This window comes from Streptococcus sp. OMI870 (assembly GCF_047460295.1).
Lineage (GTDB): Bacteria > Bacillota > Bacilli > Lactobacillales > Streptococcaceae > Streptococcus.
On sequence record NZ_JASHGM010000001.1, the window covers coordinates 115,344 to 576,716 of the forward strand.

The 461,373-nt window shown below is 40.5% G+C and carries 451 protein-coding genes, 5 tRNA genes, 1 other RNA gene, 6 pseudogenes, 3 riboswitches and 2 other annotated features (1 of these 468 cut by a window edge); of the genes and pseudogenes, 88 read left to right on the forward strand and 375 right to left on the reverse strand.

Features of this window, described 5'->3' with window-relative positions:
- From QM968_RS00600 to QM968_RS00780, 37 genes are all read left to right on the forward strand, one after another.
- On the forward strand, window positions 1–296 hold the 3' portion of the coding sequence (locus QM968_RS00600; protein ID WP_414381371.1) for a thymidylate synthase. 544 nt of this gene lie to the left of the window's left edge; the window shows 296 of its 840 coding nt (coding positions 545–840); the start codon falls outside the window, past its left edge; the stop codon is at window positions 294–296.
- Between the two features lie 204 nt (window positions 297–500).
- Complete coding sequence (locus tag QM968_RS00605) at window positions 501–8,483, forward strand: CshA/CshB family fibrillar adhesin-related protein (protein WP_414381373.1); 7,983 nt, start codon at window positions 501–503, stop codon at window positions 8,481–8,483.
- A 145-nt stretch (window positions 8,484–8,628) separates the two neighbouring features.
- Window positions 8,629–9,138: a dihydrofolate reductase gene (locus QM968_RS00610; RefSeq protein WP_414381375.1), complete on the forward strand. Its 510-nt coding sequence runs from the start codon at window positions 8,629–8,631 to the stop codon at window positions 9,136–9,138.
- 208 nt (window positions 9,139–9,346) lie between these two features.
- Window positions 9,347–10,579, forward strand: a complete 1,233-nt coding sequence (gene clpX, locus QM968_RS00615; protein WP_414381377.1) for an ATP-dependent Clp protease ATP-binding subunit ClpX — start codon at window positions 9,347–9,349, stop codon at window positions 10,577–10,579.
- 11 nt (window positions 10,580–10,590) lie between these two features.
- A complete protein-coding gene (gene yihA / locus QM968_RS00620) occupies window positions 10,591–11,193 on the forward strand; it encodes a ribosome biogenesis GTP-binding protein YihA/YsxC (RefSeq protein ID WP_414381380.1) in 603 nt (200 codons plus the stop codon).
- A gap of 147 nt (window positions 11,194–11,340) precedes the next feature.
- Entirely contained in the window at window positions 11,341–12,042 is a 702-nt protein-coding gene (locus QM968_RS00625; RefSeq protein ID WP_414325651.1) for a glucosaminidase domain-containing protein, read from the forward strand.
- Between the two features lie 165 nt (window positions 12,043–12,207).
- A complete protein-coding gene (locus tag QM968_RS00630; protein WP_009731085.1) occupies window positions 12,208–13,005 on the forward strand; it encodes a formate/nitrite transporter family protein in 798 nt (265 codons plus the stop codon).
- A 61-nt stretch (window positions 13,006–13,066) separates the two neighbouring features.
- Window positions 13,067–13,201, forward strand: a sequence feature (ribosomal protein L10 leader region).
- A 38-nt stretch (window positions 13,202–13,239) separates the two neighbouring features.
- A complete protein-coding gene (rplJ, locus tag QM968_RS00635) occupies window positions 13,240–13,740 on the forward strand; it encodes a 50S ribosomal protein L10 (protein ID WP_009731084.1) in 501 nt (166 codons plus the stop codon).
- A 76-nt stretch (window positions 13,741–13,816) separates the two neighbouring features.
- Window positions 13,817–14,185, forward strand: a complete 369-nt coding sequence (rplL, locus tag QM968_RS00640; RefSeq protein ID WP_003016256.1) for a 50S ribosomal protein L7/L12 — start codon at window positions 13,817–13,819, stop codon at window positions 14,183–14,185.
- A 250-nt stretch (window positions 14,186–14,435) separates the two neighbouring features.
- A complete protein-coding gene (locus tag QM968_RS00645) occupies window positions 14,436–14,879 on the forward strand; it encodes a hypothetical protein (RefSeq protein ID WP_009731083.1) in 444 nt (147 codons plus the stop codon).
- Window positions 14,880–15,026: 147 nt separating this feature from the next.
- Window positions 15,027–15,479 (forward strand): hypothetical protein, encoded by a 453-nt coding sequence (locus QM968_RS00650; RefSeq protein WP_009731082.1) that lies wholly within the window; start codon window positions 15,027–15,029, stop codon window positions 15,477–15,479.
- Between the two features lie 179 nt (window positions 15,480–15,658).
- Window positions 15,659–17,398, forward strand: a complete 1,740-nt coding sequence (locus QM968_RS00655) for an ABC transporter ATP-binding protein (protein ID WP_009731081.1) — start codon at window positions 15,659–15,661, stop codon at window positions 17,396–17,398.
- Between the two features lie 13 nt (window positions 17,399–17,411).
- Window positions 17,412–19,184, forward strand: coding sequence for an ABC transporter ATP-binding protein (locus QM968_RS00660; protein WP_009731080.1), 1,773 nt, complete (start codon window positions 17,412–17,414; stop codon window positions 19,182–19,184).
- Between the two features lie 298 nt (window positions 19,185–19,482).
- The gene (locus QM968_RS00665; protein ID WP_414381386.1) at window positions 19,483–20,010 is read left to right on the forward strand and encodes an N-acetyltransferase family protein; all 528 of its coding nucleotides are present in this window, start codon (window positions 19,483–19,485) and stop codon (window positions 20,008–20,010) included.
- Window positions 20,011–20,358: 348 nt separating this feature from the next.
- Complete coding sequence (locus tag QM968_RS00670; RefSeq protein WP_414381389.1) at window positions 20,359–21,357, forward strand: DUF3137 domain-containing protein; 999 nt, start codon at window positions 20,359–20,361, stop codon at window positions 21,355–21,357.
- A 2-nt stretch (window positions 21,358–21,359) separates the two neighbouring features.
- Window positions 21,360–21,914, forward strand: coding sequence for a LemA family protein (locus QM968_RS00675; protein ID WP_009731077.1), 555 nt, complete (start codon window positions 21,360–21,362; stop codon window positions 21,912–21,914).
- Window positions 21,915–22,069: 155 nt separating this feature from the next.
- Window positions 22,070–23,146: an aspartate-semialdehyde dehydrogenase gene (locus tag QM968_RS00680; RefSeq protein WP_414381393.1), complete on the forward strand. Its 1,077-nt coding sequence runs from the start codon at window positions 22,070–22,072 to the stop codon at window positions 23,144–23,146.
- Window positions 23,147–23,234: 88 nt separating this feature from the next.
- Window positions 23,235–24,170 carry a 4-hydroxy-tetrahydrodipicolinate synthase gene (gene dapA, locus QM968_RS00685; RefSeq protein ID WP_414325638.1) on the forward strand — a complete coding sequence of 312 codons (936 nt, stop codon included), beginning with the start codon at window positions 23,235–23,237 and terminating at the stop codon, window positions 24,168–24,170.
- 20 nt (window positions 24,171–24,190) lie between these two features.
- A complete protein-coding gene (locus tag QM968_RS00690; RefSeq protein WP_414381396.1) occupies window positions 24,191–24,820 on the forward strand; it encodes a hypothetical protein in 630 nt (209 codons plus the stop codon).
- 145 nt (window positions 24,821–24,965) lie between these two features.
- Window positions 24,966–25,304, forward strand: coding sequence for an ATP cone domain-containing protein (locus QM968_RS00695; protein WP_003001449.1), 339 nt, complete (start codon window positions 24,966–24,968; stop codon window positions 25,302–25,304).
- 114 nt (window positions 25,305–25,418) lie between these two features.
- Window positions 25,419–26,270: a ribosome biogenesis GTPase YlqF gene (ylqF, locus tag QM968_RS00700; protein ID WP_009731070.1), complete on the forward strand. Its 852-nt coding sequence runs from the start codon at window positions 25,419–25,421 to the stop codon at window positions 26,268–26,270.
- Entirely contained in the window at window positions 26,257–27,024 is a 768-nt protein-coding gene (locus QM968_RS00705) for a ribonuclease HII (RefSeq protein WP_414381399.1), read from the forward strand. Before ylqF ends, QM968_RS00705 begins: the two co-directional genes overlap by 14 nt.
- A 3-nt stretch (window positions 27,025–27,027) precedes the next feature.
- The gene (locus QM968_RS00710; RefSeq protein ID WP_414381402.1) at window positions 27,028–27,957 is read left to right on the forward strand and encodes an ROK family protein; all 930 of its coding nucleotides are present in this window, start codon (window positions 27,028–27,030) and stop codon (window positions 27,955–27,957) included.
- 61 nt (window positions 27,958–28,018) lie between these two features.
- Window positions 28,019–28,867, forward strand: coding sequence for a DNA-processing protein DprA (dprA, locus tag QM968_RS00715; protein WP_414381404.1), 849 nt, complete (start codon window positions 28,019–28,021; stop codon window positions 28,865–28,867).
- Window positions 28,868–28,953: 86 nt separating this feature from the next.
- The gene (gene topA / locus QM968_RS00720; RefSeq protein WP_414381406.1) at window positions 28,954–31,035 is read left to right on the forward strand and encodes a type I DNA topoisomerase; all 2,082 of its coding nucleotides are present in this window, start codon (window positions 28,954–28,956) and stop codon (window positions 31,033–31,035) included.
- Window positions 31,036–31,142: 107 nt separating this feature from the next.
- Complete coding sequence (locus tag QM968_RS00725; RefSeq protein WP_414381408.1) at window positions 31,143–31,820, forward strand: SatD family protein; 678 nt, start codon at window positions 31,143–31,145, stop codon at window positions 31,818–31,820.
- Window positions 31,804–32,508 carry a DUF3307 domain-containing protein gene (locus tag QM968_RS00730; RefSeq protein WP_414381410.1) on the forward strand — a complete coding sequence of 235 codons (705 nt, stop codon included), beginning with the start codon at window positions 31,804–31,806 and terminating at the stop codon, window positions 32,506–32,508. The genes QM968_RS00725 and QM968_RS00730 overlap by 17 nt, the downstream gene beginning before the upstream one ends.
- Window positions 32,509–32,678: 170 nt before the next feature.
- Window positions 32,679–34,013 carry a methylenetetrahydrofolate--tRNA-(uracil(54)-C(5))-methyltransferase (FADH(2)-oxidizing) TrmFO gene (trmFO, locus tag QM968_RS00735; protein WP_414381413.1) on the forward strand — a complete coding sequence of 445 codons (1,335 nt, stop codon included), beginning with the start codon at window positions 32,679–32,681 and terminating at the stop codon, window positions 34,011–34,013.
- Between the two features lie 93 nt (window positions 34,014–34,106).
- A complete protein-coding gene (locus QM968_RS00740; protein WP_414381415.1) occupies window positions 34,107–34,934 on the forward strand; it encodes an alpha/beta hydrolase in 828 nt (275 codons plus the stop codon).
- A gap of 38 nt (window positions 34,935–34,972) precedes the next feature.
- The gene (locus tag QM968_RS00745; RefSeq protein WP_009731061.1) at window positions 34,973–35,713 is read left to right on the forward strand and encodes an esterase family protein; all 741 of its coding nucleotides are present in this window, start codon (window positions 34,973–34,975) and stop codon (window positions 35,711–35,713) included.
- Between the two features lie 22 nt (window positions 35,714–35,735).
- Window positions 35,736–36,902, forward strand: coding sequence for an ATP-grasp domain-containing protein (locus QM968_RS00750; RefSeq protein WP_414381418.1), 1,167 nt, complete (start codon window positions 35,736–35,738; stop codon window positions 36,900–36,902).
- 223 nt (window positions 36,903–37,125) lie between these two features.
- On the forward strand, window positions 37,126–38,094 hold the full coding sequence (locus QM968_RS00755) for a thiamine pyrophosphate-dependent dehydrogenase E1 component subunit alpha (protein ID WP_414381421.1): 969 nt from the start codon (window positions 37,126–37,128) through the stop codon (window positions 38,092–38,094).
- A gap of 16 nt (window positions 38,095–38,110) precedes the next feature.
- Window positions 38,111–39,103: an alpha-ketoacid dehydrogenase subunit beta gene (locus tag QM968_RS00760; protein ID WP_223356362.1), complete on the forward strand. Its 993-nt coding sequence runs from the start codon at window positions 38,111–38,113 to the stop codon at window positions 39,101–39,103.
- A 219-nt stretch (window positions 39,104–39,322) separates the two neighbouring features.
- Window positions 39,323–40,366: a dihydrolipoamide acetyltransferase gene (locus QM968_RS00765; RefSeq protein WP_009731056.1), complete on the forward strand. Its 1,044-nt coding sequence runs from the start codon at window positions 39,323–39,325 to the stop codon at window positions 40,364–40,366.
- Between the two features lie 41 nt (window positions 40,367–40,407).
- A complete protein-coding gene (gene lpdA / locus QM968_RS00770) occupies window positions 40,408–42,111 on the forward strand; it encodes a dihydrolipoyl dehydrogenase (protein ID WP_414381425.1) in 1,704 nt (567 codons plus the stop codon).
- Between the two features lie 229 nt (window positions 42,112–42,340).
- Window positions 42,341–43,330: a lipoate--protein ligase gene (locus tag QM968_RS00775; RefSeq protein WP_223356367.1), complete on the forward strand. Its 990-nt coding sequence runs from the start codon at window positions 42,341–42,343 to the stop codon at window positions 43,328–43,330.
- Between the two features lie 109 nt (window positions 43,331–43,439).
- Window positions 43,440–44,081 carry a hypothetical protein gene (locus QM968_RS00780; RefSeq protein WP_223356369.1) on the forward strand — a complete coding sequence of 214 codons (642 nt, stop codon included), beginning with the start codon at window positions 43,440–43,442 and terminating at the stop codon, window positions 44,079–44,081.
- Between the two features lie 85 nt (window positions 44,082–44,166).
- On the opposite strand, the gene xerS is transcribed toward QM968_RS00780, so the two are convergent.
- The 11 genes and pseudogenes from xerS to QM968_RS00835 all read right to left on the reverse strand — a co-directional run bounded on the left by xerS (window position 44,167) and on the right by QM968_RS00835 (window position 55,534).
- The gene (gene xerS / locus QM968_RS00785; protein ID WP_223356372.1) at window positions 44,167–45,237 is read right to left on the reverse strand and encodes a tyrosine recombinase XerS; all 1,071 of its coding nucleotides are present in this window, start codon (window positions 45,235–45,237) and stop codon (window positions 44,167–44,169) included.
- A 193-nt stretch (window positions 45,238–45,430) separates the two neighbouring features.
- Window positions 45,431–46,401: pseudogene (locus tag QM968_RS00790) on the reverse strand (acetylxylan esterase).
- A 105-nt stretch (window positions 46,402–46,506) separates the two neighbouring features.
- A complete protein-coding gene (locus tag QM968_RS00795) occupies window positions 46,507–47,274 on the reverse strand; it encodes an alpha/beta hydrolase (RefSeq protein ID WP_414381430.1) in 768 nt (255 codons plus the stop codon).
- A gap of 66 nt (window positions 47,275–47,340) precedes the next feature.
- Window positions 47,341–48,912, reverse strand: a complete 1,572-nt coding sequence (ffh, locus tag QM968_RS00800; RefSeq protein WP_414325609.1) for a signal recognition particle protein — start codon at window positions 48,910–48,912, stop codon at window positions 47,341–47,343.
- A 34-nt stretch (window positions 48,913–48,946) separates the two neighbouring features.
- Window positions 48,947–49,279: a putative DNA-binding protein gene (locus QM968_RS00805; RefSeq protein WP_037613861.1), complete on the reverse strand. Its 333-nt coding sequence runs from the start codon at window positions 49,277–49,279 to the stop codon at window positions 48,947–48,949.
- Window positions 49,280–49,359: 80 nt separating this feature from the next.
- Entirely contained in the window at window positions 49,360–50,304 is a 945-nt protein-coding gene (locus tag QM968_RS00810) for a 3-oxoacyl-[acyl-carrier-protein] synthase III C-terminal domain-containing protein (protein ID WP_414381433.1), read from the reverse strand.
- A gap of 12 nt (window positions 50,305–50,316) precedes the next feature.
- Window positions 50,317–51,582, reverse strand: coding sequence for a F390 synthetase-related protein (locus QM968_RS00815; RefSeq protein WP_414381436.1), 1,266 nt, complete (start codon window positions 51,580–51,582; stop codon window positions 50,317–50,319).
- Window positions 51,548–52,375, reverse strand: coding sequence for an MBL fold metallo-hydrolase (locus QM968_RS00820; protein ID WP_414381438.1), 828 nt, complete (start codon window positions 52,373–52,375; stop codon window positions 51,548–51,550). The genes QM968_RS00815 and QM968_RS00820 overlap by 35 nt, the downstream gene beginning before the upstream one ends.
- Entirely contained in the window at window positions 52,350–53,327 is a 978-nt protein-coding gene (locus tag QM968_RS00825) for an NAD-dependent epimerase/dehydratase family protein (protein WP_414381441.1), read from the reverse strand. The genes QM968_RS00820 and QM968_RS00825 overlap by 26 nt, the downstream gene beginning before the upstream one ends.
- The gene (locus QM968_RS00830; protein ID WP_414381444.1) at window positions 53,324–54,601 is read right to left on the reverse strand and encodes a glycosyltransferase; all 1,278 of its coding nucleotides are present in this window, start codon (window positions 54,599–54,601) and stop codon (window positions 53,324–53,326) included. Before QM968_RS00830 ends, QM968_RS00825 begins: the two co-directional genes overlap by 4 nt.
- Before the next feature lie 234 nt (window positions 54,602–54,835).
- Entirely contained in the window at window positions 54,836–55,534 is a 699-nt protein-coding gene (locus QM968_RS00835) for a GntR family transcriptional regulator (protein WP_049514367.1), read from the reverse strand.
- Window positions 55,535–55,662: 128 nt separating this feature from the next.
- On the opposite strand from QM968_RS00835, the gene guaA reads away from it, so the two are divergent.
- On the forward strand, window positions 55,663–57,228 hold the full coding sequence (guaA, locus tag QM968_RS00840) for a glutamine-hydrolyzing GMP synthase (protein WP_414381446.1): 1,566 nt from the start codon (window positions 55,663–55,665) through the stop codon (window positions 57,226–57,228).
- A gap of 317 nt (window positions 57,229–57,545) precedes the next feature.
- Here the strand turns inward: guaA and QM968_RS00845 are convergent, their stop codons facing one another.
- The 6 genes from QM968_RS00845 to QM968_RS00870 all read right to left on the reverse strand — a co-directional run bounded on the left by QM968_RS00845 (window position 57,546) and on the right by QM968_RS00870 (window position 66,127).
- Window positions 57,546–58,133, reverse strand: a complete 588-nt coding sequence (locus QM968_RS00845; RefSeq protein WP_227221556.1) for an SMI1/KNR4 family protein — start codon at window positions 58,131–58,133, stop codon at window positions 57,546–57,548.
- 245 nt (window positions 58,134–58,378) lie between these two features.
- Complete coding sequence (locus tag QM968_RS00850) at window positions 58,379–59,581, reverse strand: PIN-like domain-containing protein (protein WP_227221555.1); 1,203 nt, start codon at window positions 59,579–59,581, stop codon at window positions 58,379–58,381.
- A gap of 190 nt (window positions 59,582–59,771) precedes the next feature.
- Window positions 59,772–60,581 (reverse strand): hypothetical protein, encoded by an 810-nt coding sequence (locus QM968_RS00855; protein ID WP_227221554.1) that lies wholly within the window; start codon window positions 60,579–60,581, stop codon window positions 59,772–59,774.
- Window positions 60,582–60,645: 64 nt separating this feature from the next.
- Complete coding sequence (locus QM968_RS00860; RefSeq protein ID WP_227221553.1) at window positions 60,646–61,422, reverse strand: hypothetical protein; 777 nt, start codon at window positions 61,420–61,422, stop codon at window positions 60,646–60,648.
- Between the two features lie 351 nt (window positions 61,423–61,773).
- Entirely contained in the window at window positions 61,774–62,145 is a 372-nt protein-coding gene (locus QM968_RS00865) for a hypothetical protein (RefSeq protein ID WP_414381451.1), read from the reverse strand.
- A gap of 142 nt (window positions 62,146–62,287) precedes the next feature.
- Window positions 62,288–66,127 (reverse strand): SEC10/PgrA surface exclusion domain-containing protein, encoded by a 3,840-nt coding sequence (locus tag QM968_RS00870; protein ID WP_414381454.1) that lies wholly within the window; start codon window positions 66,125–66,127, stop codon window positions 62,288–62,290.
- Between the two features lie 160 nt (window positions 66,128–66,287).
- Here QM968_RS00870 and QM968_RS00875 point away from each other — a divergent pair, with 160 nt between their 5' ends.
- Window positions 66,288–66,614, forward strand: a complete 327-nt coding sequence (locus tag QM968_RS00875; protein ID WP_013903620.1) for a helix-turn-helix domain-containing protein — start codon at window positions 66,288–66,290, stop codon at window positions 66,612–66,614.
- A 68-nt stretch (window positions 66,615–66,682) separates the two neighbouring features.
- Here the strand turns inward: QM968_RS00875 and QM968_RS00880 are convergent, their stop codons facing one another.
- The 5 genes from QM968_RS00880 to QM968_RS00900 form a co-directional block, all read right to left on the reverse strand.
- Window positions 66,683–67,102, reverse strand: coding sequence for a hypothetical protein (locus tag QM968_RS00880; protein WP_414381457.1), 420 nt, complete (start codon window positions 67,100–67,102; stop codon window positions 66,683–66,685).
- A 317-nt stretch (window positions 67,103–67,419) separates the two neighbouring features.
- A complete protein-coding gene (locus QM968_RS00885; RefSeq protein ID WP_414381460.1) occupies window positions 67,420–67,908 on the reverse strand; it encodes a hypothetical protein in 489 nt (162 codons plus the stop codon).
- Between the two features lie 111 nt (window positions 67,909–68,019).
- Window positions 68,020–68,865, reverse strand: coding sequence for a DNA/RNA non-specific endonuclease (locus QM968_RS00890; protein ID WP_414381463.1), 846 nt, complete (start codon window positions 68,863–68,865; stop codon window positions 68,020–68,022).
- A 126-nt stretch (window positions 68,866–68,991) separates the two neighbouring features.
- Entirely contained in the window at window positions 68,992–72,240 is a 3,249-nt protein-coding gene (locus QM968_RS00895) for a DEAD/DEAH box helicase family protein (protein WP_414381466.1), read from the reverse strand.
- Complete coding sequence (locus tag QM968_RS00900; RefSeq protein WP_414381469.1) at window positions 72,237–74,123, reverse strand: Eco57I restriction-modification methylase domain-containing protein; 1,887 nt, start codon at window positions 74,121–74,123, stop codon at window positions 72,237–72,239. Before QM968_RS00900 ends, QM968_RS00895 begins: the two co-directional genes overlap by 4 nt.
- Window positions 74,124–75,304: 1,181 nt before the next feature.
- Here QM968_RS00900 and QM968_RS00905 point away from each other — a divergent pair.
- The 4 genes from QM968_RS00905 (at window position 75,305) to QM968_RS00920 (ending at window position 79,698) form a co-directional block, all read left to right on the forward strand.
- Window positions 75,305–76,315 (forward strand): site-specific integrase, encoded by a 1,011-nt coding sequence (locus QM968_RS00905; RefSeq protein ID WP_414381471.1) that lies wholly within the window; start codon window positions 75,305–75,307, stop codon window positions 76,313–76,315.
- A gap of 329 nt (window positions 76,316–76,644) precedes the next feature.
- Window positions 76,645–78,006, forward strand: coding sequence for a hypothetical protein (locus tag QM968_RS00910; protein ID WP_414381473.1), 1,362 nt, complete (start codon window positions 76,645–76,647; stop codon window positions 78,004–78,006).
- A 259-nt stretch (window positions 78,007–78,265) separates the two neighbouring features.
- Window positions 78,266–78,460 carry a DUF3173 domain-containing protein gene (locus tag QM968_RS00915; protein WP_021153195.1) on the forward strand — a complete coding sequence of 65 codons (195 nt, stop codon included), beginning with the start codon at window positions 78,266–78,268 and terminating at the stop codon, window positions 78,458–78,460.
- Complete coding sequence (locus QM968_RS00920; RefSeq protein WP_049488000.1) at window positions 78,460–79,698, forward strand: tyrosine-type recombinase/integrase; 1,239 nt, start codon at window positions 78,460–78,462, stop codon at window positions 79,696–79,698. Before QM968_RS00915 ends, QM968_RS00920 begins: the two co-directional genes overlap by 1 nt.
- Before the next feature lie 287 nt (window positions 79,699–79,985).
- Here the strand turns inward: QM968_RS00920 and QM968_RS00925 are convergent, their stop codons facing one another.
- From QM968_RS00925 to QM968_RS00970, 10 genes are all read right to left on the reverse strand, one after another.
- Window positions 79,986–80,996, reverse strand: coding sequence for a DUF1002 domain-containing protein (locus QM968_RS00925; RefSeq protein ID WP_414381476.1), 1,011 nt, complete (start codon window positions 80,994–80,996; stop codon window positions 79,986–79,988).
- A 168-nt stretch (window positions 80,997–81,164) separates the two neighbouring features.
- Entirely contained in the window at window positions 81,165–82,010 is an 846-nt protein-coding gene (locus QM968_RS00930) for an alpha/beta hydrolase (RefSeq protein WP_414381478.1), read from the reverse strand.
- 305 nt (window positions 82,011–82,315) lie between these two features.
- Entirely contained in the window at window positions 82,316–82,918 is a 603-nt protein-coding gene (locus tag QM968_RS00935) for a lysozyme family protein (RefSeq protein WP_009731025.1), read from the reverse strand.
- A complete protein-coding gene (locus QM968_RS00940) occupies window positions 82,918–83,892 on the reverse strand; it encodes a nucleoid-associated protein (protein ID WP_414381481.1) in 975 nt (324 codons plus the stop codon). The genes QM968_RS00935 and QM968_RS00940 overlap by 1 nt, the downstream gene beginning before the upstream one ends.
- 8 nt (window positions 83,893–83,900) lie before the next feature.
- Window positions 83,901–85,157: a serine hydroxymethyltransferase gene (gene glyA, locus QM968_RS00945; RefSeq protein ID WP_009731023.1), complete on the reverse strand. Its 1,257-nt coding sequence runs from the start codon at window positions 85,155–85,157 to the stop codon at window positions 83,901–83,903.
- A gap of 35 nt (window positions 85,158–85,192) precedes the next feature.
- Window positions 85,193–85,807 (reverse strand): L-threonylcarbamoyladenylate synthase, encoded by a 615-nt coding sequence (locus tag QM968_RS00950; RefSeq protein ID WP_009731022.1) that lies wholly within the window; start codon window positions 85,805–85,807, stop codon window positions 85,193–85,195.
- Complete coding sequence (prmC, locus tag QM968_RS00955) at window positions 85,794–86,630, reverse strand: peptide chain release factor N(5)-glutamine methyltransferase (protein ID WP_414381485.1); 837 nt, start codon at window positions 86,628–86,630, stop codon at window positions 85,794–85,796. Before prmC ends, QM968_RS00950 begins: the two co-directional genes overlap by 14 nt.
- Window positions 86,630–87,709 carry a peptide chain release factor 1 gene (gene prfA / locus QM968_RS00960; protein ID WP_414381488.1) on the reverse strand — a complete coding sequence of 360 codons (1,080 nt, stop codon included), beginning with the start codon at window positions 87,707–87,709 and terminating at the stop codon, window positions 86,630–86,632. The genes prmC and prfA overlap by 1 nt, the downstream gene beginning before the upstream one ends.
- Before the next feature lie 15 nt (window positions 87,710–87,724).
- Window positions 87,725–88,198 (reverse strand): GNAT family N-acetyltransferase, encoded by a 474-nt coding sequence (locus tag QM968_RS00965; RefSeq protein ID WP_414381490.1) that lies wholly within the window; start codon window positions 88,196–88,198, stop codon window positions 87,725–87,727.
- 21 nt (window positions 88,199–88,219) lie between these two features.
- Window positions 88,220–88,804, reverse strand: a complete 585-nt coding sequence (locus tag QM968_RS00970) for a thymidine kinase (RefSeq protein ID WP_414381493.1) — start codon at window positions 88,802–88,804, stop codon at window positions 88,220–88,222.
- A 114-nt stretch (window positions 88,805–88,918) separates the two neighbouring features.
- Here QM968_RS00970 and QM968_RS00975 point away from each other — a divergent pair, with 114 nt between their 5' ends.
- Window positions 88,919–89,101, forward strand: a complete 183-nt coding sequence (locus tag QM968_RS00975; RefSeq protein WP_414381496.1) for a 4-oxalocrotonate tautomerase — start codon at window positions 88,919–88,921, stop codon at window positions 89,099–89,101.
- Between the two features lie 38 nt (window positions 89,102–89,139).
- Here QM968_RS00975 and QM968_RS00980 read toward each other — a convergent pair whose 3' ends face one another.
- The 19 genes from QM968_RS00980 to nox all read right to left on the reverse strand — a co-directional run bounded on the left by QM968_RS00980 (window position 89,140) and on the right by nox (window position 107,749).
- On the reverse strand, window positions 89,140–90,486 hold the full coding sequence (locus tag QM968_RS00980) for an MATE family efflux transporter (RefSeq protein WP_414381499.1): 1,347 nt from the start codon (window positions 90,484–90,486) through the stop codon (window positions 89,140–89,142).
- 110 nt (window positions 90,487–90,596) lie between these two features.
- Window positions 90,597–91,859, reverse strand: coding sequence for a nucleobase:cation symporter-2 family protein (locus QM968_RS00985; RefSeq protein ID WP_009731016.1), 1,263 nt, complete (start codon window positions 91,857–91,859; stop codon window positions 90,597–90,599).
- Window positions 91,859–92,440: a xanthine phosphoribosyltransferase gene (locus QM968_RS00990; protein WP_414381501.1), complete on the reverse strand. Its 582-nt coding sequence runs from the start codon at window positions 92,438–92,440 to the stop codon at window positions 91,859–91,861. The genes QM968_RS00985 and QM968_RS00990 overlap by 1 nt, the downstream gene beginning before the upstream one ends.
- An 89-nt stretch (window positions 92,441–92,529) precedes the next feature.
- A riboswitch (purine riboswitch) is annotated at window positions 92,530–92,625 on the reverse strand.
- Window positions 92,615–93,598, reverse strand: coding sequence for a GMP reductase (gene guaC, locus QM968_RS00995; RefSeq protein WP_414381503.1), 984 nt, complete (start codon window positions 93,596–93,598; stop codon window positions 92,615–92,617). It overlaps the preceding riboswitch by 11 nt.
- A gap of 181 nt (window positions 93,599–93,779) precedes the next feature.
- Window positions 93,780–94,505, reverse strand: a complete 726-nt coding sequence (locus QM968_RS01000) for an alpha/beta fold hydrolase (protein WP_414381506.1) — start codon at window positions 94,503–94,505, stop codon at window positions 93,780–93,782.
- 36 nt (window positions 94,506–94,541) lie between these two features.
- On the reverse strand, window positions 94,542–95,057 hold the full coding sequence (locus QM968_RS01005) for a hypothetical protein (protein WP_414325573.1): 516 nt from the start codon (window positions 95,055–95,057) through the stop codon (window positions 94,542–94,544).
- A 34-nt stretch (window positions 95,058–95,091) separates the two neighbouring features.
- Entirely contained in the window at window positions 95,092–95,559 is a 468-nt protein-coding gene (locus QM968_RS01010) for a hypothetical protein (protein WP_414325571.1), read from the reverse strand.
- Window positions 95,560–95,608: 49 nt separating this feature from the next.
- On the reverse strand, window positions 95,609–96,358 hold the full coding sequence (locus QM968_RS01015; RefSeq protein ID WP_414325569.1) for a PoNe immunity protein domain-containing protein: 750 nt from the start codon (window positions 96,356–96,358) through the stop codon (window positions 95,609–95,611).
- Between the two features lie 254 nt (window positions 96,359–96,612).
- Window positions 96,613–96,897, reverse strand: a complete 285-nt coding sequence (locus tag QM968_RS01020; protein ID WP_414381508.1) for a hypothetical protein — start codon at window positions 96,895–96,897, stop codon at window positions 96,613–96,615.
- A 9-nt stretch (window positions 96,898–96,906) separates the two neighbouring features.
- On the reverse strand, window positions 96,907–97,662 hold the full coding sequence (locus QM968_RS01025; RefSeq protein ID WP_414381510.1) for a PoNe immunity protein domain-containing protein: 756 nt from the start codon (window positions 97,660–97,662) through the stop codon (window positions 96,907–96,909).
- Window positions 97,663–97,701: 39 nt separating this feature from the next.
- Entirely contained in the window at window positions 97,702–98,448 is a 747-nt protein-coding gene (locus QM968_RS01030) for a PoNe immunity protein domain-containing protein (protein WP_414381513.1), read from the reverse strand.
- 30 nt (window positions 98,449–98,478) lie between these two features.
- Window positions 98,479–99,213 (reverse strand): PoNe immunity protein domain-containing protein, encoded by a 735-nt coding sequence (locus tag QM968_RS01035; RefSeq protein WP_414382455.1) that lies wholly within the window; start codon window positions 99,211–99,213, stop codon window positions 98,479–98,481.
- Window positions 99,214–99,953: 740 nt separating this feature from the next.
- Window positions 99,954–100,151 (reverse strand): twin-arginine translocase TatA/TatE family subunit, encoded by a 198-nt coding sequence (locus QM968_RS01040; RefSeq protein WP_023918087.1) that lies wholly within the window; start codon window positions 100,149–100,151, stop codon window positions 99,954–99,956.
- A complete protein-coding gene (tatC, locus tag QM968_RS01045) occupies window positions 100,151–100,870 on the reverse strand; it encodes a twin-arginine translocase subunit TatC (protein WP_414381516.1) in 720 nt (239 codons plus the stop codon). The genes QM968_RS01040 and tatC overlap by 1 nt, the downstream gene beginning before the upstream one ends.
- The gene (locus tag QM968_RS01050; protein ID WP_414381518.1) at window positions 100,857–102,542 is read right to left on the reverse strand and encodes an FTR1 family iron permease; all 1,686 of its coding nucleotides are present in this window, start codon (window positions 102,540–102,542) and stop codon (window positions 100,857–100,859) included. The genes tatC and QM968_RS01050 overlap by 14 nt, the downstream gene beginning before the upstream one ends.
- A complete protein-coding gene (gene efeB / locus QM968_RS01055; RefSeq protein WP_414381521.1) occupies window positions 102,520–103,725 on the reverse strand; it encodes an iron uptake transporter deferrochelatase/peroxidase subunit in 1,206 nt (401 codons plus the stop codon). The genes QM968_RS01050 and efeB overlap by 23 nt, the downstream gene beginning before the upstream one ends.
- A 5-nt stretch (window positions 103,726–103,730) precedes the next feature.
- Window positions 103,731–104,603 (reverse strand): iron uptake system protein EfeO, encoded by an 873-nt coding sequence (gene efeO, locus QM968_RS01060; protein ID WP_414381524.1) that lies wholly within the window; start codon window positions 104,601–104,603, stop codon window positions 103,731–103,733.
- A gap of 110 nt (window positions 104,604–104,713) precedes the next feature.
- Window positions 104,714–106,258: a ClC family H(+)/Cl(-) exchange transporter gene (locus QM968_RS01065; RefSeq protein ID WP_414381527.1), complete on the reverse strand. Its 1,545-nt coding sequence runs from the start codon at window positions 106,256–106,258 to the stop codon at window positions 104,714–104,716.
- A gap of 114 nt (window positions 106,259–106,372) precedes the next feature.
- Entirely contained in the window at window positions 106,373–107,749 is a 1,377-nt protein-coding gene (nox, locus tag QM968_RS01070; RefSeq protein ID WP_414381529.1) for a H2O-forming NADH oxidase, read from the reverse strand.
- A gap of 225 nt (window positions 107,750–107,974) precedes the next feature.
- On the opposite strand from nox, the gene QM968_RS01075 reads away from it, so the two are divergent.
- From QM968_RS01075 to QM968_RS01085, 3 genes are read left to right on the forward strand one after another with little or no spacing between them, the layout of a single operon-like run.
- On the forward strand, window positions 107,975–108,898 hold the full coding sequence (locus QM968_RS01075) for an FAD:protein FMN transferase (RefSeq protein ID WP_414381532.1): 924 nt from the start codon (window positions 107,975–107,977) through the stop codon (window positions 108,896–108,898).
- Between the two features lie 24 nt (window positions 108,899–108,922).
- Window positions 108,923–109,528, forward strand: a complete 606-nt coding sequence (locus tag QM968_RS01080) for an NADPH-dependent FMN reductase (protein WP_009730995.1) — start codon at window positions 108,923–108,925, stop codon at window positions 109,526–109,528.
- 17 nt (window positions 109,529–109,545) lie between these two features.
- On the forward strand, window positions 109,546–110,790 hold the full coding sequence (locus tag QM968_RS01085; RefSeq protein WP_009730994.1) for an NAD(P)H-dependent oxidoreductase: 1,245 nt from the start codon (window positions 109,546–109,548) through the stop codon (window positions 110,788–110,790).
- Between the two features lie 37 nt (window positions 110,791–110,827).
- On the opposite strand, the gene QM968_RS01090 is transcribed toward QM968_RS01085, so the two are convergent.
- From QM968_RS01090 to QM968_RS01105, 4 genes are all read right to left on the reverse strand, one after another.
- Window positions 110,828–111,397 (reverse strand): TlpA family protein disulfide reductase, encoded by a 570-nt coding sequence (locus QM968_RS01090; RefSeq protein ID WP_414381536.1) that lies wholly within the window; start codon window positions 111,395–111,397, stop codon window positions 110,828–110,830.
- A gap of 22 nt (window positions 111,398–111,419) precedes the next feature.
- Window positions 111,420–112,127 (reverse strand): thiol-disulfide oxidoreductase-associated membrane protein CcdA2, encoded by a 708-nt coding sequence (gene ccdA2, locus QM968_RS01095; RefSeq protein WP_414381539.1) that lies wholly within the window; start codon window positions 112,125–112,127, stop codon window positions 111,420–111,422.
- A 157-nt stretch (window positions 112,128–112,284) separates the two neighbouring features.
- A complete protein-coding gene (gene brnQ / locus QM968_RS01100; protein ID WP_414381542.1) occupies window positions 112,285–113,598 on the reverse strand; it encodes a branched-chain amino acid transport system II carrier protein in 1,314 nt (437 codons plus the stop codon).
- Between the two features lie 211 nt (window positions 113,599–113,809).
- Window positions 113,810–114,364 (reverse strand): GNAT family N-acetyltransferase, encoded by a 555-nt coding sequence (locus QM968_RS01105; RefSeq protein ID WP_414381545.1) that lies wholly within the window; start codon window positions 114,362–114,364, stop codon window positions 113,810–113,812.
- 95 nt (window positions 114,365–114,459) lie between these two features.
- On the opposite strand from QM968_RS01105, the gene QM968_RS01110 reads away from it, so the two are divergent.
- Window positions 114,460–115,803, forward strand: a complete 1,344-nt coding sequence (locus QM968_RS01110) for an MATE family efflux transporter (RefSeq protein WP_414381548.1) — start codon at window positions 114,460–114,462, stop codon at window positions 115,801–115,803.
- Between the two features lie 68 nt (window positions 115,804–115,871).
- On the opposite strand, the gene QM968_RS01115 is transcribed toward QM968_RS01110, so the two are convergent.
- A complete protein-coding gene (locus tag QM968_RS01115) occupies window positions 115,872–117,542 on the reverse strand; it encodes a formate--tetrahydrofolate ligase (RefSeq protein WP_414381551.1) in 1,671 nt (556 codons plus the stop codon).
- Window positions 117,543–117,717: 175 nt separating this feature from the next.
- On the opposite strand from QM968_RS01115, the gene QM968_RS01120 reads away from it, so the two are divergent.
- The 5 genes from QM968_RS01120 (at window position 117,718) to QM968_RS01140 (ending at window position 121,825) form a co-directional block, all read left to right on the forward strand.
- Window positions 117,718–118,395: a phosphopantothenate--cysteine ligase gene (locus QM968_RS01120; protein ID WP_414381554.1), complete on the forward strand. Its 678-nt coding sequence runs from the start codon at window positions 117,718–117,720 to the stop codon at window positions 118,393–118,395.
- A 10-nt stretch (window positions 118,396–118,405) separates the two neighbouring features.
- Window positions 118,406–118,945: a phosphopantothenoylcysteine decarboxylase gene (gene coaC / locus QM968_RS01125; protein ID WP_414381557.1), complete on the forward strand. Its 540-nt coding sequence runs from the start codon at window positions 118,406–118,408 to the stop codon at window positions 118,943–118,945.
- Window positions 118,942–119,502 (forward strand): ECF transporter S component, encoded by a 561-nt coding sequence (locus QM968_RS01130; protein WP_009730985.1) that lies wholly within the window; start codon window positions 118,942–118,944, stop codon window positions 119,500–119,502. The genes coaC and QM968_RS01130 overlap by 4 nt, the downstream gene beginning before the upstream one ends.
- 151 nt (window positions 119,503–119,653) lie before the next feature.
- Window positions 119,654–121,369 carry a phospho-sugar mutase gene (locus tag QM968_RS01135; RefSeq protein WP_414381560.1) on the forward strand — a complete coding sequence of 572 codons (1,716 nt, stop codon included), beginning with the start codon at window positions 119,654–119,656 and terminating at the stop codon, window positions 121,367–121,369.
- A gap of 108 nt (window positions 121,370–121,477) precedes the next feature.
- Window positions 121,478–121,825 (forward strand): thioredoxin, encoded by a 348-nt coding sequence (locus tag QM968_RS01140; RefSeq protein WP_414381562.1) that lies wholly within the window; start codon window positions 121,478–121,480, stop codon window positions 121,823–121,825.
- 770 nt (window positions 121,826–122,595) lie between these two features.
- On the opposite strand, the gene mutY is transcribed toward QM968_RS01140, so the two are convergent.
- The 5 genes from mutY to QM968_RS01165 all read right to left on the reverse strand — a co-directional run bounded on the left by mutY (window position 122,596) and on the right by QM968_RS01165 (window position 127,187).
- Window positions 122,596–123,741, reverse strand: coding sequence for an A/G-specific adenine glycosylase (gene mutY, locus QM968_RS01145; RefSeq protein WP_414381565.1), 1,146 nt, complete (start codon window positions 123,739–123,741; stop codon window positions 122,596–122,598).
- An 88-nt stretch (window positions 123,742–123,829) separates the two neighbouring features.
- A complete protein-coding gene (pta, locus tag QM968_RS01150; protein ID WP_414381568.1) occupies window positions 123,830–124,804 on the reverse strand; it encodes a phosphate acetyltransferase in 975 nt (324 codons plus the stop codon).
- Between the two features lie 19 nt (window positions 124,805–124,823).
- The gene (locus QM968_RS01155; RefSeq protein ID WP_414381571.1) at window positions 124,824–125,717 is read right to left on the reverse strand and encodes an RluA family pseudouridine synthase; all 894 of its coding nucleotides are present in this window, start codon (window positions 125,715–125,717) and stop codon (window positions 124,824–124,826) included.
- On the reverse strand, window positions 125,714–126,532 hold the full coding sequence (locus tag QM968_RS01160; RefSeq protein ID WP_332251624.1) for an NAD kinase: 819 nt from the start codon (window positions 126,530–126,532) through the stop codon (window positions 125,714–125,716). Before QM968_RS01160 ends, QM968_RS01155 begins: the two co-directional genes overlap by 4 nt.
- Window positions 126,516–127,187 (reverse strand): GTP pyrophosphokinase family protein, encoded by a 672-nt coding sequence (locus QM968_RS01165; protein WP_023918039.1) that lies wholly within the window; start codon window positions 127,185–127,187, stop codon window positions 126,516–126,518. Before QM968_RS01165 ends, QM968_RS01160 begins: the two co-directional genes overlap by 17 nt.
- 95 nt (window positions 127,188–127,282) lie before the next feature.
- On the opposite strand from QM968_RS01165, the gene QM968_RS01170 reads away from it, so the two are divergent.
- From QM968_RS01170 to QM968_RS01195, 6 genes are all read left to right on the forward strand, one after another.
- Entirely contained in the window at window positions 127,283–127,840 is a 558-nt protein-coding gene (locus QM968_RS01170; protein ID WP_414381574.1) for a CYTH domain-containing protein, read from the forward strand.
- Window positions 127,841–127,912: 72 nt separating this feature from the next.
- A complete protein-coding gene (locus QM968_RS01175; RefSeq protein WP_414381577.1) occupies window positions 127,913–128,869 on the forward strand; it encodes a ribose-phosphate diphosphokinase in 957 nt (318 codons plus the stop codon).
- 9 nt (window positions 128,870–128,878) lie between these two features.
- Window positions 128,879–129,991, forward strand: coding sequence for a cysteine desulfurase family protein (locus tag QM968_RS01180; protein WP_414381580.1), 1,113 nt, complete (start codon window positions 128,879–128,881; stop codon window positions 129,989–129,991).
- A gap of 9 nt (window positions 129,992–130,000) precedes the next feature.
- Complete coding sequence (locus QM968_RS01185; RefSeq protein ID WP_009730974.1) at window positions 130,001–130,348, forward strand: DUF1831 domain-containing protein; 348 nt, start codon at window positions 130,001–130,003, stop codon at window positions 130,346–130,348.
- Between the two features lies 1 nt (window position 130,349).
- The gene (locus QM968_RS01190) at window positions 130,350–130,565 is read left to right on the forward strand and encodes a DUF4649 family protein (RefSeq protein ID WP_009730973.1); all 216 of its coding nucleotides are present in this window, start codon (window positions 130,350–130,352) and stop codon (window positions 130,563–130,565) included.
- 130 nt (window positions 130,566–130,695) lie between these two features.
- Window positions 130,696–131,343: a redox-sensing transcriptional repressor Rex gene (locus tag QM968_RS01195; protein WP_009730972.1), complete on the forward strand. Its 648-nt coding sequence runs from the start codon at window positions 130,696–130,698 to the stop codon at window positions 131,341–131,343.
- A gap of 57 nt (window positions 131,344–131,400) precedes the next feature.
- Here QM968_RS01195 and radC read toward each other — a convergent pair whose 3' ends face one another.
- The 4 genes from radC to gyrA form a co-directional block, all read right to left on the reverse strand.
- Window positions 131,401–132,084, reverse strand: a complete 684-nt coding sequence (gene radC / locus QM968_RS01200) for a RadC family protein (protein WP_009730971.1) — start codon at window positions 132,082–132,084, stop codon at window positions 131,401–131,403.
- Between the two features lie 54 nt (window positions 132,085–132,138).
- Complete coding sequence (locus QM968_RS01205) at window positions 132,139–132,417, reverse strand: hypothetical protein (RefSeq protein ID WP_009730970.1); 279 nt, start codon at window positions 132,415–132,417, stop codon at window positions 132,139–132,141.
- Between the two features lie 181 nt (window positions 132,418–132,598).
- A complete protein-coding gene (locus tag QM968_RS01210; RefSeq protein ID WP_009730969.1) occupies window positions 132,599–133,342 on the reverse strand; it encodes a class A sortase in 744 nt (247 codons plus the stop codon).
- Window positions 133,343–133,355: 13 nt separating this feature from the next.
- The gene (gene gyrA, locus QM968_RS01215) at window positions 133,356–135,812 is read right to left on the reverse strand and encodes a DNA gyrase subunit A (protein WP_414381585.1); all 2,457 of its coding nucleotides are present in this window, start codon (window positions 135,810–135,812) and stop codon (window positions 133,356–133,358) included.
- 198 nt (window positions 135,813–136,010) lie between these two features.
- Between gyrA and QM968_RS01220 the strand changes: the two genes are divergently transcribed.
- Window positions 136,011–136,997: an L-lactate dehydrogenase gene (locus QM968_RS01220; RefSeq protein ID WP_414325523.1), complete on the forward strand. Its 987-nt coding sequence runs from the start codon at window positions 136,011–136,013 to the stop codon at window positions 136,995–136,997.
- Between the two features lie 89 nt (window positions 136,998–137,086).
- Here the strand turns inward: QM968_RS01220 and QM968_RS01225 are convergent.
- The 13 genes and pseudogenes from QM968_RS01225 to parE form a co-directional block, all read right to left on the reverse strand.
- Window positions 137,087–137,158: transfer RNA gene (locus tag QM968_RS01225), tRNA-Arg, on the reverse strand.
- 76 nt (window positions 137,159–137,234) lie between these two features.
- Window positions 137,235–138,434, reverse strand: a complete 1,200-nt coding sequence (rpsA, locus tag QM968_RS01230) for a 30S ribosomal protein S1 (protein WP_009730966.1) — start codon at window positions 138,432–138,434, stop codon at window positions 137,235–137,237.
- 167 nt (window positions 138,435–138,601) lie between these two features.
- Window positions 138,602–138,673, reverse strand: a tRNA-Gln gene (locus QM968_RS01235).
- Between the two features lie 9 nt (window positions 138,674–138,682).
- A tRNA-Tyr gene (locus QM968_RS01240) sits at window positions 138,683–138,763 on the reverse strand.
- Between the two features lie 52 nt (window positions 138,764–138,815).
- On the reverse strand, window positions 138,816–139,046 hold the full coding sequence (locus tag QM968_RS01245; RefSeq protein WP_009730965.1) for a DUF2969 domain-containing protein: 231 nt from the start codon (window positions 139,044–139,046) through the stop codon (window positions 138,816–138,818).
- A gap of 162 nt (window positions 139,047–139,208) precedes the next feature.
- Complete coding sequence (locus tag QM968_RS01250) at window positions 139,209–140,234, reverse strand: branched-chain amino acid aminotransferase (protein ID WP_414382458.1); 1,026 nt, start codon at window positions 140,232–140,234, stop codon at window positions 139,209–139,211.
- Between the two features lie 165 nt (window positions 140,235–140,399).
- Complete coding sequence (gene parC, locus QM968_RS01255; protein ID WP_414381588.1) at window positions 140,400–142,853, reverse strand: DNA topoisomerase IV subunit A; 2,454 nt, start codon at window positions 142,851–142,853, stop codon at window positions 140,400–140,402.
- A 216-nt stretch (window positions 142,854–143,069) separates the two neighbouring features.
- Complete coding sequence (locus QM968_RS01260) at window positions 143,070–143,888, reverse strand: aminoglycoside 6-adenylyltransferase (RefSeq protein WP_414382461.1); 819 nt, start codon at window positions 143,886–143,888, stop codon at window positions 143,070–143,072.
- Window positions 143,889–143,904: 16 nt separating this feature from the next.
- Window positions 143,905–144,123 (reverse strand): annotated as a pseudogene (locus QM968_RS01265) (GNAT family N-acetyltransferase); the annotation flags it as partial.
- Window positions 144,124–144,189: 66 nt separating this feature from the next.
- Window positions 144,190–144,564 (reverse strand): GNAT family N-acetyltransferase, encoded by a 375-nt coding sequence (locus tag QM968_RS01270; protein WP_414381591.1) that lies wholly within the window; start codon window positions 144,562–144,564, stop codon window positions 144,190–144,192.
- A gap of 26 nt (window positions 144,565–144,590) precedes the next feature.
- A pseudogene (locus QM968_RS01275) lies at window positions 144,591–145,037 on the reverse strand (DUF6261 family protein); the annotation flags it as partial.
- Window positions 145,031–145,591 (reverse strand): annotated as a pseudogene (locus QM968_RS01280) (aminoglycoside 6-adenylyltransferase); the annotation flags it as partial. The pseudogenes QM968_RS01280 and QM968_RS01275, both read right to left, overlap by 7 nt.
- Before the next feature lie 615 nt (window positions 145,592–146,206).
- Window positions 146,207–148,156 (reverse strand): DNA topoisomerase IV subunit B, encoded by a 1,950-nt coding sequence (gene parE / locus QM968_RS01285; protein ID WP_414381593.1) that lies wholly within the window; start codon window positions 148,154–148,156, stop codon window positions 146,207–146,209.
- 188 nt (window positions 148,157–148,344) lie between these two features.
- On the opposite strand from parE, the gene plsY reads away from it, so the two are divergent.
- Entirely contained in the window at window positions 148,345–148,986 is a 642-nt protein-coding gene (gene plsY / locus QM968_RS01290) for a glycerol-3-phosphate 1-O-acyltransferase PlsY (RefSeq protein ID WP_414382463.1), read from the forward strand.
- An 80-nt stretch (window positions 148,987–149,066) separates the two neighbouring features.
- Here the strand turns inward: plsY and QM968_RS01295 are convergent, their stop codons facing one another.
- The 25 genes from QM968_RS01295 to QM968_RS01415 all read right to left on the reverse strand — a co-directional run bounded on the left by QM968_RS01295 (window position 149,067) and on the right by QM968_RS01415 (window position 172,698).
- On the reverse strand, window positions 149,067–150,350 hold the full coding sequence (locus QM968_RS01295; RefSeq protein WP_414381596.1) for a glycosyltransferase: 1,284 nt from the start codon (window positions 150,348–150,350) through the stop codon (window positions 149,067–149,069).
- Entirely contained in the window at window positions 150,310–150,966 is a 657-nt protein-coding gene (locus tag QM968_RS01300; RefSeq protein ID WP_414381599.1) for a hypothetical protein, read from the reverse strand. Before QM968_RS01300 ends, QM968_RS01295 begins: the two co-directional genes overlap by 41 nt.
- The gene (locus QM968_RS01305; RefSeq protein WP_414325513.1) at window positions 150,959–152,101 is read right to left on the reverse strand and encodes a glycosyltransferase; all 1,143 of its coding nucleotides are present in this window, start codon (window positions 152,099–152,101) and stop codon (window positions 150,959–150,961) included. The genes QM968_RS01300 and QM968_RS01305 overlap by 8 nt, the downstream gene beginning before the upstream one ends.
- Window positions 152,098–152,874 (reverse strand): SDR family NAD(P)-dependent oxidoreductase, encoded by a 777-nt coding sequence (locus QM968_RS01310; RefSeq protein ID WP_414381602.1) that lies wholly within the window; start codon window positions 152,872–152,874, stop codon window positions 152,098–152,100. Before QM968_RS01310 ends, QM968_RS01305 begins: the two co-directional genes overlap by 4 nt.
- A 465-nt stretch (window positions 152,875–153,339) precedes the next feature.
- Window positions 153,340–153,750, reverse strand: coding sequence for a hypothetical protein (locus tag QM968_RS01315; protein ID WP_414381605.1), 411 nt, complete (start codon window positions 153,748–153,750; stop codon window positions 153,340–153,342).
- A gap of 56 nt (window positions 153,751–153,806) precedes the next feature.
- The gene (locus QM968_RS01320; RefSeq protein WP_414381608.1) at window positions 153,807–154,172 is read right to left on the reverse strand and encodes a hypothetical protein; all 366 of its coding nucleotides are present in this window, start codon (window positions 154,170–154,172) and stop codon (window positions 153,807–153,809) included.
- A 99-nt stretch (window positions 154,173–154,271) separates the two neighbouring features.
- Window positions 154,272–155,057: an L-threonylcarbamoyladenylate synthase gene (locus QM968_RS01325; protein WP_414381611.1), complete on the reverse strand. Its 786-nt coding sequence runs from the start codon at window positions 155,055–155,057 to the stop codon at window positions 154,272–154,274.
- Window positions 155,058–155,155: 98 nt separating this feature from the next.
- Complete coding sequence (leuD, locus tag QM968_RS01330; RefSeq protein ID WP_414381614.1) at window positions 155,156–155,746, reverse strand: 3-isopropylmalate dehydratase small subunit; 591 nt, start codon at window positions 155,744–155,746, stop codon at window positions 155,156–155,158.
- Between the two features lie 11 nt (window positions 155,747–155,757).
- Entirely contained in the window at window positions 155,758–157,140 is a 1,383-nt protein-coding gene (leuC, locus tag QM968_RS01335) for a 3-isopropylmalate dehydratase large subunit (RefSeq protein WP_414381616.1), read from the reverse strand.
- Window positions 157,141–157,164: 24 nt separating this feature from the next.
- Window positions 157,165–157,443, reverse strand: coding sequence for a DUF1294 domain-containing protein (locus QM968_RS01340; protein ID WP_414381619.1), 279 nt, complete (start codon window positions 157,441–157,443; stop codon window positions 157,165–157,167).
- A gap of 1 nt (window position 157,444) precedes the next feature.
- Entirely contained in the window at window positions 157,445–158,482 is a 1,038-nt protein-coding gene (leuB, locus tag QM968_RS01345; protein WP_129824802.1) for a 3-isopropylmalate dehydrogenase, read from the reverse strand.
- Window positions 158,483–158,494: 12 nt separating this feature from the next.
- Entirely contained in the window at window positions 158,495–160,057 is a 1,563-nt protein-coding gene (locus tag QM968_RS01350) for a 2-isopropylmalate synthase (RefSeq protein WP_414381622.1), read from the reverse strand.
- Between the two features lie 568 nt (window positions 160,058–160,625).
- Window positions 160,626–161,258 (reverse strand): YpmS family protein, encoded by a 633-nt coding sequence (locus tag QM968_RS01355; RefSeq protein WP_414381625.1) that lies wholly within the window; start codon window positions 161,256–161,258, stop codon window positions 160,626–160,628.
- Window positions 161,227–162,069, reverse strand: coding sequence for an SGNH/GDSL hydrolase family protein (locus tag QM968_RS01360; protein WP_414381628.1), 843 nt, complete (start codon window positions 162,067–162,069; stop codon window positions 161,227–161,229). The genes QM968_RS01355 and QM968_RS01360 overlap by 32 nt, the downstream gene beginning before the upstream one ends.
- Window positions 162,070–162,083: 14 nt before the next feature.
- Window positions 162,084–163,352 carry a dihydroorotase gene (locus QM968_RS01365; protein ID WP_129824798.1) on the reverse strand — a complete coding sequence of 423 codons (1,269 nt, stop codon included), beginning with the start codon at window positions 163,350–163,352 and terminating at the stop codon, window positions 162,084–162,086.
- 11 nt (window positions 163,353–163,363) lie between these two features.
- Window positions 163,364–163,828 (reverse strand): NUDIX hydrolase, encoded by a 465-nt coding sequence (locus QM968_RS01370; RefSeq protein WP_129824797.1) that lies wholly within the window; start codon window positions 163,826–163,828, stop codon window positions 163,364–163,366.
- A 9-nt stretch (window positions 163,829–163,837) separates the two neighbouring features.
- Window positions 163,838–164,491, reverse strand: a complete 654-nt coding sequence (locus QM968_RS01375) for a uracil-DNA glycosylase (protein WP_129824796.1) — start codon at window positions 164,489–164,491, stop codon at window positions 163,838–163,840.
- Between the two features lie 130 nt (window positions 164,492–164,621).
- On the reverse strand, window positions 164,622–166,124 hold the full coding sequence (locus QM968_RS01380) for a glycosyltransferase family 39 protein (RefSeq protein WP_414381632.1): 1,503 nt from the start codon (window positions 166,122–166,124) through the stop codon (window positions 164,622–164,624).
- A 148-nt stretch (window positions 166,125–166,272) separates the two neighbouring features.
- Window positions 166,273–166,764: a DUF3592 domain-containing protein gene (locus QM968_RS01385; protein ID WP_023917987.1), complete on the reverse strand. Its 492-nt coding sequence runs from the start codon at window positions 166,762–166,764 to the stop codon at window positions 166,273–166,275.
- Window positions 166,765–166,819: 55 nt separating this feature from the next.
- Window positions 166,820–167,419: a hypothetical protein gene (locus QM968_RS01390; protein ID WP_070586150.1), complete on the reverse strand. Its 600-nt coding sequence runs from the start codon at window positions 167,417–167,419 to the stop codon at window positions 166,820–166,822.
- 142 nt (window positions 167,420–167,561) lie between these two features.
- Complete coding sequence (gene pyrE / locus QM968_RS01395) at window positions 167,562–168,194, reverse strand: orotate phosphoribosyltransferase (RefSeq protein ID WP_023917983.1); 633 nt, start codon at window positions 168,192–168,194, stop codon at window positions 167,562–167,564.
- Window positions 168,195–168,461: 267 nt separating this feature from the next.
- Window positions 168,462–169,154: an orotidine-5'-phosphate decarboxylase gene (gene pyrF, locus QM968_RS01400; RefSeq protein WP_129824794.1), complete on the reverse strand. Its 693-nt coding sequence runs from the start codon at window positions 169,152–169,154 to the stop codon at window positions 168,462–168,464.
- A gap of 179 nt (window positions 169,155–169,333) precedes the next feature.
- On the reverse strand, window positions 169,334–170,272 hold the full coding sequence (locus QM968_RS01405; protein ID WP_129824793.1) for a dihydroorotate dehydrogenase: 939 nt from the start codon (window positions 170,270–170,272) through the stop codon (window positions 169,334–169,336).
- Window positions 170,273–170,281: 9 nt separating this feature from the next.
- A complete protein-coding gene (locus QM968_RS01410; protein ID WP_023917979.1) occupies window positions 170,282–171,088 on the reverse strand; it encodes a dihydroorotate dehydrogenase electron transfer subunit in 807 nt (268 codons plus the stop codon).
- 185 nt (window positions 171,089–171,273) lie between these two features.
- Window positions 171,274–172,698, reverse strand: a complete 1,425-nt coding sequence (locus tag QM968_RS01415) for a DUF6688 family protein (protein ID WP_129824792.1) — start codon at window positions 172,696–172,698, stop codon at window positions 171,274–171,276.
- 243 nt (window positions 172,699–172,941) lie between these two features.
- On the opposite strand from QM968_RS01415, the gene QM968_RS01420 reads away from it, so the two are divergent.
- Window positions 172,942–173,850: a LysR family transcriptional regulator gene (locus QM968_RS01420; RefSeq protein WP_031575788.1), complete on the forward strand. Its 909-nt coding sequence runs from the start codon at window positions 172,942–172,944 to the stop codon at window positions 173,848–173,850.
- A gap of 121 nt (window positions 173,851–173,971) precedes the next feature.
- On the opposite strand, the gene QM968_RS01425 is transcribed toward QM968_RS01420, so the two are convergent.
- The 12 genes from QM968_RS01425 to rpiA form a co-directional block, all read right to left on the reverse strand.
- Window positions 173,972–174,931: a hypothetical protein gene (locus QM968_RS01425; protein ID WP_021153102.1), complete on the reverse strand. Its 960-nt coding sequence runs from the start codon at window positions 174,929–174,931 to the stop codon at window positions 173,972–173,974.
- 212 nt (window positions 174,932–175,143) lie between these two features.
- Window positions 175,144–176,109, reverse strand: coding sequence for a hypothetical protein (locus QM968_RS01430; protein WP_414381639.1), 966 nt, complete (start codon window positions 176,107–176,109; stop codon window positions 175,144–175,146).
- A gap of 50 nt (window positions 176,110–176,159) precedes the next feature.
- Window positions 176,160–177,173, reverse strand: coding sequence for a hypothetical protein (locus QM968_RS01435; protein ID WP_414381642.1), 1,014 nt, complete (start codon window positions 177,171–177,173; stop codon window positions 176,160–176,162).
- Between the two features lie 124 nt (window positions 177,174–177,297).
- On the reverse strand, window positions 177,298–178,029 hold the full coding sequence (locus tag QM968_RS01440) for an NAD-dependent protein deacylase (protein WP_414381645.1): 732 nt from the start codon (window positions 178,027–178,029) through the stop codon (window positions 177,298–177,300).
- The gene (locus QM968_RS01445) at window positions 178,030–178,797 is read right to left on the reverse strand and encodes a hypothetical protein (RefSeq protein ID WP_414381648.1); all 768 of its coding nucleotides are present in this window, start codon (window positions 178,795–178,797) and stop codon (window positions 178,030–178,032) included.
- Window positions 178,797–179,507 carry a purine-nucleoside phosphorylase gene (gene deoD, locus QM968_RS01450; protein WP_414381650.1) on the reverse strand — a complete coding sequence of 237 codons (711 nt, stop codon included), beginning with the start codon at window positions 179,505–179,507 and terminating at the stop codon, window positions 178,797–178,799. The genes QM968_RS01445 and deoD overlap by 1 nt, the downstream gene beginning before the upstream one ends.
- A gap of 456 nt (window positions 179,508–179,963) precedes the next feature.
- Window positions 179,964–180,677 carry a type 1 glutamine amidotransferase gene (locus QM968_RS01455; RefSeq protein WP_414381653.1) on the reverse strand — a complete coding sequence of 238 codons (714 nt, stop codon included), beginning with the start codon at window positions 180,675–180,677 and terminating at the stop codon, window positions 179,964–179,966.
- On the reverse strand, window positions 180,674–181,906 hold the full coding sequence (locus QM968_RS01460; RefSeq protein ID WP_414381656.1) for a chloride channel protein: 1,233 nt from the start codon (window positions 181,904–181,906) through the stop codon (window positions 180,674–180,676). Before QM968_RS01460 ends, QM968_RS01455 begins: the two co-directional genes overlap by 4 nt.
- A gap of 4 nt (window positions 181,907–181,910) precedes the next feature.
- Window positions 181,911–182,720 carry a purine-nucleoside phosphorylase gene (locus tag QM968_RS01465; RefSeq protein WP_414381658.1) on the reverse strand — a complete coding sequence of 270 codons (810 nt, stop codon included), beginning with the start codon at window positions 182,718–182,720 and terminating at the stop codon, window positions 181,911–181,913.
- A 12-nt stretch (window positions 182,721–182,732) separates the two neighbouring features.
- Window positions 182,733–183,278, reverse strand: coding sequence for a DUF1697 domain-containing protein (locus QM968_RS01470; RefSeq protein ID WP_414381661.1), 546 nt, complete (start codon window positions 183,276–183,278; stop codon window positions 182,733–182,735).
- Window position 183,279: 1 nt separating this feature from the next.
- Window positions 183,280–184,491, reverse strand: coding sequence for a phosphopentomutase (locus QM968_RS01475; protein ID WP_414381664.1), 1,212 nt, complete (start codon window positions 184,489–184,491; stop codon window positions 183,280–183,282).
- 248 nt (window positions 184,492–184,739) lie between these two features.
- Window positions 184,740–185,411 carry a ribose-5-phosphate isomerase RpiA gene (rpiA, locus tag QM968_RS01480; RefSeq protein ID WP_414381667.1) on the reverse strand — a complete coding sequence of 224 codons (672 nt, stop codon included), beginning with the start codon at window positions 185,409–185,411 and terminating at the stop codon, window positions 184,740–184,742.
- A gap of 162 nt (window positions 185,412–185,573) precedes the next feature.
- On the opposite strand from rpiA, the gene mnmE reads away from it, so the two are divergent.
- On the forward strand, window positions 185,574–186,947 hold the full coding sequence (gene mnmE / locus QM968_RS01485; RefSeq protein WP_414381670.1) for a tRNA uridine-5-carboxymethylaminomethyl(34) synthesis GTPase MnmE: 1,374 nt from the start codon (window positions 185,574–185,576) through the stop codon (window positions 186,945–186,947).
- A gap of 293 nt (window positions 186,948–187,240) precedes the next feature.
- On the opposite strand, the gene QM968_RS01490 is transcribed toward mnmE, so the two are convergent.
- The 16 genes from QM968_RS01490 to QM968_RS01565 form a co-directional block, all read right to left on the reverse strand.
- Window positions 187,241–188,053, reverse strand: a complete 813-nt coding sequence (locus tag QM968_RS01490) for a PrsW family glutamic-type intramembrane protease (protein ID WP_414381673.1) — start codon at window positions 188,051–188,053, stop codon at window positions 187,241–187,243.
- 107 nt (window positions 188,054–188,160) lie between these two features.
- Window positions 188,161–189,129, reverse strand: a complete 969-nt coding sequence (locus QM968_RS01495) for a DUF6287 domain-containing protein (RefSeq protein WP_414381675.1) — start codon at window positions 189,127–189,129, stop codon at window positions 188,161–188,163.
- A gap of 101 nt (window positions 189,130–189,230) precedes the next feature.
- A complete protein-coding gene (locus QM968_RS01500) occupies window positions 189,231–189,593 on the reverse strand; it encodes a hypothetical protein (RefSeq protein WP_301362337.1) in 363 nt (120 codons plus the stop codon).
- 148 nt (window positions 189,594–189,741) lie between these two features.
- Window positions 189,742–191,598 (reverse strand): hypothetical protein, encoded by a 1,857-nt coding sequence (locus QM968_RS01505; RefSeq protein ID WP_414381678.1) that lies wholly within the window; start codon window positions 191,596–191,598, stop codon window positions 189,742–189,744.
- Between the two features lie 58 nt (window positions 191,599–191,656).
- Window positions 191,657–194,455 (reverse strand): DNA methyltransferase, encoded by a 2,799-nt coding sequence (locus tag QM968_RS01510; protein ID WP_301362339.1) that lies wholly within the window; start codon window positions 194,453–194,455, stop codon window positions 191,657–191,659.
- Window positions 194,456–194,539: 84 nt separating this feature from the next.
- Window positions 194,540–194,821, reverse strand: a complete 282-nt coding sequence (locus QM968_RS01515; RefSeq protein WP_414382466.1) for a helix-turn-helix domain-containing protein — start codon at window positions 194,819–194,821, stop codon at window positions 194,540–194,542.
- Window positions 194,818–195,804 (reverse strand): ADP-ribosylglycohydrolase family protein, encoded by a 987-nt coding sequence (locus QM968_RS01520; RefSeq protein ID WP_414381681.1) that lies wholly within the window; start codon window positions 195,802–195,804, stop codon window positions 194,818–194,820. Before QM968_RS01520 ends, QM968_RS01515 begins: the two co-directional genes overlap by 4 nt.
- A 19-nt stretch (window positions 195,805–195,823) precedes the next feature.
- Complete coding sequence (locus tag QM968_RS01525; protein WP_223363750.1) at window positions 195,824–196,057, reverse strand: Imm74 family immunity protein; 234 nt, start codon at window positions 196,055–196,057, stop codon at window positions 195,824–195,826.
- A gap of 221 nt (window positions 196,058–196,278) precedes the next feature.
- Window positions 196,279–196,350: transfer RNA gene (locus QM968_RS01530), tRNA-Arg, on the reverse strand.
- Window positions 196,351–196,393: 43 nt separating this feature from the next.
- Window positions 196,394–196,741: a 50S ribosomal protein L19 gene (gene rplS, locus QM968_RS01535; RefSeq protein ID WP_003003254.1), complete on the reverse strand. Its 348-nt coding sequence runs from the start codon at window positions 196,739–196,741 to the stop codon at window positions 196,394–196,396.
- A gap of 123 nt (window positions 196,742–196,864) precedes the next feature.
- On the reverse strand, window positions 196,865–198,028 hold the full coding sequence (locus tag QM968_RS01540; protein ID WP_414382469.1) for a chloride channel protein: 1,164 nt from the start codon (window positions 198,026–198,028) through the stop codon (window positions 196,865–196,867).
- 46 nt (window positions 198,029–198,074) lie between these two features.
- On the reverse strand, window positions 198,075–198,347 hold the full coding sequence (locus QM968_RS01545) for a chorismate mutase (protein ID WP_254734542.1): 273 nt from the start codon (window positions 198,345–198,347) through the stop codon (window positions 198,075–198,077).
- 63 nt (window positions 198,348–198,410) lie between these two features.
- A complete protein-coding gene (locus QM968_RS01550) occupies window positions 198,411–198,854 on the reverse strand; it encodes a flavodoxin (RefSeq protein ID WP_009730912.1) in 444 nt (147 codons plus the stop codon).
- A 116-nt stretch (window positions 198,855–198,970) separates the two neighbouring features.
- Complete coding sequence (locus tag QM968_RS01555) at window positions 198,971–199,660, reverse strand: hypothetical protein (protein WP_414381685.1); 690 nt, start codon at window positions 199,658–199,660, stop codon at window positions 198,971–198,973.
- A 97-nt stretch (window positions 199,661–199,757) separates the two neighbouring features.
- A complete protein-coding gene (locus QM968_RS01560) occupies window positions 199,758–200,396 on the reverse strand; it encodes a hypothetical protein (RefSeq protein ID WP_414381688.1) in 639 nt (212 codons plus the stop codon).
- On the reverse strand, window positions 200,350–201,111 hold the full coding sequence (locus QM968_RS01565; protein ID WP_414381691.1) for a DUF3114 domain-containing protein: 762 nt from the start codon (window positions 201,109–201,111) through the stop codon (window positions 200,350–200,352). The genes QM968_RS01560 and QM968_RS01565 overlap by 47 nt, the downstream gene beginning before the upstream one ends.
- Window positions 201,112–201,225: 114 nt before the next feature.
- Between QM968_RS01565 and QM968_RS01570 the strand changes: the two genes are divergently transcribed.
- From QM968_RS01570 to QM968_RS01585, 4 genes are all read left to right on the forward strand, one after another.
- Window positions 201,226–202,170 carry a DHH family phosphoesterase gene (locus QM968_RS01570; protein ID WP_414381693.1) on the forward strand — a complete coding sequence of 315 codons (945 nt, stop codon included), beginning with the start codon at window positions 201,226–201,228 and terminating at the stop codon, window positions 202,168–202,170.
- A 96-nt stretch (window positions 202,171–202,266) separates the two neighbouring features.
- Window positions 202,267–202,851, forward strand: a complete 585-nt coding sequence (locus tag QM968_RS01575; RefSeq protein WP_414381696.1) for a lantibiotic ABC transporter permease — start codon at window positions 202,267–202,269, stop codon at window positions 202,849–202,851.
- 160 nt (window positions 202,852–203,011) lie between these two features.
- Window positions 203,012–203,254, forward strand: a complete 243-nt coding sequence (locus QM968_RS01580) for a type B 50S ribosomal protein L31 (RefSeq protein ID WP_003016441.1) — start codon at window positions 203,012–203,014, stop codon at window positions 203,252–203,254.
- A gap of 74 nt (window positions 203,255–203,328) precedes the next feature.
- Entirely contained in the window at window positions 203,329–204,255 is a 927-nt protein-coding gene (locus QM968_RS01585; RefSeq protein WP_414381699.1) for a hypothetical protein, read from the forward strand.
- A 31-nt stretch (window positions 204,256–204,286) separates the two neighbouring features.
- Here the strand turns inward: QM968_RS01585 and QM968_RS01590 are convergent, their stop codons facing one another.
- The 75 genes from QM968_RS01590 to QM968_RS01960 all read right to left on the reverse strand — a co-directional run bounded on the left by QM968_RS01590 (window position 204,287) and on the right by QM968_RS01960 (window position 270,200).
- The gene (locus QM968_RS01590) at window positions 204,287–204,859 is read right to left on the reverse strand and encodes a flavin reductase family protein (protein ID WP_009730901.1); all 573 of its coding nucleotides are present in this window, start codon (window positions 204,857–204,859) and stop codon (window positions 204,287–204,289) included.
- A gap of 39 nt (window positions 204,860–204,898) precedes the next feature.
- Window positions 204,899–205,555, reverse strand: coding sequence for an ABC transporter ATP-binding protein (locus QM968_RS01595; RefSeq protein ID WP_009730900.1), 657 nt, complete (start codon window positions 205,553–205,555; stop codon window positions 204,899–204,901).
- Window positions 205,542–206,333, reverse strand: a complete 792-nt coding sequence (locus tag QM968_RS01600) for an ATP-binding cassette domain-containing protein (protein ID WP_414381701.1) — start codon at window positions 206,331–206,333, stop codon at window positions 205,542–205,544. Before QM968_RS01600 ends, QM968_RS01595 begins: the two co-directional genes overlap by 14 nt.
- Complete coding sequence (locus QM968_RS01605; RefSeq protein ID WP_414381704.1) at window positions 206,314–207,123, reverse strand: ABC transporter permease; 810 nt, start codon at window positions 207,121–207,123, stop codon at window positions 206,314–206,316. Before QM968_RS01605 ends, QM968_RS01600 begins: the two co-directional genes overlap by 20 nt.
- The gene (locus QM968_RS01610) at window positions 207,120–208,058 is read right to left on the reverse strand and encodes an ABC transporter permease (protein ID WP_414381706.1); all 939 of its coding nucleotides are present in this window, start codon (window positions 208,056–208,058) and stop codon (window positions 207,120–207,122) included. Before QM968_RS01610 ends, QM968_RS01605 begins: the two co-directional genes overlap by 4 nt.
- 142 nt (window positions 208,059–208,200) lie before the next feature.
- Entirely contained in the window at window positions 208,201–209,814 is a 1,614-nt protein-coding gene (nikA, locus tag QM968_RS01615; protein ID WP_414381709.1) for a nickel ABC transporter substrate-binding protein, read from the reverse strand.
- Between the two features lie 10 nt (window positions 209,815–209,824).
- Entirely contained in the window at window positions 209,825–210,640 is an 816-nt protein-coding gene (locus tag QM968_RS01620; RefSeq protein ID WP_414381712.1) for an ABC transporter permease, read from the reverse strand.
- A complete protein-coding gene (locus QM968_RS01625; protein WP_414381715.1) occupies window positions 210,640–211,632 on the reverse strand; it encodes an ABC transporter permease in 993 nt (330 codons plus the stop codon). Before QM968_RS01625 ends, QM968_RS01620 begins: the two co-directional genes overlap by 1 nt.
- Complete coding sequence (locus tag QM968_RS01630) at window positions 211,629–212,399, reverse strand: ABC transporter ATP-binding protein (protein ID WP_414381717.1); 771 nt, start codon at window positions 212,397–212,399, stop codon at window positions 211,629–211,631. Before QM968_RS01630 ends, QM968_RS01625 begins: the two co-directional genes overlap by 4 nt.
- Before the next feature lie 13 nt (window positions 212,400–212,412).
- Window positions 212,413–213,174, reverse strand: coding sequence for an oligopeptide/dipeptide ABC transporter ATP-binding protein (locus tag QM968_RS01635; protein ID WP_414381720.1), 762 nt, complete (start codon window positions 213,172–213,174; stop codon window positions 212,413–212,415).
- A gap of 4 nt (window positions 213,175–213,178) precedes the next feature.
- A complete protein-coding gene (locus QM968_RS01640; protein WP_118095017.1) occupies window positions 213,179–214,714 on the reverse strand; it encodes an ABC transporter substrate-binding protein in 1,536 nt (511 codons plus the stop codon).
- Between the two features lie 90 nt (window positions 214,715–214,804).
- Window positions 214,805–215,419, reverse strand: a complete 615-nt coding sequence (locus QM968_RS01645) for a histidine phosphatase family protein (RefSeq protein WP_414363131.1) — start codon at window positions 215,417–215,419, stop codon at window positions 214,805–214,807.
- Window positions 215,416–216,138, reverse strand: a complete 723-nt coding sequence (cobS, locus tag QM968_RS01650) for an adenosylcobinamide-GDP ribazoletransferase (protein WP_118095601.1) — start codon at window positions 216,136–216,138, stop codon at window positions 215,416–215,418. The genes QM968_RS01645 and cobS overlap by 4 nt, the downstream gene beginning before the upstream one ends.
- The gene (gene cobU, locus QM968_RS01655) at window positions 216,135–216,719 is read right to left on the reverse strand and encodes a bifunctional adenosylcobinamide kinase/adenosylcobinamide-phosphate guanylyltransferase (RefSeq protein ID WP_118095013.1); all 585 of its coding nucleotides are present in this window, start codon (window positions 216,717–216,719) and stop codon (window positions 216,135–216,137) included. The genes cobS and cobU overlap by 4 nt, the downstream gene beginning before the upstream one ends.
- 13 nt (window positions 216,720–216,732) lie before the next feature.
- Window positions 216,733–218,013: a glutamate-1-semialdehyde 2,1-aminomutase gene (gene hemL, locus QM968_RS01660; RefSeq protein WP_118095011.1), complete on the reverse strand. Its 1,281-nt coding sequence runs from the start codon at window positions 218,011–218,013 to the stop codon at window positions 216,733–216,735.
- Window positions 218,014–218,021: 8 nt separating this feature from the next.
- Entirely contained in the window at window positions 218,022–218,990 is a 969-nt protein-coding gene (gene hemB, locus QM968_RS01665) for a porphobilinogen synthase (RefSeq protein ID WP_118095009.1), read from the reverse strand.
- Window position 218,991: 1 nt separating this feature from the next.
- Window positions 218,992–219,705 (reverse strand): uroporphyrinogen-III synthase, encoded by a 714-nt coding sequence (locus QM968_RS01670; protein ID WP_118095007.1) that lies wholly within the window; start codon window positions 219,703–219,705, stop codon window positions 218,992–218,994.
- A complete protein-coding gene (gene hemC / locus QM968_RS01675; RefSeq protein WP_223141967.1) occupies window positions 219,690–220,613 on the reverse strand; it encodes a hydroxymethylbilane synthase in 924 nt (307 codons plus the stop codon). The genes QM968_RS01670 and hemC overlap by 16 nt, the downstream gene beginning before the upstream one ends.
- Entirely contained in the window at window positions 220,600–221,856 is a 1,257-nt protein-coding gene (hemA, locus tag QM968_RS01680) for a glutamyl-tRNA reductase (RefSeq protein WP_214259604.1), read from the reverse strand. Before hemA ends, hemC begins: the two co-directional genes overlap by 14 nt.
- Window positions 221,857–221,872: 16 nt before the next feature.
- The gene (locus tag QM968_RS01685) at window positions 221,873–222,304 is read right to left on the reverse strand and encodes a bifunctional precorrin-2 dehydrogenase/sirohydrochlorin ferrochelatase (protein ID WP_155169109.1); all 432 of its coding nucleotides are present in this window, start codon (window positions 222,302–222,304) and stop codon (window positions 221,873–221,875) included.
- A 2-nt stretch (window positions 222,305–222,306) separates the two neighbouring features.
- Entirely contained in the window at window positions 222,307–222,891 is a 585-nt protein-coding gene (locus QM968_RS01690; protein ID WP_049474854.1) for a cob(I)yrinic acid a,c-diamide adenosyltransferase, read from the reverse strand.
- Window positions 222,891–224,390 carry a cobyric acid synthase gene (locus QM968_RS01695; protein WP_049474853.1) on the reverse strand — a complete coding sequence of 500 codons (1,500 nt, stop codon included), beginning with the start codon at window positions 224,388–224,390 and terminating at the stop codon, window positions 222,891–222,893. The genes QM968_RS01690 and QM968_RS01695 overlap by 1 nt, the downstream gene beginning before the upstream one ends.
- Complete coding sequence (locus QM968_RS01700) at window positions 224,375–225,190, reverse strand: energy-coupling factor ABC transporter ATP-binding protein (protein WP_155169105.1); 816 nt, start codon at window positions 225,188–225,190, stop codon at window positions 224,375–224,377. The genes QM968_RS01695 and QM968_RS01700 overlap by 16 nt, the downstream gene beginning before the upstream one ends.
- Window positions 225,191–225,194: 4 nt before the next feature.
- The gene (locus QM968_RS01705) at window positions 225,195–225,884 is read right to left on the reverse strand and encodes a CbiQ family ECF transporter T component (protein ID WP_049472703.1); all 690 of its coding nucleotides are present in this window, start codon (window positions 225,882–225,884) and stop codon (window positions 225,195–225,197) included.
- A 33-nt stretch (window positions 225,885–225,917) separates the two neighbouring features.
- Window positions 225,918–226,202, reverse strand: a complete 285-nt coding sequence (locus QM968_RS01710) for an energy-coupling factor ABC transporter substrate-binding protein (RefSeq protein WP_049472704.1) — start codon at window positions 226,200–226,202, stop codon at window positions 225,918–225,920.
- Window positions 226,199–226,927, reverse strand: coding sequence for an energy-coupling factor ABC transporter permease (locus tag QM968_RS01715; protein ID WP_414363127.1), 729 nt, complete (start codon window positions 226,925–226,927; stop codon window positions 226,199–226,201). Before QM968_RS01715 ends, QM968_RS01710 begins: the two co-directional genes overlap by 4 nt.
- A gap of 139 nt (window positions 226,928–227,066) precedes the next feature.
- Window positions 227,067–227,351 (reverse strand): energy-coupling factor ABC transporter substrate-binding protein, encoded by a 285-nt coding sequence (locus QM968_RS01720; RefSeq protein ID WP_049472704.1) that lies wholly within the window; start codon window positions 227,349–227,351, stop codon window positions 227,067–227,069.
- The gene (locus QM968_RS01725; protein ID WP_414363125.1) at window positions 227,348–228,076 is read right to left on the reverse strand and encodes an energy-coupling factor ABC transporter permease; all 729 of its coding nucleotides are present in this window, start codon (window positions 228,074–228,076) and stop codon (window positions 227,348–227,350) included. The genes QM968_RS01720 and QM968_RS01725 overlap by 4 nt, the downstream gene beginning before the upstream one ends.
- An 18-nt stretch (window positions 228,077–228,094) precedes the next feature.
- Entirely contained in the window at window positions 228,095–228,799 is a 705-nt protein-coding gene (locus QM968_RS01730; protein ID WP_155199519.1) for a cobalt-factor II C(20)-methyltransferase, read from the reverse strand.
- 10 nt (window positions 228,800–228,809) lie between these two features.
- Window positions 228,810–229,577 (reverse strand): sirohydrochlorin cobaltochelatase, encoded by a 768-nt coding sequence (locus QM968_RS01735; RefSeq protein WP_155199518.1) that lies wholly within the window; start codon window positions 229,575–229,577, stop codon window positions 228,810–228,812.
- Entirely contained in the window at window positions 229,570–231,030 is a 1,461-nt protein-coding gene (gene cobA, locus QM968_RS01740; RefSeq protein ID WP_414381733.1) for a uroporphyrinogen-III C-methyltransferase, read from the reverse strand. Before cobA ends, QM968_RS01735 begins: the two co-directional genes overlap by 8 nt.
- Entirely contained in the window at window positions 231,027–231,788 is a 762-nt protein-coding gene (cobK, locus tag QM968_RS01745) for a precorrin-6A reductase (RefSeq protein ID WP_414381736.1), read from the reverse strand. Before cobK ends, cobA begins: the two co-directional genes overlap by 4 nt.
- Window positions 231,785–232,510 (reverse strand): precorrin-3B C(17)-methyltransferase, encoded by a 726-nt coding sequence (gene cobJ, locus QM968_RS01750; protein WP_009730873.1) that lies wholly within the window; start codon window positions 232,508–232,510, stop codon window positions 231,785–231,787. The genes cobK and cobJ overlap by 4 nt, the downstream gene beginning before the upstream one ends.
- 25 nt (window positions 232,511–232,535) lie before the next feature.
- Window positions 232,536–233,594, reverse strand: coding sequence for a cobalt-precorrin 5A hydrolase (locus QM968_RS01755; RefSeq protein WP_414381738.1), 1,059 nt, complete (start codon window positions 233,592–233,594; stop codon window positions 232,536–232,538).
- Complete coding sequence (locus tag QM968_RS01760) at window positions 233,584–234,357, reverse strand: cobalt-precorrin-4 methyltransferase (protein ID WP_414381741.1); 774 nt, start codon at window positions 234,355–234,357, stop codon at window positions 233,584–233,586. The genes QM968_RS01755 and QM968_RS01760 overlap by 11 nt, the downstream gene beginning before the upstream one ends.
- Before the next feature lie 4 nt (window positions 234,358–234,361).
- The gene (locus QM968_RS01765) at window positions 234,362–234,925 is read right to left on the reverse strand and encodes a decarboxylating cobalt-precorrin-6B (C(15))-methyltransferase (RefSeq protein WP_009730870.1); all 564 of its coding nucleotides are present in this window, start codon (window positions 234,923–234,925) and stop codon (window positions 234,362–234,364) included.
- Window positions 234,903–235,529 (reverse strand): cobalt-precorrin-7 (C(5))-methyltransferase, encoded by a 627-nt coding sequence (locus tag QM968_RS01770; protein ID WP_414381744.1) that lies wholly within the window; start codon window positions 235,527–235,529, stop codon window positions 234,903–234,905. Before QM968_RS01770 ends, QM968_RS01765 begins: the two co-directional genes overlap by 23 nt.
- Window positions 235,520–236,644: a cobalt-precorrin-5B (C(1))-methyltransferase CbiD gene (gene cbiD / locus QM968_RS01775; RefSeq protein ID WP_023023496.1), complete on the reverse strand. Its 1,125-nt coding sequence runs from the start codon at window positions 236,642–236,644 to the stop codon at window positions 235,520–235,522. The genes QM968_RS01770 and cbiD overlap by 10 nt, the downstream gene beginning before the upstream one ends.
- Window positions 236,645–236,666: 22 nt before the next feature.
- Window positions 236,667–237,344 (reverse strand): cobalt-precorrin-8 methylmutase, encoded by a 678-nt coding sequence (locus tag QM968_RS01780; protein ID WP_009730867.1) that lies wholly within the window; start codon window positions 237,342–237,344, stop codon window positions 236,667–236,669.
- Between the two features lie 7 nt (window positions 237,345–237,351).
- Window positions 237,352–238,044, reverse strand: coding sequence for a cobalt-precorrin-8 methylmutase (locus tag QM968_RS01785; protein ID WP_009730866.1), 693 nt, complete (start codon window positions 238,042–238,044; stop codon window positions 237,352–237,354).
- A 13-nt stretch (window positions 238,045–238,057) separates the two neighbouring features.
- The gene (cbiB, locus tag QM968_RS01790) at window positions 238,058–239,005 is read right to left on the reverse strand and encodes an adenosylcobinamide-phosphate synthase CbiB (protein WP_414381748.1); all 948 of its coding nucleotides are present in this window, start codon (window positions 239,003–239,005) and stop codon (window positions 238,058–238,060) included.
- On the reverse strand, window positions 239,002–240,363 hold the full coding sequence (locus tag QM968_RS01795) for a cobyrinate a,c-diamide synthase (protein WP_414381750.1): 1,362 nt from the start codon (window positions 240,361–240,363) through the stop codon (window positions 239,002–239,004). Before QM968_RS01795 ends, cbiB begins: the two co-directional genes overlap by 4 nt.
- A gap of 234 nt (window positions 240,364–240,597) precedes the next feature.
- Window positions 240,598–241,044 carry a cupin domain-containing protein gene (locus QM968_RS01800; RefSeq protein ID WP_003006908.1) on the reverse strand — a complete coding sequence of 149 codons (447 nt, stop codon included), beginning with the start codon at window positions 241,042–241,044 and terminating at the stop codon, window positions 240,598–240,600.
- 16 nt (window positions 241,045–241,060) lie between these two features.
- On the reverse strand, window positions 241,061–242,155 hold the full coding sequence (locus QM968_RS01805; protein WP_414381752.1) for an ethanolamine utilization protein EutH: 1,095 nt from the start codon (window positions 242,153–242,155) through the stop codon (window positions 241,061–241,063).
- A 16-nt stretch (window positions 242,156–242,171) separates the two neighbouring features.
- Window positions 242,172–242,450 (reverse strand): EutN/CcmL family microcompartment protein, encoded by a 279-nt coding sequence (locus QM968_RS01810; RefSeq protein WP_006596194.1) that lies wholly within the window; start codon window positions 242,448–242,450, stop codon window positions 242,172–242,174.
- An 11-nt stretch (window positions 242,451–242,461) separates the two neighbouring features.
- On the reverse strand, window positions 242,462–243,112 hold the full coding sequence (locus QM968_RS01815) for an ethanolamine utilization protein (RefSeq protein ID WP_414381755.1): 651 nt from the start codon (window positions 243,110–243,112) through the stop codon (window positions 242,462–242,464).
- Between the two features lie 26 nt (window positions 243,113–243,138).
- Window positions 243,139–243,765, reverse strand: a complete 627-nt coding sequence (gene eutD / locus QM968_RS01820; RefSeq protein WP_006597204.1) for an ethanolamine utilization phosphate acetyltransferase EutD — start codon at window positions 243,763–243,765, stop codon at window positions 243,139–243,141.
- A 16-nt stretch (window positions 243,766–243,781) separates the two neighbouring features.
- The gene (locus tag QM968_RS01825; protein ID WP_414381758.1) at window positions 243,782–244,423 is read right to left on the reverse strand and encodes a hypothetical protein; all 642 of its coding nucleotides are present in this window, start codon (window positions 244,421–244,423) and stop codon (window positions 243,782–243,784) included.
- Between the two features lie 167 nt (window positions 244,424–244,590).
- A complete protein-coding gene (locus tag QM968_RS01830; protein WP_006596190.1) occupies window positions 244,591–244,872 on the reverse strand; it encodes a BMC domain-containing protein in 282 nt (93 codons plus the stop codon).
- Between the two features lie 33 nt (window positions 244,873–244,905).
- On the reverse strand, window positions 244,906–245,193 hold the full coding sequence (locus QM968_RS01835; RefSeq protein WP_195487148.1) for a BMC domain-containing protein: 288 nt from the start codon (window positions 245,191–245,193) through the stop codon (window positions 244,906–244,908).
- Between the two features lie 31 nt (window positions 245,194–245,224).
- Entirely contained in the window at window positions 245,225–246,700 is a 1,476-nt protein-coding gene (locus QM968_RS01840; RefSeq protein WP_414381761.1) for an acetaldehyde dehydrogenase (acetylating), read from the reverse strand.
- Between the two features lie 11 nt (window positions 246,701–246,711).
- On the reverse strand, window positions 246,712–247,344 hold the full coding sequence (locus QM968_RS01845) for a BMC domain-containing protein (protein WP_414381764.1): 633 nt from the start codon (window positions 247,342–247,344) through the stop codon (window positions 246,712–246,714).
- Between the two features lie 14 nt (window positions 247,345–247,358).
- Window positions 247,359–248,012, reverse strand: coding sequence for an ethanolamine utilization microcompartment protein EutL (gene eutL, locus QM968_RS01850; RefSeq protein ID WP_009730856.1), 654 nt, complete (start codon window positions 248,010–248,012; stop codon window positions 247,359–247,361).
- Between the two features lie 16 nt (window positions 248,013–248,028).
- Window positions 248,029–248,952, reverse strand: a complete 924-nt coding sequence (gene eutC / locus QM968_RS01855; RefSeq protein WP_414381767.1) for an ethanolamine ammonia-lyase subunit EutC — start codon at window positions 248,950–248,952, stop codon at window positions 248,029–248,031.
- 16 nt (window positions 248,953–248,968) lie between these two features.
- The gene (locus tag QM968_RS01860) at window positions 248,969–250,339 is read right to left on the reverse strand and encodes an ethanolamine ammonia-lyase subunit EutB (RefSeq protein WP_414381769.1); all 1,371 of its coding nucleotides are present in this window, start codon (window positions 250,337–250,339) and stop codon (window positions 248,969–248,971) included.
- A 27-nt stretch (window positions 250,340–250,366) separates the two neighbouring features.
- Entirely contained in the window at window positions 250,367–251,797 is a 1,431-nt protein-coding gene (gene eutA, locus QM968_RS01865) for an ethanolamine ammonia-lyase reactivating factor EutA (protein ID WP_414381772.1), read from the reverse strand.
- A 105-nt stretch (window positions 251,798–251,902) separates the two neighbouring features.
- The gene (locus QM968_RS01870; protein WP_414381775.1) at window positions 251,903–253,339 is read right to left on the reverse strand and encodes a histidine kinase N-terminal domain-containing protein; all 1,437 of its coding nucleotides are present in this window, start codon (window positions 253,337–253,339) and stop codon (window positions 251,903–251,905) included.
- Complete coding sequence (locus QM968_RS01875; protein WP_414381778.1) at window positions 253,326–253,904, reverse strand: ANTAR domain-containing response regulator; 579 nt, start codon at window positions 253,902–253,904, stop codon at window positions 253,326–253,328. Before QM968_RS01875 ends, QM968_RS01870 begins: the two co-directional genes overlap by 14 nt.
- 22 nt (window positions 253,905–253,926) lie before the next feature.
- On the reverse strand, window positions 253,927–254,271 hold the full coding sequence (locus tag QM968_RS01880; protein WP_006596180.1) for a BMC domain-containing protein: 345 nt from the start codon (window positions 254,269–254,271) through the stop codon (window positions 253,927–253,929).
- Between the two features lie 122 nt (window positions 254,272–254,393).
- Entirely contained in the window at window positions 254,394–255,593 is a 1,200-nt protein-coding gene (locus tag QM968_RS01885; protein ID WP_414381781.1) for an acetate/propionate family kinase, read from the reverse strand.
- A gap of 143 nt (window positions 255,594–255,736) precedes the next feature.
- Entirely contained in the window at window positions 255,737–256,450 is a 714-nt protein-coding gene (locus QM968_RS01890) for an MIP/aquaporin family protein (protein WP_006596178.1), read from the reverse strand.
- Window positions 256,451–256,467: 17 nt separating this feature from the next.
- Window positions 256,468–256,959, reverse strand: coding sequence for a GlcG/HbpS family heme-binding protein (locus QM968_RS01895; RefSeq protein WP_414381785.1), 492 nt, complete (start codon window positions 256,957–256,959; stop codon window positions 256,468–256,470).
- Between the two features lie 26 nt (window positions 256,960–256,985).
- On the reverse strand, window positions 256,986–257,366 hold the full coding sequence (locus QM968_RS01900) for a glycerol dehydratase reactivase beta/small subunit family protein (RefSeq protein ID WP_414381787.1): 381 nt from the start codon (window positions 257,364–257,366) through the stop codon (window positions 256,986–256,988).
- Window positions 257,347–259,206 carry a diol dehydratase reactivase subunit alpha gene (locus tag QM968_RS01905; RefSeq protein WP_414381790.1) on the reverse strand — a complete coding sequence of 620 codons (1,860 nt, stop codon included), beginning with the start codon at window positions 259,204–259,206 and terminating at the stop codon, window positions 257,347–257,349. The genes QM968_RS01900 and QM968_RS01905 overlap by 20 nt, the downstream gene beginning before the upstream one ends.
- A gap of 26 nt (window positions 259,207–259,232) precedes the next feature.
- Complete coding sequence (locus QM968_RS01910) at window positions 259,233–259,742, reverse strand: diol dehydratase small subunit (protein WP_006596174.1); 510 nt, start codon at window positions 259,740–259,742, stop codon at window positions 259,233–259,235.
- A gap of 15 nt (window positions 259,743–259,757) precedes the next feature.
- A complete protein-coding gene (locus tag QM968_RS01915) occupies window positions 259,758–260,429 on the reverse strand; it encodes a propanediol/glycerol family dehydratase medium subunit (protein ID WP_009730845.1) in 672 nt (223 codons plus the stop codon).
- A 12-nt stretch (window positions 260,430–260,441) separates the two neighbouring features.
- On the reverse strand, window positions 260,442–262,106 hold the full coding sequence (locus tag QM968_RS01920) for a propanediol/glycerol family dehydratase large subunit (protein WP_414381794.1): 1,665 nt from the start codon (window positions 262,104–262,106) through the stop codon (window positions 260,442–260,444).
- Between the two features lie 18 nt (window positions 262,107–262,124).
- Window positions 262,125–262,829, reverse strand: coding sequence for a propanediol utilization microcompartment protein PduB (gene pduB, locus QM968_RS01925; protein WP_009730843.1), 705 nt, complete (start codon window positions 262,827–262,829; stop codon window positions 262,125–262,127).
- A 42-nt stretch (window positions 262,830–262,871) separates the two neighbouring features.
- Window positions 262,872–264,014 carry a 1-propanol dehydrogenase PduQ gene (locus QM968_RS01930; RefSeq protein WP_414381797.1) on the reverse strand — a complete coding sequence of 381 codons (1,143 nt, stop codon included), beginning with the start codon at window positions 264,012–264,014 and terminating at the stop codon, window positions 262,872–262,874.
- 277 nt (window positions 264,015–264,291) lie between these two features.
- Window positions 264,292–264,437, forward strand: a riboswitch (adenosylcobalamin (AdoCbl) riboswitch).
- 310 nt (window positions 264,438–264,747) lie between these two features.
- Window positions 264,748–265,350 carry a cob(I)yrinic acid a,c-diamide adenosyltransferase gene (locus tag QM968_RS01935; RefSeq protein WP_009730841.1) on the reverse strand — a complete coding sequence of 201 codons (603 nt, stop codon included), beginning with the start codon at window positions 265,348–265,350 and terminating at the stop codon, window positions 264,748–264,750.
- Window positions 265,351–265,371: 21 nt separating this feature from the next.
- Window positions 265,372–266,436, reverse strand: coding sequence for a nicotinate-nucleotide--dimethylbenzimidazole phosphoribosyltransferase (cobT, locus tag QM968_RS01940; RefSeq protein WP_414381799.1), 1,065 nt, complete (start codon window positions 266,434–266,436; stop codon window positions 265,372–265,374).
- Window positions 266,429–267,301 (reverse strand): kinase, encoded by an 873-nt coding sequence (locus QM968_RS01945; RefSeq protein WP_414381802.1) that lies wholly within the window; start codon window positions 267,299–267,301, stop codon window positions 266,429–266,431. Before QM968_RS01945 ends, cobT begins: the two co-directional genes overlap by 8 nt.
- On the reverse strand, window positions 267,301–268,386 hold the full coding sequence (gene cobD, locus QM968_RS01950) for a threonine-phosphate decarboxylase CobD (RefSeq protein WP_414381804.1): 1,086 nt from the start codon (window positions 268,384–268,386) through the stop codon (window positions 267,301–267,303). Before cobD ends, QM968_RS01945 begins: the two co-directional genes overlap by 1 nt.
- Before the next feature lie 50 nt (window positions 268,387–268,436).
- The gene (locus tag QM968_RS01955; RefSeq protein WP_003006866.1) at window positions 268,437–268,871 is read right to left on the reverse strand and encodes a EutP/PduV family microcompartment system protein; all 435 of its coding nucleotides are present in this window, start codon (window positions 268,869–268,871) and stop codon (window positions 268,437–268,439) included.
- 9 nt (window positions 268,872–268,880) lie between these two features.
- On the reverse strand, window positions 268,881–270,200 hold the full coding sequence (locus tag QM968_RS01960) for a haloacid dehalogenase-like hydrolase (RefSeq protein WP_414381807.1): 1,320 nt from the start codon (window positions 270,198–270,200) through the stop codon (window positions 268,881–268,883).
- A gap of 348 nt (window positions 270,201–270,548) precedes the next feature.
- On the opposite strand from QM968_RS01960, the gene QM968_RS01965 reads away from it, so the two are divergent.
- Window positions 270,549–270,968, forward strand: a complete 420-nt coding sequence (locus QM968_RS01965) for an SP_0198 family lipoprotein (RefSeq protein WP_414381809.1) — start codon at window positions 270,549–270,551, stop codon at window positions 270,966–270,968.
- A gap of 49 nt (window positions 270,969–271,017) precedes the next feature.
- On the opposite strand, the gene QM968_RS01970 is transcribed toward QM968_RS01965, so the two are convergent.
- The 8 genes from QM968_RS01970 to QM968_RS02005 all read right to left on the reverse strand — a co-directional run bounded on the left by QM968_RS01970 (window position 271,018) and on the right by QM968_RS02005 (window position 280,915).
- Entirely contained in the window at window positions 271,018–271,782 is a 765-nt protein-coding gene (locus QM968_RS01970; RefSeq protein ID WP_414381811.1) for a (S)-acetoin forming diacetyl reductase, read from the reverse strand.
- A 668-nt stretch (window positions 271,783–272,450) separates the two neighbouring features.
- Entirely contained in the window at window positions 272,451–273,152 is a 702-nt protein-coding gene (locus tag QM968_RS01975; protein ID WP_414381814.1) for an MIP/aquaporin family protein, read from the reverse strand.
- Window positions 273,153–273,222: 70 nt separating this feature from the next.
- Window positions 273,223–275,049, reverse strand: a complete 1,827-nt coding sequence (glpO, locus tag QM968_RS01980; protein WP_414382472.1) for a type 1 glycerol-3-phosphate oxidase — start codon at window positions 275,047–275,049, stop codon at window positions 273,223–273,225.
- 33 nt (window positions 275,050–275,082) lie between these two features.
- Window positions 275,083–276,591, reverse strand: a complete 1,509-nt coding sequence (glpK, locus tag QM968_RS01985; RefSeq protein ID WP_414381817.1) for a glycerol kinase GlpK — start codon at window positions 276,589–276,591, stop codon at window positions 275,083–275,085.
- 399 nt (window positions 276,592–276,990) lie between these two features.
- On the reverse strand, window positions 276,991–278,430 hold the full coding sequence (locus tag QM968_RS01990; protein WP_414381820.1) for a helix-turn-helix domain-containing protein: 1,440 nt from the start codon (window positions 278,428–278,430) through the stop codon (window positions 276,991–276,993).
- 143 nt (window positions 278,431–278,573) lie between these two features.
- The gene (locus QM968_RS01995; RefSeq protein WP_414381823.1) at window positions 278,574–279,233 is read right to left on the reverse strand and encodes an ankyrin repeat domain-containing protein; all 660 of its coding nucleotides are present in this window, start codon (window positions 279,231–279,233) and stop codon (window positions 278,574–278,576) included.
- A gap of 183 nt (window positions 279,234–279,416) precedes the next feature.
- Window positions 279,417–280,166 carry a type II CAAX prenyl endopeptidase Rce1 family protein gene (locus QM968_RS02000; protein WP_414382474.1) on the reverse strand — a complete coding sequence of 250 codons (750 nt, stop codon included), beginning with the start codon at window positions 280,164–280,166 and terminating at the stop codon, window positions 279,417–279,419.
- 161 nt (window positions 280,167–280,327) lie between these two features.
- On the reverse strand, window positions 280,328–280,915 hold the full coding sequence (locus QM968_RS02005) for a TetR/AcrR family transcriptional regulator (RefSeq protein WP_414381826.1): 588 nt from the start codon (window positions 280,913–280,915) through the stop codon (window positions 280,328–280,330).
- A 154-nt stretch (window positions 280,916–281,069) separates the two neighbouring features.
- On the opposite strand from QM968_RS02005, the gene QM968_RS02010 reads away from it, so the two are divergent.
- Window positions 281,070–281,690, forward strand: coding sequence for a class I SAM-dependent methyltransferase (locus QM968_RS02010; RefSeq protein WP_414381829.1), 621 nt, complete (start codon window positions 281,070–281,072; stop codon window positions 281,688–281,690).
- A 171-nt stretch (window positions 281,691–281,861) separates the two neighbouring features.
- On the opposite strand, the gene QM968_RS02015 is transcribed toward QM968_RS02010, so the two are convergent.
- The 15 genes from QM968_RS02015 to QM968_RS02085 all read right to left on the reverse strand — a co-directional run bounded on the left by QM968_RS02015 (window position 281,862) and on the right by QM968_RS02085 (window position 293,772).
- Window positions 281,862–282,611 carry a lysostaphin resistance A-like protein gene (locus QM968_RS02015; RefSeq protein ID WP_414381832.1) on the reverse strand — a complete coding sequence of 250 codons (750 nt, stop codon included), beginning with the start codon at window positions 282,609–282,611 and terminating at the stop codon, window positions 281,862–281,864.
- Between the two features lie 61 nt (window positions 282,612–282,672).
- The gene (locus tag QM968_RS02020; RefSeq protein ID WP_414381835.1) at window positions 282,673–283,524 is read right to left on the reverse strand and encodes a CbrC family protein; all 852 of its coding nucleotides are present in this window, start codon (window positions 283,522–283,524) and stop codon (window positions 282,673–282,675) included.
- Between the two features lie 67 nt (window positions 283,525–283,591).
- A complete protein-coding gene (locus QM968_RS02025) occupies window positions 283,592–284,005 on the reverse strand; it encodes a hypothetical protein (protein ID WP_414285868.1) in 414 nt (137 codons plus the stop codon).
- Between the two features lie 71 nt (window positions 284,006–284,076).
- A complete protein-coding gene (locus tag QM968_RS02030; protein ID WP_414285867.1) occupies window positions 284,077–284,586 on the reverse strand; it encodes a DUF6630 family protein in 510 nt (169 codons plus the stop codon).
- 72 nt (window positions 284,587–284,658) lie between these two features.
- Window positions 284,659–284,850, reverse strand: a complete 192-nt coding sequence (locus QM968_RS02035; RefSeq protein ID WP_414285866.1) for a hypothetical protein — start codon at window positions 284,848–284,850, stop codon at window positions 284,659–284,661.
- 54 nt (window positions 284,851–284,904) lie between these two features.
- Window positions 284,905–285,792 carry a DUF4300 family protein gene (locus QM968_RS02040; RefSeq protein WP_414285865.1) on the reverse strand — a complete coding sequence of 296 codons (888 nt, stop codon included), beginning with the start codon at window positions 285,790–285,792 and terminating at the stop codon, window positions 284,905–284,907.
- Window positions 285,793–286,135: 343 nt separating this feature from the next.
- On the reverse strand, window positions 286,136–286,858 hold the full coding sequence (locus QM968_RS02045; RefSeq protein WP_414381840.1) for an Ltp family lipoprotein: 723 nt from the start codon (window positions 286,856–286,858) through the stop codon (window positions 286,136–286,138).
- A gap of 273 nt (window positions 286,859–287,131) precedes the next feature.
- Complete coding sequence (locus tag QM968_RS02050) at window positions 287,132–287,947, reverse strand: Ltp family lipoprotein (RefSeq protein ID WP_414381843.1); 816 nt, start codon at window positions 287,945–287,947, stop codon at window positions 287,132–287,134.
- A gap of 150 nt (window positions 287,948–288,097) precedes the next feature.
- Window positions 288,098–288,409 (reverse strand): hypothetical protein, encoded by a 312-nt coding sequence (locus tag QM968_RS02055; RefSeq protein WP_006597213.1) that lies wholly within the window; start codon window positions 288,407–288,409, stop codon window positions 288,098–288,100.
- 280 nt (window positions 288,410–288,689) lie between these two features.
- The gene (locus QM968_RS02060; protein WP_414285863.1) at window positions 288,690–289,133 is read right to left on the reverse strand and encodes an 8-oxo-dGTP diphosphatase; all 444 of its coding nucleotides are present in this window, start codon (window positions 289,131–289,133) and stop codon (window positions 288,690–288,692) included.
- Between the two features lie 60 nt (window positions 289,134–289,193).
- A complete protein-coding gene (locus QM968_RS02065) occupies window positions 289,194–289,733 on the reverse strand; it encodes an RDD family protein (protein WP_414381846.1) in 540 nt (179 codons plus the stop codon).
- A gap of 83 nt (window positions 289,734–289,816) precedes the next feature.
- Complete coding sequence (locus QM968_RS02070) at window positions 289,817–291,565, reverse strand: glycoside hydrolase family 13 protein (RefSeq protein ID WP_414381849.1); 1,749 nt, start codon at window positions 291,563–291,565, stop codon at window positions 289,817–289,819.
- Between the two features lie 253 nt (window positions 291,566–291,818).
- On the reverse strand, window positions 291,819–292,430 hold the full coding sequence (locus QM968_RS02075; protein WP_023023568.1) for a Fic/DOC family protein: 612 nt from the start codon (window positions 292,428–292,430) through the stop codon (window positions 291,819–291,821).
- Window positions 292,430–292,606 carry a hypothetical protein gene (locus QM968_RS02080; RefSeq protein WP_003017298.1) on the reverse strand — a complete coding sequence of 59 codons (177 nt, stop codon included), beginning with the start codon at window positions 292,604–292,606 and terminating at the stop codon, window positions 292,430–292,432. Before QM968_RS02080 ends, QM968_RS02075 begins: the two co-directional genes overlap by 1 nt.
- Before the next feature lie 119 nt (window positions 292,607–292,725).
- The gene (locus QM968_RS02085; protein ID WP_414381852.1) at window positions 292,726–293,772 is read right to left on the reverse strand and encodes a DNA/RNA non-specific endonuclease; all 1,047 of its coding nucleotides are present in this window, start codon (window positions 293,770–293,772) and stop codon (window positions 292,726–292,728) included.
- A gap of 351 nt (window positions 293,773–294,123) precedes the next feature.
- Between QM968_RS02085 and QM968_RS02090 the strand changes: the two genes are divergently transcribed.
- Window positions 294,124–295,011 carry a helix-turn-helix domain-containing protein gene (locus QM968_RS02090; protein ID WP_414381855.1) on the forward strand — a complete coding sequence of 296 codons (888 nt, stop codon included), beginning with the start codon at window positions 294,124–294,126 and terminating at the stop codon, window positions 295,009–295,011.
- A 4-nt stretch (window positions 295,012–295,015) separates the two neighbouring features.
- Window positions 295,016–295,801: a CPBP family intramembrane glutamic endopeptidase gene (locus QM968_RS02095; RefSeq protein WP_414381857.1), complete on the forward strand. Its 786-nt coding sequence runs from the start codon at window positions 295,016–295,018 to the stop codon at window positions 295,799–295,801.
- A gap of 282 nt (window positions 295,802–296,083) precedes the next feature.
- Here the strand turns inward: QM968_RS02095 and QM968_RS02100 are convergent, their stop codons facing one another.
- The 21 genes and pseudogenes from QM968_RS02100 to QM968_RS02200 form a co-directional block, all read right to left on the reverse strand.
- Window positions 296,084–296,524, reverse strand: a complete 441-nt coding sequence (locus QM968_RS02100) for a GNAT family N-acetyltransferase (protein WP_414381860.1) — start codon at window positions 296,522–296,524, stop codon at window positions 296,084–296,086.
- Window positions 296,525–296,542: 18 nt separating this feature from the next.
- Window positions 296,543–296,980 (reverse strand): hypothetical protein, encoded by a 438-nt coding sequence (locus QM968_RS02105; RefSeq protein WP_414381863.1) that lies wholly within the window; start codon window positions 296,978–296,980, stop codon window positions 296,543–296,545.
- A complete protein-coding gene (locus tag QM968_RS02110) occupies window positions 296,974–297,648 on the reverse strand; it encodes a DUF443 family protein (protein ID WP_414381866.1) in 675 nt (224 codons plus the stop codon). Before QM968_RS02110 ends, QM968_RS02105 begins: the two co-directional genes overlap by 7 nt.
- 59 nt (window positions 297,649–297,707) lie before the next feature.
- Window positions 297,708–298,046, reverse strand: coding sequence for a type II toxin-antitoxin system RelE/ParE family toxin (locus tag QM968_RS02115; protein WP_414381869.1), 339 nt, complete (start codon window positions 298,044–298,046; stop codon window positions 297,708–297,710).
- A complete protein-coding gene (locus tag QM968_RS02120) occupies window positions 298,039–298,332 on the reverse strand; it encodes an antitoxin (protein ID WP_414381872.1) in 294 nt (97 codons plus the stop codon). The genes QM968_RS02115 and QM968_RS02120 overlap by 8 nt, the downstream gene beginning before the upstream one ends.
- A gap of 263 nt (window positions 298,333–298,595) precedes the next feature.
- Window positions 298,596–299,471 (reverse strand): N-carbamoylputrescine amidase, encoded by an 876-nt coding sequence (aguB, locus tag QM968_RS02125; protein WP_414381874.1) that lies wholly within the window; start codon window positions 299,469–299,471, stop codon window positions 298,596–298,598.
- Window positions 299,472–299,480: 9 nt separating this feature from the next.
- On the reverse strand, window positions 299,481–300,566 hold the full coding sequence (gene aguA, locus QM968_RS02130; RefSeq protein WP_414381876.1) for an agmatine deiminase: 1,086 nt from the start codon (window positions 300,564–300,566) through the stop codon (window positions 299,481–299,483).
- Window positions 300,563–301,690 (reverse strand): carboxynorspermidine decarboxylase, encoded by a 1,128-nt coding sequence (gene nspC, locus QM968_RS02135; RefSeq protein WP_009730808.1) that lies wholly within the window; start codon window positions 301,688–301,690, stop codon window positions 300,563–300,565. Before nspC ends, aguA begins: the two co-directional genes overlap by 4 nt.
- Window positions 301,690–302,949, reverse strand: a complete 1,260-nt coding sequence (locus QM968_RS02140; RefSeq protein ID WP_368402443.1) for a saccharopine dehydrogenase family protein — start codon at window positions 302,947–302,949, stop codon at window positions 301,690–301,692. Before QM968_RS02140 ends, nspC begins: the two co-directional genes overlap by 1 nt.
- Window positions 302,946–303,806 (reverse strand): polyamine aminopropyltransferase, encoded by an 861-nt coding sequence (speE, locus tag QM968_RS02145; protein ID WP_347087266.1) that lies wholly within the window; start codon window positions 303,804–303,806, stop codon window positions 302,946–302,948. The genes QM968_RS02140 and speE overlap by 4 nt, the downstream gene beginning before the upstream one ends.
- On the reverse strand, window positions 303,807–305,261 hold the full coding sequence (locus tag QM968_RS02150; protein ID WP_414381881.1) for an aminotransferase class I/II-fold pyridoxal phosphate-dependent enzyme: 1,455 nt from the start codon (window positions 305,259–305,261) through the stop codon (window positions 303,807–303,809).
- Between the two features lie 599 nt (window positions 305,262–305,860).
- Window positions 305,861–306,118 (reverse strand): annotated as a pseudogene (locus QM968_RS02155) (hypothetical protein); the annotation flags it as partial.
- A 205-nt stretch (window positions 306,119–306,323) separates the two neighbouring features.
- Window positions 306,324–307,178 carry an ADP-ribosylglycohydrolase family protein gene (locus QM968_RS02160; protein WP_414381884.1) on the reverse strand — a complete coding sequence of 285 codons (855 nt, stop codon included), beginning with the start codon at window positions 307,176–307,178 and terminating at the stop codon, window positions 306,324–306,326.
- Window positions 307,179–307,199: 21 nt separating this feature from the next.
- Window positions 307,200–307,985 carry an alpha/beta fold hydrolase gene (locus tag QM968_RS02165; RefSeq protein WP_414381886.1) on the reverse strand — a complete coding sequence of 262 codons (786 nt, stop codon included), beginning with the start codon at window positions 307,983–307,985 and terminating at the stop codon, window positions 307,200–307,202.
- Between the two features lie 129 nt (window positions 307,986–308,114).
- Window positions 308,115–308,993 carry an aminoglycoside phosphotransferase family protein gene (locus tag QM968_RS02170; RefSeq protein ID WP_227038549.1) on the reverse strand — a complete coding sequence of 293 codons (879 nt, stop codon included), beginning with the start codon at window positions 308,991–308,993 and terminating at the stop codon, window positions 308,115–308,117.
- 106 nt (window positions 308,994–309,099) lie between these two features.
- The gene (locus tag QM968_RS02175) at window positions 309,100–309,708 is read right to left on the reverse strand and encodes a Type 1 glutamine amidotransferase-like domain-containing protein (protein ID WP_414325358.1); all 609 of its coding nucleotides are present in this window, start codon (window positions 309,706–309,708) and stop codon (window positions 309,100–309,102) included.
- A gap of 176 nt (window positions 309,709–309,884) precedes the next feature.
- Window positions 309,885–310,928, reverse strand: a complete 1,044-nt coding sequence (locus tag QM968_RS02180) for an EamA family transporter (RefSeq protein WP_414381888.1) — start codon at window positions 310,926–310,928, stop codon at window positions 309,885–309,887.
- Window positions 310,929–311,233: 305 nt separating this feature from the next.
- Window positions 311,234–311,554, reverse strand: a complete 321-nt coding sequence (locus QM968_RS02185; protein ID WP_414325356.1) for a TfoX/Sxy family protein — start codon at window positions 311,552–311,554, stop codon at window positions 311,234–311,236.
- A 146-nt stretch (window positions 311,555–311,700) separates the two neighbouring features.
- A pseudogene (locus tag QM968_RS02190) lies at window positions 311,701–311,793 on the reverse strand (CPBP family intramembrane glutamate endopeptidase); the annotation flags it as partial.
- Window positions 311,794–311,835: 42 nt separating this feature from the next.
- The gene (locus QM968_RS02195) at window positions 311,836–312,327 is read right to left on the reverse strand and encodes a phosphoribosylanthranilate isomerase (RefSeq protein ID WP_414381891.1); all 492 of its coding nucleotides are present in this window, start codon (window positions 312,325–312,327) and stop codon (window positions 311,836–311,838) included.
- 88 nt (window positions 312,328–312,415) lie between these two features.
- The gene (locus QM968_RS02200; RefSeq protein WP_414381894.1) at window positions 312,416–313,168 is read right to left on the reverse strand and encodes a lysostaphin resistance A-like protein; all 753 of its coding nucleotides are present in this window, start codon (window positions 313,166–313,168) and stop codon (window positions 312,416–312,418) included.
- Between the two features lie 547 nt (window positions 313,169–313,715).
- Here QM968_RS02200 and QM968_RS02205 point away from each other — a divergent pair.
- Genes QM968_RS02205 through QM968_RS02220 form a run of 4 tightly spaced genes read left to right on the forward strand, consistent with a single transcriptional unit; the run spans window position 313,716 to window position 314,960 of the window.
- The gene (locus QM968_RS02205) at window positions 313,716–313,961 is read left to right on the forward strand and encodes a hypothetical protein (RefSeq protein ID WP_001813542.1); all 246 of its coding nucleotides are present in this window, start codon (window positions 313,716–313,718) and stop codon (window positions 313,959–313,961) included.
- Window positions 313,958–314,293: a hypothetical protein gene (locus tag QM968_RS02210; RefSeq protein WP_000806926.1), complete on the forward strand. Its 336-nt coding sequence runs from the start codon at window positions 313,958–313,960 to the stop codon at window positions 314,291–314,293. The genes QM968_RS02205 and QM968_RS02210 overlap by 4 nt, the downstream gene beginning before the upstream one ends.
- Window positions 314,294–314,305: 12 nt before the next feature.
- Entirely contained in the window at window positions 314,306–314,674 is a 369-nt protein-coding gene (locus QM968_RS02215; protein ID WP_000567222.1) for a hypothetical protein, read from the forward strand.
- Window positions 314,661–314,960, forward strand: coding sequence for a DUF5960 family protein (locus QM968_RS02220; protein ID WP_001072467.1), 300 nt, complete (start codon window positions 314,661–314,663; stop codon window positions 314,958–314,960). Before QM968_RS02215 ends, QM968_RS02220 begins: the two co-directional genes overlap by 14 nt.
- A 117-nt stretch (window positions 314,961–315,077) precedes the next feature.
- On the opposite strand, the gene msr(D) is transcribed toward QM968_RS02220, so the two are convergent.
- From msr(D) to QM968_RS02315, 19 genes are all read right to left on the reverse strand, one after another.
- Window positions 315,078–316,541, reverse strand: a complete 1,464-nt coding sequence (gene msr(D), locus QM968_RS02225) for an ABC-F type ribosomal protection protein Msr(D) (protein WP_000420313.1) — start codon at window positions 316,539–316,541, stop codon at window positions 315,078–315,080.
- Window positions 316,542–316,660: 119 nt separating this feature from the next.
- Window positions 316,661–317,878 carry a macrolide efflux MFS transporter Mef(A) gene (gene mef(A) / locus QM968_RS02230; protein ID WP_000417519.1) on the reverse strand — a complete coding sequence of 406 codons (1,218 nt, stop codon included), beginning with the start codon at window positions 317,876–317,878 and terminating at the stop codon, window positions 316,661–316,663.
- A 385-nt stretch (window positions 317,879–318,263) separates the two neighbouring features.
- Window positions 318,264–318,434 (reverse strand): hypothetical protein, encoded by a 171-nt coding sequence (locus QM968_RS02235; RefSeq protein WP_000873143.1) that lies wholly within the window; start codon window positions 318,432–318,434, stop codon window positions 318,264–318,266.
- A gap of 669 nt (window positions 318,435–319,103) precedes the next feature.
- The gene (locus QM968_RS02240; protein WP_049528514.1) at window positions 319,104–319,721 is read right to left on the reverse strand and encodes a DNA alkylation repair protein; all 618 of its coding nucleotides are present in this window, start codon (window positions 319,719–319,721) and stop codon (window positions 319,104–319,106) included.
- A 145-nt stretch (window positions 319,722–319,866) separates the two neighbouring features.
- Complete coding sequence (locus QM968_RS02245) at window positions 319,867–320,742, reverse strand: aminoglycoside phosphotransferase family protein (RefSeq protein ID WP_414381896.1); 876 nt, start codon at window positions 320,740–320,742, stop codon at window positions 319,867–319,869.
- A 106-nt stretch (window positions 320,743–320,848) separates the two neighbouring features.
- Window positions 320,849–321,457: a Type 1 glutamine amidotransferase-like domain-containing protein gene (locus tag QM968_RS02250; RefSeq protein ID WP_414381898.1), complete on the reverse strand. Its 609-nt coding sequence runs from the start codon at window positions 321,455–321,457 to the stop codon at window positions 320,849–320,851.
- 47 nt (window positions 321,458–321,504) lie between these two features.
- On the reverse strand, window positions 321,505–321,933 hold the full coding sequence (gene aac(6') / locus QM968_RS02255) for an aminoglycoside 6'-N-acetyltransferase (protein ID WP_002912789.1): 429 nt from the start codon (window positions 321,931–321,933) through the stop codon (window positions 321,505–321,507).
- Between the two features lie 389 nt (window positions 321,934–322,322).
- A complete protein-coding gene (gene rlmD / locus QM968_RS02260) occupies window positions 322,323–323,681 on the reverse strand; it encodes a 23S rRNA (uracil(1939)-C(5))-methyltransferase RlmD (RefSeq protein ID WP_414381900.1) in 1,359 nt (452 codons plus the stop codon).
- A gap of 62 nt (window positions 323,682–323,743) precedes the next feature.
- Entirely contained in the window at window positions 323,744–325,060 is a 1,317-nt protein-coding gene (locus QM968_RS02265) for an LCP family protein (RefSeq protein ID WP_227038557.1), read from the reverse strand.
- A complete protein-coding gene (pheA, locus tag QM968_RS02270) occupies window positions 325,057–325,911 on the reverse strand; it encodes a prephenate dehydratase (protein WP_414381904.1) in 855 nt (284 codons plus the stop codon). The genes QM968_RS02265 and pheA overlap by 4 nt, the downstream gene beginning before the upstream one ends.
- Window positions 325,902–326,387, reverse strand: a complete 486-nt coding sequence (locus tag QM968_RS02275) for a shikimate kinase (protein ID WP_195529073.1) — start codon at window positions 326,385–326,387, stop codon at window positions 325,902–325,904. The genes pheA and QM968_RS02275 overlap by 10 nt, the downstream gene beginning before the upstream one ends.
- Window positions 326,380–327,663 (reverse strand): 3-phosphoshikimate 1-carboxyvinyltransferase, encoded by a 1,284-nt coding sequence (gene aroA / locus QM968_RS02280; RefSeq protein WP_414381907.1) that lies wholly within the window; start codon window positions 327,661–327,663, stop codon window positions 326,380–326,382. The genes QM968_RS02275 and aroA overlap by 8 nt, the downstream gene beginning before the upstream one ends.
- 171 nt (window positions 327,664–327,834) lie before the next feature.
- A complete protein-coding gene (locus QM968_RS02285; protein WP_003014453.1) occupies window positions 327,835–328,173 on the reverse strand; it encodes a YlbF/YmcA family competence regulator in 339 nt (112 codons plus the stop codon).
- Between the two features lie 100 nt (window positions 328,174–328,273).
- The gene (locus QM968_RS02290; protein WP_414381910.1) at window positions 328,274–329,380 is read right to left on the reverse strand and encodes a prephenate dehydrogenase; all 1,107 of its coding nucleotides are present in this window, start codon (window positions 329,378–329,380) and stop codon (window positions 328,274–328,276) included.
- A gap of 16 nt (window positions 329,381–329,396) precedes the next feature.
- Window positions 329,397–330,563 carry a chorismate synthase gene (gene aroC, locus QM968_RS02295; protein ID WP_414381913.1) on the reverse strand — a complete coding sequence of 389 codons (1,167 nt, stop codon included), beginning with the start codon at window positions 330,561–330,563 and terminating at the stop codon, window positions 329,397–329,399.
- Between the two features lie 6 nt (window positions 330,564–330,569).
- Window positions 330,570–331,643, reverse strand: a complete 1,074-nt coding sequence (gene aroB / locus QM968_RS02300) for a 3-dehydroquinate synthase (protein WP_414381915.1) — start codon at window positions 331,641–331,643, stop codon at window positions 330,570–330,572.
- Window positions 331,644–331,806: 163 nt separating this feature from the next.
- Window positions 331,807–332,679, reverse strand: coding sequence for a shikimate dehydrogenase (gene aroE, locus QM968_RS02305; protein WP_414381918.1), 873 nt, complete (start codon window positions 332,677–332,679; stop codon window positions 331,807–331,809).
- Complete coding sequence (gene aroD, locus QM968_RS02310) at window positions 332,669–333,346, reverse strand: type I 3-dehydroquinate dehydratase (RefSeq protein ID WP_414381921.1); 678 nt, start codon at window positions 333,344–333,346, stop codon at window positions 332,669–332,671. Before aroD ends, aroE begins: the two co-directional genes overlap by 11 nt.
- Window positions 333,343–334,506, reverse strand: coding sequence for a class I SAM-dependent methyltransferase (locus QM968_RS02315; RefSeq protein ID WP_414381924.1), 1,164 nt, complete (start codon window positions 334,504–334,506; stop codon window positions 333,343–333,345). Before QM968_RS02315 ends, aroD begins: the two co-directional genes overlap by 4 nt.
- A 229-nt stretch (window positions 334,507–334,735) precedes the next feature.
- Here QM968_RS02315 and QM968_RS02320 point away from each other — a divergent pair, with 229 nt between their 5' ends.
- Window positions 334,736–336,895 (forward strand): LTA synthase family protein, encoded by a 2,160-nt coding sequence (locus QM968_RS02320; RefSeq protein ID WP_414325332.1) that lies wholly within the window; start codon window positions 334,736–334,738, stop codon window positions 336,893–336,895.
- 60 nt (window positions 336,896–336,955) lie between these two features.
- On the opposite strand, the gene pulA is transcribed toward QM968_RS02320, so the two are convergent.
- From pulA to QM968_RS02340, 4 genes are all read right to left on the reverse strand, one after another.
- On the reverse strand, window positions 336,956–339,256 hold the full coding sequence (gene pulA, locus QM968_RS02325; protein WP_414381927.1) for a type I pullulanase: 2,301 nt from the start codon (window positions 339,254–339,256) through the stop codon (window positions 336,956–336,958).
- A 77-nt stretch (window positions 339,257–339,333) separates the two neighbouring features.
- Window positions 339,334–340,296 (reverse strand): diacylglycerol kinase family lipid kinase, encoded by a 963-nt coding sequence (locus tag QM968_RS02330; protein WP_009732709.1) that lies wholly within the window; start codon window positions 340,294–340,296, stop codon window positions 339,334–339,336.
- 9 nt (window positions 340,297–340,305) lie between these two features.
- Entirely contained in the window at window positions 340,306–342,264 is a 1,959-nt protein-coding gene (gene ligA, locus QM968_RS02335; RefSeq protein ID WP_414381930.1) for an NAD-dependent DNA ligase LigA, read from the reverse strand.
- An 84-nt stretch (window positions 342,265–342,348) separates the two neighbouring features.
- On the reverse strand, window positions 342,349–342,858 hold the full coding sequence (locus tag QM968_RS02340) for a QueT transporter family protein (RefSeq protein WP_414325327.1): 510 nt from the start codon (window positions 342,856–342,858) through the stop codon (window positions 342,349–342,351).
- Window positions 342,856–342,962, reverse strand: a riboswitch (PreQ1 riboswitch). Its footprint overlaps the gene before it by 3 nt.
- 28 nt (window positions 342,963–342,990) lie before the next feature.
- On the opposite strand from QM968_RS02340, the gene QM968_RS02345 reads away from it, so the two are divergent.
- The gene (locus QM968_RS02345) at window positions 342,991–343,434 is read left to right on the forward strand and encodes a GtrA family protein (RefSeq protein ID WP_414381932.1); all 444 of its coding nucleotides are present in this window, start codon (window positions 342,991–342,993) and stop codon (window positions 343,432–343,434) included.
- 80 nt (window positions 343,435–343,514) lie between these two features.
- Here the strand turns inward: QM968_RS02345 and QM968_RS02350 are convergent, their stop codons facing one another.
- From QM968_RS02350 to QM968_RS02430, 17 genes are all read right to left on the reverse strand, one after another.
- Window positions 343,515–344,222 (reverse strand): B3/4 domain-containing protein, encoded by a 708-nt coding sequence (locus QM968_RS02350; RefSeq protein ID WP_414381934.1) that lies wholly within the window; start codon window positions 344,220–344,222, stop codon window positions 343,515–343,517.
- On the reverse strand, window positions 344,219–344,683 hold the full coding sequence (locus QM968_RS02355; RefSeq protein ID WP_414381937.1) for a MarR family winged helix-turn-helix transcriptional regulator: 465 nt from the start codon (window positions 344,681–344,683) through the stop codon (window positions 344,219–344,221). The genes QM968_RS02350 and QM968_RS02355 overlap by 4 nt, the downstream gene beginning before the upstream one ends.
- Before the next feature lie 99 nt (window positions 344,684–344,782).
- On the reverse strand, window positions 344,783–345,754 hold the full coding sequence (locus tag QM968_RS02360; protein ID WP_414325324.1) for a YihY/virulence factor BrkB family protein: 972 nt from the start codon (window positions 345,752–345,754) through the stop codon (window positions 344,783–344,785).
- Window positions 345,755–345,837: 83 nt separating this feature from the next.
- Entirely contained in the window at window positions 345,838–346,698 is an 861-nt protein-coding gene (locus tag QM968_RS02365) for a methionyl aminopeptidase (RefSeq protein WP_009732702.1), read from the reverse strand.
- 20 nt (window positions 346,699–346,718) lie between these two features.
- Entirely contained in the window at window positions 346,719–347,996 is a 1,278-nt protein-coding gene (gene spxR / locus QM968_RS02370; RefSeq protein WP_414381940.1) for a CBS-HotDog domain-containing transcription factor SpxR, read from the reverse strand.
- Complete coding sequence (locus QM968_RS02375) at window positions 347,989–348,540, reverse strand: GNAT family N-acetyltransferase (RefSeq protein ID WP_414325322.1); 552 nt, start codon at window positions 348,538–348,540, stop codon at window positions 347,989–347,991. The genes spxR and QM968_RS02375 overlap by 8 nt, the downstream gene beginning before the upstream one ends.
- 57 nt (window positions 348,541–348,597) lie before the next feature.
- Window positions 348,598–349,857: a UDP-N-acetylglucosamine 1-carboxyvinyltransferase gene (locus tag QM968_RS02380; RefSeq protein ID WP_414325320.1), complete on the reverse strand. Its 1,260-nt coding sequence runs from the start codon at window positions 349,855–349,857 to the stop codon at window positions 348,598–348,600.
- A 192-nt stretch (window positions 349,858–350,049) separates the two neighbouring features.
- Window positions 350,050–351,240 carry a methionine adenosyltransferase gene (gene metK, locus QM968_RS02385; protein WP_009732698.1) on the reverse strand — a complete coding sequence of 397 codons (1,191 nt, stop codon included), beginning with the start codon at window positions 351,238–351,240 and terminating at the stop codon, window positions 350,050–350,052.
- Between the two features lie 390 nt (window positions 351,241–351,630).
- Window positions 351,631–352,857, reverse strand: coding sequence for an ABC transporter permease (locus QM968_RS02390; protein ID WP_414381943.1), 1,227 nt, complete (start codon window positions 352,855–352,857; stop codon window positions 351,631–351,633).
- A 138-nt stretch (window positions 352,858–352,995) separates the two neighbouring features.
- Entirely contained in the window at window positions 352,996–353,463 is a 468-nt protein-coding gene (locus tag QM968_RS02395; protein WP_414381946.1) for a hypothetical protein, read from the reverse strand.
- Window positions 353,464–353,598: 135 nt separating this feature from the next.
- Window positions 353,599–354,039: a hypothetical protein gene (locus QM968_RS02400; RefSeq protein ID WP_414381948.1), complete on the reverse strand. Its 441-nt coding sequence runs from the start codon at window positions 354,037–354,039 to the stop codon at window positions 353,599–353,601.
- 174 nt (window positions 354,040–354,213) lie between these two features.
- The gene (locus QM968_RS02405) at window positions 354,214–354,681 is read right to left on the reverse strand and encodes a deoxycytidylate deaminase (RefSeq protein WP_414381951.1); all 468 of its coding nucleotides are present in this window, start codon (window positions 354,679–354,681) and stop codon (window positions 354,214–354,216) included.
- Window positions 354,682–354,810: 129 nt separating this feature from the next.
- Window positions 354,811–355,170 carry a 50S ribosomal protein L20 gene (rplT, locus tag QM968_RS02410; RefSeq protein ID WP_000124834.1) on the reverse strand — a complete coding sequence of 120 codons (360 nt, stop codon included), beginning with the start codon at window positions 355,168–355,170 and terminating at the stop codon, window positions 354,811–354,813.
- A 49-nt stretch (window positions 355,171–355,219) separates the two neighbouring features.
- The gene (gene rpmI / locus QM968_RS02415) at window positions 355,220–355,420 is read right to left on the reverse strand and encodes a 50S ribosomal protein L35 (protein WP_001125942.1); all 201 of its coding nucleotides are present in this window, start codon (window positions 355,418–355,420) and stop codon (window positions 355,220–355,222) included.
- A gap of 33 nt (window positions 355,421–355,453) precedes the next feature.
- Complete coding sequence (infC, locus tag QM968_RS02420; protein ID WP_004253871.1) at window positions 355,454–355,984, reverse strand: translation initiation factor IF-3; 531 nt, start codon at window positions 355,982–355,984, stop codon at window positions 355,454–355,456.
- 15 nt (window positions 355,985–355,999) lie between these two features.
- Window positions 356,000–356,130: a sequence feature (ribosomal protein L20 leader region), on the reverse strand.
- A gap of 20 nt (window positions 356,131–356,150) precedes the next feature.
- The gene (cmk, locus tag QM968_RS02425; RefSeq protein WP_414381954.1) at window positions 356,151–356,834 is read right to left on the reverse strand and encodes a (d)CMP kinase; all 684 of its coding nucleotides are present in this window, start codon (window positions 356,832–356,834) and stop codon (window positions 356,151–356,153) included.
- A gap of 14 nt (window positions 356,835–356,848) precedes the next feature.
- Entirely contained in the window at window positions 356,849–357,295 is a 447-nt protein-coding gene (locus QM968_RS02430) for an SAG1386/EF1546 family surface-associated protein (RefSeq protein ID WP_414381956.1), read from the reverse strand.
- Window positions 357,296–357,340: 45 nt separating this feature from the next.
- Here QM968_RS02430 and QM968_RS02435 point away from each other — a divergent pair, with 45 nt between their 5' ends.
- A complete protein-coding gene (locus QM968_RS02435) occupies window positions 357,341–357,538 on the forward strand; it encodes a ferredoxin (RefSeq protein ID WP_414381958.1) in 198 nt (65 codons plus the stop codon).
- A 10-nt stretch (window positions 357,539–357,548) separates the two neighbouring features.
- Here QM968_RS02435 and QM968_RS02440 read toward each other — a convergent pair whose 3' ends face one another.
- The 16 genes from QM968_RS02440 to QM968_RS02515 form a co-directional block, all read right to left on the reverse strand.
- Window positions 357,549–358,025 (reverse strand): EbsA family protein, encoded by a 477-nt coding sequence (locus tag QM968_RS02440; protein WP_009732691.1) that lies wholly within the window; start codon window positions 358,023–358,025, stop codon window positions 357,549–357,551.
- Between the two features lie 94 nt (window positions 358,026–358,119).
- On the reverse strand, window positions 358,120–360,645 hold the full coding sequence (locus QM968_RS02445; RefSeq protein ID WP_414381960.1) for an LTA synthase family protein: 2,526 nt from the start codon (window positions 360,643–360,645) through the stop codon (window positions 358,120–358,122).
- The gene (locus QM968_RS02450; protein ID WP_009732689.1) at window positions 360,645–362,393 is read right to left on the reverse strand and encodes a rhamnan synthesis F family protein; all 1,749 of its coding nucleotides are present in this window, start codon (window positions 362,391–362,393) and stop codon (window positions 360,645–360,647) included. Before QM968_RS02450 ends, QM968_RS02445 begins: the two co-directional genes overlap by 1 nt.
- Window position 362,394: 1 nt before the next feature.
- Window positions 362,395–364,053 carry a glycosyltransferase family 4 protein gene (locus tag QM968_RS02455; RefSeq protein ID WP_414381963.1) on the reverse strand — a complete coding sequence of 553 codons (1,659 nt, stop codon included), beginning with the start codon at window positions 364,051–364,053 and terminating at the stop codon, window positions 362,395–362,397.
- A 17-nt stretch (window positions 364,054–364,070) separates the two neighbouring features.
- Window positions 364,071–365,273 (reverse strand): ABC transporter ATP-binding protein, encoded by a 1,203-nt coding sequence (locus QM968_RS02460; protein ID WP_414381966.1) that lies wholly within the window; start codon window positions 365,271–365,273, stop codon window positions 364,071–364,073.
- On the reverse strand, window positions 365,273–366,079 hold the full coding sequence (locus QM968_RS02465) for an ABC transporter permease (RefSeq protein ID WP_414325299.1): 807 nt from the start codon (window positions 366,077–366,079) through the stop codon (window positions 365,273–365,275). Before QM968_RS02465 ends, QM968_RS02460 begins: the two co-directional genes overlap by 1 nt.
- Window positions 366,079–367,020: a glycosyltransferase family 2 protein gene (locus tag QM968_RS02470; RefSeq protein ID WP_414381969.1), complete on the reverse strand. Its 942-nt coding sequence runs from the start codon at window positions 367,018–367,020 to the stop codon at window positions 366,079–366,081. The genes QM968_RS02465 and QM968_RS02470 overlap by 1 nt, the downstream gene beginning before the upstream one ends.
- Complete coding sequence (cps2T, locus tag QM968_RS02475; RefSeq protein ID WP_414381971.1) at window positions 367,017–368,165, reverse strand: beta 1-4 rhamnosyltransferase Cps2T; 1,149 nt, start codon at window positions 368,163–368,165, stop codon at window positions 367,017–367,019. Before cps2T ends, QM968_RS02470 begins: the two co-directional genes overlap by 4 nt.
- Window positions 368,166–368,270: 105 nt before the next feature.
- Window positions 368,271–369,122: a dTDP-4-dehydrorhamnose reductase gene (gene rfbD / locus QM968_RS02480; RefSeq protein WP_414381974.1), complete on the reverse strand. Its 852-nt coding sequence runs from the start codon at window positions 369,120–369,122 to the stop codon at window positions 368,271–368,273.
- A gap of 65 nt (window positions 369,123–369,187) precedes the next feature.
- Window positions 369,188–371,089, reverse strand: a complete 1,902-nt coding sequence (locus tag QM968_RS02485; protein WP_414381977.1) for a hypothetical protein — start codon at window positions 371,087–371,089, stop codon at window positions 369,188–369,190.
- Window positions 371,086–372,015 carry a glycosyltransferase family 2 protein gene (locus QM968_RS02490; RefSeq protein WP_414381979.1) on the reverse strand — a complete coding sequence of 310 codons (930 nt, stop codon included), beginning with the start codon at window positions 372,013–372,015 and terminating at the stop codon, window positions 371,086–371,088. The genes QM968_RS02485 and QM968_RS02490 overlap by 4 nt, the downstream gene beginning before the upstream one ends.
- A gap of 82 nt (window positions 372,016–372,097) precedes the next feature.
- Window positions 372,098–373,576, reverse strand: coding sequence for a DUF2142 domain-containing protein (locus QM968_RS02495; protein ID WP_414381981.1), 1,479 nt, complete (start codon window positions 373,574–373,576; stop codon window positions 372,098–372,100).
- Between the two features lie 9 nt (window positions 373,577–373,585).
- Entirely contained in the window at window positions 373,586–374,368 is a 783-nt protein-coding gene (locus tag QM968_RS02500; protein WP_414381984.1) for a glycosyltransferase family 2 protein, read from the reverse strand.
- Complete coding sequence (locus QM968_RS02505) at window positions 374,358–375,641, reverse strand: lipopolysaccharide biosynthesis protein (protein ID WP_009732677.1); 1,284 nt, start codon at window positions 375,639–375,641, stop codon at window positions 374,358–374,360. Before QM968_RS02505 ends, QM968_RS02500 begins: the two co-directional genes overlap by 11 nt.
- Complete coding sequence (locus tag QM968_RS02510; RefSeq protein WP_009732676.1) at window positions 375,631–375,960, reverse strand: DUF2304 domain-containing protein; 330 nt, start codon at window positions 375,958–375,960, stop codon at window positions 375,631–375,633. Before QM968_RS02510 ends, QM968_RS02505 begins: the two co-directional genes overlap by 11 nt.
- A 1-nt stretch (window position 375,961) precedes the next feature.
- Window positions 375,962–376,672: a glycosyltransferase family 2 protein gene (locus tag QM968_RS02515; protein WP_414325286.1), complete on the reverse strand. Its 711-nt coding sequence runs from the start codon at window positions 376,670–376,672 to the stop codon at window positions 375,962–375,964.
- Window positions 376,673–376,799: 127 nt separating this feature from the next.
- Between QM968_RS02515 and QM968_RS02520 the strand changes: the two genes are divergently transcribed.
- Together QM968_RS02520 and QM968_RS02525 are read left to right on the forward strand one after the other, a co-directional pair.
- Complete coding sequence (locus tag QM968_RS02520; protein ID WP_414381988.1) at window positions 376,800–377,780, forward strand: Gfo/Idh/MocA family protein; 981 nt, start codon at window positions 376,800–376,802, stop codon at window positions 377,778–377,780.
- Window positions 377,777–378,862, forward strand: a complete 1,086-nt coding sequence (locus QM968_RS02525; protein ID WP_414381991.1) for a DEAD/DEAH box helicase — start codon at window positions 377,777–377,779, stop codon at window positions 378,860–378,862. The genes QM968_RS02520 and QM968_RS02525 overlap by 4 nt, the downstream gene beginning before the upstream one ends.
- Before the next feature lie 43 nt (window positions 378,863–378,905).
- On the opposite strand, the gene QM968_RS02530 is transcribed toward QM968_RS02525, so the two are convergent.
- The 18 genes from QM968_RS02530 to truB form a co-directional block, all read right to left on the reverse strand.
- Window positions 378,906–380,288 carry a polysaccharide deacetylase family protein gene (locus tag QM968_RS02530; protein ID WP_414381994.1) on the reverse strand — a complete coding sequence of 461 codons (1,383 nt, stop codon included), beginning with the start codon at window positions 380,286–380,288 and terminating at the stop codon, window positions 378,906–378,908.
- 91 nt (window positions 380,289–380,379) lie between these two features.
- Window positions 380,380–380,766 (reverse strand): VOC family protein, encoded by a 387-nt coding sequence (locus tag QM968_RS02535; RefSeq protein ID WP_414381997.1) that lies wholly within the window; start codon window positions 380,764–380,766, stop codon window positions 380,380–380,382.
- A 28-nt stretch (window positions 380,767–380,794) separates the two neighbouring features.
- A complete protein-coding gene (locus QM968_RS02540; RefSeq protein ID WP_414382000.1) occupies window positions 380,795–382,150 on the reverse strand; it encodes a sensor histidine kinase in 1,356 nt (451 codons plus the stop codon).
- Window positions 382,134–382,814: a response regulator transcription factor gene (locus tag QM968_RS02545; protein ID WP_009732669.1), complete on the reverse strand. Its 681-nt coding sequence runs from the start codon at window positions 382,812–382,814 to the stop codon at window positions 382,134–382,136. Before QM968_RS02545 ends, QM968_RS02540 begins: the two co-directional genes overlap by 17 nt.
- A gap of 134 nt (window positions 382,815–382,948) precedes the next feature.
- Window positions 382,949–383,491, reverse strand: coding sequence for a hypothetical protein (locus QM968_RS02550; protein WP_414382003.1), 543 nt, complete (start codon window positions 383,489–383,491; stop codon window positions 382,949–382,951).
- A gap of 259 nt (window positions 383,492–383,750) precedes the next feature.
- Window positions 383,751–386,294, reverse strand: coding sequence for a M1 family metallopeptidase (locus QM968_RS02555; RefSeq protein ID WP_414382006.1), 2,544 nt, complete (start codon window positions 386,292–386,294; stop codon window positions 383,751–383,753).
- Window positions 386,295–386,422: 128 nt separating this feature from the next.
- Window positions 386,423–387,076: a phosphate signaling complex protein PhoU gene (gene phoU / locus QM968_RS02560; RefSeq protein ID WP_214259813.1), complete on the reverse strand. Its 654-nt coding sequence runs from the start codon at window positions 387,074–387,076 to the stop codon at window positions 386,423–386,425.
- 12 nt (window positions 387,077–387,088) lie between these two features.
- Window positions 387,089–387,847: a phosphate ABC transporter ATP-binding protein PstB gene (pstB, locus tag QM968_RS02565; RefSeq protein WP_003003393.1), complete on the reverse strand. Its 759-nt coding sequence runs from the start codon at window positions 387,845–387,847 to the stop codon at window positions 387,089–387,091.
- Between the two features lie 29 nt (window positions 387,848–387,876).
- Window positions 387,877–388,680: a phosphate ABC transporter ATP-binding protein PstB gene (gene pstB / locus QM968_RS02570; RefSeq protein WP_009732665.1), complete on the reverse strand. Its 804-nt coding sequence runs from the start codon at window positions 388,678–388,680 to the stop codon at window positions 387,877–387,879.
- Window positions 388,681–388,690: 10 nt separating this feature from the next.
- Window positions 388,691–389,575 (reverse strand): phosphate ABC transporter permease PstA, encoded by an 885-nt coding sequence (gene pstA, locus QM968_RS02575; RefSeq protein WP_009732664.1) that lies wholly within the window; start codon window positions 389,573–389,575, stop codon window positions 388,691–388,693.
- Entirely contained in the window at window positions 389,565–390,476 is a 912-nt protein-coding gene (pstC, locus tag QM968_RS02580) for a phosphate ABC transporter permease subunit PstC (RefSeq protein WP_414382009.1), read from the reverse strand. Before pstC ends, pstA begins: the two co-directional genes overlap by 11 nt.
- A 16-nt stretch (window positions 390,477–390,492) precedes the next feature.
- The gene (locus QM968_RS02585) at window positions 390,493–391,359 is read right to left on the reverse strand and encodes a phosphate ABC transporter substrate-binding protein PstS family protein (protein WP_414325274.1); all 867 of its coding nucleotides are present in this window, start codon (window positions 391,357–391,359) and stop codon (window positions 390,493–390,495) included.
- A 108-nt stretch (window positions 391,360–391,467) separates the two neighbouring features.
- The gene (locus QM968_RS02590; RefSeq protein WP_414382012.1) at window positions 391,468–392,772 is read right to left on the reverse strand and encodes an RsmF rRNA methyltransferase first C-terminal domain-containing protein; all 1,305 of its coding nucleotides are present in this window, start codon (window positions 392,770–392,772) and stop codon (window positions 391,468–391,470) included.
- Complete coding sequence (locus QM968_RS02595; protein ID WP_414382014.1) at window positions 392,773–393,543, reverse strand: inositol monophosphatase family protein; 771 nt, start codon at window positions 393,541–393,543, stop codon at window positions 392,773–392,775.
- Complete coding sequence (locus tag QM968_RS02600; protein ID WP_414325271.1) at window positions 393,533–393,811, reverse strand: UPF0223 family protein; 279 nt, start codon at window positions 393,809–393,811, stop codon at window positions 393,533–393,535. Before QM968_RS02600 ends, QM968_RS02595 begins: the two co-directional genes overlap by 11 nt.
- A gap of 12 nt (window positions 393,812–393,823) precedes the next feature.
- On the reverse strand, window positions 393,824–394,225 hold the full coding sequence (locus QM968_RS02605; protein ID WP_009732658.1) for a Spx/MgsR family RNA polymerase-binding regulatory protein: 402 nt from the start codon (window positions 394,223–394,225) through the stop codon (window positions 393,824–393,826).
- Window positions 394,226–394,396: 171 nt separating this feature from the next.
- The gene (locus QM968_RS02610) at window positions 394,397–395,317 is read right to left on the reverse strand and encodes a bifunctional riboflavin kinase/FAD synthetase (RefSeq protein WP_414382016.1); all 921 of its coding nucleotides are present in this window, start codon (window positions 395,315–395,317) and stop codon (window positions 394,397–394,399) included.
- Window positions 395,318–395,321: 4 nt separating this feature from the next.
- Window positions 395,322–396,218 carry a tRNA pseudouridine(55) synthase TruB gene (truB, locus tag QM968_RS02615; protein WP_414382018.1) on the reverse strand — a complete coding sequence of 299 codons (897 nt, stop codon included), beginning with the start codon at window positions 396,216–396,218 and terminating at the stop codon, window positions 395,322–395,324.
- 180 nt (window positions 396,219–396,398) lie between these two features.
- Between truB and QM968_RS02620 the strand changes: the two genes are divergently transcribed.
- The gene (locus QM968_RS02620) at window positions 396,399–397,715 is read left to right on the forward strand and encodes an FAD-containing oxidoreductase (RefSeq protein ID WP_414382020.1); all 1,317 of its coding nucleotides are present in this window, start codon (window positions 396,399–396,401) and stop codon (window positions 397,713–397,715) included.
- A gap of 37 nt (window positions 397,716–397,752) precedes the next feature.
- On the opposite strand, the gene QM968_RS02625 is transcribed toward QM968_RS02620, so the two are convergent.
- The 3 genes from QM968_RS02625 to pcrA all read right to left on the reverse strand — a co-directional run bounded on the left by QM968_RS02625 (window position 397,753) and on the right by pcrA (window position 402,333).
- The gene (locus tag QM968_RS02625; RefSeq protein ID WP_414382023.1) at window positions 397,753–398,553 is read right to left on the reverse strand and encodes an alpha/beta fold hydrolase; all 801 of its coding nucleotides are present in this window, start codon (window positions 398,551–398,553) and stop codon (window positions 397,753–397,755) included.
- 3 nt (window positions 398,554–398,556) lie between these two features.
- Window positions 398,557–399,828, reverse strand: a complete 1,272-nt coding sequence (locus tag QM968_RS02630; RefSeq protein ID WP_414382025.1) for a DUF2130 domain-containing protein — start codon at window positions 399,826–399,828, stop codon at window positions 398,557–398,559.
- A 219-nt stretch (window positions 399,829–400,047) separates the two neighbouring features.
- The gene (gene pcrA / locus QM968_RS02635; protein WP_414382027.1) at window positions 400,048–402,333 is read right to left on the reverse strand and encodes a DNA helicase PcrA; all 2,286 of its coding nucleotides are present in this window, start codon (window positions 402,331–402,333) and stop codon (window positions 400,048–400,050) included.
- Window positions 402,334–402,524: 191 nt separating this feature from the next.
- Here pcrA and QM968_RS02640 point away from each other — a divergent pair, with 191 nt between their 5' ends.
- Window positions 402,525–403,718 carry a cation diffusion facilitator family transporter gene (locus tag QM968_RS02640; protein WP_070589324.1) on the forward strand — a complete coding sequence of 398 codons (1,194 nt, stop codon included), beginning with the start codon at window positions 402,525–402,527 and terminating at the stop codon, window positions 403,716–403,718.
- Window positions 403,719–403,805: 87 nt separating this feature from the next.
- Here QM968_RS02640 and lepB read toward each other — a convergent pair whose 3' ends face one another.
- The 11 genes from lepB to dnaG all read right to left on the reverse strand — a co-directional run bounded on the left by lepB (window position 403,806) and on the right by dnaG (window position 416,223).
- The gene (gene lepB, locus QM968_RS02645; protein ID WP_414382029.1) at window positions 403,806–404,366 is read right to left on the reverse strand and encodes a signal peptidase I; all 561 of its coding nucleotides are present in this window, start codon (window positions 404,364–404,366) and stop codon (window positions 403,806–403,808) included.
- A gap of 182 nt (window positions 404,367–404,548) precedes the next feature.
- On the reverse strand, window positions 404,549–406,054 hold the full coding sequence (pyk, locus tag QM968_RS02650; protein WP_009732647.1) for a pyruvate kinase: 1,506 nt from the start codon (window positions 406,052–406,054) through the stop codon (window positions 404,549–404,551).
- A gap of 69 nt (window positions 406,055–406,123) precedes the next feature.
- On the reverse strand, window positions 406,124–407,137 hold the full coding sequence (gene pfkA / locus QM968_RS02655) for a 6-phosphofructokinase (protein WP_414325264.1): 1,014 nt from the start codon (window positions 407,135–407,137) through the stop codon (window positions 406,124–406,126).
- A gap of 84 nt (window positions 407,138–407,221) precedes the next feature.
- Entirely contained in the window at window positions 407,222–410,323 is a 3,102-nt protein-coding gene (locus QM968_RS02660; protein WP_414382032.1) for a DNA polymerase III subunit alpha, read from the reverse strand.
- 83 nt (window positions 410,324–410,406) lie between these two features.
- A tRNA-Ser gene (locus QM968_RS02665) sits at window positions 410,407–410,494 on the reverse strand.
- 10 nt (window positions 410,495–410,504) lie between these two features.
- Window positions 410,505–410,853: a transfer-messenger RNA gene (gene ssrA, locus QM968_RS02670) on the reverse strand.
- A gap of 102 nt (window positions 410,854–410,955) precedes the next feature.
- On the reverse strand, window positions 410,956–411,756 hold the full coding sequence (locus QM968_RS02675; protein ID WP_414382035.1) for a hypothetical protein: 801 nt from the start codon (window positions 411,754–411,756) through the stop codon (window positions 410,956–410,958).
- Window positions 411,757–411,765: 9 nt separating this feature from the next.
- Window positions 411,766–412,473, reverse strand: coding sequence for an ABC transporter ATP-binding protein (locus tag QM968_RS02680; protein WP_414382038.1), 708 nt, complete (start codon window positions 412,471–412,473; stop codon window positions 411,766–411,768).
- 193 nt (window positions 412,474–412,666) lie between these two features.
- The gene (locus QM968_RS02685; RefSeq protein ID WP_009732581.1) at window positions 412,667–412,996 is read right to left on the reverse strand and encodes a metal-sulfur cluster assembly factor; all 330 of its coding nucleotides are present in this window, start codon (window positions 412,994–412,996) and stop codon (window positions 412,667–412,669) included.
- Window positions 412,997–413,332: 336 nt separating this feature from the next.
- Window positions 413,333–414,442, reverse strand: a complete 1,110-nt coding sequence (gene rpoD / locus QM968_RS02690; RefSeq protein ID WP_009732580.1) for an RNA polymerase sigma factor RpoD — start codon at window positions 414,440–414,442, stop codon at window positions 413,333–413,335.
- Between the two features lie 2 nt (window positions 414,443–414,444).
- The gene (dnaG, locus tag QM968_RS02695; protein WP_414382041.1) at window positions 414,445–416,223 is read right to left on the reverse strand and encodes a DNA primase; all 1,779 of its coding nucleotides are present in this window, start codon (window positions 416,221–416,223) and stop codon (window positions 414,445–414,447) included.
- A 216-nt stretch (window positions 416,224–416,439) separates the two neighbouring features.
- Between dnaG and mscL the strand changes: the two genes are divergently transcribed.
- Entirely contained in the window at window positions 416,440–416,820 is a 381-nt protein-coding gene (gene mscL / locus QM968_RS02700; RefSeq protein WP_070589400.1) for a large conductance mechanosensitive channel protein MscL, read from the forward strand.
- A 99-nt stretch (window positions 416,821–416,919) separates the two neighbouring features.
- Here the strand turns inward: mscL and rpsU are convergent, their stop codons facing one another.
- Window positions 416,920–417,096 carry a 30S ribosomal protein S21 gene (gene rpsU / locus QM968_RS02705; RefSeq protein WP_000048054.1) on the reverse strand — a complete coding sequence of 59 codons (177 nt, stop codon included), beginning with the start codon at window positions 417,094–417,096 and terminating at the stop codon, window positions 416,920–416,922.
- A 174-nt stretch (window positions 417,097–417,270) separates the two neighbouring features.
- Between rpsU and QM968_RS02710 the strand changes: the two genes are divergently transcribed.
- Complete coding sequence (locus QM968_RS02710) at window positions 417,271–418,239, forward strand: NAD(P)/FAD-dependent oxidoreductase (RefSeq protein WP_414382044.1); 969 nt, start codon at window positions 417,271–417,273, stop codon at window positions 418,237–418,239.
- 22 nt (window positions 418,240–418,261) lie between these two features.
- On the opposite strand, the gene whiA is transcribed toward QM968_RS02710, so the two are convergent.
- The 11 genes from whiA to cdaA all read right to left on the reverse strand — a co-directional run bounded on the left by whiA (window position 418,262) and on the right by cdaA (window position 427,691).
- Window positions 418,262–419,179 carry a DNA-binding protein WhiA gene (whiA, locus tag QM968_RS02715; RefSeq protein ID WP_247923121.1) on the reverse strand — a complete coding sequence of 306 codons (918 nt, stop codon included), beginning with the start codon at window positions 419,177–419,179 and terminating at the stop codon, window positions 418,262–418,264.
- Window positions 419,176–420,153: a gluconeogenesis factor YvcK family protein gene (locus tag QM968_RS02720; protein ID WP_247923120.1), complete on the reverse strand. Its 978-nt coding sequence runs from the start codon at window positions 420,151–420,153 to the stop codon at window positions 419,176–419,178. Before QM968_RS02720 ends, whiA begins: the two co-directional genes overlap by 4 nt.
- The gene (rapZ, locus tag QM968_RS02725) at window positions 420,150–421,040 is read right to left on the reverse strand and encodes an RNase adapter RapZ (protein WP_414325254.1); all 891 of its coding nucleotides are present in this window, start codon (window positions 421,038–421,040) and stop codon (window positions 420,150–420,152) included. Before rapZ ends, QM968_RS02720 begins: the two co-directional genes overlap by 4 nt.
- A 78-nt stretch (window positions 421,041–421,118) precedes the next feature.
- Window positions 421,119–421,502 (reverse strand): RidA family protein, encoded by a 384-nt coding sequence (locus QM968_RS02730; protein WP_414382048.1) that lies wholly within the window; start codon window positions 421,500–421,502, stop codon window positions 421,119–421,121.
- An 18-nt stretch (window positions 421,503–421,520) separates the two neighbouring features.
- Window positions 421,521–421,685: a hypothetical protein gene (locus QM968_RS02735; protein ID WP_414382051.1), complete on the reverse strand. Its 165-nt coding sequence runs from the start codon at window positions 421,683–421,685 to the stop codon at window positions 421,521–421,523.
- 51 nt (window positions 421,686–421,736) lie between these two features.
- Window positions 421,737–423,050 carry a GTPase ObgE gene (gene obgE / locus QM968_RS02740; RefSeq protein WP_414382053.1) on the reverse strand — a complete coding sequence of 438 codons (1,314 nt, stop codon included), beginning with the start codon at window positions 423,048–423,050 and terminating at the stop codon, window positions 421,737–421,739.
- A gap of 33 nt (window positions 423,051–423,083) precedes the next feature.
- Entirely contained in the window at window positions 423,084–423,215 is a 132-nt protein-coding gene (locus QM968_RS02745) for a DUF4044 domain-containing protein (protein WP_368404014.1), read from the reverse strand.
- Between the two features lie 117 nt (window positions 423,216–423,332).
- Window positions 423,333–424,682: an Ig-like domain-containing protein gene (locus QM968_RS02750; RefSeq protein WP_414382056.1), complete on the reverse strand. Its 1,350-nt coding sequence runs from the start codon at window positions 424,680–424,682 to the stop codon at window positions 423,333–423,335.
- A 44-nt stretch (window positions 424,683–424,726) separates the two neighbouring features.
- Window positions 424,727–426,076, reverse strand: coding sequence for a phosphoglucosamine mutase (glmM, locus tag QM968_RS02755; protein WP_414382059.1), 1,350 nt, complete (start codon window positions 426,074–426,076; stop codon window positions 424,727–424,729).
- A gap of 20 nt (window positions 426,077–426,096) precedes the next feature.
- Complete coding sequence (locus tag QM968_RS02760) at window positions 426,097–426,846, reverse strand: YbbR-like domain-containing protein (protein WP_414382062.1); 750 nt, start codon at window positions 426,844–426,846, stop codon at window positions 426,097–426,099.
- Complete coding sequence (gene cdaA / locus QM968_RS02765) at window positions 426,843–427,691, reverse strand: diadenylate cyclase CdaA (protein ID WP_414325242.1); 849 nt, start codon at window positions 427,689–427,691, stop codon at window positions 426,843–426,845. The genes QM968_RS02760 and cdaA overlap by 4 nt, the downstream gene beginning before the upstream one ends.
- A gap of 103 nt (window positions 427,692–427,794) precedes the next feature.
- Here cdaA and murT point away from each other — a divergent pair, with 103 nt between their 5' ends.
- From murT to QM968_RS02780, 3 genes are read left to right on the forward strand one after another with little or no spacing between them, the layout of a single operon-like run.
- Entirely contained in the window at window positions 427,795–429,138 is a 1,344-nt protein-coding gene (gene murT / locus QM968_RS02770) for a lipid II isoglutaminyl synthase subunit MurT (RefSeq protein WP_414325241.1), read from the forward strand.
- On the forward strand, window positions 429,138–429,926 hold the full coding sequence (gene gatD / locus QM968_RS02775) for a lipid II isoglutaminyl synthase subunit GatD (RefSeq protein ID WP_223355775.1): 789 nt from the start codon (window positions 429,138–429,140) through the stop codon (window positions 429,924–429,926). The genes murT and gatD overlap by 1 nt, the downstream gene beginning before the upstream one ends.
- A gap of 9 nt (window positions 429,927–429,935) precedes the next feature.
- Window positions 429,936–430,226 (forward strand): lipopolysaccharide assembly LapA domain-containing protein, encoded by a 291-nt coding sequence (locus QM968_RS02780; protein ID WP_048689338.1) that lies wholly within the window; start codon window positions 429,936–429,938, stop codon window positions 430,224–430,226.
- A gap of 32 nt (window positions 430,227–430,258) precedes the next feature.
- Here QM968_RS02780 and QM968_RS02785 read toward each other — a convergent pair whose 3' ends face one another.
- From QM968_RS02785 to QM968_RS02905, 25 genes are all read right to left on the reverse strand, one after another.
- Window positions 430,259–431,437, reverse strand: coding sequence for an MFS transporter (locus QM968_RS02785; RefSeq protein WP_414382065.1), 1,179 nt, complete (start codon window positions 431,435–431,437; stop codon window positions 430,259–430,261).
- A 109-nt stretch (window positions 431,438–431,546) separates the two neighbouring features.
- Window positions 431,547–432,725 carry an MFS transporter gene (locus QM968_RS02790; protein WP_414382067.1) on the reverse strand — a complete coding sequence of 393 codons (1,179 nt, stop codon included), beginning with the start codon at window positions 432,723–432,725 and terminating at the stop codon, window positions 431,547–431,549.
- A gap of 23 nt (window positions 432,726–432,748) precedes the next feature.
- Window positions 432,749–433,621: an XRE/MutR family transcriptional regulator gene (locus tag QM968_RS02795; protein ID WP_414382070.1), complete on the reverse strand. Its 873-nt coding sequence runs from the start codon at window positions 433,619–433,621 to the stop codon at window positions 432,749–432,751.
- Between the two features lie 4 nt (window positions 433,622–433,625).
- Window positions 433,626–433,979, reverse strand: coding sequence for a hypothetical protein (locus QM968_RS02800; protein ID WP_302991094.1), 354 nt, complete (start codon window positions 433,977–433,979; stop codon window positions 433,626–433,628).
- Window positions 433,980–434,190: 211 nt separating this feature from the next.
- The gene (locus QM968_RS02805) at window positions 434,191–436,098 is read right to left on the reverse strand and encodes an ABC-F family ATP-binding cassette domain-containing protein (protein ID WP_414382074.1); all 1,908 of its coding nucleotides are present in this window, start codon (window positions 436,096–436,098) and stop codon (window positions 434,191–434,193) included.
- Between the two features lie 103 nt (window positions 436,099–436,201).
- Window positions 436,202–436,924, reverse strand: coding sequence for a M57 family metalloprotease (locus QM968_RS02810; RefSeq protein ID WP_414382077.1), 723 nt, complete (start codon window positions 436,922–436,924; stop codon window positions 436,202–436,204).
- Between the two features lie 81 nt (window positions 436,925–437,005).
- Entirely contained in the window at window positions 437,006–437,845 is an 840-nt protein-coding gene (locus tag QM968_RS02815; protein ID WP_414382078.1) for a DNA/RNA non-specific endonuclease, read from the reverse strand.
- A gap of 82 nt (window positions 437,846–437,927) precedes the next feature.
- Window positions 437,928–438,116, reverse strand: a complete 189-nt coding sequence (locus tag QM968_RS02820) for a DNA-directed RNA polymerase subunit beta (RefSeq protein ID WP_003006464.1) — start codon at window positions 438,114–438,116, stop codon at window positions 437,928–437,930.
- Window positions 438,106–439,389 carry a UDP-N-acetylglucosamine 1-carboxyvinyltransferase gene (murA, locus tag QM968_RS02825; RefSeq protein WP_414382081.1) on the reverse strand — a complete coding sequence of 428 codons (1,284 nt, stop codon included), beginning with the start codon at window positions 439,387–439,389 and terminating at the stop codon, window positions 438,106–438,108. The genes QM968_RS02820 and murA overlap by 11 nt, the downstream gene beginning before the upstream one ends.
- A 66-nt stretch (window positions 439,390–439,455) precedes the next feature.
- Window positions 439,456–439,686, reverse strand: coding sequence for a DUF1146 family protein (locus QM968_RS02830; RefSeq protein ID WP_414382084.1), 231 nt, complete (start codon window positions 439,684–439,686; stop codon window positions 439,456–439,458).
- Window positions 439,687–439,794: 108 nt separating this feature from the next.
- Window positions 439,795–440,214, reverse strand: coding sequence for a F0F1 ATP synthase subunit epsilon (locus QM968_RS02835; RefSeq protein WP_414382087.1), 420 nt, complete (start codon window positions 440,212–440,214; stop codon window positions 439,795–439,797).
- A gap of 13 nt (window positions 440,215–440,227) precedes the next feature.
- Window positions 440,228–441,634: a F0F1 ATP synthase subunit beta gene (gene atpD / locus QM968_RS02840; protein ID WP_135782010.1), complete on the reverse strand. Its 1,407-nt coding sequence runs from the start codon at window positions 441,632–441,634 to the stop codon at window positions 440,228–440,230.
- A gap of 88 nt (window positions 441,635–441,722) precedes the next feature.
- Window positions 441,723–442,604: a F0F1 ATP synthase subunit gamma gene (locus QM968_RS02845; protein WP_223355781.1), complete on the reverse strand. Its 882-nt coding sequence runs from the start codon at window positions 442,602–442,604 to the stop codon at window positions 441,723–441,725.
- A 15-nt stretch (window positions 442,605–442,619) separates the two neighbouring features.
- Entirely contained in the window at window positions 442,620–444,125 is a 1,506-nt protein-coding gene (gene atpA, locus QM968_RS02850) for a F0F1 ATP synthase subunit alpha (RefSeq protein ID WP_156676239.1), read from the reverse strand.
- Between the two features lie 15 nt (window positions 444,126–444,140).
- Window positions 444,141–444,677 (reverse strand): F0F1 ATP synthase subunit delta, encoded by a 537-nt coding sequence (locus QM968_RS02855; RefSeq protein ID WP_414382090.1) that lies wholly within the window; start codon window positions 444,675–444,677, stop codon window positions 444,141–444,143.
- A complete protein-coding gene (gene atpF / locus QM968_RS02860) occupies window positions 444,677–445,171 on the reverse strand; it encodes a F0F1 ATP synthase subunit B (protein ID WP_006596626.1) in 495 nt (164 codons plus the stop codon). The genes QM968_RS02855 and atpF overlap by 1 nt, the downstream gene beginning before the upstream one ends.
- A gap of 15 nt (window positions 445,172–445,186) precedes the next feature.
- Window positions 445,187–445,903 carry a F0F1 ATP synthase subunit A gene (gene atpB / locus QM968_RS02865; protein ID WP_126404016.1) on the reverse strand — a complete coding sequence of 239 codons (717 nt, stop codon included), beginning with the start codon at window positions 445,901–445,903 and terminating at the stop codon, window positions 445,187–445,189.
- 32 nt (window positions 445,904–445,935) lie between these two features.
- On the reverse strand, window positions 445,936–446,136 hold the full coding sequence (locus QM968_RS02870) for a F0F1 ATP synthase subunit C (protein ID WP_006596628.1): 201 nt from the start codon (window positions 446,134–446,136) through the stop codon (window positions 445,936–445,938).
- A gap of 270 nt (window positions 446,137–446,406) precedes the next feature.
- Window positions 446,407–452,442, reverse strand: coding sequence for a ZmpA/ZmpB/ZmpC family metallo-endopeptidase (locus QM968_RS02875; RefSeq protein WP_414382095.1), 6,036 nt, complete (start codon window positions 452,440–452,442; stop codon window positions 446,407–446,409).
- A gap of 231 nt (window positions 452,443–452,673) precedes the next feature.
- Window positions 452,674–454,101 carry a glycogen synthase GlgA gene (gene glgA / locus QM968_RS02880; protein WP_414382098.1) on the reverse strand — a complete coding sequence of 476 codons (1,428 nt, stop codon included), beginning with the start codon at window positions 454,099–454,101 and terminating at the stop codon, window positions 452,674–452,676.
- Window positions 454,101–455,237 carry a glucose-1-phosphate adenylyltransferase subunit GlgD gene (gene glgD / locus QM968_RS02885; protein ID WP_414382100.1) on the reverse strand — a complete coding sequence of 379 codons (1,137 nt, stop codon included), beginning with the start codon at window positions 455,235–455,237 and terminating at the stop codon, window positions 454,101–454,103. The genes glgA and glgD overlap by 1 nt, the downstream gene beginning before the upstream one ends.
- On the reverse strand, window positions 455,227–456,369 hold the full coding sequence (locus QM968_RS02890; protein WP_009732550.1) for a glucose-1-phosphate adenylyltransferase: 1,143 nt from the start codon (window positions 456,367–456,369) through the stop codon (window positions 455,227–455,229). The genes glgD and QM968_RS02890 overlap by 11 nt, the downstream gene beginning before the upstream one ends.
- Before the next feature lie 50 nt (window positions 456,370–456,419).
- Window positions 456,420–458,327, reverse strand: coding sequence for a 1,4-alpha-glucan branching protein GlgB (glgB, locus tag QM968_RS02895; protein ID WP_414382103.1), 1,908 nt, complete (start codon window positions 458,325–458,327; stop codon window positions 456,420–456,422).
- 342 nt (window positions 458,328–458,669) lie between these two features.
- Window positions 458,670–460,403: a phosphoenolpyruvate--protein phosphotransferase gene (gene ptsP / locus QM968_RS02900; RefSeq protein ID WP_414382106.1), complete on the reverse strand. Its 1,734-nt coding sequence runs from the start codon at window positions 460,401–460,403 to the stop codon at window positions 458,670–458,672.
- A gap of 2 nt (window positions 460,404–460,405) precedes the next feature.
- A complete protein-coding gene (locus QM968_RS02905; protein WP_006596636.1) occupies window positions 460,406–460,669 on the reverse strand; it encodes a phosphocarrier protein HPr in 264 nt (87 codons plus the stop codon).
- Between the two features lie 474 nt (window positions 460,670–461,143).
- Between QM968_RS02905 and nrdH the strand changes: the two genes are divergently transcribed.
- Window positions 461,144–461,362 carry a glutaredoxin-like protein NrdH gene (gene nrdH / locus QM968_RS02910; protein WP_009732547.1) on the forward strand — a complete coding sequence of 73 codons (219 nt, stop codon included), beginning with the start codon at window positions 461,144–461,146 and terminating at the stop codon, window positions 461,360–461,362.
- Window positions 461,363–461,373: the final 11 nt, after the last annotated feature.

The following is a 461,373-nucleotide window of genomic DNA, read 5'->3' on the forward strand; positions in this document are numbered from 1 at the left end:
TGTTGGTGGCCCACCATATCAACGCCATGCAGTATGTAGCGCTACAGATGATGATTGCCAAGCACTTCGGCTGGAAGGTCGGAAAGTTCTTTTACTTCATTAATAACCTTCATATTTATGATAATCAATTTGAACAGGCTGAAGAATTGCTCCGTCGCAAGCCTTCTGATTGTCAACCGCACCTGGTCTTGAACGTGCCAGATGGAACTAATTTCTTTGATATCAAACCAGAAGATTTTGAACTGGTCGATTACAATCCAGTGAAGCCACAATTAAAGTTCGATCTTGCGATTTAGTGATTAAATAAAGGTTTTTCAAGCCCTTTATTTAATAGGAAAATAGTTTTGAATTTAAAACGAATAAAGCTATAAATTTTTACTCATTTTTGAGTCAAAATGTTTTGAAAATCGTTCGGGTTTTGTTAAAATAGATAAGGTTTGGAAAAAACTATTCAATAAAAAAAGGAAGTTAAACTATAGAAAAAAATGGAGGTCCATTAGATGGGGAAAGACTTATTTAATGATCGTATTAGCAGATTCTCAATTCGTAAACTGAATGTGGGCGTTTGCTCAGTACTTTTGGGAACACTTGTTATGGTTGGTACAGCAGCAAGTGCAGCCGCAGAAGAAAATACAGATACGACGAGTGAAAGTGTAGCAGCTGTTACGGCAGCATCAGAGGCGCCTGAAGCGTCAACAGCTACAGCAACTTCAGCAACATCAACAGCTGCAACGACATCGACTTATGATGCAAACGCAGCAATCACTGCTCCAGCTACATCAACTGCTGCAGCGCCTGCTTCAACTAGTCAAGCAAGTAGCACCAGCACAGCCGCATCTGCAACTTCAGCTGCCCCTGCAACATCAACAGCTTCTGAAACACCAAGATTAGAAGCTGTTACTCCAGCAATCAAGGTGGCAGAAGTAGCTACAACAAGTGCAGATAAGAAGGAAGAAATTGCGGCAGGCGTAGAAGCACCAGCGGCCACTGATACACCTTCTACAGATGAAACAAGAGGCCGTCGTCGTACTCGTCGTGCAATCGGGGATCCTAATGATGAAAGCTTGATTGGGGATGATGTTGAAGATGCAACTTCAACTCCAAAAGTTGAAAAACCTGGCTTTACAACAGATCTTGATGCCAAATCTATGACTAGCCAAATCTCATGGTTGGACTTTGGAGATGTAGCCAACTGGACAGGAGCAAAAACAATCCAGGTCGCTAAAAATGAATTAAAACCAAATGAGTTAGAAGAGAGCTTAGCACTTCAAGTTGGGGCTACCTATACCAAGGAAATCATGCCTGGTTATGTAGTCACTGTAAAAGTCAAATCCTTGAAACCATTCCAAGCGACTGAAATCTATAAAAAACGGATGGAAGAACAAGGGGCTACAGAAGCTGAAAAAGCGACCTATGATCCAAATGCAAAAAATGGATATGTAAAGGGTGTTACTTCACCAATTGCTAGGCAATATTTTAATGATGGCAAAGAGGCCGACGTTATCGCTGATGCCCAAAACCGTTGGACTGAAGTTAAACATGAAAACGTTGATACGAAAGCCAAAAAGACTACCATGAGTTCTGCATATAATGGTGGGAATATTGGAATTCAGTTTGAAATCTCTGCAACCTTCCGTGGAAAGAAAGTTAAGCCAGCTATTGTTATGGCTGATGGTGAGTCTGCTAACCCTGGTGAATTTGTTATGTTCACTACCAACGGACAAGGTTGGCAGCACATTGGGGAATGGAAGAAAACTACTAGACCAGCCACCTCTGTTCCTTATGAACCACAAGATACAGAGAATCTTTTTGGTTCTAAACCTAAATATAATAACATTAACCTAAGACAACTTCGTGATAATTCTCCTCAAGCTGGACCAGATAAGAAACCAGTAGCATGGAAGTACTTTGGAAATCCTGACCAAGTTACGAGTGGTCTAGGAACCGGTATCTTTGGACCAAACATTTCTGAAGGAAATAGAACAGTTCCACTCGTGATGACACGTGGAGCATCTGAAGTGGGACTTTATATCGCTTCAGCTGGTAAACAGTCAGCAATGCTAGGATTCTTCCCACTTGATGAAGGGGATGCTCCTGAGTCATATGGGAAAGCAGTCCATACCATTGCAACTGTTGACGGTGTTACTGGAGCTAAAGTAAATCAACCGTATCTTGGTAATGTGAGCCCAGATATGGATGAAAACACGACTCTTGACTGGTTCGGTGATGATAAGGCAACTACGGCCGATGAAGGAATTAACCAATTGCTTCCAAGCGATCTCAAAGGGACAACCAATGAGATGATCAAGATGGACCGTACACGCCCAGGTAACTACAAGATGTCAGTTGAAGCCCATTTGGATGGAGCTTCAGAAGCACATATCTATGGTTGGGTAGACTTTAACCAAAATGGTAAATTCGATGAGGATGAACGCTCAAATCTCGCTACAATCACACAAGATGGCACTGTTGAGTTGACCTTTGCAAACAGCAAGACTTATATCGACCCTAGCGTCAACGAACTTGGTGCTCGTGTCCGTATTGCCAAGAAAGCTACTGAGATTGAAAGCCCAACTGGTATGGCTTTCTCAGGGGAAGTGGAAGACTTCAAAACTCAAATTACCCACCCACCAAAGGGGGAATTCAAGGAAACTTCTGGTCCCCAAGCTACTAAACAAACAGCAACTGTAACCTTTACAGCACGTGGAGAGCACAAGTATGAAGCTAACTCTCATGCAGTCATCGACGAGACAGTAGAACCATACATCGTTGACAAAGATGGCAACCGTGCAACACTTGATACGGAAGGTTACTATGTTGTACCAGGTCAAGGGAAGTATAAGATTACTGCCAACGGTAAAGATGTGGACGTTGAATTTATCCCAGAAGATAACTTCCTTGGAACAGCTGATGGTATTTCTATCCGTCGTTCAGATAACAACGGTTACGATACTGGATGGTCAACCAAATTCCCAGACCAAGAACCAAACATTAATGGTCAGTTGAATACTATGGATGGTCAATACGTTCCAACAGTCACTCCAATTGAGATTGAAGGGGTTGACAAAACTTCGACTGATGTTCAAGGGGCAACTCAAAAAGAAACACCTACCTTTAATACAACTGCTACTAACTTAAATGGTGATAAGATTGCAATCACTCCAAGTGCAGAATACCCGGCTAAGTTGGTAGATCCAGCTACAGGTCGCACGATTGATGAGCCATCTGTAACAGTTGAAGGGGAAGGAACTTATACGATTAATCCTTCAACGGGTGAAGTAACCTTCACTCCAGATCCAAGCTTTACTGGTACAGCCAAAGGTGTGGATGTTACATTATCAGCGCCAGTTGGACGTAATAAAGACGGTAAGGTTCAAAAGGAGTACATCAAGACAGCTACAGCTAAGTACACTCCAACTGTCACACCAATCACAGTAACTCCTACAGACAAGATTTCTGTGGATGTTCAAAACGTTCCTCAAACCCAAACACCAACCTTTGATTTAAGTAATGATAAGACTGCTGAAATCACAAGCAAGAAATTGGTGGATCCCGCAACTGGTCAACCGACTGATGAAACAACTGTGACAGTAGCAGGAGAAGGTAGCTATACAATCGATCCTACTACAGGAGCGGTGACCTTCACACCTGAAAAAGACTTTGTTGGTACTGCAAAAGGAGTAACTGTTCAGGCAACTGCTACCATTACAAATGCCAATGGTAAGACTGCAACCATTACTTCAGATGCGACCTACACACCAACTGTTGTGCCAGCAGTTCCAACTGCAAACCCTGCAACTTCTAAAGATGTTCAAGGGGCAACACAAACAGGAACACCAACTTTTGCAGGGACAACTGTTCAAGTAAATGGTGAAGATAAAGCTATTACCATTAAAGACAATAGCTACACATTGCTAGATAAAGATGGTAACGAAGTTTCAAGCACACCAGCCTTTGCTGAAGATGGTACAACTGAAATTGGTACTTTCTCTATTGATCCAGCAACAGGTCAAGTAACCTTCACACCAACAGACAAATCATACACTGGTAAAGTAACCCCAGCTAAGGTTCAAGCTGAAAGTTCAAACGGTATCAAGGTGGATACAACTTACACACCAGAAATCGTTCCAGTAACCCCAACAGCAACACCAGCTGAAACAAAAGATGTTCAAGGTGCCACTCAAACAGGTAAACCTGAATTCAAGGGTGGAACTGTAACAGTTGATGGCGTTGAGAAGACTGTTGAAATCAACGAAGATGTTCCAGCAACATTTGATGACGGTTCAACAACTAAGACTGTTGAAGGTGTTGGTACATACACAGTAGCAGCAGACGGTACTGTTACATTTGTTCCAGAAAAATCATTCGTGGGAACTGCCCCAGCAGTGACCGTTATTCGCGAAGATAAGAACGGAACCAAAGCTTCTGCAACCTACACTCCAACAGTTTTACCAGTAACTCCAACCGCAACACCAGCAGAAACAACAGACATCCAAGGTGCTACACAAAAAGGTAAGCCTGAATTCAAGGGTGGAACTGTAACGGTTGATGGCGTTGAGAAGACTGTTGAAATAAACGAAGATGTTCCAGCGACATTTGATGACGGTTCAACAACTAAGACCGTTGAAGGTGTTGGTACTTACACAGTAGCTCCAGATGGAACAGTGACATTTGTACCAGAAAAATCATTCGTCGGAACTGCTCCAGCTGTAACCGTTGTCCGTGAAGATAAGAACGGAACTAAAGCCTCTGCGACCTATACACCAACTGTAACTCCTGTTAAACCAACAGCTACACCGGTTGAAACTACAGATATCCAAGGTGCTACACAAACTGGCAAACCTGTATTTACTGAAGGCGATAGCCGTGTGCCAATGAACGATGATGTTCCAGCAACATTTGACGATGGTTCAACGACTAAGACTGTAGACGGTGTTGGTACTTACACAGTAGCAGCAGACGGTACTGTTACGTTTGTACCAGAAAAATCATTCGTCGGAACAGCGCCAGCAGTGACGGTTGTTCGTGAAGATAAGAACGGAACCAAAGCTTCTGCAACTTACACACCAACTGTGACACCAGTAACTCCAACTGCTACACCAGTTGAAACAACAGGTAAACAAGGTCAAACTCAAACAGGTAAGCCTGAATTTACTGAAGGTGACAGCCGAGTACCAATGAATGAAGACGTTCCAGCTACTTTCGACGATGGTTCAACTACCAAGACAGTGGATGGCGTTGGTACTTACACAGTAGCAGCAGACGGAACTGTAACCTTTGTCCCTGAAAAATCATTCACAGGTAAAGCGCCAGCCGTAACGGTTGTTCGTGAAGATAAGAATGGAACCAAAGCATCTGCGACTTACACACCAACTGTGACTCCAGTAACCCCAACAGCAACTCCTGCTGAATCTGAAGCACCTCAAGGTTTGGTTCAAACTGGAACCGTAACCTTCACTGAAGGTGACCCAGTTGCACCAATCGACAAGAATACCATTACTCTTCTTGATGAAAATGGTCAACCAGCGGCATCAGTAGAAGCGAAATCACCAGCAGGTGATGTGATCGGTACATACACAGTTGATAAAGACACAGGTGTAGTTACTTTCACACCAACAGATAAATCTTACTCAGGTGATGTAGTTCCAGTTAAGGTTCAAGCGGCTGATACTAATGGAACAACAGTAGAAACAACTTACACACCTAAGATTACTCCAGTTGTCCCAACTTCTGAAGATGCAACATCGACAGATATCCAAGGTGCAACTCAAACAGGTAAACCAACCTTCACCGAAGGAAATCCAAATGTTCCAATCGATGAAGATACTCCAGCTACCTTCGAAGATGGCTCAACTACGAAGACTGTCGATGGTGAAGGAACTTACACAGTTGCTCCAGATGGAACAGTAACCTTCGTACCAGAGAAATCATTCACAGGAACAGGTACAGGCGTAACAGTGAAACGTGTTGATAAGAACGGTACTCCAGTTACTGCAACTTACACACCAACAGTGACACCAGTAATCCCAACTGCTGAGCCAGCAACTTCAACTGATAAGCAAGGTCAAATCCAAACAGGTAAACCAACCTTCACGGCAGGTCATGAAAATGTTCCTATGAACGATGCAGTTCCTGCAACCTTTGAAGATGGTTCAACAACCAAAGAAGTTCTTGGTGTTGGTATCTACACAGTAGCAGCAGATGGAACTGTAACCTTCACACCAGACCCACGCTTTGTTGGTGAAGCACCAGCAGTGACAGTGGTTCGTGAAGATATGAACGGAACCAAAGCTTCTGCGACCTACACACCAACTGTAACACCAATCACTCCAACAGCAAAACCAGCTAGATCAGAAGCTCCTCAAGGAATTGTTCAAACAGGAAAACCAACCTTCACAGAAGGGGATCCAATTGCTCCTATGAACCCTTCAACCTTGAAACTTTACGATGATTCTGGTAACCCAACTGATCAATTGGATGCCTTCTCACCTGCAGGAGATATCATCGGTATCTTCACAGTAGATAAAGAGAAAGGTGAAGTGATCTTCACTCCAACTAACAAAGCTTACTCAGGTGAAGTTCTTCCTGTAGGCGTTTCAATGGAAGATGCAAATGGTACCTTTGCACGTACAACGTACACACCATACATCACTCCAGTAGTTCCAACAGCAGAACCAGCTACATCAACTGATATTCAAGGTGCTACTCAAACGGGTAAACCAAGCTTCACAGAAGGAAATCCTGCAGTGCCAATGGACGATGATGTACCTGCAACATTTGTTGACGGTTCAACTACTAAAGTTGTTCCAGGTGAAGGTACATACACAGTTGCTCCAGACGGAACAGTAACCTTCGTACCAGAAAAATCATTTGTTGGAACCGCAGCAGGAATCGTGGTTCAACGCCAAGATAAGAATGGTACAGTTGTGAAAGCTATGTACACACCAACCGTAACACCAGTAACACCAACTGGTACTCCAGCAGTATCTACTGATGTACAAGGTGCGACTCAAACAGGTAAACCAAGCTTCACAGAAGGTGATAGCCGTGTACCATTGAATGACGAAGTTCCAGCAACCTTCGAAGATGGTTCAACTACGAAGACGGTTGAAGGCGTTGGTACTTATACTGTAGCCCCAGATGGAACAGTGACCTTCGTACCAGAGAAATCATTTGTCGGAACTGCACCAGCAGTGACAGTGGTTCGTGAAGATGTGAACGGAACCAAAGCTTCTGCAACCTACACACCAACTGTAACTCCTGTGACTCCAACAGCTGAGCCAGCAACTTCTACAGACATCCAAGGTAAAACACAATCTGGTAAACCAAGCTTCACGCCTGGTAACCCAAGTGTGCCAATGGATGATGAAGTTCCAGCAACCTTTGAAGATGGCTCAACTACGAAGACCATTCCAGGCGAAGGGACTTATACAGTTGCTCCAGATGGAACAGTAACCTTCGTACCAGAAAAATCATTCACAGGAACAGGTACAGGCGTAACTGTCAAACGTGTTGATAAGAACGGTACACCAATTACAGCGACTTACACCCCAACAGTAACACCAGTTGCTCCAACGGGTGAACCAGTTACGTCAATTGGTAAGAAGGGTGCTACTCAAACAGGTAAACCAAGCTTCACAGAAGGTGATAGCCGTGTACCAATGAATGACGAAGTTCCAGCAACATTTGACGATGGTTCAACTACGAAGACAATTCCAGGTGTTGGTACTTACACAGTAGCAGCAGACGGAACAGTAACCTTTACTCCAGAACCTGAATTTACTGGTACTGCACCAGCAGTGACAGTGGTTCGTGAAGATATGAACGGAACAAAAGCTTCTGCAACTTACACACCAACTGTTCTTCCAATCACTAAATTTGTTGATAAAGAAGGTAAGGAAATCCCAGGATACCCTACAGTTGATGGAGAAGAGCCAAAAGCTGAAATTCCAGGTTATCGCTTTGTGGAAACGAAGAAATTGCCTAATGGTGATACTGAACACGTCTATGAAAAAGTTAAAACTTCATACGTAGACGAAAATGGAGATCCAATCCCAGGTACCCCTACAGAAGATGGGGAACAACCGAAGAAAGAAATCCCAGGTTATGACTTCGTGAAGACTGTTGTAGATAAAGATGGAAATACTCAACATATCTACAAGAAGACTGTGACACCAACTCCAACGCCGGATCCAACTCCAACGCCGGATCCAACTCCAACGCCGGATCCAACTCCGACACCAGAGCCACAACCACAGCCTACTCCACAACCACAGCCTACTCCACAACCAAAACCAGAAGAGCCAACGATTCCTATCGTTCCAGAAACGAAAGAAGAAGTGAAGTATATCGATCCACAAAATCCTACTGCACAACTTCCAAATACAGGAACAAAAGAATCTTCATCTGCTGGTCTTGCAATCTTTAGTGCTTTAGCAGGTCTCTCATTATTCGGATTTGCAAAACGCAAAAAAGAAGACTAAGCTAAATTGTGGCTAAGAAAAACCGCGAAATCCTCGCGGTTTTTTCTGTTTATATTTAAAAAATATCTTCTAAACCAGATAGTTGAAATCAGTCTTTTATAAGAAAATTTGATAAAATAGAAGTATCAGTGTAAAGGATGAGAGAATGAAAAAGATTATTGGTATCTGGGCTCAGACTGAAAATGGTATTATTGGAAAAGACCAAGTGATGCCTTGGCATCTGCCAGCAGAGCTTCAGCATTTCAAAGAAACAACCATGGGGCAAGCGATTCTCATGGGAAGAGTGACCTTTGATGGAATGAAAAAGCGGGTTTTACCGGGGCGGACCAGCATTATCTTAACCCAAGATCAGGCTTATGATCCTGAAAATGACGCTGTACTTGTTATGCACAGTAAAGAAGAGGTTTTAGACTGGTATCGAAACCAGGACAAGAATCTTTACATTATTGGGGGGAGTCAGATTTTAAGGCTCTTTTCTGATCAGTTAGAAGAGTTGATCCAGACCATGATTCATGCAACTATTGATGGAGACGCATTGGCACCAAAATTTGAAGAGAGTCACTATGAAAGAGTCCGTCAAGTTCCCCATTTAAAAGATGAGAAAAATTCATACGATTTCACGGTCAACTATTACAAGAGAAAGGATTTAGACTAATGGAGCGAAGTGTCTTTGGTTTTTTTACAGCTGTCCTATGTGTCATCTGTTTGATTTGCGCCTTACAAACCTTTCGTAAAAAACGGTTTGGCCTCGCTATTTTATTCTTACTAAATGCTTTTACCAATCTTGTGAATTCCATTCACGCCTTTTACATGACCTTATTTTAAACTAAATAGAAACAGAAAATGACAGAAAGAGGAAATACATGCCAACGAATCAAAATAATGATATGATGGTTTATTGTTCATTTTGCGGAAAGAGCCAAGATGAAGTCCAAAAAATCATTGCAGGAAACAATGCGTTTATCTGTAATGAATGTGTAGAGTTAGCTCAAGAAATCATCCGGGAGGAGCTTGCTGAAGAAGTCCTTGCTGACCTTAGTGAAGTTCCAAAACCAATCGAATTGCTCAATATCTTGAACCACTATGTCATCGGTCAAGATCGTGCAAAACGTGCCCTTGCTGTAGCGGTATACAACCACTACAAACGCATTAACTTCCATGATACGCGCGAAGACGAGACAGATGTTGAATTGCAAAAATCAAACATCCTCATGATTGGACCTACTGGTTCGGGTAAGACTTTCTTGGCCCAAACCTTAGCACGTAGCTTGAATGTCCCATTTGCTATTGCTGATGCAACAGCCTTGACAGAAGCCGGTTATGTGGGTGAAGACGTTGAAAATATTCTCTTGAAACTTCTTCAAGCAGCTGATTTCAATATCGAGCGCGCAGAACGAGGCATCATCTACGTCGATGAAATTGATAAGATTGCTAAGAAAAGTGAAAATATCTCTATTACACGTGACGTCTCTGGTGAAGGAGTGCAACAAGCTCTCTTGAAGATCATCGAAGGAACTGTCGCTAGTGTACCACCTCAAGGTGGACGCAAACACCCTCAACAAGAGATGATTCAAGTGGATACCAAGAACATCCTCTTTATCGTAGGTGGGGCTTTTGATGGGATCGAAGAAATTGTTAAGCAACGTCTCGGTGAGAAAGTCATCGGTTTCGGTAAGAATAACAAAGCCATCGATGAATCCAGCTCTTACATGCAAGAAATTGTTGCAGAAGATATTCAAAAATTCGGTATTATCCCAGAATTGATTGGTCGTCTTCCAGTCTTTGCAGCTCTTGAACAATTGACAGTTGAGGATCTTGTCCGTATTCTAAAAGAGCCACGCAATGCCTTGGTAAAACAATACCAAACCTTGCTCTCTTATGACAATGTTGAATTGGAATTCGATGATGAAGCCCTTCAAGAGATTGCTAATAAAGCAATCGAAAGAAAAACAGGAGCTCGTGGGCTTCGCTCGATTATCGAAGAAACCATGATGGATGTCATGTTTGAAATTCCTAGTCAAGAAGATGTCAAACTTGTCCGAATCACAAAAGAAGCTGTTGACGGAACAGAAAAACCAGTTCTTGAAACAGCATAGAAAGATTAAATATGGAAATAAACACACATAATGCGGATATTCTCTTAAGCGCTGCGAATAAGAGTCATTATCCTCAAGATGAGATTCCAGAAGTTGCACTTGCCGGTCGCTCAAATGTCGGCAAGTCTTCTTTTATCAATACTCTCTTAAATCGAAAGAATCTTGCTAGAACCTCTGGTAAACCAGGTAAAACTCAGTTGTTAAACTTCTTCAATATCGATGATAAATTACGCTTAGTGGATGTACCTGGTTATGGCTATGCACGTGTCTCTAAAAAAGAACGGGAGAAGTGGGGACGCATGATTGAAGAATACCTGACCAGCCGTGAAAATCTAAAAGCCGTTGTCAGTCTGGTCGATTTTCGTCATGAACCTTCTGCAGATGATATTCAGATGTATGAATTTTTAAAATACTATGAAATCCCTGTGATCTTGGTAGCAACCAAGGCGGATAAAATTCCACGCGGAAAATGGAACAAGCAAGAATCCATTATCAAGAAAAAATTAGAATTTGATCCATCTGATGACTTTATCATCTTTTCTTCAGTAACTAGAGAAGGTTTAGAGAAGTCTTGGGATGCAATCCTAGAAAAGGCATTTTACGAAATAAATTGAAATGACATGAAAATGTCATTTTTGTTTTGGATTTATCTCGCAATTGTAATACAAGTGTAATAAAAATACCTTGTTTTCTTTCTTTTATATGGTATAATTTCTATAAAGATAAAAGATGATAAAAATTTATTGGAGATAAATTGAATTATGAAAAGAAAAATACGGAATAAAACGAAAATATTTGGGGTGCTTGTTTCAGTTCTAGCAGTTGGAACATTTGCAGCTGCTATGAGCGAGCATGTAACTTCCGTTGGAGCGAATGATGGTACTTATCAGGGTTATTCTGATCCTAACGAAGCCTTTATTTCACAAATTGGAGAGTCTGCTCGTCAGCTTGGACAAGAAAATGACCTTTATGCTTCTGTTATGATTGCGCAAGCCCTTTTAGAAAGTGGGGCAGGACAGTCTGGACTTTCTTCCTACCCACATTACAACCTTTTTGGTATTAAAGGTAGTTATGCAGGTCAATCCGCTGTTATGCAAACCTGGGAAGATGACGGCGCTGGAAATGCTTATACCATTAATGACGCCTTCCGTTCATATCCATCCTACTATGAATCTTTACAAGACTATGTAGCTGTTTTAAAACAAGGCCATTTTGCAGGAGCTTGGAAAAGCAATACATCTAGTTATCAAGATGCAACAGCAGCTTTGACGGGTGTTTATGCGACAGATACAAGCTACTATGCAAAATTAAACAATATCATTGAAACCTATAATTTGACTCAATATGATTCTCCAAACGTTCAAGGTGGTATTACAGGTACAGTTTATAATCCTTATCGCCAACAGTTCACTTCTCAAGAAATCCTCAATTTGGATATCGCGTGGGCTAACCGTTTGTACTAATATAAAAGAAAAGCAGGCAGGTGCCTGTTTTTTTATTTTTTGGTTTTATTGATTTAAATCGAATATTTTTTTGCTACTTTTTCCTTGAAAGCCTTTTCAGATTTTTTTATCTATGATATAATGAATTAGTTCACAAAACTAAAATTTTTAATCAAGGAGATTCAGATGGGAGAATCAAATTTTGTTCTTAAGGTAGAAGCAGCATGTCAGAAGAAGGAAGAATTGTATACGGCTTCTAAAGCTCGTTATGCTGTTCGCTCCATGTTTGCGGGTGCGTTTTTGACAATGAGTACTGCAGTAGGGATTGTGGGGGCAGATCTTCTCAACACTTTCTTGCCAGGTTCTGGTCGTTTCTTATTCCCATTTATTTTTGCCTGGGGATTGGTTTATTTACTATTCTTAAATAGTGAGTTAACGACTTCCAATATGATGTACCTGACAGCTGGTGTTTATTTAAAGAAGATTAATTGGAAGAAAGCTTTAGAAATTTTACTCTATTGTACATTCTTTAACCTAGTCGGTGCTTTGTTTCTGGCTTTCCTCTTTGGACAGACAAGTGCATTTGCAAATCTAAATCCAAAAGGGTTCCTTGGATCGGTTGTTGAGATGAAGCTTCAACGTTCGAATCAATTGGTTTTCTTCGAGGGAGTTATTGCAAACATCTTTGTTAACGTAGCGATTTTGTCCTACCTTTTCTTTAAAGACGAAACAGCAAAAGTTCTTTTGGCTTTGTCAGCTATTTATATGTTTGTATTTCTTACAAATGAACACATCGCGGCAAACTTTGCTTCTTTCTCACTAGCTACTTTTAATTCCATATCTAAAGATTTGCCTCACTTAGAGTTCTTCAATGTTCTTCGTCATTATGCTGTTACCTTTGTTGGTAACTGGGTAGGAGGAGGAGTGATCATGGGCTTGGCCTATGCATGGCTCAATCGTACAAAGACTATCTATAAGGATTAAAAAATTTTAAAAAAGTTTGCAAAAATACTTGCATTCTTTTTTTTTATGTGATAAACTAATTAACGGTTTGAAAAAACTGCCTAAGACAGTAGGGGAGCTCGACTCATAAAAATCCTACCGAGGACAAAACGTATCAATGAAAAGAAGCGTATTGTACTTTCGTGTCTAGGTTTGGGCGCGTTTTTCTTTTGGAAAAATTCCCCAAGCAAAATAATTACGGAGGTGAACACACTAATGAGTGAAGCAATTATTGCTAAAAAAGCGGAACTAGTTGACGTAGTAGCCGAAAAGATGAAAGCTGCTGCATCAATCGTCGTTGTAGATTCTCGCGGTTTGACAGTTGAGCAAGATACAGTTCTCCGTCGCAACCTTCGCGAAAGCGAAGTTGAGTTTAAAGTTATTAAAAACTCAATCTTGCGTCGTGCAGCTGAAAAAGCTGGACTTGAAGATCTTGCATCTGTGTTTGTTGGACCATCTGCTGTAGCATTTTCTAACGAAGATGTTATTGCACCAGCGAAAATCTTGAACGATTTTTCTAAAACTGCTGACGCACTTGAAATCAAGGGTGGTGCAATCGAAGGCGCTGTCGCATCAAAAGAAGAGATCCTTGCTCTTGCAACTCTTCCAAACCGCGAAGGACTTCTTTCTATGCTCCTTTCTGTACTTCAAGCGCCAGTGCGCAACGTTGCTCTTGCAGTCAAAGCGGTTGCAGACAACAAAGAAGACGCAGCTTAATTCTAAGCTACGCAGCGTAGCCTAGCTACAAAAAACAAAAACATAAAATATAAAAACTTATTTGGAGGAAATAACAATGGCATTGAACATTGAAAACATTATTGCTGAAATTAAAGAAGCTTCAATCCTTGAATTGAACGACCTTGTAAAAGCTATCGAAGAAGAATTTGGTGTAACTGCAGCTGCTCCTGTAGCTGTTGCTGCAGCTGGTGCTGCTGACGCTGGTGCTGCTAAAGATTCATTCGATATCGAATTGACATCTGCAGGCGACAAGAAAGTCGGCGTTATCAAAGTTGTACGTGAAATCACAGGTCTTGGTCTTAAAGAAGCTAAAGAACTTGTTGATGGAGCACCTGGCGTTATCAAAGAAGGTGTTGCTACAGCTGAAGCTGAAGAAATCAAAGCTAAATTGGAAGAAGCTGGAGCTTCAGTTACTCTTAAATAATCGAGTTTCCAATCAAAATGAAAACCGAGGTTTAGGCCTCGGTTTTTTTGTCGTTGAAAATAATGATGATAGAATGTGAATAGATTGCTTTTATAAAGCTAACATGTGTAGCTCTCTTTATTTTCTCTCAACCCTACTAAATAGTGCAGTTTTAATGATGTTACAATCATTTTACATTTAATTTATTCCCTTGAGATGTTTCTGATTTGTTGCTATAATGGCTATAAATCATATCATGAAGGAGAAGATGATGAAAAATTTTAAACGTCTTTTGTTAGCTGTTGTAGCTGTCTTTGCAGCCGTCCTTTTGGTAGCTTGTGGCGCTAAAAGCGATAATGGGACATATGTGTTTGAGCCTACTAAGGATGAAATCAAAGATATTATGCCAAGTGAATTTCAATCTTTGATAGGTGATAATTACTCATTCACTATTTCGATTACAATCAATGATAAGAAAGGTGAGATGAAAGTAGACACGAATGCAGGTGGTCAAAATGTTAATCAAGTGATTGAGTTGGAAGTAGACCAAAAAGCTAAAACACTTGTCTCAGAAAATGAGTATGGAAAAGCGGAAATTACTTATCAAGTTTCAGGAAATGTGTTAACGATTAAGGATGTGAAGAATTCTTTGATGGGTGACACAGACATGTTTAATAACTACATGAAAATTGCTAAGTTCAAAAAAGTTAAATAAGCAATCAGGGCGGGATTTAAATTCCGCCTTATTCTATTTCTTTGTTGATACAAGAAATATTACAAGAATATGACATTTATAAACTTTCATTGCGGTGGATTGGAAATGTTGCTATAATAGGGATATTCTAACTAAAAAGGAGAAGTTATGAAAAACTTTAAACGCATTCTTTTAGCTTTTGTTGCCGTTTTTGCAGCAGTTCTTTTAGTCGCTTGTAGTAGCAAGAGTGATAATGGGACTTATGTCTATAAACCTGCAAAATCTGAAGTGAAGGAAATTCTTGGAGAACAAGGGGTAACAGACTCATCTGTAGAAGCCTTGCTTGATCAAGTTAAATTAGAAGTTTCTGTTACTATCAAAGATAAAAAAGGTAGCATTAGCATCAAAGGTGAAGCTTTGGGGAATAAGATGGACCAATCTTATGAAGTAAAAGTAGACCAAAAAGCTAAAACATTCCAAGCTAAAACAGGTGAAGGTGAAAAGATTAAATATAAGGTTTCAGGCGACGTATTTACCTTTGATTTATCTGATCAAGATAGCTCAGATAGTGCAGCTACTTTAGAAATGTTCAAAAACGCTAAATTTAAACGCACTAAATAAAGCAAGTAAAGAGCAGGGAGAACCTGTTCTTTTCCTTTACTTTTGGGTAGGGTTTGGTATAATGAATGTGACTACAGATGGGATTGGGGCAGGATTAAATTTTGCTTAAAATTTATTCGGCCTCGCTCCCTCTTTTCTGTGTGCTTAGGGATATAATTTATGAAAAAGGAGAGTTGCCTATGCTTTATATTTGGTCTTACTTGAAAAAGTATCCCAAGTGGCTAGCCCTGAATTTATTTTCAGCGGTTCTTTTTGTCGTTGTCAATTTGGGATTGCCAACGATCCTAGCTCGGATGATTGACGAAGGAATTAATCCGCGTGATGTAGATCGGCTGTATTTCTGGGGTTGGATCATGTTTGTGATCATCTTGCTAGGGATCTTGGGACGGATTGTCTTGTCATATGCAGTAGGAAAGCTGACTACTACCATGGTACGGGACATGCGCAATGATCTCTATGCAAAACTACAGGAGTATTCCCATCGCGAGTATGAACAGATCGGGGTCTCATCCTTAGTCACTCGGATCACCTCGGATGCATTTGTCTTGATGCAATTTACCGATTCTATGTTGAAGATGGGGGTTATTACACCCTTGATGATGGCTTCAAGTATCCTCTTGATTCTGACAACCAGCCCTTCTCTAGCGTGGATTGTAGCCGTATCGGTTCCCTTCCTTGCGGTCGTTGTATGGTATGTGGCGGTGAATACACGTCCCCTTTCTGAGAAGCAACAAAAGACCTTGGACCGGCTGAATCAGTTTGCTCGGGAGAATTTAACTGGACTTCGAGTGATTCGTGCCTTTGCTCGGGAGGATTTCCAGGAAGATAAATTTGCGGCTGAAAATGACGTCTACGCAGAAAACTCAAATAAGCTCTTTAAATTAACCGGTTTAACAGAACCTCTATTTGTACAGATCATTATTGCTATGATTGTGGCGATTGTATGGTTTGCTTTGGATCCTCTTCATGATGGCAGTTTGAAAATTGGGGATCTGGTTGCTTTTATCGAGTATAGTTTCCACGCGCTTCTGTCCTTCCTTTTCCTAGCCAATCTCTTCACCATGTATCCTCGTACAGCGGTTTCTAGCCGTCGTCTCAAGGAAGTCATGGATATGCCCATTTCGATTGATCCCAATGAAAATGGTGTGACAGAAACAGCAACACATGGCTATTTGGAATTCGACAATGTGACCTTTGCCTATCCAGGTGAGACAGAGAGTCCGGTTCTGCACAATATTTCCTTTAAAGCGAAACCAGGTGAAACCATCGCCTTTATCGGTTCGACCGGTTCAGGGAAGTCTTCACTTGTGCAATTGATTCCGCGATTCTACGATGTCACTCTTGGTAAGATTTTGGTCGACGGTGTGGATGTACGTGATTACAATCTCAAGGCCCTTCGTCAAAAGATTGGCTTTATTCCACAAAAGGCTCTGCTCTTTACAGGGACCATTGCAGAGAATCTTCGCTACGGAAAAGAAGATGCATCTGTGCAAGAGTTGGAAAAAGCAGCTGATATCTCTCAAGCTAAAGAATTTATAGATAGTCGGGAGGATCGTTTCGACACGCATCTAGCAGAAGGCGGAAGTAACCTATCAGGAGGGCAAAAACAACGCTTGTCCATTGCCCGTGCTGTCGTCAAACATCCGGATGTCTTTATCTTTGATGATTCCTTCTCTGCTTTGGACTACAAGACGGATGCCACCTTGCGCAAGCGTTTGAAAGAAGTGACAGGAGATGCAACAGTCTTGATCGTTGCCCAACGCGTGGGCACCATCATGGATGCAGATCAAATTATTGTCTTGGATCAAGGTGAAATCGTAGGTCGAGGAAAGCACCAAGAGTTGATGGAAAGCAATGAAATCTATCGCGAAATTGCTAATTCCCAGCTAAATAGTAGCCCATCCCTCACGGAAGAATAGAAAGGAGAAGCAAATGAAACAAGAACAAAATAGTTTTAGTCGACTATGGACCTATTTGAAAGCTTATCGATTTGAAGTTTGCTTGTCCATTTTTCTAAAAATCATCAGTGTGGTCATGAGTGTCGTAGAACCTTTTGTTTTAGGGCTTGCGATTACAGAATTGACTCAAAATCTCTTGGAAATGGCTAATGGAGTACCTGGAGCTAGTCTGAATGCTACTTATATTGCGATCATTATGACGCTGTATTTGATTCGTGGAGTCTTTTACGAATTAGGTTCTTATTATTCCAACTATTTCATGACCAATGCTGTTCAAAAAACAATTCAGGATATGAGAAATGACTTATCTCATAAAATCAATCGGCTTCCTGTGTCGTATTTTGACCGTCATCAGTTCGGGGACCTCCTAGGGCGTTTTACTAGCGACGTCGAAACAGTCTCCAATGCCCTGCAGCAATCTTTTTTGCAGATTGTTAATGCCGTCTTTACCTTGCTTTTTGTCATCGGCATGGTGCTCTATTTGAACCTTCAATTGGGCTTGGTGGTGATTCTATCAATTCCAATCACCTACTTGAGTGCCCGTTATATTATGAAGAAATCACAGCCTTACTTCAAGCAGCAAGCAGATGTTCTAGGAGCTATGAACGGTTTTGTCCAAGAGAATTTGACAGGCTTTAACGTCCTCAAGCTCTATGTACGAGAAGAATCTTCACAAGAAGAATTTCATGCGATTACCCAGCATTTACAAAAGGTTGGTTTCAAGGCTAATTTCATTTCAGGTTTGATGATGCCAGTTCTGAATGGAATATCCGATTTGACCTACTTGGTGGTCGCTTTAATGGGAGGTCTGCAAGTATTGGCTGGCCGCTTGACGGTCGGGAATATGCAGGCTTTCGTTCAATATGTCTGGCAGATCAATCAACCCATTCAAAATTTAACCCAGTTAGCTGGTCAGCTACAAAGTGCCAAATCATCGCTGGATCGGATTTTCCAAGTCATGGATGAACCGGATGAAGAAGAGGTCACAGAGGCTCTTAGTGAAGATTTGACTGGTCAAGTGAGCTTTAAAAATGTGGATTTCCAATATGTAGCGGGCAAACCTTTGATTCGTGATTTCAATTTAGAGGTCAAACCGGGTGAAATGGTGGCCATTGTTGGACCAACCGGTGCTGGGAAAACAACCCTCATTAATTTGCTGATGCGTTTCTACGATGTGACAGCGGGCTCCATCACAGTGGACGGTCATGACATTCGGCATATATCCCGTCAGGATTACCGCAAGCAATTCGGGATGGTACTTCAAGATGCTTGGTTGTATGAAGGGACCATCAAGGAAAACCTTCGTTTTGGGAATCTGGAGGCCACGGATGAAGAAATTGTAGAAGCTGCCAAGGCAGCCAATGTTGATCACTTTATCCGGACCCTGCCTGGTGGTTACAACATGGAAATGAACCAGGAGTCTAGTAATATTTCTCTAGGACAAAAGCAACTCTTAACCATTGCGCGTGCGCTTCTTGCTGATCCAAAGATCTTGATTTTGGATGAAGCAACGTCTTCCGTTGATACGCGTCTAGAGCTCTTGATTCAAAAAGCCATGAAAAACTTAATGAAGGGACGGACCAGTTTTGTCATCGCCCATCGCTTGTCGACCATTCAAGAAGCGGATAAAATCCTTGTCCTCAAAGATGGCCAAATCATTGAGCAAGGGAATCACCAATCCTTGTTGGCAGACAAAGGGTTCTATTACGAATTGTATAACAGTCAGTTTTCCAACAATGAAAGCTAGGAATGACTGTTTGTTGAAGAGGTTCTGGGACAAAAGTCCTAGCCTCTTTTTGATGTTGGATTGTCGTGCAAGACGCAGTGGTTGAGTGAGCTCTACTACGCTGATTTCATCAACTTATACAGCCCTACTCAACTGTGCGGAGGTGGGACGACGAAATCGAATTCTAACAAATGACCGATTTCTGTCGCACTCTCTCTTTTCTACATTATGAAATAGCATGATTTCATTTTGTATGGTCCGCCATTGACAGTGAGGACGCTGATCTGTATACTAAGGGTATTCTAAAAAGGAGAGCCTCATGATCATTCGTCCCGTTCAGCTAGCCGATGCAGCGGCCATTCGAGCTATTTATCAACCTTATGTGACAGAGACTGCTATCACCTTTGAGGTCGATGTGCCAACTGTCCCAGAATTTGAAAGACGAATCACGAAAACGCTAGCTCAATACCCTTATTTAGTTGCAGAAGTCGGTGGAAAAGTTCTAGGTTATGCCTATGCCTCTAGCTATTATGCACGCGCTGCCTACGATTGGACCACTGAATTGTCTATTTATGTAGCTAAAGAAGCGCGAGGACAAGGGATTGGATCAGCTCTTTATACTGCCTTAGAAGAGGAGTTACAGGCACGAGGCTATTTACGCTTTTTGGCTTGTATTGCAGTCCCGAACGAGGCCAGCATTGCTATGCATGAAAAGCGGGGCTATGTTCAAGTGGCGCATTTCCCGAGAATTGGCTTTAAATTTAATCAGTGGCATGATATCGTCTGGATGCAAAAAACCATCGATGGGCCTGTAAATACCCTGAAAGAAGTAGAAGAGAAAAGATAGGTGTTAGATACTCTTTATAGAAGCAAGGTGCTAGCTTCTTGACAGCTTGTGGACGTTCATGGTAAACTAAGTTTATGCGATGAGTCGATTGGCTCTTAGGAGCCTTTTGCGCTGGGGAGGTCTACATTCAATTGTAACGCAGGAGCGGACCTTGAACAGTTGTGTGAACCGGCTGTTCTCATCGAAAGATGCCTCGAATCCCTAACCGTTTGGTTGGGGATTTTTTGTTTTTCTAAGCTTATTTTTCTCCTACAGAAATATAGTTGCTTCCTAGATTTTTCAATGGTATAATGAGGTAAATGTGAGTCAGTTAGAAAGCTCATTGGTGCTTGAAAGGAGATGATTCGGATGGTTGATCAAAAGAATCCAACTAGCAAGTGGTCCCAGGAAAGATTCCAACGAATCAATGAGTTGGAAGGTTCAAAACAATTTCAGGATAAACTCCTATTAATGAAGGAGCAGATGACCAGTAATCTTCAGTGGAAGACGGCTACGATGGTAGGGATGCTTCTAGCGATGTTCTCCTTCGCCCTATTCAAGTTAAAGGCTATCATTCCGATCTTGTTAGGGATTGTTTTCTATTATTGGCCCCAATATATGAAAAGGAAGACCCTCTTCGGGGATAGAATTCGCACGAATGATGAGATTTATATCAATGAATTTCTTTGTCCAATTTTGAAGGAAGTCTTTCCAGAAGCGGACTTAACACGAACAGCGACCTATTCGATGGATGCCTTAAAAGTTTTTAGTCCACGTTCTTCGAAATTTCAACTCTTTAATCAGCTGCTTTTTCATGATGAAAAAAATCTAACGGTGACCAACCTGTATGCCTATCATATAGAGACCAGGATTGAGAGAGATTCTAATGGGCATATCGAAACTGTCGAAAAAGAAGTGGAGGATTTCGCTGGTCAGATCTTCTCTTTAAAATCTCCAATTTCATTTCCAGGACACTTGAGAGTTATACCGACCAAGAAATCTTTCTTTTTAAAAAGAGAAGTCAAAGGTGCCTACCCGGGTGCTGGACCTAATGAAGTCCAAATTGAAACAGAAGATATCCAAAACAATGAAAATTACAATATCTATTGTACGGATGAACTAGCAGCTCGAAAATTCTTAAAACCCAAGATACTAGAATGGTTTGATCAGCAAATATCAAAAAATGCCATGTGTGTGTATTTTGTAGAAGATACCCTCTATATAGCCTTATATACAAGTCGCTATCTTTTCCCAACGCCAGGAAACAAAGAAGCAATCGAACGTCTTTCGATCGCTGAAGAGTATCAAAAACTTTGTAAGGAAATCGACCTCGTCGATGAATTAACCAATATATTTAAAGGAGAATAACTATGTCAGCTTTAATAATTGCCATTGTCGTTTTTGCTCTTGTAGTTGTTATGTGGTTTATCGGAGAAAGCAATCGCTTGAACCGTTATCAGGTCATGATTGAAGAAGCAAAGAGAACGGTGGATATCACTCTTGTCAAACGCTACGATACCATTTCTGAAATGTTGAAGGCGGCTAAGGCCTACGCCAAACATGAGGAAAAGGTCTTCACGGAATTGGTAGCCCTTCGTCAAGGTGCGTCCATCCAAGAATCCAACCAAGTCATTGCCAATCAAAACGATGTTTTGGCACAAATCCGAGCGGTAGGTGAGAATTATCCTGAGCTCTTGTCTTCAAACCAATTCTTGGCCTTGCAAAAAGAAATTGCTGACGAAAATGAAGATCTGGCAGCCTCTAAACGCATTGTCAATAGCAATATTAGCCAAATCAACCAAGCTATCGTAACTTTCCCAACTTCAGTCGTTGCTGGAATCAAAGGAATGCAACAGGTGCCATTTTTAATGGAGGATACACAAGGAAAGAGGGACTTGAGTGATTTGGATTATGAAATCCATTAAGCTTGGATAAATCATTGATTTTGTTCAGAAAAAAACCGATTTAAGATCGGTTTTTTTGTCTCTTCAAATACAAATAAGTCTTTTCATTTATTGGGAAAAATAGTATAATAGTTGAAATTCATAAATTTTTAGAAAATTTTGAAAGAGGATTTACTATGGGATACACAGTTGCTGTTGTCGGTGCTACAGGTGCCGTTGGTGCTCAAATGATCAAAATGTTGGAAGAATCTACTCTTCCAATCAATAAGATTCGCTACCTTGCGTCTGCACGTTCTGCAGGGAAGGTCTTGCAATTCAAGGGGCAAGATGTGACTATTGAAGAAACGACTGAAGATGCTTTCGAAGGGGTTGATATTGCCCTTTTCTCAGCTGGTGGTTCAACATCTGCCAAATATGCACCTTATGCGGTGAAAGCAGGGGCAGTAGTGGTCGATAACACTTCTTATTTCCGTCAAAATCCAGACGTCCCATTGGTTGTTCCTGAAGTGAATGCACATGCGCTAGATGCTCATAACGGCATTATCTCTTGTCCAAACTGTTCAACTATCCAAATGATGGTCGCTCTTGAGCCAGTCCGTCAAAAATGGGGCTTGGAACGTATTATCGTGTCTACTTACCAAGCTGTTTCAGGTGCTGGTATGGGAGCTATTCTTGAAACCAAACGCGAGTTGAAAGAAGTGTTGGATGATGGTGTAGATCCTCGTGATGTCAAGGCAGAGATCTTGCCATCAGGTGGCGATAAGAAACACTATCCAATTGCTTTTAACGCTCTTCCACAAATCGACGTCTTCACTGACAATGACTACACTTACGAAGAAATGAAGATGACCAATGAAACCAAGAAAATCATGGAAGATGATAGCATCGCCGTTTCTGCAACTTGTGTGCGTATCCCCGTCTTGTCAGCTCACTCAGAGTCTGTCTACATCGAGACCAAGGAAGTAGCTCCAATCGAAGAAGTGAAAGCGGCCATTGCTGCCTTTCCTGGTGCTGTCTTGGAAGATGATGTTGCTCATCAAGTATACCCACAAGCGATTAACGCTGTCGGTTCTCGCGATACCTTTGTTGGTCGTATCCGTAAAGACTTGGATGCTGAAAAAGGGATCCATATGTGGGTGGTTTCTGATAACCTTCTTAAAGGAGCTGCTTGGAACTCAGTTCAAATTGCAGAAACCCTTCATGAACGTGGACTCGTGCGCCCAACAGCTGAGTTGAAGTTTGAGTTGAAATAATTCTATAACTGAATAATATGTAATGGGGACAGCTATCAACTTTTGATGCTGTCCCTCTTCCCTATGATTGATTCGAGAAGGAGCATCAATGTCTTATCAAGATTTAAAAGATTGTAAAATGATTACCGCCTTTATCACCCCCTTTCATGAAGATGGTTCGATAAACTTCGAGGCCATTCCTCCACTCATCGAACATCTTTTGGCTCATCACACAGATGGGATTCTTTTAGCTGGTACCACAGCAGAAAGCCCTACTCTAACTCACGATGAAGAATTAGAACTTTTTGCTGCGGTGCAAAAGGTAGTCAATGGACGGGTGCCTTTGATTGCTGGTGTTGGGACCAATGAGACCCGAGATTCCATTGAGTTTGTAAAGGAAGTAGATCAGTTTGGTGGCTTTGCTGCTGGTTTGGCCATTGTTCCATACTACAACAAACCTTCTCAAGAAGGTATGTACCAGCATTTTAAGGCTATTGCGGACGCTTCTAACTTGCCAATTATTATCTATAACATTCCAGGGCGCGTGGTGGTCGAAATGACACCAGAAACCATGCTCCGCTTGGCCGAACATCCAAACATCATCGGGGTCAAAGAATGTACGACTCTTGCCAATATGGCTTATTTAATCGAGCACAAGCCAGATGAGTTTCTCATCTATACAGGGGAAGACGGGGATGCTTTCCACGCTATGAACCTTGGAGCAGACGGTGTGATTTCAGTAGCATCTCATACTAATGGGGATGAAATGCACGAAATGTTCCAAGCCATTGAGAATAATGATATTAAAAAGGCAGCGGCTATCCAGCGCCAATTTATCCCTAAAGTCAATGCTCTCTTCTCTTATCCAAGCCCAGCTCCTGTTAAAGCAGTCTTGAACTATATGGGCTTTGAAGCAGGTCCGACCCGTCTGCCATTGGTGCCAGCACCCGCTGAGGAAGCTAAGCGCATTATCAAAGTAGTAGTGGATGGGGATTACCATGCCAGCAAAGAGATCATTACGGGAGTTCTTCGTCCGGATTATTAAAAAAATGTCGTGAGGAATGTATGTCAGAGTTAGAGAAAACAGAGCTAGAAAAAACGGATTCAGAAAAATCAGAACTAGAAAAATTTAAAGAAGGTCATAGCCTTGAAAAGTTAGACGGTGTGATGATCTATGATAAACCGACGATAAAAACAGGTGAAAAAGCCGGCTGTATTGGTGCACTCTTACTTTTACTGGGATTTGGAACAGGGATCATACTGTTCCTAGTTCATTTAGTGTTTGACTTTGATTCCAAGTTACTCAATTTACTCTGGGAATCGATCGCTGCTTTAGGATTCGTTTTTAGTTTAGCAGGAGCTTTTCAAATCGGTCCTCTTACGGTTCACCGCTACTCACGAGAAGCCGATAAGAATAAACTTTTTGAAATCGATAGCGCCTACAATCTCTACAATGTTCTCTATAAACCCTCTAAAATAGTCCTCTTGCAATATGATAGTAAAGAAGATCAGCTGATTGCTGTCAATGCTGGTGGTGAACTACTAGTGGAACTCCTTAGAAAAGTAGAGATGGAGAAGTTATCTCTGAAGAAGATTTTGAAGACCTTCCGTTTGGATCATGTTGCCGAACATACTTGGAGATTGAGCTACAGCTATAAAAAAGAAGATGTGGTCATGGAGAAGAGTGATCGTTAAAAATCTGATATCGTCAGAGGATAAGGATTTCTTAAAAGAGCTTTGATTCTTAGCAAAAAAGTTATATAATAAAGTAGTAGGACTCCATTTATTTGATACAAGAAATGGAGCATTCATGAAAAACGAATGGATAAAGGAGACTCTTATGGAAGTCATTAAACGTAGTGGAGAAGTGGTTGAATTCAACCCAGATAAGATTTACCAAGCTATTTTGAAAGCCGCGCAAGTTGTCTATGTTTTGACAGATGATTTGCGACAAAACTTAGCGCAAGTGACTAAGAAAGTTGCTATGGATTTGGATGAAGCCCAAGTAGAACGCGCAACCATCAGTATGATCCAATCATTAGTGGAACAACGCTTACTGGGAGCAGGTTATATTACCATTGCAGAACACTACATTTCTTATCGCTTGCAACGTGATTTGGAACGAAGTGGCTATGGTGACCATATTGCCGTGCATTTGCATTTTGAGCAAATTCGCTAGAATATAAAAATGAAGTTACCTAGATAGCTTCATTTTTTGTATTCTCGTTTAAGGCTGAGAATTCAAGAAAACATGGTATAATAGAGAAGATTGAACTGGAAAGGAATGGAGATTATGGCAACTATTCAATGGTTTCCTGGACACATGTCCAAAGCTAGAAGACAAGTACAAGAAAATTTAAAATTCGTGGATTTTGTGACGGTTCTGGTAGATGCTCGTTTGCCCCTATCGAGCCAAAATCCCATGTTAACAAAAATTGTTGGCGAAAAGCCTAAATTGATGATTCTGAACAAGGTAGACCTGGCAGATCCTGTGGCAACAAAAGAATGGCAGGACTATTTCGAATCTCAAGGCATCAAAACCTTGGCGATCAACTCCAAAGAGCAGTCGACGGTTAAGAAGGTCACGGATGCTGCTAAGAGCTTGATGGCCGATAAAATTGCTCGTCAAAAGGAACGTGGGATTCAGATTGAAACCCTTCGGACCATGATCATCGGGATTCCCAATGCTGGTAAATCAACGCTGATGAATCGTTTAGCAGGGAAAAAGATTGCAGTCGTTGGCAATAAACCAGGGGTGACCAAGGGGCAACAATGGTTGAAAACCAATAAAGACCTTGAAATCTTGGACACTCCTGGGATTCTTTGGCCCAAGTTTGAGGATGAAGAAGTGGCCCTAAAGCTTGCCTTAACAGGAGCTATTAAGGACCAGTTGCTTCCAATGGATGAAGTGACTATTTTCGGTCTCAACTATTTTAAAGAGCATTACCCAGCTGTTTTGCAGGAACGTTTTAAACAAATGGACCTGGAGCAAGAAGCTCCTGAAATTATTATGGAGATGACTCAGAAAATGGGATTTCGCGAGGATTACGACCGTTTTTACCAACTCTTTGTCAAAGATGTCCGCGATGGGAAATTGGGCCGGTATACGCTGGATCGTGTAGGGGAAATTGATGGCAACCATTAAGGAAATTAAAGAACAATTAACAAACATCCAGCAGTTAGATGACCCTTTATTGGCTGAATTGGAACAGGATAGCCGATCTGGTGTTGTCCAAGCGGTCGCAAAGCGAAAAAGAGAAATCCAAAAACGTTTAGATGAAGAAGAGCGCTTGGAAGGAATGCTGGCCTATGAAAAAGAATGCTATGCACGTGGAATTGAGCTTATTGCAGGAGTGGATGAAGTGGGACGTGGCCCATTAGCGGGACCAGTTGTTGCAGCTGCTGTGATCTTACCCAAAGGCTCTAAGATTCCAGGACTCAACGATAGTAAAAAGATTCCGAAATCCAAACACAAGGAAATCTATGAGGCTGTGCTCAAAGAAGCCATTGCGATCGGCATCGGCGTCAAGGACAATCAAGTGATTGACCAGGTCAATATCTATGAAGCTACGAAACTAGCCATGATGGAGGCCATTGGTCAGCTAGATCCTCAACCCCAGCATCTTTTGATTGATGCCATGAAGTTGGATCTTTCTATTCCTCAAACTAGTATCATCAAAGGAGATGCTAATTCCATATCCATTGCTGCTGCCTCTATCGTAGCTAAGGTGACTCGGGATCAGATGATGGAGGACTTGGATCAGTTATATCCAGGCTATGATTTTGCACAGAACGCTGGCTATGGGACGGCTAACCACCTTGCTGGTCTGCACAAGCTGGGAGTGACGCCTATCCATCGGCGTTCATTTGAACTGGTCAAATCGATGTGTGAGGATTAGGCTATGCTATTTACCATCGATATCGGAGGGACCTTTATAAAGTATGGTCTGATGGACGTGGACTATCACTTGGTTCATACAGACAAAATCCCGACGCCACCTACGATTGAGGAGTTTTGGCAAGGATTAGAAGGAATTGTTGATCCTGTTCGGGAACAAATCGACGGGATCGCCATTTCATGTCCTGGTGAAATCCAAAAGACACTTGGCTTTGTCTTTCGAGGTGGACTAATCCCTTATTTGCGCAACATTCCTTTGGCTAGTAAGCTGAAGCAAACCTTTGATTTACCAGTCACAGTGATAAATGATGGTGATGTGGCAGGTCTAGCAGAAGCAAGGCTTGGCAATCTAAAAGATTGTCCGTGCGGTGCAATCTTGGTCTTAGGGACAGGAGTTGGACTTGCTCTTCTTTCTAATGGTGATTTATTGAGAGGATGGCAACTCTCAGAATACCTTCAGTCCATTGATAAGTCAGAAAAAACACTAGAAAATCGTCGTTTTCATCGAGAACTCTTCTTGCAAGGCATTTCTAATCTGTTGGAAAACACTGGTTCAGCTGTTCAATTTGTTGAGAAAGCTAGTCAACTATTGAACCTAGAAGAGGCAGACGGTATAGCTGTTTTCAAGGCTCTTGATCAAGGAGGCAACGAGGAGCTGAAAACCTTGTTTCAGGCCTATTGCTATGATATTGCTATTCTGATTTTTAATCTTCAATCTTTGTTGCGACTCGAGAAGGTGACCATTGGAGGTGGCATTAGTAGCCAACCGCTACTGATCGATGAAATCAATCACCAATACCATGACCTGCTCTCTCAAAAAGGCCATAAACATTTTGAGGCTTTGCCCATTCAAGCAGCTCGCTTCCATAATGAAAGCAACTTGATTGGTGCCGCATCTTACTTTTATTCTTCTACACATCAAAAAAAGTTCTAGAAATAGATCTTTTTTTCTTTTCTTTTTCGAATAGATAAGTAAGAGGAAGAGGAAGGTGACCATGGAGAAATTTGAAATTTTTAAATTAAAAGTAGCTGGCTTATCAAATGAGCAAGTCTTAAGAGTCTTGCATTACTGTAGAAAAGATGAACCCTTACCAGGCTTAGAAGAGATAGCAAGGATAGCTGGCTCTCGCAGTATCATTCATTTTGTAGACAAATACCGGCAACTAGATGACGATCGATTACACAAAGACTTTGAACGATTCCCATCTTTATCCATTTTTGATCCTGAATACCCTGAGGAATTACTACAGATCTACAATCCTCCTGTACTCCTTTTTTACCAAGGGGATTTGGAGCTATTAACCAAACCAAAGATTGCAGTCGTTGGAGCTCGTGAGACCACGCGAGAAGGGGTACGATCTGTAGAGAAAATTATTAAGGAACTTGGGAATGAACTGGTCATCGTCAGTGGCCTTGCAAAGGGGATTGATGCGACAGCGCATTATGCTAGCATTCGCAATGGTGGCAAGACCATCGGAGTGATAGGAACAGGGCTAGATGTTTTTTATCCAAAGAGCAATCAAAGGCTACAAGCGCATATGGGAGAACACCATCTTGTCTTGAGCGAATATGGTCCAGGACAGGCCCCTCTTAAGTTTCATTTTCCAGAGCGAAATCGCATCATTGCGGGACTCTGTCAGGCCGTGATTGTGGCAGAGGCACGACTTCGTTCAGGAAGTTTAATTACTTGTGAAAGGGCTATGGAGGAAGGACGAGATGTTTTTGCGATCCCAGGAAATATTTTAGATGGAAAATCTGCAGGCTGTCATCACTTGATTCAAGAAGGTGCAAAGCTTGTCACATCAGGCCAGGACATTCTTGATGAATTGAAATACGAATTGTGATTTTCCTATAGGAGAAGTTCCTAGTTGACATCTTTCTTAAAATGTATTAAACTCAATGAGATTTATACAATACAGAGGGATAAAACGTGGTAACAAAAAAGAAAAGCAGTACAACCAAGAAAAATTTGGTGATTGTGGAGTCTCCTGCCAAGGCGAAAACAATCGAGAAATACCTTGGTCGTAACTATAAAGTCATGGCCAGTGTTGGCCATATTCGGGATTTGAAAAAATCAACCATGTCGATTGACTTCGACAATAACTATGAACCGGAATATATCAATATTCGCGGAAAAGGTCCCTTGATCAATGATTTGAAAAAAGAAGCTAAAAAAGCTAAGCAAGTCTTTCTCGCAAGTGACCCGGACCGAGAAGGAGAAGCTATTTCTTGGCATTTGGCTCATATTTTGAACTTGGATGCTAAGGAAAAGAACCGTGTGGTTTTTAATGAAATCACTAAGGATGCCGTTAAAAATGCCTTTAAAGAACCGCGTCAAATCGATATGGATTTGGTTGATGCCCAACAAGCACGTCGGGTCTTGGACCGGATTGTTGGGTATTCGATTTCGCCTATTCTTTGGAAAAAAGTCAAAAAAGGACTTTCTGCAGGGCGCGTGCAATCGGTTGCCCTCAAATTAATCATTGATCGTGAAAATGAAATTAATGATTTTAAGCCGGAAGAATACTGGACCATTGATGGTGTCTTCAAAAAAGGGACCAAGCAATTCCAAGCAAGCTTCTATGGGATTGATGGCAAGAAGATGAAGCTCAACACCAATGAAGAGGTGAAAGCTGTTCTTGAACGCTTAGATGGCAAAGATTTTACCGTTGAAAAGGTGGAAAAGAAAGAGCGTCGTCGAAATGCGCCACTTCCATATACAACTTCTTCCATGCAGATGGATGCTGCAAATAAGATCAACTTCCGTACGAGGAAGACCATGATGGTAGCGCAGCAGTTGTATGAAGGAATTAATATTGGTTCTGGTGTTCAAGGTTTGATTACATACATGCGTACAGACTCCACACGGATTAGCCCAGTTGCTCAAAATGAAGCAGCCGGCTTTATCGTTGATCGATTTGGAGAGAAGTATTCCAAGCATGGTAGTCGGGTGAAGAATGCTTCCGGGGCGCAAGATGCCCACGAAGCTATTCGCCCTTCTAGCGTTCACAATACGCCTGAGAAAATTGCCAAGTACCTAGACAAGGATCAGCTCAAGCTCTACACCTTGATCTGGAATCGTTTTGTCGCTAGCCAGATGACTGCAGCAGTTTTTGATACCATGAATGTTCGGTTAGGTCAAAATGGGGTTCAATATACAGCGAATGGGAGTCAGGTAAAGTTTGACGGTTATTTGGCGATTTATAATGATTCAGACAAAAACAAGATGTTGCCAGACATGGTGGAAGGCGATATCGTCAAGCAGGTCAATAGCAAGCCTGAGCAACACTTTACCCAACCACCGGCTCGTTATTCTGAAGCGACCTTGATTAAGACGTTGGAGGAAAATGGGGTAGGTCGCCCTTCAACCTATGCACCAACCATTGAGACGATTCAAAAACGATACTACGTGAAGCTTGTAGCCAAACGTTTTGAACCAACGGAACTAGGGGAAATTGTTAATAAATTGATCGTTGAATTCTTCCCAGATATCGTTAATGTAACTTTCACTGCAGAGATGGAAGGAAAACTGGATGATGTCGAAGTTGGGAAAGAGCAGTGGCAAAAGGTCATCGATTCCTTCTACCAACCATTTAAAAAAGAAGTAGCCAAGGCTGAAGAGGAAATGGAGAAAATCCAAATCAAGGATGAGGCAGCTGGTTTTGACTGTGAGGTTTGTGGAAGTCCTATGGTCATTAAATTAGGCCGTTTTGGTAAGTTCTATGCTTGTAGCAACTTCCCAGATTGTCGCCACACCCAAGCCATTGTTAAGGAAATTGGGGTGGAATGTCCAGACTGTCACCAGGGACAAATCATCGAGCGTAAAACCAAACGAAATCGTATTTTCTATGGCTGTAATCGCTACCCAGACTGTGAATTCACTTCTTGGGACAAGCCAATCGGCCGTGACTGTCCAAAATGTGGTCACTACTTAGTTGAGAAAAAAGTTCGTGGTGGTGGGAAGCAAGTCGTATGTAGCAATGGGGACTACGAAGAAGAAAAAGTAAAGTAAGTTTTTAGAATGATTCGATGTCTGTTATAACGGAAATTTTTATAAATGTCTGTTATAATAGACATTTTTGTTTTTTTTCGTTATAATAGACACAAGGAGGTGGGCTTATGTATCTTGCTTTGATTGCAGATGTCATTGATTCCAAAATGGTTCAAGAACGTCTTGACCTGCAAAAACAGGTAGAAAAAACGCTTCAAAAGATGAACGAATTATTTGGAGATTACCTGGCATCCCGTTTTACTTTGACCTTGGGAGATGAGTTTCAGGCGCTTTTAGAAGTGGATGCTCCGATTTTTCAAATCATAGATACCTTACGTTTGGAACTAAACCCGACACAACTTCGTTTTGGTATTGGACTTGGAGAGATTGTAACGGATATTGATCCCTTGCAAAGTATCGGTGCAGATGGCCCAGCCTATTGGAATGCACGCGCAGCTATCAATTTGGTTCATCAGAAAAATGACTATGGCAACACCCAGATTTATTTTTCAAGCGGGAAGGAAAACCAAGACTTTTTTGTGAACTCCCTCATCGCTTCCGGAGAGGCCATACGTTCAGGTTGGCGGGATAGTCAGGAAGAGATCCTGCTCAATCTGCTAAAGAGATCTGTCTATAGCGAAACCTTTAGCCAGCAGGACTTGGCCCAATCGCTAGGGCTTAACCCAAGTGCCTTGTCCAAGCGCTTAAAGAGTAGCAGTATTCGCGTTTATTTACGGGGACGAGCAGCAACACTAGATTGTATTCAAAACTTAGAGAAAGGAGAGGCCCATGAGCGGATTGTCTAGTATCGTAACGAATCCACACTTGATCCTCTTGTTGATTTGTCATTTGTTATCAGATTATTATTTTCAAAGCCAAAAGATGGCGGATCGTAAGGATCAGGAGAAGAAGGTTCTTGGCCTTCATATTCTGTATGTAGCTCTTCCTCTGTTTGTCGTTTCCCTCTGTCATCTGGACTTGTGGTGGGTTTGCTTGGTCATTTTACTAACTCATGCTGGAATAGATTATGGTAAGCCCTGGCTTCAAAAAAAGTTTAAACTGAAAACTTCCTGGACCTTTGCGCTGGATCAAGTCTTGCATATCGGTATCATTACTTGTCTAGTCCTTTTAGGAGCGAAGAATGGTTCAACCTATCTGCCTATGGACAGTTTAAACCTGATTTTTTATGTTCTCCTAGTTGGGAAACCAAGCAATATTGCCTTTAAAATTCTCTTTGCCAAGTATCAACCAACCAGTAAGAAGAAAATGGATGCGATCACTGGGGCTGGTTCTATGATTGGCTTTTTAGAGCGTTTGGTGATTGGGGCCTGTCTCGTCTATGGACAATTCGCTTCGATCGGCCTAGTCTTTACAGCCAAGTCCATCGCTCGCTACAATAAAATTTCAGAGGATCCAGCCTTTGCGGAGTATTATTTGATTGGGTCCTTATTCAGTATCCTCTCTGCCCTCTTAGCAGCCTGGTTGTGCCTATAAGGAAACAAATAACAGACTTAAGCCTAGACAGGAAGGATTAGCCTTCCTGTCTTTTTACTTGGCTTTTTGGTATAATAGACCGAGTAGAAAATTAGAAAGATTTGTGGGTGTCAAACAGTCCAGTGTATTTTACTATGGATTTCGATTCCACCCAAAGAGGTATTAGTGTCATGTCTCAATCTTATATCAATGTTATCGGTGCGGGCCTTGCTGGCTCGGAAGCGGCTTATCAGATTGCCCAACAGGGAATTCCGGTCAAGCTCTATGAAATGCGTGGGGTCAAATCTACTCCGCAACACAAAACAGACAATTTTGCTGAGTTAGTCTGTTCCAACTCTCTTCGTGGGGATTCGTTAACCAATGCTGTCGGGCTCCTCAAAGAAGAAATGCGTCGCTTGGGTTCGGTCATTCTTGAAGCAGCAGAAGCGACTCGTGTACCTGCCGGTGGAGCACTTGCTGTGGACCGCGAAGGCTTTGCTAGCCGAGTGACGGAAAAGGTGTCCCAACACCCGCTCATTGAAGTCATTCGCGATGAAATTACAGAATTGCCGACAGATGCGATCACAGTGGTCGCAACGGGTCCTCTAACCAGCGATGCCTTGGCGGAAAAGATCCATGCCCTCAATGGTGGCGATGGCTTCTATTTCTACGATGCAGCGGCTCCGATCATCGATGTCAATACGGTCGATATGGACAAGGTTTATCTCAAATCACGCTATGACAAGGGAGAAGCAGCCTATCTCAACTGTCCAATGACCAAACAAGAGTTTATGGACTTCCATGAGGCTTTGGTGAATGCGGAAGCAGCCCCGCTCAACTCTTTTGAAAAAGAAAAGTATTTCGAAGGTTGTATGCCAATTGAAGTCATGGCTAAACGCGGCATCAAAACGATGCTCTATGGTCCTATGAAGCCAGTTGGGCTCGAGTATCCGGATGACTACAAAGGACCTCGTGATGGGGAATTTAAGACCCCATACGCAGTCGTTCAGTTACGCCAAGACAATGCAGCGGGAAGTCTTTACAATATCGTTGGTTTCCAAACGCATCTCAAATGGGGCGAGCAAAAACGAGTCTTCCAAATGATTCCAGGTTTGGAAAATGCGGAGTTTGTGAGATACGGAGTCATGCACCGCAATTCTTACATGGATTCTCCAAATCTGCTTGAAGGAACCTACCGTTCGAAGAAACAAGCCAACCTCTTCTTTGCGGGTCAAATGACAGGGGTAGAAGGCTATGTCGAGTCGGCAGCTTCAGGTTTGGTGGCTGGGATTAATGCAGCTCGTCTCTTTAAAGGAGAAGAAGCACTTGTGTTCCCTGAAACAACTGCTATCGGAAGTTTAGCCCACTATATCACTCATGCTGACAGCAAGCATTTCCAACCCATGAATGTCAACTTCGGGATAATCAAGGAGCTAGAAGGCCCACGCATTCGAGATAAGAAAGAACGCTATGAAAAAATTGCCGAACGTTCTTTAGAAGATTTGGCTCAATTTATGGAAAAATAGTGTATGAAGTGAAAAAGTTTGGAGAAAATCCAGACTTTTTCTTCTAAAAATGGTATAATGAATAAAATTTAGAATATAGAGAGTTTTCTGACAATGAACAAATCCTATTTTTATTTAGATATGAAGACACACGAGTTGAAAGTGCCTTATACCGGAAAACTCCGTCGTGTGCGAGTCTTATTACCTAAGAATTATGAAACAGATACCGATCGACGCTACCCTGTGGTTTATTTTCATGATGGGCAAAATGTCTTCTATAGCAAGGAGGCCTATGTAGGTCACTCTTGGAAGGTCATTCCAGCCATTAAGCGGAATCCCGATATTAGTCGGATGATTGTTGTTGCGATTGATAATGATGGCTTACAGCGTATGAACGAATACTCTGCCTGGAAATACAAGGAATCCAATATCCCTGGGATGCAATTTGGTGGCAAGGGTATTGAGTACGGAGAGTTCGTTATGGAAGTGGTCAAACCTTTCATTGATCAAGAATATCGAACGCTTGCTGATCGAGAACATACAGCCATGATTGGCTCGTCGCTTGGTGGAAATATTACCCAATTTTTGGGCTTGGAATACCAAGACCAAATCGGTTGTCTGGGAGTCTTCTCATCTGCTAACTGGTTACACCAAGAGACTTTTGACCGCTATATTGAGCGGAAGAACCTTTATGCAGATCAACGTATCTACATCTATGTGGGGACTGAAGAGGCGGATGATACAGATAAAACCCTGATGGCAGGGAATATCAAGCAAGCCTATATTGACTCATCTCTTCGTTACTATCATGATGTCATTCAACAAGGAGTAGCTTTAGAAAATATCGCCATTCGGATTCAGTCTGGAGCTATCCACCATGAAGAGGCCTGGGCAGAGCATTTACCGGAATGTCTGCGTTTCTTAGCAGAGAAGTGGGACTAGAAGCTTTTAAATTTTTATAATAAAGAAAGAGGGAACCTATGAATATTGAACATCTAAGCCACTGGAGTGGTCAACTTAACCGCGAAATGTATCTAAACCGTTATGGACATGCAGGGATTCCTGTAGTGGTCTTCGCTTCATCAGGTGGAAGCCATAACGAATACTATGATTTTGGTATGATTGATGCCTGTGCTCAGTTCATCGAAGAAGGACGGGTTCAATTTTTCACCCTTTCAAGTGTCGATAGTGAAAGCTGGCTTTGTAATTGGAAAAACCCTCACGACCGTGCAGAAATGCATCGTGCCTATGAACGCTACGTGATTGAAGAAGCCATTCCTTTCATTAAGCACAAAACGGGTTGGTTTGACCCAATGATGACAACCGGTTGCTCTATGGGAGCCTACCATGCCCTTAATTTCTTCTTGCAACATCCAGATGTTTTCAACAAAGTTGTAGCTTTGAGTGGTATCTATGATGCTCGTTTCTTTGTTGGTGAGTTTGGTGGGGATGAAGCGATTTACCAAAATTCTCCATCTGATTACATTTGGCATCAAAATGATGGCTGGTTTATCGACCGTTACCGTCAGGCTGAAATTGTCGTTTGTACCGGTCTTGGCGCTTGGGAACAGGATGGCCTACCATCTTTCTACAAACTGAAAGAAGCCTTTGATCAAAAAAATATTCCTGCTTGGTTTGCAGAGTGGGGACACGATGTAGCCCATGATTGGGACTGGTGGCGCAAGCAAATGCCATATTTCTTAGGACAAATGTATCTATAAGTCGAAAAGGGAGGAGACCTCTATGAATTATCTTGTTATTTCACCTTATTATCCGCAAAACTTTCAACAATTTACCATTGAATTGGCTAACAAAGGCATTACTGTCTTGGGGATTGGTCAAGAGCCGTACGAACAGTTAGATGAGCCTTTGCGCAATAGTTTGACAGAGTATTTCCGTGTAGAAAATATGGAAGACTTAGATGAAGTGAAGCGTGCAGTAGCCTTTCTGTTCTATAAACACGGCCCAATCGATCGCATCGAGTCTCACAATGAATACTGGTTGGAATTGGATGCGGCACTTCGTGAGCAATTTAATGTCTTTGGTGCCAAACCTAAAGATTTGAAGAAAACCAAGTTTAAATCAGAAATGAAAAAACTCTTCAAGAAAGCAGGAGTTCCTGTCGTTCCTGGTGCTGTGGTAAAAGCAGAAAAAGATATCGACAAGGCTGTGAAGAAGATTGGGTTGCCATTGATTGCTAAGCCTGATAATGGAGTAGGCGCAGCAGCGACCTTTAAACTTGAAACACCAGAAGATGTCGACCATTTCAAAGCAGAATGGGATGGACATACGGAGTACTTCTTTGAGAAATTCGTCACTTCTAGCGAGATTTGTACCTTTGATGGTCTAATCGATCGCGATGGCAACATTGTCTTCTCAACTACTTTTGACTATGCCTATACGCCACTTGACTTAATGCTCTACAAAATGGACAATTCTTATTATGTCCTCAAAGAGATGGATCCAAAATTGCGTCAGTATGGGGAAGCGATTGTTAAAGCCTTTGGCATGAAGGAACGTTTCTTCCACATTGAGTTCTTCCGTGATGGGGATGACTATATTGCGATCGAGTACAATAATCGCCCAGCAGGTGGCTTTACGATCGATGTTTACAATTATGCTCACTCTATCGACTTGTACCGAGGCTACGCGGCCCTTGTAGCCGGCGAACCTTTCCCAGCTTCTGAGTTTGAGCCACTTTATTGTTTGGCGACTTCACGCCGTGCCAATGCAGCCTATGTCCTTTCAGAGGAAGAAGTCTTGGCCAAATACCAGCATCAATTCCGAGTGAAAAAAGACATGCCTGCAGCCTTTGCGGAACTTCAAGGGGACTACCTCTACATGTTAACAACGCCAAGTCGTGAAGAGTTAGAACAAATGATTCATGATTTTGGCCAACGCGCTGAATAAAATCTTACCGATAGGTGTTCTCCTATCGGTTTTTTATTGCAAAATTAGTAAGGGCAGTTCAGTATTTAAGTTTGTGAATCTTTTATATAATAGTTCATAAAACCATTTCTATCAGTATGTTAGGCGCTTTAGTTTGTGAAGGGAAATGAGCATTTATTTTGACAGTGTTTTCATAGTGAGATAGAATAAAATAGTATGAATAAATGCTAAGAAAGGCGAAATAATGGCAACATTAGACAAAAGTCTCTTATTGGAAATGTTCCGTAAAATGGGAGAAATCCGTCGCATGGACTTAAAAATTGCACAGTTAGTAAAAAAAGGGAAAGTGCCAGGAATGACGCACTTTTCTGTTGGGGAAGAAGCAGCTAACGTTGGAGCCATGTTGGCTTTAAACGACGATGATTTGCTGACATCTAACCACCGTGGACACGGACAAGCTATCGCTAAAGGAATCGATTTGAATGGCATGATGGCTGAGATCCTTGGTAAGTATACTGGTACTTGTAAAGGGAAGGGAGGCTCTATGCATATTGCTGACCTTGATGCTGGTAACCTTGGTGCCAACGGAATCGTCGGTGGTGGTATGGGGATTGCCGTAGGTGCAGCCCTTACTCAACAAATGCATAAGACTGGTAAGATTGTTGTCTGCTTCTTTGGTGATGGGGCAACCAACGAAGGTGTCTTCCATGAAGCGGTCAATATGGCTTCGATCTGGAATCTTCCAGTTATTTTCTACTGTATCAATAATGGTTATGGAATCTCTGCTGACATTAAGAAAATGACCAATGTCAAGAATATCCATGAGCGTAGTGCTGCTTACGGCATTCCAGGAATGTTTATTCCTGATGGTAACAACGTCATTGATGTCTATGAAGGATTCCAAAAAGCTGTTGAACACGTCCGCTCTGGTAAAGGTCCTGTCTTGATTGAAAGTGTCACTTATCGTTGGCTCGGTCACTCCTCTTCAGACCCTGGTAAATACCGGACACGTGAAGAAGTCGAAGAGTGGAAGAAGAAAGATCCAATCGAAAACCTTCGCAAGTATCTCCTTGAAAATGAGATTGCGAGCGCAGAAGAATTGGATCAGATCCAAGAAGAAGTGAAAGAAGCAGTGGAAGCTTCAGTGAAATTTGCGGAAGAAAGCCCATTCCCTCCACTCGAATCAGCTTTCGAAGATATTTACGCAGACTAAGGGGGAGTAGAGAATTATGGAAACTAAATTAATGTCTTTCCGCGATACCATTATCCTTGCTATGTCTGAGGAAATGCGTCGCGACGAAAACGTATTGTTGATGGGGGAAGATGTCGGAGTGTTCGGTGGAGACTTCGGAACTTCAGTAGGAATGCTTGAGGAATTCGGTCCAGAACGTGTCCGTGACTGTCCGATTTCTGAGGCCGCGATTTCAGGTGCAGCAGCAGGTGCAGCCATGACTGGACTTCGCCCAATCGTTGATATGACCTTCATGGATTTCTCAGTAATTGCCATGGATGCTATCGTCAACCAAGCAGCGAAGACGCGCTACATGTTTGGTGGAAAAGGGCAAGTACCGATGACCGTTCGCTGTGCTGCCGGTAACGGAGTTGGATCTGCAGCTCAACATTCCCAATCTTTGGAATCATGGTTCACCCATATTCCTGGTTTGAAAGTTGTTGCTCCAGGAACTCCAGCGGATATGAAGGGACTTCTCAAGTCATCTATCCGTGATAATAACCCCGTTATCATTCTTGAATACAAATCAGAATTCAACCAAAAAGGGGAAGTGCCAGTTGATCCAGACTACACTATTCCACTTGGTGTCGGAGAAATCAAACGCGAAGGAACTGACGTCACTGTCGTAACTTACGGGAAAATGCTTCGTCGCGTCATGCAAGCAGCTGAAGAATTGGCTGAAGAAGGCATTTCAGTAGAAGTAGTAGACCCACGTACCGTGGTTCCACTTGATAAAGAGATTATTATTAATTCTGTTAAGAAAACAGGAAAAGTCGTCCTTGTCAATGACGCCCATAAAACAAGTGGTTATATCGGTGAAATCTCAGCTATCATTTCTGAATCAGAAGCATTTGATTATCTGGATGCACCCATCCGTCGTTGTGCGGGGGAAGATGTGCCAATGCCTTACGCACAAAACCTTGAAAATGCAATGATTCCAACAGTTGAAAGCATCAAAGATGCCATTCGGAAAACGTATAATAAAGAATAAGACATAATTTAAATTATGTAGCATCTGTTGAATTAGACGAAGAAACTTTGTATCTTTAAGATGCAAAGTTCTCTGCGTCCTTGATATCTTAGATTAGAGCACGGGCTAAAAGCTCGGAAAAAAGATAAATCTCCTTGACTTCATCGAAGTCTGCGTAGATTTCCTATTTTTCGGTCGCTTTTAAACGCCCTTTGCATCATAAATAGAATAGGAGAGGTCATGGCTGATGATAAGCTAAGAGCGACTCCTGCGGCTAGAAAATTAGCGGATGATCTTGGGATCAACCTCTATGATGTTTCTGGTTCAGGCGCAAACGGTCGTGTCCACAAAGAAGACGTGGAAACATATAAAGACACAAATGTGGTTCGCATTTCACCACTTGCAAAACGAATTGCTTTAGAACACAATATTGCTTGGCAAGAAATTCAAGGAACGGGTCATCGTGGCAAGATCATGAAGAAGGATGTCCTTGCTTTCCTTCCTGAAAATATTGAGAAGGATACCATTAAGTCACCTGCTCAAATCGAGAAGGTGGAGGAAGCTCCAGATAATGTGACACCTTATGGTGAAATCGAGCGAATTCCGATGACACCAATGCGTAAGGTGATTGCTCAACGGATGGTGGAATCTTATTTGACAGCACCAACCTTTACTTTGAACTATGACGTTGATATGTCTCAAATGTTGGCCCTTCGTAAGAAAGTATTGGATCCAATCATGGAAGCAACTGGCAAGAAAGTCACTGTAACAGATTTGCTTTCTCTTGCGGTTGTTAAGACCTTGATGAAACATCCATACATCAATGCGTCATTAACAGAAGATGGCAAAACCATCATCACTCACAACTATGTCAACTTGGCTATGGCGGTTGGGATGGACAATGGGCTGATGACACCGGTTGTCTATAACGCAGAAAAGATGACTTTATCAGAGTTGGTGGTAGCCTTCAAGGACGTTATCGGACGGACCTTGGACGGTAAATTAGCGCCAAGCGAATTGCAAAATTCAACCTTTACTATCAGTAACTTGGGAATGTTTGGTGTTCAATCTTTTGGACCGATTATCAACCAACCAAACTCTGCCATTCTTGGGGTTAGCTCGACAATTGAGAAACCTGTTGTAGTTAATGGTGAAATCGTGATTCGTCCAATTATGAGTCTTGGTTTAACAATTGACCACCGTGTCGTAGATGGTATGGCTGGTGCTAAGTTTATGAAAGACTTGAAAGCCTTGATTGAAGACCCGATTTCAATGTTGGTCTAATTAACGAGAGAGAATAGAAACAAGAAAAAGAGGGAAATAAAATGGCCTTAGAAGTAATTATGCCAAAAGCCGGCGTAGATATGACCGAAGGACAAATCGTTCAGTGGAATAAAAAAGTCGGCGAATTTGTAAAAGAAGGAGAAATTCTCCTTGAAATCATGACTGACAAAGTCAGCATGGAATTGGAAGCTGAAGAAGACGGTTACTTGATCGCTATCCTGAAAGGGGACGGCGAGACTGTTCCTGTAACAGAAGTGATTGGTTATCTTGGTGAAGAAGGGGAAAATATCCCAACAGCTGGAGCAACTGCACCAGAAGCTAGCCCAGCACCTGCAGCAAGCGCTTCGAACGATGATGGTAAGAGCGATGATGCTTATGATATCGTTGTTATTGGTGGTGGTCCTGCTGGTTACGTATCTGCTATCAAGGCGGCTCAATTGGGTGGTAAGGTTGCTCTTGTTGAAAAATCTGAACTTGGTGGAACTTGCTTGAACCGCGGATGTATCCCAACTAAGACTTACCTACACAACGCTGAAATCATTGAAAATATCGGTCATGCGGCAAACCGTGGGATCATCATTGACAATCCTAGCTTCACAGTGGATATGGACAAGGTTCTTGAAACTAAGAACAAGGTCGTAAATACTTTGGTTGGTGGTGTTGCAGGACTTCTTCGTAGCTACGGAGTGGATGTTCATAAGGGGATCGGTACCATTACGAAAGATAAGAATGTTTTGGTCAATGGTTCTGAGTTACTTGAAACTAAGAAAATTATCCTTGCTGGTGGTTCAAAAGTCAGCAAGATTAACGTTCCTGGTATGGAGTCTTCCCTTGTAATGACGAGTGATGACATCTTGGATATGAATGAAGTCCCAGAAAGCCTTGTGATCATTGGTGGTGGGGTTGTCGGTATCGAGCTTGGTCAAGCCTTTATGACCTTTGGTTCAAAAGTAACTGTTATTGAAATGATGGACCGCATTGTTCCAGCTATGGATGCGGAAGTATCTAAGAACCTTCGTTTGATCCTTGAACGCAAAGGTATGACAATCTTGACCGATACGAAACTGCAAGAAATCATTGAAGAAGATGGCAAACTTCGTATCAAGGTTGAAGGAAAAGACGATATCATTGCAAACAAAGCTCTTCTTTCAATCGGTCGTGTTCCAGATCTTGAAGGAATCGGAGAAGTTGAGTTTGAATTAGACCGTGATCGTATCAAGGTCAATGAATATATGGAAACATCTGTTCCAGGTATCTATGCGCCAGGTGATATCAACGGTACGAAGATGTTGGCTCACGCTGCCTTCCGTATGGGTGAAGTAGCGGCTGAAAATGCCCTTAAGGGAAACCACGCTGTTGCCAAATTGAACTTGACGCCTGCAGCCATCTATACACTTCCTGAAGTTGCGGCTGTTGGTTTGACAGAAGAACAAGCTCGTGAGAAATATGATGTCCAAATCGGTAAATTCAATTTTGCCGCAAACGGACGTGCCATTGCATCAGATGCGGCTCAAGGATTCGTTAAAGTTATTGCAGACAAGAAATACGGTGAAGTTCTTGGGGTTCACATTATTGGTCCAGCAGCAGCTGAATTGATCAACGAAGCTTCAACCATCATTGAGATGGAAATCACTGTGGAAGAAATGCTCAAGACCATCCACGGTCATCCAACCTTCTCAGAAGTGATGTACGAAGCTTTTGCGGATGTACTTGGCTTAGCTGTTCACTCACCTAAGAAGAAATAATATTATTCTTTCAACTAAATTTTCTTAAAGTAGTACGGACGGCAGCGACCTCTTTTAGAGTTCCATGCCTAAAAATTGAGCCACTTGTCTCAATTTTTCCGAGAAATGTAACGATAACTCGTTACATTTCTTTTTACTACTTCAGAAAATTCAAGTGAAAGTCAACTATTTCTTACTAACTCTCATATTACTTTGAGTAGGATTTATAAAACGAATTTTTGGAATTACTATGAAATACATTATTAATTATTCAAATGATACTGCTTTTAATATTGCTTTAGAAGAGTATGCTTTTAAGCATCTGTTAGATGAGGATCAAATCTTCCTTCTCTGGATTAACAAACCATCCATTATCGTTGGTCGTCACCAAAATACCATCGAAGAAATCAACCGCGACTACGTTCGGGAGCATGGGATTGAAGTGGTTCGTCGGATCAGTGGTGGTGGGGCTGTTTACCATGATTTAAACAACCTTAACTACACTATCATTTCAAAAGAAGATGAAAATAAGGCCTTTGATTTCAAGAGCTTCTCGACTCCCGTGATCAACACCTTGGCTCAACTTGGGGTTAAGGCTGAATTTACAGGCCGTAACGACTTAGAGATTGACGGTAAGAAATTCTGTGGGAATGCACAGGCCTATATCAACGGACGCATCATGCACCATGGTTGCCTTCTCTTTGACGTTGATTTGTCAGTCCTTGCTAATGCTCTCAAGGTCTCTAAAGACAAGTTTGAGTCTAAAGGGGTTAAATCGGTTCGTGCACGTGTGACCAATATCATCGATGAATTGCCAGAAAAAATCACGGTGGAAGAGTTCCGTGACTTGCTTTTGGACTACATGAAGAAAGAATACCCTGAGATGACAGAATATGTCTTCTCGGATGAAGAATTGGCTGAAATTAATCGTATCAAGGAAACTAAGTTCGGTACCTGGAATTGGAACTATGGAAAGTCTCCTGAATACAATGTCCGTCGTGGCACAAAATTCCCAAGCGGTAAGGTGGAAATCTTCGCTAATGTCATTGAATCAAAAATTCAAGATATCAAGATTTACGGTGACTTCTTTGGTATCGAAGATGTTGCAGCAGTAGAAGAGGTTCTTCGTGGCGTTAAATACGAACGTGAAGACGTCCTCAAAGCCCTTCAAACCATTAATCTAGGCCGTTATTTTGCTGGAATCACTGCAGAAGAAATTGCTGAAGCAGTGGTGGAATAAAGTAAAAGATATCCATTTAACATGGATATCTTTTATCTTAAACTTGATATTCAAAAATAATGAGAGTAGAATATAGAGGAAATCTGAACAAAAAAGGGGATCATATTCGATGATGAAAATTCCAGTGGAAAAACTTGGTCTATTTGAACAGTTAGATCGTATAGTAGTGGCTTTTTTTAGCAAGCAACAACCTTCAAGTCCATATGATTTAAATATCAGTATTACACAAGAACACCTTGACCAGAAAAAGCAAGAACTAGAACCATTAGGCTATCAAGCTGTCAAGCTACCATTAGGAATGGCTTTAGATAATGTCATCCAGCAACCTCATTATAAAAGCTTAATCATTGGTGGACTTGCTCCCGACGAAATTATAGTCAGCAAAGAAGAATTAATGCCTTTGAAAGATATTGTGGACAGTTTTTGTATTATGTACGCTGCAGCGAATAACAGACTGGAAAATAGTAAGGCTTATGAATTAATGAAAGATAAGACGGTTTATTTTATTGGTAAACTATTTACAGATTTTCCAAAAGCCGGTGATGAAATTGCTTATTTAGGAATTGATCGAATAGCGAGCGATGGTACACCATATGAAGCAGTTAAATGCTTTCTAACGGAAGAGAGTGCAGAGAAGTTCAATGGTGAAAAAAGACCTGTCAGCCCTGCAAACTTGGCCTATCTAAAATCATTCTGGGGAAAACCAGTCATTATTGAGCCACACCGTAATTATTGGATCGAATTTTTATAGAAAGGATAAAAGAGCGTAAGATTTCATAAAAAATCCTACGCTCTTTTTCCAATACTAAAATATTACATAATTTATATTATGTATCTTACAAGCTATCCAAGGCATTTTTTTGCTCGTCATTAACGATATGCGTATACAAGTCCGTTACCTGTGTGCTTGCATGTCCGAGCTGATGGCTGACCAAAACTTGGGATTTGGTTGCATCATAGAGACGGGTTGCAAGAGTATGGCGCAGTTTGTGGGGGGTTACGCGGACTTTGAAGTCTTCTGAATACTTGGCCACCATCTTTTCAACGCTAGAAGCATCAATCCGGTTTGGAACACCTCGATACAAGGTTAAGAAGAGGGCTGTATCGGTCTTCTCTGTCTTATAACGTTTGTCTCGAATAGCGAGATATTGCTCTAAATAGGGCTTAGCAAAGGCAGCAACATTGACAGAGTCTCGTTTTCCACCTTTTCGAGTAACGTCAATCACCATCATCTTAAGGTTGAGATCTCGAAGATCTAGGTTAACTGCTTCAGAGAGACGGACACCAGAGGCAAGAAGGAGTGCGATAATCGCTAAATCTCGTTCTTTATTCTTATTGAATGAAGATAAGGCGCGATTTGAGAGTGTTTGAGGGTATTCCTGATCGATATAGTTGAGGAAACCTTCTGTCTCATCACCTAAAAAGAGCTTTTGCTTGATATTTTCAGCTCGGGCCGCCAAGGTTTCTTTCTTTTTCTTGGTAGCAACCTTCTTCATGACATTGCGGTAGAAATAAGGTTCCCCTTGCTCATTTTCAACTTCCTCAGTCAAATACTTATACAGACTAGAAAGTGCAGAAAGGGTACGGTTAATGGTTGTTTGAGAAACCCCGTTTTTCGTCGTATTGGCATTGAGTAGAGGACGTTCACGTAAGTAAAGGATAAAGGATTCCATGTCTTTCTTGGTCATGTGCTCCAGAACGTCTAAGGGAATATTGGCCATGCTGTCAGCATCCGATATACCAGATTCCAAGACCCAGGTGAAAAATCGATCGTATTCCTTTAAGTATTCGTATAAGGTCGTAAAACTATATGGAACGGCTAGTTTTGATTGGTAATATTCTAAGACGTACCAAGGCATGACTTGTTTGAGTTTATCAATCCGTTCTAATAAGATCTCGCGTTTCATGTTTTTCTCCAAATCTTTCTATACTAGTAGTATAGCATAGCCAGATATATTTTTCAAGAAAATTATAGTTTTTCGGAAAGATGTTATAGGGGATCTATAAGACTGTTTTAGTTTTCTTTCTATACTGTATACCTTTTAAACACAATAAAATCAGCAAATCTCACGGATCTACTGATTGTTTTTCTTCTGTATCTTATTTTTCTACATATTGAAATGGAATCTTGCTACCACAGAGCCAATTATAGACTCGATCATTGACATGAACGTTCATAGCTTCGTGTGTATATTCTGGCATGATTAAATGCTCTTTTGGACCTTCTAATCGATTATAAATGGCAAACTGTGTCTCAGGATAACAAACATTATCATCTAGCCCGGTAATCATGTGAACCTGTCCTTTAATGCGGTGGGCAAAATTTTTCACATCTATATAGGCTAAAGTCTGCATCAAACGATCTTCCGTTTCATGAAATGGATCATGGAACTTGAAATAACGGAAAAGCTCGTCATAGGCCTCGCTGGTGTTCCCAATCTCTAATACACGTCTAAAATCCGATAAGAATGGATAAATGGCTACCGTTCGTTGGATTCGGGGATTCAATCCAGCAGCTACCAGGGCCAGAGCACCGCCTTGAGAGGCTCCATAGCTAGCGAGTTTGCTGTTGTCAACTTGAGGAAAGCTAGCAATAATTTCTATTAACTGGTAAAGATCTAAGTAGACATCCTTATAAAAGAGCTCATCTGGACCTTCCACAACTCCGCGGATAATCTGTCCTTTTACAGTATTTCCAAGTGGTGATCGATCTCCGTCTGTTGAATAGCCTGATTGACCTCTTACGTCCATCGATACAACACCATAGCCAGCTAGTGTATAAGCCAGCATGTCTGTCCAATCCCAACAACGGCCCATATAACCATGAAAATGGAAAATAACTGGAACCTTTTGATCTGTTTTTGGGAAAACAACTCGCGCATAAACAAGACCATTTCGTGTTCCTTTAAAGCTTAATTCATAACAAACAACATTTGGAATGCTGAAATTTTGCTCTTCGAGCTTGTATTCAGGAAGTTCAGCAATGTTTGCTAGGGCTTGATTCCAACTGCCGGAACCTCATCCCGCCCCTTGTAATCTTTCATTGTTTCTAATAATTTGGGATTTTTCATAAAATCCTCCTTAAGTATGTGTAATCGCTACCAAAAATGTACCATATTTACTTAAGGATTGCAAGAGATAAACAAAAATTACATAACCGAAATTATGTAATTTGCTTATAGATTCAAAAATAGACTTAATTGTTTCACTAGATCTGGATTAGTGGGTAAAGCCGAATGATGAGCCTTGCGTCCTTTTAAATTTACTTCTGTATAGGCTTGTTTCTCAAAAATTGATTGTGCTGCTTGAGCACTAGAAAGAGGGACGATCCCGTCTGATTTCCCAGCAAAGCTACCGACAAAGTTAAGGACCTCTACTTCTTTTTCTAAGCGATGCTTCCGTGTCTGAAAATCGTCATACATCTCTTGATTGAATTGGTAAGGACTGCCAATAATAGCGAGCTTGCTTACGGTCAGCTTTTTCTTTTCTAAAAAGCCACTTTCCAATAAGCCAGTCAAAACTAGTCCACCATTGGAGTGTCCGACTGCCTTGAACTCTGTAAAATAATAGTGATCAAGAAGATAGGTAAGAGCGATCTTAAGGGATTCGATTTGGTGCTTGATATTGCTGTAACCGTCTCGATTGTTCTCAAAGCCGATCACAATCATTGGATTCGGCTCTTTTGTATTCAGTCTTCCCTCCATCTCTATAGACTCATCTTTATTGACTTTTATTTTTAAGAGACTCTGTTTTTTTCTGGAAAAGCGATGGAGCATGCGGATGGTTCCGTTGAATCGCTGGATGCTAGCAGAACTCCCAGGTACAAAGATAATCGGTCTGATCGGTGGTTTCTTCGACCCTTTTGGGAATTCAAAGGGCTTGCTGTGCGAAGAAAAGAGTCTTCCAAAGAAACGAACGAGTTGTTGAAATAGTTTTTTAAACATGTTTCCTCTAGTACTATTTTCTAAAAGAACCCAGAACAGTGTGTTCCAGGCCCTTGCTAGAAATGATTATTTCCGTTTTTTCTTATTCTTGCGCATTTGTTTGGCCATCTTGTTCATCGCCCGTTTCATCATGAATTCGCCGGCTTTTCCTTTGAGACCACCACCGAACATTTGGCTCATGTCTGGCATCCCAGCGCCTCCGCCAAGAGCTGATAAGTCAGGCATCCCGCCTTGACCCATCATCCCTTCGAGGGCAGACATATCAGGCATGCCACCTGGCATATTCTTCGGCATATTATTTGGATTAAGCCCCATTTGTTTCATCATCTTGTTCATATCGCCAGAGAGGACACCTTGCATCATCTGTTTGGCTTGGTTAAAGTCCTTGATGAATTTATTGACTTCGACAAAGCTGTTTCCTGAACCAGCAGCAATCCGACGACGACGGCTTGGATTTAACAAATCTGGATTTTCCCGTTCAGCTGGTGTCATGGATGATACAATGGCGCGTTTCCGAGCAATTTCTCGTTCATCGACCTTAAGGTTTTTCATGGCTGGATTGTTGGCCATTCCTGGAAGCATCTTGAGCAGATCTTCCATTGGTCCCATGTTTTGAACTTGGTCTAACTGGTCGATAAAGTCATTGAAGTCAAAGGTATTTTCCCGCATCTTTTCAGCGAGTTCAATGGAGCGTTTCTCATCGTATTCTTGAGAAGCCTTCTCGATCAGCGTCAGCATATCCCCCATACCGAGGATCCGACCAGACATACGATCTGGGTGGAAGGTTTCAATATCGGTGATTTTTTCACCAGTACCAGTGAACTTGATTGGCTTCCCAGTAATCTGACGGACAGAAAGGGCCGCACCACCACGGGTATCCCCATCGATCTTGGTCAAGATGACCCCGGTCACTTCGAGTTGTTCGTTAAACTCACGCGCCACATTGGCTGCTTCTTGACCGATCATGGCATCCACAACCAAGAGGATTTCATTTGGCTCAGCAAGGGCTTTGACATCGCGCAACTCACCCATGAGTTTTTCATCGATTTGCAAACGACCCGCCGTATCGATCAAGACATAGTCATTGTGGTTGACTCTTGCCTGTTCCAAACCTTGACGAACGATCTCTACTGCAGGGACTTCTGTTCCCAATGAGAAGACAGGAACATTAATCTGTTGACCAAGCGTCTTCAACTGGTCGATGGCAGCTGGACGATAGATATCAGCCGCAATCATCAAAGGACGTGCATTTTCTTCCTTGACCAATTTGTTAGCCAATTTCCCAGCAAAGGTTGTTTTACCAGCCCCTTGAAGACCGACCATCATGATAATGGTTGGGATCTTTGGAGATTTGATAATGTCTGCTGTCTCAGAACCCAAAATGGCTGTCAATTCTTCATCGACAATCTTCACGATTTGTTGGGCAGGGTTCAGGGTTTCAATGACTTCATGCCCTACGGCCCGCTCGCGGACACGTTTGATAAAGTCTTTTACAACAGGAAGGGCAACGTCGGCCTCTAAGAGGGCTAGACGAATTTCTTTGGTTGCCTCTTGGACATCCGCTTCAGAGATTTTCCCTTTCTTACGAAGATTTTTAAAGACGTTCTGTAAACGTTCGGTTAAACTTTCAAATGCCATACTACTTCTCCTATTACAGGTATTTTAATCTTGTTTATTCTCGGTTATCAATGCTAGATAAGACAGCGATCTGCTCTTGCAGATAAGCATCATCAGGATACTTGTCTGAGATCTGGTCGAAAATCTGGCTGCGTACAATGTAGTCCGAGTACATGTGCAACTTCATCTCATAATCCTCTAGAATCTTCTCCGTCCGCTTGATATTATCATAAACAGCTTGACGACTGACACCGAACTCTTCCGCAATCTCAGCCAAGCTGTAGTCATCTGCATAATAGAGCTCGATATAGTTCATCTGCTTGTCTGTCAAGAGCGCTGCGTAAAACTCAAAGAGCGCATTCATTCGGTTGGTTTTCTCAATTTCCATACCTTTCATTATATCAAAAAAGCCCGCTAAAGACTAGCGGGACTTCATGCTTTTTGAGCTTGAAATAAGAGGATCTATCATTAGAGTTTTAGTGCTAACATATTGACTGTCATCCCTGCCGCAGTTCCCATCAAGAAGATGGTATCTCCCTCCTTCACATAGCCATGATCAAGCGCATAGGCTAAACCGAAAGGCACGGCTACCGAAACCATATTGCCATAATCGCTGACAATATTGAGATACTTGTCTTTTCCAACTCCCAATTTGTCCATGACGAGTGGCAAGGCCCGGCTAGCTTGATGGGGAATAATATAATCTACAGCATCTTTAGAAATGCCTGATTTCTCTTGGAATTCTTGGAACATTTCTGGAATAACACGAGCAGAAAGTAAGAGAATTTTCTTCCCTTTCATGTCAAACATGAAATCAGTCTTGGTTGATTCAGAGTACAATTTCGGATGATAAGCTGTCAAACCACCCCGAATTTCAGTATCATGTGCTCCCTCAGACCAGGTACGTTGCATGCTAGCAATGATTCCTTTGTCTTGGCTTGTTGCTTCAAAAATAAAGGCAGCTGCTCCATCGCTAAATAATTCAAAACTCTCTTTTTGTTTAGGATTAAGGCCAAGACTCCCTACTTCACTGGATACAATGAGAACCCGTTGGTATTCACCACCTTCAATCAGATAGGAAATGGTGCTTAAGGCTGATACAAAACTAGTACAGGTGGTATTAATATCCATGGCTGGAATCGTCAGTCCCTTGGCAACGCGCTCATGGATCAAAGCAGCCGTACAAGGAATAGGCTGAACGCCAACCGCACTAGCCGAAACCAGGCAGTCGATATCTATCATTTCAAGCCCTGCATGTTTTAAAGCAGCTTTAATTGCACGCGCTGCTAGATCAATCTGTGTTTCTTCTCCTTCTTTCACGCGGTAACGAGTCTGGTCTTTGAAGTTCACTGTATGAGCTGGAAGCGCTGTTCCATAGCCTTTGATTTGTAGATGTCTTTTTACTGTAGTCATAGGATTCTCCTTTTATTGAAGTCGTTGAACACGTTTTAATTTACGTGTTGGGTCCCATTGGTAATCGATAAATTGAATACTTGGGAGGATGAATTGTTTTTGTTGAGCCAAGAGTTCAAATTGGGCAAAGATCGCTTTCTCAATAAAGTCGGAACGATGACTCAAGGCGATGGTAATAGATCCATCTGTCAGCTGAGTCACTTGATAGTCCTGAATATTTTCAACGAATAAAATGCACCGGCGAATAAAATCTGGATAGATGGTTTGGCTGTTTCCATCAACTTTTTTGAAATAGAAGATATCGTCCGATCGTCCTTCGATTTTCGCGATTTGAGTAAAAACGGATCCACAAGGACAGGGAGACTTTTCTTCTACTAAAATATCATTGAGTCGGTAGCGATAGATGGGTTGACTCGTTCGTTTAAAATCAGTAATAATCGGATAAAAGCGGCGATCATCCAGATACTCTTTTTCGACATACAAAATATCTTCGTTGAGGTGAAGATTACCTTCTGAACAAGTACAAGCTAAAAACCCTTCTGTCGCTTGGTAGACCTGATCGACCTTTTCTAGTTGAAAGGCTCTGGCGATTGACTGAGCATCTCTATCCTCTAGGATCTCTGCGACAGAGACAACCTTGACAGGGTGAAGAGCAAGTTGCTGATTAGTGACATAGTTAGCTAACTCAATCAAGGTGGAAGCTGGCGCCACTACAATGGTTGGCTGATAGTTTTTGAGACGCTCTAAATGCTCCTTACTATCCTTGAAGATATCAAAATACTCTAATCGAATAAGGGACGAATTAATGGTTTGATAGAGTTCGTTATCAGCACGTAAGAAAAAAGCAATGCGATGACCAAACAGGTTTCCTTTTGGCAACATCTTAGCTAAGATTGCTGCAGCCCACATACTTCTTTCTTTTTCTGTGGTGACAAAGACCCCTCGGTGACCGGAGGTTCCAGAGGACAAGCCTACTGCTACTTCTCCATTCATTTCGGTAAAATCTCGTGTTTGTTCCCCACGTATGGCCATCTCTAATGCCTGATCTCGATCCACGCCCAGGGTATTAAGTTCATTGAAATGCGTCATCATGAAATTCTTATCCATAGTCCCAAAGGATTCAGGAGAATGGGTTTGAAAATAGGGAGAGTGAGAAGTGATAAAAGCATGGTAACGAGACAATTGCTTTTTTTGGTACTTTTCTAAGGTTTCCTTTGAACGGAATCGATGGCACCATCTCGTTTCAATAAAGGTTTTCAGAAAGACTGTTTTTTTCATTTAAAATCCTTTCAATCCGTTCTTGCGGGTCGTGGCTGACCACAACTTGAATGCCCTCTTGTAATAGTTTCTCTAGCAAATCTGCCCCCTGGAGATAGGACTTCTTATTGTCCTGTACAAAGGAAGGAATGAGACGCATTTTTCGTGTGTAAGGCAAGAGATCCACTCCCCAGCATAGATCTGCACCTATATAGAGTTTTAGCTCATCCATATACAGACACCCCTGCCCTCTTGCATGCCCATCGATAGATGATACGAGAATACTCCCATCACCAAATAGGTCCGCAGTCGGGCGGTAAGGGAAAGCAGGATGCCTTTGATCTGCTTTGAGACAAGTCACACGATCTTTGAAATCAGCTGGAAGAAACTCTTTAAAAATCAGATCTTTGAATTTCGGCTTCTGGTACACTTTATAGACTTCCTGAGTTACAAAGAAATGAGCATTTGGAAAAAGTGCTGCTCCGCCGAGATGATCCGGGTGCAAATGCGAAAGAAACACATAGGAAATGGCTGCTGGATCAATTCCACGCTCTTGCAATAAGTAGTCAATCTGGTCTTCCTTTTTCATCTGCATAGGCGTTGCTAGACGGTACCAGAAATACCGTGCTTTTTTCTTGATCTCATAATGATAGCCAGTATCGTACAAAATATATCCTTTTTCACGATGATGAATCAAAAAGACACCTGCTGGAAATTGCAATTTTTTGTTTGGAATCCCTTTAAATAAGAGTCCAGAATGACTGCTACAAAAACCTGCTGGAAAATAATCAATGTGCTCGATCATGTTGGACATACTTGTCAATCCCTTCTTCAATGGTCATTTTTGGATAGTAGCCAAGTTCTGTTTGGGCCTTTTGAATATCGAGAGTTTGGCTATAACGAAGGAGATAATAAGTGTAGCGAGTCAAGGGGGGTTCAGCTTTCAGATGAAATAATCGATACAGCCCTTCAAGGCTGTACGCCACACCTGCTACTAGACCTGTTGGAATTTTCCGATAGCAGAGGGGTTCTCCTAACCCTTTTAGTGTTGTTTCAATCAAATACTTAAAGGTCTTTGGTTCTCCATTTGTAATATTATAAACCTGCCCGTGTGCTTCTTTTGCTTCCAAAGCCAAACGAATGGCTAGAGCGACATTTTCCACACAGGTCATATCCATGAGCTGCTCTCCCCCTCGAATCAACGGAATTCCAATTTTTCGACTGAGGCGTAAAACCCGAGGCAAGATACTGGTATCTCCCACACCAAATAATCCTCTCGGACGCAAGATAATACTTGGCACATCTGGATAGTCAGGAAATAGTTTTTCAGAAGCCAATTTGCTTCTGATGTAATTATTGAGGTGGTTTTCTTTGGGAGCATCACTTTCCTTGATATCGAATTGGTCTTTTCCAGCTGCGTAAATGCTGGGAGAAGACACATAAACCAAGCGTTTTACTGCATATTCACGGCACAAGTCAAGGACATTTTGAGTGCCGACTACATTTGCCTGATAGAAAGCTTTCCAAGGTCCCCAAGCAGTGGATAGGGCCCCTGCATGAACAACAGCATCAATTTCCTGAAAAGCTTGTCTTAGTTCCTCTATTGAGCTCAAATCCCCTTTTACAAATTTGACTCGCTCACTTTCCAGAGCCTTCCCAACTTTTTCGTTTCGGCCAAAGGCTACAATAGAATAGTCGTGATCCAATAACTCCTCAATCACATATTTTCCAAGGAAGCCAGTCGCACCTGTTACAAGAATTTTCATAGTTTCCCATCCGTTCCACGTCTTAATAATCGTTGAATTTCAAACTCTAAGGTATCCAACGGTTTGTAGGTTTTTGATAGTTTGTTAAGTCTCGCTAACTCTTCCCAAGATTCTTTTTCTAAAAGTGCGTTAAAACCTGCTTGAATTTCTTCAGTGCGATTTCGATGAGCTTGAAAAGCAATCCCTGCTTCTACTCCTCGAATGGCATAGTCAAATTGGTCATAATCATGTGGCAAGATCAAGGCTGGTTTCTTAAATTCGATGCACTGATAAAAGATTCCAGCCCCTCCATGGTGAATCACATAGTCTATTTGTGGTATGTATTCTTTGTAAGGGAGATAAGTTACGAGAGTCACATTTGAGGCCACTTCTTCTTCAGAAAATTCTTTTGCTCCATCTCCTAGGGTGACAAAGAAGTGGCATTCTGGATGCTCTTTGGCTAACTGCTTGGTTTGCTGGAGCAAATTTTCTTTTGCCCACGGCAACTGAGTCCCACAAGTCACGAGAACCTTCTTTTTGTCTTCATAAGGGCTGAGATCCAAAGGATAATCTTCTGATTTTTCAAGAGAAGTCCCCAAAGGACCAAGCCAAGCATATTGATGAGGGAAATGTGTTTTCAACTCCAGCTCCATCATCCCAATTCCAAAGATCGCATAAGGAGAATAGATCGTCTCCACTCCATTTTGATTGTATACCTTAAAATTGTAGCGTTTTAAGCGATTACGTAGAAGGAATGCTCCACAGTATTTCGCCACGCGCGTGAGTTTTCGACAGAATCGCTGGATTCTCTCTTCCTTTTTGGAACGAGCAAGGCCCATTCCTCCAAAGAAACAAGGAGGACCATAAGGAGTTTCGATTGCAAATTGGGTTGCCATGGTGGTAATCCAAGGGATTTCCAACTGTTCTGCCACAAAGCCAGCTGATAGAGTGATAAAATCAGCAATGACAATATCTGGACGATTGACACGCCACTCCTCTAACAATTGATCCGATACATGATTAATCAAATCGAGACTCTTGGACAATTGACGATAAGCTGAAAATAGATTGTGTTTTTTATCGTTATTAGCCGCACGTTCAAACTCTTCTACTTTGTCCTCTAGAATCGGAACGACCGTGAAGCCGAGACTTTCTGTGACCGCTTTTTTCTGAGGACCTGTGAAAACCCGGATTTCCATGCTTGGATCATCCAATAAGGGTTTGACGAGATTTAAAGTTGGGTACAGATGCCCACTCAAGGGAACAGCTACCACATCAATTTTAATTTTTTTCATTTTTTCCTGCCTTATATCTTTTTTTAGATCTAAAACTAGCTTCTATCTATTAATTCGTAAAAAAAATCAAAAATTGAAGAAAAAATAAAATTTTTTTAAATTTTTTTTAAATCTTTTATTTTGACCATACTATCACTACTTAGAAAGAACGAGTTCTCACTAAAAAAGCTCCCAAATGCCCGGAGAATCTGCGTCGGACATTTGAAGAGTTTTCTATTTCTGTTCATTGTTCGCTTAATTGTTTTCCAAATAAAATTCGAAACGTTCGCCTACATACTGGCTTTTCACATACTCAAAAGCAGTCCCGTCTTCAAAATAGGAAACCTGTGTCAATCCTAAAATAGCCTGTCCTTTTGAAATCTGCAAATAGTCAGCAATCTTATCTTTAGCTAATCGCGCATAGATAGTCTGATGCGATTTTCCAATCTTATAACCATGACGCTCCAAAGTTTGGAAGAAATGGCTAGTAACCTCTTCGCGATTGAAATTCTTTATAAATTTCTCTGGAATGGAAGCCACTTCATAAACGACAGGGATCCCATCCGCATATCGGACCCGCTCCATCCGAATGATGGTGTCTGTCTTATCGATGCCTAATTTATCCACTTCTTGAAGGCTAGGAATGGTTTTACGATAAGAAATCACTTGACTAGAAGGTTCCTTACCTTGCGATTTCATAATTTCAGTAAAACTGGTTGTGCCTCGCATTTTTTCTTGGACGCGCGTGCTAGTGATAAAGGTACCACTTCCTACCCGTCTTTCAAGTACTCCTTCTTCAACCAGAAGGGTAATGGCCTGCCTAAGAGTCATCCGACTCACCTGGAATTTTTCAGCTAGATCACGTTCACTGGGAAGCCGTTCTCCAATTTTCCATATTTTTTGATCAATCTCAGATTTAATCTGATCATGAATTTGAATGTAAGCTGGAATCATAACATTGCTCTTTCTCTGTGTTACCTCTATTGTAGCGTAAAATTCCTAATTCTTCAATCAGAGATTGGTAAAGACAAGGCATTTGTGTTAGAATAGAGGAAAGTAAATTTCTATAAGAAGGGGATAAGATGACAAACCTATCAACTGATTTGCATGATGTTGAAAAGATCATCGTGCTTGACTACGGTAGCCAGTACAATCAGCTTATTTCACGTCGAATTCGTGAAATTGGTGTCTTCTCAGAGTTGAAGAGCCATAAAATTTCTGCTGATGAAGTTCGTGCAATTAATCCAGTTGGGATCGTTCTTTCAGGCGGACCAAACTCAGTATACGAGGAAGGGTCTTTTGATATCGATCCTGAAATTTTCGAACTCGGCATTCCAATCCTTGGAATCTGTTACGGAATGCAGCTATTGACTCACAAGCTTGGAGGAAAGGTTGTACCCGCAGGGGACGCTGGTAACCGTGAGTATGGTCAATCTGAGCTTGGCTTGACGGAGTCTTCTGCTCTCTTCGCAGGCACACCAGACAAACAATTGGTCTTGATGAGCCATGGAGATGCTGTTACAGAAATTCCGGCCGACTTTATCCGCACTGCTACTTCTGCTGACTGTCCATTTGCATCGATTGAAAATCCTGATAAAAAAATCTACGGAATCCAATTCCACCCTGAGGTTCGTCACTCTGTTCACGGCTATGATATCCTTCGTAACTTTGCCTTGAATATCTGTGGTGCCAAAGGTGACTGGACTATGGATAACTTCATCGAGATGCAAATCAAACAAATCCGCGAAAAAGTTGGAGACAAACGTGTCCTTCTTGGACTTTCAGGTGGGGTAGACTCTTCTGTTGTTGGCGTTCTCCTTCAAAAAGCCATCGGCGATCAATTGATCTGTATTTTTGTAGACCACGGTCTTCTTCGTAAAGGAGAAGCTGACCAAGTCATGGATATGCTTGGTGGTAAGTTTGGTTTGAACATTGTCAAAGCGGACGCTGCCAAACGTTTCTTGGACAAGTTGGCAGGTGTATCTGACCCTGAACAAAAACGGAAGATTATCGGTAACGAATTTGTCTATGTCTTTGACGACGAAGCAAGCAAACTAACAGACGTGAAATTCTTGGCTCAAGGAACACTCTATACAGACGTTATCGAGTCAGGTACGGATACTGCTCAAACCATCAAATCTCACCACAACGTGGGTGGTCTTCCAGAAGATATGCAGTTTGAACTGATTGAGCCGCTCAACACTCTTTACAAGGATGAAGTTCGTGCTCTCGGTACTGAGCTTGGCATGCCAGACCACATCGTATGGCGCCAACCATTCCCAGGTCCAGGACTTGCCATCCGTGTCATGGGAGAAATCACTGAAGAAAAACTTGAAACTGTTCGTGAATCAGACGCTATCCTCCGTGAAGAAATCGCCAAAGCTGGTCTTGACCGCGATATCTGGCAATACTTCACTGTTAACACAGGCGTTCGTTCTGTAGGTGTTATGGGTGACGGCCGTACTTACGACTATACCATTGCCATCCGTGCTATCACTTCTATCGATGGAATGACCGCTGACTTTGCGAAGATTCCATGGGAAGTTCTCCAAAAAATCTCAGTCCGTATCGTAAACGAAGTTGACCACGTTAACCGTATTGTCTACGATATCACAAGTAAACCACCTGCAACTGTTGAGTGGGAATGATTTATAAACATGATTTGAAGTGAAATGGTTGTTTTAACAGCACTTTCGATTATTATATAAGGTTAAAAATCAATCAAAATCGATTGGTTCCCCACCAAAAATCCCACCAGAAATATTCTGATGGGATTTTTTATATTAAATTTTATTCTTCTATTATTGGATGCTTTACTAACTTTCTTAATGCCTGGTTTTGAAAAAACAGTTCACAGTTGTTTTAAGGATAGAGTAAAACTACGTTTTCTTAGAACTAATTCTACTTATTATTTTCATAAAATTTGAATCAGTATTTTTTAAATGGGGAAATATACTACCCTCTTTTATACGATCACTTCCATTATCCCTTCAATCAGCTCCGTAAAATTTTTTGCCACATAGATAATTTCATCAGGGTCATGAATGTAGCAAATAATCTGCCCTTCTTGCCCTTCCTGGTCTGGATCAAAATCAAGCATGAGATAACAAGAATCGCAATATTCCGCAAAAGGAAGCCATTTTTTATTAAAAAGATAGGGTTTAACTCTACTATCACGCATCTCTTCAACATCTTGGCTCGAAAAATAGTCGGGAAATTCCGTTAACAGGGAATCCCTATTTTGAAAATATCTTTTCCCATCCTCTATTTCCTGCAAACTCATCAGAGAAAAAGCCATTTCTCTTTGGTCAATCACACAGGGTAAGACTGCTAAGAATTTACTGCCGTTTTTGTAGCGATAGACTTCCTTAAGTTCATCGGGGAGAGAAATTCCAATTTTCTTCTCAAACTCCTGAATTTCCTCCTCAGATGCTCCAGAAATTTCCTGATAATCTTCCAAGTATCCTTCTTCTACAGGATCATCCAAATCCCAGTCTTCAAAAGCTTCACAAATATAAGTTGCTATTTTCTTAACTTGGTCAACTATACACATAAGAACCTCCTTTTTTGTTTTCTCTTACCCTTTGAATCTTCATCTCAAAATGTGTTCAAAATAATGACAGACTTGCACCTTTACTTTTTCAAATATTATTTTTAGTATGGAACTGGATTTTTGAATCTCTTCATCTTTATGATAGATCAAAATCGTATGAGAATAACTTTTAATTAATATTTCTTTACTAGTATACTTAAGTCTTATAAAAAAGGATGATTTCTTCATACTGACTTAATTTTCTATTATAAATCATCTTCTCCCCAAGTATTAATTTCTGCTTCAAGTGCACTTGTATCCATAATTTCACAATCTATATCATTTGTTCTAACAATATCACCTTTTACATCGAATGATCGATTAACTAATAGTTTTATATCACCAGAGTAAGATTTATAATTCGCAGGTGAAGTTATAATCTCTCTTGTATCATCATCTCGTCCCCAATAATCATAAAATACTTTTTCAGCATCTACTCTTCCTGTCACTATATAAGAAACCTCATTATCATTAGATGAATCAATCTCAATATCGTAGAAATCTATATCTAAATATTCTAATTCCTCATCTTCCCCATCAACATCACTATATAATAGGTAATCACTAATTATTTGTTCTAACTCACTACTATTTCTAAGTTCTTCCAAAAAATCAAATTTGTTTTCAGATAAAAAGAGCTCAGTTATATTTTCTTGAGAAATATTAAAAAGAGTAGCTATCTCACTATAAAAATCATTTACAGATTTTATTCTGAATTCGTAACCTGTTGTTGATTTAAATTCTTCCGCCAGTTTCTCTTCCTGAAAATTTCCTTTAACGTCTGAGGTGATAAACAGAACATCATTTTTTCTTGTTTCTGCCAATATTTTCATTTCTTCAACTATAAAAAAATCATTAAATTTTTTTATACCTTTTTTATTCTCATCTGGAAATGACCCTCTTTTTTCAACATGATAGGATACTTTTTCAAGAGTTTCACGTTTTAAAGAAGCACCAATTTTCCCATTTTTTTGAATACCATTAATGAGTTCTTTTACAAAATTTTTGTCAATATTTGACAAAGCAGGTTCAATTAATTTTGAAGTAACAATTTTTTCTAACATATCTTTTATTAGAATTTCCTTGTTCTCTATTTCAGTTATAATTTCATCAATTATCGTTACGTCTGTCAAAGCATCTTCATATTTTTTAAATTTTTTAATTTCGCGTAATTCTTCACCAATATGAGTTTGTATCCGTTTTAAGAAGGAACGTTTTTGTTCTATAAATGTAGGCACTCTATATGGTCTGTCTTTAATTGATGATAATTCATGAAAAATGGTATCTGTCAGATAAACGTTATCTTTTACTTTATCAAGACAATTAATGATAAAATTGTAATAATCTGGAGATGCTTCAAATATATCCGATATAACATTCGTGTCTAACACAATTATTGAATCATTCAAATTAGTTTCCGATCCTTTCAAATTTGTCATTTTTATTATAACATGACACTACCTTGATTTAAGCAGTAATTTTAGTTCCTATAAAATTTTCTCTGTAGTTATATAATATATAAACTGACTTTCCGAAAAACAACTATTTACCTGAAAGTTAGTTGCTGTAAAACAATGTCTGCCCAAGATTAAAGAAAAATTAAGTCTTTAACTCAATGAAATCTGTTTTATTTTCACACTTTACTTTTTCTTTATCATTATCCTCTTTTCTAAAGCCTAAATAATATTTTTTTATTTGTTTACCTTTTAGATGTGCAGTTTTATCTTGTTTACATTTTTCTATTATTTCAAAAATTTTATTTGAAACCTTTTTAAATATTTCTTCCTTTTGATTATCTTTTAATCTGGGAGTTGTCTGTTTGACAACATAGTAAGCACTGTTATTTTCAACGGTTATTAATTGTAGAAGTTTTTTAGAAATTTCTATATCTAATGTATACGGTTTATATGAATCTACAGCTTCTCCCTTATTTTTCTCCATAGGTAAAAATGATTCTTTTTCGTCACCTATACAGGTAAATAGTTTTATTTTATTATGTTCAGTCAAGTTTCCATTATAACAACTTGGCAAATGATATATTTTTATTTCGTCTTTAAATATTTCCGGAAGTGATTCTTTATCTCTTTGTCCTTTTTCCGGCCATTCATATAATTCTTTCGCTTTTATAATAGTGTCAATCTCTAGAATATCGTTATTATTATTCTCTTGAATCTTAGATACAAATATAAAATAAACATCTTCTCCTTCTTTAATCCAGTCTCTAACATCTTGACTCAAAGAAACATTTGTATGACAAAATGTATAAAAGAAGTTGTCGTTCCAAATAAAGGGATCTTCATTTTTCTCTTTTTGTTTAATTCTATCAAAACTAATTTTATACTTCTTATGAGAGATAACTATTTCTTCAGATTGCCTTTTAGGGTGCCCAACAATTACTAAATGTTTCATATTTACCTTCCTTCTGTTAAGAACACACACAACTTTTAAACTATTGATTAATTTATTTGGCAAATCAATTAATATCTTCTAGTAAACGAGATAGTAGCATTTGTGCGTGGTAACCACCGTTACTCCCAACTCCTTTTATTAGTTTATAATCTTTATCAAGTATGTCAAAAATATTATTCATTTTAAAACATGTATGTTTATCAAAATTCATAAGGTTAAATATAAACTTATCATCTGATAGTTCATATACTATTCCTTCATCGAATTCAATTTTTCCAGTATCTATATCTTTTAATCCCATAATATCACTAGAAAAATCCCTTTTAACAAAATACAATTTCCATTTCCCATTATACTCTTCTGCATTTTCATTACTAAGAAAGTCAAGAAAATCAAATTCTTCTTTTATAGCTTCTGGAATAGAGAGAAATTTACCAAAAATAGATTTTATAATTTTCAGTTTTGTATTTATGTTAAACCCTTTAATAGCTTTTTCATCTCCATTATGAGAAAAAAATTTCAAATAAGCTTCATCATATTTACCTAAAAATGTGTTACATTTTCTACACAAAGTTTTTGCTGTACGCCCCTCTACATATAATTGAGAAGTTAATTCATTATCAAAAATATCCGCACAAATATGTTCTAAACTTTCACCTTTTGACATCCTCAATTTAATTTTTTCTAATTGATTAGGATGAAAAGTATCTATCATTTTAACTATGTCTAGCGACACAATATCTTCATTTCCAACACTTTTAGCAGGGTAATGTTCCCTACTCATCTCATCGTCATTGAATAACTTATGACATAATTTACATACTGTTTTAGTCGAAGTCATTAAATAATCACCACCATATAAAAAGTTTAAGTATCGGGTTAATTATATCACACATATTGTCAACTAGAGGCATCATATTATTATAGTGACGGAATCAGTTAAGAAGTAATAAATAGACAATAATTACTGACCTTAACAGTAGGTATATTGCGACAATTACTTTATTATTGTGACTGAGTTATTTGTCACCTAAAAAGTTAAAATTCAAAACGAAAGAATTGATACAAATATTAGTTAAATACTAAATTAAAAACAATAAAAAGACCTAGAATCACGTTAACAATAACTTTAATTCTAAATCCTTTTATTATTTATCTTTTAACTATATTTAAGATATATACCCAATTTATATTACTGTTTTTCAAATGTTCCGTCTGCTACACGAAAATCACTGTTAACAGTTTCAATTGAATTAAATTCAATCTTTAAATATTTTACTTCTTTTTCATCTTTTCCAGGTAATTCAGCTTTAGCACTCGCTGCACTAGAAATCTTTAATTTGACATATTTTCCAGCGATTTTCCAAGTTCCATCTCTAGATTCGTCTTTATTATTTGTTACTTCTAGTGTTTTATCGCTATTGAAAACGATAGTTGAATCGTGTTTACTATCATACCAAGTACCAATAATTTGTTTCTCTGGTCCTGAATTTTGATTCAAGAAAAAGAATATCCCACCGGCAACCGCAAGTACTAAAACAACTAAAGCAATAATTTTTTTCATTATTTTTCCTCCTATAAATATCTAAAGATATTTATTATTTTTTTTATATACCTAGTTTCACTAACATCATTAGTAAAAAATCAAATTTTGAATGATAAACTTTTATTCACTACTACAATAAGAAATACTTAACTAACTTTTATTAATCACGATGTTTCCGTGATACTGAAATACCAAAACTACAAAGAATAATTCCCATTGCAAACACTAAACAATTCTCAATTGAACCTGTATTAGGCAAGGCTCTATTTGCAGCATATTTAGCTTGATTTCCAGCATAGCTATATACTCGTTCGTTAGAAGTATTCTCTGGTATACTCTTTTCTGACGTAGGTTTCAGAGAAATCATCCTGTGATCTACTTTATCGTTAAAGACTTCGCTTTGTCTTGTACGAGTATTTAAATAGGCTTCCCTAACCGCTTCATATTGTGCAGTCGCATCCAATTGATCTTGTAGAAGTGTTTTAAGTTTAGCTTCCTCTCTTACTACATTCTCAAGTGATAAACGATGCTCTTCAACTGCATTCTCATATGCTTCTTTTGCTTTCTTCAAATATGTATCAGCATTTTCAAGACGATCCAAAAGTGTTTCTAAAGCACCTAAGTGAGTATTTAATTTAGAAATTTCATCCTTAATTTGACTTTCTTTAGCTTTTAACTCTTCAACTTTATTCTGACGGTTTCTGAGTTCTGCTTCATCCGTAGCTTTTTCAGCTTTAAGATCTGAAAGTACTTTAAGTTCTTTATCCAATTCAGTGCGCGCATCTGCTAAAACTTTTTGTTTTGTTTGAATATCTGAATTTAGATTTTCAACTGCTTTTTGTGCTTTTGCATAACGAGTCTTGGCAGCAACTAATTGTTTTGAAGCTTCATCTAGATTCTTTTGTGAAAGAGGTGTCTTATCAGAGATTGAGTTTAATCTTGCAATCGTTTGACGTGTAGTATTTAAGGCTGCCAAATGTTTTTCATGAATTTTTGTTACTTCATCTAAATTGTTTCTTGCAGTCTTATCTGTTGCTTTTGCTTTCTCAAGCTCCTCTTTTGCAGTTTCTAATGCTTTTTGCTTAACTTGAAGGTCAGCATTTAAGTTATCCAGAGCTTTTTGAGCTTTGATATATCTTGTTTCAGCTTCTTCTTTTAGTTGTTTTGCATTGTCGTATTTCTCTTGTGCACCCGGAGTTTGATCAGGAACTGACATTAATTCTGCTACAAGTTTTTGAGTTTGTTTCAGATTTTCATTTGCATTTTGATTTTCTAGTTTTGCTTTTTCAAGATCAGATGTAGCTTTTACTTCTGCAGATGTAGCCTGGTCTAAATTATCTTTTGCATTTGCTAAAGCTTGACGCTTGCTTTGAATATCAGCATTTAATTGATCGAGTGCATCTTGAGCCTTATTAAATTGGCTTTGTGCCTCATTATAATTTTGTGTAGCGATTTCCAATTTAGTAGTAGCTGAAGGTGTTTGATCAGGTGTACCTTTCAGAGCATCTAATTTTTCTGTGGTTTCTTTGAGAGCATTTGTACTTGAATTGTTTTCTGACTTAGCTTTTTCCAAACGTTTCTGTGCAGAATCATTTTCCGTATTTGCTGCGTCCTGTTTAGCTTTAGTAGCTGTTAATTCATCTTCCATTTTTGAAGTATCAAATGGAGTAGCTAAAGGTTTGGCAATCCCTTTATCATAATAGTCGTCAACAGTTACGAAATGATATTCACCAGTTTGTTCATCTTTAACATATTCAAGATGTGCATCTTGACCTTTGAATTCAATAAAGTGCATACGTCCAACACCACTTGGTGTGAAACTATTTGCAGCTCCAATTGCCCGAATATTTGTAGGAGCTTTCTGCCCAATCATGAGTTTCATGTGTCCAAAATAAGCATGAACATCATTTGTCATAAAACTAATTACAGCATCATATACCTCGCGATACAATTGAGACATTGTTGATTTACGAGTTTCTTTAGCTTCTGAATAATACGCACCATAACCAAGCAATGTATTATCATAGCTCATGTTTTCTCCAGTCCATACGATGGAATCTAATCCATCTTTCGCTAGAGCAGTATCGCTGTGACTTGTGCTATATGGTTTATTTTCTTCAGCATAGGCTTTTGCAATGTTTTTGACACCCTGAACAGATTCTTCAGTGACAATATAATGATGACTACCCCAAACTTGGTCTTGCAAATTGTTGGCAAGAAGTGCATAATATTGGCTCAAAGCTTCAATTTGCTTGTCAGTTAAATTGTCTAAATCTACGACTGAATCATCGATCGGCAAAACAATATCCTTGTTTGACCATTCCTTTATGAATATATTTTGGTGTTCAGGGGAATATTCTGTTAATGCAGTTCCAAAATCATACTTACTATCTTTGAACCATTTTTGAATAACGTCGTTTAAGGCATTTTTATTTGCATCTGTGTCATCGGCTAGATAAGCCTTGTATGCATCAATGACATCCTGAGGCAATTGAGGAATAGTGAGATTTTTAATTGCTGCAATTTGTTTATTGAGCGTTTCAACCGCTTGATCAGCCTTTTCTTTATTCTCTTTTGCTTCCTGAGATGCTGATGTTGCACTCGCTAGCTCATTTGAAGTTTCATTTACTTTTGCCTCTTCTTGGTTTTTCTTAGTAGTTAAAGCTGAAATTTCCGAAGCTTTCTTAGCATCATTTTCTTTAGCTGTTTTGAGCTCTTCTTCTGCACTAATCTTACTATTTTGTTTATTTTCTAAATCATTTGCTTTGCTATCACGATTTGCAATTGTTTGGGCAAGTTGTGATTCAGAAGCATCAAGATTACTTTGCGCTGAAACCTTATTTTCTTGAGCTTTCTTTAGATTCTCTTGTGCTTGTTTTTGTTTTTCCTCAGCAGATGACAAATTTGCTGCCGTTTCTTGGCTTTTCTTTATTTGATCCGCTTCAACAGATTTTGCATTTTTTAGTGCGGTAGCTTTTTTAGCATCTGCTTCTTTGGCACGATCAAGTTCCTGTTTTGCTGTATTTTCAGTTGCTGCTTTAGCATCTAAAGTTTCCTTAGCAGCATCACGTTCTGCTACAATCTCTTCAACGCCGGTACCATCTAAAACTTTCTGAGCAGTTTCTTTCTCTTTTTGAGCCTTCACTAATGCATTTGCAGCTTCTTCTGCAACCTTTTTAGCATCTGCTAATTGTTTAGCAGAAACTTGACTAGCACTAAGTTGCGCTTTTTCATCAGCAGAAGCTTTACTGAGTTCTTCTGCTTTATTTTTGTCTTCGTTAATGGCAGTTTCCAAAGCTTTTTTCGCTGCTTCTTCTGCTGATTCTTTTTCAGCTACATCACTTTTTGCTTTGTCTCTTTCAGCAATGATTTCCGATGCCCCAGTACCATCAAGATTTTTTTGTGCAGTTGCTACTGCTTCCTCAGCTGTCGAAACTTTCTTCTCTTGTTCTGAAATTTTATCTTGATCTTTTTTAATAACCGATGATTGCTGATTATGTTCTTTCTCAGCTTCTAGAACTTTATCAGATGCATCTTTTAGTGATGTTTCCTTTTTATCAATATCAGCTTTTACTTCTGATATTTCATTCTTCGTTTTTTCAATTTTTTCAGGCGTAGCTGATTCTTTATTTTCCTCAGCATTTTTTAAGTCAACATTTGCCTCGGAAACTTTTGATGCAGCGACTGCTTCTGAAGTCTTAGCGTTTTCTAAAGCACTTTCTTGATTTGAAACCGATTGATCCGTTTCTTCCTTGATCGTTCTTGCTTCTTCTATAACTTCAGAAGTTGGCGTTTTCGTTACAGTTGCAACCCCGTTATTAACAAATACTCCGTCTACTTGTTTTATATTTGTAGACGAAGTAGACGTCGATTCAACACTTAATGTTGACTCATTTGGCTGAGTTGCGGTTACTTCATCCGCTTGTACAACAGAAATTCCCGCAAAAGCTGTAGCTATTGATACAGCGGATACAGTTGTTTTGATCGTTTTCTTTTTCATAATTCCCACCTTTATGATAGATTATTGAGCAAATTATCACTATATAATTATAAACACCCGAATTATACTATATTTTAGCAACTTTGTAAAGTTGTAACCAACCTTTTGAGAACTAGAACCTAACCTTATAAGGCTGTAAAATAGTCTTAAGAGGTGAGCAATGTCAGAATTACAAAAGTATATAAGCAAACGAATACGGATTCTGCGGACCCAGTCAGGAATGACTCAGGAACAATTAGAAGAAAAAGCAGATCTTGGTACCAATTACGCGTATAAGTTAGAAAATTTAGAGCCCAATATAAAAATTAGTACGCTTGAGAAAATTATAGATGCGTTGAATGTTGATCTACAAACTTTTTTTGATTTAACACTTAAAGAAGAAAGTACTGACTTAGCACAGCTTATCGACACTATCAAATCTTTACCAGAGTATAAACAAAATAAAGTCATTTCAGCTATTAATACAATTATTAACGAGACAAAATAAAAAGAGTGGAAAAGGATAAGTATAAAACTATTCCTTTCCCACTTTTTTTGTGCCTAAAAATATGGCTATCAGCTATTAGAGCCTACGATTCTTGGGTAACCAAACGTCATATCGAGTTTATCCTCTTCGTAATTCTTGATCAGTTCCCAGAAATCTGCAACTGATAACGCTGCAACTGATTCATGCCAATTGAATCTAAAAAACAAATCAAAGAGAAAATTAATTACAAGATGGATTTTAGCTGTTTGTTCTACAGTATTAAATGTAATCAAAATTTTCTCACACAACGGATCAATTAATTCAATTTCAATGCTATCATTTACAAAATTGAATGACACTTCTTGATCTTGGTCATTCAAGATTGAGATATACTGATCCTCTTCAAATGTTGAATAAAACATTCTAATATTGACTTCTTCATTGTGATTAATTAACTCTGTAAGATATTGTTGAGTTAAAGAAATCACATAGTTTTTATACGTTTTCATTTTGTTTTCCTCTAATTAATTTTTTTAAATATGATTTTTCATTCGTGAATTTTCACGGTGGCCTCACTCTCTCTAATATTATTATTAAATGATTGTTCTTGAGCATCTGCTACCTCCTTTTTTTAGGAACAAAAAAAGACAGTTCAGCACTGCCTTTTTGATCTTCACTATTATTATGCCATTTTTTTGTAAAAATAAAAAAACGATTTTTCAAAAAAGTACTATAAAATGCTCTTAGCTCCAGAAGATAAAATTTTTTGTCTAGGTTTTTGGACTGCTATTTAAATTTTTCTGGTGAGATATTTTTTAAAATTTGATTATTTCAATATTCTTAATAAAATAGATAATCTCCACTGTAGTTGATAAAATTCAAAATCATGTTCAGCCATTATTAGTTGAGTTTGTATATATACTTTATCGATAGAATCTATGTTCTTCTTTAAATTTATTAGTAATTCTTCTGTGATAGGACTATTCATAGCTCTATATGAAATCTGATAATCAATTTTCTCATTAATTAATACTTTAAGTTGCTCACTCCCAGTTTCCTTATAAAGTAAGCAATATTTCAATAAACTTAAAAGCATAAGAGCGCTATCTTTTGATATATCATCGATAATTGATAATGAAGTATAAATCAACAATTGATATGCTCCATAAGATAGGAAAAATGTTTCTATTACTTCATATAAACTACTGGATGGGTGACTCCTTTCTAGTAACCACGTAATAAAAGATGAGATAATAAATATTTCAACAAAATAAATAATCAAGTGTTTAAGTCTTTGATGGTTAAATCTAGTCATTTATAAAATATTATTCTTTCTAGCTTATCCTATAGCAAAAGCAATGATATAAACATTCTAATCTGTTTAGAGGAAAAAATTTTTTCATACAATCTCTTATGTCTCTATAGGTTAATTGCATTTCTTATCATAGATTATATCTACATTATTTTGAGCATTTGGAATAAATACATTGAATTCGGTAGTAAACGATTTTTCTAATGCTCTAGCGTTTTTCCCCATGAAACAAATATCACCTTTTATCTTAGCTTCTATAATTATACCTCTAGGAAGGTATTCAAATTTCTTACAGTTTGATTGTCTACATTTATTTTCATTAATTTTAAATACAGGTGTAACGCGATATAGTATGGGCGTATTATCTGTTTTTAGTGTATCCAGAATTATTTTTTCAAAGTAGTACATTCCACAAGCTAGTTTGTTTAAATGCATTGTATTCGCTCTATTACACCAATTTGTAATCATGACAAAGTTTTCACATTTACTATAATTAAAACTCTCAGAATATTTGATTATTGAATCTGCGATTAGGTGTCCCCTGTTAAAAATATCTTTTTGATAATAGGCTTTTGTAACTTTATCTATTTGTCTCCCGTATACATTTTTTGGTTTTTTCGACCAGTTTAAATATTTGCCTCTTTCTTTATCTTCATTTTTGCTTTGAGATTTGTCAATAGTTAGAGTTTCTTCAATTTTGTAATCTCTAGATAATATTACTTCTATTCTTCTAATAAAACAATTTATTTCTGAACTAGTTTCCAACTTAATTTGATAATCACAAAATTTAGGCTTATTTTCTTCATCGAATATTTTATTGTTGTTTAGAAAATAAAAACCCCCACTATGATATTTGGATTTTTCAAGTAATTCCTTTAACTCTAGATAGTCATTGTAGGTTTTTTGAATCTCATCTTCAGAAGGTTTTAATTCATAAGAATACGTATCACTGTTGCCCATTATATTCCTCCCTTATTAAAAGTATATTCTGTTTTCCTCAATTAATCATATAAAACTCTGAGAACTGATATAAGAAAAAGGGGGACCAATATACCCCCTCTTCAAAAAATAAAATATTACACTATCTTAACCAAAATATTTATCTACCAATTCCTGAACCTTACCTACTTTAGCAGCAGGGATGGTATCTTCTAAAACAAAGTTCTTTCTACTAATATCTTGGGAGAGGTTTCCAAAGATAAAATTAGTGGAAATGTTATAGATGATTTCTGAAGGCGCAAATCCATAAACTTGATTTTCTAAGATATGTTTTAAGCGTTCTTCAGGACTTGGAAATGCATCTTTCAAGCCATTGCTATTATAAAGTCGCTTAACGAGTTCAGCAATATAGAGACCTGACTTCATGTACAAATCAATAAATGTTTTAGATGGGTCATCAAAGATTCCTGGGTTTTCCTTCTCAAGATCATCCACCATTCTTTTCACTACTCGTTTAGGAGTGAAAATTTGATTGGTTTTCTGTGGTGGAATATAGTCAAAGATGTCTTCTTTTTGATCTTTAAAATAATCCGCCAACTCCTCTTTCTTGCGAAGAAATTCTTGAATGGCCTCATCGAATGTTGCTCGATCAAAGAGATGCCCTGCAAAATCTTGCCCACCATCTCTCAAATAACGAAATTGGTCAATCGTAATACCAGTCACTTCAAAGAAGACATGCTCAGGAACAAAGGTGTCAAAATTATCAAGAGTTAGAGATTGATCACCATAGGCCATGATAAAACTAGGGATTGTTCGTGCAAAGCCTCGAAGGTGATCACGAATCTCATCCTGAGCTGATTGTTTCAACTGTTCAACACGTTTTATCTCAACCTGTTCGATAAACTTCTCAGGCATTTTTTCCACTTCATTTTTGAGTGTTTGTTCCAGTTTTTCTTTATGGATGAGATTATTTTCTTCTATTTGTTTTTCAAGATCTTCTTGAATCTTATCTTTTTGCTCCTTATCATTTGCATCTTTGAGCTGTAGTTGCAGTTTTTCCTTGATACGAGCTTCAGAAATTTTACGTTCTATCTCATTTTTTCGAACTTCGTTCTCAAATGTTGCTGCAATTTGTTTCATAATGTTGTCTGTTTCACGAGTTTTAAGGTCATATCCAGCTTTCAATTCTTCTACAATTACCGAAGAAACTGTCTTACTCAAGTCATTGACCAGCTGTTTTTGAGTTCGTTCCTCATCTTTTGTGACTAGTTCAACAACAGACTGTCCAAGTCCATAAATTTTTTCGCCGAACATTCGAGCTTGTTGATTGACCACGATTTCATGGTCAACTACTGCATTGCCCCCATCATCCACTGTAACATTTGAAAAATCTAGTAAATCAGAAGGTGTTTGTAACTTCCCTTCCTTTTCAACTGGTAGTTCATTTAAGATGTCTAGAACTGTTTGACTGGCTTGGAAAATGCCACCGATATTATCAAAAAGGAGATTGGACATAAAGCCTCGTTTGAGGACTTCTCTAGCTTTTATCTGACGAGGTATGGTGAGGACCGCCTTGGCATCAATTTCAACCATCTTACCTGCCCGATCCTCAGCTATGACAGGGAAGAAGTTTAAGAGTTCTCTGATGTTTTCTTCACGAGTTGTGGAAGTTCCTCCACCTCCTGCAGTTGCAAGTGATAAGTTGTTCGCAAACTCATCATAGAGAATCAAGGTTCTTTCTGGCGCAAAGTCAAAGACATAGGCTCTTTCTTTGCGGAAGTGATTTCCTTTGTTATCGCTCCATGAGTAAGGGTTTTGCGCACGGAAGGCAGCCTGCATATAAAGGGCAGGTGATTTCAAGTTTGATAACATCAATACGCCTGTCCATTCAGGGATCGTCACACCTGTCGTCAATTGACCGACGGATAGGGTAATGGTTTTATCATTCTCTGCTATCGCTTTTCGAACCAAGTCTAAGGATTTCAGTGTGACCTTATCGTCTTCCTCTGACATACGCCCGTCACCAGCAGCTAGAACAATCTCATAGTTTTCATAGATGGGATGTTCTTCTAGAAGTGCTTTTAATGCTTTTGCTGAGGCTACACGTTCTAACAACCAAAAAGTATGCTTGAGTTCGTTCCGAAGTTCCTTGGTTGAAAATGGATACTTTTCATTGCTTGATAGAGTATCTAACCAATTTCTGACATCTTGCTCATGGATGAATTTCCCTTTATCATCTGTTGCGAAAAATTCACTCAAGTCAAAAGCATAGTCAATGTTTTCACCATCGAGTTGAGCACCTTTTTCTAACTCTTCGCCAATCATCTGAGACATTTGATAGGTAAAGAGATTTAACTGAGGCAAGCTCTCATAAGGATTTTCCTCTTCTTGCTCAGGCGACCAAGTAGATTTGGCAAACTGTTCATCTGCATAAGACCAGTTGTAGATCTGCTCCTCTGTAAACTCTCCCTTGGCCAATGCCTTAAATGGAGTTCCAGAAAGATGCAAAGTAAAGTTTCGACGGATCTTATTAAAGGCTTGGTCAGTCTTAAAGGTATCAACTCCTTCATGAGCCTCATCGATGACCAATAAATCCCAGTGTAGGTCAGTCACCCACTTGAGTTTATCGTGTTCACCGCCTAAATAAACAGAACCTTTCAAGTCTTGAAGACTGATAAAAGCAAGTTGTCGTACATCATCATCTAAGAAATCAAGAAATTCTTTTCGAGATAAGGTTGGTCGATTCTTAAGACTGTCTGACTCTGAAACAAACTTGTAAGTCGTTTGGCCTGCTATGAATTTTTCAAAATCATCATACCATGAGTTAGCAATGGCAGGTCTGTTTGTAACAATCAAGACATTGACAGCTTCCATACGTCGAGCCAGATCATAGGTAGACAAGGTCTTACCAAAACGTGGTTTGGCATTCCAAAGAAATTTGCTTCCTGGATGATTCTTGAAATAATCTAAGGTCTTAGAAATTGCTTCTTCTTGCTCATGTCGCAGAGTATAGTCCTGTCCTTTTCCAGGCTGATAACCAGACAAATCATGCTGAACAAACTTATCGAAGAGATTTTTAGATTTTTCAGGAGTCCCATTAAAATAGAACCATTCTGTCTTAGGACGACGTTCCACATCATGGAAAGAAAGGAAATGGTGAAAATCATGATCCTTAAAAGTCTTTCCTTTATCAGGCTCTTCCGTATAAGCTGCGTCTCCCGTCCATAAGACATCTGTATCTATATGAGCAGTATGCGTTTGTTCTTTAATCCGTTGAGTGACATCACGCTCCGTATAACCAATCTTAATCCAACCCTCATTGCTTGTTACCGTAGGTGTAGTGTAGGCATAGATTTTAGGATGAATCTCTTTCGTAGTTTTTATTTCTACCATCAATCCATCTCCTTTACATGAGTCTCAATAAAGGCAATCTCTTCAGGAGAAAGGTCATATTTTTGATAGAGCTGACGGTCAATATCAGCCACTGATTGTGTCCAATCAATGTCCGAATTGTCGGTAAAATCTTGGAGTGGGACCTTAGCCCAAATTGGGGAAGGATTGTGTTGAGTTAGTTTCAAAACTCCAAGCAATACTCTTGAGAATTTAGTTTTAATATATTTTAAACAAGCTTCTGCTTCCGCTTTTGTTTTAAAATCACCAATAGAAATAAAAGTTTGAGTATGACCTACTAAGGGAGCGCCAATTAAGGGAGTTGACAAGATTTCACCTAGAGCTCCACTACCATTTGACTCAGGGATAAAAACTTTATATGTATTAATGTTTTGAGGAGCTTTTATAAAATCTTTTCTAACAAACTTAAATGCTCTTTGTTTATTAAATAAGCCCAATATTTGAATATATTCATTCTCATTATCAGGAACTGCATCAAAAAAAATAATGTCATTCAATCTATCTAATACATTAGAACGTAAATCAAATGTTTTACTAGCAATTGATACAACTTCTGGATGAATATCTTTTAACTTTTGAGTAAATTTATGACTTAAAGGATTAGTTATTAAATCAGATAAACTTTGCTTTTCTTTAACCTCAACTTTTCGTAGTATGTTTCTTAATTCTTCATGTGGAATAAATGTTCCAATTTCTCCAAAACTTTTATCTTCATCTCTATAACAAATAGCTACTCCTCCTTTAATATCTGTATTTATAAATACATTTTTACTTTTCTGTTCGTAAAACAATATCTTGAAATGTGTATCATGTAATATCTTTTCATGCCATTCTTTGGATAACCTACCAGCAGAAAACAAATATCTACCAGGCGTAATTAAACATACTTTTCTGCCAATTTGAAATGATTCTTCCATAAATGAAGGATATATTGCTGGTGCATAGGTATCATTATCACCTAATGTATTATCCTGATACGGCGGATTTCCTATCACGACATCAAATTTCATTTCACTTTCCTCACTAGATAGGCTATCAAAACCTATCATCTTATTCTTTTTCCAGTATTTAATTTTGGTTTTAGATTCTTCTACTTCTTGAACTTCTAGCTCATCAAAAAACAAACTTAACTGTTGAGATTGCTCTTGTCTATCCGAAAAAGGACTGATCTTTTTTAATCCATCCATCTGAAAGACATTGTAAGAGATAATAGTCGCAATTTCTTTCTTCTGTTCCAATGTTGGTTGATTTCCAGTCTTAGCTAAATAGTAGTCCTCAAAGGTCGCTAAAAGGTTTTCACGCGCCAAAAGCAAGGAATCTCCTTGATACTCATAGCCATATGAAGCACGATAGACCTCTTTTACAAGTTCATAGAAGTTGGCTTCATTTGAAACCTCACGACTAATGCGCTGTAATTTTCTATCAACAAAACCAACTCGTTCAGATAAAGGGATTTCCTCACCAGTTACTGTATCATAACGCGTTACCATATAAGGTGCTTCACCACAGGTAATTTCTAGCCAACGCATTTGGATATAATCTTTAAGATCTAGAGCTTCAAGTTCAGCTTCCACGTAGCCATTTTGCTTTTCAACTAACCATGTTGGAGTAAAAACTTCGGCTCTAATCTTGGTCCGGTCTTTTTGCTCATACTTGGACTTTTCTGATCGAGGTTGAATCAAGTTTGCATAGGCTCCCGTTACCCTACTTGGAGTGATGCGATCACTTGGAGCAAATCCCTTTCCTAACAATTCATAAGAATGCGTCGCCCAAACTATGTTTTTCTTTGTCGTTCGATCTTTTAAGAGAATTTTTAATAAGTCAGCCGACTCCATAGCCAACTGTTCTTCACTAATATCTATTGCCATAAAGCAACCTTTCTCATGTTGTAAATCTTATTAAATCATATTGAAACTTTCAATATATTTAGTTCAAATACTTTTGAAAAAGTACTTGTATTGGTTCTTCCTAATCTTCTATATTTTACCACAAAAATACACTGATATACTTATCTCAGTGTGTTTAATTTGTTTTAAGATAACTTCATAAGTACTGTTAAAGATTGATCATTTGTGAGCTCCAAAGTAATAAAATTAATCTCTCATATCCAAGTTCCTTCATCTGCTTAGTTATAGAATTCAATGTTGCCTCAAAATCACCTGGCGTAAAATTTCTTAAATAAAGTGTAACGTAAGTCCTGTTAATAGAAAATAAGCAAATATGAATTGCATTATGTTCTTTTTGTCTATTTTTTAATCTGTATAAGAAACTTTAGTGCATCTACATCCGAATACTATTTCAATCAATTCTGTTCTTTTTATTACGTCGCTGATTTTTCTGTGTGTTTAGCGTTGACAGAAACGTATGTGAAAGTCACGCTAAACACACAGTCCCAAATAAAACCGTATAACACAAAAGAGAAAGAAAATTTGTTTTTTATAATGATCAATTTATGGCATACTATAGATATCTAAAGATTGATTAAGTAGAGACGTAACTAATTAGCTACGTTTTTTTTAATATTTAAAAGGAGGTAGCTATCGTGTAAACAGCAGGTTTAAGCTGAGTTAAGAAAGAACCAATTTTTGTATTTCACTAACTAAAAAAAATGTATAGATAATAAAAGTAATGTCAATAGCAGTAAAAAAATTTTTGATCATAACAAAGTAAAGTATAAGAGTATAAGAGTATAAGAACGAAAGTAAATAACAAAAGTCAAAAAAATCAAATACAAAAAAACTAGCTTATCTCAGTCGCTAAATTTAAAGCATTTAAACCTGAAAAAGAGTAAAAAGAAAAAAACAACAGATTTTTATCTGTAAGGTGGAACTCTACATCTTATTTGAATTGAGTCAACTTGTCATGTTGTAAAATGGCTTGGTTAACTTCTTAGCCATCAATTAAGAAGCGCCCTTAGCAAAGGGAAGATACTAATCAGTGAATACAAGCTTTATGTCACTGCACTACTTCAACTTGAATTAAAAGACCTTAAGATTCTTGTTAAGATTTTCTTTAAACGTACATTATCTTCTATAGAAAGGAAAGAACTATGTCAAAGAAGAAACGAAGTCGTTCTGAACGACGAAAAGCTAGAGAGAAAGCCCAGAAAGAACAAATGGATTCTCTAACTACTTTCGAAGGCCGTAAACAATTCGTCCAATCAAAAGGTTTAACTAATCTAGTCACGCGCTTCAAGAAGGGTAAAGGTATCAAGCGAAATGAATCCAAAAAAACAGGAGAGGATATTCATTTAATTCATACCGATCGAACGCTCCATAACTATGCTGGTTCCTGGAGCAGATTCGCTTACTTTGTTGCTGCAACAGCTACTGCCGAAGAGTTAGAAGCTCTTGAAAAATCTAAGAATGTAGATGGATGGATTGACTTAGTAAATCAATACTTAGAACATTGTAAAAAAACTGGGCTTTCTGCACCAACCCAGTCAACCTATAAAGCAGCATTGGCAAAAGTTTTAGGCGTGTCTTCTACTGCTTTTATTGCTACAGATATTCGATATCGAGCTAACAAAAGGAATAATCGCTTAAAATCTAATGACGACAGAATGTCTGAAGAAACGAATAATCGTTGGTTTTCAATCGTATCTGCCACTGGGCTACGAAAAAATGAGCTAAAAGCAATTACTGGTGACTCACTCTACCAACGTGAGGATGGCCGATATTATCTTAAAATCATTGGTAAAAAGCATAAAACAAAAGGAGCTAGAGATCGTTGGGTTCCGATTATCACACGAGACAAAGAAGAATTAGAGAGGCTTGTTGAGGAGTTTAAGCTAGCTGGTAAAAAGCGTGTGTTTCAAGTTCCATCTGCTTTAAAACCTCATAAATATCGTGCTGAATACGCAAAACGTCTTTATCTTCTTGTCGCGCGAGATCCCAAAGATATCAAAGATAAAAAAGAAAAAATTTTTCTAAGAGGAGAATTAAGGGGAGTCGTCCTGGATCGAAAGGCCAGCTTAATTGTATCGCGTGCTCTCGGACACAATCGACCAGAAGAATTTCAAAAATCGTATGCATATAAGTTAATCGCACAAGCAAACTAATAAACTTACTTTGTAATGTTTTAAGTGTATCAAATCTAAAATCATTTTTTTCACATCTTTATTCTTAATCTAAATGAAAAATAAAGTAGATAAGAACCTACTTCTTTCTTCAAACCATTATCACTACGCGTTTTTCAAACAATCAAACATTAAGTTCTTTTGTTTTAAAAAAATTTTTTTCATTTTTTCATTATTTTTTTTGAAAAAAAAAGGGTTTTTGAACAAGTTCCTGGCATACTAAAGAATAGGGGGTATAAAAAGAAAAAATTTTTAATCTTACCCCAAACAACATACTTTATCAAAATACTATGTGAAAGGAATTTAATCGAATGGCTAGAAGAAAATTAACACAGGAAGAAGAACAAAAACGTTTAGAAGTAAAAATTGAGAATGAAAATAGGATACTAGAGGCTTTCTCATCAATGCCTTGTTTTGCTGGAATAGATAAATGTAAATTATCCCTACAGGATTTTTCTTTAGAGTGTAAAGAAATAAAGAATTTAAAATATGATAGTACTTGTAACTTAAAGACATCTATAGATGGAAAGTTGCTTAGTTTAGATATTAAATCAGAATTTTTCGGGAAAATCACTATTTCTTTTGATGAATCAAATTTTAAAACATCGTACTGTTACATTGAATTAATTCATGGGGGGTTAAATATCGAAACGGCTGGTATTGAGGGGATTAAAAGTAGATTAGCAAACGCAATCGATTTTATTAAAAATAATTACGGTATTTTGATTACTTACTCGACTGCCCTCTTTCTCGAAATGGAACTTGCTTATACAATTGCCTTTGATAAAACTCCAAACTTACAGCTCAGAAGTTTTCTACACAAATGTCTTTCATCAGGATACCCTCCAAATTTTGGAAATGAGAAAAGTAAAAAGAACAACTATGACTATCCAATTTTGAGTTGTAAGATTAGTAATGAAGAATTAACTGTTACTTACGATAAAATTGAAAAAGCAAAAAGAAAAAGACAAATCAGAAGAAAGGGTTCAAAACTAGATAATATTAATGTCCAGAGATTTGAACTAGTATTAAAGAAAAATAAAATAGAAAAATTTTTGGGAACCAATTCCTTAGATTTACTTAATGATGCACAATTGATAGACTATTTGGAATCAAGACTTCATTCAACAATAAATGTGTACATAACGTTAATTGAAGAATCAAGTGCAAAAACTAAAAAAGTGATTCAAGATGTTTATAACAAATACGGTCCTAAAAGTTATATTAAAGAACTTTTAAATCAAGTAAATAATCATTCTCTTAGATTTTTGTCTCCTTTGGTGTTAGACGAAGAAATTATAGCATTGTCGAATATTGCTCCTTTCAAAAATAAAGGTAGAACCAAAAGAACAATAATAGACTCCTTCCAAAATAGTGAAAAAAAATATTTTGAAAAAAACGAGACCGGATTAATGATTACTTGGCACGTTCGAGATATATTTAAACTATTTTATGAATCACTAGAAGTTGCTAAAGAAAAAGGTTTAGGATGTCATAAAGATGCTAAGTCGACTCATACATTTAAGCATGTTTTAAAAGATTATTCATTAGATTATAGAAATAAAATTTTAAATAAAACTATAAGATCTAATACTCGAAATCAAAAGAATAAAATTAGAAACCATGTTTTAAAAGAATTCCCTGATGTAGATTTAGATATTAATAAAAAATAAAGCAAATTAAATAATAATTTTTTTACATTTATGGCTGTAAACCTTGATACAACAACAAACATGTATTTATATGTACACAGTTTTCGTTTGATTATTTGAGAAAGGAAATAGATATGTGTGAATTTTTTAGAACAAAAAAGAGCTTGTTTCTAAACTTTGGCCGGTATCAGAAACAAACTCAAAAAATAACAGTAATAATATCTATTACCTTTTTCTATTATCGCAATAAAATTTAGAAAATTCAAGAGGATTATTAATTATGAAACAAACAATGAATAAAGAGGATTTGATTAATATGGGTTACAATCCCTATACTGCGGTTTCAATCATTAGACAAGCTAAGCAAATTATGGTACAAAAGGGGTATGCCTTTTATAATAATAGACGTTTAGGGCACGTCCCAATCAGTGCTGTTGAAGAAATTCTGGGTGTTTCACTTCACGAGGAAGAATAATGCCACAATATCAACAGAAAACAAAATTTCCTGGAGTATATTCTGATAAAGACGGAAAATATTTTCTTCAAACCGAATTTGGTCGAGATAGAGTTACTGGGAAACGTGTACGAAAGAAATCTAGGGTAGATCAGCATGGAAAACCATTTAAATCGGCCTCAGATGCTTATAAAGAATTAACTCGCCTGAAACATGAATATCATCAATCTCAAGGTTATTCTAACTACCGTATGAAATATCGGCAATTTATGGAAGACCATTATATTCCATACTATAGAACAACAGTTGAGCACAGTACATTTTCAGTGCGAGAGAAAAATCTTTTACAGCTTTGTGATCGTTTTGGTGACACCATGCTTCGTTCGATAACCCTTGAACAAGTTCAGATGTTTCGCACGTGGTTACTTACTAGTAAAGAGGATGGTGGTGCAGGATACTCGCAAGGGTATTCGGCCCTCATCTTTGGTATGTTTAGGAAATCTCTAGATTATGCTTTACAAATGGGGTATGTAGAGAAGAATATTTCAAAACAATCCAATGCAATTCCTAAAGGAAAAAGTAATGTCCCATATTGGACTAAGAGCGAATTTGAAGCTGTTATTTCGAAAATTTACATTGAAGATGTATATGAACATTTAAACTTCGTGATGATTTGGGTATATTTCATGACTGGCGTACGTGTAAATGAAGGTTGTGCCCTTCAATGGAATGATGTTGACTTTGATAAGCAACGCCTACGAGTTCATCATATGCTTATTGTTAAAAACAAAAAAGAATGGACACGTAATTCCTATTCGAAAACTAAAGACGGAAGAAGGATGATTAGTTTAGATAAAGATACTATTGATGTGTTAAAAAAATGGCGTGAAGCTCAAAAAAAGATTGGACTAGGACACGAGAACGATTTTATCTTTTCATACGATGGCTTACCTATGTTGAAATCTACAATCTCAAGGATTATTAAAAGGTACGCCAAGATTGCTCACGTAAAGCCTATCCAAGCGAAAGGTCTCAGGCACAGCCATGCATCGCTTCTAATTAATGAATTAAATGCTGATGTACTTATTCTATCAAAACGATTAGGACACTCTTCTCCTGAAATCACCTTGAAACACTACTCGCATCTATGGGATGGCGCTGATGAAGCTATCACTAATGAAATGGTCGGAATTATTAATGTTTCTTTCCCATCTTCTAGCTTAGTACATTTCAACGGGAATCAATCAATTTCAAAATAACATTCCCACCAAAAACCCCACCAAAAAACAATTAACACCTTAAAAAGCCTGTTCTATAAAGCTTTTTGAGGCGACTGCAACCATTGAGTGGGAATAAAAAAAGGTCCGGGGGACCTTGATTCATGAGCATAAAATAATAGAGCGAGTTAAAGGTCCGGGGGACCTTGATTCACGAGCTTAAAATAAGTATTTAGCAATTCTAACAATATCTAGTAAAATAAAAGAATAGGCAATCACACACAAAAAGCACTCTGATGTCTTTGTCAGGAGTGCTTTCCTATTTCTACTTATCCAACCAAACTACTAAAGAATTTGACAATCATATCCCAGATTGCTCCGAAGAATCCGGCAATGGCATTCCACAAATTCGTAAAGAAGTTACCACTGTCTTTTAAAATAGCGTCTGTATCAAAATTGATGTTGATATTGTTAAAGGTATCACCCGCCTTGTCTACGATACTATTTTTCAAATCCGTCAATGTTTTGGTAAAGTTTTTACTACTGATGACGCTACTCTTTGAGAGGTTCACTGCGAAATTCACGATCAAATTGATCTGGTTACCTGTCACAGTTGTATCTAGCTTATAATTTTTTAGGGTTTCTTCGACGATTTTCCGGATATCATCCTTACTCAAATCCTGATTGTTCTGTTTAGCATTGGCTACTGCTGTTTTAATATCGGTCAATGCGACGTTTAACTTATCTGCATCGAAGTTTTTCTTGCCAGCATTCTCTTCATTGATTCCAGCCAAGGTTGTTAATTCTTCTTGAGCTAGATCTTTGCTTTCTTGAGAAACCTTGGCACCGTTTTTTTCCAATGAGTAATAAATACCAGCCAAAGCACTTTCTCCAGTTACCTGAATGGGTGAAGCTACAGTAATTTGAGCATGCTCCAATCCAAGTGTAACAGCCGCATTCCGATACATATCTGCAGTAACCTTGGTGATGTTTTGAGGCGTCACAATATTCACTTCTAGAGGCTTGTTCTTACCTAATTTTTGAATTTTAACAGAGGAATAGAGCTCTAGACTATCATCGTTCGCAACGTTCATAATCGAAGAGTAGACCTCTGGTGTCATGGTTTTCCACTCTTCTTTGTCTTTTGAATTATCGTAGTTCAGCAAATTCAAGGTTTGCTCAATTTGCATTTGGTCTAGAGAATAACCCAAAACATAGTCTGGTTTGACATAAGTTTCATCAATGACTTTCTGGACATTGCTATCTGCAGAAACATGTGGAGTTCCACTAAAGAGGGCAACTGTCGACGCTACAAATAAAGCAATTTTTCTTAATTTCATTTCTCTCTTCTTTCTATCTCATATCCACGCTGAGTATATTTTATTGACTATTTCACCTGATTAGAGATGAAAAAAAGAAGCCAATAAAAAAGTTATTCACTTCAATGTTTATTATATCGTTTCTTTCTTAAAAGAAGCTTACAGTTTTTTTAAGAAAGGATGACATATTTATTTTCCCCAAAGAAACTGGATCAACAACTTATCTACTATTGGATTTTCATGAAGTTGGCTGTGCTGAGCACCTTTGCCATCAATATGTTCTTCACGGTAGCTTTTTGCACGTTCTGCTACTAGGTAACGAAGGGCTTTTGAAGAAACATTGAGAACCGATCCATCAGTTTCTCCACCGATATCTCCATAGATATTCAGTACATCGATCTGATTTTCTGGATAGACTTCCCGAAGACCTAAAAGCTGTTGGTACTGCTCATTCATTGATGAAGGCTTACCTGTTTGTGAATCTAGAATCAAACCTTGGGGTAGGTTCATCCCTTTGAGTCCAGCAACATGGTTTGCAATAGCGACCTGCTTGATAATTTTTGGTAAATTCTCATCACTTCCATGTTCCAGAAGATAATATAAGACGGACATATTTCCCATAGAATGAGAGACGACGTTCATCTCTTTAAAATGGTAGGTATCTTGAAGCTTTTTGACTACCTGATAGACATAATTGCTGATGACTTTTGGATCGGGCGTGCGATTGTTTTGGTATTCCACTTTGATAATTGGATTGACTGCACCTTTTGGAATGGTCCCTGTCAGCCTTACCTGCCCATCTTCAGCCACGTTTGCAGTGATGACGGTTTGTGTCACCCCTGCTTTTTTTGCCGAATCTGTCATATGTTTTTCTGCATTGGCACTCGATCCATAACCATGAAAAAATAAGGTAGGACGACTACTTTGTAGGTAATTCGTGTGGTCCAGCTGCGTTTTTTGTTGATACTTCCCAAAAAATGAGATACATAGGAGAATCAACCCCAAAAGCAGCCCGTAGAATGATTTTTTGTTCAATAGGAACTCCTCAAGATAATTTAAAACTAACTAGTATTTTATCATAGCTATTCAATGATTTCAAAATATTGAGAATGAAAGAGCCAAAATACACAAAAGATTTATAGATTATAAGAGAGGCTGGGACAAAAGTCCTAGCCTCTCAATTGTTTTTGGATTGTCGAGCAAGACGCAGTGGTTGAGTGGGCTCTAGTACGCTGATTTCATCAGCTCTTACAGCCCTACTCAACTGTGCGGAGGTGGGACGACGAAATCGAATTCTAACGAATTACCGATTTCTTTCCCACTCTCTCTGAATTGATTGATTAAAACCATGAAAATAGCTTCATAATTGTCATATTGGTCTGTACTAAACGAGAATAATAAATGTTCCCCCCATTAATGTAGAGTTCCATCCCGTTTAAAAGAGAGATAGGGTGGAGGTAAAGATAAGTTTCTCCGGTTACATTGCCAAGACTCGGAGCTACCACATCCCGCGAATAAGCGCGTGCCAACTCTAGCGAGTTAGTGCCACCGTTTTTTGCGACATAATCAATGTAGTCTTTTCCGAAATTATAGGCTTGAACCGCAGTCCAGCTATCGACCCCTTTTTTCTTAGCTTCTTTTAATTCGTCGGAGAGGGTCTGAATGCCTTGGCGAATACTGGCCTTATTATCACTAATGGTATTGGTTTCCCCACTGGCACTCTCACTTGCCTGCATGACATCGTCCTCTCTTCCTTTGGTTTCAGTATAGATCATAGCCAGAATGAGGTTTTCATTGGCTGTGGTATCCTCCTCGGCAAGGACTTCTCTCACCAGAGTACGGTACTGCATGACTTGTTTGACATCATGGTGGATCTGAATCGCTTTGTAGCCACCAAATATCAGTAAGATGAAAAAGAAGATCTTCACTATGCGTTTAATCATTATTTACTCTGTATATCCTCAATATTCTTGATCAGGATGGAATAGGTCCCGTTATCATTTAAAATAAATTCAACAGATTCTGCATCTTCATAGACGCTATTCGGAACAATTAGTTCGATTCCATTTGACAATGACAATTTTTGATTTTCAAACTTCTTCAACTGGCGGGTTGAATCAATTTCTTCAAAAGTTACAGGTTCAGGGATCGCTTCTTTGACTTGGTCAATAAAACTGAGACGAGCCGTCAGGTTGTCATCAAAGAGATCATCCGCTAATTTCTCTGGAGAGAGTTTATTTTCTTCCTCAATATGGTTGAATATAGCTGATTTAACTTTTGATTGAAATTGGAAATCATCTGTGTTAAAGCTCTCCGCAATTCGTTGGGCCGTTTTTTCTAGGGCTTTGATCGATTTTTTAGGAGAAATCTTGGGTTGTGCTTGCAAGAGATTCTCGGAAAAATAGTTCAAGAAGGTCCCGTTATACTTGATTCGTTTTTCAATCAGGTGGTACTTACGGCTTTGAAGATTGATAACTAAGGCTTCATCGGCACCTGTTCCAAAACCAGGTAGATTATTTTGTGTCAGTTTGATGGGATTATCGACTTCTCCCCCTAGATGGGTCAATGTTTCCCGCAAGGCAATCCGAAGAAAGGCAAAGTGGTCCACACCTTCTTTTGAGAATTGGATGAATACCAAATCGTTGGTCTTTTGATTCTCAGAGACGATAAATTCTTCTTTCCAGCGATTCGCTACTGCAACTGAAGTGTCTAGTAAATCATCCGAAATTAGCTCAAGAAAAGGGTTATCCTCTTCGAAAATACCGGTCTTGGCCTCATCGGAATAGACCCGCTCAATCTTTTTTCGCAAGTATTCCTCAATTTTAGGTGTGATATTGAGGAATTTGTCCGCCAAATAAAGGTCGGTATCATCTGGGCTAAATTGATGAATGATAGCCTTTTTTACGTAAATGTCCATAAGAAGGTTTAGTCCTCGTAAAGTGGGAAGGCATCCGTCAAGGCTTTGACTTGGCCACGAACTTCTTCTAATACAGCTGGGTTATCTGCGTTTTTCAAGGTTTTGATCATCAGTTCAGCAACAGTACGGCTCTCCTCTACTCCAAAACCACGAGCGGTGATGGCTGCTGCCCCAATTCGAATTCCACTGGTCTTGAATGGTGACAAGGTTTCATAAGGAATAGAGTTCTTGTTGAGGGTAATGTTGACCTCGTCCAGTAAGTTTTGCGCTACTTTACCATTTTCAACGACTTTCGTTACATCGACAAGGAAAAGGTGGTTCTCAGTTCCGCCTGAAATGACACGGAAATCTGGATCTTTCAAGAAGACATCAGCCATAGCCTGGCTGTTTTTAATCACGTTAGCTGCATAGTCTTTAAAAGCAGGGTCAAGAGCTTCTTTGAAAGCAACGGCTTTGGCTGCAACGACATGCTCCAATGGTCCACCTTGGATACCAGGGAAGATGGCTGAATTGATCTTCTTGGCCAATTCTTCATCATTGGTCAAGATCAAACCTCCACGAGGTCCGCGAAGGGTCTTGTGTGTGGTCGTGGTCGTGATATGGGCATAAGGAACTGGGCTTGGATGAAGACCTGCCGCCACCAAGCCAGCGATATGGGCCATATCGACCATGAGTTTAGCTCCTACTGCATCTGCAATCTCACGGAATTTAGAGAAATCAATGATGTGAGAGTAGGCTGAGGCACCAGCAACGATGAGTTTGGGCTTGACTTCTTGGGCTTGTTTTAAGATAGCGTTAAAATCTAAGAGCTCTGTTTCAGGATCTACGCTATAAGATACAAAGTTATAAGTTTGCCCTGAGAAGCTTACAGAAGCTCCGTGAGTCAAATGCCCACCTGCAGCCAGATCCATTCCCATAACAGTGTCTCCAGGCTCAATCAAAGCCATATAGGCAGCACAATTGGCCTGACTACCTGAGTGGGGTTGAACATTGGCAAACTTAGCCCCAAAAATTTCCTTAGCGCGTTCGATGGCCAGGCTTTCGACGATGTCTACGACATCAGTCCCGCCGTAGTAACGGCGACCTGGATAACCTTCTGCATATTTATTGGTCAGAATAGACCCTTGCGCTGCCATAACCGCCTTAGAGACGACATTTTCAGAAGCAATCAACTCGATATTATTTTGTTGGCGTTCCTCTTCTTTGGAAATAGCATTCCATAGGTCTGCATCATAGGCTTTGTAATCTTCTTTATCAAAAATCATAGGTCTACTCCTTATTAAATAATTTTTTATATACATTATGACAGAGGAAGGTCATCTTCCTCAAAAGAAAGCTCGGGCACTTGTGCAAGCAAGTCAGCTTTCGTAATAGAACCTTGTCGTAAAATCCTTGCTTTGGCCCCAGAGATATCTAGGATAGTTGAATCTTGGCCAGTAAGGAAAGCATCGTCCTCAAAGCCAGGAATTACCTGATCAAATTCTTTTACAATAGCTTTATACTTTGTTCCGCTAGCATGTCCAGATAGATTTGCAGAAGGACCAACTAAAGGACCATATTTACGAATTAATTCCAAGGTCTTTGGATGGGCTGGCATCCGAAAACCAACTGTATCCATCCCTGAATGAATCCAGTCAGGCACCTTTTCATTTGCTTGAAGAATAATAGTTAAAGGCCCAGGTAAAAATGAATCAATCAGTTTTGTTAAATAGCTAGGTCGATTTTTCGAATAAATTCGAACAGAAGCTTCGTCAGCTACATTCAAGTTTAGAGCTTTCTCTCTCGGTCTACGTTTTAATTCGTAAATATAATCAACTGCCTCTTGATCCAAAGCTTTGGCAAAAATACCATAGACGGTTTCAGTTGGTAGAATGACTGCCCGGCCAGCTTCTAATTCTTTCTCAAATAGATCCATTGTCCACCACCACCATTCTATCCTGTCCAAATTGGTCTTTCAGAACGCGAACTCGTTTGTTGGGAAAAGTCTCTTGAAAGAGCTCCTTTACTTTTTCTCCTTGTTTATAGCCGATTTCTAGATAGATCTTTCCATCTGGTATTAAAACACTTGGTGCTTGCTGAGCAATCTTTTCGTAGATGGCATATCCATCATGATCCGCAAAGAGAGCCAAGTGGGGTTCAGAGGCTAATACATTGACTCCGACTTCTTCTGCATCATCACGAGAGATATAAGGAGGGTTGGACACAATCAGGTCATAAGGACCTTCTAGTTCGTCCAGTACATCTGACGACTTGAATTCAAGGACTGCTTCTAGATGTTGGGCATTTTCTCGAGCCAGGGCTAAAGCTTCTTCTGACACATCAGTAGCTTGAACCTGCCAGTTAGGTCTAGCGAGGGCTAAGCTAATGGCAATGGCACCACTTCCCGTTCCAATATCCAGAACTCGTAGGGTTTCCCCGTCGTTTTCTTCAAGAATGAGTGCGACCAATTCTTCCGTTTCAGGTCTAGGAATCAGCACGCGCTCATCAACTGTAAAAACATGGCCACAAAATTCTGTGCTGCCAATAATATACTGGGCAGGGACGTGATGTTTTAGCTGCTCAAAGATGGATTCGAGCAAGGCCTGGTCCTCCGATTCCACCTCTTTTTGCAGGGCAAGGACAAAGTCTGTAAAGGTCCAGTTTTTTAAAGCACGATATGCGAAGGAGAGGCTTTCTGCTTCCTCTCCAACGGCTATTAATGCTTCTTCATACTGGGCTAATAATGGTCCCAACAACATTATTTGTTCAACTCTTCTAATTTTTGTGTTTGATCATACAAGACCAAAGCATCGACCACTTCGTCCAGTTTACCAGATAAGATATTATCCAGTTTTTGAAGGGTCAAGCCAATCCGGTGATCGGTTACACGGTTTTGAGGGAAGTTGTAAGTCCGGATCCGCTCTGAACGGTCACCAGTACCGATAGTTGACTTCCGCTCAGCGTCTTGCTCATCTTGGGCAATCTGAGCAAAGTGGTCAGCCACGCGCGCACGGATGATCTTCATGGCTTTTTCACGGTTCTTTTGTTGCGTCCGTTCTTCCTGCATCTCTACCTTGATGTTGGTAGGCAAGTGGACGATACGAACGGCTGTTGCGACCTTGTTGACGTTTTGTCCACCCGCACCAGATGCGTGGTAGATGTCAATCCGAAGGTCTTTTGAATCAATGTCATACTCGACTTCTTCGATTTCTGGCATGACCAGAACGGTTGCTGTAGAGGTATGGACACGACCTTGGCTTTCCGTCACAGGAACGCGTTGTACCCGGTGGGCACCAGATTCATACTTGAGTTTCGAGTAGACCGATTGACCAGAAACCATGGCTACGACTTCTTTGATCCCGCCAACGCCATTGTAAGAGGCTTCCATGACCTCAAAGCGCCAACCTTGGCTTTCCGCATATTTTTGATACATCTGCAAGAGGTCGCCAGCAAACAACTGGGCTTCGTCTCCTCCTGCTGCCCCACGGATTTCCAAGATAATGTTCTTGTCATCGTTTGGATCTTTTGGAAGAAGTAAGATCTTCAGTTTTTCTTCGTACTCTTCTTTTTCAGCCTTGGCATCTTTCAGCTCTTGCTTAGCCATTTCTTCCAAATCTGCATCGCCACCTGCTTCCTTGATCATTTCTTCAGCATCGACGATGTTTTGGAGTACTTGTTTGTATTCCCGATAAGCTGTCACCGTATCACGAGTGGATGCCTCTTCTTTTGAAAGCTCCATAAAACGTTTGGTATCAGAGACCACATCTGGGTCACTCAACAATTCTCCTAACTCTTCGTATCGGTCTTCTACAGCTTGTAGTTGATCATAGATATTCATGTTTGCTCCTTAATTCTAGGTTGTTAGATCATAGATTGCTACAATTTCGTCTTCTATGACTTGGCCAGTTTCTTTAAATCCATAATGGAGATAGCAAGATCTCGCTTGATTATTTTCCGGTTCATAAGATAACCAAAGACTTGTTGCTTTTCCAGCTGGCTCTGTTCGAACAAAGTCAATGACTGCATCCATAGTCGGTTTAAAATAGCCTAAACCTTGAAATCGTTTATCGATCATAAAACGAAATAACAAGTAGTTCCCCTTACTGATCCCAATTTTCCGATCATAGGCAATCATAACAAAACCAACTAATACTTCCTTATCATAAACTGCTAAGGGAGCTATAAAATCACCATTTTGATCATATACATAGGCTTCAGCTAAACTAATGGAATTGGATGCAATAAAATTCCTTTGGTTTGGATGAACTTCTAGATTTAAAACGTCAAAATAATTCTCTATTGTAATATCTTTTAAACAAATAGACATTATTATCCTCTCTAAAACGTTCTAGACGATTTCAGTTGGTATGTCTGGATTAAAATAATGCTTGCGGCAAACCGAGATATAGGTCTCGTGTCCACCGATCTGGATCTGCTCTCCATCGTAAACGGGTTTGCCCCCTTGTGTGCGCAAGACCATGGTCGCCTTGCGGGAACAGTATTGGCAGATGGTTTTGATTTCCTCGATCTTGTCTGCTAACAAGAGGAGGTGTTTAGAACCTTCAAAGAGTTCATTTCGGAAATCATTTTTGAGGCCAAAAGCCATCACCGGCACATCCAGTTCATCTACAACCCTAGCCAAGTCATAGACATGGTGGCGTTTGAGAAACTGAGCTTCATCGATTAAGACACAGTATGGTTTCTTTTCTAGCCTTTGGATATAACCGAAGATATCCGTCTCATCTTCGATGGCCATGGCTTCTCGTTTCATACCGATCCGGCTAGAAACTACTCCAACTCCATCTCGTGTATCGATTGCCGATGTCATGATGACGACGCTCTTGCCTTGCTCTTCATAATTATGGGCCACCTTCAAGATCTCAATGGTTTTCCCTGAGTTCATGGTCCCATATTTATAATATAATTGTGCCATTTTCCTTCTGTTCTCTCTAAAATGTGTTTCATTATCATTTTACCATAATTTTGCTGACCTTTGTATCCCAAAATGTGATAAAATAGTCCTATAAAAAATTTAGGAGGTGGCCCTATGCCATTTGTACGAATTGATTTATTTGAAGGACGCACTTTGGAACAAAAGAAAGCCCTCGCTAAAGAAGTAACCGAGGCTGTTGTCCGCAATACTGGCGCTCCTCAATCTGCTGTTCACGTTATCATCAACGATATGCCTGAAGGAACCTACTTCTCTCAAGGTGAAATGCGTACCAAATAAACAAAACAACCAGAAGCATATTCTGGTTGTTTTTGTTTTTAGGAAATTTGGTATTTCTTTTGAATCTGCCAAAGTCGCATCTGGTAACAAATACCACTAACGACAATACTAGAAATCAAGCCAATCCAGTAAGCATACGGACCTAGGTTAGTGACATGGTCTAAAAAGATCCCTAAAGGAATGGAGACACACCAGTAACTAAAGACACCAAGTAGGAAGGGAACGGTAGTGTCCTTGTAACCCCGAAGAATCCCTTGAATCGGTGCTGCGACTGTATCAGCAATTTGGAAAAGCAGGCTATAAGTCATAAAGATGGCTGTCTGGTGGATAAAATCCGGATCAGTTCCATAGAGACCTGCCACTTGATAGCGATACAGATAGAGGAAAGTAAGGGTAAAGAAGGCAAATCCAAAGGCTGTCCATCGTCCAATCCGGCAATATTGACGAACGACATCGGGACGACCAGCTCCAATCTCGTAGGATACAATAATAGCCATGGTATTGGAGATGCTAGCTGGAAAAGCGTACATGAGAGTTGAAAAATTCATGGCCGACTGGTGACTGGCGATGGTCATAGATGGGAATTTAGCCATGAGTAACCCTACTACAGAGAAGATAATCACTTCAGCAAACACAATCCCTCCAATTGGTAAGCCCAATCGAATGGTCTCTTTCATCTCTTTGAGATTGAGAGGTTGAATCTTCCAAAGTTGGTAGATAGCTACTTTAGGGTGTTTGAAAAGGATCAAGAAAGCAATGATGAGGAGAACCCAGTAAGCTAAGGATGTCCCCAGTCCTGCTCCTGCTCCTCCTAGCTTAGGTAGACCAAAAGCTCCATAGATCAACATGTAGTTGAAACTTGCATTTAAAGGCAATAAGAGAAGCATGAGGTACATGGACAAGCGAGTGAGGCCCAAGGTATCCAGCAAGGAACGGACCACGCTAAAGAGTAAAAGAGGCAAAATCCCTAGAGACAGAAAGGCTAAATAATGGGTTGCAATCCCAGCTACGACACTTTCTAAACCGATTTTTCTTAAGACGACTGGTGCGATAACTAGTACAAAAACGATCAATAGGACAGCCATCATGAAGGATAGATAAACGAATTGATAAAAATCAGAAGCGATTCGTTTTTTATTCCCCTGCCCTAAATGATGACCGATAATTGGTGTTAAAGCTGATACAATCCCTGTTAAGAAGGTGAAAAAGGGATTCCATAGACTAGTGGCAGTTGAGACTCCAGCTAAGTCCAAGGTATTGTATTGTCCCGTCATGGCTGTATCAACAAAGCTGGCTGAATAATTAGCCAATTGGTAGATTAAAATCGGAAAAAATAGACTGACAAACAAGCGCAACCGCTCTTTAAAGTGATGGGTTAGATACATGGTTCTGACTTTCTTCTAATCAAGTTGAATTTTTTCTCCTTCCACTCTACTATATGTTTCCTTAAAAGTCAAAAAAACCAAAGATCCAAGGATCTCCGGTTCATTTGTACTTAGTTTTTATGGCGGTTTAAAATAGCGTTGAGTACGATTGCCAAGACACTTGCGACGACAATTCCGTTAGCAAAGAACATTTTAAATTCACTTGGTAGGCCATTAAAAAGAGTGCTGTTGTTCAATCCTACCCCTGCTGCAATTGATACAGCCGCGATGAGAAAATTGTGCTCATTGTGTTCAAAATCAACACGCGCAAGGATCTGCATCCCTTGAATAGATACAAAACCAAACATGACTAACATGGCTCCACCAAGTACTGGGCTTGGGATGATTTGTGCTAAAGCTCCAAACTTAGGAAGGAGACCAAGTAGAACAAGGAAACCAGCCGCATAATAGATTGGAAGACGAGTCTTGATACCAGACAATTTCACTAAACCAACGTTTTGTGAGAATCCAGTGTAAGGGAAGGTGTTGAAGATACCACCAAGGAGAACGGCCAACCCTTCAGCGCGGTAGCCATTGCGAAGGCGCGTGCTAGTAATTGGATCTTTGGTAATATCAGAAAGAGCAAGATAGACACCAGTTGACTCCACCATGGAAACCGTCGCGATAATACACATCATCAAGATTGAGGTGATTTCAAACTTAGGGGCTCCAAAGAAGAAAGGTGTTGGAACATGAAGGATAGGGGCTTGTTCCACAGGTGTATAGTCTACCAAGCCCATAGAAGCTGCCATAGCAGTCCCTGCAATCAAGCCAATCAAAATCGAGATGGATTTGATAAAGCCAGTTGTATAGATGTTTACCACAAGAATGATAAGAATAGTGATCACGGCCAAGAGCAAACTTTGCACCGTTGGTTTGTCAGCATTATTGCCCATGTTACCAATGGCTACCGGAATCAAGGTCAAACCAATGGTCGTAATGACAGATCCCGTCACAATGGATGGGAAGAGGTTGGCGATTTTCGAGAAGAATCCTGAGACCAGAACCACGTAAATCCCTGAAACAATCAGGGCACCAAACATGGCACCACTACCATGGCTAGCCCCGATCATGCTGAGAGGTGCCACAGACTGGAAGGCAACCCCAAGGACCACTGGAAGACCAATCCCAAAGTGTTTATTGAGTTGGACTTGCAGGAAGGTCGCCACCCCACACATAAAGATATCTGTAGAGATGAGGTAGGTTAGCTGATGAGCATTGTAGCCCAAAGCTCCCGCGATCATGATCGGCACCAAAATAGAACCGGAATACATGGCCAATAAGTGCTGCAAGCCTAGAACAGCGGCCTGTGAATGGCTTTCTTGTTTTTGCATTAGATGTCTGCCTCCTTAAATACAACCTGACCATTTTCAAAACGGTCCAAACGCGCGAGGGATACAACTGGATATCCCAACTCTTCTAATAATCCCCGTCCATCTTGGAAGGATTTTTCAATGACGATCCCAACGGCTTCCACTTGAGCACCAGCTTGTTCGATGATCTGAATCAAGCCCTTAGCTGCTTGGCCATTTGCAAGGAAATCATCAATGATCAAAACCTTATCCGCTGGATCTAAGAATTTACCAGCAATTGAAACCGTACTGGTTACTTGCTTGGTGAAGGAATAAACCTCAGCTGTCAAAATCCCCTCATTCATGGTAATATTTTTCGCTTTTTTCGCAAAAATCATAGGAACATCTAGTGCTTCTGCTACATAAAGGGCTGGCGCGATCCCAGACGCTTCAATGGTTACGACTTTTGTAATGCCCGCATCTTTAAACCGGTCCGCAAAGGTCTGGCCAATTTCTTTCATCAATTTGAAATCTAGTTGATGGGTCAAAAAGGAGTCCACCTTGAGGATATTCTCGCCTAAAACGTTGCCATCTTTTAAGATGCGTTCTTCCAGTAATTTCATACTTCCTCCTACTTTCTATAAAATCCGTTACTTATTCACAAAACACAAAAAGGCCTGCAAAGCAAGCCTTGAATATCCTCTAACAAAAGGATTTATCTCGACTTACTTATTGTTAGGTGTTCCGGCACCTTGTAGAAACATCACGCCAATTCGTGAAATAAATAAGTAATTCAATTAGTGTGCATCGCCATTCCAGATGGAATTCTTAACGATCACATAGTCAACATGTTTCAAATCTGCTAATTTTTGGCCTCCAGCATACGAGATCGAACTTTGCAAATCTTGTTCCATTTCTGTCAAGGTATCTTGCAGATGACCCTTAGCAGGCAATAGAATTTTCTTTCCTTCGACATTCTTGTAAGCACCTTTTTGGTACTCTGAAGCAGATCCATAGTACTCTTTAAAAGCCTCTCCATCGATCTCTACCGTTTTACCAGGACTTTCGATATGGCCTGCAAAGAGGGAACCAATCATGACCATAGACGCCCCGAAACGAATCGATTTGGCAATATCGCCATGGGTCCGAATCCCACCGTCCGCAATAATTGGTTTTCGCGCTGCTTTTGAGCACCAGCGAAGAGCAGCCAATTGCCAACCACCTGTACCAAATCCAGTCTTAACTTTGGTGATACAAACCTTACCAGGACCGATCCCGACCTTAGTCGCATCAGCTCCTGCATTTTCCAATTCACGAACAGCTTCAGGTGTTCCAACATTTCCAGCAATGACAAAGGTATCTGGCAATTCCTTCTTGATGTGTTGAATCATCCGAATGACACTATCCGCATGACCGTGTGCGATATCAATAGTGATGTACTCAGGCGCATCTGCCTTTAATTGACTCACAAAGTCGTATTCGTATTCCTTAACACCAACCGAAATAGAAGCGATCAAACCTTGCTCGTGCATGCGTTTGATAAAAGGAATCCGACCTGCTTCATCAAAGCGGTGCATGATGTAGAAGTAACCACCACGTGCCAACTGCTCTGCTACATTCTCATCCAAAATCGTCTGCATATTAGCTGGAACAACTGGTAGCTTGAAGGTATGTTTCCCGAATTGAATGGTCGTGTCTGCTTCAGACCGGCTATTGATGATACATTTGTTGGGAATCAACTGGATATCTTCATAGTCGAAAATAGGAAATTCATTTAACATAGATTGTAAAATCTCTTTTCTAAAAACTGACCTACCTATGCGCAAGCGCATCGCTACGTCTCTTGACGTTTCCTTGATAGATTATATCAAAGATACGGACTTAATGCAACGGGAATGATTTTATAGGAAACAATGTTCGGAAATTACAAAATAAAACCTGTTTCAAAAAGAGAAACAGGTTTTATTTATGAACATTTTGGAGCCAATTGTTGATTTCTCTAGCTACAATTTCTGGTGCCTCTGTATACAGTTCGTGCCCCAAGCCTTCTAGCAAGACTTGCTTGATCTTGGGATCTAGTTGATTCAGAGCTGCTTTCCTCCATTCAGGTTCTTCTTGGTATCGAGGGCCAATAAAGAGGACGGGCTTGTCCGAAAGTGAAATCTGGTCAGCCTTGATGCTACGTCTCAAGCGCAATAAGTCCAAGACTTTTTCTAGATCTAGATTTAATTCATATTGTTCACTCGCTCGATTCCAGCGATAGCTAGCCTCTACTGCTTTTCGCGCTATAGGAGTAGGATCTGCTCCATCACCGAATTCTGCTAACACGGCTTCTTCCAATGTCGAAAAGACTTGCTGTTGCATGAAGGATGATGTGCCTTCTAGCTCTTCCACCAAAGGCAGGATCTTTTCAATATCCAGGTAGCCCCCATCCAAGAGAATCAGATCCTGGATTTGAGGAAACTCTGCAGCCAGATAACGAGCCAAATCTCCACCCAAGGAGTGCCCCAATAAACAGATCTCTTCATCTTGTACAATCTGACCTTGAAACCAAGCATGAAGATCTTTTTCTGTCTGAATCATTTCCCTGTAGGGATCTAGAAAGGTCACAGGAAAGCCAAGTTCATCGATAAGTGGCTCCAGATGGTAGCAATTGCCACCAAGGCCACCAATAAAATAAAACTTCATTTTTTCTTACCTTTTTTAATTTTATTATTAGTTACTTCATTGGTTAGCGCCAGTCTTTTCAATCCAATATTGTTGCTCTTTGGGGATCAAATGATCAAAACTTCCTGAAAAAATTTTCCATCCGTTTGGCACATATCTCTCGTAGTTTTTCATCCCTAGATGGTTTGAATAAAATTCTTCTTTATCAAAATCGATGAAAAGATCCGGGAGCAAGGCTTTTTCTTCCAGAATAATCTCTGAATTTAAGTCCTCACACTCCATTGAGCGTTTAATCACTGCAATCAATTCTTCAACTGTCACCTTCAGCCAGTCATCTTTATACATTTCTAAATAAGTTCCAAGATTGCTTTTTGTAACCACATGAAGATTCTGTTGAATCTCAGGTAAATAGGAAAAATCAAGATCCCAACCTGCTTCCTTGTAGGATTGAATATATTTATCGATATCCATTGTCCACATATCATTGGAACAAATATACCAGTTAAAGTGATGGTTCGCAATAACTCCAACAATATTTATTTCTGGCTTGTTTATTAATTGATCTTTATCCACTAGTACTTATCCTATATCTATTCTTCAATTGTAATTAATCTTCACCGTATACATCGGTGCCACTAGTCAACCAGAATTTTTCTGCTTCCGGAATCTTATCCCAAAATGATTTATAATGGCCTTTCCATGGTTCTGAAACATATTCTTCAAATGATACGTATTCTGCGTACTGCGAGTATAGTTCCAACTCATCCATATCAATAAACAAGGAAGGTTTAAAATCATAAACCGCGTTCAATCTATCTTCCTGATACGATTTAGCAAATGCTTCTCCTAACTCATTTCGCTCGCATTTGTATGCTTCCATATCTTTTAAGAAATATGGCAATGTTTCATGGGTCAGTTTCGAAGAACGTTTTCGCTCATCATACAGAGTGTCAAGTGAATAGCGTGCTACCTCATAATCAATATACCAGAATTCTAAATCCGAAACATACCAAGTATATTTATTTTCATGTTTAAAAAGAACAACAATATTTTCACCATACTTAGGTTCGATCATAATTTATTTCCTCTCTTTTTTTAATTTAATGACTCATACATCACGAGATTTATTCTTCCGTCTCACCTTCCGCAACCAGATCATATGGAAAATATGGAAGTCCTTCTAATTGTTTATAATCTAAGCCTTTCAATTTGCAAAGCGCGCCAGATTCAAAGGACCAGTAGCCTACATGATTTTTTACATTTTTCTTATGTAAATCATACCAAGCAGCATCCCTACTCCCTTGGTACCATTTCTTAACCAAATATTCTTTTAACAATTTTAGGGCCTGTTCAGAATTCTCTTCTTCAATGATTTTCTGAGTATATCCATAAGGTTTAGGAAAATTATAGTTGATCCGAATCGTCCACTCTGGATAACGAGCTTGAATCAGATAATCAATCAAATAATCTTCTGGATCATCTATTTTGACCAAGTCTACTAACTGATTAAAAGTCTCTTCATCAATGTTTAAAAGAATACCAATAGAAAGCGCCCAGAGCATTTGTTCGTAGCCCCATTCCTTACACCAAATTGGTATTAAAGACGATACAAAGGAAATATATTCCTCTTTAAATGCTGACAAAGAGGCTCCACTAGAATAAGTTGCTAATAAAATATCTCTCTGATAGGACAAAATAGTAGCTAAAGTTGAATTATAAACTTCGATCGTTGGCTTTTTATAGTTTTCTATTCCATCATCTAAATCACTTTGAAGTTTTCGTAATTTTTCTTGAAAATACAGTAAGGCTTCTCGATTTGAAATTAAGCCATCTTTATAATTCTCCTCAGTATTTAAAGTATCTCGTAAACCCATTTTGTGTCTCCTTTAAAAATGATTTGTTAAGTCAATCTGAGATCTCAAGCGATTTTGTTCTACTTCAAAGTCATATCTCGTTTTGATAAATCAACACCCCACTTCTTTGCTCTCTCAAAATCTGCCTCAGTCGGTTCTAATTTTTCATCGATAATATGGCCAGCCTCATCGTACTCGATATAAGTAACTCTCGCCCCTAAAACATAATATGCGTGTGATTTTAATGCGCCATTTTCATAGTATTTCTTTTGAATTCAATCAGCCGCACCGCAATCTAGAGGATTGATGCTTTCAATTTTTCCATTAGGATAAAACCATACACTCATTCCATGACGGAAGCCATCTTTAATATAACCATAATACTCTAATTTACCATCTGGGTATAAATCATAAGCTAAACCTGTATATGGAACTTCTTCTCCAGATTCATTCTCAGAAACAATCTGTTCGCAATACCATCCACCCCAATCAAGCTCTTCTTCAAAACAAACACCATCACGAAGAACTTCTTCTTTTGTTAAAATTTTATCTTCTGTCATTTTCTAACCTTAAAGTTCATTTTGTTGCGTTCCTTCCGCAACCAAATCATATGGAAAATATGGAAGTCCTTCTAACTGTTTGTAATCTAAGCCCTTAATCTTGCAAAGAGCGCCTGATTCAAAGGACCAGTAACCATAATAATTATCAATATTCTCTTTATGCAAGTCATACCAACCAGTATCTCTATGTCCAGGATACCATTTCTTAGCCACGTATTCTTTGAGCAGCTTGAGAGCCTGATCAGAATTATCTTCTTCAATAATTTTCCTAGTAAAGCCATAGGGTCTTGGGAAATTATAGTTGATCCGAATCGTCCACTCTGGATGACGAGACTGGATGAGGTAATCGATCAAATAGTCCTCCGTATCATCCTTTTTGACTAAGTCTACTAACTGATCAAAAATCTCTTCATCAATCTCTAAAAGAATCCCAATAGAAAGCGCTCGAACCATTTGGAGATAGCCAGAATTGCTCTGCCAAACTGGAAGAAGGCTATTGACAAAATTAATATATTCCTTCTTAAAATCTTCAATAGGATAACCTACTGTATAGGTAGCTACTAGAACTTTTTCAGTTAAGACTTTAATTGTCCTCTTTGTATTTGCAATAACTATGTCATTTGTTAGCTTGTATCTTTGAACTCCTTCCTCCGTGTCCTTCATTAAACTCTTAATTTTATTTCGTTTTTCATCTATGATTTTTTTTTCAAAATCAATCAACTTTAACAGTCTATCACTCATTGTTATTTCATCCCTTAAAATCATATTTTACTCCTATGGATTTATTTTGATTATCAGATCTTTTTATACCTTTCCACCTTCCACAACCAAATCATAAGGGAAATACGGAACACCTCCCAATTCCTTGTAATCCAATCCCTTGAGTTTGCAAATAGCACCTGATTCAAAGGACCAATAGCCATAATAACTTCTGTTATTGGTTTTATGTAAATTGTACCATCCTGTATCTGTGCTCCCTTGGTACCATTTCTTAGCCAAATATTCTTTAAGTAATTTTAGAGCCTGTTCAGAATCCTCTTCTTCAATAATTTTTCTGGTAAAACCATAAGGTTTTGGAAAATTATAATTCAGTCGAATCTTCCACTCTGGACGACGATATTGAATCAGATAGTCAATCAAATAGTCCTTTGGGTCATCCTTCTTAACCAAATTTACTAGCTGATTAAACATATCCTCCTCAATATCTAACAAAATTCCAATAGAGAGAGCCCAGACCATTTGTTCATAGCCAGAATTGCCTAGCCAAGATAGTTGCAAACTCTTTACATACTTAATATACTCACACTTGAAATCTTCAATAGAATAACCCGCAGTATAAGTCGCTATCATAACTTCTTTTTGGTAACGACATATTGATGATCTTATATTAGAAATAACAACTTTATTATCCAAAGAAAATTTTTGGATTCCTTCTTTCTCATCCTGTTCAATTGCTTGAATTCGTTCTTCAGAATCCTGAATGGCTTTTTGAAAAACTTGGATTAGTCCATTTATATTATTTTTATCTGAAAACGTGTCTCTTAGTTCCAACTCTATCTTCTTTCTAAGTCCTTATATAGATTATCTATATATTCCACCTTCCGCAATCAAATCATATGGAAAATATGGAAGTCCTTCTAATTGTTTATAATCTAAGCCTTTGAGCTTGCAAATAGCGCCTGATTCAAAGGACCAGTAACCATAATAATTATCAATGTTGCGCTTATGCAAATCATACCAGCCTTCATCTCTACATCCCTGATACCATTTTTTAGTCAAGTATTCTTTAAGGAGAGCCTCAGCCTTTTTAGAATTTTCTTCCTCGATAATCTTTCGAGTAAAGCCATAGGGTCTTGGGAAATTATAGTTTATCCGAATCTTCCACTCTGGATGACGAGACTGGATGAAGTAATCGATCAAATAGTCCTCTGGATCATCCTTTTTGACTAAGCCTACTAACTTATCAAAAGTCGTTTCATCAATCTCTAACAGAATGCCAATGGAAAGAGCCCAGAGCATTGCATCATATCCTGAATTACTATACCAAATAGGGAGAAGGCTATCGACATATTTAAAGTACTCTTCTTTGAATCTCTCAATAGAATATCCTGCAGTGTAGATGGCTAACATATTCTCCTTCTGATAAATAGAAATATCAAGTTGTACTGATTTGATAATTTCTTCAACCGGTCGTTTGTATGAATTTTCCCCTTGTTTAAATTTTGTTAATTCTTGAGTCCATTCACCAATAGTTATTTCACTAAATTTAATGAGTTCATTAATTTTTTCTTCTATAAAAATAGAATCTCTTTTCATCATTTATATCCTTTTGGTATATGGAACTTTTTTTCGCGTTGTGTGACCAAAAAAATTTAAAAATATATTCTGTATTAATCACTACTGAATAATTATTTTACAGTCCCTTGTATATTACTCAGTCAGGCCACACAAATAAACTGTCATTCTATTCCCTACTATCATACCGAAATAGAGTTTGAAGATCAAGTTCGTCACTAGCTAGGGGAATTTGATACGAAAATGAGACCACATGGTCCATAGAATGTAAACAAACTATCTTAAAGTATAATAAGTTGATAAAATATCGAAACTTTCCTCTGTGAGAAAAGTGCCTGAAACAATAATGTTTCAGGCACTCGGAATTATTGAGACCTTAGGCTCAATAATTAGTCATGGAACTTCGAAGAAGTTCGCTGACGTCCGTACTCACCTAAGGAAAGTTTCTAATACGACTAGCTCTTCAATCTGAGACCATTGAACTCTCTCTTTCTATTTGCTTCTTTCTGAATGAACGAGAAACAAAAAATCCACTCACTTGTTGTGAAATGGATTGTTTCTTCATTAACGGTTCAACAAGAAATTGAACAATTTTTCGACAATTTTTACGACCAACCAGCATAAGAATCCGATATAGGTAAAATAGAAAATGAGTGACAAAATCGTAATAATCATGGTTTCCTCCTTCGTCGATTGCAAGTCCTTGTCTTATTATACCTTTTTATGCAATCGAACTCAATAGAATTTTGAAAATTGTCTGATTATTCTTTTTCTTCTTTAGCTTCTTTGGCGTCTTGATCGGCTTCTTCACTGCCTTTATTGACAGCTGTCTTAAATTCAGCAAACATTTTGCCGATAGACTGGCCCAACTCAGGCAGGCGTTTTGGTCCAAAAATCAAGAGGGCACCCAGGATAATGATGATCAAACCTGGTGCTCCAATATCACGTAAAATTCCCATTAGTTTCTCCTTTTTCTCGAATAGATGACTTTACTGATGGCGACACTCACTTCAAATAAGAGGATCAAAGGGAGCGTCATGGCCAAGTCACTGATAAAGTCTGCAGGAGTTAGCACGACGGCTAAGACCAGCAGGACAAAGTAAGCGTAACGACGATAGGTGATTAAAAACTGTGGTGTCAAAAGCCCAATTGAGGTCAGAAAAGCGACCAAAACTGGTAACTCGAACAAGACTCCTAAAGGCAATGTGGTATGCCATAAGAAGGTTAAATAATTTTGCGCCGTCAATTGGGTATCAAACAGTCCCTCTCCCAAGCGCATCAAGACATCTAAAATCGCAGGGCTGACAAAGAAATAACCAAATGCGAGCCCCAGCACAAAGAACACAAAGCTAGCTGGTATATAGGCAAAGACTGCACGCGCCTCCTTCACTCTTAAAGCCGGCCTTACAAATTGCCAAATCTGGTAGACAATAAAGGGCAGGGTCAGGCTAAAAGCTGTGAGATTGGCCAGCGATACATAGATCCAGAGGATATCATTTGGCCCCAATACCATCAGTTTTTGATGGAGGCTAGCGGTCAAGATCTGGTAGAGTTCTCCTCCAAATACAAAGGCTACAATAAAGACGATAATGTAACACAAGACCACAGCGATCAATCGTTTTCGAAATTCGACCAAGTGCTCGACAATGGTCATTTTATCTGCTCTACTCTTTGCCATGTTGTCTCACCGTGATAAGAGCGATCAAGGCCACAAAGATTAACTGGGGAAGAAGAACTTCCCAACTTGGATAGATCCCCGCCCAATCGATGGTTGGAAGTCCATTGACCAAATGACTCGGTAGGATATTGGTCAACTGTAGGGCGTGGATGCTGACACCAAGCATCTTGAAGGCCAAGGCGTAAATCAACCACGTCAGAATGAAAAAGATTCGATGAGGTCGGATCGCTTGACTGGCCTTGGTCATCGCCACTGCAATGATGATGAGAACGGCTATGGCAAGCCCGATTCCTAGTATGAAATGAACGGTTGTAATCCGTGGAATGATCCCAACATAGAAGAGAATGGTCTCAGCCCCTTCACGAAAGACTGCTAAGAAACTGAGGGCAAACATAGAAACAAAACTTCCTGTAGCCGTTACCGTTTTCATCTGATGATCCATAAAGGCATTCCACTGTTTGACAGAGGACTTGCTGTGTAGCCAAATTCCGATGAGGATCATCATGACCACTGCGAAAATCCCAACGCCCCCTTCAATGATTTCCCGGTTAGACCCCGAAGTAACGGCAGGAAAAGCTACTTGCAAAACAAGAGCGATCGCTGCGCTGGCAAGAACCCCCGCAGCAGCTCCACCGTAGACCCATTTGAGGCCTTTCCTCATCTTAGCAGCCTTAAGGGTCGTCACAAGGGCCATGACGATCAGAAGCGCTTCTACTCCTTCACGGAGAAGAATCAACATAGCATCAAAAGCGTTGTAAGAAGCTGTCGTATCGATCGCAGAAAGGTCCCTGATCAAGGCTTGTAATTTCTCTTGATAGGTCTTTTCTTTCCCCTTAACCATAATGACCGGGGATTCACTCTCTACGCGCGTGTAGAGACTTGGATTGGTCGTGCTGACATCCCCCTCAATGGTTGGCCAGATGGTGATGAACTGCTTCATAGTTGCTGCAGCAGATTTATCGTCGCCGGATTGGAATTGGCTTTGCGCCTTCTCCAAAAGCTTGATCCCATCGTTCAACGTCAAATCCTTACTAGCACTGCTAATCGCTTCTCCTTTTACAAAGGCATCAATCCCATTTTTGAGGTCATCATAGGAGGACTGGATGCTGGTGAAGTCAGTAGGCTCTGTTTCAATGCTACTACGTAAGAGCGAAATGGCCGTCTCGATTTTGCCATAGTAAGCTGTGCTGTGATCTCTTACCACCGCTTCGTTTCGCGTCCAGGTATTATTAAGATCTGCATAGGTTTGACGGGTTTTATCCAGATCCTTAGCTGTAATGGCATCTTGTAAGTTCTTAAAATAAGGAGCGAGTCGACTCACGAGTTTGTCTTTTTCCGCCTCTAAATCGACCGGATTTTGCTCTTTTTCAAAAGCTAGCAAGGCTGATGAGATCTTGGTGAGATCCTCTTTGGTTACCTCCCCTTTTATAGCTAGAGCTTGGCTAACTTTTTTTCCTGCCTTGGAATCATGGTGATCTTTGGATTCAAAATTATCTTGAATCTCAGCGATCAATTCCTTGGCCTTATCCTGGTTCTTATTTTCTACAGCGGTTGTTGCATCTGTGATCTTGATAAAGAGATCGCTATAAGATTCCGCAGCCACTGGATGAGTCCAGAACAAGGCAAGAAGGCCTAACAAGATCAAGAGTTTATTCAAAGAGTGCTTGACCAAGGTAGCCTCCTTTCTCTACGCCTGCAAAGCAAGCAAAGAGTCCACTTCCGATATGGGTGATGTACTCGTTCATTTTATCCACTGCACCTAGATTGGTTTGGATTTTGACAAAGCTGTTAGGATCCTTTTGAAAGGCGATAAAAATCAATCCTGCATCAAATTGCCCAGTTTGTTCATTGATGCTATCCGAATAAGAATAGGAACGCCGTAATATCGGACGATCCACTTCTTTGGCCAAACGGACATGTGAATCTTCTGGTAGTTTAGATAAATCTACTTCATCAAATTCGTTGGTCTTCCCAAATGGAGCACCGGACTCCTTGTAGCGACCAAAGGTATTTTCTTGCTCCTGCAAATTGGTCCGGTCCCAAGTTTCCAAGTGCATTTGGACTAGGCGAAGAGCCATATAGGAACCACCCTTCATCCAGTCCTTGCTGTCAGTCCAGACGACCTTATCAAAGTCCTTCTCCGTCGTGACATTTGCTGTTCCATCTTTAAAGCCAAAGAGGTTACGCGGCGTTTCTTTTCTGTCACCAATCGCCGCAAAACCGGACTTGCTCCACTTCATGGTGATGGTATTGCGACCTTTGCGGATGAGATTTCGGACCGCATGAAAGGCTACTTGCTCATCGTCGGCACAGGCCTGAATGACGATATCGCCACCTGTGTATTTGTCCTGCAACTGCTCCTTTGGAAATGGAGGCAAATCACGAAAGAGCTTGGGACGTTTGGACTCCAAACCTAATTTCTTGAGAAAGCTAGCAGAGACACCAAACGTCAGACTCAAGCGATAGGGGTTCAGACCTACTGTTTCACCTGTATCCGTTGGCGGCAAGAGGGCATTGGCGCCATCTTTTTTAACCAACTGCCCTTCGACTAATTTACTACTATAGTCGGTCCAGTCTTTAAAAAGCTGGATGACTTCTTTTTTGTCCGTCGTGTGAAGATCCAGAACCACCAAGTAGCAAGCCTTCTGCATGGCCGTCGTAATCCCGGCTTGGTGCTTGCCATAAAAGGAGATATCTTCATCCCCATCATAAGCTTTTTTACTAGAACTGTCTTGATTAGCGAAAAAAGCAGATGCACCAGAGAGGCCTAGCGCTAGACCGGCCCCTCCAATACCTGCTTTTTTAAGAAATTCACGACGGTCCATTTTTTTATCTAAAAATTTTTCGTCAGCCATTTTTCTTATTTCCCATCTAAAATCACACCCATTTGAGACAAAGGTTCACCAAGTTTAGTCACAGCTTCAGCCAATTCCTTGGTATCTTCCTTGGTCAAATCTGTGTAAGACTTATAATTTGTTTCATCAGTCATGTGTTTGTCCAATAAATCATTGACATTTTTGAATTCTGCTTCCAAGTTTTTAACCAACTTGGCATCTTTTTTCTCAATCAAAGGTTTAAAGAGAGAGAAAATCTTTTCAGCTCCTTCAATATTGGCACGGAAGTCGTACAAATCTGTATGAGAGAAGACTTCTTCTTCACCTGTGATCTTTTGCGTTGCCACTTCATTTAGCAGATCAACAGCCCCAGTTAGCATCACATCAGGAGTCACATCAACGGTTGCGATCTTAGCTTTCAACTCCTTGATATCGTTCACCAGTTGGTCTGCATATTTTTCAGTGCCATCTGTGGTATTGTTTTCCCAAAGGATGCGCTCAATCCGGTGGAAGCCAGACCAGCCTTCTTCTGATTTATTTTCATCCACATAGTCCACCAAACGGTAGTCAATCTTCACATCAGACTCCCCAAAGGTTTCAGCAATCGGTTCTGAGCGTTCATAGGCCATGCGGATCAAGGGATATTGTTTTTTAGCTTCCTCCAAATTCCCAGCTTTTAGGGTATCTCGGAAACCTTGTGTATCCTTGAGCAATTGGTCGATTTGCATTTTGACAAAGTCTTTGTACTCAGCTGTCGCATTGTCCAAGGTCTTCTGGTCAGCCTTTGACAACTGCACCGTTGAGCTGGTTTGCGTCTTTTGACTCGACTGTTTGCTAGTAGAATTTGCACACCCTGCTAAAAGAGCAACACTCAATAAGAGTAGACTATATTTTTTCATGAAAGACTTCTCCTCATTCGTTCTTGAACTTATTTTACCAGAAGTTTTCTCATTTTTCAATAATTGTCTGAAAATTTAATAATAGAAAGACTTTTCTAAGAAACTGTCTTTTATAAAAGAATATCCTTGACCCGTCCAATTTCAGATTCTTTCACCACCACAAAAATACTATCACCTAGATACAAGCGAGTTGCGCCATTAACCGTGTAGCTCTTGCCGCTTCGCATTTGCGTGGTAATCAAAATATCTTGGGGAAGTTCGAGTTCATGAACTTGTTTCCCTGCAATCTTTTCGGATACAGGAATCTCAATCAAGGTCAACTCTCCTTCTTCTTGCGCCTTATCAGGTAAGAGTTGCTCCAGCATGGCTTCATAGACTGGTGCTCCATGGAAGAGATCCATGATCATGTAAGCCACCAAGGTCACCATACCCAGTGGCATTAAACTACGAATATCACCGACCATCTCTGTTACCAAAATCATAGCCGTAAGAGGTGCTTTTGAAATAGCTCCGAAATACCCACTCATTCCTAAAATAATAAAGAGGGGCAGCTGATTTTGAGAAATAAAGCCTAGGTTTTGGAGAACAGCACCAACCAACGCCCCTAAAAGAGAACCTAAAGCTAGAATAGGAAGGAAAATCCCACCGGGCAGGCCACTACCATAACTCAACATACTCCAGATAAAACGGAGGACAAAATAGAAGAGAATGGTCAACACCGGATAAGGTAGGTGAGCTAAATCCAAGACCAATTGGTTCCCGCCACCAAGAATCTGAGGAAGAAAATAGCCAATTGGTAGAATCAAAAGAAAGGCAAATAAGGAGGAAGAATGAGTGGGGACATGGAAAATTTTCTCTAGTAAGCGATAGAGGCGACCAATATTCAGAACCACTACTTCATAGACATATCCTGCCGCTCCCAAAAAGACCCCAAGAAAAAGATAAATCCAATATTGGGAGAGAGGAAGAGGAGGAATATTTTGTGGCATATGGAGAACTGGTGTTTGACCAAAGATATTGAGTGAAATGAAGTTAGCAGTCAAACTAGCCGCAAGGGTTGAAATCCAAAAGAAACGTGAAAAATGATGGTAGACCTCTTCGACTACAAATAAGAGCCCCGCTATCGGTGCATTAAAGGCTGCAGCAAGACCTGCAGCGGCACCACTCGCAATCAATGAGCGCTCCTCTACTGGGCTGACCTTCAAATGATGAGCGACACCTTTTCCTCCCATAGCCCCTAATTGAATACTAGGACCTTCACGACCAAGCATCAGGCCACTACCGATAGCTAAAATCCCTAAGATGTACTTCTTCCATAAGGTATCCCACCAACTTACGGCCAAGAGGCCCTTAAGTTCTGCTTCTACTTGCGGTATTCCGGATCCCTTGATATCCCGATTGGTGCGAATTAGGTAACCTGCTAGAAGTACGATCAAGACATACACACCAAGCATTGCTAAAAAATAGAGAGGATGACGAGGCATTTCCGTGTAAACCCCTTGAACAAAATGGAATGTATGTTCGATCAAGAAGCGAAAACTTGAGACAATGCATCCTACCACAATACCAACTAGAACACCTCTTACAACATGAGCTACAATTGAACTAGAGGCAAACCGAAATTCATTTTTTATAGATTCATCTTTTGCAGACATCCTATACTCCTTCACATTCTAATCTTCTTTATTATACCTCATTTCACCGCCTCTGAATACATGAAATAAAATAAAAAACAGAACTAGTCCACTACTAGCCCTGTTTAAAATTCATTATTCAGCAGTTAAAGCTGCCATTGTGATGTAGTTGTATGGTTTATTGAAGTGTGGCAAGAAGAACAAGTCAGTCAAAGCCAATTTATCAATTGTCACGTGTTCTTGAATCGCAAGTGAGAACATATGAATTCCCATTGAGATTGCACTATCACGTGATACCATTTGAGCACCAAGGATTTGACGGTTGTCTTTATTGTAGACAATCTTGATTCCAACTTCATGGTTATCGTGTTTGATAAATTCAGGTTTTTGTAGGTCGTTGAATCCTGTTTCACCAGCGTTGAAACCAGCAGCTTTTGCTTTTTCAAGTGTCAAACCAGTTGAAACCATGTGAAGGCCGTAGATAGAGATACCGTTAGAACCTTGAACACCGATTCCTTCCAATTCGTGACCAGTTGCGTTGTAAGCACCCACAATACCAGAACGAACCGCGTTAGATGCAAGAGCGATGTAACTCATTTCATCACGCGCATTGTCGTAGATTGTCGCACAGTCACCAACAGCGTATACACCTGGAAGTGAAGTTTCTTGCTTCTTATCAACAAGGAAGGCACCATTGCGGAAGAGTTCGATCTTACCATCAGCAAGAGCTGTGTTAGGACGGAAACCAACTGCCAAGATCACCATATCTACATCGAAAGTTTCTTTATCAGTCACAAGACGTTCTACTTTACCATTTCCTTCAACTGCTTGAACGGTTTGCCCAAGAGCCAAACGGATGTTGTTGTCTTCCAAGTTCTTCGCCATGATGTCTGTAAAGTCTTTGTCGTAGTATCCGTTCAAGACAGTATCTACGATATCAACCAAGACAACTTCTTTTCCAAGACGCTCAAAAGCTTCAGCTAACTCAACACCGATGTACCCACCACCAACTACGGCAATGCGGTTCAAGTGTTTGCTGTTGTCTTTCAATTTTTTAATAACTTCTTCAGCATTTTGGTACAATTTAACAAATTGAAGGTTTTCAAGAGTCGCCTTGAACTCACGGTTACCAGGAACAATTTCAACTCCTTTGATCGGAGGAATGATTGGTGTTGAACCAGTCGCAAAGATCAATTTTTCGTATGATTCTTTGTGTTCTTTACCATCAACTTCTGCTGTCACAACTTTTTTGTCATAATCGATTGAAAGAACAGGTGAGTTCATATACACTTTTGCACCTTTAGCTTCCAATTTTTCTTTGTCAGAGTAGAAAAGACCTTCAGGACCATCGATTTGTTCACCGATCCAAAGCGCCATTCCGCAACCAAGGAATGAAATGTTAGAGTTTTGGTCGAAAACTACAATTTCATTTTCATATCCAAAATTATCTAACATAGTGTTGATACATGCTGTTCCGGCATGGTTTGCCCCTACAACAACGATTTTACTCATAGAAAAAGTCCTACCTTTAATTTAATTTACCTCTTGAGTATATCATAAAAATGATATCGTTTACAATGATTTTGCTTAAAATTTGTGATTTTTTTTTCAAATTCATAAGAATTGTAGATTTCACATACTATAAAAAAAGTCAAATAATATGCTTAAAACGATTGTGAAAACGATATCTTTTTGATATACTGTAAGTAAGTGAAAATAGGAAAGGATAGATTTTCAGTGGACCTAAGCAGTCAATCTGAACGCTTGATGGGAACAACGATTACTGTTTCGATCCTGCACCCACAAGCAGATAACCTTCTCGCTCGATGTTTTGAGCTTCTCCGTTCTTATGAACACCGCTTCAGTGCCAATGATGCAAGCTCTGAACTCATGGAGGTCAATCATCAAGCGGGTATCTCAGCCGTTCGAGTCCATCCAGATCTTTTTGAACTCATCTCTTTAGGTACCCAGCACAGTCAGGCACCAAAAAGCCATTTAAATATTGCGATTGGTCCTCTTGTTCAGACTTGGAGAATTGGATTTGCTGATGCTAGGCGTCCTGTCCAGAAAGAAATCGACCAAGCCTTGTTGAAGATCAATCCTCAACAAATTCAACTAGATCATGAAAACCATGCTGTCTATCTAACACATCCTGGTATGAAAATTGATCTAGGAGCTTTGGCAAAGGGTTACAGTGCTGATCTCATTGCTGCATTTCTAAAAAGTCAAGGAATCTCGGATGCTTTGATCGACCTGGGTGGCAATATTCTGACAGTCGGTCAGAATCCAATTCGAAAACAGCCCTGGCGAATCGGGATTCAAAATCCTGTTGAACCAAGAGGTCACCACTTACTCTCTCTTTCAATTGAGAACAAGTCTGTCGTAACTTCAGGGATTTACGAGCGTAATTTAGAAGTTGATGGCCAGTCTTTTCACCATATATTCGATAGCAAGACAGGCTATCCTGTTGAAACAGACTTGGCCAGTATTACTATCATATCTGATCAATCCGTAGATGGAGAGATTTGGACCACTCGACTATTTGGGGAAACCCCTTCTTCTATTCTCAACATTGTTGAATCACTCCCTGGTATCGATACCTTATTGGTTTCGCAATCAGGCAAGATCGCTTTTACAAGTGGGCTTCAGTCCTATATATAACGCTATATCAGAAAGGAAATTTATATGACAAAACTAATTGCGATTGTGGGGACCAACTCCAAACGTTCTACAAACCGTCAACTACTTCAATACATGCAAAAGCATTTCGCTAATAAGGCGGATATTGAATTAGTCGAAATCAAAGACATCCCAGTTTTTGACAAACCGGCTGACAAGAAAGTACCAGAAGCTATCTTAGAAATTGTTGCCAAAATCGAGCAAGCTGATGGTGTCATCATCGGTACTCCTGAATACGATCACTCTATTCCAGCTGTTCTGATGAGCGCTTTAGCTTGGCTCTCTTACGGGGTCTTTCCTTTATTGAACAAACCAGTTATGATCACGGGGGCTTCCTACGGTACTTTAGGATCTTCACGTGCCCAATTGCAACTTCGTCAAATCTTAAACGCTCCAGAAATTAAAGCAAATGTTTTGCCAGATGAATTCTTACTTTCACATTCATTGCAAGCCTTCGACCAATATGGAGATCTGGTAGATTTAGAAGTCATTCAACAATTGGATGCTATCTTCGATGACTTCCGTATTTTTGTCAAGATTACAGACAAATTACGGAATGCTCATGAGTTAATTCGCAAATCTGCTGAAAAATTTAACTGGGAAAACTTGTAAAATAGGAGACGATAAGAATGAAATTTGTTGGAATTTTAGGCTCAAACTATGATCAATCATATAACCGTAAACTTTTGGAATTCATGCAACGCCAATTTAAGCTTAAATTTGAATTGGAAATTCTTGAAATTGATGAAGTTCCAATGTTTAACCAAGACGAAAAATGGGACGAAAGCTTCCAATTACGTCTTTTGTACAATAAAATCACTCGTGCAGATGGTGTAATTATTGCAACTCCAGAGCACAACCATACCATTTCAGCTGCTCTCAAATCAGTCCTCGAATGGCTTTCCTTTGAAGTACACCCTTTTGAAAATAAACCAGTCATGGTCGTTGGGGCTTCCTACTATGATCAAGGAACTTCACGAGCTCAGGTTCACCTCCGCAAGATCCTTGACGCTCCGGGTGTCAATGCCTATACCCTTCCAGGAAATGAATTCCTTCTCGGAAAAGCCAAAGAAGCTTTTGACGAAAATGGCAATATCAAAAATGAAGGAACCGTTAAATTCCTTGAAACTTGCTTAGATAATTTTATCAAATACGTTGAGGTTGTGTCCAAATTGAAAAAACCAAAGCCAATTGAACCTGAAGACTTGGATTGTAATCATCCAATTTCTACTACTGTCACTGAGGTCGATCCTGATGATCCAGATTGGGTTGAAAAGGTTGCAGAAATCACAGGAGCTGTTTCTGGTGATACCTATGTGAAACTAGACCATGGTATCCTAACTGTTAATCAAATTGATATGTTCTTGAAAGCTATGCCTTTTGAGTTAACCTACGCAGATGATAACAACCAATTCCTCTACTACAACAATGCCCATCAAGATCCAGATAGTATGTTTGCCAAACGGGTACCACCTCAATCAGGTAGCCGTATGTCAACGGTTCATGGATCTCTTCCACCAGCACGTATGAAAAATGTAGAATGGGTGATTGGGACCCTTCGTAATGGAAACCAAGACTATGTCCGTACTATTGTTCCGGGATCACCTGAAGGGGTGATCAACACCCACAACTACCAAGCTATGTACTATGAAGATGGTTCTTACGCTGGTATTAATGAAATTGTCTTTAACTTTAAACCATGGTTGGACTGGTACCTTCAAACAACTGGTCAACGTCTTGTAGGCGGTAGTGGCCCAATTGCTCCTGCTGGCGGTCATGGGGATGCAGATGCAACTTCAGGTGCCTCTGATGCTGGGGGCCACGGCGACGGAGGCCAAGGGGATACAGATGCTACATCTGGTGCAAGTAACTAAAAAACTACAAAAAAATGAAGCTTGATGCTTCATTTTTTTATTTTAACTCACTGATTATCTTCTTGGCATCTTCGTTTGAAATCGCCCCTAGCTGCACATGCCCAATCTTCCCTTGGCTATCAATGAAGACTTCTGTAGGAATGGAACGTACTTGATAGTTCGCAAAGGCAGAGCCATCTGGATTATACAAGACGGGCACTGATGGATAATCTTGTTGGGCAAACCATTCGACGAACTCTTCTTCTGTTTTTTCCCCTTGGATTCCCGGTGCCATAACCGTGAGAATCACAAAATCTCTATCCTTTTCTTCAACCAATTTATTAAGTTCAGGCATGCTTTGACGACAAGGACCACACCAGGTAGCCCAGAATTTCAAGTAAACCTTTTTTCCTTTATAATCGGAAAGCTTGACTGTATTCCCCTTCATGTCTTTTAGTTCAAAGTCACTGGCTTCTTTTCCTACTAAGGGATGTTTACTTGAGGTTGTGTTGGTCATGGTTTGATTGCTCATATTGTTCATACCACTCTCACTCGATTGCTCCATCGAACAAGCAGACAGTAAAGCGATTGAGAGGATTGAAAAACACGTATATTTGATAAATTTCATAGGTATAATACCTCCATTTGGTTTATGAAAAGATTGAAGACAAGCTATTTAATTGTCCCAAGAGTAATAGAATCCCCATAATAATGATGATGGCTCCACCGATTTTCTTCAGCAACAATAGATGGGGTTTGAGACGATTGAAATAAGGCAATACAAAGCCTGATGCCAGTGCTAAGAGCAAGAATGGGATGGCCATTCCTAGTGTATAGATGAAGAGATAGAGAGCACCCATGAGGGCATCTTGTCCATTGGATGCTGCTAAGGCAAGAACAGAGCCAAGAACAGGCCCGATACAAGGCGTCCAGCCAAAACTAAATCCAAGTCCAAGTAGAAAAGCTGAAAACAATTCATTCTTGTGCTTGTTAGCCCCGAAGTCCATTGTTTTTTGCTTTTCTAAGAAGCTAAAGTGAAAGACTTCCATCTGATGAAGACCAAGGATAATGATCAGCGCTCCCATTACGTAGCGGAACCAGTTGGTATACATAACCTGCCCCAATAAGCCAGCTCCGAAACCTATGATAAGGAAAATAACAGAAATACCTGCGATAAAACACAAGGTCTTAACGATGCCATGCCAGCGTATCTTTTTCCCAAAAATCTGAACGGATTTTTCCTGATCACTTCCTAGCAAAACGCCGATGTAGACCGGGAGCAAAGGAAAGACACAGGGAGAGAAAAAGGAGAGAATCCCTGCCAGAAAGACAGTGAAAGAGAAAACGATTTGATTCATAAAATGCTCCGTATATTGATATGTTAGAAATAGTATAACATGCCCTTCCTTAAATTAAAAATTTCTGCTACGTTTTGGTTTTAAAGAATCCATTTCGTTACTAGTTTCAAAATCAAAAAAACTCTAAAGCAGGTAACTTTAGAGTTTCTAGCAAATCTTATTCTTCTTCTGCGCTTTGTTTATTTGGTAAGAACAGAGAGAGCACAATCCCGACTACTGCTGGAAGTAACCATGGAAGAGACTCCGCAGCAAATGGTAAAGTTTTAATAATGTTAGCTAAGCTTGAAAGTTTAAAGGTACTTGCTAGAACATCTGCAATCGCCACCAAGCTAACTAAGAAAATAGTCAGTTGCATTCCTGGTTTTGAAAGATCGATAAATTTGTTAACAATCACAATCAACACAATGGTAATGGTGATTGGGTAAAGAATCATTAAGACAGGTAATGAATAGGCAATAATGGCGCTCAAGCCAAGGTTGGCAATCGCAAAACCAATCAAAGTAAAGATTGTCGCATAGACCTTGTAAGAGATTTTAGGGAAAGTGTTATGGAAGAATTCCCCTGTTGACACGATCAAACCGGCTGTTGTTGTGAAACAAGTCACCGTCACCATACCTGCGAGGAATATTTGAGCAGCTGGGCCAAAGATAGTCTTGGTCGCTTCTGAAAGGACATAGACCCCTTTATTGGCATCAGATGCCATTACTTTTGCTGGAATTGGGAAATGATTTCCAAGATACCCCAAGCCAATGTATAAAATACTAAAGCCAATGGCTACAACGATCCCAACGATCCAGATGGTTTTAATGTATTCCTTCTTGCTGGTGAAACCAAGTTGATTGAGGGTGGTTACCGCAATCACACTAAAGGCCACTGAAGCAAGGGCATCCAAGGTATTATAGCCTTCAAGGAAACCTTGACCAAAGGCAGATGCTTGGTAGGCTGCTGTTGCCACTTGTGGCGCTTGTGCGCTGTACTTGAGAGCACCGAGGACAACCAGTACAACGATCAAGATCGCAAAGATCGGGGTCAAAATCCGACCAATACTATCTAGGATCTTGGATGGATAGAGAGCAATCAAATAGGCTAAACAGAAATAAACCAAGGTGAAAATGAAGAGACTACCACCAGATTGTCCTAACAAGGGGGCAATCCCAACTTCGTAGGAAACAGTAGCCGTTCTTGGAATGGCAAAGAAGGGGCCAATAGAGAGGTACAAGGCTACCAGATAAACGATAGCAAACCAAGGGGCGATTTTACGTGAAATCTCGTGGACATATCCCTTGGGATTGAGTGTACCGACAATCAAGGTGATGATGGCAATCCCCACTCCTGATAAGACAAATCCAGCAATAGCTGGCCAAAAATGGCTACCCGACTGGGCACCTAGCGCAGGTGGAAAGATCAAATTCCCTGCACCGAAGAAAATACCAAATAACAGCAAACCTGTTAAGGAACCTTTTCGTAACATATGTTCTCCTTTTTATGTTGAATCTTTTCTAGTATAACAGCTTTCTGTCACCACGGCAATTCTTTTTATCTGGATTTATGGATTGCAACATGTAACTTATGGGTTAAGCTATATTATTATGAAATATCAGGGTACAAATTTATATACTTATTTACTTCTTCATCCATTGATTAAAAAAAGCTCCTCTGCTAAGTAACAGAGAAGCACTTTTTTAATCTTCACTAAAGCGACGATATTCAATACGGAAATCAAAGTAATTCTCTGCTTGCAGTTTATGGAAGATGTCCCGATAAGCCTCTTCATCAAATTGATCGCCTCGATAGAGAATTTCAAAGCTAAGTCCATCGTATTCTAAAAAGGCATTAGCAGTTTTAAATCCATTTCGCTTATAGAAATCCATCCGAGACTGACGCTGCTCTATATTGTCGCATTCTTCATCTAAACGTTCCACTTCAAGAATCATGGTCCTTTGGTAAAATTCCACCAATTTTTCGATGATTTCTTGGCCATACCCATGACTCCGTAAGTGTGGCATAATGGCAAAGAAGCTGACGTAAAAGGCCTTGGCATTTGAAATAGCAAAGGCAAATCCGACAAATTCTTCCTCATTGTAAAAAGCAAAAAAATGAGCATCATCATTGTCCGTATAGCGTAAAAACTCCGATAAAGGAATCCGTTCCTCTTCAGGGAAAGCCTCGATATTCAACCGCTCGACTTTATCCAGATCTGAGAACGTTTCAGTGATTAATTGACTGGTTAAGCGCATAAAGCCTCCATTTCTGCTACGATTATAGCAAAAAATGTAAGGGCATTCAACCAAAGACGCTTGTCGCTGTTTTGTGAAGTTGGTATAATGGCACTATGAAAAGAATTCAACGTGTCAATCTCACTGATGATCCTATTTTACCAGCTCTTTTGAGTTTTGCCTTTCCTATTCTCTTATCCAATATCTTCCAACAAGTCTACAATATATCGGATGTTATGATTGTAGGTCGTTTTTTAGGTCAAAGATCACTAGCTGCTGTTGGAGCGACCTCTGCCATTTTTGATTTAATCGTCGGATTTTCTGTCGGTGTTGGCAATGGGATGGGCATCATTATTGCGAGAAATTACGGAGCAAAAAACGAAGACCAATTGAGAAAATCTGTTGCAGCAACTGCTATGATTGGTGGAGTATTAAGTCTCCTTGTTATGCTTATCGGTGCTGTCGGACTCTATCCTCTCCTTCAGTTTTTAGGGACACCTTCTGTTATTTTAGCTCAGTCCTATCTCTATATCTCCACCATTGTGAATGGTGTGGCTGTAACCTTTGCCTATAATCTTTGTGCCGGACTTCTTAGAGCAGTTGGTGATAGCTTGGCCTCTCTCTACTTCTTGATTATCGCCGCCATCCTCAACATCCTTCTGGACCTTCTTTTTATTACCCAGCTCCATCTTGGAGTCCAGTCCGCTGGAATTGCGACTATTATTGCTCAAAGTTTCTCCGCACTTCTTTGTTTCTTTTATATCCGCAAAAAGGTCCCTTTTCTTCTACCAAGTCGAAAAGATTTTGTCTGGGATCAAAGGCTGTATCAGGATTTGATTAGCCAAGGACTGACCATGGGCCTCATGTCTTCGATTGTCTCTATTGGAACCGTCATCTTGCAATCAGCTATCAACAAGCTTGGAATGACCATCATTAGTGCTCAAATCTCAGCTCGCCGGATCATGTCCTTTGCCCTTCTGCCAATGGCCGCTATTTCTACAAGTATGACGACCTTTACCTCGCAAAACTTTGGTGCTAAACAATTCCGACGCATTCAAAAAGGCGTTAAACAAGCTTGTCTCCTCTCTCTTATTTGGTCCATTTTTGTTGCGGTTTTCCTCTTCTTTACAAGCCCCTTCTTTACAAGCCTCATATCTGGATCTAGCGATCCTAAATTAATCGCAAATGCCAGTCTTTATCTGCAGATCAGCTCTTTCTTCTATCCAGTTTTAGGCTGTCTCTTAATTTTAGGAAACACCCTTCAAGGTATTGGCCGCAAATTGACCCCCTTGATCTCTAGCGTTATTGAGTTGACTGGAAAAATTCTCTTTGTGCTCTTGATTATCCCTCATACAGGCTATATAGGAGTCATCCTTTGTGAGCCCTTGATTTGGATTCCAATGACCCTTCAACTGTGGTTTACCTACCACAAAGCCAGACAAAAGCTTCTTGCACCATAAAACGTTACTAGTAAACAGCAAAACAACTTCTGCTCCATTGAACAGAAGTTGTTTTTTTAAGACGTCTATTAGAACAAGCCGATGGCTGTTCCATCAGTAGCCACATCCATATTCAATGCAGCCGGTCGTTTTGGTAAACCAGGCATGGTCATGACATCCCCAGTCAAAGCGACGATAAAGCCGGCTCCCAATTTTGGTACTACTTCACGGATAGTGATTTCAAAGTTTTCAGGAGCTCCCAAGGCATTTGGATTGTCTGAGAAGCTGTATTGGGTTTTGGCCATACAGATCGGCAATTTGTCCCAACCATTTTTAACAATTTGATCAATTTGTGTCTTGGCTTTCTTCTCAAAGTTCACCTTAGTCCCGCGGTAAATCTCCGTCACAATCTTTTCAATTTTTTCTTCTACAGAAAGGTTGTTATCATACAAGCGTGTGTATTGAGCTGGAGTGGTTTCAATGGTCTGAACCAGAGTTTCAGCAAGGTCAACCCCACCGTCAGCACCATTCGCCCATACGCTCGCAAGCTCAACTGGTACTTGAATTTCAGCACATAATTCTTTCAAAGCAGCAACTTCTGCTTCTGTATCGGTGATGAATTCATTGATAGCTACTACTGCAGGAATACCAAACTTACGGATGTTTTCAACGTGGCGTTTCAAGTTTGCAAAACCAGCACGAACAGCGTCAACATTTTCTTGTGCAAGAGCATCTTTGCTAACTCCTCCATTCATCTTAAGAGCACGAATCGTTGCAACAATGACGACAGCATCTGGTGAAGTTGGCAAGTTTGGAGTTTTAATATCGAGGAATTTTTCAGCACCAAGGTCAGCACCAAATCCCGCTTCTGTAATCGTATAGTCAGCTAGGTGAAGAGCTGTTGTCGTCGCCAATACAGAGTTACATCCATGAGCAATATTAGCAAAAGGACCTCCGTGGACAAAGGCAGGCGTTCCATAGATGGTTTGAACCAAGTTTGGCTTGATGGCATCTTTTAGGATCAAGGCAAGCGCTCCTTCCACTTCTATGTCGCGGACATAAACTGGGCTCCGATCATAGCGGTAGCCGATCACAATATTAGCCAAACGGACTTTCAAGTCTTCAATATCTGTCGCCAAGCAAAGGATGGCCATAATTTCAGAAGCAACGGTGATATCGAACCCATCTTCACGCGGAATTCCATTGAGCGGTCCACCAAGACCGACCGATACGTGACGCAAGGCACGGTCATTCAAGTCCACTACCCGCTTCCAGATAATTCGGCGTTGGTCAATACCTAAATCATTTCCTTGATGCAAATGATTGTCTATCAAAGCTGAAAGTGCATTATTTGCCGTTGTAATCGCATGCATGTCACCCGTGAAATGAAGGTTGATGTCTTCCATGGGTAGAACTTGGGCATAACCACCTCCGGCAGCACCACCTTTGATTCCCATAACCGGACCTAAAGAAGGTTCGCGAATGGCAATCATGGTTTTTTTACCGATTTTATTCAAAGCATCTGCAAGACCAATGGTGATGGTTGATTTCCCTTCTCCAGCAGGTGTCGGGTTGATGGCAGTGACTAAAATGAGCTTTCCAACCGGATTTTTCTCAACTTCTCGAATCTTATCAAAGCTCAATTTTGCTTTGTATTTTCCATACAATTCAAGATCATCGTCTTCCAAACCAATTTTCTTCACAACATCCACAATCGGTTGAAGTTCAATGCTTTGAGCAATTTCGATATCTGTTTTCATAAGGGACTCCTTTATATTTGATAGACCTATTATACCTAAAATTCGCGAAAATAAAATTGTTTTTCCATATTTGGAATGAAACGTTCGTTATTTATGTAAATTTTATATCTTTCCATAGCTATTTTTTAGATCTTCAGAACTTTACTTACGTATCTTTTTTGTGTAAAATAAGCATATGCATATTTTAATTACATCTGGTGGGACTAGCGAAGCCATCGACAGCGTACGTTCGATCACCAATCATTCCACTGGGAGTCTGGGCAAAATCATAGCAGAAACTGCTCTTACAAAGGGCCATCAGGTAACTTTGATCACAACCCCTACTGCCCTCAAACCTCAACCTCACCCGCAGCTAAAACTTCTAGTCATCAATAATGTCGAGGAGCTTCACACACACATGCAAAAGGAAGTTCCACATCATCAAGTCTTGATTCATGCCATGGCTGTTTCAGACTACACACCGGTTTATATGACTGGACTTGAAGCTGTTGAAAAAGCTCCAGATCTTCATAGATTTTTACAACAAAAGAATCAGGAAACCAAGATTTCTTCAAAAGAAGAGTATCAAGTGCTCTTTCTAAAGAAAAATCCAAAGATTATTTCACTTGTCAAAGAATGGAATCCCTCTATTCAACTGATTGGCTTTAAACTCTTAGTTGCTGTTCCTTCTGAAGAATTGATTCAGGTAGCACGTGAAAGTTTAGTGAAAAATCATGCCAACATGATTGTAGCCAATGATCTTACCAAGATACAAGATGGTCAGCATCAAGCCTATCTAGTGACAGATGATCGCGTCCTAGAAGCCTCGACCAAAACTGAAATCGCAGAAACCATTCTAAGATTTACAGAGTAAGAAGGAATATATGACACAGATTACATTAGCCGTTACCGGGAGTATTTCCGCCTATAAAGCAGCTGATATTACCAGTCAACTAACCAAATTAGGACTGGAAGTCAAAGTTCTTATGACTCCTGCAGCTAGAAAATTTATTACTCCCCTAACTCTTCAGGTTCTTTCAAAAAATCCAGTCGGTCTAGATGTCATGATTGAAGAGGATCCACAGCGGATTGAGCACATCGACATCGGGAAAGAAACGGACATCTTTCTTGTAGCACCGGCTAGTGCCAATACGATTGCTAAACTTGCCATGGGGCTAGCAGATAATATGGTGACAAGTACAGCTCTAGCCTTGCCTCAAAGAACAAAAAAATTACTAGCCCCCGCTATGAATACAAAAATGCTGGAACACCCAGCTACCCAACGAAATCTAAAACTCTTACAAGACTACGGCTATCAGATTATTCAACCTCGCCATGCTACTCTCGCTTGTGGCGATCAAGGGTCTGGAGCTCTAGCAACTGTAGAATCTATTGTAAAAGCCGTTAAGGAGCATTGTTTATGAGAAAATCATCTTCTATTTCACGAATTGCCATCTTCTTTGCAGTCATGATTACCATTCATTTTGTGACATCCTTCATTCTGCAATTTGTTCCATCAGGAATCCAACCAACCTTGGTTCATATCCCTGTCGTGATCGCATCTATCATTTATGGACCTCGTACAGGTGCTATTCTAGGACTACTCATGGGACTCTTTAGCCTCACCATGAATACACTGGTTTTAACCCCAGCAAGTTATCTCTTTAGTCCTTTTGTCCCTCACGGAAATCTCTACTCCCTTCTCATCGCTTTAGTACCACGTATTCTCATCGGGGTAACACCTTATTTTGTCTATCGATGGTTCCACAATCGTACAGGACTTATGGTAGCGGGGATGATCGGTTCTATGACCAATACTGTATTCGTTTTAAGCGGGATTTACTTCTTCTTTGGGAACAGTTTTGGAGGCGGAATTCAAAATTTCCTTGGCTTGATTGTGTCTACTAACTCACTCATCGAAGTTATTGCGACAGTACTCATTACTAGTGCAGTCGTCCCATCCCTTGAAAAATTAAAATAAAAAGTTAGGTCGAGACAAATTTGTCTGGACCTTTTTTCTATCCAAAATTCCCTTTTTATTTTTGAAAAGATTTACAATTATCGCTAGAATTTTCTGAAAAAATTTGCTATAATGAAAGCGATTAAATATATAGCAAAAAGGAGACGCTTGCATGACTTATCAAGAAAACTACCAAAAATGGCTCGATTTCGCTGAATTGCCTGCTTATCTTCGTGATGAGTTGGTTTCTATGGATGAAAAAACCAAAGAAGATGCCTTCTATACTAACCTTGAATTCGGTACAGCAGGTATGCGTGGTTTGATCGGCGCTGGTACCAACCGTATTAACATTTATGTGGTTCGCCAAGCAACTGAAGGGTTGGCGCAATTGATTGACTCAAAAGGGGAGGACGTTAAAAAACGTGGTGTTGCTATCGCTTATGACAGCCGTCACTTCTCTCCTGAGTTTGCTTTTGAATCTGCTCAAGTTTTGGCAGCTCACGGTATTAAATCTTATGTATTTGAGAGCCTTCGTCCAACACCTGAATTGTCATTCGCAGTACGTCATCTCCACACATTTGCTGGGATCATGGTAACTGCTAGCCACAACCCAGCTCCATTTAACGGATACAAAGTTTATGGTGAAGACGGTGGACAAATGCCACCAGCAGATGCCGATGCCTTGACAGACTACATCCGTGCCATTGAGAATCCTTTCACTGTTCAATTAGCTAACCTCGAAGAAAGCAAAGCCAGTGGCTTAATTGAGGTGATTGGTGAAGCAGTTGATGCCGAATACCTTAAAGAAGTGAAAGACGTTAACATCAACCAAGACTTGATCAATGAGTACGGTCGCGACATGAAGATTGTCTACACGCCACTTCATGGTACTGGTGAAATGTTGGCACGCCGTGCCCTTGCTCAAGCTGGATTTGAAGCAGTTCAAGTTGTTGAAGCTCAAGCGGTTCCTGATGCTGACTTCTCAACTGTTAAATCTCCTAACCCTGAAAGCCAAGCAGCCTTTGCTCTTGCTGAAGAACTTGGTCGAGAAGTGGATGCCGACGTCTTAGTTGCAACAGACCCAGACGCTGACCGCCTTGGTGTCGAAATCCGCCAACCAGATGGTTCTTACCTCAACCTCTCCGGTAACCAAATTGGGGCAATCATTGCCAAATATATTCTTGAAGCCCACAAAACAGCAGGCACACTCCCTGCTAATGCTGCCCTTTGTAAATCAATTGTATCAACTGAATTGGTGACTAAGATTGCAGAAAGCTACGGCGCAACCATGTTTAACGTCTTGACTGGTTTCAAATTTATCGGTGAAAAAATCCATGAATTTGAAACTCAACACAACCACACATACATGCTCGGTTTTGAAGAAAGCTTCGGTTACCTCATCAAACCATTTGTACGTGATAAAGACGCTATCCAAGCCGTATTGATCGTTGCTGAAATCGCAGCTTACTACCGCTCACGTGGTATGACTTTGGCAGATGGTATCGAAGAAATCTATAAACAATATGGTTACTTCGCAGAAAAGACTATCTCTGTTACCCTTTCAGGTGTGGATGGAGCTGCTGAAATCAAGAAAATCATGGATAAATTCCGTGGTAACGCTCCTAAACAATTCAACAACACTGACATTGCTAAGACAGAAGACTTCTTAGAACAAACAGCTACTACTGCTGACGGCGTTGAAAAATTGACAACTCCTCCAAGTAATGTTTTGAAATACTTCTTGGCTGATGATTCATGGTTTGCCGTGCGTCCTTCTGGAACAGAACCAAAAATCAAATTCTACATCGCTACTGTTGGTGAATCTGAAGCAGATGCTAAAGAAAAAATTGCTAACATTGAAGCAGAAATCAATGCCTTTGTAAAATGAGCAAGATAAAAGATGAGATCAAGCAATCTCATCTTTTTTTCGTATCAAAATAAAGCATTTTTTCCTCCTTTATGGCATACTAGATTTATAAGAAAGCGAGGTAATCTCATGGAACAATTTTTAGAAGATATTAAAGATCTTGAAGTAACCACTGTTGCGCGTGCGCAAGAAGCCATCGACACAAAAGAAACAGCAACCTTCTTTATTGGACGCAAGACTTGTCCTTACTGCCGGAAGTTCGCTGCTAAATTAGCAACGGTCGTAGCTGAAACAAAAGCTCATATCTACTTTATTAATAGTGAAGAACCAAGTCAACTTGATGCTTTGCAAGCCTTCCGTTCTACCTATGGTATTCCAACTGTCCCAGGTTTCCTTCATACAGAAGACGGAAAAGTCAGTGTGCGTTGTGACTCTTCTATGTCAGAAGAAGAAATCAAAGCCTTTGCTCATTTATAAGAAAAAATAGCTAGAGAATCATCTCTAGCTATTTTTCGTTTTCAATAAAAATTGTCAAAATCTTTTAATCAAACTATTTTAATAAATCTTCTTTTCTTTTAAGAAAAATATTGGAAATTCATGCTCCTCTAGCCCATCATCAAGATTAAAATGTTTTGTATACCATTTTCTATATCTTTTAAAAAGTAATTCTAATATAGCGATTAGCACAAATAACAGGATGAAGATGATACAAAAATAGATTTTATTTTCGTTATTGAACTCTGTTATATTAAAATGTATTATAAAATAAAAATATATAAAGGTACAGATGGGCAATAAATTTAAATAAAGCAAATAACTGAGTAAGAATAGAAATTGGTGCTTCTTTGATCTTTTCATGTAATGCATTTTATATGATCTTGTTATTTTATTAAATAAAGGAAATCTCCCTCTGCCAAATCTATTATATTTTGGTGAGGCGTGGTAACCACACCAGTGAAGGATTTTAAAATTTAACTCACGAATCAGGAAAAATAAATTGTAACAAATAAAGCAACAAATTAAGATAGAACTGATTTTTGTATGATTAAAATACAATACGCGAATATAAGCAAAATATGCAAAAGCCAAAAAATAATTGAAACAAGCTAATATAAAATAGAGAATACAAGCAAATATACTACGAGTTCCTATAAAATTTTTATCTGAATAATCTGGTCTATACTCCATATAAGTTACATAATCCTATTCTTTCTTCATAAACTTATGCTCTAAATTGAGATGAACCTTTATTTATTAAAGGCTTCCCAAATCTTTTGCTGGGGTTTGGCAAAAGGATAGGCCGAAAATTCTTCTGGTAGCAACCAAACAGTCGATTCACTTGTTGCTTGCTCTCCTTCTTTTACCAGGCCGTAACGAAGTTGAACCTGCCACTTGCGATGCGAAAAGACATGCTGAACGATAGGATAAGACCTATCCTGCCAATCAATGAGCAAATCATAGTCCTGCTCAAAGGAGAGAATTTCGGGGTTGTCTACTAAATGACCCTGCCCATCCAGTAGTGACAATTGGCCTAGGTTCTCAGATAGGCTATCCACTTCGATCAAAGGGAAATGCCAAAAACCTGACAAAAGCCCTTCTCGCTCATTTTTCTCCAGCAAATAGCGCCCTTGGCTATCCTTGATAATAAAGGCTGTTAGATAGACAGGTATCGGTTTCTTCTTAGGAGCCTTAATGGGATAACGATCCATGGTTCCATGTTGATAAGCCGCGCTAAACTCTTTTACAGGACTCTCTTCCGGCCGTGGATTGATTGGAGATTCAATATCTGAGCCCAAATCCATCAAGGCTTGATTGAAGTCACCAGGACGGTCTGGATCAATCAAGAACTCCATCATGGCTTGAAAAATTTTGCGATTGGTCGGGACTCCAATATCGTAGTCCACCTCAAACAAGCGTGCTAGAACACGCATGACATTACCATCCACTGCTGGCTCTGGCAAGGCAAAAGCAATACTGGCAATGGCACCAGCTGTATAAGGACCAATTCCCTTCAGTTTTGAAATAGTTTCATAAGTGGCTGGGAACACACCCCCATGGTCCTCCATGATTTGCTGAGCAGCTTTCTGCATGTTGCGGACCCGTGAGTAATAGCCCAAGCCTTCCCAAGCTTTTAAGAGTTTTTCTTCAGGAGCTTGAGCCAAATCAGCTACCGTCGGAAACCAGTCTAAAAAACGCTCATAATAAGGAATTACTGTATCCACTCGTGTCTGTTGGAGCATAATCTCTGAGATCCATATTTTATAAGGATCCTGCGTCCTTCTCCAAGGAAGATCTCTTTTATTGCCATCATACCAGGCTAATAACTTTTCTCGGAAAGAGGCAATTTTTTCCTCCTCCCACATGGTAATCCCATAGTCTTTTAAATCCATCATATTCCTAGTATACCACAGAATCGTATTGAGCTAAGGAATTCTGATTTGCACATAAAAAGACTCAGGGAAGTCCTGAGTCAAGTCGGTTTTACTGTTCTACTGCTTGAGCCGCTGTGATCAAGGTCAATTTGTAGACATCATCAGCATTACAGCCACGAGATAGGTCGTTTACTGGCTTGTTCAATCCTTGCAATACTGGACCAACCGCTGCAAAGCCTCCAAGACGTTCTGCCATCTTGTAACCGATGTTACCAGCTTCAATACCTGGGAAGATAAAGACATTGGCTTGTCCTGCTACCTTGCTTCCTGGAGCTTTCAATGCTGCTGTTTCCGGTACAAAGGCTGCATCAAATTGCAATTCTCCATCAATTTCTAAGTCAGGACGAAGCTCATGAGCGATTTTGGTCGCAGCAACTACCTTATCAACGCTCTCACCAAAACCAGAACCTTTTGTAGAATAGCTTAACATAGCGATTTTGGGATCGATACCAAACATTTTTGCTGTAATGGCAGAGTTGATGGCAATTTCAGCCAAGCCTTCAGCATCTGGATTGATGTTAATCGCACAGTCCCCAAACAAGTAACGTTCAGAGCCACGAACCATGAGGAAGGCACCAGATGTCCGGCTAACGTTTGGACGTGTTTTAATGATTTGAAGAGCCGGACGAACGGTTGCAGCTGTTGAGTGGATGGCTCCAGAGACCATACCGTCGACAATTCCCATATGAACCAACATAACCCCAAAGTAGTTAACGTCATCTTTCAAGATTTGACGGGCTTCTTCTTCTGTCATTTTCCCATTACGTCGCTCAACTAAGGAAGCTACCATCTCTTCAAAATCGGAATACGTTTGAGGATTGATGACTTCATATCCTTCTAAAATTCCTTCAATTTCAAGATAAATACCAATCTTGTCAGGATTCCCAAGCAATACAGGCGTTACGTCTGTTTCTTTGACAATGCGTTTTGCTGCTTGCAGAATACGAGGCTCTTCACCTTCTGGTAATACAATACGAGCATTTTTACCAATAAGATTGGCTTTGAGATTTTCAAAAACTTCCATGAGTTTCTCCTTCTAATAATTAATGACACTTTTTGAGCTGCTCTAATACAGCTTGAAAATCGGGAGGCAGAGGACTTTCTATGACCAACTCCTCCCCTAAAAATGGATGATAATAAGATAAACGGTGACAATGGAGAGCCTGACGCTCGATGCCATCTTCTAAACTCCCACCATAAAGATCATCCCCTAACAGTGGAAAACCAATATGGGAAAAATGAACCCGAATTTGATGGGTCCGACCTGTGTGCAACTGGATATCTACCAGATGAATCTTGCCAAAAGATTGAACGACTTGGTAGCTAGTATGGGCATATTTACCACCCTTAGCGACCTTTCGAGTAATAATCGAATCTTCATCACGCGCAATGGGGGCAATAATCTCTCCAACTGGATCTAACTGGCCATCTCCCTTAATCAAGGCATAGTAGCGTTTCTGAATGGTCTTGGCCTGTAATTGCTTATCTAAACGAGCATGAGCATAACCGTGTTTGGCAAAGAGCATAACGCCACTCGTATCCTTATCCAAGCGCGTAACAATATGTACCTGCTGATTCTCATATCCCTGTTTTACATAATAGCCCTTCACAATGTTTGCCAAGGTATTGGAATGAATCGCACTTGGAATCGAGGCGATGCCAAAGGGTTTGTTTAAGACCAAAAAATGATCATCTTCAAACAAAATATCCAAAGGACGATCCAGGGGTTTTAAAGTTTCAAAACTTTCTTCTGCTGGAATATCAATGATCAAGTGATCGCCAATATCTAACAAATAAACAGCGTTTTCTGGCCGACCATTGACAAGGATCTGGCCACCACGAAACTTGATCTTGGCTAAGAGCCCCTTAGAAACCTCGTGCTTTTTCAAGAAAGTCTTGACCTTGACATGCTCATCGACAATGAATTCAAATCTCATTCCCGATCATCTCCGATAAAGGCATCCTTGACCCGATTCCAGAAGCTGGTATGACTAGAACTAGCCACAAAATTGATCTTATGGTTGTCAATCTGGTACTCCACCTTTGCTATATTTCGATAGGAATAAGTTGAATTGTCAACAGAGATAATGTGGAAGCCAGGTCTCGTCGGTGTAATCTCAATCTTATCCTTTTTAGGGACAATAACCGAAGAACCCAAAGTCCGATAGACACGATTGTTGAGACTGGCAATCTCTGCAATCTGCAATGCCTCAATGGTTGGGTGAAGAACGGCTCCTCCCAAGGATTTATTATAAGCCGTACTTCCTGTGGGAGTCGAAACGGTAATTCCGTCTCCTCTGAAGCGCTCAAAATCCACTCCATTAATCGTGAGATCAGCAACCATGGTCCGGTCGCTTCTCTTAATCGTTGCTTCGTTCAAGGCTCTCATGGTACGGGTTTCACCATTGTCGAACGTTAACTTGACATTCAAAATAGGGTAGGAAACTTTAGCCCCGGTATCATACTTTAAATTCTCAACTAGCTTATCGATCTCACTATCCAAGTAATCCGTATAGAATCCTAAGTGTCCAGTATGGACGCCAATAAAGCGAACCCGATCCAACTGGTGTTCATACTTGTGAAAAGCCGATAGCAACATCCCATCTCCACCAATGGAAATCACAATATCCGGATGCTTTTCCGTCAAAATAAAATTATTTTTCCGAAGTTTGTAGCGCAATTGCTGAAAAACCTCTTCGCTTTGACGCTTGCGATTGCGAATAATGGATACTTTTTTACCTGTAGTCTTCATCTGTGTCATCACTATTTCCAACGCCATCATTTAACTTACGATGAAGTGGATCAAACAGGGCTTGAGCCTCCTGAATCGCATCCCGAATCGCTCCCATCTCTTCATCCAAGAGATAGGCCAGGTTTGCAGTCGTCTCTAAGCGTTTTTTGATCTCGTCTGGAAAGTCTCCTTTATATTTATAATTGAGCGAGTGTTCAATCGTTGCCCAAAAATTCATGGACAAGGTCCGAATTTGAATCTCTGCTAAGATTGTCTCATTACCATCAATGGTATCGACCGGATACTCTACCACAACGTGGTAACTCCGGTAACCACTTGATTTCTTGTGGCGAATGTAATCTCTCTCTTGGACCACGCGCATGTCCTGCCGTTGTCTCAAAACTTCTAGAATCTCTTCGACATCGTCTACGAACTGGACCATGATGCGAAGACCTGCAATATCCTGCATATCCTGCGCCAGATTTTCTTCAGAGATATTTCTTCGGATCATCTTTTCTCGGATGCTCTCGATCGGTTTGACACGGCCAGTGACAAACTCAATTGGAGAATGCTTTTGTTGCTTACGATATTGTTTACGAATCCCACGCAGTTTGATTTTTAATTCCCCAACTGCTTGGATATAAGGGTCTAAGAAGTTTTCCCAATCAATTGCCATCCTACCACCTTGTAATCTGAACCATTTTTGTATACAATAAACACATCTCTTATTATATCATGAATCGCTTTCGAAAAAAAGCAAAGGACTATAAAATGAATCATTTAGAAATTGAATACAAAACCTTGCTAGACAAGGACGAATACCAATCCCTCCTTCCACTTTTTACAGATACAGAATTGGTTGTCCAAACCAACCACTATATCGACACACCAGACCAGCTCATCCGCCAAGAAAAAATGGCCTTACGGGTTCGTACCTTCACCAATCAGGCGGAATTGACTCTCAAAGTCCCAGAAACAGTTGGCCATTTTGAATACAATCAAAATCTAAGTCAAGAAGAAACCAAAGCCATCCTTCAGAATAAAGAGTTTCCTGATGGAGAAATCAAAAACCTCTTGGAGTCAAAAGGAATCCCAGTTGAACAACTTGTTGTCTGGGGAAGCCTGACAACAGAACGATTCGAAAAAGAAACAGCTGCAGGCTTGGTGGCACTCGACCACAGTCTATATCTAGACACTGAAGACTATGAGTTGGAAATTGAGGTGGAAACTGCTGAACAGGAAGAAAATTTTCATCAGTTCATTTCAGACCATGGAATCGTCTACAAGGCTGCAAAAAATAAAATAGCTAGATTAGCGGAAAGATTGTAAAATAGCTGAAATTATCGCAAATTTTTGCTAAAATAGTGCTAAGATTAAAAATCTAAATGAGGTTAGAATCACATGTCAGATAAAAAAAATATGAAACTCTTCTCTCTCAATTCAAACCCAGAGATTGCGCAAAAAATCGCGGATCATGCTGGGGTTCCACTTGGGAAAATTTCATCCCGTCAGTTCTCAGATGGGGAAATCCAAGTCAATATTGAAGAGAGTGTTCGTGGATATGATATTTATATCATCCAATCAACCAGTTTCCCTGTCAACAATCACTTGATGGAACTGTTAATCATGGTCGATGCTTGCCAGCGGGCTAGTGCGAATACTGTCAATGTGGTCATGCCTTATTTTGGTTATGCTCGTCAAGACCGAACTGCTGCTCCTCGCGAACCAATTACAGCTAAACTCGTTGCAAACATGTTGGTCAAAGCTGGGGTAGATCGCGTCGTAACACTAGATCTCCATGCAGTGCAAGTTCAAGGTTTCTTTGATATTGCCGTGGATAACCTCTTTACCATTCCACTCTTTGCAGAGCACTACATTAACAAAGGCCTGACAGGTCCAGATGTCGTAGTCGTGAGTCCTAAAAACTCTGGAGTTAAACGTGCTCGTAGTTTGGCTGAATATCTTGATGCTCCAATCGCGATTATTGATTATGAACAAGATGATGCTAATCGTGATTATGGCTATATCATCGGAGATGTCAAAGATAAAAAAGCCATCTTGATTGACGATATCCTCAATACTGGGAAAACTTTCTCAGAAGCTGCGAAAATCGTTGAACGCGAAGGCGCTACTGAGATTTATGCTGTTTCAAGTCATGGCTTGTTTGTAAAAGGCGCTCTTGAACTACTAGACCAAGCTCCAATCAAGGAAATCTTGGTAACGGATTCTGTTGCTCCAAATGGACCAACTCCTAAAAACATTAACTATCTGACAGCTAGCGAACTAATCGCTGAAGCTATTGTTCGCATTCAAGAAAGAAAACCTGTTAGTCCTCTATTTGCCTACCATAAGAAATAAGGTCTGAATGTGATATATTTTGATAATGCCGCAACAACCCCCCTGCTTCCAGAAGTTATCTCCAAGATGACGGAAACGATGGCTTCCACATTTGGAAATCCATCCAGTCTTCATGCTCATGGACGAATGGCTAGTAAGCTCCTCCGAGAGTCTCGTGAGCAAATTGCTCAGTCTCTCCATACCCTTCCAAATCGTATTTTCTTTACTTCTGGGGGATCAGAAAGCAATAATACTGTTATTAAAGGCTATTGCTTGAAACACCAGGCAGATGGCAAACACATCATTACGACCGCTTTGGAACACCATGCTGTTTTAGAACCCATTGAATACCTTGTGGATCGTTTCGGATTTGAAGTCACGATCGTTCAACCAAGAGAAGGGCGTATTCAAGCAAGTGATATCAAAGCAGCACTTAGACCAGATACCATTCTCGTCTCTACCATGTTTGCCAATAACGAAACTGGGGATCTCTTGCCAATTAAGCAAATTGGAGAACTGTTAGAAGATCATCCAGCTGCCTTTCATGTCGATGCTGTCCAAGCAATCGGAAAGCTTCCTGTCTATCCTGAAGAGTTTGGAATCGATTTTCTCAGTGCTTCTGCTCATAAATTCCATGGTCCCAAGGGAGTTGGCTTTCTTTATGCTTCTATCCCTGATTTTGACAACCTCTTACATGGTGGGGATCAAGAAAGCAAGATGAGAGCTAGTACCGAAAATCTTATTTCCGTTGCTGGAATGGCGACAGCTCTCCAAGAAGCTACCCTTCATCAAGAAGAAAATTTCCACCAGGTTCAAAAACTAGGTCAGGAATTGCTCAATGGGTTAGCTGATTACAACTACTACTTAAATGCGAGTGATCATCATCTTCCCTTCGTATGGAACCTTGGTTTTCCAGGGGTGCAAAATGATGTCTTACTGATGAGACTGGATTTAGCTGGTATTTCCGTATCCACTGGTTCTGCTTGTACTGCTGGTACCGTGCAACCCAGCCATGTTCTTGAGGCCCTTTACGGAAAAGATAGTTCACGCTTAAAAGAATCCCTTCGAATTAGTTTTTCAGAACTCAATACTTTAGAGGAGGTTCAAGACTTCCTCGCAAAACTAAAAGAAATTTTATCATAGGAGAATTATATGGCATTTGAAACAAGTGTCTCATTGAAAGACTGCAAATATACCTATAGTCTACATCCCAACGTTAAGAAATATACCCTTCGTGACAATACCTTTGCAGTCACAAAAGTTGGTAATTACGAGTTAAATCGTTTGCTTGAAGCTGTTCCAAACAGCGGGGAAGGTTTCTTGTTAAAAATCATCTTCAACAAAGATCTGACTGGATTTAAAATCAATATTACAGACAAGTCTGGACTTCGCCTGGTTAATATCTTTAAAAATCCAGAGAATGATATCATTCAACAAAAATTCTATTTCTTAATGGATAGTCTCGTAGAGAGAGAAATTTTTAACAAAACTGAGGCCTAATATGGTAACCCTAACTTATATCGATGCTTATCAAGTGGAACGGACCATTACCTACTCCAACCTTGCAGCCTGCATTCTAGCTTTTTCGGGCTGTGTAACCTTACCAGACAATTATAAGATCGTATCGATTACATACAAGGGAGATTCCCTCCCCTATACTGGACGTGTCGATGGTCTTTACGCTTTTTTGAAAAAGATAGAACAAGCTGAAAACTAAGCTGATGCTGATGGACCTCTCCACCGCCATCAGCTTTTTTCTTTCCATAAAAATATTTTTGAAAAATCATTGTAGATAGTTGATTTTTTCACAATCTTTCTATACAATAAGAGGGAAAGGTTGTGATATTGTGAAACATGATAAAAATACTCCAATTCCACGTGCAACAGCAAGACGCTTATCGCTCTACTACCGGATTTTTAAACGGTTTAATTCTGAAAAAATTGAGCGCGCCAATTCCAAACAAATTGCTGATGCGATAGGGATTGACTCTGCTACCGTTCGCCGAGATTTTTCCTATTTCGGGGAATTGGGAAGACGGGGATTTGGTTACGACGTAAAAAAACTAATGAACTTCTTTGCAGATCTTTTGAATGACAATGCGATTACCAATGTTGCTATCATTGGGATCGGAAATATGGGGAGTGCCCTCCTCAACTATCGTTTCCATGAGCGCAATAAAATGAAAATTGTCATGGCATTTGATTTAGATGATCATGAATTGATTAATACTAAGAGTAAAGATGGTATTCCTATTTTTGGTATTTCAACCATTAAAGAAAAACTCAAACAAGAAGGGATTAAAACAGCTATCCTAACGGTTCCAAGTGTCAAGGCTCAAGAAGTTGCAAACCTCTTGGTAGAAGCTGGTATCAAAGGCATTCTAAGCTTTTCACCAGTACATTTGACAGTTCCTAAAGACGTCGTCGTTCAATATGTCGACCTTACTAGTGAATTACAGACACTTCTTTATTTCATGCGTAAAAATGAAGAATAAAGATCAGCATTAAAACAATAACAACTAAAGGGTTGGAACAGCTAGTTCCAACCCTTTTTAAACTAAATAATCCGTCTCTTCTCGATAACTATAATAGTCATCTTCGGATACAATTAAGTGATCCAATAAGGTTAAGCCCATCAACTCACAGGCCTCTAGAACGCGATGCGTTACTTCATCATCATTCTTGCTGGGAAATACAGCACCAGACGGATGGTTATGCGCTAAGATAATGGAGGTTGCCATGTGTTTCAGTGCATAATGTAGGATTTCTCGTGGTTCTGCAATACTCCGATTTACCGTTCCAATAAAAATGGTCTGTTGATGAATAATTTCATTCTGTGTATTCAGATAGAGGGCAACCAGGTGCTCCTGCTTCTTATGGCCGATTTCTTGTTGAATTTTATGGGCCAGTTTTTGACTGCTCATGATTTGTTCAGAACTCATTAATTCATCTTTATGAATCCTCCGACCAAACTCAAAAACAGCCTGAAGTTCGATGGCCTTAACACGACCAATTCCAGAGATTTCTTGGAGTTCTTCCAAAGTCAATTGCCCCAATTCCTTTAAACTAGTGACTGAACTTAAAAGACCTTGTGCAATCTCGTAAACACTCTGTTGTTTATTGCCAGTCCGTAAGAGAATAGATAGCAATTCCTGATGACTCAACTTCTCCACACCTTCAGAAATCAAACGTTCTCTGGGAAGTAAAGATGGTTCAATAAATGAAATGTCGTACATAATTTCCTCCTCACCTATTAATTCGTAATAAAATGAGAAAATGACGACTTTTCATTATTTACAAGCGATTTCTTGTTTCAAATTGTCTAACACTAAGACTTCATCCTTATTGAAACGAATCTGGTAACCCGTTTGAACTTGTTCTAACTCCTTCAAAAATTGTTGAATTTCACATCGAATCAAGTACTCCTGACTCTGAGGAATCGCCTCTAGTGCTTGGTAGACTTGCTCTACTTCGTAGATGCCTTTCGTAATTAATCCGTTTCGCGGAAAATCATTTACTAAGAGATTGTAGAAATGATGCAAGAGATGATAAATTCGCTCTTTCGTCACTACTCTACCTCCTTATCATACTCTTTCTAATCCTATTATATACTGTAATTCCCTCTATATTATGACAACTTCCTTACATTATATTACCAATCTCTTACAATTTTACAAGAATGCTTCTTCCTTCACAAAGTTCTAGCCATATACATAAAGCCCAGGCATTACTGCCTTGGGCTTTATTTTTTTATAGTTGCATTTGATTATAGGACTTGCTAAATGAATCCAGGATCTCTTTTGGAGCTTTGTCGTAGTCAACAGAAGTTTCCAAATTTCCTTTTACAATCGTACGATAAGTTGCTGCCGCATCCTCACAGGTCACCAGTGTAATTTCATTAACACCTTCACGGTCTTGAATGACATCGACACGGTCTGGTGTCACTGTCTCCACAGAGGAAATCACATAGGTATAGATTTTTTCTTTATCTGTGATGTAGATCTTCATACCAGCTTTGGCTTTCTCTAACGGTGAAAACAACATGGCATTTGCTCCAGTTAAGCCAAATACGTGGTGACTAGCGAGAGAGTAATTCCCTTGTCCCATGACTTGAGTTTCCTTCATGGTACCCGCTCCATAGTAGAGCGCGACATTTTCCAGTCCTTTAAAAATTGGAAGGTTCATATTCAATTCAGGAATCGAAATCCCCCCGATTACAGGAAGCTGTTGAGCCTGCCATTGGGCATTGATAACAGCTTCCGTTGAGAGCGACTCAACATCTTGGAAATCAAAGCTCGTCTTCACTTCTTTATTCTTATCAATGGTCTTTTTGTCGACCTTGCTAACCTGGTATTGGTTGGTATGCCATACCATGATCATATTTCGGATCGGAGCATTGAAAATCAAGAGAAGTGAGAGAATAATCAAGAGTGTTGCAACGATATTGATAAGAGTATTACGTAAACTCTTTTTCTTTTTTCTTTTGCGTGACATGCTGTCCCCTTATCTATTCGTTTTCTTCCACTACTTCTTCATCCTTTTCATCAGGTTGCACCGTTGTAAAGGTCACAATTTTAGCATCCTGATCAAGTCGCATCACTTTCACTCCCTGAGTGGAACGACCTGTCTGAGAAATGTTGGCTACACCCGTCCGGATCATGACCCCAGTATCAGTAATGATCATCAGGTCTTCATCTCCTTTAACAGTTAAAAGACCAGCTAATGCACCATTTTTCTCTGTAATATTGGCTGTCTTGATTCCTTTACCGCCACGGCCTTTAGTTGGGTATTCGCTCGCTATGGTGCGTTTTCCATAACCTTTTTCGGTAATAATCAATACTTCATCCTGATCGGTGACGACACTTGCACCAACAACCTTGTCACCTTCGCGGAGATTAACCCCACGTACCCCTGTGGCAGAGCGTCCCATATTACGTACAACAGATTCGTTAAAGCGGACAGAATAACCATACTTGGTACCAATAATAACGTCTGTATTTCCGTCTGTAAGGAAGACGTTGATCAATTCATCCTCGTCTCGTAGGTTCAAGGCTTTCAACCCATTTTGACGGATATTAGAAAATTCTGCTACATTGGTCCGTTTCACCAAACCTTGTCGAGTCGTAAAGAAGAGATAGGCTTCATCACTTCGGTCTTGCTCAACATTGATAATGGTTTGTATGGACTCTCCATCGTCCAATTTCAACAGGTTAACAATCGGTAGACCCTTGGCTGTTCGACCATATTCGGGAATCTCATAGCCTTTTAGACGATAGACACGCCCTTTATTAGTAAAGAAGAGCAAGTGATCATGGGTGCTTGTAGAAACTAATTCACGAACAAAGTCATCATCCTTGACTCCTGTACCTTGAACCCCACGACCACCACGTTTTTGAGCAGTAAATTCAGCTTGATCCAAGCGTTTAATGTACCCTTTGTTGGACAGGGTAATCAAGACGTCTGTTTCTTCAATCAAGTCCTCATCTTCAAGAGAAAGAACTTCTCCAACCATCAATTCTGTGCGACGAGGATCACCAAACTTGCGTTTGACTTCTTCCAATTCTTCCTTGATGATTGCAGCCACACGCTCTGGTTTTGCTAAAATATCCGTCAAATCAGCAATCAAGGCAACCAAATCATCGTATTCGCTTTGGATCTTGTCGCGTTCCAAACCAGTCAAACGACGAAGACGCATATCCAAAATAGCCTGGCTTTGGCGTTCAGAGAGTTTGAATTTAGACATCAATTCAGCTTGGGCTTCCGCGTCAGTCTGACTATTGCGGATAATCCGGATAACTTCATCGATGTGATCAAGAGCGATTAAGAGACCTTCCAAGATATGCGCACGAGCTTCCGCCTTCTCTTTATCAAAGATGGTCCGACGAGTCACTACTTCTTTTTGGTGCTCAATATAAGAACTCAAAATCTGGCGAAGAGAAAGAATTTTTGGAACACCATTTTGGATGGCCAACATATTGAAACCAAAGTTGGTCTGCATTTGCGTCATCTTGAAAAGATTGTTCAAAATAACGTTGGCAGAGGCATCCCGACGTACCTCGATGACAAAACGAACCCCTTCACGGTTGGATTCATCTCGTACAGCAGTAATCCCTTCAATCCGTTTTTCTTGCACCAAGCGCACGATATGTTCATGGACCTTGGTCTTATTGACCATATATGGAAATTCCGTTACGACAATGCGTTCACGGCCACTCTTCGTTTCCTCGATTTCCGTACGAGAGCGAAGAACAATTGAGCCTTTCCCTGTTTCATAGGCCTTATGAATACCTGATCTTCCCATGACCAAGGCTCCAGTTGGAAAATCTGGACCAGGCAGCACTTCCATGAGTTCACGAGTGGTCACTTCAGGATTATCCATCATCAATTTGACGGCATCTATCGTTTCACCGAGATTATGAGGAGGAATATTAGTAGCCATCCCTACAGCAATTCCTGTAGCGCCATTTACAAGAAGGTTAGGGAAGCGTGCTGGTAGCACCAAGGGCTCCCGTTCACTGGAATCATAGTTATCTGCAAAATCAACTGTATTCTTATTGATATCCCGCAACATCTCAAGTGCGATCTTGCTCATACGGGCTTCTGTATACCGTTGTGCAGCGGCCCCATCTCCGTCCATAGAACCAAAGTTCCCATGGCCGTCCACTAGCATATAGCGATAGCTCCACCATTGCGCCATCCGAACCATGGCTTCATAAATAGAGGAATCTCCGTGTGGGTGGTATTTACCCATAACATCCCCTGTAATACGGGCTGATTTTTTATGTGGTTTGTCAGGAGTGACACCCAATTCATTCATTCCGTATAAAATACGACGGTGAACGGGTTTCAGGCCATCACGAACATCAGGGAGCGCACGAGCCACGATTACGCTCATGGCATAATCAATAAAACTCGTCTTCATTTCTGATGTTAAATTAACATCAATTAGATTATTATCCTGCATTCAAAAAATGCCTCTCTTTACTTAATTCACCATACTATTATAACACATTTTAGCCTTTTTTTCTTCTAACGAACACAAGAGTAAAAACGTTTACATAAAGGATTGCCACTATATCAGATGACAAAGACTGGCAAAAGTGGTAGAATGAAATCGTATGAGAATCTATCTCAAAAAAATAAGAAGGAGACGTTTAGACTCATGACTTTGACTAAACAACACAAAAAAGTTATCCTTGTCGGTGACGGTGCTGTAGGTTCATCTTACGCATTTGCACTTGTCAACCAAGGAATTGCACAAGAGCTTGGAATTATTGAAATTCCTCAATTGCACGAAAAAGCTGTTGGAGATGCGCTTGACCTTAGCCACGCCCTTGCCTTTACTTCACCTAAGAAGATCTATGCGGCTGAGTACGCTGACTGTGCAGACGCTGATCTTGTTGTAATTACTGCAGGTGCTCCTCAAAAACCAGGTGAAACTCGTCTTGATCTTGTTGGTAAAAACCTTGCCATTAACAAATCAATCGTAACACAAGTTGTTGAATCAGGATTTAACGGTATCTTCCTTGTCGCTGCTAACCCAGTTGACGTTTTGACATACTCTACATGGAAATTCTCTGGATTCCCTAAAGAACGCGTTATTGGTTCAGGTACTTCACTTGACTCAGCTCGTTTCCGTCAAGCTCTTGCTGAAAAATTGGATGTCGATGCTCGTTCAGTGCACGCCTACATCATGGGTGAACACGGGGACTCAGAATTCGCCGTATGGTCACACGCTAACATCGCCGGTGTAAACCTTGAAGAATTCCTTAAAGACACTCAAAACGTTAAAGAAACTGAATTGATCGAATTGTTCGAAGGTGTTCGTGATGCTGCTTACACTATCATCAACAAAAAAGGTGCTACATACTACGGTATCGCAGTTGCCCTTGCTCGTATCACTAAAGCAATCCTTGATGATGAAAATGCAGTGCTTCCACTTTCAGTATTCCAAGAAGGCCAATATGGTATCAGCGATGTCTTTATCGGTCAACCAGCTGTTGTAGGTGGACACGGTATCGTACGTCCAGTAAATATCCCATTGAATGATGCTGAACTTCAAAAAATGCACGCTTCTGCAAAAGAATTACAAGCCATCATTGATGAAGCATGGAAAAACCCTGAATTCCAAGAAGCATCTAAAAACTAATCAATCAGTGATAAGACTCTCTAATGATAGTGAGTCTTTTTTTACTCTGGAAAAACAAAAAAGGTTGAGAAACTCAACCTTTTCTTCTTTCCACCCTGAGGGAATCGAACCCCCATCTCAAGAACCGGAATCTTACGTGATATCCATTACACTAAGGGTGGCAACTGTTATAGTATATCAAATTTTTAAGTATATTACAAGTAAAAAAAGCTTACCAAAAGGTAAGCTTTAAAAATATTATAATTCGATATCACCAAACAAGTCAGCCATTGAGAATCCAGTTTGAGTTTCTGGAAGATCAAAATCACGTTTTTCTTGTTTTGGACGACGTGGACGTTGTTGACGTTTTTCTTGTTTTTCGCCTTCTTCTTGAGCTGGACGTTCTTCAAGAGCTTTGATAGAAAGTGATACACGTTCATCAGCAGCATTTACTTCAAGAACTTTAACAGTTACTTCTTGTCCAACTTTAAGAACATCTTTTGGATTTTCAACACGTTTGTGTGAAATTTGTGAGATGTGAACAAGTCCATCAATACCTGGCAATACTTCAACGAATGCACCGAAGTCAGTCAAACGTTTAACAGTACCTTCGATGACATCACCAGCAGCTAATTTTTGTTCTACACCATCCCATGGTCCAGGTGTTGTAGCTTTCAATGAAAGTGATACACGACCTTCTTCTTCGTTCAAGTCAAGAACTTTCACTTCGATTTCTTCACCTACAGTAACAACTGATTTAGGTGAAACGTTGCGTTCATGTGACAATTCAGTCAAGTGAACCAATCCATCAACACCACCAAGGTCGATGAAAGCACCGAAGCTAGTGATACGGGCAACTTTACCAGTTACAACATCACCAACATTCAATTTACCGAATACTTCTGCGCGAGCAGCAGCTGATGCAGCTTCAACAACTTCACGACGAGAAAGGATAAAGCGGTTTTCTTTTGGATCTACTTCTTTGATTTTTGCATCAAATTCTTGACCTACGAAACGTTCAGTGTTACGTACAAAACGAGTATCAAGCATTGAAGCTGGAATAAATCCACGAAGTCCTTCAAATTCAACTGAAAGGCCACCTTTAACAGCGCGAGTTCCTTTAACAGTAACAACTTCTTCTTCACGTCCGACCAATTTGTCCCATGCTTTGCGAGCTTCTAAACGTTTTTTAGATACAAGGTAAGTTACTGTATCAGTATCTTTACCAACTACTTGACGAAGAACAAGCAATTCAAGTGTTTCACCTGGTTTTACCAAGTCGTTGATGTCAGCATCACGATCGTTTGTCAATTCGCGAAGAGTCAAAACACCTTCGACACCAGTTCCAGAGATTGCAACGTTAGCTTGGTTAGCGTCAACTGTCAATACTTCAGCAGTAACAACGTCACCTGGTTCAACTTGGCTAACACTGTTTAGCAAATCTTCAAATTCATTCATCTAAAAAATCCTCCAACAATCAAGTTTTCTAAACTTGACATACTTATAATTATTTTTCCTAAGCAAGCACTCGCAACGTAATCAAAATGATCTACAACGACATCTTCATATAAAGAAATAAAATACCTGAGTAGATATTTTACCACCTTATCTGATATTACCTAGAACTGGGGTAGCTGGATTCGAACCAACGCATGAGGGAGTCAAAGTCCCTTGCCTTACCGCTTGGCTATACCCCAAGAATGAAATGGAGAGAGAGGGATTCGAACCCCCGAACCCGAAGGAGCGGATTTACAGTCCGCCGCGTTTAGCCTCTTCGCTATCTCTCCATATAAATCAACAGGATCTATTATACCATTGATTTATTATGATTGCAAGCCCTTATTTGTTCAAATTATAATTTTCTATTAAAATTTCAACGGCTTTTTCAAGTTTTTTGTAAAGGGAATCAACATTTCCATTCTTGATAATGGCAAACTGCTCTCCCATATCTGCAATTTCACCAATCGTTTTCTTTCCAATAGACAAGGTAAATCCATCGAAGGTATCTTTACCAACTGTCACCTTGCTATCCACGATTTGAATCTCAATTTTTTTATCTTTTTTACTCATTTCAAACCTCTTTTCACTTTTTCTATTTTACAAAAATTCTTATAATGACGCAAGAAAAAAGGGAATGGGTTAGAAAGAAATTCCTTCGTAATCCCACTCCCACAAGGGTATTTTGAACCCTTATGAGCTTGAATGAGAACCTTAGTAGCAGGTTCCTAAATGTTAATCCACTTTGATAATCCATCCTTCAGGCGCTTCAACATCTCCGAATTGGATCCCTGTCAATTCGTCATAAAGTTTCCGTGTGACAGGTCCTACTTCTGTTTCTGAATAGAAGACATGGAAATCATCTCCGTGTTGGACACCACCGATTGGGGAGATGACAGCTGCGGTACCACAAGCTCCTGCCTCAACGAAGCGATCTAATTCATTGATATAAACATCCCCTTCTATCGGTGTCATACCAAGACGGTGCTCTGCTAGATAGAGCAAGGAATATTTGGTAATCGATGGTAGGATAGAAGGACTCAATGGGGTCACAAATTCATTGTTGGCTGTGATTCCAAAGAAATTGGCCGATCCGACTTCTTCAATCTTAGTATGAGTTGCTGGATCCAAATAAATCACGTCAGAAAAGTTCTGAGTCTTGGCTAATTTACCAGGTAAAAGGCTAGCCGCATAGTTCCCACCAACCTTGGCTGCACCTGTACCATGAGGAGCAGCACGGTCATATTCATCTTGAATCAAAAAATTAGTCGGCACCAAACCACCTTTAAAGTAGTTTCCAACTGGCATAGCAAAAATGGTAAAGATATACTCATCAGCAGGCTTGACTCCAATGATATCTCCAACCCCAATTAATAGCGGACGGAGGTAAAGAGTTCCTCCAGTACCATACGGTGGAACGTAATCTTCGTTGGCTTTCACAACTGCCTTACAAGCATCGACAAACATGTCCGTTGGAACTTGTGGCATCAGCAAACGATCGGATGTCCGTTGCAAACGTTTGGCATTTTCATCTGGACGGAACAATTGGATGCTTCCATCTTTTGTACGGTAGGCTTTCAACCCTTCAAAGGCTTGCTGACCGTAATGCAAGCTAGGAGACGACTCTGACAAATGCAAAGTCGCATCTTCAGTTAATCCGCCTTTTTCCCATGCTCCATTGCGGTAATGAGCTAAATAGCGAAAGGGTAATTTCATATATGAAAAGCCAAGGTTTTCCCAATCAAGTGATACTGTCATGATCGTACTCCTTAAATTCTTTCTATTCGACCTGGTTCAGGTCCATTCAATTTCTCAATCTATGTAGACTATTGTACACCATTTCATGAGAATTTCAAGTGATATTTTCAATTTTCAGAAAATTTATTTTTAAAGAAAGTCAGTCTTGTAACAGACCGACACTTTCTTTTATTTGATGGTGGCAGAAAAAACTTCATGATCCGAAATGGTGTCATTTATGAAGGATCCATTACTTGTTCTTTCTGAAAGACTTAATTGAGTCAGATCAACCTCTGTCACCTGACCTGTTGTGGAGGTAATCTGAAGGATTTGATCCTGCTCTCCCACTTCTTCCTGGCTCGTAAAGAGATCGAAATCTCCTTTGTCCGTAAAGACTGGACCTGCCTTGAAGACACGGTGTGGTTTAGACTTCAATTCACGTAAGACTTGAAGACCACGTTTGGCACGGCTGGTCACAGGAATATCATCTTGTGACATCCGTTTGAGACTGCCTCGCTGGGTCAGAATGTACATGCTTGGAGTCGTCGACTTAAAGGCGGCAGCAACTTGATCTCCGTCTTTGAGGTTAATAGCTTTAACACCTGCTGCTTTGGCACCAACTACTGGCACCTCTTCAATATTGAAGCGCAGACCATAGCCATTTTGGGTAATGATCATGATGTCCTCGAGGACAACTGGTGCAACCGCTACGATACGGTCCTCTTGGTCTTTCAGCTTAGCGTACTTCGTTGATTTAGAACGATAGGTCCGCCATGGGCTCAATTCCTTGCGTTCAAAGCGCTTGATTTGGCCTTGTTGGGTAGCTGCAAAGTAGCTCACACCCTCAAACTGATCCACAATCTCTGCAAAAAGTATTTCTTCTTCCTGCTCAAAATTGGTCAAGGTTTGACTGAGGTGTTCGCCGATGTCCTTCCACTTGGTATCTGCTAATTCATGAACAGGTCGATAAATGGCATTTCCCAAGTTGGTAAAGAGTAAGAGATGCTGGGTAGTCTTAGCAGGCTCTAGGAAAATCAATTCATCGTCGTCCCGCTTACCGACTTCTTCCACTGTTGAGGCATTGAAAGAACGAGGAGAGGTTCGTTTGATATATCCAGCACGGGTCACACTCACGAAGGTTTCTTCTTCGACAATGAGGCTGGCTGTATCAATCTCAATCGTTTTAGCAGTATCTTGCAACTCACTGCGACGCGGATTACCAAAGAGCTTCTTAACTTCACGCAATTCCTTCTTCATGAGATTGAACATGGTCCGTTCATCCCCAATGATAGCGGCCAAGGTCGCGATTTGCTCCTTGAGGTTAGCATGCTCTTCTTCCAAGGTGACAATATCTGTATTGGTCAAACGGTACAGTTGCAAGGTGACAATGGCTTCTGCTTGTTCTTCGGTGAAATCGTAGCTGATCTTAAGGTTTTCCTTAGCATCTGCCTTGTTATCAGAAGCACGGATCAGAGCGATGACTTCATCAAGGATAGAAATGACGCGAATCAATCCCTCTACAATGTGGAGGCGTCGTTCGGCCTTTTCCTTGTCAAAGCGAGAGCGAGCGACAATGATATCTCGACGGTGAGCAATGTAGCTAGACAGAATCGGTAAAATCCCCACTTGACGTGGTGTGTAGTTATCAATCGCCACCATATTGAAGTTGTAGTTGACCTGCAAATCTGTATACTTGAACAAGTAGTTCAAGATCAAATCTGCATTGGCATCTTTCTTCAACTCAATGGCAATACGAAGACCATCCCGGTCAGACTCATCTCGAACTTCTGCAATACCGGCCACCTTGTTATTGACACGAACATCGTCGATCTTCTTGACCAAGACGGCCTTGTTGATCTCATAAGGAATCTCAGTGACGACGATTTGTTGCTTACCGCCTTTGAGTTGCTCAATCTCTGTTTTAGAGCGGACAACCACCCGTCCCTTACCAGTTTCATAGGCTTTCTTGATCTCATCGCGACCTTGGATAATGGCACCGGTCGGGAAATCAGGTCCAGGTAGAAACTCCATGAGCTTGTCTACCTTGGCAGATGGATGGTCGATCATGTAGACCACGGCATCGATGACTTCAGCAAGGTTATGGGGCGGAATATCCGTCGCATAACCAGCAGAAATACCAGTCGCCCCATTGACTAAAAGGTTTGGAAAGGCTGCAGGCAAAACAGTTGGCTCTTTTTCTGTATCGTCAAAGTTCCAGGCAAATGGCACTGTGTTCTTTTCGATATCTTGAAGGAGATAACCAGCAATTTCAGATAGACGGGCTTCCGTATAACGCATGGCAGCCGGTGGATCACCGTCCATAGAGCCATTGTTACCGTGCATCTCAACAAGAATCTCACGATTCTTCCAGTCTTGAGACATGCGGACCATGGCATCATAGATCGAACTATCCCCGTGAGGGTGAAAATTCCCCATGATATTTCCGACAGACTTGGCCGACTTGCGGTAGCCCTTGTCATGGGTATTGCCATCCTTATTCATAGAATAAAGGATCCGCCGCTGAACAGGTTTCAAGCCATCCCGAATATCAGGAAGAGCCCGTTCTTGAATAATGTATTTGGAGTAGCGACCAAAGCGCTCTCCCATGATGTCCTCTAAGGACATATTTTGGATATTACTCATATAGGATACAAAGCCCGTAAAATACAAAGTGAAAATAGGAAATTCTTGCAGTGAGCCATGCTCACAAGAGAATTTATCTTTTTCACACAGTATTTAGGGCGTGTTCAACTCCTTTCAAAGAATGTTGAGTAGATTTTTTAGAAAAAGGAATTCAGTTACTTCAAGTAACCAAACGATCCTTTCTGTAGTTTAAAGTGTTTAAAATAGTTGATTGGATCAATGATTTGACAGTTTTTCCTCAGCATAAACCATCATCTTCTCAGCCACTTCCTGATCATAGGTAAATCCCGATTTTTGGGCTAGGATTTGAGCTTCCCGATCAAAAACATTCATGGTAGCAAATAAGGATTGACTGATCTTCTCTAAACTAGATAGATCTAGCAAAGCTGAGAACTCCTTCTCCTTCTCAATTGGCAAATAGTGAAAGAGGTACTTGTAGCTCTTACCGATATCGACTGTTCCCCTATCGCTTGCTAGCTGCCAAGCCAAGACCTTGAGGAGTTCTTGCTGGCAAATGCCATAGAGATGATCGGTCGCATAGATGAGTTGACTTCTTCGAATGGCCTTTACGACATAAGCCGATACCCACCAAAATTCATTGCAGGAGGCTGCAAATTCTTCTTCGGTAGGTGGATAAGTCCAGTAACGATTGGAATTGGGCTGATAGGCTTCAAACAAACCTTTGTCGTCTTTTAAGACTTTGAAACCAGCCTCACTATCCACCCACTCTTGGATATACTCCTTGGGGCAGAGGGTTAAATCAATACGATTCCCATCTTCAAAAAGCATGAGATACAGACGACGGTGTCCAAGGACATTGTGCTGTTCAATCAGACGCATTCCAAACTGGTCTAGCCATGATAAATCAGAAATCAGGTCTTCTAGATTATCAACAATATAGACCACATCATAATCTTGGAACTCATCTTCTTGGGTCTGTGGATTGATCCGCGAGCCGGACATGGCGACTGCATCGACCTGTAGCACTTTTGCGGTTTGCAAAATCAAATCAAACATCTCAGTTTCAGTTCTCATGGGAATACCTGCCTTTTTAGTGGAAACTCTTGAATCTGTATAGGACATGTCTATAAAGCGGACTGTCTGCTGGAACTTTTTCATTATCAAATTCTTTGACAAATTCCATGCTCAGTTTTTGCATGACTTTTTGCGAAAGTTGATTGAGTAAGGATGTAAAAGAGTAAACTTCTTACAAGCTAGCTTGCTGAAAAGCAAAGTCTAGACAGACTTGGGCAGCCTCCGTCGCATAACCTTCTTGGCTAGTTCAAGCGAATCTGTCAGAACCAGTTTGTTGTCAAGCGTCATTGGCTGTCTCCTTTCATTCAGATTTTCTAAATCCTGTACCAACAGGCTTAAAACTTATTGCCCGATAAAATCCATCTGCTTCAGATATTAATTCAATCCGTGTCAAAGGATATTTTTTGTGGATCTCCTCAATCAGCTGCTGTCCCAGTCCTTTTCTGCGGTGGGATTTATCAATAATTATTTCAGCTAAAAAGGTCGTCAGCACTTCATCCGTCAGATAACGGGCAAAGCCAAGGATTTTCTGGTCCTCTTCAAGCACCAAGTAATGAGACAGATTTGTTGAAAATAGAGATGTCACTTTTTCCTCTGTAAAAGAAAGCCAATTTTCACTTTGATAAAGGCTATAAATAGCTTGACAATCTTTTCTGCTTGCAGGTCTGATAATCATCTTCTATTCCTCCAAATCTGTCAGACTTAATTAGCACTCCCCACTGCTTCCGTTACCTTCATATCCGGTTTGCGTTTTTTATAGCGACTACGGATAGCGTTGAGATGGTCACGGAGATCGGAATACTGCTTTTTATCTGGATAAGCATAAGCGTTGATTGCAGTAAAATCCACAAGGAAGTCATAGATTTCTTGCAGTTTCGCCCGGACTTCCTTGTTTTGACTAGGTGCCTTGCCCTTTTGCTCAGTCAAGCGCTCCTTATAGGCTTTCTCAAACTGAGCCTGCGCCTTTGTCTAGGTTTCTACATGAGTTGTCAAATGCAGGGTTGCAAGGGCAATTTGGTAGTCAGTATCTTTTAGCTCCTTGAGCAAATGGTTAACAGCTTCTGTCTCTTTCTCGTAGCTCATACTCGTTAGCCCAGCATAATTTTTGAAAAATTTGCTGAGTTTGTCGTAAGCTTCCTTGCTACCTGCCAAGCCAAGACTTTTAACAACTCTTGCTGACAAATACCGTAGAGATGGTCCGTTGCATAAATGATTTGCTTGCGACAAATCCCTTTGACAACGTAGGCTGACACCCACCAAAATTCATTGCAGGAGGCTGCAAATTCTTCTTCGGTAGGCGGATAAGTCCAGTAGCGATTGGAATTGGGCTGATAGGCTTCAAACAAACCTTTGTCGTCTTTTAAGACTTTGAAACCAGCCTCACTATCCACCCACTCTTGGATATACTCCTTGGGGCAGAGGGTTAAATCAATACGATTCCCATCTTCAAAAAGCATGAGATACAGACGACGGTGTCCAAGGACATTGTGCTGTTCAATCAGACGCATTCCAAACTGGTCTAGCCAAGATAAATCAGATAACAAGTCGTTCAGATTCTCAACAATATAGACCACATCATAATCTTGGAACTCATCTCTTAGAGAGTGGATATCGGCCCGCGAGCCGGATAAGGCTACTGCTTCCACTCGCAGGGATTCACCTATTTGCAAAATCAGATTCATCATTTCTGTATCAGTTCTCATCTTTTACTCCTTCATCACTTAAAGGTGTTGGATATTTTTTAACAGGTTAGAGCAGTAAACTATTGATCACTTCTGAACTTTCTATACAATCAACGACAAGATATTATTAAGGAAGCGTCCCGTAGCCTACTGATCTCGCTCAAAATGATAGAGATATAGAGGAGGCAGATAGGAAACCAGAATCATCAAAATAATAACTATGAATACGAACTGATGAATCTGAAATGTCATTACCACACACAAGCCAAGAAGACCAATTAATAGGGGTCCTAAGATATAGGATAGGAAAATCAAAAGTCCCTTCCTCAGGTTCTTCCTATAAACGAAACACAAACGAATCAGTGTGTAGACTAAGGCTCCTATAATCAAGGGAAAGCCAAATAAAAACATGATAAAGGTCGCCCCTAAAGCAGCGGATTCTGAGCCCTCTAAATTAAAAATAAGCATCAAGATCATGAACAAAGTAAACACGATCGGTGCATAGAGTCCTAGTAATCTTTTTTTCCGATGATTCATAAAGAAATCAAAAATAGCTGAGGGCGATGAAACTAAGAGAATAAAACCTAAGTAAAGCCATATAATCGAATGTCCTGAACTATCCATCACTCGCACTCCTTAAAACGCTGTCGTTTCTTCCAAGGTAAACTTAACGTTATCTTCGATCCATTGGCGACGTGGAGCTGCCTTATCGCCCATTAGGACGGAGACACGGCGTTCTGCACGAGCTAAATCATCAATGGTGACACGGATCAAGGTGCGGGTTTCTGGGTTCATAGTTGTTTCCCAAAGCTGATCCGCATTCATCTCCCCCAACCCTTTATAACGTTGGAGGGTTGCCCCACGACCAAAGGTCCTACGTAGGTCTTCCAATTCACTATCAGTCCAGGCATAAGCCACTTCTTCTTTCTTCCCTTTGCCTTTAGACATCTTGTAAAGAGGAGGCATGGCGATATAGACACGTCCTGCTTCAACCAAGGGGCGCATATACCGGTAAAAGAAAGTTAGGAGCAGGGTCTGAATGTGGGCCCCATCCGTATCCGCATCGGTCATGATGATAATCTTGTCATAGTTGGCATCTTCAAGAGTAAAGTCAGCCCCAACTCCAGCACCGATGGTATAGATCATGGTGTTGATTTCCTCATTTTTGAGGATATCGCTCATGTTGGCCTTCTCAGTATTGAGAACCTTCCCTCGAAGTGGAAGGATGGCCTGGAACTTGCGGTCTCGACCTTGCTTAGCCGATCCACCAGCTGAGTCTCCTTCGACTAGATAGAGTTCATTCTTGGCAGCATTCTTGGACTGGGCTGGGGTCAATTTACCAGATAAGAGTCCCTTATCTTTCTTGTTCTTCTTCCCATTACGACTCTCATCTCGCGCCTTCCGAGCCGCTTCACGCGCATCCCGGGCCTTAATGGCCTTGCGAATCAGATTGGAAGCTAATTCCCCATTTTCCATGAGGAAGAAGGTCAACTTGTCAGCGACAATCCCGTCGACGACTGGCCGTGCCAGTGGACTTCCTAGTTTGTCCTTGGTCTGCCCTTCGAACTGCAAATGGGCTTCTGGAACCAAGATTGAAAGAACAGCTGAAAGACCTTCCCGGTAGTCGGATCCTTCTAGGTTCTTGTCTTTTTCTTTGAGAAGACCCGTCTTTCTTGCATAATCGTTCATAGCCTTGGTAATGGCTGTCTTCAGTCCAGTTTCGTGGGTTCCCCCATCCTTGGTGCGGACATTATTGACAAAGGACAAGATATTGTCAGAATAGCCATCATTGTACTGGAGAGCGACTTCTACTTGGAAGCCTTCTGATTCTCCATTAAAGTAGAGAACCGGCGTCAAGGTTTCCTTATCTTCATTCAAGTACTCAACGAAATCCTGTACCCCATTCTCGTAATGGAAGGCGACGTAGTTGTCTTCTTCCTTACGAAGATCTGTCAGTGTCAGCGTTACATCCTTGAGCAAGAAAGCCGACTCCTTGATTCGTTCTGCAATAGTATTAAACTTGAAATCCGTCGTTGAGAAGATGGTTGGATCCGGCATGAAGGTAACCTTAGTTCCCGTCTTAGACTTAGGTGCCGACCCAATCTTCTCAAGGGTTGTAACTGGTTTCCCACCATCTTCAAAGCGTTGCTTGTAGACTGCTCCATCACGGGTAATCTCAACCTCAAGCCAGCTAGAGAGGGCGTTCACGACGGAAGATCCCACTCCGTGGAGACCACCAGAGGTCTTATAACCCCCTTGACCAAACTTCCCTCCAGCGTGGAGGATCGTAAAGATGACCTCAACGGTTGGTTTCCCCATAGCATGCATCCCTGTCGGCATCCCCCGACCTTGGTCCGCTACAGATAGGGAACCGTCTTTGTTAATCGTAACGTCAATTTGAGAACCAAAACCAGATAGAGCTTCATCGACGGCATTATCGACAATTTCCCAGACCAAATGGTGGAGACCATTTCCGTCTGTCGATCCAATATACATCCCTGGACGTTTACGGACCGCATCTAACCCTTCTAGTACCTGAATGGCATCGTCATTATAATTATTAATGTTGATTTCCTTTTTAGACACAAGGAACCTCCTGTTTGTTCATCTTTTCTATATTACAGCTTTTTAGGAATTTTTGCAAAATTTTTCTTTCCCTTCTTCTCTCAAGCACCTCATTTCACTGCATTATCTCAAAAGCTTTTGTCCGATGTAACACTTGTTGCTAACATTTTCTTTTTCATTCAAGGCATTTTTGATATAATGATACTATGATGAAAACAATTCTTTTACTCGTATTAGCATACCTATTAGGCTCCATTCCTTCTGGTTTGTGGATTGGGAAAGCCTTCTTTAATATCAATCTACGCGAACACGGTTCTGGAAATACAGGGACCACCAATACCTTCCGTATCCTAGGGACGAAGGCTGGTTTGGTTGTCTTTGCGGTTGACTTCCTTAAAGGAACCTTGGCCGTTTTATTGCCGACTATTTTTGGGGTTACAGGGATTTCGCCAATGGTCTTTGGTCTTCTCGCAGTTCTTGGTCATACCTTCCCCATTTTTGCAGGCTTTAAAGGAGGCAAGGCAGTCGCGACCAGTGCAGGAGTCCTCATCGGCTTCTCCCCTCTCTTCCTCTTTATCCTAGCCATTTATTTCTTTAGCAGCCTCTATCTGACAAGTATGATTTCTTTTTCCAGTGTGACCGTGGCAATCTTGGCTAGTATCGGAGTCCTCATCCTCCCACTGACTGGTTGGATCCTCCCAAGCTACGATATCATCTTTACCATTATCGTCCTCGCACTGGCGACCTTGATTATCATCCGCCACAAGGACAACATCAAACGTATCCTCAACAAGGATGAAAATATCGTCACCTGGGGCAAAAATATTACCCATCAAAAACAAAAAAACTAGGGCTTTTGCTCTAGTTTTTTTATGTTCATCAATGGAAGGTCTCTGAAAGAAAGCAAATAGAAGTCTCCCCTCCACTTCCTCTATAAGGTCACTTTCAAGAGTCTCTCTATTTCTTGATAAAGAATCTCTGTTGGTTGATAAGCCTTGCTTTGTTGAGCGAGGACCTTTAGATGAGTCCAATCTTCCCTAGAAACCAATTCATTAAATAAGCGCAAGACTTCGGATTCCGTTTTTTTACGAGAGACCAAACCTATTTGGAATAACTCAGCCCGAACTGCATTGTCAAACTGATCATAGTCCTGGGGCAAAATCAAACTTGGAATCCCAAGATCAATACAACCCATCATGATCCCTGCACCTGCATGATGAATGGCAAAATCCATTTGATCTAAAACATCTGAATAAGGGAGGTAATCAAAGATCAGAAGATTTTCCGACAACATGCTAGGTGGATGCTCCAAACCACTAGGGTCGCCTAGGGTAACGTAAAAGACATAGTCAGGATATTCTTGGCTCAAAAGCTTTGCATACTCCACCATCCGCTCTTTTTCCCATTTTAAATGAGTCCCGCAAGTGACGAAGACCCGCTTGTTAGAGCTAGTGAAATACTGCTTCTGCTCTTGAGGAAGTCTGTCAAAAGATAGACAGCGATAACCAACCCATTTAAGCTGGGATGGAAAATCGTCTCGAAACTCCAACTCTTTCATGCCCAGAGCCAAGATTGAATAGGGAGAATAGATCGCTTCTGTCCCATCTTCGCGATACAATTTGAAACCCTCTAGGGTATCGAGATTCTTCTTAACCAGAGCAAATCCAGCCTTCTTTGCCAAACGAATGACTTTCCTGCCTAGTGCATCTCTCCACTTATAGAAGATGCCCTGATGCGGTTTCCAGCCTCCCAGATATGCAGGGGTTGTCGTACGACTTTCAATCGCTACTGGACTTGGAATGGTCGTAATCCAGGGAATTTCCAAACGATCAGCTAACATACCTTCAGGAGCTGCTACAAAATCTGCAATAACCAAGTCTGGTCTTCCTTCAGCCTCCCAAATTCGATTTATTTCGTCGAAAACCTCAGGGATCAGTCTGCTATTGTCCATTAATTGTTGGTACATGATCAATAGATTTGCTTGCTTGGCTGTATTGGCTATATCTTCCATCACAGTCGGACGATCAGGAAACAAGGCAAGGCAGTCAAAACCAATCTGCTCAACCAATGCCTTTTTCTGAAAACCTGTAATAACACGGATCTGAAAACGCGGATCCTCCAGCAAGGGTTTCACCAGGGTCAAGGTGGGAAACAAATGGCCACTAAAGGGAACGCTAATCACATCGATTTTTATCACTTTTTCTAATCCAGTCATAGATGATTCCTTTCACATCTTCTCTGTATTCATAGCTATAATGATCCGTATCCACTTGAATATCCGCTGAGTGGCGATCCAGAATACGTGAATAAGGATCTTTCTTTCCTTTGATGACCAGTAGCTCTAGTTCTTTTTGACGTAAGAGAAGCTGGGAAACCGGGCCAAGCGCTATCACGCGCAATCTTGGAAGGGTGACCTGATTCCCTAAACTTCTGAGCCACTGGGTCAGCATATTGACCCCTGAACTCTTACAAACAAGCACTACTTCCTGCGCTTCCAACAAGGGAGACAAGTGCTCCTGTAACAACTTTTGGAAACGAAAGTTCAAAATCGTATGCCAATAGTAGATAACATTGGATGTAGCAGCCAACAAGAGGGATACTTGCGGAGAATTTATATGTTCAAAATCTTGATTGAAGGGAAAATTGCTGGCTACTACTGAGTAACCGGAAGGACAAATAGCATGGAGGAGATCTAACTGCCCAGCTGTCAACCCGGCACAAGTAATATCACTGCTCCCACTAAGAAAGAGAACCAAGCGATCAGAGTCTAGCATGGTCTGATCAGGAGACAAAGCAGACAAACGGTCTAGATAGGACTTCATCTTACTCATAACGAATCTTTCCATCCGTCACTCGAATCTTCCGCCCCCGCCAATGAATCACAGGAGGAGTCATTAGAACACAGATAAACAGCCAAGGAAGCAGAAAATCATTCATCACTTCGTAGATGACTTCATCCAAGTGTAGGCGATTGGATAGAATGCTTTGTCGATAGAGGAGCATCCATACTGCCTTGAATCCCAGTAAGACAAAGACTAGAAGAAGATAAGGCCAACCTAAAAAAAGACTTAGGATTAACCCTGGAAGAGGCAGAAAACTCGGTAAACCTATGAGGAAAAAGACCTTCCAGTCCATGTGTTCTTTGAGATAAATAGAGCTAAAGAGAAGCCAACGCTTCATCTGGAGCAGATATTGCTTGGCATCCTTGATAGTGGTTCGAACATTACAGGTGACCCGTGTTTGGATAATGGATACTCCTTTACTCCTTAAAAAATCGGCCACGGCTAAATCATCACATAGATAATCCTTAATCGCTGTGAAAAGCCCCTGTTCTTTTGCAAGTTCTACCGGTAGGATATAAAACATCCCGTTGATGGAGTGATTTGCCTCAACTTCTGCCATAGTAAAATAGGTAATAAAAGAATTGCCATTAACGAATGCTGCGACCAGCTTGGACCAGAAATTGCTTCTCTCCTGGTTATAAGGAATACCTGTCAGAATGACCTCTTGACCCAAATAGGCAGTTAGCTCACCCATTTTAGAAAAATCAATCACACTATCATCGTCCAAAACAATCAGATAAGGCCGAGTTAGCTCCTCTACAACCTGCTCAATCTTGTAACTCTTGGGATTAATACCTTGAGGGACGTCTTCAATGAGAAAGATTCGAATGCGTTGGGCAAAGGAAGCCTCTTGGCAAATCTGATCTGCTACTCGTTGGGCTTCTATATCAGACTGGTCAATCAACCAGTAGAATTCCACTGCTTCTGTTTGCTGAAGATTAGCCCGCAAATCACTCTCTAAACGAGGATCACCAGAGAGAATTGGTTGGACCACTGTAAAAAGCTCTTCTGGGAAATCAGCAGAATGAGCCTGACCTTTTTTATAATAAGTAAAGGACAGCAACCAACGGACGAGAAATAAGAGAAGATAAGAAACGCCTAAAAATATAAATACAAATTTCATCTATCAAGTCCCTTTCGTAAATATCTAGCAAGGAGACGGATGATCCATCTTTTGGGAAGCATTCTACCTAGCCAAACGAGCAAGCGATAGCGAAGGCCGATAACAGCATAGGAAATATCCCTTTCTATAAATCGGATCAACTGCTGAGCAACTTTCTTGGGCTTCATCTGCAAGCGACTGCCACCCAATGCTTCTACAAGTTTGGGAGGAAAAATAGCTGTTTGGACTGGTCCAAGAATATAGAGACCTAGCTGGACCGGGGAATCTGATTGCCTCAGTTCCTCCTGGAGAGCAAGAGTGTAGGTCTGCAAGGCAGCCTTACTGGAACTGTAGGCTGCTAGATAGGAATGAGGAAAAAGAGCAGCCAGAGATGACAGCTGGACCAAGTGGATCTTCTGATTCTTCTGCACTAACTGCTTAATTAGTTGGACCGGAGCGTGGTAATTGACTTGCCAGAGGTCTTGCTCACTGGCTGAATCAAGGTCACTCTCACGGGAAAAATAGGCTAATCCCGCACAATTGACAAGAAGATCTGCATCTAGGTTCTCTACAAAAGCTTCTAGAGCCATTTGATCTAGCATATCTAATGTTAGGATTGACAGTTGCGCCTTGCTCCCAGTTAGTTCTTTTTTGACTTGGGAGAGTTTATCAGCATCTCGACCTACTAAGACCAGATAATCCAGACTTCTTGCCAGTTCTTTCGCTAGCTGCCGGCCAATCCCTCCTGTAGCCCCTAAAATGAACGCTTTATTAATTGTATCTTCCATCTTCATAGCTCTAGTGTACCAAATTTCAACCAGTTAGAAAACTCCTACTACCATATTCTAACTTTACGGTTCAACCCCTACTTATAAAAAAAAGTCTCTATCGCAAAAATAGAGCCCTTTTACCTGTTGTCTATTTCCAAACCGTACTTCGATAACTACTAGCTGGTAGGCAATCAAATAGGAGAGGTTGTTTTTCATCGAATAAAAGATACAGAAGAAATGTTTAGCCCCTCTAGCCTAGTCCTTGTTATAGAGACTCAAAGAAGGATGGAGAAGACCATCATCCACTGGAAATTGGAAGGATTTAAGAATGGTAACAAGTAAAACAAATCCCTCTTTGAAAGATTTATGACGAGTCACTAACGTTAAGCTTTGAACAAAGAGAAAGGCAGCTTTTTTTATGCTGCCTGGTTATCTAAGCTATAGCCTCAGTAAAAATACCTTGTTTTTTTATTCTTAAATCAAGATCCACTATAAAGCATCGACTAAGTCCATCAGTATTTCCATAGGAGTCTTTTTCCTGCGACCATTAACAGTTTCGATTATGTGATAAACTTTTAAACGATTGTCATTACTAAAGACAAACTCAAAGCGGAATTCGCGTCCATTCGGCGCCACTGTATCAAATTTTGTTTTATATTTATCATGAACAGGACTAACTGGAAATTTATTGAAGAGCAAGCGTCGCTTCTCTCCTGCTTCTTTTAGACAGTTTTCTGGTTCCTGACAATAGTTGTAAAACAGCTGATAGAGGTCTTCTTCTGAAATTCTTCTTCTCCGAACCAATGATTTAAAATCCGAAAAATTTCTGCGCGGGATTTCAATGCTAAATGAAAATCCCTCCCGATTCATTCTTTCTAAAAATTCATCTCTTGAAATCATAGAACCACTCTTTCTTTTATCAATCTGTAGTGAACCCTTATTGTTTCTATAAATCGTCAATCCATTATGTAATCAAGCAAATCCATCAAGGTTAGTTTCTTCCGACCATTGACTGTCTCAAATAGATTAAAAACTCTTAGTTGTTGATTCTTTTTGAATACAAACTCAAAGCGAAACTCGCGACCATTGCATGCAGCGACATAAAATCCAGTCTGATACTTCCTCTTATCCGCTACCGCTTGCATTCTCCGGTCTTCTATCTCCCTACAAAGTGAAAGAAATAGCTGATAGAGTTGCTCCTCAGAGAGCCTTTTTTTCCAAACCAATAACTTGAAGTCTTTATACCACCACCATGGGATTTGAATGTTGAATGAAAAACCTTCCTGATTTACTTTATCGATAAATGCTCTTCTGGAAATCATACCAATTCCCTTTCTATTGGAACATCGTTTTCTCTATTATACCATCTTTTGTCCTTTCACAAAAAGAGCATCCCAAAGTGGAATGCATTTTTCTGTTTCTTAATAGTATTCCCCTTGGCGGTAGTTCCAAGAGTTGAAATGATCGGATAAGTGCATCATGATCTTATCGATATCCAATCCCTTACGAATCACAACTGGACAAGTATTGACAGAACGGCTACCTGCTCCTTGTTCTGGGATTAGCTTACCTTCCGCATCGACCATCGAAACCATCACTCCTTGTTCATAACGCGTTTCAATGGTTTTGTCTGGTTGGATAGAAGCTACATAATCATCAGCTTCGATAACCAAGTCCACGGCACCTTCGATACGCTCACCGATTCCTTCGACCTTCCCACGGTTACCTTTACCTGAAGGGTTTGCGGATGAAGCATAAACAATCTTCCCTTCTTTTTCCCACATTTCTTTGGCAATTTGCTCACCAGCTTTACCAAATTTAATGACAAAACAGCTGGTTCCACGCACATCTGTCATGAGTTCTTCACGTCCATCTCCGAAGGCCTGTAATTTTGCATAGGCATCTTCACGCCATGGAAGGATACAACCAAGCAAGATATCTTCATCCCAATGTTTTTGGTAGAAGGCTTCGATTTCAGGATTCAATTGCGCAAGGGCACGAAGTTCATCCATGCTTCCACAAAGAACAACACCTGGTTTGTTGCGGTTGCGTTCTTTGGCTTCGAACTTCCGTTCCAATCCAGCCTTGTCGCTGGTCATGATGATGTAGCCAACTTTTGTAGGGCAGACGATACAGCCACCCTCTCCTTTCAAAATTTCAAATCCTTCTTGTGAAAGTTGTCCGTCCCATTGAATGTGTTTTGTCATAAGTCTCTTTCCTTTTCTATTCTTTTTAGTATTGTATCAAAAACTAGTCTCAATTTCAATATATTTTCAGAAAATTCGTAATTAAGTATACAATTTTATCATTGCCAGTAAGCTGGCCGATTCTTCTCATATGCTGCGATCAAGTCTTCGTACTGAAGCGTAATCCCGATATCATCCAACCCATTGAGCAATTTATGCTTCCAATCTTGATCGATCTCAAAGCAAAACTCTCCAACAGGTGAGATAATCTTCTGCTCTTCCAAATCCACCGTCACTGGATCTGTCGGCTGCAAGCTTGCCAATTTTTGACGAACTTCTAGCGGTTGCACAATCGGAAGCATGCCATTATTGAGCTCATTATTGTAATGAATATCTCCGAAGGATCCAGCGATAACGACCTTAAAGCCATAATCAGCTAATGCCCAGGCTGCGTGCTCCCGAGAGGAGCCAGCCCCAAAATTGTCACCAGTGATCAAAATAGTTGCCTGGCGGTATTCTGGCCTGTTAAAGATAAAATCTGGATCCTCGGTATACTGATCATCCAAGTAGCGCCAAGCATACATGAGGTATTTACCAAAACCTTTTTTATCAATCAACTTCAAGAATTGTTTGGGGAGGATTTGGTCAGTATCAATATTATCGTTCATCAAGGGAACCGTTGTCCCTGTATAAATGGTAAATTTCTCCATGATTCTTCCTTTTACTCGACTTCTGGCAATTGGCGCACATCGACAAAGCGACCAGCAATTGCTGCTGCAGCGGCCATAGCGGGGCTACAAAGATGGGTCTTGGCCCCAAAGCCTTGGCGATCTTCAAAGTTTCGATTGCTAGTAGAGGCACAATGGACGCCATCCGGCACCTTGTCTGGGTTCATCCCGAGACACATGGAGCAACCTGGATCACGCCATTCAAAGCCTGCATCCATAAAGATTTGATCCAAGCCTAACTTTTCAGCGGCTTGCTTGACTGGACGAGAGCCAGGTACGACAATGGCTGTTAAGTTGGGCGCGATTTTTTTGCCTTTCACAAACTTGGCTGCCAACTCCAAATCGCTAAGACGCGCATTGGTACAAGAACCGATAAAGATATAGCCTAATTCAATGTCTGCTGGTTTTTGACCAGGCTCTAAATCCATATAATGATAAGCCCGTTCATCATTCATGTCCCGAATCTCTGGGAAGGGTGTCTCAAAGTCCACTCCCATAGAAGGATTGGTCCCCCAAGTCACCATCGGAGCTAGTTCAGATACATCCATACGGATGACCTTGTCATAAACGGCATCGTCATCACTGACCAGAGTCTTCCAGTCAGCTACTGCGGCCTCAAAATCACTTGGCACACATTCGCGTCCCCGAAGGTAGTCAAAGGTCGTCTGATCTGGATTCATGATCCCCATTTTGGATCCAAACTCGATCGACATATTGCAGATGGTCATCCGTTCTTCCATGGTCAAGCGATCAATCGCTTCTCCCCGATACTCTACGACATAGCCAACTCCACACGCAACACCATAATGCGCTATCAAAGCTAAAATGTAATCTTTTGAATAGATCCCTTTTTGTGGGGTACCGGTGAATTCGACCAACATCTTCTTTGGTTTGACTTGCCAGAGGGTTTGGGTGGCAAAGACATGCTCCACTTCACTGGTTCCAATCCCAAAGGCAATGGCACCGAAGGCTCCGTGGGTTGCGGTGTGGCTGTCTCCACAGACAATAAATTTTCCTGGCTGGGTCCGACCAGTTTCAGGACCCACCATATGCACGATTCCTTGCTTAGCAGAACCGTGACCTGCATGATCAATCCCAAATTCTACTACATTCTCAGCTAATTTATCAATCTGGGCCTTTGAAATGACATCTCGAATATCAAAAATATTGACCGTTGGAACATTATGATCAAAGGTTCCAAAGGTTAAATCGGGTCGTCGAACCTTGCGTCCTGTATCCCGTAATCCTTGAAAGGCTTGGGGACTCGTCACTTCGTGGATATAGTGTTGGTCCACATACATGAGTTGGGGTTGCCCTTCTACTCCTGTAATCACGTGGTGGTCCCAAAGTTTATCAAAGATAGATTTTCCACTCATCGTCTTTCTCCATTTATCTTCTTGTTAGGGAATCCATTGAAGGATTAGAAAGAGGACACCTGCTAAGAGAAGACTACTCATCCACCAGGTGACTTGGAAATACCATTTTCGTACCTTGTGGTGAAAGAGATGCCCACCTATAAGAGCTCCAAATCCACCAAGTAGCCAGCTCTCGAGTAAGAGGACCTTTGCAGGAATCCGCCATCTGTTTTGAATGGCTTTTCGCTTATCTAAGCCATAGGTCAGAAAGACCATACCATTCCAAAGAGCAATGACCATTAAACAGCGATCTCTCCAAGTCATCTTAGAGATTCCCAATAATGGCTGCAGTCATCTCTGCAGTCGAAGCCTGACCACCGAGATCTCGGGTCAAAATCCCCTGATTCAAGGTTTGATTGACTGCTTCTTCAATCATTTCTGCACCTGCTGTTTCTCCAAAACTGTCTCGGAGCATCATGGCAACGGACAGGATCATAGAAATCGGATTAGCAATCCCTTGTCCAGCAATATCCGGAGCTGAACCATGAATCGGCTCGTACATGCTTGGTCCTTGGTCAGAATGACTGGCAGACGGCATCACGCCTAGTGTTCCAGGAAGGACGCTGGATTCGTCAGATAAGATATCTCCGAATAGATTCTCTGTCACTACGACATCAAAACGGGCTGGATTGGTAATCATGATCATGGCCGCACTATCGACAAGCTGGTGCTCTAAGGTCACATCTGGAAATTCTTTAGCAACTTCTTCTGCCACTTGGCGCCACAATTTAGACGTTGCCAGAACATTTTGCTTATCGATACTGGTCACTTTCTTGCCACGTCCTTGTGCAATCTTGAAGGCTTGTCGCATAATCCGACGGATTTCTTCTGTACTGTAATCATTGATATCGCGCGCTGTATCTTCTTTCAAGATATGCTCTCCAAAGTAAATCCCACCTGTCAATTCACGCACGACCACAAAGTCGACACCCTCGATACGCTCTGGTTTCAAAGGAGACAAGTGTTTCAAGGCTTCAAAAATCCGTACAGGACGAATATTTGCAAAGAGATTTAATTCCTTGCGAATAGCGAGCAGGCCTTGTTCGGGACGAACAGGAGCATTATCATACTCAGGACTTCCGATGGCTGCGAGAAGAATAGCATCCGCTCCTTTAGCTGCTTCGAGAGTATCTTGGGGAAGTGGGTGGCCAGCTGCATCAATCCCAGCACCCCCAAAAGGTTTGTCTTCTAGACTATAATCAAAGCCAATTTTGGGAGCAACGGCTGCGAGGACCTCTAGTCCAGCTGCCATGATCTCAGGGCCAATCCCATCTCCTGCAAGTGTTACAATTTTCTTTGTCATGTTTATTTCCTCTTAGGCTTGTGGAAGATCACGGTAGGAGACAGCTCGTCCCATCTCACCCGCATTCTCTTTTTGAACCAGCGTGTTGGCATTGATATAAGCGATGGCAGAGGCTTTCAATACGTCAAAGTCCAAACCAGAGGCATTGAAAATCGTATCTGTATCGACATTTTCCACAGATACCAAGACACGGGCTTGGGCATCGATCCCATCTGTCACTGCATCGATATTGTATGAGGTCAAGCGAACGGTTTGGTTGAAGAATTTATCAATCGCATTAAAGATCGCTTCAACTGACCCTTGACCATTGGCAAGGAATTCAAGTACTTCCCCTTCTTCATTGCTGAGGCTAACCGCTGCTGTAATCGTTTCGTCTGCATTGGTGGTTAAGCGGAGATCATTAAATTGGAATCCTTCTGGATTTTCCACTGCTGTACCGGCAACAAGGGCGCGGATATCGGCATCTGTGATCTCGTGTTTCTTGTCTGCCAGAGATTTGAACTTAGCAAACAACGGCTTGATGTCCTCTTCTGTATATTCCAGTCCCAACTCATGCAGTTTTTCGACAAAGGCATGGCGACCAGACAATTTTCCAAGAGGGAGGCTATTGCTCTTGACACCCACCAGCTCAGGGGTGATGATTTCATAAGTAAGAGGATTTTTAAGAACCCCGTCTTGGTGAATACCAGACTCGTGTGAGAAGGCATTGCCACCAACAACCGCCTTGTTTTTAGGAATTGGAATACCAGAGTACCGAGAGACCAACTCAGAAGTGTTGATGGTTTCATTAAGGACAATCGGACTTTCCACTTGGAAATAGTCTTCGCGAATATTGAGAGCAACTGCTACTTCTTCAAGTGCCGCATTGCCGGCCCGCTCCCCGATCCCATTAATGGTTCCTTCGACACGACGGGCACCATTTTTAACAGCAGCGAGGCTATTGGCCACCGCCATACCTAGGTCATCATGGCAATGAGGGGAATAGATAATCTCGCGATCTGTCTTGACATGGTCAATCATGTATTTGAAAATGGCACCGTACTCCGCTGGTGTCGTGAAACCGACTGTATCAGGAATGTTGATATAGCTGGCCCCTGCATCGACTGCAGTCTGTACGACTTGCAAGAGGAAATCCAATTCCGTCCGGGTCGCATCTTCTGGCGAGAATTCAACAATTTCAAATTTTGAGCGAGCGTAAGAAACGTGCTCTTTGATCGCTTCAAGAATTTCTTCCTTGGTCTTGTTGAGTTTAAACTCCCGGTGAATCGGACTGGTTGCGATAAAGACGTGAATTTGTGGATACTTAGCATCCTTCAAGGCTTCATAACAAGCATCAATATCTGATTTGACAGAACGGGCCAAACCTGTCACGGCTGTCTTGGTCAAGACCTTGGCAATCTCTTGAACAGCTGTGAAGGAATCAGGACTAGCTGCAGGAAAACCTGCTTCAATAGCAGAAATACCCCATTTTTCCAATTGTTTGGCAATAGCAACCTTTTCTTTGATAGAGAAATTAACTCCCGGAGTCTGTTCACCATCCCGAAGGCTGGTATCTAAAAATTCAACTTTACGCATAGGGTCTCCTCATTTCTATGTAGTGGATATAAAGAAAAACATCTCACTCGGTCAACCAAGCGAGATGTTTTTGCCCGCTTGGTAAGCCAAACAGGACTAATGCTTCTGCACTAGCCCTTATACCTCAACAACAAAGCAAATTGAATAAACTTAGCTGTTTTCATGTTTGACTTTCTCCTTTGTTCAATGTCTTGTTTAGTATTTTAGCATAGGGAAAAAGCAATGTCAAGAATTTTCTATAATATTCTGAATTTTTTGAATAGAAACAAAATAAAGTTTTCAATTCTAATTAGACTATAGACAGCCTGTTTTTGTATAAGAAAACCTAGGTGCTATTAAAAAAATTATAATGACATTTCCTATTATGCTCACTCAAACACATCATGTAATGAAACTTTCCACCGTGAGAAAAGTGCTAGAAACACGGTTGTTTCTAGCACTCGGAATTATTGAGACCTTAGGCTCAATAATTAGTCATGGAACTTCTTAGAAGTTCGCTGACGTCCGTACTCACCTAAGGAAAGTTTTTAAGATGACTTTGAATTCAATTTGAATAGCCTCTTCCACTCTACTTCTTCTGATACAAATCAAAAACGATCTTGTCATTATAGAGATCAATGGTATTGGCCTTGACATAGATTCCAAAGTCATTGTCAATTTCTGGTAGTACAATGGTAATGGTAGACTCCTTTGGCGAAATCTGGATAAAATCTGGGATATTTTTATTTTTGCTTAAAAGTCGCAAAACCATTTTTTGAGGAATTTGAAAGCTTCCTACCGAAAAATCCTTCACAGTTAAGAGAATATTCCCGTTTTCCAATTTGGAAGGTTGAAAGTACATGTATAAGGGGTAGTCTTTCCCTAAGAGACTCAACTGACCCTCTAAAAGGACTTGCTGATTATCTGCATAGACCTTGTAGTCAGACAGCTTATATTTTTTTAGAAGCGATTGGATGGTGTCATTGAGTTGATCACGGGTGGTCGTCATAGTCCCAACTTTGACATCTTTGCTCCTGACTGTCTGATAAAGCTGGCTAACATCTTCTCTTGGACTTGCTAAGCGCCCTTGCACGACTATTGCAAAGGCTAAGAGAAGGCTGACCAATCCTAAAAACAACCATTTCCAAATATTTATTTTTTGAAGGAAGGGGACCTTCTCTTTGATGGGATTATTTTTGACTCCAAGTTTTCTTCGTGGCATTGATTTTCTCCAATATTGCTTGTTTCATCTTTTCATAGCCTGTATTGTTGGGGTGGAAACTATCCTCTTCATACAGGGCATCATTGATAACGGTTGTCTTCCCGTCACTGATTTCTGATACGCCCATTTTTCCATCAATTCCTTTATATAGCAGATCATTGATCGGAACGAAATAGACCAGATCAAATTGCGCGATAGTTTCTTCCGTCGTCTCATTCCAACGATCTACAGCCGTCTGAATACTGGTTAATTCAGGAAAATTCAGGTAAAGAGGATTGTAGATCCCCACTACATAAATGGGAAGATGGGGATTGTCCTTTCTGGCCTTTGTAATAATTTCTTTGAGGTTCGCTGTATAATTCTTGAGCGGCTTTTGGATATCTGACAGAGAAAAATCACTCAGATGATCGACAACAACTTTGCGCAGATCATTTCCCCCAACCGTTAAGGTCATGACACGCGCCTTTTTGAGATCCTTCTGAAGATCTGTTTGCTTCTTGAGACGATCTAAGATCTGAGCGCTTGTATTTCCAGCTACTCCATAGTTGACAGGCTGATACTGGCCGTCATTTTCATTGGATAGGCTTTGGGCAAGGATGGGGACAAAGCCCCCTTGCTTGGTGCTATCCCCTACTCCTTCGGTCAGTGAATCCCCTAGAGCTACATAAGTATAGGTGATTTCTTTCGCAGCTGTTTTGGGCTTGGTCATGCGAGGAGATGCAGTTGGTAGCAAAGCACGAAATAGAAAGACAAAGACAAGAAGGCTGGTTAAAAAGAAAACCAAGCCTTGCATCATTTTTTTAAAATTCATATAAATACGATCGCTTATCCTTGAAAAATCACTTGTCCATCACAGATTGTATAAGCAACTTTCCCTTTTAATGTTTCGCCCACAAATGGTGAATTTCCAGCTTTTGAAGCGAAATGATCCGATACCAGACGATCTGCTTCTGGATCAAAGATGGTTAAATCTGCCGGTCCATCCACTGCGATATAGCCAGCATCAAAATCATAGAGACGTGCTGGATTATAGGACATCTTTTCAAGCAATTGCATCAAGCTTAAATGGCCAGCATGCACCAAGTAGGTCAAACCAAGAGAAAGCGAAGTTTCAAGCCCAGTCATGCCAGATGGTGCTTTGGTAATATCAGGGACATTCTTCTCATCCGCATGGTGAGGCGCGTGGTCCGTCGCAATCACAGAGATAACGCCTGATTTCAAGCCTTCAATCACTGCTAGACGGTCAGATTCCAAGCGAAGAGGTGGATTCATCTTAGCATTGCTTCCTTTAGTCAAGAGCAGACTTTCTGTTTTCGAAAAGTGTTGAGGTGCCACTTCTGCCGTTACATGAGCTCCTAATCCTTGGGCAAATCCCACCACCTTGACACTTTCTTCCTTGGAAAGGTGTTGGATATGGAGGTGGGCACCTGTCGCATGAGCAATCATGGCATCACGCGCAGCCATTGAATATTCGGCTACACCCGTCGCACCACAGACATGGAAGTGTTCCTTAGCAATATTCTCATTCAAACCAAGAATGCCATTCAACTCAGGGTCTTCTTCATGAAGACTAATAAAGGTCCCTAGACGCTTAGCTTCTTCCAAGGCTTGGCGGACAACCTTAGTGCTTTGAAGGGGAATCCCATCATCTGAAAATCCTACTGCACCGGCCTTAAGCAATCCTTCAAAATCTGTCAGGTGTTGACCGTCAAAGTTCTTAGTCACCGTCGCAACCGTATGAATGTGAAGATTTTCCTTGGCTGCAGAAGCTAAGACTTCTTCTAAGGTAGCAATATCTGAAATGGTAGGATTGGTATTGGCCATCATGACCACTCGAGTAAAACCACCCGCAGCTGCGGCTAAGGCACCCGTATGGATGTCTTCTTTATGAGTTTGACCAGGTTCACGGAAATGGACGTGTACATCGATCAATCCAGGAGCTACAACCAGACCAGTAGCATCAAGGACTTCTTGTCCATCCGTTGGGAGGTTTTCAGCGATCTCTACGATTTTCTTTCCTTCGATACGAAGATCACAGACTTGATCCAAACCTGTCTTGGGATCCATTACGCGACCATTTTTAATGACAACCATTGCATTCTCCTTTATTCATAAAAATCAACATGCGACTCAAACAAGCGGTCGCCGTCATAGCGAAACATTGCTGAAAAGAAGGGTTTATCCTCCAACAACCACTCAACAAAGGTGTGGTCCCCTTCCCAGGTTGGTTTTGAGAGGACTTGATCATAAGGTACCCACTCCAAGGTCCCTTCGTTACACTCGATCAGTTCTCCCTCAAAATCTGTTACCTTGAAGACATAGGTGTACCAGTCCAAATCTGGAGTAAACTCCGGAAAGGTAATAATCCCTTTCAAAACTGGCTTGGCTCTAAGGCCGGTCTCCTCAAAAATCTCACGCGCAGCACACTCCTGTGGGGTTTCCCCGCGTTCTAATTTTCCACCAACTCCGATCCATTTACCTTCATGGACATCATTGGGCTTTTTATTGCGATGCAACATGAGAAATTCTTTCCCATTGTCAATGTAACAAATCGTTGCTAATTGTGGCATTTCTTTCTCCTATCTTAACCAATCAATCGGCTCGCGTCCCGCCTCTTTCAAAAATTGATTGGTTTTTGAAAAAGGTTGGGAACCAAAGAATCCTCGGTAGGCCGATAAGGGACTTGGGTGAGCTGATTCAAGGACTAAATGTCGATCGTGGGTAATCAGAGGCTTTTTCTTACGGGCATAAGATCCCCAGAGGATAAAGACAACTGGCTCCTCCAACTCATTGACCACCTTGATCACAGCATCTGTGAAAGGCTCCCAAATTTGTCCTGCATGGCCATTGGCCTGACCAGCTGGCACTGTCAAGCAGGCATTGAGCAAGAGCACTCCTTGCTCTGCCCAAGAGGTCAGATCATGGGAACGCTTCTCTCCAATATCTGAGCGCAATTCTTTGAGAATATTTTGCAAAGAAGGCGGCGCTGGTACATGATCTGGAACAGAAAAACTTAAGCCCTGCGCTTGATCCGGTCCATGGTAGGGATCTTGCCCTAAGATCAAGACCTTGACATGATCCATCTCTGTCATCTGCAAGGCCTTAAAGACCTTGTCACGCGGTGGATAAACCACTCCTTTGCTGTAGACTTCATTCATAAAGTCATTGATCTGGTGAAAATACCCTTCTGGAAGATGGGATTTGATGGCTTCATGCCAGGGTGAATGCTGCATGGAAACTCTCCGCTATCCAATAAATTCTTACCTTCCATTATACCACATTTGGCGCAGATCCACTGGATAAAAAAGAGGCTGGATAATTTTGTCCAACCTCTTTTTCTGCCTGTCAAACAAGCAGGAGCTTTTATGTATTTTCTTTCTTGGTAAATCCTGCTAGACCGATCGAAGCGACTAGTAAAATTTGCGGTAAGAATTGGATGAGGTAGCGGGTCTTCCCACCTTCAAAGATGGTTAAGAAAAGCAAACCACCAAAGACCGCTAAGGAAAGGAAGTTAAAATCATCTGTATCTCGACGTTTGAGATAAGCTCCAACCAAACCAGCCGATAGGACGATCCAGATCAGCTGCTTGACAAATTCATAATACTTGTACTGTGGGCGATCCGTGCTGAGGAAAAAGGTCCGCACCCATTTTGCCAAACCATTATTTTTAGTCAGAGGTGCATATAGAGGATTGATAAAAGGCGTCTTCTCATACTCTACATCTCGGTAAAGCCAACCGAGGGTCCCTTCTGCTACCGTCAAGGATTGCTTGTAGTAGATATGCCCGATCAAACCGAACGGTCCGTATTCCTTGAGCCGGCGTTTGATTTCTTTGATCACATTTTCTTTTTTAAAGAGGCCATTGTTGTAATCCGAGCGCTTATCCTCATCGATATAGGCCAACAAGCCTTCTTTCATATCTTCTTGGTTGTGCCCCATATCTGTCAAGCCCAGATTGATAAACAAGAGCGGTCCTTTTGCCAGCCCTTCTTGTTTCAAGATCGGTACAACTGTTTGATGATTGACCGCTGTATTCAATACTGCAAAGACAAAGCCCGTCGTCAAGACCGTCACCGTAGCAATCTTTCCAAAGGCCTTCCAATTTCCTCTGAAAAAGAGCACAGCCCAAAAGGCAATCATGACAATAATCGTCGTTGGACGGATCAACATGGATACGCCAGATAAGATCCCCAAGCCAACAATCTTCTTCCAGGAGACTGCTTGATCTTCCTTTAATAGATCCAAAGCCCACCATAACTGAAGAGCGATCAAAGGAAGTGGCGGAATGTCCGTATACATGGAATAGAAATAAGGCGAGTAACAGATCAAGCTCACATAGAAGAGATAGACCAGATCAGCCGTTTTTTGATTGAAATGCTTCTGGGACAGCTTGTACAAGAGGACTGCACCCAGATTGACATAGAGGATATTGAGAGCCTGCATGACCCACAGACCGCTAGAGCCAAATAAGACATAGAAAAACTTCTCGTAAAGAAAGAGCGGAATGTTATTGGGATTGCGACTGAGGTAGTTGGTGATAGAGGATTGCTTAAGAAGATCAAAAGCCCCTTTGAAAACAACCGCAGCATCCCGACGGATCAAGAGCTCCGCACAGACCATAACGATCAACTGAAAGACAACCGCTCCAAGCAAGAAGCCTTTTTTATGCCGAGTCAACCAAGCAAAGGCACTCTTTAGCCCATCGCGTTTCAGCCAGGCTAGCAGAAATAGCAACCCAGCACCTAAAATGGCTAGCCATGAAATCTCTCTCAGATAGGTCACACTGATCAAGAACCAGTGGACCATCACTAGCAACATGACAACATGAAGCATCCCAAATAGAATACGTTTACTTTTCGATAACATAGCTCCATTATATCAAAAAAACAGCATTTCTGCTGTTTTGGACTGACTATCAACTGTAAAGTGAAAAGAAAAGTTGTTCTAAAATGTAATTTATAAACATACTCATTTTATCGAAGCAATTTTTAACTCTTAACCTTAACTAACAGACCTAAAATACTAGAATTAAAATACATAATAATACAAGATAAATTCCAACCGTTAGAATCATTCCGATTTTATAGAAACCGACTAAGCCAGCATATCGTTCGACAAAACCGATCTGTGGGTCGACTGGATTATAAAAGACTGTCATAGGAGACCCGATTGGGAATATCATCCGCAAATCCAGATTTTTGCCGGCTCCAAGAACATAGGTTCTATCGAAAACATTGGTTTGTCTTGACTTAGAAGAAGTCTCTCTGAAATAAGCGTAGGTAAAGGTCTTTTGGTATCTTTCGCCCCCAACTTGATACTCCACCACAGGCAGGGAAATAAGCAGTTGATTTTTGGAATCAAAAGCAACTACTTCTCCCAGAACTTTTGCGGTTGATTCTGTTTTCACTTTTATTTCACGACGATACAAGGTGTAAAAGATGAGCAGCATGATCAAGAAAACAAGGCTCAGAATGCCCAAGCTAAGCCAGAATATTGTTACTGTCATTGATTTTTTTACCCTTTCACATAAACTAGTTGGTTTCAAATCCCTTGAAAAATTTTTATTCTCCCCTTTTCAACCAATTCTGTTGCTGCGCTTTTTCTGCAAAATCTTTTGCTTTGTTTATATCTAGTGAATTTGAATCTGATGGAGCATTGGATTCAATCTCTTCTTTCAATTCTTGTAAAGTTTGAACATCTTTCGGGGTTAAATTAGAGACTGTGCTAGATTCTTTTTCTGTCGAACTTTCTGGCACAGACTGGATCTCGCTATTAGTTTTTATTACCTCAGTTCCTACATCCGTTTTTGGAGCTGGTCGGTATAACATGAAGAATCCAACAATTACAATGATGAAAGATAGGATCGATATCCCATTTCGTTTTTGAATTTCTTCCTGAGGAATTTCTACTCCTTTTGTTGATAAATTCTTCCATTCTGGATGTTCCTTCTCAGCTGCTTTTTTCTCATAAAAGAAAGGTGCAATCAATGACCGATTGATGAAGGTGAGAGTTCCAAGACAGGTTATAAAAAAGGGCACTTCACGAGAGTGGCTAAGCAATATCTGAATATAAAATACACTAGCAATTATACCTAGGACGATAATAATTGTAAATCTAATTTTAAATTCCTTCTTCATTTGCAAATAATGTTCTTTTGTCATCTTATTCTCCCTTAAAAATAGTTTTTCCTTCATCCATAAAAACAATTACTACTATCATACCGGATTTTACTTTGAGATTCAAGTTAATCACCAACTAGTGAAAAGAGTATAAAAAAGAAGCGTTAGAAACGCTTCCGTCCTATTATTTATCTTGCCAAGTTTCTTGGTTTTCCTTGAAACGGTGTAACAACTCTAAACCTTCAGAAGTGATGTAACCTTGTTCTTCTGCTAAATGAATCAATTCTGTGTAGTTAGACAAGGTTTCAAGTTGAACGCCAGCTTCCGCAAATTTCTTATCGGCTTTCTCCAATTGGTAGGTGAAGATGGCAACCACACCAAGAACGTCCGCCCCTTCACGCTTGGCAGCTGCGACAGCATCCAAGACAGATCCACCAGTAGAAATCAAATCTTCCACTACGACCATCTTTTGACCTTGTGGTACACGGCCTTCAATTTGATTTCCAGCACCGTGGTCTTTTGGTTTGCTACGAATGTAGGCAAATGGCAAATTCATCTTGTCCGCAATAATGGCTCCGTGAGGAATCCCAGCAGTTGCTGTACCTGCAATCACTTCCACTTCAGGGAAAGCTTCCTTGATTTTATCTACAAATCCATTTTCGATCAAGGTACGAGTTTCTGGATAAGCGAGGGTTACACGGTTATCGGTATAAATTGGGGACTTGATCCCAGATGCCCAAGTGAACGGTTCTTCTGGTTTCAAATAAACCGCTTCGATTTTCAAAAGATGGCTAGCAATATCTTTAGCTAATGACATGACGACTCCTTTTTACGATTTTAATCATATACGAATTAAATCAATCATTGATTTAAACAACAACTTTACAGGTTAGTGAACGCGTTAGGGAAGGTCCAGTAGGACTTCCCGTAGAGCTACAAAATTTTCACTTTTAGTAGCAATTAGTGTTCCGACGATTATGAGAATAAAACGATACTTTTTATTCTCATAATCTAGTGAATAGTTTAGGGAAGGCCCTATCGGGCTTCCCGTAGAACGTCTTGAAGCACAGCTTCTTAGACGTTCTTAACTATTCCACTGTCTCTTAATTTCATGGTAAGCATCCCACGGGTTTTCTGCTTGGATGATTGGGCGTCCAACGACAATATAGTCAGAGCCAATTTTATGGGCTTCTTGTGGGGTCATGACCCGTTTTTGGTCACCGATTTCAGCTCCAGCAGGACGAATCCCTGGTGTGACACAGACAAAGTCTGATGAAGTGGCATCTTTGATCAAGGCTACTTCATGAGCTGAACAGACAACGCCATCCAAGCCAGCTTCTTGGGCCTTGCGAGCATAATTGACTACTGATTCTTGGACCGTTGTTTGGATGTTTTGGCAATCACGCATGTCTTCTTCACTGGTAGAAGTCAACTGGGTCACGGCTACCAATTTAGCTCCTTCACCAAGAGCTGCCTTGGCTTCGCGCATCATCTCTACACCACCGGCTGCGTGGACCGTCACCATATCTACTCCGAAAGTTCCCAGTACGGACATGGCTGATTTGACTGTATTTGGGATATCATGCAATTTCAAATCAAGGAAAATACTGTGTCCAAGCCCTTTGAGGTAATGTACAATTTCAGGACCAACTGCATAGAAAAATTCCATTCCGATTTTTACAAATAATTTTTCTTCTTCTGGAAAATGCTCTAAAAAGTGTTTGACATCCTCGAAAGCTGGGAAGTCAAGGGCGATAATAGGACGTTCTTCACGCATGGATTACTCCTTTTTTGATTGATCATTTTGTCTACAAAAAAACCTTGCCCGAGGCAAGGTTACACGAAAATTAGGTAGGAACAACTACCATGATTCACCGTCTAGACCTTAGGAGCCTCTCTGGACTGCTTTAAAGGTTTTTATTTATTGTAGTACGATATTTGGGAAAAGTCAAGGATTTACAGTAGATTTTCCCGTACATGTTTACGGAAGTTCTCAAGGGTGTCAATACCATAGCGATCCATGACCTGTGGCAGATCTTCGATGATGCTTGGACAAGCATAAGGATCAGTGAAATTAGCGGTTCCAACTCCAATCGCAGAGGCCCCTGCAATCATCATTTCAATGGCTGATTCGGCTGAATCCACACCTCCCATTCCGATAATCGGAAGTTTAGTGGATTGGGCAACCTGACGGATGAGTTTCAAAGCAACTGGGAAAACGGCTGGTCCCGACATACCTCCGGTTCCATTGGCAATGATGGGCTTACCAGTCTTGAGGTCAAAGCGCATGCCGACCAAGGTATTGATCATGGTTAAGCCAGTCGCTCCTGCATCCTCTACTGCTTTTGCGACCTGCGTGATGTCTGCTACACTAGGCGTTAACTTGACATAGACAGGGACGGAGGAAGCTTCTACCGCTGCTTTTACTGCATCATAAGCCAACTCTGGAACCTGTCCGATTAAGAGACCATTGTTGCCATGATCTACGTTTGGACAAGAGATATTGAGCTCGATGGCCTTGACATTTGGCGCTTGCGAGATCTTGCCAGATACCGTTGCATACTCTTCATTGGAGAAGCCAGCTACATTGGCAATAATTGGAAGCTCTGGATAATGTTGGGCCAACCAAGGAAGTTTTTCTGCTAGGACCACATCTACGCCTGGATTTTGGAGCCCAATAGCATTGAGCATGCCTGCAGGCGTCTCAGCGACACGTGGCGTTGGATTACCAAAACGAGCCTCAGCAGTTGTCGCCTTGATCATGATGGATCCAAGCAGGTCTAAGTCATAGTATTTAGCATATTCCTGACCAAAACCAAAACAGCCAGATGCCGGAATGATGGGGTTTTTCAAGTCTAAACCGGGTAAGGATACCGCTAGTCGATTTGCTGTCATAAGGTCCTCCTACATCACAATCGTACCGGTTTCAAATACCGGTCCATCTTCACACACGCGCTTATTGGCTGCTTGGCTTTCATTTTCCAGATGCACCACACAGGCGTAGCAAGCCCCCATCCCACAAGCCATACGGGATTCCATGGAAATGTAGGCGCGGGGATGGTCATGAAACTTGGTATTGACATATTTGAGCATGCCAGGTGCTCCACAAGAATAGATAGCGTCAAACTCCTGGTCCATCTGATCAATAACCGACGAGACATAGCCCTTGGTACCATAAGATCCATCGTCTGTCGTTACAGTGACATGAGCCACCTGAGAAAGCTCTTCTTCCAAAATGACGGCTTCTTTGGTCGCAAATCCGACAACCACTTCAACTTCTACCCCTTGCTCATGGAGTTGTTTGGCCACTTGGACCAAAGGAGGAACACCGATCCCGCCACCGATGATCAAGGCTTTCTGACCTTGGCCGAGATTGGTGAGATCAAAGCCATTTCCCTGAGGCCCCATCACGCTTAGTTTGCTACCGATTGGCAATTGGGAAAAGATAGCTGTCCCCCCACCTTCGATGCGGTAGATCAAGCGACACGTCTGTGTCTCAGGATCAATCTCAGAAATTGAAATCGGACGGCGAAGGAGCTTGGCCCCATCAGGGACTCGGATATGAAGGAATTGACCTGGTAGCATCTGCGCCACCATTTCCCCCTTCAAGATCATAGAATAGATGCGGGGAGCGATCTCTTCTTGAGCGACCAGCTCCATCTCCTCCATCATGATTTTGCCAAAGCGTTTTTTACAACTGTCACTGACCATTGATATCCTCTTCTTTCTTTCAGCAAAAAAGACCTCGCAAAAGCAAGGCCCTACAAATGATCAGCTAGACACCGTCCGCTGATCTTTTTTCTGTCTTTCCTTGCAGGCCTCTCTGGACCTCTTAAAGGTTAAATTTGTCTCATTATATCGCGCTCCTTGTCACTTGTCAAGTAGAAATCGGTGACTTAGGAAGCTTTCTTGGGATCAAAATCTTCTGGAATCGGCTTGATGTATTGCATAGCGATTCGGTTCTCGGGCTTACGATCGACTAGATAAAGAACCAGTAAAAAGAGCCATTCCAAGGGTTTCATCAGATAATAGATCAGGTCCATAGCCCATTTCTTCTTGATATGTTTGGCAAAGGGATAGCCATAGCGGTCATAATTGCGACGCAAGAAGCGATGGAATCGTGGCGTCTTTTCTTCTAGCACCTGTTCAAAGGCATTGGCAATACAGAGCTGGCGATTGACAACGACTGGATGACCGTGGCGGACGCCCATCCGCTGGGGCTTGACAACATTTTCATGGCCGCCAGCCGCAACCGTACAGAGATAGTGCTCATCCATGATGAGATTCTGAGGAGGGATCTTCTGTGAGAAGGCCCAGTCAGCTGTATTGGTCCAGGCCTTGATCATGGAATCCGGTTGCTGCCCAAAGAGCATGAGAACAAGGACAACAAGGGCAAGGGTTGGAAGAGCGACAAGGACCGCTAGCCAAGGCCAGTTACGCGACCGATTTAAGAGCTGATGGAGCCATTGAAGCAGACGATTCTCATAGCTTATCTCTGTTCGATCTTCCTGCCACTCCTTAATGCGAACCCATAAGAGATAGATGGAATAGATCAGTAAGAAAAAGGTGTGAAAACTTGCTACCTGCAGTTGATTATCGAAAACTAAGAGAAGAACCACACCTCCTAGAATGCCACTGATGCAGAAGACATTTGCTAACGGCGAGAGTGAATTCGCATCTCTGTAGGAATAAATAATCAAAGCTAGTAAAGTAAGAGCTGCCAGTGTGAAGAAGGTCGGATAGGCGCCAGACCAGATCAAAGCATGCTTCTGAGAATTGACCAAACTCTCACTCCAATCGTAAAAGGTCATCTCCTTGACGATGTAAATGAAAATCGCTTCGAGAAAGCAACCAAAGAGACCAAACCAAAGAACAATGGTAGGCTGTTGCTTTTTCTCTTTGACAGGCTTAGGACTTGATGTTTCAATTGTGAATGTATCCTCTTCTATCAGTTCTTCGCCCTTTACTGGCCCTCTATCCTCAAACAGTTCCGGATCTTTGGGAGCTTCTTCCTCAGCTTCTTTGAACTGGAGGCTGGACCACCGGCCGATCCCATAAATGATGACAAAAATATTGGGAACAAAGAGGGCAATGGTTAGACCGTAGGGTAAGATCTCCATCGTGAAGGCAATGATAGCCCAAACACTAAATTGAATGAATGGATCCTTTATTGCATAGAACGACTCACTAACAATAAAATAAATGTAAAAGGCCAATAGAATCAAAGCATTGGTCACAAAATTGATCTGCAACAGACCGGCTGTGAAATGGCTTTCCAATTCCTTATCCTTTTTCTTATACCAGGAAACGAGTTTTTTCATAAGATCTCCTCAATCAATTTTTTACCATTCTATCAATCAGCTCACCCCTTAAGCAAGGCAAAACTGTATTTTTCCATCAAAATCAGTCCCCAGATGGAGATTTTGTTTCCAATTTTCTATTTTTTAAACATTTGATCCAGCCTACTTCCTATTACCTCCCTCGGCCTGTCTTATTCTCTGATACAGTCCTTGAAAGACCACATTTTACGGGAAAAACGCGCTCTTTTATGTTAAAATAAAAGCATGAGAATACAACAATTACAATACATTATCAAAATCGTCGAAACCGGCTCTATGAATGAGGCCGCAAAACAACTCTTCATCACGCAACCTAGCCTTTCCAATGCAGTCAAGGACTTGGAAAATGAGATGGGAATTGAAATCTTTATCCGGAATCCTAAAGGGATCACTTTGACCCGCGATGGGATGGAGTTCCTCTCTTATGCCCGCCAGGTGGTGGAGCAGATCGACCTCTTGTCCGAGCGCTATAAAAATCCTGTGGGTTCTCGTGAGCTTTTCAGCGTCTCTTCACAGCACTATGCCTTCGTGGTTGAGGCCTTCGTTTCACTATTGAAGAAAAGCGACATGGAAAAATACGAGCTCTTCCTACGGGAGACGCGGACTTGGGAGATCATCGATGACGTCAAGAATTTCCGAAGCGAAGTTGGCGTACTCTTTTTAAATAGCTACAACCGGGATGTCCTCTCTAAGATGCTGGATGATAATCACCTGATTGCCACCCACCTCTTTACAGCGCAACCTCATATCTTTGTCAGCAAGAGCAATCCTCTTGCCAAGAAAGAGATCGTTCACTTATCTGATCTGGAAGATTTCCCATACCTTAGCTATGACCAAGGAACCCACAACTCCTTCTACTTCTCAGAAGAGATCCTCTCGCAAGAGCATCATAAGAAATCCATCGTCGTCAGTGACCGAGCGACTCTCTTTAATCTCTTGATCGGTCTGGATGGCTACACCATTGCGACCGGGATTCTCAACAGCAATCTCAACGGAAATAACATCGTCTCCATTCCCCTTGATATCGAAGACCCGATCGAGCTGGTCTACATTAAACATGAAAAAACAGCCCTCTCAAAAATGGGAGAGAAATTCATCGAATACTTGCTTGAGGAAGTGAAGTTTGATAAATAAAAAATATCTGAGTGATCCATGTTCACTCAGATATTTTTTATTGTCATCTCTATATTTAGAAATCAATATGGGTCAACAACTTGTATACACAAACTTATTCCGACATCCATAATTTCTGAAATTAGTTAACATTTTTACTAAGTATTTCAGTTGTGTATTCATTTTTATCTGTGTATGTTTTCGATTGTGATGCTACTCTTACTCCTTCGCTATTTCGATTTTCATCTGGCAAGATATAGGTATCTGTAATTGTAGTTTTAAATGTATTTCCTGTTGGGCTGACTCCTAGTGGAAGATTGCTAAATCGATCGGAATAAAACAATTTATAAAAGTGAGAATTTTGTGAAACAGATAAATTATCATAACTAAAATCAAGACTTCTATCCCAATAATTCTTTTGAGTGGATGGGTGATAATCATCAAAGAATTCTTGTTTTTCTTTGGATGAACTCGATTTTGTTTGTAAAAAGAATACTGGGCGGAAATAATCAAAATCAGGATCAGACCCATACTGATAGTAGGTTTGTAGCTTGCCGTTCTTTGGATTTTTCACTTGGAATTGAATAACCGTACTTTCCTCAGGAATTTGAAACAAGGTATCACCTTGGTAAAGCATCAGAAGAGTGGAGAGTACATCACGATGAGTTTCGCCTAGTAGCTGTAATTTCGGGAAGCGATATGAGAGTTTTTGATATAATTTTCTGTCCACATTCGTCTGACTAAATGCAGGACCAATTATACCTGTCTCTATGGGAATATCAGCCTTAGATTTGTCTGTAAAAGTAACATGTAAGATAGGCAAGCCATTTAAGCCTACTAAGTCCGTTCTGGTGGACTCTTGCCACTGTCCTTCCGTAGGTTTTTGTTCCTTTCGATCGTGAATAATTTCGATATTAATCTCTTTGATAATCTTTTTCTGGGGTTTGATTGTACTAACTTTGTATTGATAAACCTTATGGTAAATATACTTTGAATCAAACCAGTCTGGCCTAATGTAATACCGAAGTCCGAAGTAGACAATTGTCAAGGCTGCTATCAAACTAAGTACAATATATCTCTTTTTAAGTTTTAACTTCTTCATCTTCACCTCCTGAAAAATGATGTGATAATAATAGGATTCCATTCCATTAAACCATAAACACTTACTTTTTTCAAAGTTAAGACTAAGTTTTGAAATGAAACGATCTTGAATAAATACATATTGGAATACCTTTATATATCGCTATAGATTTCTTAAGAGAAATATAACCTAAAAAAATAACTCCAGATCGTGTTTGTGATCTGGAGTTGGTTTTATTTCTGGTTAAGAACTTCTTTTACAAATTGGTCTTTGTTTTCCTCTGTATAAGTTTTTGATCTAGATTGAACTCGGATTCCCTTTTTAGTGTCGTTCTGACCATCTATAACATAGGTATCTGTGATAGTCGTCTTAAATTTATCACCTGTCATCCCAAGATAAATGGGTAGGTTTTCGAACCGTTCAGAATAAAATAATTGAGACTCATACCACTCTGCCTCAATATTTAACCGATTATTAAATATGCTATCAGAATTATAAAGACCCCGGTTCCAAAAATTTACCCTATCATTAGGTCGATAGTCATCAAAAAATTCTTGGCGTTCTTTTGCTGAATTTTTCTTATCTTGTAAAAAATATACTGGTGGAAAAACATTAGACTTTGGTGCAACACCGTAATCATAGTATGTTTGAAGTTTATGAGTTTTGGGATTTTTTATCTGGAAACTTGTAACTACATATTGATTATCATTATTTTGATAGATCGTATCTCCCTGATACATCATCAGATAGCTTCTAAACCCTCTACCATCACCTTGCTCAATTCCTGGAAAACGAAGTGATAACTTTTCAAATTGTTTATAATTATCGTTATCCGATTGAAACAGATAACCAGTTTTATATTCATCAAATAAAACATCTAATTTAGTTTTATCACTAAAGGTTAGATGTAAAATACTATAATGCCAATTCCCATCAGTTTTTATGTCTGTTCTTGTAGATTCTTTCCATTGACCGTCCACAGATTTATTTTTTCCAAAATGAATAAACTCGATATGAATATCCTGTAAGGTCTTCTTCTGGCTCTTTTTATAAGCAACTTTTATATTGTATACTTTATGATAAATATGTTCTGAATCAAACCATTCTGGCTTGATATAATACCGAAGGCCAATATATCCAATAAACAAACTGACCAACGCAAAAAAGATGTGTTTATCATTAATTTTTAACTTCTTCATCGTCACCTCCAAAAATTGATTATCCTATCAAAATAGATCTCACCTGAATCTTACTTATGTTCCTTTTCATACCTTGCTAGATCATTAATATCTTTGAACTCCCTTAGTTTACCGAGGACTTCCTGCACGTATTCCCCTTTATTTTTCTCTGTATAGGTTTTTGTGGCTGTCCGCACTTTCATCTGATCATTTTGATCAGGTTTTATCAGCTGCGTACGAGTGACGGTTGTTTTAAATTCAGAACCTGTGAGATCTATTTTCAGAGGGAGATTTGATAGAGAATCTGAATAGAACCATTTATAATAGTGAAATTGATATGGGTAGGTGCTAGTCAACTCTTTAGGGATGGAATCGACTCCCCTGTCCCAGTAGCCCTTCCAACTATGATGGTAATCATCATAAAAAGATTGCATGTCTGCTTGGCTCACATCATTTTTAGTTTTTAAAAACACAGGAGAATCTGTTTTCTCTGGCAAATACCCATATTCATAATAGGTTTGTAACTTTCCAGATTTTGGATTCTTTAGGTCAAAACGCGTAACGGCTTCTGTTTCAGGAACTTGATAGAGGGTGTCTCCTACATACATCATTCCACTAAAATAAGCAAAGGAATAATTTCGATTATACTCTGTACTGAATTTTGGGAATCTAGGAAGCATTTTCACCTCAAATTTATCATTGCGATCTAAATCGCGACTAAATGTTGGACCTAAACGAAAGGCCTTTTGGAGTGGGATTCTAAGTTTTGACCCATCTTCCAACAAGGCATGTAAAATGACGTCTCCACCGTCATAAGGACCAATATCAGACCGAAGATCTTCCGACCAAGTCAATCCATCAGGAACAGCAGCCTTATCGTCGTATATAAACTCAAGATTAATTTCTTTTACTTTTGCTTTTTTGGGCTTGATTTTCTCTGATTTGTAGTTATAAACCCTAATATACTGATTATTCTTATCAAACAAACCAGGATCAACAGATGTTTTCAAAAATTTATAAAGTCCAAAAAAGGATAGTCCTAAAGCTACCAAAACGAGCGGCAAAATCTTTTTCAACTTTTTCATACACCCCTCCTTACAAAAATCTATTTCATTATATCATAATCAACTACATTCTTATAGCTCTATTCCAAAGGGAGACATAAAAACACCTGAAACAAGTGGACTTCCACTCCTTTCAGGTGTTCTTTTATTGTCTTAATTTAGAAAATACCTCCCCAATCTTTCCTTCGATAACCAGGTCTGCCTGTTTGTCCTGAGGGATACTGGTTTTATTGATGACAACTAGCTTCTTCCCTTGGAAATACTGGATCAAGCTAGCTGCTGGGTAGACCACAAGGGAGGTCCCGCCGATAATGAGAAGATCAGCTGCCTGTATGGCTTGGGCCGCTTGGCTAAAGACCTCCATATCAAGGGGTTCCTCGTAGAGGGTCACATCAGGCTTGACCACCTTGCCACAGTTCAGGCAATGTGGAACTGGGCCTTCTAAAGCTAGAAAGGCCTCTAAATCATAAAATCGCTGGCAACCCGTACAGTAATTGCGATCGGCACTACCATGGAGCTTCAAGACCTTTTTAGAGCCGGCCATTTTATGGAGACTATCGATATTTTGTGTCACGACTGCCGTGAGCTTACCGGTCTCTTCCAGTCGAGCCAGATACCGATGGGCTGCATTGGGCTTGGCATCGGGATAGAGTAGGTATTTCTTATAGAAGTCGAAAAAGTCCTCTGGATAGCGCTCAAACATGGTATGTGAGACCAATTGCTCGGCTGTCAAATGCCGTCCTACCTGAACACTATAGACACCATCTGAGCTTCGAAAATCCGGAATATTTGACTCCGTGGAAACTCCTGCCCCACCGAAAAAAACGATCCGTTGACTCTGATCAATCATCTCCTGTAGTTGAGCAATCTTATCCATCTACTTCTCCTTTAGTAGCTCTTCCATGACAGCATTGGCCTGATCAAAATAAAAGTTAACTTGATCATAATGAATGCCTGTGTAGCTCGCAAGGTCAATCAAATTCTTCATAAAATCCTGAGAAGAGAAACCCGTCGTCCGATGGAGCTCTTCCTCATCAAAGGGCTTGATCAAGTGGGCCAAGGGATTGCGAACGGATTTTTCTAACTCCCGCAATTGTTGGGCTGCAACTTTGACACCATCTGGCAAGTCCAACTGCACAATCAACTCCGTTAAACTGGATGAATTGACCACACTTTCGCTGTGGAATTGCTGCAGGATAGGGTTGTCTGACGCGTGCAGACTCTCAAATTTCCAACGGTCATAACTGGATTCTTTGGAGTTATGGATATAGTTGGTAATATCAGAAATTTTCAACTGAATCAATCGCATAAAAATCCGATAGATGGCTGGGCTAACGGCACGAACAAAGTCAATAATCTGTTCATTTCGCAACTTCGCTTCGAGATCATAAAGATAGTTGGCCAACTGTTCATCTTCTGGATCTTCATGCCAAAAAAGCTGAAAACCAGTCGCTTCTAGCAACTCGGTTCTCAACTTTTGATTCATGACGGGTTGGATATTGAGCTCTCGACGCTCCGCCATTAACTGCAGTATGTTCACCAACAAATCCGGTACTTCTTCCTGCTGCTTGATAGAGCGCAGAGCCCGGCTGTAGTGATAAGTTTGGAGATCGTAGAGCCACTCATCATGAAGGTATTCTGTCATTAGTCTGCAATCAAGGTCTCAAGACCAACTTTCATCATGTCTGTGAACGTATTTTGGCGTTCTTCAGCGGTTGTATCCTCATCTGGATTAACCAAACTGTCTGAAATCGTCATGATAGCCAGCGCATCGACATGGTGTTGGGCAGCAAGATAGTAAAGAGCCGCCGCTTCCATTTCTACAGCTTTCACACCCCATTTACCAAGTTCGATGTTCTTTTCACCATAGTTTGAATAGAAAACGTCTGATGACAAGACATTTCCGACGTGAGTAGTCATACCAAGGTCTTTGGCAATGTGGTAAGCCTTGTCTAAAAGATCAAAGCTAGCGATTTGTGGGAAATCGTATTGAGGCCAGTCGTTACGGATGATGTTTGAGTTGGTTGCAGCTGCTTGAGCCAAGACCAATTCACGGACATGAACACCCTCATTCAAAGATCCAGCCGTTCCCACACGGATCAATTTCTTCACGCCGTAGTCGACGATCAACTCACGCGCATAAATAGAGATCGATGGCATCCCCATCCCAGTTCCCATGACAGAAACACGATGACCTTTGTAAGTCCCTGTGTAACCAAACATGTTACGCACTTCGTTAAAACAAACAGCGTCTTCAAGGAAATTCTCAGCGATAAATTTCGCACGAAGAGGATCCCCAGGAAGAAGAATTTTATCAGCAATTTCACCTTGCTTAGCAGCAATATGGATAGACATAGTTTATGATACAAAGAGCGACCAGAAAGCGACTGAAAATTAGGAATCTGACGAGAAATCCTGATTTCTCAGTCAGATTATCTATTTTCCGAGCTTTCCGCTCGTGTTCAAATCTGAACACATGCTCTACCTTTCTTTCTTAATTTTGATGATTTAGAGGAGAGTAACCCGTATTCAGTTCAGCGAATACGGTAAACCCATCCTTTCTTTTTTTATTGAGTAATTAGAAAAGCTTTCCGCTCGTGTTCAAATCAGAACACACGCTCTACCTTTCTATAAGATACCAAGCCCATAAAAAGCAAAGTGACAATAGGGGATTGTCGCAGCAAGTACTGGACTTGCAAGCCAATCGATCTTTTTCACACAGCTTTTAGGGCGGTTTCAATTAAATATTGTTTTGAAAGTCATGGCTTGCCCAGGTTCAATTTAAACCCGGACTCCCCTTCCTTTCATTTTTTATTTTGTTAATGAATCCAAAAATGCATAGAGTTTGGCATTCATTTCTCGATAATCGTAAGCACGAATGGCTTCAGTTTTTTGAACAAAGGTCAGTTTTTGACTTTGTTCTTCCAAAACATCTTCACCGTCTGCAGCAATCAAGAGATCGACTGCTTCTGGATCAAATTCCAAGTGGGCTTGGAAGGCATAGTGTTTAGAACTGAAGCGAATAATCTGACGTGGACAACCTTGACTGGTCGCAAGAACGACAGCATCCTCTGTCAATCCTGGCATATCGCCATGCCAATGACCGGTTTCAAGAGTTTCTCCCAACAAGCGGACATGCGGATCTGTTAGACCATCTGGTGTCAAGGTCACAGGATAAACGCCGACCTCGCGCTCAGGACTGTGTTCATACTCTGCGCCATAAGCAACAGACAGGAGCTGCGCCCCCAGACAGACCCCAACAATGTACCGATCTGCCTTCATGGCTTTTTGAATCAACTCGATCTCTGCCTGAGGATCGTAGTATGGAAAAGCTTCCCGATCTTCATCTGGCGATTGAGGTCCTCCCATGACGATCAAAAAGTCGATCTCATCTACAGTCTCAGGTAGGGCTTCATTCTCATAGACTTTGGTCGTAGTCACCTGATGACCACGCTCCTGCGCCCATTTTAGATAAGCGCCCGGCACTTCAAATGTTTCATGCAGTACAAAATGTACCTTCATCATCTCTTCTCCCATCTCATTCGAATCACGTAAGACACACCTGTTGCAAGCACAAGCGGGATTGTTAAACTTAAAGACTGCCCTGTAAATCCTAGGCTCAGGGCAATAGCTGTCAAAGGAGCTTGTAGGGTCGTCCCTAAAAAGACGGTCGCACCAAGTAGCATCCCGAGAGCAGGATCTAAATGAATTCCAACGACTGTCATCAATAAAGTCACTAAGTAGCCATTTCCAATCCCCAAGGCAAATGATGGCGTCAAGGTTCCTCCATAGGCACCATTACGCAAGAGGAGATAGACTAAAAGCCCCTTCACTGCAAGAGTCAATGGAAGATAGTGAATCGACTGACTAGACAACAAGGCCTGGGCTAGTACCTGACCATTTCCCATAAAGATGGGGTAAAAGGCTACTAGGCTCCCCAGCACAAGAAAGGCTAGAGGAAGAACCCAAAGAATTGTTCCATCCTTCCGTCGTTTGCGACCTGCGCGTTTAGCTAAAGATCGAAAGCCTAGCGCAAATGGAGTAACCAATAAAGCAATCAGAATCGCCTGCAAGAAACTGCTGGTCGACCAATGGACTAGCGACATATGATAAATAGAACCGTGCCCAACGATTGGCTGGGCCACCCAAGTCGCCAGATAAGTACTGGACAAAACCAGCAGAAGGTTCTGCCAACTGTAGGCAAGTCCTAAGGTCTCAAAGACGAACAAGCTACTAGCAAAGGGAACCTGATAAACTGCAGCCAACCCAGCTCCCGCACCACAGGCGATTAAAACTTTTCGCTCTTTGATTGCCAAGGAGAAGGCTTTGCCCAATCGACCAGCTAGAAGAGCCCCGACCTCTCGTGGGGCTCCTTCTTTTCCGACCGATGCACCTGCTCCAACAATCGCAACCTGCATCCCTGCATGAAGAAGGTGGGCTAAGAACGCTGTCTCACTATCTCCAGCTAGGTCAATTTGCCTACGAATGGAGAGAATTTTATAGCGCCGTTGCAGAATATACCAGAAACCTGCTGCCAAGACCCCTGTCACACCTAGGACAAGGAATCTACGGAAACCTCCAGCGTGATTAAATTGCTGAAGCAAGTCCCCCTTATCTTGGTCAAAGGCCAGTCCTTGCACACCTTCTAGTAGATAATGACAGGCAATTCCGACCAGACCCGTCCCTATTCCTAATGATAGAGTGGATAGAAGCAACCTCAGTCCGTAAGGCAGGCTTTGGAGTCTTGCTTTCATAGGATTAGAGTTCAGCAAGAATCGATTTAAGCAAGCCTTTGAAGTCGTCTTTGACGCGCTCCGTCACTTCCACTACTTCTTCGTGGTTAAGCTCTTCTTGGAAACCAGCCGCAAAGTTGGTAATACATGAAATACCAAGAACCTTCAAGCCAGAGTGAGCCGCAATGATGACTTCAGGAACAGTTGACATACCTACAGCATCTGCACCAAGAGTCTTATAGGTACGGATTTCAGCTGGAGTTTCATAAGTTGGACCTGTCACACCGATATAAACCCCATCATCCAGTTTAATGCCCAATTTGTCTGCTACTTGATGAGCAGTCTCACGGTATTCTGGAGTGTAAGCTTTCGACATATCAGGGAAACGTGGACCAAAGTCATCCAAGTTTTCACCGATCAATGGGTTTTGACCAGTCATATTGATGTGGTCAGTAATAGCCATCAAGGTACCAGGACCGAAGCCGATACCTCCAGCAGCGTTGGTTACAAGCACTCCTTCACATCCCAACACTTTCATGACACGAACTGGGAAAGTCACCACTTCCAATGGGTTTCCTTCGTAGAAGTGGAAACGACCTTGAAGAGCCAAGACTTTACATCCAGCAAGATCACCATAAACCAATTTACCAGCGTGTCCGACTACTGTGGATTGACCCCAGTTTGGAATGTCAGAGTAGTCTACTACGACGGCATTTTCGATTTCTTCAGCCAATTCTCCAAGACCTGAACCAAGGATCAAACCGAACTCAGGAGCTTCGATTCCTTTGCCCTTCAAAAATGCTGCTGTTTCATTGATTTTTGCTAATAATGTCATTGCATATCTCCTTTATGATTTCCTTAAAAATTGGCCAATTTTGTCAAATGTATTGGCATTGCGAATGGTCAACAGGCGGTAATCCGGCATCTTGAGGACTTGTCTGTGGTAAGCGGTCTTTGTGTAGGTCTCTTCTGAGTATTTGCCCCAGTAAATCCCTAGATTCCCACGATGGATGATTTCATCACCGAGCGAAAAAGAGGAGACCAGCTCCCAGACAGCATCCTGATTGAGGCCTTCTGTGTAAAAGAGAACATCCTTGCGGGCCAGATCCTCCTGCCACCATCCTGGTAGAGCAGCGAGTTCTTGCGCATAGTCCTCAGCTGAAAAGAGAGAAAAAGACTGGATAAAGGGATAGCGATCACGAAAGAAATGTCCCAGCAAATCCACCAATTCTGCTTTACAACCAGCAGATTCAAAGAAGATATTGCCACTATTGATGTAGGTCTCTACCCCATCCAGCCCGATCGTTTGAAGCTCCTCTCGAAGCTCTGCCATCACGACCTTGTTTTTCCCGCCAACATTGATCCCTCTTACGAGGAGAGCGAAGCGTGTCATCTTAGTTCAATTTGTCTAGGAAGCTTTCTCCGATCATGGCTTTTTCAACACCAAAGTTCTCTGCAATCGTCGCAGAGATATCAGAGAAATGGCCGACTGGAATCACGCCATTGCCCTTGAAGGATGGGCTATAAGCCAAGAATGGAATGTATTCACGCGTATGGTCTGTACCAGCGTAAGTTGGGTCATTTCCGTGGTCTGCAGTGATCATCAAGAGGTCATCTTCACGCATAGCTGCAATGATTTCTGGCAAGCGTTCGTCAAATTCATGCAAGCAATCGCGATAGCCGTGAGCATTGCGACGGTGACCATAAAGAGCATCAAAGTCTACCAAGTTGGTAAATGAGAACCCTTCTTGGAACTCAGGAAGTCCCATGGTCTTAATCAAGGTATCCATACCGTGGCTATTTGATTTGTTGTGGCCCATATCGTGGTTGATACCAGCTCCGTTAAAGATGTCGTTGATCTTACCAACTGCATAAGTATCGATACCCACTTCGTTCAACTTATCCAAAACAGTTGGCGCAAATGGTGAAACAGCCAAGTCACGACGGTTGGCTGTCCGTGTGAAGTTTCCAGGTTCCCCAACATAAGGACGAGCAATGATTCGACCAAGAAGAGCTGGACGTTCCAAAGTGATGGAACGAGCGTATTCACAGATACGGTAGAGTTCATCCAAAGGAATGATGTCTTCGTGAGCTGCGATTTGAAGAACAGGGTCTGCTGATGTATAAATGATCAACTCACCAGTTTCCATTTGACGTGGTCCAAAGTCATCGATGACCGCTGTACCAGAATAAGGTTTGTTGGCTTCACGGATGACCTTACGTCCTGAGAATTCTTCAATCTTTGTAATAATTTCTTCAGGGAAACCATTCCAGAAGGTATCAAACGGTTCTGTAATGTTGAGCCCCATGATTTCCCAGTGACCAGTCATGGTGTCTTTTCCAAGAGAGACTTCTTGCAATTTTGTCGCATAACCAGTTGGGTTGCTTTCAGATGGCACAGTCTTCAATGGTACTTCACGAGGAATATTTCCAAGACCGATTTTCGCCATGTTTGGTACATTCAAACCGACGGTTTTAGAGATGTGGCCCAATGTATCAGATGCTCCATCTGGAACTCCTGCATTGACAAAGTTATTGGCATCTGGTGCAGCACCGATCCCAACTGAATCCAGCACAACTAAGTGCATGCGTTTAAATTTTGACATATACTGCCTCTTTCCTTTATTAAACTAGCTATATTATACCATATCCCTATAAGAAGAGAGCCGTTATTTGATCCGAGGCTGGGACAAAAGTCTTAGCCTCTCAATTATTTTTGGATTGTCGAGCAAGACGCAGTGGTTGAGGGGGCTCTACTACGCTGATTTCATCAGCTTTTACAGCCCTACTCAACTGTGCGGAGGTGGGACGACGAAATCGAATTCTAACGAATTACCAATTTCTGTCCCACTCTCTATTTTTCGATGATGACAGGGCCATCTTGTGTCCCTACAATCACTTTTGAAATCATGTTCAAGAATAAACCATGCTCTACGACGCCTACGGTGTGATCTAGTTCATTAGCCAAAGCATCCGTATCCTTGATCACCTTGAGATCCAAGTCGATGATAAAGTTGCCTTGGTCAGTGACAAAGCGCTGATCATCCGCAAGACGGAAGGCAGGATGGTAGCCTTTTTGCTCAAAATGACGGAAGAGATTTTCAGCCCCGTATTGCACTACTTCCACTGGAAGTTTGAAAGCCCCAAGGGTTGCGACTTGTTTGGATTCATCCACGATCCAAATGCAGTCTTTAGAATTGGTTGCGACAATCTTTTCCATGAGGAGAGCCCCGCCGCCACCTTTGATCCCGTTTAATTGAGGATCCACTTCATCTGCGCCATCTACTGTCACATCGACCACTTCGACATCGTCGATGGCCTTGAGCGGGATGCCTAAACTTTCAGCCTGATCATAGGTCACACTTGACGTAGTGACAGCTGTGATCTTCAAGCCTTCTTCTTTGATGCGACGACCCAATTCAGCCACAAAATAATAAGCAGTTGACCCTGTACCAAGACCGACAATCATGCCGTCTTTGACAAACTCAGCCGCTTTAATTCCTACCTGTTCTTTTAGGTTTACCATCATAGACCTCCTTTTATATTCTCTTACAGTATAGCATATTCTGTAAGAGATTTCACTAGTTAATTGAAACCCTTTCCAACTTTTAGTTCTAAAAGCAAAACCTTGCCCGTCTGCGGACTTTACGATAGAATAGAGATGAATCTACAGGAAAAGAGAATTGACATGATTACTAAAGAATTTGATACCATCGCTGCCATCTCGACTCCTCTCGGTGAGGGGGCGATCGGGATCGTCCGCTTGAGCGGAACCGACAGCTTTGCCATTGCGCAAAAAATCTTTAAAGGGAAAGATTTAACTAGTGTGGCCAGCCATACCCTCAACTACGGCCACATCGTGGATCCAGATAAGGACGAGATTCTCGATGAAGTCATGGTAGGAGCTATGCGCTCACCTAAGACCTTCACCCGCGAAGACATCATCGAGATCAATACCCACGGCGGAATTGCTGTGACCAACGAAATCCTGCAATTGGTCATCCGTGAGGGAGCTCGTTTGGCCGAACCTGGAGAATTTACCAAGCGGGCCTTCCTCAACGGTCGGGTCGATTTGACCCAGGCTGAGGCGGTCATGGATATTATCCGCGCCAAGACCGATAAGGCTATGAATATCGCCGTCAAACAGTTGGACGGATCCCTGTCTGAACTGATCAACAACACCCGCCAAGAAATCCTCAATACTCTGGCTCAAGTCGAAGTCAACATCGACTATCCAGAGTACGACGATGTCGAGGAAGCTACCACCGAGATCATTCGTGAAAAGACCACCGAATTTGAAGCCCTCTTGACCAATCTCCTTAAGACAGCTCGCCGTGGAAAGATCTTGCGTGAAGGGATCTCTACTGCTATCATCGGTCGACCAAACGTCGGCAAGTCTAGCCTCCTCAACAACCTACTTCGAGAGGAAAAAGCCATCGTGACCGATATCGAAGGAACCACCCGTGACGTCATCGAAGAATACGTCAATATCAACGGCGTTCCCCTCAAGTTAGTCGATACGGCGGGGATCCGCGAGACCGAAGACATCGTCGAGCAAATCGGTGTCGAACGTTCGAAAAAAGCCCTCAAGGAAGCTGATCTAGTCCTCCTGGTCCTCAATGCTAGCGAGCCCTTGACCGATCAAGATCGCCAGTTACTTGAAATTTCTCAAGATAGCAACCGCATCGTCCTCCTCAACAAGGTCGATCTCCCAGAGAAGATTGAAATCGACCAACTGCCAGAAGATTACATCAAGATTTCGGTTCTGAAAAATCAAAACATTGATCAAATCGAAGACCGCATCAACGCCCTCTTCTTCGAGAATGCCGGCCTGGTCGAGCAAGATGCGACTTATCTCTCGAATGCCCGTCACATCTCTCTAATCGAGAAAGCTGTTGAAGCCCTGCAAGCTGTCAACGAAGGCTTGGCTCTAGGTATGCCGGTTGACCTGCTTCAAGTCGACCTTACCCGCACCTGGGAAATCCTCGGAGAAATCACAGGAGATGCTGCTCCAGATGAGCTCATTACCCAACTCTTCAGCCAGTTCTGTCTTGGTAAATAAATCTATTTTAAGATCATATACTCTTAGAGACTTTCCTTAGGTGAGTACGGACGTCAGCGAACTTCGAAGAAGTTCCATGATTTAGTTTTGAATCTAACGTTTCAAAACTCCCGAGTGCTTGAAAGAACAATGTTTCAAGCACTTTTCTCACGGCGGAAAGTCTCAAATATATCTTCCAAAATAGAATTTAGTTTACAGCTATCGTATCACCCAGTTTATACAAAAGTAGAAAAACAATGTATCCAAAATAAGAAAAATGCGTATGTGTGCAAACATACGCATTCTTTTTTGTTCTATTTTCCTTGTTCTAATCGCTCGACGGTTTGATAAGCTAGGTAGATCAGGAAGAGACCAGTAGCATTCAAGACTGGAATCGCAATCGGCAACTCGGTCACGATTTGTGAGAAGGGTGAATTTCCAACAAAATGGAGTCCAACCCCAGCTACTAAATAACCCCAGCCTGCTAGAGCTAGATCCTTGCGTCCTCTGCTAGCTTGGACAATCAAGTAGAAACCGAGCATGACAAGGCCTGTGTAGACCCAGTGAGACATGGGCGCATTGGCTACACGACCGAGAATCCCTGACACCGTGTAAGAAAAGCCATCTGGCAGATCCTGACGGATATAGGCAAAGTCCTCCACGATCTGGAAGCCAAGCCCAGACGCAATGGCTAAAAGGAAGATCGACTTGATCCGACGAACACTGAACAAATAGAGAACAAAGAAGATGGGAATCAACTTAAAGGGTTCCTCAAAGAGTGGCGCAGCGATGGCACTCTCGTACTGGTTCCAAAATTCGCTATTTGGAGCGATAGCTTGAATCATGTCATGGAAATAGGTATTGGCAAAGCTAGATAACCAACCAGCAACAAAGCCCCCACCTAGTAGAGAAAAAAGCACCGGTACCCAAGACAACTTCCACTTCTTGGCGAAATGAAAGAGGGCCCAGACAGCAGGAATCGCATAGACCAAAAGGATGAGGGTTGAAAGCCCCACAATCCCGTACTGGCTACCAGACATCCAGCCTTCTGTCAGTGACTGGGTCTCATAGGCCAGCCCAATCGCTAGCAAGAGTAAATAGAGAAACAAAATCGATTTGCGTTTCATAAAAGACCTTTCTATGGTGAAATGAAAAAGGCTGGAAGACCAGTCTTTTCCGTGTAGTATCATTGTAACAGGATCAGCTTAAAAAAACAATAAACTCATCCAGCAATTTACTTCAATACCGCAAGAATTTGACGAATCAAATCAGGATCTCCATCTGGCAAAGTCACCGTTTCAGCATGGTCCAAGATCCCTTGGGTAAATTGCGTCATAAACTCTTCACTATTGAGTTCATCCGCAGACTGTTGCCAGTGGCTCGGTACAGGATAGATCGTTACCGTCCCATCACCGTTGGATGCGTAAGTCACATGGCCTTCTGCGGAAATTGGTGTAAACAACTGACGAACATCTTTAGGATAGTCAACTCCTAGCCCACCAAAGTAAATTTTTGTACCAGCACTCTTTTCATTAATACTCAATTCTGTCGGTACAGACTTAATCACATAAGCCCAGACACGTGCAGCTTCGACCTGAGCAGAGGTGTAGCCTGGATAATCATTCTGATCTGCCTTCTTCGAAGATTTGACCTCGCCATCCGGGCGAGTATTCCACTTCTTAGCCTTACTCGTTTTAGACGTACTACTGCTATCATCTGTATCAGCTTGCTCCCGATCTTTCGGCTGCTCTTTCTTGCGATAGTAGAAATTGTCATCATCGCCATAAGCTGGTGACTGACCAGCCCAGATCCGATCCTTAGACTTATCCGAAACATCGTCTTTGCCCGCTTTCTGACCTTTTGGAAGGAGCAAAAGACCGTAGCCTCCAACACCCGACTTGGCACTAACCGTCATCTCAGCGATCTGGTCCTTCTGCTTAAAGCTCGATGCATCAAGCTCAACATCCTCGCTGACCAAGCCCTTATCATCAAAGACCAGTTCATTGCCACGACCATCGATCCAAGTCCCCTTGATACTCGAGTAGTCCTTAGCCTTGATGGCTTTCAAATCCATACCAGACTGTTTCTTTTCTGAAGTGCTGGTCTGCTTGGAATCCGAACTCTTAGGCGTCACCGTCCTCTGAGGACGACCACACGAAGCCAAGACCAAAGCAGAAAGCACAATTACTAAACCTTTTTTCATATCAATCTCCCTTCACATACCTATTATTTTAGAAAAATAAGAAAGGAGAGTCAATGGAAAAGGGTAGTGTAATCAATTTTTCGTATGGCTTTCACTGAGCATTAATAAATATCAATCCTTCTAACACGAAATTCAACAAATTCACCATTCTCAAGATCATTTGGAATTCCTCCACCTATATTAATCAAAAATTCTCCTACCTGAGCGATATTTTTTGTTTTATCAAATATTTTAGCAATTATAAAATATTCAAAATTATTCAAGTGCTTTACTAGAAATAGATTATCTTCGTTTTTATATACGTCTCCATCAACAATAGCATATAGCATGTCATCAAACGTTCCGCCAATCTTTCCAAAAAATTCATCTGAAAAGCAAACTAATTCATATTGATTATCCGATAAAGTGACATCCGCTTCTTTAGTATCAATATCTATCCATTCTATTTTTTTTATAAAAATCATTAAATTTCTCCTTAACGTTGAAATCCTAGACTAGGTCCCTTTTTGATAAGATAATCAACAGTTTTTGCATGATATGTCGTTATATTTCCAGTATTTCGATCTAATCCGACAAAGGCGTACAAAGTATTTTTGCCTTATTATATATTAGCTAGCTTTGATTGTAAAATTCTAACTCATCGTTAATTCTCATAACATAAAAAATGACTATTTGGAGCAACTCTAAGTAATTTTTTTGATGTTCCTCTTCACTTTTATAAGAAAATTTTCCATGAGAGAATTTATTTCGAATCTTCAACCCATTACCATATTTTTTATCATCCAAAATATAAGATAAGTAATTACTTTCATATTCAGAAAAAAGATTATCTGAATATTCACAATACCCTTTCTTACAAAGGTCTTCTGCAATATCTAGTATCAATTTATCTTTATAGTATAGGCAATACGTACCTGACTTCCATAATTTATTCAAAATGTTAATTTCTTGGAAATTTGTAAATTCTATTACATCATTTGATAGTTTTATAAGGTTCTTTTCGTTTAGAATGCTTATTTGTTTTATCTGATACTCATCAAAGTCAGAAATTTTTACACCTTCTTTTATATGTTTGAAAAAGGTTTTATGTTCTTTTTTTGATGAAATAAAGCTAAGTGGACTTTGATCAGAAAAAAGCGCAGAGAACAACGCAGAATTATCAGGTGTGTTGTTCAATTTGATAAATTTTTTCTCATTGAATGATTTTAATGAAGCATAAGAGGAGGCTTTAGATTTAATCTCTAATAAACCTTGGTCGATTTCCCTATGTCTAAAAAATAGTTCGTATTGGTCTAGGATACTATCCATCTCACAAATTATAGATTTTCCTCTTTCATAATAAGAAGATTCTTTATTGGAAGCGTGGAAGTGAAATCCTTTTATATTCAATTCAGTTTCTAAATAAATGTTGAAGTACCAATTAATAATCTCCTCAAGATCAATATCATTTTTCTTTAGATAATCAAAATATGCATAAAATAATAAATCATAAGACTCTTTTAAATGAGAATCGTAGTCTTCGAATTGAGCATTTGATTTTGGGGAAAATAAACGAGTGAAACTGAATGTTTCTTCATTCGCAACTAGCCAAGGCAATCCCGATTCATGATTAAAGAAGCCAAGTAAATAAATATAATTATTTAATAATGTCGGAAAATCATGATGTTCATCTAGTATAATTTTATTTAAAAGAATACCATTCTTAATAGGCTCATATATTTTATCAGAATCTAAAGACTTGATGCCAACTGATATAGAGTATTGGAACCCTTCATTAGTTTCAAAATGTTTTTCCCAAAATTTATCACTTTTTCTTTTAGCTATAAGCTTAATCTCATCATCAAACTCATATTTGCTTAATTTTTTATACTCAACAATTGATTGTAAATAATTGGGGTTAATACTATCTGTCTGACAATATTTTCTTGCTAAATTATTTATCTCTTCATTTGTAATACCTAATTTAATAAATAAACCATTATTAGAATCTATAAATTTTCCTGATTGATGATTCAAGAAAAATTCTATATTTCTAGGCAGAGAGAGAAAATTTTCTTTGATAACTTGCGGAAATAGGTCAATCAGTTTTGTAACATTTTTAAGATTTATTGTCTGGATATTATATTTTTTAATGTATGATTCAAACTGACTAACATCATCTTTATTAATTTTTCCTAAGAATAGTACTAACTCCCAGAATATGTCTTTATAAAAAATATCAATTCTATCATAGTCTATTTCAAAAATGGTAATTGGGAAATTCGCGGATAAATCGTTATGAAACTCTCTAATTAGATGTTTGAATTTAGAAAATTCATTTTCTTTTCTAATTAATTTCAGGATTAAATAGGTCTCTATTAAATTATTAATTTCAGTCGATGGCTGATACGCTTTAATGTAGTTTAGAGCTATATCGTATTGATATGGCTCTATTACATTTTTAGGAATACGAAATCTTTGCTGTTGCATATCTGTGATATCCTTCTTGAATTTGTACGAACCTAAGCGATACTTAAAGTAATTGAGACTATCTTGAAGACTTTTTGTTATTTGATTTTGTTATATCTTCATACATCTCAAACAATCTTGCTACTGTTTCGCTTTCGGTTAACCAAGTTTTCTGGCCATCAACTACTTTGGTAAATCCGTAAGCTTCCATGACTGCACGGTCATTTTTTTGATGTGCTTTTCTTAGTTCGACTGGCATGGTTAATTCATCATAGAGGTCGGCCAATGAGCTCTCTGGATATAGAGCACGTGCATCGAGAATAGCTTTAGCAGTTTTAGAAATCTTCTCTTTTTGACCTTCAGTTACTTTCGGCCAAGGGAAATTATTGTAAACTATCTTGGCGGAGTATGCATAATCAGATTTCATTCTACCAGCCACTGTTCTCATCCAAGCCATATGAATATTTGATGTCAAAACTCCAAACTCAAACATACTGATATTCGGAACCATCTGTGCATTAGTATTTGCAATAACTTCTGAACTAACAAAAGCCATTGGGACATATCTCCTTTTTTCAGATGATACTACAGGAATTATCAAATAGTCTTCCTCTGGTTGTCTATCTTCAGTAAATAAGTATGGTGCTTCTGCCCACTTTCTAGTAGAAACTTTAGGGCTATTTCTACGACTTTCAGCAACCATCTCCAATCTATTTAAAACACTAGGCATTTTTTTTAAATCACTTGGAGAAGAATCTTTTAACCATAAGCAAAAGCGTTGAGTTCCTTGTAGAATATCTTTTGCTCCCATATATGGTCTAATATATTTGCTAGCTAAGGGTTCTGAATTTAGCAATTCATTTTTTTCATCTTCTGTTAGGATTAAGTGTCCTCCATCGGTTGGTTGACTACCTTTTGTTATTTTTGAAACATTACAGAGTGGTTTTGTTCTAGATTCAATTATTACAGTAGGAGCATCAATCAAATATGGTGAAATGTTATTAACTTTTGTCACATTACCATTTTCAAAAATAAATTTTTCAATATTCGAATTATTTTTTGAGAATCCAATAATAACACAATGTACTGCAGCTTTATCTTTTGCTTCGCTTTCCCACTTAAATGTTTTATAAGCAAAATCTATTTCAATGTCAAATTTATTAATCAAATCTTTCCATAGAATTGAAACTTGCTCCCCCTGTGTAATTGAATTAGTAGAAACAAAAGCCACTCTAGTTTTAGTGTCATTAATTAAAGCTGCTGCCTTATAAAACCATGCAGAAACAAAGTCTATGCCTTTTAATTGTGGATTAACAACTTCCAAATCTAATTTTTGTTCTTTAGAAGTATATTTTGCTCCCAAAAATGGTGGATTTCCAATTATATAGTTCAGTTTGTTTTTAGGTACAACAATTTCCCAATCAATTCGTAAAGCGTTGCCCTCAACAATATTTGTATAGGATTTAAGTGGCAAAAAATCAATATTCGCAAATACAATATCTTTTGTTTCTTCCAACATCTGATTTTCTGCAATCCAGAGCGCCGTTTTTGCAACAGAAACTGCAAAGTCATTAATCTCAATACCATAGAATTGATTCAACTTCACTTTAACAAGTTCTTGGCCTAAATCCAATGCTACTGCATCCCCCATATAAAGCTTAATCGCTTCATTTTCTAAGCGTCTGAGAGATATATAAGTTTCTGTTAGGAAGTTTCCTGAACCACAAGCTGGGTCAAAGAATGTCAGACTAGATAGTTTTGATTGGAACTGTTTGGCTTTTTGTTCAACGGTCTTAGATTGTTTAAATTGACGAATCTCATTCAACTCATCTCTTAGCTCATCTAGAAAGAGTGGATCAATAACTTTATGGATATTTTCGATAGAAGTATAGTGCATTCCACCACTTCTACGCGTTTCGGGATTGAGTGTTGATTCAAACACTGATCCAAAAATTGTCGGACTAATTTCTGACCAATCGAAGCTAGATGAAGCATGTTCCAAAATTAACTCACGTAGTTCGTCCGTAAAATTGGGAATTTCCAAATTATTTTCAGCAAACATCCCTCCATTGACATAGGGGAAAGCAAGGAGATCATCATCTAAATAAGGATTACGTTCTTCAATTGGCGTATCTAGTACAGAAAAGAGGTCAATTAAAGCACGTCGAAAATCACGACTACTAAAACGGGCAAGATAATCATGAAATATCATATGATGTCCGAAAATACCAGCATCTTCAGCATATAGACAAAATACTAGACGAACGACAAGTTGGTTGATAGCATGAAGACTTTCTGGACTATCCGGATTAATATACTGCTTAAGAAGACTTTCATAAATTTCCCCTACAATTTCTCCTGCTTCAATAGAAACCTTCATCTCACGCTCTATGTGTTCATTAGTTTTGTCAATTAAAAATTCTAAACGATAGGCTTCTTTATCCAAATCAGCAAGTTTTATGACTTTAGGTTCACCATTTGGTTGCTCCATATCATAAACATAGAACTCTTTGAAATTACAAGTTACAATCCAACGGGGGCGTTTAGAATATGGAAGATTCGCTGAATAGCGTTTAGCTTGCTGAAAAGGTGTCAAATAAGTGTTGTCAGACTGCTGTATTGCCTTGTTAAGGTCTCTATCTGCACCTTTTTGTTCAATTAATACCTTTGTTGTGTCGATAAAGCCATCGATGAAACTAGTATGATCTAGCATTACTTTATCTTCAAAAGTTATATATTCCGTAGGCTTTTCAATCCCATATACAGATTGAAGTAAGTCTAACCAGAAAGACTGACTATCTTGCCTTTCGTTTCCTCTATTTTCCCAGCGTTTAATAAATGCTTTAGCTTGTTTTTTTTGTTCTCGGATATTATTCACTTTGTACTCTCCAACTACCACATTATTTTGATTTATTTAATAAATCCTTTAAAGTGTTAATAATTTTGTTTTTATCTGTTTCTGTTAATTCAATAAACTAACAATTTCTTCTAATCCGTCATCACGTCCTTTTAAAATCTCAAAAGACGTACCAAAGATTTCAGCTAATTTTTCTACTGTTTCATCTTTCGGATTTCTCCCTCCATTTTCCCACCTAGCGTACTGGGCTTGAGCTACACCTAATTTTTCAGCAACTTCTAATTGAGTAAGTCCTGCATCTAGTCGCGCTTTTTCATATTTTTCTACTATTTCTAAAAGGGGGAGTTGTTCTGATTGTTGCCCAATAATAAGAACTATTTTGATTATTTATATAAGTGTTCCAGTAATTGCTGACATTTTTCGTCAATCAATTCTCTATTAGCCAGCTGTTGAATCCATTTTTCCGGGATGCCTTCCCGTTGATAGTGGGCTCCCGCCAAGGTAACTGTAATGGCACCGATGGTATCGGTATCCCCTCCAAGATTAACAGCTTTTAGAACAGCTTCTTCAAAAGTCTCTGTTGTACCTAAACACCAGAGACAAGACTTCAAGGTATCAACCACATAGCCTGTGGAAGCAATATCTTCCCTAGATTTTTGATAAAATTCCCTATCAAATATTTCTCTAAAATGTTCCTGATACTCTTTCCAGTATTCTGGTTTTTTCTTGAAATAATCTTCAAAATAAGGTTTTGATTGACAAAGTAATTTTTCTAAACGAATGTTAAGAAGAAAACCGATTAAAAGCTGGACATAAAGAATAGATGCCACGATAGACCTTGGATGAGCATGGGTCAGCTTAGTATATTGCTCAATTATTTTTGATCTATAACTGAAATCAAAATTTTCATATAAGAGCAAAGCTAAGGGAGATATCCTCATCAAAGCTCCATTGCCATTGTCTCTCTCACTACTCCCTCCACATTTCTCTGGAGAAACTCCCGCCAAATACCGTTCAATCGCCTGATTAGTCGCAACACCAATATCAAAACAATATCCAAAAGGTGTGAGGTAGCCCTGACGGTAAGCTACAAATTTATCCATCAACCCATTCAAATCAGAATCATCACATAGGTGTTCAATAAGTGCCAAGGATAAAGAAGTATCATCCGACCAGGTACCAGCTGGTTGATTATAGGTTCCATAACCCACCATATCTGAAATATGATAGTTATCTCTATCTCTGAACTCTACAGGGACTCCCAGTGCATCACCTATAGCTAGACCAAAGATTACCGAATTTATCTTTTGTTTAAGATTATATCTTCTATACTGATTTGAATCATATTCCCATTTATCTCTTAATCTCATAGCCTTCTCCTACTCTAACTCAGATAAATTCGATCTGAATTGTTTGCTCAGTCATCATGGATTTCACTTCCTCAATAAGTTTATCGATCTCTTTTTGTGAGATACGAATGTGATTGTATGGTGGTTCCCAATTCTGCATGCTTGACCTATATACAAGAAAACTATTATCAGTCAACAACTCTCCCTCTGCTTTTAAAACATAGCCATTTTCATAGTCGAAAGTAATGTTACCGCTTGTCCCAGAAATTTTCATTCTATTTCCTTCTATACTAAAAAATCATTATTCCTTCTCAAGAATCTAATTCCTAACCTTAATCCGATCTCATTATAAGGAGAGAAATCCCAATCAAATTGGTACCTATACTTTCTCCTATTATACCACACCATAGATATCTTATGAGCTTGTTCAAAATTTGGTCAAAGAAAAAACACTGAATCTTCAGTGTTCTTTATGTTTCTTTACGCTTCTTATTATGTCCCCTGCCGGAATCGAACCAGCAACTACTCCTTAGGAGGGAGTTGTTATATCCATTGAACTAAGGGGACCGATAAAAAAAGAAGCGAGATCACTCCCGCCTCCTTGTTCGTCTTAACGACGGATTTCTTTAATACGAGCTGCTTTACCTTGCAATGCACGAAGGTAGTACAATTTCGCACGACGTACTTTACCGTAACGTACAACTTCAATCTTTTCTACACGTGGAGTGTGTACTGGGAATGTACGTTCAACACCGACACCGTTAGAGATTTTACGAACAGTGTACATTTCAGTGTGTCCTTGACCTTTACGAGCGATAACAACGCCTTCAAAGATCTGGATACGTTCACGAGATCCTTCGACAACTTTCGCGTGTACACGAACAGTGTCACCAGGACGGAATGCAGGGATATCAGTACGAAGTTGACCTTCAGTCAAGCTTTGGATTAATGGATTCATTTTATTCTCCTATCTTCGTCAATCTTGAGGGACCTCCCTCAGCGGATAAACTGTATTTTTGTGCTTCCATTACGCACAGAAACTATCATATCAGATAATTTCAGGTTTGTAAAGCTCTTTTCTCTACTTTTTCGCAACTTTTTGACCGGAATAAATGCTCCACTCTTTTGGCAGGCAATAGGCGATGGCACAAGCAATGACGAAGAATGGCAGGTTGGCATAGCCAAAGACTTCTCCTCCGATCAAGATCGGTGCGAGCAAGGTCGTCGTCGCACTGCCAAAGACACTGGCATATCCGATAGCGGCCACGACTAAGACTGGTAAGCCCAGCATAGGAGCAAGAAAGACTCCAAGCGTAGCTCCGATTGCAAAGAGCGGTGTCACTTCTCCTCCTTGGTATCCAGCAGAGATCGTCACCACGGTAAAGAGGAGCTTGAGGATCCAGTCATAACTCTGTGCACTGCCCTGATGAAAAACCACATCAATCAGATTAGTTCCAAGTCCACTATAAGTGCCAACCTTGGTCAGCTGGAGGGTCAAGAGGACCAAGCTAAGTCCAACCCCTATAAGGGCAATCCGGATATAAGGATTAGGCAAGACTTGAGCGACTGTTTTCTTCAACCAGGAAAGGCTAACTGCAAAGAGCTTCCCAGCGAGGCCAAACGCCAAGCCAAGAAGTGCGACTTTGATCAAGGTCTCTGGTGTCCAGCTCAGCGTTTCCTTGAGTGGCACAGCAAACTTCTCCAAGCCAAGAGCATGAGAGGTAAAGCTCGCCACGATCGAGGCGATGAGTGCTGGATAGAGAGCAATCAACTGCAACTCCCCAACTGTCAAGACCTCAAGGGCAAAGAAGGTTGCTGCCAGCGGCGTCTGAAAGAGCCCCGCAAAACCGGCTGCCATCCCTGTCATGAGAAACATACGCGAAGCATCTGGAAACTGGAAATAACGGGCAAAACGATGCGAAAGGGTTGCTCCGATCTGGACCGCTACGCCTTCCCGACCAACCGAACCACCGAAGAGGTGGCTCATCCAGGTCGTCAGCATGATCAAAGGCACTAAGACCAAGGGGATTTTCTCCTCACGCGCATGTCCGACATCAAAGATCAATCCCATCCCTTTTGAAGCCTTCCCACCAAAACGTTTATAAAGATAAACGATGACAAGCCCTGCTAAAGCCAGGAAAAGGATCAAAGGCCAATGCTGGCTTCGGAAATCTCCGATTAGGAGCAATCCTTGACCAAAAATCATATCAATAGCACCGACCAAGAGACCGATGAAGAGGGCCATCCCTGTTAGGACCACATACTGTTGTGCTTTTTGCTTGATAGATAGACTAGTCACGCGCCCTCACCTCCTCTTGGTAGTCTCTAGAACGCGCCATTAAATCTTGAAACTGAGCTTGAATAGTCGCACGATACTGCTCATCCGTCACGAGAGAGCCGACTTTCTCAAGCACCTCTCTTTCCCTTCTCTGATCGAGCACAGGTAGGCCCTGCTGCTCTTTATATTCTATAATCTGACCGACACAAACCATCCGTTTTTCCAGCAAGGCTACAAGCTCTTGATCGATCTGGTCAATGTCCTTACGAATCTGATCTAAATCCATGTGTCTCCTCTTTATTTTGGATATAAATCGAGGCTGTAATCCATCGATCCAGCCTCTTTGTCATTAATTTGCTTTTGCTACGAGTTCTTCTGCAAAGGCCTCTAATTTTTCGATGTCTTCGTCTTCTGCAGACAAATCAACTTTAACACACTCAGAGCCTTTTTCAGCACCAGTCGCAGCGAAGCAACGGTCGAAATCATCAACTGCTTTACAGAATTCATCGTAGAAGGTATCACCTGATCCTACAACACCGTAAAGTTTGCCTTTAAGATCAAGGCCAGCCAAATCTTCGTAGAAATCTTGGATCTCATCCGGAAGCTCTCCATCACCGTAGGTATAAGTCGCTACCACCGCGATATCTGCTTCGAGGAAGTCCTCAGCATCCACAGTTGTACACTCATCCACATCTACTTCAACACCAAGATCACGGAATTTATCCGCTACGATATCGGCGATTTCTTCAGTATTTCCAGTCATACTAGCAAAAACAATTTTCGCTACAGTCATAATTTCCTCCCAAAATCTATTTTTCGTATTATACCATTTTTTTAAGCATTTTGCACGAAACCTTTTCCGAGAAGATGAAAGAATGGGTTCATTTCAAGAATTTGGACCGATTGAATTTAATCACCCTCGTTTTCCTTTTGAATTTCTTTAATAGTTTCAATTTCTTCATCAAGCTTCTTATTAAATTCAGCCTTATTCTTAAATGGGTATGAATACGTGCGCCAAGTGTACCATTTCAGACTTTCTTCACCCTTATAGTACCACTCGATTTTGGTTGGTAAGAATTCTTTGTTGTAGGTGATACGAACTTTGGTGAATTGGCGTTTTTTATTCAAATAAATCGCCTCAAATTCCGGGGGATACTCTTCTTTCATCAATTTATCGTCCACAAACCTTTTTGGTGAGCTCGTAATTTGATAGTTAGATTTCTTTATTTCATCAATAGTAATTTTGTTGCTCAATAATACCGATGAGAGATCATCATTTACCGCAGATTTGTAATACTTATTACGATCTCGATCGACATTATATCCACCATAAACTGTATCATCTTTTACAGCAGTCTCTGCAATATAATAAAATTCTTCTTCCCTAAGATCAAATCCAAGTTCAAAATCCTTATAAAGAGGATCTCCCATTTTGATCATAACAAATTGCTTTTTCTTTAAAATATTCAATGCCGGTTGATTGTAACTATAAATACTTAGGAATACAGCAATAAGCATTACGACCAACACTACCACAATTATTTTTGGAAATTGTAACCATCGTTTTCTTTTAATTAATTGTTTAACTTCTTTAATCATATCCATCTCATTCTAGCAAAATACCTAACCAAAGTGAAGTGTCATACTACTAATAAAGCTGGGCCTTATATAAGCTCAGCTTTATTTCAAAAACAGGTTAATCACCTTCGTTTTCCCTTTGAATTTCTTTAATATTTTCTATTTCTTCATCCAATTTCTTATCAAATTCAGCCTTATTCTTAAATGGGTATGAATACGTGCGCCAAGTGTACCATTTCAGGCCTTCTGGTCCCTTATAGTACCACTCGATTTTGGTTGGTAAGAAATCTTTGTTGTAGGTAATACGAACTTTGGTGAATTGCTTTTTTTCTCGATATTTGTATTGATACTCAAATTCTGACATAATATCATCATTTAGGATTTTTTTATTGACAAAAAATTCTGGTGAATGCGTGATTTGGTAGTCGGATTTTTTGATTTCTTCTGGGCTTACTTTTATATTTACTAACATTGACAAAATTTCTTTATTTAAAGCACGACGATAATATTCCTTAACTCCATACTTACTTTTTCCACCATATAAAATGTCATCCTTTATCACATAGGAATTTGAAAAAAATAAATCTTGATCTTTTAGATCAAATCCTGCTCCTATATTGTCACCTTGCTCTAAATCATCCTGATTTTGAATAAAAACAAATCGCTGTTTCTGTAAGATAGAATAATTATCACTAGTAGTATTATTGAGACTATTTATTTGATGAATAGTTAGCATAACCATTATTGCTACGATCATTATCATCCATACTATTCTTATATTTATTATACTCTTCCACTTTTTCTTCTTCTGACATTCCTTTTGTATTTCGTTGCCATGCTTCATAATCTTGATTCCCTTTCCTTGCTATATCCGCAAATTGACCTACATTTCCTGTCTTTTCATCCTTTTTACCCAAATCTTTTTCATAACGGAATAATTCTTTAGCTCTAACTCGAGTGGCTGGCTCTGGCGTACCATCCACATCGAGCGTTCCATGTTTTCCTATATAAAATTTTGTAAGATCGGAATTTTGACCTTTTGAAGGGCCATAGTTAAAGGACTCCGTATTAGCGATTTCCCTTAATTCTTCATTAGAATATTTGCCTGGATCGGAATCATAGCTACCATCTGCTAGTTTGTGCTTGTCATAGGCATCCCATTGACTATCAAACTCACCGGTATCCATATTCACAATAAACTCCACCATCCGGGCATTGTTTAAATCTTTGCCTTTAGATGAATTGCCCTTGGGTACTTGAACTTTCATATTATACGGATGTTTGAATCCATCTGATTTCTCGAAGCGGTTATGGTAGTTAGAGCCGGTCGTGTAATCAAATTCAATATTATTTTCTTTGCCATATGCTAAGAGCTTTTCGTAATCAGTTGCACCTTCGTAGTGACTACGAATATAGTAAATTGCTTGGCGATCCAAATAATAGCGGAAGAAACTATGGTCTAATGATTTCATTCTAACAAAATATCTATCCAATGTAAAACCGCTTCCACTGCCTCTACATAGTGATAAACGCTTGCTGGATGGGCCTTTCTTATGTTAAAATTGACTAAGAAAACGAGGTATTGTATGAACGTAATGAATGACATTCTTGAAAAGATTCAAGCTTATGACACTATTATTATCCACCGTCACCAGAATCCGGATCCAGATGCGATTGGTAGCCAAGTAGGCTTGCGGGATCTCCTGCGTGCGCACTTCCCTCAAAAGCGGGTATTGGCAACTGGCTATGATGAGCCGACCTTGACTTGGCTTGCTGAAATGGATGACGTCAAGGATGAGGATTATGATGGGGCTTTGGTGATTGTCTGTGACACGGCCAATACTCCCCGCATCGATGACAAGCGCTATACGTCTGGTGATTTCCTAATCAAGATCGACCACCATCCAAATGACGATGCTTATGGTGATCTGCTCTGGGTCGATACCGACTCTAGCTCTACCAGCGAGTTGATTGCACTTTTTGCTAAGGAATTAGATCTCGAACTCCCAGTTAGTGCTGCACGTCTCCTCTATGCTGGGATTGTCGGCGATACGGGTCGCTTCCTTTATCCTGCTACTTCGACTCGGACCTTTGAGATCGCTGCCTATCTTCGGAGCATTCCTTTTGATTTTACATCCCTTGCTCGTCAAATGGATACGATCAATCTTAAAACCGCTAAACTGCAAGGCTATGTCTATGACCACCTTGAGATCGATGAGCATGGCGCTGCGCGTGTTACCTTGACACAAGAGCTCTTGAAAAAATTCGATCTACGTGATTCCGAGACTGCTGCCATTGTTGGGGCTCCTGGACGCATTGATACAGTGTCTGTTTGGGCTATCTTTGTTGAACAACCCGACGGTCACTTCCGTGTCCGGATGCGCAGCAAACGAAAAGTGATCAACGAAATTGCCAAACGCCATAATGGTGGTGGCCATCCATTAGCCAGTGGGGCTAACTCCTACTCTCTTGAAGAAAATGACCAAATCTACAAAGAGTTACAAGAAGTGGCTCGCACAAACGAAGGCTGAGAACGGTTTCTCAGCCTTTTTATCGCTTTTGTGGGGTTTTCAATTCAAGAACCTTATGGTAAAATAAATCTATTAAAATTTTTAAGGAGAGTTTTTATGGAAAAAAATCGTTTGTTTATCGTTATCTCTTCTGCAGCGGCGATTCTTGGATCATTCTTACCTTGGGGTACCTATTCGATGGGTATAGTTGGATCAGGTAGTATTAGTGGTCTTGAAGTACATTCTTGGATTGTTATCCTTCTTGCAATTGGCTCCATCGTTCTTGCATGCTTGAACAACGTAAACACACCAATGTCTAAAGATTTCGCAATGGGTGTTATTGTAGCGGGAGCTTTCTCAACTATCTTTACAGTATACCGCACTATTAATTTTGGTGATGTTACTATAAGGATTGGTGATTATGGCTTTTCAATCGGATTTGGTTTGATCCTCACTTTAATTGCAAGCATCGCTATGGTTGTGACTGGTCTCTTGGCGATGTCAGGTGGTAAAATCACTAAAGGAACATTTGAAGAGCTTTCTGAATCTGGTAAAGGATTTGCTCAATCAGTAGGACGCGTCACTTCTTCTACTGTAAAAACTGCTGTAGATGAAATCAAAAAAGAAACTCACGAACACACTGAGGGACAAGCTGAGCAAGCAGCTCAAGCACCAAAAGATCCTAATCAATCTGAACAATAAGAAGATCGGCATCACCTTGGCTTAGCCAGGGTGATTTTTTAATGATTAATTTAAATAAAATTAGTGAAAATACTTGTCAAGATCCTAGAAATTTGGTACACTAGCTAAGTAACAATCTATGGCTCGGAAAGAGACCATGGCAGAAAGGAAATATTGCAAAATGAAAAAAGATATCCATCCAGAATATCGCCCTGTTGTCTTCATGGACACTACTACTGGTTACAAGTTCCTTAGTGGTTCAACTAAGTACTCTAGCGAGACTGTTGAATTCGAAGGTGAAACTTACCCATTGATCCGTGTTGAAATTTCATCAGACTCACACCCATTCTACACTGGACGTCAAAAGTTCACTCAAGCAGATGGACGTGTGGATCGTTTCAACAAAAAATACGGTCTCAAATAAGAACCAACACAGAACCACTTCCCTTTCGGGAGTGGTTTTTTTGAGTTCTTCCTTTCTTATGCTACAATAGAAAAATGCACTATATCACAGAAACATTGGGGACTTATCTTTCCTTAAAACCCTACCACCATTATTCTTCTATTCCGTTGGTTCGTTTTGAGAAGAAAACAGCGGATACTTTCATTCTCTGTTTTAAAAGAGAGATGCAACTGTTTGTGATTGATCTAGAACAAGATTCTGGGCAGAGTCTTTTATTTGCCCATGCCAGTCTCATTGACCGTCAGGAGCTCTTAGAGGGCATCGCTGCTGTCCCTCTTGAAGTTCTGCATACTCTCTACGTTTTGGCTTTTCCTCGAGAACTGTACGAATTTTCTGAGGAAGCGCGGTTAAAGAACATCGTTGCTCTCTATCAGGCGCACGAGGACGTCCTTTCTTTTCTAAAGTCGACACGTACTATAGGGGACCAGGTCACGGCTTATGAACTCGAGTGGAAAAGAACAGCTAAAAACCTGGCAGACTTTGATCCTTTTCGTTATACGAGCCGTTCTGAGGTGGGAGCTCCTGATGATCTATCGGTTGTCTCCAGAAAAGACTATGACTTCATTCCCGATTTTCATCCCTTCTTATACAGTAAACGTGGGGGCAAGGTCTTCAGCATCCCAGCTGACTATCTGGATCCTAAAACTGGACAAAGGGCCAACCTTGAGATCATGGGCTGGTACTTGCGAGATCAGCAGCTAAAACTTCGATGGAAACCCAAACACACGCGCAAGAGACGCTGGCGTTCTTCGCAACTCTCTATCGACATTGTCAGCAAGCACTACTTCTTTCAAGGTGAAATTTATAAAGGGACCAGTGCTCCTGTCTTTCTGGATCAGTTGGAATTTAAGGTCCCGCAAGGATACCAAGCTGACCTAGAAAAAGCCTACCAAGAGTTTCTAAGCATGGTAGAGGAACGAAAACGCAAAGCCCTTCTTCGAAAGGTGGCGCTTGGAAAGTAAAAAGGCTAAGGGGTCCCCTAGCCTTTTTCTGCTATTCTTCATTTTCTCTGATTTTCTTGATGATGCTTCCCATTTGAACGCCACCATCTTTATAGTTTCTATAATAACGGCCAGCTCCATCTCCAATATAGCTGATCGGTGAGAAAGTATCGCTCTTGAAGGTACCATCTTCGTCAATCAAGTCTTCTTCTACTTCACGACGGGTTACACGAGCGATAATATTGGTCAATGCTCCACATTCTACAAATTCAACAACTTGGCATTCAATGGAAACTGGACAAGCCGTTACCATTGGAGCGTCTACTGTTTCCCCAATTGTATAGTCTAGACCTGTAAGAGCAAACTTGTCCTTGCGGCTATTGAAACCAGCTATTTCAACCTCTGTTAAGAGCTCCTCTGTAGGGATATTCACGGTGAACGATCCGTGTTTTTTAATTTCTGTGACGGCATTTCCTTTGGTTCTCATAGCGACCACCATCATACTACCGAGAGTATAGGCTGAACTAGAGGTCGAAATATTATATCCATGCGCATCATCCTTGTATCCTAAGAAAAATACAGGAAATCCAAAATATAATTTACGTGTTTCAAATGTTTGTTTCACACTTTTCTCCTTTTTATTGCTTCTTGTTCCCTTGGAAGTTCAGGTCGCTTCCGCTAGATCCTGAATTTCACGGGTAAATTGGCCATTTTCTAAGATCAGGATGCGATCACAAATGGCCCGGCACAATTGCTCATCGTGAGCGATGAAGATAAAGGTATTCTGATACTTACCATGAATCTTATAAAGCAATTGTAAAATCTGTACCTGGGTTTTGGGATCCAAACCACTGAGAGATTCATCAAAAATAATGACATCTGGGTTTAGGAGCAAGGTTCTGGCAATGCAAACTCTTTGCAACTGGCCACCACTTAATTCTCTTGCTCTTTTTTCTAGTACTTCTGATGGTAAACCTACCTCTTTTAAAACAGTGTCGACCTGGTCCATCGGAAAATCTTTGGAAAGAGCTTCTAGCAAGATTTCTTTCACAGTAAATCGTGGATTGACTGCGTGAAAGGAATCTTGGAAAACGACTAAGATGCGAACGCCATCCTCTTTGATGGAATAGGTTTTGCCATCTAAGAGAACCTGTCCTTGAGTTGGCTTTTCAATTCCTAAGATGACTCTTGCCAGCGTGGACTTGCCACTCCCACTTTCTCCCATAATTCCGACAATTTCACCTTTTTTGATGGATAGATTGCAATGGTCTAATACAGTTTTACCTTGATAGTTGACCGTAATATCTTTACATTCCAGCATTATTTCTGATCACCTGCTTCAAATCTTGTTCTAAGAATAATTCCTTGGTATAGCTTTCTTTTGGAGCTGTCAAAAGATCCTCGGTTTTTCCAAATTCAACGACTTTTCCCTTCTCCAAGACCAACATATTGCCCCCGAGTTCCCTCGCCAAATAATAATCATGGGTAACAGTAATAACCGTCTTATGCTGAACCAGTAAGTCTTTGATCAAGCTTAGGATCATCTCACGGTTCACACGATCGACCGCTGAGGTTGGTTCGTCCAGTATAATCGTTTCTGGATCTAGACATAAGATAATGCCTAACATAATCCGTTGGAGCATGCCTCCACTTAGTTCGAAGGAGTATTGCTGGAGAACCGATTCTGGATTTGCGATCCGAACCTTTTCTAGAACGTCAAGAGCTTTCTTGCGGCATTCACTTTTGGAAAGAGTTGAGTGACTTTTTATGGTCTCATAGAAATGCGTCCAAATCGTTTGAAAGGGATTAAACATGGACATGGGATTTTGAACCAAATAGGCGATCTTTTGCCCTCTAAAGGCGTTCCAGTCTTTGTCTGAAAAAGAATCTAGATGGAGATCCCCATAATGAATCGATCCGGTCTGTTTCATGTTCCGAGGAATAATCCCTATTAAAGCCTTCGTTAAGAGCGTTTTTCCAGATCCACTTTCTCCCACCACTAGCAGGGATTGGCCTAAGGGATGGGTGAAAGAAACCCGATCCAGACGAGCCTCCTCCTGATCGACAAGAGAAAGATCTTTAATGATGAATGATTCCATTCTTCTCTCCTTTCTCTTCGATATATTCACCAAATAGGTTAAAGGAAATAACGGTTAAAAAGATAGCTAAGCCTGGTGCGATCATCATCCAAGGTGCCACTCGGAAGTAAGCCCGTGCATCATGCAACATTAAGCCCCACTCCGAAACATTGGGTTGGACTCCAATTCCTAAGAAAGAAAAACCAGAAATCATCAGAATGATATTCCCGATGTTCATGAGAAGAATCACCAGTACTGGTTTGTAAATAAAGGGCAAAATATGGTTTTTGAGGATATGAAAGGACCCCATTCCCATGATCTGGGAACTGATCACATAGGGCTCTTGTTTGGTAGAAATGACCAGATTTGTCACAATCCTTGCATAGTAGATCCATTCGATAATGACTATGGCAATGATCATATTGCTCATCCCTTGTCCCAAGATGCCAACAGTAGCTAGGGAGAGAAGAAAACTTGGAAAAGCCATCAAGACATTGGTAAACCAAAGAAAGGCTCCTTCCATTTTCCCCTGATACCAACCTACAACCAAGCCTACGATAAAGCCGGTCACGACTTCCAAGATACTAATCGCGACAGCTAAGAATAAGGAATAGCGTGCCCCGTATAAGAGTCTCGAGAAAACATCCCTTCCCAATTGATCTGTTCCTAAAAGATGTTTAGAATTCGGACTTAGGAGTTTATTGGAAACATCCACATACTGGGGATCATAAGGCGCTATAAAGGAGGCAAACAAAGCAAAGAAAACCAAGAGACCTAATATGAAAATGGAAAACTTCACACTTTTTTTCATGATCTATTTCCTCTCTTCCTTACTCGTGGGTCAATCCAGTGGTTGACAGCTTGTGTCATGCCATTGTTCAATAAGAATAGCAAGCCAAATAACATCATACATCCCTGAATTAAGGGAGTATCGATCGATCGAATCGCCTCTACAAACAAACTGCCTAATCCATTCCAGGAGAAGACTTCTTCAACAATCAAGGAACCCGTCATCAAATAGACAAAGGTTAGGCTTAAACCAGTCGCAATAGATGGCAAAGCATTCCGAAGAACATGATTGGGTAAAAGATAGCGTAGTTTAACCCCTCTCATGCGCGCATTTTCAACATGTGGACTCTCCAACTGGGTCGATACAGCCTTTCTCACCAAGGCAATATATTGGCCAATCAGCGAAAAGCTTAAGGTGATGCTTGGTAAGACGATACTGAGAGTTTCATTTTTACCAGATACAGGCAATAAGCCTAATTTCACAGAAAAAATAAAAATCAACATGTAACCCAACCAGAAGGCAGGCATGGATACCGAGGTAAAGCCAAGGAAGCGCACGCATTTGTCAAAGAAGGAATTGGTCTTCAAGCCACTGATAACCCCAATTGGAATAGAAACGATAATAATCAGAATAAAGGAAGTCACTCCTAAATAAAAAGTGGATAAGAACCGACTAGCAATTAAACTGACAACTGATTCCTTCAGTAAATAAGACGTTCCAAAGTCCAAATGAAGAACCTTTATCAACCAAGAAAGATACTGTTCAATCCAGGATTTATCCAAGCCCAAATAGCTTCTAGCATTTTCAAGAGCCGCTGGAGTGATTGGCAAATGCCGAATTCGCAGATAATTCTCTGCTGGATCCTGCGACGTGAATTTTGTGAGGATAAAGGTGATAATGGAGATAACAAGTAAACCACTTATAAAACTCAGAATTTTTTTAAAAATAGCTTTCATATCATATAATAGTTAGATCCTAAAACAATGTGATCCGGTTTAAAAGATCCTCAGAGATCCTTTAAACCGGAAATCCCCTAACAAAATGAAGGATTGTCACTTTGAGCGAGGCCACATTGTCTCCTTCATCAAGATTTTGTCCTTATTTGTTCACTTTTTCAATGTAGCGAAGTGGAAGGGCATTTTCTTCTGGAGCGAAACGAACATTTTTCAACTCACCTGTACGATAAACAGAGATAACTGATTGATAAGTCAATGGGATATAAACCGCTTCTTCATGGAGCAAGGTCAAGGCCTTCTTATAGCCTGCATCTACTTTTTCTTCATCAGCTTCTGTCAAGGTTTGTTTGATGGTTTCATCCAATTCCTTCTTGATTGGAAGAGCTTCAAGGGAAACATTTTCTGGGTGACCATGAGCAGACTCAGCTGTCAAAGCTGTCATCCATGCGTGAGGATCCCATGGTGCTCCCCAAGAGAAGGTGAGCATCATATCAAAGTTTCCTGTTTTTGCATTTTCCCAATAATCGTCTTCTTCCATAGCAGTCAATTTGACTTCGACACCAATTTTCTTCAATTCGCCTTGGAAATATTCAGCTAGGTCTTTATCCGTTGCTTTTGTAGAAATGTAAGGGAAATTCAATTCCATCTTCTTGCCATCTTTGGCACGGATTCCATCAGAACCTTTCTTCCAGCCGGCAGCATCTAACATTTTTTCTGCTTCTTTGTTATCAAATTTATATGGTGTTATGCCAGCATCTGAGTGAGGAGTTGATTTAGAGAAGATGGTGTCGGCAGGAGTTTCTGCCCCCATGAACAATTTCTCTGCGATTTCTTTTTTATTAACCGCGTGGTTGATCGCCTTGCGAACATTCTTATCTTGGAAGACTTCTTGTTTGGCATTTAAGAGCAACAAACGAGAAGACATCGGCTGAGAAACATCTGTTGTATATTTCTTATCCTTTTTGTATTGAGCAAAGGTATCTAAGCCAATCACACCATTTCCATACAGCAAATCTACTTTACCAGATTCAAATTCTAGGGCACGTGTTTGAGCATCAGGAATAATCTTGATGGTAACTTCTTTTAGTTTTGGTTTTTCACCCCAGTAGTTTTCGTTCCGTGCAAAGGTAATGTATTCGTTGGATTTCTTTTCTTTGACCACCCATTGACCGGTACCGATAGAAGATTTAATTTTATTTTTAGTTGTATCGTCACCATCTGGGAAGCTGGCATCTGCTAAGAAACGAATTGGACGAATCATAGATAGATCATAAAGTGTGGCACTATATGGTTCTTTAAGGGTAATTTCAAAGGTATGATCATCAACAACTTTGTAACTATCCAAAACATTGGTGAAGTTAAACCATTCATGGTTTCCTTTGTTTTCTTTTGAGAAGATCGTATCGAAATTCCGCTTCACATTAGCTGCGTTGAAATCAGAGCCATCTGAGAATTTGGCTTTTCTCAAGTTGAAAGTATAGGTTTTCCCATCTTCACTAACTTTCCAGCTCTCAGCTAAGGCAGGCTCAATTTTCCCATTGTCTCCGTAACGAACAAGCCCTTCATAAACCAAATCTTGAATAACAAATTGATCTGGATTATATACGTGAGGATTGACATCTCCGAAGTCTTCTCCCCAAGCAAGCGTGATTTTATCTTTTTCACCACTACTGTCTGCAGCCTTGCCATTCTGCTGGCAGGCAGCTAAACACAAAACTGCTAAACTCGTAACAGCTAATTTCCAAAATTTCTTCATTATTAAAACCTCATGATTGATTATTTTTATTAACACTAGTTTGTAAGGCATCTCCAAAATTTGTAATCAATAAAATGACCCCGATTAAGAAGATGCAAGGAAAAGCGACGATCCAGGGAGCCTCCTGGATATAGGTGCGACCATCATTCATCATGGCTCCCCATTCTGGAGACGGTGCTTGCGCGCCTAGTCCAACAAAACTGAGGCCGGCAATCTCCATGATGATTGTTGAAACATTAAAGATCATGGTGGTGACAATTTGTGGAAATAGACTAGGAACATAGTAATGTTTGATGGTCTTCCAAAAACTATTTCCATACATTTTTGCTGACTGAATATAGAATTCATTTTTTAAACGCAGGGTCAGCGACCTCGTGATATAGGCATACTTGGTCCAAGCCGTTAAGCCAATGGCTATGACCGTTTGTTGCAAACCTACTCCTAATAGGCTCACAATAGCAATCACTAAGATTATGGATGGCAAGGACTGAAAAGTCGTAATGAACAAGAAAATAGCACGATCCAACTTACCGCCTATCAAGGCACTGGTCACTCCAATCAAGGAACCAACAAGGGTTACAAAGAGGAGGATCCCGACTGCAGGAACAATGGTTTGTACTCCACCACTCAGAGTTCGAGCAAATACAGACCGGCCCACAGCATCTGTACCAAACCATTCTTGACTATTGGGTGCTTGGAGGGCATTTTCTAAATGGACCTTGGTGATGCTGTCTCCTAAAAAGAAGGGAAACAGACAAGAAACCACTAGAACCAAGAGAAGGCAGCCAGCCAAGAGATAGAGGTTGCGGTGACTAACTTTTTTCATCACTTAGCCCCTCCATTTCCTTTAGGACTGACCTCTTTTTTAAAAAGAAGGAAGGGGGTTGGTTGCGATAGACGGGACTTCGGATTTAGCAACGTGATCAAGGCTTGGGTGGTAAAATTGACAAGCAATACCCCAAGTGTAATCACCAGAACAGCACCTTGGACCAGAGGATAATCCCGATTGACCACAACTGCAATCAGCATTTTTCCAATTCCTGGCCAAGAGAATAAATACTCTATGATAGCAACACCTCCTAACAGAGAACCCAGTGACAAACTCACCAATGTCAACAAAAAGGGAAGGGTATTATACAAGACATCCTTAAATAGAATGCGACCTTCCGGTATGCCACGTCCTCTGGCACCTTCTACTGCTGGTGACTGCAGCTCATCTATGAAGGCCGTTCTTAATTGAGGAATATAGCGCGTAGACATGGTCAGGGCCATGGTAGAAATCGGTAAAATTAACCCCCATTCATTTGCGGTTGACTGAATAGGAAACCAGCCAAGCTTGACCGAAAAGACAAGCATTAAGAGAATTCCAATGACAAAACTAGGAATGGCATTTAAAAATGCGCAAACCGTCATTATAAATCGATCCAGTCGACTACCGATATGATAGGCTGCATATATCGAAAGAGGAAGGGAAATGGCAAGCGTTGCTAACAAGATATAGATCCCTAGATAGATCGTATTTGGAAAGTAAAAGACCAATTGATCCCAAACTGGGGCTCCTGTACGATAGCTGATCCCGAAATTTCCTTGTAGGATGTTTCCTAACCATCTCAGATATTGCAAAATAAAACTATCATTTAAGCCCATCTCAGCTCGTTTTATCTCTAGTAGTTCTTTGGTATAAGGAATTCCTTGCGCATTTAAGATACTTTCTGCAGGGTCCCCTTTTGCCAAATAAACGAGTAAAAATGAAAGAAAGCTGACACAGAGCAGAATCAAAACCATTTGAAACAGTAATTTGATGAAATATCTTATCATGGCTCCCTTCCTTCTTCCTGATATGGTTTCATCAACATTTTGGTGTAGTCCGATTGAGGATTTCGCAAAACGTCTGACATCACCCCTTTCTCTTGAATTTTTCCATCTTTTAGTACCATGATTTCATCACAAAATTGGCTGACCAGCGCAATATCGTGTGAAATAAAGAGAAAAGAGGTTTGGGAGCTATTCTGAATCTCTTGTAGAAGGTCCATCACTCCCTCTTGGACAGTCACGTCTAAGGCACTGGTGATCTCATCACAAATCAATAAGTCAGGCTGGACCAAGAGAGCTCTGGCTATAGCCATCCGTTGGCATTCTCCGCCACTTAATTGGTGGGGAAACTGCTGCGCCAGATCCGGATGTAAGCCAACCCTTTCCAAGAGTTGGTGAATCTGCTCTTCCATCTCCTTCTTAGTCTTACAAATATTAAAATTCTGACAAACCTCTTCTAAACTTGCTTGTAAGGTCCTTTTGGGATGAAAGGCTTCTTGGGGCTGTTGAGAAATGTATTGCACCTTTTTGTAAAACTCAAAGTCTGTATAAATCGTCAGCGATTGCCCCAAGAACTGAATACTTCCCTCTTGCACATTGAGGAGTCGACTCAGAATTTTGGCAATGGTGCTTTTACCCGAACCGGATTCTCCAACCAAACCAAGTCGATGCCCTTTTTCTAGCGTAAAGGAGACATCAAAAACACCAACCTGATGATGAAGCAGATCATTATAATGATGAGTGAGATCTTTACATTCGAGTAAATAGGTCATTTGGTAACTCCTGCTACAATTTTAATTTTGGAATAGCCCTTAGTAACTTCTGGGTGTAGGGATGTTGCGGATTTTGGAAAATTTGGTCGCGACTTCCTTCTTCCACAATCTTCCCCTCCTTCATAACCAAGATCCTATCTGCCAACCTTTTGGCGACACTCATATCATGAGTGACAAATAAGAGGCTAGATTCTTCGATACTTAGCAATTCAATCAAGGTTTGAATAAACGATTCCTTGGAGAGAACATCAAGTGCACTGGTCGGCTCATCTGCCAAGAGCAATTTAGGATGACTGGCTAAGGCCAAAGCAATGGCCACTCGTTGCATCATACCTCCACTGAGTTCAAAAGGGTACTTTGATGGAACCTGTGCTGGATCTAAGCCAACCATCTGGAGGCATTCCTCTAACGATCTCATCTTTTCTACTTGAGAGCCATGACTCTTGACGAGATCCTCGTAATGGTGCTTGATTTTACGGTTGTTGTTAAAACCGAGACTGGACTGTTGGGTAATCCAGGCCAGTTCTGTCCCCACAAATGGATAAGAAACCCGCTTCTTTTGTGGGCTGATGGTCTGATCCCTATAAGAAATCCTGCCTTGGGTAAAGACTAAGTCATTCAAGGGAAGACCCAAAAGCAGTTTTAAAATCGTTGTTTTGCCACTTCCGCTTTCTCCGACGATTCCGACTGCTTCACCTGCCGAAACGGTTAGAGAAAGTTGATCTAAAATAACCTTTGACGGGGAAGAAACCGTGACATTCGTCAGTTGCAACATAGCTTTACTCCTTCGAGAGTTTGTTGGTTACATGATAATAATCTGTTGGATGAGACTCTAAATGAGAGATGGATTTGTCCATGACGATGGCAACTTTATAAAATCCAATGATCGTATAACCATGATCCTTATCCATAAGGGCTTGAATGTCCTTGCTCAATTGGATCCGTTTTTTCTGATCGGTCTCAGTTGCTAGCGCTTCGATCTTCTGATCAGCTTCCGCATTGCTATAATGACCAATATTTCCTACTCCCCCAGTTTTGACAGCTGAGTTAAAGTAAGCATATGGATCGCCAATCGGAGCAGCTACTACTGCATAAGGCGTGAAGGCATAATCTTTCTCTGTTGCAACAGCACTCACTTCCACCTTACGAATCTTCGCTTCAATTCCAACCTCTTTTAATTGTTGTTGAGAAGCTTCAATAGCTAACGGCATTTCTGGTAAACGAGTAAAGGAGAGTAATTCAATCGTGACTTTCTTTCCATCTTTTTCACGGTAACCATCTCCATCGGTATCCTTGTAGCCAGCCTCATCTAACAGTTTCTTCGCTTTTTCTACATTAAACTCATGAACACTTTTATCCAAGGCAAAATCGGAGCTGGTAGGGAGAGGTCCTGTGGCTGGAACAGCCGCTCCTTTAAAGAGGGATTCTGTATAAGTTTTCTTGTCGACCAAGGTATCCAAAGCTTGACGGAACTGATCATCAGCTACATAAGGATCTTCAAAGTTGTAGACATAGCTTAAGTAACGGCCACCTTCTTTTTCAGAAATTTTATATTTACTGTCCTTTTTAAAAGTAGTTAAATTCGCGTATGGAAGCCCATATACAGCATCGACTTCATTAGATTGAAGGGCAGCAGAAATCGCTGTTGGATCAGAGAAATATTTAATCTTGACCTGTGCTACCTTGGCTTTGCCACCCCAATAATTTGAATAGGCCTCTAATGTAGCACCTGTTTCTGGTGTATAGGTCTTGATTAAAAATGGTCCTGTTCCTACTGGAGCTTTATCTGATGCAGATTTTCCATCCACATCTACAATGACTGAGTACGGTTCAGCCAATAGATTTTTCATAATAGGCTGTTCTGATTTTGTTTTGATAGTTACGGTTTGACCTTCAGAATGGATACTCTCTATTCCAAGGTCAGCAGCCGCGCGCTTACTCTTTTCAAGCAGTCGTTTTAGAGAGGCCTCTACCTTAGCCCCTGTCATTTTTTCCCCATTTTGGAAAGTGACATCATTGCGAAGGGTGATTTTCCACTCTAATTGAGAAGTTTGTTCTATTTTTTCAGCTAGCCAGGGTTGAGGGACTAACTGATCATCCATTTTAAATAAGGTTTCTCCAACTCCATAACGAACAGTAAACCAACCATTATATTCATCTGCCGGATCAATATTGGTTGGGAATTGGGTATAACCAATCGTCACCGTTTGAGCATTTTTAGCTGCTTCTGGTGACGAGGGTTGATTAGTTTTTGCACAACCCATAAGGGCTAGACTCATGAGCGTCGCTCCGATCATAAATTTCCATTTTTTCATTTATATCCTCATTCTATTAATATATTTTTATTTTCAAGAAAGTAAGAACAAAAGAAAATTTCTCTTACCTTCTTGACCTAGTTTCCATCTTCAGCAGCTTTCGCTTGCAGGATCCTTCTCGCCACCTTCTGTAAGTAACGTTTCTTCCCAAGAATCCTTGTCTTCAAGGAGTAAAACAGTACCTTGAGGGATATCAATCGACCAAAAGTCAGCTTTCGGATCTACTAAAAATTGATAAATCAAGCGCAAAACACCTAGATGCCCAACTATCGCAATTTCATCATCCTCTGTTTCACGAATCTCTTCGACAATGGATTGGACCCGATCTTTAAATTTTTGAAAGGGTTCTGCCTTAGATGGAGTTACGTCAAAGGGACTTTCCAACCATTCTTCCCAAACTAAGGGAAAGGCCACTTGAATTTCATTGGCTGTCCTTCCCTCCCATAGTCCGAAATCTCTTTCATTCAATGCTTTATATGCTGTGGGGATCTGATCTGGAAAAATAATGGCAGCTGTTTCTAGAGTTCTTTTGAGCTGACTGGTATAGATCCGAGAAATGGCTCTTCCTTTCAGCAACTGATGAATCTTACTTGCTTGCTCTTTTCCTGTTTCATTGATAGAAACATCCGCTTTTCCGTAAAAAAAACGTTTTTTATTAAAGTCTGTTTCCCCATGACGAATCAGGTACCACTTTTTTACTGTCATATGATCATTCCTAACAAAAATAATATCTGTGCTACTTCTACTGATGCTCCTAAGGTATCTCCTGTCTCCCCATCAATCTTTTGATAAACGAACCAGCGAAAGGCAAGAGACCCTATGATGACTAAGCTATAAGCAAGGAGCCCTTTTAACCAAAAACCACCAACAAGGACAGCTAGTGGAACAAGCTGAGCAAGAAGGATAGAGCTGGTCTTGGTTCCAGAAAAGAAGTTCCCAGAACCACCAGATTCTCGTGCATAGCGCATTTTATAGAGCTGAATAGTCAATCCAACCTTCCCAATCATTGATAAAGAAGCTACAATGAGCCACTTGGGCTGAGGGAGATAAGGTCCCATCGCAATCATGAGGCCATAATAGAAAATCAAGGCCAAAACACCATTGCTTCCAATACGGCTGTCTTTCATAATTTCCAACATTCGGTCCTTAGAACGTGAAGAGAACAATCCGTCTGCTGTATCAGCAAGGCCGTCCAAATGAAAGCCTCCAGTGAGAAGCACATCAAAGAACAAGGTCAAAATCCAAGCAATGTTCTCAGGAAGCACCAAAGAAGTTAAAACAAAAAATAAGGAGGAAATGAGACCTAATAGGAGACCAAAGAGCGTTAAAATTGGAACTCCTTTTCGAACATAGGAGAGATCAACCGCTTTGGGAATTACAATCCGACTAAAAAATTGTGTATAGATAATGAGTGCTGAAATCATTTTAACTGCTGTGCTAGCCCACAAATAATTAAGTAGACTTCACTTGCCTCCTTTGCGATTAATTGATTGACCCGACCTTGAAGATCTCTAAAGTATCGTCCAAGACGAGTGTCTGGAACGATGCCAAGACCCACTTCATTAGTGACAATCCAAAAAGTAGCTTCGCGCCCCTTCATGGCAGAAAGTATCTGAGACCACTCGGCTTCGATGGCTTCCAAAATACGAGCTTGTTCTGCTTTACTTAAAAACTGCTCGTCCGATAAGAATCCTTTCTCCGGATACCACTCGTTAACAAGATCAAATAGTCGATTGGTGGTTAACATGGTGGCACAGTCTAATAAGTAATCGCTATGGTTGTCTTGATCAATCCAGCTAGCTAAGTCTCGGTATTGCTCGAGCGTATCCCAGCTTTTTGGTCGTCTTTGTTGATGGAGTTTGACCCGTTCCTGCCACTCTGGATCTTCTTTCATGACGAGGCCTGTTGCAATGTAACAAACTCCCTCTTTCTGCAAGAGTGTTGATTCAGCAAAGGAGGATTTACCACTACGAGCTCCACCTGTGACTAAAACAATCTTCCCCATATTTTTCCTCTCATTATAACTGGCTAAAGGCTTTGTCAAAAGCAGCTAAGGTGCGGTCTAGATCCTCATAAGAATGAGCACTTGATAAGAAGTTGCTTTCATACTGAGATGGAGCAATATAAACCCCTTCTTGCAAAAGTAGCCCATGTGCCTTGGCAAAAAGTTGATGGTCTGCTTGTTTAGAATCCTCAAAATTCAATACTGTTTTTTCTGAGAAGAAAAATCCAAACATGGTTCCAACAGAAACCACTTGGAGGGCTAGCCCATGCTTTTCAGCTAATTTACGGATACCTTGACAGAGGTAGTCTGTCTTTTCAACAGTTTGTTCAAAGACTTCTTTGGTCAAAAGGCGTAAGTTTTCATAACCAGCTGCCATGGCGATTGGATTTCCTGATAAAGTACCCGCTTGATATATATCTCCTAAAGGAGCAATTTGGTTCATGTATTGAGCTTTTCCACCAAAAGCAGCTACTGGGAAACCACCACCGATGACTTTTCCCAGACAGATCAAATCTGGATCAACTTGATACAAGCCCACAGCCCCTTGATAATGAGCACGAAAACCAGTCATGACTTCATCAATGATAAAGAGAGAACCAGCTTCTGTCGTCAGACGGCGAATCTCTTCGATGAATTCTTTATGGCCTGGAATCAAGCCCATGTTTCCTGCAATGGCTTCTACAATGACACAAGCGATTTCATGACCATGCTCTTCAAAACAAGTTCGCAATGCATCTAAGTCGTTATAAGGAAGGGCAATCGTCTCACGCGCCACCTCAGGTATCACACCTGCAGAATCTGCAATGCCAAAACTTGCCACACCAGACCCCGCTTGAACCAAGAAAGAATCACTATGACCATGGTAGCAACCAATAAATTTCACTACCTTTGGTCTTTTAGTAATCCCACGCGCTAAACGGATGGCACTCATGGTTGCCTCTGTTCCAGAATTGACCATTCGAATTCTCTCTACAAAAGGGAGACGTTCTTTAATAAGCTTGCCTAGTTTGATTTCACGTGGACTCGGTGCACCATAACTAGTACCTTCCCATAGGGCATCTTGTACTTTTTCAAGAACATCTTTAGGAGCATGTCCTAAAATCATTGGTCCCCAAGAGAGCACGTAATCCACAAATTGATTCCCATCTACATCATAGAGATAAGCTCCTTGAGCATGGTCTATAAAGAGAGGATTGCCACCAACTGCCTTAAAAGCTCGTACAGGGCTATTGACACCACCTGGGAAAATGGATTCTGCCTCCTTGAAGTAATCATTTGATTGTGTTCGTTTCATGTTTCAACCTAGCCTTTCAAATATCCTGCTACATCCTTGGCAAAATAAGATATGATTAAATCCGCTCCTGCTCGTTTCATTCCGATGAGACTTTCCAGGACCACTGCTCTCTCATCAATCCAACCTTGGGCAGCAGCAGCCTTCACCATACTGTATTCCCCACTGACATTGTATGCCACAAGTGGAAGATCGCTTTGATTTCGTATATCTCTTAAGACATCTAAGAAGGCAAGAGCCGGTTTTACCATTAGGAAATCTGCTCCTTCTTCCTCATCACTTTGAGCCTCCCGCAGAGCTTCTAAACGGTTTGCTGGATCCATCTGATAGGTTTTTCTATCACCAAATGCCGGAGCACTCTCACCAGCATCACGAAATGGTCCATAAAAACTAGAAGCAAATTTAACCGAATAAGACATAATCGGTACCATGTCAAAGCCAGACTTGTCTAAGCCTTCTCGAATCGCTGCAACATATCCATCCATGGCATTGGACGGCGCAATGATATCTGCTCCCGCTTCAGCTTGACTAATCGCTACTTGGACTAAGCGTTCCAAAGAAAGATCGTTCACAACCGTTTCACCATCTAGAATGCCACAATGGCCATGATTCGTAAATTCACAGAGACAGGTATCTGCTACAAGAATGAGATCTGGATAGTGTTGCTTGATCAAGCGAAGGGCTTTTTGAACAATTCCATCCGGATTAGAAGCTTCTGAACCAACTTCATCTTTAAGAGCTGGAATTCCAAAGATTATAAAAGATTTAATCCCGAGTTGTACACAGGATTCGACTTCTTCCAGAAGATCTGCTAAGGAAAATTGATAGACTCCTGGCATGGAAGCCACTTCTTCTTTTTGCTCTAGATTCTCCTTTACAAAGAGGGGTTGAATAAAGTCATTGACACTGAGAGTCGTTTCTCTTACTAAATCTCTCATTAGAGAATTCTTTCTTAATCTACGATGTCTTTTAAAATTCATTTTATTGCATCTCCTTTATGATCAGCTCAACCAATTTCACCATTGATGGACTTGAAGGAATATAGTTTACGGAAACACCACAATCTAAAACAGCTTTTGCTGTAGTCTCTCCAATAACACCAATTTGGTGATGTTTTGGCAAAGAAAGCCCTTCTTGATAAAAAACATCCCAGGCTGATGGACTAGCAAAGGTCCATACACATGGTTCTTTTAAGGATAGAAGCTCTCTTATTTTAGCGATTCCCTCTTGATTGGCAACAGTTTGATAGAGGGGCCAAGCATAAACATCATGCCCCAATTCTTGTAACATTTTTGGATAAATTGGATTAGCAAGATCACTGTGAGGGAACAAGATAGATTGATGCTCCCCATATTGACTACCCCACTCCTTGATAAAATCAATTCCATACTGGCTAGTCGACTCAAAGGTAACATCAATATGATGTTCTTTTAATAACTTACTTGTTTGACTTCCAATAGAAGCAATTTTAAAATCAGGTTTTAAATAGGGAAGAAATAATTGGACTGTATTGGCACTAGTGAAAAAGACCCAATCAGCTTTTTTCAGTTTCTCATTTAAAATTGGTGGAACAGGATTACCTTGCGTGCAAATCAGTGGCGCATGTAACCAGCCAACTTGTTTTTGTTCCAGTAAAGTTTGTAATTCGACAGAGGGTTTTTGTTCTCTTGTAAAAATAATTAAGCTTCCCACCATTTGTCTGTTAAGGCCCCTTTATCTATTAATTGCTCCAGAGCACGTTTGGGAAGATCGCTACCATCCTTAGACGTAAGAGCTACATAAAGGCAACGATCTTTGGCATCCGCTAACATAGTCTCTAAGCGATAGTGACCATCGATATATTGAGCATGAGCTCCTACTGGGAAGGTACAATCCGCATTCATCAAGCTTAAGAAACTTCTTTCCAATTGGATGCAGTTTTCTACTTCTTTATCATGGATAGAAGCCAATATTTCCAGGACTTCCTCATCATCTTCACGACATTCAACGGCTAATGCCCCTTGCGAAACTGCAGGAATGAATTCGTTTGGATCTAGAAATTCTATATTCAAAGATGGAGATTGGTCCAAATAACCAATCCGTTTCAAGCCAGCAACGGCTAGCACGATAGCATCGCATTCGCCTTCTTGTAATTTCCGAATTCTAGAATCAATATTGCCACGTAAGGGTTTAAATTGAAGATCGCTTCTTAAACTTTGTAGTTGCACCTGGCGACGAATACTACTGGTCCCTACAACGGCTCCTTGAGGAAGAGTGGTCAAGGTCATCCCTTCTTCTCTAAAAATCAGACAGTCTCTGACATCTTCTCTCTCCGGTATGGCTCCAATGGTACAGCCATCCACAAGAATAGAAGGAACATCTTTTAAACTATGGATCGCTATATCAATGTCTTTATTCAAGAGAGCCTGTTCAATTTCCTTTACAAAAACGCCTTTTCCCCCAATGGTTTGAAGAGATACATGTACTAAACGATCTCCCTGAGTTTTATAAGGGACCAATTCAAAGTCAACCTCAGGATGGCATTCTTTTAAACGTTGTACCACCATTTTGGTTTGGGTCATGGCCAACTGGCTTTTTCTTGTTCCAACTTTAATGCTTCTCATGGTTTACTCCCTTTCCACTATGAAGATCGAAGATTTTTGCAATCAAGGCAATATCATATTCTGAATTTTCTCCAACAGACATTTCTTTTAATTGCAACAAAGGCTCCTTTAAGATCTGATTGATGATGCTCTTCATATGCTTGGAAATTTGTTTCTTTTCCCGTTCGGTGAGATCTGGAAGTTTGCGTAATAAACTTTCCATTGCCGATTGCTGAGCCTGGATAGCTTTTTCTCGAATTTCTTGAATCAAAGGGATTATGCCTAATTGCTGCTTCCACTCTTCAAAGCTCACTAGTTCACTGGAGATCTCTACTTCGATATTCTTTGCAATTTCATTTCTTTCTTCAAAGAAAGCTTGCAATTCACTGGTGATATTTTCAATATTGTGAATGGTAATAGACGAATTGGGATGACAAGTTCGTGGCAAACATAAGTCAAAAACGATAGCTCCTGCTTTTACCATATCAGGATAGAGGATATAGCCTTCTGACTTAATGGCTGTGAAAATAATATCCGCATCCTTTATAGCATCATCTAAATCATCCCAAGAATAAGCCTGAATACGATCTTCTGTTAAATAAGGATTGGCCTTTGATAGAGTACGGTTGACCAAGCGGATAGACTGAAAGGGACGTTGTAGAACATACTTGGTCACCAATTGGCCAATTTCCCCTAAGCCAATGATAGCGATCTTTGTGTTTTCATAATCAAGGTCTTCCCTATCCAACATTTGTAAAGAAGTCAACCCAATAGACATGGGACGGGCATTAATCCGATAGACATCATGCATTCTTTTTGCAAAGGTCACTGCTTGCCGAAAAGCTTGGTTCAGAACAATCCCAGTAGTTCCAGTTTCTTGCGCAGTCAAAAAAGCCTGCTTTAATTGCCCAAGAACTTGGGTTTCACCAACTATCTTGGAATCTAAACCAATAGATACCCGGAATAAATGTTCTAAGGCCTCATTGCCCTCTTTAAACGTAAGATAAGGCTCCAATTCTTCAATATCTATCTGAAACCAATCCGCTAGAAAGTGCTTGGAATAATACCGACCAGTATGTAACTGATCAACAACTAAGTACAACTCTGTCCGGTTACAGGTTGAAAGGATGACATCCTCCAGAATACTTTTTTCTGCTTTTAATTTTTTGAGCGCAGAAATTTTTTCCTCATCAGAAAAATGTACTCGCTCTAAAACTGATAAGGGTGCTACACGATGTGTGACACCAACATATAATAAATACATTCTATCCGCCTCGTTCTTATAATTGATCTAAAAGTTGTTCTATCTTTTTTCTAACTTCTTTTGAGCGCGATGGAGATAAACCATTGGTAGAAATCATGACGGATAATTCATTATTTGATGCAATTGCAACATTATAAAAGTCGGAATTTTTCTTATCCCCTGTATTATTCACGAACTGACTAGGGTGAGCCTCTTCCATCACTTTTTTATTGATATCCTGGTTATCAGTGCAGGCAAAAACTAGTTTAGCTCCCTCCAAATCACCTGTTTGATAGCTTCTTTGAACCCATTCAACCTGTGATTTAGGAATTTCTTCATTGAGTTCAGGACTAATGACTGTAACCTTCGCTCCTTCAGACAACAAGGTCTTAATTTTACGAGCTGCCACTTTTCCTCCACCAATCACCACTACTGGTTTATTTTGGATATTCATCATGACAGGATACATGGCTATTTCTCCTCTTTTCTTTCTCTAAAAATCTTAGCGCTTCGTTTATAGACTGTATCTTTGACATCTAAACGGTGGTTGACCAAACGGGCCGCCACAAAAAAGTAATCTGACAAGCGATTAATATAAATCAGTCCAACCTCGTTAACTGTTTCATCTGCTTCAATCACAGCGACCATTCTTCTCTCTAAGCGCCGTGTCATAGTACGAGCTACATGAAAGAGACTCGCAATTCGATGTCCACCAGGAATAATGAAACGATCAATTTTTTCAGGAATGTGCATATAAGCATCCATTTTTTCTTCTAGGAAGGTAATATCGGATTCTTTTTGCTTATATGGTCTTAATTCTCTAGGAGTGGCAAGGTCGCTTCCACAATCGAACAAGTGTTGTTGAATCTCTTCACATTCCTCTCTGATATCATCCAACTCCTTGTATTCCTTCATTTCAGATACTAGGTAGCCAACTTGAGAGCACAATTCATCCATGGTCCCGTATGCTTCCACACGAATATGTGTTTTGGACACACGATCACCGCCATATAGACGGGTAAACCCTTTATCCCCATACTTTGTGTAAATTCTCATTAAAGCTCTTCTCCGTTCATAATCTGGTAAATCTTCTTCATATCGACAGAATCACGAATGACTGCTGCGAGTTTATCATATTGTAGATCTTTAAATTCTTTCAGATCCATGACTTGATCCGTTACGGGTTCCAAGCCTTTTTCAATTCGAATTTGGTTCAAATAATCGCGAGTCCATTGAGAGTTATCAAAGACTCCATGGAGATAGGTCCCTTGAATTCGTTTGTCTGGTGAAACAGCTCCATCATATCTGCTTGTTTCCTCACCATTTTGAAGAATAATACGAGAAAATGGTGTCAAGCTATCTGATATCTCTGTTTCCCCCATATGGATTTCGTAACCTTCCAGAATTTGACCTTCGTGTTCTGCCTGGACCTGGGTTGTCCGTTTTGTTCCCTGCATCTGCGTTGCGATATCCAGAAGCCCTAGCCCTTCAATTTCATCCAATTCAGACTCGACATGATTAGGATCAGAAATCGTCTTGCCTAATAACTGGAACCCTCCACAAATGCCAAAAATGCGAATACCTCGATCAGCACACTGCTGAATTTTCTCGACAATCCCTGCATTTTGTAAGACTTGCATATCTTCAATCGTATTCTTACTTCCAGGCAAAATCAGGAGATCAGGATTCCCAATCTCATCACCTGGCATGACATAACGGACCGAAACGTCCGGTTGAATTTCCAAACTATGAAAATCGGTGAAGTTAGAGATCCGTTTCAAGGTAATAATAGCCACATCAAGATCTTTTTCCTGATTAAAGGTACGTCCCTTATTACCTAAAGCTACACTATCTTCGCTATCAATGTCAATGTCTGCATATGGGACAACTCCCAATACCGGTACTTGAGTGAGCTCTTCAATCATATCAATACCTGATTGAAGCAGGGCTACATCCCCCCTAAATTTGTTGATCAAAACCCCTTTGATGCGCTTACGATCTTCTTCTGGCATTAGTTCAATTGTCCCATAAATAGAGGCAAAAACTCCTCCTTTGTCAATATCCGCTACTAAAATGACAGGCGCATCGACCAAACGCGCCATTCCCATGTTGACGATATCCCGTTCGTTTAAGTTGATTTCTGCTGGACTACCCGCACCTTCTAGGATAATGGCATCGTATTCCTGGTCTAATTCTTGGTAAACTTCTTTGATTTTAGGCAGTAACTCCTGCTTAAATTCATGATAATCCACCGCATCCATATCTTTAAGGACTTTGCCCATAAAAACAACTTGGGATTTACGATCCGAAGTTGGTTTCAGTAGGACAGGATTCATGCGAACATCTGGATCGATCCCTGCGGCTTCTGCTTGCACGACCTGAGCTCTCCCCATCTCAAATCCTTTTTTGGTGATAAAAGAATTTAAAGCCATATTTTGGGATTTAAAGGGAACAACCGTGTAACCATCTTGTTTTAAAATACGACACAAACCTGCGGCAATTAAACTTTTACCTGCATCGGAAGCCGTCCCCTGAATCATTAACGATTTTGCCATAAATATCCTTCTTTCAACTGATCGAATAGAATCTCTTCATTTTCAACTAAAGGCGTTTGGATGGCCTGATGGAGTTTGACAATCCATGGGACCGAAAGACCAGCATCTAGTAGAATCTCTTCTTGTTGAAATACTTCGTATTTTGTCCCTTGGGTCATGATTTTTCCTTTTTTGATCAGGTAGGCATAGTCACAACAGTCATACATGAGATCCATGTCATGGCTTGTCACAATAATGCTCGTCCCATTGGAGACTAGTTTTTTCATAATCATCGCCATTTGATCTCGTCCTTTCGGATCAAGACCAGCTGTCGGCTCATCTAAGAGCAAAAAGCGCGGTTTGAGGGCCAACATTCCCGCAATAGCAACTTTCTTCTTTTGACCATAACTTAAGTATTGTACCGGACGGTCCTGCAACTCTTTGATATCCATTAACTCAATAGCTTCTTGCACTCGTTTATCGCATTCCTCTTTCGAATACCCTAAATTCTCCAAAGCCATTCCGATATCATCTTTTGCAATGGTATAAAATAGTTGTTGTTCCGGATTTTGAAACACCATATTGACTTCTTGTCGATAAGCAAATAAATCTTTCTTTTTGTCTTGAATGAGCTGCTGATCCAAATAAACACTCCCTTCTTGGGGTTTAAGCAGTTTGGTCATCACCTTCATCAACGTAGATTTCCCTGAACCATTGGTACCAATGATCCCGGTAATTTTACCTTCCATGAACTCCATATTCACATGGTCTAAGGCTTTTAAATCATCAAACAAAACCGTAATATTCTCTAATTTCAACATATTTTTATTCCTCCTCATCGAGTTCTTTAGCTTGCGCAAATTTCAAAGTTAAGACATCATTTAAGCGCTGGTTATCCGCTAATAATTTAACAAACAAGGTATTGGCTAATCTTCCCCAGCCAAGATAAGATTTTTTCTTATTAACAAATGAAAATTTCAAATCTAAGGTATCTCGAATGGTTAAAAATTCGATTAATACTAAAAAGATAAAACGATACATCAGTACGATTAATTCCATTAGGATATCCGGCAAATGAAGTCTTTTACAGAGTTTCATCATTTGGTTAAAAGGAATGGTTAAAGCCATAAAATAGGTTGAAATTAAAGAACAATAAATTCTCATAACAATTGGTCCAACTTGTTTGGCAGAAGAATGAAAAACTCCTAAATAGCCATGACTTCCAACTGGTATCGCCATTAAAAATTGATGACTATTTTCACCGTAACTAATAACAAAAGTAGCCATACTTAATAAAATGAAAATAGAAGGATAACGAAACCAACTCAAGTATTTTAAAACTGGAAGTTTAGCAATATAACAAGTTAAGGGAATCATAATAACAATTAACAGTATTTGTAAGGGAAGAAAACCAGAAAATGAAATTACCATTAATATAATAAATAGAATGAATTTATTTAATTCTGGAACATCAGTCCATCGATTATTATAAGCGTAGCGATCAATTACAAACATAGTTTCCTCCCATACAAATGCTAAATGAAATATTTATTTATCTTGATGCTTCTTCCCTCTCTGGTAGCCGATGACATAGAAGATAATCCCTGCACCGATACTACCTTGTAGGGTAAAGAGTAAGCTCTCTACTTCTGATCCTGGTGGTTCAAACAATGGTGAAAACCAAGGTTTATAGTCCTTTTGAATAGTCGAAATAGCATTTTCTGCGGCATCATCCGTACCACTATATTCTACTCCTTTAGGAGCAAATAAGAAAGCACCGACAATAATCACAACAATAGCTGCTAACAACAAAAGATTCTTATGCTTTTTCATAGGAATAGACCCTCTCTTTCACTAGCATTTTCTGAAATCAAGTTATAGAAGATTACTGTAAGTAGTCCTTCTACAATCGCAATTGGAATTTGTGTAACGAGAAAGACTCCCAAGAACTTAATGGTAGAACCGAATACTCCTGTAGTTGGATCTGGGAAAACCAAGCCAAGTTGAAGGGAAGTTGTTGCATAAGTTGCCAAGTCGGCAATCATCGCACACAAGAAGAGTGAAACTGGTTTAGATAGTTTCAAAGAACGGCTGAATCTGTAAACTGCAAATCCAACAAATGGACCAACTACAGCCATTGAGAAGGCATTAGCCCCAAGTGTTGTCAAACCACCGTGGGCTAAAAGAAGAGCTTGGAACAACAAACAAATGGTTCCTAACACACTAATAACAGATGGCCCAAACATAGCAGTTCCCAAACCTACACCAGTTGGGTGAGAGCTAGATCCAGTTACGGAAGGGATTTTCAATGAAGATAAGATAAAGATGAAGGCACCTGACAAGGCCAACATAGTTTTTGAATTTGGATCTTTTGAAACAATCTTCTTAATCTTGATCAAACCGAAGATGAAGAATGGTAAAAATAGTAAGAACCAAACGATACACCATACCAATGGGAGATAGCCTTCCATAATGTGCATAGCAGAAACAGGTTGAGGTCTAAAGATGAATAGCAATACTAATAAAGCAATTGCTAGCATTTTTTTACTTTTTTTCATAATTGCACTCCTTTTTTATTATCCTAATGGATGTTTCTTAACCAATAGGGTTGTAAAATAAAATCTAGAACAGTAATAGAGAAATAGAGGAGGAAAACCAGACATCATATATTAAATAGGATTTCCTCCTACACCAGCTTTATTTATCTTGATGCTTCTTCCCTCTCTGGTAGCCGATGACATAGAAGATAATCCCTGCACCGATACTACCTTGTAGGGTAAAGAGTAAGCTCTCTACTTCTGATCCTGGTGGTTCAAACAATGGTGAAAACCAAGGTTTATAGTCCTTTTGAATAGTCGAAATAGCATTTTCTGCGGCATCATCCGTACCACTATATTCTACTCCTTTAGGAGCAAATAAGAAAGCACCGACAATAATCACAACAATAGCTGCTAACAACAAAAGATTCTTATGCTTTTTCATAGGAATAGACCCTCTCTTTCACTAGCATTTTCTGAAATCAAGTTATAGAAGATTACTGTAAGTAGTCCTTCTACAATCGCAATTGGAATTTGCGTAATGAGAAAGACTCCCAAGAATTTAAAGGTTGACCCTACAAATCCAGTGGTTGGATCCGGGAAGACCAATCCAAGTTGAAGGGAAGTTGTTGCATAAGTTGCCAAGTCAGCAATCATCGCACACAAGAAGAGTGAGACTGGTTTAGATAGTTTCAAAGAACGGCTGAATCTGTAAACTGCAAATCCAACAAATGGACCAACTACAGCCATTGAAAAGGCATTGGCACCAAGTGTTGTCAAACCACCGTGGGCTAAAAGAAGAGCTTGGAACAACAAACAAATGGTTCCTAAGACACTAATAACAGATGGCCCAAACATAGCAGTTCCCAAACCTACACCAGTTGGGTGAGAGCTAGATCCAGTTACGGAAGGGATTTTCAATGAAGATAAGATAAAGATGAAGGCACCTGACAAGGCCAACATAGTTTTTGAATTTGGATCTTTTGAAACAATCTTCTTAATCTTGATCAAACCGAAGATGAAGAATGGTAAAAATAGTAAGAACCAAACGATACACCATACCAATGGGAGATAGCCTTCCATAATGTGCATAGCAGAAACAGGTTGAGGTCTAAAGATGAATAGCAATACTAATAAAGCAATTGCTAGCATTTTTTTACTTTTTTTCATAATTGCACTCCTTTTTCTTTACCCTAATGGATGTTTCTTAACCAATAGGGTTGTAAAATAATCTAATTTGTCATCAACAGTTAATTCTGATACTCCGTACAGAATCTTTTGCTTCTCAGTAGAAGCATGACTCACTAAAAATGTTTTTTCAATCAAGTTGTGTTTTTCCAATAAAGGAAGAACGACATCCAAGTGTCTAGCTACCTTCATAATGACGACAGTATCATGAATCGCCAAAGCTTGGTCAATCTTATCAGCATCTGCTGTAGCTGGTACCACTGCAAAGGACTCCTCATCCATGGTTAAAGGTTGGCCTAAGACAGAAGCCATACTACCAAATGAGGTAATTCCAGGAATTGTTTGGGTATCGATGCTATCTCCAATTAATCTCAAAAGGTAACTATAGGTACTATAGACCATCGGATCCCCTAAAGTGATAAAGCCAACATTCTTCCCAGCTTTTACATCTTCTACAATTTCAGCAGCAATTTGTTCCCATTGAGGTTCTTTCTTTTCTAATGAACGAACCATTGGAAAGTGGCGTTGTTTAATCTCTAGATGATCACTGACATAGGGACTCGCAATCGTCAATGCCACACTCTTGGAACCGCGTTTGGCTTCAGGAGTGTACAAAATATCCAATGTTTGCAGAATATTTTTGGCTTTAACGGTTACGAGTTCACTGTCTCCTGGACCAATACCAATACCGTAAAATGTTGCCATTTTAGACCTCCTATTGAATAATTTTTTCTAAGTGTTGAACATAGAGTTCTTGAACACTTGGGTATTCCCCAAGTCCAATCAAGTGTGTCTCTACTTGATAGCCTTTTTCTGTGAAAAAGTGTTTCCATGAACCTTCTTCATCCGAACACAAATCATTTGTTGCATGATCTCCTGCAACCAACATAAATGGAGCAAGATGTACTTTTTTAACGCCTTTAGCTTCCAGCCTTTTTTCAAGGTCCTCTACTGGTGGATAAGATTCCACACACCCGATATAAACAGGTGTTTTCATCAGCATGTGGTCTAATGCAGCATAAGCCGTAAAGGCATAGTGCTGACTACCATGTCCCATAAGGATGGTTGCTTCGTCTGCATCATTATTATTGTATTCTTTTACAAGGATATTTGCAACATTTTCATAATCTTTTTCACTAAAAAGAAGAGGTTTCCCAATTTTTAAAATGTCAAACTCATGTTTCAATTGGTTGGCTTGATGAAGGACTTTTTCATACTCACTTCCTAGAATAACATGAAGCGGTTGAATGTATACTTCCTTTACACCATCCTTTTTCAATTGTTCCAAAAGTTGATTAACTGTTGGAACTGTGATTCCTTCATTTTCCTTAATTCTCTTAATGACAACATTCGAAGTGAAGGCACGATGCACTTGAAAATCAGGGAATCGTTTTTGAATAGCCTCTTCACAGGCTTGAATGGTTTTCTTACGTGTTTCAGGATAGGTCGTCCCGAAACTAACAACTATAATCGCTTTACTCATTTTCACTTTCCCTTCTAAAAAAAGTTTGGCAAGCTTTACAAACAGATTTTAAGGTCTTCTCTTCTGATTCAATCAAGTGATGATAGCCTGCTTTTTCCAAGACAGATCTGGTATTGTCTCCCATAATGATAATAGGTTTCTCTCTCCAATTCTCTTGAGATTTTTCGGCCATCAAAACAAAGTGGTAGGCCGCAGCAGAATTTGGTAAACAAACAAGCTGAATATCCTCTGAATGATAGGCAAACGATTCACTTTCAAAATCTACTGAATGAGTTGAGTAGATCGGGAAGTCAAAAACTTCTACTACTGCTTTTTCCTTAATATCTGAAGTGAGGACGATCCAGTTTCCTTCTTGATCAGCCATTCGTTTCACAAAATATTCTTCTGCAAAATCGTTGATCTGATCATACAAACGAATACCTGATTCTTTGATGGCCTTAATCGTGTGATGACCACTAGCGACAATCTTTAAATGACTGAGACTACGAATATCTAACTCTTTATCTTGCAAATAAGCAACAAAGAATTTCCAAGAGCTAGGATCAGTGATCAATACCCCATCAATGCTAGAGAGTTCAGGTAGTGACAATTCTTTTGCAAGCAATTTACTTGGAGACTGAAAAGCGTAAACTGTCGCCCCAGCATCCTTCAACAGTTTTGGAAGTTTAGCATTTGGCGTTTCTTGAACTAAAACTGTTCGGCCGAACAAAGGAAGTTTTTCATAGTAGTTTAATTCTTCGCGGAAAGCAACGACGTCACCAATAACAATTAAACTCGGCGCTTTCATTTGATGTTGTTCAACCAGCCCAACAATGGTTTCTAACTTACCATCGATAGAACGTTGTTGGGGGTGGGTGGCCCATTCAATAATAGCGACAGGAGTATCCTTATCATAGCCACGTACCATCAATTCTTCACAGATAGTCTGTAAGTTTTTCATTCCCATTAGAAAGACTAGGGTACCCTTTAGATGGGAAATAGCGTCCCAGTTTAGTGCTTCACTGGCATCTTGTAAATGCCCAGTGAAGACATGAAAGCTAGTTGCGATATTTCTAAAAGTCATGGGAATGCCGGCATAAGCAAGGCCAGCAATCGCAGAGGTGATTCCAGGAACTACTTCAAATGGAACTCCTTCCTGGATGAGAGTTTGTGCTTCTTCTCCTCCCCTACCAAAGATATAGGGGTCGCCACTTTTTAGGCGAACAACTTTTTTCCCTGCTTTGGCTTTTTCAACTAGGACTTCCTCAATTTCTTCTTGTGAGACACAGGGTTGATTAGGAATCTTACCAACATAGATCTTTTCACAATTTGCATTTGTGTAAGTTAGAAGCATAGGATTCACTAAGCGGTCATAGATGAGAACATCCGCCTCTTCTAGTCTCCGTGCTCCCTTAATAGAGATTAATTCTTCATCCCCTGGACCCGCACCTACTAAACTAACAAAGCCACTCATCCATTCACCTCTTTCTTTAAATGAGTTTCCAATTCCTCAATAGTTGACACTACTTTAGGATAGTTGACAATAGGCCGTGAAATAATCACACAATCAATCCCTAGTTCTTGGCAACCTTCAATCTTTTCTCGAATCCCACCAATATTTCCACTTTCTTTAGAAACAAATACTTCTGCTTTCGAGCGTGCTAATAATTCTTTATTGCATTCTTTAGAGAAAGGAGCTTTGATGGCATCAATTTGATCCGGAACAAGTCCTAACTCTTCACAGCCCTTAAGGACTTCTGAAGTCGGAAGAACTCGGACTACAATGCGAGAGTCAGGTAAACCATGTACGAATAAGGGCAAAGTTTTACTTCCTGTCCCTAAATAGACAGTTTTGTACTGCTTCTCTTTCATGTATTCAATGGCTTCTTCTGTCGAATGAACAACCGTTGCTCCAGATAAATCATTTGTAGCTTGTCTTTCAAAGCGCACATAAGGAATTCCAGCCTGATTTGCTGCTTTCATCGCTTCTTGAGAGACAATATCCGCAAAGGGATGGGAAGCATCAATAATTTCATCAACGTCATTCTCTTTGATGAAAGCAACCATTTGGTCAGCTGTCATTCTTCCTTGGACCACGTCCTGCCCAAATTTAGAAGCTAAATGGCGGCCATAATCCGACACAACAGAGGTAGTCACCGGGATATTCTGTTGCGAGAGGAATTCAAGAATCTCTGTACTTTCAGCTGTTCCACCGAAAAGTAGTTTTATCATAGTGTATATCCTCGAGGTGTGATCATGCGTCCATTTTTCACATAAGTCTCTTTGTTTCCAACAATGACAATTGTGGTCATGTCTACAAGAGTTTCATCCAAGTCTTCAATCGTAGTAAGCACAATTTGTTCTTCCTTACGTCCGATATCCTTACCGATACCGACAATCGTATCTTTGGCTTTGTATTCAGACATAATTTCAAGCGCTCTTGCTAAGTGCTCTGGACGACCTTTACTTCTTGGATTGTACAGACAAACAACAAAGTCACCTTGTGCTGCTGCATGAAGACGTTTTTCAATCATTTCCCATGGAGTCATCAAGTCACTAAGGGAAATATGACAGAAGTCGTTCATAAGAGGTGCTCCCATCACTGCAGCTGCTCCAAGGCTTGCTGTAATTCCTGGTACAACCTTCACTTCAAGCGTATCGTTTTCTTCTAATAACTCGAGGATCAAACCAGCCATCCCATAGACACCGGCATCCCCACTCGAAACGACCCCAACATTTTTTCCAGTTTCGTGAGCTAGGTCAATAGCTTTTTGACAGCGTTCAATCTCATGACGCATCCCAGTCGCAACCATTTCTTTATCTTTTACAAGATCTTTGATCAAACGCATGTAGGTAGAATACCCTACAATAATTTCACAATCCTTGATTGCTTCCAATGCCTCTTGAGACATCAATTCTTCTTTACCTGGGCCAAGTCCAATAACGTATAACATATGTATTTCTCCTTAAATTTAATATTTAATAATTGTTAACTAATTTACCAAGTGCAAATGTTGCACCATTTTGTGCGAACCGTTGGGTCAGCACATTTCCTTTACTTGCAAGGTCTGCACTAGCAAGCGCTACACTACCAACCCCAACAGTCTTCTTGACAAATTCCGATTGCGGATATTTATCCGCCACCACTAACAACTCCTCTTTAGAGTATGTGTGGAAAGGACAGTCAAGGTGTTGGGCTAATTCTAGTATTGCCTGTTCATTTTTCTTGACATCAATACTAGCAATTTTTGCGATTTCTGAACCGGAGATTCCCTCTAGTTCACAAAAGGCACGAAAAGATTCCATAAATGTGGAAGGTGGAAGATCCTTCTTTGCTCCAACTCCTAAAACATAGGGTTTTGGATGAATCAGGGCTACCACTTCTTCGTCAACCTCAACTGCTTGAGAGGTCAACCAAATAAATGGGCTCTTAGAAGCAAGGACTTCCTGAATCTGATTTTCTTCAATCACTGTTAGACCTCTCAGGTCAGACACCCAAGGCTTTTCTTGATAAAAATAGACACAGTCCTTATTTGCTAGATAAGAATTAAATACTTTCACTAAGTGGCGCAATTCTTCCCGCCACCCATTTACTTCTTTCGCAATATTATCCAAGGCTACAACATTTTGTGTATCTGTTGCAGTCGTGATCACTGGATTTGAATCTAATAATTCAGCAATTTTAAGTGTAACCTGATTGGCCCCACCCAAGTGACCACTCAATAAACTAATCACATGATTGGCTTTTTCATCCATCACGATTACAGCAGGATCTGTTGTTTTGTCTTTAATAACGGGAGCAATGCCTCTGACAACCGCACCAATCGCCATGATACAAATCAAGACATCCACTTCTTGGAATACCGTCCGAAGTCCTTCAATGACACGTCCTTCAATCGGTACCGTTCGAGAGTCAGCGATTTTCACAGTGGTATAGACCGGACAATCAATCCCAAGTTTTTCCTTGAGCTCTAATCCGAGATTTTTTGCGTTGTTAGTAACCGCCACAATGGCGTAACGAGGGGAATCATTTAGCATGCGAACTCAATCCTTTACGGAATTCATGGTGGAAATCTTTGTGATAGAGCTTAGAGTAGTAAAATTCTTCACCCAAGAAATCTCCAACTAAAATCAAGGCAGTTTTTCTAATTTTAGCTTCTTTGACCTTCTCAGCAATGGTCTCCAATGTCCCAAAGACCTTGCGTTCATCTGGCCAAGTTGCCTTATAGATTACTGCGACAGGTGTTTCTATTGGATAGCCACCCTCAACCAATTCAGCCACCACTTTTTCAATCCCCTGTACAGATAAGAAAATGGCCATAGAAGTTCTGTGCTGAGCATAGCTTCGAAGGGATTCTCGTTCAGGAACAGGGGTCCGTCCGGCCATGCGAGTGATAATCACACTTTGAGAGACTTCAGGGACCGTATATTCTGTTCCAATACTTGAGGCAGCTCCTAGGAAAGAGCTCACCCCAGGAATACAGTCAAACTCAATTCCTCTCTTCTTCATCTCTTCTGTTTGCTCACGAATAGAACCATAGATAGAGAAATCACCTGTTTGTAAGCGAACGACGTCTTTTCCAGCTTTCACTGCTTCTTCCATGACATCGATAATTTCCATCAAATGCATAGACGCGCTATCATGAATCTCCGCACCTTTTTTACAATATTGAAGAAGATCAGGATTCACGAGAGAGCCCGCATAAATGACCACATCCGCTTTGGATAATTTTCGATAACCTTTTAGGGTAATGAGCTCCACATCACCAGGTCCTGCGCCTACAAAATGTACAATTGACATACCTTTATTTCCTTTCTGGTTTCACAGCTGAAACAATAATGGTAGGGTTTTGCTGTTTGAAATAATGCCCTTTTCCTAGGGCAGACCATCTGCTCGCTTGAATGGATACAACATCTAAGTCTTGCCATTCCATCTCTTCAGCAAGTTGAATCGCTTCCATAGCATTTTCCAAGAGGATAAAGTTTAACACAAAGCGCCCTCCCGGAACTAACAGATGTTCACACCACTCAAAGATTTCTGCCATGTTGCCACCGGTTCCACCGACAAATATCGCATCGAATTGACCTTCTAGCTCAACAGGAGCTTTGCCTTTTATCAGAGTAATATTCTGACAGCCAAAGTAGTCAATATTCTCCTGTGTCAAGGCAACAGCATCTTCATTTTGTTCAATTGCAACGACTTCCAAATTTGGAAAGGAAACAGCTGCTTGAATCGTTACACTGCCCGTACCAGAGCCAACATCCAACATTCTCTTAGCTTTATGTAAGTCTAGTTTATCAATACTGATTGCTCTGACTTCTTCTTTAGTCATTGGGACCTTTGCTCTAATAAATGCCGAATCCTTCATTTAGTATCACCACCACATTCATTTCATATTGACGATCAATCACTTGGTCCTCTGCTAAAATTTCAATTTTTTCATCTTCATAGCTAAGATTTTCACCAATGATTAAGACTTTTTTCAATCCCCGTTTCATCACTTCTTGCGCTATTTCATAGGGACCAATTTTCTTATCCGTCACCATAAATACCTTGGGTAGAGAAAGCAAGAAATCAAAATCAGGAATTTTTGCATGGCTACTTGTTAAGTAGGCATCATTCATAGGGAGAAAGACTCTGCTCGCGAGATACTGGAAGGAAGAAATCCCTGGCTGAACCACCACGCGCCCTTTAAATTTCTCAGACAACCATTTTCCCAAACCATAGATTAGGGGATCGCCCGATGCTAGATAAAGAATGCTTGCATCTTCTGGATAAGACTCGATTAATTGAGCCAACTCCGCAAGTTTCTTTGGAGGTACAACCCCTTTTTCTTGATAGGCAGCTGGAAGGATTTCTAAATGTCGCTCACTTCCAAGAATATAGTCTGCCTTCTGATAAATCTCTTCACTTCCCAAAAGTCCATAGGAAGGGGCTCCTGGCCCTATTCCAATTACATAGATCACGTCCATTCCTCCGCTATTTCTTCTAATGTTTGGGTTGAAGCTAGATAGCCAGCTTCTGTCCCAAAGGTTACTACATCAATGCTGACTTCCGGCTTCCGATTCCGCAGCAACCGCTCCGAACGGAATTTCATCTTGTCCACCAGCACTTGATAAACTTCTTCGTAGTGATACTCCTCAATTAAAGTTCCAGCCGCATCTGTTGTAATACACTGATCCACTTTCTCAAGAAGTTCAACTGGAGCCCCTAGCAAGGCTAGATTAGCCATAATGATTTCCATTCGCGCATCTGAATCTTTGCTATGAGTTGAGAAAATCCCACCAGCCACTTTGACAAATTTACCCATATGGCCAACCATCAGGACTCGAGTAAAGCCAATCCGCTGGACTTCTTTAAGGACATGCCCTACAAAGTTACTCATGTTCACAATTCGATGAGGTGGAATTCCCAGCACATTGGTCGCAAAGTCCTCACCATAATTTCCGGGAGCTAACACAACCGATCGATAGCCTTGATTGTACAACATGGTTAATTCAATCGTAATGGACGCCTTCCAACTCTCCTCTGACATGGGATTGACAATTCCTGTCGTCCCCAAAATAGAGATTCCTCCTACAATTCCTAAGCGTGAATTATAGGTTAACTTGGCTGTTTCTTCTCCACCCGGTACCGAAATAATAATTTTGGCTCCGCAGTTTGGACCCAGTAATTGTCGGGCTGTTTTTTCAATCATAGCCCGAGGAGTTGGGTTAATGGCTGCCATTCCAACATCGCATTTCAGCCCTTTTTGCGTGACGCGACCAACACCTTCTCCTCCATCGATCTCAATGTCATTTGAATCTGGTAAGAGAGTCACTGTCGAATAAATCAGGAGTCCGTGCGTCGCATCTGCATCATCACCACCATCTTTTTCGACAGCGGCACTAGCAGTCAGTTCACCAAAAGAAGGATCTTTGATATCCATCGTTACTTCGACTCCATTCGCCGTAGAAACTGTAACTTTTTCTTCGATATCTTGATTCAAAATCATGCTAATCGCTGCGGCTGTAGCAGCTGTCGCACAAGTTCCAGTAGTGAACCCTTTTCTTAGTTTTTTTCCATTGACATATGCGTAATCATCCATATAGTTCCATTTCCTTCACGACTTAATTATTTGGGACTACGAAGCGTTGGTAATCATCCATTTCTTGTTTGTATTGGTACAGAATGGCATTGACCACTGCTGCTGCAATCGTACTTCCACCCTTACTTCCCAATGCAACAATAGAAGGAATTGGGCTATCATGAAGCTTCTGTTTTGATTCAGCTGCACCGACAAAGCCAACCGGAACACCAATAACAGCATCAGGAACTAGTGTTCCTTCTTCTACCATATCCAAGACTTTAAAGATAGAAGTTGGAGCGTTTCCGAATACAAACAATTTAGGACCCAATTCATTGGCCGCATGTTCTACCGCTGCCATAGAACGAGTGATCCCTTTTGCCTTAGCTTCTTCAAAGATTGCTGGTTCATTTACCAAACATCTGTAGGCCACCCCTAGTTCATCCAAGATTCTTTTATTAAATCCACCTAGAACCATGGTCGTATCTGTAAAAATGGTTCCCTTATTTTTGATAACATCTAGAATATGGTCGATAGCATCATTTGAAAATTTGATATTGTAGAGGTAATCAAAATCTGCACTCGCAAAAACAACTCGTTTCCAAACTGCTTCATGAAATGGATTATCAAAAACAATATCTGGATGTTCCTGATCAATGATTTCTTGAATCTTTTTAAAGCTAGCTTCTTCAATCTGATTTGATACTTTTATATAACTCATGAATACCTTATCCTTTTTTATCATTTAAAGCTGTTGAATAACGAACATAGTCTTCTGTTACGATCGTTTGCATTTGATAGATAATCGCATTAATAATAGCCACGACAAGGGTACTTCCCCCTTTACGTCCTTCATTGACCATGACAGGCAAGTCAGTCGCTAATAAAGCTTCCTTAGACTCTAAGACATTGATAAATCCAACGGGCACACCGATAATCGCGTCTACCTCAACTTTTTTCTCTTTGATCAAATCAAGGAGATGGAACAAAGCAGTCGGAGCACCACCAAAAGCAAATACTTTAGGTCCTTCGATCTCTGTTGCTTTTTCAATAGCAGCCATTGCTCGAGTAATGTTTTTTTCCTTAGCAAGCTGGATGACATCTTCATCATTAATCAAGCAACGGTAGGAAACGCCCATTTGGTCCAACACCCGTTTATTGATCCCATTTAAGGAAATGCTAGAATCCACAATGATGGTCCCTTTATTTTGAATCACATCAACGATTCGTTCATTAACATGATTGATAAATTTCATGGTATAGAGATAGTCAAAATCACCCGTGGTATGAATGGCGCGTTTAATAATCGCCTCTTCCATGTCTTCATGGAATTCATAGCCAGGATGATCCTGGTCGATCACCGATTGAATGATCTGAAAACTTTTTTCCTCAATGGAGGACGGGTTTTTAATATAGGACATACATACTCCTCTTTTAATAAATTACAAAAACAAAATAAATTATTGACAAAACGAAAGTTGAAACCGTCGTTGTCATATAAAGCATAGAAATAGAGGTTAAAATATCCTCTGCTTCTACATTTCTCATTGAGTCTCCAATGGTTGGTTTTGAAATCAACTCGCCATGATAAACATGAGCTCCCCCTAATTGAATTCCTAAGGCTCCTGCAACAACAGATTCAGGGAAAGCACTATTCGGACTCGCATGTTGGTAGCGATCTCTCCAGCCAATTTTTATGGCATTTCTAAAATCTAATTGCAAAATCCGAGCACTTGCCAACATAAAGAACCAGGTGAAACGAGCAGGAATGAGATTGACTAAATCATCCATTTTAGCTGAAACAAATCCAATCTTGCGATATTTGGCTGTTTTATAGCCTACCATTGAATCTAGCGTATTAATAGCCTTGTAGCCCATTGCTAGAACTGGACCACCAAGAAATAGACAGAATAAGGGACCAATTACGCCATCACTAGCATTTTCTGCTACCGTTTCAATGGTCGCATTACAAATTTCAGGAATAGAAAGTTGATCTGTTTCTCTCCCAACAATCATGCCAACCTGATATCTAGCCTTTTCAATGGAACCAGACTGAATAGCTTTGTAGACCTTAAGAGCTTCAAAAGCAAGAGAACGAGTCGCCAAACAAGTGTAAGCTAGATAAATCCAAATCCCCCAATAGAGAATAGGGTGCAACTGACTAGCGCCCCACAAGATTCCATAAGTGAGGGAAACAGTTAAGGCGGCAGTGGAGAACCACAGAAAGAATCCAAACAGAAAAGGAAATTTTGTTTTTAGGTTCTCTAGTTTCAAACAAGCATAAATAAAATTTCCAATCAGCTTAACTGGGTGGGGCCAAGAATAAGGATCTCCGATTAACCAATCCAGAAGAAGAGCGATAAAAATTGCAATAACTATCATTTCTTAGACTCCAAGATATAATCAATCCAACTCATAAGGAGTTGTTCCTTTTGATAAAAATGAACATGGAGGTAACTTGCAAAAGTTTTCCCTTTCTGGTAGCCCCCTGTCCAATTGGAAACTACTTCTCCATCTCTTTCTTTTCTGAGTTCTAAAACTGTTTTTTCAGAAGTATTAAAGATGGAATGATGGAACTCATGACCTCGAACTTCCGTACCAGACGGACCAAATAAAGATTCTTCATCGGTAGTTGCAAAACAGTAACCAAACCGTTTTAGACCATTGGTCATCACACTCGTGCCATCAAATATCCCAACCATTTCATAAGACTGATCTTCGATCTCAAGATTCTTTCCAAGATACATCAAGCCTCCACATTCAGCATAGATGGGGATTCCTTTTTGATGAGCTTCTAGAACGGATTCTCTAAAGTAGCGATTGTCAGATAATTCTTTTGCAAACAACTCCGGATATCCCCCACCAAAATAATAGGCATCAGCTTCCGGTAAGCGTTCATCTTTTAAGGGACTAAATGGAATGAGCTCGACATTAGCACTTCTTAACAAATCCAGATTGTCTTCGTAATAAAAATGAAAGGCGTCATCCAGTGCATAAGCAATGGTTAACGGAGTAGAATTCTCAAGTTTGAATGGAGAAGAAAGTTCAATTGACTCTCTATCAACCTTCTCCAATAGACGCTCAAACTGAATGGTTTTTTTAGCCTGCTCTCCAAGAATAGCAAACTTTTCTTCAAGATCATCCATCTCCACATCCGGAATCAATCCCAAATGCCTAGAAGGCAGTTCAACTTGAACATTCTTTGGAAAATAACCCAGGACTTCTATATCAGTGTAGCGCTCAATCGCCCCCTTAATCAGCTGATAATGGGTTTCCGAAGCCACACGATTGACAATGACACCAACAATATTTACCGCTGGATCAAATGAAGAAAAGCCATGGACAATTGCTGCCGCTGAAGTCGAGGTTGATTTCCCATCAATAATTAAAACAACAGGTAGATTCAGCTGTTTGGCAACAGATGCAGAAGAGGCACAATCTTTATCCGTCCCTAATCCATCATAGAGTCCCATGACCCCTTCTACCACTGCGACATCCGCATTTTGATGCCAACGATAATAAGACCACTTCAAATAATCTGTATCGGGAATTAAAAAATTATCTAGATTACGAGATGAGTTCTTCGTAATACGACTATGGTAAGAAGTATCAATATAATCAGGGCCAATTTTATACGGCTGAACATTGTACCCCATATCTGTTAAAGCTCTTAATACAGCCAGTGTTACGGTAGTTTTTCCAACACCACTAGATACACCAGCTAACATAAACTGCTTCATCCTAAAAACCCCTATTTCTTGAAAAAAATAGAGCTACAAAAAATACACTATTTTTTGTAGCTCCGTTGCTTTATTAAATTACTTAGCACCTCGTTGTGCTCTACTTCATTCTTAAACACTAAAGATGTCTTTATTTTAATATAAATTATAGCTTTTGTCAATGAAAAATAATGAAAACGCAATCAAAAAGAGCACATATCGTGCTCCTTATAAATTATTCGATATGAAAGTTCTTTATCCTTGCCAATCTGCTGGATAAGTTACATAAATGAAGCGTGCCTTATCCTTAACAGAGAATTGAATATCGCTTCCCTTTGGAATAAAGATGATTTCACCTGGACCGGCACTCATCACTTCATCACCAGAGATAACATCCAAACGACCTTCGATCACGTAATCAACTTCATCATAGTCTAAATGCCAAGGGAATGTTGTCTTATCCATTGTCATCAAGCCTAAGCCAAGTCGAGGACTTTCTTCAAGAGTCAAAAGATCTCGTGTATAGACTTGATGTTCAGGATTTCCTGTGTCCAAACGATCTTCAGGACGAACATCTAAGCTAGGTAGTGAAATAGAGGCTACACCAGCTTTACTAACACGTTTAGCAGAACCTTTACCTGCCAATTCTTCTAGAAGAATTTTGCGAACTAAAGATTCAATATCTGTACGATTATAATCCATTTACCAATACCTCCGATTAGGCTTCTTTCTTAGTCAAGAAGTAGGCAAGTAATACGGCAGTAACCCCACCTACAAACTTACCAATCATCATTGGAACAATCATTTTAGGAGCTTGTCCAGCGGTAAATCCTAAGTGGTCCCCAATCACGAATGAAGCAGATACAGCAAAGGCGATATTCAAGATTTTACCACGTTTATCCATATCTTTTAACATTTGGAACATAGCAATGTTGTTTGCCAAAGAAGCAACCAAACCAGCAGCTCCAACTTCATTCATTCCCAATGATTTACCGATTGCTGAAAGCGGTTTGTTGGCTACTTTAGTAAAGACAGCAACTAAACCAAATGCACCAGCCAAGGTTACAGCGATTGAACCAACAACAACAAATGCTTCTTGAAGAGTTTCTGCACCTTTTGGATAAAGTTCAAGCAACCATTTATTACCAGTCAAGAGTTGCGCTGCACCGAATGCCAAACCTAAAGTTGCGATCACAACAATGATTTGACCGAAGATTTCAAAACCTTTAATCATGCCATTTGGAATAAGAAGCAATCCTAGGAAAATGAGGGCAGATACAATGACAATAGGGATCAAGTTGATTAACAAAGTACCAAATGACAAACCTGGAACAAGCAATCCACCAACTAAACATCCGACAGGAACAGTTACCAAACCGTACAAAATACCACGAGCCAAGAAAGGACGATCTGATTTTTCGATAATACCTAAGGCAACAGGGATCGTGAACACGATCGTTGGTCCCATCATAGAACCTAAAACGTAGGCAGCAAAATCACCAACAGCTTTATCTTGTGCTAAGCTCAAGGCTAAAGGTGCTCCACCCATATCATTCGCGATAAATGTTGTTGCAAAAATCGAAGGATCCGCACCAACCAAACCATAAAGAGGAACAATGATAGGTTTTAATAAATCAGCTAACAATGGAGCTACAACCATAATCCCAGCCATAGAAAGCGCTAGCGCTCCCATAGCCATAATTCCTTCTTCAAACTGCTCACTAAGGCCCAATTTCCCGCCGATACATTTATCAATTGCACCAACAAGCATAAAGAGAACCATAATGTAAATGATAATTTCATTTATACTCATAAATTCTTCCCTACTTTCAATAATCATCCAGTTGATATTCAACTTTATCTATGATCCCAACAATGACCATATCTACTGGAACATCCTGTCTATTCAAACTCACTCGAGCTGAACTTCCTGTAGTAACCAATACTTGATCACCTTCACCGGCACCAATACAGTCCGCAGCAATCACTAAAGCAGGATCTGTTTGATGGTCATTCAGTTGTCGCTCGACCACTAAAAACTTTAATCCATTAAGTTTTTCATCTTTTCTTGTAGCCCACAGACTCCCTTTCACTTTCCCAACAAACATCTCGCTGCTCCTTATTCTTCAATATTAATATTGTGACGTTTTAAATAATCTTTTGCAAGCGCTGTCACAATCATTCCTTTTTTAAGACGAATGCTATCATTATCAGATAGATTCATTTCAATTAATTTTTTTTCAGTTAGCAAGCCAACCTTCTCAACAGTTTTAGGTGTTGAGCTGTTTTTTGTCACATCTTGGACAGGCTTATTGTTTTCTCCACCAGTACTTTCAGTACTTTCTTCAAGGATGGATACCAATTCTTCTTTTTTATAAAATTGAACACCATATCTGATCAGTTTTTCGTACTGTTCTTGAAGATCTTGGAACAATAGTGCTTTAGAGGTCTGTTTATATTGATGGAAATCAAATGATTCATTTAAAACCAAAACTTTCTTTCCTTTTAAGAGACTCTTAATCACTACTGCCTCATCTGCTGTAAGTGGACACAATGAAGCGATCCGAAGCATTGCATCAAAACCAATTGATTCTACTAGAATGATGTCAGCACTACTTGAATTTTTTACAACTTGATAGCCTTCTCTATCCAAGATATCCGGAGTATCAAATGCTCCAATAACAAATACTGAAGACTTGTATGATTCAACCTGTAATTTATCCATTAAACGGTCTGTGATCAAATCTACGATTTTATCTAGATTTTCCATTTTTGACCTACCTCCAACAAGCACTACTAGTCTTTAATAATACGACCACGGATTCCTTTGCTAAAACCACAAGCATTGGCTTCATCGTAATCAATATGCATATAGGTTGCAAATTTTGGGCTAACACGAATCACAACATCATCAAAAATTAAAGGTCTTGCCCCTTCAACTTTTACTTTAACGATATCATGATTTTTCACACCAATTTTTTCTGCATCTTCAGGTGTCATATGAACATGGCGTTTTGCTACAATCAACCCTTTATCCAAGGAAACTGATTTATCTCCATTCACCAATACAATACCTGGAGTACCTTCAATATCACCGCTCTCACGAATAGGAGCTTTTACTCCTAATTGTAAACAGTCTGTAAGTGATACCTCTACTTGAGACTCTTTTCTAACAGGTCCCAAAATAACGACATTATGAAAAGCTCCTTTTGGACCCACTACAGTCAAACGTTCTTTTGAGGCATACTGACCAGGTTGAGATAAATCTTTCGCCTTAGTCAATTCATAACCAGTTCCGAACAAAGCATCCAATTCTTTTCGACTTAAATGCACATGTCGACCACTAGCTTCTACTTCAAAGGAGCTGTCTAGTTCATTTTGAATCCTATCAATAACTTTATCAATTAAATTTTCAAATGACATTGTTATTCTCCACATTCTATTCTAAAATAAGCCACACTAAAACTTCAATTGATTTCAATAATGTGATTAGTTTATCCGCATAAACATCTTGATTGTTAGACGATACTAAGGTCAGTTCCTTTCGGATATTGACAATTTCAAGATATAACTCATAGCAAGAAAGTTTCCAATCCTCACATTTGTAATCAACTCTTACACTTCCTTGATCCAACTGTTTAATGACTCGAATTGACTGTAAATCTTCATTTGTCCCAAAATTTGGGTTATAAAATGAGATATCCTCTTCAATATAACAGCCGACCATCTTTTCTACTATATGCAGTAGATTTCCCAATTGATCAACTTTTTCATCTAAATAAGCAAGATGGAGTTCTTTTTGGCATCTTAGAAAATACGTATATAGTTTCGTTAGCTTGAAAAGTAGTGGATACACAGCAGACTCTTCTAGAGACGAAACAGTCATATGAAATGGTTTACTAATCTCTGTTTGAGTTTTATTTGGCGAATCAGAATAAGCTACTTGAATATGGCGATCATGCAAGAAACCTCTTGCAGCTGGAGTCAATTTGTCCTCACTAGAAAGTTTTAGAACATTTTGCTCACTGACCTGACCATTTTTGATGAGCTTCCTAATTCGTGATTCAGTATAAACTGTCATGCATTCACATCCTTCTACCACAAATTAAACACAGGGATACAACGAGGTTGAGATGTAACTTCCCAACCTCGCTCAGCTATTAACATGAATGAATATTCTTTACATCAAAATGCTTATTCCTATCAAAACATTAATTGCTGATTACCTGCATGAGAAATTTTGAAAATCTACTCTTTATGAGGTAGGATTACTTCTACTTCTGAATGTGGACGTGGGATGACATGTACAGAAATCAATTCACCTACATTTTCAGCTGCTGCTGCACCTGCATCTGTTGCAGCTTTAACAGCACCTACGTCACCACGAACCATTACAGTTACCAAACCAGCTCCGACTTGTTGTTTACCAATCAATGTAACGTTTGCTGCTTTTACCATAGCATCTGCTGCTTCGATAGCACCTACTAAACCTTTTGTTTCAACCATTCCTAATGCGTTTGCGTTTGACATATTCTTTTCCTCCTATTATTGACTTAAACTTAATTATTCAGCTGATGGATGTGGTAAAATTACTTCTACTTCTGAATGTGGACGTGGGATGACATGTACAGAAATCAATTCACCTACATTTTCAGCTGCTGCTGCACCTGCATCTGTTGCAGCTTTAACAGCACCTACGTCACCACGAACCATTACAGTTACCAAACCAGCTCCGACTTGTTGTTTACCAATCAATGTAACGTTCGCTGCTTTTACCATAGCATCTGCTGCTTCGATAGCACCTACTAAACCTTTTGTTTCAACCATTCCTAATGCATTTGCGTTTGCCATTTTAATTTCCTCCAATTATGAAATAAGTAAATTATTTAGTTAATTTTGATAACACACGTTGAACAAGTAGATCGACCAATTGTTCCTCATCAACTTGTTTTTCAACTTCACAGTCAAGGCACTCTTGATTTTCAGTCTTTCTCAAATCTGCTAATTCTGCTGTACCATATGCAACACGGCGAATATTAATCAGATTTAATGGGCTGACATTATCAGAAGTAGCACTTCCACCAACAGCTCCACAACCTAAGGTAAAGGCTGGGAACAAGCCTGTTGTAGCACCAACTCCTCCAAGTGCTGCAGGAGTGTTGACCAAAAGTCTTGAAACAGGTTTTCTTAAAGCAAATTCACGAACGATGTTTTCATTTTGTGTGTGGATTGCTAAAGTATGACCTGCTCCTTCATGGTGAAGAATACGAATACTCAATTCACAGGCTTCTTCCCATGTTTTAACAGTGTAGAAACCTAGAACTGGAGCAAGTTTTTCCATTGAGTAAGGATATTGTTTACCAACACCTTCTCCATCAGCAATCAAGACACGCGCATCATCAGGAACAGAGATTCCAGCCAGTTTTGCAATGACTTGAGGAGTCTTACCTACCATTTTTGGATTCATTGCTCCACTTGGCAAAATGATGAAGTTTCCTAATTTCTTAGCATCTTCTTTTGGTACGAAGTAAGCACCTTGACGTTTGAACTCTTCGACAACCTTTTCTTTCATTTCTTCTTCGACAATGATTGATTGTTCTGAAGCACAGATCACACCATTATCGAATGTTTTTGAATCAAGAATTTGACGAACAGCTTTAGGAACATCTGCAGTTTTTTCAATAAATGCTGGTCCATTACCAGGTCCTACACCGATTGCAGGAGTTCCTGAAGAGTAGGCAGCTTTTACCATCGCATTTCCACCAGTTGCTAAAATCAGGTTAGTATCCTTATGTTTCATCAACTCATTAGTTGCTTCAATAGAAACACGTTGAATCACACTGACAGCACCTTCTGGGCACCCAGCTGAAACAGCTGCCTTTTTAATAATTTCAACTGTTTCATTAATACATTTTGCAGCATGTGGGTGTGGAGAGAAGACAATACTGTTTCCACCTTTTAATGCGATAAGCGCTTTGTACATAACTGTTGAAGTTGGATTGGTTGAAGGAATTAACCCAGCAACGACACCAACTGGAACACCTACTTCAATAACTTTATTCTCTTTATCTTCACGCAAAATACCAACTGTGCGCATATCCTTGATTTCTTCAAGGATGCCTTTTGAAGCAAGGGCATTCTTAAGAACTTTATCTTGCCACTTACCAAATCCAGTTTCTTCTGCGGCCATTTTGGCTAAACGTTCTCTTTGATCATAACAAGCTTTAGCTACAACTTTTACAATGGTATCAATTTGTTCTTGACTCATCAATGCTAGTTTTTGTTGAGCAACTTTAGCTCGTTGAATCAAATGGCGAACTTCCTGAATAGATAAAAGATCTTTATCTTCAATATACATTCAACTTCCTCCTATGATTTCAATTTCATTAAAGCTCGAATAAGTAGTTGTTTGTTCGCAAATTTAATTTCTTTCTTAGACAGATCGACTTCATCTTCCCGATAAGCAATACTTCTTAATTCAACAACTTTGAATTTTTTTAATTCTTCCTCAGAATATTTCGGCTGTCCTTCTGTTGAAAATTCCTCTTCAACCACAATATCAGAAACAATATCGGAAACAATTTCTTCAACGCTAGTTTCTTCAACTTCTGACACTAAAGGTTCTGGACTTACCTCAGTTATTTCTAATGAATCAAGATCTTTTGATTCACTTTCTTCAACAGATGAGGTAGTTTCAACTTTTGACACTTCTTTACTCTCTTCCTTACGAATTGGAATGAGGATTGAATCTGTTTGTGAGTCTAGTCGTGCAATCACATGACTATGAAGATAGTAAGGTTGATCCTGTGCAATCTCAACTGCAGCTTCTACAGCTGATCTTACTGCACTAACGTCGCCTACTAACTGAACTGTGTTCAAACCTGACTTAACAGTTTCTACATTTAATAGTGAGACATTTGCAGCTTTCAAAGCAGCATCTGCTACAACAATTGCTCCAAGAAAACCTCGCACTTCAATTAATCCAAGTGCCTTTTCTACCATGAGCATACCTCATCTTAATAATTCTGTGGATTGTCTGCAATACTAATAACAGTTCGTGCAAATGCATCACACGCAGCACGACAAGCAGATTGAGATCCAGTCAATAAACCACCAGCAAAGTTTGTTTCACTTGGTGGACCATAGAAGGCTCCAACCGTCACATCAGCAGCTTTCAAAGCCGCATCTAAACCGACCATAGCCTCAGCAGGAGGAGCAATCAAGTAAGCAATTGCTGTACCTTCTTGTGCATTAGCACCTTCTGACAAATAAGTACCCGCTCTTGAAATACAATGAGCAAAATATGGGATACTATCATCATCATTTGCGCTATAGAAGCTAGCTCCGTTTTCAATTTCATAGACCACAACATCCAAGCCACTACGAACTTCTTCTGGGTTTGGTCCAGCCAAGATACCGATTACTTCACCAGCTAGTTTAGTTGAGGCATTTCCAGCTCCAGCATACATACTGCGAGCATAAACAACTTCAACATCGGCTGCCTTTGTTGCTTCATCCAAAGCAACATAGGTTACATCATCGCAGTCAGAGGTAACAATACCCAAACTTCTGTGATGTGGTTTCAATTCCAATGATGCTGCTAACCCTGCATCTACATTAGAAATCAATAATGCACTTAATACGTTAGCGCCAAGTCTATCATTTCTCAAAATCTAAACCCCATTTCTATTTTAATTCTACACCTGACTTCTTATTATCAAGAATCTTCTTAATAATTTCAGCCACGTAAGCACCAGCTTCAACAGCTGGAGTTCCACCTTTATGGATATTTGATACTACTGTACGACGAGATTCTGGCATACCAACTGTAGGTTTATAAGCCATGTAAGCACTCATAGATTCAGCTGTTACCAAACCAGGACGTTCACCTACAAGCATACAGATAACTTCAGCACCTGTAAGTTCAGCAATTTGGTCCATTGCTGCAACACGAGCATGTTTGATGAAAAGAACTTCATTAAACTCAAGACCAAACATTTTCAAACCTTGTTTCAAAGCTGGCAAGAAATCTTTTACGTTTGCTTCAATGGCTGATGAACTCAATCCATCACCAACAACAATCTGGACTTTGGGATTTGATTTACAAGATTCTTTAATGATTTTTTGTTGATCTTCTGGGAATACACGACCATAGTCTGGACGAGTTAAGTATTCATCTTTAGTTGCCGCTTTGGTTTGAACAGGAATGAATCCCATTTCTTTAACAAAATCATCTGATACGTAAGAGAATACTGCATCTTGTGCTGCCGCATGGTCAGCACGGAAACGAAGAACTGTATCAGTCTTGTATCGGTTACCTGCTCTCCACAATCCCAAACGAGCTGGTGTGAATTTTTTAATTTTACGATAAGCTTCTTCGTTAATGGCATTCGGAATTAAAAATTGTTCCTGAATATCCACTTCTGTGATATCTGGAATTATTCCATCCTCAATGTGGCTTTCTTCTTTATCAGGTTGAACACCATTACTCACAGGAGCCTTCAAATCAGAGTTAACTGTTTGCACCTCTTTTTCAGGTTCTGTTATAGCATTCGTATCTAATTCACTTAACAAAGAACGAATCATTTCTTTTAAATCTTGTTCATTCACTGTCAGTACCTCCTCACTAATTTTGTCTCATAAAGATAGATCCATCTCCACCAATTTCAGTAAGATGTCCATCTTTCATCAATCCCATGTTTTCCATCCATTCTTCAAATTCTTTGATTGGACGTTTGTTCAAGAGATCACGCATTGTTGCAGTTTCGTGGTAACCAGTAGTTTGGTAGTTCAACATGATATCATCTCCATGAGGAATTGCCATGATGTAGTTAACGTTTGCTGCACCAAGTAGAACCAATAGATTTTCAGCATCATTTTGATCGGCTTTCATGTGGTTCGTGTAACAGATATCACAACCCATAGAAATACCAGTCAGTTTACCCATGAAGTGGTCTTCCAAACCTGCACGAATAACTTGTTTTGAATCGTACAAATATTCAGGTCCGATGAATCCAACTACAGTATTTACCAAGAATGGATCAAAGCGTTTTGCAAAACCATAACAACGTGCTTCCATTGTTACCTGGTCAGCACCATGGTGAGCATCTGAAGACAATTCAGAACCTTGACCAGTTTCAAAGTACATCACGTTTGGACCAGCTGAAGTACCAACTTTTTGAGCCGTATCTTTAGCTTCTTGAATCACTTTCGCATCAAAACCAAAGGCTTCATTCCCTTTTTCAGAACCTGCGATAGATTGGAAGACCAATCCTGTTGGAGCGCCTTGGTTCATTGCTTCAATTTGAGTTGTAACGTGAGCTAGTACACAGTGTTGTGTTGGGATCTTATACTCTTCGATAAAGTCGTTAAATTTATGAAGAACACGTTTTGTACTTTCTACAGAGTCATCAACTGGGTTCAACCCTAGAAGAGCATCCCCACATCCATAGGCAAAACCTTCCATTGTAGAAGCCATAATACCATCAGGATCATCTGTAGTGTGGTTTGGTTGCAAACGAGATGAGAAGGTTCCAGGCATACCGATAGTTGTATTAGCGCGTTTAGTGATGATGATCTTATTCGCTGCGACAATCAAGTCAAGGTTAGTCATCAACTTAGCAACGGCTGCGACCATTTCTGAAGTCAAGCCACGAGATAGCCATTGAATGTCTACATTTTGGTGTTTGTTATCCAAAATCCACTCACGGAGTTCAGAAACTGTCCAGTTCTTAATTTTTTCATAAGTTCGAAGGTTTACATCATCGATAATAATGCGTGTTACTTCGTCTTCTTCGTATGGTACAACTGGGTTGTTAAACAAATCGGAAAGTTTTAATTGTGATAAAACTACCTTAGCTGCCACACGTTCTTCAGAAGATTCAGCAGCTACGCCCGCAAGTTGGTCACCCGACTTGTATTCATTGGCTTTAGCTAGAACTTCTTTTACTGATTTGAATTCATAGACTCTTCCAAACAATTTTGTCTTTAAAATCATTTAAAGTCTCCTCCTCTAATAATTTTCTTAATTAAAAACTAATGTTTTAACGACAACCGGTAAAACCGATCCCTCTATCACTGGATTACCAATGTCTATATAGTCCCCATTTTGAACATCAACGGAATCTATACATACAAATGGATAATCCTTCGGTAAAATAGCAAATAAACATTGTCCTAAAACTTTAGCCATATCTTCTCTAACGACCACCAGTAAGGGAATATTTTTTCGAATCGTTTCACCCATTCCTTGGACGATGGCTGTAGCATATTCTTGTACTCTTACAAAACTTGGACTTTTTTCTCCATTAAGTGCTAGAGCAACCTGTTGGACCTCATTTTCCAAAGTGAACCACTCTAATTTATCACGAATGATCTTGGTTAATTTTTCGCAACTTTCTAGTTCATCGTCCTTGGCTAATTTCAAAACAGGGATGTTTCGAATCGGTAATGTTTTGGAAATATAAGTAATGGTACTTCCACTAACTTCTGTAGTATGGCTACCAGCCCCCACAACTGTTGCCCGAATAGTTTCGGCCGATTCAATGACTTTCTTTTGTTCGAAAATTTTTGATTGACGAATGGCGCGTCCAAGTATGATACCAATGTCCCCGTAAGCGAAATCATTCGCTACAGCTTCTTCAGTAATAGCATCTGCTACTCCACCAGAAAATGAAACACAATTAATTTCATAATCTAGCCTCAAACCATGATTGGTTTGTAAGAATTCATAATATGGAGCATCAACATCTAGGCCAACAGCCTTTTCTAATACACGGACCATAATTTGAATGAGTTTATTCAACTCATCCTTATTAACAATATCATTTAAGAACAATCTTAAATTCTCTTGTTTAATAATTTCTTGTAATTTTGGTGCAATGTATTGGATTTTATAGGTCGTGGGATCAATTTTGATCAAACGTCCACCAATATCTAGACATCCAGTATCTATGACATCCCCTTCGCGAAACGCTGCGAAGTTTGAAGTTCCACCTCCAATATCAATATTTACTACTGATGTATGGTGTTCCTGAGAATATTGATGAGCACAGGCACCCTTGCCTGCGATGATACTCTCAAGATCTGGTCCAGCAGTAGCAACTACGAAATCACCTGCGTAACCACTCAAGGCTTGTAAAACCTGACTAGCATTTTCTTTTCTAGCCGTTTCACCGGTAATGATCACAGCCCCCATTTGAATATTTTGCTTTTCAATTCCTGCTTTTTTATATTCTTGAATAACAAAGTCTTTAATCTTTTCAACTTCTATCAAAGATTGATGAGAAATGGGTGTAAAAATAATATCACTCTTATAAAGGACTTTTTTATCCGTTATATAAACTCGCGGAATTGTAAATACTGAAGCAATATTTTCAATGGTAAGTTCAGATAGGACTAGTTGAGTAGTTGCAGTTCCTAGGTCTAACCCAACACTCAAAATTTTATCCGACATAGGAAACCTCCAAAAAAGACGCCTAAAGAATGCACTGAAACATCGTTTCTGCATTCTTTAAGCGTCATTGCTTTTCGACTGACTTCATTGTTAGTCTTTTATTATTTACACTTTAAAAATTATCTTAACTTGTGTTCCCTCATGATTTGAAGTTGTCACAAGTCTTCCGGATAATTTGCTATCTACAAATCGTTGAACAAGGATTAAACCAAGATGCTCTTGGCCCACGGTTTCGACATTGTAACCGCTACCATTATCAATTACTTGTATACGTATTATATCATCATTTTTCGTCATTTGCAAACGAATACATTGATTTTTTTTATTTTTTTGATATTTTTTATTGGAAAAAGCATGCTCATAAGCATTTTGTAATAATTCATTAATAACCAGCGCTAATGATGATGCTCTATTATGATCTAGATAGATTTGATCACATAATTCCAATTTTAATTGAATATCAGGTCTTTCTGCAAAACAGCGTTGAAGATTAGATGAAACAATTTCAATCAGGGACTTCAGATCGATTTGCTCATGTTCTTGACTAGAAAGAAGCTCATAGGTAGCAGCAATTGAGAAAATCCGGTTAATACAATCTTCGAATGCAACCTTTGTGCCCGATTCTTTGACCTGTGCTCCTTGCAATCGCAATAAAGAAATAATGGTTTGCAGGTGATTTTTAACTCGGTGATTAATTTCTCGAGACGCTATCACACTCTCTTGGATCTCTTTGTCTTTTTCTTGAAGGTCACTGATATCCCTTATGGTAATAACCGTTTGATGATTGCGAGCATTAGGGTAACACTTCACTTGGAAATAGTGCTTCCCATACTTGACGGTTTTATTACTATCTGAAAAATGATCTTCTACTAATTCGGAAAAGATAGTTCCATCCAAGGAAAGATTGTCATAATGCATTCCTTGAACACTATCCAAATAGCCTAACTTCGTTCGATATAAGATAACAGCAGACTGATTGCAATGAAGTAGAAATCCTCCCTGATCGAAGACTAAGACTGCATCTTCTACATAATCCAATAAGGAAACTTCATCTTCTCGACTTGATTCTGAAGGAGCTTGAAATATGTAAGAATTGTCCCCCTTACAAGGCTTTAGAGAGAAGCTGGACGAAAAGCTATTTGAAAAATCACTTTCAACAATTAATGTAGCAATGACTTTTTCTCCTCTAGTAATCGGAAAAACAGTCTGTTCAATTGCAACACCTTCTTGCGATTGTCCACGAAGTCCAACAGAAGGGACCCCTGTCTGGAGAGTGCGTAGCACCCCAGGTTCATTTTCCAAAAATGCTGATTGCCCTACTACTGTCTTTTCATACAAGCTTTCTTTTGTATGAGGCTTTCTATGGAAAACGACAATTGCATGGTCAGAATAGATATTTTTGACATCAATGAAGACGTCCTTATCCATAAACTCTTTGCTAGATAAAACCGCCTCTGATTGCCGAATCAAGTAATCAATATCCGCCTCATTCAAATCCGTTTTATCTTCACAAAATTTCTTTATTTGATTATTGTACTTCATTATTTAATAACAGCAATTTTGCAATTTCAATCATTGGAACGCGTTTTTGCATACTAATGGTCCGAATCTGTTTAAAAGCTTCAGGTTCTGAAAGATTGTCTCTTGTCATCAGTAACCCTTTTGCCTTTTCTAAAATAATTCGATCGTCGAGCTTTTTACTAATTTTGATTAATTCCTTTGAAAGTAATTGCTGTTGCCGCCCTTTCTCTATACAAACTGCTATTGTAGGAATTAATGATTTTGCATCCAACGGTTTTACGAAATAGGCACTCGCACCCGTTAAACTCGCTTTTTGAACATAATGCTCATCATTAAATGCAGAGAGAATAATCACCCCGTGCGCTAATCCATCATCTAGTATTTTTTTACCTGCGGATAATCCGTCTAGTAATGGTAATTTAATATCCATGATGACTAGATCAAAAAAGTGCTTTTGGCATAGTTCGATAGCTTCAAAACCATCACTTGCTTCTGCAGCCACTTCATAATCTGACTGTTCTAAAATTTGTTTGATATCTAAGCGAATAATTGGATCATCATCACAAATTAGTATTCTGCCCTTCATGAAATCCTTCCCTCGTTTGAAATTATGTTCTTGTTACAATGGTACTTGAAAAGCCTAGTATTTCTTCTAAGCCATTTAGAACCGCATGGAGTGAAGCATCTACTGATGCAACATCTCCGGTCATGACAACCGATCCACTAAAGCGATCGACAAAACCAATCTGTACTCCTGCTGCTTTCGTAGCAATATCCACAGCAATAATAGCCGCCTCACTTGGAGTGATGGTTAATATTCCAATAGCATCTTGAAAATCAGTCTGTAATCCCAATTTTTCAAAAATGACTGGATCAGGACTCGCAATCAAATGAGCTAATGTGACTTGTTTCCCAGGAACATATTCCTGAATCATTCTTTGTTTTTCTGACATATATTACCACCTCTGGATTGGTCTTACAATAAATATAGTTCCAAATAATATGATTATACTATAATTGGTATCCGCTTTCAACTCTAAAATTTCACAAGCTTAGTTTCAAAATTGAAACTGTTTTATAATTGTGTGCTCAAACGATAGGTTTCACGTGCAATCATCAATTCTTCATTAGTTTGGACGACAAGGATCTTACAATTGGAATGAGCATCTTGGATATACAAACTGCCATTTTCATTTAGGTCTTTGTCCACAGACATTCCAAATACCTGTAATTTATCAACGACCAAGGAACGGATTAGGGCTGCATTCTCTCCAATTCCTCCAGTAAATACTAAGGCATCCAGACCATCCAGATCTACTATATAGGATGCAATCGTATGAGCTACACGATTCACAAACATCTCAATAGCTAAGGTTGCTTTTTGATTCCCTTCCGTTGCAGATTGAATCAAATCACGCATATCATTACTCAGTTCAGAAATGCCAAGAAGACCAGAAGCTTCATTCAGAAGTTTTTTAACTTCATGGATAGGCATCTTCTGTCTTTCAACCAAGTAAGGGATGATCATTGGGTCAATACTTCCACATCGTGACCCCATCATCAATCCATCAATGGGTGTGAAGCCCATACTAGTATTCACTGACTGCTGCTCTTTGATGGCACAAATACTGGCACCATTTCCTAAATGACAACTAATCATTTTTACATGTTGCTTAGGATGCTCTTCTTGTTGAAAGATCTTTTCTATCGTTTCTGCTATATAGGCGTGGCTGATACCGTGGAAACCATATTTTCGAATATGAAACTTTTCGTACAAACTATAAGGCAAAGGATAAAGGTAGTGAACCGGGTCCATGGTCTGATGGAAAGAGGTATCAAAAACAGCGACATTTTTGATGCTCGGAAAATGAGTTTTAAACGACTTGATGACAGATAGACTGATCGGATTATGACTCGGGGCCAAATCCCCTAAATCTGAAATGATCTCCTCATTTTTTTTATCTACCAATACAGATCCCTTAAAACTCTCCCCACCATGAGCCACCCGATGTCCAACTCCAACAATCTCTTCTATTGACTGAATTTCTCCACTCTCAACAAGAGTCCCTAGCAAAACTTGGACTGCAAATTCATGACTAGGAATACAAACATTTTTTTGAATCTGGTTTCTTTTGGTTTGGTATTTTATTTTACCATCTTTGAAACCGATTCGATCAAAAATCCCTTTCGCTATAACTGCTTCATCAGGCATTTCTAGTAACTGAAATTTTAAAGATGAGCTTCCTGCATTGATTGCTAATATTTTATCCGACATTTTTTCACCTTCTTAAACAAAGAAGTAGGACAGACCTGATTTCAATAGCTTCTGTCCTACTATCTATTATGTACAACTTTTCAAACAATCATGCTTGTTCTCATCAAGTTGTATATTTTTCTGTCTTTTTCCGTATTCCACGATTACATGATATTGACAAGTAAGACTGCTAAGATCGCTCCAATAGTAGGACCTACGATTGGAATCCAGGCATAAGACCAATTTGCATCCCCTTTATTTGGAATCGGCAAAATAGCATATGCTAAACGAGGACCGAAATCACGTGCTGGATTTAGGGCAAATCCTGTAGTTGAACCCAAAGATAGACCCACTGCCATGATTAATAAACCAACTAGTACAGGTGTCAAGCCAGGTGTTATTTCACCATGAGTAATCATCAGCAATGCAAAGATAAAGAAGAAAGTCGCAATAATTTCACTTAGTAAATTATAGAAAGGATTTGGAATAGCTGGACCTGTTGCAAAAATGCCCACTGAATTTCCTTCTTCCTGACTGGTTTCTTTAAAGTGTGTATGGTACATGACCGTTATAATCGCTGCACCAACAAAAGCTCCTGCTACTTGCGCAATGATGTAACCAAATACTTGATCCCAAGGGAATGATCCGCCAATAGCAAATGCAATGGTAACTGATGGATTTAAATGACCACCTGAGTTATAAAATCCTGCCGTATAAACGCCTAGAGTAACTGCTAAGCCCCAAGCAAAGACAGCTGTAAACCAACTAGGAGCAAAATTTTTAGCAATTGCCTTGTTCAAATTGAGAGATGCTCCAAGACCATTACCAAAGACTATCAGGACCATTGTCCCTAAGAATTCACCTAAATATTTTTCCATTATGATACCTCTAATGATTATCTATCGATGGCATATAACGCAATTTCTTGGTCTTGTATAGAATTTCCACCACTGACTCCAATGGAGCCCAGTAGCTGTTCTCCCTCAAAAATTGGAACCCCACCAGAAAGACTGACAATTTTATTGTCCAACATCATTTCCAATTGATATAACCATTGTCCTGGTTGAGTTAATGGTTTTAAATCTTTTGATTCCATTTTCATTCCTACAGCAGTATATGCTTTTTTATAAGCCATCTCATCACTAACTAATAACGCATTTTCCATTCTATAAGTCATGATAACGCGAGCACTTGAATCAAGAAGTGTAATGACTACATCAACTTGTAAATCTTTCGCTTTTTTCACTGCTCTTTGTACAATATCCCATGCCTTTTGATAGAGTGGATTGGAATAATTCGACTGATTTGATTCAACAGGATAACGATTCAAAATTTCTTTAAGGATCTTTAAAGTCATTTTTTCAATTTTATCCTCATTAATCGTCACTTTAACCACCTCCTGCTAATCTTGAACTAAAATGTAACATCAAAAACCGAACTTGTGTTAAAGGGGACGCCTTTGACTAAGCGAGCGGCATTTGTGCCCAATAAACGTAACTCCCGATTTCCAACACCGTCATATTGTTTAATTCTATAAACATATTTTTCTTTAGGTAAATTCCTATAATGAAGGACGATGTCCTGTTTATTGGCCGCTATGCCAACTAGTAAGGAGGATTCATGAGAAGCACGATGGGCCGTTAAAACAACGTCTTCAACTGTTTCTGCCTGAATATATTCAAACGGTATCCCTTCTTCTTCAATACCAAAACCAACTTGATCAAAAACAGTTGTTTCACTATCCTTTGGGATATAGAAAATGATCTTTGGTTTGTTAGATAATTGAATAATCATAACGGCCACCCTCTGCCTCTCTAGCATACGTCAAGATTAACCCAGTGGCTACAGCATTCCTTGGTCCTTCATTTCCTCGTACATTTCCGCGACCTGCTACGATGGCATGTTGTGACAAAGCTTCTGTCACTAGCTGTGGAATTTCAAAGTCTAATGCAGAACCACCAACGATGACTACAAAAGGAATATCCCGAATATTTTCGGTAGGACTCACCCGTTTCAGAGCACGAATCGCATTGGTGACAAATACACGCTCTTTAGCAGATTGCCGAACGAGGCGAATCTTCTCAATGGAATAGTCCTGGTTGTTCAATGGAACAAACTCTTCTTCACCTTTTACAATAACCACACGTGCAAATAAATCACTCGATAAGGGTTGATCAAAGAATTGAACAGTTCCGTCTTCATGACGAATATGGAAAAGACTCTCAACTTTAGCTAAAGGATATTTTTTGATATCTTCCGCCAAATGACGATTCTCAAGACCGAGCTCTGAGTTAATCAGCATAGTCACCATATCCCCTGCTCCTGCCAAGTGAATGGCATGGATCTCACCCTGCTTATTAATGATGGAAGCATCTGTAGAACCGGCACCCAAATCCAAAATAGCAAGTGGCGTGTCAGATCCTGGAGTCGTTAAAGCCCCTAAAATGGCCGCTTCTGCTTCAGATCCTCCTATTTCAACTGGGATGCCCAACTCATGCTCAATTTCTTTAGCTATGATAGACATTTGAAGTCTATCAGAATTAACCATAGAAGCAATACCAACCGCTTGTTCCATAGAAAATTCACCAGCCAAGCCCCCTTGAACAGAGATCGGAACAAAAGTATTCACAGCCAATAAATCTTGAATAGCTATCTGATCTTGACTTTTATCTGTCAGTTTGGCCATGGTTTGCCGTACTTTTTCAAGCATGCCACCAACGTTTGTTCCAGCTTCTCCAATTACATTTTGGATATTTTTGGCAAGGACCACCTGCTCCATGATCGCTTCAGATCCCTTAGAAACATCCACACGTAAAATTTGATTTTCACCAATAATTTGTATGGTCCCAGCTGGAATTTTGCGGGCTTTGACATCACCTTTTGGCGTTTTAATGACGACAGCTGACCGATTTCCAATCAGTGCACGCGCGATTGGCACAATGCTCTTTGTTTCATCCGGATTCAGTTCAAAAACAGTCGCAATCCCATAAGGATTAGATAACTGTGTAATGACTTTACCCTGCTCTACAACTTCTACCGCCGCTAACATGCCCAAGGGCACCTTATCAATGTATAGAATCTCATCTACGATCGGGATTTTAGATGTTAAACGATTATTGACCAAGACACCATCATCTGCTTGGAGCACAGCTCCTTGAATATTGTAACCGTTTTCAAAATAAGCATTGATCAACTTCGCTACTAAATCAAAATCAATATCCTTTGGAACAACTACAATATAAGGCTCCGTTTTCACTTGATTAATTAAGTCAAGAATATGAACCGTTTTCCCGACACCTAAACCAAGTCCGCCTGGGGTCCGAGGATTATGACCAATCATTGTGGATTCTGTAATCACAGTTTCCGTAATGGTTTCCATAGCTACGTCCCCGATAACTGGCGTTGCTTCGTTAATGCGAATCAAACTAATATCTTTTAAATCAAGTGACGTGTTAGCCATTAATTTGCGAAGAGAATCATAGATTCCATGAACATTTTCTTTCGTTCCCTTAATACCAGTCGTATCAGAAATAGCAGATGAAAGGAAGTGAAGTTTATTTTGTGCAGTATCAAATGCTGCTAACGCAGTTTCTGTTGAGGAATTCCCAATATCAACACCAATGATATATTTCACTATTTTCCTCCAATTCTATCTCGCTGCTAGTTATCGCCTTTCAATTTCTTACGACGTTCATAATGTTCAGCAGCTTCTCTAATAAATCCTGCACAAATCTTTGCTTGATATTGTGTTTCCAATTCTTCTGCAATGGATAAGAGTTCCTCTTTAGAAGAACGATAAGGACGTAAAGCATTGTAAATTTCTAGAACACGTTTATCTGGAACACGAGTCAATTCAGCAGCCCGAGAAAAGTTATATTGAATAGCTTCACGACCAGAATTTTTGGCGATTTCACCTTGTTTAATTAGAATCTCTGGTTTAATCCGTAAGTCCTGAGATGAAATTTGACCTGAAAGAATATTTTCCAATGTAACATCTTCAAATTTCTTGTTATCTCCAATTTTAATCCAGTCTGGATGCTTTTTAGCAATTGGATAATCATTAGCTGTTGCTTCGTCTTGATTGCTACTTGAAAAGCTTGGAGCACTTGTCTCAGAACGATTCATTTGTTCCAAGATTTGTTTTACTAATAATTCAACTGATTCTGCCATTGTGGACCTCCTACTTTAAATTAACACACACTCATCTGCAGGCTTACCTTTTACGACCAATTTTGTTTCTTTAATGTGAAGCAAAGCTGAGTAAGCCTGATATTTTGGACGTGCCATTTGATCATTCAAGGTAGGAACAGGATTTGGTGTTTCACCTTTTGCATATTTGGCAGCATTTTTGCCGATTAAACGATAGGTTTCAGGAGTCAAGAGTGGTGCTTGAGGGAAGAGTTCTAGATTACTCAATGGTGGTAAATCACGTTGGTGAATCACAGTTGTTCCTTTGGACTGTACACCAATAGAAATTCCAGAACCAGAAAGGTGGTCCCCTTCAACAGCCACGAAAGCCACGTCAGATGAACGATATACTTTCACAATCCGAGCTTTCAAGCCTTCTTCTTCAATTCCTGCAACTAATTGTCTCAGTACTTCAGTGTGCGGTATGTCAACCATTGTTTTAACTTGTTGTTCCCCAAAAGCTGGACCAACCGCAATAACAACTTCATCAACAGATTGACTTGGCTGAGCAACCCCAACTTTTCGAATAACTGTTCCCTCATTGACGGATGCCGTAGTTGTAGCATCTACATGATGAGTTGGTTCTACATGATCGTTCGATTCTGCTTTAACTTCTTTTAACACACTCTCGATGATCGAGCGCAACAACGTTTCATTTATTTCTGTCATCGTTATGTCCTCCTATATATCACGAGGGTCGATCGCACGTGGAATATCTTTAACCTTTTCCCATTCTTCTCCCAATAGGCGATGTCCAGTTCCGACACCAACATAATCGTTCGGAGAGTTAATAGCTGATATAACATTCCAATCTTTATCGAAAATAGCAGACGTTTGTAAAAAGTCACCTGCAGCACGTTGTTTAAACAAATTCAAGAGTTCATTGGCAATTTCTGGGAAGCCATTGTTTGCCAAAGCCTTAATAAGATCCACACCTTGAACACCACGTTCAAGGATACCTTGAGCCGCTTTGATATCTTCAACCTTATCACGGTCAGGCATATCTTTTGAACCGTGTGCATAAGTCGCCGCTTCCACTTCTTCATCTGTGATAGCAGGTAAACCTAAACCTTTAAATAGAGCTTGCATCACGCGGGCAGCTTTATTCCGTACTTTGATAACTTCTTCTTCACGAACAGGGCGCAAACCACCATCTACACGTAAGTCACGTTGCAGAACATTGTAGTCGTCAAAATCTTCAGCATCCCAGTTAGATCCAGCAAACATATTGTCATAGTTTGGAGTTGCAGAATATCCAGAGTTAATAAAATCGGTACCAGGTGCAAACTGCATCAAAGTCCGTACAGAACGACGCAAATCTGAGTGAGTAAATGTTTGGTCGTTAGAAGACGCACATTCGAGGTCCAGCATCGTCGCAATTAGGTTTTCAGCAACTACTGCACGAATACCACTTGGAACTGCTGCAGGAATACCAATACAACTAACAGATCCATTTTGTGTTCCCTGAACACCTGCTGCTTTTGTAATATATAGACAGCGAGCTTCCAAGTAAAGCATGGACTTGCCTTCTGCTTGTCCCATTTGAACTTCTGAACCAGTACCTGAAGTAAAGCGCATCTTCAATCCACGAGAAGCGTAAGCAGACGCCAAAAAGGCTTTTGACCAAGGAGTATCATCACCATCTGTAAATACATCTTCTGTACCATAAACGGAGATAGTTTCAGCATAAGCTGTGAAGCCACGCATACCAAATTCAAGTTCTGTTGCTTCTTCCAATGAACACTGAGTGAGAACTCCAGGACGACCAACTTGCGAACCAATCATAAGAGACAAGGCATTGAAAGGTGCATAACGAACAACGGCTACTGTGGTTTCTTGTTCAGCAAATCCACGCAGAGCCCCTTCTGCAGCATCCGCAGCAATCTGTACCGGATTATCATTCACGTTTGTAACGTGCGCTTGTGTTGCTGTTTGTTTCCGTGTCCGCATTTTTTGCAAACACATCATGATTTCAACAACATTCATGTGATTCACAACTTCACAAATTTTTGCAGGAGTCATTGCTTTGGTCAATCGAACAATTTCAGAACGTGGTACATTCGGAGTTAAAATTTTGTTAGCGATCTCTTTAGAATCCATTCGAACAACTTCTTCTGCATGTTTCAAATCAATTCCATAAGTAGCGATAAACTGATCGATTAAATCAAATTCTTCTCTTGATTTTCCATCTAATTCAACTACGACGCCATTTTCAATACGAATACTAGGCTTTGGATCATTAGGGCTATCCATAGCCACTAAACCTTCTTCAACCCACTCTGTTACGAATCCATCCTGATTAATTGGTCGTTTACTGAGAACTTCAAAACGTTTTGATTTTGTCATCTTTCATTCCCCCATTCTCTAAATGTAGGATGGCTGACCATTCACTGGTGTGTCACCGAGACTTCCAAGCAATTGAAGCCCGATTTCTCTTGCAGAAACGACAGCTTGTCTCACTGCTCCAGAGTCACCACTGATAAACAAAATGACCTCGTTTGAATGGCTTGTTCCACCATTACCTGGTGAAGCATAACCAACAACATCAACTGTAGCTGATTTAACTGCAGTATCCGCCATAACAACTCCGATGGCTGCAGGCGCACCTACAATGAGACCAAAGGCACGACCAACTTCAGCACCAAAAGCTGTTTCGATGGCATGGCTTGCTCTCGCAGTGTATTGCAATTCGATATGGCCTGCTTCATTGGCATAGACATCTCCAAATGTACGATTGACTTCGCCTAAAGTTACTTCTACTGCACGGCGTACATCTGATACATCTTCTCCACCAAAGATAATTAAGTTACCATGTCCTGCTCCACCTTTTGTATCACGAGGTAATTCGATGCTAACGATCTCTGTATTTGTAGCTTTTACAGCTTCATCTGCAGCCATAATATGAGGTCCAGCTCCTGTACGAGCACCTATAATACCAATAGACCGATAGTATTTTTTCAACTTCATAGCATCCAACAACTGTTGATCGACATTGGCAATCACGAGACCAATGGTATCTCCTGTTGGATTTGAACCAACAAATTCAGTAACATTACAATTATTAGCCATTTTATTACTCCTTTATGTATGATAAAAACGACTGTAATATTTTTAAAAAGCCTGTTCTACAACTTTCAACAATTCTTCAACTGTAGGAACTCTTGGATTCGTAATTGTACACTTATCCACTAAGGCCGCTTCTGCAATCTCACGCTTATTTGCATTAAAATCTTCAAGTCCTACTCCATAAGCGCTCAATGAAGTTGGATGATCTAATTTCTTCTGAAGTTTCCGAACAGCATCGACTAGTTGTCTTACACCAAGAACAGGTGTAGAAGCACTCAAGCCTAATAAACGAGCAATCTGTTGATAGCGTTCAGCAGTTTCTTTATTCAAATTACCTGTGCGAGCACCATTAGTTGTCACATTGGCATTATACTGGATAATATGTGGCATTAAGATGCTGTTGAGACGTCCATGTGGGATATGGAATTTTGCTCCTGCAGCATGGGCGATACTATGATTGATCCCCAATGAAGCTGAGTTGAAGGCCATTCCTGCCAAGGTAGAGGCCACATGCATTTTTTCACGCGCTTCTAAATCATGCCCATCTTTGTATGCACGAGGTAAGTATTCAAAAACTAATTTAATAGCTTTTTCAGCCAGAGCGTCAGAAAAATCAGTCGCTTTATTAGAAACATAAGCCTCGATTGCATGCGTCAACACATCCATACCAGTGTCAGCTGTGATATTAGCTGGTAAAGTTTCTACCAAATTCGAATCCAAAATTGCGACATCCGGTAAAATATCCCAATCGACAATCGGATACTTCTGTTCTTTCTCAGCATCGGTAATCACGGCAAAACTCGTCACTTCAGAGCCTGTTCCACTAGTCGTCGGGATAGAGATGAGTTTCACATCTTTAAAAACACCTTGTTTCTTAGCAAAGTAATACATGGCTTTAGAAGCATCGATTGCAGATCCTCCACCAACTGATAAGACAATGTCGATTGATTTTCCTTCCGTAGCTTTAATCCCTGCCACAATGACATCAATAGGCGGATCTGGAACGATATCCGTAAAGATCACAAGATCGTTACTTTCATCTAAGAATTCAAGAATGCGATCCAACTGGCCAGATTCTTTTAAAAATGGATCAGCAACAACCAATATCGATTGGTTGTGATAGTCGCCCAAGTGAGCCAAGGCACCCTTGCCGACATAAATTTGTGTTTTGTAGTATATGTTATACATTCGTTCTCCTTTCTTTCTTGAGTTTCATTATTTAACCTCCTTTACTAGATGAAACTCTTCAGAATACATAAAAAGAAGCCACATGAAATACAGCCAAACCACATAAAGTTTTGGCATATTTCATATAGCTTCGTTGCTTAAATTTGTACTCCTTTGTACTTTACAAAGAGTATACCATAAAAACGTTTTCAACGCAAAAGAAAAAGCATATATTTTTATATTTTTTAAGCATAATACTTGCGGTTTCTTCCAGATCGTGATATTATGTAGTTACTAGAAATGATTTTGGTACTTTTAAGGGTATGGAAGTTTGGTGAAAATCCAACACGGTCCCGCCACTGTGATAAGCTTTGCTTTAAGTCAGGTCTTTATTCTTAAATTTTAGTAGATTTCACGCCTCGATGTAAGGTGGTGATGTCAGTTAGGAAATACACCAAAATAGTGCTTTCCCCTATTGACTCTACGTTTAAGTACGTATCATTTTCTAAGGATGGTTTTTCCATCATCTGCGATGAAGCAGAGTCAATATTTGGAGAGCTATTGTTAACCAACGATGCTTAACACGAAGTTTGTACACTGATGTACATATGGCTTTCGAATGTGAACCTTGCCTTTCCCTCTGGGGAGGTAAGGTTTTTTATTTTCTCCTAAAGGATGCTCTATTCCAAAACTTTAGTCTCGGTATCAATAGAAAAGCACTACCCTAATTTTAGTTTGGGTAGTGCTTTTTCTATTAGCTATTATTCTTCTGTGCCCAACGCTCCACATCTGCTTTTGTAATATTGTGGAACACCTTTGCTCCTCTTTCATAAGGAATATCTTGGCAGTGTTTACGATAGTTAATGACACGTGCAAGCGCAAAGAAATAATCAGATAAACGGTTGATAAAAATCAAGACTTGGTTATTGATTTCATTCGTCCACATGGTTGCTACCACAAGGCGCTCCGCACGCCGAGCAATGGTTCTTGCCACATGAATCATTGAAGCAATTTCATCACCACCAGGTAAAATAAATCTTTCCAGAGCTGGTGGAATATCCGCATAAGTATCAATTCGTTCTTCAATCCATTTAACGAGGCTTTCATCTACTTTATATGGGTATACACCATGAGGAGTAGACAAATCAGAACCACAATCAAACAGATAATTCTGTAACTGATACAATTCGTCTCTCAATTCATCATCTGGATCCATTTTACTAATTGTATAACCGACCCAAGTGTTTAATTCATCTACGGTACCATAAGCATTGACACGATCTGAATCTTTTGCAACGCTTTGGCCACCTACTAATTTTGTAAGACCTTTATCTCCAGTCTTTGTATATAGTTGCATATTTTCCTCCTTTATAACTCTTTATCTAATGTCGACGTAGTCATCCCGGTCCAGTTTTCCCTCCTCAAAAGTCGGCATACGCTCTATCGTGTACACGGAACTTTCCATTAAAAAGAAAGCTAAAGGACAACCAGATCCTTCCCCTAAGCGCATATCCATTTGAAGCATCGGGGATAAGCCTAAATAATCCGAAACAATTTGATAGCCCGGTTCTGTAGAACAATGGGATGGGAAGCAATAGTCAACCACTTCTTTCTTTAACTGTGAAGCAATTAAGAGTCCTGTCAAAGAAATCAATCCATCAATGACACAAGGAAGTTGGTACTGGGCACAAGCTAAATAGGTGCCAACCATCCCCAACATGTCTAAGCCACCAACTTTGGAGACGAGATCGATGATATCACTAAAGGGAGCGTGATTGGTTACCGCTTCTTGAATGACAGCTGTTTTATGAGCCTTCATATCTTCCGTCACTCCAGCTCCGTATCCGGTTACCTTTTGGGCAGGAATTCCCAAAGTGGCAGCAATAACTGCTGCGGAAGTTGTGGTATTTCCAACCCCCATCTCTCCTGTTCCAAATAAGGTATAGCCCTGATTGATCTTTTCAACTGTTCTTCTATACCCAACTAAAATGGCTTCAATGGCTTGCTCTCGAGTCATGGCAGCTTCTTTTAGCATATTGCGAGTTCCATGTAACACATGGTCCGGGTTATCGGAATAAATTTGACGCTTACAACCAATATCAATGACACAAATATCAGACCCAGCATGTTCTGCAATATTACAAACCCCTGCTTTACCATTTCTGATATTATTGGCAACAATAAAGGTTGTTTCGATAGGATTTGAGGAAATTCCTTCTTCACAAATTCCATTATCCGCTACATAGATCATGACGATTTTTTTTGATAGCTGGATTTTGTTAGGAAACATCGCATATAGCTTGGCATACATTTTTTCCATTTTACCTAATGCACCCAGAGGTTTTGCTAAGCGATCACACACCTTTACCCCCTCTTCTAATGCTGTAGCATTAATAGGTACAATTTTATCTAGGATTTGATTTAATTCTTCTTGCCTATTCAAGGATCTCCTCCACCTTCTTTACCTGGAGCCCGTCGTATATAATCTTGCTTAGATTTCTGAGAGAATAATAGCTTGCTAAAGGATGATGAGACAGTCGTTCTTCTAACTCAGCCATGTGCATCAGTTGCTCTTCTGTCAGCAGAATACCAACAATACTACCACTATGGGCAACATTAACCCCTAGTAAACCTAATTCATTTACTAGGTCGATAATATCGTTTAAATAGGGTTTGGGTAGTCGTTTGTTATTCAACAAGGCACTTCTAGTCGCAACGGCGCCTAATAGCTGCACATTTTGCTTGTCACAAGCTATTTTAAAATCAGTCAATAATGTTTTTGATTGCTCAGCAGGATATAAGGGACTATCCGTCATTCTTATGAAACTCGTCGTATCAACAATTTGATCTGGCTCTAGAATGTATACATAAAGCTTTGGTTTCCACCATGTCTGCCATTGAATCGCACCATTAAGAGGATTCATCACGGTCCAGTCTGAAAATCCTACGGAGTCACTTGGTTCAATCTTTGAACAAAGACTTGTTAATAAGGGAACCGATACTTTTCCATGTTTATAGGCAGAATAAGCTCCTAAGATCGAAAGCATATCCGCTGTACTGCTAGAATAGCCCTTCCCAACAGAAATATCTGTTTGAAAAGTATAGTCAAAATCTATCTGATCTGTTAGTTCATTGATGACTTGCAGCATTTTAGGCCGCAACCCTTCTTTCATGACACCTGTTTGAGGGCCAATCACTACTTGACTTTTCTTTTCAATGCCATAAGACATCAAAAACTCTTCACCATCTACCACACATTGAAACAATTCTCCGCAAGAGCCTGGACAAGATGCTTTTACTGCCCCCATCACTCTTCTTTTCCTCCAAGAATCGCTTCCAAAGCAGCTAATAAACAGCTATTCTCCTCTCTACTACGAACCGCAATGCGGTAGTAATCACTCGTCAAATTGCGATAGTTCGCACAGGAGCGGATAAAAATGTCATGGCGCCATAATTCTTCACGTAAATCCTTAGATCCCGTATACTGAAAGAAAATATAATTGACACTTGGTTTTAGAACCCTTAATGCAGAAAAAGATTTCAAGGATTGATAAAGGAAGTCTTTCTCCTTCTGTAACCATTTTAAAGTTTGAGTTTGATAATCTCGATCCTTTAAAATCACCGGCAAGGCTTGAAGAGCCAATGCATTGATCGTCCATGGAGCCCGTCGTTCATTAATTTTTGCTAAACAAGGATGAATCCCTAGAGCGTAGCCTAAGCGTAAGCCTGGAATAGCGTAAAATTTCGTTAGAGAGCGAACGACAATCGCATTTGCAAAATCACTCAAGTACGGAACAAAACTATATGCTTCCTCGTCTTCTAAAAAGTCAATAAAAGCTTCATCTAGAATAAAATGAATATTCTGTTCCAGCAATTTTTTTCCGATTTCTAGCAAGTGACCAACTGGAGCAAGGGAGCCAGTTGGATTGTTAGGATTACACAATAGGACAACATCTCCAGCTTCCAATTGGTCTATATCGGATAATAGACCTTCCACAGTCCACGTAAAATGAGGAGCTGTTAAATGATGGTACAGAATTTCTGTCCCTTCTTGATGAAAAGCTTTTTCATATTCCATGAAGGTGGGACTTAAAATCAATAATCTCTTCGGCTTTAAGGTTTGAGCTAGTTCGTAAAATAAACCAACTGCACCATTTGACAAAAGGATTTCTAGATCTTGATTTCCATGATGCTCCCTCAGTAAATCCTTTTCATATTGGTTGGTGATATCCGGATATTCCGTAATTCTATCAATACTGTCCACTAAGACTTGGCGGAGGCTTGTAGAAACTCCAAGCGGATTGATATTGGCACTAAAATCAATCCACTTTTCAGAAGAATTCCCATTTTTTTCAGCTAATAGACGTCCATTCCCTCCGTGTTCAACAATCATACACATCTCCTTCTTGAAAGATAAAGTAGTCCTTTTAGATTATATCATGTTTACTCACTCTCAAGAAAGTCCTTTAAAGCATCGATTCCAGTATTCTCTGTTGAAGAAATTTCAAAAATCCGTTTCACACCTGCATCTAACAACTGCTTGCGCGCGAATTCTAATTGCTCCTCAGAGTCTACCAAATCAATTTTGCTAATGATTCCGATCACATCTTGGTTGAATAATGAAGAAAATCCTTGAGGAAAAGTTTGCATGGTCGAATTTCCTGCGATTAAGAGTCCAATGATTTCAGCTTCTGCTGCAGTCACTGTTAACGCATTGTAATACCGTCTATGCTGTAAAAATTCCCCTGGCGTATCAATAATACTATCATGGAATTGAACAGCCTGCGTTTTAAAATACTCAATATCTAATCCTTTTAACCGTTGGGTTAGCGTTGTTTTACCCACTCCAACAGAACCAACAAACATGATTTTCTTCATATATGTCCCCTATTTTTTAATTAACTGTGCCTCATCCGTTCCTAACTTAATTGTTTCACGGCTCTTGACCAAAACACCCTTGTTTTCATCACGACCTTGTAGGAAGTATTTAGCATCCTTACTATCATATGTATCTACTGCAGTCTGTGATAACAAGCCGATTCCTTTAGAAGGATCACGCAAAAGATTGAAGATAATACCAATTTGTAAACCATCAAAGTCTTTCAACATTGCGTAGTCCCCGTTACTATCTCCAGCGATTAAGATAGGATCTTGGTTGCCATGTTTATCTGCAATAAATTTCTTGATTGTTTTTGTTTTTCCTTCACCTTGTGTTTGGAAGTAGTCGTTATTGTATTCTGATTGAATCACACCAGAATCATTTTTAACAAGTTCCATTCCATACACATGGTCTTCCGTAATATTATAACCGAATTTATCCAGAGTAGCAAAAGGAACAATGACATCACGGAAGGAAGCAGAGACAACATAAACATCAATGCCGTTATCTTGAAGAGTCTTATAAAGATTTTGCATCTCTTTTACAGCACGGACACCACGTTTAAATTTGATTTCCACTTGACCAGCTTCGCCTTTCAAGCTTTCTGGACTTTCCCATGTTTCAAAAACCAAATCTTCTTTCAAAGCACGTTCAATTGATTTTTCAGATACCGCTTGAACTTCTTCAGATGTCATACCAGTAAACAAGTAAGTTACCCATGGATAAGAAATGTCTGAGCTGAAGGTTCCACCGATGGCTTCGTAAAGATAACGTAATTTAGCACTGAAATCTTTATATTCGTCTAATTTTTTTACTTCTTCGAGGCTCTTAGAACCCTTGAATTCTTTGTACTCATTATAAATCACAGTGTAATCAGAAACAATATCTTTGGCGATCTTATCAATATTAACAGGGTTTCCTTCCTTGTTGTTGTGATCTTCTGTGAAGTTGTCTTCTGGAATATTTGTACGAATCGCCTTATCCAACTCTTCTGGAGTCATCTTAAATTCCAAGTTTTCGATCTGATAAGTGAAGGTTGCTTCACCGATATCATTGATGACGGTTGTGTTATCCCAGTCAAATACAGCATATGGTTTTGCTGATTCATCATATTTTGAACTAGATTTGCCATTTTCTTTAATGACATTACTTAATTTCTTATATAGTTTGTCCTCCCACTGACCACGTTCAAGGACTTGATCTTCTTTCTTCACGCTTGTTTCCTGACTAGTTTTACTAGACTCAGTTGTTTTAGACGACTGAGAAGCCTGACAACCAACCATAAATAAGGCTAGACCACAAACTAAAAAGAGACGATGTTTCTTCATGAGAAAACCTCCAAAAAAAATTTTTAATTAGAAAAAAGGCAACAAAGAACCTATGATTTGAAACGGTTGCGCCATTGCAATCATAGGCCTCATTGCCTTTTATATTATTCCACACCCATTATACTAATTAGCTGATTGAATGTCAACCGAAAACGGTTACATTTTTCATTTGTTTGTAAAATTCTTTCATTTTATTGAAAGAAATATAAGAAACTATTTAACGACGATTACTAATATAATATAACTCCTTTTCGAATCCTACTTTCCTAGCTTTCAGAAAAGACATTTTCATTGTCTTCTCCTCTAAGCTCTGTTATACTTGGAGGAACAAAGAAAGGAGACATGCCAATGACATTGTCCAAAAAACTCACACTTTCTCTTGCCTCAATGGCAGTTCTTGGTCTTTTAGCAGCCTGCTCTAACCAGACAGCTCAAACACCTGCAAGCTCTGCTAGTCCCCAAAAGGTTTCTTCGAGTACTTCAAGCTCTAAAGGTTCACAAACGGCTAGCCAAGCTGAAAATCTAGACGGTACATACAAAGGGACTGATGAAAATGATCAGATCACTCTGACCCTGTCTGGTACGACGGGCACATGGGAAGAGGTTGAAAGGGATGGCGAGAGAGAAAGCAAGCCTGTAACCGTTCACGCTGACAATCATACTCTCACTGTGGGAGATGATCTCAAATATTACACACTTGAAGGCAATCAACTGACCATCGAAGATGATGATCGAGATCCTTCTGATACCATTGTATTAACGAAATAGCATAAAAAATCAGAGGTTAGGATGTTTATCCCAACCTCTATTTATTATCTTAATGGAACTGCATCCCACCATCCACGATGATGGTTTGTCCTGTAATGTAGTTTGAATCAGGACCAGCAAGGAAGCTAACCGCTGAAGCGACATCTTCGGGTTCTGACAAACGTTTGAGGGTAATATCTTTAGCGAAAGTTTGCATACCCCATTCGTCATCTTTACCAGCGTTCTTACCAACTTCATGAGCGATATCATACATCATTGGAGTCTTAACGATACCAGGTGCATACGCATTGACAGTAATACCTGAATCAGCCAAGTCACGTGCCAATGTTTGAGTGATACCACGAACTGCAAATTTAGTACCACCATAGACAGTCAAGTTAGGGTTACCTACAACACCTGCTTGTGAAGTTGCATTGATGATTTTTCCGCCATGGCCAAGCGCTTTGAATTGAGCTTGTGCTGCTTGAGCACCCCAGATGACACCACCAACGTTGATGGCAAAAGTACGTTCAAATTGTTCTTCTGTAATCGTATCAAGTGGTGTAGTTGGTGCAACACCAGCGTTGTTAACGACGACGTTTAAGTCTCCGAAATGATCCACAACTTTTTGGAAAGCTGCAGTCACTTCAGCTTGTTTAGAGACATCCGCAACAACCGCAAAAGCATTTTCTGCTGATAACTCAGCTACTGCTTTTTCTGCTGTTTCAGCATTGTAGTCTAAGACTCCGACCTTGAAGCCATCTTGTACCAATCGTTTTGCAATCGCAAAACCGATCCCTTGACCTGCACCTGTGACAATAGCTACTTTAGACATATGATTCCTCCTTGGTATCCCCGATACCAGCAAACGTTCATAAAAGAACAGCATAGGTTGACAGTCAGTTTTGTATGAATCTATTATAAGTTCCTTCCAAAACTATGCTAACAGTATACTCCTTTGTGAAAAAAGTGTCAAACTCTGGCCTGTTATTTTCTAAAGTAATTTACAATCTATCTTATCTTTATTTAGTAATAGATTAACTGATCAAATTAATTTTGAAAAGGGTTTTATATCTTGACAAAAACACTCATATTGCCTTTGTTTTGCGACTTATTTCATGCTACACTAATTATAAGAAAATCAAACAATAAGGAGGTCAAACAATGAAAGAATTCATGGATAAATTGAATAACCTACCTAAGCCAGTTCAATACATTATTGCGATCATTGTTTTCTTTATTGCGTTTTACATTTCTTATAGCTTGTTTTAAGTTAGAACGTACAAAGCTCTCTTTAGCTAATACAGTATTTTAAAAGAGAGTGGGACAGAAATCGGTAATTCATTAGAATTCGATTTCGTCGTCCCACCTCCGCACAGTTGAGTAGGGCTGTAAAAGCTGATGAAATCAGCGCAGTAGAGCCCACTCAACCACTGCGTCTTACTCGATAATCCAAAGACAATTGAGAGGCTAGGACTTTTGTGTCCCAGCCTCTTTCATTTTTTAAAACATTTTAAAGACTGCTACTGCAAGTACTGCACCGATGATTGGACCAACTACTGGGATCCAAGCGTAACCCCAGTCACCATCTCCTTTGTTAGGAATAGGAAGGAGGCTGTGCATGATACGAGGTCCTAGGTCACGAGCTGGGTTGAGAGCGTAGCCTGTAGTTCCACCGAGAGACAAACCAATCCCTACAATCAAGGTACCAACGGCAAAAGTACCGAGTCCTGCTTGAAGGTCATAAAGACCAAGTGCAAAGATAGTCAGAAGCAAGACAAAGGTTCCAAGGATTTCACTGATGACGTTTGAAGTAGTATCCTTAATAGCTGGACCAGTACTAAAGGTTGCAAGGATATTTCCAGGATTTTCTTCTGCTAGGTAATGCGGTTTGAACTGTAACCAAACAAGGACTTGCCCTACCATGGCTCCTGCGAATTGAGCAAGGATATAAGGAATCACAGATGCCCAAGCTAGCCCACCATTAAGGGCAACCCCAATTGTTACTGCAGGGTTCAAATGTGCTGGACTTAACTTGCCAGAGATAAAGGCTGCCACTGCAACCGCAATCCCCCAACCAAGGGTAATGACGATCCAACCTGAGTTGTGGCTTTTTGTTTTTGGAAGAACCACTCCTGCTACAACCCCATTCCCTAATAGAATCAGGATTAGAGTTCCTAAAAATTCACCAAATATTTCTTTCATATACGTTATTTCTCCATCAAAAAGAGGGGCCGGTCAGATATTCTTCTTTCCAACCCCTTTTTTGTTTTTCTTAGTTTTTTAATGCTGCCAAGTCATTGTTTTCCAAAGCGACTTGCAAGTCTTTGCGGTAGCCAACTTTTTCATCTTCTGACCATTCATAGAAGCGTCCCATTTCATCCAAAACGGGTTCGATCATCGCATCTAAGCTATCCCGCATGAAGAGCATGTGGTTTGTCCTACGAAGAAGGAAGTCAACTGGGCTAAGTGCCAATTCATTGCGCATTGCATAGTGAAGTGATAAGGTATCTGCTAGGCTCAATCCAGGTGCTTGTTCCACGCTATGAGCAAGGGCGAAGACCTTAGGTGCATTAGAACCGTATAGGTTAGCTAGGTAGTGAGCTTCCTTGCTATCCAAGCCACGAGATACGCCAAGTTGAGCAAAGGCTTCGATTTCAGAATCCACGTTCGTTGGGTTAATTTCTCCACCTGATACTGGGTAGGTCTTAGAGTTAATCAATTTGAACTGACGGTCGAACTCTTCCTTAAGAATGTTCAAGACACGCTCCATCGCTCCTTCAGCCATCTTACGGTAGTCTGTAATCTTACCACCAGCCAGGGTCAAAAGACCATTGTCATCGCGGTCTAAGCTTGATCCACGAGAAACAGCAGATGGATCCAAATGTTTTTCAGAAGTGCTACCTTCCAAGTGGCTGATTGCTGATTCAACATCTTCACGCGATTTTTCTTTAGAAAGATAGCCTTCAACTGTTGCAATCAAAGCATTAAAGCTCTCATCACTGATAGTGCCGTTGTTTCCACCATTGTAGTCAGAAGCACTGTTTCCTGAGATCAAGGGACGAAGACCAGCCCAGCTACTTTCGATATCATCGATGGTGATGTGAGCTTCTGGGAAGCGGTTATTCACGATTCCTAACAAGTAGTCGACATCTTCTTGAGTTACTATTGGATGCTCTAAGTCGCCAGTGTAGTCCGTGTCAGTCGTTCCGAAGTAGGTTTTGTTTTCACGTGGCAAGACGAAGACCATACGACCGTCTCCAAGACCAGTATCGAAGTAGACTGGTTGAGAAACCTTAATCTTGCTAGAATCCACGACCAAGTGAACACCCTTGGTTGGACGCATTTGTGAATGCTGCTCTCCATTATTTGAGAGATTACGCACTTTATCGCTCCAAGGTCCAGTTGTATTAATCACCAAACGAGCCTTGATTTCAAAGACTTCATCAGTCAAGAGATCACGCGCCACTACACCTGTGATCTTGCCAGATTCATCAAAGAGGAATCCTTCTGCTTTTACGTGGTTGGCAATGAGGGCTCCATCTTGGTTGGCACGTTTGATATTTTCAATCACCAAACGAGCATCGTTGTTACGGAAGTCTAGGTAGACCCCACCACCGACAAGACCTTCTTGTTTCAACTCAGGCTCCCGAGCCAACACTTCTTCCTTGGTCAAGACCTTGTTGGCAGCTGGTGTATTGCTGACGCCTGCCAAGAGGTCATAGAGGTCCATGGCTACCTTGAGACGGAAGAGGCTAAAAGTTGCCCCATCTTCATCATAGACTGGTAAGAGCATTGGGTCTGGTTTTGGAATATGAGGAGCAATTTGTTGAACTACTGCACGTTCTGATACCGTATCTGATACCACTTCTACGTCAAATTGTTTGAGGTAACGAAGTCCACCGTGGACCAATTTTGTTGAACGGCTTGATGTCCCTTCCGCAAAGTCCTGCATTTCAATCAAACCTGTTTCAAGACCACTTGCTGCTGCCTGCAAGGCTACCCCAGCACCTGTGATCCCTCCCCCGATAATCAAAAGATCCAGGGTGCGTTCTTGCATTTTCTTAATCGATAATTCACGAGTTTTCTTTGAAAATTCCATCATTCTTCACTTTCTATCCTACTGGACTCTTGACTAGTCTTCAATTTCTGCAAAGAGTTGGGTAGCTTTAACAGCTTTCTTCCATCCCTTGTAGAGTTGTTCTTTACGAGATTCGTTCATAGAAGGCTCGAAGAGTTCACCAGTTGCATTGAGTTCTTTCAATTCATCCAGGTCTTTCCAGTAGCCGACAGATAGACCTGCAAGGAAGGCTGCCCCTAAAGCAGTTGTTTCCAAGTTTTTAGCACGAGCGATATCAATACCGAGAATATCCGCTTGGAACTGCATCAAGAAGTTATTCATAGCTGCACCACCGTCCACTTTAAGGACTTGAATAGCCGTCTTGGCATCAACTTGCATGGTATCAATGATATCCCGTACTTGATAAGCAATGGATTGAAGAGTCGCTTTGATAAAGTCTTCTTTGGTTGTTCCACGAGTCAAGCCAAAGACCGAACCACGAGCATTTTGATTCCAGTATGGTGCTCCTAGACCTGTAAAGGCTGGTACTACATAGACTTCATCGTTGTTGTGAGAATCACGCGCATATTGTTCAGATTCAGGTGAGTTTTCCACCATACGAAGACCATCACGAAGCCATTGAATGGCACTACCCGCGATAAAGATAGATCCTTCTAAGGCATAGTATACTTTCCCGTTAATTCCATATCCAATGGTAGTTAGCAAGTTATTTTCAGATAGCTGCATCTCTTCACCTGTATTCATGATGATGAAAGATCCAGTACCATAAGTATTTTTGACCATACCTGGTTCAAAGGCCAACTGTCCAAAGAGGGCTGCTTGTTGGTCACCCGCCATACCTGAGATAGGAACTTCTCCACCGTAGAAATGGAAAGGAGCTGTTTTCCCATAGATTTCAGAGTTTGAACGCACTTCTGGAAGCATAGCCTTAGGAATATTGAGGATTTCCAAGATCTCATCGTCCCATTTTAGGTCTTTGATATTGTAGAGCATGGTACGAGCAGCATTTGAATAGTCTGTTACGTGAGAAGCTCCGTCTGTCAACTTCCAAACCAACCAAGTATCGATGGTTCCAAAGAGCAATTCTCCTTTTTCAGCACGTTCTTGTGCTCCTTCTACATGGTCCAAGATCCAGCGAATCTTAGTTGCTGAGAAGTAGGCATCAATGACCAAACCTGTTTTTTGGTGGAATTTTTCGATATAACCTTGGCTCTTAAGCTGTTCAGCTAAAGGAGCTGTTTGGCGAGACTGCCAGACAATGGCATTGTAGATTGGAAGTCCAGTATTCTTATCCCAAACAACGGTTGTTTCCCGTTGGTTAGTAATTCCGATAGCTTCGATTTGTCCTGGTTTGATGCCACTCTCGATAAAGGCACCAGCGATAACAGACTGAACAGAATTCCAGATTTCATTTGGATTGTGTTCAACCCAACCAGCTTGAGGGAAAATTTGCGTGAACTCTTTTTGACTTGAGCTTACTTTTTCTCCTTTTTTATTAAAAATGATGGCTCTAGAACTTGTTGTTCCTTGATCAATGGCCATAATGTATTTTTCTTGTGACATGAACTGTCCTCCTGGGAAAAGAAATATTCTTTAGGAGATGTACTCCTTACAATCTCTAGTATACAAAATAAATCGCTTTCATGATCATCATTTTTTTTTAAAATTTAAAAAAATATGAGGAGCGTCTCTTGAATCGCTTGAGCCAGAAGAGATTTCCACACTTCTGTTATATTAAATTTCCAGACAAATCTAAGCAATTTCCAGCAAAAAAAGAGAGTGGGAGAGAAATCGGCAATTCGTTAGAATTCGATTTCGTCGTCCCACCTCCGCACAGTTGAGTAGGGCTGTAAAAGCTGATGAAATCAGCGTAGTAGAGCCCACTCAACCACTGCGTCTTGCTCTACAATTCAAAGACAATTGAGAGGCTAGGACTTTTATCCCAGCCTCTCTTCTGACATACTAAGTATTGGTATCCCCATAGATCATCTGGCGAATATTGGCTAGATCAATTAGATCTAGGTCATATTTCAAATAATAGACAGGAATCCGCTGGGTATGGCTAATAGGATTGTTGGTCACAATCAAATCGTAATCTGAAGCTGGATCAAAGGCTTCAATGGTAATAAAACGATTGTACTCTAAGTAGCGCTTGAGGACTTCTGTCATCCGTGTATAGCCTAAATAGCCCACTGTTAAGTCTAAGCCGATCTTAATTTGTCTCCCACTATTTTCTGCGATATAATCCATTAACTGGAGCCACTCCCACTTGATTTTTTTATCCAGAGTTGTCCCTTGGCAAAAGATCGGAAGTTTGCTAAAGATAGTGTCTGCTACTTCTCTATAATCATAACTACTAAAGACATAAGGATTGTGGCTTTCAAGTTGGTACTTATACTTGTCTTGAAGAAGGTAGCCTGTAAAAAGATAGACCTGTCCACAAATTTGGCTTAATTCATAGGTCACAGGGCCTTCGATATAATCCCCTAATAACTTCTGCGTTTTCATCTCTTGAATGAGTTGCGTTGTCAAATTACCAATCTCTCCCCCAAATCCTAAGATGTACTCCATAGTATGAAGCGGGAGGATCCGATGGGTTACAAGGAAAGCAAAGAGGACTAACATCTCTCCATCTTCATGGCTAAGAGCGATGTGTTTCCCAGAAAAGAACTGGTTTACCCGACGAAACAAGCGTTGGTAAAAAATATTGTCCGTATAGCCCTTCATCTTCTGTTCAATTTCTTGAAACTGACAGGCATTGACCTTAAGTCGTTGCTGGCTAATGTGGGACCAGAGAACAAAATCCAAGCGTTGGCCTTGAGACAACTGGGCACCACAGAGCTCTTCTAAGGTTTCAATTTCGGTTTGTCTTTCTTTCTTGGCAAGTTCTTGTTTCCAGTCTTCACTAGCCCAAACCTTTCGTAGCAAGCCAAAATAAAAATAACGAATTTTATGTTCAGGACCCTTGAGGCGCCCATTGTGGATGGAAAATTGAAACTCAGCTAATAATTTGTTTAAGACCGAAATATGTCGCCCTAATGTCGCTTCACTAATCAAGAGCTCCTGAGCTAATTGTTGAGCTTGAAATTGACCATGATAAAGCAAATAGATCAATAGTTGGTACTTGATAGCATTGTCCAAAAAAGCCCGTCGAATGTCACGCCCCTTTGTATCCGAACCCACAAGAAGGCGAAGATTTTCATCTTCTAGTTCAATGGAAAGGGCCAGTTGATTCTCTTTGGCCTTGTCATTGATCAGTGCAAGATATTTGTTCAAGGTTGCTTTGGAAAAATCTGTCTCCGCCATCACTTCTGACAGACTGCTTGGAGAATGTTGCTGCAGATGAGACAGGATTAAAAACTGCCCACCCTCACTTTTTTCCATTAAATCAGCTAAATGCATTTTCAGAAAACCCTTCCATTATTCTATCTTTAGAGTACCATAATTTGGCCAAAAGAAAAAACAATCTGTTTCTATCCTCGTCAGCAAGAGAAAAAAGAGCCTAAGGCTCTTCCTAGTATTTCAAATGCTTATCAAGATCTGCTTTAATCCAACCGATTTAAGAATTCCATGGTCGGACTGTTCTGGTAAAGTTCTTTGAGAGGAATCTTATGATAGGCAGAAATCTCTTCCGATGTCACACCGTAACGAATCAAGAGATCATAAATACGATTTAAATCATGACGTAATTCATCCGTAATGAGGACATTATCGCTCGTTTCTTTTGTTTTCCAATAATAAGATGGCAGAACTTCCTTGGTTTCTATTAAAATAGTTTGCAATAAAGTTCCGCCATGACTATCCTTCTGAGAGATATCTGCTCCAAGTTCTAACATTTTTTTAAAAACCTTGAAGGATTGGTCGGACTTTTCCTTAGACGAATACATCTCATATTGACCATTCCAACGTTTGATCATGCGCCTGCAGTCAAATACAGCTCTTCCACCGGCAGTTTGGATGACCGGTTGACAAAATGGATTCAGCTCTGTCGGTTCTTCAATAAAGTTAAGATCTGCCCCTCTATCAATGAGTAGGTCCGCAATATCTAAATGTCCCGATTTAATAGCGACTTGAAGAAGGGATTGGCCTTGATCTCTTTTAGGTTTGTCACCCGAAACAGCATTGACTTCTTCAGGCTTTTTATCCAATATCTGACGGACTCCTTCGATATCTCCTCTTCGCAATAACTGAAAAGTTTTTTGCATGGCCTTTTCTCCTTAAATGATCGATAATCCTATTTCTGAGTTCTTCGTTAAACTGATTATACCATTTTACAGACTTCTTTATGAAGTCCTATATGCTGGAATGCGTCATTAGCTAAAAAGTTTTATTTTATCACCATATAAAAAAACCTCCCACTGAAATTGGATGAGAGATTGAAGGCTTTTTTATGATTTTCGTATAGCCACTAGCCAAGAGGATAATAGGATTTCGAAAATAACCAGGAGGATAATCTGAATGAGTGAACTCTGAACCAGCATAAGGACAGCCAGACTATCGATCAGCATGTGAGCGAGGATACAAGGAACAGCTCCTTTCGAGTACTCCTTGAGCGCTCCAAATAGGAAGGTATTCCCTAAAATCATCAGGTAAAAGATGAGATAGTTGGACGAACCTGCTGTAATCCAAGGAAGTCGATAGATAGGGATGCGCCAGAGGAACCAGACAAGGGAAAGAACCATCATTTTAGTTATAAAGTGCTTGCTAAAGGAAAGATGCTCTTGTAAAAACCAACGCCAACCGACTTCTTCCAGACCTCCATATAAAAATGTCCAGGGGAAATAGAGGAAGAAGGCCAAGAGGGAGTTTCCAGTAAAGCGAACATTCATGAGCAGGATGGAGATCCCATAATAAATGATGGGGATGAAGAAAGCTAGCATCCAAGACAGGTTACTTTCTTTTTGAAGAAAGACCTTTTTGAAAAATTCTCCCAGGGATTTAGTTTCACCTAAGACGATGGAAAAGCAAAGAGCCGTTATCATGGGAATCAAGTTCATTAGGATAAACAGGAGTGAGGCCCCCATACTACTCCTATCTGAGAAACACCAAAGGATAACTTGCCCTACTAGAAAAGTAGCAAGGAGGGCTGTCAGTGCATACCAGATAGTGACTGATTGTTTTGAAATAGATTTGCTCAAACCTTTCTCGATTTCCTCCTGTTCATTTTCTGTAAAATCTTTTAAGTCCATAACCTACTCCTCTTTATCTTTATATAGTAGATTTTACACTCTTACATGAGAATATACAACTAATTGGGATGGGATGTTGCTAGCTGTGAACAATCATAGAATAAGGAAAATCATGATTTCTTTTTTCCTAAAATACCGTACAAAACGATCTGATGGATTTGCTTAACGTCTGTTTCTAAATTATCACTATGGGCTAACTGATTTCCTACACTATTGAGAGCATCCATGACATTTAAAATAAGCTCTGTTGACAAGTCTCTAGCAATCAGCCCCTCTTCTTTCCCGAGATTAATATAAGTGCTATAAATATCCCGTTTTTTTGCGGTTATCGCTTTCGTTAGGAGACTTGAGAAAGCGGAATCTCTCACCGTTTTATCTTGAAAATAGTCCGAGATTTGCTGACTCATTTTCTCCTGACATAGGTCTAAAGCCTGGTCTAATTTTGTATTAAAAGCTAGATTACTTTTTAAAATATCCTCGGCTTGCTGGGTTATTTCTTCAAACAAGTCATTAACACAGAGAGCCACCAAATTATCTTTGCTCCCAAAATAATTGTAGATAGAAACAGGTGATACTTCTGCTACCTCTGCAATAGATTTTATACTCGTTTCCTTAAAACCTTTTTCTTTGAATAGATGCAAAGCTGCTTGAATAATCGCTTGCTTCTTTTTCTCAGTCGTCTTTTGATATTGATTCATGTGAACACCTCAGTTACTACCAATTGTAGCATAAGTTTGAAATATATACCTGTATATTTCATTTTTTCTTGCTATTCTGACTACTTTTCTCTATAATAAAGTTTGAAATTTAATTATAGATATTTCAAACTTTATTTGCAAAAAGGGGAGGAACATGCTCATTCAATATCTTATAAAACAGTCTAAAAATCCTAGTGGTCTTATCGGGCGATTAATTACCAACATCTGGTCGTCCTATTTTAAGAAATTCAGTCTTTGGGCAATCAAACAGACTACCATTTCAGATAATAGTCGGATTTTAGAAATCGGTTATGGCGGTGGTAGCACTATCAAAAACCTACTTGCTTTAGATAAAAATCTTGACATTCATGGCATTGATATTTCCAAGGAGTCTTATCAAACTGCTAAACGGATGCTTTTAAAGTCAATAGAAAACGATAGTGTCCAGCTGATGGTTGGTAATGTTGAAAACCTTCCCTACCAAAATCATTATTTTGATCTGGTCTTTGCCATTCAGACCCATATTTTCTGGAAAAAATTAAAACAAAGCTTTCAGGAAATCTATCGAGTCATGTCCAATCATTCTACTCTGATTATTGCTTCCGAAAAAGAAAAAATTAAGTATCATATGACAGATTATGGAACAAGTTCTGAATTGAGTCAGTTATTAACAAGTATTGGCTTTTCAAAGATTGAAGAAAGGCAAAATCACAAATGGGTTTTATATATTGTCACGAAAAGTGAAAAAAATAAGAGTCAAATGGCGACCAAATAGCTCTTACTCTACTTGTTGAGCTTGAATTCACCCTAAAAGTATTTAGGGCAAAGGAAAAGATGACGAGTTCATTAGATTTTTACTAAAACCTTAAAGCCATATCAAAAGAGCAGTTCAAAATAACTGCTCTTTTGATTTATAACTATATGAAGCAATGGAAATCAAGTCAGCTTAGGATTTAGCTTTCTCCATACTGCTACTAGCAATTCTCATGGCAAGAAGGATTATCAACACCTTAATCACAAGTGATAGCCATACGCTCTCAGTTGATGACAGTTGCGATAAAGCATTGATCAACGCATGGGTCATGACACAGATCCATAAATTTTGCGTTTTATGATACAAGGCCGATAAGATAAAACAGTTAGTTAGCAGTCCAACTAGAAACGGAAGCAACTGAATGACAGCTAAAGAACCATCAATGTAAAAGTAAAAAAGATGCCAGCTAGACCAGGCTAAAAAGGTGATCAAAGTAGCTGAAAGATAAGGTATTCTTTCCTCCAAAGTTGGTTGAAAGAAATAACGCCAGCCAATTTCTTCAATCCCACCAAAAAGAAGGGCCTTGAAAAAGAGCACCACTGGCAAGACCAACGATTGAGTGGTAATCTTACCACCTAAGATAAAGGGGAAAAAGTCGAGTAGCAAGAAAACAAGCACCAAACAATAATTTGCTAAACTGTCTTTGACTTGAAAAAAATCTTTGAGAACTTGTTTAAAACTAGATTGATGGTAACTAATGCTTGCAATACTGCCCCACAAAGCTGATGACAAACCACCTACAATAACAGCGATGCTCCCCATTGGTGATGTAAAATCAACCTTGACTCCTCCTACTCTTAAAAACCAAACCAGAAGGCTGACTCCTAATACTTGACCAAAGGTTCCTAACAAATACATAGATAGGGCTTGCTTTCTACTCATTCGTGATTCCTTTTCTATTCTTTCATCAAGTTCATGACTCTATTAGATTTGGACCATCGCTCTAATCCGCATCAACCCAAAGATGGTATTGTTCACAATGGAGACAACGAAAGAGATAGCCACACATAGAACCATCCTTGACTAAGTATTCAGCCACATCCTGAAATTCATCACGTGACTCGTATTCTACCAAGACTTGCTCAGCATTGCCCATTTCTTCCAGTTCACGAGTGCCAACTGTCCCCAGATAGGCACAGTAGTCTTGGCAACAAGAGAGCCAATATTCGCCCTGCCAGCTACTATAGCCTGGAGTTTGACAGAAGAGGATCTGGTCTTTTTCCTTATCCATGACCCCTTGCCAATCTGCATCTTGGATAAACTCTGCTTCAAATTTCTGGGCAGCACGACCAGTAGAGATACAAGTTGGACAGAGATGTCTTAGCTCCTCCAGACAATAGGGTCTCAAAGCATAATAGATGGTGTGGTCTTCCCCACACGAAGGGCAGGTCTCAGGCTCCCCTTCCTTAAAGGCACCCGTCGCTAGTGGATCCGGATGATAGCGGAAGGTTGGCAATTCACTGACTTTCTCCTTATGAGCCTCTTTTTCCTTTTCGGTCAAGGGACGAGGGAGAGCAAAGCGATCTCCATGACTTAGACTCATCTTTTCTAAGGTAAAAAGTTTCTTAACTTGCTTGCGATCAGACTTGTCTACTAACTCTGAGAAGAGAGCATAGGCACTGGCATATAATCCCAACTCTTGGTAAACATCCACCAAGACCTGCTTAGCTTCTGGAGTTTCCAGTAAGGTCAGCCGATCTGCAAATTCATAGAGAGCAAGCACGCTGGATGAATCCTTATCTTGCGCTTGGAACTGCTTTTTTAAGTGGATATATTCTTTCATAGAATCGTTCATAGAATTGCTCACTTTCGTTTTTACAGAGAATCAAATCCTAGTTTTGTTTCCTTCAGGTGATTGTATTCTAGCGTTGAAAATGTACTTTAAACCCATACTTACCAGCATTTTGCTTGAGTTTTTCAACCAACAGTTCATTCTGTTTACTTTTACCAAAAAAGAAGGGAATGGTCTTCCCATTTCTGAGTTCGATATAGAAAGCGTAGCGACTCCCACCACCAGCGCGACCACGGAGCAATAAGTAGGTTATCTGCTTCATCTCTTTCAATGGGATCATACGACGGCTGAAACACAAAGGCACATGAATGTAAAAGATTCCATGGTTAATATGGAAGGGCGCAAAGAAGGGACCACCACTACGTCTCGCGATTGCCCTTCTTCTCAGGATAAGGAAAAAATTGAAAATGAGCAAGAAAACTAGCACATATAGAATTGGAGCATATAGTTGCATTCCTTCAAACTCTATCGCATGACTAGCCATTCTCGCTCTCCTTCCTATTTTTACTTGGTAATGTCAGTCCTTAAACAGTATTTTCCCCGCTCTTTTTTGCCTTAAAGATTCATTGCATGATCAATACGCTGATCGATGCGATTGCTCCATTCTCTTAATTCTTTTAACGTCTCCACTTTACAAATAAATAGGACGTAACTATCGCTATCAATGTCTATTCCACCTACACAGAAACCTTCTATTTCCCATCTCCTATCGAGAATAGAGCACCAATTCGTAATAGTGTCCTCTTCATCAAACCAATCATCTTCCATCTGAAGATTCTTCTTATCAGCCAGAGATTTCATGAAGTAGCTAAAATCTTCTAATTCAGGATTCCAGTCTAATTCAACAGCTTCATTCGCATCGAGCAGTTCATCTGCAATACCAAGCCAAATAATGTTTTCCTCTGTTTCATCCTCGTCAATTCCACGCTCGTCATAGCGATCAATATTTTCCTCAAAATAAGACCAAGGTGATTCTAAGCAATTTTCAATAGCATCATGGATAGAGCCGTCCTCAGTCAGTAACTGAACGATACGAGTATACACTTCTTTCGTTGTTTGATTCATTATTTGTTATCCTCACTTTTCTAAAGTTTCCTTTGTTACTAAAATTCTAATTTTTATGCTTAAGTTTGCTCTTTAATCAGTATTCTTTTTAGTCTTTGTTAATAAGATGATGACACCCACTAAGAGAAGAATTCCAAATTCGAAAGCAACTAGTTCTAAATCTTTTAATCCTTCAATGTAGGGTAGGACATACATACTTGATTCTACTAATAGAAAACCGATAAGAATAAGGGCTAGAGCAAAGTAGCTTCGTTTTTTATTCATCTTTAGATCCTTTCCTTAGCTGAAGTTCACTCCAACCTCAAATAGCTGGAAATTCTATTTGGTTTCAACCCATTTTTCATTGTCCATGATGAAGGGCTTAGCTAGACCTTCACCAGTGTAATCTTGGTATTTGGTCTCCAAGTATTTGTAGACATCTTCCTTGGTCGCAAACTTGATCGCTTGATAGGGCTCTTCAAAGGTCAGCTTTTCGACAAAGAGATAGCCATCCTTGGCAGGAACTAAGACACCGACGTGCCCGACAAAAAGCGTGTTGCCATCTAGGTTATCATGAACGATGACAGAAAGCATGCGGGCATTTTCATTAAATTTGAAATTAGAAAAATACTCTTCCATCTTCTTAGCATGGACCTTGACATCCGTTGTAGCCTCTGTCGGAACTCGTGAATAGAGAATGTTAAAGGCTTCCTTGTCTGCCTCATCGAAGACCTTTCCTTTGTCAATAGCATCATTGTCCACGAATAAGAGTTCACTATCCGCCTGTTGATTAGGAATCTCGATGCGGTTCTTCAGCAAGGTATAACTATTGATCCGGCAGTTGGTCCCGACGAAATCGCCCTTCTGCTTGGTCCACAAGTCACTGATCTTCTCGACATTGTAGTCTGTTTTCTTGAACTTGCTGAAGTCACCCGTCAAGCCAACAGATCCAACGATGTTATCATAGTCCGTTACTAGACCCAGAAACTTGTCTACACTTTCCTGATCCAAATAAGCAGACAAGAGCGTCCGCACTTCTTCGACACTAGCCTTGCTATTGAGGTTACTGTAAGTTCCCTTGTAGTGCTCCTTGTCTGAACTGGCCTTTTTGACAGTGGAGCTCTCCTGCTTTTCCTTGGATTGCTTTTGGTTGGTCCCACAAGCCGCTAAAGCAAAGATCGCCAAGGCACAGCTAGTAAGGAGCATGATTTTTTTAGATGGTTTCATAAACTGGTTCCTTTTCTATATACTAAGATGTTTTGTAACATGATACCTTTCTTTTTCCTATCGAATCTCCTTATCCTATATTATAGTTTAAAACTAGCTTTGCTCCAACTATTTTTCACGAAATGAGGAAACTTTATAAGTAGCAAAAAAAGAGCTGGCAGACTATCCAGCTCTTCAATATGTTACATTGGACTTATTTTATAGTCATCACTGTTCAACTAGCAATTAAAGATAGAAAATGTGTTTGATAAACACTATGCCTCTTTTCATCATTTTCTATCGTAGCTTTTGTTGGGTTCAGTTGCCTCTTTTAAGGTCTTCAGATCAACACTAGAACGATTGTTTAATCCGGCCTATCTATTTTGGCATGTTCTATTGCGTACTCAGCTTCCTCTTGAGTAAATTTTCTTATATCAACAAGTTTTTCTAATAATCTTTCTTTCGAATAGTTGCCACCGCTTCCAAAAGATTCCACTTCTTTCACAGCGTTCTCCTCCCAATCGAAATGACCTTGTTCTATGGCATAGTCAGCCTCTTCTTGAGTAAATAGATCAACATTTATTAGTCTCCCGAGTAAATATTCTTTTGAAAAATGAAACGTTTGATATGATTTTGCTTTTAAAAGTGCTTGCTCTTTCCAGTCTATATTAAGCTTATTGATAGCATACAGGGAAGCATCTTCTGAATACCTGTCATTCTTAGTAAGATCATTTTTAATTTGCTGCATCGATAAAGGAGATTTCTTTAAAAATTCTTTAGCTGTTGCATATGCACTTGTATATTCTGCATCTAGTAAAGGTAAAGGATAAACTCTTTTCTTAAACATATTCATTAATGATTCTAAATCTTCCTTATTTTTTCTATCACTTGAAGAAGCGTAGTTTTCTACAGGATAAGTTACTTTTGATCCTGAACGTGAATTTTTCCATTCATTATAACTTCTTTCATAACTATATACCATAAAAGCTATCCATACTACTATCATTCCAACCATCGCAAAAATAAATGTAAAAAATTTTCTCATAATGACTACCTTTACTTGTTTTTCTCCAATGGAATCTTTCATTCCTCTGGAACTACATTCATTAGTATTATACCATGAAAAATTGTTCATTTTTATTTACTAGTGTAAAAGTCTTCATACTAGTAAACAAAAAAGCGACCGCAATATTTCAACTGCAATCACTCGTTCAATGTGAGATAAAATAACAAAGTACTATAAAGGATTATTTAATCTTGTGTTTGTTCATCTTTTCTTCAAAGACTTCCGTTTCTATCCTAGCTATTTTGGATGCAGTAGACTCTTTTAAGGGCTTCAGAACCGCACTAGAATGATTGTTTAATTCGACCAATCTATTTTGGCATGTTCTATTGCGTACTCGGCTTCCTCTTGAGTAAATTTTTTGTTTTCAACAAGTACTTCTAACATCTTTTCTTTCGTAATCTTGCCACCGTTTGCATAAGATTCCGCTTCTTTCACAGCGTCCTCCTTCCAATCGAAATTAACATGTTCTACAGCATAATCAGCCTCTTCTTGAGTAAATAGTTCAACATTTATAAGTTGCTCAACTAACTTTTCTTTTGAATAACGATACTTTTGAAGTGATTTTGCTTTTAAAAGTGATTGCTCTTTCCAGTCTATATTAAGCTTATATACAGCGTACTGGTTAGCGCCTTCTGAATAATTATAGATCTTTATTTTATTTTTGATAGCCTGCATCGAAATAGGAGAATCCGCTGACAGATTTTTAGCTGTTTCATATGCCCTTTTAAATTCTTTTTCTACTAAAGTTGGAGAAAAAAGTTTTTCAACAAGCAAATTAAATAATAATTCGAAATTATCATTATATTCATCAATTGGACTAGAGTATTTTTTATAATCATAATTCTTCGTACTAGAACTTGAAGTAGCGTATTCTTGTTTTGATGATTCAAAATCATCCTTATTTCCATCACTTGAAGTAGAGTATTTTTCTTCAGAATTAGTTACTATTTTTCCCGTATATGAACTTTTCCATTTATTATAACTTATTTGATACTCAATTGCCATCAAAGCTAACATTCCTACCATCAATCCAAAAATCGAAAAAATAACTATCAAAAATTTTTTCATCATGAATACCTTTACTTGTTTTTCTCCAATGGAATCTTTCATTCCTCTGGAACTACATTCATTAGTATTATACCATGAAAAATTGTTCATTTTTATTTACTAGTGTAAAAGTCTTCATACTAGTAAACAAAAAAGCGACCGCAATATTTCAACTGCAATAACTCGTTCAATGTGAGATAAAATAATAAAGTATTATTTTATCTTATGTTTGTTCATCTTTTCTTCAAAGACTTCTGTCATGATGACACGCAATTCCTCCCGTTCTTTTTCAGGAAGGTCTCCTTGGCGCTTGGCCACGGCATAGAGTTCAGGATAGCGCATAGCCACACGTTCGATCGTCTTTGTTGTCGCATGCCCCCTGACAAAAAAAGGAATACGCTTGATCCATTCTTGCGGTACAAGAGCGAGCAACTTCTTTGCCGCTTCTTTATCAGAAATCTCAGCTGTACTCAAACCTTGGTTGATCTGTTCTTGTTCTTTTTCTGTAAAATCTTTTAATTCCATAGTAAACTCCTCATTTGTTTATCTAAGGACACATTATACACCTATGGAGAGGAATGTACAACTAAAGAAACTGAAAACAGAGCAAGGGCAAGTCAATACCTATTTGTACTTTTCTATCTCCGTTTTTAATAGACTGAGCATGCTAGCATGGTGCTCTTTGGCACAATCATTATCCCATTTTCGATCATATTTCTTGACTAAGTCACTCATCACTTTTAATTTGGTACTTTGCTCTATTACACTTGGATCAGGTTATTTTTTTCAGAATCAGCGTTCAATTTTACTTTAAATCGTACTTCCAGTCTTCTCCATCTTGGTAGTAAAAAAATTCAGACAGTTCTTCTTCAAGAAAGATACGAAGCATATCCTCCATATCTAGAGAGAGGTCTAGATTTGGCAATTCTTTCAGGTCCTCCCACCAGACTTCCCCCTCTTCAGAGGATATTAAGTCTCCTTCAAACTTTTCTGTCTTATAAAAGAGAACTACATAACGAATGCCGTCTTCTACCCAATCTTTCATTCCACAGATCTGGGGAGAAGCAATCTTTAAGCCAGTTTCTTCCTTCACTTCACGGATTACTGCTTCCGTAAATGATTCTCCCGCTTCGACATGACCACCAGGAAAGGTTATGCCTGGCCAGTCCTCTTTTTTACGATCAATAACAAGAACTCTATCGCCGTCTCTTACCATACAAAGATTTGTAAACTCAACGGTCTCATTCATACAGATACTTCCTAACTATGTTTGTCTTATTCTTTAAGGATAGGATAAACAATTTCTACCCTATTCTTCTTTTAGTTGCACTTGCGTATGGGCTAGCAGGTCACCTAGATGCCTCTTATCTTTTCTAAACAGCGTCATTGCCAGTAGCAAAACTGCGAGGAGAGTCGCCGAAATAGAGAGGCTAATGGATAATCCGTCAAAATTACTATAGAAACCATGAATCGTGCCCATATGACCGAGTTGCCAAGGTAAAAATTTAATGGTATTTCTGATCAAGCTAGCCTGAACTGTTTTTTTCTGGTAGACCAGTTGAAGTCCCGCTTTTCCCTTCCCCAAGCTCCCATTTTTTGCATAATCCAAGAATGTGAACAGGAGCGTGATTGGTAGAATAGAGGTGAAAAATATAAGCCACTGCGACTGAATTTCTGTAAACTCTGGGACGCCATTAAAAAAGATAATGTAAATAAGCATCGAACCTAAAAACAGAAATACTAAATAAGCTAGAATGAAAAGATAATCGAATAGAAATTCCATCATTCTTTTTTTAAACAAAATAGGATTGATTGCTAACATCTTCATCACCGTCTCCCCCTTTCTCATCTCCTATTATAATATAAGGGTACGAATAAAGAAACTATTATAAAAGAAAGACTGCAATCTTTCGATTCCAGTCTACTTCATTCCTAATCTTCCCTATAAATAACAAATCCATTTGGCTGAATGATCAAGCGATCATCGGATATATTCCCAAGACTGATCAGATCTGCCTGTACTCTTTCTAAGACAACGTCTTTCTTCGACTGGTTAAAGTAGGCTTTGAGCATGTCACCTTCATGCTGCCATTCTACTGCCACCACATCCGGCTCTACTTCTTCCAGATTCACTTGACCATACTGAATCATGCCTGCTACTTCTTTTCGGAGCTGGATCAAGTTCTTCATAAAGTTCAGCATGTCATTGTCTGCTGTCACGCGCTCCCATGGCATGACACGGCGGCAATCTGGGTCTGGGCCACCGATAAGGGCTAGCTCCGTTCCATAATAGATACACGGCGTTCCTCGTTGCAGATAAAGGAAGGCGAGAGCAGACTTGACAGACTGAAGATCGCCTTTAGCCGTCGTCAAAATACGCTCTGTATCATGCGAGTCCAAGAGGTTAAACATAACCTCAGAAATCTGCTGTCTGTAGTACATGGACTGGCTATTGATCTCCCAAATGAAGCGTTGCGTCTCCTTATGCCCCCGCAGGAAATAATCCTTGATACTTTCAGAGAGGGGATAGTTCATAACAGCATGGAACTCATCGCCCTTGAGCCATGGTTGGGACGAATGCCAGATTTCTCCGAGGATATAGAGGTCCGGTTTCTTGGCCAAGACCGCCTTACGGAAATCCCGCCAAAATTGATGGTCGATCTCATTAGCCACATCCAGTCGCCAAGCATCAATATCAAACTCTTCAATCCAGTAAGTCGCAACCTTCAAAAGATAGGCCTTCACCTCAGGATTAGCTGTATTGAGCTTAGGCATATAGCCCGCAAAAGCAAAAGCATGGTAAGACAAGTCGCGACTATTCCACAGATTTTCTGAGGAGACAGGGAACTCTTTGATATGGAACCAGTCCTTGTAAATCGAATCCTCCCCGTATTTGACCACATCCTGCCATTGGGGTGAATCATAACCAATATGGTTAAAGACGGCATCCAGCATAATCTTCATCCCACGCGCATGAGCCTCTTTCACTAGCTGGCGGAAGGTTTCCTTATCACCAAAATGGCGATCAATTTCATAATAGTCAATGGTATCGTACTTGTGGTTGCTCGGAGATTCAAAAATCGGGCAAAGGTAGAGCCCCGTAATCCCTAACTCCTGCAAGTAATCTAGGTGATCGATGATCCCTTGTAAATCTCCACCAAAGAAATCCAATACTTGAGGAGCAATAGAGGCATCCCAAGGACGAACACCTTCTGGCGAAATGGCTGGATTCCCATTGGCAAAGCGCTCAGGAAAAATCTGATACCAAACCGTCTGCGCCACCCAATCCGGAACAGCACACCCATCAATCTCATGGATAAAGGGAAGCTTAAAACCGTTCATGACGAAGTCCAGGTTCTCCTCGGTGTAGGCTGCCACACCCCGATCTCCGTACAAGACCTTCTCTCCCGCTGTGTCCTCTAATTCAAAGAGGTACTGGATCCGGGCATGGCGGACAGATACCGACACTTGCCAATAATCAAAGAGGTCGTCTGTCGTCACCTTGTCCATTTCCTTAGTTGCCTCATAAAGATCTTCTATAAAAATAAAGGGATCCCCATAGTGTAAGACAATCCGTTTGATATCTTCTTTCTTGGTCCGGATGCGAATGTGGAGCTGGCCATCCTTATAAAGATAGGCGTACTCTGATTCAGGCCGATGATAAATAGCTGTTAATTCCATCTGACTAGTCTCCTACTATACTCTCTTTTCATCATTTACCGTTTTATGCAAACGATTCCATAAACTATTTCTAGTATACTACTTTATAAAAACCTTTGCAAGATGCTGAGAGATCATTTTAGATTACTAGATTTTTAAGATTGTAATGCAACACAAAAAGCCCAGCAATTGGGCTTAAAGATTTTTGTTGAAGCAATGACTTTACCTTATAAGCATCACTTTATACTGTTTCCTACTAAAATATACTACAGATCTATATTTCTGTTAATAGTTTATTGAACAGTTGTTCGAGCTTACTAGTATCTCCATAAACTGTTCCATCCATATATAAGTGATAGATATCATCATCTAAACCAATTGAAATTTCACATTCATAGCCTTTCATCAAAGCTAAAGAACGGATAACTTCTCGTTGAGTACGACCATTTCCTTCTCGAAATGGGTGAAAATAATTTAGATTATCTAATATCTCAGCTAAACTTTTACAAATCTCAATTTTATTATTTGCGTTAAGTAAATAGTTTGAAAGCAAAGTATTTAAAAATTTTTCTGCCATATCAAAAGATTGAACTGGCATAAAAGCATTTCCACTTTTAGAGATATTTACTTGACGGTATTGACCTGCCCAAGTATACATTCCTTCAAAAAGAAACTTATGAATCTTTAAAATATCTGAAACAGTATTTACTTCAATTGGATTAATAAACAGTTTTAAACTTTGGCTTGCTACTAAACGATATTCTAATTCTCGTGCTTTATTATCATTTTTCTCATTAAATTTATTTATGAGAACAGATGAATGGGGATAGGTGTATAAATTATCAGGGTCTATATAATCATACCCATCATATATTTTTCTGACCATTATCCAACTCCTAATGCAACTGCCTCTTCTCTCAGTCGCTCCACGTCTTCTACCGTGGGATGCCATCCTTCAATCATATTGGTGCTCAGAGCAAACCAGACGCTCTTAAAAACCTTTTTGTTGTCAAAAATCACACCCATAATCATCATTTTTTCTTTATCTACATCTAAGGTCATATTCTACCTCCGTCCTATTATTATAGCATATTTTCAATCATTTTAGTTCTCCTATTTAGTACTTACCCTACACAAAAAGCCCAACAATTGGGCTTTCTCATTATCAAAATAACTTTTACTCATTCCTTACTTGTATGCCGCTTTCCAAGATTTAGCGCTTGCTCTTCTGACATTTGAACAACCTTAGAAAAATTAGTATTGCGAGGCATACTGTCCAAAGAATACCAATAAACATCCGCACTCCCATTTCTGGCCACATAAACAACTGGCGCTAGTTGAGGAGTTGGTTCTGCAGGCTCGACAGGTTGGACTGCCTGAACTGGCTCTACAGGTTGAACTGGCTGTGCAGGCACTGCTGGCTGACTCGGTTGAGGGGCTTGACTTGGTTGCGTCTCTACAGAAGGACTAGCAGGTTGAGGTTGACTACTAGGTTCTGTCGGCACTAAAGATGGCTTGACAGTCCCCTTCAGATAGTCAATGGTTGCATTCTTAGAGTAGTTGTCCAAGGTAACAGTGGTAATCCCATAAGCATCTACTGACTCTTTGGGACTACTTAAATTGATGGGTAGAAGGTTGCCATCTCGATCAATTCCTACATATTGCAAGGTCACCTGCCGAGGAATTAATTCATCTCCAGTATAGACCGGAGTCACCTTATAGTCTAACCAATAATTTGGATGGGTGGCTAGCCAGCTATCTAGTCGTTTCTCGTAGTAGAGCATGCCCTCCACATTGCTATCCGCTGTCCCTTTATAATTCCCCGTATTGGTCCAAGCAGTTAGAGGAACCAGATTTTTCCCTTCATTGGTCAGACCACTAAACTGATAGCCAATCAAATGCCCTCTATGGAACAACCAGGCCTTCCTTCCCTTGTTTCCATAAGCAATCTTATAATTGTGCCAGCCAACCGGATTATAGCTGAGACGTGGTTCTCTTTTTTTCTTTGGCTCATCCTTGTCCTGCAGCTGAATATGAGCGGAGGTCGCACGACCTAAATGGTCAAACTCCCCTAGAACGAGTTGTTTGTTACCAGTAAAAGGTAGCAGGTTAAGACTTTGATAGTCGAGTCCAGTTTGCTGGGCTTGAACCCCTTGAACAACGGCCATGGACATAAAAACCGAGATGATCGCAACAATAACATTTTTCAAAAACCGTTTTGTAACCATGATTGAAACTCCCACATTTCTATCTAGTGATATTATAGCAGAAAAAAGCGATTACAAATAAATAGCTTTTAGAAATTATTTTATGCTATTTTTTATTACTACCAGACTATCTGGGATTTCAAAATATATTTTTAAATTCTATTCATCATTCAATTTGAATGTATGATAAAATAACTAAAATAATGCTAAAAATCAACGTTAAAACGATAAATGCCACGCAAAGTAGCAAAAAAAATGAGAATGCAACCTCTACTTGCTTGTGCTATAATAATCGTTTATTCTATACTAAAATCAGTCATATTGCTACTTTATGACAAATTACATCATAAAATATAGAGGAGGTCATAGAACATGACATTTGCTGAAAAATTAAAATCCATACGTAAACAAGTAGGGATGTCACAAGAACTTTTAGCTGAAAAAATCGGTGTATCAAGACAAGCTGTAACAAAGTGGGAAACTGGTGCTGGAATTCCAGATATCGAAAATATGATATCAATCTCAAACCTATTTAACATCTCTATCGATGAGCTAATCTGTAATGAAAGAACTAGTCTTAAGACAAGCGAATATCTTTTTGAGAGTATCACAGAGTATGATATCGATAAGATCAAAAGCTATGATATGAAATTTGGAGGCGCAGAAAAGTTTGTATTGTCTGGATACAAGGGAGAAAAAATTCGAGTTCGTCTGGTATCTAACCTTCTTCCTACACTTCAAAATGATTTTAAAGTAAAAATTGATGATAGTAGAAAAAGAATTGACGTAGATGTAAAACGTTATAATGGTGTAACAGAGGCAACTGCTAAAGAAACTGTCAGTATCTTTGTGCAAATCCCAACTCCTTATATTAGTCACATTGAATGTGCGGTTCGTGCAGAGTCTGTAGAAATTCACTCCCTAGAATGTGACAATATCGAACTTGACGTTAAGACATCTCGTATTGCCCTAGAAGATATTTCAGGTAAAGTAAAAATAAACTGTAATCTTGATATGGAAGTATTATGTAATTCATTAAACGGTGAAGTTAACATTAACCAGATTTCAGCAACATCTAGAATGCGTATTCCTGAAAAAAGCCTATTTACAGCTATTACCAAAGGGATTGGTACAAACATTTATTATGAAAAAAATGGACAAAAAACTAAACCATTCGATTCACCCGATTCAGATAATATAATTGAATTGAATGGTATTAAGAGTGAACTGGTTATCTATACAGCTGAAGAAAGAGGGTAACTAAATGAATGTAAATTATTTAAAAAGATACATCATCAGTTCTTATGTACTTGTTTGGGCACTCATTATTTTCGTAGCAGCTCCTGCAAGTTTAGTATTTAAGGTTCCACCAGTTATCATGTGGATTGTACGAAATATCGTCGCATGGTCTCCATCATACCTGCTTTTATTCGGATGGAAGTATTTCAGGACTGATGAGAAAAGAACAACTTTCCTTAAGCGGTGTTTCTCTGCTAAAGTGTCGTTACTCCCACTTCTATCTTCATTTGGTCTTACATTTGGGCTCAGTATTTTATCACTCTTCATCTACTCACTTATGACCCAAAAAACAATGCTCTCCTACATCAATCTAGGAACCGTATCATTGCCACTAAGTATTTTCTTATCATTTACATCAGGTCCGACAGGTGAAGAATTAGGGTGGCGAGGTTATATGAGAGAAGAATTTAATAAAAAATATCATTTTTTAAAATCCTCTATATACCAAGGCCTAGTCTGGTGTTTCTGGCATACACTTCTGTGGGTTGTAGATTCAAAATTTACGGACTGGCGTGCCATTCCTTATATTATTGCTAACATAGTTGTGATTACATCTATTACTATTTGTATGAATATTATTTTGGAAAAATATAATAATCTGATTTATTCTATTTTCATGCATTTTGGCTTTAATATCGTTTATGTATTTTTGGATGCCGATATCGGATTTTTTATCATTTTGACCTTGCTATACCTGCTCATCACACCGATTGCAATGCATATGCGAAATAGAACTGCGGACAGATTATAATGGGTAAAAGCTTTCATTAACTGTACAGAATTTTGAGTTTAAATGTTCTCCTACAAATTGTCTGTCTAACTGGTTGAAAACATAAAAAAGCGAGATAGATTGTAAAATCAAATGAAGAGAACACCAACAAAAAATCATCTTTTGGTGTTCTCTTCATTTTTAGATTTCTGAAAAAACCTCTTGTCCATGTATCAGTAGATACCCTTTATCTCTATTTTTCATGAACATTGTCTTATAAACCGCAGATTACAGTCCTAATATATATGGAGAAATACAACTTTTCTAAATCAACTTATATTCATACCACTCTTCATCTACTATCTGAAATCCCAAAGCCAAAAACATTCTTTGACTTTGAGTATTAAAAGTATAAATTTGAGCAGTTACCTTAACCATTTCTTTCTCTTTGGCTAACTGTATCATTTCAGAAATACATCGTCTTCCGATCTGTAAATTCTGATACTCTTTGCTGATCACTATAGAAAGCTCTGTATTATCTTGAAGTGTCACATCTCCAACTAACACTCCTTTATATTGGATATAATAGCATGAACCATGTGAAGTTAGGTAATCATACATTTTATGAAGTTTTGTTAGACTGTAAATCTGATCAGTATTATCCACTTGTTTGCAAACCTCACTATCTTGATACCAAAGAAGGGAAATGTCATCATTCCTATAATAAGGAATAAGAGTGATCTGTTCGTCTACTATTCTATTCATTATGACTTGTTCTTATTTCTATTTAGAGGTTTCTTCCGATACTTCAATATTCCCCATCAACCAATTGGACATCTTTTTGCCCTTGTCTTTATAAGGGTTGGGAGGAAACAAGGTGAAAGGTGGAATACTGGCATCTGGGAAGAATAGTTCTACGCTTATCGTTCGCTCGCGATTATGATTGACGTAGGCTGTAAAATAGATATGGTAATGTCCACTCACATCACCACCATTATCATACTCTCCTCTAGCAGTATTTGGCAATAAGGTAACAGATTCTATGTCCTGCTTTTCCCGGGCTAAGTTTGCGATGATCTCACGCTTAATAGCAGTCTCATGATTTCTGACGAAATTCCCATCATCACTATATCCAGGATGCTCACTAAGAGAATAGAAAACAAGGACCATCAGAAAGGGTAGAGAAATTAATAAAATGATTAGCTTATTTGATTTTAACATGGAGGTTCCTCATTCCATTTTTCTTTTGAAAACTCCTCAATTTTAATCAACGATAAGGTTTTATAGTACTCTGGGATTTGTGGCATTCTCATGATCACAAAACCGAACCACGATATAAGGCCATTCACAATCAATAATGCTCCTTCAGTTCCATTACTAGTTCCGATAAAAAAACTCAAACAAACAATATTGGCCACTACTGTGATATACCAGTCGATCATTCGTTTCCCTTTTGGTTCAAAAACAAGACAGTATGATTTGCTATCTTTAGGAATTCTCGAATCAAATGTCCGTTTGGCACGTTTTCCATACCAAACCGCCATTAGATAGGATAAAAGCATCGAGAAAGCAAATATTCCTAATTTCAAAATAATTTGTTGACTGACTCCCCAGCTGATAAACGCCTTTTTCATGAACCTGTAGGAAATACCGACAAGGGGTTGAACCATAATGGCCACAGTAGATGTTCCTAACCGAGTTTTAGATTTTATTTCAAAACTATCGTTGGAAGGAGATAACTCAACCATCTTTTCAGTAACTTTCTTAGGAAGCCAACCTAAGAAATAGGATTTTCCTTTTATTGAAGTAGAATCTAAAATAAATTTTTTATTGTTATACTCAACGATTCTAAAAACTGCTATATTCGAATATTTAAATTTTAAATCCAAAATAATGCTCCAAAAATTTGCTCTGTTGTAAAATGAAGTGCAACACAAAGTTCCTCATTCTACTTATAAAAAATCTTGACCCAATCCTGCTTTGCACTGAGGATACGAGCAACATACACTGTATGCTTCTCAATATAATAAAATGCGAGATAGTTCTCTATTGGCATATAACGATAGGGTTTTCCATCATTCGTCATCTCACCATAGCCCCGGCTTGATACCAGAGGACAGGGTTCTGGAAACAGTTCTAGGGTCTCAAGAGCACTCAATAGCAAATCGACTTTTCCATCTGCAGCTTGCTGGCTATAAAAATTCACAAGAATATAGTTGTGAATGTCACGCAAGTCCTGCTTAGAACGATCTGAAAGAAAGACCTGATAGCGTTTCAATTTAGTCAAGACCAAATTCCTTTCTCACATCGGCTACAGAAGTAACTTTTCCTTGAGCAATTTCCTGGTGCCCCACTAAAATCTCCTTTTTTAAGTCCTCAAAGGCTACTTGATACTGTTTGTCCTGCAAATCACTCGAAACAAATTCTTCTGGATCCACAGTCCCGTTGGCAACTTTTCGAAGTGCTGCATTTAGGACATCTGACACAGAAATTTTTTGATCTGCAAGCACCTCTTTTGTTTTCTGGTAAAACATCGCATCTGCTCGAAAATTCACTGCTTTCGTGTTTGCCATTTCTACCTCTCCTTTGTACATACAATTTGTATATACATTCTACCATGAGATAGAGAAGGGATTCAAGTGAAAAATGGATTCCTCTTTCACTAAATAAAAGTTGTAAGAGATAAGAAAGCTGGGTTTAAAACTGGTGACAAATAGTTTTAAACTAAAAAAAGTGATAGATTGTTCTGTCTATCACCTTGTGTTTTGTATTTACGAAGTTCCTTATTTCCCCTATTATACGACTTTCCAAAAAGAAAAGCCTACGATAGGCTTTTTCATCTGACAATATCTTTATACATATCTGGTCTTCTGTCTCTAAAGAGACCCCAATTCAGGCGCTCATTCGCTCCCTTGTCAAGGTCATAAGTAGTTAACAGAACAGCTTCAGCTTGTCTTTCAGCTTGCTCTAGAATAGCTCCTGTTTCATCAATCATAAAGGATGAACCGTAGAAATTAAGACTAGAACTTTGCCCCCCATTTTCCTCACAAGGAGTGACTTCTTCTAAACCATAACGATTGGCTGCAATAACTGGCACAATATTTGCTGCTGCGTGTCCTTGCATGGTACGTTGCCAATGACCACAACTATCTGTATCCAAAATAGGCTCTGAACCAATGGCTGTTGGATAAAAAAGCAATTCTGCGCCATTTAGTGCCAGGCAACGGGCTGTTTCTGGGAACCACTGATCCCAACAAATGCCAATACCAATCTTGGCATAGCGAGTATCCCAGACCTTGAAACCTGTGTTTCCAGGAGTAAAGAAGAATTTTTCTTGATAATAATGGTCATCTGGTATGTGTGTCTTCCGATAAACGCCTAGTACTTCTCCATCTGCATCAATGACAGCAATGGAATTGTATAATACATTACCATCTTTTTCATAGAAACTGATCGGTAAAACGACCTTTAGTTCCTTGGCAATCACTTTAAAATGCTGAATAGCCGTATTTTCTGTCACCGACTGGGCATACTGGTAGTAGTCATACTGACGTTCCTGACAGAAATAGGGACGTTCAAATAATTCAGGCAAGAGAATAATTTGGGCTCCTTTGTCTGCAGCTTGTCGAACTAAGCGTTCAGCTGTTTGGATATTGGTTTCCACATCCTTAGCGCATTGCATCTGAATAGCTGCAACCGTTACATTTCTCATCTTTTTCTCCTATTCTGGAATTTGTTGGGTAATACAGTGGATATTTCCACCACCTAAAAGAATATCTCTTGCAGGAATTCCGACAACTTCACGGTCTGGGAAACACTGGCTCAGGATATTCAAGGCTACTTGGTCGTTTACATCCTGAAATTGTGGCACTAATACAGACTTATTAGCAATGTAAAAATTTACATAGGAAGCTGCTAAACGTTCACCTGCATAGCGTTCTTCTTCGCCTTCTTCATAAGTATAGCCCGGCAAATCCTCCTCTGTAACTACTTGATGAATAGCTGGGATTGGAAGTTTATGAATAGTGAAACTTCGACCTTTTGCATCGGTTTCCTTCTCTAAAAGAGCTAGATCTGCTGTAGACATGGCATACTGAGGATCGTCTTGGTCGTCCGTCCAAGCTAAAACAAGCTCTGCAGGACCAACAAAGGCTGCAACATTGTCGACGTGTTCATTTGTTTCGTCTTGATAAATACCATAAGGCAACCAAATGACTTTTTCGGCACCGAGGCTCTCTAGTAAGGTCTTTTCAATCTCTTCTTTAGTCAGCTGAGGATTGCGACCCGGACTGAGCAAGCAGCTTTCTGTGACAAGAATAGTTCCTTGACCGTCACTGTGTATAGCTCCACCTTCCAGTACAAATGGTTTGGCATCGTAAACAGGTATATCTAAGACTTCTGCAAAGCGACTGGCTACTTGGTCATCTGCTTCATAGTCTTGGTAAAGACCGTCAACAGCACCACCCCAGGCATTGAAAGACCAATCTACCGCTAACTTTTCCCTTTGATCATTGAGGAGAATAGTTGGACCAGTATCACGTGCCCAGGCATCATTTGTCTGAATATCTAGATAAACAACATTGTCTCCAAGATAGGATTGTGCTTCAGATAGATAGTCCTCCTCAACCAAAAGGTAGACTGTTTCCCCCTGAGCAATCGTTTTGATAATCTTGCTAAAAGCTGCTTTAACAGCCTTTCCTTGAAAAGACCAAGAACCTGGTCGAGTAGGCCATATCATGAGAGTCCCATGATGGGGTTCATACTCTGCAGGCATCCGATAACCTAATTTCTTTGGGCTGTCCATCATGATAATCTCTCCTTAAAGTCTTGGTAGCCAAATGCTTTGACTAGACTGCACTCACCCTCTTTATCCATGAGATACAAACTTGGAAGCCCAATGCCGTTAAAGGTATTATTTTTGACAAAGGAGTAAATAGCCATGTCTTCAAAATAGAGGCGGTCACCGATTTCAATCGGTTTTTCAAAGCTGTAATCCCCAATGATATCCCCTGTAAGACAAGTATTTGAAGAGAGTCTATAAGTATAAGGTTTTTCTTGCGCTTCAAAACCATCTCTCAATGGAGGGCGATAAGGCATCTCAAGAACATCTGGCATATGGCAGCTTGCTGAAGCATCTAACACCAAGGTCTCAATCCCGTTTTCAACAATATCTAAGACTTCTGTCGCTAGATAGCCCGCATTAAGGGCAATAGCTTCTCCTGGCTCGATATAGATGTCAAGGTTATAAGTTTCTCGAATGCGTTTAATCTCAGAAATCAGTAAGTCCACATCATAGTCATCTCTCGTAATATGATGACCACCACCCATATTGAGCCATTTAACTTGATGCAAATAGGCTCCAAACTGCTCTTCTACTGCTTTCAAGGTTGTCTCTAAATCATCTGCCCCCTGCTCACAAAGAGTATGAAAATGAAGCCCGTCAACCAAGTCCAGCAAATCACTAGGTATCTTGTCTGAAGTCACTCCAAAACGAGAGCCAGGAGCACAAGGATCATAAAGCGCGTGGTCACCCTGCGTTGAACATTTAGGATTGAGGCGTAGACCGACACTGATACCAGCTTCACGACAACGTTGACCATATTTTCGTAATTGTCTCTCTGAGTTAAAGACAATATGATCAGATATTTTAAGCAACTCTTCCATATCTGATTCCTTGAAAGCTGGCGCAAAAACATGGACTTCCCCAGGGAACTCTTCTCTAGCTAACTTAGCCTCATAGAGTCCACTAGCCGTCGTACCTGACAGATACTGACTAATCAAAGGATAGGTTTTATAGAGGGAATAAGCCTTTTGAGCCAGTAGAACCTTACAGCCAGTTTTTTCTTGAACCTCTTGTAAAATGCGGCAATTCTCTTCTAATTTTCCTAAGTCAATGATATAAGAAGGTGTTGGTACTTGTTCTAACTTCATTAGTCCACCATTTGTGGATTTTCAAGCACAACCCATGGCAAACCGTATTTATTCAAAGCTTCCATGAATGGGTCTGGATCCAATTCTTCAAGGTTATAAACTCCTGGTTGTTTCCAAGTACCATCCATAACTAATTTTGTCCCAATCATGGCTGGAACACCTGTTGTGTAAGAAATGGCTTGTGAACCAACTTCTGCGTAACATTCTTGATGGTCGCAAACATTGTAGATGTAGATGGTCTTTTCAACGCCATCTTTGACACCTGTAAAGATACATCCAATATTAGTTTTACCAACAGTACGTGGGCCAAGGCTGGCAGGATCTGGAAGCAAGGCTTTCAAGAATTGGATTGGTACGATTTCTTGTCCGTTAAAATTAATTGCATCTGTACGAAGGAGACCAACGTTTTCCAAGCATTTCATGTGAGTTAGATAAGATTGACCAAAAGTCATAAAGAAGCGAATTCGTTTAACACCTGGAATGTTCTTTGCTAATGATTCGATTTCTTCATGGTGGAGGAGATACATGTCTTTTTGACCAACTTGAGGGAAGTCATACTCACGTTTGATAGACATGGCTTCGACTTCTACCCATTTTCCATCTTCCCAGTAAGAACCTGGTGCAGAAACCTCACGTAGATTGATTTCTGGGTTAAAGTTTGTCGCAAATGGATAACCGTGGTCACCACCATTACAGTCTAAAATATCGATATAGTGGATTTCGTCAAAGTAATGTTTGAGTGCATAAGCTGAAAAGACGCTGGTTACCCCTGGATCAAAACCAGATCCAAGCAAGGCAGTCAGACCTGCTTCCTTGAATTTCTCTTGGTAAGCCCATTGCCATGAGTAGTCAAAGTAAGCTGTAAAACCAAGTTCCTTACAACGTTTCTCATAAATAGCACGCCATTCAGGGTCTTCTGTGTCCTCAGCCTCATAGTTGGCAGTATCGATATAGTGGACACCTGTTGCCAAACAAGCATCCATAATAGTTAAATCTTGGTATGGTAGAGCTACGTTCAAAACAGCTTGTGGTTTGTAGCTTTCAATCAAGGCAATCACTTCTTCTACCTTGTCAGCATCAAGAGCAGCTGTCTCAATCTTAGTATTTGTTTTGCCTTCTAATTTAGCCTTCAAGTCATCACATTTTGACTTGGTACGGCTTGCAATCATAATCTCTTTAAAAGTTTCGCTGTCTTGACAAATCTTTGAAATAGCAACCTGGGCAACGCCCCCACATCCGATAACTAATAAACGACTCATTTTCTTCCTTCCTCTTCTTCTAAAATGTCTTCTACATACTTAGGCAACATAAAGGCACCAATATGTAGGTTTGCAGTGTAGTATTCTGTGAAAAGCTGGCGTTTTTTCCAACCTTCCTTGTCAAAATCTTTGACAGGGTGGTATTTTTTAGATGCAAATCCAAATAACCAATAGCCTGCAGGACTGGTAGGGATATGTGCCTGATAAACTCGACTGATTGGAAAGGCTTGATTAACCTTACGGTGCATGCTTCGACAAGCTGACTCATCTTCGTCAAAGAAGGGACTACCATGCTGATAAATCATGATTCCGTCCTCTTTCAAGGCTCTATAGCTATTGCCGTAAAATTCCTTGGTAAAGAGCCCTTCCGTATGGCCAAATGGATCAGTCGCATCGTTAATGATAATGTCGTAATCATTTTCACAGTTTCTCAAAAACCTTAGTCCATTTTGGTAGTAAATAGTAACACGAGGATCATCTAGCCCAGCAGCAAAATCTGGAAAATATTCTCGACAAACCTCAACCAGCATCTCATCTGGTTCCACGATATCGATTTGTTCCAATTCTGGATAGAGTGTTAATACTTGGGCAACACCACCGTCACCGCCCCCAATAACCAAGACTTTCTTTGGATTGGGATGAACAGCCATAGGAACGTGGACGGTCATTTCGTTGTAGACAAAATCATCTGCATCTGAAAACAAGACATGCCCATTTAAAATCAAAATCTTCCCAAAAGCTGGTGTATCTAATACTTCTATATCCTGCCATTCACTTTTTCCAGCGTAGAGTTGTTTGGCAGTTCTCAATGATAATTTCACATCTGGAGTATAAACTTCAGAAAACCATAAATCCATCTAGTTCTCCTTTCTCTTAATAACGTTGATATGATTGACCTCTGGGTCTTCCGTTCCTTGGAGGGAACAACCACGTTCTTTTGCGAATTGGATATAATCGACAAGACCTTGTGTAATTCGTTCACCAGGTGCTAGGATAGGAATCCCAGGAGGGTAACACATGACAAATTCCCCACAGACTTGTCCAACGGACTCGTCCAAGGTTAAGCTTCTTCTCTCTGAGTAGAAGGCTTCCTGTGGAGATAGCACCAACTCTGGTTGGATATATTCGCCAGCGATCAAGTCCTTCCCATCTCGCGAGTAGAGTCTCTTGATATCAGCCAAAGCACCTACCAAGCGTTCAATGTCTTGAATGCGGTCACCAATTGAAATGTAGGCCAAGATATTGCCGATATCACCAAACTCAATTTGAATGTCATATTCATCCCGTAAGAGATCATAAACTTCAATCCCTGTTAGACCAATACCCTGAGTGTAAACTGACAGCTTGGTTACATCAAAATCACAAACCGATACACCATCTACTAGCTCTTTTGAGTAGGCATAGTAGCCACCGATGGCATTGATTTCACGACGAGCGTACTCAGATAGCTCAATGACCTTCTCAAATGACTCTTTACCACGAAGAGCCAAATTGCGGCGTGAAATATCCAAACTAGACATTAACAAATAGGATGCTGATGTTGATTGGGTCAGGTTAATGATTTGACGCACGTACTCAGGATTCATCTGATCGCCAACTAAAAGAAGCGAACTTTGAGTCAAGCTGCCACCAGACTTATGCATAGATACGGCTGACATATCTGCTCCAGCGTCCATAGCAGATAGAGGAAGTTTATCTGTAAAGTGGAGATGAGCACCGTGTGCCTCGTCTACTAAGACTTTCATTCCTGCAGCGTGGGCCATCTCTGTTAGCCCCTTTAAGTCTGAACAAATCCCATAGTAGGTAGGATTGTTGATTAAGATAGCCTTGGCATCCGGATGGTCATTAATAGCTTGTGCCACACGATCATTTTCAAGCCCCAAAGCAATACCGATTTTGGGATCCACACTCATCTCAATATAGATGGGAATAGCTCCACATAAAACGAGTGCATTGATGGCTGATTTATGGACATTTCGTGGTAGGATGATTTTATCACCTGCTTTACAGGTGGAAAGAATCATGGTTTGCACGGATGAGGTTGTCCCGCCAATCATTAAAAAGGCATGGGCAGCTCCAAAAGCCTCTGCTGCTAGCTCTTCTGCATCTCTGATAATCGAAATAGGATGCCCAAGATTGTCCAAGGGCTTCATAGAATTGACATCAATACCAACGCATTTTTCCCCTAAAAGTTCAACTAACTCTGGATTCCCACGGCCACGCTTATGACCTGGTACATCGAAAGGAACAATCCTTTTCTTTCGTAACTTAACTAACCCCTCATAAATGGGAGCTTGGTTCTGATTTAACATTATGAAGACATACTCCTTTACTTTATTTTCTACACCTGAGCTAAAATCAGGTGTTATAGGAAACTTATGAAAAAAGAGCAGGTTGGCACCTGCTCTACAATCTACTGACGTGTTTATGCTTGTTTCTTTTGAGTATGTCTGTTCCTGATGTTTCCTAACTCTCTAGTAGCAAATATTACGTACTTTATTGATCGTTTCACAAGATGACGTGTGCTTTCACCACACTAACAAATGTATACGAATTAGAACTAATGTCCTAACATCAACTTATAAAAGTAGGCTTTTAACCCTATCAATAATGTGGCTTTTCAACCACGCTTCGGCATTCAACCCTGCCTGTCCGTAGGCATTTTTTACTCGGGTTTATATTTGCTAGAAAACATCATCTCATTTTCTAAGCTTCATCAATATATCATGTTTTCAGAGACTTGTAAAGTATTTTTCGAACTTTTTTTAAAACTATTTAATATTTAGTTCGTGTAATTTATTCAACCCAGAATTAGAAATCGTTTTAAATTTAAATCAAAAACAAAAAAACGAACTAAATAAATTAATTCCTTTAGATAGGCATAAGCGAATTCAACTATTCAAAATCGTATTTACTCATCACGCGCTACTTTGGCAGCTAGTTTAAAATCAGTCATCAAATAATTTTCATCTAGACGGATAAGACTATAATACTCATTCCAAAATAGAGAGTCACTGTTACTTGACCACTGTAATCCATACCATAATTGAGTGACATCACTTGTATTTGATGGTGGGATTGACCATAGATGCTTTTTGAAAGTTTCTTGAACGCGTGGAACATCAAGTCGACTAGTCAAGTCGAGTTCATCCAATTTCAAAGTGATAGCCGGTAGATTTTTTGGATTAAAATACTCCACATCAAAACTATCTTCTTTTTCTAAAGTATATCCCGGGATTTGCGCTACAAAGGCTCTTCCCTCTTCTAAAGAATCAAACACGACTAAATCTTTTTTATAATCACCTTGATACAATTCCAATATAACCATTGATACCCCTCCGTCATTCAGTATCGGTCCGCATAACCCCTATCTATTATTTTATTACAACCGTTTCTTCCCATCGTCTGAGCACATCTTTCAAAGGCTCATCGAGATAGCTATAGGCCTTGTCTTTGATCCAATCAGGGATTCCATAAGCTGCTTCGGCGATACTTCCTGTGATAGCAGCAAGAGTATCACTATCCCCACCAAGAGAAATCGCATTTCGAATAGCATCTTCAAAATCTGTACTTTCAAGAAAGGCAATGATGGCCTGAGGTACCGTATTCTGGCAAGTTTCATTAAAACGATAAGTAGGACGAATTTCATCTAGTGTTTGAGAAAGATTATATCCATACTCTTGTTCTATGTGTTCCTTGATGAGTCTCTTACACTCTGTAGGATTATCGTTGATCGGTTTTCCATAGTCGCCACTGTAACCTCCAAAGTAATAACGACACATAAAGATAGCATCAGACGTCGCCATAGCTCCTTTGACTCCCTCTGGATGGTTATGAGTCACCTCTGCAGAAAGTCGTGCAACTGCTCTTTTGGACGGCCAGGCTCCCGTTCGTGCACAGAAACTACAATCCATGGTCCAGGCACATGGAGAAACACGCATTGCTGAGCCATTGCCAAAGCTATTATAAGGTTCTCGATCGTCGCCATCAACCCAATTCCCAAATCTTGCACCGTAACCTGCATCGGGATACATCCTACCATATTTTTTCATGGCATCAATAAAGTCATCCTTCTGACCGCCATTCATAATGGCTTCAGCAACAGCACAGGTCATAACCGTATCATCAGTGAAAAAACAATCCTCACGAAATAATGGAAAGTCTTTCGTTTTAATATTGTCCCATTCGTAAACAGAACCAACAATGTCTCCAACTATTGCTCCTAACATCAGATTCCTCCTTACAGCATATCAGATTTCCAATGGGTCGCTCTTTAAAAATGGTACCACCAACTCAATCCACTCTTGAGGCAGATAAGCTGATAAATAGCCGTGGTTATAGCCTTTCGCTTCATACAGGATCGTATTGGGATGGAGCTGCTGAAATAATTTAGCCGATGCTTTCACACAGTTTAATTCTTTTTCACCGTAGATATACAGAACCTGCGCCTTGCTAGCAGAAATCGTGTCCTTGAGCTTGTAACGCCCCATATAGGTTTTGTAAATAGTCACTAATGTTTTGATAGGCGTCCTTGGCAGATCCTCCAAATAATAAGCTTTTATCTCCTCTGGATAAGCCAGTTTAGGATAGAGCTTGTTCATCATGCTTAACTGGAGTTTACAAGAGAATTTACTGAACATCAGTTTACCAAATAGGGATACTAGAAAGATGCTGAGTTTAGCTAACCCTGGTTGAGGAATACAGAGGCTTCCGTCTATAATGGCCTTCTCAGCTATCTCGCTATCTAAGGACAAAAGCTCCATAGCAATTTGACCGCCAAGCGAAACGCCACCGATCGCAAACACCTTTCCACCACAGTTTGCTTTGATATAGTCTAGGATCTCCAAAGCGGAATCTTCCGTAGAAACATAATCGAGTGGATATTCTTCGCCGTGGCCATTCAAAGTAGGTAAAATAACACGGTATTCTTCTGATAAGATCCTTGCTTGACGAAGATAATTCCACCAAGAACTGCCACCACCGTGTATGAGCAAGATAGGAGGTGAATTCTTATCCCCAAATTCATGGAATTTCATGTTTAAACTCCTTACTGTAGGACTTTAACTCGTAGTGATAAAAATCATCTGTTTTAAAGATAGTTAGACATATTTGAAATTGAGCAAATAATCCCGACATTTCTTCAAATTGATATTCCAACGTTTACATTATTCAGTCTTCTTCTTGTTCGAATACCAACTAGGAATGATTTGCTTCATATCATCATACCATTCTAAAATCTCCTTAGCTTGATGTTGCATTACTGCTATTTCTTCAACTCCGTATGGTACAGACCATGACAGAGCACCAACTATGTTATTTAGAATATAGATAGCGAGAAGCTTCCAAAATAAATCCGGAACCTTATGATCAAAATATCCATCTATCATACCAGACGCAAAAAAGGGAGAGACTTGAGCAGACCATACAATACGATTGAATTCCTCCCAAGGATCTCCAAGATCAAATCGATCAAAGTCAATGACATAAATTTTACGATCTACACCAATCATGAAATTTCCTATATGATAATCTCCATGTTGGAAAACCTGAGGTCTATCTTTTAACAATTCTCGATTTGCATTTAAAAAATCAATAAAGATCTGACCATTTTCATATTGAACGGGACATTCTTTGTATTTGGAGATTTTGTCATCAATTTTTCGATTATAAAAGACCTCCCAATCTTCACGAACTTCTGTAACAGGAAGTGAATGAATTTTTCGAAGTATACTTCCTGCTTCTACTCCATAAGTATATTGTTGTTCTTTCGAAACAGTTAAAATGGTTTCTCGAGCATCTTTCCCGTCTATCCATTCGTGTAAAGAATGTACTTCGTCATCGCAGAGTTCTATGCTAATTGGCTTACACATCGGAATTCCAAGAGAAGCCACTTTCTCCATCATATCAAATTCAAATTTTTTAGAATCTAACTTCTCCTTATCAGAAACACGCAAGAAATATTTTTGCTGATTTTGATCTGTCACACAATATTTTTTATCATCTGACCAGCCTTTATTTATGGCTATCTTACTACTAAAATTCATCACGCACTCTCCGATTCACTTTCCAACACTTCTTGCAGTTTTCACTAGTAACCCATCCAGTTTGTCTACACTTTAGTTACCTAGATCAAGATTTAGATAATGAAAACTAGTCAATTTTCTCAATAATGTTTCCAAGTTTATCCAATACAAGACATGAATGATCATTTAGTGGAATTATGGGAACATGAACGAGTTCTTCAGCTCTATCCTTATTAGCTTTATCATTCCAGGAATCATAATGGACACTAATTAAAAACTGACTAAAGAGTCCTAATCCATTTTTTATCTTTATCTGATGATCTGAATGATCATTAGGTGAAACATAGACTTTTTCTCCTAATAATAGGGCTCCTGCAGAAAATCCCATAACTTTCGCCCCTTTATTCAGCATATGAACGATATAATTTTTGAACTCCTGATTGACATAAGTAGCTAGATACTTTTCCGTATTTCCACCACCGATGATGATGACATCAGCATCTAGATAGCTATCAAAATCAATCTGCTCAGTGTCCAAGAGTAAGTAATCAGTGTTTAGGTTAGAAAAATGGCTTCGGAAAACTTCCGTGTACTTTTTCATATACGGTTCCCAATTTTCTCGATAAACTGTAAAAATGACAATTCTTTCGATCTTCCTTGATGACACAATTCTATTAACAATCGTATGGTTCTTTATCGGTGGATTTCCACCCATCAAAAAAATTTGTGCTTCCATTTTTTCTTTGTCCTTTCTCAAAAACGAGGCAAAGATGGTACTCCAACTTTTAATCTGTCCATACAAGTTTTACCGATAGCTCTCAGAAACTCTTCGCATCTACCGAATTTCAGAACAAAGGCAGCTCATTCTGATTTCTTATCAGCCTCTCGTAATAGCCTGTCTTCTATTTGCTTTTACCTATCTTTTTCCTCTGCTAGATTCTCTAGTTCCTCGATAGAATGACGATGCCTGTGCTTCTCTTCTGTTAGATAATGCTTGTGGACATGCGAATGCCTTACCGTATGCGTGTGGGTACTTCCGCCATGGGTATGCGTGAATGCATGCTGGTGTTCATGGTCATGTTGGCGAATAAGCGTATCGACTACCACTAAAGCAGAACCAATGACCATCACGATCAAGGCGATCACATACATCCAGGATAAGGATTCACTTAAAAATACAAAAGCAAGGAGAGCTCCGATCAAGGGATTGACAGCATAATAGGCACTAGTTTTAGCTGCTCCGAGAACATTCTGGGCTCTCACATACATGAAAATGCTGAGTCCGTAAGCTACAAAACCTAAAGCCAAGGCAATGGCGATATAGCCGATTCCTGGAAAGGACTCTCTTTTTATCAGAGCAATGACCAGAGCGCCAAGACCAGAGCATAGGCCTTTTAGCATCACAATTTGATAGGTGCTCTTTGATGATAGTTCTCTAGTGCAGTTATTTTCAAGTCCCCAGCAAACGGTAGCCATGATCACCAGCAAAGAACCATAAGAGAAATGAAAGCTGTCTGTTCCTTCAAACGACAGCAAGATACTTGACAGGGTGATTAGTCCAATGGCCAGCCATAATCTTTTGGTTACAGCTTCTTTGAAGAGAATCAAGGCAATGACTGTCGTCGCTACAATTTCAAAATTCCCGAGAAGCGAGGCATTGGCAGAGGAACCATAGCTGATTCCAAGCATCAGAAAAATCGGTGCAGCAATATCGAGAACAATCATTCCGACAATATAGGGAAGTTTCGCTTTTGTCAGGCTCTCAGCTTTCTCCCTGTCCTTCTTATTAAAGAGTGACATTATCCCAATACCAATCCCAGCACCGAGATACAGCAATGCTGCCATTGTAGTCGGGCCCACATGCTGCAAAAGAACCTTTGATATCGGTACATTTATGGCATAAAAAACAGCTGCCAGAAAGGCAAACATAATTGCTTTGAGCTTATTTTTCTCCATCAATTTTACTCCTCTATTTCATTATTTCTGGTCATGACCTCTATATCACAGCCCAGATCCAAACCAAAGTATCACTCCATCCAAACAGGTATTTCGCTTAGAACTCAAAAGGTTTGGGGAGTTCAAAGCTCCAGTGGAGCTTTGAAACCTCTCGCCTTGAAATGTCAAAGCGAGAGGTTTAACTGCGTTTTATTAACAAACTTACACACTCAACATGCGCAGTCATCGAGAACATATTCACATACTTTTTAACGATCGCATAAGGTTATCGTTAAATGGTATTACCTAGATAAACTGAGATTTTATTATTTCTTTTTCTTTGGTTTTGGTGCAGGTAACTCATCATACATTGAATTAAATAAGCCGGTTAAATATTCTTTGTTGTCAACATCATCTACCAATAGCATTTCCTTTGCACCTTCATAAGGCAATTCGTATTCTACATTCGGCATATACGCTATTACAGATTTGACAGGCTTCACTAAAAATCTATCATCATAAATTCCACCCATGATTTTCCCTCGATAATAAATTATATACTCACCCATCATTGCTCTATATGATATTTCTTCCAACTCGGACAATTGTTCTAAAATGAAATCTAAATATTCTTTACTTGAAGCCATTTTTGCTATCTCCCTTAATTACTAAAATTTCAATAGTCCATTTTCATCAAATTGAAAATTGGGTCCCCAAGAAACTTCCCAATAATATCCATCTAAATCCGAAAAATATGCGTGATATCCACCCCAGAAAAGTACCTTTGGCTCTTTTACAGTTTTTCCACCTGCTTTTCATTACTAATTCTATTACTAGCCAATATAGTATAAATTAAATGACCAATAAAAATGAAGATAAAAATAACATAGCAGCCAGTATTACAACTTACTACTTTTCAAATGATAATTTATAAATGTCTTTCCAGCCACTCGATCTTCTTAAAATCCTTATTGTTATTGTTATCATTTCGATAGGAGTCTTGAGAAGAAGCTTTGTAAATACTTAGATACTGCTCCAGACTTGGAAGACGAAAAGTGATACCTTCAGTGTGAATAAGCTCTATATCCGATTCCGAAACTCCTGCAAAATCAGGTAAGGAATCGATACTTCCAAATTCAACACTCACTCGATCCTTTTGGAATTCATGCTCATGAATATCTATTAAGACGTAGCCTAAGTCTTTCATTACTTTCATTATCTTGTCCCAATCATAAATTCTGAGATGATCAGGTGCTTCCCAACCTCTAGGGTCACCAGGCACATGAATGTCAATGTCAGACGGCCCCCAATTTTCTTTCGTTCTAAACTCCAATCCCAAAGACCCCATCAGTGTCGGTGTAATTCCGACTCGATTTAAATGGAAACAAATGGTTTTAAATTCTTCAAATAAGAGACTCATGTTTACTCTATGCCTTTCATCTAAATGTTCGTTATTTCTACTTTATTACCTTGAACAAAATCATCTTCATTTTCTAGAGTATATCCAGTTATTTTGGATACATATTCTTTTCCTTACTAATTCTATTACTCGCCAATATTGTATAAATTAAATAAGCAATAAAAATGATAATAAAAATAACATTAATTTTTAACACAAAATAGAGATTTAACAAATTTGCGAACGCATGAAATAATATACAGTATCCCACAGATTTCGTTTGACGGTAAAGAAGCCCTAAAACAAAACTTAAAAATAATGTATATATAAAAAATAAAATAAAAGGAAATCCTTGATGACTTTCTCCAACTATAAACCATAAAGGAAGATGCCAAATTCCCCAGATTGATCCTACAATCAAATTAGATTGCCAATAAGTATATTTTTTATCAAGTAACGGCTGTAATATTCCTCTCCATCCTAATTCTTCATGTCCACCACCAAAAAAAATTAGTTGTATAAAGAATAATGGCATCAGATAAATGGATACTTCATTTAATTCTAAGGAAGATACAGAAAATAGTATCAAAATTGCTAACAAATGAATAATGAAATAAATACTACTATTTCCTTTCTTACTAAATAGAAAATGTTGAAATTTTATATTATTCCTTTTCAAATAAAAGCCACTTGCAATAGCTGGACCAAGTGCACCTACTATATGTAATGTTCTTCCTATAATTGTTTCTAATCCAAAAATATGAGATTGCGTAAAGATGGCAAGAATCCCCCAAGCTATATAAGTAATTCCAAATGTAATATAAAGATAATTTTTTAAATTCCTTTTATCAATTTCTGTCATTTTATCTTCCTTATTTTGATTATTTTAAATGTAATATTTGTTACTGCTTCTTAGTTGCTCTCGATTATAACTACCTATATTCTATCACAAAAACACAAAAAAAGCCTTACAATCAAGGCTTTTCATTATTGATTCATACCAAGCTTTCTAGGCTTTTACAAGCAAAGCTACACACTCGGCGGTTCGCTGTAACCGTATCGTTTCGTCGTAAACTCCTTACTCTACGACAGCTATCGCATGGGCGGAACATCTCCTTCTACTTCGCTGATACCTCAGCTCGTACAAGCAGTGATACTGCCTCAACGTGTGCTGAGAGCTTTCTTCTATACTAATAGACGAAAGGGTGTGAAAATGATTTTTAAATGATACTGTGGAACGGAACAGTAGCCCTAGTATTGACTACTGTCGTTTCTATTCATATTGGCTATTCTAGGACTGAGATGAAAAAATCTATAAATGCTCAGAATAAAATTGAACCCGCAAATCTCCCCAAAACAATGGTGAGTCATGTACTTGTATTATTCCGAAAAAATACACCTCTGGTGCAGTGAGACAAATTGGTGTATCTTATAGTGGCTTCGTAGATGAAAGCTATACTCTACTATCACTCTTTGATGATGTAGAACAAATTGAAAAAGATAATAGACTTCAGACAGCTATTGATGTTGTCAGAGAACAGTTTGGTTTTTTAGCCATACAAAAAGGAACCGTCCTAACTGAAGGTTCCAGAAATATTGAACGCAGTAAACTTATCGGTGGTCATTCCGCGGGTGGATTGGAGGGATTAAAATGAAACAAGAAAAAAATACAGTACAATTTTCAGAAATCCGTAGCAAAGGATGTAATGATATTGAAATGCTTGAAAGATTTTTACATGGAATCGTTGAAACAGCAACTTCAAAACTTCGTCAGAGAAAACTCAAAACAACTGAAATATCGATACGACTAGTACATGCTAAATCTGAAAACCGATTACCATTGGAATTTACATTTAGCATTAAGCCAACAAGCTCATCTGTGATAATCTATACTGAGGTAATCAATCGCTTTAAAGAATGTTACACAGGTGGGGGAATTCAAGGTTTTACGATTCAATTTGATAAAAATACCCTTGCCTCTGCATAGAAAGGATTTGATATGATTGACCGTTCATATTTACCATTTCAATCAGCAAGAGAGTACCAGGATACAAAGATGCAAAAATGGATGGGCTTTTTCCTATCTGAACATGCATCAGCACTCTCTGATGATACAAACAAAGTAACGTACATGTCTGACTTATCACTAGAGAAGAAATTATTACTCCTCAGTCAAGTATACGCCGGGCAGCTACGCACACGCATTCAAGTGATTGAAAAAAACAAGCGTGTTTCCTACACTGGAACAATACCAAGTCTGACCAAAGATTTCATTTTGATAAAAACTACAACAGGTCACATCAATTTGAAATTAAAAGACATTATTAGTATTGAACTTGTCGAGGAGGTGCTCTATGAATCAGCTTGAGTTTCAGCGTAATCACCTACAAATGGACTATTATAGCGAGAGCTACCAAGATTTTGAACGTGACTTCTACCGCTACTCTAACATGAATATTCCATTGACCTTCCTAACTGATGATATCCTAAAAACAATGGCGACTTCACGTAAGAATTACTTTGTCCTCAATAAGGAAAAGTCCAGAGATAACCGCGATCACTTCTTCATATTTGAAGTAAGTACCGTAGATGAGAATCCGCTAATCTATCATTATACATATAAGAAAACTACAATATATTTAGCAGAAAAATAGGAGCAGTTCAATTGACTGTTCCTATTTTTAATATTCATAAAATCTAAAGTCTTTATACTCTTTAACAATGGAGTCGCCAACCAGAACAGACTATACTGACCAGCGACTACCTTAAATTTAATGTTTCAGATTTATTTTCTTATCTCTAATTTCATAAACTACATCTGCTACATTTTCGAGTAATCGTTTATCGTGGGTGATAAACACGATAGTTCCGGTGTACTCCTTCATTAGTATTTCCAAAGCCTCTAAACTTGGTATGTCAAGGAAGTTACTGGGTTCATCCATTATTAGGATGTTATATCTACCCATGAGCATTTTAGCAAGCAACAATTTTATAATTTCTCCACCGCTTAAAACAGATAAACTTTTTCCAATATCGTTCTGTTTGAACCCCATAGATGCTAGCACTGAACGAATTTCTGATATATTGTAGTCACAATCCTTCTGCATAAACTCCATAACATTCTGATTACTGTTGTACTTGTAACCATTCTGTGCAAAGTAACCTATTTTTGCCTTAGGCGAAATAGAAATTCCTTCTTCATGGTTTAAGATCATTTGGATTAAAGTTGTTTTTCCGATTCCATTACCACCAGTTAACGCCACTTTTGCTCCTAACGGAATTTGAAAAGATGCATTTTCAAACAGAGCCTTATCCCCAAATACTTTATTAATTTCTGCACCGACTATAGGGTATGGATTATGGAGCTCCAATGCTTTACTTTGCCTGAAACGAATTCTGCGAATGCCTTCCGGAGCTTCTACTTTTCCTAAGGCCGCAATCCTGTGCTCTAGGGTTTTAGCAGCATTATACATCTTTTTTTCCTTACTTCCTATTGATTTTTGATGAGCTAAACGCCCTCCGTCTTCAGTACTTTTTTTCTTTGAAGAACCTTTTGCCTTCTGTTCTATTTTACGAGCCTGTTTTCGCTTTTCCTCCGCAGCCCTTTCCAATCGGGCACGTTCCGCAATAAATTGTTCGTATTCTGCAGCTTGGCTCTTACGTTCTTCCTCTTTCTGACGAAGATAATCAGAATAGTTTCCCCAATACTCAGTGATTTTGCCATCTTTCAGTTCCCATATTTTATCTACTATTTCATCAAGAAAATAGCGGTCATGGCTAATAACTAACAGTGCACCTGTAAAATATTTTAGCTGTCCTATTAGAAAATCAATTCCTTCACGGTCTAAATGGCTCGTAGGTTCATCCGCTAAAATACCATGAACCTGTGCCGATAAGGCCTGTGCTATTTTAAGCCTTGTTTCTTCACCACCGCTCATAGTCTGTATATTTAATTGCTCAACACCTAGCTTGCCTACAAGTGCAAAATCTTTTTCCTCCTGCAGAGTTACTTCGTCCAACTGGGGAATATAGGCAAGTTCACCCAGACGATTCATTTTACATCCTGGGGGAGTTAATTCTCCTAAAAGTACCCTGAGTAAAGTGCTTTTTCCAGCACCATTTGCTCCTACTAAACCAATACGGTCATAATCATATACTTCTAATTCATTTATATCTAAAACATCGCGTCCTTTGAATTCCACACGAATGTCTTTTGCTTTTAATATTAATTCCATAACATTTCCTCCTGTCTATAATCGCATGCTTTCATTTGCTTGTATGCAGGGAAAACCCTGCGATTTTAGCAGGAAGAGTTACATGAAAATAAGATACATAAATATTCCTCCAATATTGTTTATTTTAAATCTAATTTTCTAACCTCAGTTATCATTTGGCAAACTATAGCAATGCCAATAATTAAAATACCTGATAGTAAAAACCAATGATTTACACCGATTTTATCAGCAAAGAATCCAGAAAGAATTAACCCAATTGGCATAGCAAGTGACATGATACTTCCGATCAAAGAAAATACACGTCCTAAATATTCAGGCTTAATTTTCTCCTGAAAAAGAGCTGTTTGCACACCGCTATAAAATGGCACCGAAAGCCCCATTATTGCACAGCAAACTACGAATATTACAAATCCATTTGGAGGAAGTATTCCCGAAACGGCTAAACTGGTCCCCATTATAAAAAATGAACTTGTTATTAGTAATACATGCTTTTCGAAGCCCCCTAATCTTCCTAATAATAAGCCTCCTGCTAGCATCCCAAATGCAAAGGAAATTTCCGTAATAGAAATATGCACAGGCGTTCCATTAAAGTGTTCCATGCTTATTAAAGGAAATAGTGCATTGATTGGCATATAAACAAAAGTATATAGTGTTCCTAAGAGTAATAAGGCAAACAATCCTTTGTTTTGTCTCAGAACCACAACTCCTTCTTTCATCTCCCTTATGAAATTTGGTTCTAAACTTTGCACTTGATTACCCAGCTTAGGTATACGTACAATTGCTACCGTAATAGATGCAATCACAGCACCCAATACGTCGATGGCAATAATAGCATTTAAATCCCAAACGGAGTATAAGAGTGCTGCAACTGCCGGACTAACAATATAGCTTATAGACTGCAAAGACTGACTATAGCCTGCGCATTTCGTTAGCTGTTCTTCTGGTACTAAAAGTGGTGTAACCGCATTGAGTGCTGGGGTATGAAAAGCTGTTCCAATGCTACGGATAAACAATACTATCATAATCATCCAGACAGGTAGCTCCATACAGAATGCAACAATAGCAAGCACTGCACCAGCTGCTGCGATAATTAAATCGGCACCAATCATTATCTTCTTCCTATCATGACGATCCACTAGCACACCAATGGCAGGTCCCAAAATCGCATAGGGTAAAAAACCTACTAATGAAGCCATAGACAAGACCATCGCAGATCCTGTTTTTTCTGTAAGGTAAAAAATAATCGCCATTTGCAGGATGGCACTAGTGATTAATGATACTGCTTGCCCTGCCCATATTGCATAAAATTTTCGTTTCCAATTGTTGTATTTTTCCATTTATATTATCTCCTGCATATTATTTTGCTTGAATTTCTATTTTGAATAGCATTCTAGGCAATAAAAAATGCAGGCCAAACCCCACAATGTGGCTTTTGGTCTGCATACATACAATTTGGAAACATTCATATTAAAGACATAGTTAAATAAAGGTATAGTTAAATAACCAATATCCTCACCGTAACTAATGAATGCTCAATATCGTATAAATAAGCACAACAAAAAAGCCTATCATCGGGTATAGATTCTGCTTTTTTTATTGCCAGCTTATCTTAAACGCATTGAGGCTGTCATAGTTTCGGTTCCTCCTACATCTTTGTTTATATCAATTTATAGTATAACACAACAAGATGATATGTTCAATATAAAAGTTATGGAATGAGACTCATACTTCCAATTCGATGCCAGATTTAAAGGATATGACGAAGTTTTCTTCATAGACTGTAACGCTCTGGATTATCTTCCTTAGTAGCAAGCGATTAGCTTTCACAAAATCTTCTGTTTGTAGTTTTAAAAATTCATCAGGATTTTCTAACTCAACCTCAAAATATTTCATTTTACATTCCCTCATTTCATTTATTGATAAATTGAGTTTGCAAAAAAGAGTGGACAATTTTTGTCTACTCTTAACCTTTAAAATAGTTTTTTTTAATCGATTTGAAGTTGCCTAAATTATTACTTATTCGGTAAAATGAAGTATTGCTTTCAACAGATTTCCTTCAACTACACTTCACTTGATTCAAACAAGGTGGGTACATTTCTATTCCCACAAACTCCTTGTCAATGGAAACAAACACGTACCCACAGGGTAAATGGAAATAGAAACTGATAATTTCTAGCTATCACTTCTACTCATTCCAAAAATTTTCTCACTCTGATACTTACCCACCATAAAGCAAAAAGCCTTGCAATCAAGGCTTTCATTATCCCTTTCGTTCAAAGGTTTCTAAGCTTTTACGAGCAGAGCGACACACTCAGCGGTTCGCTATCTCCGTTCTGTCTGCGTGCTAGCACTTGTCAATCACGGACAGCTATCGCATGGGCGGAAGTAAATGCTAATCTTCGTCGTTTTACTCCTTGACTAGCAAACTTACCGCCTCAACATGTGGTGCTAGCAAACTTCTATATTATAGAACGAAAGTGATTGAGTTGTTGTTTAAAATTATACTATAGAATGAAAATATTTTATAGTTAGGCATTTTTCAAACTTTATAGCTGATAATTGTCACTTAATAAATTTACTTGCTAACTTGTAAACTTTTTGAATCTCTTTACTATTAATATCCCAACCATCAAGCTCAATTTTAATCAACTCTGGAAATTTTTTGCTAATATCCCTCAAAGAATTGCCAACTGATTTTCTAACATATTCACTGGAATCATCTTTTAATGCTGCAATTCGTCTGATAGCTTCGTTTGGATTATCTTTAAAATATGGTCTGCTTGTCCATATTCTTAATCCTTCTGTTACTGCTCTCCTTGTATTAGGATTATTATTTATTAACCATTCATCAATAATTGGAAGGGATTTTTCATAGCCTGTTTGCTTACAAAATTCATCAAATGCCTTTGCTAATACTTCCTGAACTCTCCAATTATCATCTTTAGAAACTTCATCTCGCATAAATCTCAAGATTTCTTCATCTGATGATAAATAACCAAAGAGAAATACACTGAACATTCTAACTTGGTATACATTTGATTTAAAGGCTAAAAATGCTAACTCTTTATTATATGCATTGTCGTTTGATTTATAATCAACAAGTGCTCTATTCTCTTCTACTTTAAACCCATTTTCTATTAAAGAAAATTCTTTTTCCAAACTTAAAATATATTCTTTCATGCAATTTTACCCCTCAGAATATTCTAAGTTTCAAAATCTGAAACTACTAAATTCTGTACAAGTATTTATAGTGATTTAAATTCGAAATAATATTATCAAGTAATCGTAATATGCTTTTCCCCAAATTGAAATTCCAACGTTTATATTATTCAGTCTTCTTGTTCAAGTACCAACTAGGAATGATTTGCTTCATACCATCATACCATTCTAAAATTTCCTTAGCTTGATTTTGCATTACTGCTATTTCTTCGATTCCGTAAGGAACAGACCATGGCAAAGCACCAACTATGTTATTTATAATATAGATGGCGAGAAGCTTCCAAAATAAATCCGGAACCTTATGATCAAAATATCCATCTATCATACCAGAGGCAAAAGAGGGAGAGACTTGAGCAGACCATACAATACGATTGAATTCCTCCCAAGGATCTCCAAGATCAAATCGATCAAAGTCAATGACATAAATTTTACGATCTTCACCAATCATGAAATTTCCGATATGATAATCTCCATGTTGGAAAACCTGAGGTCTATCTTTTAACAATTCTCGATTTGCATTTAAAAAATCAATAAGGATCTGACCATTTTCATATTGAACGGGACATTCTTTGTATTTGGAGATTTTGTCATCAATTTTACGATTAAAAAAGGATTCCCAATCTTCACGAACTTCTGTAACAGGAAGAGAATGAATTTTTCTAAGGATTCTTCCTGCTTCTACTCCGTAAGTGTATTGTTGTTCTTTCGAAACAGTTAAAATGGTTTCTCTTGCATCTTTCCCTTCTATCCATTCGTGTAAAGAATATACTTCGTCACCGCAGAGTTCAATGCTAATTGGTTTACACATCGGAACTCCAAGAGAAGCTACTTTCTCCATCATATCAAATTCATATTTTTTAGAATCTAACTTCTCCTTATCAGAAACACGCAAGAAATATTTTTGCTGATTTTGATCTGTCACACAATATTTTTTATCATCTGACCAGCCTTTATTTATGGCTATCTTACTACTAAAATCCATCAAACACTCTCCGATTCATTTCACAACACGTTTTGCAGTTTTCACTAGTAACCTATCCAGTTCGTCTACACTTTAGTTACCTAGATCAAGATTTAGATAATGGAAACTAGTCAATTTTCTCTGTTATGTTTCCAAGTTTATCCAATACAAGACAGGAATGATCATTTAGTGGAATTATGGGAACATTAACGAGTTCTTCAGCTCTATCCTTATTAGCTTTATCATTCCATGAATCATAATGAACACTAATTAAAAACTGACTAAAGAGTCCTAATCCATTTTTTATCTTTATCTGATGATCTGAATTATCATTAGGTGAAACATAGACTTTTTCTCCTAATAATAGGGCTCCTGCAGAAAATCCCATAACTTTCGCCCCTTTATTCAGCATGCGATCGATATAATTTTTGAACTGCTGATTGACGTAAGTAGCTAAATACTTTTCCGTATTTCCACCACCGATAATAATTAGATCAGCATCTAGATAGCTATCAAAATTAATTTGCTCAGTATCCAAGAGTAAGTAATCAGTGTTTAGGTTAGAAAAATGGCTTCGGAAAACTTCCGTGTACTTTTTCATATACGGTTCCCAATTTTCTCGATAAACTGTAAAAATGACAATTCTTTCGATCTTCCTTGATGACACAATTTTATTAACAATCGTATGGTTCTTTATCGGCGGATTTCCACCCATCAAAAAAATTTGTTCGTCCAATCTTTCACACTTTCTAAAGATACATAAATTTTGACCACGTTCTGAAATTATAATTTCTTCTTAAAATGAATAATTCTATTTGCCTCCTGAAATCCAATATTGAGATGAAATCTTATAGAATCCGTATTTGTTAAAGTACAGTCACTTGCAAATTCCTTACATCCTTTATTTTTCGCCCATTCCTCACATTTTGTACAGAGATTTTTAGCAATATCCTTTAAACGATATTCCTCGTCGACAATAATCCCTTCTAAGAATCCAACAGGACTATATTTACAACCTTCAACATAATCAAATCTGAGTGAACATAGTGCTAGACCTACAATTGTGTCACCTTCAACTTCAGTAAAGATTGCAGTATTTTTGCCATTCGTATATCTTTTTACTTCATCAATAGCTTCTTTATCGGTCAATTGGGGCCATAATTGTTTCATTAGTTTAGCCGTTTTTATAGAATCTTTTGTTATTCCATCCATATTGATGTTCCTCCGCAAATTACAAGAAAATGTTTCGAATCATGCCGTTACTTTGTTACTCATTGATTGATACCAATACCATCCCCTTCTACTTTTCGACTGTCTCAGATCGGAAGAGCAAAGCTACACACTCGGCGCTTCGCTGTTGCCGTATCATTTCGTCGGTTTCCTTCCTCATTCTGCGAGTCATATCGCATGGGCAGATCATCTACTTCTGCTTCGCTGATGCCTCAGCTCGTACAAGTAGTGATACGACCTCAACATGGTGCGTTTGTGGACTCAAAAGGTTTGGGGAACCTTTTGAGGATTAGCTACGTTTCACTAACAAACTTACACATTCGACGTGATGTGTTTGTGGGACTCAAAAGGTTCAGTGAACCTTTTGAGGTTTAGTTGCGTTTTACTAACAAGCTTACACATTCTACGTGATGCGTTTGCGGAAATAAATCCACCGGCTGGACTTTCTTCAATTCGTATCCCAACTCTTGATAGAGTTTGATATCACGCGCCATGGTTGCGACGTTACAGGAGATATAGGCGATACGGTCAGCTCCTGTTTGGGCGCTTGCTTTGATAAAGCTTTCGGTCAAGCCCTTGCGTGGTGGATCGACCAGGATGGCGGTTGGTTGTATGCCTTCCTTGAGCCAATTCTTCATGGCATTTTCTGCTGTATCACAGACATAGTGGGCATTGGTGATGCCATTTAAGCTGGCATTCTTCTGGCTATTCTCCACGGCTTCTGTGATGACTTCGACACCATAAACTTCCTTGACATGCTTAGCGACAGATAATCCAATGGTTCCAATTCCTGAATAAGCATCAATGACCACATCCTCTTCTTTTAACTCCGCAAAGTCAATGGCTGTCTGGTAGAGTTTCTCTGCCATTTCGGTATTAACCTGGTAAAAGGCTGGTCCAGAGATTTGGAAGCTATTGCCCAACATTTGATCCGTAATATAGTCTTGACCATAGAGAACCCGCCATTCTTTCCCAAAAATGGCATTGGTATTCTGGTCATTGATATTTTGCATAACAGATTTGATAGCTGGGAATTGCTTGATCAGCTGCTCGATCAACTGGTCTACACGGAAAACCTTGGGACGAGTAGTGACCAAAATGACCATAATTTCTCCAGAATGGTGACCTCGACGAACGACAAGGTTACGAATCAAGCCAGACTGTTCCTTCTCATCATAAGGCTTGAGGTCAAAACGACGAATCAAATCCCGAAGCGCCAAGACCACTTGGTCAATGACGGGATCTTGGATGTAGAAATCTTCGATCGGCATCAAATCATGAGAGTTCTTCCGAAAGAAGCCTGTCTCTACCTGACCATTGACGCGACGGACAGGGACTTGGGCCTTGTTGCGATACTGGACAGGATGCTCCATCCCCAAGGTCAGGGGCACTTCCATATCAGTGATTCCCGCCATCTTGTAGAGGCTATCCTTGACCTGCTTGGTCTTGAATTTCAGTTGCTCGGGATAAGCCAGGTGACCCAAGTCGGCGATTCCGCTTCGTAAATAGGCAAGATCGAGCTCTTCATTTCGGTGAGGCGATTTTTCTAAGTACTCCTCTACTTTTCCGTAGCCAATCTTTTTGTTGACTTTAAGCACGCGCATGCGGATGATTTCTCCAGGCAAGGTATTCTCCACAAAAAAGACCAGGCCATCGACCTTAGCCACTCCTGCTCCTTCGTGGGTCAAATCGACAATCTCAACGGTTACAATTTCATTTTTCTTTAACATGGTGTTCTATCTTTCTACAAATTAAAAGGGATGGAGTCCAAAACTCCTATCCCCTTATTATATCATCTCAGTCCCATTTGGTACAATTTCTTTTTATAAGCATCGAAATCGACCAGCAAGCCTTGGCCCCCATACATATCGTAGGCATCGACCCAATCCCCGTTTTCTGGGATGGTCACTCGTTCAATTCCTTTTCCAGCACTTCCAACCAGGCCAAGTCCATTGGTCAATAGGAAGGAGAAAGGTACATTGGTAGACGTCATAGCAAAGACTTTCCCAAGGGCTTCTGATCCCGTAAAGAGTTTGGTTGGATCCTTGATCTGGTGCATAATGGCAGACATGACCTCTTGTTGGCGACGGGTCCGACCAAAGTCCCCTTCATCATCCTTACGGAAACGCGAGTAATTGAGAAGAGTCCGGCCATCCATCCGTTGTTTTCCAACCTTGATGGTTTGTTGCGGAACGACACCGTCTTTCATGTTCAAATCATCTGGTACTTCTACTTCACTGACCTTTTCGCCATCAACCGTTGAAAACTGCGCATTCATCTCGACCCCATTTGGGAAGAGGGTATCGATCGCTGTCGCAAAGGTCTTGAAATCGACCATTGCATAATATTGGATGTCAATGTCAAAGTTATCTTTGAGCATCTGACGCACCAATTCAGCCCCTTGGTTGTTATTTTGCTCCCCGATGGTGAAGGCAGTATTGAGCTTCTGGTCATAGTAGCCATCATATTCAGGAATATTTTGCTGGCTCACTCCATCAATATGGACCAGTGTATCCCGCATGAAGCTGACCATCTTGATCTTGCCTTCTTTGTTATTGACATTGACCACCATGATGGAGTCTGTCCGAGTCTCATCTGATTTCTCACCGATCCGACCATCTGTCCCCAAGATCAGGATATTGACCCCATCTCGCGACTTCTTGCCGTTAAATTTCTCGACGACAGCAGGCTTGGCATCTTTACCAGCTGGTTTACTGTTGAGGCCTTTCACAAACATAAAGACCATGCCACCGATAATGAGCAAGAAAAAGAGAGCTATCCACTTGAGGATCCGCTTGACGCGGATCTTTTTCCGTGGTTTCTTAGGTAGATCGCTCGTCGCAGCAACTGCTTTTTTCTTTGTTTTTTTGCTACGTGATTGGTAAACAGGAAGGTCACCAATCGGTTCAGTAATCTCCCCTTGCACTTCTTCAGTAGCAGCTACTTCAGGCTGTTGAAGGGCTTCTGTTTCCTCATAAACTCCTTGGCTTTTTTGGAGCAAATAATTGTATTCTAGTTGTTCTCGTTCATTCAAATAATGAAAATTTGAGTATAAGTACTCTAATCGCTTTCGCTCATGGTGAGATAGAAAGTTGGATTCGTTACTCATCTTTTCTCCATTCCGTTATCTTTTATAGTATAGACCTGATACTGACCCAAGACTTTTGTCTGAATGCCCAGACTGTCTAATTCTTGATAGGCAAAGTGCACAAGATCAGGCGCTTCATTTAGGAGGTCAATAATGAAAAAGTACTCTCCTAAAGCTGTTTTTAGGGGACGACTTTCAATCTTGGTTAAATTGATTCCCCGCCAAGCAAAGGTGGACAAACCCTTATAGAGGGCTCCTGCCAGATTACTTGGCAAGGTTAAAGCCAAGCTAATCTTTTGACTCGAAAGATTCAAAGTTTCTGAAATCAAGGGCTCTTTTGCCCCTAAAATCCAAAACCGCGTGTAGTTGTCCTCGATTTCTTGGATGTCTTTGGCCTGGACTTCCAAACCGTACTCACTGGCTGCTGCCAGAGGGGCAATAGCTGCAATCTCCAATTCTGGATGTTCTGCTACATAGCGGGCTGCATAGGCTGTTGAAGCCGTCATTTCCATGGCCACATCTGGATAATGGGCCCTTAGAAAAGCCTTCCCTTGGGCCAAGGCCTGTGGATGCGAATAGACCGTTCGAATAGGCCGATCTTTTCTAGCCACCAAGAGCTGTTGCTTGATGGGATAGACCACTTCTGCAACGGCCTGGATGGTCCCTTGGTGAAAGAGGTAATCGATGGTCTCGTGGACACTGCCTTCGATAGAGTTTTCAACTGGGACGACTGCAAAATCAATTTCTTGATTCTTATAGGCCTTAATGACATCTGTGATCGTCTTATAGGCGACGCGTTCAGAAGTTGGAAAACTATGAGTGGCCACATCATGGGTAAAGGATCCTTTCGGACCGAGGTAGCCTACAAGCATCGAATGATCTCCGCAATTTCTTCAGGTGTTTTGTCCTTAACATCCACAATATGGGTAGCAATGTCCTCATACAAGGGTAAGCGTCCCTCAAAGATCTTCTTGAATTCTTCTTTAGTATGGTTTAAAAAGAGAGGGCGTTGCATAGCTTTGTCATTTTGAATGCGACTGTACAAGGTTTCAAAATCCACGCGCAAATAAATGTTGTGTGGATTTTTTTCCAATAGGGCACGGTTATGAGGGTTGACAACAATCCCACCTCCAGGAGAGATAATAGCCGCTTCATTTTCCAATAAGCGCTCCAGCATCTCAGCCTCACGGCGACGAAAGGCAGCTTCTCCTTCCACTGCGAAATAGTCATTGATTGACATGCCAATCTCTTCAACAATTAATTCATCCATATCATGGAATTTTGGATCAAGAATGCGACCAACGGTCGTTTTCCCAGCTCCCATAAAACCAAGTAAAATTTTAGCCATGTAGTAAGGTCTCCAAATCTTCAAAAAAACTAGGGTAACTAGTGTTGATGGCTTCTGCCCGATCCAACACCACATTTTCATCTCTCACCAATAAGGCAGCAATGGCAGCCATCATGCCAATCCGGTGGTCCCCAAAGGTCTCTAAGTCAGCTCCATGTAGGGGAGTCGGTCCGGTGATGACCATGCCGTCTTCCGTTGGCACAACATTGGCTCCCATAGCATTGAGGCTATCTGCTACGACCTGGATACGGTCTGTTTCTTTCACACGAAGCTCTTCAGCATCCGCAATCACAGTTTGACCATTTGCTTGTGTCGCAAGTAAGGCAATAATCGGCAATTCATCAATCAAGCGTGGAATCAACTCCCCATCAATCCGAATCCCTTTTAAGGACGAAGTCTTAACAGTAAGACTTGCCGAGACAGCTTTTTCATCCCGATCCTCAACAGTGAGATCTCCCCCCATTTCCTGGATGACATCGAGAATCCCTGTCCGCGTTTGGTTGATGCCAACATTTTCAATCTTAATCTCACTCTCTGGAAGGATGAGTCCAGCCACTAACCAAAAGGCCGCACTGGAAATATCTCCAGGAACGATGACTGTTTGACCCTGGAACTCTTGGCCACCCTGGATGTGGATAGTTTTTCCGTCTACCTGGATCTCCCCACCAAATTGGCGAATCATATCCTCTGTATGGTCACGTGTCTTTTCCTTCTCGATAATCGTCGATTCACCCTCAGCCTGTAGAGCAGCAAAGATGAGAGCCGACTTGACTTGAGCCGATGCGACTGGCAAACGGTAATGAATGGCTTGAAGCTGATGGGTTCCTTTTTCATGCAAAGGCGGGCAATCACGCTCTCCCTGACCAGCAATTTCTACTCCCATTTGACGCAGTGGAATCGCTACACGATCCATAGGCCGTTTGGAAAGACTATCGTCTCCGACCATGGTCACTGAAAAATCCTGGCCCGCTAGGACACCTGATATCAAACGAATAGAAGTTCCTGAATTGCCCATATCAAGGGGTGCGGTCGGAGCTTGAAGGCCCTGAAAACCTACCCCTTGAATCCGAATCACATCCCCATCATCCTGGATGGAAACTCCTAAATCTCGAAACACCTGAATTGTAGAAAGCACATCTTCGCCACGCAAGATATCATAAACCTTGGTTTCGCCTGTTGCGAGACTTCCAAAAATAATGGATCGGTGACTAATGGATTTGTCACCCGGTACACGAATGGTTCCTCGTAGGCCCTTGCTATTGGTTCTTAATTTCATACCGTTCTCCAGAGTGCTTTTCCACATATTCTATCATAAATAGGGCATGAATTCAATTTTTGATCAAAAACTTGGAACAAAAAACGAATGTTTCCTAGCATTTTTTGAGCTTCTTTTGATCTAGTGGCGAACGAAAATACCAGAGTCGAAATTACAACTCTGGTAGTCTTTTTATTTGTATAAATCTTGAATCGGCTCAAAAATAATCTTTTCGAGATCCGCAAGATAAATAGATAATTGTTGTTGTTTGGTGAAAAATTCATTCACAATTGGACTTGCTTGGATCTTCTCCATATAGTCTTTCATTTCTTGTTGCACAGCTTCTGTTGGAAGTTGACCGGATTGCATCAAACCTTGCAGTTGATTTTGAAAAGCGACGTATTCGTCAAACAGCGTTTTCGCTTCTGGATTTGCTTCGATCGCTTGCTTGCTTTCTACGACAGCCTTGTATTCAGGAAGGTCTCGAAGAGTCCGAGAAAGTTCATTTGCGACATCATAAATATTTGCCATGAGATAGGCTCCTTTACTGATAAGATACTTCTATTATACTGCTTTTTCCTATAAATTCCTAAAATGAAGCAGGTACTTTGACGCAAATCCTACTTTAGACCTAGCGAGCAAGGACGGTATAAGACGTTGCTTGGCTGATCAATGCTTGGGCCCGCTCCTGATCTTCTGCATTTTTGAAGGTCAGCTGCAAAATCCCGTGGATATCTTCACGATTCTCTTCATTGATGTGAATATTAACCAAGGAAATTCCTTGTAGGATTTGCAGGATCTCAAGAATGACACCTTCCTGATCGGGGACATCGATAAAGAGATCATAGGCACTATCGCGTCCAGCACTCTGATGGATCTGCATTTCTTGTCGGTGCTTACGTCCCTCATGGAAAAATGACCAAATGGCCTCTTCGTTATCTGCTTGAATGGTTTCAGCCACTTGGTCCAAGCGCTCTTTAAAATCTGCAATCCGCTCTAATATAGCTTGAGGATTGGACAAGAGAATAGAGGTCCACATGCCTGGCTCACTTTCTGCAATCCTTGTCATATCACGAAAACCACCAGCCGCAAAACGACGGGTCATTTCATGCTCTTCCCCATAAGCTACGGCCTGCTCGACCAGAGTCGATGCTAAAATATGGGGGAAATGACTGATCTGGGAGGTTACCCGATCGTGTTCCTCGGCATCGATTTCGATAAAGCGGGATCCCAATCCACTCAAAAGCTCTTTCAACTCTTCCATGGCACTTCCTGTGGTCAAGCTGGAAGGGGTAAAAATATAATAAGCGTTCTCAAATAAGGTGGCATCCGCTGAAGCTGCACCTGTCTTATGACTCCCCGCCATGGGATGTCCCCCCACAAAGCGTACGGCCTTGTCTTTAAACACCTTTTCAGCTTGTGCGACAATTTTTGCCTTGGTAGAGCCTGCATCTGTCACTAGTACCTGGTCTTTCAAATTCAGACCAGCTAAAGTTTCTAAGTAAGACTTGGTTTGCTTAATCGGAAGTGCCAAAATAATCACATCCGCTAAAGGGGTAAAGGCAGCGAAATCATCCGTCACCTGATCCACCATTCCTCTTTCAAGGGCGATGGTTCGAGAGGCTTCACTACGATTGTAACCAAGAATGGTCACATTTGGGTAGGCCCTTTTAATCCCTAGCGCGAGGGAAGTACCAATCAAGCCCAACCCTGCAATATATACAACTTTCTTCTCCAAAGGAAAACTCTTTCTCTTAAAAATTCTTAGTAAAGTCCCGGTGCTTGGCAACGGCCTCTTTCAATTCTTCCAAGTTATCGGATGAGAATTTTTCAAGCACTTCTGTAGCAAGAACCGTTGCGACCACTGCTTCCATCACGACACCTGCAGCTGGTAGAGCTGTTGGATCGCTACGCTCAACTGTTGCCTTATAAGGCTCATGGGTTTCAATATCCACACTCATCAAGGGTTTGTAGAGGGTTGGAATAGGCTTCATAACACCTCGAACCAGAATGGGCTCACCATTGGTCATGCCCCCTTCAAAACCACCAAGATTATTAGTACGACGGGTATAGCCAGCTTCTTCAGACCAGACGATTTCATCCATGACTTGACTCCCTTTTAGGCGACCTGCTTCAAAACCAAGACCGAACTCAACTCCCTTAAAGGCATTGATAGAGACCACTCCTTGAGCGATTTTGGCATCCAATTTCTTGTCCCATTGCACGTAGGATCCTAGTCCAACAGGCACACCGCCAACCAAGGTTTCCACAATTCCCCCAATGGTATCACCATCTTTTTTCACCTGGTCAATGTAAGCCTTAACGGCTTCTTCTTGTTCTGGGACAACAATCGAAACTTCCGACTTAGATGCCTTTTCCTTGATTTCGGAAACGGTTAGATTCTCGGGAATTGCAATCTCGATTCCCCCAAAATTGACAATGTGGCTGGCCACTTCCACGTCAATCTCTTCTAAAATTCGTTTAGCAACTGCACCAACGGCTACACGCATGGTCGTCTCACGGGCAGAAGAACGTTCGAGCGAATTACGAAGATCGTCAAAACGGTATTTGATTCCTCCGACTAGATCAGCATGGCCAGGACGTGGCTTGGTGATCTTGCGCAGATCTTTCTTTTTCTCTTCGACCGGTGCTACATTCATGATTTCCAGCCATTTTTGGTGATCCAGATTGGTCACGTTCAGAGTAATCGGACCTCCTATGGTCAAGCCATGACGGACACCTGATGTGATCTCAACACGGTCACTCTCGATTTTCATCCGAGCCCCACGACCATATCCACCTTGTCGACGTTTGAGCTCTTTATTAATATCCTCTTCAGATAAAGGAAGGCCTGCCGGGACCCCCTCGATGATGGCTGTTAATCGAGGACCATGGGACTCTCCTGCTGTTAAATATCTCATACGACCTTATTCCTTTCTTTCTAAAAAGTCCTTCATTTCTTGAAGAGGGATTTGATGAATCGCAGCTTGCCCCAACTCTGGAACAATCACTAATTTCAAGCTAGTCCCACGCGCTTTTTTGTCATGGGTCAAGGCTTGATAAAGGGCTTCTTTATCCCAGTTCTCATAGGCCACCGGAAGTCCAAATTTCCGACACATTTCTTCGATTTGTTGGCTGATTCCCTTTGGCATCAAGTCCTTATCTTCTGCAACTCGTGACAGCTGCACCATGCCCATACTAACGGCTTCCCCATGCATGACCCGTCCATATCCCGCTGTCGCTTCAATGGCATGACCAATAGTATGTCCAAAATTGAGATACAGTCGAATCCCATTGTCCAGCTCATCTGCTACCACATGGTCACGCTTCACTAGACAAGAATGAGAAATAATGCTCTCTGCATGCTCTAATATACTTTCGACAGAGCCATCCATAGCTTCCAACTCTTGCCAAAGTTCCGTATCTTGGATGAGACCGTACTTGATGACCTCCCCCATTCCTTCGATTAATTCACGGTGTCCCAAAGTGCTCAACACTTCAGGATCAATGAACACACCGTCCGGTTGGGCAAAGGTGCCCACCATGTTTTTGGCAAATGCTGTGTTGACTCCAGTCTTTCCACCGATAGAAGAGTCCACCTGGGCGGTTAAGCTAGTCGGAATCTGAACAAAGGAAATTCCCCGCATATAAGTCGAGGCCGTAAAACCAGCCAAATCACCGACTACGCCACCACCAAGGGCAACGATCCCATCACTGCGCGTCATGCCCTGGGTAGCTAGAAATTCATAGACTTTCGAAACAGTGGTCAAATTCTTACTGGCTTCGCCTTCAAGAAACTCAAAGCGCACCACTTGAAAACCAGCTTTCTGCAAGCTTTTCTCTACGATAGATGCATACAACTTAGCCACTCGGTTATCGGAAATGATCGCGACTTTTTTCTCAGGCCAAAGAGAGTGTAACCAGTCTCCAACCTGGTTGAGCCCACCTCTTTCAATCACAATATCATAGGAATGTCCTGGAATAGGTACCGATAGGTTCATAGGAATCTCCTTCGTGTTATTCTTTCATTCTATCTTATCATGAAATAGGGCACATGTCTCAATCGAAACGAAAAAGAGACTAGAGCAAGACTGATTTTTTAAAAATCAGTTCCTACTCTAATCTCATAAGGCTTATTCAATAGTGATAAGGTAACAAACTCTCTTAATCACATACAAATTGTTGGTATTCTGTTGTCAATGCTTTCCATACAGACTCCGTAGGAAATGGTTTCCCAGTCATCAATTCAAAGGCTGCCTCAGCTTGATAAAAGAGCATTCCTAACCCATTTACCCTTTGGTTTCCTTGATTCACCGCTAATTGCAGAAAGGGGGTCACTGCTGGATAGTAGGCCATCTCTACGATTAAGGCATGTGGGGGAAAGGTCAAGTGACTCGCTATCGGAAGAGACTGACCATCCATCCCTACACCAGTGGCATTTAAGATAAGATCAGCTTGATGAAAAGAGTTTTGAACATCTTCATTTTTCTCAATCGCATACAATTCTATCAAAAAATCAAAGCCATCTTCAATCAACTGAACAATTGAACGATAATGAACCAATCTCTCCTCTCTCACAAAGACAAGGATACGTTTCACACCTAGATGAATGGCCTGCGCAATAATCGCTAGAGCTGCACCACCTGCCCCTAAGAGAACCATTGTTTTTCCCTTAATAGAGAAAGCAGGAGGTAAACTACGAAAGAAACCAATCCCATCCGTATTATAGCCCTTAAGCTTGCCATCACGGTGAACGATGGTATTGACAGAGCCGATCTTTAGAGCCATCTCATCCACTTCATCTAAGTAAGGAAAGACCTTTTGCTTAAAAGGCATGGAAATATTGGCCCCAATCATCTCTAACTTACGAATTTGGCTGACAGTGCTTTCTAAATCTTCTTCAGCAATATCCCAAGCCAGGTAAGCAGCATTGGTCGCTGTTAATTCATAGGCTAGATTATGAATGAAAGGAGAGATACTATGGCGGATAGGATGGGCAATGACTGCTGCCATCCGAGTGTAGCCATCAATCTTCATTTAATAACTCCCGAATTCTTCGCATATTTTCAAGAGGGATTTGACCAGGCGCACTTCCTTCTCCGACTCTAGCATAAGACCAGGAAGAGCCTGTCAAATCAGCTGTCAAGCGCGAAATCTTCCCGACCTTACCTATGGAAATCGTTACATATTCTTGCTCAGGATTCAGCGTCTTGAAACCACGCGTATAATTCATCAAGTCAAGGACATCTTGTTCATTGTGGGCCATGACCGATACCTTGACCAATTTTGGAGAAAAGCTAGTTAATTCCGATAAGATCTCCATCATATTTTCCGGTGTCTCTTGGAAATTATGGTAGCTGAGCACAAGATTTGAAAATTCCAACATCTCTTCAAAGACGTCACGATGGCTATAAAACTCGAAATCGATATAATCTGGATGATAGATAGATTGAATATCTTTCAGGATCCCAACATACTCCTCATTGGTCAGCTCCATCTCTCCACCTTCAGCTCGAGTCCGTAAGGTGAATAAAATTTCGCGTCCAGCAAATTTTTCAAATACTGCTGGAGCAACAGTTAAGATCTCGTTTTTTTCTAGAAAGTCCGCACGCCACTCAATGACATCCGCATCCTCGTAACGCGAACCATCTAGTTGTTGCGCCTCTTCTAAGGAGCGAGGCATAATCGACACAACTAACTTCATACATCCACCCTAATCGTAAATACTTTTAAGTAATTACTACTTTCTTCTTTCTTATTCCATCGAAAATCTCCCGGAAGGCCGTATTCTGCTACATAACGATGTTTACGCCCTTGAAATCCCTTTTCGATTTGTTTTTTAAATTTTTCTTTGGTCACATTTGCCGCATTAGTACTGAGAATCAAGGTCCCACCTGGATTTAAAATCTCGAGGGCCTCGCTGACCAACCGATGGTAATCTTTAGCGACTGAAAAGGTCCGTTTTTTATTCCGCGCAAAGCTAGGCGGATCGAGTACGATCACATCATAGCTTAGCTCATGGCGTTTGGCATATTTGTAATAATCAAAGACATCCATCACGACAAAACGATGATCATCCAGCGCCAAGCCATTTGCTACAAAATGCGCTTCTGATAATTCTCTACTTCTCTTAGCCAGATCGACCGAAGTGGTTTCAACTGCTCCACCCATTGCCGCAGCAACAGAAAAGGCCGCCGTATAAGAGAACATATTGAGCAAGGACTGTCCAGCAGCGAGCCCCTCCACTAAACTTCCTCGAACCTCATGCTGGTCCAAAAAGATTCCCGTCATCAAGCCATCATTGAGAAAGACCTGATAAGAGACGCCATTTTCCAGAATCAAAAATTCTTGCGGAGCTTCTTCACCATACACATGAGCCGACTCATAATCCAATCCCTTAAAACGAATTTTTTCATAGCCTCCCCTCACCTCAGGAAAGACTTCTTGAAAAGCAGTTAGAATCGTTTCCTTGATCTGGAATACGAAAGGGTTATACCAAGAAAAGACAACAAACTCACCATACAAGTCAATCGTGAAACCACCAAAACCATCTCCCTCTTGGTTAAAGAGACGAAAGGCTGTCGTTGTCGCATCGGCATAATAAGAACGTCGGTATTGCTTGGCCTTCATAAATCGTTCCCGAAAAAAGGCTTGATCAAAAACGACCAACTCTTGTGAAACAAACCAACCGATCCCTTTATTTTGTTCAGATAAGTATCCGACTCCGAGGGATTGTCCATCACCTGAAAGCAATTGAATCGCTTGATCCAAGGTAGGAAGCGAATCAAAGTCTTGCTTTTCAAGGAGCGATTGTCCTTGTTTGATTTTTGTTGCGACTTGTCGACTGACTGTAAGTTTTTTCATACCACCTATTATAGCAAAAGTCTGCTATTTTCACAAAGGGATGATCTATTTGTCAGACTTTTTTCACAATTTTATTTCAGCTCTGTTTCTTATCACCCAAGTGTTTGAGTATCACAGCTTTCCTCTTATTCTTTCGTCTGGTTCACAGTCATTCTTTTCTTTCTCCTTAAAAATGTGGTATACTTGTATATGAAAATTTTTAGGAAATAAGACAAGGAAGTTACATTTTGTGAAAAAAATTACGAATTCGATACTCAATTTCATGAGTACCAGACTAGGATTTGTCTTGACCCTTCTGTTGCTCTACTGGTTTAAAACCATGTGGGCCTACACAGTTGATTTTAACTTAGATATTCAGGGACCTTATCAGATTTTTCTGGCAGTCATCAACCCATTCCCAATCAGCCTGCTCTTTATTGGTCTAGCTCTCTATATCAAACGGACCAAGCTCTTTTATAGTTTGGCCTTTGGGATCTATCTCCTCTTATTTGTTTGGTTGATCTCCAACTCCATCTATTATAGAGAATTTACAGACTTCGTAACGGTCAATACCATGTTGGCTTCCAGTAAGGTTTCTGCTGGCCTCGGAGCTGCAGCTCTAGAATTGTTCCGTCCATGGGATGTGATATACATTCTGGATTTCCCAATTCTAGCCTTCTTCTTTTTTAAGAAATGGATTCGAATGGACAAGCGTCCCTTCAATAAACGAGCTAGTTTTGCGGTCACATCCTTATCTGCTATGCTCTTTTCGGCCAACCTTTTCCTTGCAGAAATTGACCGACCTGAGCTTTTGACTCGTGGGTTCTCGAACTACTATGTCGTTCGTGCCTTAGGTTTACCGGCCTTTCTAGGATACAGTGCCAATCAGACCTACGCTGCCAACAAAGAACGTTCCAAAGCTTCTGAAGCTGATCTAACACCGGTTGAAGAATATGTCCAGCAACATTATGCCAAGGCTAATCCGGAATACTTCGGAATGGCAAAAGGTCGAAATGTCATCTACATTCACTTGGAAAGTTTCCAACAATTCCTTATCGACTACAAGTTGAAAGTGGACGATAAAGAATATGAAGTGACGCCTTTCTTAAACTCACTCTACCATTCAAAGGAAACCTTTGCATTTTCAAATGTGTTTAACCAAGTCAAGGCAGGGAAAACATCTGATGCTGAGACTATGATTGAAACTGGACTCTTTGGACTCAACCAAGGTTCCTTTATGGTCAACTATGGTGGAACTAATACCCAACAGGCTGCTCCATTTATTCTCTCTAAAAACGGCTACAATTCGAGCGCTGTTTTCCACGGGAATGCTGGAAGTTTCTGGAACCGAAATACAGCCTATAAACAATGGGGCTACAATTATTTCTTTGATGCCAGCTACTTCACCAAACAAGACAGTAGTAATTCCTTCCAGTATGGTCTCAATGACAAATACATGCTCAAGGATTCCATCAAATACCTGGAAAGAATGCAACAGCCTTTCTATACCAAGTTCATTACGGTTTCCAACCACTACCCTTATACAACGAGTTTATCAGGAGATGATCTTGGGTTCCCACTGGCTAAGACACAGGACGAAACCATCAATGGCTATTTTGCGACCGCTAACTACCTAGATTCTTCGATCAAGGCCTTCTTTGATTACCTAAAAGAATCGGGTCTTTACAAAAATTCAATCATCGTTCTATACGGTGACCACTACGGAATTTCCAACTCCCGCAACCCAGCTCTCGCCCCACTACTTGGCAAGAACTCTGAGACCTGGTCTAGTTATGACAATGCCATGTTGCAACGAGTCCCGTATATGGTAGTCATTCCAGGTATGGATAAGGGAGGCATCATCGATACCTATGGAGGTGAAATAGATATGCTCCCAACCTTGGAACACTTGCTAGGTATTGAAGCCAACAAGTTCCTCCAAGTTGGTCAGGATATGCTCTCACCAGATCATGATCAAATTGTAGCTTTCCGCTCGGCGAACTACTTTGTGACTCCTGAGTACACGAGCTACAGCGGTCGGACCTATTACACCAAAACAGGAGAGGAGATCACCAACCCGGATGAAAAAACCAAGGAGCAGCTAGATAAGATCCGAGAAGCTGCCAACCTCCAATTGAAGATTAGCGATAGCATCCAGACGGGTGATCTCCTTCGTTTCTTCAAGGGCAATGACCTTGGTAAAGTCAATCCAGATGATTATTCCTACACCAATTCCTTCAAGGCATTGAAGAAGATTGAAAAGGAAAAAGGCGATAAATCAACCAGCCTTTACAACCAACGTGGAAATGAATCCACTGTGGATCTCTTCAAAGCACCAAGCTATAAAGAATTGCACCCAGAAGAGACTAGCTCTTCTTCAACCGAAACCAGTAGCAGTTCTTCAAAATAAAAAGAATCCCTGAGTTTTTAACTCAGGGATTTTACATTGTCATCAAAAGGAAGATGATCTTCATTGGTCTAGAACTTCAAAAACAGAAGCTGTTAAGTTCTCCACATAGAATGGTCGTTTATGACGGCTATTGCCAACTATCAATTCTAATTGATTTGAATTTTGGAGGTAATAAGGAAGTCCGCTAGCATTAAAGATGACTTGGTACTTCTTGTCTCCTGTTAATTCATAGATAACCAAGCCACTGGTATCTGTTGCAGATTGGATAAAGACTTGTTGGTAAATCTTATCATAGCCTTCAAGCGATAAGATAGGTAGACTGGTCTTCAAGGCAATCAGACTGCGAATATAGTCAATTGATTCCTTGTGTTCACTCACCAAATTCCAATCGACCTGATTGACAAAATCTGGAGCATTATAGGAATTCATGGCCCGTTCACGATCCAAAGGAGTGATCTCTCCTTCTGGGCCCGTAGGAACCAATTTTGTCCGCATAAACTCTTGTCCCACCTGCATAAAAGTCATTCCTTGGAAAAGTAGATTCATGGCTGTAGCCAATTCTGAGCGCTTGACCAGTCCTGCTACTTCTTCATTTGGATGGAGGGTCTGAAGCAAGTCATAGAGGTTATAGTTGTCATGAGCTTCCACATAATTTAAGACCTGGCTAGGCGTCAAATAATTCCCAAGTTCCGCACTACCTAAAACAGCACGCGCAACAATATTCTCCGTTGATTTACGGCTGACAAACCCTCTCTTGATAGAACCATAAACCTCAGCCCCTTTAATAGCATCGCGCTCCGTGTCGTTAAAGAATCCAATACGTGGCAATTGCGCCGCATTGTCTTTCTTGGCTTTATCCTCTGGCGCGAGACCGGTTCCCATATCCCAACCTTCTCCATAAAGGAGAATCCGAGGATCCAGAGCATCCATCGCCTCCCGAATAGCATTCATTGTCGTCACATCGTGAATGCCCATCAAATCAAAGCGGAAACCATCGATCTGGTACTCTTTGACCCAGTGCGTAAGGGAATCAATCATGTACTTGCGGTACATTTCATGCTCACTCGCCGTCTCATTACCGACACCTGTCCCATTTTGGAAGCGCCCATCTGGCTCCATCCGGTAATAATAATCCGGAACTGTATTTTGGAAGGGACCATTATCAGTTGAGTAGATATGATTGTAGATCACATCTATGACTACAGAAATCCCAGCGTCATGATAAGCCCGGATCATGGTTTTAAGCTCTTTCATGGTTTGTTTGGGATTGGATGGATCCGTTGAAAAACTGGTTTCTGGTGCAGAATAATTCTGAACGTCGTAACCCCAATTGTAGGTCACACGACCTTCTTCATCGTACTGTTTATAGCGATCCGAAATCGGCTGTAATTGCACGACATTGACCCCTAACTGACGGATATAATCAAAAGCAGTCGCATCGCCATGGCTATTGACGGTTCCTTCTTGGCAAGCCCCCAGATAGGTCCCACGCAAAGACTCGTCCACACCTGATGTCGGTGACTTGGTTAAATCCCGAAGGTGCATCTCATAGATCACTGCTTGACAAGGATTGTCCAAGCGCCAAGGAGTCGCATCGGCGCCTTTTTTAGTGCCCCAATCAAACTGACGATCTGCTCTTGAGAGAATGGCTGAGCGCATTCCATCGGCTGTCGTTGCAATGCTATAAGGATCGCGCGTCACTTGAGTCTGGTGTTCAAAATGCACACGATATTGATAAGCCATGCCACTTAAATTTCCTAGAAAATCTAGAATCCAAACACCTTGGGTGTTTTCTGGATGGTAGCTAGACTCTTGTTTGCCTCGCATCATCGGAATGGTTTTCCAAACTGGGGCATCCGGTTCAGTTGACTGATAGAGCACCAATTCAACTTTCTTAGCCGTAGGAGCCCATAACTTAAAGCAATACTCACCATCTTCATCTCGACAGCCGAGCCAACCTTGATAAGCCCACTTAGCATCAAAGTTCTTTGCATGGGTAGCCATATCATAGGCATGAGGCTGACGATGACTGTAGGCATGACTAGTCAAAGCAGCTTGTAGAGAATAGTAGACTGTATCATCTCCATCGAGAATCCAGACTTCTCTTACAAATCCCTCTGGTAAGAGTTCGATTTCAAAATCTCGGGTCTTGGTAAACCAATCCCCTTCTTTGACCAAGACATGTCCTCGGTTTAGCGGTCCTTCGCTCTCATAAACCAGATTCCCCTCTACTCCAAAATAATCCAACTTGGAGAAAGAGACTGATTTTCCTTCTACTTGGTCTTGCCACTGCCACATATCATAGGCAAAATAATTTCCTTTTTGCTTATGAAAATGAAGCTTTACATGGTATTGTCGCATAACATTTTCCTATTTCCAATTTGATACTGACGGAACCATTCGCCCATCCATCAGGCGAATAACCCCATTGTTTGTCTTTATTCCTCAGAGGTGTGTACTAAAGCATCGGTGTTGATTTCATCGATATTTGCAAAGAATTCCAAGTGATTATGGAAGACTTCCAATTCAACCGGAGTATCTCCACCATATTCTCCATCTAGATTAATGCGGAATGGTTGATCATTCTTGCCAATCATATCAATCGTCAGCTTCTTAGTTTTGAGATATTCTACATTGTCATCATGCACATGCTTGCCCCCGTTAATCGCCTGAATCATCAAGGATAACATGTTAAAAAGCTTAGCAGTTTTTACGATAATCAAGGTAAAATTCCCATCATCAAGCTTGGCATCTGGCGCCACACTTTCAAAACCAGCGATTGAGTTGGTCAAGGCCACAAAAATCATAGAGGCTGGTCCTTCAAAAACACCATTGTCATGCTCGATTCGCACCTTACGAGCCTTATTACGTGGCAACATTTTCGCTGCTTCTGCAACATAGGCAAAGTAACCCAAACGAGATTTGACACTACTTGGAACACTGAAGGTCAACTCTGTCAGGGTCCCTGCAGCAGCAATATTGATAAAGTATTTGCTGCCATAAGCACGACCAATATCCATTTGAATGATTTGATTCTTTTCAATAATGCGAGCCGCTGCCACCGGATCTCCCATCGGGATCTTCAAGGCACGCGCATAATCATTGGTTGTCCCTGTTGGAATAAAGGCCATCTGGGGACGATGTTCTAGTCCAGCAACCCCATTAACTACTTCGTTAATCGTACCATCACCACCAGCGGCAATGATCAAATCAAAGCCAGCTTTGGCCGCTCTTTCTGCTTCATTTTGAGCAGAAAATGGTTCGGGAGTGGTTTGATAAGCACTGGTCTCATAGCCCACGTCTTCCAGTACGTCCAAAACTTCCGCAATGTTTTTCTTGATAATTTCTTGCCCAGAGGTAGGATTATAAATTAAACGGGCTTTTTTGATTCGTTCTACCATAAACATCCTCTACAAACTTTCAAGCCAGGACTCATCTTCTACCTGGATTCCTAATTCTTGTGCTTTGGATAACTTGCTACCTGCGTCTGCCCCAGCAACGACCAAATCTGTTTTCTTAGAAACAGAACCAGTTACCTTAGCACCCAGACTCTCTAATTTGGCCTTTGCTTCTGAACGTGTGAGCCGTTCCAGCTTACCAGTCAAAACAACCGTCATCCCTGAAAGGGCTGCATCGGCAGCAACTTTTTCACCAAGATAGGTCAGATTGACTCCTGCTTCTTTCAATTCCTGCAGGAGACGCTTGGATCCCTCTTGTGCGAAATAAGACTTGAGGCTTTCAGCCACAACCATACCGAGACTGTCAATACCTGCAATCCGCTCTGGATCAGCGGTAGCCAATTGATCGAGGTCATGGAATTCTTGAAGCAAGATTTGACTAACCTTGCTTCCGACATGTCGGATTCCCAAACCAAAGAGTAACTTTTCAGCTGAATTCTCTTTTGAAGCTTGAATGGCTTCATAAAGTTTTTCAGCAGATTTTTCTTTGAAGCCTTCTAAGGTCAATAGATCCTCTACAGTGAGCCGGTAGATCCCCGCTACATCCTCTACCAACTGAGCTGCGAAGAGTTTCTCTACAACAGCTGGACCCAAGCCTGTGATATTCATAGCATCCCGACTTGCAAAGTGGTTCAATCCTTCCTTAATCTGAGCTGGACAGAGCGGATTGATACAGCGAAGGGCCACCTCATCCTCAAAATGAAGCAACTCACTCTGGCAGCTCGGACAATGAGTTGGAATGGCTAATGCTTGATCAGATACCCGTTTATCTTTGACAACACGCAAGACCGCAGGAATGATATCACCCGCCTTGTAGACAATGACGGTATCATCCTGATGAATATCCTTTTCGGCAATATAGTCCACATTGTGTAAGGTTGCCCGACTAACAGTGGTTCCTGCTAGCTGGACTGGAGTTAGATTGGCAGTTGGGGTCACCACACCGGTCCGTCCAACCGTCCAATCCACCGATAGGATTTTCGCTTCTTTTTCTTCAGCTGGAAACTTATAGGCGACAGCCCATTTAGGAGCTTTTACGGTAAAGCCTAGTTCTTCTTGAACAGCTAGGTCATTGACCTTGATGACGATCCCATCGATATCGTAGGGAAGGTCCTCTCGAAGCTGAGCTACTTTTTGGATAAAGTTCCAGATTTGATCCATATCCTCAGCCAGCACTCGCTCCTGGTTTACAACAAATCCTAACCGGGCCAATTTTTCAAGCACGCCTTCCTGACTGCTCTGGTCGGTTGGACTCACTTCTTGGTACAAGAAGGTGGAAAGATTCCGCTTAGCCACAATTTTCGTATCCAATTGGCGGAGCGTTCCTGCCGCAGCATTTCGTGGATTGGCAAATTCCGGTTCACCATTTTCCTGACGGATCTGATTGACCCGATCAAAAGAAGCCCGTGGCATATAGCACTCGCCTCTTACCGTGATGTTAATTGGCTCTGGTAGAACCAAAGGAATGTCCTTGACCCGTTTTAGGTTCTCGGTGATATCCTCACCGACAGAACCATCCCCACGTGTTGCTCCTGTTACAAGGACACCATTTTCATAGGTAAGGGAAATGGACAAGCCATCGATCTTCAACTCGCATACATAGCTGACAGAAGGAAATTCTTTGCGGACCCGTTGGTCAAAAGCCTCTAGTTCTTCCCGCGAAAACGCATCCTGCAAACTATAAAGGGGATACTGGTGCTGGTATTTAGTAAAGCCTTTTAAAACCACACCACCCACACGGTGAGTTGGACTCTCTGGCAAAACATCTTCCGGATGGCTTGCCTCTAGTTCCACTAACTCCCGATATAATTGATCGTATTCACTATCAGAGACTGATGGAGCGTCTTTTGTATAATATTCATAGGCATAGCGGTTAAGTAATTCCACTAATTCTTTCATTCTGGTTTTCATGTTCTTATTTTATCATAAAATCTTAATTTAGCCTTGAATTTACTGCATTCTTAGCATGAAAAAAAGGAGCTCAGGCTCCTTTTTTTATTTTGTAAAATCGATCCGTTTGGATAGTTGATTGATCACAATCGCTCCAAAAATCAAGGATGCAAATTCACCCAATCCCATGGTCAACCAATTGTAGAAGAATGGTTGGCCTTGCAGGTAATAAAGCTCCAAGGCAATCGTAAACATAGAGATGGAAAAGAAAATCGCAAACAAGAAATGGTCTAACCGAATAAGACCGTCGAATAAGAACTTGTTTTTGAAACGTCCAAATAGAATAAGTCCAAGACCTAGGAAGACAAAGGTTGAACCTCCACCGACAAAGACATCGATCCATCCAAAACTAAATAAGTTGGCAATCATACAACCGATGGTTACCCCAATCAAGTATTTCTTATTGTAAAAGGCTAAGAAATTCATCATTTCCGAAACACGGAATTGATAGCCATAGTAGGCCATAGCATTGAGAGGGGGGGTAATGGTCAATACGATATAAATCGCAGCAACGATGGCAATTTGTGCCATATCACGAGCAGTTAACTGTTTCATCTATTCTCCTTTAGCGGTATTCCCGCGTCTAATATGCTTGGCGAAAGGATCTTAAGCACCAAGGGTTGAAGTCTTGATTTCTTCAACCTTTCAAGTATAGCATATTTTCAGGTTTTATGGTAGACTGATTTTATGAAAAAACTGATTAAAAAATTTTTTGATAATGAAATTTTATCCTATCTCTTTTTTGGAGTAGCCACAACCCTTGTCTCTGTCTGTACCCGTCTTTTCATCTACCAAATCACTAGCGATGAACGATTGGCAACAGCAATCGGGAATCTCGCGGGGATCCTCTTTGCCTTTGTCACCAATGATACCATCGTCTTTAAGCAAGAAAGAAAGGGATGGTTTCAGCGCTTGATCCGTTTTGCGATTGCCCGCTCGGGTACCTTTATACTAGATATGGCCTTGACTGAGATTTTTGTCAAGCAGTTCCCCGGAATTATCGGTCAATTTGTCCACAACAACAAGAATCAAATCAATCTAATTGAAACCCTCTTTGCACAAGTAGCCATTATAGTCCTCAATTATCTCTTTAGTAAACTCTTTGTCTTTAAAAATAAAAACAAGGCTTGAAACGATTGTACTGACCCCAAAAGTTAGATTTTTTCTGTCTAACTTTTGGGGTCAGTTCATATTGTTTCAGCCTTATTATTTTAAACTTCTATACTTGCTTGCTCTGCACTTAATTGATAGATCGTTCCTTCGACCCCAAAATAATCCTTGGCTAGGTCTTTCAATTCCTGCATAGCTGTTTGTGCACGTTTGGCCTGCTCTTCATTGATGGCTTCAATGACTAGGATAGCATCTTTAGTCTCTTCCGTCAGCATGGTTCTTTGAGCTTCCCGCCAATTCAAACAACGACATACTGCACCTTCTTGGTCGTAGTAAATGATCTCCCCTTCCAAAGCTGGAGCATCCTCTTCAGCCCCTAGTGGAAAGAACGGTTCGCCTCCTTTTGCTTGTCCCAGAGAGAGTCCTCCAACCAATTTGCTCATGTCTTCACCTCCACAAGGAAGGGCGTAAGCCATTGACACACTATTGTAAAGATCCACCAAAGGATTAATCGGGTAGAATTCACGTCCTTGGTGTACTCTTTTTAAGAGGGCTTCGATCGAAGATCTAGCTCCTTTTTTTGTTTTAAACTTGCTAAAAGCCTGACGCCACTCTTGGACAAATTCACTCTGGGTATAGTTGTCTTCATCAATAAAGTCCCAAGCTCGCTTAGCACCCTTGTCTAACAATTCTTTGAAATAAGGATCCTTGGCTTCATCTACTGTATTATCAATGCCATACAAAGACATAACCGTAATCCGAGCTGTTGGAAATAAATCCCAAAACGCTTGATCGACTGTTACTTTCATTGTTTTACCTCACTATAATTTCTTTTTTGACCTTTTTTGACAAGCTCCCAATCCAAGGTAATATTCTCACGTACCCGGACCAGATACTCCTCTAACTGTGCGACTTCTTCTTTTGAAAAGCCTTTTAAGGCGGTTTTCTCAGAGTAAAGATGCTCCCCTAAAATGAAGGGGTATATCTCCTGACCTTTTTCAGTTAATTCCCATTCCTTGATTTTGAGGTTTTCCCCCAGGGGACGTTGCTGAATCAGACCACGCTCTTCTAGTTTTTTTACGGATCTAGCAACCGTGGACCGATCGACTTTTAAGAGATCAGAGAGTTCTTCCTGGATGATCCCTGGTTGTTCTGCAATTCGGACCAGGTAGAGATATTGACCACGTGCCAAGTCAATATCACGAAATTCGATATTCGCAATGGAATCAAGAGCACGCGCGATGATGCCAATCTCGCGTAAAATACTCATCCTACTCCTCCTTTTTTGATAATCCTATCCTAACACATTTTTATTGCAAATGCAATAAAAATAAATCAAAAAAAGAAACCAGATCAAATCTGATTTCCTTTATTTAGTTTTATGAGTATGTTTGAGACGCAAACGCTGCTTTAATTTGAGAGATGCTTCCCTGTGTCGGAAAGCCACTTGTTCCGTTTTTAATTTGGAGACAATTTCTCCACTACGCGTTTGAAACTTGGCTTCTCTCGCAAATTGGATACTGGCGTTTAAAATACAACCAATAATCATGATTTTCGCTACTAAGACAAACCAGAACATAATAACGGCAAGGACGACCGAACCAAAGAAGCGGGCATCTAAGAAATGACTCACATAGCGGTCTACGTATTTCCAAAAGATATTCAAAATAGCATACAAGACAATGACTACAAAGAAGGCCCCTGGAAAGACATATCTAAATTTAGGAATCTTTACATTTGGTAGAGTGTAATAGAGCAGGACCAGACTGACAAAGAGCAAAAGGTAAATGGTCGGTTCCGTCAAATTCAACAAGCGGATATAGATGGTTCTGTCAAATGAAAAAGTTTGATAGAGATAGCGGACGATCATCTTGCCAAACATCGAGAGGATGAGCGAGAGGCCAAATAAGCCCTGCAAGGCAAAACTGATCAGAAAGCTAAAGAGTCGTCCCCAGATAATGCCACGTTCCTTCTCAACCCCATAACTTTTATTATAGGCCTTTTGAAGGTAGGCAATGCTCTGAGAGAAAATCCACAAGGCGGAAATAATCGAGAAACTCAGTAAGCCCGTAGAAGGCTTGGTCAATACACTCGAGATCATCTGGGCCACTGTCCGATACAAGGTAGTTGGCAAGACCTTTTCTAAGCTCAACAAAATCTGAGTGGGACGAATATGAAAGTAGGGCAGAATATTGGCCGCAATCAGCATCAAAGGGAAAATCGAAATCAGCAAATAATAAGCCACTGCAATGCTCGTGATATCCGATTCTGAACTTTGATAAAACCGCACAAATCCCTTTATAAATGGCTGATCAAACATTTTTTGTAGGACCTTTTTCATCCGTCACCTCCCCGTTTTACTAAAAAAGAGCAAAGAGCGAAACCAGACACTTGCCTTCAGCTCCATTCTTCCCTCTTCATCTTTTAGTAAGTTCCTTCTTCACCTTGACTAGTTAAAATCACTGGACCATCTTTTGTAATGACAAATTGATGCTCATATTGACAAGACAGACCACCATCAAGGGTCTTATGAGCCCATCCAGTTTTCAAATCTGTATCAATTTCCCAGGTACCTGTATTAATCATTGGTTCAATCGTCAAGACCATTCCCTCACGCAAGCGAAGACCACGTCCAGCACGTCCATAATGCGGTACCATTGGTTCTTCGTGCATCGTTGGACCTACTCCGTGCCCAACCAAATCGCGCACGACGCCATAACCTTTGCTTTCAGCATATTCTTGAATCGCTGCACCAATATCTCCTAAACGATTGCCAACGACCGCTTTCTCAATCCCTTTATAGAGACATTCTTTGGTCACATCCATCAAATCTTTGACTTCTTGAGAAACATTTCCGACAGCATAGGCCCAGCATGAATCAGCTAAACCACCAGTGTAAGACTCTGTGTATTTTTTGACTTGCGCAACATTATCAAAATCTAATTTTGATACATCCAAAACAGATTTATCAAGCGGTTCAGATAAAACCATATCCACCTTGAGGAGATCGCCATCTTTTAGGATGACATGACGGGGAAAAGCATGGGCTACTTCATCATTCAAGCCACAACAAGTCGCATATGGGTAATCCATAAGACTACCTTCTACACCGATCTGAAGCGGCAAGACATTGGCTTCTTTACAGCGACGACGGACATATTCTTCTACTTCCCATAGGTCAAGCCCTGGCTTGATCAAGTCACGTAATCCAATATGGATGCTTGCAAGGAAATCTCCTGCACGATCCATGGCTTCAATTTCACGTTGTGATTTTAATGTAATCATTGTCTCCTCATTTCTTTTGTTTAATTAATCTTAATCGTAATGGTTGCTTTCGCGACTAGCTGCAGATCTAAATACAAGCTAAAATCAACCAAGGCCGAACGTCTGGTTCGTCGAACTAGTTGTGGTTCAATGCGGATCACATCATCCACCTGCACAGCCTGTAAAAAATTGATGATCAACTGTTCGACAATCAAGCTACGCCCACTGTGTTGCATCATCTTGCGTACAACCTTCATCAGCACTTCGATCATAACCCCATTGGCCAAAACACCGCTTTTCTCCAGCATACTCGGTTCCACTGTAAATTGGTAACGGTCGTTCTCCGTTTGAATCTTTTGACCAATTTGCTCACTAAAGGTTGGTAAGCTCGAAAACTGCACCTTGCTAATCCGATCCATGACATCCCGACGCGTGATCACACCAAGCAAGGTCTGGTTATTGCGAACAACAGGAATCATTTCATAGTCTTCAGCGATCATCCGTTGGCTAATCGTTGCAATACTAGTGGACAAATTAGTGGTAAAAATGGTCCGTGACATCACCTTATCGAGGGTCGTCTGAGGCGCTTTATCTCCAGCATCTCTCATGGTCACAACCCCAACCACCATCTGGTGTTGATTGACAACTGGAAAGCGGCTAAAGCGATTTTTCCGGACTAAATCCAAATAATCCCTTACCGTATCGGTTTCAGAAAGATAACCATACTCATGAAAAGGCCGATAAACCTGCTCCACTGTCAAGATATCCGTCTTGATTTGCATATTGGACAAGGCCTTATTGATCATGGTAGCGACGGTATAGGTATCATGAGCCGTCCGAATCACTGGGATCTGCACCCGATTCGCAAGCGAAATCACATCCTCGTCAACTTCAAAACCTCCCGTGACCAAGACTGCATTGTCGTGTTTTAAGGCGAGACGTTGGATATTGGTTCTGTCTCCAACAATTAGGAGTCCTCCCTCAGACACATAGTCTAAGACATGCTCTTCCGTCATGGCCCCAATGTAAAATTTATTAAATTCTTTTTCGAGACCCGCTTCCCCAGCTAAAATCTCCGAAGCGGTGATCTCTAAAATTTCCCGATAGGTCAGATGCTCTAGTACAGACTTTTGCGATTTGACACGGATGGTCCCACTTCTAGGCCTTGTTTCTACAATCCCTTGATTTTCAGCCTCTTTAATGGCCCGATAGGCCGTCCCATCACTGACATTCAAAAAATTTGAGATGCTCCGAACACTGACCCGTTTCCCAATCGGTAATTTTTCGAGATAATCTAAAATCTCTTGGTGTTTACTCATAAAAGTCCCCTCTACCTATGCGGAAATCATAATAATCGCGCATTTTACGCGTATATCGGTCGCTCCCTTTAAATTGACGAAAGAGACGAAATCCAGCCTTTAGAGCGACTCTTTGACTCCCTGTATTTTCAACATGAGTGATGACCCTGATTTCTTTTAGTTGAAATTTCTCAAATGATAGATAAACCAACTCTTTGACCGCTTCTGTCATCAGGCCCTTTCCCCAAAAATCTTTGCGTAAAAAGTAGCCTAACTCAGCTTCTCCCTTGATTTCATCCAACTTTTCAAACTTGATGGAACCGATCATTTGATTTGTTTTCTTATCACAGATGGCCCACACTCCTAAAGGATTTTTCATGAAATAGTTAGCCAGAACATACTGGGTCTCGGTAAGATCTGCTTGAACAGGAAAGATAAACTGTAGATTTTCAGGATTCGAAGCAATCTTATAAAAATCTTCGGCATCCCCAAAGAGAAAAGGTCGTAAATACAACCTTTTTGTTTCAATCAGTGAATAGGCAGCTAAGTGCGTCCAAATATTCATTTTCAACTCCAATGCTCTGTTATCCTGGTCGCTCTTACCAGATCCCCACCACTGTCGCTAATCCTCTACTAATTGGATCTCTGCTCCAAGTTGGGTCAACTTATCAATAATATCTGAATATCCGCGAAGGATGTATTCCACATTTGTAATCTCTGTTGTTCCAGAAGCCATAAGACCCGCAATCACCAAGGCAGCACCAGCTCGAAGATCCGTCGCTTTCACACTGGATCCAGTTAATTGATTTGGTCCTTCATAGATAATGTGGTCGTTCAAGGTCGAAATAGTAGCACCCATTTTAGCCAATTCTGGCACATGGTTGACCCGTTTTTCATAAATCGTATCGACAATTCGTCCACGTCCTGTAGCAGTTAAAAGCAAAGGCGTGATCGGTTGTTGTAAATCAGTCGCAAAACCAGGATAAGGAGACGTTTTGATCTGGATGGTCTTCAAGCCTGTTTGCTTTTCTACAAAGATGCTATCTTCAGAAATGGTCATGCGCACACCCATCTCCTCCAACTTAGCAATAAAGCTCTCCAAATGCTCATACAAGACATTATTGATCTGAATACCTTCGCCAATAGCAGCTGCAAGCGCAATATAAGTTCCTGCCTCGATCCGATCCGGTATGACCTGGTGTCTCGTCCCATGTAAATGGGCAACACCGTCAATGATAATCATATCTGTTCCTGCTCCACGAATACGGGCTCCCATGTTGTTGAGCAAGGTTACTACATCAATAATTTCAGGTTCCCGAGCAGCATTCTCAATCACTGTACGACCTTCAGCCTTGACGGCCGCCAAAATCGTATTGATTGTTGCACCGACACTAACAGTGTCCATGTAGATGTTGGCTCCTTGGAGAGGCCTGCCATCAGTCGCAAGCTTCATACTTGAACCATCCATGGTCATGGCTGCTCCCATCGCTTCAAAGGCCTTCAAATGCAAATCAATGGGACGTGGACCAAGATCGCATCCACCAGGCAAGCCAACAGTTGCTTGACCATAGCGGCCTAGTAAGCTTCCATAGAAATAATAGGAGGCTCGCAGACTATTGATCTTACCAAACGGCATAGGCATATCCTTGACCCCACGTGGATCAATGATCAAACTGTCCTCATTACGCTCAATCTTAGCCCCCATGATGGTCATGATCTCAATCAAACTTGCGACATCTGAGATATCCGGTACTCCGTCCAGGGTTACCACATCATCTGCCAGAATAGTCGCAGGAATAAGGGCCACTACACTATTTTTTGCACCACTAATGGTCACCTCTCCTTTTAGAGGGCGACCACCATTTATTACAATTTTTTTCATTTTAATAATTCATTAGCTCTTTCAAGTCTTTTTCCTTTTACTATCGTTTTTTGCAACGGAAATAAAAGGGACAACGTATGTAACATACTGCATCTATTATACCACAGATGGGCCTATTTTTCCATCTGTAGAAATTTTCAAAATGAAAAAAAGCTAGGATCAGCTTAACCCTAACTTTTATATTTCAACGAATTATTTTACAGCTTCTTTCAAGGCTTCTACCTTGTCTAAACGTTCCCATGGAAGGTCAATGTCTGTCCGTCCCATATGGCCATAAGCCGCTGTTTGACGGTAGATTGGACGTTTAAGGTCCAGCATTTGGATAATTCCTGCAGGACGAAGGTCAAAGATTTGACGCGCTGCTTGTTCCAGCTTACTTTCGGCTACGGTTCCAGTCCCAAAGGTATCGATCCGAACAGAGACAGGTTGAGCTACCCCGATCGCGTAAGCCAATTGAACTTCTGCTTTCTTAGCAAGCCCTGCTGCCACAATGTTTTTGGCAATGTAGCGAGCTGCATAAGAAGCGGAACGGTCTACCTTAGTGGCATCCTTACCAGAGAAGGCACCACCACCATGACGTGAATAACCACCATAGGTGTCCACGATGATCTTCCGACCCGTCAAACCTGAGTCACCTTGAGGTCCACCGATAACGAAACGACCAGTTGGATTGATGAAGAATTTTGTCTCATCATCTAGGTAAGAAGCTGGAATCACTTCTTTGATGACCTTGTTAATCACATCTTGGTGGATTTGTTCATTGCTCACTTCTGGATCGTGTTGAGTTGAAATAACAACCGTATCCACGCGCACTGGCTGGTCATTTTCATCATACTCAACAGTGACTTGAGATTTGGCATCTGGACGAAGATAGCTGATTTCACCAGACTTACGTAGCTCTGCCAAACGACGAACCAACTTGTGGCTGAGTGAAATTGGCAATGGCATGAGTTCTTCTGTTTCATCCACCGCAAAACCAAACATGAGACCTTGGTCTCCTGCACCGATCAAATCGAGTGGATCTTGATCCGCATTCCCACGTACTTCTAGGGCTTCGTTTACCCCTTGAGCGATATCAGGAGATTGTTCCACCAATGATGGGTGAACTCCCACCGTCTCCGCAGAAAAACCGTACTCTGTATTGGTATAACCAATCTCTGCAATAGTATCCCGAACCACACGGTTAATATCGACATAAGCATTGGTTGAAATTTCACCAAAAACATGCACTGAACCAGTATAAACAGCTGTTTCAGCCGCAACGTGTGCTTCTGGATCTTGCTCTAAAATAGCATCCAAAATAGCATCTGAAATTTGGTCTGCAATCTTATCTGGATGCCCCTCAGATACCGATTCAGACGTGAATAATTTACGTTCTGACATAAAAAATGTCCCCCCTTAAAAAATTAGTGTTATAGAGTTACAAAGTACTGATAGACAGTCTATCATCTTATCGGGACCATATAACACTTCATTATAACACATTACCAATAATATGGAAAATTATTTTCAAAAAAGCCCATTAAATCAGCTTTTTTGGGCTCAATTAAACAAACTTAAGCAATCCTCAAAGTTCCTAAAAAGTTCACAAAAAAATACCCCGTAGGGTATCTATCAATTTACGAGTTCAGCAGGCAAGATCTAGCACCCTCACACGGTGCTTTTTTTATCTTCAAAAATGGTAGGCTACCGCGCACCTATGGGTACTCGATGACCTACCATCTACTTAAATGATAACATATCTTTAAAAATTTTCAACCCTATCTACTTTAATCAGTCTCCATTTTTAAATAATATAGTTCCAATAAATACCAAGACTCCCAGAATAAAGGATAAAATATTTGGACCTATCCAATAAGTATCTGGCGTACCTATAATGGAAATAACAAATAAGATAGCTGCCGCATTTAGGAGTCCTTTACTTCCTTTTCTCATACCAATGAAAAGTAATATAGTCGCAATCATAAAACAAATATAATGGATGGCACCAATATATAAGATCAGTAGATACATGGGGTTTCCTAAAAATAAAGGAAAAATCATAATACCAAGGTGACAGACTGCTATTATAAGGGCGCTCCATAACCAAGACGACTGAAGAATAATTCTTTTTGGCGAATTTTCTTTATCATTGTTTGATCGTATCTCAGCATTCAACTGATCGTTTACATCTATCTCTCCTTCTACTTGAGAGTCTGCCATCTCTGGTTTAGTTTCAATAGATGATAGATCTTGTACTTTCACCTTGGACTCCCAGCTATCTGCAACTCTATCAAACAAACCAAAAACACGACAAACAATATAAATAGATAAGAGAAGATAAAAGAGACCGTAGAAGCTTATACGAGAGATGAAAGAGTATACTACACCTATCTCAACAAGAGAAGATAAAATTATCAAAAGAGAAAATACTTTCTGAAGTTTATCACTTGTACTTGTGATCATAACATTAATCAGAAGTAGAAACATTAACTCCATTACAGTGTATCGCAGTGTAAAAGCGTAAATGTCACTCGTTCTATCCATACCAATCAATATAAATAGTGGAGAAATATTTGTAGAGGCAACAAATAGTACTAAATAAGCTATCGATGATTTCCAACCATCTTTACTTTTCCAATTGTTTAAAAGCTCCCTCATTTCTACATTCTTTATAAGCAACCAAATCCATATTAAACAAATGATATTTAGCACAAAGGAAATGTTCAGCAGATTTGTTGGGGAAAAAGGTGGTAAAAAAAACATAAGTAGTTGAGTAATTGAGAGGAGAAGAACAGCTATCAATCCTTCAACATTTAAACGTTGCTTCATGATTCTCCAAATTACCCAGCAAATAATCATTCCATTCCAGATAGAAAAAATACTAGAGGCAGTGAACAGTGGTGTATTTCCATTTAGATTTCGGGAACTATAGCTCACTACTAGACTACTACCATAAGAAACAAGATAAAGAATTGCTTCAAGAATTAGCAGTATATAATACCTTTTTTTTCTAGACATAGATTCTCCTCTACTTTCTAAGAAAAGTATTTAACTATTCATTTATTTAAATTATAACACAGTTTGTAATCGCTTTCTCTGGGTGTAATCAGTATTTAGCAAAAAAGATAGGACTTTTGGCCCTATCTCCTATCATCATTATTCATTTGGAAGCAATAACGTTCCAATAAAAACCATTCCAGCCATTAAAAGTGATGAAAACAGATTAAAATGCCACTTCGGATCATTGGCAGCAATTACAGCAATAAAATAAAAAATTGTCGCTGCATATAGAGTTGTTTTATCTCCCTTGTTTTTCCCATTCCGTAGTAGGATGGTTGCAAGAATAAAACAAACCATATGAGGCAATATGTTAAGTAGGTACAAAATTACCCATGGTCCTACTGCGATAGCACCACATAAAACAAAGCCAAGATAGCCGAGAGCTAGGTAATATGCAAGAGTTAGAATAGCTGAAGTAGGGACAGATTTTTGTTGATCTTGCTCAACAATTGGTTGCTGAACAGGATTTTCTTGGCCTTGTTCCGCCATTGGTGGCTGAACATATTCTTCTGGCATTCCCTCTTTTTCTTGGTTTGTTTCAGAATGTAGATGTTTATCTGTCATAACTTTCTCCTAACATTTTTAGTTATCCTTTAAAATAATAGCACTCAAAAATCGACAAAAAGAATTGATTTAACTATCGCTTTGATCGACCCGAATACTTTTTATTAAGTAAAGTGGCCCATACCTATCTTTTAATTAAAAGCTTTTCTCTTCTTTAACCAGGAGTGTTCCGATTAAATCCAGAACACCTAAACATAAGGGAGCAATTCGAAATATTTCCCAGTCTGGATCAAAAGCCAAGATGATTGACAGCAGATAGAGTCCAATACTCGCATAAAGAAGGCTTTTATTCCCCTTCTTCATCCCTAGTCGAATTAGAAAAGCCCCAATCGCAAGACTTAATAAGTTTGGACCAAGGAAAATCAAAACGACAAATCCCCATCCATAACCCGAAAGTGCAAATAAAGAGACAAACAATACAAGATAGATAATGGATAAGTAAAAGGTCACTGAAAGAAGAATAGAATGTAAGCTATTTTCTTTTGGAGGATTCTGAACAAACATTGAATTGGGATGATCTTCACTGATCTTACTATGTTCCTTATTTTCTTCAAAATGTTTCTCTTGGTCTGTCATAGCTTCCCCTATCCTTTTCTTATTATTTTATTTATGTTTTCTTTTAACACCATTATACATGATTCCATCATTCTTTTCATGATTCCATCTATTCAATGCTATTTCTTAGAAATTAATTTGGACGGATTTCCAATTAGATTGCTGACATATCATGAAATAGACGGGAAAACTTCCTTAAATAAAATCTGCCTCTGCAATAGCTGCTTTGACCACTGCCAATGGGAGGTGAACCAGTTCCACTTCCTTTTCACGGTAGAGATACTGCGCATAGTCATCGATGCGGTATTGATGGATATAAACCACCCGCTTGCAACCAACTTGAAGCAACTGCTTGGTACAATTCAGGCAGGGAAAGTGAGTCACATAGGCTGTGAACCCTTTAGGAATCCCCCGCTCAGCTCCCTGTAAAATAGCATTGACTTCCGCATGGAGAGTTCGGACACAGTGCCCTTCCACCATGAGACAGTCATGATCCAAGCAATGTTCTGTACCAGAGACAGAGCCATTGTAGCCCGTTGCAACTACCTTATGATCCTTGACCAATACAGCACCTACCTTGGCCCGCTTACAGGTTGCTCGATTTGATATTAACAAAGCCTGTGCAGCAAAATATTCATCCCAGGCTAACCGTTTGTGTCTCACAGTCTTTTCCTCCTTCAAAAACCTTCTAATTTTTTTCATTATAGCACGAAATTGGGTGAAATAAAAGAAGTCTTTGTCACAGCCGATTCCTTCACTCAAAAAAGAGACCCAAATGGATCTCTTTATCAATTATTTACCAAGTTTTGCTTTTGCTGCGTCTGCAAGAGCTGTGAAAGCTGCTGCATCGTTAACAGCCAAGTCAGCAAGCATTTTACGGTTTACTTCGATCTCAGCCAATTTCAAACCATGCATCAATTGTGAGTATGAAAGTCCGTTCATACGAGCTGCCGCATTGATACGTGTGATCCACAATTTGCGGAAGTCACGTTTCTTTTGACGACGGTCACGGTATGCATAGTAGTAAGAGTTCATTACTTGTTCTTTTGCAGTACGGAACAAGATGTGTTTAGCTCCATAGTAACCTTTAGCTAATTTAAGAATACGTTTACGACGTTTGCGTGATACAACGCCACCTTTAACACGTGCCATTTATATTTCCTCCAATATTTCCTAGAATTCTTTACTTACAAATACGCGATTATTTCAAGCGAGTAAGCATTGCTTTGATACGTTTGAAATCTCCTGAATGCACCATAGATGCTTTACGAAGATGACGACGTTGTTTCTTAGTTTTTCCGTGGAAACGGTGAGAAGTGTAAGCACGGAAACGTTTAAGTCCACCAGAACCTGTACGTTTGAAACGTTTAGCTGATGCGCGGTGTGTTTTTTGTTTTGGCATGATATTTTCTCCTTTTTTTAACTTTCTGACAGATTATTTCTTGTCAGTTGCTGGTGCCAACTGCATGAACATTTGACGACCATCCATTTTAGCACGTTGTTCGATGATAGCAATATCTTGAGTTGCTTCAGCGAAGTCGGCTAAAACTTTTGCCCCAATCTCTTTATGAGTGATCATACGACCCTTAAAGCGAATGGAAACCTTCACTTTGTTTCCTTTTTCAAGGAACTTGCGAGCACTGCGAAGTTTTGTATCGAAATCACCCTTGTCAATAACTGGGCTTAAACGAACTTCTTTCACGGTCACAACGCTTTGTTTTTTGCGCTGTTCTTTTTGTTTCTTCTGGTACTCAAATTTGAACTTACCGTAGTCCATAATTTTCGCAACAGGAGGTTTAGCTTGAGGTTGAATGAGAACCAAGTCCACATTAGCGTCGTCCGCAAGTGCTTGCGCTTCACCAAGTGGTTTGATACCCAATTGTTCGCCCTCAAGACCGATTAAGCGAACTTCACGTACACGAATTTCATCATTGATGAATAAGTCTTGCTTTGCTATGGTTTTCACCTCTTTTTTTATTTTAGAGAAAAACAAGAGCGGACTTGCTAACGCAAACCCGCACTACATGATTATAGTTCATTTCTGAAACTTGATCCGTAGGGGCCAGACAACGTTAGTCGCAAGGCGAGAAGTTCTCACTTCTGCTTTTCTCAACTTTTATATGATATCAAGTTTATGATGGATTGTCAAGGATTTTTTTTGCTTTTTCTTCAATAAATGCAACCACGTCTGCAATTCCGACACCCGTAGTGTCAAAATGAATGGCATCTGCTGCTGGTTTCAATGGGGAAACGGCACGGTGACTGTCTTTGTAATCACGCTCAGCAATTTCTTTCTTCAGCAATTCAAGATCTGCTGTGATCCCCTTCTCCAGATTTTCCTTGTAGCGACGTTCTGCACGTTCTTCCACGGATGCCACTAAGAAGACCTTCAACTCGGCATTTGGCAAGACAACCGTTCCAATATCGCGCCCATCCATGACAATCCCACCTTGGGACGCAATTGCTTGCTGTAGAGCGACAAGTTTTTCACGAACAGGAGCGAGAGCTGCAACCCAAGAAACATTATTGGTTACTTGATTATCACGAATCGGATGGGTAATATCCACGTCTGCTACATAAACAAGTTGCTCACCTTCTTCTGATCGTCCAAAACTAATCGGATACTGATCTAAAAGGTCTAGCAAGTCGTCAACCTGTTCAGCGGTCACATTATGTTGCAAGGCTAAATAGGTCGCTGCACGGTACATAGCCCCTGTATCCAAATAGGTATAATCCAGATCTTTGGCAATGATCTTTGCAACTGTTGATTTTCCGCTAGAAGCCGGCCCATCAATGGCAATTTGAATCTGTTTCATGCTGCGCTCAACTCCTACTGAATCTTAACGACATCACCAGGATTGGCATACCATGATCCTGTAGACATGTGAGATGGATTTAATTGTTCCAATTGTGCAATGGAAATACCAGCACGCGCAGCGATAGCTGCTTCGCCTTCACCTGCTTGAACAGTGATCGTACCTTCCTCAGATTCTTCGTCTGTTGAACTTTCTTCTGTTTTTGCAGTTTGTGCAGGTGCTGATGATTTCTGTTCGACCTTGGTTTCTCCATTGTAGAAGCCAGACATTTGTTTGGATTTGTTGCTACCCCCTGTCGAAAGGAAAATCAACAAGCAGACCATAGCCACTACTACTACAAAGAAAATAATCGCTAAAATCGTCAACAGACGATCTGCCTTAATGCCGTTTAACTTACTTGTACGTTTCAATGTTTCTTCTCCATCATCATAAATATCTTCTTCCCATGGTTCTTTTGCCATGACTTCCTCCTTGTTTTTTCTCGTAAAAATCATTACAATAGAAGTATGAAAGTTACGTTAATTCCAGATCGTTGCATCGCCTGCGGTCTCTGTCAGACCTATTCTGAATTATTCGATTACCATGACAATGGCATCGTCAAATTTTCTGAAGAGGACGACCTCCTTGAAAAGGAAGTTCCTGTCACAAACGATGTTCTCGAGGCCATCAAAGAATGCCCCACTCATGCTCTCTTAAAAGATTAAGAGAGCTTTTTTATTTATCTGCATAATACATCTCGTAATAATCCACATGGATAAAGTTGTCCGTCAAGACCACTTCTCCTTTGAAAGATGAATTTAAGGCAAGTGCATTGATAAAGTATTTTTTCGGCCATTTGCGCATGCAGAAAGTCCGACTACGCGAACCATCATTAAAAATGAGCTTGATCGACTTCTTATTCACTTCTATCTTTTCAATCGAGTCAATCTTCACCCTGATTGGAGTAAAAGGATTGGCTGTAATAATCCGTAAGATCCCATCCTCATAGATGGTGAAGTAGCGATGGACCCCAATCGCAAGCAAGACCATAAATAAAAAGAAGGAAAACAAAACTAGCGTTGGAACACTAGAGCTCTCATACATCAAAGCCAGTCCAATAAAGACCGGAATCACTGCAATGGACCAATAGGTCACAAGAATTGATAGGTCCGGCTGCCAATGATAATGGACCTTTCCAAATATCTTAATCATGAGCATACCCCCATCTAATAGTTTAGCATAAAAAACAAAAAAAAGGGAGCCAGACAGCCAAAATCACAAAGATTTTTAACTGCTAGCGCTCCTTTTATTTGGATTTATTGGTTGGGACTTTAAAGAAGTCTTTAGAAAGGTAACCTTTCCCACTAATCAGGTCATATTCAACCATTTTTAAATCATCCGCAATCTCTAAGGCTTCTCCTTCTAAAGCCTTTTTATCGATACTAGCTTTTTTCAAAACTTCAGTCAACAAAGCATAATAAGGTGAAACTTTTGAATTGGTCTGTTCAAAGACCATAGCAGAGAAATCGCTTGAATTAACCAAAGGATAATTTAACTTCGGTGCATCAAAATTACTCCAAATGAAATAGTCTGTCTGGTACTGACCTTCTGGGTTGTTCTTAAAGGCTGACTCCGGATAGAGCCCCGGCAAGTGATCTCCATAGAATACCACTGTAATTTTCTTATCTATTTTAGAAAGACTTTCCAGGAAGGATTGGGTAGCGGTGTCTGTTTGAGCAAGCAAACGACTATAGAAAGTCAGTTTTGAATTTTCTTCGTCACTAAATCCTTTACCTTTTGCATCCAGAGTTTCTGGATTGGCTTCTAACCACGGGGTGTGGTTTTGCATGGTCATCACTGAAAAGAATTGTCCGGTTTTATCATTTAAGTTGTCTAAAACAATATTATAGGTGGATTCGTCACTCGGACTAATCCCTTCTTTTCTATATTTGATTCCTTTTGTATCGGTCGTAATGAAATCTTTGAAATCCAAGCGGGAATAAACGATATCCCGTGAATAATTCGATTTACCTGCCAAGTGAACAGCAATCTTATTCTGTTTTGAGTAGGTATTACTGATAGAAGGAACATCATGAATTTTAGGAAGGACTTCCGTATACAAGACCGAAACGGTTTGGGATAAATTGTAGAAAGGTAATCCAGTCAGCGTCTGGAACTCCATATTTGCAGTTCCGCCCCCATAACCATCCGATTGCATTTGCCCACTCGTATGTGTCTTCATGATGTTCTCAATATTGGGGATCGGATTCTGCGTCAGTTCTACTCCCTCAACTTTTCTAGGGTCAGAAAAACTCTCACTCAGAATATAGATGACCGTTTGATCGTTTAAGTAGTTGCTTCTCCCCTTATTCATCACATTTGACAAGTTGGTATATTTTTGAGCTATTTTTTCAAGACGTTCTTTTGAGTAGCCTTCCGGTTTTGGAACCACCTCCGTCGTTAATTGATTCATCCAAACATAGGACAAGCCCTTATAACGAGCATTGGTCGTATTTCCTAACCAGTTAATATCTTGGTAATTGTTGAGTGTACTAATAATTGGTACTTGGGCCTTGATCTTCCCGTTTTCTTTATCACTAAATACCCCATTGACACCCTTAAAACAAAGGAGCATCAAGACAATCCCTCCAACTTGAATTTTCCAGGAGGAAATAATTCGTCCCTTAAAGAAGTATTTCTTCCCAACAATCAGGATACAAAGAAGAAAAACCACTAATAAAAAGATATAAAATAGTTGCGCCTTGTCAATAAAGCTTAAAAGCGTCATTGGTTTGGTCAACCAGGTTAAATCACTCGGTAAAACAGGTTCATTCCGCATTCCAAACTTAATAGAATTTGCGACCACAAAAGCTATGGAAACAATGGAAATGAGACAGGTAGCGATCCAATATTGATTTATACACAGATAAACAAGGATGAAGCTCGCTGTCAGGATCAGGATCTGAAATAAGATGGCATCGGGAATTGTGAAATGAACTCCTAAGAATGGTTCTGTTCGCCCTAAACTGAATTGAATGAAGTAATTCAATACAATTGCAATGGTGGTACTAGTGAAGAACACCAAAGAAAAGCTCGGTTTGTTCTTGACTAAATCTCGTTGGCCTTTGGTATATAAAAATCCAAACAAGGAAATCAACGGGAATAGAATGTATAAGAATTCGTTGGTTAACCAGAATTGCTGAGCTGAGTATTTACCGATTTCTAAGGACTTATACAAAAAATTATCTGTCCTATAAATAAGGGTGGAAAAATTTTTGTCTGTTACAATAAAGGTAATTAAAAGTTGTGACAAGACTAGATACTGGTAGTTCTCTCCAATCTCTTCTTCTCCTTTTTTCCTAGTAGGTAACTTATCATAATGCTGGCGTAATAAAACCAGGCCACCTGTTAGAACAAAGAGGAGGAAAATAACAAGAAAGGAGTCTGTTCTAAAAAATGGATTCTTAGCAAAATTCCAAACCTTGTATTTGGGATTATTCAGGTAGATCGTTATTTCCGTCAAATAAGACAGTGTATTGTAGACCAAATAACTGACAATCAGTTTTAAAGGGAACCACTTTTTAAAATTAAACTGAGACAATATGGGAATCAGTAGCAGAAAACTAATTCCAAATAGAAGTCCTAAAGAATTAACATACTGAAGAACCGTTCCAGTCGCTTTATTGTGGACCGCAAGATTATTTTGGGCCAGATAAAAATTAAAAAGGGAAAACAGAACGAAAGTAACCCCATAATACCACTGGGTTTTCGAAACTTTTGATAAAGCTGAAAAAATAAATTCTTTAAAATTAAACTCTTTTTTCCGTTTCATTATTTCACTTTCTTAATGATTCTTTTCACTATATATTTCACAGCTCTGGCTGGCCCAATCACGATATACTTCAAGGCTCCTTTAATTCCACCGATTTGATTAAAGTCCACGAAGGTATGTGGTTGGAGATCCTCCCGATTGTTCAACTGCTTATTATCGATAAATGGTGTGAGAACATGTGGGTTTTGGGAGATCCTAAAGTCATACTTTTGATCCCAAGCAATATAGACCAACAAACGTTCGATCGCATGAAGAATTGAATTCTGTGGTAAGGGTTCAGCTGGTACATCTGCTGCTGTCAAATTCAAATCAAAGAGTGGTTTCAAAGCATCGTATTTAAACCAAACAAAGGTCCCATAACTCATAACAAAAGTATTGAGATTTTTGAAATCAATTGTCTTGGTAGCATTCATCTGTTCCCAGAGCTTGTTCATCTCTGGTGAAATGAGGGCTTCATTCCAGGCAACGACTATTCGATTGTAACGGAAGAAGGTTGGAATATCGGCGATGGTGATTCCGACTTTTGGATTGGCCTCCATATTACCAAGGATTTGATCCGCTGGCTTCACCAGCATCTCAATCAATTCTTTGCGCCAAGATTCACCCGCCCAAAAATCTGCTTCTTTGGATTTCTTGGTATGAAAATGGCCGACATAATCATAGTGAGAGAGTTCCTCTTTTAAGAGGAGCATTGGTAACACATCTCGTCCAATGTTTCCAGTCACCACTACCGTCGCATCTTGTGCTCGATTGGAAAGAATTTGCTCAATAGCCTGCTTCTTCTCTTCTACATCCGTCGTGATCCACAAATCGTAAGAGAACTGAAAGGCTTGAAAAGCATCTAGAAATTCTTCCAAGAGGTCCACATAAAAGACATGGAGATGAACCGCAACTTTTTTACCGAAATCTCCAGCCAATTCTTGGTTTTTCAAGTACTTACGCGATAACAAATACGGATAGTCCGGACGATCAATCATAGACATGTGGTTGAGAATCAAATCTAATGGATAGTCTGATATACGTTCTAATTCGTCAAAAATGTAAGGCATGATTCCTTCATTATTGGCAATGGTTTTGACTTTGATAAAAGGAACCTTATGATTGAGAATCGCTGTAGGATTGTAGTATGAAAAGTCCGGATAGAGCATCCCTGTTGTGTCTTCATGGATGGTATCAAAAACAGTTTTATAGCGAAAACCAGCATCCAAGAAATTCGTTGTGACCTTGGTTTCATAGTTATCAATCACATCTTGAACATTGGTGAAGTCTTGAACCCCCTGCCAAAATTCTAGAAAGGCGCTTGATGTCAGCACCTGTTTTTTAAAATTGAGATAATAACTTTGAATATGCTCGTTAAAATCCTTGTCTTTCCGGTAATTGGTCATCCCCCAGAAATCCACTTCAGCATCATTTTCGAACTGTTGATAGATTGGTTCTAGATCCCAAAGAGGTCCAAAGCAGGTATCATTCATGAGGGTAACCGAATCAAAATGAGCCAGATGGTCAAAGCCGACCGTCTGCATTCCATCCCGCCAAGCAGCGAAGTCAAAGCCACTATTCTGACGTTCTAGAATATCATCCACCAACTGTTGGGAAGACAAATGATCCTTCACATCGTCTGGTAGCTGACTATTAGAGATAAAGACCACCCGCGAATACAAGGGGCGAATTTTTTCTAATTGGTAGAGTACATGCCCACTGATAAAATTAAACTTATTGTAGTGAACATATAAAAGTAAACGTTGCATATTATTTCCTTATTCTTAAGAATTTCAAGATCTTTGTTGGAATGGTCCAACGGCGAGAATGGATGACGGAATTGTATTCATGAGATAATTTTTTATGATTCTCATGTAAGTTGAATAGGTGTCTGCTAAATTCTTCGTCACTTTCTTTTTCATAGGAGAATTGAAATTGATTACCTGAACTATTCGAAAGATCAAAAAGAATATGTGGGTGGGTATTAAAGAAAACCAAAACATTCTCGAAATCAATTCCATTTGAAGTTACAAGAGGAATTTCTCTTTGATCCTCCAATGCAATCAATGACAATCTTTTATAGGATCCCGGAAATTCTGAAAGTAATATTTTTAGACTCTTTTCATTTTCAAGCTGAAAGATAATGGAGCCTTTATTTTCCATTCTCTCTTTGATTATTTCATGGTAAGCTGAATGGAGCCCATCATTAGAAGCTGAAACTACCACTTGAGATTTACCAATCACTTCGATATCACGATTCTTGTATTTCATCCCCAAAAATCGATCATACTTAGAGGATAGCTTTTGGTTCACAATTGGTGTTTCTACTTCAATGTTATCTTTAAAAATAGCATAGATCGTCTTAAGATTATATTTCTTTCGAGCGCGTTCTTGATCCAGTAATTGTTTTTCTTTATAGCTATCAAAATGATCAATCACTGTAGCCATTTGTTTACTTAGCAAATCTTTATCCCCTAGTGGATATAAATTCCCAGATTCTAAAAATTTACTCGAAGACAAATGACCTAAATTATTAGAAATGATTGTCGGAACACCATTTAAGACTGATTCCACAAATACCAAAGAAAATGTTTCTAATGTAGCAGGCAAGACGAGGATATCTTTATCTGTCACCAAGGACCATGGATCCGAGTGAAACCCAACAAACGTCACACGATCTAGATGATGCGTTTGAATATAGGCATCCATCAACTTTTTGTACTGCTCATCCCATCCTCCGATAAAGACCAGTTCGATCTCCTTCCGATTTAAGTGATTATAGGCTTCGAGCAACTCAAGCTGATTTTTTCGTTCGTTAATTCCACCGATTGATACAAAACGAGAAATGGCAGAATTCTTGAGCGGACGCTCTTGAACTTCTGTATAGGGAATAAACGGAATCAATTTATCAGTCGTAAAATAATTCGTAAGAGTGTGATACAATTCCCCTTCGACTACAAAAATTTTATCAGACAAATCATCAATTAAGGGAATTAGGTCCTTATAATAGCCAAACTCACCAAAAGGGAATTCATGAATAATATAAATATGTCTCACCTTTTCACATGCAGCTGCCATAGCTCCCTGAAACACATTTACTGTATTCGAAATAACCAGTTCAATCTGTTCATTCTGAATGATTTCTCTTACTTCATCAATATTCTTTTGTTGAGAAGCTTGAATTTCTAAATCCGAAATATCCAGTGTTTTAGACTCAGGCCACCACCACTGATTCGTTTTTAACTGAAATAGTTTAATCCCAGTGGTATCCATATGACGGAGGTAGTCTTTATCGATATGTGGAGCATTATCCGGTATTACATTGTAAACTTCATGACCTTGCTGAACCAACAATTTCATCAGGTTCACAATCGATACTTCTGCTCCACTAAATATAGCTCCAACAGGAGAAACAAATAAAATTTTCATAGCCTACACCAAAGGTATTATTCCCACTTGCCTTGACGGATTAACAATCCAGTAGAAGAATCCAACTCTGAACGATTGGTCCGATCAACAACCCGATCAATTGAAAAGACTGGAGGGTTCGTTGTCGACAATATTGCTAAGTTTTCTTGATTTTCGTCTCTTAAAAATGCTACTAATCTTAATTTCACATGATTAAAGTACGGTAGTTTACATTTATAGGTGATTTTTTTAGATCCGACACCAGATAATGGAATATCCATGGAATTATCGTTATAAAGCCCATTCCCAGTAGAAATATCAACAAATGAAAAGGCTATATGAGGATTCACAGAATCATCTAATAAATCAAATGAAAACTCAATAACAACCTCATCATCAGGAGTTACTTTCTTAGGAGAAAGCAATCTAGCTGCAAAATCTTTAACTTCCGCTGTGACCAAGCCCTCATCTTCATTTCCATTAGGATGGGAGCTCGATTCCAAATTGTCAAAACTATATTGATCAGAAACATCAAAGGGATCACCAATGGCCTTCACTAAACCATTTTCAATCAAAACGGCCTTGTTACAATACTTCTTGACGGCTCCCATATCATGGGTAACCAGGATAGTGGTTTTCCCTGACTTCTTCCGCTCTTGGAAGTAATCGTTACACTTGCGCTGGAAGGCTTCGTCTCCTACTGCAAGGACCTCGTCCAAAATCAAGATATCCCCTTGGGCCTTAATGGCGACCGAAAAGGCCAGACGAACCTGCATCCCTGAAGAGTAGTTTTTGAGCTTCTGGTTCATGAAGTCATGCAACTCAGCAAAGTCTACGATGTCATCATACATGGCATCAATTTCAGCTGTTGAGAAGCCCAGCATGGCACCGTTCATATAGACATTTTCTCGACCAGTCAGTTCAGGGTTGAAACCGACGCCAAGCTCGATAAAGGATACCAACTTCCCATCGATGGTGACGGAACCTTTTTCCGGCACATAGATTTCAGAAATGATTTTTAAGAGGGTTGATTTTCCAGAACCATTTCGACCGAGGATCCCGAAAAAGTCTCCTTTTTCTACTTCAAAAGAAATATCCTTAAGAACGTGCTGTTCTTTGTAGCCTTTGATCCCTTTGAAGCGATTGACCAGGGCAGTTCGAAGACTATTGGTTGCTTCTGTTGGCAACTTAAAGTACTTGCTGACATGGTCTACTTTTACTGCAATTTCTTTATCTGTCATTAGAGAATCTCCGCAAATTTCTTAGCATGTTTGTTAAAGTAAGCAAAGCCAGCGATAAAAATAAGAATTGGCAAGACATAAGGAATCAGTACCAAGAACTTATTCTCCACCAAAAGCCAGACTGGGGTGTTGGCCTTATCAATCAAGAAATAACGCATGTCTTGAATAATTTGAGCCAAGGGATTCATCATGACCAACTTAGCAGCCCATGGATTGCGATCTGCAATAAAGGTAATCGGGTAGATAATTGGCGTTGCATACAATCCGGCTTGCAAGAGCACTTCCCAGACTTGTCCAAGATCGCGGAAACGAACAAAAAATGTCGCTAAGATCAAAGCGCATCCTGTCGCCATCAAGAATAACTCAAAGAATAGCGGAATGACCATCAAGGCTGTCCAAGAAAATGTCACCCCATTAAAGAATGAAAAAATCAAGACCACAACCAGGTTAATGACAAAGTTAATCGCTGCTCCTGAAATTGCGGACAAGACAATGATGTGTTTGGAGAAGTTCAACTTCCGCAACAAGTCGCCTCGACTAACAATCGACACCATCCCCATGGAAGTTGCTTCTGAGAAGAAGCCCCAAATTACATTGGCCAACAAGAGGGCAACTGGGAAATGGGGCACATCTCCACCCAAGCGTAAAAATCGGATGAAGACAATATACATAATACTAAAGGTCATCAAGGGCTTTAAAATCGACCAAAGATAACCAATTGCTGATCCTTGGTAGCGTAATTTAAAGTCTGTTTTAATTAACTCTCGTAATAAAATTCGATTTTTCTGACTTAAAACGTCAAACATTATTTTTTACCTCGATATGCAAACTTTGTCAGAATCAAGCTAGTAAACACAAAGGTGTGAAAGGCTCGGTTCTTACGGTAACCATACTGACGAATCCGTCTCAAACGTTCTCTTAGCGGTACGTCCATGATGGTCACAAAGTTTTCAATGATTTCTTTATTTTGGGGGCTGACTGGCAGATCCAATAGATTTTTTGCTTGTTCTTGACTGGATTCAATAAGCTTCCAATATTTAGCAAAAAGAATATGAGGGCGAACCCAGTTTTTAACCCGTTTTCTAAGGGTACGAGCCCCAAGAACGTTGCTACTGTGCTGACGGTACAATTCTGTCGGCTGATCAATATAAATGAGCTTTCCAAAGCTAGCTACCAACAATGCTAGGTACCAATCATGCATGAGAAGCGCATGCTTTTCTTGACCTGTCCATAAGTCAGCCAGGGCATGATTAATCATGGCTACTCCGCCAGTTACTGTATTTTCTGTCAATTCTTGAATCAGTTCCGTATTGGCATGATCAGACTGGGTGCGAATCATACTTTCGTGCTGCACATTCAAGTTTTCATCAACCACTTTTAAATCCGTGTAGACCAGCAAAGGCACTTCCTGAGGATGCTTGGATGCTGCTTCCACTTGTAGGGCAATCTTTTCAGGAAGCCAGACATCATCTTGGTCACTAAAACAATAAAGATCAGCCTTTTCATATTTTAAGAGTGTGTGAAAACTCTTGATAACACCGAGATTTTCGATAGCTTCTTGGTTGATAAAGCGAATGCGCTCATCCTGGGCTACCAACTCTTGAATGATCTCCACCGTACCATCTGTCGACCCATCATCTCGGATCAAGAGTTGCCAATCCTGATAAGTCTGGTCTTGGATACTTTTGACCTGCTCTTTTAGATACTGTTCACCATTATAGGTGGACAACAAGATATTTACTTTCATGATAAGAATAATTCCTCGTATTCACCTACAATTTTTTCCCAGGTAAAGTTTTGCTTCATATTGTCCTTGGCACGTTGACCCCATTCAGATACATCTTCTAAAGGATCTATCTGGTCAATCAAATACGCCAAATTTCCAGTTTCTTTAGTCCAATATTGAGCCGAATCCTTTGCAACCGTTTGGTTAAAGGAGACTCCTAATACTAAATTCAGATCCGTCTGAGCGAGAGCCTCTAGAAGACCTGGATTGGTTCCACCCACTTCATGACCATGGATATAGGCAAAGGCTTCTTTACGGATATACTTCAAGAGGTCTTGGTCATAAACCGTTCCTACAAACTTAATACGAGGATCCTGATCAAAGCCTGTTCGAGTTCGAAGCTCTTCAAAATAGGGATTGCCTTCATGGTTACAAATGATCACCAAATCCCGATTGGTAGAAGAGGCCATAAATTCACGAATGGCAGTCTCATAATTATTTTCTGGGACAAAGCGACCCAAGATCAAATAATAGTTCTTCTCTTGTGTCTGCCACTTGTGATAGAGTTCTCTGACCTTCCTATCCTGACTGGTCAGGTTGGTCGAAGACAAGTCAGTTCCATAGGCAATATAGGTCGTCTTGGACCAAGGGTAGGCTTCCTTGATATAGGACTCAATACCAGGGTTGTCAGAAATTACCAAATCCGCATGGCGCGTCATGATCTTTTCAGAATACTTGAGATAGGCTTGAATCGGTTTGGCCCACTTGGCCCTCTTCCACTCCAGTCCATCTGGATTGATATAGAATTTCCCACCCATCTTATGAATCTTATGCGCAAAGGGTGCTACGAAGGCCCCAATCGTATTTCCCAAAACATAAAAAATAGGTTTTTCAATTCCCTGCTTTTTAATGATCTTCAAGGCATAGTTGATGGCCATCATATCATAGGCGATGACACGCGCAGGCCCAAGCTTGGGGGCTTTAATCGTAAAACAATCGACACCCTTATAATCAAAATGATGATAGGCTTGATCATTAGAAAGGCAAGCAACATGGTACTGAATATCTGGAGACACTTGATGCGTCACCAATTGGTCAACAAAAGTCTCAAAACCGCCGTATTGAGCCGGAAGCCCACGACTTCCGATAATAAAAACGTGTTGCATAATATTCCCTTTCTAATAATTTACAGTCTACTCAATTATACCATTTTCTAGGCTTTTTGCCTAATCCAAACAGAAAAGCGACCCTAGGGTCGCTTCTCTTTACACTTATTTCACTTCTTGTTTATAGAACTCTTTCAAGGCATCTTGCCAAGTTGGAATAACGAATCCTGTAGCTTTCGCTTTTGCCAAGCTCATCGTTGAGTTAAGCGGACGTTTTGCCTTAGCAGGGAATTGGCTGGAATCAACTGGCTTCACTTCTACATCCGTATCTTTGAGGATCTCAACTGCAAAGTCATACCAGGTTGTATCTTCTTTTGCATCGTTAGACAAGTGGTAATAACCAAATTCTTTACGATTTTCAGCCAAATAAGTCATGAACTCAGCAAGAGTACGTGTCCAGGTTGGACGACCATGTTGGTCGTTGACGACTGTAAGTGTTTTATGAGTCTTGGCAAGGTTTTGCATGGTGAAGACAAAGTTCTTACCGTAGTTCCCGAAGACCCAAGCTGTACGGATGATGTAGAAGTTCGAAACATGCTTCTCAACCAATTCTTCTCCCATACGTTTTGTACGGCCGTACTCTGTTTGGGGATCTGGTTGATCGTCTACTTCCCATTCTTGCCCCACTGGTTTTTTCCCATCAAAAACGTAGTCGGTTGAGATATAAACCAAAGTTGCACCATGTTTTTCAGACGCTTTTGCTACATTTTCCGTACCGGTCACGTTGATGGCATAGTCCAACTCTTTTCCTTCATCTTCAGCAGCATCAACAGCTGTGTAAGCAGCACAGTGATATACCAAGGTTGGTTTTACTTCCGCAAATACCTCGTCAACTTTCTCTGCATTTGTGATGTCCATTTCAGCTACATCGACAGCTACATATTCTTCATTTCGTTCATCTAACAAATGGCGAAGCTCTGTTCCAAGTTGACCATTTGCTCCTGTAATTAAAATCATGTTACGTTCCTTTCGAATGCTTTTTCCCTATCATTATAGCAAAAAAAGCAGAAGTTTTCTGCTTTTTAGGATGGGAAGTGCTCCTTATTTTTTGAAAACTTCTGTTTAAAAATGAAGAACACTAGTATCCAAGAGATCCATTCTATCATGAAACCAAGATACTGTATAAATGTCTTGTGATAAGAAATTTTTACATGACCAGAATTTCTAATAGATAAATAAATTTTACCATTATTTAAAACTTTTTCTGAAACAGTTGGTCTCCGAGCTTTTTTATTTTCTTTTAATTCCGATTCGGTAAAAGCACGCTGTTTCAGTACAGGTTGAGATCCTTCAGCTCCCCTAGAATATTCTGCGCGATATCCTTTGTACCATACCATTGGTATAGAAACGCTAGTTTCTTTTTTGTCATCAGGAACTTTTATATCAAATTCTAAAAGATTGTATCTCTTTTTAATATTTGATATTTTTACATCCTTCCCTGTTTGAAATACTGTAAATTGTGGTAAGCGTATATCTTGGTTATTGATATCGAGATTATAATATTCATCACCTACAGGATCAATATATTTGGATTTATCACCTTTATAAACCGATTTTAGTAATTTATCATTCTTTTTATTATCCTCACGCATCTGTTTGTAATTTTTTGAAGATGAATCAAATTGAGGAACTACGTGATTGAAATAAAAAGATAAACTCAAGATACATAAAACAATCGAGAAGAAACCATTTCTATTTGTAACAGCAAGAAAGAATAGGAACAACAGGGGAATGAAAAATAGTAAACGCCCTGAATACTGCATACTCCCTATAAAACTGTATTTCAATATCGAATTCCAAGGCAAAAGACTTGTCGCAGAAAAATATAAAATCCAACAAGTCCAAAACATGGTCTTACTTAATCTACCTAGACGACGATAGAATAAGAATACGATCATACTCGCATAAAATAGTCCATCTCGTACAAATTGATGGATCGGCCACTCTAATGGTGTGAAAGGCTTATAAAAACCATATCGATCTGCTTGGAATGGGAAAGGAACCCAAAAGGTATCTTTCACGTTGACAGGAAAACTTCTCGCTGTCCATGTGAAGAAAAACTTTTGTGATGAAACCTGTTCAAGATATTGAAAAATGTATCCTGCCGACAAGCATAAGGCAAACAAGATTGAAAATACAAAAGAGATAATCTTTTCAAGTGTGAGCCTTTTATAATTTAATAACAATAATACCGCAGAAAAAATTGCTAATATAATAGTTGATAAAATATGGGTTTGAATTAAAAGTGCTACTACAATCCCCAAATAGAGAGGGTTCTTTTTATTTAAGTAGAGCACACGATAAATAGAATATATAAGAATTGGGACTAGCGGCACTACCATGGTCATTCCAAAACCAAATAAGGTATAATAACACGGTATTGTCAGTGCCACTACTAAGCCAGTTATCTTATTATTTACTATTTTCAAAACAACAATATAACTTGATAGAATTGTACAAAGAGTGATCAGGAAGGCAAAAATACTATAAGCAAGATTTCCATCGTTCGTCATCATATAAACGATAGCTGACGGATAAAACTGCCAATTACCATAAAACATGGGAGAAGCATATCCTGTACCAAATGCAAATAAAAAATTCAGATTGGGAAGGATATCCCAATGTTCAATAGACTCCGCTAAGCCGACAATGCGTGATAAATGAAACACATAGTCATATGAGCGACTTTGAAAATTGATCAGATTGAAAGATACAAATGTAAAAATGAGCGCATAGGAAGTTAAAAATAAATAGATCAACTTATTACTAATTTGGTTGAAAACCTCTATAAGCCGGTCAATATGACTACGGATCCCTTTTACCATATCCAACTGATTGATTTTATCGAGGAGACGATCAATTTCCTTGTAAAATCTATCTATCTTTTGCTTAACAGCAAGAATCATACTTAGGATATTGTTCATTCTTCACTTTTCTCTTTGATGACATAAATTGGACGTTTCTTGGTTTCCATGAAGATCTTACCGATATATTTACCTAAAATGCCGATGGTTAGTAATTGGAACCCTCCTAGGAAAAGAATCACTGTCATGAGGGATGGCCATCCAGAAGTAGGATCTCCAAACACTAAGGTCCGGATTACGATCAGAATCACCATGATAAAGGCCAAGATCCAAGATAAAAGTCCACCAATAAAGGCAATATTTAGTGGGGCATCCGAGAAATTAACAATCCCTTCAATCGAGTATTTAAAGAGGGACCAAAAATTCCAAGACGTCTCTCCTGCCACGCGCTCTACATTTTTATATTCGAGGTATTCTGTCTCAAATCCAACCCAGGCGAAAATTCCCTTAGAAAATCGATTGTACTCAGATAGTTCAAGTATGGCATTGACCATAGGACGGCGCATCAAACGGAAATCACGCGCCCCGTCGACCATTTCCACTTGGCTAATATGATTGATCAATTTATAAAACATCCGTGCAAAGAAAGAGCGAATCGGTGGTTCCCCATCACGGGTTACGCGTCTCGTTCCGACACAGTCTAAATCCGGCTCTTCCTCCAACTTCTGCTTCATTTCGATCAATAGTTCTGGAGGATCCTGTAGATCCACGTCCATGACTGTTACATAATTACCTGTGGCATGTTGGAGACCAGCATAAAGAGCTGCTTCCTTCCCAAAGTTCCGTGAAAAGGAAAGATAGTGCACATTCGAATCTGTAACATGTAGCTTACGTAGAACAGATAGCGTCCTGTCTGACGAACCATCATTTATAAAAATATATTCAAACTTTTCTCCCATCTCTATCCGAACACGTTCCATTTCCCTATAAAATAACGGAATTGATTCTTCTTCATTAAAACATGGGACTACAACTGATAGTGTCATATCTTACTCCTTGACTTATTCACTCTCTATTGTAACAAAAAACTAGGGTTTCCCCTAGTAATAACTTATTTTAGTCTTTCAATTATACAACAGCATATAAAACAGAGATTGTTTGTAGTATAGTTAAACCTATAATAATGAGACTACTTTCTACTACAAAATGATCCGTAAACTTTTGTTCATCTGAAATTCTTTGCTTAAACAAACTGCAAATAACTGGTAGAGACAGAGCGACAACTCCTAAATAGTATCTACCTTGAACTCCTAAAACTTCAAAATTTCCAACTGGTGTCCAGGTTAAATACAAGGTTAAAGAGATTAACCCAACAATCGCAAAAGAAACCAAACTTGCTCCTACTACTGATACTTTTGGAAGTTTGATCTTCCCAAAATTTGAAAAAGTAATCAAGCTATATAGAGCATAAATTGGAATAAGAACCTCTGACATGGATAAATCCAACCAACCAAAGGTATAGAGCTGATTTAAATGACTGACTGATAATAACATCTCCTTCAAAATCACTGGAAGATACCAATGAGGTTTTGAAATGATGCTACTAATTTGGCCTTTTACATCTGCGCCCTCCAGTTTAAAGTTCTCAATTCGAACTTGCTGGGTAAGAACGTACCAAAAAATCGTAAAGACAAAGACTGCGATAATCAAGGCGAGAGAGATGAGATAGTAGTTTTTACACTTCGTTTTCTTTCTCGGTATAAAGAGCAATAGTCCTACTAGCAAGACATAAGGAAGTTTCATTGTAACAAGGATGATACAAAGCAAAGCATACAGCAATAAATCCTTGATGCTAACAACTTTTTCATCATCTGTTACATAGTTCAAGAACAATCCAATAATGAGGTAGGTAAACCCTAATGCTACACTATCTTGATTGTATGAAGCAGCAAGTACCAGATTCATTGGAAACATCGCAACCATTGTCATCAACTGATTCGCTTTTCCACTTAATTTAATGGCAATAAGAGCTAAAATACAGTAAGCGATCACATTAAAAATTCGACCTAAGTAATAGGAGACTCCTACACTCAAGTTCAAAAATTTTCCAATCCCGAATCCAAGAGCCTGAGGAATGTAACCAATAAACCAATATGAGTTTGTTGCCCTGTAATCAGTTTCTTTACCAAACTTCACTTGTTTGGTCGTCTGTTTTTCTTCAAACAAAGAAGATTTGGTAAACGGCTTTTTGAAGTTCTTATATACATCAAAGTAATCTTCCGTAATATGGATATTTTTATTTCCCATATTTACGTCACCTTCAACAATATGAATGGTTCTTGATAGGTGAACTTGTTCATCGGGCGTATTCAAAACAGGTGTAATGAAAGCAAAGGAAAGACCGCCAATGAGCATAGCAATAAAGGTCCCTATATTTTTCTTCGGTAAAAGAAAAATGAGAAAAGCAAATACTACAAATAGCAGCACACCAATTTTAGGAAAATCTACTAAACGCTTTGTATAAATGACTGTCATACAAAAGGCCAGAACCGCGAAAGCTCCTAAATACTTTTTATTTCGCTCATAACTATCAACAAAAAATCCCATTAGTTTCTCCTACTTATTTGAAAGTTGACTCTTCACATATTGTCTCATTAGCAACTTAGCAATCCATTTGGGCCAGAAGAGTTCGTACATATATAGATCTTCTTTACTTCGAGTGTTGTCTGCAATCGTTTTTGATGTTTCAGACTCTCCATGGATACGGTGGCACATAAGCTTATCAGATACATAAGCAAAACGACCTTTATACTCACTGATCTTATACCATGCGTACCAATCCAAACTCACTCTCATTCCTTCATCAAAAAAGAAATTCTTCAGATTTTCAAGATGATAGGTTACAGCTGGACAACAAATCGGATTTCCAAAAGCCATCACACGGTTGCGCCAGAAATGACTTGCTGGAAAAAGATTCATGGTTTTTAACATCAAGGTTTTGATCTTAAGATTTGTATTCGCAGGAATTTTATGGCCGTCTTTTTCTTCAAAATAATCAGAATAGCCAATTAACACATCTGGATGTTTCTCCATCTTAGCCAATACTTTCTCAGCATATTCCGGCTCATAATAATCATCCTGATGGGCAATGGTTGCATATTTTGTCTCTACAAAAGACAGGGCATTGTTCCAATCCTTGCCAATTCCCCCACCTTGCTTCGTATAAAATGGAATATCATAACGCTGGCAAAGTTCTTTGATCGAATCCAATGGTGTTGAACTATAACAAATAATCTGCGATTGGAGAGTTTGTTTTTTCAAGGATTGAATACAATCATCTAAATATTCACTCTCTCCATAAGCACAAATCACCCAGGTGTGTTTTTGATTAACGAGCATAGCTCATCCTTTCTACTTTTCTTGCAACAAAATAAACAAGTAAACTTCCACTAAAATAAACGAACATCACGATTAAAAAGCTTAAAGAAGCTCCCAAAAGCCCTAATCTATGTACAAAATAGTCATTTGTCAGTTTGGAAGTTATGAACATGAACAAATATACAGGCAATAAATAAGTTTGTTTGCGAATAACTGTCATGACATCGCCAAAAACGATCCCAAGAGAATACAAGATACCAGAGAAAACAAGGATAGCTAGCGTACTGCTATGTTGATATAAAGGTAAGCCAAAAACAAGACTTAAAATTGGAGTCCCAATCAAATAGGCTAGTACAGTCAAAATCAAGCCAACTCCCAAGACAATCACAAACAATTTCTTAATAATGGCATCGAATTTTTTCAAGTCTTTATTCTTCCATAAGATCGCTAACTGAGTTGTTAAGGGTCTAAGGATTAAAATAAAGAGACTCATAAAAAAGACAGGCATAAACAAAATATTATAATCCCGTTGTGTACCTGCAATAAAATGTCCCAGTCTGATTTCAGAGTCAATGGCGATTCTAGGTTCATTGAAAATATAAGCAAGTAAAAATCCACTAATAAAGAGAGGAATACAATTTTTTAAAATAGCAATCGCATCGAACAAGTTCCTTTTGAGATTGTTTACTGAAATATCAATGGATTCAAATTCTTTTGATTTTACGTAATCATAAGAGAATACAAAAATAAAATTTAAAAGGACTAAATAAAGCAAGGACTGGGTCAAGGATTTTGTGACAAGTAAAAATACCAATAAAAGGATTGTGCTAATAGAATAACGAATCGTCATTGATTTGCCAGCAATATCCAATCGTTCATGACGCTGAAACATCCCTTGGAAAAGATCAGAAATTGCCTCACACATTCGAAAGAGAACATATAAGGCGATAATGGTAATTTTTGAACTCTCATGAAGATCAATCCCCGAAATAAATAAATAAGGAAAGAAGATAGCCACCATAAGTAGGAGAGAGAGACCTCTGGCAATACTATAGCTTGTAAAGGAATGTCTATAATGGACATCTGTCCCCTGGTAGCTTCGAACCTGAAACATTCCTACCACCACAAGAATCGCAGCAATTCCATAAGCCAGACTAAAGGAATCTGCTTCCATTGGAGAGGTCATTCGTGTAACGATTAATGTAAATAGCACAGATGATCCAGCGAATGCCAAGTTTCCTAACAGATTCCAAAAATATACCTTCTCAGTTGAAATAGGCTGATTATTCTTCATGCTCTTTAACCTGTAATGCAATTTTCTGAGACAACTGTCGGATTTGAACGGATTGTTTTGAGGTAATCCGAGTCAAAGAGAAGTTTAAATAAACAAGTAAACAGAAACCTAAGAAGAAGACTAGATTGCTTGGAACTTGAATTCCTAACATCTTTGAAAGTTGTCCAATCAAATTAGGAAACCAAATGACTGGCAACGAGACGATACAAAGAATAAGCCAAGAGATGACATTTCTCATTTCAACAACTTTCTTTGCAACTAGTCGCAGAATATAAACCATAAAAATAATTACAATAAGGGTTAACCAAATATTTAGCATCTTATTTCTTATATCCTCCACCTATTCTAGCCACTAACATAGCCATTGTCACCTTAATCATATAATAGACTGATTTACTTAAGGTAATAGACGATTCACCATGTTCTCGTTCATTCATCAAGACAGGTACTTCTGCAACGGAATAACCCGAGGTCAAGAGGGATACAATCGTCTCTGGTTCTGGATAATCACTTGGATATTGCTTGGCGAATTCCTCAATCACTTTTCGGTCAGCAACTCGTAAACCAGAAGTTGGATCTGTTACCTTTTGACCCGTCAAAACCTTGATTAATTTTTCAAAAAATGAGATTCCAATCCGCCGCGCGAATGAGGATTGGAAACCTTGATTTTCAATGAAACGAGAGCCAATCACCATATTCACATCTTTCTCTTGTAGAACTTGAAGCATCATTCTAATAAATTCAGGATTATGTTGGCCATCTCCATCCACTTGAACCGCATACTGGTATCCTTCTTTAACTGCGTATTGATATCCTGTTTGCACAGCACCACCAATACCTAAATTGATGGGTAAATCAATGACGTTATAGCGATGATTGCGACAAATTTCAAGTGTATGATCTGTAGAACAATCATTGATAATGACATAATCAAATTCGGGCGTATGATCTTCAATCATCTTGATTGTTTTTTCAATATTTCCACTTTCATTATAAGCTGGAATAATGATCAGTAATTCTGAATTTCTCACTCCTATTGTTTTCCCTTCTATGCATATCACTTCATTATACAATAATCAGTGCATATTTTCTACTTTATACTGCCCCCTCCACCTTTTCATGGTATAATAGAGTGAATCGATTGCGGGAGGACATCTGATGCTAAGGCTTGGAATTATTGGAACGAGTTGGATTTCACATGAATTTATAATTGCGGCTCACCAGACGGGTCACTATCGTTTGCAGGCTTTGTATTCGAGAAAAATGAAGACAGCTCGAGATTTTTGTGACCCATATGAAGCGATCTCCTGCTACACTGACTTAGTGGACTTCTTAGATAGCGAACTGGATGTAGTCTACATTGCCAGCCCCAACTCTCTTCACTACGCTCAGGCCAAGCTTGCTATTCTAGCCAAGAAGCATGTCATCATTGAAAAACCAGCTGTGACGAGTCCTGCTGAATGGAAAGAACTAGTGAAGCTTGCTAAAGACCACCATGTTTTTCTCTTTGAAGCTGCTAGAAATTACCAAGAAGCTGCCTTTCAAGTCGTTAAAGACTTCCTTTCAGGCCAGGAGATACTAGGCGCCAACTTTACCTTTGCCAAGTATTCTTCCAAGTTACCTGCCCTCCTTGCTGATGAGATGCCTAATATTTTCTCAGATCTCTATGCAGGTGGCGCTCTAATGGATCTGGGAGTCTACTGCCTCTATCTGGCCATTGGCTTTTTTGGAGCGCCAGACTCTAGTCACTACACCGCTCACCAATTACCTAACTCAGTTGATCTCTATGGGCAAGGGATCTTGATCTATCCTGAGTTTCAGGTTGCTATTCAGGCGGGAAAAAACATTACCAGTCATCTCCCTGCTGAAATCTACACCAAGACTGGAACCCTAACCCTAAATGCTGTAGCTGCAATGGACCAGGCTCATTTCGTCAGCCATTCTGGAGAGGTTATCGACCTTCCTATTGAGTCCTGCAGTCATGTCATGCAAGAAGAGGCCGAGGCCTTTGCTCTTGCCATAGCTGGGCAAAAAGAGACGGCTTACCTCGAGTGGTTAAAAACGGCTGAGCAGGTCCATGAAACCCTCTACCAAATGCGCCAAAGCGCTGGAATACAATTTAAGGATAAAAAAGAATGAAAGAACAATTTCCACAAAGCTGGATAGACCAGCTAGAAACACTTGGATTTGATACCTTCACTGACATTCAGGAGCAAATCTTCTCCCCTATCTACGAAGGCGGAAATGTCCTCGGGATCAGTCCCACTGGTACGGGAAAGACCCTGGCCTACCTCTTTCCTAGCTTGCTCAAAGTCAAACCTAAGAAGGCCCAACAGCTCTTGATCTTGGCTCCTAATACGGAGTTGGCGGGACAAATTTTTGATGTCACCAAACAATGGGCAGAGCCTCTTGGGCTCCAGACCCAACTCTTCCTTTCTGGATCCAGTCAAAAACGTCAGATTGAACGCCTCAAAAAAGGACCCGAAATCCTGGTTGGGACCCCTGGTCGGATCTTTGAACTGATCAAGCTGAAAAAGATCAAAATGATGAATGTAGATACCATCATTTTAGATGAATTTGACCAATTACTGAGCGATTCTCAGTACCACTTTGTCGATAAGATCAGCCACTATGCTCCCCGCGACCATCAATATGTCTACATGAGTGCTACAGCCAAGGTCGATCCAGACCAGCTAGAAGAAAATACCCTTCGCATTGCGGTTGATGGGGTTTCTTTGGATAATATCCAACATTTTTACATGCAAGTGGATAAGCGGGACAAGGTCGAATTGCTCCGCAAACTCGCCCATGTTGAAGATTTCCGTGGCTTGGTTTTTTTCAATAGCTTATCCGATCTCGGAAGCGCAGAAGAAAAACTGCAATATAGAGATATCGATGCTGTTTCTCTAGCCAGTGATGTCAATGTCAAATACCGCAAGGTCATTCTGGAACGCTTCAAAGACCATCAGCTAACCCTCTTGCTTGCTACCGATTTGGTGGCACGCGGAATTGATATTGAACATCTCGAATGTGTGATTAACTACGATCTCCCCCGTGATGTGGAGACCTATACCCACCGTGCCGGTCGGACAGGACGGATGGGGCGTGATGGCTACGTGGTCACCTTTATCACCCACCCAGAAGAACTGAAATCCTTGAAAAAATACGCCTCTGTACGTGAAATCGTCTTAAAAGATTCTCAACTCTTTTTAAATGAATAAGAAAATCCTCTGCTAGTGAATGGAACTGCAGAGGATTTTTACGTTAATTTCCATTGTAATAAATGCGATGACTTTCAAGTTGATAGTTCAATAATTCATCGACCGTTACAAAGGTATAGCCTTGGGCTTTGAGATAGTCAAGCAGTGCTGGCAGAGCATCAATCGTGGTTTGATGGATATCATGCATGAGGATAATCGAACCTGGTTTGACAGCTTTTTTTACTTCATTCAGAATGGCTGTTGTATTGTGGCTCTTCCAGTCTAAACTATCCACATCCCACATAATATAGGATTGGTCCACCCCGTATTGGATGGCACTATTAATTGCTCCGTATGGTGGACGCATGATCTTCGTTTGGACGCCTGTCGCTTTTTGGATGGCTTCTTGAGTATCTAGAATCTCTTTTTTAGCACCGTCTAAGCTCAATTTTGGTAATTGAGGGTGATTCCAGGTATGGTTTCCAATCTGATGCCCTTCCTTACGAACTTGCTTGGCAATATCTGGGTAAGCATTGACATTTTTTCCAACCATAAAGAAAGTTGCTTTGGCATTGTATTTCTTTAAGATAGAAAGAGCTTGAGGAGTCGTCGTTGGATCCGGCCCATCATCAAAGGTCAGTGCAATCATCTTGCGATGACGCTCTTCAATATAAGAATGATAGGAGGCCAAATCTTCAGAAAGCAACCGTTCAGTATCGATCACATCATAGAATTTAGACAAGGGAACAGTAAAGGTATCATCTCCCTTAACCTCAGTTGGAAAGGGAATGGTGAAATTTCCTTTTTCATATTGAAATTCCCATTGGCTCAGATCTAACTCTGCAAAATGAGCGACCATTTTCTCAATGCTCTCTTCATCCAGCTGACGAAAGGCTAGATTGCCTTGCAACTCTTCCAAAAAGATCTGCTTAGCTCCATCTGGATCCGCAAAAACCTGGCTGAGGGTCAGAGGATTGTTCTCATCATCCAAGTAAAAGAGAGGCAGCTTCACCGTCTCATCTTTGATGAATTTTCCTTTTCTGTACTGATACTCAGCCCGCTTGATCTGAATGGGATGATAGCCGACAAAAGGAGCTGCTGCTTCTTCACTATGGTAGAAAGTTAAATGCTTGGGTTCCTTGGTTTTCTCATCCGATCCTAAATGATTCAGATCTTCTTGGATTTTTTCTTTAATAATCGCAACGGGTTGCCCATCTTTTGTAGGATAATAAGCCGTCACATAGGAGGTCCCTATTATTCCTTCTTGAAGCTGAACATTTTTTCCTTTCTCCACCTCTCCTTCTAGCTGGGTTACCTTAGAAAATTGGTCCTGATAGGCCTTGTTTTCTCGTGCTTTTTGAATCTTTTGGTAACCAATATACAAAAGACCAACTAAAAGAAGATTTATAAGGATTAATAAAATAATTTTTGTGTGTTTGAATCGCATAACTTTATTATAGCAAATTTCTCTCCAAAAAACAGTCCTTTTTTGTAAATGTTTTCATAAAAAAAGAGGGCGACAGTCGCCCTGGTTATTATCAAATTGATTTTTCGCGAATGACTTCTACTTTATAGCCATCTGGATCTACTACGAAATAGTAATTCGGTTGAGTTCCTGGAAGACCTTTTGGTTCGGTCACTTCATAGCCTTTAGCCTTATGCTCTGCATGTAAACCTTCTAGATCTGGTGTACTCAAGGCTACGTGGGCATAGCCATCTCCAATGACATAAGGACCATGATCATAGTTGTAGGTTAATTCCAACTCGTAGTCATCCCCAGGCAAGGCCAAATACACAATGGTGAATTGGTAGTCTGGGAAATCCTTCCGACGTTTTTCCTCAAAACCAAATGCATCTTGGTAAAAAGCGATTGATTTTTCCAAGTTTTCTACACGAAGGCAAGTATGCAACATTTTTGAACTCATAAGATTTCCTCTTTTCTTTTTTAAAAATTTATGAACGATTTTTTTTACGACTTTCCGTCTTAGTGGATAACTTCACTTCAAAGACAGTCCCCTTGGGTTTGTTATCTTTAACTTGAATAGTCCCTTTAAAGGCTTCAACGATCTGCTTGGCAAGCGATAAACCCAAACCAAATCCACCTTTTTGACGAGTTCTGGCCTTGTCCACCCGGTAAAAACGATCAAAGATTCGTTTCTTATCCTCATCACGAATACCCGGACCATTATCCACCACTCTTAGAAAGAGATTCTTGTCCTTTAACTGGACTTCAAACTGGATCTCACCGTCTTCATCGGTGTATTTCAAGGCGTTGTCATAGAGAATAGTCATCAACTGCTTGAGCAATGTCTTATCCGAACAAATGACTTTATCCACCTGATTGTCACCACGAAAAATCTTATCATTTTCTTCAGCAACAATCTCAAAATTCGAGAAAGTCTGATCGAAAAAGCTTGGCTCAATATCTTCAATCTCTGGCTTCAAGCCATCATCTCTTCGGGCAATGTTCAGAAGATTGGTGGTCAAGAGTTTCATATTTCGCACTTCATCCAAGCTGGACGCAATACTCTCGCTCGATTCCATAATAGTCGCTTCTGGCTTTCTAAAAAGCGATTCAAGGCGATTTTGCAAAACTGCTAGAGGTGTCCGTAACTCATGAGAAGCATTCTCTACAAAAGCCTTTTGCTTTTGCATACCCTCAAGAAGGGGCTTAACGCTAAGACGGGCAAGGAAGAGACTCGCAAATAAGGAGATTCCCCAGAAGCAAATCATGACGAGTGCGATCTGACTCTCGTGCTCTTCACTGGTCTGTTCTAGCTGACTGATATTGGTCATGACAACCGCATACTTGACGTCGCTATCTCCGTCATCAGACAAGCCCAAATCCGTCATGTAAGCCCGGTAACTTTCTTTTTTCCCGTAACTATTTGTGATTTGGAGTTGAGAAACCTTGTTAAGCAATTTACGACCAAAAGTTACAGTTTTGAAGTTTAAAAACCCATTTCCCGTTGTTAAGTTTTGATATTTTTTGTTCAGTAGAACAACAGTCGTATTGGAAGTAACGTCTCCTTTTGGTTCCGATTTATCAGGATCAGGCATCATCATCTCATGTTCATCACCCTCTTTGGAATTAGACTGTTTCTGATCCCGGTTGGCAATAGCTATAATGGAATAGGGATCCTGACTCAGGGTCTTGAGATTCTCATCGACCGTTGTATAGAGACTCGAGCGCATGACCTGGATGATAATCAGGGTCATGGCTGAGAATATCAAGGTGAAGAGACCAAAATATCGGATGAAGTAGGAAAAATCATCTTCCCCGACGGTTTTCTTAATCCTTGTTAACATCTTTTAAGATATACCCCACACTGCGCAATGTTTGCAAGTTCTCAACAAAATCTGTTCCTTTTAATTTCTTACGGATTTTTGAAACATAGACTTCAACCACTGAGATAGTTGTGTCACTGTCAAAGCCCCAGAGACGATCGAAGATCTGGGTCTTTGGAAGGATGACATTTTGGTTTTGAAGGAAATAGACCAAAAGATCAAATTCCTTCCCAAGAAGTTCCACTTCCTTATCGTCCACGTAAGTCGAATTAGTGGATAAATTAACCTTTAAATTGCCATAATTGAGGGTATTTTCATTGACCTTCCCTGAACGTTTCAAGAGAGCTTGAATCCGCATCTTAAGCTCTTCAAGATAGAAAGGCTTGGTGAGGTAATCGTCTGCTCCTAGCTCAAATCCATGCCCTTTGTCATCCAGACTTTCTTTAGCTGTCATGATCAAAACAGGGGTTGTCACGCCTTTTTCACGCAACTCTTTTAAGACATGGAATCCGTCTTTTTCAGGAAGCATGAGGTCCAGCAGAATCAAATCATAGATACCGCTCTCTGCTTCGTAAAGACCTTCTTCTCCGTCAAAGACCTGCATGACGTCCGCAAAATCATCTAAAAAATCAAATACTGAATTTGATAAACCAAGGTCATCTTCGACCAATAGAATTTTAATCATCGTGGCTTCCTCTTCTCTTTCCTGAGTGAGTCTTTCTAATCTATTCTTAATCATTATAACACGACTTTACTTCATTTCCTATAGTTTCGAATCTTGTTTTACTAGCAAATTCAGTCTGCCTGAGGAAGATTATTTTATGAGTTTGTCGTGTTTTCCTTGTTACTTTGACTGTCACTTGTCTTGTTTTTATTCTTCGCTTTCTTTTTGTTGGACTTGTTAGAGGAATCCTGGTGCCCTTCTTGTTGTCCGCCAAATTGGTTCATGCCATTTTCTGGACCATTTCCTTGAGGGCCACCATTGCCTTCCTGTGGCATCTGACCAGGACCACCGCCTTGTGGACCACCATGTCCTTGGCCACCACCTTGAGGACCACTGCCTTGAGGACCGCCGTCCTGTAGGCCACCATTTTGCTGGTTTCCTTGTGAAGCATGGCCATTTTGACTATTTTGTTGCTGATTGGTTCCTTGGTTTTGACCCGTTTGAACCGGTTGAGAAAATTGTTGAGAATTGGAAGATTGTGAGGCGATGACACCGACCCCAAAGCCACTTCCAGCACCGACCAATAATCCACCAACTGCTGCCATACCGATCCACCACTTAGGACTTCGTTTGAGGACGACCATTTTTTCTTTGGATTCTTGCGTTTCGACTACTTGTTTTGTTTCTTTTTGATTCATCTTTTTACCTTTTATCTTTTTTACAAGTACTTGTATTTTAAATTTTAAAGGGAGCTCGATCCTTTAAGTAAGGCGATTATACTTTAGAAGGCTTAAACAGGCCTAAATTTTTACTTAAAAAATTCTAAACTAGCCTGTTCTTTCTCGTATGGGCTAAATCTTTCTCTTCTAGACATAAAAATACCTCTTAAGTAGACTTTGGTTATTTACCATGTCTACTTAAGAGGTATCATATAAAAATTTTGTATCGATTATTTTCTTATTTCATGGATAGAAGCGCTGCTTCAACAGCTGCTTTCTCCCGCCCGATAAGATCGATTCGAGCCGCGATTTCTTTAATTCCCATCTTGATATTACGGCTGATCGCCATATCATCCAATTGAGGCTCAAAGAAGGCCTTGTATTCATTTAAGCGTTCACGGGTCTGGAAACAGTTAGCTGGGTAGATGACAAACTTATCAAAGCTCATATCACCACCGAGGGCTTTCTTGATCCAATCCCAGTTTTCACGCGCCCAATTCCAAGTTCTTCCTTGGGTAAAGTCATCGTGCAAGAAGTTGTAGTACCAGCTCATAGCCAAGTCCTGAGGTTTCACCACATCCTTGTTCTTCCACTCCTTCAATAGAGCTTCCAAAGTTTCCTCATCCTTAGTGTAAGAAAGTGCAGCCGCCAACTGGCGTTTAAAGTTTCCATCTACTGTCTTAACATAAGTATCCAGGTATTGTTGGCTAAGCTCCTTGGTTTCCTGGTGCTTGATTTGGTTGACCAAGATTTGCAGGCGGATGGCAGCTGGAAGTTTTTCCAAATCATCTGCATGCGCTTCAAAGATAGCGCTCGCTTGAGCTTTTGCAGCTTCATCATTGGCCTTGATCATATTAGCAATCATTAGCTGACGAACTTTTTCGTCTTCTTCTGTTTCACCAGGCTTAGCTTCTAGACCCAAGCGTTCAAAGTTGTAACGGTTCAAGCGTTTCAACAACTCATGGAAGGCCGCTTCTGTTTCAGTTCCTTCATCCACAAAGAGACTGATTCCAGCTAAGACGCTCGAAACAGCTGAAACAACCAAGTAGGAACTTTCTTCTGTCAAGTGTTCAATCACTGGCAAGAGGCTTGCATAAGAAATTTGACCACTTTCCGCTAAGAGACGGCGTTCTTGAACCACTTGTAGTTTCGAAGTGCTATCCAAGCTAGCAAGGTCAGCAAGGATGTCTTCCAACAATTCCCCACGGTAGTCACTGATATAGTGAGCTGTATTTTCTGTATTGAAGCGAAGAGCACCATTGTTAGCCGCTTTCAAGGCACTATAGTTTGGGATTTCTAAGACTTCAGTTTCCAAGGTATCTGGAATACCCGTCCAGTTGCTATTTAACGGAACAACCCACTTGCGGCCTTTTTCTTCTCTTTCTCCGATATAGAACTGCTCTTGACGGATGATCAAGGTATCGTTTTCCACAGAAGCTGAAACAACAGGGTATCCTGGTTGCTCCAACCAAGAATCCATAAAGGCTGCAACATCACGACCTGAAGCTTGCCCAAGAGCATCCCAAAGGTCACGACCGATAGTATTGCCGTATTGGTGTTTTTCAAAGTAGATCTTCAACCCTTTACGGAAGGCGTCATCGCCTAACCAACGGCGAAGCATGTGCATGAGACGGCTACCCTTGGCGTAAACGATTGCTGGGTCAAAGAGGGTGTTGATCTCATCAGGGTGTTTGACTTCCACATGGACGGATTGAACGCCATCTGTAGCATCGCGTTTCAAGGCAGCAGGCACTCCAGTTGTTTGGAAGTCTTCAAAGATATTCCAGCTTGGTTCAATGGCATCCAAGCTGACATATTCCATCATATTGGCAAAGCTTTCATTCAACCAGAGATCATCCCACCATTTCATGGTCACGAGGTTTCCGAACCATTGGTGGGCCAATTCGTGAGCCACCACCAAGGCTACTGTTTGACGGCTTTGGGCCGTAGAGTTTTCATCTACTAGAAGGTAGACTTCACGGTAGGTTACCAAGCCCCAGTTTTCCATCGCTCCTGAAGAGAAGTCTGGAAGGGCGATATGAAGGGATTGAGGGATTGGATACTTCACGCCATAGTAGTCTTCATAAAATTCAATAGCACGAACGGCAATATCCAATGAGAAGCCCAAGTTTTCTAATGGGTGAGCTTTGGTAGAGTAGACACCGACTAGGGTTCCATTCTTGGTCTTAGCTGTCACTCCTTGAAGATCTCCAGCAGCAAAGGCAAGGAGGTAAGAAGACATCCGTGGAGTCGTTGCAAATTTCCAAATGCCTGTTTCTTTGCGGTTTTCCACGTCGATTTCAGGCATATTTGAGAGGGCAATTTCACCTTCTGCTTGGTCAAATTTCAAAGAAAGATCGAAAGTTGCTTTGGCTTCAGGCTCGTCCACACTTGGAAAAGCTTCACGCGCAAAATGGCTCTCAAACTGAGTAGAGAGGACTTCCTTCTTCACGCCATCAATTCTGTAGTAAGATGGGTAAATCCCTGTCATATTGTCTGTAATCTTACCAGAATAGGTCAGGGTAACTGTCACTTGACCTGTTCCTTCCAATTCAACATAGACTGCTTCATTGGCATCATCAACCGTAAATGGACGGGCTTGACCGGCTACTTCTACTGTTTCTATGGTCAAATCCTTTTGGTGAAGCGAGATTTTATTGGTCTTAGCCTGACCTGTAATGACCACACGACCACTAAAAGTCTTTGTTTTACGACTTAAATCCAAAAACACTTCGTAATGTTCTGGAACGAATGTTTCTACAAAATGTGCAACTGCTTGCATAATTTCCTCCTTTAAATTTCTTTGCTTTTCAACTAAAAGCCCTAATAAAACTATTTTATCACAAAGTCAAGATAAAAGAAAAGACAAGCATTGGAATGCCTGTCTGAGATCGAAAAGATTCAATACTCCTACATTTCGATAATTTTACCTGTTTCGAAGTAAACTACCCACTCACAAATGTTTTTTGCATAATCTCCGATGCGTTCCAAGAAGTTGATCACTTGGAAATAATCCCGTCCGGTCACGATGGACTCTGGATTCTTCCGGATTTCTTCTGTCGCCAATTCTTGAATGCTATCAAAGTAATGGTTGATCACTTCGTCCCGTGTAGCAACGTCATAAGCCAAATCCACATCACCTTTGAGGTAAACATCCAGTGTCGCTTCAACAAAGTCTTTAACTTCACGACCCATCTTGCTGATCTCTTCTTCAACAGATTGGATGCGGACTTCACCTTTCATGCGAATGGTTGCTTTGGCGATTGAAACCGCATGGTCACCCATCCGCTCTAAGTCTGATACCGCTTTTAAGACCGTCATAACCACACGAAGGTCTTGTGAAACTGGCTGTTGAAGGGCAATAATCTCAAAGGATTTGCGCTCTAATTTCACTTCGTACTCGTTGATCTCCGCATCATCTTCGATGACCTGGCGGGCCAATTCACGGTCATGGGTCACGAAAGCACGAACCGTACGATTGATTTGGGTCAACACTTCATTTCCCATTGCATAAAATTGGTTATGCAATTTTTCTAAATCTTCTTCAAATTGAACTCGTAACATTTTATTTTCTTCCTATCCAAATTTACCAGAGACATAGTCTTCTGTTTCTTTCTTAGCTGGGTTCAAGAACATTTCATTGGTGTCATTGTACTCAATCAAATCGCCATCCAAGAAAAAGGCTGTTTTATCGGAAATCCGACTCGCTTGCTGCATGGAGCGTGTCACCAAGAGCATGGTGTAGCGGTCTTTTAGTCCATACAGGGTTTCTTCAATCTTACCAGCTGAAATCGGGTCCAGCGCTGAAGTTGGTTCATCCAAAAGAATAATCTTTGGACTGGTCGCAAGGACCCGCGCTACACAGACCCTCTGCTGTTGACCACCAGAAAGTCCGATCGCTGAATCATGCAGGCGATCCTTGACCTCATCCCAGATGGAAGCGCGTTTCAGTGAGGTTTCAACCGCCTCATCCAAGACAGCCTTGTCCTTGACACCATTGATCATCAAGCCGTAGGTCACGTTATCATAAATGGACATTGGAAAGGGATTGGGCTGTTGAAAGACCATTCCGATTTCCTTACGCAATTCGACCGTATCGGTCCGTGGTCCGTAGATATTGTGACCGTTGTAGAGGATGGTGCCTGTGGTTGTAACCTCATGGTTAAGGTCCCCCATGCGGTTAATGGCTTTTAAAAGGGTAGATTTCCCTGATCCTGAAGGACCAATCAAGGCTGTAATCTCTTTTGGAGCAAAGTCCAAGGAGACACTATTTAAAGCCTTCTTTTTATTGTAATAAACCGACAAGTCCTTGACTTGCAAAATTGGTTCTGTCATTCTATTTTCCTTTTTATTGTCATATTACTTTATCCAAAGTGACCTGATACATAATCGTTGGTCGATTGCAATTTCGCGTTTTGGAAAATATTCGAAGTCTTATCGTACTCGATGAGGTTTCCAAGATAAAAGAAACCGGTATAATCACTAGCACGGGCTGCTTGTTGCATGCTGTGGGTCACGATGACAATCGTGTAATCCTTCTTCAACTCCAGCATGGTTTCTTCTAATTGCGCTGTCGCAATCGGGTCAAGTGCTGATGCTGGCTCATCCATGAGTAAGATATCTGGCTTCACAGAGATGGCCCGCGCGATACAAAGTCGTTGCTGTTGGCCACCTGAAAGTGTCAGTGCTGATTTATGAAGATCATCCTTGACCTGATCCCATAGAGCTGCCTGTCTCAAAGAAGTTTCGACCAATTCGTCCAAGACTTTCTTGTCTTTCACACCAGCACGTTCATGCGGGAAGGTAATATTTTTGTAAATCGATTTGGCAAAAGGATTTGGTCGTTGGAAAACCATTCCGATATGCTTGCGCATTTCATAGACATTGATATCTGGGCGATTGACATCGATTCCTTCATACCAAATTTCACCCGTTACACGCGCAATATCGATGGTATCATTCATCCGGTTCAAACTACGAAGGTAGGTTGATTTCCCCGATCCTGAAGGACCGATCAAGGCTGTAATCTTATTCTTTTCAAACTGCATGTCAACGCCTTTGATGGACTCGTTCGTTCCATAATAGACATGCAAATCTTTAGTCGATAGGACCACCTTTTCTTCAGGAAAAGTAATGATGTGTCTCTCATCCCAATTGTATTTTGACATTTCTTCTCCTTTAAGCAGATGTTAGTTTTTTATGAAGGTAACTTCCGAGTTTGCGGGCTCCAAAGTTAAAGATCAAGATAAAGATCAAAAGAACCGCAGCAGAACCAGCTGAGACTTCAATGGAATCAGGAATGGTTCCTTCGCTATTGACCTTCCAGATATGGACGGCCAAGGTTTCAGCTTGACGGAAGATCGAAATCGGACTCGTCACACTAAAGATATTCCAGTTTGACCAATCGAGAGCTGGAGCTGATTGGCCTGCTGTATAGATCAAGGCAGCAGCTTCTCCAAAGATCCGTCCTGAGGCCAAGACAACCCCAGTGATAATGCTTGGAAGAGCCTCAGGAACCACGACATGCATCACGGTTTCCCAGCGAGACAAGCCCAGAGCTAGACCTGCTTCACGCTGCGTATGATGGACGTGCTGCAAGCTATCTTCGATATTGCGGGTCATCTGGGGCAGGTTAAAGACGGTCAAGGCCAAGGCACCTGAAATGATCGAAAATCCATATTTGAACTGGACAACAAAGACCAAGTAACCAAAGAGACCTACAACAACAGATGGCAAGGAAGACAAGATCTCAATACAGGTACGAACCAAATTGGTCAAGCGCCCTTTTTTAGCGTACTCAGAAAGGTAAATCCCAGCCCCAAGAGAAAGTGGGAAGGAAATCACCAAGGTAATGACTAAGAGGAAAAAGGAATTATACAATTGAATTCCGATCCCTCCTCCTGCTTGATAAGAAGAGGATTTCCCAGTCAAGAAGTGCCAGGATACATGGGGCAAGCCACGGACCAAGATATAAAGGATCAATGAGGCAAGAATCGCAACGATGATCCCTGAAATAGCATACAGTACTCCTGTTGCAATTTTATCCATTCGTTTAGCGTGCATAGTTCTTCTTACCTCTTTCTTTCGTAATCAGTTTAATCACACTGTTAAAGGCAAGACTCATGAAGAGCAATACCAAGGCAAGTGACCAAAGAACATTGTTATTGACCGTACCCATGACGGTATTTCCGATTCCCATGGTCAAAATAGAGGTGAGGGTGGAAGCTGGTGTCGTGAGCGAGGTTGGTACCACTGCCGAGTTTCCGACCACCATCTGGATAGCCAAAGCTTCCCCGAAGGCACGCGCCATACCAAAGACAACTGCTGTAAAGATTCCAGAGCGGGCTGCCTTGAGGGTGACATGCCAAATGGTTTGCCAGCGGGTCGCTCCCATGGCCATACTAGCTTCCCGGTAATGACGGGGAACAGCTCGGAGGCTATCGGTCGTCATAAAGGTGACTGTTGGCAGGATCATAACAAAGAGGACAAAGACCCCGGAGAGGATCCCAAAACCAGTCCCTCCAAAGAGACTACGGGTGAAAGGGACAACGACTTGAAGACCAATGAATCCATAAACAACGGAAGGAATTCCCACCAAAAGCTCAATCGCTGGTTGCAAGAAACGAGCTCCTTTGGGAGAAACTTCTGTCATAAAAACAGCTGCTCCAATGGCAAATGGCGTTGCCAAAAGGGCAGAAAGCAAGGTTACAATAAAGGAACCTAGAATCATTGGTAGGGCTCCGAATTCCTTTGCGGCAGGATTCCAAGAGCTCCCAAATAGAAAACTAAAGATATTGACTTTATTGACAAAGAAAGTCGATAAGCCTTTTTGAGCCACAAAAATCAAAATCATGGCTACAACGACAACAATCAAACTCATACATAGAAAGGTAATGGTCTTCCCAAATTTTTCTAGGCGGGAGTTTTTTGATTTCGTCAGCATTTTTTTTGCTACTTCGTTCATTTTTTACCTAATTCTTTTATTTTTTTGTCACATTCCCTTTTAAATCACGGGTGACTTTCATATCATTGATTGGGATATAGCCCATCTTACCAACAACCTTTTGCTGGATCTCATCGGTCATCATGTAGTCAATGAATTTTTTAGACAACTCATTGGGTTTTCCTTTGGTATACATGTGTTCATAAGACCAGATTGGCCAGTTATTGTTGATAACATTGGCTTTGGTTGGTTGATAACCATTGAGCTTCATGGTTTTGACACTGCTATCCAAGTAGGTAAAGGCCAGATAAGAGATGGCTCCTGGAGTCTGGGAAACGATATTTTTCACCATTCCATTAGAATCTTGCTCTTGGGCCTGCTTAGGTTGTTTGCCATCCATGATAATGGCATCAAAGACTGCACGGCTACCAGAACCAACAGCCCGGTTCACAATCGTGATCTCAAGATTTGGTCCTCCCAATTGCTTCCAGTTGGTATATTCACCCGTAAAAATCTTTCGCAATTGCTCAGTTGTCAAATTATCGACTGAGATATTTTTATTGGCAATGATCGCTGTCCCTGCTACGGCTACCTGGTGATCGACAAGACTAGAAGCATCAATCCCAGATTTTTCTTCGGCAAAGAGGTCACTATTTCCGATATCAACTGCGCCTGATTGAACTTGAGAAAGTCCTGTACCAGATCCTCCTCCTTGCACATTCACAATTTTACCTGGATGTTCCTCAATGTAACGGTCCACTACTCCCTCAACTAGAGGTTGTAGGGCAGTCGAGCCAACAGCTGTAATAGACTCTCCACGATTGATCCAAGAAGCACAAGCAGATAAGCTTCCTGCTAATGCGATCGTCGCTAATCCTAAGACTAACTTTTTAGACGTTTTCAAATCATGTCTCCTTGATATTTCACTATTTCACTTTCGATTTTTTGTCAATTTTTTTCAAAAAAACCTTTACTTCCACTATATCATAGAACCAGTTCTTTGCCTAGCATTTTACCTAAAACGTAGGCCCTTGGGATAGAAATTTTTCAGGGTCTGTCCAGTGACTTTGGCAAAGCCCAAACCATTGCCTTCAACGAGGACCTGGTACCAACCATTTGGATGTGTTTCCTTCAATTGGATGGTCTCTCCCGCCACATAATGGACAAAGTCCTCTGGTGTGATGGCAACGGTCTCTTTAACTTCTCTCGGTCTTAGAGCTAGGCCAAGGGCAAAACTAGGTTCAAAACGATTTTTCTTGAAGGTTCCGAGGTGCAAACCATTTCGAGCAATTTTTACTTTGCGCAAATCTGGTAAACCTAAAGGAACCAAATACAGCTCGTCACCAAAGGTTTCGAGAACCCCTTCCAGTGTGACTTTAAAATGTTTCTTAGCAAATTCCTGCCACCATTTCTTTTGTTCTGCAGATAATTGGTCCTTCTTCGAAGGGACTTTGGCAGGTCGATTCTCTCCTAGATAGCGGAACTTAGCAACAAATTGTCCCTCCCCTTTAAAGAGATGAGGATACATGCGCGCCGTTTCTGGATAGTCAATGCCTTCTGCCATACCATTGATCTTCTCGATAGTTTCCAATTCCAGATCATAGTTTTCCAGAAGCCAGGATACGATCTCTTCATTCTCCTCAGGAGCCCAAGTACAGGTTGAATAAACCAAGAAACCACCCGGAACCAACATCTTGAGAGCATCCTCTAGAATCTCTCTTTGAAGGAGACTGCACTCTCGAGGATAATCGATGGACCAATAGTCCATGGCATCTGGTTGCTTGCGGAACATCCCCTCACCTGAACAAGGGGCGTCTAGTACAATCAGATCAAAAAAGCCTGAGAAGACTTTGGCCAGACGATCGGCAGACTCATTGGTTACTAGCACATTTCGCGCACCAAAGCGTTCGACATTCTCTACGAGAATTTTCGAGCGTCCCTTGTGGATTTCATTGGAGACCAAGAGTCCTTGATTGTCCAAATAAGACAAGAGTTGCGTCGTCTTACCACCAGGTGCTGCGGCTAGGTCTAGGACCTTCATCCCAGGTTTCGGCTGGGCGACTTGGGCCACTATCTGAGCTGCTGGCTCTTGCGAATAGACCAAGCCTGTTGCGTGCTCGATGGATTTCCCTGAGACCTTTCCGTAGTGCCCCCAAGGCGTATTAGGAATGGGATCGTCAAATACTTTTTGCGCTTCTTTCAAGGGATTGGTGCGAAAGGCTGCTAACGCTTCTTGATCAAAGGTCGCAAAAAAAGCAGCAGCATCCTCACCTAGAAGATGCTGGTATTTTTCTTTAAAACCATTGGGAAAATTCATTTAACTTCTCCCTTTCTTAAGATAGGTTTGAATTTCTGTTAGCTTAGTTTTTGGAACCATCATAATGGGTTCCACTGTCTGGTAATTGGGTTTATCCCCATTTAGATTTAAGACTATGTATCCTAACCGTTCGCCCATGATCGCCGCTGCTGCATAGTCCCATGGCCAGATATAGCTAAAGTAAGCCAAAATACCGCCTGAGAGAATTTTTGCAAAACTAATGCCGGCACTCCCATAGACTCGAATTCCTAGTGAATCCATTCCAAGATCGGCCATCCCCCAGTCATTTTTCTCAAGCATACCGACATTTGACGCAATCAGGAAGTTCTCCAAAGGCTGATCCACAAAGGGCGTCAGTTCAACCTCATTGCGATAAACTGGGAATTCCCCACCACCATAAAAGAGGTGGTCCCGCATGACATCGTAGATCAAACCAAACTGACCAATCCCGTCTTCAAAATAGGCTACCATGACCGCAAAGTCTTCCTTTTGGGTCACAAAATTATTGGTCCCATCAATGGGATCGATTACCCAAACCGCTCCTTCTGAAATCGGGGATCGAAGACCATCTTCCTCCGCAAAAATCCGATCTTCGGGATAGCGACGATTGATTTTTTCAACCAAATCCTGTTGAACTTGTTGGTCCATTTGGGTGACCAAGTCCGTTGGCCCCGTCTTTTTCGTAATCATTAAGGAATCATTGAGATGAAGACGTAAATACTCCCCTGCTTCCAAAACGATCTGTTTTGCATACTCTAATTTATTCTTCAAGAGAAAACCATCCTTCCTCTTTTTGCTTTGCAGCCTGGGTCGCGCGATAGAGAGAATAACCACTCACTTCTTCGAACTCCCGTCCAAGTCGTTTTTCTTCTCCGATACTTGGCACAACCTTTTTAAAAGCCCGGTAGGCATCCATGTATTCTTTAGCCTCTACCTTACTTTCATAGGCTTCTTCGACTTTATTGAAAAAAGAAAGCACTGAAGCAAGCTCTTCAGTGCTCCACGATAAGTCCAGTGGGTAACTATAATTTTTTTGCATTCGACATACTTCTTAGTTTATTTCTGCTCTTAGAGTGGCAGAGCGTAACTCTTGTTTGCGATAACTGCGCGGCAAGAAGGCGCGAATTTCATCTTCGTTAAAGCCAATCTGCATGCGTTTGTTATCTAAAATAATCGGTCTCCTCAAGAGACTTGGATTTTCCTCAATCAGATGAATCAAGGCTGAGATCGATAAATCTTCGACATCAACATCCAATTTTTGAAAAATTTTTGAACGAGTTGAAATAATGTCGTCTGTTCCGTTTTCGGTCAAGGCCAATATACTTGTCAACTCCTGTTTGCTCAAAGGACTTGTCATAATATTGTGTTCTTTAAATGGAACATCGTGCTTTTTTAACCAAGCCCGAGCTTTTCGACATGATGTACAACTCGGTGATAAAAATAATGTAATCATGTGGTTCACTTCTTTTTTTATATATAACTATCTAACTCTATTATACAAAAAAATTAGGTGCTTGAAAAGCGCTTTTTTGATTTCTAGTCGATTTTTCTGAATTTCTTTGGAAATCAGAAAGCACTTCCATTTTTCTTCTAAAAAACCTAGAAAAAAGGATTAGGAGAACTCCTAATCCTTGGTCCATTTTCGTGCGACCACTTCGTCCTCTTCTAATTGAGCCACTAATTGGGGAATGCTATCAAATTTGATCATCTCCCGAATCTTGTCCAACCAATGAACCGTCAGCGTATGGCCGTATATGTCTCCTGAAAAGTCAAAAAGATTGACTTCAAACCGAAGCTCCTTCCCATCAAAGGTAATATTCTTCCCGACAGAAGCCATGCCCCGATAGGTATGCCCTTTAAAATCGACATCAACCACATAGACCCCGTCTGATGGCAGATAGGTCCGATCGATTGGTGCTAGATTTGCTGTAGGGTAACCAATAGTCCGGCCACGCGCATCTCCATGGACAACAATTCCCCGACTGGACAAGGGATGACCAAGCAACCGTGCAGCTTCCTTGACACGCCCTTTTATGACATCTTGACGTATGCGGGTTGAGCTAATTTTTTCGCCCTGATCCAATACAGGTGGAATGACTTCAACCTGGCCATCAAAATAAGTAGCTAAATGAGAGACATTATTTTTATCTGAACCAAAACTGTAATCAAATCCAGCAATTAAGACCCGAGCTCTCAAGGCTTTCACGTACTGTTCGACAAATTCTTTTGCTGTTTTTGAAGCAAAATCAGTCGTAAAATCAATGAGGAAGAGTTCATCAACACCTAGTTCTTTTAATTTTTGGAACCGATCCTCAGGGCTCTGCAAATGAAGGAGTAATTCCGGTCGGTAGCGAACAAAGGCTAACTTAGGAGATTCAGGGAAGGTTAGCAAAGCAACCTTTAATCCCTTTTCATCTGCCATTTGACGGGCTTTTTTAAAGAGTTCTTGATGTCCCAGATGCAGGCCATCAAAATAGCCTAGGACTAAAACAGTATCACTGTCTACATGGATCTGATGAGCAGTAGTTATCAAACGAATATTCATAAATTTATTGTAACACACTTTCTGTCAGAAAAACCTTGCGAGGTTTGTAAAGTTCTTCCCTTTTTTCCAAAATAGCTACCAATTTCCCTTGGTAAAAAGCAGCTAACTCTCTGGCTTCGCTCTCAACTGGAATAAAGCGTCCCACTTGGACTTCGCCAACCTCTTCAACTGTCAGCTCTACTTTTTCCAGATCCCCGGTTCCAATCTCAAGTGGATGAAGGAAGCTCAAATCTCCTTGCGCTACTTTTTCAGCAACCTCTTCCAGGGTCAGGGCATCATCCAGTGACAAACCGGCAGCACTGGTTCGGGTCAGATGAGACATATGGGCTGCATAGCCTAGCTTTTGGCCCAAATCCACCGACAAGGTCCGGATATAGGTACCCTTGCTGCATTTGACCCGGAAGCGAAAACGGGCCAGGCCTTCCTCGTAGCCAATATCACTGGTACGCGTAAAGTCATAAATGGTCACCTGTCGAACCGGCCGTTCCACTTCTTCACCTGCACGCGCATATTCATAGAGCTTACGCCCATTGACCTTGACTGCTGAGTACATTGGTGGAATCTGGGTGATAGGCCCTGTCAGACTGGCAATGGCTTCATCAACAAGCTTTTCATCCAGTGGAAACAAAACAGGAGTCTCTGCGACAACTTCCCCACTAGCATCCTCGGTCGTGGTAGAAAAGCCCAGAGTGATTTCTCCTTCATAGACCTTGCCCTCATCCTGCATGAACTCTACCATGCGAGTCGCCTTCCCTACAGCAATGGGTAAAACGCCCACAACATCCGGATCCAAGGTCCCACCATGGCCAATCTTCTTTGTTCCTAAAATTTTCCGCAGTTTAAAGACCACATCATGTGAAGTCATGCCTGCTTCTTTTTTTACATTAATAATTCCGTCCATCTGATTTGCTCTTTCTATCTCATGTGTGACCATGACGGTCACCGACCCTTTATTATACCATGAAATGAGACTTCTTGTCCCTGTTTCCTCGTTCTGATGAGCCTTTTAAAAATCCCGTAGCAGATTTCAGACTTTTTAAAATGGGTTTGATACAATAGAAAGCGAAAGAAGGTGTAACATATGTTAATGTATGATGTTATTGTTATTGGATTTGGTAAAGCTGGTAAAACTCTTGCAGCGAAATTATCAAGCCAAGGTAAAAAAGTTGCTCTGATTGAAAAGAGCAAGTCTATGTATGGTGGTACTTGTATCAATATCGCTTGTATTCCCACCAAGACCTTGATTGTTGCCGCGGAAAAAGGCTTGGATTTTGAACAAGCTATGAGCGAAAAAAATGCGGTCACTACTCGTCTCAATGGCAAGAACTACGCAACCATTGCTGGAACGGGTGTAGACATCATCGATGCGGAAGCTCGTTTCCTTTCCAACAAGGTCATCGAAATTCAAGCTGGTGAGGAAAAGGAAGAATTGACAGCTGAGACCATTATTATTAATACTGGTGCGGTGCCAACTATCCTTCCAATCCCAGGACTGTCTGAAAGCAAGTTTGCAGTGGATTCAACCGGTATTCAACGTTTGGAAAATCTACCTAAACGCTTGGGTGTCCTTGGTGGTGGACCAATCGGATTGGAATTTGCCCATCTCTACAATACCCTGGGTAGCCAAGTAACGGTACTAGACGCTTCTGAAGCATTCTTGCCACGGATCGAGCCAAGCATTGCTGCTCTTGCAAAAGGCTACCTTGAAGAAGATGGCTTTCAATTCTTGCAAGGCGTTCATACCCAAGAAATCAAAGATGGTGAAGCTAGCTTAACCCTTGTAACCGATAAAGGCGACTTCGAGTTCGATATCCTCCTCTACGCAACAGGACGTAAGCCAAATACAGCTGGTCTTGGTCTTGAGAACACAGATATCCAAGTTACTGATCGTGGAGCGATTCAAGTCAACCGTCATTTGGAAACCAGCGTCCCTGGTGTCTTTGCAGTTGGGGATGTCAATGGTGGGCCTCAGTTCACCTATATGTCCCTCGATGACTTCCGCATCGTCTTCAACTACCTCACAGGCGATGGTAGCTACAATCTCGAAACACGCGGAAACTATGCGACAACACTATTCATTGCTCCTCCATTGGCCCAAGTCGGCTTGACTGAGCAAGAAGCACGTGACAAAGGGCTTCCAGTCGCTGTCAAAGAATTGCCAGTTGCTGCCATGCCACGTGGCCATGTCAATGCAGATCTTCGAGGTGCTTTCAAAGCTGTGGTCAACCCAGAAACCAAAGAAATCCTTGGAGCAACTCTCTTTGGAGAAGCCGCAGGTGAACTCATCAACCTGATCACCATGGCCATGGACAACAAGATCCCTTACACTTACATCGCAAAACAAATCTTTACCCACCCAACCATGGCAGAAAACCTAAACGATCTCTTTGCGATTTAAATAGAATAAAAACGCTGGAAAAATTTTCCAGCGTTTTTTAATGTAAAAATCCACAGATAGCCTCTTGAAATACTTTATTTTCTTCATACAGAGCATGCCCTGAATGCTTAAGAATAAGGAGCTGACAACCCGAAATCGCTTTTTCCAGTTCCTTGGATCCCTTCACACCAATCACATCATCTTCAAGGGCACCAAGGATCAGGGTCGGACAATGAATGTCCTTTAAGACCTCAAGGCTATTGTGAGTAAGGCAAGACTGAGATTGAATGGCAATTCGTTTCTTATCCTTAATTCGTCCCAAGCGACCCATGATATTATAAAGCAACCGCCACTTTTGATAGCTCTTTTGCGTGTAGGAGTGCTGTGCAATATCCAGCATGAGATCTCTAAAAGTTCCAGATTGACTAAGCTTTTGCCAATGCTCAATTCGCTCTCTAGCAAGTTGACTAGGCTTCGCTGTTGTCACAGCTAGGATGAGCTTTTGAACACTTTCTGGAAAATCTGCAGCTAGCCATTGAGCAATCATTCCACCTTGTGAAATCCCTATGACATAAGCGGTATCTAAGTTTAGTGTCTCCATTGCTTCTGCTACATCTGCTGCCATATCCCGCGTCGTATAGCCCTGCTTCAACTCATTGATTCGAGAAAAAACATAGATTTTATAGTACTTAGCAAGTAGACGATAAGAAAGGGAAAAGAGCTGGGCCTTTCCTTTAACCGTCTGTAGTCCATCCCCCAAGCCTGGTATTATTACTAGAGGGTCCTTTCCTTTTCCAAATGTCACATAGTCCATGGTTTTCCCATTCATGGACAAGGTAGCGTTCTTAGCTGAATACAAAGATTATTCTCCTTTCAGAGCATCAAACTTGGCCTTCATGGTTGGATTCTTCCGAGTCAATTTTTTAACGGAAACATCATCCAGCTTATTGTTTGCGAGGCGAAGTTGGTTTTCTGATGTGGTGAGGAATTTCTTGACTTCTTCCATCCGCTTGATGGCTTTGTCGATTTCATCGATGGCCTTACCGAAGTTGACCGAAGCTGAATTGTAGTTCTTAGCAAATGCAACCTTGAAGGCGTCCAGGTCTTCTTCAAAGTGGGTGATGTCAATATTTTGCTCACGGATAAGTGCTAGTTCTTGCTTGTATTTAAGAGAGTTAAGAGCCGCATTACGCAAGAGGGTAATCATGGGCAAGAAGAACTGAGGCCGGATAACATACATCTTCTCATAGGCGTAGGACACATCGACAATACCCGAATTATAGAGCTCGCTGTCAGCCTCAAGAAGTGTCACCAGAATAGCATACTCGCAGCCTTTCTCACGCCGGTCCTTATCCAGCTCTTTGAAGAAATGCTCGTTTTTCTTCTTGGTCGCTGTCTCATCGCCTTCATTTTTCATCTCAAACATGATAGAGAGGATTTCTACACCATTTTCATCCACCTCACGGTAAATGTAGTCACCCTTGCTGCCGGTTCTGACATCATTGTCCTTGCCAAACTCAGCTCGTGGAAACATAGCCATACGATTCTTGTTAAACTCATACTCGCAGTGCTGTTCCAAACTCTCACCAATCATCTTAGTAGACTGCTTAGCTTTGAAATCCTTGTAGAACTCTATGGTCTCGTCTTTCTGCCGCAGCTCTACCTCATAGCGCTCTTTGAGAGAAGTCTGGGCGAGTGCTGCTTCCTTTTCTTGCAAGGCTAGCTGATTCTTAACCTCGTCTCGCTCTTTTTCCAGTGCAGATAAAGTCTTTTGAAGTTGATTCTCATGCTCCAAGCGTAAGGTAGCCAGCTGATTCTCCAGTGCTTGAACTTCTTTTTCTTTCTCTAGCAGACTTTGACTAGCACTTTGCTCTACTTCCTTTTTGGCCAATTCTTTTTCGGTATCAAACTGTTGAATCTGGTTTTGTAACTGGGCAATTTCTTGGTCCTTCTTGGCTAACTTCTCTTGCTGCTCATTAAGGGCCTTTTGCTCAGCCAAAGCCAACTCTTGCCGAATCCGCTCATGAATTTCCTTGTCAAACTCCGCTGTCCGTACCTGTGACAAGAGTTCGCTGTATTGACTTTCATTGACTGTAAATACTTCCCCACAATTGGGGCACTTGATTTCGTTCATAGCATGCCTCTTTCTCTATTCTTAGTATATTATATCATGCTACCAGTAAAATCAAAACCAGCAAACGAGGCTTGCTGGTTTTAACTGAAAATTCATTTCTCTATTGAACTAGTTCCAAAATACTTTTTCAATAGTCTCATTCAGTAACAACTTTAGATTTCTGAAAAGATGTTGCTTGTTTATAATCTTAAACAGTGGACTTAGCTTACTGGTCTCCACTTATTTCTTCTCAATCGGCGCGACACTTGCCAAGAGTTTCTTGAGACCCACTTCTGGGAAATTGATCTTGAGCTCTTGGGTATTGCCACTACCAGAGACTTCAAGCACAGTTCCTTCGCCCCACTTCTTGTGAATAGCAATGTCGCCAATGGACCAAGCGACGGTTTCTTTGGCACCCGCTCGGTTACTATTGCCAAAGGGGAGGCTTGATGACGTGAGAGCACTTGGAGCTGCTTGTCTCTTGCGCTCTTGAAGTGCTTGTGACAGACTCATTCCTTTTCCAAAGGTCGTTCCGCCACCATTGCTATAAGAAGCCTTAAAGCTAGTGTTTGCTGGACGGGCCAAGCCCTGGTAGGTCAATAAATCCGAGCTAATTTCATTGATAAAGCGCGTCGGACGGTTGTAGCTGGTCCGCCCAAAGAGCAAACGTGAGTTGGCATTGGTCAAGAAGAGAACCTTCTCTGCCCGCGTGATCCCCACGTAAGCCAAACGACGTTCTTCTTCCAACTCATCCGGATCCTCTGCTGCACGACTAAGTGGAAAGACATTTTCTTCCATCCCAATCAAGAAGACAACTGGAAACTCCAAGCCTTTGGCCGCGTGAAGGGTCATCAGTGTTACTTCTGAAGTTTCTTGGGCCCCATCATCTGTATCGGCAATCAAGGCCAAGTCGTTCAAGAAACGACTCAAGGTCTCCACACCTGTTTCGTCTTCAACAGAATCGCCATTTTCATCAAAATTCTTGGTAACAGACAGGAACTCTTGGATATTCTCGATGCGGGCCTGACTTTCCAAATTTCCCTGATTGGTTAGGGCCGTCATGTAACCTGTCTTGTCAAGGACTTCTTCGACCAACTCTGTAATGGTCAGCTGGTCCAATCTTTCTCTCAAATCAAGAATGAGATTGGCAAAGTCCCAGATGGCTTGGGCTGCTTTTCCTTTGATGCCAGAGAGCATGATATTGGCCGATGCATCTAGGAGTGAGGACCCTTGCATTTGGGCAAAATCACGAATCTTATCCACTGTACCTGGCCCAATTCCCCGCTTAGGTTCATTGATGATGCGCTCAAAACTGATATTGTCACTGAGGTTAGCAATCAAGTTCAGATAAGCAATGACATCCCGAATTTCCTTCCGGCTGTAGAACTTGGTACCCCCTACCATAGTGTAAGGTATGTTGGACTTGAGTAAGGCTTCTTCAATGGTCCGTGACTGGGCATTTGTCCGGTAGAGAACCGCAAAATCACGGTGTTTGTAGCCAGCTTCGCGACTAAGCTCTTCAATGGTTTTAGCAACAAAGACCGCTTCATCCTGCTCGTCATTAGCCCGGTAATAGACAATCTCTTCCCCGTCAGCATTTTGGGTCCAAAGATTCTTCGGACGGCGGTGGCGATTGTTTTTGATAACATCGTTAGCTGCTTGTAGGATGGTTTTAGTGGAGCGATAATTTTCCTCTAACAAAACGACCTTGGCATCAGGATAATCCTTCTCAAAGTCCAGAATATTCTGCATGTCTGCTCCCCGCCAGCCATAAATAGACTGGTCAGCATCCCCAACAACACAGATATTTTTAAAGCGAGAAGCCAAGAGTTTGACCAATTGGTATTGGGCATGGTTGGTATCTTGGTACTCATCTACATGGATGTATTGGAACTTCTGCTGGTAATAGGTCAGGACATCTGGATGCTGGTCAAAGAGGCGCAAGGTCAGCATGATCAAATCATCAAAGTCCACTGCTTCTGACTGACGCAATTCCTTTTGGTAAGCCTCATAGCACTTGGCGACGATCTGGGTGTACATATCCCCCGCTTGGGCGGCATAAGCCACTTCATCGATCAAGTCATTCTTGGCATTGGAAATGGTCCCCAAAATGGTTCGTTCATTCCATTTCTTAGGATCCAAGTTTAACTGCTTGAGAATACGTTTCATCAGTGTTCGTTGCTCACCTGGATCAACAATGGTAAAGTTACGATTGTAACCAATGTGATCCGCATCGCGTCGAAGGATACGCACACACATGGAGTGGAAGGTGGCGATCAAGCAGTCTTGAGTCGCCGGATTTAGCTGATAAGCCCGCTCTTTCATCTCCCGAGCGGCTTTATTGGTAAAGGTAATGGCCAAAATGTTCCAAGGATTGACCATTTTTTCATCAATCAAGTAAGCAATCCGATGGGTCAAGACACGTGTCTTACCAGAACCCGCCCCCGCCATGATCAAGAGGGGACCTTCCGTCGTTTGGACCGCCTCCGCTTGGCGATCATTCATACCATTCAATAAAGGATTCATCTCATACTCCTCGTTCATTCAATCGTTCTATTATACCACAATTTGCCTCTTTCTCCTTGAGAAAATGGTCGGCTTCATTTGAATTTTAAGCGTAAAAAGTCTATAATGAATCTTTAAGAAGATACGTTTTTCTTTATCAAAGGAAAACGAGGAAACGAATGAAATAAAAAATGAAAAGTAAGGAGGGACTCGTGGAAAAGTCACAAAGTAATTTAAAACTAGCCGAACGTGGAGCCCTAATTAGTATTGTGGCCTACCTGCTCCTATCCGCTGCTAAGTTAGCAACCGGCCACCTCCTTCACTCCTCTAGTTTGGTTGCTGATGGTTTTAATAACTTATCAGATATTATCAGTAATGTCGCCCTTCTCATTGGCATTCGAATGGCCCGCCAGCCAGCTGACCGCGACCACAGATTTGGTCATTGGAAGATTGAAGATCTAGCTAGCCTGGTAACTTCCATCATCATGTTTTATGTGGGCTTTGATGTCCTACGAGATACGGTTCAAAAAATCCTCAGCAGGGAAACAACTGTTATTGATCCTTTAGGAGCCATTGTTGGAGTTGGGTCAGCCCTTGTCATGTTTGCGGTCTATCTTCATAACCGCAATTTAGCCAAGAAAGCCCAATCCAAGGCCCTCAATGCTGCTGCTAAAGATAACCTGTCTGATGTGGTCACTTCTTTAGGAACCTCTGTTGCGATTGGAGCTAGTGCTCTTAACTATCCGATTGTAGACCAATTAGTGGCCATCGTTATTACCTTCTTTATCCTAAAAACTGCCTACGACATTTTCATTGAATCCTCCTTCAGCCTCTCAGATGGATTTGATGAAAGTCTTCTTGATAAATACAAGGCTGCCATTCTAGAATTGCCCAAAGTCAGCCGGGTCAAATCCCAAAGGGGACGGACTTACGGAAGCAACATTTACCTAGATGTCGTCATCGAAATGAATCCAGACCTCTCTGTTTATGAGAGTCATGCCATTACCGAAGAGGTCGAGCGCCTTCTTAAGGAAAAATTTGGCGTCTTTGACATCGATGTGCATGTGGAGCCAAGTTCTATCCCAGAAGATGAGATCCTGGACAATGTCCTTCTCAAATTAAAAACTTATGAAGAACGCTTGCAGGCTCAGCAGGAATATTCAACCCTCCTAGCAGACAACTTCACCCTCATTAATGAATTCGGTCAAGAAAGCCACAAAGAGGATCTCGTTCGTTTGCAAGAAGAGCATCAAATTCCCTTTAAGAATTTCGAAATCGAATCCATCAGTCAAAAGACCAAATTGATTCGCTATGAATTACACAACCAGGTTCATACCAGTCTCTGGCGTCGCCATGAACACTGGCAAAAGGTCTTTCACCAAATCACTAGTAAACAAGAAAAATAGATCCCTCTCCCTCAATTTAACCAGAACAAAAAGCTACTGCAATTCCTTTTTGCAGTAGCTTTTTTGTAAGAAAAAATAGCCTTTCGACTATTCTTCAACTTTTATAAAACCAAATTTATTGAGGGGGTAGAGACGAAGATTGACAACTCCTTCAATCTGATTTTTATGGATATACCCAAACTCCCGACTGTCTTCTGTGTCCCCACGGTTATCATTTAAAACCAAGTAAGTATCCGATGGTACCCGGCCAGCCTTGGTTCCCTTTAACTCTGATAAGAAGAAGTCATCTGTGTAATAGCCATTACTGGTTGGAGCCGCTAGATGTTTGTTGAGCATGTTATTCAAGTAAGGTTCTGGCGTTGCCTGCCCATTCAAATAGAGAACATCATCCACATAGCTAACTTCATCATCTTCTTTAGCAATGACACGTCCAAGGTGTTCTTTTCCACCAACCTTGTATAAAACCAAATCACTGCGATCCACCTGAGCATTTCTAGTTGCCACAACGAGATCCCCATTTTTTACAGAAGCATTGGCCATTTTCTCAGTAATTGTTAATGGATGAAATACAAAAATTCGCAATAAAATCAGTGCTAATACTAGTACACCGACAATGACGATATTTCTAATTAAATCTCTCCTTGGCATGTGTGTCTCCCTTCCTTTTTATTTATTATACCATGTTTTCAATCTTTAAAAAAGAGAAAGTAAACATTAGTGAGAATTCACTTGATAACTTCCTCCGATAGACAAGTCAACGAGAAAAAGAAAAACCTTGCTTGTTGATCCTTTTCGATCAACGAGCAAGGTTTTAAGAACAATTGTCTTTATTAACGTACTGTACGGATACGCATTGTGTTTGTACGAACAGCTTCGCCAAGTGGCACACCTGCAACGATAACGATATCGTCACCAGATTCTACAAGACCTGCTTCAACTGCTTTACGTTCAGCGATTTCGAACATATCATCAGTTGATGATGGAGCTTCAGTCAACATTGGGATAACACCCCAGTTCAACATCAATCCACGCTCTGTCAATTCGTCGAATGTCAATGCCAAGATATCAGCATTTGGACGGTATTTAGAAATCAAACGTGCTGTGTGACCAGTCTTAGTAAGGGTAACAACCAATTTGATATTCATTGAGTTAGTAGCATCTTTAACAGCTGAAGCCATAACTTCTGTCTTAGAGTTACGTTCGAAAGTATCTGAGTTCAAACGTCCGTATTCGTTAAGAAGAGTTTGAGCGTTCTTGTCAATTGTAGCCATTGTTGTTACTGACTCAAGTGGGTATTTACCATTCGCAGACTCACCTGAAAGCATTGTAGCGTCAGTTCCGTCGATAACAGCGTTAAATACGTCTGATACTTCTGAACGAGTCGCACGTGGTTTTTCAGTCATTGTTTCAAGCATGTTTGTTGCAGTGATAACAACTTTACCAGCAGCGTTCACTTTAGTGATGATCATTTTTTGGTAAACTGGAACCATTTCGAATGGTACTTCGATACCCATGTCACCACGAGCGATCATGATACCGTCAGCAGCTTCAATGATTTCATCCAAGTTATCGATACCTTGTTGGTTTTCGATTTTCGCAAACAATTGAACGTGACCGTTACCAGTTTCTTCACAGATGGCACGAACTTCGTTGACGTCTTTTGCAGTACGTACGAATGAGATCGCGATGAAGTTGATACCTTGTTCCAAACCGAAGCGGATATCATCGTTATCGCGTTCAGCAAGAGCAGGGAAAGGAATTTTCGTGTTAGGGATGTTCACACCTTTTTGTTTAGCGATCACACCGTCGTTTTCAACTTCAACGACAAATTCACGAGTTGCATCATCTTTTTCTACAACACGAAGACCCAATTTACCATCGTCAACCAATACTTGGCGACCAACTTCAACGTCATCATAGATGTCAAGCGCACCTGCAACGTTCAAAGCAATCACTTCACGAGTTGATTTGATACCTTGTTTAGTTGCAACACGGATTTTTTCACCAGTTTTGTATGAGTACTCTTTAGCTTCACCTTCGAACAATTCAGTACGAATTTCTGGTCCTTTAGTATCAAGAAGGAAACCAACTTTTTTACCTGCAAGTTTTTCTGCAAGTTTAACAGTTGCCATCCGTTCACCTTGTTCTTGGTGGTCACCGTGTGAGAAGTTGAAACGGAAAGTGTTAGCTCCTGCTTCAATCAATTTAGCAATGTTTTGTGCTGAAGCTTCAACGTCAAGTTTTTCACCCCAGTATCCATCTTCACCGAATTTTTTTCCACCACGGATTTCTACCGCAGGACCCAAAGTTGCAACGATTTTTACACGTTTGTTCATGATTTATGTGACTCCTTTTTAAATATATCTGTCTTTCTAGGACCAGATTAACAAATTTATGAAATAGAATTAGATTGAAGACAAGTTACGGTTTAACTCACAAAGGTCAAGATCAGCCTTGTGGGGATTGTTCACCACAATCTTACCTTCTTCTGTCAAGCTAAAGAGCGCTCCTTCTTCTGCTTTACCAAGGATTGGGCTTTCCACCATCTTCTCATTACGGATTCCAACGGCTACACCACCGATTCCTTGTTTGAGCAATTTAACTGCGTGTGCACCCATACGTGAAGCAAGGACACGGTCACGTGCAGTTGGTGAACCACCACGTTGGATGTGACCAAGCTCCGTCACACGAAGGTCACTTGTATCTCCAGCATCTTTCAAAGCTTGACCAAATTCATCCGCAGACATCACACCCTCAGCCAAAACGATGATGTTGTGGGTACGACCTTTAGCGTAACCTTCTTTGATACTTTCAACAACTTCTTCGATCTTGAATCCTTCTTCTGGAATAATGATTTCATCTGCACCAGAAGCAATTCCTGCCCAAAGAGCAATATCTCCAGCATTGCGACCCATAACCTCGATAACAAAGGTACGACGGTGACTAGATGAAGTATCACGGATTTTGTCAATGGCGTCCATTGCAGTTGTAACTGCCGTATCAAAACCAATTGTAAAGTCAGTTCCAACAATATCATTATCAATGGTACCAGGAAGACCAACAGCTGGGAATCCAAGTTCTGTCAAGCGCATCGCTCCATGGTAAGAACCATCTCCACCAATGACAACAACACCTTCGATTCCATGTTTCTTCAATTGCTCGATCCCTTTTAATTGACCTTCGCGCTGAGCGAATTCAGGGAAACGAGCAGAGTGAAGGAAGGTCCCTCCACGGGAGATAATATCACCAACAGATGATCTATCAAGTGGCTTAATTTTACCAGCAACCATTCCGGCATATCCATCATAGATACCGAAGACTTCCATTCCTTCTGAAATTGCTTGGCGAACAACTGCACGGATAGCAGCATTCATTCCAGGGGCATCTCCACCACTGGTTAAAACAGCAATACGTTTCATTTCGATATTTGCTCCTTTTTTTCTTTTACATTCTACGTAATTATAACACAAAGAAAATCAAAATTCTCGTATTTTTAGCAGTTTTTATCGATAAATCGTTTTCATAACGAGATTCTTTAGTTCCTCTTCTAATTCTTGGTTTTTCTGAACTGTATAGCCCTTCAATTGAAGAGTTTTTTTCTCATCCTCATAGCGCAATACTACAGGATACGGCCCTGGATATTTTTTTAAAATAGACAGAATCGTTTTATCCTGACCATGATCAAACAATTGCAACCAAAATTTCTCATTGGTCGCTAGTTGAGCTTCCGCTAAAATCATCTGCAAACGACCATCTCGCTCTTGAACCTTTCCAGTCAAGTAGTAGTAACCACCTTCTTTGATCAAGGAAGAGAATCGATTGTAAGTTTCAGGAAAAAGGGTCACATCTAATTTGTTCTTAGTATCGCTGACCTGCAAAAAGGCCATCGGTTCCCCCGACTTGGTTCGAATGGTTCGAATGCTGTGTACCTCAATAAGAATGCGTGCTTGCTCCCCTTGTACAAGTTGGGCAATAGGCTGGATCTCAAAAGGACTTGTTTTCCCAATTGCAACCAGTGGATGGTTGCTAAGGCCAACTCCAATAATCGCCTCTTCCTTCTCATATTTTTCAGCCTGGCTAAAGTCTTCTGTCTCTATCCAAGAGTAATTGGAATCTGCAAACAAGCTTCCTAATTCATCAGCAAAAACAAACAAATTCGGTAAATTTTGAAGGACTTTGCGTCTATTCTTTTCAAAAATATCAAACAATCCAAGCTCCGCTAAGGGAGTCAAGAGAGGCAATTTATGGTACTGCCTTGGAAGTCTTAAGATGAAATCTTCGACACTTTCAAAGGGGCGATTGTCGATAATCCAATACGCTAAATCCCTGGGGAGTCCCTTGATATTTTTCATTCCCAAGTAAATTTTTCGATCCTGAAACTTATCTCTGTAAGGGATGGTATTGATGGATAATGGCGCGACTTTAAAATCAGACTGAAGAGCATCCGTCAGATAATCGCTACTCGAATAATTGAGCATGATATCAAAGAAAACATCGGGATAATGCACCTTGAAATAGGCCATTTGAAAAGCTAAGGCAGAATAGGCATAAGCATGGGAACGGTTAAAGCCATAACCAGCAAATTTTTCCATGATCGCAAAGACCTCTTTAGCTTTTTCTTCCGTATGACCTAAATTTTGAGCACCAAGGACAAAATCGTCTTCCATCTTATGCATTTCCGCCGCATTTTTTTTACCCATGGCACGCCGTAAAATATCGGCTTTCCCCAGGCTAAAACCTGCAAAGCGTTGGGCAACCTGCATGACCTGCTCCTGATATAGCATGATGCCATAAGTAGGTCTTAAGATTTCTTCAATGGCTGGATCCAAAATCTCCACTCTTTCTTGGCCATGCTTTCTTTTGACGAAATTATCGATGTAATCGCTGGCACCCGGACGATTGAGAGAGGTGGTCGCTACCACTTCTTCGAAATGATTGGGTTTCACCCGTCTCAAGAGGCGGATGGCTCCAGCCTGTTCAAATTGGAAAATCCCCTTGGTATCTCCTGCCGCAAACAAGGCCAAGGTTGCTGGATCTTCTAAATCAATGGCTTCAATCACAATCTCTTCTTGGTACTTTTCATGGACTGCTTCCTTCATCTTCTGAACAAAGGTTAAATTGCGCAGGCCCAAAAAGTCCATCTTTAACAGACCATTGGCTTCAACTGCATGGGCATCATACTGGGTGACGAACATATCTTCTCCGTACTTGAGAGGAATGTAGTCCGTCAAATCCTGGTCACTCATCACAACACCCGCCGCATGGATAGAGGTCTGTCTTGGTTGGCCTTCAATTCTTTTAGCAATCTCAAAACCACGCTCAAATTCTGCCCGGCTATGGATTACTTGTCGAAAAGCTAAATTCTGTTCATAAGCGGTTGTGAGTGTATCTCTAAAACCAATCCGCTTGGTAATAGAAGTCAATTCGTACTCAGGAACTCCAAAGCGTTTAAAGACGTCTCGAATGGCTTGTTTGGCTCCAAAGGTTGAAAAGGTGACAATCTGAGCCGCATGGTAACTCCCATACCGGTCTCTCACATAGCGGATAAATTCTGGACGATAAATATCAGGAATATCAATATCGATATCTGGCATGGTGTAGCGCTCCACATTTAAAAAGCGCTCAAAGAGGAGATCCTTAGCTACAGGGTCGATCCCTGTAATTTCAAGGACATAAGCTACCAGCGAGCCTACAGCTGATCCACGCCCCATTCCCATATAATATCCCTGACTCCGTCCGAAACGAAGGAGATCCCAGACAATCAAGAAATAATCATCAAAGCCCATTTGATGAATAATCTCTAACTCATGCTCTAGACGTTCTTGATAGACCGGACTGGTCAAGTTCTTTCGAAGAAGACCCGCTTGGGCTAATTCTCTGAGTTCCTCCACTGCGGGTCTTTGAGGATTGAAGCGAGGTAATTTCAATTGGGTATCCATGTCATAATGAATCCCTTGGACAAGTTTTTCAAGATTTGTGATGGCTTGCGGAAATGTTTCTGCAAAATCCTTCTCCAAGTCCTGAGGAGCTTTTAGGACAAGGGCAGGATCAATTGGTCCGGTTTCGGTCAAGGTTTGATTTTCTTTAATAGCAGCTAGCATTTGCATAGCTTCCATATCCCCAGCCTCAAAAAATCGAACAGTATGAAGAGGAATCACAGGGTGCGAAAACACTTGGGCGGGAGTATCCACAAACACCCCGATCAAGTAATCCAGACCAAGTGCTAATTCTTCGCTGGCAAAAGGAGCTGGGACAATGACTGCTACCCCTTCAGTCAAATGCTTTACATCCTCCCAATTGCTCTTCCCCATCATCTTGACGGTCGACATCTTCAGCAGATTCTGGTATCCCTTGGTAGATAAGGCCAACATCCGAAAGGGAATCGTTTCATTCCCGAGCTCCAGTTCAAGTTCCAAACCGACTAAGGGCTTAATATTTGCCTCCTGACAAGCTTCGATAAACTCATAAGCTCCATACAAATTATCCACATCCATCATTCCTAAAGCATCATAGCGCAAGCTTTTAGCCTTTTGGACATAGTCTTTTAGGGTCACAAGGCTTTCCATAAAAGTATAGACTGTTTTTGTATCCAGCTGTGCAATCACTTTTTCTCCTCCCTCACTTGTCTATTTTTGGGACTCTTTATTGTACAAAAAAACACCACTGCTACACAATGATGTCTCAACAACGGAAGACATGGGATTCGAACCCACGCACGCTTTTACACGCCTACCGCGTTTCCAACACGGCCTCTTAAGCCTCTTGAGTAATCTTCCATGAATAAAAATATGGAGCCGGTGGGAGTCGAACCCACGTCCAAACACCTGCCAGCATATTTGTCTACAACCATAGGTTATGTCTTATTTTAACAGCTACATGACACATAACTCAAGCCCTGTACCTGCGAGTCTATCACTCTCTTATCTAACTCCTAGACAAAGTTAGATCGTATCTCGCTAAAATAAAGACCTGTCATCAAACACGAGCGATTCGAATCGGGTCACGCCTGCTGGTGTTTAGGCAGCTAAAGCGTAAGAATTATTATTTTTTGCAGTTATATTTAACTGGCGTTTTACATCCGCTAGATGAGTTGCAAAATATGCCTCATAATGCCTGTCGAATCCGTAACGACCCCAAAACGAATACCATTAGTATATCAAAATCTAGTTAAAAATGCAAAAGAAAAAATTGAACAAGGAAGCCTTCTGAAGAAAGAACCTTGTCCAATTAGCTATCATTATTGAAGATTCAACTTATACTTGCTGATATAGTGAACCGTGAAGTACATAGAAACAATTTTAATCGCTTCATAGATGAGTCCTGGGATGAAGTCAATTCCAAAATCATCGGTAGTACTAGACATCGTACCGATTAGATTAAATATGTTTTCTAAATCTCTAAAAGGATTGACAATTGTACCGATGATACTTAAAACAACCCACAATAGAAAACCAAATAAAATCGCTTTAAGACCACGACGATTTTGGAAGAGTTGACCAAGCGCAATCGATACATAAAACATCAAAATTCCTGAAGCTGTTGTAACCATTATCCAGACGATTTGCCATAGGGTAAAAGAATGGCTCAAGATAGAAAGGTAGTTATCCCAAATAAGAGAAAGATCTTCACCTGTTACAGAACCCATGACTAACAAAGCCACTATACCACAGATATAGAGAAGAACAAAGCAGTAAATGCTCGCTATCCAAGCTCCCAAAAATTTAGACAAGAGAATCGCATGGGGACTGGCTGGAAGGGTCCAAGTCAAATATCCCTCACGTCCATATAAGTTCGTATAGAAACGACGGATAATAATATAGTAGTTACTGAGAAAGAGAACAATCAAAATCCCAAAAATGAGAATAAAAAGAATCCCAATAATCGTTTCCAGCATTTGGTTTTCCAAGAAGTTGGCATTTGATGCATTACTTCCACCAATGACACCTACTAGAACTGATAAACCTAGGACAATCAAAGTCATCAACAAATACCATTTCGCTGTTGATTTAAATTCGTATTTTAATAATTTACCAAACATGGGGTCCTCCTAATAAACACGGAATTGATCACGGAAGATCTCATCGATTGATTTTCCGTGTTGATTGCGTAAAACAGTCGTATTTTCATGCAAGAGGATTCTTCCTTGGTTGATGAAAATAGCCTCATCCAAAACTTGCTCAATATCAGCAATCAAGTGAGTAGAGATCAAGACAGAAGAATTTGGACGTCTATTCTGAATAATGGTCCGCAAAATATAATCACGCGCTGCTGGGTCAACCCCACCGATTGGTTCATCGAGAACATACAAGTCAGCTTCACGGCTCATCACCAAAATCAATTGCACTTTTTCCTTGTTTCCTTTTGAAAGGCTATTCAATTTTTGATTTGGAAGCAAGTGTAAGTCATTGAGCAATTGATAAGCACGTTGGACATTAAAATCAGCATAAAAATCTTGAAAATAACGAATGGCATCGTTAATTTTCATATTTTCGTTCAAATAAGTTGTATCTGGTAAATAAGAAATAACTCTTTTAGACGCTGGGGATGGCAATTGTCCATGAATATAAATATTACCAAGACTTGGTTGCAACAAACCATTAATCAATTTAATGATAGTTGTTTTGCCACTACCATTTGGGCCTAAAAGCCCAATAATACGGCCAGGTTGGATGTTCAAACTAACATCCATAAGAGCAACTTCGTGCCCATAATTCTTTGTCACATGGTCCAAGTAGACCAAAGGATATTGATTCATGTAAATCTCCTTAATGTTCTATTTATGTTATTATACCGTTCCCTTTTAATGTTTGCAACTTTATCTGAAAATTTGCAAAGAATTTGTACGCACTCATTCTGAATCAATTGCCTGTTTAAACAAACAAGAGGTTGGGAACATTCCCAACCTCTTGTTAGTCTAAAAGATAATCCCCTATCGATTGGAGAAGGTTTTAACTAATGCCGAGAGCAATCCGTGCATAACGACTCATCTTTTCAACCGTCCAAGCTGGATACCAGACGAGCTTAACATCCACTGATGTCACTTCTTCGACTTCGGTCAAAACATCATGGATTTGATCTGTTAGCAGATCAGCCAATGGGCATCCCATGGTCGTTAAGGTCATATCGATAATGGTTGCTCCGGTTTCACCATCAAAATGGATCTCGTAGACAAGACCTAAATTGACAATGTCAATCCCAAGCTCAGGATCGATTACCTCTTCCAAAGCATTTAAGATTTTATTTTTAATTTCTTCAATTTGCTCAGTTGTATAAGCCATATGACACTTCCTTTTTTACTAGTTTACTCTCGCCAGACCTAGGTCGCTTCTTCATTTCTAGGTGGCCGTTAAAAAGGTCCCTCAGACCAGCATCGCTTTTGAATTTCTTGGCTCGGATTAAAAAGGTCCACAGGACCTGGGTCGCTTTTTCATTTCTTGGCGACCGTTAAAAATGTCCCCCGGACCTAGGTCGCTTTTTCATTTCTTGGCGACCGTTAAAAATGTCCACTGGACCTGGGTCGCTTCTTCATTTCTAGGCGACCGTTAAAAAGGTCCACCGGACCTGGGTCGCTTCTTCATTTCTAGGCGACCGTTAAAAAGGTCCACCGGACCTTTTTAATCCTCAATAAAGTCACGCAATGGTTTGCTTCTGCTTGGGTGGCGGAGTTTGCGGAGGGCTTTGGCTTCGATCTGACGGATCCGTTCACGGGTCACGTTAAAGACTTTGCCCACATCTTCCAAGGTCCGCATTTTTCCATCATCCAAACCGAAACGGAGACGAAGCACGTTTTCTTCCCGATCTGTCAAAGTATCAAGGACTTCATCCAACTGTTCACGTAGTACTACACGAGTGGTGTAATCTACTGGATTTTCAATCACTTCGTCTTCGATGAAATCTCCCAAATGGCTATCGTCTTCTTCCCCGATTGGAGTTTCGAGAGACACAGGCTCTTGAGCAATCTTCAAGATTTCACGCACCTTGTCTGGTGTCATATCCATACGTTCAGCAATTTGTTCAGGTGTTGGATCTTGTCCCAATTCTTGCAAGAGATTGCGTTGTTCACGGACCAACTTGTTAATAGTTTCCACCATGTGAACAGGGATCCGAATGGTACGAGCTTGGTCTGCAATAGCACGAGTGATAGCCTGACGGATCCACCAAGTTGCATAAGTAGAGAATTTAAATCCTTTGGTATAGTCAAACTTATCAACGGCCTTCATCAAGCCCATATTTCCTTCTTGGATCAAATCTAAGAATTGCATCCCACGTCCAACATAACGTTTCGCAATGGAAACAACCAAACGAAGGTTGGCTTCTGCCAAACGTTGCTTAGCTTCCAAGTCTCCTTGTTCCACCAAGATGGCCAATTCTTGTTCTTCTTCATTGGTCAAAAGAGGAACGACCCCAATTTCTTTCAAATACATCCGTACTGGGTCATTAACCTTGGCAGAGTTGCTTCCAAGCAATTCCTCATCTGACAGTTCTGGTTCTTCTTCGTTGTTTAAGACCCGGGCACTTGGATTTCCTTCTTTATCTGTGATTGAAATCCCTGCATCCTGAATCCGTTGCAAGAGATCTTCAATTCCGTCTGCATCCAGTGTGAAAGGAATAACCAACTTGTCATTAATTTCATCATCTGTTGCAGTCCCGCTTTGCTTGTGGCTACGGATAAATTCTGCAATTTGAACGTCCAATGTTGTAATATCTTTTTGTTCTTTAGCCATTCCTACTCCATTCTTCTTTTTTGAGCGATCAAGCGCTCGAGTTCCAATAAAGCTGTTTCCGCATCCCCAGTTGAGGAAGCTTCTTTCACTTTATTTCCAATTTGTTGACTTTCTTTACGAAGGAGCTCACGAGTTCTTGTCGCTTCTACTTCTTCGAGTTCACCATCCGCTATCTCTTCTGGTAAATCTTCTTCTAACATACGGTACCAGGCATGCTGGACCCCTTCGGCTTGCTCGGACAAATCCTGCGAAGTAACTTCCCCATTTTGACAGAGCAATTGATACAAGATCTGAAGCTCCGGTGTATCGAAGGAAAAATCAGGTCGTAAACGATAATCATTCAGCACCATGGGAAAATCCTTCATCCTGCTCAACAAATGATTTTCTGCCTTGATCAAGCGCGTCATCCCACGATTCGGCAAGAAATCTACTGAAAAATTCGACGTTTTTGCTCGCCCACTCGTTTGAGCCTCTTGTCGTTGATGCAAGCGACTATTATTAACAATCTGCTCAATCTGCAAATAATCAAAATCTGGTAATAAATCAGCCAGTTTATAGATATAGGTATTTTGTGCTGTGATGGAGCGCGTCTGAGCAATCATAGGCGCCATCTTTTCAACAAATTCAATCTGTGCTTGCAGATTTTCAATATACTGGGGCTTCCAGTAATGCATCAAGAATTCCACCTTACTGATCCGAGAATTCTTTAAGAGTCCTGCTAGATCATCTGGGGAAGTCTTTTTGAGATACTCATCTGGGTCCATCTGATCCGGAATACGGACAATCTCTAGTTCCAGATCCTGCAAAAGCTCCAAGGCCTTAGTTGTCGCTTCAAGTCCAGCTTTATCTCCATCATAGGTCAGAATGACTTTTTTTGCGAAACGAGACAGATGCTGGACGTGCTCCGGTGTCAATGCTGTCCCCATAGAGGCGACTGCATTTTCAATACCAGCTCGATAAGCCGCAATGACATCCATAAAGCCTTCCATGACATACATTTCATGCTGTTTTTTTGCACTAGTCTTAGCTTGATCTAAATGATAGAGTTCATAACTTTTATTAAAGAGACGGGTACTACGACTATTCTTGTACTTGGCTTGATGACTCCCATCATCCATCTTTTTCCATAACCTACCAGAAAAAGCAATGACTCGTCCGCTATCATCCGTCAGAGGAAACATGATCCGATCCTGAAAAGCATCAAAAACTGTTCCAGCATCTGATATAGTAAACAAACCCGAATCGGTTATAACCTTTTCAGAAAACTTCTCGGATAGATTGCGATAGAGGTAGTTCCCTTCTGCTGGTGCTAGTCCCAATTGAAAATGTCGGATGACTTCATCGGTCAACCCCCGTTCATGCAGATAGCGTCTCGCTTCTTCCCCCATCTTTGTCGTCATCAGAATGGCTTGATAGAACTTGCTAGCTTCCTTATGAATGTCATAGAGTTCTTGATTGGGATTGGTTTGCACTTGTTGACTTGGCCTTGCCTGATACTGAAGCGCAATGCCTGCTTTTTCTGCTACAATCTGGACTGCATCCATAAAGGCAACTCCCCGATAGTCTTCAATAAATTTAAAGACATCCCCAGAGCGACCACAACCGAAACAATGGTAAAATTGCTTGTCTTCAACAACATTAAAGGACGGAGTCTTTTCTCCATGAAAAGGACAAAGGCCTAAAAAATTACGACCAGCCTTGGTCAGGGAAACGACCTCGCCAATCACTTCGACAATGTTTACACTGTTTTTAATCTCTGCAATTAGCTCTTTTTCAACCATAAACAGTGCCTCCATTTTACCATAGATTATCACTTTATATTTTATACTAAAAGTTAGTAAAAGTAAATTTTTTCCTACTGATTTCACACATAAAAGAAAAGATTTTCACCCTTTATCACTAATTTTTAAAAAAATTGTGCATATTTCTTGTCAGTCTAACTATTTTCCGTTATACTATCATAGTAAAAAATTATTATGAAAGGACATATTTAGGATATGTTAAAAGATTTGAAAGATTTTCTCCTTCGTGGGAATATTGTTGACCTTGCTGTTGCAGTCGTTATCGGAGCTGCATTTGGAGCTATCGTAACATCATTTGTTAACGATATCATTACTCCACTTATTTTGAACCCAGCTTTGAAAGCTGCTCGTGTTCAAAATATTGCACAATTGTCATGGAACGGTGTTGCTTACGGTAGCTTCTTGAGCGCTGTGATCAACTTCCTTGTTGTTGGTACTGTTCTTTTCTTCGTAGTGAAAGCTGCAGAGAAAGCTCAAAACCTTGGTAAAAAAGAGGAAGCTGCTGAAGAAGAAGCTGCTGCTCCTACTCAAGAAGAGTTGCTTACTGAAATCCGCGACTTGCTTGCAAACAAATAAAGAGATAAAAAATCCGATCTTCTAGAAGAAGGTCGGATTTTTTTGTCTTCAATTTTCTAGAAAAACAAAAAACAGACCGAAGTCTGTTTCTGTATTCAATTAGAATTTTTTACGTTTACGAGCTGCTTCTGATTTACGTTTACGTTTTACAGAAGGTTTTTCATAGAATTCACGTTTGCGTGTTTCTTGAAGAGTACCAGCTTTAGTAACCGCGCGTTTGAAACGACGAAGAGCATCGTCAAGAGATTCATTCTTACGTACTACTGTTTTTGACATGTTTTTCACTCCCTTCAAGCCTAAAATCTTAATTATTTTATCACACTTGAAAGATCCTGTCAATATCTTTTGAAACTTTTCTACTATCCCCATTCATTTTTTGTGCTTTCCAACTTTTTCATTCCTTGCATTTTATGTTACAATGGAAACAAAGAAAACCATGAAGGAGACAACATGTCAGAAATTTATGATATTACCATTGTTGGGGGCGGACCAGTTGGTCTCTTTGCTGCTTTTTATGGTAATTTGCGCCAAGTAAAAGTCAAACTAATTGATTCCCTGCCACAATTGGGAGGGCAACCAGCTATCCTCTATCCAGAAAAAAACATTCTTGATGTCCCTGGATTTACGAATTTAACAGGTCAAGAGTTGAGTGACCATTTGATCGAGCAAGTGAAAGGATTCGACACTCCGATCTTCCTCAATGAAACCGTAGAGGGGATTCAAAAAGAGGACGATATTTTCACTATCACTACTTCTCGCCAACAGCATCTGTCAAAAGCAATTGTGATTGCCATGGGTGGTGGAGCCTTTAAGCCACGTACCCTTGACATTGAAGGGGCTGAAAACTTTGAAAATGTTCACTACCACGTTTCAAACATCCAACAATACCAAGGACAGCAGGTAACTGTCCTTGGAGGCGGGGACTCTGCAGTCGACTGGGCCCTTGCTTTTGAAAAGATTGCTCCGACTACGATCATTCACCGAAGAGATAACTTCCGCGCCCTCGAACACAGCGTGGAGGAATTGAAACATTCTTCCGTGCAGATTAAAACACCCTTTGTTCCAAGTCGCTTGATTGGAGAAAATGGACAGGCCACTCATCTAGAAATCACCAAAGTCAAATCTGATGAAACAGAAATGATTCCAATAGATCATTTGTTTGTTAACTATGGTTTTAAATCTTCTATCGGGAACTTGAAAGAATGGGGGCTAGAATTGCAGCGGCATAAAATCAAGGTGAACCAAAAACAAGAAACTAGCCTTCCTGGAATTTATGCCTGTGGAGACTGTTGCTTCTACGAAGGAAAGATCGATCTCATCGCTACAGGTCTGGGGGAAGCTCCAACAGCTGTCAACAATGCCATCAACTACATTTATCCAGATAAGAAAGTCCAACCAACACACTCAACCAGTTTATAATAAAAAAGGCCTTTGGCCTTTTTTATTTGTCTAAATCGTCTGCGATCTTATTGATCTTACGCAAGCGGTGATTGACGCCACTTTTTGAAATAGGTTGTTGCAAACTATCTGCGATCTGCTGGATGGAATAATCTGGATGGTTCATCCGGATATAGGCAACCTCTTGCAGGTCACTTGGTAAACTTCCTAAGCCGACCGTATCCATGATTTTACTAATATTATTGATGGTTTTCATACTAGCTGTAACCGTTCGCTGGATATTGGCCATCTCAGCATTATTGGCCCGATTGAGATCATTGCGCGTCTCTCTCATGACCTTGATAGCTTCAAATTCTTGCATAGCTTCCATAGCCTCTACCACAATCAAAAAATCAATGATATCTTCCGCTCGTTGAAGATAGGTTACCACACCCTTTTTACGCTCAATGGTTTTGGCATCTAGCAGAAAGCCTTGCATAAGAAGGGCAATTCCTTCCGCGTGATCCGTGTAGACAGAATGGATTTCCAACTGGTATTTTCCTTTTTCAGGATCCATGATGGAACCACTCGACAAAAAAGCTCCCCGAAGATAAGCACGACTCGCTACTTCATCTTCTAAAACACTGGCATCAATTCCTGTCTCGATTCCAAAGAAGGCATCTGCCAAATGTAAGTCAGCTAGAATCTCTTCCACCTTTTCATCCAAGAATACCGTGTAGACACGATTTTTTTTCAAATTGGTTTTTTGGTGGTGACGAATATCCGACTTGGCTTCATAAAAATGATGCAACAACTCATAGATATGGCGAGCGATCTTGGCATTTTCTGTCGTCACTGAGAGCGTCAAGCCCCCCATTGATATGCCGAGGCTTCCAGACATTTTGATAATGGCAGCCAACTCACTCTTTTCAAATCGCTTGAGAGACAATAATTCTTCTTTGACGCGAATCGTAAAACTCATTTTATCACCTGCACGATCTGCATCAGTTCTTCTACTACTTTTTCACCATCATGAAAAGCTCCCCCGTTGACCAGCTTTAAGAAATCGGAAGAAATCACTTGAGGCACTTGCTCTCGCAAGCCTTTAAAATCATGCTCTACCTGCACCAAGTACTCATCAAATTTATTGCTATTCATATAAGTCGTAGGAACCTGATTGATATTGACAAGAACTGTATCAATAAACTTGTCTCCCAAGTGTTTGTGAAGGACAGCCACATGGTCACTATCCGTGAAGTGTTCTGTCTCCCCTCTTTGGGTCATGATATTGCAAACATAGGCTACTTGGGCTTTGGTTTCAAGGATAGCGGCTCCAATCTCATCAATCATCAAATTGGGAAGAATTGAGGTAAAGAGCGATCCAGGCCCCAAGACCACCATATCACTTTCAAGAATCGCTTCCACCACTTTTTTACTAGCTCTTGGACGCTCTTGATCAAAGGTATTGGTCACATAGACATGATCAATCATACCAGTGTAGTTGGCAATTTGACTCTCCCCTATCACTTCTTTTCCGTCTTGAAAGACGGCATGAAGGGTCAAGGGACTATCACTGGAAGGGTAGATCTTTCCCGTTGTATGGAAAAACTTGGTCAATAATTGCATGGCGTTGTAGGTTGAACCTTGCATCTCTGAAATTCCTGCAATGATCAAATTTCCCAAAGGGTGGCCAGCCAAAGGCCCATCATCGTCTGCAAAGCGGTATTGAAAGACCTTTTCATAAAAACGAGGCATATCTGACATGGCAACCAGCACATTTCGAAGATCTCCAGGTGGTGTCAATTTTTGGATATTCTTCCGCAATTCACCTGAACTCCCACCATCATCTGCAACGGTTACAATGGCCGTGATGTCGACAGGTTTCTTTCTCAGGCTATCTAAAATAACAGAAATCCCTGTCCCTCCTCCAATAACGGTTACTTTTGGTTTTCTCATGAGCGATTCACCGTTTCTTTCCGTCTGTCCTTGTCTCTATGACTGCAATTGACCTGCCAATTTTTTTCTAAATCATGCGCTAAACGTTCGGCAAAGGCAACTGAACGGTGTTGCCCTCCGGTACAGCCCATAGCGATGGTGAGAACAGATTTTCCTTCTCGTTTGTAAGACGGTAAAATAGGAAGGATCAGGTCATGGAGATGACGGTAAAAGTCCTCTGATTCAGGGTGATCCATGACATAATCATAGACAGCCGGATCTTGACCTGTTAAATTACGAAGTTCTAACTTGTAATAAGGATTGGGAAGAAAACGCACGTCAAAGACCAAGTCGGCATCAATCGGAAGGCCATATTTAAAACCAAATGACATAACCTCAACCCGAAAATCTGGCTGATTATCTTGACTGGCAAATTGTTCGGCGATGGTTTTTCTCAGATTACGGGGCGTCAACTCAGTCGTGTCCACCACATTTTGACTAATATTTTTCAAAGGAGACAAGAGCTCTCGCTCTAACGTAATCCCATCCAAGACACGACCATCTGCCGCTAGTGGGTGACTTCGACGGGTTTCCTTATACCGCGCTACCAACTCACTGTCCGTGGCATCCAAAAACAACACCTTAAAATCGAGGTCTTCTTGGTTGTCTAATTCGTCCAAAATCGTACGAATTTCATTAAAAAAGGAACGGCTGCGCATATCCACAACAACGGCTAATTTATTGTTATCTGGGCTGAGGCGCATGAGCTCAATAAATTTTAGTAACAGCGCTGGTGGCATATTGTCGATGGTAAAGTAACCTAAATCCTCAAAAGATTGGATGGCGACGGTCTTGCCTGCACCGCTCATCCCCGTTACCATAACCAGTTGAATCTTACTTTTTGTCATTTTCTACTCCCATAAATAAAACAGAGTGGCCTTACAGTTTCCTGGTCTCCACTCTGTTTTTTTGTCTTTGAATCGTTATTAGGCATTGATTTCCGCAATAACTTCAATTTCAACCTTCACATCACGTGGCAGGCGAGCTACTTCAACAGCAGATCGAGCTGGAAACTCAGTGGTAAAGACTGTTTGATACACTTCGTTAAAAGGTACAAAGTCATTCATATCACTCAGGAAACAAGTGGTTTTCACCACATGGTCAAAGTCTGTTCCGGCCTCTTCCAAAATAGCAGCAATATTTTTGAGAACTTGTTTTGTTTGCTCTTGGATGGTTTGACCAATGATTTCCCCTGTTTCAGGCGATAAGGGAACCTGACCGCTTGCGAAGAGAAGATTGCCTACAATTTTTCCTTGAACATAAGGTCCAATTGCAGCAGGTGCTTTATCCGTATGAATTGTTTTTGCCATAGTATTCTCCAAGTCTATTTACTTCTGCTGGTTTTCTTTTGCTGCTTTTTCCCTCAGTAAGCGCATTTTGCGCTTAGGATTTAGCGTATTAAAAAGTTCTTCTAGTTTTTCAGCATTCCAAACATCAGCTGCTGAAACAAAATTTCCATTTTCATCTCGAAAAGAGATCGGTTTATCTCCCACTGAAAAAGCCTCATTTCTTATTTGGAATCCTTCATTCGCTCGGGATCATCCTTAATCTACAAACTCAAATTCAAATTTACCGATTCGAACGATATCACCGTCTTTAGCTCCACGCGCGCGGAGAGCTTCATCGACACCCATTCCACGCAATTGACGCGCAAATTTCATGACAGACTCATCGCGATCAAAATTGGTCATATTGAAGAGCTTCTCTAGCTTGTCACCTGACAAGATCCAAGAAGCATCGTCATCGCGATTGATCTCGAAGGCTGGTTGGTCCTCATCAAAGCCGTAGTAAACTTCTTCTTGGGCCATGTCGTCTTCTGAATACAAGAGGAATTCTGGTGTTTTGTCTAACAATTCTGCCGTTGCATCTAACAAATTGTCTAAACCTTGATGCGCCAAACTAGAGATCGGGAAGATCTGTGGCAGATCATCAAACTCGTCGTAGTTGGCCGCCAATTTTTTCTTGAACTCTTTCAAATTTTCCTGGCTCTCTGGCATATCCATCTTATTCGCCACGATGATCTGCGGACGTTCCATCAAGCGAAGATTATAGGTTTCAAGCTCTTTATTGATTTGAACATAATCTTCATAAGGATCGCGTCCTTCACTGGCTGACATATCAATAACATGCAAGATAACACGGGTACGCTCGATATGGCGAAGGAACTGGGTGCCTAGTCCCACTCCTTGGCTAGCTCCTTCGATCAATCCAGGAAGGTCTGCAACTGCAAAGGATTCACCTGAAGGTGTCCGAACCATACCCAAGTTTGGCACGATGGTTGTAAAATGATAGGCCCCAATTTTTGGTTTGGCAGAAGTAATGACACTCAGAAGAGTTGATTTCCCGACTGATGGGAAGCCAACTAAACCAACGTCTGCTAATACCTTGAGTTCTAATTCGAGTTCTCGTTCCTGACCTGGTTCCCCATTTTCTGAAATCTCAGGAGCTGGATTCTTTGGAGTAGCAAATCGAATATTTCCACGTCCGCCACGTCCACCATGGGCTACAATATACTCCTGTCCATTTTCAACCAAGTCGGTAATGACCTTACCAGTCTCAGCATCTCGGACTGTCGTTCCTTGCGGTACTCGTACATAGAGATCTTCTGCTCCCCGTCCGTGCATCCCTTTGGTCATCCCTTTTTCCCCATTTTGGGCTTTAAAATGTCGGTTATAGCGGAAGTCCATCAGTGTGCGCAAGCCTTCGTCTACAACGAAAATGACATTCCCGCCACGGCCTCCATCACCACCCCAAGGTCCGCCATTAGGGACATATTTTTCACGGCGAAAGGCCACCATGCCATCGCCGCCATTTCCAGCCTTGACCTTAATCTTGGCTGTATCTAAAAACATACTCATAAATTAAAGATTTCCTTTATTTCTGTGCGCGCTTTAATAAGAAAGAGCGCCAATTGCTGTTGCAAAGATTGCACCAACGGTGACAATCAACATGATCACAATAACCACCATGGTGATCATTTCAAATACTGTTTTTTTACGTTTTCCGTTATCTCCAAAAGCCACTGCTACTACCTCGATTACTATAAATTCATTAGCCCTATTTTACCACGAAATAGGGGATTTTTCAAATCGAGCCTACACAAAAAGACCAGACAAACGTCTGATCTTTTATGGATAGATTTAGGAATCTTTTCTTACTCGTAAAACACTAACAGAAAGAACTGCCAGTAAGACACCCATCACAAGAACAACCGGTGTCATCTTCTCACCTGTACTTGGAAGAACTTTTTTCTTACCAGGTTTTGGAGCTTCTTCTTCTTTGACAGAAGTTGATGATGAGCTTGATGAAGAGCTAGAACTTGATGAAGATGATGAGGTTGATGATTTTGGATCTGGATTCGGACTTGGTTTTGGATCTGGTTGTGGTTTAGATGGCTCTGGATCTGGTTTTGGATCCGGTTGCGGTTTTGGATCTGGTTGTGGTTTAGATGGCTCTGGATCTGGGGTCGGTGGGGTTTGTTCTTTCTCACCTAATCCTTCGCCAGATCCTGATTCTAATCTCACTTCGCGGGTTAAACTACGTGGTGCCGGGAAATTAGTTGCTGTCCATGTTAGCGTATTATGAACAAGATCACCTACTTTTGTACCAGGAGCTACTTTGGTCGAATATTCGATATACATTGGCCAGTTGTAGTTATCTCCAAAATTAATGGTAAAGCCAGTAATTTTGCCATCTGCATTCTTTTCGAAGACCGCTTTTTTAGTAAAGTTATCAAGAACTGGAAGATTTAAAATCTGTGCTTCGTTCTTAATCCCACCTGCTACAGGATTATACCGAACAGCACGTAGGCTACCTTCAACCAATGTTAAACCATCTCCGAATTGGTCTTTAATGACCATTCCACGGAGGATATCTTGACGAGCATTTAAGAGAATACGCCATTTGACAATGGTCGGATAAGACTTATCTTGGTAGCCGTATTTCATCTCGTATTCTCCAGCTTCCCCATCTGTCTTTTCATAATTCAATGAAAAGTCCGTATTCCCTAATTTAAATTGGATTGGGGAGGTTTTAGTTACCACTTCGGAGTCTACTTTTACATCAAAATGCAAGGCAACTCGTTTATTGAGTGGATGAGATTCGAAATAATCATTAAAAGTAACTGTCACTGTTTTCTTACCTGTATCAACGACAGCTTTCCCCACAGTTTGACCATTTGATTGGCCTTCCTCAAGAACATTGAATTCCAATGCTGTGTAGAGGGTTAATTCTTTTGGTAAGCTAAGTGTTAAAGTATCACCAGCTTGAATGGCTTGCGAATCAGGGAAGGTCAAAGAAATGCTTGCTGACAATTTTTCATTCGTCAACACCTTGCTCCCATTCGTTAAAGGATTACCATCTTTCGTTAAGCTTGCTGTCTGTGTATAAGACGAGACTTCTGCGGCCTGAATGGTTTTAGTAAAAGCACTTGCAAATACAACCGTTAGCACTAAGACAAGTGACCATACAATTTGACGGACCTGTTTCATAACTTCCTCCTCTGCTCGCCTGTTTGCGAGCTATTTTTATAGATTTAAAGACCAATTTCTGCTTGAACAACTGCTGCAATGGTATCCACATAGTAATCGACTTCTTGGTCGGTAGGAGCTTCTGCCATGACACGAAGCAGTGGTTCAGTACCACTAGGGCGAACAAGGATGCGACCATTTCCTGCCATCTCCGCTTCCATTTTTTCAATGATTTCACGGATGGCTGGAACTTCCATAGCCTTGTCTTTCATACTATTTTCAACGCGAATATTAACGAGTTTTTGCGGGTAAATCGTTACTTCAGCGGCTAATTCAGATAATTTCTTACCAGTTTCTTGCATGATTTTGGTCAATTGAACGCCTGTTAATTGACCATCGCCGGTCGTGTTGTAATCCATGATGACTACATGACCGGACTGTTCCCCACCAAGGTTATACCCAGATTTTCGCATTTCTTCGACCACATAACGGTCTCCAACAGCTGTGATTTCTTTTTGAATCCCCTTCGCATCTAATGCCTTGTGGAAACCGAGATTGGACATGACAGTTGTAACGATCGTATTTTTCTCGAGTAAGCCTTTGCTTGAAAGATACGAACCGATGATGTACATGATCTTATCGCCATCTACGATCTCTCCATTTTCATCCACAGCAATCAATCGATCGCTATCTCCGTCAAAGGCAAGACCAATCGCTGCGCCCACTTCTTTCACTTTTTCTTGCAAATGCTCTGGATGTGTCGAACCGACCCCGTCATTGATATTCAAACCATCTGGATTTTCACCGATAACCGTCAAGTGAGCTCCTAAATCTGCAAAGATTTGACGAGCACTGGTAGAGGCAGCACCATTTGCTGTATCCAAGACCACGTGCATGCCTTCTAATTGCACCCCTGTCGATACAAGGAATTCTTGATACTTACGCAAGCCTTCTGGATATTCCATCACTGTTCCTAAACCGTGCGCACTTGGACGAGGAAGAGTATCTTCTGTAGCATCAAGCAAGGCTTCAATTTCTAGTTCACGATCGTCATCCAATTTGAAACCATCGCCTCCAAAGAATTTAATTCCATTATCCAATGCCGGATTGTGACTAGCAGAGATCATCACTCCAGCGCTAGCTTTTTCAGTACGAACTAAGTAGGAAACTCCTGGTGTTGCAATCACACCCAACTTATAGACGCGAATACCAACTGATAACAAGCCCGCAATCAAGGCATGCTCTAGCAATTCACCAGAAATACGGGTATCACGCCCAACAAACACTAAAGGAGTTTCTTCTTCATGTTGACTTAATACATAGCCTCCAAAACGGCCCAACTTAAAGGCCAATTCTGGTGTTAACTCTACATTCGCTTCTCCACGGACACCGTCCGTTCCAAAATATTTACCCATTCTTTTCACCTTTTTTCTTTCTAATTACTTGAACTGGAGGAAGTCGACGACGAGCTGCTGGAGCTTGACGTAGACGAACTAGTCTTTGTGGTTACTTGAATCCGTGTTTCACTCGGATTGACCAAGCCAGGTAGACCATCTCCTTGAACATCTACTGGATTTAAGGAAAGAGTTCCACTATAATTTCCACTGATGACCTCACTGGATGGGAAGACTGCTTGGACATGATCAATGCGACTCAAGGTTTCTTGATCACTCGTCACTTCTACTTTAGTGGTTTCCAGAGAAATATCCGTTACTGTGATTCCATTAACAATTTGATTTTCTGGAATCGAGGCTCTGACAGCAAATGTTTTTTTCGCTTTCTTCCCGATTTTTACAGAAACTTTCTGAGGCTCTACGGTTGCTGTCAACCCAGCCGGAAGATCTTCCACAATCAAAGGAACTTCGACAGTGCCTTCCTTGACCTTGCGAAGATCCGCTACTACCCGAAACTTCCGAGTCCCCGGTTGCATCTCACTAGCAAGAGCCACTCGATTTGACCCTTTCAGAAAGACCGTTACCTCTGATGTTAACCCGCTAACAAAGTACTTGTTGTCATTATATTTAGCATCAATCGGAATATTGGTCAAGGTATTGGTGTAGGTTTCTGAACTAACTTGCCTGGCGCTACTATTATTTTGATAATTAAAAGAAGACGCATTGATAAACAAAATAAAGGACAACAAGACGGAGGCGAAAACATAAAGAAATTCTTTTTTTGATCTCATTTTGTGACCCTCCCAAATAGACGTTCTTTCCAACTATTCGGTTTATTCTCTTCAGGAACCAAGAAGGCTCTCAATTCAGTTTCAAACTCTTCTAAGCTCAAATCATGACGGAAGGTTCCATTGTAGGTTACAGAGATGCCACCCGTTTCTTCTGATACTACAAATGTAAAGGCATCAGAAACTTCAGACAAGCCGATCGCTGCGCGGTGTCGGGTACCAAATTCTTTTGAAATTCCAGTGTTTTCTGTCAAGGGTAGGTAGGCACATGAAACGGCAATTTTGTCATTACGGACAATGACGGCTCCATCATGTAGAGGCGTATTGGGAATAAAAATATTGATTAATAACTCTCCTGAAATATCAGCTTCTAAAGGAATCCCTGTAGAAATATATTCTTGAAGAGTTCTAGCTCCCTGAATGGCTACCAAGGCTCCAATCTTACGTGGGCTCATATAAGCTACTGCCTTGACATAGGCCTGTACCATCTTTTCTTCCTGACTAACTTCACTCGTCATAAAGAATTCTGTTGCACGCCCCAGTCGCTCCAAGCCAACTCGAATCTCGGGGGAAAAAATCACAACCAGAGCAATGACCCCATAAGTAATGACTTGATTAATCAACCACGAAATGGTGGTTAGACCTAAGAAATTAGCTAAAAACTGAACCAGGAAAAAGATAATGACACCACGCACCAAAATCATGATCTTGGTCCCCACAATAGCCTTGATCAAAAAATACAACAACCAAGCTACCAGGGCAATATCGATGATATTGATAATGATACTCCACCAATTCGGGAACAAACTGGTCCAAAATTGTGGATTTGTAAACTGTTGAACATTCATATTCTCATACCTACCACTTCTCTAAAAGACATCAACCTATTATAACATGTTTCAACAGATTTTTCTGTAACCTTCTGATGCTTTTTATGATAAAATATGATTTATGAAGATAAAAACAACCTTGGGCGTTCTAGCAGGTAAACTTTCCGGCTCTATCCTTGAAAAAATGGGGCGTGGATCAACTCTACCAGGTAAATTAGCCCTTAAATTTGATAAAGATATTCTCAGTCAACTGGCCAAAAACTATGAGATTGTTGTGATTACGGGGACAAATGGAAAAACCTTGACCACTGCGCTAACAGTTGGCATTCTCCAAGAAGCTTTTGGACCAATTTTAACCAATCCAAGTGGGGCCAATATGATCTCGGGAATCACGACGACCTTCTTACGGGCCAACCATTCGAAATCGAATCGCCCGATTGCGGTACTTGAAATCGACGAGGCTAGCCTCTCTCGGATTTGTGATTACATCCAGCCCAGCCTGTTTGTGGTCACCAATATTTTCCGGGACCAGATGGATCGCTATGGGGAGATCTATACAACTTACCAGATGATTTTGGATGCCATTCAAAAGGTTCCAACTGCAACAGTTTTGTTAAATGGTGATAGTCCGCTCTTTAATAGTCAAACCTTATCCAATCCAATCCAGTATTATGGATTTGATACAGATAAATCAGAGCCACAACTAGCCCATTACAATACGGAAGGAATCCTCTGCCCGCATTGCCACAACATTCTCAAGTACAAGCTCAATACCTATGCTAACCTTGGTGACTATGTTTGTGAACACTGTGGGTTCCACCGGCCTCCTCTGACTTATGCCGTGTCCGACTTACTGTCTTTAACCCATCGCTCTTCCCAATTCCGGATCCAAGGCCAAGACTACCACATCAATATCGGTGGTCTCTACAACATCTACAATGCCTTAGCAGCTGTTTCCGTTGCTGGATTCTTTGGGGTTCAACCTGAAGTCATTAAGCAAGGATTTGATCGCAGCCGCGCTGTCTTTGGCCGTCAGGAAACCTTTAAGATTGGGGATAAGGAATGTACCCTAGTCCTGATCAAAAATCCAGTTGGAGCTACTCAGGCTATTGAAATGATCAAACTAGCGCCGTATCCCTTCAGCTTGTCTGTTCTTCTCAACGCCAACTACGCGGATGGGATCGACACCAGCTGGATCTGGGATGCGGACTTTGAGCAAATCACCCAGATGGACATCCCAGAGATCAACGCCGGAGGAGTGCGCCACTCTGAAATCGCTCGGCGACTCCGGGTCACAGGCTACCCGGCTGAAAAAATCACAGAAATGGCAGCATTAAAAGAGGTCTTCCAACGCATCCAGCAACAGGAAACCCCTCACGCCTATATTTTAGCCACCTATACGGCCATGCTAGAATTCCGTGAATTGCTAGCTCAAGAACACCTGATTGAAAAGGAGATGAATTAATGACCTATACTTCACTACAATCCCCTGATCAGGAAAACTACCAATACGAATTGAGAATTGCCCATCTTTATGGGAATCTGATGAATACATACGGGGACAATGGGAATATCCTCATGCTCAAGTACGTTGCGGAAAAACTTGGAGCCCATGTCACAGTGGATATCGTCTCTCTCAAAGACCGGTTCGACCCTGATGCCTACGATATCGCCTTTTTCGGTGGAGGTCAAGACTACGAACAGACCATTGTATCAGAAGATCTACCAGATAAAAAAGAAGACATCGAACGCTTTATTGATGAAGATGGTGTGGTCCTTGCTATCTGTGGTGGCTTTCAACTTCTAGGCCAGTACTACATTGAAGCCTCTGGCAAGCGCATTGAGGGCCTTGGTATTATGGGACATTACACTCTCAACCAAGAAAACAATCGCTATATTGGCGACATCAAAATCCATAATGAAGAGTTCAACGAGACCTACTATGGTTTTGAAAACCACCAAGGTCGGACCTTCTTGGCAGAGGATGAAAAACCGCTAGGCAAGGTCGTCTACGGAAATGGGAACAATAAAGAAGATGGGTGCGAAGGCGTTCATTACAAAAACGTCTTTGGTAGCTACTTCCACGGTCCTATCCTCTCTCGCAACGCCAATTTGGCCTATCGCTTGGTGACAACAGCTCTGAAGAAAAAATATGGACAAGACATCGTCTTAGCAACTTACAATGATATCTTAAGCCTTGAAAAAGCAGAAGAATATACTGATGTGAAAAGCAAGGCTGAATTAGAAGAATAGGGAGACAAAATGAATAAACGAAAACTACAATATGTTGCACTACTGATTGCAGTCTTGCTTATTGCGATTATTTCCTTGGCCAATATGCAAACGGTGACTGTGAACTTTTTGCTGGTCCAATTTAAACTGCCTCTCATCATTTTGATTCTGGTTTGTGTCCTTCTCGGATCGTTGGTGACTTTCTTAGTCAGTCTTCCAAAAAATTTCTCATTAAAACATGAGTTAAAAACTGCGAAAAAACAACTAGGACAAAAGATGTCAGGTGATAAAGAAGAAAAAATAAAACAAATCGAAAACTAAAAAGCACCAATCGGTGCTTTTTTCATGTTGTTCTAATGACTTTTTGCATGCAATTTTTTTGCGACTACTTGTGCTAATAGTGAAAAGAGAATAACTCCAGCTCCAATGAAAAGAAAAGATACCATGCGGACACTTGGCAACCAAGTCATCAAGCCTTTAGCGATGGGCATAAAGAGAATGGCTAGGGTAAAAATAGTGCTTAAGACCCTGCCCAGGTAGTCTCCTTCCACCTTGGTTTGCACTTGGGTAAAAAAGTGGATATTAAAAATTGTCATAAAGAGTTCACAGACTAAATTTCCAGAAAAGGAAAGAAGGTGAGGAAGGGGCAAGCCCATCATGAATACTCCCACTCCTGTTAAAATCAATAAGAAGAGAAGCATCTCCATGCTTGATTTAAATTTATTGGCGATCAAGGCTCCGATGATGGAGCCAATAGCGCCCAAAGTTAAGATGGTCGCATAAGCACCCTTGACCCCGTAGAGTCGATTGGAAAATGGAAGTAAAAACTCAAAAGCTGCAAAAAAGAAATTGACGCTGGAAGCTACCAAGAGAAGGAAGAAAATCTCTTTCTGATGCCAGATATAGTGCAGTCCATCCTTGATATCAGAAAAAATATCTTTTCCCGTGAACCGTTTCTTTTCTTGAACTTTGGCTTCTTCTTTGGGAAGGAATGCCACTAGGACAAAGGCGATGAAAAAGGTCAGCGCATCTAGTAAGAGGGTCGCATGAAGACTGGCAAATTGTAAAACAAGGAAAGAGAACACAGGTGAGCTAACACCAATAACCTGTAAGACCAACTCCAAGCGTGCATTATAGGTCACAATCTCATCCTTCTCTACGACTTCAGTGATAATGGCTTTGTTGGCCGTACGAGAAAATGCAAAGGCAATGGCCTGGACAATATTGGCAACAATCAAGGCTGCAATCATCCAACGATCGTTCCTGATAAAAGAAATCGCTAAACAAAGGAGACCACAAACCAAGTCGGTTGTCATCAAAATCTTGCGACGGGAAAAACGGTCTGAGATCACGCCACCAAAGGGATTGACTAAAATAGAGGTGACAAGTTCAGAAATCTGATAAATCCCCAATACTGTCTTTCCTATAGTCCCCATCGAGGCCAGCCAGACACTGTTCCCATAATCATAGAGCATATTTCCCATTCGATTGATTGCTCCACGAGCAATTAATTGGACTGCATGTCGCTTCATAAAAAAACCTCCTTCATTTTCTGAAACTATTGTATCAGTTCATGAAAGAGGTTTTCATTTTATCCCCTATTTGGGAAAATTAGTGTTTTACAATTTTATAAAAGGATCCCTACTGTTCTTTTGATTGAAGCTGCTTAGCTACTAGCTGAGCCAAGAGTGAAAAGAGAATAACTCCAGCTCCAATCAGGAGAAAGGATTCTACTCGGACACTTGGCAACCAAGTCATCAAACCTTTGGCGATGGGCATAAAGAGAACAGCCAAAGTATAAATCGTACTCAAGACTCTCCCCAGATAATCATCTTCCACCTTGGTTTGCACTTGAGTAAAAACGTGGATGTCGAAAATGGTCACAAAAAATTCACAGACCAGATTTCCCGAAAAGGAAAGATAAGTCGGAAGAGGCAAGCCCATCATGAACACTCCTACACCTGCCATAATCAGTAAAAATAGCAGAATTTTCATACTTGATGTAATTTTATTGGCTACAAGTGCTCCTAGAATAGATCCAATAGCTCCCAATGTTAAGATGGTCGCATAAGCCCCCTTGCCCCCGTATAGTCGATTGGAAAATGGAAGTAAAAACTCAAAAGCCGCAAAAAAGAAATTAACGCCGGAAGCCACCAACAAGAGAAAGAAAATGTCTTTCTGATGCCAGATATAGTGCAATCCATCCTTGATATCCGAACAAATATCTTTTCCCGTGAACTGTTTCTTTTCTTGAACTTTGGCCTCTTCTTTCGGAAGGAATGCCACTAGGACAAAGGCAATGAAAAAGGTCAGCGCATCTAGTAAGAGGGTCGCATGGAGACTGGTAAATTGTAGAACTAGGAAAGAAAACACGGGAGAACTGACACTAACAACTTGTAAAACCAGCTCCAAGTGCGCATTATAGGTTACAATCTCTTCTTTCTCCACAACTTCTGTAATAATGGCTTTATTGGCAGGTCGAGAAAAACCAAAGGCAATGGCCTGAACAATATTGGCAACAATCAGAGCCGCAATCATCCAACGATCATTTCTGATAAAAGAAATCGCCAAACACAGGAGACCACACACCAAGTCGGTCGTCATCAAAATCTTGCGACGAGAAAAACGGTCTGAAATCACCCCTCCAAAAGGATTCACTAGGATCCCTGTCACTAACTCAGAAATCTGATAGATCCCTAATACCGTCTTTCCTATAGTCCCCATCGAGGCCAGCCAGACACTATTCCCATAATCATAGAGCATATTTCCAATTTTGGTAATCGCTCCACGACTAATTAATTGGACCGCATGTCGGTTCATAAAATCTCCTTTATCTCTCCTATTTAGGAACATTCATTTTTTACAAATTTATCAAAGTGTTCTTGATAGTAAGCTACCTGCTCTGGAAGACCTAGCACATCAAAAATATGCATAGCCTCTTGCATTTGCTGACTCCCTTCTTTCTCTTGCCCCTTCTGATAGAGGGCAAATCCCTTGAGGTAATGAAAGACATTGCGCTCGTAGAGTTTGATGCTCTTGCCGATAATCTTTTCCACATAGGCCTCAAAATAACTAGCACTTTCAAAAGAACGGTGTTCTAAACAATGCTGGTAACAATTGAGGGCTAGAATCAAGACCAGTTTTCGATGGCGACCAATTTCCTTGTAGAAATCTTCCCGCTCCATCACTTCTCTACCAAGCCGAGTGACATAATCCACATCATAAAAGCTATAGAGATTACCAAAGAGGATCAACTCATACATGGTCCATTCTTCTGTCTGAAAGAGATAGTCCGCCACTTTTTCCAGATCACTTTGCTTCATCGTGTAGCTGGCATCTCTCTGGCAAATCAGCCCTTGTAACAAAATCCAGTTCAATTCAAAATAAAGGGGATTGGTCGAACGTTTAGCCTTTTCAAGTTGTTCTCCTTGAAGCCTTTGAAAACCAGCAATATCATTTGCATAGTAAAGTGGAATAATCTGAGCCATCAAGGCCACATGCTCATGGTGTTGGAAATTTCTGGCCTTATCCATAAAATTTTCAATCGTCACATGGATATTGTCCAAAATTTCAAAGAAGCGCGACGTAGCCAGATCCGACTGCCCCAATTCAAAACGGGATAACTGGGAGGTCGAGCAAGCTTCTCCTGCAGCTTCTTTCAATGAATAATTTTTACTGATTCGAAATTCACGAAAAACTTTGCCTAAATCTTCCATTTGATTACCACTTAAATTCCTTTAAGTACCTTTCTAACTCTTGCAAGTATCCTTCGTAGAATCCATGTTCTTCTTTAACGGAAACATCTAATTGTCTTAAGTAAGAAATCAGCCAATCAACCAATAGATCATACTGATGAAGAGGTAGGCGTTTCATCTGCTCTTCAACAAAAGAAATGGCCTCCGCAAAGCGCTGCTCTTCTAAAACTTGCTGAAGATAGTGATTCCCGTTGATGAGTTTTCCTTCCTCATCCTCGTACTGCCCCAAATCTAAATTCTGAATATGCAGGCGCAAAGTTGTACCAATCATGTCGGCTACACCTTTAATCTGCTTCATAAACCAATCATTTTCAGTCATCACAATGTTCTCCTTAGGCAAATTAGAAAACTACACTTACTGTGCTAGTTCTTCCCAATCTAGCATGGCTTCTTCTTGGATGGCGGTCAGCTGGTCGATTTGCTACTGGCTCTCCATGAGTTCGCCGGTTTCATTGGTGGCCTGCAGCTTCTTTTTACGAATAATTTTTACTGATTCGAAATTCACGAAAAACTATGCCTAAATCTTCCATTTATTCCACCTGCTCTGACAGTTCTGCCCACTCTTCCATGACCGCTTCCTGTTGAATAGTCAGTTGGTCTAGGTCACTCTGGAGTTGAACTAAGTCGGCTGCATCATTGGTGCTATGCATGGTCTCAGTAATGGCTTGGATTTTTTGATCCAGCTCTTCCATCTCTGCTTCCAATTGCTCAATGCGACGGGTGATTTTGCGGAGTTCCTTTTGGTTTTGCTTTTGCAAGTGATAATCATTGCTGGTGACTTCTTCCGTTGAAGAAGCGGCCTCGGCTTCTGCTTGCGCTGTAGCAAGGGCCTCTAACTCTGCTTTTTTCTCCAGATAATAATCATAGTCTCCCAGATAAAGGGTCGAGCCCTCTTCTGAGAGTTCTAAGACTTGGGTCGCTACCCGATTGATAAAGTAGCGGTCGTGGCTGACAAAGAGCAGGGTCCCATCAAAATCAATCAAGGCATTTTCTAGCACTTCCTTGCTATCGATATCCAAGTGGTTAGTCGGCTCATCGAGAATCAAGAAATTGTTATTTTCCATAGACAGCTTGGCTAGAAGCAAACGCGCCCGCTCTCCACCTGACAGCATGCCGACGGTTTTCTTGACATCATCGCCAGAGAAAAGAAAGGCTCCCAGGCGATTGCGAATTTCTACTTCTGGTGTCAGTTTAAAGTCATTCCAGAGCTCATCCAAGACACTATTGTGAGGGGTTAGTTTACTTTGGGTCTGGTCATAGTAGCCCACCTCGACATTGGCCCCAAAACGGGCTTTCCCCTTGATAAAAGGAATTTGCCCGACAATAGACTTGATAAGAGTAGATTTCCCGATCCCATTTGGTCCCACAATAGCGACCGCATTCATCTTACGGATATCCAGATTGATCGGCTCGGACAGGATTTGATCATCATAGCCGACAGCTGCCTCTTCTACTGTCAAAACGACATTGCCAGAGGCCTTATCAGAATGGAAGGTCATATGGGCAGACTTGGTCCCAGCTTCGGGCTTGTCTAGGCGCTCCATTTTTTCCAACTGCTTACGACGAGACTGGGCCCGCTTGGTGGTCGACGCTCGCACCAAATTGCGATTAACAAAGTCTTCCAGCGCTGCAATTTCTTTTTGTTGCTTCTCGTAGTTCTTGGCTTCGGTCAGAAGCTTTTGCTCTTTTTGCTCGACAAAGCCGGAGTAATTACCGACATAGCGATCTAAAGAATGCTTGGTCAAGTCCAAAGTAATGGTTGCGACCTTGTCTAAGAAATACCGATCGTGGCTGACAATGAGAAGGGCCCCGCTATAATTGACCAAGTAATTTTCCAACCAGGCAATGGTCTCAATATCCAAGTGGTTGGTCGGCTCATCCAGTACCAAGAGATTTGGTTTTTCCAAGAGCATCTTGGCCAGAGCCAGACGGGTATTTTGCCCACCAGATAACTCTTCAATCTTCATCTGCCACATGGACTCATCGAACTTGAAGCCGTTGAGAATCGCGCGGATATCTGCCTCATAGGTGAAGCCACCAGCTTGACGAAATTCTTCCGATAAACGGTCATAATCCTGCATGAGTTTATCTAAGTCAGCCCCAGTTTTTTCCCCCATCTCAAGCTCCATTTGACGTAAGGCTTTCTCGGTCTTTCTGAGATCGTCAAAGACATGGAGCATTTCATCGTAGATGGTATTGGATGACTCAAAGCGGCTATCTTGAGCTAGATAAGAGAGAGAAAGGTCCCGCTTTTTATTGATTTCCCCAGAAGTCGGCTCTTCTTCTCCCACCAAGATTTTTAAGAGCGTCGACTTGCCAGCTCCATTCTTTCCGACCAGGGCAATCCGGTCCCGTTCATCCACTTGCAGGCTGATATTATCAAAAAGAACCTCCCCTGCAAAAGAGCGTTCAATTTTGTTGGCTTGTAAAATAATCATGTCCTTATTTTACTATCTTTTTTCAGATTAAACAAGGAAAGACGAGCCATCAAAAAAATCCTGAGCCCTTGGGGCCCAGAACTTTTCAATGATAGATTGTATTTTATTCTTCCTTGTACAATTGTCGAACTGCCTCTACATCGGAATCTTGAATACTATAGAAAGAGCCAGCCGGTTGCATAACCGATTCTCCATCAGTGTGGTCCAAACCAATGGCATGGCCTAGCTCATGCTCAGCTGTATTAACAATTCGTTCATAACTGTAGTTATAAACGTAATTTAACAGATAATGGCGATTAAGACGAATCGTGATATGGGTGAAGCGGTTGGTTAAGAGGTTTGTTTGAGAGGCAGTCTCTCCTGCTGCAGAAACGGATGCGTTATCCATCTCAGTCAAGACGACATTGGCTTCTTTTTCGTTCGTGACCAATTTAAAGGTAAAGGCTCCTGTTTGGTTCCAAGCCTCAATCGCATCCCGATAAGCTTTTATAAAGGTTTGACTGATATTGGGATCTAGATAAACCGTAGCCTCTGCTTTTTCCCAGCGAGCACCGCTATGCTCATGATTGTCTGTCTGCGTCGTCTGTGAACTAGGTGCCATTCCATAGCGCGATGTAAAGCCTTGATCTCCAAACAAATTCCCGACTTGATAGACAACCTTTTGGGCGGCTCGGCCAACTCCATCCATACCAGAACTAGGGGAATCAGTGAAATAGATAATCCCCACTAAAATTAGAAAACTGATCGCAATTGTCCAGAAAAATCCCCAAAAAAGACTCCAAGCCATGCGAAGGCTTCCTCTGACAAATCGAAAAATGGTTCTCATACATTCTCCTCTCTCTTAAAGAAGGTATGCCATTGTAACACCTCATTCTTAAAAAAAGCTTAAGCCAACCCACTTTCTAGCTTATTGATGAACGGTTACTTTTCCTGTCTGGTAATCCAGGCTAATCCCACTTTGAACATTAGGAACAAAAACGTTAAACTCAAGGGTTCCATCACTCGATTTGGCTTCAATCTGTGATCCTAATGGAATCAGATCTTCCGACTGATTGTAGATCAAGGTGACCCGATAGCGGATCCGCTTGTTCTTATCCAATGCTTTCCGAACTAGGGTCTCATAATAGTTTTGACCAGTGGAATGAGGATCATTGGCTTGATTGGACCAAGCCGTTTGCACAGCGATATTTTTGGGATTACTAGTCGAAGCATCAAAACCTTTGAGATTACCGATCAAGGCATAGCCCAATAGGTGGCCTCGATCAACCGCATGGTCATACTCGCCGGACAGATTATGGACTTGGTGCCAACCTGCTGGTTTCCAATCCGTTAGGCCACTGCCGGTTGCATCCCGATCTCTGTACTGCCGAGTCGCCTTGCTCATGATGGCATTGGCAACTGTCGGTACGGTCTTTCCATTCACTTCTTTTGTCTTGTTATCCGCATAAGGTTGACTAGCCACACTAGCATCTAAATTTGTTCGATTCCCCTTAACTACAAAGGCTCCAGCTCCGTTCCATTCCAACTCATTCCCCAATTGCGAACGGGCAGATTTCGTTAGCACCGAGCTGGCTAATTCCTTACTCGGTGATTCATTTTGGCTACTAGTCACCACGGAAACAACCTGATCCGTCGCTTCTTTTACCGTCGGTTGATTAAAATAATAACCACCGATTGCTAGGGCTGTTGCCACCACAAACCCCGCTAGTGTTTGTTTCGTACGTTTTGTTACTGTTTGTTTTGTCATGCCTCTCTCCAAAAAAGAGCAGCGCTAGATGGGTCTCTGACTCGATTCGCTGCTCTCCTTTTTACTCTATTTTATTTAAATCTTATTTGCCTGTGAGCTTTCCGATGATCTCTGACCAGGTATCAGGAGAGAGAATGGACCATGGATTTTTTCCATCTCCAATCACCCCATAGCCAATGACCAAACCAACCGCAAAAATGATGATTCCGATCACAGCTAAAAGAAGGACAATTCCTAGCTGTTTGCCTACATAGCGAAGATTAGTTTTCATCGTCTGCTTCCTCTACACGTTTCACGTCTGCACCTAGTGCCACCAATTTCTCATGGAATTGGTAATAACCGCGGTCTAAGTGGCTTAATTTGCTGACTTTCGTCTCTCCTTCTGCCACTAATCCCATCAAAACAAGCGTTGCACTTGCACGCAAATCGGTCGACATGACCTCTGCCCCCTGGAAGCTTTCGCCTCCTACGATGCGAGCTGTATCCCGCATAATGTCTGAGTGAACCCCCATCCGACGCATTTCTTCCAAATGCTGGAAACGATTCTCAAAGACGGTTTCAATCATGGTAGACTCACCTTTAGCCATAGCCATCAAGGCTGTGAATTGAGCCTGCATATCTGTTGGGAATCCCGGGTAGGGAAGAGTCTTAACAGTCACTGGACGAAGCTTACTGATATCGGATTGAATCCGAATCCCATTTTCTTCTTCCGTTACCGTCACGCCCATCTCCTGCATCTTAGACAGCAGCGGACGATTGTGTTCCCAAATGGCATCTTCGATCAAGACATCTCCACCAGTCATGGCTGCCCCAATCATAAAGGTCCCAGCTTCAATGCGGTCTTGCACAACATTGTGGTCTGCCCCGTGCAAGCTCTCCACACCAACGATGGTCAAGGTCTCAGTTCCTGCCCCCTTGACATTAGCTCCCATTTTATTAAGCAAAAGTGCTAGGTCAACAATTTCAGGTTCACGAGCTGCATTTTCAATCACCGTCACTCCATCTGCCAAGGTTGCGGCCATCATAATATTTTGTGTCGCACCTACAGATGGGAAATCCATATAGATATGCGCTCCATGAAGTCGATCTGCTTTCGCTTCGATATAACCAGCTGTTTGGGTAATTTCAGCTCCCATGGCTTCCAGACCTTTGAGGTGGAGGTCAATCGGACGACTACCGATTGTACAGCCTCCAGGCATGGAAACTTTGGCATGGCCATTCCGTGCCAATACAGGACCTAGGACAACAATCGATGCCCGCATCTTGCTCACATATTTATAAGGTGCTTCCTCAGACAATTCTGCTCGGGCATCTACAACAACCGTATTCTCTTCTTCGTTGAAGGTCACCTGGGCATTCAGACCACGAACGACATTGTTCATTGTAAAGACATCAGATAAAACCGGTACATTTTTCAAGGTTGTCACGCCTTCACTTGCTAAGACTGTTGCAGCAAGAAGAGGAAGGACAGCATTCTTCGCTCCTTCGATTTTGACGGTTCCAACCAGTCTATTATTGCCACCATTAACGATTATTTTTTCCATACGGGATTGTTCTCCAATTTCTTAAAGTCACGCCTTCTATCATACCATATTTTTTACAAAATGTGGCTAGAATTGGCCAATAAAAATCTGCCGACTCATTTCATACACACTGATAAAAAACGAGCTGGCTAAATAGCCCATTCCAACACTAATCATCAAGATCAAAAAACGGATTTTAACTGCATTTTCAGCATTTACTTTTAAAATCTTTTCCCATTGAACCAGGTTCAAGAGGAGGTAATAGGCAAAAAAGATAAACAATAGATGGCTTGAAAGGTTAAAAATCATTTGAATCATACAGCTATTATACCATAATTCATTCCCACTTTCTTCTTTTGATTCTTTCCTTTCGATCCCAATAAAAAAATAAGGTGAGGATAAAACCTCCACCTTATTTTAACTGTTTTATAACCGATTTCCGACATTAATCCGGTTAATAGCACGTTGAAGAGCAATTTTAGCACGACGCTCCATATCAACCGAATGTTGATCTCTTGCTTCTTCAAGGGCCTTTTCTGCACGTAATTTTGCACGTTCAGCCCGACTAATATCAATGTCTCGGGCGCGTTCAGCTGAATCCGCTACAATGGTAATGACATTATCAGCTACTTCGATAATTCCACCGTTAACTGCAATCCAATCAATGTGTTTGTCATCATCGACACGACGAACCTTGACTTGGTCTACAGCTAAAACCGCAATGGTATTGATATGACGAGGTAAAATCCCTAATTCACCATCAATTGTCTTGACAGATACAAATGCGGCATGATGATCATAAACCAGTCCATCCGGTGTAACGATTTGGACGTTCATTTGACTCATCTTTCACCTCTTCTTAGAATCCCATTTTTTCAGCTTTTGCAATCACATCTTCGATCGAACCAACTCCACGGAAGGCATCCTCAGGCAAGTGGTCATGCTTCCCATCCAAAATTTCTTTAAAGCCACGAACAGTTTCTGCAACCGGTACATAAGAACCTGGTTGACCTGTAAATTGTTCCGCCACGTTAAAGTTTTGAGACAAGAAGAATTGAATACGACGAGCACGAGCCACCAAGGTCTTTTCATCATCAGACAATTCATCCATTCCCAAAATGGCAATGATATCTTGCAGTTCATGGTAGCGTTGAAGGACACGTTTGACCTCAGAAGCCACTGCATAGTGCTCTTCTCCGACGATGTCTGGAGAAAGGGCACGCGAGCTAGATGCCAATGGGTCCACGGCTGGATAAATCCCCAATTGAACCAATTTACGCTCCAAGTTGGTTGTTGAGTCCAAATGGGCGAAGGCTGTTGCTGGGGCAGGGTCGGTATAGTCATCGGCTGGCACGTAGATAGCCTGGATCGATGTAACAGAACCTTTCTTGGTTGAGGTAATCCGTTCTTGCAATTGTCCCATTTCAGTTGCCAAAGTAGGTTGGTAACCCACGGCAGAAGGCATCCGTCCCAAAAGGGCTGATACTTCTGAACCGGCTTGGGTGAAACGGAAGATATTGTCGATAAACAAGAGAACATCTTGACCTTCTACATCACGGAAGTATTCCGCGATAGTCAAACCAGTAAGAGCTACACGCATCCGTGCTCCTGGTGGTTCGTTCATTTGTCCAAAGACCATGGCTGTTTTTTCGATAACGCCAGATTCCTTCATTTCCCAGTACAGGTCATTCCCTTCACGGGTCCGTTCTCCAACTCCGGTAAATACAGAGATCCCACCGTGCTCTTGGGCAATGTTGTGGATCAATTCTTGAATCAAGACGGTCTTTCCAACTCCGGCACCACCGAAGAGTCCGACCTTCCCACCTTTCAGGTAAGGAGCCAAGAGGTCAATGACCTTGATCCCTGTCTCAAGAATTTCTTCTGAAGTAGAAAGCTCATCAAAGGATGGAGCTTTTTTATGAATGGATTCACGAGGAGCATCTTCTGGGAATGCTTCTTCCAAGTCAATGGTATCTCCCAAGACGTTAAAGACCCGTCCAAGAGTTTCTTTTCCGACAGGTACAGAGATTGGACGACCAGTGTCCAATACTTCCATCCCACGAGTCAAGCCATCTGTTGATTCCATGGCAATGGTCCGAACGACACCATCCCCAAGTTCAAGAGCTACTTCAAGAACGACTTTTGATTTTTGTTGGTCATTTTTATAGACTACAAGCGCATTATTAATCTCAGGGAGTTTATCGCCCGCAGCAAAAGCTACGTCAACGACAGGACCTACAACCTGAGAAATTTTGCCTAAACTCATGTCATTCTCCTATTCTATTAAGTTTCTAAGCTTGTGAATACATACCATCAAGCTTAATTTTGTATTGTTAAAATGTGCATCGAATCAACTACTCAAGCGCACTCGCTCCTGCAACAATTTCCGTAATTTCTTGCGTAATGGTTGCCTGACGAGCACGGTTGTATTGAATGGTCAATTCATCAATTACCTTCTTGGCATTGTCTGTTGCGGTTTGCATGGCCATCATTCCGGCAGCATTTTCAGCTGTTTTGGCATCAATGATAGCTCCATAAATCATACTTTCCGCAAACTGTGGAAGCAATTGATCCAAAATCGCATCGCGGTTTGACTCCAACTCCAGATTCAAAATATAATCTTCATCTGCTTCATTGGGGTCCAAGTCAATGATCGGAAGCATTTGCTCTACCCGCAATTGACTGGTCAAACTATTGACGTGGTGATTATAACAGACATACAATTCATCAAACAATTCATTTTGATACATTTGGACTGTCTTATTGATGATCTTCCGCACTTCATCAAAGCTTGGTTGATCCGCTAGGCCACGTAGTTCATAAACCGGCTGAATGCCTCTTGCTCTAAAGAAATCTGCCCCAATACTTCCAATACAGATGACTTCAAAATCCTCACCCGTTGGATGGTATTCTTCCTTCAATTCCATGACTGACTTGAGGATAGAGGCGTTGTAGCCTCCCACTAGTCCACGGTCAGAAGTGATGACAATATAAGCAGACTTTTTGACCGGACGACTCTTTAAAAATGGATGGTACTTAGCATTCTCAGCCTCGTGTCCATGTAAGAGGTCTGTCAATAGTTTACGAACCTTAGATGCGTAAATTTGGAAGTCCTTGGCAGCTTGCTCAGACTTCCCAAGTTTGGCAGCAGATACCATCTGCATAGCATTTGTAATTTGACTGGTATTCTTTGTCGATGCAATTTTATTTTTTATATCATTTAAAGAAACTGCCATCTGCCACTCCTATTTCTATTTGAAACTTGATTGGTTGACAAAGTCAGTAATCACTGCATCCATTGTTTCTTCACTTGGAAGATCTTTGGTCGTACGAATGGTTTCAAAGATATCTGCATGATGTGCTTCTACAAAGGCAAACAATTCCTCTTCAAAGCGAAGGATATCATCAACTGGTACACTATCCAAGAATCCATGTGTCAAAGCATACAAGATCACCACCTGTTTTTCAACAGTTAATGGTTCATGAACCGGTTGTTTCAAGACTTCTACTGTCCGGCGACCACGGTTCAACTTAGCTTGAGTAGCAGCATCCAAGTCACTACCAAACTTGGTGAAGGCTTCCAACTCACGGTAGGAAGCTAGGTCAATACGGAGAGTCCCCGCAACCTTCTTCATAGCCTTGATTTGAGCTGATCCACCAACCCGTGACACAGAGGATCCCGCATCGATGGCTGGACGAATACCTGAGTTAAAGAGACTATCTTGTAAGAAGATTTGTCCATCTGTGATCGAAATCACGTTGGTTGCGATATAAGCAGAAATATCTCCTGCTTGTGTTTCAATAATTGGAAGCGCAGTGATGGAACCACCACCTAATTCATCTGATACTTTCGCAGAACGTTCCAATAAACGGCTGTGAAGGTAGAAGACATCTCCTGGGAAGGCTTCACGTCCTGGCGGACGACGAAGAAGAAGGGACAATTCACGGTAAGCAACGGCTTGTTTTGACAAATCATCATAGACGATCAAAACGTGTTTGCCATTGTACATGAACTCTTCGGCCATCGCAACCCCTGCATAAGGTGCAAGGAATAGCAATGGAGACGGTTGTGAGGCTGATGCCGTTACCACAATGGTGTAATCCATGGCTCCATACTTGCGAAGTGTTTCTACTTGTGTCCGAACCGTTGATTCTTTTTGTCCAATTGCTACATAGATACAGATCATATCTTGATCCTTTTGGTTCAAGATGGTATCGATGGCAATCGAGGTTTTCCCTGTTTGACGGTCTCCGATGATCAATTCCCGTTGGCCCCGTCCGATTGGAACGAGGGCATCAATGGCTTTCAACCCAGTTTGTAGAGGCTCTGATACAGATTTCCGTTGCATAACACCAGGAGCTGGTGTTTCAACTGGACGGAATTTATCTGTCACGATTTCTCCCAAGCCATCCACTGGCTGACCTAGAGGATTGACAACCCGACCAATCAGGGCATCCCCAGCAGGGACTTCCATGATTTTACCAGTCCGACGGATCGAGTCTCCTTCACGAATATCCGTAAAGTCTCCGAGGATGATAATCCCGACATCCGTCGTTTCCAAGTTTTGCGCCATTCCGTATGAGCCGTTTTCAAAAATCAACAACTCACCACTCATTGCATTTTCAAGGCCATGAGCACGCGCAATCCCGTCACCAATATAGGTAACGACTCCGGTCTCTGTGACGTCAAAATTTGGCTGGAAATTTTCAATTTGTTGCTTAATTAAAGCGCTGATTTCTTGTGCGTTAATCGCCAAAATTCACACCACTTTCTATTTCAAATTTGCTTTTATGACTTGCAATTGACGTTTGAGACTAGTATCTAGGGTCTTGTGATTTGCTGAAACCACAAAACCACCAATCAAATCTGGATCCAATTTTTCTTTCAGCGAACGAACTTGGATACCAAACTTCTTTTCAATAATAGGAATCAATTTCTCTTTTTGAGCCTGATCGAGTCCTGCAACCGAAGAAACGGTTACTTCGAAACAGTTGCTCACCTGTTGAATTTGCTCCATACTAACTCTGACAATATCATAAAATAAGGCTTCACGATGATTGAGAATAACCACTTCAATCAAATGGTCTAGTAATGCTGAATCCGAGTTTTGGAAAAGTCGCAGACTCTTCGCCTTCTCTTCATCCTCTACACCGATATGAGCTAAAAATGCAGCAAGGCCTGTTTCCTCAAAAACTGCCTTTATTTGACTTAGTTGTTCATAAACGTCATCTTGCTGATTTTTTTCAAATACCAATTGAACAAAAGGCTGGGAATATTTCTCAATTACCATTAATTGCTTTTTGTCCATTAGGCATCTCCTAATTCATTTAGGTAGCGATCGATCAGTTGGCGATGGCCTTCAGAGTCCAACTGTTGGCTTAGCAGTTTACCTGCCAAGTTAACGGTTAGATCTGCGACATCTCCCTTGATACTGTTCATCGCTTCTTCTTTATTTTGCGAAATTTCTAATTGCGCTTTTTCTTTCAAGCGAAGGGCTTCTTGGTTAGCTTCACTGAGAATGTGAGCCTTATTTTTTTCGGCTGTTTCCTTGGCCGTTTCAAGAATCGTTGTAGCTTCTTGACGACTACCTGCCAACTCTGCTTCGCGTTTTGTAGCTAGTTCCTCAGCCTTTTTACGGGCTGCCTCTGCTTCGTCAATATCGTTGGTGATTTTTTCAGCACGCGCATCCAAAATACTGGTAATATTGCCCCAAGCAAATTTCTTTACTAAAAAGATTAATAAGAGGAAGGAACCAGCGATTAGTATAAAGTCACCAATAATGGTACCAATTGTTAAATCCATCTTCTACTCCTCTACTTACTCTTCCTCACCGTTTATTTTTTTACCTATGTACATGGATGACAACATGGTAAATACATAGGCCTGGATACATGAAATGAAAATCGAAAAGGCTGTCCATAACATGCTTCCGATAAAGGCTGCTGGATACCAATAAAAGGCTTGTTGAGACAAGGCTAAGAGCAAGCCTGCCAATACTTCACCGGCAAAAATATTCCCGTAGATCCGAATTGCTAAGGAAGCAAAATTGGTCACCTCTTCTAGGAGGTTCATCGGGGTCATAAAACCAGGAGTTGCAAAAGCCTTCAAATATTCCTTAAAGCCTCGACGACGAACCCCTTCTATATGTGCGATCAAGGTGATCATAAAAGAGAGAGATAAGTCATAGCCGAGGTTAGCCGTTGGGGAAGTCCACAAGTTATAACCATTTGTTGTTTGAATTTTTGCCATTAAGCCAATATTATTGGCAACCAAAATAAACATAAAAAGAGAAAACAAGAATAAAGAATAATTCTTCATATAATGCTCTCCAATGTTTCCCTTGGTAAAGCTAATGACAAAATCATAGATCATCTCAAGAGCATTTTGTTTGCCCTTGGGACGAAGGGTCATTTTGCGACTTGCCCAATAGACAAAGGCAAAGACCATCAGAACGGTTACAAGAGACATGGCAAGTAGGGTCAAATCAAAGGATACTGGTCCAATATTTAGGGTTGGATTCACACTTTCTTCCAAGGTTTGACACCTCCTTTCCTAAATAGAGAAGTCTATTTAATAACGAAGGCCATGGCCAAGGTTACGAAGAAGGTACCTTCTACAAAGGCGATCCCAAGGATCAAAAGGCTACGTAATTGACCGATAATTTCAGGTTGACGAGAAGCAGCTTTGAAAAGATTACTCATAATCAATCCTTCAGCAATGGACACGCCGAAGCAGGCAAAACAAAGACCTAAAAATGTTAAATTCATGATGAATTCTCCTTAAATAAATTTTACTCCCTTAGTTTACTCCTAAAAGATATAATAGTCAAATGTTTGCCTAGAAAGAAAACGTTTTACTGCGAATCTGTCATCACTTTTAAAATACCTATCGCCACTAGCTTTCAAATTAACTTGATCGTTTTTAAACACTTTGTCTATTTTTGTTCTCAATAAAAATTTATACTATTTTCATCAGCAGAAGACCCAATTTTACATAACATAGAAAAACTCACCCGCCGAGCAGATGAGTTTTTCTTCCTATTTAAAAATAGAGGTTTTGAAACTGTCTGTTTGTTGCAGCAATTTCTTAAAGATTTTTTCTTTCAGTGCAACAGTATTGTCAAATTTGACAGAACCGTTTTTCAAACTTGCCTGATCTTTTTCAACCGCAGTTGCGAAGGCTTGTTTTAAGTCTTCATAGCTACTGTACGTCTTCCCATCGATGTCAATAGCCTGCATTCCATTTTTGGCACTGGTAACCACTTCATTGAAGTATGCTTTTTTCCAGTCTTCAAGGGTACTGAATCTTCCATTAGAAATCTTTTGAATGATATAATCATCCCCTAGAGTCGTATGGCCTGCTTGTTTAGATTCTTGTTTATACTTGTTTGAAGCATAACCTAGGAAGCCTTTTTCATAGCCATAATAGCCCCAGATTCTGAAGGTATTGTGTTTGAAGGACATGGCTCCAGGAGCCCCTTCACTAGTGTTCCCACCATAGATCCCTGTCATCATCGGTACAGTCACATAGGCTGAACCAAAGTCTGATGGATTATAGACGCCATTTCCAGGACCACGATTGGTCATGAAGTTGTTAGTGATGAGATCGTCTACTGTATGTAAAGCAATCGCTTTTTCCTCATCACTCAAAGCCCGAACCTTATCGAATTGATTCTTGGTGTTAGCTCCTCGGTATTGTTTATCAACCTTCTTGAACCAAGCATTGTTTAAGTCCTTACTATGTTTGTCCAATACAGCTTCCCCTTCTAGGTAATCCAGAAGCATGAGCGTATCGTTATAACCTTTCATGTAACGATCAATTTCATCGCGTGATTGAAGATTGTTTGGATTGGTATTGTACCATTGGTTGCCATCGTTAGGACGTTCATAGGCCATATTGAGACCTAGGGCCTTGTATTCCCCATTTGGATTGGATACGGATGGTGTTTGGAGCATTCCTTGGGCAAAGGCTTCAATATCTGTCCCTTCGCGATGTCTCCAACCACCTAAGTAAACCATGCGGTCATTGACGTGCGTCGTTTCGTGGGTAAAGGCAGACACCCCAAAGTCACTGACCATATCGGTCACCATGAAGAAGACAGAGTCGTCTTTATATGGATTTCCGTAAATTCGAGCTACAGCCCCCATGCGCCAATCTGTCGCATGGTAACGATCGGTAGGTCCGTACAATTCACGGATTGGAGCGACATCTTTGCCACTATCTGTATGTCCATAACGATCTGTGCTAATACCTTTATAGTTTTGGTTATCGAGAACAGGGGTCGGCACCATATTGTTGCTCTTCAGGAGCTGATTACGAACCTTATCCGTTGCTAGACGTGACCAGAAATCTAGGTAATTTTGTTGCCCTTTAGCGACCTTATCAATTTCCGCCTTGAAGGCATTTCGTTCCGCTTCCGTGTTCTTACCATATTTCTCGAAGGAACTATAAGCCATTGTATTGTAGGTTGAAATCAAGAACATATGGGCATCTTTTAAGTTCAAGAGTGGCAAGATCATTTTACCATGCACATCGTTATTTAATCCTTCGTATGCTCGATGTTTCTTATCGACAAACTCAGGAGTTGTTGTTTTTGGCTCTACAATATAGACATTGTCTTTGGTTGCTTTGATAAACCAATCATTCAAGTCTGTATCACTTGTAAAGAGCTCCATATTGTACTTAAGGAAGTCATTAAGATTTCCAGAAAGAGTCGATTTAGCCACGACTTCACGGAAGGCATCGTGGGTCCGAGTACCTTTGATATAGTCTTCTTTTGAACCAATTTCAATCAAGCGGTCTAAGACATCGACATTCTTACCATAGAAGTCTGGCTTGAACAACATGAGCTGTTTGAGATGGACATCATCAAACTTCACTCCGTAATAACGGTTGAGGTAAGAGAGACCCAAAAGAACTGCCGCCTTGTTGTCTTCAATTTTCTTGATGAGTGCCCGTTTGGCAGCCTCATCCGTGTTCAATTGATGGTCTTGGTTTTCAACCAACTGTTTCACAAAGTGAGTCAGATTGTCCTTGACTTCTTGGAAACTTTCTTCGAGGTAAAGGTTCTTAATAGCATTGACTTTGTTTGGTCCTGTTCTACCAAGATGTGTGTAGATTGGATCTGATTGTAATTCGACAGGACTTAATTTCCCTACGATGGCACTAATAAGATCGCTCCGGTCTTTGTCCACCATGTTCGGCGTGTAGACTACTTCACCGAGCTCCGCCACACTGTACTCTTTCACTTGTTTGACTTTAGACTCTTTCGGCGTAATGCTAAAGATATCTTTTGTCTTATCCGAGTAATGGATCAGAATATGGTCGGCATCAGCCAATTCTGTTACAAAATCATTGCCCTTCATGGCCGTCACAGACAAGATTTCCTTGGTCAAGAGGGGACTAGTCGTATCCAATTTATTTCCTTGATCCACAATCCACTCTTTGTTGTAGAATGGTTGCAATTTAGCGATATTGCGGTAGGCACGTTCACGTGTTGCATCATAACCAGTGATTTCCTTGTATTGATCATCTTTGTTAACAAGGTTATTGAGCGTATCTTCAATCGGTTTGCTGCTGGTATATTTATCAGCAGTAATCCCCATTGCTTCAATTTTCTGCTCAGCTTCTGCAAGGGAAATGCTAGGGATTTTACGAGAGTTGTTATAGGTCTTCTTACCTTCACTCACGTCCTCCACACTGTAATTGCGCTTGGTTCTTGAATAGGTAAAGTAGTCATCCGCATCAATATCCGAGTGACCAAAGACCATCTCACCTGTTTTGACTTTCATCATGGTGATGTTGTCTTCAATGGCACCCAAGGCCCAGTTGGTCCCCAGTAAGCCACCAGATTGAACCGCTTCTTTCAGTTCGATCGAACCTTTAGCAACTGAATTTCTGAGAACTCCTTCTCTACCTAACGTATTGTTATTCCCACCATTTTGAGAAGAATAAACTAAACCTGCAGCTTTGGCTTTATTCCCAGTCATTTCAGCATCAACGTAAGCCTTTTCTACAATACCTTTCCAGTTCTCGCCAACAATACCTGCTAGATAGCCACCTTTATTGCCAGCAGCGTGCAGTTTCCCGATAAAGGCAACATTACTTACCTTCCCACTACCATCAATTTTATTGATAATACCAGCTACATCGTTGTTTCCAACAACGCTTCCTGTTACTTTAACATTTTCGACAGTCGCATTATTTTTGATGACACCTGCGATTGGTGCTACTCGATCAAATCCAGGCATGTCCATGTTAACATTTTCGAGCAAGAGATTCTTAACAGTACCACCTTCGATGTTACCAAATAACGGTCTCGTAATGTTATGGATAGCAAATTTATTGCCTTCTGTACTTTCCAATATTCCCTTGAAGGCATTGGTTACATAGGATTTTCCTGCAGCTTGTACGTTCGCCGCATTCATGTTGCTACCCAGCTTAAAGGTCGCAGTCGGATTGGCTTGCATAGCTTTTACAAGTTCGTTGAAATCGTAGTAGACATCTCCTTCATGAGCTTTTGGCTTCGCAATGTAGTGGACATAGTCCTCACTGAACTGGTTGTCTGCAGTCCGTTGGATGAGATCAGGTGCTTTAGCAGTCACCTTGTATAATGCTTTTCCATCAATTGTGACTTCTTCGATTTTATCAACGGCTAGTTTTGTGACTTTATTATCATGGGTGGTAACCTTTAAGTAGTAAGGTTTCACATCTGAAGGTGTTTCGGACAAGAGGCTACGATCGGTCTCAAGGCCTTGGTCATCCACACTAATCAGACTAGTTTCCTTGATGTTTTTGACTTCAACTTTTTTAAGATCAATTCTCAGTGGTTCTTCCTTGAGAACTTCTTCTTCATCCCCATTTCCACGGTCATAGACCATGGTCGTTGCGAGCGTATAATCCTTGTAGTAGTCCAAATCTGCTAAGGCTGCTGCTAAATCAGACTCTGAAAGGGCAAAAGTTTTCACCACTTGATTGCCCTTCTTCAACACCGCCTGGATGGACTTGATGGTCACACCCTCGGGTTTGTCTAAATGATAGAAAGCCCTAGCACTGCGCTTCAATTCTTCCTTATCGACCTGGGTCAAGGTCAAAGTTGGCTTGTCTAGTTCTTTGGTCCCTTTTTGAATGATCCGATTTTGGGCTTGTTCAACGACTTCCTCCGAAACCGTTGGAGCATCCGCCATTTTGACACCTTTAATGGTCTTATAGACCTTGGTGATTTTCTTCTTCCCATTTTTTCCTGCTTGAGAAACCGTTTCTCTTCCTTTTAGCAGGGTAGCATCTTGTTCGGTTACCGTCTTAAATGGAATTTCCTCAAAAGCAACTTCCTCTGTTTGGCCTTCAATCGCCTTGGTCCCACGACTAATTTTTTCTGTCACAGGAGCTTTTACCGTTTCAGTTGTCGTGCTGAGAGGCTCTCCAACTTTCTCACCATTGACCGTTTTATAGACACGACGAATTTCCTGACTCCCTGCCTCTCCTTTTTGAAGGATCCTTTCTTCATCAGTATAGCGGTCCGCATCTGGTACATATTCAGTTTCATACGGAAGGAGCACCGTTTCAGTTTCTGTAACTGTTCCTTCCGTTATTTGATAAACTGGGTTCTCTGGCTGAATTGGGGCTTCGCCCACATGGCCTTCTTCCTGTGTTCCCTTGGCTTCAACGACGCCGGTATAGGCGGGATTCTCTGGCTGAATTGGGGCTTCGCCTACATGGCCTTCTTCCTGCGTTCCCTTGGCTTCGATGACACCAGTATAGGCGGGATTCTCTGGCTGCACAGGAGCTTCCCCTACGTGACCTTCTTCTTGGGTTCCCTTGGCTTCGATGACACCAGTATAAACTGGGTTCTCTGGCTGTACAGGAGCTTCACCCACGTGGCCTTCCTCTTGGGTTCCCTTGGCTTCAACGACACCGGTATAAGCTGGGTTCTCTGGCTGTACAAGAGCTCCACCCACATGACCTTCTTCCTGTGTCCCCTTAGCTTCCACCACGCCTGTATAGGCTGGAGCCTCTGCTTGAATCGGTGCCTCACCGACATGGCCTTCTTCCTGTGTTCCCTTGGCCGTTACAACTTGAGAAGGGCTGGGTTGAGGGGTTGGTTGAGGATCTTCTTTTGTCCCGACGGCAAGAATTTGTGAAACTGGTTCTTTAGTGACTTTGCTCTCAACTACTCTGCGAACTTCTTGTCCATCTACTATACGCACTTCTGTCAAAATGGTCCGCTCTCCATTTTGGCCAGCTGTCAGCACCTTGGTTTGCCCTTTGGCTAATGTAGGATCAGCTTGGTTGACGATTTCAAATGGTACAGGTTCAGTTGAGACTTCAAGCCTTGGTTTTTCAACTATTGGAAAGGCTGGAGCGACTTCTGGTGTCACACGCGCCTGAGGATTTACCTGTTGAATCCCTTTACGCGTTTCAGAACTTGTAACTACGGGAGATTGACTTTCCTGAATAGCTTTTGCTTTTTGAGAGCCAGTCTTTTGCACTGGCGAATAGCGCAAATAGCCAACATAGTCATAACCGTCAATTTGAATCACACCATCTACAAGATCTTTGCTGGATGCGATCGAAAGATTCTGATTATAAGCGCGTAAAATTTGGTTTTGCAAAGCTGCAACTTCAATTGGTAGAAGAAGACTTTGTCCCATAGCTCCAATTAAAAGGACAGCCATGACTTTCTTTCTGTGCTTTTTAGAAAGCAAGAGTACCGCAAAGGAGGCAGTGGCTAGACTTAGACCTAACAGTGCCACTTCCTGACTACCAGTTTGGGGAAGAACTAGCTGGGTAGACTCTTTCTTCTTATAGACTAGATAGAAAGTATCTTCATTTTGATATTCTTCGGGGATTGCATGAATCACCTGTGACTTTTCTTCAGCAGTTAGCTCTTCTTCTGTCACATATCCTAAGTGCACATTAGCAGATAGGGTCAACTGATCGGCTTGGACAGGACGAGCTCCTAAGAGAGTTCCCCCTAATAAAAAGGCTCCAATGGCAACAGGACCAACCCCGACAGATAATTTCCGAATCGAATATTTGGTCATTTTTTCAAAATTTTGTTTCGCTTTTTTCATCCTAAAATTCCTATATAGTAATATTTGAACCACATGTAGGCCCTTATTGATTAAAGAGGATGGGACCATCTCCAAAAATAAGGACCTTCCCGGGATTTTTTACCTTTCCCTATCTTATCTTTTTTCTTCTATTTTAGCAAGCTTCATAGCTCAAAAATTTAAAACGTTTTCTTTATAGGAAGAACGTAACACAAAAAAACGCCTCGAAAGGCGTTTTTACACTAGATTTACTTATAAGGACTGGTACAAATCGTTGTATCGTTGACTAGCCGTATCCCATGAGAAATCACGAGTCATGGCTTGCTCTTGCAGACCATACCAAGCCTGTTTGTTATTGTAGTAGACAGCCAGGGCTTGATCAACTGCCCAGTTAAACCAGTATCCAGATAAATTATTGAAGCTAAATCCTGTTCCACTTCCATCAACAACATTAAATGGCTGAACCGTATCACGAAGTCCACCAACTTCATGTACCAATGGAAGAGTTCCATAACGCATGGCCATCATTTGAGAAAGGCCACATGGCTCAAAGCGGCTTGGCATCAAGAAGACATCTGACGCTGCATAAATTTCTTGGGCCAATTGAACATCAAAGGTGATATTAGCTGACAGTTTATCCGGAAAAGCATGACCAAACCAAGCAAAGGCATTTTCAAATCCAGGATCTCCTGTACCGAGCAAGACAATCTGAATATCCTTTTGCAAGAGTTGATGCAACTCTTCTACCACAACATCAAAACCTTTTTGGCGTGTCAAACGAGAGACGATCCCAAACAAAGGTACATCATCGCGAACGGGTAGACCGACACGTTCTTGAAGAGCTCGTTTACTAGCTGCTTTACCTGAAAGATCTGAGAGACTGAAGTGATGCGTCAAGAGTGGATCCGTTTCAGGATTATAGAGATCTGCATCAATTCCATTGACTATTCCGGTCACCTTGCCAGATTCCATCCGAAGGATCTGATCCAAGCCACAACCATATTCAGAAGTCATAATTTCATGTGCATAACTAGGAGATACGGTTGTCACACGGTCAGCATATAGAATACCGGATTTCATCCAATTCAGGCAATCATTCCACCGAAGGGTTCCGTCTGCATAGCGTTCAAATCCCACTCCGAATAAATCCCACAACATTCCTGGGTCAAACTGACCTTGGAATTCCAAATTATGGATGGTCAATACGGTTTTAATCCCATGGTAAGCTTGAATCCAACGGTATTTTTCCTTAAGCAAGAAAGGAATCATCGCTGTATGGTAATCATGGGCATGAAGAACATCTGGAATGAAGTCAACCCGCTCCATCGTTTCTAAAGCCGCAAGCTGGAAAAAGGCAAACCGTTCGCCATCATCAAAGTCACCATACACATGGCCTCTAAAGAAATAGTGTTGGTTATCAATAAAGTAAAAGGTGACCCCATCTCGCACAATCCGTTTCACACCTACATATTGACTTCTCCAGCCAACCTTGGTCTCAAAATGCAAGACATCTTCGATTTGATCCCCAAACTTTGCTTCTACCATATCATAGTATGGAAGCATCACGCGCACGTCATGACCACTTTTAGCTAAGGATTTAGGAAGAGCACCAATAACGTCTCCCAAACCACCAGTCTTTGAAAATGGAGCACCTTCTGCGGCAACAAATAATAGTTTCATTAGACAATATCCTCTGTGACAGTCGTTCCTTTTTTAATCACTACCGGTGTTCCTTCACTTCCGCGAATCGTCACACCAGCAGTCACTTCGACACCTTTATCCAGAATCGCGTTTTCAACGATTGCATTTTCATGAACCACAACACCCGGGAAGAGAAGACTATTTCGAACCACTGATCCTTCATGCAGATGAACCCTACGAGAAACAACAGAACCTTCTACCGTGCCTTCTACAATACTACCCGAAGCAAATTGAGACGCTTTAACGTTTGAAGTCTTGGAATAATACGTTGGCTCTTCATTCTTCACTTTCGTATACACTTTTTGGTTTGGTGAGAAGAGTTTCATGAATTTTTGATTTTCCAACATATCCAGGTTTGCTTGATAGTACGATTCAACTGAGTGAATATTTGCTAGATAGCCTGTATACTCAAAGGCAAATGCATTGTATTCCACAGCCAATTCACGCAAGATATAGCGAAGTTTTTGTGGATATTCTTTCTTGGCTTCTTCTTCTAATTTTTCAATCAACCAAGGAGTATCCACAATAAAGACATCTGTTGACATGTTGTAAGCTTCATCAGGTGACTTGCTGTCAAACAGTTTTTGCTCCGTAACATGGTCCGTCTCATCAATCTGTAAAATAGCATTCACTTCAGAGATATTTTGAGGATGCAACTTTTTATAAACAACTGTAATCGGACGGTCAATGGTATTATGCAGGTGGAAAACTTGATTGAGGTCGATATTCATCAAAATATCACAGTTCAAAGCAACCGTTTGGTTTGAGCCAGACCGTTTCAAATAAGTCAATAATTGTTGATAGTATTCTTGTCCTACGTTTGTATTTTCCACTGGAGTATTATAGATTCCAAGGTAATAGTGGCTCAATAAAGTAGACAAGCCCCACTCACGACCTGAACGAATATGGTCAAAAACCGAACTAATATTTTCTTGTTGGAAAATACCAAATACACTACGAATACCAGCATTCGCAAGACTAGACAATGGGAAGTCAATCAAGCGGTATTTCCCATCAAACGGTAGAGAGGCTACCGGACGATGGCTAGTCAAAGTGGACATATCATGATACCCAACTGTATTTCCTAAAATGGCTGAATATTTATCAATCTTCATCTGTTGCTACCCCCACTTTTTCATTGTAACCGACAACTTGCACTTCCTCTGTTCCATCAATCACGACACCTTCTGCAATGACTGCCCCTTCTCCGATAATAGCGCGTTTCACAACAGCTCCTTTACCGATAATGGCATTGCTCATCACGACAGCATCTTCTACAACTGCTCCTTCACGAACTTGAGCTTCTGTTGATAAGATGGAGTGTTTGACTGTACCGTCTACCGAACAACCGTCGACGACAAGAGAATCTTCGATGTGGCCATGTTCCCCAAAGAAGTTCGGTGGAGAAATGAGGTTGCGTGAATAGATTTTCCAGTGACGATCGCGACTATCCAAAGCATTATTGGGATCGATATATTCCATATTGGCTTCCCAAAGAGACTCAATCGTACCAACGTCTTTCCAATAACCATTGAATTCATAAGCATAAACACTTTCGCCTGATTCTAGATAAGTTGGAATGACATTTTTACCGAAGTCTGACATATCGATATCGCTCTTTTCAGCAGCAACCAACATATTGCGGAGACGAGCCCAGTCAAAGATGTAAATCCCCATGGAAGCCTTGGTAGATTTTGGTTCAGCTGGTTTTTCTTCAAATTCAACAATCCGATTATTAGCATCAGTATTCATGATTCCAAAACGACTCGCTTCCTTCAAAGGAACATCTAGGACTGCAACGGTCAAGCTCGCATTATTATCCTTGTGAGATTGAAGCATATCATCATAGTCCATCTTGTAGATATGGTCACCAGAAAGAATCAAGACATATTCAGGATTGATGCTGTCGATATAGTCGATATTTTGGAGAATAGCATGGCTAGTTCCTTCAAACCAACGATTTCCTTCACTGGCTGAATAAGGTTGCAAAATGGAAACCCCTGTGTTGATTCCATCCAAGCCCCAGCTAGAACCATTACCAATATGACTATTGAGGGCCAGTGGTTGGTACTGTGTAATCACGCCAACATTGTGAATTCCTGAGTTGGCACAGTTTGATAGGGCAAAATCGATAATCCGATAGCGCCCACCAAATTGAACCGCAGGTTTTGCGATGTTTTTGGTTAATTTTCCAAGACGAGTTCCTTGCCCACCAGCAAGGATTAAAGCGAGCATTTCATTCTTCATTGACTACTTCCTCTTTTCAAAGCCTGGACTCCCATAGAGTCAACCGATCATCATTTTTTATCTACTGTTTTAGATTTTGTTTTGCGCACCTTACGCTTCACCTTCCAAATGCTAGCTCCTAAAGCCGGCAAGGTAAAGGTCAAGGTTTGTTCATAATCCTTCCACAGTCCATCTTGAGACTGAACTGTCGGATTGTGCTCTTTCCAGACACCTCCCCATTCTTCTAATTCTGTATTCCAAATTTCTTCATAGACTGCTGATACAGGCACACCAATCGTAAAGTCCTTGCGTTCTACTGGTGCCATATTGAAAACGCACACCAAAAGATCGCCCTTACGATTTTTCCGGACCATAGACAAGACGCTCTGATCCCGGTTGTCTGCATCAATAATCTCTAAGCCATCAAAGCTATCATCAATCTCCCACAATTCCTTGTGTTCCTTGTAGAAATGATTGAGCTGAGAAGTGAAACGACTCATCTTAGCATTCATTTCATCCTCTAAATTGCCCCATTCCAGTTGCTCTTCTGACTTCCATTCCAAAAATTGACCAAATTCCGAACCCATAAAGAGTAATTTTTTTCCTGGATGGCAAATCTGATAGGTTAAGAGATTACGAAGCCCAGCAAATTGATTGTAACGATCTCCCCACATCTTGTGCATCAAACTCTTCTTGCCATGCACCACTTCATCATGTGAAAACGGAAGAAGGAAATTTTCAGAAAATGCATACATATAACTAAAGGTTACCAGATTAAAGTCAAATTTCCTGTAGACCGGGTCTTCCTCATAAAATCGGAGAATATCATTCATCCAACCCATATTCCATTTATAGTCAAAACCAAGACCACCTTCTTCTTCAGGGCCTGTGATCTTTTGACCAGCAGAACTTTCTTCTGCAATCATCATAACATCTGGGTGTTCGTTCTTGATAATCGCATTCAAACGTCTGAGGAAATGAACGCCCTCATAATTGAGGTTTCCTCCATCAATATTCGGAGTCCATGGACCACTATCATAATCGAGATAGAGCATATTGCTCACAGCATCGACCCGAATTCCATCTAAATGATAGGTTTCAATCCAAAACTTCAAACTAGAAATCAAGAAAGACTGTACTTGATTTTTTCCTAAGTCGAAGTTCAGAGCCCCCCAACCATAGTTATGAGCCCGATGTTCATCCTGGTATTCAAAGGTTGGTGTTCCATCATAATATGCCAAAGCATCATCATTGATAATGAAATGTCCAGGTACCCAATCCACAATCACTCCGATATTGTTAAGGTGACATTCTTCTACAAAGTCTTGAAATTCTTCTGGGCTACCATAAGTTTGCTCGAGGGCAAAATAGCCCATAAGTTGATACCCCCAACTCAATCCCAATGGATGGGCCATCACTGGCATAAATTCTACGTGGGTGTAGTTCATCTCTACCAGATATGGAATGAGTTCATCTTTTAGTTGTTTAAAGGTATAGGAACTGTGATCGTCATTTCGTTTCCAAGATCCTGCGTGAACCTCATAGATATTAACAGGTCGTTCCTTAAAACCAAGTTTTTTACGGCGTGCTCTCCAAAGACCGTCTTTCCAGTTCTTTTCCGGAATGGTCTTAATGATAGACCCTGTATTGGGTCGTTTTTCCATCCATAACGCTAGAGGATCAATTTTTTGAACCTGATGACCATTATTTCGTGTCACCAAATATTTGTATATATCTCCCTCTTTTGCATCTGAACAGAAGACTTCCCAGACGCCTCCTTCATTACGAACCATTGGAATTTTCCGTGCTTCCCAATCAGTAAAGTCACCAATCAGATCGACCGCCTGGGCATTGGGAGCCCAAACACGGAAGGCATACCCTTCTTGTTCTCCCCTTGTTTCCTTGTGAGCACCTAAATACTCTTGAAGCTGGAAATTATCCCCTCTTCCAAATGTCCATAAGTCTGTGCTTCTATCCATATACTCACCTCTTTTATTTTTTGAAAGCGTTTTCTAATTGTTTTTATTTTACTATAAAATCACTTAATTTTCAAGTTGATTCCAGGAAAATCATGTAAATTTATCAAGAAAAGTTCTTTCATTTTCTTTTCCGAACCTTTTACTTCATTCCTTCGCTTTCCTCCTACTCTTACTTACGATTATACTACATATCCAAGTAAATTTAAACAAAAAAACGAACATTTAAGTTAATATTTTTATTACTAACTAGTTTATTACGAATAAAATGCACATTTTTATAAACAAAGTAAAAAAATTCATAAAAAAAGACTAAGACAGATGTGTCTTAGTCTTGATTCATTCTTAGTCGACGTTCACGTATTCTTTAGAAAGTTCAAGCACTTCTTCCATGGTTGAACATTCTGTAAGAGCACGGTTAGCGTATTCTTGCATTTTAGCTGTGTCCAATTTCTTCATTAAGCTACGTGTACGAAGTACAGATGTAGCTGACATAGAGAACTCATCCAAGCCCATTCCGACAAGAAGTGGAACAGCTGTTTGGTCACCAGCCATCTCACCACACATACCAGCCCATTTACCTTCAGCGTGAGCTGCTTTGATAACGTTGTTAATCAAGCGAAGGATTGATGGGTTATATGGTTGGTAAAGGTATGAAACTTGTTCATTCATACGGTCAGCAGCCATTGTGTATTGGATCAAGTCGTTTGTACCGATTGAGAAGAAATCAACTTCTTTGGCAAATTGATCAGCCAACATTGCTGCAGCAGGGATTTCAATCATGATACCAACTTGGATATCGTCTGCAACGGCAACACCTTCAGCAATCAATTTCGCTTTTTCTTCTTCCAGAATACCTTTAGCGGTACGGAACTCCGTCAACAAAGCAACCATTGGGAACATGATCCGCAATTTACCGTGAACAGATGCACGAAGCAAAGCACGCAATTGTGTACGGAACATTTGGTTCCCCGTTTCAGAGATTGAAATACGCAAAGCACGGTAACCTAAGAATGGGTTCATTTCTTTAGGAAGATCGAAGTAAGGAAGTTCTTTATCCCCACCGATATCCATTGTACGAACGACAACAGGTTTACCGTTCATACCTTCAAGAACTGCTTTGTATGCTTCGTATTGATCATCTTCAGTTGGAAAGTCTTGAGAATCCATGTACAAGAATTCTGTACGATAGAGACCAACAGCTTCTGCACCGTTATCATTCACCCCTTCAACGTCTTTAGGGGTACCGATATTAGCCGCCAATTCGAAGTGTTTGCCATCTGCAGTCACTGTTTTGGCATCTTTAAGGAGAGCCCATTCAGCTTTTTGTTTGGCATAAGCTTCACCAGCTGATTTGAAGGCTGCAATTTGTTCCTCACTTGGATTGATGACTACTTCACCAGTGATTCCAGATACAGCCAACACATCACCATCTTTTACAAGATCTGTAATGTTATTTGTACCAAGGACCGCTGCGATTTCAAGTGTACGCGCCATGATGGCTGAGTGACTTGTACGTCCACCAATGTTTGTAACAAAAGCTTTAACAAACTGTTTGTTCAATTGTGCTGTATCTGATGGAGTCAAGTCATGCGCAACCACGATTGCTTCTTCGTTAATGGTTGCCGGGTTTGGCAATTTCTTACCAAGCAAGTTTGCAAGTACACGTTTGGTCACGTCACGGATGTCTGCTGCACGTTCTTGCATGTAAGGATTGTCTTCCATTCCTTCAAAGATCGCAATAAACATGTCCGTGACTTCTTTCAAGCCAGCTTCTGCATTGATTTTTTTCGTACGAATCGTTTCTTTGATCTGACCAACCATTTCGGGGTCAGAAAGCACCATCATGTGAGCATCAAATACTTGTGCTGCTTCTTCACCAAGGCTCGCTACTGCATTCTCCCGAATAAGAGAAAGCTCGTTTTGTGAAGCTTCAAGAGCTGCATCCAAACGAGCTTCTTCTGCATTTGTATCTTCAACTGAGATTGTTTCAAATGACAAGTCGGGTTGAACAAGTAGATATGCCTTAGCAACGGCAACACCATCAGATGCTGCAATTCCTTTAAGCATTTCTGTCATGTTTAAGCCAATCCTTCTTTTTCCATTGTTTCAGCAATTGCTGCAAGAGCGTCATCAGCGTCAGCACCTTCAGCTGAGATTACAACGTCAGCTCCTTGACCAACACCAAGGCTCATAACACCCATGATTGATTTCAAGTTAACGGATTTACCTTTGTATTCAAGAGTAATATCTGAAGCAAATTTGCTAGCAGTTTGAACCAACAAAGTTGCTGGACGCGCGTGGATACCTGTTTCTGCCACGATGTGGAAATCTTTAGAAGCCATAGTTTGACTCTCCTTTTAAAATTAGTTTTGAGTTATCTGTGATAACCCTTACAATTTGGTATTATATCATCTTTTGAAATTTTTTTCAAGATTTTTATTACTGCCTTACAGAAAAAAAACTGCGAGAAATCCCAATCTAGATACATTTTAAAGAGCGATCCAGAAAGCAAAAACAGGTTTCTTTCAATTTTCTACTATATTATAAGTAAAATTTTCTTCCGCTTTCAATGAAAAGAAGCAGCTGAACCACAGGATATTGATTCACCCAAAAATTATAACTAATTAAAGATGCTTAAAAGCCTATCCCTATCCCATTTCTTAGAATTTCATACTTTTGACCTACCACAATATATTGTGCTTTAAAAACCACATTTTATTTCTTTGCACAATATTTAGTTTTATTTTGTTGACAAGTTGGTGGATTTTGTTTATACTGTTTACAGATTTATATTTCGATAGGAGAACGAAAAAGAAATGGTAACCATTTATTCAAAAAATAATTGTGTTCAGTGTAAAATGACCAAGCGATTCCTCGATAGCAATCACGTGGAATACCGCGAAATTAACTTAGATGAACAGCCAGAATTTGTAGATCACGTTAAGAATCTCGGATTCAATGCTGCTCCAGTTATTCAAACACCGGATGAAGTATTTTCTGGTTTTCAACCAGCTAAGTTGAAGAAACTTTCTTAATAAACACAGTA

Bases quoted from the DNA above. Each gene is read 5' to 3' on its own strand.
- QM968_RS00605 (WP_414381373.1), top strand. From the start codon at position 501: ATGGGGAAAGACTTATTTAATGATCGTATTAGCAGATTCTCAATTCGT.
- QM968_RS00610 (WP_414381375.1), top strand. From the start codon at position 8,629: ATGAAAAAGATTATTGGTATCTGGGCTCAGACTGAAAATGGTATTATT.
- clpX (WP_414381377.1), top strand. From the start codon at position 9,347: ATGCCAACGAATCAAAATAATGATATGATGGTTTATTGTTCATTTTGC.
- yihA (WP_414381380.1), top strand. From the start codon at position 10,591: ATGGAAATAAACACACATAATGCGGATATTCTCTTAAGCGCTGCGAAT.
- QM968_RS00625 (WP_414325651.1), top strand. From the start codon at position 11,341: ATGAAAAGAAAAATACGGAATAAAACGAAAATATTTGGGGTGCTTGTT.
- QM968_RS00630 (WP_009731085.1), top strand. From the start codon at position 12,208: ATGGGAGAATCAAATTTTGTTCTTAAGGTAGAAGCAGCATGTCAGAAG.
- rplJ (WP_009731084.1), top strand. From the start codon at position 13,240: ATGAGTGAAGCAATTATTGCTAAAAAAGCGGAACTAGTTGACGTAGTA.
- rplL (WP_003016256.1), top strand. From the start codon at position 13,817: ATGGCATTGAACATTGAAAACATTATTGCTGAAATTAAAGAAGCTTCA.
- QM968_RS00645 (WP_009731083.1), top strand. From the start codon at position 14,436: ATGAAAAATTTTAAACGTCTTTTGTTAGCTGTTGTAGCTGTCTTTGCA.
- QM968_RS00650 (WP_009731082.1), top strand. From the start codon at position 15,027: ATGAAAAACTTTAAACGCATTCTTTTAGCTTTTGTTGCCGTTTTTGCA.
- QM968_RS00655 (WP_009731081.1), top strand. From the start codon at position 15,659: ATGCTTTATATTTGGTCTTACTTGAAAAAGTATCCCAAGTGGCTAGCC.
- QM968_RS00660 (WP_009731080.1), top strand. From the start codon at position 17,412: ATGAAACAAGAACAAAATAGTTTTAGTCGACTATGGACCTATTTGAAA.
- QM968_RS00665 (WP_414381386.1), top strand. From the start codon at position 19,483: ATGATCATTCGTCCCGTTCAGCTAGCCGATGCAGCGGCCATTCGAGCT.
- QM968_RS00670 (WP_414381389.1), top strand. From the start codon at position 20,359: ATGGTTGATCAAAAGAATCCAACTAGCAAGTGGTCCCAGGAAAGATTC.
- QM968_RS00675 (WP_009731077.1), top strand. From the start codon at position 21,360: ATGTCAGCTTTAATAATTGCCATTGTCGTTTTTGCTCTTGTAGTTGTT.
- QM968_RS00680 (WP_414381393.1), top strand. From the start codon at position 22,070: ATGGGATACACAGTTGCTGTTGTCGGTGCTACAGGTGCCGTTGGTGCT.
- dapA (WP_414325638.1), top strand. From the start codon at position 23,235: ATGTCTTATCAAGATTTAAAAGATTGTAAAATGATTACCGCCTTTATC.
- QM968_RS00690 (WP_414381396.1), top strand. From the start codon at position 24,191: ATGTCAGAGTTAGAGAAAACAGAGCTAGAAAAAACGGATTCAGAAAAA.
- QM968_RS00695 (WP_003001449.1), top strand. From the start codon at position 24,966: ATGGAAGTCATTAAACGTAGTGGAGAAGTGGTTGAATTCAACCCAGAT.
- ylqF (WP_009731070.1), top strand. From the start codon at position 25,419: ATGGCAACTATTCAATGGTTTCCTGGACACATGTCCAAAGCTAGAAGA.
- QM968_RS00705 (WP_414381399.1), top strand. From the start codon at position 26,257: ATGGCAACCATTAAGGAAATTAAAGAACAATTAACAAACATCCAGCAG.
- QM968_RS00710 (WP_414381402.1), top strand. From the start codon at position 27,028: ATGCTATTTACCATCGATATCGGAGGGACCTTTATAAAGTATGGTCTG.
- dprA (WP_414381404.1), top strand. From the start codon at position 28,019: ATGGAGAAATTTGAAATTTTTAAATTAAAAGTAGCTGGCTTATCAAAT.
- QM968_RS00725 (WP_414381408.1), top strand. From the start codon at position 31,143: ATGTATCTTGCTTTGATTGCAGATGTCATTGATTCCAAAATGGTTCAA.
- QM968_RS00730 (WP_414381410.1), top strand. From the start codon at position 31,804: ATGAGCGGATTGTCTAGTATCGTAACGAATCCACACTTGATCCTCTTG.
- trmFO (WP_414381413.1), top strand. From the start codon at position 32,679: ATGTCTCAATCTTATATCAATGTTATCGGTGCGGGCCTTGCTGGCTCG.
- QM968_RS00740 (WP_414381415.1), top strand. From the start codon at position 34,107: ATGAACAAATCCTATTTTTATTTAGATATGAAGACACACGAGTTGAAA.
- QM968_RS00745 (WP_009731061.1), top strand. From the start codon at position 34,973: ATGAATATTGAACATCTAAGCCACTGGAGTGGTCAACTTAACCGCGAA.
- QM968_RS00750 (WP_414381418.1), top strand. From the start codon at position 35,736: ATGAATTATCTTGTTATTTCACCTTATTATCCGCAAAACTTTCAACAA.
- QM968_RS00755 (WP_414381421.1), top strand. From the start codon at position 37,126: ATGGCAACATTAGACAAAAGTCTCTTATTGGAAATGTTCCGTAAAATG.
- QM968_RS00760 (WP_223356362.1), top strand. From the start codon at position 38,111: ATGGAAACTAAATTAATGTCTTTCCGCGATACCATTATCCTTGCTATG.
- QM968_RS00765 (WP_009731056.1), top strand. From the start codon at position 39,323: ATGGCTGATGATAAGCTAAGAGCGACTCCTGCGGCTAGAAAATTAGCG.
- lpdA (WP_414381425.1), top strand. From the start codon at position 40,408: ATGGCCTTAGAAGTAATTATGCCAAAAGCCGGCGTAGATATGACCGAA.
- QM968_RS00775 (WP_223356367.1), top strand. From the start codon at position 42,341: ATGAAATACATTATTAATTATTCAAATGATACTGCTTTTAATATTGCT.
- QM968_RS00780 (WP_223356369.1), top strand. From the start codon at position 43,440: ATGATGAAAATTCCAGTGGAAAAACTTGGTCTATTTGAACAGTTAGAT.
- xerS (WP_223356372.1), bottom strand. From the start codon at position 45,237: ATGAAACGCGAGATCTTATTAGAACGGATTGATAAACTCAAACAAGTC.
- QM968_RS00795 (WP_414381430.1), bottom strand. From the start codon at position 47,274: ATGTTTAAAAAACTATTTCAACAACTCGTTCGTTTCTTTGGAAGACTC.
- ffh (WP_414325609.1), bottom strand. From the start codon at position 48,912: ATGGCATTTGAAAGTTTAACCGAACGTTTACAGAACGTCTTTAAAAAT.
- QM968_RS00805 (WP_037613861.1), bottom strand. From the start codon at position 49,279: ATGGAAATTGAGAAAACCAACCGAATGAATGCGCTCTTTGAGTTTTAC.
- QM968_RS00810 (WP_414381433.1), bottom strand. From the start codon at position 50,304: ATGACTACAGTAAAAAGACATCTACAAATCAAAGGCTATGGAACAGCG.
- QM968_RS00815 (WP_414381436.1), bottom strand. From the start codon at position 51,582: ATGAAAAAAACAGTCTTTCTGAAAACCTTTATTGAAACGAGATGGTGC.
- QM968_RS00820 (WP_414381438.1), bottom strand. From the start codon at position 52,375: ATGTCCAACATGATCGAGCACATTGATTATTTTCCAGCAGGTTTTTGT.
- QM968_RS00825 (WP_414381441.1), bottom strand. From the start codon at position 53,327: ATGAAAATTCTTGTAACAGGTGCGACTGGCTTCCTTGGAAAATATGTG.
- QM968_RS00830 (WP_414381444.1), bottom strand. From the start codon at position 54,601: ATGAAAAAAATTAAAATTGATGTGGTAGCTGTTCCCTTGAGTGGGCAT.
- QM968_RS00835 (WP_049514367.1), bottom strand. From the start codon at position 55,534: ATGATTCCAGCTTACATTCAAATTCATGATCAGATTAAATCTGAGATT.
- guaA (WP_414381446.1), top strand. From the start codon at position 55,663: ATGACAAACCTATCAACTGATTTGCATGATGTTGAAAAGATCATCGTG.
- QM968_RS00845 (WP_227221556.1), bottom strand. From the start codon at position 58,133: ATGTGTATAGTTGACCAAGTTAAGAAAATAGCAACTTATATTTGTGAA.
- QM968_RS00855 (WP_227221554.1), bottom strand. From the start codon at position 60,581: ATGAAACATTTAGTAATTGTTGGGCACCCTAAAAGGCAATCTGAAGAA.
- QM968_RS00860 (WP_227221553.1), bottom strand. From the start codon at position 61,422: ATGACTTCGACTAAAACAGTATGTAAATTATGTCATAAGTTATTCAAT.
- QM968_RS00865 (WP_414381451.1), bottom strand. From the start codon at position 62,145: ATGAAAAAAATTATTGCTTTAGTTGTTTTAGTACTTGCGGTTGCCGGT.
- QM968_RS00870 (WP_414381454.1), bottom strand. From the start codon at position 66,127: ATGAAAAAGAAAACGATCAAAACAACTGTATCCGCTGTATCAATAGCT.
- QM968_RS00875 (WP_013903620.1), top strand. From the start codon at position 66,288: ATGTCAGAATTACAAAAGTATATAAGCAAACGAATACGGATTCTGCGG.
- QM968_RS00880 (WP_414381457.1), bottom strand. From the start codon at position 67,102: ATGAAAACGTATAAAAACTATGTGATTTCTTTAACTCAACAATATCTT.
- QM968_RS00885 (WP_414381460.1), bottom strand. From the start codon at position 67,908: ATGACTAGATTTAACCATCAAAGACTTAAACACTTGATTATTTATTTT.
- QM968_RS00890 (WP_414381463.1), bottom strand. From the start codon at position 68,865: ATGGGCAACAGTGATACGTATTCTTATGAATTAAAACCTTCTGAAGAT.
- QM968_RS00900 (WP_414381469.1), bottom strand. From the start codon at position 74,123: ATGGCAATAGATATTAGTGAAGAACAGTTGGCTATGGAGTCGGCTGAC.
- QM968_RS00905 (WP_414381471.1), top strand. From the start codon at position 75,305: ATGTCAAAGAAGAAACGAAGTCGTTCTGAACGACGAAAAGCTAGAGAG.
- QM968_RS00910 (WP_414381473.1), top strand. From the start codon at position 76,645: ATGGCTAGAAGAAAATTAACACAGGAAGAAGAACAAAAACGTTTAGAA.
- QM968_RS00915 (WP_021153195.1), top strand. From the start codon at position 78,266: ATGAAACAAACAATGAATAAAGAGGATTTGATTAATATGGGTTACAAT.
- QM968_RS00920 (WP_049488000.1), top strand. From the start codon at position 78,460: ATGCCACAATATCAACAGAAAACAAAATTTCCTGGAGTATATTCTGAT.
- QM968_RS00925 (WP_414381476.1), bottom strand. From the start codon at position 80,996: ATGAAATTAAGAAAAATTGCTTTATTTGTAGCGTCGACAGTTGCCCTC.
- QM968_RS00935 (WP_009731025.1), bottom strand. From the start codon at position 82,918: ATGATTAAACGCATAGTGAAGATCTTCTTTTTCATCTTACTGATATTT.
- QM968_RS00940 (WP_414381481.1), bottom strand. From the start codon at position 83,892: ATGGACATTTACGTAAAAAAGGCTATCATTCATCAATTTAGCCCAGAT.
- glyA (WP_009731023.1), bottom strand. From the start codon at position 85,157: ATGATTTTTGATAAAGAAGATTACAAAGCCTATGATGCAGACCTATGG.
- QM968_RS00950 (WP_009731022.1), bottom strand. From the start codon at position 85,807: ATGGATCTATTTGAGAAAGAATTAGAAGCTGGCCGGGCAGTCATTCTA.
- prmC (WP_414381485.1), bottom strand. From the start codon at position 86,630: ATGTTGTTGGGACCATTATTAGCCCAGTATGAAGAAGCATTAATAGCC.
- prfA (WP_414381488.1), bottom strand. From the start codon at position 87,709: ATGAATATCTATGATCAACTACAAGCTGTAGAAGACCGATACGAAGAG.
- QM968_RS00965 (WP_414381490.1), bottom strand. From the start codon at position 88,198: ATGTCTATTTGTTTAAAAGATATTACAATAGAGAATTATTTTGACGTT.
- QM968_RS00970 (WP_414381493.1), bottom strand. From the start codon at position 88,804: ATGGCACAATTATATTATAAATATGGGACCATGAACTCAGGGAAAACC.
- QM968_RS00975 (WP_414381496.1), top strand. From the start codon at position 88,919: ATGCCATTTGTACGAATTGATTTATTTGAAGGACGCACTTTGGAACAA.
- QM968_RS00980 (WP_414381499.1), bottom strand. From the start codon at position 90,486: ATGTATCTAACCCATCACTTTAAAGAGCGGTTGCGCTTGTTTGTCAGT.
- QM968_RS00985 (WP_009731016.1), bottom strand. From the start codon at position 91,859: ATGCAAAAACAAGAAAGCCATTCACAGGCCGCTGTTCTAGGCTTGCAG.
- QM968_RS00990 (WP_414381501.1), bottom strand. From the start codon at position 92,440: ATGAAATTACTGGAAGAACGCATCTTAAAAGATGGCAACGTTTTAGGC.
- guaC (WP_414381503.1), bottom strand. From the start codon at position 93,598: ATGTTAAATGAATTTCCTATTTTCGACTATGAAGATATCCAGTTGATT.
- QM968_RS01000 (WP_414381506.1), bottom strand. From the start codon at position 94,505: ATGAAGTTTTATTTTATTGGTGGCCTTGGTGGCAATTGCTACCATCTG.
- QM968_RS01010 (WP_414325571.1), bottom strand. From the start codon at position 95,559: ATGATCGAACCTAAGTATGGTGAAAATATTGTTGTTCTTTTTAAACAT.
- QM968_RS01015 (WP_414325569.1), bottom strand. From the start codon at position 96,358: ATGGGTTTACGAGATACTTTAAATACTGAGGAGAATTATAAAGATGGC.
- QM968_RS01020 (WP_414381508.1), bottom strand. From the start codon at position 96,897: ATGACAGAAGATAAAATTTTAACAAAAGAAGAAGTTCTTCGTGATGGT.
- QM968_RS01025 (WP_414381510.1), bottom strand. From the start codon at position 97,662: ATGATTTTAAGGGATGAAATAACAATGAGTGATAGACTGTTAAAGTTG.
- QM968_RS01035 (WP_414382455.1), bottom strand. From the start codon at position 99,213: ATGAAAAGAGATTCTATTTTTATAGAAGAAAAAATTAATGAACTCATT.
- QM968_RS01040 (WP_023918087.1), bottom strand. From the start codon at position 100,151: ATGGGAATTTTACGTGATATTGGAGCACCAGGTTTGATCATCATTATC.
- tatC (WP_414381516.1), bottom strand. From the start codon at position 100,870: ATGGCAAAGAGTAGAGCAGATAAAATGACCATTGTCGAGCACTTGGTC.
- efeB (WP_414381521.1), bottom strand. From the start codon at position 103,725: ATGGCTGACGAAAAATTTTTAGATAAAAAAATGGACCGTCGTGAATTT.
- efeO (WP_414381524.1), bottom strand. From the start codon at position 104,603: ATGAAAAAATATAGTCTACTCTTATTGAGTGTTGCTCTTTTAGCAGGG.
- QM968_RS01065 (WP_414381527.1), bottom strand. From the start codon at position 106,258: ATGTCTGCAAAAGATGAATCTATAAAAAATGAATTTCGGTTTGCCTCT.
- nox (WP_414381529.1), bottom strand. From the start codon at position 107,749: ATGAGTAAAATCGTTGTTGTAGGGGCAAACCATGCCGGAACAGCATGT.
- QM968_RS01080 (WP_009730995.1), top strand. From the start codon at position 108,923: ATGACAAAACTAATTGCGATTGTGGGGACCAACTCCAAACGTTCTACA.
- QM968_RS01085 (WP_009730994.1), top strand. From the start codon at position 109,546: ATGAAATTTGTTGGAATTTTAGGCTCAAACTATGATCAATCATATAAC.
- QM968_RS01090 (WP_414381536.1), bottom strand. From the start codon at position 111,397: ATGAAATTTATCAAATATACGTGTTTTTCAATCCTCTCAATCGCTTTA.
- ccdA2 (WP_414381539.1), bottom strand. From the start codon at position 112,127: ATGAATCAAATCGTTTTCTCTTTCACTGTCTTTCTGGCAGGGATTCTC.
- brnQ (WP_414381542.1), bottom strand. From the start codon at position 113,598: ATGTTACGAAAAGGTTCCTTAACAGGTTTGCTGTTATTTGGTATTTTC.
- QM968_RS01105 (WP_414381545.1), bottom strand. From the start codon at position 114,364: ATGCGCTTAACCAGTCAATTAATCACTGAAACGTTCTCAGATCTGGAT.
- QM968_RS01110 (WP_414381548.1), top strand. From the start codon at position 114,460: ATGAAAAGAATTCAACGTGTCAATCTCACTGATGATCCTATTTTACCA.
- QM968_RS01115 (WP_414381551.1), bottom strand. From the start codon at position 117,542: ATGAAAACAGATATCGAAATTGCTCAAAGCATTGAACTTCAACCGATT.
- QM968_RS01120 (WP_414381554.1), top strand. From the start codon at position 117,718: ATGCATATTTTAATTACATCTGGTGGGACTAGCGAAGCCATCGACAGC.
- coaC (WP_414381557.1), top strand. From the start codon at position 118,406: ATGACACAGATTACATTAGCCGTTACCGGGAGTATTTCCGCCTATAAA.
- QM968_RS01130 (WP_009730985.1), top strand. From the start codon at position 118,942: ATGAGAAAATCATCTTCTATTTCACGAATTGCCATCTTCTTTGCAGTC.
- QM968_RS01135 (WP_414381560.1), top strand. From the start codon at position 119,654: ATGACTTATCAAGAAAACTACCAAAAATGGCTCGATTTCGCTGAATTG.
- QM968_RS01140 (WP_414381562.1), top strand. From the start codon at position 121,478: ATGGAACAATTTTTAGAAGATATTAAAGATCTTGAAGTAACCACTGTT.
- mutY (WP_414381565.1), bottom strand. From the start codon at position 123,741: ATGATGGATTTAAAAGACTATGGGATTACCATGTGGGAGGAGGAAAAA.
- pta (WP_414381568.1), bottom strand. From the start codon at position 124,804: ATGGAAGTTTTTGAAAATCTCAAAGCCAATCTTATTGGTAAAAATGCT.
- QM968_RS01155 (WP_414381571.1), bottom strand. From the start codon at position 125,717: ATGAGATTTGAATTCATTGTCGATGAGCATGTCAAGGTCAAGACTTTC.
- QM968_RS01160 (WP_332251624.1), bottom strand. From the start codon at position 126,532: ATGAAGACTACAGGTAAAAAAGTATCCATTATTCGCAATCGCAAGCGT.
- QM968_RS01165 (WP_023918039.1), bottom strand. From the start codon at position 127,187: ATGGCAATTGATTGGGAAAACTTCTTAGACCCTTATATCCAAGCAGTT.
- QM968_RS01170 (WP_414381574.1), top strand. From the start codon at position 127,283: ATGAATCATTTAGAAATTGAATACAAAACCTTGCTAGACAAGGACGAA.
- QM968_RS01175 (WP_414381577.1), top strand. From the start codon at position 127,913: ATGTCAGATAAAAAAAATATGAAACTCTTCTCTCTCAATTCAAACCCA.
- QM968_RS01185 (WP_009730974.1), top strand. From the start codon at position 130,001: ATGGCATTTGAAACAAGTGTCTCATTGAAAGACTGCAAATATACCTAT.
- QM968_RS01190 (WP_009730973.1), top strand. From the start codon at position 130,350: ATGGTAACCCTAACTTATATCGATGCTTATCAAGTGGAACGGACCATT.
- radC (WP_009730971.1), bottom strand. From the start codon at position 132,084: ATGTACGACATTTCATTTATTGAACCATCTTTACTTCCCAGAGAACGT.
- QM968_RS01210 (WP_009730969.1), bottom strand. From the start codon at position 133,342: ATGTCACGCAAAAGAAAAAAGAAAAAGAGTTTACGTAATACTCTTATC.
- gyrA (WP_414381585.1), bottom strand. From the start codon at position 135,812: ATGCAGGATAATAATCTAATTGATGTTAATTTAACATCAGAAATGAAG.
- QM968_RS01220 (WP_414325523.1), top strand. From the start codon at position 136,011: ATGACTTTGACTAAACAACACAAAAAAGTTATCCTTGTCGGTGACGGT.
- rpsA (WP_009730966.1), bottom strand. From the start codon at position 138,434: ATGAATGAATTTGAAGATTTGCTAAACAGTGTTAGCCAAGTTGAACCA.
- QM968_RS01245 (WP_009730965.1), bottom strand. From the start codon at position 139,046: ATGAGTAAAAAAGATAAAAAAATTGAGATTCAAATCGTGGATAGCAAG.
- parC (WP_414381588.1), bottom strand. From the start codon at position 142,853: ATGAGTAATATCCAAAATATGTCCTTAGAGGACATCATGGGAGAGCGC.
- QM968_RS01260 (WP_414382461.1), bottom strand. From the start codon at position 143,888: ATGAGAACTGAAACTGAGATGTTTGATTTGATTTTGCAAACCGCAAAA.
- QM968_RS01270 (WP_414381591.1), bottom strand. From the start codon at position 144,564: ATGATTATCAGACCTGCAAGCAGAAAAGATTGTCAAGCTATTTATAGC.
- plsY (WP_414382463.1), top strand. From the start codon at position 148,345: ATGAAAACAATTCTTTTACTCGTATTAGCATACCTATTAGGCTCCATT.
- QM968_RS01295 (WP_414381596.1), bottom strand. From the start codon at position 150,350: ATGACTGGATTAGAAAAAGTGATAAAAATCGATGTGATTAGCGTTCCC.
- QM968_RS01300 (WP_414381599.1), bottom strand. From the start codon at position 150,966: ATGAGTAAGATGAAGTCCTATCTAGACCGTTTGTCTGCTTTGTCTCCT.
- QM968_RS01305 (WP_414325513.1), bottom strand. From the start codon at position 152,101: ATGAAATTTGTATTTATATTTTTAGGCGTTTCTTATCTTCTCTTATTT.
- QM968_RS01310 (WP_414381602.1), bottom strand. From the start codon at position 152,874: ATGAAGATGGAAGATACAATTAATAAAGCGTTCATTTTAGGGGCTACA.
- QM968_RS01315 (WP_414381605.1), bottom strand. From the start codon at position 153,750: ATGATTTCAAGAGATGAATTTTTAGAAAGAATGAATCGGGAGGGATTT.
- QM968_RS01320 (WP_414381608.1), bottom strand. From the start codon at position 154,172: ATGATTTCCAGAAGAGCATTTATCGATAAAGTAAATCAGGAAGGTTTT.
- QM968_RS01325 (WP_414381611.1), bottom strand. From the start codon at position 155,057: ATGACAAAACACATTCAATGGGACGGACAACTTTCACAAGAAGGATTT.
- leuD (WP_414381614.1), bottom strand. From the start codon at position 155,746: ATGGAGAAATTTACCATTTATACAGGGACAACGGTTCCCTTGATGAAC.
- leuC (WP_414381616.1), bottom strand. From the start codon at position 157,140: ATGAGTGGAAAATCTATCTTTGATAAACTTTGGGACCACCACGTGATT.
- QM968_RS01340 (WP_414381619.1), bottom strand. From the start codon at position 157,443: ATGACTTGGAGAGATCGCTGTTTAATGGTCATTGCTCTTTGGAATGGT.
- leuB (WP_129824802.1), bottom strand. From the start codon at position 158,482: ATGACAAAGAAAATTGTAACACTTGCAGGAGATGGGATTGGCCCTGAG.
- QM968_RS01350 (WP_414381622.1), bottom strand. From the start codon at position 160,057: ATGCGTAAAGTTGAATTTTTAGATACCAGCCTTCGGGATGGTGAACAG.
- QM968_RS01355 (WP_414381625.1), bottom strand. From the start codon at position 161,258: ATGCCACGAAGAAAACTTGGAGTCAAAAATAATCCCATCAAAGAGAAG.
- QM968_RS01360 (WP_414381628.1), bottom strand. From the start codon at position 162,069: ATGAATTTTAAAAAAATGATGCAAGGCTTGGTTTTCTTTTTAACCAGC.
- QM968_RS01365 (WP_129824798.1), bottom strand. From the start codon at position 163,352: ATGGTTGTCATTAAAAATGGTCGCGTAATGGATCCCAAGACAGGTTTG.
- QM968_RS01370 (WP_129824797.1), bottom strand. From the start codon at position 163,828: ATGCCACAATTAGCAACGATTTGTTACATTGACAATGGGAAAGAATTT.
- QM968_RS01375 (WP_129824796.1), bottom strand. From the start codon at position 164,491: ATGCAGCATTCACCCTGGCATGAAGCCATCAAATCCCATCTTCCAGAA.
- QM968_RS01380 (WP_414381632.1), bottom strand. From the start codon at position 166,124: ATGTTATCGAAAAGTAAACGTATTCTATTTGGGATGCTTCATGTTGTC.
- QM968_RS01385 (WP_023917987.1), bottom strand. From the start codon at position 166,764: ATGACAGTAACAATATTCTGGCTTAGCTTGGGCATTCTGAGCCTTGTT.
- QM968_RS01390 (WP_070586150.1), bottom strand. From the start codon at position 167,419: ATGACAAAAGAACATTATTTGCAAATGAAGAAGGAATTTAAAATTAGA.
- pyrE (WP_023917983.1), bottom strand. From the start codon at position 168,194: ATGTCATTAGCTAAAGATATTGCTAGCCATCTTTTGAAAATCGAAGCG.
- pyrF (WP_129824794.1), bottom strand. From the start codon at position 169,154: ATGCGTGAAGAACGTCCTATTATCGCCCTTGACTTCCCAGCTTTCGAG.
- QM968_RS01405 (WP_129824793.1), bottom strand. From the start codon at position 170,272: ATGACAGCAAATCGACTAGCGGTATCCTTACCCGGTTTAGACTTGAAA.
- QM968_RS01410 (WP_023917979.1), bottom strand. From the start codon at position 171,088: ATGGTCAGTGACAGTTGTAAAAAACGCTTTGGCAAAATCATGATGGAG.
- QM968_RS01415 (WP_129824792.1), bottom strand. From the start codon at position 172,698: ATGAAAAAACTCGTTTCCTGGTATAAGAAAAAGGATAAGGAATTGGAA.
- QM968_RS01420 (WP_031575788.1), top strand. From the start codon at position 172,942: ATGAGAATACAACAATTACAATACATTATCAAAATCGTCGAAACCGGC.
- QM968_RS01425 (WP_021153102.1), bottom strand. From the start codon at position 174,931: ATGAAGAAGTTAAAACTTAAAAAGAGATATATTGTACTTAGTTTGATA.
- QM968_RS01430 (WP_414381639.1), bottom strand. From the start codon at position 176,109: ATGAAGAAGTTAAAAATTAATGATAAACACATCTTTTTTGCGTTGGTC.
- QM968_RS01435 (WP_414381642.1), bottom strand. From the start codon at position 177,173: ATGAAAAAGTTGAAAAAGATTTTGCCGCTCGTTTTGGTAGCTTTAGGA.
- QM968_RS01440 (WP_414381645.1), bottom strand. From the start codon at position 178,029: ATGGATAAGATTGCTCAACTACAGGAGATGATTGATCAGAGTCAACGG.
- QM968_RS01445 (WP_414381648.1), bottom strand. From the start codon at position 178,797: ATGACAGAATACCTTCATGATGAGTGGCTCTACGATCTCCAAACTTAT.
- deoD (WP_414381650.1), bottom strand. From the start codon at position 179,507: ATGTCTATCCATATTGCTGCTAAGCAAGGTGAAATTGCTGATAAAATT.
- QM968_RS01455 (WP_414381653.1), bottom strand. From the start codon at position 180,677: ATGATGAAGGTACATTTTGTACTGCATGAAACATTTGAAGTGCCGGGC.
- QM968_RS01460 (WP_414381656.1), bottom strand. From the start codon at position 181,906: ATGAAAGCAAGACTCCAAAGCCTGCCTTACGGACTGAGGTTGCTTCTA.
- QM968_RS01465 (WP_414381658.1), bottom strand. From the start codon at position 182,720: ATGACATTATTAGCAAAAATCAATGAAACAGCAGCATTTTTGAAGGGC.
- QM968_RS01470 (WP_414381661.1), bottom strand. From the start codon at position 183,278: ATGACACGCTTCGCTCTCCTCGTAAGAGGGATCAATGTTGGCGGGAAA.
- QM968_RS01475 (WP_414381664.1), bottom strand. From the start codon at position 184,491: ATGTCAAAATTTAAACGCATGCACTTAGTTGTGCTGGATTCAGTTGGG.
- rpiA (WP_414381667.1), bottom strand. From the start codon at position 185,411: ATGGTAAACCTAAAAGAACAGGTAGGAATTAAAGCGGCTGAGTTTGTC.
- mnmE (WP_414381670.1), top strand. From the start codon at position 185,574: ATGATTACTAAAGAATTTGATACCATCGCTGCCATCTCGACTCCTCTC.
- QM968_RS01490 (WP_414381673.1), bottom strand. From the start codon at position 188,053: ATGAAACGCAAATCGATTTTGTTTCTCTATTTACTCTTGCTAGCGATT.
- QM968_RS01495 (WP_414381675.1), bottom strand. From the start codon at position 189,129: ATGAAAAAAGGTTTAGTAATTGTGCTTTCTGCTTTGGTCTTGGCTTCG.
- QM968_RS01500 (WP_301362337.1), bottom strand. From the start codon at position 189,593: ATGATTTTTATAAAAAAAATAGAATGGATAGATATTGATACTAAAGAA.
- QM968_RS01505 (WP_414381678.1), bottom strand. From the start codon at position 191,598: ATGCAACAGCAAAGATTTCGTATTCCTAAAAATGTAATAGAGCCATAT.
- QM968_RS01520 (WP_414381681.1), bottom strand. From the start codon at position 195,804: ATGAGATTAAGAGATAAATGGGAATATGATTCAAATCAGTATAGAAGA.
- QM968_RS01525 (WP_223363750.1), bottom strand. From the start codon at position 196,057: ATGAAAATTTCTGGGACAAGCGGTAACATTACTTTCGACTATGAAAAT.
- rplS (WP_003003254.1), bottom strand. From the start codon at position 196,741: ATGAATCCATTAATCCAAAGCTTGACTGAAGGTCAACTTCGTACTGAT.
- QM968_RS01540 (WP_414382469.1), bottom strand. From the start codon at position 198,028: ATGGCCCTCTTCATCGGTCTCTTGGTCGGTGCTATTGATATGATTTTT.
- QM968_RS01545 (WP_254734542.1), bottom strand. From the start codon at position 198,347: ATGGATTTAGATCAGATTCGTAAGGACATTGACCAGATCGATCAAGAG.
- QM968_RS01550 (WP_009730912.1), bottom strand. From the start codon at position 198,854: ATGACTGTAGCGAAAATTGTTTTTGCTAGTATGACTGGAAATACTGAA.
- QM968_RS01555 (WP_414381685.1), bottom strand. From the start codon at position 199,660: ATGATTAAAGAAGTTAAACAATTAATTAAAAGAAAACGATGGTTACAA.
- QM968_RS01560 (WP_414381688.1), bottom strand. From the start codon at position 200,396: ATGATCGTAGCAATAATGGTTATGCTAACTATTCATCAAATAAATAGT.
- QM968_RS01565 (WP_414381691.1), bottom strand. From the start codon at position 201,111: ATGAAATCATTAGACCATAGTTTCTTCCGCTATTATTTGGATCGCCAA.
- QM968_RS01570 (WP_414381693.1), top strand. From the start codon at position 201,226: ATGAACGTAATGAATGACATTCTTGAAAAGATTCAAGCTTATGACACT.
- QM968_RS01575 (WP_414381696.1), top strand. From the start codon at position 202,267: ATGGAAAAAAATCGTTTGTTTATCGTTATCTCTTCTGCAGCGGCGATT.
- QM968_RS01580 (WP_003016441.1), top strand. From the start codon at position 203,012: ATGAAAAAAGATATCCATCCAGAATATCGCCCTGTTGTCTTCATGGAC.
- QM968_RS01585 (WP_414381699.1), top strand. From the start codon at position 203,329: ATGCACTATATCACAGAAACATTGGGGACTTATCTTTCCTTAAAACCC.
- QM968_RS01595 (WP_009730900.1), bottom strand. From the start codon at position 205,555: ATGCTGGAATGTAAAGATATTACGGTCAACTATCAAGGTAAAACTGTA.
- QM968_RS01600 (WP_414381701.1), bottom strand. From the start codon at position 206,333: ATGGAATCATTCATCATTAAAGATCTTTCTCTTGTCGATCAGGAGGAG.
- QM968_RS01605 (WP_414381704.1), bottom strand. From the start codon at position 207,123: ATGAAAAAAAGTGTGAAGTTTTCCATTTTCATATTAGGTCTCTTGGTT.
- QM968_RS01610 (WP_414381706.1), bottom strand. From the start codon at position 208,058: ATGAAAGCTATTTTTAAAAAAATTCTGAGTTTTATAAGTGGTTTACTT.
- nikA (WP_414381709.1), bottom strand. From the start codon at position 209,814: ATGAAGAAATTTTGGAAATTAGCTGTTACGAGTTTAGCAGTTTTGTGT.
- QM968_RS01620 (WP_414381712.1), bottom strand. From the start codon at position 210,640: ATGAAAAAAGTTAGTCACCGCAACCTCTATCTCTTGGCTGGCTGCCTT.
- QM968_RS01625 (WP_414381715.1), bottom strand. From the start codon at position 211,632: ATGATAAGATATTTCATCAAATTACTGTTTCAAATGGTTTTGATTCTG.
- QM968_RS01630 (WP_414381717.1), bottom strand. From the start codon at position 212,399: ATGACCTATTTACTCGAATGTAAAGATCTCACTCATCATTATAATGAT.
- QM968_RS01635 (WP_414381720.1), bottom strand. From the start codon at position 213,174: ATGTTGCAACTGACGAATGTCACGGTTTCTTCCCCGTCAAAGGTTATT.
- QM968_RS01640 (WP_118095017.1), bottom strand. From the start codon at position 214,714: ATGAAAAAATGGAAATTTATGATCGGAGCGACGCTCATGAGTCTAGCC.
- QM968_RS01645 (WP_414363131.1), bottom strand. From the start codon at position 215,419: ATGACAGTAAAAAAGTGGTACCTGATTCGTCATGGGGAAACAGACTTT.
- cobS (WP_118095601.1), bottom strand. From the start codon at position 216,138: ATGATTTCAGCACTCATTATCTATACACAATTTTTTAGTCGGATTGTA.
- cobU (WP_118095013.1), bottom strand. From the start codon at position 216,719: ATGGGGAAGATTGTTTTAGTCACAGGTGGAGCTCGTAGTGGTAAATCC.
- hemL (WP_118095011.1), bottom strand. From the start codon at position 218,013: ATGAAACGAACACAATCAAATGATTACTTCAAGGAGGCAGAATCCATT.
- hemB (WP_118095009.1), bottom strand. From the start codon at position 218,990: ATGAATTTTAAAAGACATCGTAGATTAAGAAAGAATTCTCTAATGAGA.
- QM968_RS01670 (WP_118095007.1), bottom strand. From the start codon at position 219,705: ATGGTGGGAAGCTTAATTATTTTTACAAGAGAACAAAAACCCTCTGTC.
- hemC (WP_223141967.1), bottom strand. From the start codon at position 220,613: ATGAGAAGCATTAAAGTTGGAACAAGAAAAAGCCAGTTGGCCATGACC.
- hemA (WP_214259604.1), bottom strand. From the start codon at position 221,856: ATGTATTTATTATATGTTGGTGTCACACATCGTGTAGCACCCTTATCA.
- QM968_RS01685 (WP_155169109.1), bottom strand. From the start codon at position 222,304: ATGTATCCTGTCATGATGAATATCCAAAATAAACCAGTAGTGGTGATT.
- QM968_RS01690 (WP_049474854.1), bottom strand. From the start codon at position 222,891: ATGAGAATTTACACAAAGTATGGGGATAAAGGGTTTACCCGTCTATAT.
- QM968_RS01695 (WP_049474853.1), bottom strand. From the start codon at position 224,390: ATGGCAAAATCGTTAATGATTCAGGGGACGGCTTCCGATGCAGGTAAA.
- QM968_RS01700 (WP_155169105.1), bottom strand. From the start codon at position 225,190: ATGTTGAAATTAGAGAATATTACGGTTTTGTTTGATGATTTAAAAGCC.
- QM968_RS01705 (WP_049472703.1), bottom strand. From the start codon at position 225,884: ATGTTTGTAATTGATCGCTACGCTTATAATAATCGATGGACTGATGTT.
- QM968_RS01710 (WP_049472704.1), bottom strand. From the start codon at position 226,202: ATGAAAAAGCATAAGAATCTTTTGTTGTTAGCAGCTATTGTTGTGATT.
- QM968_RS01715 (WP_414363127.1), bottom strand. From the start codon at position 226,927: ATGAAAAAAAGTAAAAAAATGCTAGCAATTGCTTTATTAGTATTGCTA.
- QM968_RS01720 (WP_049472704.1), bottom strand. From the start codon at position 227,351: ATGAAAAAGCATAAGAATCTTTTGTTGTTAGCAGCTATTGTTGTGATT.
- QM968_RS01725 (WP_414363125.1), bottom strand. From the start codon at position 228,076: ATGAAAAAAAGTAAAAAAATGCTAGCAATTGCTTTATTAGTATTGCTA.
- QM968_RS01730 (WP_155199519.1), bottom strand. From the start codon at position 228,799: ATGGCAACATTTTACGGTATTGGTATTGGTCCAGGAGACAGTGAACTC.
- QM968_RS01735 (WP_155199518.1), bottom strand. From the start codon at position 229,577: ATGAGTAAAGCGATTATAGTTGTTAGTTTCGGGACGACCTATCCTGAA.
- cobA (WP_414381733.1), bottom strand. From the start codon at position 231,030: ATGAGTGGCTTTGTTAGTTTAGTAGGTGCGGGTCCAGGGGATGAAGAA.
- cobK (WP_414381736.1), bottom strand. From the start codon at position 231,788: ATGATAAAACTACTTTTCGGTGGAACAGCTGAAAGTACAGAGATTCTT.
- cobJ (WP_009730873.1), bottom strand. From the start codon at position 232,510: ATGTTATACGTTATTGGACTTGGCCCAGGTAAAGAAGAATTGATGTCT.
- QM968_RS01755 (WP_414381738.1), bottom strand. From the start codon at position 233,594: ATGCTAAATGATTCCCCTCGTTACGCCATTGTGGCGGTTACTAACAAC.
- QM968_RS01760 (WP_414381741.1), bottom strand. From the start codon at position 234,357: ATGTCAATTGTACATTTTGTAGGCGCAGGACCTGGTGATGTGGAGCTC.
- QM968_RS01765 (WP_009730870.1), bottom strand. From the start codon at position 234,925: ATGAAGGATTCGGCATTTATTAGAGCAAAGGTCCCAATGACTAAAGAA.
- QM968_RS01770 (WP_414381744.1), bottom strand. From the start codon at position 235,529: ATGGACGTGATCTATGTAATTGGAATAGGGCCAGGAGCCCCTTCCTAT.
- cbiD (WP_023023496.1), bottom strand. From the start codon at position 236,644: ATGGATGATTACGCATATGTCAATGGAAAAAAACTAAGAAAAGGGTTC.
- QM968_RS01780 (WP_009730867.1), bottom strand. From the start codon at position 237,344: ATGAGTTATATAAAAGTATCAAATCAGATTGAAGAAGCTAGCTTTAAA.
- QM968_RS01785 (WP_009730866.1), bottom strand. From the start codon at position 238,044: ATGTCCTATATTAAAAACCCGTCCTCCATTGAGGAAAAAAGTTTTCAG.
- cbiB (WP_414381748.1), bottom strand. From the start codon at position 239,005: ATGATAGTTATTGCAATTTTTATCGCTCTTCTTCTGGATTGGTTAATC.
- QM968_RS01795 (WP_414381750.1), bottom strand. From the start codon at position 240,363: ATGAAGCAGTTTATGTTAGCTGGTGTATCTAGTGGTGTTGGAAAAACT.
- QM968_RS01800 (WP_003006908.1), bottom strand. From the start codon at position 241,044: ATGGATTATAATCGTACAGATATTGAATCTTTAGTTCGCAAAATTCTT.
- QM968_RS01805 (WP_414381752.1), bottom strand. From the start codon at position 242,155: ATGAGTATAAATGAAATTATCATTTACATTATGGTTCTCTTTATGCTT.
- QM968_RS01810 (WP_006596194.1), bottom strand. From the start codon at position 242,450: ATGTTTGTTGGGAAAGTGAAAGGGAGTCTGTGGGCTACAAGAAAAGAT.
- QM968_RS01815 (WP_414381755.1), bottom strand. From the start codon at position 243,112: ATGGAAAATCTAGATAAAATCGTAGATTTGATCACAGACCGTTTAATG.
- eutD (WP_006597204.1), bottom strand. From the start codon at position 243,765: ATGTCATTTGAAAATTTAATTGATAAAGTTATTGATAGGATTCAAAAT.
- QM968_RS01825 (WP_414381758.1), bottom strand. From the start codon at position 244,423: ATGACAGTTTATACTGAATCACGAATTAGGAAGCTCATCAAAAATGGT.
- QM968_RS01830 (WP_006596190.1), bottom strand. From the start codon at position 244,872: ATGTCAAACGCAAACGCATTAGGAATGGTTGAAACAAAAGGTTTAGTA.
- QM968_RS01835 (WP_195487148.1), bottom strand. From the start codon at position 245,193: ATGGCAAACGCAAATGCATTAGGAATGGTTGAAACAAAAGGTTTAGTA.
- QM968_RS01840 (WP_414381761.1), bottom strand. From the start codon at position 246,700: ATGTATATTGAAGATAAAGATCTTTTATCTATTCAGGAAGTTCGCCAT.
- QM968_RS01845 (WP_414381764.1), bottom strand. From the start codon at position 247,344: ATGGTAGAAAAGGCACTTGGATTAATTGAAGTGCGAGGTTTTCTTGGA.
- QM968_RS01860 (WP_414381769.1), bottom strand. From the start codon at position 250,339: ATGATTTTAAAGACAAAATTGTTTGGAAGAGTCTATGAATTCAAATCA.
- eutA (WP_414381772.1), bottom strand. From the start codon at position 251,797: ATGTCGGATAAAATTTTGAGTGTTGGGTTAGACCTAGGAACTGCAACT.
- QM968_RS01870 (WP_414381775.1), bottom strand. From the start codon at position 253,339: ATGAAGTACAATAATCAAATAAAGAAATTTTGTGAAGATAAAACGGAT.
- QM968_RS01875 (WP_414381778.1), bottom strand. From the start codon at position 253,904: ATGAAGGGCAGAATACTAATTTGTGATGATGATCCAATTATTCGCTTA.
- QM968_RS01880 (WP_006596180.1), bottom strand. From the start codon at position 254,271: ATGTCAGAAAAACAAAGAATGATTCAGGAATATGTTCCTGGGAAACAA.
- QM968_RS01885 (WP_414381781.1), bottom strand. From the start codon at position 255,593: ATGTCGGATAAAATATTAGCAATCAATGCAGGAAGCTCATCTTTAAAA.
- QM968_RS01890 (WP_006596178.1), bottom strand. From the start codon at position 256,450: ATGGAAAAATATTTAGGTGAATTCTTAGGGACAATGGTCCTGATAGTC.
- QM968_RS01900 (WP_414381787.1), bottom strand. From the start codon at position 257,366: ATGATTATTCAATTATCTAACAAACCAAAGATCATTTTCTATATCCCA.
- QM968_RS01910 (WP_006596174.1), bottom strand. From the start codon at position 259,742: ATGGCAGAATCAGTTGAATTATTAGTAAAACAAATCTTGGAACAAATG.
- QM968_RS01915 (WP_009730845.1), bottom strand. From the start codon at position 260,429: ATGACAGAAATAAATGAAACGTTGTTGCGCTCGATCATCGAGAGTGTG.
- QM968_RS01920 (WP_414381794.1), bottom strand. From the start codon at position 262,106: ATGACAAAATCAAAACGTTTTGAAGTTCTCAGTAAACGACCAATTAAT.
- pduB (WP_009730843.1), bottom strand. From the start codon at position 262,829: ATGGCTAATAATTGTAATGTTACTGAATTTGTTGGTTCAAATCCAACA.
- QM968_RS01930 (WP_414381797.1), bottom strand. From the start codon at position 264,014: ATGTATAACATATACTACAAAACACAAATTTATGTCGGCAAGGGTGCC.
- QM968_RS01935 (WP_009730841.1), bottom strand. From the start codon at position 265,350: ATGCAACTATATACAAAGACTGGAGATAAAGGTCTTACAAAATTAGTA.
- QM968_RS01945 (WP_414381802.1), bottom strand. From the start codon at position 267,301: ATGGGGGCAGTAAAAGCATCTTGTCCAGGCTCTTGCGGAGAATTGTTT.
- cobD (WP_414381804.1), bottom strand. From the start codon at position 268,386: ATGATTGTTGAACACGGAGGGAATGGACGTCTATTAGCTGAAAAAAAT.
- QM968_RS01955 (WP_003006866.1), bottom strand. From the start codon at position 268,871: ATGAAGAAAATCATGTTTGTTGGTTCTGTTGGAGTGGGTAAAACAACG.
- QM968_RS01960 (WP_414381807.1), bottom strand. From the start codon at position 270,200: ATGAAGAAACATCGTCTCTTTTTAGTTTGTGGTCTAGCCTTATTTATG.
- QM968_RS01965 (WP_414381809.1), top strand. From the start codon at position 270,549: ATGACATTGTCCAAAAAACTCACACTTTCTCTTGCCTCAATGGCAGTT.
- QM968_RS01970 (WP_414381811.1), bottom strand. From the start codon at position 271,782: ATGTCTAAAGTAGCTATTGTCACAGGTGCAGGTCAAGGGATCGGTTTT.
- QM968_RS01975 (WP_414381814.1), bottom strand. From the start codon at position 273,152: ATGAAAGAAATATTTGGTGAATTTTTAGGAACTCTAATCCTGATTCTA.
- glpO (WP_414382472.1), bottom strand. From the start codon at position 275,049: ATGGAATTTTCAAAGAAAACTCGTGAATTATCGATTAAGAAAATGCAA.
- glpK (WP_414381817.1), bottom strand. From the start codon at position 276,591: ATGTCACAAGAAAAATACATTATGGCCATTGATCAAGGAACAACAAGT.
- QM968_RS01990 (WP_414381820.1), bottom strand. From the start codon at position 278,430: ATGCATTTAGCTGATTTAATGGAAAAAAGTGAGGGTGGGCAGTTTTTA.
- QM968_RS01995 (WP_414381823.1), bottom strand. From the start codon at position 279,233: ATGCAAAAAACTTTTCAGTTATTGCGAAGAGGAGATATCGAAGGAGTC.
- QM968_RS02005 (WP_414381826.1), bottom strand. From the start codon at position 280,915: ATGAATCAATATCAAAAGACGACTGAGAAAAAGAAGCAAGCGATTATT.
- QM968_RS02010 (WP_414381829.1), top strand. From the start codon at position 281,070: ATGCTCATTCAATATCTTATAAAACAGTCTAAAAATCCTAGTGGTCTT.
- QM968_RS02015 (WP_414381832.1), bottom strand. From the start codon at position 282,611: ATGAGTAGAAAGCAAGCCCTATCTATGTATTTGTTAGGAACCTTTGGT.
- QM968_RS02020 (WP_414381835.1), bottom strand. From the start codon at position 283,524: ATGAACGATTCTATGAAAGAATATATCCACTTAAAAAAGCAGTTCCAA.
- QM968_RS02025 (WP_414285868.1), bottom strand. From the start codon at position 284,005: ATGGCTAGTCATGCGATAGAGTTTGAAGGAATGCAACTATATGCTCCA.
- QM968_RS02030 (WP_414285867.1), bottom strand. From the start codon at position 284,586: ATGAATCAAACAACGAAAGAAGTGTATACTCGTATCGTTCAGTTACTG.
- QM968_RS02035 (WP_414285866.1), bottom strand. From the start codon at position 284,850: ATGAATAAAAAACGAAGCTACTTTGCTCTAGCCCTTATTCTTATCGGT.
- QM968_RS02040 (WP_414285865.1), bottom strand. From the start codon at position 285,792: ATGAAACCATCTAAAAAAATCATGCTCCTTACTAGCTGTGCCTTGGCG.
- QM968_RS02045 (WP_414381840.1), bottom strand. From the start codon at position 286,858: ATGAAAGATTCCATTGGAGAAAAACAAGTAAAGGTAGTCATTATGAGA.
- QM968_RS02050 (WP_414381843.1), bottom strand. From the start codon at position 287,947: ATGAAAGATTCCATTGGAGAAAAACAAGTAAAGGTATTCATGATGAAA.
- QM968_RS02055 (WP_006597213.1), bottom strand. From the start codon at position 288,409: ATGGAATTAAAAGATTTTACAGAAAAAGAACAAGAACAGATCAACCAA.
- QM968_RS02060 (WP_414285863.1), bottom strand. From the start codon at position 289,133: ATGAATGAGACCGTTGAGTTTACAAATCTTTGTATGGTAAGAGACGGC.
- QM968_RS02065 (WP_414381846.1), bottom strand. From the start codon at position 289,733: ATGAGAAAGGGGGAGACGGTGATGAAGATGTTAGCAATCAATCCTATT.
- QM968_RS02070 (WP_414381849.1), bottom strand. From the start codon at position 291,565: ATGGAATTAACAGCTATTTATCATCGGCCTGAATCAGAGTACGCCTAT.
- QM968_RS02075 (WP_023023568.1), bottom strand. From the start codon at position 292,430: ATGGTCAGAAAAATATATGATGGGTATGATTATATAGACCCTGATAAT.
- QM968_RS02080 (WP_003017298.1), bottom strand. From the start codon at position 292,606: ATGACCTTAGATGTAGATAAAGAAAAAATGATGATTATGGGTGTGATT.
- QM968_RS02085 (WP_414381852.1), bottom strand. From the start codon at position 293,772: ATGGTTACAAAACGGTTTTTGAAAAATGTTATTGTTGCGATCATCTCG.
- QM968_RS02090 (WP_414381855.1), top strand. From the start codon at position 294,124: ATGACATTTGCTGAAAAATTAAAATCCATACGTAAACAAGTAGGGATG.
- QM968_RS02095 (WP_414381857.1), top strand. From the start codon at position 295,016: ATGAATGTAAATTATTTAAAAAGATACATCATCAGTTCTTATGTACTT.
- QM968_RS02100 (WP_414381860.1), bottom strand. From the start codon at position 296,524: ATGAATAGAATAGTAGACGAACAGATCACTCTTATTCCTTATTATAGG.
- QM968_RS02105 (WP_414381863.1), bottom strand. From the start codon at position 296,980: ATGTTAAAATCAAATAAGCTAATCATTTTATTAATTTCTCTACCCTTT.
- QM968_RS02120 (WP_414381872.1), bottom strand. From the start codon at position 298,332: ATGGCAAACACGAAAGCAGTGAATTTTCGAGCAGATGCGATGTTTTAC.
- aguB (WP_414381874.1), bottom strand. From the start codon at position 299,471: ATGAGAAATGTAACGGTTGCAGCTATTCAGATGCAATGCGCTAAGGAT.
- aguA (WP_414381876.1), bottom strand. From the start codon at position 300,566: ATGATGGACAGCCCAAAGAAATTAGGTTATCGGATGCCTGCAGAGTAT.
- nspC (WP_009730808.1), bottom strand. From the start codon at position 301,690: ATGAAGTTAGAACAAGTACCAACACCTTCTTATATCATTGACTTAGGA.
- QM968_RS02140 (WP_368402443.1), bottom strand. From the start codon at position 302,949: ATGAGTCGTTTATTAGTTATCGGATGTGGGGGCGTTGCCCAGGTTGCT.
- speE (WP_347087266.1), bottom strand. From the start codon at position 303,806: ATGGATTTATGGTTTTCTGAAGTTTATACTCCAGATGTGAAATTATCA.
- QM968_RS02150 (WP_414381881.1), bottom strand. From the start codon at position 305,261: ATGTTAAATCAGAACCAAGCTCCCATTTATGAGGGGTTAGTTAAGTTA.
- QM968_RS02160 (WP_414381884.1), bottom strand. From the start codon at position 307,178: ATGTTAGGAGCAATAGTTGGAGACATTGTTGGTTCTGTTTACGAATGG.
- QM968_RS02165 (WP_414381886.1), bottom strand. From the start codon at position 307,985: ATGAAATTCCATGAATTTGGGGATAAGAATTCACCTCCTATCTTGCTC.
- QM968_RS02170 (WP_227038549.1), bottom strand. From the start codon at position 308,993: ATGAATTTTAGTAGTAAGATAGCCATAAATAAAGGCTGGTCAGATGAT.
- QM968_RS02175 (WP_414325358.1), bottom strand. From the start codon at position 309,708: ATGGAAGCACAAATTTTTTTGATGGGTGGAAATCCACCGATAAAGAAC.
- QM968_RS02180 (WP_414381888.1), bottom strand. From the start codon at position 310,928: ATGGAGAAAAATAAGCTCAAAGCAATTATGTTTGCCTTTCTGGCAGCT.
- QM968_RS02185 (WP_414325356.1), bottom strand. From the start codon at position 311,554: ATGGCTTCAAGTAAAGAATATTTAGATTTCATTTTAGAACAATTGTCC.
- QM968_RS02195 (WP_414381891.1), bottom strand. From the start codon at position 312,327: ATGAGTCTCTTATTTGAAGAATTTAAAACCATTTGTTTCCATTTAAAT.
- QM968_RS02200 (WP_414381894.1), bottom strand. From the start codon at position 313,168: ATGACAGAAATTGATAAAAGGAATTTAAAAAATTATCTTTATATTACA.
- QM968_RS02210 (WP_000806926.1), top strand. From the start codon at position 313,958: ATGAAACAAGAAAAAAATACAGTACAATTTTCAGAAATCCGTAGCAAA.
- QM968_RS02215 (WP_000567222.1), top strand. From the start codon at position 314,306: ATGATTGACCGTTCATATTTACCATTTCAATCAGCAAGAGAGTACCAG.
- QM968_RS02220 (WP_001072467.1), top strand. From the start codon at position 314,661: ATGAATCAGCTTGAGTTTCAGCGTAATCACCTACAAATGGACTATTAT.
- QM968_RS02235 (WP_000873143.1), bottom strand. From the start codon at position 318,434: ATGAAATATTTTGAGGTTGAGTTAGAAAATCCTGATGAATTTTTAAAA.
- QM968_RS02240 (WP_049528514.1), bottom strand. From the start codon at position 319,721: ATGAAAGAATATATTTTAAGTTTGGAAAAAGAATTTTCTTTAATAGAA.
- QM968_RS02245 (WP_414381896.1), bottom strand. From the start codon at position 320,742: ATGGATTTTAGTAGTAAGATAGCCATAAATAAAGGCTGGTCAGATGAT.
- rlmD (WP_414381900.1), bottom strand. From the start codon at position 323,681: ATGTTAAAGAAAAATGAAATTGTAACCGTTGAGATTGTCGATTTGACC.
- QM968_RS02265 (WP_227038557.1), bottom strand. From the start codon at position 325,060: ATGAGTAACGAATCCAACTTTCTATCTCACCATGAGCGAAAGCGATTA.
- pheA (WP_414381904.1), bottom strand. From the start codon at position 325,911: ATGCTTGTAGGCTACCTCGGTCCGAAAGGATCCTTTACCCATGATGTG.
- QM968_RS02275 (WP_195529073.1), bottom strand. From the start codon at position 326,387: ATGGCTAAAATTTTACTTGGTTTTATGGGAGCTGGGAAAACGACCGTT.
- aroA (WP_414381907.1), bottom strand. From the start codon at position 327,663: ATGAAATTAAGAACCAATAGCAAGGGCCTACGAGGAACCATTCGTGTA.
- QM968_RS02285 (WP_003014453.1), bottom strand. From the start codon at position 328,173: ATGGCAAATATTTATGATGTCGCAAATGAACTTTCTCGGACTCTTCGA.
- aroC (WP_414381913.1), bottom strand. From the start codon at position 330,563: ATGAGATATTTAACAGCAGGAGAGTCCCATGGTCCTCGATTAACAGCC.
- aroB (WP_414381915.1), bottom strand. From the start codon at position 331,643: ATGAACCTATCGGTACCTATTCCAGGACATTCCTATGATATTGTGATT.
- aroE (WP_414381918.1), bottom strand. From the start codon at position 332,679: ATGAAGATTGATGGCTACACTCGGATGGCAGCAGTCATTGCCCATCCT.
- aroD (WP_414381921.1), bottom strand. From the start codon at position 333,346: ATGAAGTTAGTTGTGTCGATTATGCCTCGCTCCTTAGAAGAGGCGCAA.
- QM968_RS02315 (WP_414381924.1), bottom strand. From the start codon at position 334,506: ATGAAAAAACTTACAGTCAGTCGACAAGTCGCAACAAAAATCAAACAA.
- pulA (WP_414381927.1), bottom strand. From the start codon at position 339,256: ATGCGACAATACCATGTAAAGCTTCATTTTCATAAGCAAAAAGGAAAT.
- QM968_RS02330 (WP_009732709.1), bottom strand. From the start codon at position 340,296: ATGGTAGAACGAATCAAAAAAGCCCGTTTAATTTATAATCCTACCTCT.
- ligA (WP_414381930.1), bottom strand. From the start codon at position 342,264: ATGAAAACCAGAATGAAAGAATTAGTGGAATTACTTAACCGCTATGCC.
- QM968_RS02340 (WP_414325327.1), bottom strand. From the start codon at position 342,858: ATGAAACAGTTAACTGCTCGTGATATGGCACAAATTGCCATCGTTGCT.
- QM968_RS02345 (WP_414381932.1), top strand. From the start codon at position 342,991: ATGAAAAAACTGATTAAAAAATTTTTTGATAATGAAATTTTATCCTAT.
- QM968_RS02350 (WP_414381934.1), bottom strand. From the start codon at position 344,222: ATGAAAGTAACAGTCGATCAAGCGTTTTGGGATTTATTTCCAACAGCT.
- QM968_RS02355 (WP_414381937.1), bottom strand. From the start codon at position 344,683: ATGAGTATTTTACGCGAGATTGGCATCATCGCGCGTGCTCTTGATTCC.
- QM968_RS02360 (WP_414325324.1), bottom strand. From the start codon at position 345,754: ATGAAAAAGGTCCTACAAAAAATGTTTGATCAGCCATTTATAAAGGGA.
- QM968_RS02365 (WP_009732702.1), bottom strand. From the start codon at position 346,698: ATGATTACATTAAAATCACAACGTGAAATTGAAGCCATGGATCGTGCA.
- spxR (WP_414381940.1), bottom strand. From the start codon at position 347,996: ATGAGTAAACACCAAGAGATTTTAGATTATCTCGAAAAATTACCGATT.
- QM968_RS02375 (WP_414325322.1), bottom strand. From the start codon at position 348,540: ATGAATATTTGGACGCACTTAGCTGCCTATTCACTGATTGAAACAAAA.
- QM968_RS02380 (WP_414325320.1), bottom strand. From the start codon at position 349,857: ATGAAAAAAATTGTAATAAATGGTGGTCGCCCTCTAAAAGGAGAGGTG.
- metK (WP_009732698.1), bottom strand. From the start codon at position 351,240: ATGTCAGAACGTAAATTATTCACGTCTGAATCGGTATCTGAGGGGCAT.
- QM968_RS02390 (WP_414381943.1), bottom strand. From the start codon at position 352,857: ATGTCTAGAAAAAAAAGGTATTATATACTGCTAATTCTTGAAGCAATT.
- QM968_RS02395 (WP_414381946.1), bottom strand. From the start codon at position 353,463: ATGACAGATAAACATCTACATTCTGAAACAAACCAAGAAAAAGAGGGA.
- QM968_RS02400 (WP_414381948.1), bottom strand. From the start codon at position 354,039: ATGACAGACCAAGAGAAACATTTTGAAGAAAATAAGGAACATAGTAAG.
- rplT (WP_000124834.1), bottom strand. From the start codon at position 355,170: ATGGCACGTGTTAAAGGTGGCGTTGTATCACGCAAACGTCGTAAACGT.
- rpmI (WP_001125942.1), bottom strand. From the start codon at position 355,420: ATGCCAAAACAAAAAACACACCGCGCATCAGCTAAACGTTTCAAACGT.
- cmk (WP_414381954.1), bottom strand. From the start codon at position 356,834: ATGAAACAGATTCAAATTGCCATTGATGGGCCGGCTTCTAGCGGAAAA.
- QM968_RS02430 (WP_414381956.1), bottom strand. From the start codon at position 357,295: ATGGCAAAAGAACCATGGGAAGAAGATATTTATGATGATGGAGAAGAA.
- QM968_RS02435 (WP_414381958.1), top strand. From the start codon at position 357,341: ATGAAAGTTACGTTAATTCCAGATCGTTGCATCGCCTGCGGTCTCTGT.
- QM968_RS02440 (WP_009732691.1), bottom strand. From the start codon at position 358,025: ATGATTAAGATATTTGGAAAGGTCCATTATCATTGGCAGCCGGACCTA.
- QM968_RS02445 (WP_414381960.1), bottom strand. From the start codon at position 360,645: ATGAAACGGAAAAAAGAGTTTAATTTTAAAGAATTTATTTTTTCAGCT.
- QM968_RS02450 (WP_009732689.1), bottom strand. From the start codon at position 362,393: ATGCAACGTTTACTTTTATATGTTCACTACAATAAGTTTAATTTTATC.
- QM968_RS02455 (WP_414381963.1), bottom strand. From the start codon at position 364,053: ATGAAAATTTTATTTGTTTCTCCTGTTGGAGCTATATTTAGTGGAGCA.
- QM968_RS02460 (WP_414381966.1), bottom strand. From the start codon at position 365,273: ATGACAGATAAAGAAATTGCAGTAAAAGTAGACCATGTCAGCAAGTAC.
- QM968_RS02465 (WP_414325299.1), bottom strand. From the start codon at position 366,079: ATGTTTGACGTTTTAAGTCAGAAAAATCGAATTTTATTACGAGAGTTA.
- QM968_RS02470 (WP_414381969.1), bottom strand. From the start codon at position 367,020: ATGAAAGTAAATATCTTGTTGTCCACCTATAATGGTGAACAGTATCTA.
- cps2T (WP_414381971.1), bottom strand. From the start codon at position 368,165: ATGCAACACGTTTTTATTATCGGAAGTCGTGGGCTTCCGGCTCAATAC.
- rfbD (WP_414381974.1), bottom strand. From the start codon at position 369,122: ATGATTTTAATTACAGGAGCAAATGGTCAACTTGGAACAGAGCTTCGC.
- QM968_RS02485 (WP_414381977.1), bottom strand. From the start codon at position 371,089: ATGAACAATATCCTAAGTATGATTCTTGCTGTTAAGCAAAAGATAGAT.
- QM968_RS02490 (WP_414381979.1), bottom strand. From the start codon at position 372,015: ATGACACTATCAGTTGTAGTCCCATGTTTTAATGAAGAAGAATCAATT.
- QM968_RS02495 (WP_414381981.1), bottom strand. From the start codon at position 373,576: ATGGGATTTTTTGTTGATAGTTATGAGCGAAATAAAAAGTATTTAGGA.
- QM968_RS02500 (WP_414381984.1), bottom strand. From the start codon at position 374,368: ATGCTCGTTAATCAAAAACACACCTGGGTGATTTGTGCTTATGGAGAG.
- QM968_RS02505 (WP_009732677.1), bottom strand. From the start codon at position 375,641: ATGAAGAATAATCAGCCTATTTCAACTGAGAAGGTATATTTTTGGAAT.
- QM968_RS02510 (WP_009732676.1), bottom strand. From the start codon at position 375,960: ATGCTAAATATTTGGTTAACCCTTATTGTAATTATTTTTATGGTTTAT.
- QM968_RS02520 (WP_414381988.1), top strand. From the start codon at position 376,800: ATGCTAAGGCTTGGAATTATTGGAACGAGTTGGATTTCACATGAATTT.
- QM968_RS02525 (WP_414381991.1), top strand. From the start codon at position 377,777: ATGAAAGAACAATTTCCACAAAGCTGGATAGACCAGCTAGAAACACTT.
- QM968_RS02530 (WP_414381994.1), bottom strand. From the start codon at position 380,288: ATGCGATTCAAACACACAAAAATTATTTTATTAATCCTTATAAATCTT.
- QM968_RS02535 (WP_414381997.1), bottom strand. From the start codon at position 380,766: ATGAGTTCAAAAATGTTGCATACTTGCCTTCGTGTAGAAAACTTGGAA.
- QM968_RS02540 (WP_414382000.1), bottom strand. From the start codon at position 382,150: ATGTTAACAAGGATTAAGAAAACCGTCGGGGAAGATGATTTTTCCTAC.
- QM968_RS02545 (WP_009732669.1), bottom strand. From the start codon at position 382,814: ATGATTAAAATTCTATTGGTCGAAGATGACCTTGGTTTATCAAATTCA.
- QM968_RS02550 (WP_414382003.1), bottom strand. From the start codon at position 383,491: ATGAATCAAAAAGAAACAAAACAAGTAGTCGAAACGCAAGAATCCAAA.
- QM968_RS02555 (WP_414382006.1), bottom strand. From the start codon at position 386,294: ATGCAAGCAGTTGCACATTTTGTAGAAACATTCGTTCCAGAACATTAC.
- phoU (WP_214259813.1), bottom strand. From the start codon at position 387,076: ATGTTACGAGTTCAATTTGAAGAAGATTTAGAAAAATTGCATAACCAA.
- pstB (WP_003003393.1), bottom strand. From the start codon at position 387,847: ATGACAGAACCAATTTTGCAAGTCAAGGACTTGTCGGTTTATTACAAT.
- pstB (WP_009732665.1), bottom strand. From the start codon at position 388,680: ATGTCAAAATACAATTGGGATGAGAGACACATCATTACTTTTCCTGAA.
- pstA (WP_009732664.1), bottom strand. From the start codon at position 389,575: ATGCACGCTAAACGAATGGATAAAATTGCAACAGGAGTACTGTATGCT.
- pstC (WP_414382009.1), bottom strand. From the start codon at position 390,476: ATGAACGAAGTAGCAAAAAAAATGCTGACGAAATCAAAAAACTCCCGC.
- QM968_RS02590 (WP_414382012.1), bottom strand. From the start codon at position 392,772: ATGAATTTTCCCAATGGTTTTAAAGAAAAATACCAGCATCTTCTAGGT.
- QM968_RS02600 (WP_414325271.1), bottom strand. From the start codon at position 393,811: ATGCAAAAAAATTATAGTTACCCACTGGACTTATCGTGGAGCACTGAA.
- QM968_RS02605 (WP_009732658.1), bottom strand. From the start codon at position 394,225: ATGATTACATTATTTTTATCACCGAGTTGTACATCATGTCGAAAAGCT.
- QM968_RS02610 (WP_414382016.1), bottom strand. From the start codon at position 395,317: ATGAATATTCGTTTGATAACTACTGCTCATCAGATCCATGTAGACAGT.
- truB (WP_414382018.1), bottom strand. From the start codon at position 396,218: ATGGACGGAATTATTAATGTAAAAAAAGAAGCAGGCATGACTTCACAT.
- QM968_RS02620 (WP_414382020.1), top strand. From the start codon at position 396,399: ATGTTAATGTATGATGTTATTGTTATTGGATTTGGTAAAGCTGGTAAA.
- QM968_RS02630 (WP_414382025.1), bottom strand. From the start codon at position 399,828: ATGAACGAAATCAAGTGCCCCAATTGTGGGGAAGTATTTACAGTCAAT.
- pcrA (WP_414382027.1), bottom strand. From the start codon at position 402,333: ATGAATCCTTTATTGAATGGTATGAATGATCGCCAAGCGGAGGCGGTC.
- lepB (WP_414382029.1), bottom strand. From the start codon at position 404,366: ATGCCAAGGAGAGATTTAATTAGAAATATCGTCATTGTCGGTGTACTA.
- pyk (WP_009732647.1), bottom strand. From the start codon at position 406,054: ATGAACAAACGTGTAAAAATCGTTGCAACTTTGGGTCCTGCGGTAGAA.
- pfkA (WP_414325264.1), bottom strand. From the start codon at position 407,137: ATGAAACGTATTGCTGTTTTAACCAGTGGTGGAGATGCCCCTGGAATG.
- QM968_RS02675 (WP_414382035.1), bottom strand. From the start codon at position 411,756: ATGTTTGGTAAATTATTAAAATACGAATTTAAATCAACAGCGAAATGG.
- QM968_RS02680 (WP_414382038.1), bottom strand. From the start codon at position 412,473: ATGAATCAATATCCTTTGGTCTACTTGGACCATGTGACAAAGAATTAT.
- QM968_RS02685 (WP_009732581.1), bottom strand. From the start codon at position 412,996: ATGGCTTATACAACTGAGCAAATTGAAGAAATTAAAAATAAAATCTTA.
- rpoD (WP_009732580.1), bottom strand. From the start codon at position 414,442: ATGGCTAAAGAACAAAAAGATATTACAACATTGGACGTTCAAATTGCA.
- dnaG (WP_414382041.1), bottom strand. From the start codon at position 416,223: ATGGTTGAAAAAGAGCTAATTGCAGAGATTAAAAACAGTGTAAACATT.
- mscL (WP_070589400.1), top strand. From the start codon at position 416,440: ATGTTAAAAGATTTGAAAGATTTTCTCCTTCGTGGGAATATTGTTGAC.
- rpsU (WP_000048054.1), bottom strand. From the start codon at position 417,096: ATGTCAAAAACAGTAGTACGTAAGAATGAATCTCTTGACGATGCTCTT.
- QM968_RS02710 (WP_414382044.1), top strand. From the start codon at position 417,271: ATGTCAGAAATTTATGATATTACCATTGTTGGGGGCGGACCAGTTGGT.
- whiA (WP_247923121.1), bottom strand. From the start codon at position 419,179: ATGAGTTTTACGATTCGCGTCAAAGAAGAATTATTGTCTCTCAAGCGA.
- QM968_RS02720 (WP_247923120.1), bottom strand. From the start codon at position 420,153: ATGAGAAAACCAAAAGTAACCGTTATTGGAGGAGGGACAGGGATTTCT.
- rapZ (WP_414325254.1), bottom strand. From the start codon at position 421,040: ATGACAAAAAGTAAGATTCAACTGGTTATGGTAACGGGGATGAGCGGT.
- QM968_RS02730 (WP_414382048.1), bottom strand. From the start codon at position 421,502: ATGGCAAAAACAATTCATACGGATAAAGCACCTGCTGCAATTGGACCT.
- obgE (WP_414382053.1), bottom strand. From the start codon at position 423,050: ATGAGTATGTTTTTAGATACAGCCAAGATTAAGGTCAAGGCTGGAAAT.
- QM968_RS02750 (WP_414382056.1), bottom strand. From the start codon at position 424,682: ATGAAACAGGTCCGTCAAATTGTATGGTCACTTGTCTTAGTGCTAACG.
- glmM (WP_414382059.1), bottom strand. From the start codon at position 426,076: ATGGGTAAATATTTTGGAACGGACGGTGTCCGTGGAGAAGCGAATGTA.
- QM968_RS02760 (WP_414382062.1), bottom strand. From the start codon at position 426,846: ATGAGATCAAAAAAAGAATTTCTTTATGTTTTCGCCTCCGTCTTGTTG.
- cdaA (WP_414325242.1), bottom strand. From the start codon at position 427,691: ATGAATGTTCAACAGTTTACAAATCCACAATTTTGGACCAGTTTGTTC.
- murT (WP_414325241.1), top strand. From the start codon at position 427,795: ATGAAGATAAAAACAACCTTGGGCGTTCTAGCAGGTAAACTTTCCGGC.
- gatD (WP_223355775.1), top strand. From the start codon at position 429,138: ATGACCTATACTTCACTACAATCCCCTGATCAGGAAAACTACCAATAC.
- QM968_RS02780 (WP_048689338.1), top strand. From the start codon at position 429,936: ATGAATAAACGAAAACTACAATATGTTGCACTACTGATTGCAGTCTTG.
- QM968_RS02785 (WP_414382065.1), bottom strand. From the start codon at position 431,437: ATGAAGCGACATGCAGTCCAATTAATTGCTCGTGGAGCAATCAATCGA.
- QM968_RS02790 (WP_414382067.1), bottom strand. From the start codon at position 432,725: ATGAACCGACATGCGGTCCAATTAATTAGTCGTGGAGCGATTACCAAA.
- QM968_RS02795 (WP_414382070.1), bottom strand. From the start codon at position 433,621: ATGGAAGATTTAGGCAAAGTTTTTCGTGAATTTCGAATCAGTAAAAAT.
- QM968_RS02800 (WP_302991094.1), bottom strand. From the start codon at position 433,979: ATGACTGAAAATGATTGGTTTATGAAGCAGATTAAAGGTGTAGCCGAC.
- QM968_RS02805 (WP_414382074.1), bottom strand. From the start codon at position 436,098: ATGATTATTTTACAAGCCAACAAAATTGAACGCTCTTTTGCAGGGGAG.
- QM968_RS02810 (WP_414382077.1), bottom strand. From the start codon at position 436,924: ATGAGAACCATTTTTCGATTTGTCAGAGGAAGCCTTCGCATGGCTTGG.
- QM968_RS02815 (WP_414382078.1), bottom strand. From the start codon at position 437,845: ATGACAAAACAAACAGTAACAAAACGTACGAAACAAACACTAGCGGGG.
- QM968_RS02820 (WP_003006464.1), bottom strand. From the start codon at position 438,116: ATGAAAACTAATCTTCGCTATGTAGGCAAACAGCTAGGAATTGTCCTT.
- murA (WP_414382081.1), bottom strand. From the start codon at position 439,389: ATGGAAAAAATAATCGTTAATGGTGGCAATAATAGACTGGTTGGAACC.
- QM968_RS02830 (WP_414382084.1), bottom strand. From the start codon at position 439,686: ATGATTCAAATGATTTTTAACCTTTCAAGCCATCTATTGTTTATCTTT.
- QM968_RS02835 (WP_414382087.1), bottom strand. From the start codon at position 440,214: ATGAGTCAAATGAACGTCCAAATCGTTACACCGGATGGACTGGTTTAT.
- atpD (WP_135782010.1), bottom strand. From the start codon at position 441,634: ATGAGTTTAGGCAAAATTTCTCAGGTTGTAGGTCCTGTCGTTGACGTA.
- QM968_RS02845 (WP_223355781.1), bottom strand. From the start codon at position 442,604: ATGGCAGTTTCTTTAAATGATATAAAAAATAAAATTGCATCGACAAAG.
- QM968_RS02855 (WP_414382090.1), bottom strand. From the start codon at position 444,677: ATGGACAAAAAGCAATTAATGGTAATTGAGAAATATTCCCAGCCTTTT.
- atpF (WP_006596626.1), bottom strand. From the start codon at position 445,171: ATGGATTTAACAATTGGTACCATTATTGGTGACTTTATACTAATCGCT.
- QM968_RS02870 (WP_006596628.1), bottom strand. From the start codon at position 446,136: ATGAATTTAACATTTTTAGGTCTTTGTTTTGCCTGCTTCGGCGTGTCC.
- QM968_RS02875 (WP_414382095.1), bottom strand. From the start codon at position 452,442: ATGAAAAAAGCGAAACAAAATTTTGAAAAAATGACCAAATATTCGATT.
- glgA (WP_414382098.1), bottom strand. From the start codon at position 454,101: ATGAAACTATTATTTGTTGCCGCAGAAGGTGCTCCATTTTCAAAGACT.
- glgD (WP_414382100.1), bottom strand. From the start codon at position 455,237: ATGAAGATTGATAAATATTCAGCCATTTTAGGAAATACAGTTGGGTAT.
- QM968_RS02890 (WP_009732550.1), bottom strand. From the start codon at position 456,369: ATGAAGAATGAAATGCTCGCTTTAATCCTTGCTGGTGGGCAAGGAACT.
- glgB (WP_414382103.1), bottom strand. From the start codon at position 458,327: ATGGATAGAAGCACAGACTTATGGACATTTGGAAGAGGGGATAATTTC.
- ptsP (WP_414382106.1), bottom strand. From the start codon at position 460,403: ATGACAGAAATGCTTAAAGGAATTGCAGCATCTGATGGTGTTGCCGTT.
- QM968_RS02905 (WP_006596636.1), bottom strand. From the start codon at position 460,669: ATGGCTTCTAAAGATTTCCACATCGTGGCAGAAACAGGTATCCACGCG.
- nrdH (WP_009732547.1), top strand. From the start codon at position 461,144: ATGGTAACCATTTATTCAAAAAATAATTGTGTTCAGTGTAAAATGACC.